A 458,659-nucleotide genomic window follows, 5' to 3' on the forward strand; every position below is an offset into this window, starting at 1 on the left:
GGCGCCTTTTGCGTTGTTACAGAACGATCAGGCCATTTCAGCCGTGGTTTCGAACTCGAAGGTCAGCTCGCCATCCTTCAGGTCGATATGCACCACGCCACCATGGTCGGAAAGCTCGCCAAACAGGATCTCTTCGGCCAGCGGCCGCTTGATCTTGTCCTGGATCAGACGCGCCATCGGGCGAGCGCCCATTGCCGCATCGTAGCCACCTTCGGCGATCCAGCTGCGTGCCGCTTCCGTGACATCCAGCTGCACGCGCTTGTCTTCCAACTGCGCCTGAAGCTCGGTAAGGAACTTGTCCACCACACTCTTGATGACCTCATGGCTGAGGCGACCAAACTGGATAATGGTGTCCAGGCGGTTGCGGAACTCCGGCGTGAAGCTCTTCTTGATCACTTCCATCGCATCGGACGAGTGATCCTGGTGGGTAAAGCCGATCGAAGCCCGCGCGGCCGTCTCGGCACCGGCGTTGGTGGTCATGATCAGGATGACATTGCGGAAGTCCGCCTTGCGCCCGTTGTTGTCGGTCAGGGTCCCGTGGTCCATCACCTGCAGCAGCAGGTTGAAGACTTCCGGATGGGCCTTCTCGATTTCATCGAGCAGCAGTACGCAATGGGGCTGCTTGGTAATCGCTTCGGTCAACAGGCCGCCCTGGTCGAAACCGACATAGCCCGGAGGCGCACCGATCAGGCGCGACACGGTGTGACGCTCCATGTATTCGGACATGTCGAAGCGCACCAGCTCGATCCCCATGGCCTTGGCCAATTGCCGTGCCGCCTCGGTCTTGCCGACACCGGTAGGACCGGCGAACAGGAACGAACCGACGGGCTTGTCCGGCGATTTGAGGCCCGCACGCGACAGCTTGATCGCGGTGGACAGCGCGTCGATTGCTGCGTCCTGGCCGAACACGGTGAGCTTGAGGTCGCGCTCCAGGTTACGCAGCAGCTCCTTGTCGGAACTGTTGACGTGTTTTGGTGGAATCCGCGCGATCTTCGCGACAATGTCCTCGACCTGAGGCACGTCGATGCGCTTAACACGCTTCTCGACCGGCTGCAGGCGTTGGTAGGCCCCGGCCTCGTCGATCACATCGATGGCCTTGTCCGGCATGTGCCGGTCATTGATGTAGCGCGACGCCAACTCGGCGGCCGCACGCAGCGCCTCATCGGTGTACTCGATGCCGTGGTGCGCTTCAAACCGCCCCTTGAGCCCGCGCAGGATGCCGATGGTATCTTCGACCGACGGCTCGGACACGTCGACTTTCTGGAAGCGACGCGCCAGGGCACGGTCTTTCTCGAAGATGCCGCGGAATTCCTGGAAGGTGGTCGAACCGATGCAGCGGATATCACCCGACGACAGCAATGGCTTGAGCAGGTTGGAAGCGTCCATCACCCCACCGGATGCCGCACCGGCACCAATGATGGTGTGGATCTCGTCGATGAACAGGATCGCCTGCGGGCGTTTTTTCAGCTCGCCGAGCAGGGCCTTGAAGCGCTTCTCGAAATCGCCACGGTACTTGGTCCCGGCGAGCAACGCGCCCAGGTCAAGGGAGTAGACGACACTGTTGGCCAGCAGGTCCGGCACCTGGTTGTCGACGATGCGCTTGGCCAGGCCTTCGGCAATCGCGGTCTTGCCCACGCCCGCCTCACCCACCAGCAACGGGTTGTTCTTGCGACGGCGCGCCAGGATCTGCGCTACACGCTCGACCTCAAGCTCACGCCCCACCAGCGGATCGATCCGCCCCTGGCGCGCCAGCTCGTTGAGGTTGCTGGCATAGGCATCCAGCGGGTTGCTTGAAGAAGAAGACTCACCGCCCTCGTCGTCCTGCATATCCTGCTCACCCTCGGAATGATCGCCGTGCCCAGGCACCTTGGAGATACCGTGGGCGATGTAGTTGACGACATCGATACGGGCAACGCTCTGCTGCTTGAGCAGGAACACTGCCTGGCTTTCCTGTTCGCTGAAGATCGCCACAAGCACATTGGCGCCTGTGACTTCACGCTTACCGGAGCTCTGTACGTGGAAAACAGCACGTTGCAATACCCGCTGGAAGCCCAGGGTTGGCTGGGTCTCACGGTCCTCGTCATGCACGGGGATCAGTGGCGTGGTGGAGTCGATAAACTCCTGCAGGTCATGCTTGAGCTTGTCGAGGTTGGCGCCGCACGCACGCAGAACCGTGGCGGCAGCTTCGTTATCCAAAAGTGCCAGCAGCAGGTGTTCGACGGTCATGAACTCATGACGCTTCGAACGAGCCTCCTTGAAGGCAAGATTGAGGGTGACTTCGAGCTCGCGGTTTAACATAGCTTCACCTCATACCCAAGTGGTCGGCGTTAACCGTCCTTCTCGATTTCACAGAGTAGCGGATGCTGGCTTTCCCTGGCGTACTGGTTGACCTGCATGGCCTTTGTCTCGGCGATGTCACGGGTAAACACTCCACATACTGCCCGTCCTTCTGTGTGAACGGCCAGCATTACCTTGGTCGCCAACTCGCGGTTCAGGTTAAAAAACACCTCGAGCACTTCGACCACGAAATCCATCGGTGTGTAGTCATCGTTGAACAAAACCACCTTGTACATCGGCGGCGCCTGTACAGCAGGCTTGGCCTCCTGAACAGCAATGCCTGCAGAACCGTCGTCATCGTGTTCGTGATCCGGTCGATCCTGATTGAATGTTAGTCGAATCTGGCTGATTGCATGCATGGAAAGAAAGGTTCGTCAGTGGTTCAAATACAGTGGTGGGGGCGACCTGTCAGAATTTCAACTCCTGACCACCCGGTCGCCTTGACTATCGGCAAATCGGTGTTACAACCAATAGAACCCACAGTGGGTAAAAAAGGTCCGCGCAGTCAACCTTATTTATTCGGGTTAGGACGGATAAACTGGATGATACTCCAGTGATGGAGTCTGGTGCAGAGGGATATGGGTATGTCTGGCGTCAAGATCAGTGGCAAGGTCAAGTGGTTCAACAATGCCAAAGGGTATGGTTTTGTTGTAGAGGACGGGAAGTCCGAAGATCTCTTTGCGCATTATTCAGCGATCAACATGGAAGGATACAAGACGCTGAAGGCGGGCCAACCTGTGGAGTTTGAAATCATTCAAGGACCGAAAGGGCTGCACGCCGTCGAAATTTGTGCAGCCTGCGCAGTTACACCCGAAAAAGCCCACGACGAAACACATGAAACGAAGCGCAAAACAGAACAGCCCACTCAACCAAAAAAGAAACAAACGGCCTGATCTGCTTTTGAGTAACAGCCTGTAAAAAAACCGGCCATCCTGAATGGCCGGTTTTTTATAACGCTGACTTACATATGCGAAATCAGCGCATCCCCAAAGCCCGACGACGACACCAGCTTCGCACCGTCCATCAGGCGCTCGAAGTCATAGGTCACGGTCTTGGCCGAGATAGCGCCGTTGGTGCCCTTGATGATCAGGTCGGCCGCTTCGGTCCAGCCCATATGACGCAGCATCATTTCCGCCGACAGGATCAATGAGCCCGGGTTGACCTGGTCCTTGCCCGCATACTTGGGCGCAGTGCCGTGGGTGGCCTCGAACATGGCCACGGTGTCGGACAGGTTGGCACCCGGCGCAATCCCGATACCACCCACCTCCGCCGCCAGGGCGTCGGACAGGTAGTCGCCGTTCAGGTTAAGGGTCGCGATCACGTCATACTCGGCCGGACGCAACAGGATCTGCTGGAGCATGGCATCGGCGATGGCATCCTTGACCACCACATTCTTGCCGGTCTTCGGGTTCTTGAACTGCATCCACGGGCCGCCATCCAGCAGGGTCGCACCGAACTCTTCAGCCGCCACTTCGTAGGCCCATTCCTTGAAGGCGCCTTCGGTGAACTTCATGATGTTGCCCTTGTGCACGATGGTCAACGAGTCGCGATCGTTATCCACTACATATTGCAGGGCCTTGCGCGCCAGGCGCTTGGTGCCTTCCAGCGATACCGGCTTGATCCCAATGCCGCAATCCTGGTCGAAACGAATCTTGGTGACGCCCATTTCCTCCTTGAGGAACTTGATGACCTTGGTCGCTTCCGGCGAGCCGGCCTTCCACTCGATCCCGGCGTAAATGTCTTCGGAGTTTTCGCGAAAGATGGTCATGTCCACGTCGCCTGGCTTCTTGACCGGGCTGGGCACACCTTCGAACCAGCGCACCGGGCGCAGGCAGACGTAGAGGTCGAGTTGCTGACGCAGGGCCACATTCAGCGAACGAATGCCGCCGCCTACCGGAGTGGTCAGCGGGCCCTTGATGGACACCACGTAATCCTTGACCGCATCCAGGGTTTCCTGGGGCAGCCAGGTGTCCTGGTCGTAGACCTGGGTCGCTTTCTCGCCGGCGTACACCTCCATCCAGGAGATCTTGCGCTTGCCGCCGTAGGCCTTTTCAACAGCTGCGTCGACCACCTTGATCATCACCGGGCTGATGTCGACGCCAATACCGTCACCTTCGATATACGGGATGATCGGTTGGTCAGGAACATTGAGAGAATGGTCCGCATTGACGGTGATTTTGTCGCCGACTGCCGGAACCTGAATCTTCTTGTATCCCATGCTGAACTCCATCTATGGATTGAACATCTGGCTGCGTTCGAGCCTACTCCAGATAAATGGCGACTGAAACCTCGCGCCATGCTCATTTGCATCGAAAACAGCATAAATTGTCGCCTACAAGCCTGAAAGCAAAGGGAAAAGCGCCAATCTTGAGCACTTCGTGCGACTTTAGGCGTAACCCGGCACCTGCGACCTTTAGACCAATGGACGACACACCTTTTGTATGAAGGCTCGGCGTAAGCATAGCGACCTATGTATAATGCCGCCGCTGACCAAAGAGTCACGATGGCAGACCGCTCTGGAACAGGGCCCTCCGCTACAAAGCAGGACTAATACAATAGTCCACCCGCTTGACGCTCGACTGATGCAACCCAACATCACCGCGAAGAAACCTCGACCTTTCGCTCATGGATGACTTTGAACGAACGCGCTCCACCCGGCGCATCTCGAGTTTCTGCGCACGCTTTCAGCAAAGAAGAGAGTTAATCCGAATATGCCCACCCGCTCGAAGATCATCTACACCTTCACCGACGAAGCTCCAGCCCTCGCCACCTATTCACTGCTGCCTATCGTAGAGGCCTTCACCGCTTCCGCTGATATTGCCGTGGAAACCCGCGACATCTCCCTCGCAGGGCGCATCCTCGCAAGCTTCCCCGAGCAACTGGGCACCAAGGCCGTACCGGACCACCTCGCCGAACTGGGCGACCTGGCCGTTACCCCTGAAGCCAACATCATCAAGTTGCCTAATATCAGCGCCTCGACCCCGCAGCTGCAAGCCGCGATCAAGGAACTGCAGGCCCAGGGCTACGCCCTGCCGGACTACCCGGAAACCGTAACCACCGACGCGGAAAAAGAAACCCGTGCACGTTACGACAAGGTCAAGGGCAGCGCCGTGAACCCGGTACTGCGCGAAGGCAACTCCGACCGCCGCGCGCCGCTGTCGGTCAAGAACTACGCTCGCAAGCACCCGCACAAGATGGGCGCCTGGGCTGCGGACTCCAAGTCCCACGTTGCCCACATGAGCAACGGCGACTTCTACGGCAGCGAAAAATCCGTACAGATCGAAGCGGCTGACGCTGTCAAAATCGAGCTGGTCGCCCAGGACGGCACCACCACCGTCCTGAAAGAAAAGACCACCGTCAAGGCCGGCGAAATCATCGACAGCGCGGTACTGAGCAAGAACGCCCTGCGCAGCTTCATCGCCGCTGAAATCGAAGACGCCAAGAAACAAGGCGTGCTGCTGTCGGTCCACCTGAAAGCCACCATGATGAAGGTCTCCGACCCGATCATGTTCGGCCAGATCGTTGCCGAGTTCTATAAAGACGCCCTGGCCAAGCACGCAGACGTGCTGGCACAGATCGGCTTCAACCTGAACAACGGCATCGGCGACCTGTACGCCCGCATCAAGGCCCTGCCGGCCGAGCAACAAGCCCAGATCGAAGCTGACATCCAGGCGGTCTACGCCGCTCGCCCTTCCCTGGCGATGGTCAACTCCGACAAAGGCATCACCAACCTGCACGTGCCGAGCGACGTCATCGTCGACGCCTCGATGCCGGCCATGATCCGTGACTCCGGCAAGATGTGGGGCACCGACGGCCAGCTGCACGACACCAAGGCCGTGATCCCGGATCGCTGCTACGCCACCATCTACCAGGCGGTGATCGAAGAGTGCAAGGCCAACGGCGCCTTCGACCCTACCACCATGGGCAGCGTGCCGAACGTTGGCCTGATGGCGAAAAAAGCCGAAGAGTACGGCTCCCACGACAAGACGTTCCAAGTCAAGGCTGACGGCGTCGTCCGCGTCACCGACAGCAAGGGCAACCTGCTGATGGAACAGAAAGTCGAGGCGGGCGACATCTTCCGCATGTGCCAAACCCAAGACGCGCCGATCCAGGACTGGGTCAAGCTGGCCGTCAACCGTGCCCGCGCCAGCAACACCCCGGCCATCTTCTGGCTGGACCCCAAGCGTGCACACGACGGCGTCGTGGTCGAGAAAGTCCAGGCCTACCTGAAAGACCACAACACCGAAGGCCTGGACATCCGCATCATGTCGCCGGTCGACGCGATGAAGTTCACCCTGGAACGTACCCGCAAGGGCCTGGACACCATCTCGGTGACCGGCAACGTCCTGCGTGACTACCTGACCGACCTGTTCCCGATCATGGAGCTGGGCACCAGCGCCAAGATGCTGTCCATCGTGCCGCTGATGAATGGCGGCGGCCTGTTCGAAACCGGCGCCGGCGGTTCGGCGCCGAAGCACGTGCAACAGCTGCTGGAAGAGAACTTCCTGCGCTGGGATTCCCTTGGCGAGTTCCTGGCCCTGGCCGCTTCCCTCGAGCATTTGGGTGTGACGTACAACAACCCTAAAGCCCTGGTGCTGTCCAAGACCCTGGACCAGGCCACCGGCCAGTTCCTCGACAACAACAAGTCGCCATCGCGCAAAGTCGGCAACATCGACAACCGCGGCAGCCACTTCTACCTGGCGCTGTACTGGGCCCAGGCCCTGGCCGCCCAGACCGAAGACACGGCACTGCAAGGCCAATTCAGCGAACTGGCCAAGACCCTGGCCGCGAACGAAGCAACCATCGTTGCCGAGCTCAATGCCGTACAGGGCAAGCCAGTGGACATCGGCGGCTACTACGCGCCGAACCCGGAGCTGACCAGCAAGGCCATGCGCCCAAGCAACACCCTCAACGCGGCAATTGCCAAGTTGAAGTAAGGTTGTAAGGATGCAAAGAAGCCCCGGCCCTGCGCCGGGGTTTCTGTTTCTACCGCTCAACAGAAGAAACCGGATTCAATGTGGGAGAGTGCTTGCCCCTCCCACACTGGCCGCAATTCTGCCCAAACACCGCGTCATATCTTGAATCGAGCCCCCCCCCATGACCTGGCAACCCCACATCACCGTCGCCACCATCGTCGAAGATAACGGCAAATTCCTGATGGTCGAAGAACTCAAGGGCGGCCGCGCCGTGCTCAACCAGCCTGCCGGCCACCTCGACCCAGATGAGACCCTGACCGAGGCCGCCGTGCGCGAAACCCTCGAGGAAACCGGCTGGGACGTGGAAGCCACCGGCATCGTCGGCATCTACCTGTACACCGCACCCAGCAACGGGGTTACCTATCAACGCGTCTGCTTTATTGCCAAGGCACTGAAACACCATACGGACTATCAACTGGACGAAGGCATCCTGCGCGCCCGCTGGCTGAGCCGTGACGAGCTGATGGCCGTGCGCGACGCCTGGCGCAGCGAGCTGATCATCCGCTGTATCGATGATTATCTGGCCGGTCAGCGTCACAGCCTGGAATTGATCCGCCCTTCTCTTTAGCCTTGCGGGCACAGGCCTGTTAGAATCGCGTCCTTTTTCAAGACACCCGTTGAAACCCTATGCGTGATCCAGCCCCTTCTGACACACAAAAGAAGCGCGTCATCGTCGGCATGTCCGGCGGCGTGGACTCTTCCGTTTCCGCCGTTCTGCTCATGGAGCAGGGTTATGAGGTGGAAGGCCTGTTCATGAAGAACTGGGAAGAAGACGATGGAACGGAATATTGCACCGCCATGGACGACCTGGCGGACGCCCAGGCCGTGTGCGACAAAATTGGCATCAAGCTGCACACCGCCAACTTCGCCGCCGAGTACTGGGACAACGTGTTCGAGCACTTCCTGGCCGAATACAAGGCCGGTCGCACGCCGAACCCGGACATCCTGTGCAACCGCGAAATCAAGTTCAAGGCGTTCCTCGACTACGCCATGATCCTTGGCGCCGATTTGATTGCCACTGGCCACTACGTGCGCCGCCGCGACATCGATGGCCGCACCGAACTGCTCAAGGGCCTGGACCCGAACAAGGACCAGAGCTACTTCCTGCACGCCGTCGGCGGTGAACAGATCGCCAAGACCCTGTTCCCGGTGGGCGAGCTGGAAAAGCCCGAAGTCCGCAGGATCGCCGAGCAACACGGCCTGGCGACCGCCAAGAAGAAAGATTCCACCGGGATCTGCTTTATCGGCGAGCGCCGCTTCAGCGACTTCCTCAAGCAGTACCTGCCGGCGCAGCCGGGCGAGATCAAGACCACCGACGGCGAAGTGATCGGCCGTCACCATGGCTTGATGTACCACACCATCGGCCAGCGCCAGGGCCTGGGCATCGGCGGCTTGAAGGATGCCGGCGAAGAGCCGTGGTACGTGCTGGTCAAGGACCTGGAGCACAACGTGCTGATCGTCGGCCAGGGCAATGAACACCCGCTGCTGTTCTCGGGCGCACTGCTGGCCTCGGAGATCTATTGGGTCAACCCGATCGACCTGAGCGCCCCGCGCCGCCTGACGGCCAAGGTACGCTATCGCCAGAGCGACCAGCCCTGCACCCTGGAAAAAACCGCGACGGGCTACCGCGCCACCTTTGATGACCCGCAACGTGCGGTCACCCCTGGCCAGTCCGTGGTGTTCTATGACGGCGAAATCTGCCTGGGCGGCGGCGTGATTGAAGTCGCCGAAGCCTGGAGCAACCCGGCATGAGCCCGACCCAGGAGCAATTGACGGCACTCGGCGGGGTATTTCTTTCCGCCGTGCTGGTGGACAAGATCGCCAAGACCGGCCAGGTCACCGAAGCCGGCCTGACCTGCATGCTCGGCAGCCTGCTGATCCGCGACCCCAAGGACACCCTGGAAGTCTACGGCGGCGACGACCTCGCACTGCGTGAAGGTTATCGCGCCCTGATCGGCGCCCTGGAGCGCGACCCCAGCACCTTGCAGCGCGAGCCGCTGCGCTACGCCCTGTCGATGCTCGGCCTCGAGCGCCAGCTGGCCAAGCGCGAAGACATGCTGGAAACCATCGGCAAACGCCTGCCACAGATCCAGTCCCAGGTAGAACACTTCGGCCCGGCCCACGAAAACGTGATCGCCGCCTGCGGTGCGCTGTACCAGGACACCTTGAGCACCTTGCGCCAACGCATCCAGGTGCACGGCGACATGCGCAACCTGCAGCAACCGAACAACGCCTCGAAAATCCGCGCACTGCTGCTGGCAGGTATTCGTTCGGCACGGTTGTGGCGGCAATTGGGCGGTCATCGTTGGCAGCTGGTGATCAGCCGACGCAAATTGCTCAAAGAGCTTTACCCGTTGATGCGCAACGAATAAGTCGCACCGACAGGCTACTTTCAAGCCGTTACGCGTAATACGCCGGTCAGTTGGCAACGGACCGGCGGATTTTTTCATGTATGATACGCGCCCCATTTCGTTGCCCGACTGTCCGAGAACACCCCATGCAGCTCTCTTCGCTCACTGCGGTTTCCCCTGTTGACGGCCGCTACGCCGGCAAAACCCAGGCCCTGCGCCCTATTTTCAGCGAATACGGCCTGATCCGTGCTCGTGTACTGGTTGAAGTCCGCTGGCTCCAGCGCCTGGCCGCTCACCCCGCCATCAGCGAAGTGCCGGCGTTCTCCGCCGAAGCCAACGCTGTGCTCGATGCCCTGGCGGACAACTTCTCCCTGGAGCACGCCGAGCGTGTGAAAGAGATCGAGCGCACCACCAACCACGACGTCAAGGCCATCGAATACCTGCTCAAGGAGCAGGCGGCCAAGTTGCCGGAACTGGCCCAGGTCAGCGAATTCATCCACTTTGCCTGCACCAGCGAGGACATCAACAACCTGTCCCACGCCCTGATGTTGCGCGAAGGCCGTGATGACGTGATGCTGCCACTGATGCGCCAGACCGCCGAAGCCATCCGCGAGCTGGCCATCCGTTTCGCCGACGTGCCGATGCTGTCGCGTACCCACGGCCAGCCGGCGTCGCCGACTACCCTGGGCAAAGAACTCGCCAACGTGGTGTACCGCCTGGAGCGCCAGATCGCTCAAGTCGCAGCAGTCCCACTGCTGGGCAAGATCAACGGCGCTGTCGGCAACTACAACGCCCACCTGTCGGCCTACCCGGAGATCGACTGGGAAGCCAACGCCCGCGCCTTCATCGAAGACGAACTGGGCCTGGGCTTCAACCCATACACCACGCAGATCGAACCCCACGACTACATCGCCGAACTGTTCGACGCCATTGCGCGCTTCAACACCATCCTGATCGACTTCGATCGCGATATCTGGGGCTACATCTCCCTGGGCTACTTCAAGCAGCGCACCATTGCCGGTGAAATCGGTTCGTCGACCATGCCGCACAAGGTCAACCCGATCGACTTCGAAAACTCCGAAGGCAACCTCGGCATCGCCAACGCCCTGTTCCAGCACCTGGCCAGCAAGTTGCCGATCTCCCGCTGGCAGCGCGACCTGACCGACTCCACCGTACTGCGCAACCTCGGCGTGGGCTTTGCCCACAGCGTGATCGCGTACGAAGCCAGCCTCAAAGGCATCAGCAAACTGGAGCTCAACGCGCAGAAAATCGCCGCTGACCTGGACGCGTGCTGGGAAGTACTGGCCGAGCCGATCCAGACCGTGATGCGCCGCTACAACATCGAAAACCCTTACGAGAAGCTGAAAGAGTTGACCCGTGGCAAGGGCATCAGCCCTGAAGCACTGCAAACTTTCATCGACGGCCTGGACATGCCAGCCGCGGCCAAGGCCGAGCTGAAACTGCTCACCCCGGCCAACTACATCGGCAACGCTGTAGAGCAAGCCAAGCGCATCTGATTCGCGCAAGCCCCCTTGAGACGCCCGGCCGCGCCGGGCGTTTTTATTTCAGTCTGAAAAGTGCTTTTTTTCAATAGGTTACACATGAATCCTGATATCCCTCTTCAACTTCTGGGCGGCATCACGGCACGGGAATTCCTGCGCGACTACTGGCAGAAAAAACCGCTGCTGATCCGCCAGGCGATCCCTGACTTCGAAAGCCCGATCGACGCCGACGAACTCGCCGGCCTGGCCCTGGAAGAAGAAGTCGAATCGCGCCTGGTGATCGAGCACGGCGAGCGCCCGTGGGAACTGCGCCGCGGCCCGTTCGCCGAAGACGCCTTCAGCACCCTGCCTGAACGTGAGTGGACCCTGCTGGTACAGGCGGTCGACCAGTTCGTGCCGGAAGTGGCCGAGTTGCTGGAGCAGTTCCGCTTCCTGCCAAGCTGGCGCATCGACGACGTGATGATCAGCTTTGCCGCACCCGGTGGCAGCGTAGGCCCGCACTTCGACAACTACGACGTATTCCTGCTGCAAGCCCAGGGCAAGCGCAACTGGAAGATCGGCCAGATGTGCAGCTCCGAAAGCCCACTGCTGCAACACGCCGACCTGCGCATCCTCGCCGAATTCGAAGAAAGCGCCGAATGGGTGCTGGAACCGGGCGACATGCTCTACCTGCCGCCACGCCTGGCGCATTTCGGCATCGCCGAAGATGACTGCATGACGTACTCGGTGGGCTTTCGCGCCCCAAGCGCCGCTGAAGTACTGACCCACTTCACCGACTTCCTCGCCCAGTACCTGACCGACGAAGAGCGCTACACCGACGCCGACGCGCAGCCGGTCAGCGACCCGCACCAGATCCAGAGCGACGCCCTCGACCGCCTCAAGAGCCTGCTGGCCGAGCACATGAGCGACGAACGCATGCTGCTGACCTGGTTCGGCCAATTCATGACCGAGCCGCGCTACCCGGAACTGGTGGCGGGCGAAGAACTGGGCGAAGACGACTTCATCAACAGCCTGCAGGACGGCGCGATCCTGGTGCGCAACCCAAGCGCGCGCATGGCCTGGTCGGAAGTCGACGATGACGTCCTGCTGTTCGCCAGCGGCCAGAGCCGTTACCTGCCGGGCAAACTGCGCGAACTGCTGAAACTGGTCTGCGCCGCCGATGCCCTGCACGCCGAAAACCTCGGCGAATGGCTGCTGGACGAAGACGCCCGTGACCTGCTGTGCGAGCTGGTCAAGCAAGGAAGCCTGGGGTTTGCCGATGAATAGGATTCACGTAGGTGTCGCGGACTGGCATAAGGATATCGCCGAGATTCGGCGCATTCGTGAAGCGGTATTTATCGCTGAACAATCGGTTCCACCTGAGCTTGAGTGGGATGCGGACGACGCAGACGCAGTGCATTTCCTTGCATTCGAAGGCGACTTTCCGATTGGCACCGCGCGCCTGCTGCCCAGCGGCGAGATCGGCCGGGTGTCGGTGCTCAAGGACTGGCGCGGGCTGAAGGTCGGCGACAAGCTGATGGAAGCGGTGATCGGCGTGGCCGAGCAACGTGGCCAGACCAAGCAGTTCCTGAGTGCGCAGGTGTATGCGGCGCCGTTCTATGAGCGACTGGGCTTCAAGATCGTCAGCGAGGAATTCCTGGAAGTCGGGATTCCCCATGTCGATATGGTGCGCGGGGGCTGATCCCTGCTGTAAGGGCTTGCCCGTGGTGAGCGGGCTTGCCCCGCGCTGGGCTGCGCAGCAGCCCCAAACCAAACGCCGCATTCTTTCCGTAAGAACGCGGCGTTTTTTATAGGGGCTGCTACGCAGCCCAGCGCGGGGCAAGCCCGCTCACCACAGGCAAGCCCGCTCACTACACCCCAGGCCGACAAACTGGCACTATCAAGCCTAACCGACTCGCAGAGATAACGGACATGTCCCTACGCACCCTGCTCACCGCCCTCCTCCTCACCGCCAGCTGCTCGGCAATGGCCGACACCGAAGTCGTCAACCTGAGCAACCGCACCAGCACCGACCTGCTCCCGGTTGCACAGAACTTCATCGGCAAGGACGGCACCGTCAGCGCCTACGGCAACCAGCTTATCGTTAACGCCGCCCCCGGCAAGATCCAGGACCTGCGCGCGCTGCTCGCCCAGCTGGACACACCGGCCAAGCGCCTGCTGATCACCGTCGATACCAATGAAAACAACCAGCAGAACAGCGGCGACAGCCAGACCCGTATCATCAGCTACGGTACCGCCAGCCGTGACGGCGGCATCCAGCAGATCCAGGCCAGCGAAGGCGTGCCCGCGCTGATCCAGGTCGGCCAAAGCGTGCCAATGACCACCACTCAGCCTGACGCCTACGGTCGCCCGCAGAACCAGACCCAGTACCGCAACGTCACCCAGGGCTTCTATGTCACCGCCAGCGTCACCGGCGAGACCGTGCACCTGGCGATCAGTACCAATCGTGACCGCATGAGCCAGGAACGTCCCGATGTAGTGAATGTGCAAAGTACCGACACAACCGTCAGCGGGCGCCTTGGCGAATGGATCCCCCTGGCCGGCATCAACCGCGAGACCCAGGCCGACAAATCCTCCACAACCCGCAGCTACTCTACCCAGGGCCGCGATGACCTGACATTGCGGGTCAAGGTCGACACCCTGAACTGAAGCACCAAAAACTGACTGATGAGTCGTATTAGACTAAAGATGTAGTGCCTGAAAAAAAGCACTACAAAACATTTGACGATCCAAAAAAGCATGGGCATGATGGCCTCGCTCCCGCTAATCAGGGGCCCTGGCAAGGGCCTTCGGATCGCCGCTCCAAGCTACCCACCCGAGCCGATTCGTGTCTGTACCGCCCACAAGGTGTGTTTGACGAGGTTGCGACTGGAACGAAGTTGTCCCGAGGGACGGAAGCTAACCAGGTAACCCGGCTACACACTGATGAATCGTACAAAGGCCCACGATGCCCGAAGACCGTTCGCAGTTCGCCCTTACCTGCTCAACTCCCCCTTGAGCCATCGTTCATCCCGTCGCCTGCCCCGCCGAACTTGACTTGAACACCTGAGCTTCTGGTCAGCGAGCAGCCATAACCACGCATTCACTACGTGGCTGGCAAATGGAATTTTCCACCTAGACCTATGCGACGAGGTTTTCCCCCATGGCACTGACACGCGAACAGCAAATTGCAGCCCTCGAGAAAGACTGGGCTGAAAACCCACGCTGGAAAGGCGTAACCCGCGCTTATTCCGCTGCTGACGTCGTCCGCCTGCGTGGCTCGGTTCAACCTGAGCACACCTTTGCAAAACTCGGCGCCGAGAAGCTGTGGAAGCTGGTCACCCAAGGTGCCAAGCCGTCCTTCCGCCCCGAGAAAGATTTCGTCAACTGCATGGGCGCCCTCACTGGCGGCCAGGCAGTCCAACAGGTGAAAGCCGGTATCCAGGCAATCTACCTGTCCGGCTGGCAAGTGGCAGCGGACAACAACTCCGCTGAGTCCATGTACCCCGACCAATCGCTGTACCCGGTGGACTCCGTGCCGACCGTGGTCAAGCGCATCAACAACTCGTTCCGTCGTGCCGACCAGATCCAGTGGAAAGCCGGTAAAGGCCCTGGTGATGAAGGCTACATCGACTACTTCGCGCCCATCGTGGCAGACGCCGAAGCCGGTTTCGGCGGCGTACTGAACGCCTACGAGCTGATGAAGAGCATGATCGAGGCTGGCGCGGCCGGCGTGCACTTCGAAGACCAACTGGCGTCGGTGAAGAAATGCGGCCACATGGGCGGCAAGGTACTGGTACCGACCCAGGAAGCCGTACAGAAGCTGACCGCTGCGCGCCTGGCGGCTGACGTTGCCGGCACGCCGACCATCATCCTGGCCCGTACCGATGCCAACGCTGCAGACCTGCTGACTTCGGACTGCGACCCGTACGACCAGCCGTTCGTGACGGGCGAACGTACCCAGGAAGGTTTCTACAAAGTGCGCGCCGGTCTCGACCAGGCCATCGCCCGCGGCCTGGCCTACGCGCCGTACGCCGACCTGATCTGGTGCGAAACCGCCAAGCCGGACCTGGACGAAGCCCGCCGCTTTGCCGAAGCGATCAAGAAGGAATACCCGGACCAGCTGCTGTCCTACAACTGCTCGCCTTCCTTCAACTGGAAAAAGAACCTGGACGACGCGACCATCGCCAAGTTCCAGCGCGAACTGTCCGCCATGGGCTACAAGCACCAGTTCATCACCCTGGCCGGCATTCACAACATGTGGCACAGCATGTTCAACCTGGCGCACGACTACGCCCGCAACGACATGACTGCCTACGTGAAGCTGCAGGAACAGGAATTCGCTGACGCCGCCAAGGGCTACACCTTTGTGGCCCACCAGCAGGAAGTCGGCACCGGCTACTTCGACGACATGACCACCGTGATCCAGGGCGGCACCTCGTCCGTGACCGCGCTGACCGGTTCGACCGAAGAAGAGCAGTTCCACTGATCGATGTGAGTACACGGCCACGGCGGACCCGTTAAAGAGCTAACCGCAGTGCCGCACGACAATCACGCCCCGACTGGTTCGGGGCGTTTTTTTTGCCGGTACACATCACGCTGACTCACCAAAGCCAAATGTTGGAGGAGGCAACCCCTCCCACATGAGGAACCCTCGCAACCTGAAGATTTTGTACAAAACCTTGATCCAGAGCGGTATTCGCAGCAGATAAATCAGTTAAAAGATCCGCTCCAACAACTCGCGCTAATCAGGCAAGTAACGGCAACTTACTCCGCTGTATGAGAAACAATCGCTTAAACCCCATGCAAACAATATTCATTATCATTTAGAGCCTAAAAACTTCGTTACAGGTTAAACAAAACACATTTGATCAAATGCCCGCTAATGCCCGCCCCGCAAGGGCTACAGCCCCAAGAAGGTGCACTATGTGCTTATTCCATCGAATAATTTCGCCCTAGGAATTTTACTTGCCCGGTGTTTAGCCATAAAATCACCGCGATTGATTGCAGTGCGACATATCGTCACTGCATCGTTACTTTTTCGAGCTCAGAGACCTTTGCTCTCTGTTAAGGATTTCCAGCATGACCGAAGCGACAGGACTCATGGCCCACAACTGGGGCTTTGCCATTTTCCTCCTCGGTGTTGTCGGCCTTTGCGCCTTCATGCTCGGTGTGTCCAGCCTCCTCGGGTCAAAAGCCTGGGGCCGCAGCAAGAATGAACCGTTCGAATCCGGCATGCTGCCTACAGGTGGCGCCCGCTTGCGGCTCTCAGCCAAATTCTATCTGGTCGCGATGCTCTTCGTGATCTTCGACATCGAAGCCCTCTTTCTCTTTGCCTGGTCTGTGTCCGTCCGCGAAAGCGGCTGGACCGGATTCGTCGAAGCCCTCGTTTTCATAGCAATTCTGTTGGCAGGCCTTGTCTACCTATTTCGAGTGGGCGCCCTTGACTGGGCTCCGGAAGCTCGTCGTAAGCGGCAAGCGAAGCTGAAACAATGAGGCTTTGGCGATGCAATACAATCTCACCAGGATCGACCCGGATGCTCCTAACGAGCAGTACCCCATCGGCGAACGGGAAACCGTTTCCGATCCGTTAGAAGACCAAGTCCACAAGAACATCTACATGGGCAAGCTCGAAGACGTGCTGAGTGGCGCGGTCAACTGGGGACGTAAGAACTCCCTGTGGCCGTACAACTTCGGCCTTTCGTGCTGCTACGTGGAAATGACCACCGCCTTCACGGCGCCCCACGACATCGCGCGCTTTGGCGCCGAAGTTATCCGGGCATCACCGCGCCAGGCGGATTTCATGGTTATCGCCGGTACCTGCTTTATCAAGATGGCGCCGATCATTCAGCGTCTCTACGAGCAAATGCTCGAGCCGAAGTGGGTTATCTCCATGGGTTCGTGCGCCAACTCCGGTGGCATGTACGACATCTACTCCGTGGTTCAGGGGGTGGACAAGTTCCTGCCCGTGGACGTCTACGTGCCTGGCTGCCCGCCCCGCCCCGAAGCATTCCTGCAAGGCTTGATGCTGTTGCAGGAATCGATTGGCAAGGAGCGTCGCCCGCTTTCCTGGGTCGTCGGCGATCAAGGCGTGTACCGCGCCGAGATGCCGTCGCAAAAGGAACAGCGCCGCGAACAGCGAATCGCAGTCACCAACCTGCGCAGCCCCGACGAAGTCTGATCCAGCCCCGCTTCTTTTATAGAACGAAAACCTGGCTTCATTCTTTACGTTGACCGAAAGCGATAAAAAACCATGACTACAGGCAGTGCTCTGTACATCCCGCCTTATAAGGCAGACGACCAGGATGTGGTCGTCGAACTCAATAACCGTTTTGGCCCTGACGCCTTCACCGCCCAGGCCACACGCACCGGTATGCCGGTGCTGTGGGTGGCGCGTGCCAGGCTCGTCGAAGTCCTGACCTTCCTGCGCAACCTGCCCAAGCCGTACGTCATGCTCTATGACCTGCATGGCGTGGACGAGCGCCTGCGCACCAAGCGCCAGGGCCTGCCGAGCGGCGCCGATTTCACCGTGTTCTATCACTTGCTGTCGATCGAACGTAACAGCGACGTGATGATCAAGGTCGCACTGTCCGAGAGCGACCTGAGCGTGCCGACCGTGACCGGTATCTGGCCGAACGCCAGCTGGTACGAGCGCGAAGTCTGGGACATGTTCGGTATCGACTTCCCGGGCCACCCGCACCTGACGCGCATCATGATGCCGCCAACGTGGGAAGGTCACCCGCTGCGCAAGGACTTCCCTGCCCGCGCCACCGAATTCGACCCGTTCAGCCTCAACCTCGCCAAGCAGCAGCTTGAAGAAGAGGCCGCGCGCTTCCGTCCGGAAGACTGGGGCATGAAGCGCTCCGGCACCAACGAGGACTACATGTTCCTCAACCTGGGCCCGAACCACCCTTCGGCCCACGGTGCCTTCCGCATCATCCTGCAACTGGACGGCGAAGAAATCGTCGACTGCGTACCGGACATCGGCTACCACCACCGTGGTGCCGAGAAGATGGCCGAGCGTCAGTCGTGGCACAGCTTCATCCCGTACACCGACCGTATCGACTACCTCGGCGGCGTGATGAACAACCTGCCGTACGTGCTCTCGGTCGAGAAGCTGGCCGGCATCAAGGTCCCGGACCGCGTCGACACCATCCGCATCATGATGGCCGAGTTCTTCCGGATCACCAGCCACCTGCTGTTCCTGGGTACCTATATCCAGGACGTCGGCGCCATGACCCCGGTGTTCTTCACCTTCACCGACCGTCAGCGCGCCTACAAGGTCATCGAAGCCATCACCGGTTTCCGCCTGCACCCGGCCTGGTACCGCATCGGCGGCGTCGCCCACGACCTGCCGAATGGCTGGGAACGCCTGGTCAAGGAATTCATCGACTGGATGCCCAAGCGCCTGGACGAATACCAGAAGGCTGCGTTGGATAACAGCATCCTCAAGGGCCGTACCATCGGCGTCGCCCAGTACAACACCAAAGAGGCCCTGGAATGGGGCGTCACCGGTGCCGGCCTGCGTTCGACCGGTTGCGATTTCGACCTGCGCAAGGCGCGTCCGTACTCGGGCTACGAAAACTTCGAGTTCGAAGTCCCCCTGGCCGCCAATGGCGATGCCTACGACCGTTGCATCGTGCGCGTCGAAGAAATGCGCCAGAGCCTGAAGATCATCGAGCAGTGCATGCGCAACATGCCGGCCGGCCCGTACAAGGCGGATCACCCGCTGACCACGCCGCCGCCGAAAGAGCGCACGCTGCAGCACATCGAAACCCTGATCACGCACTTCCTGCAGGTTTCGTGGGGCCCGGTAATGCCGGCCAACGAATCCTTCCAGATGATCGAAGCGACCAAGGGTATCAACAGTTATTACCTGACGAGCGATGGCGGCACCATGAGCTACCGCACCCGGATACGTACCCCAAGCTTCGCCCACTTGCAGCAGATCCCTTCGGTGATCAAAGGCGAGATGGTCGCGGACTTGATTGCGTACCTGGGTAGTATCGATTTCGTTATGGCCGACGTGGACCGCTAAGCATGAACAGCACGCTTATCCAGACAGACCGTTTCACCTTGAGTGAAACCGAGCGCTCGGCCATCGAGCACGAGCTGCATCACTACGAAGACCCGCGCGCGGCGTCGATCGAAGCCTTGAAGATCGTCCAGAAGGAACGTGGCTGGGTGCCGGACGGCGCCCTCTACGCCATCGGCGAGATCCTCGGCATTCCCGCCAGCGACGTTGAAGGCGTGGCGACGTTCTACAGCCAGATCTTCCGCCAGCCGGTCGGCCGCCACATCATTCGCGTGTGCGACAGCATGGTCTGCTACATCGGTGGCCACGAATCAGTGGTCAGCGAGATCCAGGCCAAGCTGGGCATCGGCCTCGGCCAGACCACCCCGGACGGCCGCTTCACGCTGCTGCCGGTGTGCTGCCTGGGCAACTGCGACAAGGCGCCGGCGTTGATGATCGACGACGACACATTCGGTGACGTGCAGCCTGCTGGCGTGACCCAATTGCTCGAGGGCTACCCATGACCCTGACTTCCTTCGGCCCGGCCAACCTGATCAAGCGTTCGGCCGAGACCCACCCGCTGACCTGGCGCCTGCGTGACGACGGCGAGCCGGTATGGCTTGACGAGTACCAGGCCAAGAACGGCTACGCCGCTGCGCGCAAGGCCTTCGCCGACATGGCCCAGGACGACATCGTCCAGACCGTGAAGGACGCCGGCCTCAAGGGTCGCGGCGGTGCAGGCTTCCCCACCGGTGTTAAGTGGGGCCTGATGCCCAAAGACGAATCCATCAACATCCGCTACCTGCTGTGCAACGCGGATGAAATGGAACCCAACACCTGGAAAGACCGCATGCTGATGGAGCAACTGCCCCATCTGCTGATCGAAGGCATGCTGATCAGCGCCCGCGCGCTGAAAACCTACCGTGGCTACATCTTCCTGCGCGGCGAATACACCACCGCCGCCAAGCACCTCAACCGTGCCGTGGCAGAAGCCAAGGCCGCAGGCCTGCTGGGCAAGAACATCCTCGGTTCGGGCTTTGACTTCGAACTGTTCGTGCACACCGGCGCCGGGCGTTACATCTGCGGCGAAGAAACCGCACTGATCAACTCCCTCGAAGGCCGCCGCGCCAACCCGCGCTCCAAGCCGCCCTTCCCTGCCGCCGTGGGCGTGTGGGGCAAGCCGACCTGCGTGAACAACGTCGAGACCCTGTGCAACGTGCCGGCGATCATCGCCGACGGCGTGGACTGGTACAAATCGTTGGCCCGCGAAGGCAGCGAAGACATGGGCACCAAGCTCATGGGCTTCTCCGGCAAGGTCAAGAACCCTGGCCTGTGGGAGCTGCCGTTCGGCGTGACCGCACGCGAGCTGTTCGAGGACTACGCCGGCGGCATGCGCGACGGCTACACCCTCAAGGCCTGGCAGCCAGGCGGCGCCGGCACCGGCTTCCTGCTCCCCGAGCACCTCGACGCACAGATGTATGCCGGCGGCATCGGCAAGGTGGGCACCCGGATGGGTACCGGCCTGGCGATGGCGGTGGACAACACCGTGAACATGGTCTCGCTGCTGCGCAACATGGAGCAGTTCTTTGCCCGTGAATCCTGCGGCTTCTGCACCCCATGCCGCGACGGCCTGCCGTGGAGCGTCAAGCTGCTGATGGCCCTGGAAAACGGCGAAGGCCGCGAGGGTGATATCGAAACCCTGCTGGGCCTGGTCGGTTTCCTCGGCCCAGGCAAGACCTTCTGTGCTCACGCACCGGGCGCCGTGGAGCCATTGGGCAGCGCAATCAAATACTTCCGCTCGGAGTTCGAAGCCGGCATCGCGCCCACCAGCGCCGCCGTCCCGCCTCTGGCAAGGCCGATCGTAGTCGGCGCGTAACGCTTAAACAGGCGAAGGGTCCGTGCCCTTCGCCTGCTCATGTGCTGACGCCGTGAAGGCTGTGTAGATGCACATGAATAACAAGATTCCATTAGCCACGCCCGCTGACAACGGGCCAACGAAGAACTTTGAACCATGGCCACTATCCACGTAGACGGCAAAGCGCTCGAAGTCGATGGGGCGGACAACCTGTTACAGGCGTGTCTGTCGCTCGGCCTCGACATCCCGTATTTCTGCTGGCACCCCGCGCTTGGTAGCGTCGGTGCCTGTCGCCAGTGTGCGGTCAAGCAGTACACCGACGAAAACGACACCCGTGGTCGTATCGTCATGTCCTGCATGACCCCAGCCACCGACAACACCTGGATCTCCATCGACGATGAAGAATCCAAGGCGTTCCGCGCCAGCGTTGTCGAATGGCTGATGACCAACCACCCCCACGACTGCCCGGTCTGTGAGGAAGGCGGTCACTGCCACCTGCAAGACATGACGGTGATGACCGGCCACAACGAGCGCCGCTATCGCTTCACCAAGCGTACCCACCAGAACCAGCAGCTGGGCCCGTTCATTTCCCACGAAATGAACCGCTGCATCGCCTGCTACCGCTGCGTACGCTTCTATAAGGACTACGCCGGCGGCACCGACCTCGGCGTATTCGGCGCCCACGACAACGTGTACTTCGGTCGCGTTGAAGACGGCGTGCTCGAAAGCGAGTTCTCCGGCAACCTCACCGAGGTCTGCCCGACCGGTGTATTCACCGACAAGACTCACTCCGAGCGCTACAACCGTAAGTGGGACATGCAGTTCTCGCCAAGCATCTGCCATGGCTGCTCGAGCGGTTGCAACATCTCCCCGGGCGAGCGCTACGGCGAACTGCGTCGCATCGAAAACCGCTTCAACGGTTCGGTCAACCAGTACTTCCTGTGCGACCGTGGCCGTTTCGGCTATGGCTACGTCAACCGCGAAGACCGCCCACGCCAGCCACTGCTGGCCGATGGCGCCAAGCTGAGCCTGGACGCGGCGCTGGACAAAGCCGCCGACCTGCTGCGCGGCCGCAACATCGTCGGTATCGGCTCGCCCCGCGCCAGCCTCGAAAGCAACTACGCGTTGCGCGAGCTGGTGGGTGCCGAGCACTTCTACTCCGGTATCGAAGCCGGTGAGCTGGAGCGCATCCGCCTGGTCCTGCAGGTGCTGAACGACAGCCCGCTGCCGGTGCCGAACATGCGCGACATCGAAGACCACGATGCCATCTTCGTGCTCGGTGAAGACCTGACCCAGACCGCCGCGCGTATCGCGCTGTCCCTGCGTCAATCGGTCAAAGGCAAGGCCGAAGACATGGCCGACGCCATGCGCGTACAGCCTTGGCTCGACGCTGCGGTGAAAAACATCGGCCAGCACGCGCTGAACCCGCTGTTTATCGCCAGCCTGACGGAAACCAAGCTCGACGACATCGCCGAAGAATGCGTCCACGCCGCACCGGACGACCTGGCCCGCATCGGTTTCGCCGTGGCCCACGCCCTCGACGCCAGCGCACCAGCGGTCGAAGGCCTGGACACTGAAGCCGTCGAACTGGCCCAGCGTATTGCCGACGCCCTGCTGGCAGCCAAGCGTCCATTGATCATTGCCGGTACCTCGTTGGGTTCCAAGGCCTTGATCGAAGCCGCCGCCAACATCGCCAAGGCCTTGAAGCTGCGCGACAAGAACGGTTCCATCAGCCTGGTGGTGCCGGAAGCCAATAGCCTCGGCCTGGCCATGCTCGGTGGCGAGTCCCTGGACGCGGCCCTGCAAACCGTGATCGACGGCACCGCCGATGCGATCGTGGTGCTGGAAAACGACCTGTACACCCGCACCGACGCCGCCAAGGTTGACGCTGCGCTGAATGCCGCCAAGGTCCTGATCGTCGCCGACCACCAGAAGACCGCCACCAGCGATCGCGCCGACCTGGTACTGCCGGCCGCCACCTTCGCCGAAGGCGACGGCACCCTGGTCAGCCAGGAAGGTCGTGCCCAGCGCTTCTTCCAGGTGTTCGATCCGAAGTACATGGACGCCAGCATCCTGGTTCACGAAGGCTGGCGCTGGCTGCATGCCCTGCGCGCGACCCTGCTGAACCAGCCGATCGACTGGACCCAGCTCGACCACGTCACCGCCGCAGCCGCCGCGAGCGCGCCGCAGCTGGCGCGTATCGTCGACGCCGCACCGTCCGCCGCGTTCCGCATCAAGGGCATGAAGCTCGCCCGTGAGCCGCTGCGTTATTCCGGTCGTACCGCCATGCGCGCCGACATCAGCGTGCACGAACCGCGTACCCCGCAAGACAACGACACCGCATTCGCCTTCTCCATGGAAGGTTACTCGGGTTCGGTCGAGCCACGTCAGCAGGTGCCGTTTGCCTGGTCGCCGGGCTGGAACTCGCCACAGGCCTGGAACAAGTTCCAGGACGAAGTCGGTGGTCACATCCGCGCCGGCGACCCGGGCACCCGCCTGATCGAAACCCAGGGCGACGCGCTGAACTGGTTCGCTGCGGTGCCGCGTCCGTTCAACCCGGCCCAGGGCACCTGGCAGGTTGTGCCGTTCTTCCACCTGTTCGGCAGCGAAGAGACCTCTTCCAAGGCCGCGCCGGTACAAGAGCGCATTCCCGAAGCCTACGTGTCCGTGGCCAAGTCCGAAGCCGACCGCCTGGGCGTCAACGACGGCGCCCTGCTCAGCGTGACCGTGGCCGGCCAGACCCTGCGTCTGCCGCTGCGTATCAACGAAGAGCTGGGTGCCGGCTTGGTTGCCCTGCCTAAAGGCCTCGCCGGCATCCCGCCGGCGATCTTCGGCAAAACCGTTGACGGTCTGCAGGAGGCAGCGCAATGACCTGGTTCACCCCTGAAGTGATCGACGTGATCATCTCGGTCGTCAAGGCCATCGTGATCCTGTTGGCCGTGGTCGTCGCGGGCGCCCTGCTCAGCTTCGTCGAACGTCGCCTGCTGGGCTGGTGGCAGGACCGTTACGGTCCGAACCGCGTTGGCCCGTTCGGTATGTTCCAGATCGCCGCCGACATGCTGAAGATGTTCTTCAAGGAAGACTGGACCCCGCCGTTTGCCGACAAGGTGATCTTCACCCTGGCACCGGTCGTGGCCATGAGCGCCTTGCTGATCGCCTTCGCGATCATCCCGATCACCCCGACCTGGGGCGTGGCGGACCTGAACATCGGCTTGCTGTTCTTCTTCGCCATGGCCGGCCTGTCGGTCTACGCGGTGCTGTTCGCCGGCTGGTCGAGCAACAACAAGTTCGCCCTGCTGGGCAGCCTGCGGGCCTCGGCCCAGACCGTGTCCTACGAAGTGTTCATGGGCCTCGCGCTGATGGGCATCGTGGTGCAGGTCGGCTCGTTCAACATGCGCGACATCGTCGAGTACCAGGCGCAGAACCTGTGGTTCATCATTCCGCAGTTCTTCGGCTTCTGTACCTTCTTCATCGCCGGCGTCGCCGTGACCCACCGTCACCCGTTCGACCAGCCGGAAGCGGAACAGGAACTGGCCGACGGTTACCACATTGAATACGCCGGCATGAAATGGGGCATGTTCTTCGTCGGTGAATACATCGGCATCATCTTGATCTCGGCCCTGCTGGTCACGCTGTTCTTCGGCGGCTGGCACGGTCCGTTCGGCATCCTGCCACAGCTGGCGTTCTTCTGGTTCTTCCTGAAGACCGCGTTCTTCATCATGCTGTTTATCCTGCTGCGCGCTTCCATTCCGCGTCCACGATACGACCAGGTGATGGATTTCAGCTGGCGCTTCTGCCTGCCGCTGACCCTGATCAATTTGCTGGTGACTGCTGCCGTTGTGTTGTTGAACACGCCAGCGGGCGCGGTTCAGTGAGGATTTGACCCATGTTCAAATATATTGGCGACATCGTTAAGGGTACCGGTACCCAGTTGCGAAGCCTGGTGATGGTGTTCGGTCATGGCTTCCGTAAACGCGACACCCTGCAATACCCGGAAGAAGCGGTGTACCTGCCGCCGCGCTATCGCGGCCGCATCGTGCTGACCCGCGACCCCGATGGCGAAGAGCGTTGCGTAGCCTGCAACCTGTGCGCCGTGGCGTGCCCGGTGGGTTGCATCTCCCTGCAGAAAGCTGAAACCGAAGACGGTCGCTGGTACCCGGACTTCTTCCGCATCAACTTCTCGCGCTGCATTTTCTGCGGCCTCTGCGAGGAAGCTTGCCCGACCACCGCGATCCAGCTCACACCGGATTTCGAGATGGCCGAGTTCAAACGTCAGGACCTGGTGTACGAGAAAGAAGATCTTTTGATCTCTGGTCCCGGTAAAAACCCTGATTACAACTTCTATCGTGTTGCAGGTATGGCCGTTGCCGGTAAGCCGAAAGGCGCCGCACAAAACGAAGCCGAGCCGATCAACGTGAAGAGCTTGCTGCCTTAAGGAAGAAAGATGGAATTCGCTTTCTATTTCGCATCGGGTATCGCGGTTGTGTCCACGCTTCGCGTGATCACCAACACCAACCCCGTGCACGCCCTGCTCTACCTGATCATTTCGCTGATCGCCGTGGCCATGACCTTCTTCAGCCTCGGCGCGCCGTTTGCCGGTGTGCTGGAAGTGATCGCCTACGCCGGCGCCATCATGGTGCTGTTCGTGTTTGTGGTGATGATGCTCAACCTCGGGCCGGCCTCGGTCGCCCAGGAACGCGTCTGGCTCAAGCCCGGCATCTGGCTCGGCCCGGTTGTCCTCGCAGCGCTGCTGCTGGGTGAACTGCTGTATGTGCTGTTCGCTCACCAGAGCGGCCAGGCCATCGGCCATACCACCGTGGACGCGAAAGCCGTGGGCATCAGCCTGTTCGGCCCGTACCTGCTGGTGGTCGAACTGGCTTCGATGCTGCTGCTCGCCGCAGCCATCACCGCCTTCCACTTGGGCCGCAACGAAGCCAAGGAGCAATGACGATGCCTGCTATCCCTTTGGAGCATGGTCTGGCGGTCGCCGGCATCCTGTTCTGCCTTGGCCTGGTCGGCCTGATGGTTCGCCGTAACATTCTGTTCGTGTTGATGAGCCTGGAAATCATGATGAACGCTGCGGCACTGGCGTTCATCGTTGCAGGTGCACGTTGGGGCCAGCCGGATGGACAAGTCATGTTCATCCTGGTGATCAGCCTGGCAGCCGCCGAGGCCAGTATCGGCCTGGCGATCCTGCTGCAACTGTATCGTCGCTTCCACACGCTTGATATCGACGCTGCCAGTGAGATGCGCGGATGAACATGATCTTTCTGACTTTCGTATTTCCCCTGATCGGTTTCCTGCTGCTGTCGTTCTCTCGCGGACGCTGGTCGGAAAACCTTTCGGCCCTGATCGGTGTGGGCTCCATTGGCCTGTCGGCCATCGTTGCCGCCTACGTCATCTGGCAATTCAACGTGGCGCCGCCGGAAGGTGGCCACTACACCCTGGTGCTGTGGCAGTGGATGTCGGTGGAGGGCTTCAAGCCCAACTTCGCCCTCTACGTCGACGGCCTGTCGATCACCATGCTTGGCGTGGTGGTGGGCGTGGGCTTCCTGATCCACCTGTTCGCGTCCTGGTACATGCGCGGTGAAGCGGGCTACTCGCGCTTCTTCTCGTACACCAACCTGTTTATCGCCAGCATGCTGTTCCTGGTGCTTGGCGATAACCTGTTGTTCCTGTACTTCGGTTGGGAAGGCGTAGGCCTGTGCTCGTACCTGTTGATCGGTTTCTACTACAGCAACCGCAACAACGGTAACGCGGCACTCAAGGCATTTATCGTCACCCGCATCGGCGACGTGTTCATGGCCATCGGCCTGTTCATCCTGTTCCAACAGGTGGGCACGCTGAACATCCAGGAACTGCTGGTGCTGGCACCGCAGAAATTCCAGGTCGGCGACTTCTGGATCACCCTGGCGACCTTGATGCTGCTGGGCGGCGCCGTGGGTAAATCCGCGCAACTGCCGCTGCAGACCTGGCTGGCAGATGCCATGGCCGGTCCTACCCCGGTGTCGGCACTGATCCACGCCGCAACCATGGTGACCGCCGGTGTCTACCTGATCGCCCGTACCCACGGCCTGTTCACCCTGGCGCCGGACATCCTGCACCTGGTGGGCATCGTCGGCGGCGTGACCCTGGTGCTGGCCGGCTTCGCCGCGCTGGTGCAGACCGACATCAAGCGGATCCTCGCCTACTCGACCATGAGCCAGATCGGCTACATGTTCCTGGCCCTGGGCGTCGGCGCCTGGGACGCCGCGATCTTCCACCTGATGACCCACGCCTTCTTCAAGGCCCTGCTGTTCCTGGCCTCCGGTGCGGTGATCGTGGCCTGCCACCACGAGCAGAACATCTTCAAGATGGGCGGCCTGTGGAAGAAACTGCCACTGGCCTACGCCAGCTTCATCGTCGGTGGTGCCGCCCTGGCCGCCCTGCCGCTGGTGACCGCCGGTTTCTACTCCAAGGACGAAATCCTCTGGGAAGCCTTTGCCAGCGGTAACCAGAACCTGCTGTACGCAGGCCTGGTGGGTGCGTTCATGACCTCGCTGTACACCTTCCGCCTGATCTTCATCACCTTCCACGGTGAAGCCAAGACCGAAGCCCACGCAGGCCATGGCATCTCCCACTGGTTGCCATTGTCGGTGCTGATCATCCTGTCGACCTTCATCGGCGCGCTGATCACCCCGCCACTGGCCGGTGTACTGCCGGAAAGCGCCGGCCATGCCGGCGGCGCCGCCAAGCACAGCCTGGAAATTGCCTCGGGCGCCATTGCCATCGCCGGCATCCTGCTGGCGGCCCTGCTGTTCCTCGGCAAGCGTCGCTTCGTGACCGCCGTGGCCAACAGTGGCATCGGCCGTTTCCTCTCAGCCTGGTGGTTCGCGGCCTGGGGCTTCGACTGGCTCTACGACAAACTGTTCGTCAAGCCCTACCTGGCCATCAGTCATGTACTGCGTAAAGACCCGCTCGACCAGACCATCGGTTTGATCCCGCGCGCGGCCAAAGGCGGTCACACCGCCCTGAGCCGTACCGAGACCGGCCAGTTGCGTTGGTATGCGGCTTCCATGGCGGCCGGTGCCGTGCTGGTGATCGGCGCCATCGTTGTGGTAGCGGTCTGATATGAACTTTGCGAACTTGCGAAAGGAAACGAGCCCGTCATGATTCTGCCCTGGCTAATCCTGATCCCCTTTATCGGCGGCCTGCTCTGCTGGATGGGTGAACGCTTCGGCGCCACCCTCCCACGCTGGATTGCGTTGCTGACCATGTCCCTGGAACTCGCACTCGGCCTCTGGCTGTGGGCCCATGGCGACTATTCATTCGCTCCGGCACCGGGTGTCGATCCGACGTTCGCGCTTGAATTCAAGCACGTGTGGATCCAGCGCTTCGGCATCAACGTGCACCTGGCCCTCGACGGCCTGTCGCTGTTGATGATCCTGCTGACCGGCCTGCTGGGTATCCTCTCGGTACTCTGCTCCTGGAAAGAGATCCAGCGTCACGTGGGCTTCTTCCACCTGAACCTGATGTGGATCCTGGGCGGCGTTGTCGGCGTGTTCCTCGCCCTCGACCTGTTCATGTTCTTCTTCTTCTGGGAAATGATGCTGGTGCCGATGTACTTCCTCATTGCGCTCTGGGGTCACAGTTCTTCGGACGGCAAGAAAACCCGGATCTACGCGGCGACCAAGTTCTTCATCTTCACCCAGGCTTCCGGCCTGATCATGTTGGTGGCGATCCTGGGCCTGGTACTGGTCAACTTCAACTCGACGGGCGTGATTACCTTCAACTACGCCGACCTGTTGAAAACCAAGATGTCCCTGACCACCGAGTACATCCTGATGCTGGGCTTCTTCATCGCCTTCGCGGTGAAGCTGCCGGTGGTGCCGTTCCACTCCTGGCTGCCTGACGCTCACGCCCAGGCGCCGACCGCCGGTTCCGTGGACCTGGCCGGTATCCTGCTGAAGACGGCGGCCTACGGCCTGCTGCGTTTCGCCCTGCCGCTGTTCCCGAATGCCTCGGCCGAGTTCGCGCCGATTGCCATGACCCTCGGTCTGATCGGGATCTTCTACGGTGCGTTCCTGGCGTTCGCGCAAACCGATATCAAGCGTCTGATTGCCTTCTCGTCCGTTTCCCACATGGGCTTCGTACTGATCGGCATCTACTCCGGCAGCCAGCTGGCGTTGCAAGGCGCCGTGATCCAGATGCTGGCCCACGGTGTCTCCGCCGCCGCACTGTTTATCCTGAGTGGCCAGTTGTACGAGCGCCTGCACACCCGTGACATGCGTGAGATGGGCGGCGTGTGGTCGCGCATTGCGTACCTGCCGGCGATCAGCCTGTTCTTCGCCGCCGCGTCCCTGGGCTTGCCGGGTACCGGCAACTTTATCGGCGAGTTCCTGATCCTGATGGGTGCCTTCGTGCAAACGCCGTGGATCAGTGCCATTGCTACGTCCGGCCTGGTATTCGGTTCGGTCTACTCGCTGATCATGATCCACCGCGCCTACTTCGGCCCGGCCAAGTCCGACACCGTCCTCAAGGGGATGGACGCTCGCGAACTGATCATGGTGCTCGGCCTTGCGGTATTGCTGATCTACATCGGCGTGTACCCGCAACCGTTCCTGGACACTTCTGCCGCGACGATGCATGGCGTGCAGCAGTGGTTCGGCACCGCCTTCTCTCAACTCGCTTCGGCCCGGTAAGAGCGCTATGGAATTCACGATCCAACACTTTATCGCGCTTGCGCCGCTGCTGATCACCAGCCTCACCATCGTGGTGGTGATGCTGGCGATCGCCTGGCGCCGCAATCACTCACAAACGTTCCTGCTGTCCTGCGCCGGTTTGAACCTGGCCTTGCTGTCGATTATCCCGGCACTCAAGGTCGCGCCACTGGCGGTGACTCCGCTGATGATGGTCGATGACTTCGCGCTGCTGTATATCGCGCTGATCCTCGTCGCCACCCTGGCCTGCGTCACCCTCGCCCACGCCTACCTCGGCGAAGGCGGCACCGGCTACCCGGGCAACCGCGAAGAGCTGTACCTGCTGATCCTGCTGGCTGCGGCCGGCGGTATCGTGCTGGTCAGCGCGCAGCACCTGGCCGGCTTGTTCATCGGCCTGGAACTGCTGTCGATCCCGACCTACGGCCTGGTGGCCTACGCCTTCTTCAACAAGCGCTCCCTGGAAGCCGGCATCAAGTACATGGTGCTGTCGGCCGCCGGTTCCGCGTTCCTGTTGTTCGGCATGGCCCTGCTCTACGCCGAAGCCGGCAGCCTGAGCTTCACCGGTATCGGTCACGCCCTGGCCGCCACCAACAGCCCTGCGCCGATTGCCCAACTGGGCCTGGCAATGATGCTGATCGGCCTGGCGTTCAAGCTGTCGCTGGTGCCGTTCCACCTGTGGACCCCGGACGTGTACGAAGGCGCCCCGGCGCCGGTGGCGGCGTTCCTGGCGACCGCGTCCAAGGTCGCTGTGTTTGCGGTGATGGTGCGTCTGTTCCAGATCTCGCCTGCCGCCAACACCGGCGTGCTGAGCAACGTACTGACCGTGATCGCCATCGCGTCGATCCTGTTCGGCAACCTGCTGGCCCTGACCCAGAACAACCTCAAGCGTCTGCTGGGTTACTCGTCCATCGCCCACTTCGGCTACCTGCTGATCGCCCTGGTGGCGAGCAAAGGCCTGGCCGTGGAAGCCATCGGCGTGTACCTGGTCACCTACGTGATCACCAGCCTCGGCGCGTTCGGCGTGATCACCCTGATGTCCTCGCCTTACAAGGGCCGTGACGCCGACGCCCTGTACGAATACCGCGGCCTGTTCTGGCGCCGTCCGTACCTGACCGCCGTACTCACCGTGATGATGCTGTCCCTGGCCGGTATCCCGCTGACCGCGGGCTTTATCGGCAAGTTCTACATCGTCGCGACCGGTGTCGAAGCCCACGAGTGGTGGCTGGTTGCGTCCCTGGTACTGGGCAGTGCCATCGGCGTGTTCTACTACCTGCGCGTGATGGTCACCCTGTACCTGATCGAGCCAAACCTGCGCCGTGTGGATGCCGAGTTGCACTGGGAACAGAAAGCCGGTGGCGTGATGCTGCTGGCCATCGCCCTGCTCGCCTTCTTCCTCGGCGTGTACCCACAACCGTTGCTGACCCTGGTGCAGCACGCGGTGCTGGGGGTTTGATCCCTTAGCGGTATGTGAACCAACAGAAACGGCGCCCCAGGGCGCCGTTTTTGCGTTCTGGGCTGACCTGCAACAGCCCCCAAAAAAACGCCCCGAATGTTCGGGGCGTTTTACATTGCAACCGCGTCAGAACGCGATACCGACCTTGACCCCGTACTCATCCCGCTTGAGACGAGTGTTATCGGCCACTTCGGAATCACCGTCGAGCTTGTATTCGGTGCGGGTGTAGTAAAGGCCCGCCATCACCGGCAGGTCGCCCTTCTGGTTCATCAGCAGGCTGACTTCCGCATACGGGTTAGTGCGGTCCTTGAGGTCTACGGTGTCGCTGCCCACGCCGTCCACCTTGAGCTTGGTACGACCATCAATGGTGCGACGCGCACCGGCTTCGAAACGCAGCGTCATGTCATCGAACTGATGGTTGTAGCCCAGGGCTGCCTTGGCGAACGGCGACTTGTTGGTGAGTTCCATGTCGTAGTCGTTCGAGTCCAGCTCATAGCGGGTCCAGCTGTAACCGCCGCCCACGATCACATCGACGAAGTTGCGCGCATCCAGCGCGGCACGCCAGCCGAGATCCAGGTCGGCCTGGCCTTCCTTGAGTTTGTTATCACTCTTTTTACCGTACTTGGCTTCCACACCTGCCTGGTAGATAAAGCCCGACTCGGCGGTGAGCTTGTTGCCGAAATTGTAGAAAAGGCCGGCTTCGGGCATGTGGTCCTTATCACTTTCACTACCGCCTTCGAGCTTGAAGTCGTTGTAGCTGCCCAGGATCCCAAAGGTAGAAATCGGGCCAGTGGACGGTGCGGCGAACACCACTGCTGGCGCGGCGACCAGCGCCAGCAGTGAGGAATTTTTGAGGAAGCTTCCGAATAGTTTGGACATCGTTTACATCTCCTTGTCTGGTGGGCAAATTATCCAGGAAACGCTTCGAACCCAGATTGGCACCAAAGGTTCGAAAAATTTGCCCCCACCTGGAGGTAAAACGGTTCAGCGATGGCTCTAGGTCAATACTCCTGGCGTACAGCCATTACCAAGCCATCAAGGGTTGAATCAAGCTGAGGGTGACCCGGCACACGAATCCCAAAGGTAGTGCCCAGCACGTCCAGCAGCTCGTCGGCGCTCTGGATCACACGCTTGTCACTCGGCCGATCCAGATAGTGAATCCCATACTGGGCGTTGTTTAACGTGTGGCGTTCGCCCGCTGCCAGGCGTGCGACTTTCAATTGACCCAGGAACGGCGATCCCGGATGGGTCGAGACGTACCAGTTACCGATTTCATAGTCGATGTCGGCCTGCACTTGCAGGTCGAAGACATACAAGCTACGCCACTCCCCCGCGACCTCGGCCCACAAGGTGTAGCTGCTCTCCTGTTCATTGAGAGTCAGGCGATACGGCTCATGGGTCGTGGCCTGCACGGCTTGCGTGTCCAACTGCAGCGGACTGCTGGGCACCATGCCACCAAAGCCGACGTCGGTGATGTAGCGCACGCCGTCCAGGGTCACCAGGCTCAGGCGATGGGTACGCGCCGTACGAGCCTCCGGTGGCCCGCCCATCACCACCCGGCCGGTAATGCCGCGGGCCTCGAAGCCCAGTTCCTGCAACAGCGCCAGGAACATCTGGTTCAACTCATAGCAATACCCACCCCGCCCATCGAACAGGACTTTCTGCTCGACGCTGGGCAAGTCGATCGGCACCGGCAGGCGCAGCAGGGTCGACAGGCTTTCAAAGGCGAAGGTGCACACATGACGCAGTTGCAAATCCCGCAGGGTCTGCAGGGTGGGCGGTGGCGGCGCATCGTAACCCAGGCGTTGCAGGTACAGGCGACTGTGGTTCAGGAGGGTCATGGCGCGATCCTTGGGCGCGGGAGCAATGCGTCACTATGCCGCGCAAGCATGCAGATTGTCATTTTGAATGAACCTTTTTAAACCGTTCCCTCTCCATCTATAACAAGACAGGGAGGCAACATGAGTACCGCAAAAATCTACACCATCCACTATCAACTGCACGGTCAACCGAAGTCCTTTGTGGTGCGTGCCGAAGTGATGAACAACGCCGAGGCCTGGCACTGGGCAGCCGTTGACGCTGACATTGCGCATGTCAGTCGTATCGGCCGCGTCGGCCATGAGCAAGTGAAAAAAACCACGCGCCCATGGGCCGAGAAGTACGGCATTACCGACGTCACCTGGATGCCGCCCAGATAAATAAAAAGCCCCGCTCATTGGCGGGGCTCAGTTCATTTCTTCAAGTCGCCCAACGGATCGTAGGGCGGCTTTTTTTTCGCGTCGTCCTTGGCCTTTTTATCCAGCGGGGCGATGGCCGGACCGATGGGATCAACCTGCGGATCAGCCACATCGGGCGAGTCCGGATCAAATCCCAGCTCATCCTTGCCGCTGGCGTGTTCGTTGGAGGGCGGTCCATCCGAGCGCTTGTTCATCATGGTCTCCTGTTATAGCGGGCGAGCTTTGTCGTGGAGGTTTTCCAGGTCGTCTTCGACGCGCTCCACATCATCCTGGGCGTCACGCTCTTTCGGATCATTGGGGCGCAAGGCATCGTTGTCGCGCTCCTCTTCGCCGGGTGTGCGATCAGGGTCCGGGGTACCGGGCGGTGGCTGCTTGTATTCGGGCATGGTGGTTGACCTCAAAGGGGCTACACCGGTTTAGAGAAACTGCCCCAGATCATGGTTCAACTTGATTGCCCCACCACTGACCGCCGACCATGAGAAGATGCCTTCCCCCTACCCGCCCTGGAGACCTGGACCGGATGTTCGAGCTCAAACCCTGCGACCCCGTCACCTACCGCCAACAGACGCGCCGCAGCACGCTGATCGTAGCCGTGCTGTTCGTGGCCCTGGCCATGCTGCTGTCGAGCCTGGCGGTGATGCTGTTCGGCGAACCCGGCGGTGACAACTTCCGCTTCAATGTCGGTGGCGTATTCGCCGGGGTGTTGATAACGGTCGCCCTGCTGCGCGGCCCGTTCCGCACCCAACCGTGGCTGGCACCGGCCGTGTATGGCTGGCAGCTCAAGCGCACCCTGATGCGCGTGACCAACGTGATGCACACCGTCACCGAGCGTGTACAGGCGAATGATCCGACGGCGATGAAGGTCCTGCGTTTCTATCACCTGGGGCTGACGCAGATGCACGCCCTGGACGCCAACTCCAGTGCCCAGGCGCAGTTAGTCGGTGAAATGGACACGCATAAGAACACGATGCAGGCACTGGGGATCGACACCGAACAAACCCGCTTTGATCCCGCCTGGCTGGAAGGATTGAAACGCACGTAAGTCAGTCTGCTGCCACACGGGTGCGCCAGCAGAACAACGCACTCACCGCAATCGCCGCACCCGCCACGCCAAACACCAGGGGTGCCGAGGCCACCGGCAACAGCAGGCCTGCCAGCAGTGGCCCGAGGCCCGCACCGATGTCACGCCATACCGCATTCGACGCCAGGGCCGACACCCGCAGCGAACCGGGGTTGCGCTCAGCGACCAGGGTGGTCACCAGGGGCAGTTGCAACGCGCGCAGCACCAACACCGCCGCCGCGCCGACAATCACCCAATAGCTGCCGAACGCCGTCAGAGCCAAGGCACTCAGGAACGAAAACAGCAACAACATCGAGGTCGCGCCAAAGCGCTGGGCGGCGTGGCCTCCCAGGGGGCTCAGGAGCATTTCCGAGACATAACGCAGGGCCATCAAGCCGCCGGCGATCAGCACCGCGTTACCGCCGAGCAGCTTCTGCGCCTGGATCGACAGGCCGAAAATAAACAGTCCGTCCAGCGCCACGCCTTCGATAAACGACCACAGCGCCACGCTGTCGGGCCACTTGAAGCGGCGCCCCGGGGTACTGTGCAAATCATGCCCGGCGCTGGGCAGGCCGCGCGCCATCCACAGCCCCACCAGACAACAGCCGGCGAGGATCACAAAGATCGGACGCGGCCCGACCCACAGCGTCAGCCAGCCACCGAACGGTAACGCCAACATCGGCCCCCAGGCGATCAGGGCCCGCGAACGCCCGGCCCGGCGCGCGGCGCCCTCCGGCTCGGAGGTGGCCAATACCTGGGTCGACAGGTTCAACGCAGCGAAACACAGGCCCCACACCAGCCGCAGCCCCAACAACGCGGCAAAGCCCGACAGCACCGAATTACCCAGGGCGCACAGCGTTGCGGCCCCGGCGGCGATCATGCAGGTCAGGCGATCACCGTTGCGCGCGTAGAAATTCAGCACATGGCGGTAACCGAAAATCCGCACCAGCCGGTTGGCCGCCAGCAATACACCGGCCTGGGCGAGCGTGATGCCAAAGGCCTGGGACTCCATGGGCAGCAGCAGATAGAGCAACACATCACTGGGCAGGCATAAGGCCAGGGTCAACGCAGCGCGGCGGGAATGGGTATCGGCAGTGCGGAGGGCCAGGCTGGACATAAATCTGAAACATCCCGAAATATTCAGGTCGCCACGGTAGCCCTCCCGCCGCAGGTTTTACAACGGCTTTTTCCCGTAGGGCAGTAAACGCAGGCCACTGGCCACGGCGCCCACCAGCGCAAACACGCAACCCAACCACAGCGCATACAGCGGGCCATTACCCTGGGACAGGTGGAAACACAGCGCCACCAACGACGCCCCCAGCGTCTGCCCCAGCAACCGCGAAATCGCCACGATGCCGCTGGCCCCACCACTGCGCGCCAACGGCGCACTGGTCATCAAGGCCTTGAGGTTGGGCGACTGGAAGAAGCCGAAACCGGCACCGCACAACGCCATGCGCCAGCCAATATCGAAGGCCGACGCGCCGTGGCCCAAGGTCGCCAACGCTGCCATCCCCACACTCAATATCAACAGCCCGATACCGCACAGCAGGCCCAGGGACACACGGTCAGCCAGGCGCCCGGCGACCAGGGCCATCACCGCCACGACCGCCGGCCACGGCGTCATCAGGAACCCGGTTTCCACCTGGCTATGCCCCAGCACCGCCTGCAACAGAAAGGGCAGCGACACAAAGGCCAGGCCCTGGGCGCTGAAGGCGCAGATCGCCGTCAGGGAAGACAAGGCAAACACCGGCCGCTTGAACAGATCCAACGCCAACATCGGCGCCGGGTGACCGGCCTGCCGGCGCAGCAGCAAGGCGCCACACAGCAGCGCCACCGCAATCAAGCCCAGGGTCAACGCCCCCTGCGCACCGTGCACCGCCGTGCCAAGCCCCAGCACCAGCAAGGCGAACAACCCGGCACACAGTGCAGCCGCGAGGCGGTCGAAGGCATGCCCGGTCATCGGCAGGGTCGGCAATGAACGCAGGCCCAATCCCAGGGCCAACAGCCCCAACGGCACATTGATCAGGTACAGCCAGTGCCAGGTCGCCACCGACAGAATCGCCGACGCCGCCGTGGGCCCCAGGGTAAACGCCAGCCCCACCACCAGCGAGTTATAGCCCAGGCCACGCCCGAGCATTTTTGACGGGTAGATATGCCGCAGCAACGCCGTGTTGACGCTCATGATCGCCGCTGCCCCCAGCCCCTGCACCACACGGGCGGCGGTCAGGGTCACCAGCGAGCCGGCCAGCCCGCAAAACAGCGACGAGACGATAAACAGCAGCAACCCGCCGAGATACACGCGGCGGTGACCGAGCACATCGCTGAGGGACGCAAACGGCAGCACCGTGGCGATAATCGCCAACTGGTAGGCATTTACCACCCAGATCACCGAGGCGGAATCGGTGCCAATCCCTTCGGCCAGGGTCGGCAAGGCCGTGTTGACGATGGCCGTGTCGAGGGTCGCCATGCCGATCCCCAGGGAGATCGCGATCACGGCCGGCAGGCGTTTATTGAGGGGCAGCCCATCGGCAACAGAAGACATGAACAATCCGCACAGTGGCAAAGGTGTCTAGATTACGGGCAGCCGGGGATTTTTTCAGTGGGGGATTGCGTGGCTGTCCGAATTTTCATGTTCAGCCACGCGCCACAGGTAAAGGCGATCAGCCTGCCAGTGCACTCAGGTCCAGGCGCCCACCGAGGGTCGGCGGACACCAGTAGTAACCACCGGTCAACGGCGTGCTGATGCGATACAGGCCATCGACAATCCCGTCCTCCAACCCGCTCATGCGACGCAGTTGGGCTTCGAACGCATCGAAGGAATGGCCGAATGCGAGGAACATCAACCCGGCCTGGCCATTTTCGGCCCAGGGCATGGAGCGGCGCACCACGAAGGCTTCCGGGGTGAAGCTTTCCTGGGCGGTACGTTTGGTGTGGGCGGATTCGGGAGCGTCTTCCAACTCTTCGTTGTCGCCATGGCGGCGGCCGATGATGTGGTCGCGCTCCTGGGCGGGCAACGCGGCGAAGCCATCGAGGTCGTGCTGCCATTGCTGGATCGCGGCGAAGCTGGCGCCGCTGTCGGTCAGGGCGGCCTCAACGGCAGCGTCATCGTGGGGGTTTTCGGTGCCGTCTTCGTAGTCGGTGAGGTCGAAGCCGGTCTTGTAGCGGAAGCCTTCGGTCGACTGCACCAGGCGAAACGCCGGGGCCAGGGCCTTCTCGAAAGCGCGACTGCGCAGCAGCAACTCACCGCGATCGACGCCATGCAGCCACACCCACAGTGCCTGCTGGGTGGACGGGTTGTGCGCGCCCGGCGCGCTCACGGCAGGAAAGCTGCGCAAGCCATCAACTGTTGCACCCAGCGCGTTGACCAGCGGCTCGCCAAATCCGACCACTGCCGCCGAATCGGTCAACTGCACCAGCGCGTCCAGCGCAGCGGGCACGGCTGCCAGGGTGTCCACGGCAAAAAACAGATGGCGTGCCTGCAAAGGCACCGGTGCGGCAAGAATGCCCGGCTGGTACTGACTCATGTGAACTCCTTCAAGAAAGGCGCGCAGTCTACTATCTCGAAGAGCAGGCGACACGCCCCGGTGTGCAGTGCAACGCGCACAAGCCTTGCCATGGAGCCCCGTGTTGGGTGACTCTCTAGTCATGTTTTGCAACTATTTCAGGGGTAGTGCCATGACCACCAGCAACCTGCTCGCCCAGCTGTTTCCCACCAGCGTCGCCGATATTCCCGAGCAATACCGCCTGGCGGCGCCCATCGAACAGCGTGACTACCTGGTGGACGGCCGGTTGCAGGTGTGGAACGGCCCCTTGGCCCAGGTGCAGAGCCCGGTGCAATTGGGCGACCGCCGCGTGGTGATCGGCAGCACGCCGTTGCTGGACGCCGACACCGCCCTCACCGCCCTCGATGCCGCCGTGCGCGCTTATGATCGTGGCCAGGGTGAATGGCCGACGATGCGCGTGGTGGAGCGTATCCAGCACGTCGAGGCGTTTTTGCGACGTATGCGCGAACAGCGCGACGCAGTGGTCACCCTGCTGATGTGGGAGATCGGCAAGAACCTCAAGGACTCGCAGAAAGAGTTCGACCGCACCTGCGACTACATCACCGACACCATCAATGCCCTCAAGGAACTCGACCGTCGCAGCAGCCGCTTCGAGCTGGAACAGGACACCCTCGGGCAGATCCGCCGCGTGCCCCTGGGCGTGGCGCTGTGCATGGGGCCCTACAACTACCCGCTCAACGAGACGTTTACCACGCTGATCCCGGCGCTGATCATGGGCAATACCGTGGTGTTCAAGCCGGCCAAACTCGGTGTGCTGCTGATCCGTCCGTTGCTGGAAGCTTTCCGCGACAGCTTCCCGGCCGGAGTGATCAACGTGATCTACGGCAGCGGCCGCGAAACCGTCAGTGCGTTGATGGCCAGCGGCAAGATCGACATCTTTGCCTTTATCGGCACCAACAAGGCCGCCAGTGACTTGAAAAAGCTGCACCCCAAGCCGCACCGCCTGCGTGCGGCCCTGGGCCTGGATGCGAAAAACCCCGGCATCGTGTTGCCCGAGGTGGACCTGGACAACGCCGTCAGCGAGGCCGTCACCGGTTCGCTGTCCTTCAACGGCCAGCGTTGCACCGCGCTGAAAATCCTGTTTGTGCATGAAGACGTGGTCGACAGCTTCATTGAGAAATTCAACCGCAAACTGGAAACCCTCAAGCCCGGCATGCCCTGGGAAGACGGGGTTTCACTGACGCCGCTGCCGGAAGTCGGCAAAGTCGATTACCTCAACGAGCTAGTGGCCGATGCGCAACAACACGGCGCCCAGGTGGTGAATGCCAATGGCGGCGTCAGCCGTGGTTCGTTCTTCTACCCGGCGGTGCTGTACCCGGTGACCCCGCAGATGCGCGTGTACCACGAGGAACAATTCGGCCCGGTGGTGCCCATCGTGCCCTACCGTGATCTGGAGACGGTGATCGAGTACGTACTCGACTCGGACTTCGGCCAGCAATTGAGTATTTTCGGCACCAACGCCGTGGCAGTCGGACGCCTGGTGGACACCTTCGCCAACCAGGTCGGCCGCATCAATATCAACGCCCAGTGCCAGCGCGGGCCGGACACCTTCCCGTTCAACGGGCGCAAGAACTCGGCCGAGGGCACGCTGTCGGTACATGACGCGCTGCGCGTATTTTCGATCCGCACCCTGGTGGCGACCAAGTTCCAGGAGAGCAACAAGGCGCTGGTCAGCGACATCCTGCGCAACCGTGACTCAAGCTTCCTGACCACCGACTATATCTTCTAAGCACAATGCCGATCTCAATGTGGAAGGGGACCTGCCCCCTCCCACATTTGGATTGTGTACATATCCAAAACCGAGGCCACTTTAATTACCGATGAACCTGCCACTCTTCGCCCGGCGCCTGCTGCGCCCATTGCTCGACCCCTACCGCCGCTATCGCCACGCCAAGCTGATCCACGCCGTGCGCGTGTCCATCGGCTTGCTGGCGACGATCCTGCTGACCACCGGCATCAACCTGCCCCATGGTGAATGGGCATCGGTGACCATGCTGGTGGTGATCGGCGGTTTGCAACACCACGGCAATATCGGCAAGAAGGCCGTTGAGCGCGCCTATGGCACGCTGATCGGTGCCAGCGTCGGTCTGCTGCTGGTGGTGCAGGAGGCGTATGTCGGCCAGCCGTTGCTCACCTACCTGCTGATGTCGGTGGTGTGCGGGTTCTTTTCCTATCACGCCATCGGCAAGGGCGGGTACACGGCGCTGTTGTCCGCGATCACGGTGTTTATCGTCGCGGGGCACGGTGACAACCCGTTGTCGGACGGGCTGTGGCGCACCGTGGATATCCTGATCGGCATTGCCTTGGCGTTGGCGTTTTCCTTCGCCCTGCCGCTGTATGCCGTGTATTCCTGGCGCTACAACCTGGCCAGCGCCCTGCGTGATTGCGCCCAGATCTACAGCCGGATCATCAATGGCCAGTCGGTCACCGACGACGAACACCTGAAACTGCTCAATCGCCTGAATGCGGCGATGCTGCAATTGCGCTCGCTGATGCCGTCGGTGTCCAAGGAAGTGCGCATCTCCATGACCGAGCTGGACGCGATCCAACGCCACCTGCGCATGTGCATCAGCACCCTGGAGATTCTCGGCAACACCCGCCCGGACCCGCGGGACGAACAGGCGATGGCGCGCATGCAAGTGATGTTGAAAGCCGAGCATCGGCAGATTCGCGTGCAGTTGGTGGGGATGGCGCGGGCATTGAAGTCGGGGGTTACGGAGCGGCTGGAGCGGCCCAGCCCGGTCAGCGGCGGCGAGCCCAGCCTGGACGCGCCGGTTTACAGCGCGCTGGATGGGTATCGATTGTTGACCGTGCAACTGGCGGCGAATGTGGATGCGATGCGCCAACGCCTGGCTAAAAGCGCCGGGCGCTGGAGGATCTAGAAAGGTGGCCCGTTGACCGGTTTACTCGCATCTAACACTTTCACACTTTCTCTTACATATTTTTCACGTTTTATTTACATCCCGAGACGTAGGGTGAAGCCTCATCCGTTACAAACGTTGCACATCAAGCCCGCCGCCCCAGCGGGCTTTTTTTTGCCTGGGATTCTCAGCGCGAGGCCTTGGCGGCCGGCGTTGTCGCCTGTTCACGAATGGCACGCTGGGTATCCAGCACCTTGGCCAGCGCGTGTTCGGCTTCCGGGCTTTGCTGCGGCACACGAATCGCCGCCGAGACCAGGGTGATCAGCTTGGCCATCACCTCGGCATCCGTCGCCGGGCGGCCCAGGCTCATGGAGTTCATCAGCAGGCGCAATTCGGTACCGGCCATGACCCCGGAAATCGCCTTGAGGGCAAATTGCAGGCGCACCCCCAGCTCATTGCGCGGCAAATCCGGCAAGGCCAGGGCAAAGGCTTCGAAGAAGCGCTGGAACACCGGCTGGTAATGCACTTTGAGGTATTCCTGGATAAACGGCGAGGTGTCGCTGTACACCCGTCCGAGGAAACGGATGAACGAACGCCCTTCCCCACTCGCCGGGTCGCTGCGTTCCAGGCCCATGGCCGGGGCGAAGAGCACGCCGAGCAAGGTGTCGCAGTCGAGGGGGCCGTCGGATTCAGCCTCACAGCGCGCCAGCAATTCCAGGCGCTGCTCGTTGAGCGGTTCCAGGCGTTGCATCAACAGGGTCTTCATCAGGGAGTCCTTGTCCCCGAAGTGGTAGTTCACCGCAGCCAGGTTCACCTGGGCGCGCTCGGTAATCTGCCGCAGCAGCACGGCGTCATAGCCGTATTTGATGAAGAGAGCCTCTGTCGCATCCAGCAATCGAGTCTTGGTAACGTTTGGAGCGCTGAGTTTCTTCGCGACCATAAGGGTTCCACGGCGGAAATATTGTTTTAAAAAATAATTTGATTTTTTATACCGGTGCGGCCGGTCGAAAGCAAGTAGTGACACACCGCCATACTATCCAAAGCCTTTGCCCACGGGGATTTTCAGACGGGTCAGGCGCCTTTCGGTAGACTCCCGTACCGGTGAGGGAAATCTTTTCAAAGCGTAAAACCGCTCTACATCCACGGCTGGCGGAGCACCGGGAACACGGTTAGTATTCAAACAATATTTTAAAAACAAGAAATAAAACCAGTCCGTGACGCGAACCAGATAGCTCCCGAACTTGTTACAAAGATTTACAAAGGGCGCATGACGGCAGCGTCGAGACTGCAGGCGTAGTCACGATGACAGATACCCCCGCGCACCCAGGCTTGATTTCCCTGCAAGGCATCGGCAAGCGCTATCAGCTCGCCGGGCAGGAACTGACCATTCTCAATGAGGTGTGCCTGTCCATCGAGCGCGGTGATAGCTGCGGCATCCTCGGCGCCTCGGGCTCCGGCAAAAGCACCCTGCTCAATATCCTCGGCCTGCTGGACCTGCCCAATTGCGGCCAGTACCACTTTGCCGGCCACGATATTTTCAGTGCATCCCCGGACGAACTGGCGGCGATCCGCAACCAGCAGATCGGCTTTGTGTTCCAGAGCTTCAACCTGCTGCCGCGCCTCAGCGCCCTGGACAACGTCGCCCTGCCCCTGAGCTATCGCGGTGTATCGCGGCATGAATCGGTGGCGCAGGCCCTGCGCATGCTCGAACAGGTCGGGCTGGCCGAGCGCGCCCATCATCGCCCCGCCGACCTCTCCGGCGGCCAGCGCCAACGTGTGGCGATTGCCCGTGCATTGGTGGGCAAGCCGTCGGTGATCCTGGCCGACGAACCCACCGGCAACCTCGACAGCACCACCGCCCAGGACATCATGGACCTGCTGCTGGCCTTGAACCGCGAGCAACAGGTCACGCTGATCATCGTCACCCACGACCCGCATATCGCCGAACGCCTGGAGCGCAAGATCCTGGTGCGCAACGGCGTAGTGCACGAGGCCGGGCGCCTATGAGCCTGCGGGTCGAACAGAGCTTCAGCCAACTGCTGCATGAAGCCTTCGTCAGCCTGCGCACCCTGGGCAAGCGCTCGGTGCTGGCCCTGCTGGGCATCGTCATCGGCAGTTCGTCGGTGGTGGCGCTGATCAATATCGGCCATAACGCGGCGGTGGATGCCGCGATGATTTTCAAGGACATGGGCACCGACACCCTGGTCGCCCAGTTCCCGCCCAAGGGCAGCAGCACGGTCCCCGCGCCCGCGAGGCTCGACCTGGATGCCGTGCGCCAGGCCGTGCCGGGCATTGCCCATATCGGCGCGCTGACCTTGTTCAGCGGGCCCATCGTGTTCCATGGCCGCACCACCAACGCCAACCTCGTCGGCAGCACACCGGACATCCAGGCGGCGATGCGCCTGGTGGTACGGCAGGGGCGCTTTCTGTCGAGCTTCGACGCCAACGAAACCTATGGCGTGATCGGTGACCAGCTGGCCCAGGCACTCGGAGCGCCGGGCGATCCGCTGCAACTGGGCGACCGCGTGCGCATCAACGACTACCTGTTCCTGGTGGTGGGCATTCTGCAGAACCAGCCCAGGGCGATGCTGATGCCGGTACAGGCCAACGAGTCGTTGTTCATTCCCGCCGAAGGTATGCGCCGCATCTATGCCATGCCGCAGATCGGCAATGTGGTTATCCGCGCCGCGCCCGGCCAGGACATGGAACGCATTGCCAGGGAAGCCGCCGGCGCCTTGCAGCCCCAACTCACCGACCACACTGTCGACATCCAGGTGCCCCAGCAAATGATCGACGGCATGACCCGGCAAAGCCGCACGTTCGCCTACCTGCTGCTGGCCCTCGGCGCCATTTCCCTGGTCGGCGGTGGCGTAGGCGTGATGAATGTGATGCTGATGAACGTATCGGAACGCCGTCGCGAGATCGGCATTCGCATGGCCCTGGGCGCTCGCCAGCGCGACATCCGCAACCTGTTCCTGCTCGAAGCCGTCACCCTCACCGCCGTCGGCGCGCTGTGCGGGGCGGTACTCGGGATGACCGCCGCCTGGCTCTACGCCTGGCTGTCGGGATGGCTATTCGACCTGGCCGTCGCCGCCCTGCCCCTGGGGGTGGGCAGTACGTTGCTGGTGGGCTTGTTCTTTGGCATCTACCCAGCGGTGTCGGCCTCGCGGTTGCAGCCGGTGGAGGCCTTGCGCGATGAGTAAATGGCTCGGGTTGCTCGTGTTGATCAGCCTGCACGGCATGGCCGCCGAGGTGGTCATCAAACCATCGGCCCCCAGCAGCACCCGCAGCGGTTACGACCGGGGCGTGTCCTTGAATGCCCAGGTCACCACCATGACCCTGGGTGACGCCGTGTACCTGGGCCTGCGCAACAACCCGGCGATCCGCAGCGCCTACCTGCAACGGGTGGCGCAGAAGTTCGACCTGCGCGTCGCCGAAGACGTGTTCAACCCCAAGCTCACCCTCAACAGCTATTACCGCAGCACCCGTGGCTCCCAGGACAGTGCGCGCAATGCCAACGTGGCACCGGCCACCAGCTTGCTCAGTGAATACGGCACCCGCCTGAGCATGGCCTGGACCCAGCAGTTGAACAACGCCGACCGCGCCGGCCGCTACCGCAGCGACGGCCTCGACCTGGCGATCATCCAGCCGTTGATGCGCGGCGCCGGCTGGGACGCCACCACCGCACCGTTGCGCCTGTCGCGCCTGTCGGAGCAGGCCAACCGCCTGAACCTCAAGGCGACCGTGGCACAGACCATCAGCCAGATCATCGCCACCTACCGCGAACTGCTGCGGGCCCAGGAGCAACTGAGCATCGTGCAGGACGCCCTCAAGCGCTCCGGCACCTTGCTGGAGGTGAACAAAGCCTTGATCAGCGCCGGGCGCATGGCCGAATTCGAGATCGTGCAGACCGAAGCCGACATCGCCACCCAGCAACTGGGCGTCGAAGAAGCGCAGAACCAGCTCGACACCAGTCGCCTGGCCTTGCTGCGCCTGCTGGCCCTGGACCTCTCCACACCGATTCGCGCCACCGAAGCCCTGGAGGCCAAGCCCCTGCAGATCGACAAACGCCAGGCCTTCAACCTGGCGCAGACCCAGCAGCCGGAATACCTCGCCGCCCTGCTCGGCAGCCAGCGGGCCGATCTCAACCTGGTGATCGCCAAGGACTCCGGGCGCTGGCAGGTGGACCTGGTGGCCGGCGCAAACCAGATACGCGACGCCTACAATAACGATGCCGGCAGCACCAACAACCGCACTTGGGACAGCTACGCCGGGGTGCAGGTGCAGATCCCCATCGGCGACATCAGCACGCGCCAGGCCGAAGTGCGCGCGCGGGTCAACGTGGAGGACCAGGAGATCCGCATCACCGACGCCCGCCAGGAACTGGAACGCAACGTCAACGACGTGGTGCGCGACCTCGGCACCCGCTGGCGCCAGTATGAAATCTCCCAGCGCGCGGTGGAATTGTCGCGGCGCAAGATCGAGATCGAACGCGAGAAGCTCAGCGCCGGGCGCTCCACCAACTTCCAGGTGCTGAGCTTCGAGACCGACCTGCGCAATGCCGAAAACGCGCAGCTCAACGCCCTGATCGCTTATTTAAACGCCCAGACCCAGCTCGACCTGACCCTGGGCATGACGCTGGAAAGTTGGGAAATCGCCCTCAATGACTACTAATCGAAAACGCCTGCTGGGCGTCGCATTGATCCTGCTGCTGGCCGGCGCGGGGCTGGCCCTGCACAGCCCCGCAGAAGGCCCGGCCGGCGCCACCGAACAATGGCTGGCCGTCAAGCCCGACCCGCTGGTGCACCAGATCGGCCTGGTGGGCAAGATCGAACCCGACACCACCCTCACCCTCACGGCGCCGTTCGACGGCAACGTGCAGGCCAATCTGGTGGAGCAAGGCCAGCGGGTCGAGGCTGGCCAGGTCCTGCTGCGCATGGACCCGGCCACCCTTGAAGTGCAGTTGCGCGACGCCCTCTCCGCCCAGCTCAAGGCCCGCCGCGCCGTGCAAGAGCTGCAGGACTGGGACAGCGGCCCCACCGTCAGCCGTGCGCGCCGTAGCCTGCGCACCGCCGAGATGACCGCCGGCAACACCCAACGCAAACTCACCGAAAGCGAAAACCTGTTCAAGCGCGGCATCATCCCGCGCAATGAGCTGGACGACCTCAAGCAACAGACCCAGCAACAGCAACTGGACCTCGCCTCCGCCCGCAGCGAACTGCAACAGGCCCTCGACCAGGGCAAGGGCGAATACCGCCAGATCGCCGACATGGAACTGACCAACGCTACGGTGAAATACGAGGCCTTGCGCACCCTGCTCGCAGGCAAGGAGGTGAAGGCGCCGTTCTCCGGCATCGTGGTGCCCGCCCCCGGCAACAATACGCCCCAAGGCGGCGGCAACACCAACGCGCCGATTCAGGCCGGCAGCAAGGTCAGCCAGGGCCAGGTGCTGTTCGGCCTGGCCAATATCGAGCGGCTGAAAATCGTCGCCAAGGTCTCTGAGCTGGACATCAACCAGCTGCACCAGGGCCAGGCGGTGGAAGTGCTGGGCGATGGTTTTGACGGGGAGCGGCTGAGCGGCTCGGTGAGCGTGGTCAGCGGCCTGGCGATTGCCAGCGACAGCCAGGGCAGCGCGCAGTTTCCGGTAACCCTGACGATCCCCAGGCTGACCCCGCAACAGTTGCAGCGGGTGCGCCTGGGGATGAGTGCGCGGTTGACCATCGTCACTTACAACAATGCGCAGGCGATAGTGATTCCGAGCGAGGCGATCCAGGCGGACAGGACGGTGGAGTATCGAGAAGCGATGGATAAGCCGGTGGAGCGGGTGAAGGTGACTACCGGGCAATCGACGCCGCAGGGGGTTGAGGTGTTCGGCCTAAAACCCGGCTTCGTAAAGACCTCAAAATAAATGAAGCCCCCCTGTGGGAGGAGCATAGGTTCCTACAAAACGTTGGCTCAACGCTGAACGCCCGGCAGATAGGGCTGTTGTGGCATGCCAGTCAGTTAAGCGTACATCGCCTCCTGTAGGAGCGAGCTTGCTCGCGAAAAACGTCAACGATAACGCGTGCTTCCTGAATGAACGCGGCGCCTGTGAGTTTTTCGCGAGCAAGCTCGCTCCTACAAAAAGCCTTAAATGACTGGCATTAGGGCAAGCCCCCTCCCCACATTTAGAAATGCGCCAACTTCAATGCCAAGGCCTTGGCCTGAAGCGCCACATCCGTCACCGCCGTGCTCTCCCACCACATCCCGCGCAACGGCGGGCCCATGGCGAACAATCGCATGCTGACCTGGCCCTGGGCATCCAGCACGGCGCCGCACGTGTCCGCCGCAATCCCCAACGCCAGCGGCCCCGGCCTGATCAGCCCGCGCTTGAGCAACTGCTGCGGCAACGGCCGGGCCACGCGGCGCCAGTCGTATTCGATGCCGCTGGAGTTGATCAGCGCCGCTCCCGATACCAGGCTGACCACCTGTTCGCCACGGTAACGCAAGCGAATGGTCACGCCCTCGCCCGAGGGCTCCAGCCCCTTGAACGACGCCGCGCGAATGCGCAACCGCCCTTGCTCATGCAGCCGGGCCACCAACTGGGCACTCAACGGCGGCGAGCGGTGGTGATGGCTTTCCCACCAGGGCCGCACATGCCGCACGAACTGGCGTTTCTCGCCCGCGCCGGCCTGGCTCCACAGCCGGCCGATATGGGCGCGCACCGTGTCCAGTGGCGCCTGCCAATCGATGCCCTGCGCCAATGCCAGGCGGCATTGACGCCGCACCTCGCGCAGCAGTTGTCGCGGGCTGCGCAAGGCGTGGTCGGCGGCGAGGAAATCGTCCCAGCCCGGCGGTTGCCGGCGCACATGGGGCAACAACCCGTGGCGTGAAAACACTTCGATGGGCCCACGGTGCCCGGCCTGTTCCAGGGACACCACGGCGTCGACCATGGTCAATCCGGAGCCGATGATCAACACCGGCGCCTGCGGGTCGATCCGGGCCATGGCCTGCACGTCCCAGGGGTCCACGGCGGCGGCGTTCAAGCCGCTGGACTGGGTCTGCGGTGTGCGCGCCGCCGGGAACATGCCGGTGGCCAACACCGCCTGGGCGCCGTGCAATTGCTGGCCGTTGTCGAGGGTCAGCAACACTGAATCGTCGCCGACCTGCAGGTCGACGACTTCGGCGCGGATATGCTCGACGGTAGACGCCGACAACGCCTTGGCCTCAGCCAGCCGTTGCTGCGCATACAGGCCAAAAATCCCGCGTGGCGGGAACAGTTCGCTGATGGGCACGTGCTGCTGGTCCGACTCGGGCCAACCGCCGGCACCGATGTAGGCGGTGAGCCATTGGGTCAGGTCGTCGGCGTTGTCCGGGTCGACGCTCATGCGCGCCGCGTTGCCGTTCAGGGTGTGGCCCAGTTCGACGGCGCTGTAGGCCTCGCCACGGCCGAGTTCGGCGCGCGGTTCGATCACCAGGATCCGGCGCTGCCCAGGCCGGCGCAGCAGTTGCACCGCCAGCATCGTGCCGCTCAGGCCGCCGCCGATGATCAGCACATCAGCGTTGCGGAGGGATTCAGTCATGCACATTCGCCTTTACTGTTTACCCAGATAAATATCGTGCAAATCGCCCCGCGCCAACAGCTCGGCGGCGCTGCCACTCAAGGCCACGCGCCCAGTATCCAGCACGTAGCCCTGGGACGCATAGTTGAGCGCGACGTTGATGTTCTGCTCGGCGATCAGGAAGCTCACCTGCTGCTCGCGGTTGAGCTGCGCGATGATCTCGAAGATCTCCTGCACGATCATAGGCGCCAAACCCATGGACGGCTCGTCGAGCAGTACCAAAGTAGGACGGGTCATCAACGCGCGGCCGATGGCGACCATCTGTTGCTCGCCGCCGGACGTCAGGCCGGCGCGGGTGTGGCGCTTGGTCTTGAGCCGGGGGAACCAGGCGTAGATGCGCTCCAGATCCTGCTCCATGGCCTTGCGGCTCAGGCGCCGGACAAAGCCGCCGCTGCGCAGGTTGTCTTCGACGCTGAGCTGGCCGAAGACATGGCGGCCTTCCAGCACATGCACCATGCCCTGGCGCACGCGCTGGCTGGGGTCGACGCCGGCCAGGTCGACGCCCGCGTATTCGATCACGCCCCGGCTGACTTCGGCGCGCTCGGCCCGCACCAGCCCGGAGATCGCCTTGAGGGTGGTGCTCTTGCCGGCGCCATTGGCCCCGAGCAGGGCGACGATGGCGCCCTTGGGCACGCTCAGCGACACCCCGGCCACGGCGAGGATCGCGCCGTCATAGATCACTTCAATATCGTTGACCGTCAACAACGACGGGCGCGTAGCTTCGCTGGCGAGCTGGCTCATGATCTATTCATCCCCGGTGCAGGTGCGTGGCGTCAGGCCTTTTTCCTTGGCGAACGCCGCGGATTTTTCATCGATCAGCGGGCGCAACAGGGCGCGGTCGGCGGCGATCCAGTCGCTGATCAGCGTCCAGTGGGCGCCGTCCCATTGCTGCACGCGCGCCGAGCCGCCGCCTTCGTGGTCGCGGCATGACAACTTGAGGTTCTGCATCAGGCCCAGGTAGCCCATGTCCTTCAAGCGCGCGTCATCGATATTCAGGTGTTCCAGGCCCCAGCGACCTTCTTCGCCATTGAGCGGGCGCTTGCCGAATCTGGCCTGGCCGGTGCGGATCGCTTCCACGGCCACGGCGGCGTTCACCAGGCCGGAGTTGTAGTAGACGCTGCCGAAATTCTTCAGGTCCTTGAGGTCGCTGTGGCCCTTGTTGAGGATGTACTGCTTGAGGCGTTTGTGGATCTCGAAATCCGCACCTGCCGGGTAAGGCGTGAGCGCCAGGTAGCCCTTGGCGGCGGCGCCTGCGGGCAATACGTCTTCGCTGGAACTGGCCCAGATGTCACCGATGATATGGTCCACCGGGAAGCCGAAGCGGGCGGCGGTTTTCACCGCCACCGGGGTGGACACGCCCCAGGTGCGCAGGAACACCCAATCCGGATTGGCCTGGCGTACCTGGCGCCATTGCGCGGACTGCTCATTGCCCGGGTCGGCCACCGGAATCTGGATGTTTTCAAAACCGTATTTTTCCGCCAGCAATTTCAGCGGGCCGAGGGTTTCGCGACCGTAGGCCGAGTCGTGGTAGACCGTGGCGATCTTCTTGCCCTTGAGTTTGTCGAAGCCGCCTTCGCGCTGGGCGATGTAGTTCACCAGGGTCGACGCCTCGCTGTAGAACGTCAGCATCACCGGGAAGTTGTACGGGAACACCGTGCCGTCGGTGGCTTCGGTGCGACCGTAGCCGAGGGTGATCAGCGGGATCTTGTCCACCTCTGCCCTTTCGCTGAGGGCATAGGCCGCCGGCGCGCCGTTGGGCTGGTACACCGCGACCGGCGCGCCATCCAGGCCGTTCTTGAAGCGCTCGTAGCACTCGATGCCTTTCTCCGCCGTCCACTCGGTCTCGCATTCCTGCCACACCAGCTTCACGCCATTGATGCCGCCTTCGACCTCGTTGATATAGCGCAGGTAGTCGATCATCCCGGCCCACACCTGCACGCCGCTGGAGGCGTAGGCGCCGACGCGGTAGGTGGCCAGGGGAAAGAACTGCTGGTCGGCCGAGGCTACCGCCTGGGGCACGGCACCGGCCAGGGCAGCCAGCGCGAAGGCGCCGCCGGCCAGGGAGCGTTTCAAGGATGCACGCATAGGGATTCTCTTATCGGTCAGAAACGTAGGGGCCACTGACGCAGCCGGTCACGGAGGTTGTACAACAGGCGAATCAAGCCCTCGGGTTCCTTGATCAGGAACGCGATGATCAACACGCCAAAAATGATTTTCTGCAGGTTCTGCAACTGCCCCGCGTCCACCGAGCCACCGAACAACGCCTGCCCGGCATGGCTGAGGAAGATCGGCAGCAAACTGATGAATGCCGCGCCGACGAAGTTGCCGGCAATGCTGCCCATGCCGCCGATAATGATGATGAACAGGATCTGGAATGAGCGGTTGATGTCGAAGCTGCTGGCGCTGGCCGTGCCCAGGTAGGCAAACGCCCACAACGCGCCGGCGATGCCGAGGTAGAACGAACTGACCGCAAACGCCAGGCGCTTGTAGCGCACCACCGGGATGCCGACCACGGCGGCGGCGGTGTCCATGTCGCGGATCGCCATCCAGTTGCGACCCACCTGGCTGCGCACCAGGTTGACGGCAGCCCAGGTCAACAACAGCACCGTGACCAGGGTCAGCCAATAGCGGCCCAGCGGCGTGTTGAGGTCATGGCCGAACAACGCCAGCTTCGGCGCCGAAATGGTCCCGGACGAGCCATAGTTGTAGAACCAGGGGAACTTGACGAACAGCCACTCGAGGAAAAACTGCGCGGCCAAGGTGGTGACCATCAGGTAGAAGCCTTTGATCCGCGAGCTGGGCAAGCCAAACAGCAATCCGACCACGGCGCTGATGATCCCGCCGCCGAGCAGCGCCACCGGCAGGCCCAACTCCGGCAGGCGCAGTAAAAACCCATAGGTGGCGAAGGCACCGACGGCCATGAACCCGGCGGCACCCACCGAGGTTTGCCCGGTATAGCCGGTGAGTAAATTCAGGCCCAGCCCGGCCAGGGACAGCACCAGGAACGGGATCAGGATCGCATTGAGCCAATAGTCATTGCCCCACAGCGGCACCACGATAAACGCCAGTGCCAGCAGGCCGAGCAGACTCCAGGGCACGCGCCGCTGGACCAGCAGCAAGGGGGCGGTGTGTTCAGCAACAGGGATCGACATGCTTTCAGACTCGCTCGATGGCGCGCTCGCCGAACAGGCCGGCGGGACGGATATACAGGAAGGACAACGCCAGGACATAGGCGAACCACGGTGTGATGCCGCCACCGATCAGCGGGCCGATATACACCTCGGCGAGGTTCTCCGCCGCGCCGACAATCAGCCCGCCGACAATTGCCCCGCCAATCGAGGTGAAGCCGCCGATGATCAACACCGGCAAGGCCTTGAGCACCACCAGCGACAGCGAAAACTGCACGCCCTGGCGCGCACCCCACAACAACCCCGCCACCAGCCCGACGATGCCGGCCACCGCCCAGACGATCTGCCAGATGCGGTTGAGGTTGATGCCGATGGACAGCGCCGCCGTGGTGTCATCCGCCACCGCGCGCAGCGACACGCCGATACGGGTCTTGTTGAACAGCAGCGCCAGCACCGTCACCAGCACCACGGCCACGGCCGCGGCGATCAGGTCGAACTGGCTGAGCATCAGCGGCCCGACGAACAGCGGTACATCGTCGATGCCCAGGTCCAGGGCGCGCACCTGCGAGCCCATCACGCCCTGGGCCAGGCCTTCGATAATGAACGACAGGCCCAGCGTCGCCATGAACAACGTGATCTGCGAGCGGTTCACCAGCGGCCGCAGCACCAGGCGCTCGATGAGCAAGGCGCCGACGATCATCACGATCACCGTCAACAGCAACGCCAGGGCAAACGGCACGCCCTGGTCGTGCAGGCTGACGAAGGTCAGCGCGGCAAACAGCAGCATCGAGCCCTGGGCAAAATTGAACACGCCGCTGGCCTTGTAGATCAGCACGAAGCCAATCGCGACCAGGGAGTACATGGTGCCGGCGAGCAGGCCGCCGAGCAGGGTTTCGAAGAAGAACGTCATCAGTGCGTCACTCCCAGGTAGGCCGCGATCACCTCGGGATTGGCCTGCACTTGCGCCGGAGTGCCGTCGCCCACCTTGCGCCCGTAGTCGAGCACCACCACATGGTCGGACAGCCCCATGACCACGCCCATGTCGTGTTCGATCAACACCACGGTGGTGCCGAGGTCGCGGTTCACGTCGGCGACAAAGCGCGCCATTTCCTGTTTTTCCTCGGCGTTCATGCCGGCCATGGGTTCGTCCAGCAGCAACAGGCTGGGCCCGGCGATCAATGCACGGCCCAGCTCCACACGCTTTTGCAGGCCATAGGACAGGTTGCCCACCAGCACATCGCGGTAGGCTTGCAGCTCCAGGAACTCGAGGATGCCCTGGGCGCGCAGGCGGAAGGCTTCGGCTTCACGGCGTGCGCGGGGCAAGCCGAGGGCCTGTTCGATAAAGCTGGTGCGCATATGCCGCGACAGGCCGGTGAGGATGTTGTCGAGCACGCTCATTTTCTTGAACAGGGCGTTGTTCTGGAAGGTACGGCCAATGCCTCGGCGCGCGGCGCCCAGCGGGTCGATACGCTGGAAATGCTGCGCCTCGAACACGATCTCGCCGGCATCGAAGCGATACACGCCGTTGAGCACGTTGAGCAATGAACTCTTGCCGGCGCCGTTGGGCCCGATCAACGCGCAGATTTCCCCGCGCGCCACCTCGAACGACAGCCCATTGATCGCCTTGACGCCCTTGAACGACAGCGAGATGTCCCGCACCTGGAGAATGGCTTGGCTCATGCACGTTCCCGTTTGAATTCGGCAAGCCACGTCGGCTCGGCATTGGATTTGAGGGGCTGCCAGATATAGGCCAGGCGCTGGAAGCCCAACAGTGTGCGCACGCGGTTTTTCAGCAGGCGGCGCAGGCCGCTGTGCGGGTGGGCAATGGCCCAGTCGCACAGGCGTCGACGCCAGGTGCCGTGGGGTGGCAGGCGGCTTTCGATCTCGTCGGCCAGGTGCAGCAAACGGGCGGGCGACAGCAGCAGGCCGGTGGGCGCGACTTCGCTGCGATCACGTCGCGCCGAGGCCAGGCTTTCCGGGAAGGCCAGGCCGTGGCCGCTGCTCAGCCACTGCTCCAGCACCACCACCAGGCCGCCTTGCCAGTGGGTGCCCTCCTCGCTCCACAATGCGGTTTCACCGGCTGGCTGCCACCAGCGCTGCAGGTGTTGCGCCGGGTCCACGGGGCCGAGCAGTTGGGCGAAATCCAACCGCTGGGTGAAGGTCCAATCGCGCTGGCGACCTTGAACGTAGGCGTGGCTGGGATGAATACGCCACAGTTGTTGCTCCAAGGCCTGCGGCTCGAGGTTATCGGCCAGCGTCAGCACCTGTGCGCCAACGGAATGGGCCGCCAACGCCAGCAACAGCAGGTTCGGCTCAAAGGCGCCGCTGAGCACCAAGCGTGACTGTTGATCGAAACCTTGCTGGCGCAAACCATCGGCCAGGCGTTCGACATCGCGCAAGGTGTCGATCCAGCGCCAGGCGTACCACTGGCCCTGGCGCTTGTGGCGCAGGGCGATGTGCAACGGTGTGAGTTGCGCCCAGTGGCGCAGGTGTTCCAGGAGGGCCGTTGGTTCGTGCACGCTCATAGGGGGTTGCTCCTATTGGGGGGTGTGCGTGCGGTGGTCCGCTGGCTTGATTATTTGGATCGACACAGGACAACTGTGGGAGGGGCGGTGCGACGATTCGACTTGCTCCCGATGGTGGTGGATCAGTTAGAACACCGTTGACTGAGCCACCGCTATCGGGGGCAAGCCCCCTCCCACATTGGTTTTTTGTATCCCAGATAAATTGCGGTAGCCCGCGCCAGGGTGGTTCGCGCCCAACCTTGCACCGTCGCCGAACAACTTCTCGCGCAATGTGCCCTGGGCGTATTCGGTCTTGTACACGCCGCGCTTCTGCAACTCCGGCACCAGCCATTCGACGGCGTCGACAAAGGTTTCATGGGTCAGCGCATAGGCGAGGTTGAAGCCGTCGACGTCGGTCTCTTCGACCCACTCCTGCAACAGGTCCGCCACGGTCTCCGGGCCGCCGACGAACAGCGGGCCAAAGCCGCCGATACCGACCCAATCGGCCAGTTCGCTGGGGGTCCAGACCTTGTTCGGATCCGCCGTGGAGAAAGCTTCCACCGCCGATTGAATCGCATTGGTGTGCACGTGCTTGAGCGGTTCATCCGGCTTGAACTGGCTGAAATCGATCCCGGTCCAGCCGGAGATCAGCGCCATCGCGCCTTCATAACTGACGTAGGATTTGTATTCGTCGAATTTGGCCTTGGCCTTGGCGTCGGTCTCGTCGACGATCACGGTCTGCAAGTTGAAAATCAGGATTTTCTTCGGGTCGCGCCCGGCTTCGGCCGCACGGCGGCGGATGTCGGCGACGGTCTTTTTCAGCAGCACCTTGGACGGCGCGGCAACGAACACGCATTCGGCCTGCTCGGCGGCGAACTGCTTGCCACGGCTGGAGGCACCGGCCTGGTACAGCACCGGGGTGCGCTGCGGCGAGGGTTCGCACAGGTGGATGCCGGGCACCTGGAAGTGTTTGCCGACGTGGCGGATCTCGTGGATCTTGCTCGGGTCGCTGAAGATCCGACGTTCGCGGTCGCGCAGTACCGCGCCCTCTTCCCAACTGCCTTCCCAGAGTTTGTAGCAGACCTCCAGGTATTCCTCGGCATAGTCGTAGCGGGCGTCGTGTTCGGTCTGGGCTTTCTGGCCAAGGTTCTTGGCGCCGCTTTCCAGGTAGGAGGTGACGATGTTCCAGCCGATGCGGCCCTTGGTCAGGTGGTCGAGGGTCGACAGCCTGCGTGCAAACGGATACGGGTGCTCGAACGACAGCGATGCGGTGAGGCCAAAACCCAGGTGCTCGGTGACCAGCGCCATGGGTGCGATCAGCGACAACGGATCGTTGACCGGCACCTGGGTCGCCTGGCGAATCGCCGCGTCGCCGTTGCCGTTGTACACGTCGTAGATGCCCAGCACGTCGGCGATAAACAGGCCGTCGAACTTGCCGCGCTCAAGGATCTTCGCCAGGTCGGTCCAGTATTCAAGGTCCTTGTACTGCCACGAGCGATCGCGCGGATGCGCCCACAGGCCCGGCGATTGGTGGCCGACACAGTTCATGTCGAAGGCGTTCAAGCGGATTTCACGGGACATCACAGCACTCCGTTGAGGTGGTAGTTGCCGACGACCTGGTATTTCCAGCGCAACGGATCATCCAGGGTCGGTGGCAGCGCGGTGCGTTGGCCGGTCAGTTCGAATTCGGTGTTGCTGGCAAAGAGCAAGGCTTCGGCGGCGGCGATCTGCGCTTCGGTGGCGGCGACCGGGCTTGGGTCGGTTTCGGCGCGTTCCAGCAAGGCGGCCGCTACATCCACGCGAATCTGCCAATCGCCGAAGCGGCTGATCACGTAGGGGTCGTCGCTTTTTTCGACGTGGCGACGGGTGCTGTCCAGCAGTTGGCGTGCGAGGGTCAGGGCGGTCATGGGTCAGGTCCTCAGTTCCAGGCGTGGCGCGCAGGCTTGACGCCGTTGAGCACGAAATTGCCGATCAGGTGGTATTTCCAGCGGGCCGGGTCGTGCAGGGTGTGGGTCCGCGCGTTGCGCCAGAAGCGGTCGAGGTTGTGCTTGGCGGTGACCGAGCGGGTACCGGCCAGTTCGAAGAGTTTGCTGCTGGCGAGCAAGGCGGTTTCGGCCGACAGCACCTTGGCCTGGGCAACCACCAGCGAGGCCTGGGCGACGGTGTCTTCATTCGGTTCGGCGAGGGCCCGGTCGACGGCCAGGCCGGCCTTGGCGAGGATCGCTTCGGTGCCGTGCACACGCCATTGCAGATCGCCGATGGCGGCGATGGTGAACGGGTCCTGCCAACCGTGATCCTGCTGGCTGTCGATCCACGGACGGGCCTGGCGCGCGAAGATTTTTGCCTGCTCCAGGGCGCCGACGGCAATACCGGTGTCGACCGCGGCCTGGATGATTTGCGAAATCGGCCCGTCGGCGGTGGGCTGGTCAAACGCCAGGTGGGCGGGAATCACCGCGCTCAAGGGCACGCTCACGCCGTCGAGGGTCACGCCGCCGCTGGCGGTGGTGCGCTGGCCGAAGCCGTCCCAGTTGTCGATGACGGTCAGGCCTGGCGCATCGCGCTCGACGAGGCCGATGAAGGCTTGGCCCTTTTCGTTATTACCCACGGTGGGCACGATATGGGCGAACAACGCGCCGGTGCAGTAGAACTTCTCGCCATTGATCTGCGCGGTGTCGCCGTGGAAGCGAATCTGCGTGTCGAAGGTGCCGGCGTTTTTGCTCTTGGCCTCGGAGAAGGCGTTACCAAAGCGATAACCCGCCAGGACTTTGCCAAAGTAGTGGCGCTTTTGTTCCTCGGTGGCGGTTTGCAGCAGGATGTCCACCACGCCCAGGTGGTTCTGCGGGATTTGCCCCAATGACGGGTCGGCGGCGGAGATCAACTTGATCACCTCGGCCACCGTCACATAGGACACCCCGGCGCCGCCATAGGCCTTGGGAACGGTGATGCCCCACAGGCCGCTGGCGGAAAACTCGTCCAGTTCGGCAACCGGCAGGCGACGCTCACGGTCGCGCGCGCTGGCGTCGACGGCAAAGCGTTCGGCCAGGCGCTTGGCGACCTCGATGGCCTCCGCGTCCGAGCGGATGATATGGGCAGGTTGTTGAGGGTGGGCAGACATGGGCCGACTCCAGGCTCCGAGGGGATACTGGAGTGTTTGCAGGAGTCGTGCCTGAATTTAATCATCAATAAAATCAGCGGTTTGCTGCGCAAACAGGCGCGCAACCGCAGTTTCAAACCAGCAAAGTGTGCATCCACTGTTGGCTGGCAAACAGTTAGATCACCACATTGCGCACAAAGCGCACGGCGACCTGGCCGTCATTGCGATAGGCATGGGGCTGGTGGCTGGCGAACATGAAGAATTCGCCGGCGCCGATGGTGTTTTCCTGATCGCCGACCACCAATGTCAGGCTGCCCTCGAAGACGAACAGTTGCTCGCTCCATCCCTCCAGGTCGGGGTCCGGGCAATAGCGATCACCCGGTTCAAGACGCCACTCCCATAACTCGACCTCGCGCCGCGCCGTGGCCTTGGCCAGCAACACCGCCTTGCTGCCATCGATTTCCCCCGCCCAGGCCAGTTCGTTGATGCGGCTGTGATCGCGCACATCCGGCGCCTGGATCAGGTCGCTGAACGCCACATCCAATGCTTCGGCCACGCGATCGAGGGTGGACAGGCTGACATTCTTTTCCCCGGCCTCGATGGCAACGAGCATGCGCCGGCTGACCCCGGACTTTTCCGAGAGCGCAGTCTGGCTCAGGTCGGCGGCGTGGCGCAGGCGACGAACGTTCTGGCTGACGTGCTGCAGGACCGAGGCCCGTTGGGGATTTTCTTTGTGCACTATATTGCTCAATGGGTGGGTGTGCGCAGTATACTGCCCAGCGTGCGGCGCATTGTGCGGTCCGTGCCTTTCCCTTGCAAGACCGAGCCGCCATGACCACGCCGAACTCCCCCTCGCGTTTCCACCGTTTCAGCAAAGCCGAGTGCATCCTGGTGTTTATCACCATGATCTGGGGCGGCACGTTTTTGCTGGTGCAGCATGCCATGACTGTCAGCGGGCCGATGTTTTTCGTCGGCCTGCGCTTTGCGGCGGCGGCGATTGTGGTCGGGTTCTTTTCCTTGCGTACCTTGCGCGACCTGACGTTGTTCGAATTGAAGGCGGGCGTGTTCATCGGCGTGGCGATCATGTTCGGCTACGGCCTGCAGACCATTGGCCTGCAGACGATCCTGAGCAGCCAGTCGGCGTTCATTACCGCGCTGTATGTGCCGTTCGTGCCACTGCTGCAATGGCTGGTGCTGGGCCGGCGCCCGGGGGTGATGCCAAGCATCGGCATCATGCTGGCGTTTGCCGGGTTGATGTTGTTGACCGGCCCCGCCGGGGCTTCGTTGAATTTCAGCCCAGGGGAAATCGCCACCCTGATCGGTGCCGTGGCGATAGCGGCGGAAATCATTTTGATCAGTGCGTTCGCCGGGCAAGTGGACGTACGCCGGGTGACGGTGGTGCAACTGGCGACGGCGTCGCTGCTGTCGTTTTTGATGGTGGTGCCGATGGGCGAGGCGCTGCCGGGGTTCTCCTGGCTGCTGCTGTTCAGCGCCGTGGGCCTGGGCCTGACCAGTGCGGTGATCCAGGTCGCCATGAATTGGGCGCAGCAAAGCGTTTCGCCGACACGGGCCACGTTGATCTACGCCGGTGAGCCGGTGTGGGCCGGGGTTGTCGGGCGGATCGCCGGCGAGCGGTTCCCGCCGATTGCCATGCTGGGGGCAGCGTTGATTGTGGTGGCGGTGATTGTGAGTGAGATCAAGACAAAAGGGCAAAAGGCCATCGAGTTGCAGGATGAGCGGGAACAGGAGCAACAGGGCTAGGGTCCGAAACAATGCCAAACGGGAGTTTTCGACCTACTTTGTAGGATCCTGCCACATGTTGCCGTTTGGTGATCGACAAAGCGGCACGTATGATGCATCCCAAACTCCCGCAGATTAGAAGCCTATGTCCCTGATAGTTCTACTGCTTCTGCCTTTTATCGGCAGCTGTCTGGCGGCCTTGCTGCCGCACAATGCACGTAACACCGAATCCCTGCTGGCTGGCCTTGTGGCCCTGGTCGGAACCGTTCAAGTCGCCCTGCTCTACCCCCAGATCGCCCACGGTGGCGTGATCCGCGAAGAGTTCATGTGGTTGCCCAGCCTTGGGCTGAACTTCGTGCTGCGCATGGATGGGTTCGCCTGGTTGTTCTCGATGCTGGTGCTCGGCATCGGCGCGCTGGTGTCGCTGTATGCGCGCTACTACATGTCGCCGGACGATCCGGTGCCGCGTTTCTTCGCGTTTTTCCTGGCCTTCATGGGCGCCATGCTCGGCCTGGTGATTTCCGGCAACCTGATCCAGATCGTGTTCTTCTGGGAACTGACCAGCCTGTTCTCGTTCCTGTTGATCGGCTACTGGCACCATCGCGCCGATGCGCGTCGTGGTGCGTACATGGCCTTGATGGTCACCGGCGCGGGCGGCTTGTGCCTGCTGGCGGGCGTGATGCTGCTGGGGCATATCGTCGGCAGCTATGACCTGGACCAGGTGCTGGCCGCCGGCGAGCAGATCCGCGCGCATTCGCTGTACCCGGTGATGCTCGCGCTGGTGCTGATCGGCGCCCTGAGCAAAAGCGCGCAGTTCCCGTTCCACTTCTGGCTGCCCCACGCCATGGCTGCACCGACCCCGGTGTCTGCCTATCTGCACTCGGCGACGATGGTGAAGGCCGGCGTGTTCCTGCTGGCCCGCCTGTGGCCGTCGCTGTCCGGCAGCGAAGAATGGTTCTGGATCGTCGGCGGTGCCGGCGCGCTCACGCTCCTCCTCGGCGCTTACTGCGCCATGTTCCAGAATGATCTCAAAGGCCTTTTAGCCTATTCCACCATCAGCCACCTCGGGCTGATCACCCTGCTGCTGGGCCTCAACAGCCCGCTGGCCGCCGTCGCCGCGGTGTTCCATATCCTCAACCACGCCACCTTCAAGGCCTCGCTGTTCATGGCGGCGGGCATCATCGACCACGAAAGCGGCACGCGGGACATCCGCAAGCTCAGTGGCCTGGTGCGCCTGATCCCGTTTACCGCGACCCTGGCGATGGTGGCCAGCGCATCCATGGCCGGCGTACCGTTGCTCAACGGTTTCCTGTCCAAAGAGATGTTCTTCGCTGAAACCGTGTTTATCTCATCGACCCAATGGGTGGAAATCGCCCTGCCCCTGATCGCGACCATCGCCGGTACGTTCAGCGTGGCCTACGCCCTGCGCTTTACCGTGGATGTGTTCTTCGGCCCGCCCGCCACCGACCTGCCCCACACGCCTCACGAACCCCCGCGCTGGATGCGTGCCCCGGTTGAGCTGCTGGTATTCACCTGCCTGCTGGTGGGCATCTTCCCGGCCCAGGTGGTCGGTTCGATCCTCGCAGCCGCAGCGCTGCCGGTGGTCGGCGGCGTGCTGCCGGAATACAGCCTGGCGATCTGGCATGGCTGGAATGCACCGATGATCATGAGCCTGGTGGCCATGTCCGGTGGCGTGGTGCTCTACCTGCTGCTACGCAAACAACTGAAACGCGGCCGCTTCAAATACCCGCCGATCATCAGCTACTTCAACGGCAAGCGCGGCTTCGAGCGCAGCCTGGTGGTGATGATGCGCGGCGTGCGCAGGATCGAGAAACGCATCAGCACCAAGCGCCTGCAGACCCAATTGTTCCTGTTGGTGATCGTCGCAGTGATCGGCGCCATGATCCCGATGCTCAACAGCGGCCTCAGCTGGGGCGACCGCCCGAAGATCCCGGGCTCCATCGTGTTCGTCACCCTGTGGCTGCTGGCGATTGCCTGTGCCCTGGGCGCCGCCTGGCAAGCCAAGTACCACCGGCTCGCGGCCCTGACCATGGTCAGCGTGTGCGGCCTGATGACCTGCGTCACCTTCGTGTGGTTCTCGGCGCCGGACCTGGCGCTGACCCAGTTGGTGGTGGAAGTGGTCACCACCGTACTGATCCTGCTCGGCCTGCGCTGGCTGCCACGGCGGATCGAAGAGGTCTCGCCGCTGCCCAGTTCGCTGCGCAAGGCGCGCATCCGTCGTCTGCGCGACTTCCTGCTCTCCACCGTGGTAGGCGGCGGTATGGCGTTGCTGTCCTATGCGATGCTGACGCGCCAGACGCCCAACGATATTTCTTCGTTCTACTTGAGCCGCGCCCTGCCCGAGGGCGGTGGCAGCAATGTGGTGAACGTGATGCTGGTGGACTTCCGGGGCTTCGATACCCTCGGCGAAATCACCGTGCTCGGCGCCGTGGCGCTGACGGTGTACGCCCTGCTGCGTCGTTTCCGCCCGTCCAAGGAAAGCATGGAGCTGCCGCCACAGCAGCGTCAACTGGCGCCGGACGTGGCCACCGACCTGGTCAACCCGCGCCAGGCCAGCGACACCGCCCTGGGCTTCATGATGGTGCCGGCGGTGCTGGTGCGCCTGCTGCTGCCGATTGCGCTGGTGGTGTCGTTCTACCTGTTCATGCGCGGCCACAACCAACCGGGCGGCGGGTTTGTCGCGGGTCTGGTGATGTCGGTGGCGTTTATCCTGCAATACATGGTTGCCGGTACCCAGTGGGTCGAGGCGCAGATGAGCCTGCGGCCGATGCGCTGGATGGGCTTCGGCCTGCTCTCGGCGACGCTGACCGGGATCGGCGCGTTGTTTGTCGGCTACCCGTTCCTCACCACTCATACCTGGCATCTCAGCCTGCCGCTGCTGGGCGATATTCATGTCGCCAGCGCGTTGTTCTTCGACGTCGGCGTATACGCCATGGTCGTCGGCTCGACACTGCTGATGCTCACCGCCCTCGGTCACCAGTCGGTGCGTGCGCATAAACCAAGCAACCAGGCCAAAGTAGTCGCCGCCACCGAAGGAGCCGCCTGATGGAAGAAGTCATCGCAATTGCCATTGGGGTCCTGGCGGCCTCCGGCGTCTGGTTGATCCTGCGGCCACGGACGTTCCAGGTGGTGATGGGCCTGTGCCTGTTGTCCTACGGGGTCAACCTGTTCATTTTCAGCATGGGCAGCCTGTTTATCGGCAAGGAGCCGATCATCAAGGACGGCGTGCCCCAGGACCTGCTCAACTACACCGATCCCCTGCCCCAGGCCCTGGTGCTCACGGCCATCGTGATCAGCTTCGCCATGACCGCGTTGTTCCTGGTGGTGCTGCTGGCGTCACGGGGCCTGACCGGCACTGACCATGTGGACGGCCGGGAGCCCAAGGAATGAATTGGGTCAACCAACTGATCGTCGCCCCGATCCTGCTGCCGTTGCTCACCGCCGCGCTGATGCTGATGCTCGGCGAAAAACGCCGCCCGCTGAAGGCCAGGATCAACCTGTTCTCCAGCGTCATTGGCCTGGGCATCGCGATCCTGCTGTTGTACTGGACGCAAAAAGGCGGCCCCGGCTCGATTGGCGTGTACCTGCCGGGCAACTGGCAGGTGCCGTTCGGCATCGTGCTGGTGGTGGACCAACTGTCGGCGCTGATGCTGGTGCTCACCGGGATCATCGGCGTGAGCGCGCTGCTGTTCGCCATGGCCCGTTGGGACCGTGCCGGCACCAGCTTCCATGCGCTGTTCCAGATCCAGATGATGGGCCTGTACGGCGCGTTCCTCACGGCGGACCTGTTCAACCTGTTCGTGTTCTTCGAGGTGCTGCTGGCGGCGTCCTACGGCTTGATGCTGCACGGCTCGGGCCGGGCGCGGGTGTCGTCGGGGCTGCATTACATCGCGATCAACCTGTTGGCGTCGTCGCTGTTCCTGATCGGCGCGGCGATGATCTACGGTGTGACCGGCACGCTGAATTTCGCCGACCTGGCGCTGAAAATCCCGCTGGTACCCGAGGCGGATCGCGGCCTGCTGCATGCCGGTGCGGCGATCCTCGCCACCGCGTTCCTGGCCAAGGCCGGCATGTGGCCGCTGAACTTCTGGCTGGCCCCCGCCTACTCCTCGGCCAGTGCGCCGGTGGCGGCGATGTTCGCGATCATGACCAAGGTCGGCGTGTACACCGTGCTGCGCCTGTGGACCCTGCTGTTCTCCGGCCAGGCCGGCGCCTCGGCGTTGTTTGGCGGCGACTGGCTGGTGTACGGCGGCATGGCCACGATCATCTGCGCGGCGCTGGCGATGGTGGCGGCGCAGCGGCTCGAACGCATGGCCAGCTTGAGCATCCTGGTCTCGGCCGGCATCCTGCTGTCGGCCGTTGGCTTCGCCCAGCCAAGCCTGACCGCCGGGGCGCTGTTCTATCTGGTCAGCTCCACCCTGGCGTTGAGTGCGCTGTTCCTGCTGGCCGAATTGATCGAGCGTTCGCGCTCGGCCAACGACCTGCCGCTGGATGAAGAGATTGACGCACTGCCCAAGGCCATGGAATCCCTGCATCCGCGTCCTGGCGTGAACCTGGATGACGAGCAGAAAGCCGTGGTCGGCCAGGTGATTCCCTGGACTATGGCCTTCCTCGGCTTGAGCTTTGTCGCCTGCGCCCTGCTGATCATCGGCATGCCGCCGCTGTCCGGGTTTATCGGCAAGCTCAGCTTGTTGAGTGCGCTGGTTAACCCCTTGGGCCTGGGCGTCAGTGTGGATGAACCCATTCGTCCCGCGGCCTGGGGTTTGGTGGCGCTGTTGATCCTCTCGGGCCTGGCCTCGCTGATCGCCTTCGCCCGCCTGGGTATCCAGCGCTTCTGGACCCCGGAAGAGCGCCCGTCGCCCTTGCTGCGCCGCTATGAGTGCGTGCCGATCTTCTTCCTGCTGGGCCTGAGCATCCTGCTGACCTTCAAGGCCGAGCCGCTGATGCGCTACACCCAGGCCACTGCCCAAAGCCTGAACAATCCGGAACACTACGTGATGGCGGTGATGGCCACGCGTCCGGTCCCCAGCCCCGAAGCCAAGACTGCCGCGCTGGAGGTGCAGCCATGAAGCGCCTGTTGCCTGCCCCGTGGTTGTCCCTGGCCTTGTGGTTGCTGTGGCTGGTGCTGAACCTGTCCGTCAGCCCCGGCAACCTGCTGCTTGGCGCGCTGCTGGGCGTTCTCGCGCCGCTGCTGATGGCACCGCTGCGCCCGCTGCCGATCCGCATCCGCCGCCCTGGCGTGATCATCCGCCTGTTTTTCCTGGTCGGCCGCGATGTGATCGTCTCCAACCTGCAAGTGGCCTGGGGCGTGCTGGTGTGCGGCTCACGCCCACCGCGTTCGCGCTTCGTCAAAATCCCCCTGGACCTGCGCGACGCCAACGGCCTCGCCGCCCTGTCGATGATCACCACCGTGGTCCCCGGCACCATCTGGTCGGAACTGGCGCTGGACCGCAGCATCCTGCTGCTGCACGTATTCGACCTGGAGGATGAAGTGTCGTTTATCGAGCACTTCAAGACCACCTACGAGCGGCCCCTGATGGAGATCTTCGAATGAGCGCCCTGCTCTCCAATGCGATCCTGTTCAGCCTGTTCCTGTTCTCCCTGGCCATGGTGCTGACCCTGATCCGCCTGTTCAAAGGCCCGTCGGCCCAGGACCGGGTCCTGGCGCTGGACTACCTGTACATCCTGGCGATGCTGATGATGCTGGTGCTGGGTATTCGCTATGCCAGCGACACCTACTTTGAAGCGGCGCTGCTGATTGCGCTGTTCGGCTTCGTGGGCTCATTTGCCCTGGCCAAATTCCTGCTGCGTGGGGAGGTGATTGAATGATGCCGTTATGGATGGAAATCGCCGTCGCGGTGCTGCTGGTATTGAGCAGCGTATTTGCGTTGATCGGCGCGATTGGCTTGCTGCGCATGAAAGACTTCTTCCAGCGCATGCACCCGCCGGCGCTGGCCTCGACATTGGGTGCCTGGTGTGTGGCGCTCGCGTCGATTATCTATTTTTCGGTGCTCAAGTCCGGGCCGGTGCTGCACGGGTGGCTGATTCCGATTTTGTTGGCGATCACCGTACCGGTGACCACGCTGCTGCTGGCCCGTACGGCGCTGTTTCGCAAGCGCATGGCCGGTGATGATGTACCGGCCGAGGTCAGCAGCCGCCGCTGAGCGCTGAGACGAACACAGTAAAAAATGTGGGATGGGAGCTTGCCCCCGATTGCGGTGGGTCAGTTAAAGATGAGCTGACTGATTGACTGCTATCGGGGGCTTGGCCTAATACCAGTCAGTTAAGCGTACATCGCCTCCTGTAGGAGCGAGCTTGCTCGCGAAAAACTCACAGGCGCCGCGTTCATTCAGGAAGCACGCGTTATCGTTGACGTTTTTCGCGAGCAAGCTCGCTCCTACAAAAAGCCTTAACTGACTGGTATTAGGGCAAGCCCACTCCCATATTTGGATTGCAGAAATTTCCGACAGAGTTTTAGGGTTGCCGCTCAGAAGATGCCTGCCTAATCTTCGGCGGTCGCTGCAAATTCAGCGACCGGGTTTCGCAGCCCGGTTAAACTCTAGACGCAAAGCGTCCACCTCAAGATAGCGGGCGCTTTTTTATGCCTGATGTTATGGCGGCTGTGCGCGGGATACCTTCGGGTATGCCGGGTGCCTAGAGTCCCGGTCTGCGAACCTGCGTACAGCTGCCACCCCGGTATCGTTTCGCAGCGATAGGTGACGGCTCCAATACTCTAGGAGCTTCTTCATGATTAAAGACAGTCCGAATCCGCCGTCAGACTCAACCGCGTTTAACAGTGCTGCTCATGGAGCAATTAACCACTATTTGAATCCGCCTGAGAAACCAGAGCCTTCTACTGAGGACCATAGTTTGTTTACCGTACGCGCAGGATTAGACGTCGAGACGCTGCTGGCCAATGCGTCGGAGGATCTTTCGTCGGCTCAAGCATTAGCGAGCCATTTGGCTTTCGAAATTGATGGCACTCCGCGCAGCGTTGCATTGGGGATTTGCCGGATGTTGGAGGGCGTTAAATTATTGGTGGATAGGGCCGCCACCCAAGGTAAAAACGCCACATAAAGCTACGTGCACAATGGGGGCGCCTATGCTGCTAAAACGTGTATTCGCCCCTTTCCGAAAAGGCACAAATCTATTCCAATCTATATTTTCGAAATGCAATATACTTTGTAAATCCAAATTTTATATAAGGCTTTCCATTACTAGCTTTGAACGCTACTCCGACCACTATGAAGTCCGCCCCCTGCAGTTCATCGATATCCTTAAGACGAAAATCCTCTAACAGTTGTTCTTCCAAATCACCATCATCGACCAATATACTTGGTTCTTTTTTATAGTTTCCACAGTTAAGCCATAGACCACCTTTAGCTTTATTTACATTATTGATTCTACCCCAGAATATCTTTGGCTCACCGAGCGGCGAATTGGGGATGTCGCCCTGCGAAACTAGATGTTCTGAGAGTGCCCCTTCAAGGACTACTCGACCGCCATCAGCGACCATTCTTATACTTTTATCAGACTCAGAAAACTCCACTTCACGGCCAAGCTTTGTTAATATCTGTCGAAGTGATTTATTCTCAGGATAATCCCCTAGATTAGAGTACTTCCTAGTGGTACCCCAACTTGATACTTTTTTAGATTTAGCTTGCGCTACAACGACGTCTATCCCCTGCTTACGCTGCTTATCCAAGTCAATGTTAATTACAGACAAAGGACCAGGAGAGGCATCCCCATCCTCATCAGGAATTAGTACTATTTTATTCTTGCATCCTTCAGCATGATGAGCTGCAAAACACGGAGCTCGAATATACTTCTCGGTTGAAAAGCCCTTAACAAACCAAGATTTTTCGAAGCAGCTATCACACTGAATATTGCCCCGATATTTCTCTGGGAATTCTTTATATAAGACTACCGTACAGTCCGTACCATCCGGTACATAACATACATTTTCCATCTAGCCATCCCCGCCAAATGCCCCATAGGGAAACTTATAAATAATGCTGCGCACCAGAAAATATCTGCAATATTTTCTCTGTCGAATAGAGACTATCAGTCAAAAAACAGGAAAGCAAAATGCCATCACTAAAGCTCTGTTTTTCGGTGCCTCGGCTGGATGGAGTTCTGACCGGAGAGAATATGTAGAAACCTACTAGAAAATTAGATCGCTCCCGTGCGGAGCTAAAAGGCGATCGCGACAAAAACTGTACAAAAAAACGCCCCGAACCAGTCGGGGCTTTTTTCATCCAGCGTTTGCCAATCAGGCCTGATCAGCCAACCGCCACGTCGTCCCACCTTTCCCGTCCTCCAACACCACACCCATCGCGGTCAGTTGGTCACGGATACGGTCGGACTCCGCCCAGTCCTTGTTGGTACGCGCAGCCAAACGCGCCTGGATCAACGCATCCACCTCAGCCGCATCCACACGGCCTTCGGCGCCGGCTTGCAGGAAGTCGTCGGCTTCCATCTGCAGCACGCCCAGGACGCTCGCCAGCTCTTTCAAGCGCGCCGCCAGACCTGCCGCTGCGTCGAGATCGCTCTCGCGCAGGCGGTTGATCTCGCGCACCATCTCGAACAGCACGGCGCAGGCTTCCGGTGTGCCGAAGTCGTCGTTCATGACTTCGGTGAAGCGTGCCACGAACGCTTCGCCGCCGGCCGGCGCCACGGATGGCAGGCCTTTCAACGCGTGGTAGAACCGCTCCAGGGCGCCCTTGGCGTCCTTGAGGTTGTCTTCCGAATAGTTGATGGCGCTGCGGTAGTGGCTCGACACCAGCAGGTAACGCACCACTTCCGGGTGGTACTTTTCCAGCACGTCGCGGATGGTGAAGAAGTTGTTCAAGGACTTGGACATCTTCTCGCCATTGATGCGGATCATGCCGCAGTGCATCCAGGCGTTGGCGTAGGTCTTGCCGGTGGCGGCTTCGCTCTGGGCGATTTCGTTTTCGTGGTGCGGGAACTCGAGGTCGCTGCCGCCGCCATGAATGTCGAAGGTCTCGCCCAGGCAGCAGGTGGACATCACCGAGCATTCGATGTGCCAGCCCGGACGCCCGGCGCCCCATGGCGATTCCCAGCTCGGCTCGCCGGGCTTGGTGCCTTTCCACAGCACGAAGTCGAGCGGATCCTGCTTGGCTTCGTCGACTTCGATGCGCGCGCCGATGCGCAGGTCTTCGATTTTCTTGCGCGACAGCTTGCCGTAGCCCATGAACTTGGCGACGCGGTAGTACACGTCGCCGTTGCCAGGAGCGTAGGCGTAACCCTTGTCGATCAGGGTCTGGATCATGGCGTGCATGCCAGGGATGTGGTCCGTGGCACGCGGTTCCATGTCCGGCTTGAGGATATTGAGGCGCGCCTCGTCCTCGTGCATGGCGGCGATCATGCGCTCGGTCAGCGCATCGAACGACTCGCCGTTCTCGTTGGCGCGGTTGATGATCTTGTCGTCGATGTCGGTGATGTTGCGCACATAGGTCAAGTCATAGCCGCTGAAACGCAACCAGCGGGTCACCAGGTCGAAGGCAACCATGCTGCGGCCGTGGCCGATGTGGCAGTAGTCGTACACGGTCATGCCGCACACGTACATGCGCACCTTGTTGCCATCCAGCGGCTTGAAGACTTCTTTGGTCTTGCTGAGTGTGTTGTAGATCGTTAGCACGACAGTTCCTTAAGACAGAATCACTGGCCCCACGAATCACGCAAGGTCACGGTACGGTTGAATACCGGCTGACCAGGTTTCGAGTCCTTGATATCCGCGCAGAAGTAGCCTTCGCGCTCGAACTGGAAACGGTCTTCCGGCTGTGCGTCGCCCAAAGAGGGTTCGGCACGACAACCGGTGAGCACTTGCAGGGAGTCAGGGTTGATGTTGTCGAGGAAGCTGGCGCTGTCTTCGGCCTTTTCAGGATTCGGCGAACGGAACAGGCGATCGTACAGGCGCACTTCGCACTCGATGCTGGCAGCGGCCGGCACCCAGTGGATCACGCCCTTGACCTTGCGGCCTTCCGGGTTCTTGCCCAGGGTTTCCGGGTCGTAGGAGCAACGCAGTTCGACGATGTTGCCCTCGGCGTCCTTGATCGCTTCGTCGGCGCGGATCACGTAGCTGCCGCGCAGGCGCACTTCGCCGTTCGGCTCCAGGCGCTTGTAGCCTTTTGGCGGCTCTTCCATGAAGTCATCGCGGTCGATGTAGATTTCACGGGCGAACGGCAGCTTGCGCACGCCGAGTGCTTCGTTCTGCGGATGACGCGGCAGTTCGAGATGGTCGACCTTGTCTTGCGGGTAGTTGGTAATCACGACTTTCAACGGACGCAGCACGCACATGGCCCGTGGCGCGTTCGCGTCGAGGTCCTGGCGGATGCTGAACTCGAGCATGCCGTAGTCGACCACACCGTCGGAGCGGTTAGTGCCGACCATCTCGCAGAAGTTGCGGATCGACGCCGGGGTGTAGCCGCGGCGGCGGAAGCCCGACAGGGTCGACATGCGTGGGTCGTCCCAGCCATTGACGTGCTTTTCATCCACCAGTTGCTTGAGCTTGCGCTTGCTGGTGATGGTGTAGTTGAGGTTCAGGCGGCTGAATTCGTACTGACGCGGGTGCGCCGGTACCGGCAGGCTGTCGAGGAACCATTCGTACAGCGGACGATGGCTCTCGAACTCCAGGGTGCAGATGGAGTGGGTGATGCCTTCGATGGCGTCCGACTGACCGTGGGTGAAGTCGTAGTTCGGGTAGATGCACCACTTGTCGCCGGTCTGGTGGTGATGGGCGTGGCGGATGCGGTACATGATCGGGTCGCGCAGGTTCATGTTCGGCGAGGCCATGTCGATCTTGGCGCGCAGCACGCGGGCGCCGTCCGGGAACTCACCGGCGCGCATGCGGGCGAACCAGTCGAGGTTCTCTTCTACCGAACGGTCGCGGAACGGGCTGTTCTTGCCCGGTTCGGTCAGGGTGCCACGGTATTCCTTGGCCTGCTCGGGGGTCAGGTCGTCGACGTAGGCCTTGCCGGCCTTGATCAGCTCGACGGCCCAGTCGAACAGCTGGTCGAAGTATTTGGAGGCATAGCGCACTTCACCGGACCATTCGAAGCCCAGCCACTTGATGTCGCTTTCGATGGCGTCGATGTATTCCTGGTCTTCCTTGGCCGGGTTGGTGTCGTCGAAACGCAGGTGCGTGACGCCACCGAACTCCTGGGCCAGGCCGAAGTTCACACAGATCGACTTGGCGTGACCGATGTGCAGGTAGCCGTTGGGCTCTGGCGGGAAGCGGGTGACGATCTGCGTGTGCTTGCCCGAATCCAGGTCCGCCTGGATGATCGGGCGCAGGAAATTGACCGGGACGGCAGGTCCGGCCTTGGAATTCGAGGTAGGGTCGACAGTGGGCTTGCTCATAGGATCCTTGAACAGACAGGTTCGTGGCCGGTTGGGGCCAGATAAAACAAAGGCGATATCATAGCTGATGCTGTCAAGACACTGACAGGTCACGACCAAAAACTGCTGCTTTAATTAACCGGGCGGTAAAAAACCACCTCGAAATTCCTGCCGGGCACGCTAAACTGCGCGCCTTGGCCGCCGTTTAGCCAGACAGGTAAGGCGCCCCAGGCGTCCAAACCCACGAATTCCCTGAAAAGAGTAGTGAACATGACTCAAGTCAAACTGACCACCAACCACGGTGACATCGTCATCGAGCTGAACGCCGAGAAAGCGCCGATCACCGTCGCCAACTTCATCGAGTACGTTAAGGCCGGCCACTACGAAAACACGGTTTTCCACCGTGTCATCGGTAACTTCATGGTCCAGGGCGGCGGTTTCGAGCCGGGCATGAAAGAAAAGAAAGACAAGCGCCCAAGCATCCAGAACGAAGCGGACAACGGCCTTTCCAACGACAAGTACACCGTCGCCATGGCCCGTACCATGGAGCCGCATTCGGCCTCCGCGCAGTTCTTCATCAACGTGGCCGACAACGCCTTCCTGAACCACAGCGGCAAGAACGTACAGGGCTGGGGCTACGCCGTGTTCGGTAAAGTCACCGAAGGCCAGGACGTTGTCGACAAGATCAAAGGCGTGTCGACCACCTCCAAGGCCGGTCACCAGGACGTACCGGTCGAAGACGTGATCGTCGAGAAAGCCGAGATCGTTGAGTGATATTGCTGATTTCAGACTTGCATCTGGAAGAGGAGCGCCCGGACATTACCCGGGCGTTTCTGGATCTGCTTCACAACCGCGCCCGTGGCGCCCAGGCGTTGTACATTCTGGGGGACTTCTTTGAAGCCTGGATTGGCGACGATGGGATGACGCCCTTCCAGCGTTCGATCTGCGAGGCTCTGCGCGAGCTGAGCGATAGCGGTACCCCGATTTTTATCATGCATGGCAACCGCGACTTCCTGATCGGCAAGGCGTTCTGCAAAGCGGCAGGCGCCACCTTGCTTAAGGACCCGAGTGTCGTGCAGCTCGCAGGCGAACCCGTGCTGTTGATGCACGGCGACAGCCTCTGCACCCGCGACCTTGGCTACATGAAGCTGCGGCGCATCCTGCGTAACCCGATGGTGCTGTTTATCCTGCGTCACCTGCCGTTGCGCACCCGCCACCGGCTGGCGCGCAAGCTGCGCAGTGAAAGCCGCGCGCAAACGCGCATGAAGGCCAACGACATTGTCGATGTCACGCCCGAGGAAGTGCCGCGGGTGATGCAGCAGTTCGGCGTGCGCACCCTGGTCCACGGCCACACGCACCGCCCGGCGATCCATAAGCTGCAGATTGGCGACCAGGCGGCCAAGCGCATTGTGCTGGGGGATTGGGACAAGCAGGGCTGGGCGTTGCAGGCAGATGAGCAAGGCTTTCAGTTGGCGGCGTTTGACTTCGTCAATCCGCAGCTGGCGTTGCCTGGCGCCTGATCCTCAAACACCACCGATCCAATGTGAACAGAGATCAAAGTGTGGAAGGGGGCTTGCCCTAATGCCAGTCAGTTAAGGCTTTTTGTAGGAGCGAGCTTGCTCGCGAAAAACGCCCAGGCAACGCGTTCATTCTCGATAAGCGCGGTGGCCCTGAGTTCTTCGCGAGCAAGCTCGCTCCTACAGTGAATCACTTTCGCTTAACTGAACGGCATTAGGGCAAGCCCCCTCCCACAATTGATTGCATTTCAGTCTTTGCCAATCAGTGACCCGAAGCAGCCGGCCCCGCTTTTGCGGTAAACGGTGGCTTCGCCAGCCACACCAGCAGCATCAACCCCATGAACATCCACCCCAGCAACGTGAAGTAATCCACGGTGGACATCATGTACGCCTGGCTGGTGAGGATCTGGTCCAGTTGCGCGTAGGCCTTGTGCCCTGCCCCACCGAGCGCCTGCAGCGCGTCGCGGGTGGCCGAGTCATAGGTGGTCATGTTCTCGCTCATGTACGCATGGTGCTGGTCCGCCCGGCGGATCCAGATCCAGGTGGTCAGCGAGGCCGCAAAGCTGCCGCCCAGGGTCCGCAGAAAGGTCGCAAGACCGGCGCCGTCGGCGATCTGGTGCGGTGGCAGGTCGGACATCAGGATACTCAAGGTCGGCATGAAGAACAGCGCCACGCCGATGCCCATGAACAACTGCACCAGGGCGATGTGGGTGAAGTCCACCTCATTGGTGAAACCCGCGCGCATAAAGCAGCTCAGGCCGATCGCCAGGAACGCCAGGCCTGCCAGCAGGCGCAGGTCGAACTTGTGCGCGTACTTGCCCACGAACGGTGACATCAGCACCGGCAGGATACCGATCGGCGCCACCGCCAGGCCGGCCCAGGTGGCGGTGTAGCCCATCTGGGTTTGCAGCCACTGCGGCAGGATCAGGTTGATGCCGAAGAAGCCCGCGTAGCCGAGGATCAACACAATCGTGCCGATGCGAAAGTTACGGTAGGCAAACAGCCGCAGGTTGACCACCGGGTGCTTGTCGGTCATTTCCCAGATGATGAACACCGCCAGGGCAATCACCGAAATCGCCGCGCCCACAATGATGAAGTTGGATTCGAACCAGTCCAGGTCGTTGCCCTTGTCGAGGATGATCTGCAGCGCGCCGACGCCCACGATCAGGCTCAACAGCCCGACATAATCCATCGGCTGGTAGCTGGTGGTCACCGGGCGCTTCTTCAATTGCGCACGCACCACCATCACCGCAAAGATGCCGATGGGGACGTTGATAAAGAAGATCCACGGCCAGCTGTAGCTGTCAGTGATCCAGCCACCGAGGATCGGCCCCGCAATCGGCGCCACCACCGTGACCATCGCCAGCAACGCCAGGGCCATGCCACGCCTCGCCGGCGGGTAGACCGCGATCAGCAGCGTCTGGGTCATCGGGTACAACGGCCCGGCCACCAGGCCTTGCAGCACCCGGAAGCCGATCAATTCGGGCATCGAAGTGGAAATACCACAGAGGAACGAGGCCAGCACAAACAGCATGGTCGCCCACAGGAACAGCTTCACTTCGCCAAACCGCCGGCTCAACCAACCGGTGAGCGGCAAGGCGATGGCGTTGCTCACCGCAAACGAGGTGATCACCCAGGTGCCCTGCTCCGAACTCACGCCGAGGTTGCCGGAAATGGTCGGCAAGGCCACGTTGGCGATGGTGGTGTCGAGCACCTGCATAAAGGTCGCCAGCGACAGGCCAATGGTGGCCATCAACAGGCTGGGCGGCGTGAAGGAGGCGTTATTGCTCATCAGCGTTGCACAGCCTTGGGCGCGGCGATGCTGTTGGCATGGATCAACTCGGTGATCATGGCGTCAGCCTCGGCCAATTGGCGGTCGTACACGTTGGTGGTGAAGGTCGCCTTCTGCGGCGCCTGTTGCGCCAGCACCGGGCCGCTCTGGTCATGCAGGTCGACATTGACGACGGTGCTCAGGCCGACCCGCAGCGGGTGCTTGGCCAGTTCTTCGGCATTGATGTGGATGCGTACCGGCACCCGTTGCACGATCTTGATCCAGTTACCGGTGGCGTTCTGCGCCGGCAGCAGGGCAAACGCACTGCCGGTGCCGGCGCCAAGGCTATCCACGGTGCCGCTGAATTTCACGTCGCTGCCGTAGATGTCCGACTCGATGTCCACCGGCTGGCCAATGCGCATGTCGCGCAGTTGGGTTTCCTTGAAGTTGGCGTCGATCCACAGCTGGTTCAGCGGGATCACCGCCATCAACGCCGTACCCGGCTGCACGCGCTGGCCCAGTTGCACGGTGCGCTTGGCCACGTAGCCGGTGACCGGCGCGATCAAGGTGCTGCGCGCATTGGCCAGGTAGGCCTGGCGCAGTTGCGCGGCGGCGGCCTGCACGTCCGGGTGGGACGAGATCACGGTGTCATCCACCAGCGCGTTGCTGGTCTTGAGTTGCTGCTCAAGGTTGGTCAGCGCGTTTTTCGCGGCCGTCAGGCTGTCACGGGCGTGGGACAGTTCTTCCTGGGAAATCGCGCCGCCCTGGGCCAGGGTCTTGCGACGGTTGAAGTTGTCCTGGGCAGTTTGCACATCGGCTTTCTGTGCGTTGACCTGGGCTTTCATGCCATCGACGTTGCTGTACAAGCCCCGCACCTGGCGCACGGTGCGGGCCAGGTTGGCCTGGGCACTTTGCAGGCCGACAGCGGCGTCGTTGGGGTCGAAGTTGATCAGCACCTGGCCTTCGTGGACCAGGTCGCCATCGTCGGCGCCGATGCTGACCACGGTGCCGGTGACCAGCGGGGTGATTTCCACCACGTTGCCGTTCACATAGGCGTCATCGGTGCTCTCGTTGAAGCGCCCATAGAATTCATACCAGCCCCATACGCCCACGACGCCGAGGATGACGATCAGCGCGAGGCCGATCAGCATGACCTTGCGTTTGCGTGGGTTGTTGTCTTTGGGTTGTTCTGTAGCGTTGGTGTTTTCGGCAGTGGCCATGACAAATACCTCAAATTATTCCGTGCGGGTGGCTGGGGTGGTCGACGCCACGTTGTCGGCGCTGTATCCGCCACCCAGGGCCTGCATCAATTGAATCGACAGATCGATTTGCCCGGCATTCAGGGTCGCCAGCTGACGCTGGGCTTGCAGCAATTGCTGCTCGATGCTGAGCACGTCCAGGTAGTTACCGACCCCTGAGCCGTAGCGCTGGACCACGGTGTCGTAGGACTGCTGGGCAATGTCCGTGGCGTGTTGCTGGGCCTGGATCTGCCGACCGGTTTCGCGCAGTTGCGAAAGGGTGTTGCCGATATCGCCCAAGGCCTGCACCAGGGTCTTGTTGTACTGGGCCACGGCCAGGTCGTAGTCGGCATCGCGCGCATCGAGGTCGGCGCGCAGGCGGCCGCCATCGAAGATCGGCAGCGAGATCGTCGGCGCAATGTTGAAGAAGCGGCTGGCCGAGCCGAACATCGCATCCCCCAGCAACGACTCGGCCCCGGCGCTCGCGCTGAGGTTGAGGTTGGGGTAGAAGCGCGTCTTGCTGGCGGCGATGTCCTTGCTCGCGGCCTCGACTCGCCAGCGCGCGGCGATCAGGTCCGGGCGGCGGCCCAGCAGCTCGGCGGGCAACACCGAAGGCACGGCGACAGCGGCGGGCTTGAGCACATTCGGACGGGCCAGTTCGCCGCCTCGGTCCGGGCCTTTGCCGAGCAATACGGCGAGTGCAATTTTGGCGCTCTGCAGTTGTTTGTCGGCATCGATCAATTGCGACTGGGAGCTGGCTTCCAGGCTTTCGGTCTGCTGGTACTGGTACTGGCTGTCGATGCCCGCAGCCAGGCGGCGCTTGCTCAGGTCGAGCATTTGCCGGGTGCGCTTGAGGTCATCGCCGGCCAGGTCGCGCACGATGTGCGCCTGGCCCAGGTCGCTGTAGGCCTTGGCCACATCGGCAGCGAGGGTCAGGCGCGCGGCCTGTTGGTCGACTTCGGCGGCACGGGCCTGGCCCAGCGCGGCTTCCCAGGCGGCGCGTTGGCCACCCCAGAGGTCGAAGTTGTAATTGAAGCTGGCGCCGATATTACGCACGGTCGAGTAGGCATCGCCCTCGCCGCGCGGGTCCTGGTCCTTGGCCAGGCGTGAACGGCTCACACCGGCGCTGGCATCCAGGGTCGGCATGCGTGCGGCATTCGCGGCATAGGCGGCGGCTTCGGCCTGATGGGCACGGGCGCTGGCGACTTGCATGTCGGGGCTGTTTTGCAGGGCTTCCTGGATCAGGCCGTCGAGCTGCGGGTCGCCGAGGTTTTTCCACCAGTCGGCGCTGGGCCAGGCGGCACTCGACAGGGTCACCCCGCGCAGGGATTTACCGGTCTGCAAGGTGTTGGCGTCGAGCCGCCAGCCCTGGGTGTCGAGGCCGCTGTAGTTGGCGCAACCGGCCATGCTCATGGCCACGAGCACCAGGCATAGGGCACGTGTGTTCATGCTTTACCTACCCGCTGCAGGGTGATGGGATCACCGGCAGCTATCAGAATTTTCTTGAGGATCCGTTCCAGGGTTTCCAGCTCGCCGGGTTCAAGCACGCCCGCCAACTGGTTCAACGCCTGGGCGCCTATGTGCGGCAGCATGTCTGCCAGGCGCTGACCGTCGGCAGTCAGCACCAACTGCACCTGGCGGCGGTCCTGCTCGGAGCGTTTGCGGTCCAGCAGGCCTTTCTGCTCGAGGCGGTCGAGCATGCGGGTCATCGAACCGCTGTCCAGGGACAGGTTGCGGCACAGCTCGGCCGGGGTGTCGACGCCGAACTGGGCCATGATGATCAGCACCTTGAACTGCGCGGCCGTGATGCCGTGGGGTTCCATGTGGGTGTCGATGATGCGGTCCTTGAGGAGCGCCGCACGGCCCAGCAACAGCCCGAGGTGGCAGTTGTGGAAGTTTTCAGGGGTGAAGTGGGGCATCGGAAGTCACCTTATTACTGCCTAGGCAGTGAATGTATGACGAGATGTTACTGCCTAGGCAGCGAAAGTCAAATGGAATAATTAGCTTGCTTGCTAATTTCACGACCGGCGGGCTGGAATGCAAACCAATGTGGGAGGAGGCTTGCCAGTCAGTTAAGGCTTTTTGTAGGAGCGAGCTTGCTCGCGAAAAACTCACAGGCGCCGCGTTCATTCAGGAAGCACGCGTTATCGTTGACGTTTTTCGCGAGCAAGCTCGCTCCTACAGGAGGCGATGTACGCTTAACTGACTGGCATTAGGGCAAGTCCCCTTCCACATTTTTTGACCGAACAGGGCTTAGAAATCGCGCTTGTAGAAGATGTCGAGGGAACTGGCCACGCCACTCGCCACTTCCAGGTATACCTTCTTGCTCAGCAGGTAGCGCAAGGCAATGGTGCTGGCCGGTTCGAACACCCCTACCCCGTAACGCAGGCTGAGTTTCTCGGTGATCTTGCCGCTGGCCACCACGGCCGTATTGTTGCCGCTGCCCTGGGTGTCGAGGTCGAAGTCGCGAATGCCCAGCTTGTTGGCAAGATCCGAGGTGACCCCGGCGCTGCCCATCAGGCCCAGGCCGAGAGCGGCCTGGGCGAGCATGTTGTTGTCTTCGCCGGTAGAGCTCAGCGGACGGCCCAGCACCAGGTAGGACAGCGCCTGTTCCTGGCTCATGGCAGGTTCCGAGAAGATCTGCGTGGTGGGCTGCTCGGCGCTGCCGCTGAGGCGGATACCGGCGACTACATCGTCGGTCTTGCGGATCGCTTCGATATCCAGGTACGGCTGGTCGAGCGGCCCGGCGAACAGCAGGCGTGCGCGGCGCACATCCAGGCGCTGGCCATAGGCGCGGTAGCGACCATCGTTGAGCCACAACTCGCCACGGGTATCCATGTTGTCGCCGATGTGCACATGGCCCTGCACCTTGGCGGTGAGGCCGAAGCCCGAGAAGTTGAGCTGGTCTTCGCCCACCGCCACGTCGATATCCATGGCCATGGCCATCGGTGGCTTGCCCTCTTCGGTCTGGCTGCCGACGATCACGGTGTCATCCGAGACCTTGACCGTCGAAGGCGGCAGCTCGCGCACGGTGATGTCCCCGCGGGGGATTCGCACCTTGCCGGCAATCGCCAGTTTGTCGTTCTTCAGGCTGATCTTCAGGTCCGGGGCCACTTCCAGCACCGCATAGGGCTCCACCGTGACCGGCAGTTGCGAGCCTTGCAGGCTGAGGTCCACCACCAGGGCCTGGCCCCAGTCGACCTGGCCCTTGAGGCTGCCCTGCCCGGCCTTGCCACTGCGCCATGCGCCGTTCAATTGCACGCTTTCACCGGCAATCAGCGCCTGCACGTTCAAGCCTTCAAGGCTGATGGGCAATTCCGGCCCGGAGACTTCACCGCCCACCAGGTTGACGTTGCCGTTGACCTGCGGCGCCAGCAGGCCACCGGCGATCCGACCGCTGCCGTTGAGCTTGCCGCTGAGTTTCTCGACCATCGGCACAAACGGCCGCGCCACGGCGAGATCCAGACCGGTGAGGCTGAAATTGCCGCTGATCGGCTTGTTTTTCGGCAATGGGTTGATCTGCGCCTGCAACAGCAACTCGCCGAGCTTGCCGCCTCGGAAGTTCAGCTGGGTGTCGATGCGCTTGGGGTTGAGGGTGGTTTCCAGCGTGAGGGTGTCGTAGGGGAAATCCAGCCACTGGTCCTTGTCCTTGACCCGCAGGGTGCCGCCGCTGGCATCCACCGCGACCACGCCTTTGGGGCCGCTGTCGGGCAAGTCGAGTTGGATATCGGCGTTAAGCCTGCCCTGCCAGGCAAAGTCCTTGGGCAAAAACGCCGCCAGGCTGTCGATGGGGAATTGCTTGAGGTGGTAGCGCAATTTGGGTTCGGGCATCAGGCGCTGGTCTTCACCGCACAGGCTGGCGGCGCCGGAGACCCAGCAGTGGGCCGCGAAGGTCAACTTGCCGTCGGCCATGCGCTCGATTTTTGCCGGCGCTTGCAGCTTCCAGTCCTGGCCACCCGCCTGCACATCGCCACTGGCCAGGCGACCGCGCCAGTTGCCTTGGTCGAGGTTGCCGTCCAAGGCCAGAGCCAGCTTGACCAAGGGGCCGGCCAGGTCGAGTTGGACCTTCTGGCTCCTGATATCGCCCTGGGCGCTGGCGGTGAGCGTGCCCACCTGGGTGTCACCGCTTTGAATGCCGCTGCCCTTGAGGTCGATTTTCCCGCGCTGGGCACTGTCCAGGGTCGCGCCCAGGCTCAGGCTTTGCAGGCGATTATCGGCGAACGCCAGTTGCTGGCCCTTGAGGTCGAGTTGGCCTTGGGGCGCCTTGAGGCTGCCGGCCACGTCGAGTCGGCCATTGACCTGCCCACGCAACTGCGGCCACAGCTGGGCCAGACGCGCCAGCTTGATGTCGATCTGCCCGGCCAGGCGTTGCTGCAGGCTGCCGCTGCCGTTGATGCGGTTGTCGCCCAGGCGGATATCCAGGTTGGCCAGGGTCCATTGCTCGCCCGCGCCTTCGGCCTGGGCCGCCAGCACGGCGGTTTGCCCACGCAGGCGGCCCTTGAGGTCGAGGTCGGCGTTGAGCTTGAGCTGCTCGTTTTTGAATTCACCTTTGCTGCGCAAGGGGCCAGCCAGCGTGCCCGGCAACTCCGCCACCCAGTACGCCGGGTTCAGCGCCGACAGGTCCAGCGCGGTATCCCAGACAATGCCATCGGCAAATTGCAGGTTCAGGTGCCCTTCGGCCTTGCCCTGGCCGGCGGTCAGTTTCAGCTCCGGCAGGAAGATTTGCGTGAGGTCGCCACTGAACGGCGTGACCAGATTGAATTTGCCCGCCGGGCCGTCGAGGTCGGCCTTGAGGTTGCCGAGGTAGTTGCCGTCTTTGTAGGAAACCTCACCGTTGAAGGTGCGCAACACCACCTGTGGCTCGTCGATCAGCGGGTAGAGGCGATGCCAGGGAAAGTCCAGCCAGTCGATCTTGGCCTCGGCGCTGAAGCCTTGTTGCCAGTCCAACTGCGCCGTGAGCTTGAGGCTTTGTTTGTCGCCGGCATTCAGGTCCAGGCCGGCGATCTGCGCGCCGTTGGCGTCGACCTTGCCTTGCAGCAGCAGGTCCACCGGGCCTTTTTCCGCCGGCAGTACGGCCTTGCCCAGCAGTTGATAGCCGCTGCCCAGGTCGCCCTTGGCGGTGAGGTCCAGTTGATTGAGTTGCAGGGTGTCGGGCAGATCGGCGCTGGGTTTGAAGCCATCGGCGGTGATATGCACCTGGGCCGGGAGGTTGTCCGCCAGGGGTTGCAGCTCGCCCTTGAGTTTGGCCGGCAGGTAGCCGCTGCTGTCGGCGTCGAGCCTGAGGGTCTTGAGCAGGTCGCCCTCGACCTTGAGCGCCACCGTCCACGGCGCGCCGCCGGGGGCGTAGGGCAGGCTCAGGTTGCCGCTGGCGGCCAGCGGCCAGTCGCCGCTGGGTTGCAACAGGCCGTTCAGGTCCAGCACCAGGCCGTCCCGTTGCAGGTGCACCGCGTCAATCTGCATGCCGGCGGCGGTCCAGTGCGCGGCCAGTTGCAGGCCCTTGAGTTGTTCGCTGCCGTTAAGCAGCAGGCTGCCGACACGAACGTCGCCCAACTGAATGGAAACGGGCAGCTTCAGGTCGGGCAATTGAATCGGCCCGCTGCTTTCTTCGGTGCTCGGCGCAACGTCCAGGCGGACTTGCTCCACATCCAGGCGATTGATGCACAGGGTCATGCGCAACAGGCACGCCGGCGACCAGTCAAACGTCGGCGCATCGAGTTCGACGCGATTGCCGTCCTGCGCCCACAGCAGATGATCGGCGCGCCACTGGCCGCCCAGACGGCCGTGGAAATTCTCCACGCTCAAACCCGGTACACGCCCCAGCGCCCAGCGACTGCCCGCCTGGGTGCCGAGGACTGCCCACAGGGCCAGCAACAGCACGGCAAGGATGGCCAACACGGCCAGCCCCGCTATTTTCACACCACGCATCACAGCTCAGGCCCCATGGAAAAGTGCAATCGAACGCCGCCCGGGTCTTCCAGGGCATGGGCCAGGTCCAGGCGGATCGGGCCGACCGGCGAGACCCAGCGGATGCCGACACCCACGCCAGTCTTCAAGCTGGGCAACTCCAGGGAGTTGAACGAGTTGCCCTGGTCGATAAAGGTCGCAATCCGCCATTTCTCGGCGATGGAATATTGATACTCGGCACTCAGGGCCACCATGTAGCGGCCGCCGATACGGTCGCCCCGGTCATTCTCCGGTGACAGGGTCTGGTACTCGTAGCCGCGCACGCTCTGGTCGCCACCAGCGAAGAACCGCAGCGACGGCGGCACCGACTTGTAGCCGTTGGTGGCACTGCCGCCGACCTGGGCCCGCGCCAGGAAGCGGTGGTTGTCCCACAGGGTGGTCAGGCCTTTGACCATGGCCGTGCCGTAAAGCAGGTTGGTGTCGGAGCCCAACCCTTCCTTGGCCACCTTGCTGTCGAATTGCAGGCGGTAGCCGTTGTGGGGGTCGATGCGGTTATCACTGCGCAGGTAGGAATAACTCACACCCGGCATCACCAGGTTACTGAGGCCCGAGTCATTGCCCAGGCGATATTCTTCGCGCTGGTATTTGAGCGAGATCACCCGGGTCCAGCCACTGGGCAACTTGCTGTGCCATTCGGGCCCGAGGGTGAGCAATTTACTCAAGGTGTCGGTGTTGGCGATTTCTTCATTCTGGTAACCGCCGGCGAAACGCAGTTTGTCGGTGAGCGGCGGGTCCAGCGGGATGTCGTACCACAGCCCGACGTTCTGCCGAGGCGCCGACAGTTCAGCTTCCCAGCCATAGCTGTGGCCCTGGGGATTGACCCAGTGGCGCGTCCAGTTGGCCTTGCCGCGCGGGCCGACGTCGGTGGAGAAACCCAGGCCCAGGCCCATGGTGCGTGGCTTGCGGGTCTCCAGGTTGACGGCCACCGGGATCACCTCGTTGGCCGAAGCCGCGGGTGCGGCGTCGACGCGCACGCCTTCGAAAAAGCCGCTGGCTTGCAGGTTCTGGTTGAGTTCGGCGATCAGTTCGGAATCGTAGGGGGCGCCACTTTTAAACGGCACCATGCGTTGCAGCAGCTCTTCGTCAAACGGCGTATCGCCGGCAAAGCTGACCTTGCCCAAGGTGTAGCGCGGGCCGCTGTCATAGATGAGTTCGATATCGGCGACACCGGCCTGGGGGTCTACCGAGAGTTTCTGGTGAGTGAAGCGCCCGCTGAAAAAGCCGTAGCGCGAGGCCTGGTTCTGGATCAGACGCTTGGCGTCTTCGTAGTGGCCGTGGTTGAGCACGGCGCCGGATTTCAGGTCGTCGCTGGCGGGCACGCGAAAGGCCTTGAGGTCCGCGGCCGGGCCGTCGACCCGAATGGTCACGTTGCGCAGATGCACCGGTTCGCCGGGGTCGATGGTGAGGATCAGGCGCGGGTTCTTGCCGCCCTTCACATCACTTTCGATCCGGGGCTGATAGAAACCTAAAGCCTGGGCGGCTTTGCGCGCCTGCTCTTCGGCCCCACGGCTGAACCGCAGCAAGGCCTCTTCGTCACGCTCGCCCACCCCGCCGATATAGCCTTCGATGTTGGCTTTCAACGCGTCGTTTTTTGGCTTGATCCGCACGTCCAATTCGCTTTGCGCGAATGCGCCGCAGCTTGTGAACAGCAGAACCAAGCCGCTGGTAAATCTTCCTGGAAACTTCATAGGCGCGGATGCTACACGAGCTGGGGAGAAACTTAGAACTCAGAGGATTCTGAAAAATTCTGCGCTAAGCCGTTGCAGCATGTAACACCTGCGGATTGGGGTGGAAAAATACGTGCTCCAGAATCGGTCCTACCGCCACTTCGCCGATCTCCTCATAGCCCTGGCGTTTGTAGAACTCCAGATAGCGCGAATTCCCCGTGTCCAACACCACACCGGACGAGTGCGGGTCTTCAGCGCACCAGTTGTGTACCGCCTCCAGCAGCTGTTCACCGTAGTGCTTGCCCTGGAATTGCGGATGAATGCCCAGCAGCGGCAACACATGCACCGACTCGTTGGGCAGGCAGGCCATCACCGCATAGTGGTAGTCCAGGTAGCGCCGGGTGCCGCGCACGCCGGTGCTCAGCCACATGCGCAATTGCCAGGCCCAGCTTTCGGTAATCCCCAGGCGCCGCTGCGGTGGCGCGATCAGCGCGATACCGATCAGGCGGTCGTTGACGAACAGGCCGATGGAGGGAAGTTTCTGGAAGAAATGCTGCTTGACCAGTTCGCGCACCGTGGCACGTACCCGTTGTTCATAGCCTGCGCGTTCCGCCTCGAAGATGTAGGCAAACGTCGGCTCATGCCGATAGGCCTGGTACAGCAGCGAGCGGGCTTCGCGGGAATAGCCGCTGTTGAGCAGGCGAACTTCGCCAATGGCAGTGTCAGTCATACAGTCAATCTCCCTGGGCGCCACTCAATAGATGGCGTTCTTATGGGTACGAACCTACGCAGCACCAGTCGTTCCCAGACATTAGCAGTGCATCTGTCCTACCGCCACGCTGGCCCCCGTCCGACTTGTCCGCTAGCATCGCCCTTTTGCCAGACTGGACCGCCGACCATGAAAATCGTCTCCTTCAATATCAACGGGCTGCGCGCCCGCCCTCATCAGCTGGCGGCACTGATTGAAAAACACCAACCCGACGTGATCGGCCTGCAGGAAACCAAGGTCCACGACGACCAGTTCCCCCTGGCCGAAGTGCAGGCCCTGGGCTATCACGTGTACTACCACGGCCAAAAAGGCCACTACGGTGTGGCGCTGCTCTCGCGCAAAGAAGCATTGAGCGTGCACAAGGGCTTTGCCAGCGATGAAGAAGACGCCCAGCGCCGCTTTATCTGGGGCACCTTCGCCGATGAAAACGGCCAGCCGGTGACCATCATGAACGGCTATTTCCCACAAGGTGAAAGCCGCGACCATCCGACGAAGTTCCCGGCCAAGCAGCGTTTCTACGCAGACTTGCAGCACCTGCTGGAAAGCCAGTTCAGCAACGACCAGGCCCTGGTGGTGATGGGCGATGTGAACATTTCCCCGGAGGACTGCGACATCGGCATCGGCGCCGACAACGCCAAGCGCTGGCTGAAAACCGGCAAGTGCAGCTTCCTGCCCGAAGAGCGCGAGTGGATGGCGCGCCTGAAAAACTGGGGCCTGGTGGACAGTTTCCGCCACCTCAACCCCGAGGTGGCCGACCGTTTCAGTTGGTTCGACTACCGCAGCCGTGGGTTCGAGGATGAGCCCAAGCGTGGGCTGCGCATTGACGTGATCATGGCCTCCAATGGCTTGTTGCCACGGGTCAAGGATGCCGGGGTGGATTACGACCTGCGGGGCTTGGAGAAACCGTCTGACCATGCGCCGATCTGGCTTGAACTGAGCTGATACCCCTGACTGTACTCGGGCCAAATGTGGGAGGGGGCTTGCCCCCGATCGCGGTGTATCAGTAACAGATAAGCTGACTGTCAGTCACATTATTGAAATCCAACTGACTTAATCTCGCCGCACTCCCTTTGGCTTGAGAAGGTGCCGGCATGATGCTGCGCGTTCTGTTCCTGTTGTGTAGTGCGTTGTCCCTCTGCGTCATGGCTGCGCCCCTGCCCGTTCCCGATCAAGGCCCGGCTTTGCGCATCCAGGGTTCCAACACCATTGGCGCGGCGCTGGGGCCGGCGTTGGTCAAGGGGTTGATGGAGCATCAGGGCCTGCAGGCGGTGCACAGCGAACCGGCCGAGGGCGCCAATGAACAGCGCGTGATCGGCAAGACGCGCCAGGGCAGGACGGTGACCGTCGAGGTGGCGGCCCATGGTTCCAGCACGGGGTTTGCCGCGCTGAAAAACGCCAGCGCCGACCTGGCCGCCTCGTCCCGGCCGATAAAAGACAGTGAACTGGTGGACCTCGAACCGCTCGGCGACCTGAAAAGCCCCGAGGCCGAACAGGTGATCGCCATCGACGGCCTGGCCATTATCCTCAACCCGCGCAACCCGCTGAATACGTTGAACACCGAGCAACTGGCGCAGATTTTCAACGGTGAAATCAATACCTGGGAAGCATTGGGCGGGATCGGCGGCACCATTCACCTGTACGCGCGGGATGATCAATCCGGCACCTATGACACCTTCAAGGACCTGGTGCTGCGCCTGCGCGGCAAGCCCCTGGCCGCGTCCGCCAAGCGCTTCGAGTCCAGCGAAGCGTTGTCCGATGCGGTGAGCCGGGATCCCCAGGGCATCGGTTTTATCGGCTTGCCTTACGTGCGCCAGGCCAAGGCGGTGGCGATTGTCGATGGCGACTCGCAACCGATGCTGCCGTTGAACAGCCTGATTGCCACCGAGGATTACCCGCTGTCACGCCGGCTGTTCTTCTACCTGCCGCCCTCCTCCGGCAACCCGTGGGCCAAGGCCCTGGTGGACTTTGCCCAGAGCAGCAAAGGCCAGGCGATTGTGGCGGCCAATGGGTTTATTGCGCAGCAGGTGCAGGCGATGACGGTGGAGCCACGCCCTTCGATGCCCGACGATTACCAGGCGATTGCCCGCGACGCCCAGCGTTTGAGCGTGAATTTTCGCTTCGAGGAAGGCAGCGCCAGCCTGGACAACAAGGCGCGCCAGGACGTGCAGCGCGTCGTGGCCTATATAAAGCGCCACAACCAACTCGACAAGCAGGTAACGCTGGTGGGATTCGGCGATGCCAAGAATGACCCGCAACGGGCCGCGCTGCTCTCGAAGCTGCGGGCGATGGCGGTGCGCCGGGAGTTGGTCAAGAACGGCGTGGTATTGCGCGATATTCGTGGGTTTGGCGCACAGATGCCGGTGGCGGCGAATACGGCGGATGAGGGGCGGATCAAGAATCGGCGGGTGGAGGTTTGGGTGTACTGAGACCTGGTGCAACATTCCGGCTCAAATGAGCGCGGCTCAATGCACATGCCAAGTAAGCCAGCGTATCAGCGTTATTTATTGCTGCGTCTATTCTTCGAGTCGGATCTTGTTGAAACCTGCGCATTCGCACATAGGCATTAAGGTCTGTCGAACTCATTCCATAGTAGGCTGCAGGTGTTGACACCTTGCCTGTCGCCTTGCCCTCGACAATCGCCCTGGCCTTGTTGTCAATCTCAGTCGCCGCCGTGGCTTGGGCCTGGCGCAGCAACTCTGGATTCAATTGTTTATTCTTGGACATGGATGCCCACATGTAGTCAGCTTCGGATTTTATGTAGTAATGGTCTGAAGTCTTGGCATAGGCATGGGAAACTTCATGGAGAATCAAACTTGCAGTTGTTTCAATGTCCCGATCGAGTACAGAGCGAATATTCAGGTATAAGTTGGTTTTTTCTTTATGTTCCAGTACGCATCCGTTATAGGAAATATCGGGTTTATCCGCGCCACCAACAGCTACTATCTTCTGAGGATTATTGGCGTAGAACTCAACTCCCCGCTCCATTTGCAGAAATTTCTGGCGCAACGTGTTGAGGGTGGACTCGGTGTTACATCCCAGGTAACCCGCGACGGTTCCATGATATGAGGAGGGCTCGCCCAGGGCTTGCAGAGCGTTGCGAAGGATTTCACTTGCTCGATGAAACGCTTGGCGCAGATTGTCAGCCATCAAGGGTTCGGATTTTTCTATGCTAGCAAGCCCGCGATAGGTTACATGACCGTGACGACCTTTCCTGCATTCCAGAAGATGGTCATGAAGCTGTCTGCCCACGGTTGTTTTTTGCTGGCGACTGCCTTGCAGTGCATCTGAGCCGGCCCCGACATCCGCAGTCCGCCCACTCACATCGCGTGCATCTGCAATCGATGGTCGGGCAACAGCATGGGATGTCGGGGATATACTCAGCATTGAGTCTTCCTTTAAAGAGTGGTCTCCTTCGAAAACTAATCCAATGCTGCCGCCAGCAACTGTAGGCTTTGTCTTTAGCGCAACAACCACCGCACTTTTATTGACCGACGCGCATCAACTCTTTAGGCACATACTTGCCGATCTCGAACTTGCCGATGGCCGCGCGGTGCACTTCGTCCGGGCCGTCGGCCAGGCGCAGGGTACGTTGCATGGCGTACATGTAGGCCAGCGGGAAGTCGTTGGAAACGCCGGCGCCGCCGTGGATCTGGATCGCGCGGTCGATCACCTTCAACGCCACGTTCGGCGCCACCACCTTGATCTGGGCGATTTCACTTTTCGCCACTTTATTGCCCACGGTGTCCATCATGTACGCCGCTTTCAAGGTCAGCAGGCGCGCCATGTCGATTTCCATGCGTGAGTCGGCGATCTTGTCGATATTGCCGCCCAGGCGCGCCAAAGGCTTGCCGAACGCGGTGCGGCTGACGGAGCGTTTGCACATCAGTTCCAGCGCGCGCTCGGCCATGCCGATGGAGCGCATGCAGTGGTGGATACGGCCCGGGCCAAGGCGGCCTTGGGCAATCTCGAAGCCTCGGCCTTCACCCAGTAGTACGTTTTCGTACGGCACGCGGACATTGTCGAAGAGCACTTCGGCGTGACCGTGGGGCGCGTCGTCGTAGCCGAACACCGGCAGCGGGCGTACGATTTTCACGCCGGGGGCGTCCACCGGCACCAGGATCATCGAGTGCTGCTGGTGGCGCGGTGCATCCGGGTTGCTCAGGCCCATGAAGATCAGGATCTTGCAGCGCGGGTCGCAGGCGCCGGAGGTCCACCATTTCTTGCCGTTGATCACCCACTCGTCGCCCTGGCGCTCGGCGCGGGCGGCCATGTTGGTGGCGTCCGAGGACGCCACATCGGGCTCGGTCATGGCGAAGGCCGAACGGATCTCGCCGCGCAGCAGCGGTTCGAGCCAGCGTTGTTTCTGCTCTTCGTTGGCGTAGCGCACCAGCACTTCCATGTTGCCGGTGTCGGGGGCGGAGCAGTTGAACGGCTCCGGACCCAGCAGCGAGCGGCCCATGATCTCGGCCAGGGGGGCGTATTCAAGGTTGGTCAGGCCGGCGCCCAGTTCGGACTCGGGCAGGAACAGGTTCCACAGGCCTTCGGCTTTCGCCCGGGCCTTCAGCTCTTCCATGATGGCGGTGGGCTGCCAGCGGTCGCCTTCGTTGACCTGGCGTTCGAACACCGGCTCGGCAGGGTAAACGTAAGCGTCCATGAACGCTGTAACACGTTCACGCAGTTCCTGAACCTTGGGCGAATAGGCGAAATCCATGAGCAGCTCCCTTCTTTGAGAGGTTGTTTAGGTCATGCAATCGATGCTAGAACAGCGTTGATAATTTACCTAGCCTATTCTCGGCGTGTATTAACATTCATCACCGATATATGATCGACGTATGAGCACGTAACAAATCGCCACCTAATAATAAGAGCGCAACCCAATGAATCTGAGCAAGGTCGACCTCAACCTCTTTATCGTCTTCGACGCGATCTACACCGAAGCCAACCTGACCCGCGCCGGGCAGATTGTCGGCATCACCCAGCCGGCGGTGTCCAACGCCCTGGCGCGCCTGCGCGAGACGTTCAACGACCCGCTGTTCGTGCGCACCGCCCAAGGCATGGTGCCCACGCCGATGGCGCAGAACATCATCGGCCCGGTGCGCAATGCGCTGTCGTTGCTGCGGGTGTCGGTGCAGGAAAGCCGCATCTTCAACCCACAGCAGGCGGCCAAGACCTACCGCATCAGCATGACCGACCTCACCGAAGCGGTGATTCTGCCGCTGCTGTTCCAACGCCTGCGCCGCCTGGCGCCCACCGTGGTGATCGAGAGTTTCCTGTCCAAACGCCGCGAGACCACCAAGGAACTGGCGGCCGGGCGCCTGGATTTTGCCGTGGATGCGCCGCTCAATACCGACCCGCAGGTACGCCACGTCAAGCTGATGGAAGACCGCTACGTGTGCGCCATGCGCAAGGGCCATCCCATGGCGGGCAAGGACAAGTTCACCCTGGATGACTACCTGTCGCTGACCCATATCCATATCTCCAGCCGCCGCAACGGTTTGGGCCATGTCGACCTGGCCCTGGGCAAGATGGGCATCCAGCGCAAGATCGCCCTGCGCTCCCAGCATTACCTGATGGCCTCGCAAGTGTTGCAGCAGACCGACATGGTCATGACCGTGCCCGAACGTTTCGCCCGCCGCCATGAGCTGCATTGGTTCAACCTGCCGGTCAATGACGTGCCACCGGTGGAAACCCACCTGTACTGGCATGAAAGTACCGACCAGGACCCGGCCAACCGCTGGATGCGCGAGCAGATGATCGAGTTGTGCCAGCAAGTCACCGCCCACGAGAAGAAGCTGGACAAACAACAGGCCTGAGGCTGAAGAACGCCCCCTGTGGCTGGGGGCTTGCCCCCGATGGGCTGCGCAGCGGCCCTTGACGTTTACGTCAACCTGCCATTAGCTTAGCGCCAAGACCTTCTTGAGCGCCCCCATGAGCACGACCTACAGCATCTCCGACCTCGCCCGCGAGCTCGACATCACCACCCGCGCCATTCGTTTCTATGAAGAACAAGGCCTGCTGGCCCCGGAACGCCGGGGCCAGGAGCGCATTTATTCGGCGCGGGACAAGGTCAGCCTCAAGCTGATCCTGCGGGGCAAACGCATCGGTTTTTCCCTGGCCGAGTGCCGTGAGCTGATCGAACTCTACGACCCCACCGGCGGCAACCAGATCCAACTCAACAGCATGCTGGCCAAGATCGCCGAGCGCCGTGAGCAGTTGGAACAGCAACTGCTGGATATCGAACAAATGAAGCTGGAGCTGGACACCGCCGAAGAGCGTTGCACCCAGGCCCTGGCCCAAACCATGGGCCAGGTTGGCCATTGATCAGAAGGTAGCTGCCATGTCCCTCCCCTCCCATGTGCGCCTGGTGGAAGTTGGCCCGCGCGACGGCTTGCAGAACGAAGCCCAGCCCATCAGCGTGGCCGACAAGGTCCAATTGGTGGATGCCCTCAGCGCGGCGGGCCTGAGCTATATCGAAGTCGGCAGTTTTGTCTCGCCCAAGTGGGTGCCGCAAATGGCCGGTTCCGCCGACGTGTTCGCGCAGATCCAGCGCAAGCCCGGCGTAACCTACGGTGCGCTGGCGCCAAACCTGCGTGGTTTCGAGGACGCGCTGGCGGCGGGCGTAAAGGAGGTGGCGGTGTTTGCCGCAGCCTCCGAGGCGTTTTCCCAGCGCAATATCAACTGTTCCATCAGCGAAAGCCTGGAGCGTTTTGCGCCGATCATGGCGGCGGCGAGGCAGCACGGCATCAGCGTGCGCGGCTATGTGTCCTGTGTGCTGGGTTGCCCTTACGAAGGTGAGATTGCACCGGAACAGGTGGCGGCGGTCGCGCGGGAGTTGTATGCCATGGGCTGCTACGAGGTCTCCCTGGGCGACACCATCGGCACCGGCACGGCGGGCACCACGCGGCGGCTGTTCGAGGTGGTCGGCGCGCAGGTGCCACGGGACAAACTGGCGGGCCACTTCCATGACACCTATGGCCAGGCCATCGCCAATATCTATGCCGGCCTGCTGGAAGGCATTACGGTATTCGACAGCTCTATTGCAGGCCTCGGCGGCTGCCCCTATGCCAAGGGCGCCAGCGGTAACGTCGCTACCGAAGATGTGCTGTACCTGCTCAATGGCCTCGGGATCGACACCGGCATCGACCTGGATGCATTGATTCGCGCGGGCCTGCACATCAGCCACGTCCTCGGCCGCCCCACCGGCTCGCGCGTAGCCAAGGCACGGACAGCCGGTTGAGTAGCGTAGCCGTGACAATGTGTTACCGCACGGCTACACATCGAGTAACACGGGAACATATTTTGTCGTATTTTCTGTAGGCCAAGCCCTACTAAAAAACTAACCAATTGATCTTAAAGAGATTTTAAAAGTTGGCACGCCTTCTGCTATCTCTATGACATAACAAGAATAAAAAGCGCCAAACCTAATAAAAATAAGACGAAACGACTCTGACATAACAAAAACAACACGGCAGAGACGCAGCTAACAGATTTTTTTGGAGAAGATGTGCTTCGCAGGGTACGGCATGCCGAAACCCGCAACCGGTTAGAGAAAAATAAAACTACCTCAGGTAGCTACCCACTGGTTGGATCGTTAACGAAGAAGCAGATCAGCGCTCAAAAAAATACGTTTGCTCTTGACCCCGGATGGGGGTCGCCAAAAACAGCGGTAAAGGGTAACGGTTGCCAAAAACAACAATAGACCGCCCCTCAATAATAAAAAAAGAGCACGCAACGACAAATTAAAGGGGACCTTCGGGTCCCCTTTGTGCTTTCTGGCCTTTAACCCTGCCCTGCCCCCAGCTCTTCGATCGAGATCTCGCGCATGCGGAATTTCTGGATCTTGCCCGTCACCGTCATCGGAAACTCCTCCACGAACTTGAAGTACCGGGGCGTCTTGAAGTGCGCGATGCGGCCCTTGCACCAGGCCTGCAGTTCCAGTTCGCTGGCCACATGACCGGGATGCAGCTTGACCCAGGCCACGATCTCCTCGCCGTAGCGCTCGTCCGGAATGCCGATGACCTGCACATCGGCCACCGCCGGGTGGGTGAAGAAAAACTCTTCCACCTCGCGCGGGTACACGTTTTCGCCACCGCGAATGATCATGTCCTTGTTGCGCCCGGCGATGCACACATAGCCGTGGGCATCCATGGTGGCCAGGTCGCCGGTGTGCATCCAGCCCGCAGCGTCGATGGCGTCGCGGGTGCCGTCGGGGTTGTTCCAGTAGCCGAGCATCACGCTGTAGCCACGGGTGCACAGTTCGCCGACCTGGCCACGGGGCAGCGTGTTACCGGCTTCATCGATGATCTTGCTTTCCAGTTGCGGCTGGGTGCGGCCGACGGTGGTCACGCGGCGCTCCAGATCGTCATCCGCGCCGGTTTGCAGGGATACGGGGCTGGTCTCGGTCATGCCGTAGGCAATCTGCACCTCGCCCATGTGTAATTCGCCGATGACCCGGCGCATCACCTCAATGGGGCACGTGGCGCCGGCCATGATGCCGGTGCGCAGGGTGGACAACTCGAACTCGCCCCGGCGCGGGTGATCGAGCAGGGCAATAAACATGGTGGGCACGCCGTACAGGCCGGTGGCACGTTCTTCGGCGACGGCGGTGAGGGTCAGCAGCGGATCGAAGCCGTCATTCGGGTAGATCATGGTGGTGCCATGGGTAATGCAGCCCAGGTTGCCCATCACCATGCCGAAGCAGTGGTACAGCGGCACCGGGATCACCAGGCGGTCCTGCGCGGTGAGGCCCAGGCTTTCGCCGACCATATAGCCGTTATTGAGGATGTTGTGATGACTGAGGGTGGCGCCCTTGGGGAACCCGGTGGTGCCGGAGGTGTACTGGATATTGACGGCTTGATCGAAGTGCAGGCTGGCCTGGCGGCTGTGCAACTGCTCGAGCGGCAGGCCCGCACCGAGGGCCGCCAGTTCCGACCAGGGCAGGAAGCCCGGGGGCGGGCTGGGGTCGAGGCTGATCATGCCACGCAGCTCAGGCTGCAATGCCTGCAGCATCGCGTGGTAGTCGGAGGTCTTGAACGCGCCGGCGCACACCAGCCATTCGCAGCCGGACTGCTTGAGCACGTAGTCCAGTTCACTGCTGCGGTACGCCGGGTTGATATTGACCAGGATCACGCCAATCTTGGCGCTGGCGATCTGGCTGATGCACCATTCGGCGCAATTGGGCGCCCAGATACCCAGGCGGTCGCCGGTCTGCATACCCAAGGCCAGGAACGCGCGGGCGTGCACCTCGACGGTCTCGGCCAGTTGCCGCCAGGTGTAGCGACGCTGCTGATGGCGCACCACAAGGGCTTCGCCATCGGGGTATTGCGCCACGGTGTGATCGAAGGCCTGGCCAATGGTCATGGCCAGCAGGCTCTTGTCCTGGGAGCCACGGCTGTAGCTCGGATGCGGTTGATCCATAACGACCCCTGTTGTCTTTTTTGTAGGTTGACGTAAACGTAAACTACGATTGACAGCGCCGTAACGCAAGCTTACGTTAACGTAAAGGTGAGCGCCCTTTCCCTGACGCGCCCTCCACACAACAACAACGCTTACATTAAGGTGCCTGTCCATGAGTTACCCGTCCCTGAACTTCGCCCTCGGTGAAACCATCGACATGCTGCGCGACCAGGTGCAGTCCTTCGTGGCCAAGGAAATCGCGCCCCGTGCGGCACAGATCGACATCGACAACCTGTTCCCCGCCGACCTGTGGCGCAAGTTCGGGGACATGGGCCTGCTGGGCATCACCGTACCGGAAGAATACGGCGGCGCCGGCCTGGGTTACCTGGCCCACGTGGTGAGCATGGAAGAAATCAGCCGTGGCTCGGCCTCGGTGGCGTTGTCCTACGGCGCCCACTCCAACCTGTGTGTGAACCAGATCAACCGCAACGGTACTCACGATCAGAAACTCAAGTACCTGCCCAAACTGATCAGCGGCGAGCACGTCGGCGCCCTGGCCATGAGCGAACCCAACGCCGGTTCCGACGTGGTCTCGATGAAACTGCGCGCCGACAAACACGGCGACCACTATGTGCTCAACGGCAGCAAGACCTGGATCACCAACGGCCCCGACGCCAGCACCTATGTGATCTACGCCAAGACCGACCTGGAAAAGGGCCCCCACGGCATCACCGCGTTTATCGTCGAGCGCGACTGGAAAGGCTTCAGCCGCAGCAACAAGTTCGACAAGCTCGGCATGCGCGGCTCCAACACCTGCGAGCTGTTTTTCGATGACCTCGAAGTGCCGGAAGAAAACATCCTCGGCGTGCTCAACGGCGGCGTGAAAGTGCTGATGAGCGGCCTCGATTACGAGCGCGTGGTGCTGTCCGGCGGCCCCACCGGGATCATGCAGGCGTGCATGGACCTGATCGTGCCGTACATCCACGATCGCAAGCAGTTCGGTCAAAGCATCGGCGAGTTCCAGCTGATCCAGGGCAAGGTCGCCGACATGTACACCCAGCTCAACGCCAGCCGCGCCTACCTCTACGCGGTGGCCCAGGCCTGCGAACGCGGCGAAACCACGCGCAAGGATGCGGCCGGGGTGATCCTGTACAGCGCCGAACGCGCCACGCAAATGGCCCTCGACGCGATCCAGATCCTCGGCGGCAATGGCTATATCAATGAATTCCCCGCCGGGCGCCTGCTGCGGGACGCAAAGCTGTATGAAATCGGCGCCGGCACCAGTGAGATCCGGCGGATGCTGATCGGTCGCGAACTCTTCAACGAAACCCGCTGAAGGAGCGTCCCATGGCCACCTTGCACACCCAGCTCAACCCACGCTCAGCGGAGTTCGCCAGCAACAGCACGGCGATGCGCCAACAGGTCGACGCCCTGCACACCCTGCTCGCCCATGTGCAGCAAGGCGGCGGCGCCAAGGCCCAGGAGCGTCACACCTCGCGCGGCAAACTGCTGCCGCGCGAGCGCATCAATCGCCTGCTGGACCCGGGCTCGCCGTTCCTCGAACTCAGCCAACTGGCCGCCCATCAGGTGTATGGCGAAGACGTGCCCGCCGCCGGCGTGATCGCCGGCATCGGCCGCGTGGAAGGCGTCGAATGCATGATCGTCGCCAACGACGCCACGGTCAAAGGCGGCTCCTACTACCCGCTCACGGTGAAAAAACACCTGCGCGCCCAGACCATCGCCGAACAGAACCGCCTGCCATGCATCTACCTGGTGGACTCCGGCGGCGCCAACCTGCCGCGCCAGGATGAAGTGTTTCCCGACCGCGAACACTTCGGGAGGATCTTCTTCAACCAGGCCAACATGAGTGCCCAGGGCATCCCGCAGATCGCCGTGGTGATGGGCTCGTGCACCGCCGGTGGCGCCTACGTGCCGGCCATGGCCGACGAAGCGATCATGGTGCGCAACCAAGCCACCATCTTCCTGGCCGGCCCGCCGTTGGTGAAGGCGGCTACCGGTGAAGTGGTCAGTGCCGAAGACCTCGGCGGTGCCGATGTGCACTGCAGGATCTCTGGCGTGGCCGACCACTATGCCGACAGTGATGAACACGCCCTGGCCCTGGCCCGCCGCAGCGTGGCCAACCTCAATTGGCGCAAGCAAGGCCAATTGCTGCAACGCGCGCCCGTGGCGCCGTTGTACAGCAGCGAAGAGCTCTACGGCGTGATCCCGGCCGATGCCAAGCAGCCGTTCGATGTGCGCGAAGTGATCGCACGGCTGGTGGATGGCTCGGTGTTCGATGAGTTCAAGGCACTGTTCGGCACCACCCTGGTGTGCGGCTTCGCGCATGTGCACGGCTACCCGATCGCGATCCTGGCGAACAACGGGATTCTGTTCGCCGAGGCCGCGCAAAAAGGCGCGCACTTTATCGAGCTGGCCTGCCAACGCGGGATTCCGTTGCTGTTCCTGCAGAACATCACCGGGTTTATGGTCGGCCAGAAATACGAAGCCGGAGGCATCGCCAAGCACGGCGCCAAGTTGGTGACTGCAGTGGCGTGCGCCAAGGTGCCGAAATTCACGGTGATCATCGGCGGCAGCTTCGGCGCCGGCAACTACGGCATGTGCGGCCGCGCCTATGACCCACGTTTTTTGTGGATGTGGCCCAACGCGCGGATTGGCGTGATGGGCGCCGAACAGGCTGCGGGCGTGCTGGTGCAGGTCAAGCGTGAGCAGGCTGAACGGGCAGGCGTCGGCTTCAGCACTGAAGAGGAAGCGGCGATCAAGCAGCCGATCCTCGACCAGTACGAAACCCAGGGTCACCCTTATTACTCCAGCGCACGCCTGTGGGACGACGGCGTCATCGACCCGATGCAGACCCGCGATGTGCTGGCCCTGGCCTTGTCCGCCGCGCTGAATGCCCCCATCGAGCCGAGCCGCTTCGGCGTGTTCCGCATGTAACCTGTAGGAGCGAGCTTGCTCGCGAAGGTCGTTAACGATAACGCGAGCATTCTGGATGAACGCGTTGCCTGGACGTTTTTCGCGAGCAAGCTCGCTCCTACAGGAGACCTCTCATCATCATGGAGCTCCTTGCATGAGCGATTTCAATACCCTCGAACTGATCACCGACAGCCGTGGCTTTGCCACGTTGTGGCTCAGCCGAGAAGCCAAGAACAACGCGTTCAACGCCGAGATGATCCGCGAACTGATCATCGCCCTCGACCATGTGCAAGGTGATGCGTCCCTGCGTTTCCTCGTCCTGCGTGGGCGCGGCAGGCACTTCAGCGCCGGTGCCGACCTGGCCTGGATGCAGCAGTCGGCCGAACTGGATTACCACACCAACCTGGACGACGCCCGCGAACTGGCGGAGCTGATGTACAACCTGGCCAAGCTGAAAATCCCCACCCTGGCAGTGGTGCAAGGCGCGGCCTACGGCGGCGCGCTGGGCTTGATCAGTTGCTGCGACATGGCCATCGGCGCCGATGATGCGCAGTTCTGCCTGTCGGAAGTGCGCATTGGCCTGGCCCCGGCCGTGATCAGCCCGTTCGTGGTGCAGGCCATCGGCGAGCGGGCGGCGCGGCGCTATGCCCTGACCGCCGAGCGTTTTGGCGGCCAGCGTGCACGGGAAATCGGCCTGCTGGCGGAAAGCTACCCGATTGGTGAACTGGACCAGCAGGTGGAACAGTGGGTCACTAACCTGCTGCAAAACAGCCCGGCGGCGATGCGCGCCAGCAAGGACCTGCTGCGCGAAGTCGGTAACGGCGCGCTCACCCCTGCCCTGCGCCGCTATTGCGAAAATGCCATTGCGCGCATCCGTGTCAGCGCCGAAGGCCAGGAGGGCTTGCGCGCGTTCCTGCAAAAACGCCCACCCAGCTGGCAACCCCAGGAGCCGCGTTCATGAGCACGCTCACCACCTTACTGGTGGCCAACCGCGGCGAGATTGCCTGCCGGGTGATGCGCACCGCCAAGGCCATGGGCCTGACCACCGTGGCGGTGCACAGCGCCGTCGACCGTGATGCGCGACACAGCCGCGAGGCGGATATTCGTGTCGACCTGGGGGGCAGCAAAGCCACCGAGAGCTACCTGCAAATCGACAAATTGATCGCCGCCGCCCAGGCCAGCGGTGCCCAGGCCATTCACCCAGGCTACGGCTTCCTGTCGGAAAACGCCGGGTTTGCCCGTGCGATCGAGGCGGCGGGGCTGATCTTCCTCGGGCCGCCCGCCTCGGCCATCGACGCAATGGGCAGTAAGTCCGCCGCCAAGGCACTGATGGAAACCGCCGGCGTGCCCCTGGTGCCGGGGTATCACGGCACAGAGCAGGACCTGGAAACCTTCCGCGCCGCCTGCGAGCGCATCGGCTATCCGGTACTGCTCAAGGCCACGGCCGGGGGCGGCGGCAAGGGCATGAAGGTGGTGGAGGATGTCAGCCAACTCGCCGAAGCCCTGGCCTCGGCCCAACGTGAGGCGCTGTCGTCCTTCGGCAATGGGCAGATGCTGGTGGAGAAATACCTGCTCAAGCCTCGCCACGTAGAGATCCAGGTGTTTGCCGATCAGCACGGGCATTGCCTGTACCTCAATGAGCGGGATTGCTCGATCCAGCGTCGACACCAAAAGGTCGTCGAGGAAGCCCCGGCACCAGGGCTGAGCGTTGCACAGCGCAAGGCCATGGGCGAAGCGGCGGTGCGTGCGGCCCAGGCCATCGGTTATGTCGGCGCGGGCACGGTGGAGTTCTTGCTGGATGCGCGCGGCGAGTTTTTCTTCATGGAGATGAACACGCGACTGCAGGTGGAACACCCGGTCACCGAAGCGATTACCGGCCTGGACCTGGTGGCCTGGCAGATTCGCGTCGTCCAGGGCGAGGCGCTGCCGATCACCCAGGAGCAGGTGCCATTGATCGGCCATGCGATTGAAGTGCGTTTGTACGCCGAAGACCCGGCCAACGACTTCCTGCCCGCCACCGGGCACCTGGCGCTGTATCGCGAGTCCGCGCCGGGCCCAGGGCGTCGCGTGGACAGTGGTGTCGAGCAAGGAGACGACGTGTCGCCGTTCTATGACCCGATGCTCGGCAAGCTGATTGCCTGGGGCGAAGACCGTGAACAGGCGCGCCTGCGCTTGCTGAGCATGCTCGACGAGTTTGCCGTGGGTGGGCTGAAGACCAACCTGGGCTTCCTGCGGCGCATTATTGGTCATACGGCATTTGCGGCGGCTGAGTTGGATACCGGGTTCATTCCGCGCTATCAGGATGAGCTGCTGCCGGTGGCCGGGACTTTGAGCGATGCGTTCTGGCAAGCCGCAGGTTCGGCCTTCATGCAGAGCTTGCCTGCGGGTGACGGGCCATGGGCGGACACCGGTGGATTCCGTGCAGGGCTGCCCGCCGAGGTCTCGCTGCACTTGAGTTGCAATGGCCAGGACCGCCTGGTAACACTGGCCGCCGGCGCCGCGACATTGCAGGGCGAACAGTTAGTGATCGAACACCAGGGCGTCCGTCGTTCACATCTGGCAGTGCGCAACGAGCACACGGTTTTCCTGCGTTGGGACGGCGAGATGCAGGGCGTGAGCCTGTTCGATCCGATTGCCGCTGTCGAGGCCAACCAGTCGCACCAGGGCGGCCTCACGGCACCGATGAACGGCAGCATCGTGCGGGTGCTGGTGGACGTCGGCCAAACGGTCGAGGCCGGCACCCAGTTGGTGGTGCTCGAAGCGATGAAGATGGAGCACAGCATCCGCGCGCCCCAGGCCGGGGTAGTCAAGGCGCTGTTCTGCCAGGAGGGCGAAATGGTTGCCGAAGGGTGTGCGTTGGTGGAGCTCGAAACGGCGGACTAGAACTTCACCGTGGCTTGCACGACGACGCCGAGGATGCGGCAATCGACGGTGAACAGCAGTTTCGGGTAGGTGGGGTTGAGCGGCACCAGGTAGAGCTGGCCGCTCTCTTCCAGCAACTGCCGGAAGGTCGCCTGGGTACTGCCGGCCCGTTGGGCGACTACCAATTTGCCGGGTTCGGCGGCGATGGCCGGATCTACCAGGATCATCATCCCCGCTGCGATGCTCGGGCCGCTGAGCGCGGTCATGGCGTCGCCCGTCACCGGCAGCCAGAAGGCGTCTCCCCGGGCGTGGTAATCCGTCGGTTCGAAGCGTGCGGCGCCATAGGCCGGGCGCTCTTCGCGCGTTTCGCCCAGGCCTTTCCACTCGCTGACCGGGTAGCGAAAATACGCCGTGTACTGTCTTGCCGGGTCTACGACCTCGTCGGCCTTCTCACGCAGCTCCTGCACCACTTCCAAGTCGCCCAGCCCCAACTCTGCCAGCACCCGGTTCATATCCGCCAGGCTCGGCACGCGGCGCTTGTTGAGCCAGTGGCCAACGCCCCCCTGGGACATGCCCAAGCGTTCAGCCAGCTCACCCTGGGTGACCTTGCGGTCTTTCATGTTGGCCTTGACCAACGCTATCCATTTATCCATGGCCGCGGACAATACGTCAGCCAGTTTCCAGGGCAATAAACAGTTTGTAGTAATCCATAAAACGACATAAATACGATACGTACTATCATCGAGCATAAGGTTTTCGACACCCACCCAGAGTACCGCCCCTTATGACGACGAGCCCGCATTTCCTGCCTGAAACACCCGAAAACGATGACGTGCAAAACCTGCGCAGCAGCGGTGCTGCCCAGCGTGCCTTGGACTTTTACTTGAAAGAAAATATGTCAGCACCCGTCCCGGATGACAGCTTTTTCGCCATCAAGCCCGGCATCAGCCAGGAGGAAGCCCTGGTGCACGCCTCGGACCTGTTGCGCAGTGCCGCCGCCACGGCCTACGAATCAGCGAGCAGCCATCAGGGCAACCAGCGCGACCTGGCGTTTTCAGTGGTGTATTTGATTGATATGGCGAAGGCGATGGTCGAGCGGTCGTTGCAGGTACCGGAGGTTCGGGCGAACGGATAACAGCCGCGAAAGAAAAATATTTCTATCCCATGGATAAAAACATTTGACTTGCAAATGATAATGATTATTATTGGGCTCAGCTGATCGCGAGATCAGTCGATAGACCAAGGGACCTTAGGTCGGACTCTTGGAATATCTCCTCATCAGGCTAATCACGGTTTTTGACCCGGCTCTTTGGCCGGGTCTTTTTTTTGCCAGTTTCCCTGGCATGGCTTCAGGCTAATGAAGACTGTGTGTTGCTTGATGGCGCGCATGGTAGCAAAAGACCATCGCCAAAAGAAAGCCAGTCCAGTGCTCCAGCGCACATCTCTGCGAAATAGCGCTTGAGAATCAATCTCATAGATTCTAAGCTGCGGCGGCGTCACGGACGACGCCCCCCTCCCCGCAACAATTTTGCATCCAGGCTTTACCACACTCCTGTGTAATATAGCCGCCACAACACTCATATTCAGGCAACCAGACTATGACCGTGGCCTTGACCTCCATCAAGATCAGCACCGACTTCGACAGTGGCAATATCCAGGTGCTCGACGCCAGCGACGCCTACCAGTTGCTGCTGGCCATCCAGCCCGATACCCGCAGCCACCATTACCAATGGTTCCACTTCAAAGCCGAAGGCATGCACGTGGGCCACACCCATAATTTTCGCCTGAGCAACGCCGGTGGTTCTTCGTATAAGCACGCCTGGAGCGGCTACAACGCTGTCGCGTCTTATGATCACGTCAACTGGTTCCGAGTCCCTACGCGCTTCGACGGCGAGATCCTGCACATCAGCCTCGAAACCCGTGAGAAGCATGCCTGGTTGGCCTACTTCGAGCCCTACAGCCGCGAACGCCACGACTGGCTGATCGACCAGGCCCTGAAGTACGCCGGCACCCAAGTGCTGGCCACCGGCAAAAGTGTCGAGGGCCGCGATATTCAACTGTTGCGACGTGGCAAAGGCGGCGAAGGCCGACGCAATGTCTGGATCATTGCCCAGCAGCACCCCGGCGAACACATGGCCGAATGGTTCATGGAGGGCATCATCGAACGCCTGCAACAGGATGGCGATGCCGAGATGAAAAAGCTCCTGGCCGTTGCCGACCTGTACCTGGTGCCGAACATGAACCCCGACGGCGCCTTCCACGGTCACCTGCGCACCAACGCCATGGGCCAGGACCTCAATCGCGCCTGGCAAAGCGCCAGCCAGGAGATCAGCCCGGAAGTGCTGTTCGTGCAACAGCAAATGCAGCAGTACGGTGTCGACCTGTTCCTCGATATTCACGGCGACGAAGAAATCCCCTACGTGTTCACCGCTGCCTGCGAAGGCAACCCCGGCTACACCCCGCGTATCGAAGCGCTGGAAAAACGCTTCCGCAGCCATTTGAGTTCGCTGACCCGTGACTTCCAAACCACCCACGGCTACACCCGCGACTTGCCGGGCGAAGCCAATATGACCCTGGCCTGCAATGCCGTCGGCGAGCAGTACGACTGCCTGTCCCTGACCCTGGAAATGCCGTTCAAGGACAACGACGACGCCCCCAATCCGAAAACCGGTTGGTCAGGCGAACGCTCCAAACAGCTGGCCAAGGACGTCTTGAGCACCGTGGCCGATATCGTCACGGTCCTGCGCTAACGCCCCTGGCCCCCGGCATCAGTCCTTGGTGCCGGTCATGCTCTGCAGCACACCATCGCGCCGAATCAACCCATGGAACAGCGCCGCCGCCAGGTGCAGCAGTACCGTCAGGAACAGCAGGTACGCCAGATACCCATGGGCCTTGCGCAATAGCGCAAACAGCGGTGCATCCGCCGCCACCAGCGCCGGCAACTGCACCGAACTGCTGAGCATCACCGGATCGCCCGCCGCCGAAATCATCGCCCAGCCCAGCAGCGGCAATACCAGCATCAACCCATACAAGACCAGATGGGACGCCTTGGCTGCCAGCACCTGCCACAGCGGCAAGTCAGACGGCAACGGCGGCTGGCGGGTAGAGAAGCGCACCGCCAGGCGCACGATCACCAGCACCAGGATCGCGATCCCCAGCGGCTTGTGCAGGTGGATCAACCACTCATGCCGCTCCGACACTGACGCCGCCAGGCCTGCGCCGATAAACAACATGGCGATGACCATCAGCGCCATCAACCAGTGCAGCAGGCGCGCCAGGGGCGCAAAAAACCGTGGTTGGGCATTCATGGCTTCGACTCCGCTGGGGCTCTGTGCAAGGGGCTGACTTCACCGGCACGGCGCAGGTACGAACTGGCATACGCCGCCGAGCGTGCAGCCAGCAGCGGGTCATTGGAGGCTTCGATGCCGCTGGGCAAAATCAACGGATCGAAATTAATGTCGCGACAATCGCCGTCGGCCTGGGGCTGGCTGCTTTGCAGCACCAGGGTGCCGGCATTCAGCACCTTGTGCTCACCGCTCCAGGGTTTGCTCGCATCATCCAGCGGGTCGCCGGGGTTGGCCAGGGTCATGTTCAATTGCCAACGCAACGGCCCTGAGGCCAGGCGTTGCACCAGGTCTTTCTCCAGAAAGTCGGCGCCCGCTGGTGCGGTCTCCCCCGCTGCATCCTGACTCTGGGGCACTACGCCCCAGCGCACGGCCTGGCGCTTGCCCTCGGCACTCACCAGGTAAAACGCGTTGATACCGTTATAGGTTTCGGTCGCATAACTGGCCGATGGCCTGGCCGTCTTGACCCACGCCAGGAATGGCGCCGCCTCAGGGTGAGCGGCAAAAAACGCCGGCATATTCGCCGGGTTCGGTTTGCCGGTGGCCGGGTCCGGCGCGCCGGCCTTGAGCAACTGGTAGAACGCCTCGGGCGTGCCCACCGGGAATACCGGCATGCTGTTCATGCCGGTGCGCCATTGCTGGCCGTTGTCCAGGCTGAACTGCACGGCAAAGCTGCGGATCGGCACACTGCTGTCCGGCGCATAGGGGTTGCCGCTGGGCAGGGCGAAGCGGCCGATCAACGGCGTCCTGGCCGCACTGAACACCTCGGCGCGGGAGTAGGCACGCGCCTCGGCACTGCTTTCGAAATACCCGGCCACGCACACGCCCTTGGCATGGTTACGCCGGAATCCCGGGTGCACGCCGTTGTTGGTTTCCAGGGCATTGACCAGGGTTTTCGGGCGCAGGCGTTGTGGGTCGAGGCTGCCGTTGACGTAGGCAAATGCCCCGGCCATAACCGCAACCACGGCACCAATACCCGCAAGCCGCGCGATCAGGCTCGCCGTGCTTAACGGAGGACGTGGCGGTGATGAGTGATCTACCATGAACAGACTCCAGGGCCTGAAGGCCTTTGGGGGTAACCATAAGGTCGGAGCATTAAGACGAACGCCGATCCGCTCTATTCCCAGGCCCTGGATTTATTTTCCACGGCCGGGAATAACCGTTCACGCCGGACGTCTCTCTAGTCCCAGCGTAGTGACCAGCCAGACGCCCATGCATGAACTCGACGAACCGTTACGTGAACTCATCCCCAGGCTGCGGCGTTTCGCTGTGTCCCTGACCCGTAACGCCAGCAGTGCCGACGACCTGGTGCAGGCGACCCTGGAGCGGGCGATCACCCGTTGGGCCGACAAACGCATCGAGGGCGATCTGCGCGCCTGGCTGTTCTCGATCCTCTACCGGCAGTTCCTCGATGCCCACCGCCGCACCCGGCGCTATGCACGCATGCTGGAATTCTTTACCGGCCGCGATGATGCGCAGCCGTCGGTGGAGCGCACCGTCATCGCCCAGGCGACCCTGCAAGCCTTCGACCAACTCAACGCCGAACAACGCGCGCTGCTGTTGTGGGTGTCGGTGGAGGGTTTGAGCTACAAGGAAGTCGCGCAAATACTCGAGGTGCCGATCGGCACCGTGATGTCGCGCCTGTCCCGGGCGCGCCAAGCGTTGCGTCAACTCAGCGATGGCGACATCGCCAGCCCTTCCCTGCGGATACTCAAATGATCAGCCTGCCCCCCAGCGAACGCGACCTGCATGCCTACGTCGATCACCAACTCCTGGACAGTGATCGCCGTGTGCTCGAAACCTACCTGGCCGCCCACCCCGAGGTCGCGGCCCAAGTGCAGGCGTGGCAGCAGGACGCGCAATTGCTGCGCGCGTCCTTGAGCGGCGCCCTGCAACAGCCGGCCAACCCGGCGCTGGACCCGGCGCTGATTCGCCAGCGCCTCAAGCACCAGACGCGCCGCCGCTTTGCCACCGCCGCAGTGCTGCTGATGGCCGTCAGCCTCGGTGGCCTCGGCGGCTGGCAGGCCCGTGAAGCCACGCAACCGCCGCTGCTGCCGATGGCCGATGCGATGCAAGCGTTCCGCCTGTTTGCCCAGGAGGGCATCATGCCCGCCGACTACAACGGCCAGGACCGCGGCACGATGCAGGCGTGGCTCGACCGCTACTTCAATCAAGCCCATCGCCTGCCGGACTTGAGCCAGGCGGGCTTCACGCCCGTCAGCGGGCGACTGCTCACTACCGATCAAGGCGCCGCCGCCATGGTGCTGTACCAGGACGCACAAGGTCGACGCCTCAGCTTCTACATCCGCCCACCTGGCCCGGACAACGGTTTCCTGCCCCGTGGCGAGCGCACGGCGGATGGGTTGCAAGCGCAATACTGGTCCGGCGGTGGCTACAACTATGCGGTGGTCAGCCCGGCCGGCCAGGCGACGCCACCCCTGCAGCCGTTCTAGATTGGTCAAATCGCCACCGGCGCCCTAAAGTAAGCGACCACCGCACTACAGAGTGACTCGCATTGGCCGTGCTCCCCCTTATCCGTCGTTTGCTCGGTAAAAAAACCGACACACTGGACGACACGCCCATCCAGACGTTCTTTCAGGACAAAGCCCGGCAACTGGGTTACACCCTCAGTGCTGGTCAAGCCCAGGCCATCACCGCGATGGCGCGCCAGACCCGGCACCTGCTCGCCAGCCAGCCGACCCGCAGCCTGTACCTGCACGGCCCGGTGGGGCGCGGCAAAAGCTGGCTGCTGGACGGTTTCTTCCAGGCGCTGCCTATCGCCGAGAAACAACGCGTGCATTTCCATGAGTTTTTCGCCCGACTGCACCGCGGTATGTTTACGCACCAGGCGACGGACGATGCCTTGGCCATGACCCTGGACGAACTACTCGACGGCTGTCGCGTGCTGTGTTTCGACGAGTTCCACGTGCACGACATCGGCGATGCCATGCTGATTACCCGGCTGTTCAAGGCCCTGTTCCAGCGTGGCGTGTGGGTGCTGGTTACCTCCAATTATCCACCCGAAGGGCTGTTGCCCAACCCGCTGTACCACGAGCGCTTCAAGCCGGTGATCGACTTGATTGCCGCGCGGATGGATGTGCTGGAAGTCAGTTCGCCCGATGACTTTCGCAGCCTGCCCCAGGCCCATGCCGCGCAGCGTTTTACCACAGGCTGTTACTTGTGGCCGGGCACGCAGGCCCAGCGTGCGGCGCTCGGCCTGCCGGTCAGCGGCGGCCCGCCGCAGACGCTGACGGTGGGCCACCGCACATTGATCTGCCGCCAGCATCATGCACGCACCATCGTATTCACCTTCAACGACCTGTGCGAACAGCTGACGGCGGTGATGGACTACCTGTTGCTGTGCGAGGCGTTCGATCACTGGGTCATCGACGGACTGCCCCGCCTGGCAGACTGCCCGATCGCCGTGCAGCAACGTTTTATCAACCTGGTGGACGTGCTTTACGACAAGGACAAGCACCTGATCCTGATCGGCGAACAACCGCTGGCACAGGCCATGAGCGGCCAGGCCATCGACCTGGCGCGCACCGCCAGCCGCCTGAACCAATTGCAACAGGCCAACCCGCAACGGGTGCGCGACCCGGTATCATGAGCGCCATTTACGCCCCCTTGCCGAGTGACCGCGCCGTTCATGAATACCCTCGCACAACTCAAGGCCGGCCACTTGGCCGGCATTACGCGCCTGGACCTGTCCTGCGGGCTCACCGAATTTCCTGAGGAAATCTTCGGGCTGGCCGACTCCCTGGAAATCCTCAACCTCAGCGGCAATGCCCTGAGCCGCCTGCCCGACGACCTGCACCGCCTGCCGCACCTGCGCGTGCTGTTCTGCTCGGACAACGCCTTTACCGAACTGCCGGAATGCCTGGGCCAATGCGCCAAACTGAGCATGATCGGCTTCAAGGCCAACCAGATCAGCCACGTGCCCGCCGCCGCGCTGCCGCCGTTGCTGCGCTGGCTGATCCTCACCGACAACCGCATCAGCCAGTTACCCAGCGAGTTGGGCGAGCGGCCGCTGCTGCAGAAACTGATGCTCGCCGGGAACCAACTGACGCAGTTGCCGCAGAGCCTGGCCAACTGCAGCAACCTGGAGCTGATCCGCATTGCCTCCAACCGCCTCACGCGCCTGCCCGAGTGGCTGTTGACGCTGCCGAGCCTGACGTGGCTGGCCTATGCGGGCAACCCGGTGGAAATGGCCGTGGATGTGGCGGTAGACGACGCGACAGCGGCTATTCCCTGGACGGAACTGGAACTCGCCGAGGTGCTGGGCGAAGGTGCCTCAGGGGTGATTCGCAAGGCCCTGTGGACCCCCACGGCCAAGCCCGTCGCCGTCAAGCTGTACAAAGGCACGATCACCAGCGACGGCTCGCCGCTGCACGAAATGCAGGCCTGCATCGCCGCCGGGTTGCACCCTAACCTGATCAAGGTGCAAGGCCGCGTGGTGGGTGCCCCCGAGGACCAGGCCGCATTGGTCATGGACCTCATCGACCCGAGCTACCGCAACCTCGCCGCCCTGCCGAGCCTGGCCTCGTGCACCCGCGATGTCTACGACCCCGCCACTCGCTTCAGCCTCGACGTAGCCTTGCGCATGGCCCGGGGCATCGCCTCCGTGGCGGCGCATCTGCACCGGCACGGCATCACCCATGGCGACCTGTACGGGCACAATATCCTGTGGAATGAAGCGGGCAATTGTTTGCTTGGGGACTTTGGCGCGGCGTCGTTCCATGCCAAGGCAGACACCTTGGAAACACGAGCCTTGCAACGCATTGAAGTGCGCGCGTTCGGGGTGTTGCTGGGGGAATTGCTGGAGCGGGTTGAAGCGGGGTTGTCTGACGAGGTGCTGTTGGATTTGCAGAAAAGCTGTTGCCAGCCCGACGTGTTGGCACGGCCGAGCTTCGAAGAAATCAACGCCCTGCTGCAATCCATCCAACACCACTAAACAAATGTGGGAGGGGGTTTGCCCTAATGCCAGTCAGTTAAGCGTACATCGCCTCCTGTAGGAGCGAGCAAGCTCGCTCCTACAAAAAGCCTTAAATGACTGGCATTAAGGCTTGCCCCTCCCACATTTTGAATGCGTTTCTTCAGTTGATAAATCAGCCCGCCAGGCCGACGAACATATCCTGCACGTCATCATGGTTGTCCAGGCCTTCGAGGAAGGCTTCGACTTCAGCCATCTGCTCATCGGTCAGACCACTTACCGGGTTCTTCGAGATGTAGCCCAACTTGGCCGACAGCACGGTGAAACCCTGTTCCGGCAGGGCCTTTTGCACGGCGTCCAGGTCGGTGGTCTCGGTGATGAACAGGGTGGTGCCTTCTTCTTCGCCGTCTTCAAAGTCCTGCGCACCGGCTTCGATCGCGGCCATTTCCGCATCGGCATCCGGGGTGTCCGGCGAGGCTTCGATCAGGCCGACATGGTTGAAATCCCAGGCCACGGAGCCGGAAGCACCCAGCTGCCCCTTGCGGAACGCCACGCGGATTTCCGCCACGGTGCGGTTGATATTGTCGGTCACACACTCGACGATCAGCGGTACCTGATGCGGGGCGAACCCTTCGTAGGTCACGCGGTGGTATTGCACGGTTTCACCGAGCAGACCGGCGCCCTTCTTGATCGCGCGTTCCAGGGTTTCCTTGGGCATCGAGGCCTTTTTGGCCTGTTCCACCACCAGACGCAGGTGGGCGTTGGTCGCGGTGTCGGCACCGTTGCGGGCGGCGATGGTGATTTCTTTCACCAGCTTGCCGAAGATCTTGCCCTTGGCATTGGATGCCGCTTCTTTATGTTTGACTTTCCACTGTGCGCCCATGACTCACTCTCTTCTATACATCGCGCCGAAACGTCTACTGGCCGGCGCTTTGGGGGCAGAGTTTATAGGGCAAAAACGCTCTGATCCACCAAAAAACCGGCCATACCCCTCAGGTTCGCAAGGGTTTGATCGCCCCAAGGCGGTCCGGCACGAAATCCCCGACCTGGGCCAGCACGGCCGGCCTGGCGTTCCAGTAGGGCATCAGCACCAGCGAGGAAAACAGCGCGGCACCGGCAAACACGATAAACACCGTCACCGTATCGAAGTAACCCGGCAGCAACCCGCCGAGGATCGCCCCCACCGAACCGCAACCGTTCACAAAGCCTGCGGCCGTCGCCCCCGCCTTGGCGGTGCCGAAGTCGATGGCGGCGGTGCTGCTGATCATCGAGTCCGGCCCGTAGAGGGTCAGGCCCATGACAAACAGCAACGCCATCACCAGCACCACGCTGCCGGTGTGTAGTGCGCCCATGAACAGCGCCAGGGCCATGGTCAGGGCCAGCAGGCTGAGCACGCAGGCCGGCATGCGGCGGGCGCCGAACAGTTTGTCGGACGCCAGCCCGATCAGCACTGGCCCCAGCAAACCGGCCAGTTCGAACGCCGTCGGCACGATGGCCGCGCCGACCTTGCCCACCGACGGCATCTGCTCATACACAATCACCGGCCCCCACAACAGGATTGCGTAGCGCGCCGGTTTCAGCAGGAAGTACGCCAGCCCCAGGGTCAAGACAGTGCGGTTACGCAAAATCGCCCGCAGCGGTTCCAGCACGCTGATGCGCTTCTCGGCGGCGGCCTCCTCGGCGCTCAACAGCTGCTCCGGTTCCACGGCCGGCAAGCCCACGTCCTGGGGCGTGTTGCGCTGGAAGAGAAAGAACAGCAGCGCCACACACGCCACCACCGCCGCACTGGAGATAAACGCCGCATGCCAGCTGCCGATCAGGGTGTAGGCCCACCACCCGGCAAAGGGCGACGCCACCAGGCCGCCGAAGGCGTAGCACGAACTCCATAGCCCCAACACTCGCCCGCGCTGCTGCGCCGGGAAGAAACTGCCGAGGTTCTTGCACAATCCCGACCAGCCGGTGGACTGCGCCAACCCCTGGATCAACATGCAGCTGATAAAGATCGGCAAGGTGGCGAACGTGCCCATCACCAGCGCCGCAGCGGCAGAAATCAGTAACCCGCCGAGCACCACGACACGCGGCCCGAAGCGGTCAGCCAGCATGCCCCAGGTAAACTGCCCGACGGCATAGGCCGCCAGGTAAATGCCATCCAGGTTGGCCATCATCATTTTGTCGAGGGGGAAACTCGGGTCGTCGACGATCCCCAGCTTGGCCACGGAAAATGCTTTGCGAGTGAAATAGAACGCGGCGTACGCCAGCCAGGTGATGGCGAAAATCTGCACGCGCCAACGCTTGATGCTACCCATAGGGATATTCATGGTGGTTCTGACCTCAGGTGAGTGTGCCGGCAGAATCGAGAAGCGAATGCCTGTTGTTTTTATGGTTGAGCACTGCAATGCCGAGCCTTGGATGGCGCGGCATTGGTCAGATGGGTCCGGTGTCCAAGAGCCCATGGCCCCGTAGGTTGTAGGACTCAACCTACGGGGGTTGAGGCGTATCAAAGCAATGGCTGACTAATAGGTAAAATCGATTTATCGTATTTCAAATATAAGTTCAGCTTTTAAGAGGATTCGCGATGTCGGTGTCCCACGCACAGCTCAAAGCGTTCCATGCCGTCGCCGTCCACGGCAGTTTCACCCAGGCCGCCGAACGGTTGTTCCTGACGCAACCGGCGATTTCCGACCAGGTGCGCAAACTCGAAGAGCGCTTCGGCGTGCTGTTGTTTCATCGCAACAAGCGCTCGGTGCGCCTGACCGACCTGGGCGAACGCCTGCTGAGCATCACCCAGCGCCTGTTTGTGATCGAAGCCGAAGCCGAGGAACTGTTGCAGGACTCCCGCGCATTGCTTACCGGCACCCTCACCCTCGCCGTGGATGCCCCGGTGCATGTGCTGCCGCAGATCGCGCGCTTTTGCCAGCTGTACCCGGGGATCAGCGTGAAGATCGAAACCGGCAACACCGATGAATCGCTGTCTCGCCTGTACAACTACCAGGCCGACCTGGCCTTGCTGGGCCGCGACGTCGACGATGAGCGCCTGCTGTCGCTGCCGTTGCCCGACGACCAATTGCTCGCCTTTGTCGCACGCAACCACCCCTGGGCCGGGCGCGCGTCCATCTGCCTGGCCGACCTGGACGACACGCCGCTGGTGTTGCGCGAAATCGGCTCGGTCACCCGCCAGACCCTGGAGCAGGAAATGAGCCAGGCAGGCTTGCGCATTCGCCCGGCGATCCAGGTGGAGGGCCGCGAGGCCGCCCGTGAAGCGGTGGTGGTGGGCATCGGCGTGGGCGTGGTCTCGGCGGCGGAGTTCGGCGCCGACTCGCGGGTATACGCCATGCCGATCCGCGATTGCAGCCAGCGCATGAAAGAAACCCTGGTGTGCCTCAAGGAACAGAGTTCACGCCGGGTGGTGGCGACGTTCCTGGAGATCGTACGCGACAGCCTTCAGCCCGGCGCCAACTCGAAAACCGCCTGAATCAGGCGCAACGAGCGGCGCCGCTCCATGCAACCGAGCAGGTGCCGGTTGACCAGCCCCTCGCCCTGAATCGGCACCGCCTGCACCCGTGGGTCGGGGCTGACTTCCATGGACGAGACCACGCCCACCCCCAGCTCAGCGGCGACGGCTTCGGTCACCGCCTCGCGGCTGTCCAGCTCCAGCAGCACCTTGGGCTGCACATTCGCGGCCATGCAGGCCTCATCGAAGGTACGCCGGGTGATGGAACTGGGCTCGCGCAGCACCATGATCACCTCGTTGAGTTGCTCAAGGCGAATACCCTCGGGTTGCTGCGCCCACGCATGACTGGCCGGCACCAATGCGCACATCCGCGACTCGCTCAACGGTTGCAGGTGCAGACCGTTGCGCGGTTCCACTTCGGTGAGTACCGCCACATCCGCATGCTCGGACAACAGCGCGGCAAGGGTTTCCTGGGCATTGCCCAGGCGCAGGTTGACGGTAATCCCGGGGTAGCGCGCGCGCAGGCTGGCAATCATCGGCATCACCAGGTGCGGGCCGTCCGCCGCGACTTCCAGGCGCCCGCTCAGCAGTTGGCGGTTGGCCTCCAGCATCGTCTGGGCTTCGTCCACCAGGCCAAAGATCGCCCGTGTGATCGCCGCCAGCCGCGCGCCCTCTTCGGTCAACTCCACCCGCCGTGCGGTGCGGCGCAGCAAAGGGATCTGGTAGTGCTCCTCCAGGGCCTTGATATGCCCGGTCACCGCCGGTTGGCTGATGAACAGCCGCGCGGCAGCACGGGTAAAACTGCCCTCACGGGCCACGGCGTCGAACGCGCGCAGTTGGAACAGGTTCATGGTTATCGGCCTCACTGATAGCTCGCATAACAACAAACAATTTGATTGATGACAAGCCAAACTGCAATTTAGGCGCCGTAGCTTCACCCCCCGATGCCTTGCGAGGACTTGAGATGACCACTGCCGCGCCGATCCTGCTGACCCCCGGCCCCCTGACCACATCGAACCGCACCCGCCGGGCCATGATGGTGGACTGGGGTTCATGGGATGACCGCTTCAACCAACTCACCGCCAGCGTCTGCGCGCAATTGCTGGCGATCCTCCACGGCGAAGGCAGCCACCATTGCGTGCCGTTGCAAGGCAGCGGCACCTTTGCGGTCGAGGCCGCCATCGGCACCCTGGTACCGCGTGACGGCAAGGTGCTGGTGCTGATCAACGGCGCCTACGGCAAGCGCCTGGCCAGGATCTGCGAAGTGCTCGGCCGTGATGTCAGCACCTTTGAGACCGCCGAAGACCAGCCCACCACCGCGGCCGATGTGGACCGCCTGCTGGCGGCAGACAGCGCCATCACCCACGTTGCGTTGATCCACTGCGAAACCAGCACCGGCATTCTCAACCCGCTGCCGCAGATCGCCGAGGTCGTCAAACACCACGGCAAGCGCCTGATCATCGACGCCATGAGCTCCTTCGGTGCGCTGCCGATCGATGCCCGCGAAGTGCCGTTCGACGCACTGATCGCCGCCTCCGGCAAGTGCCTGGAAGGCGTGCCGGGCATGGGCTTCGTCTTCGCGAACAAACAGGCGCTGGCCGCCGCCCAGGGCAACTGCCATTCCCTGGCGATGGACCTGTTCGACCAGCACAGCTACATGACCAAGACCGGCCAATGGCGCTTTACCCCGCCGACCCATGTGGTCGCCGCCCTGCACGAAGCGCTGCTGCAATACCAGGAAGAAGGCGGCCTGCCCGCGCGCCACCGACGCTATGCCGACAACTGCCAGGCATTGCTCGACGGCATGGCCGCACTGGGCCTGCGCAGCTTCCTGCCGGCGGCGATCCAGGCCCCGATCATCGTGACCTTTCACGCACCGCAGGACCCGCGCTACCAGTTCAAGGACTTCTACGAACGGGTCAAGGCCAAGGGTTTCATTCTGTACCCCGGCAAATTGACCCAGGTGGAGACGTTCCGCGTGGGCTGCATCGGCCATGTCGATGCGCAAGGGATGCGCGCAGCGGTCAAGGCGATCGCCGAGGTGCTGGAAGAAATGGAAGTGTCGGACATCTGATTGCCCCTTACCCACAGGATCTGAACCATGAACTATCAAAACCCCAACACCCTCCAGGCCGTCATCCTCGACTGGGCCGGCACCGTGGTCGACTTCGGCTCTTTCGCCCCCACGCAGATTTTCGTCGAGGCCTTCGCCGAATTCGATGTGCAGGTTTCCATCGAAGAAGCCCGTGGCCCGATGGGCATGGGCAAGTGGGACCATATCCGCACCCTGTGCGACCAGCCGCAAGTCGCCGAGCGCTACCGCCAGGCGTTCGGCCGCACGCCCACCGATGACGACGTGACCGCCATCTACCAGCGCTTCATGCCGTTGCAGATCGAGAAAATCGCCGAGCACTCGGCGCTGATCCCCGGTGCCCTCGAGACCATCGGCCAGCTGCGCGGGCAAGGCATCAAGATCGGCTCCTGCTCGGGCTATCCCAAGCAAGTCATGGATAAGGTGGTCGCCCTGGCCGCCACCAACGGCTACGTCGCCGACCACGTGGTCGCCACCGACGAAGTGCCCAACGGCCGCCCATGGCCAGCCCAGGCACTCGCCAACGTGATCGCCCTGGGCATCGACGATGTGGCGGCGTGCGTCAAGGTCGACGACACCGTGCCGGGCATCCTCGAAGGCCGTCGCGCCGGGATGTGGACCGTGGCCCTGACCTGCTCCGGCAACGCCCTGGGCCTGACCTACGCGCAGTTTCGCGCCCTCGACGCCGCGACGCTGGCCAGCGAACGCACGCGTATCGAAGCGATGTTCGCAGGCTCGCGCCCCCATTACCTGATCGACACCATTACCGACCTGCCGGCCGTCATCGCCGACATCAACCAGCGCCTGGCCCGTGGCGAAATGCCGCAAACCAACTGATAGAGGTCAAGACAACGACATCGCACCGGGCAAACCGCGCAAAACAGGCTTACAGTAAAAGGACTTCGTCGCCAAAGAACGAAGGTTCGCCCTGATGAGTGAGGAACCCAGCGATGCCGTGGAAAAATTCCGATACGCGCTACAGCACCATGTCGATTGCGCTGCACTGGTTGATGGTGGTGCTACTGGCGGTGGTCTACGCCTGCATTGAGTTACGCGGACAGTTCCCCAAAGGCAGCGGTGCACGGACGTTGATCGTCGAGATGCACTTCATGTTCGGCCTCACCGTGTTTGTGCTGGTGTGGCTGCGCCTGTTCGCGCGCAGCCTGGGGGTTGCCCCCAAGATCGTCCCCGCCCCGCCACAATGGCAAAGCCTGCTGGCCACGCTGATGCACTTCGCGCTGTACGCCTTGATGATCGGCATGCCGATTGCCGGTTGGCTGATCGTCAGTGCCGAGGGGCATTCGGTGATGTTCTATGGGATCGAGCTGCCGCCGCTGATCGCCGAAAACAAGGCGCTGGCCAAAGAGATTGAAGGCTGGCATGTGTGGTTCGGCAAGGTCGGTTACTGGCTGATCGGGCTGCATGCGGTGGCGGGGATCTTTCATCATTATGTGATGCGTGATAACACGGCGTTGCGGATGATGCCGGGCAGGCGTGGCGGGTCCTTCACCCAGTCGACTGACTGATCCTTTAGCAAATAGCCAAAGCCCGCAGGGTCTTCCATGCGGGCTGCGGAGGCGTCTCGGTCTATAACAAAGCAATTGACTCACGGCTGACGGCGCGTGCCTGTTCGTCCTTGTCCAGAATATCCTCCAGTGAATCAAGCGTTGTTGCGGTAACGCGCTGCAAGGTATGGCGAATAACCCTTTCGATATCCGTAAAACGAATGCGTGAAGACAAAAAGGCGTCCACCGCTACTTCATTGGAAGCATTTAATATAACGCTGGCCTCTGGATGCTCATTAATCACCGCCATTGCCAACTCAAGACAGGGAAACCGTTGCAGATCAGGCTCTTCAAACGTCAACCCGGATAATTGGGTCAAATCCAACGAGGGCACGCCAGACAGCACGCGATGGGGATAGCCCAATGCATGGGCAATGGGAGTGCGCATATCCGGGCGACCCAACTGAGCCAACACGGACTGATCTCGAAATACCACCATGGAGTGAACGATACTCTGGGGGTGTATCAAGGCTTCTATGCGGGATGGCGCAATGTCAAACAGCCAACGAGCCTCAATGATCTCCAGGCCTTTGTTAATCATCGTCGCCGAATCAACGGAAATCTTACGGCCCATCACCCAATTGGGATGCGCACAGGCTTCTTTTGGCGTGACGTCCTTCAGAGAGGCAACGGAGCGCGTCCTGAACGGGCCTCCCGACGCCGTGAGGATCAAACGATCCACCCCGACCAGGCCATCACGGCTGCCTTGCAGGCATTGGAAAATTGCATTGTGTTCGCTGTCGATTGGCAAGATAAGCGCGCCTGACTCACGGGACGTGTCCATGAACAATGCGCCTGACATAACCAGCGCTTCCTTGTTCGCCAGCAGTATTTTTTTACCGGCCCTGGCCGCACTCAATGTGGGCAGGAGCCCGGCCGCCCCGACAATCGCAGCGACCACCGTATCGCACTCTCCGGCGCTGGCGGCACATAAGGCGTCCAGGCCACATCCGACCTCTGTGGGCAATTGCGCCGCTTGAAGATGGGCCTGAAGCTCAATGGCGTGATGCGGCTCACTGACAATTGCCAGCGCGGGCTTATACCTCAAACACTGCTTAAACAACTTTTCGATATTGCGATGCGCACTTAACGCATACACGACAAATGCATCCGGATTACCTGCGACTACCGCTAAAGTACTGTCGCCAATGGCCCCGGTAGAACCGAGAATACAAAGGCGCTGCAACATAGCTCCACCCTCTAGTCTCTTTACACGCAAAACTCACCCTTTCGATTTTGGCACCTGCACCTTAACCGCCTATAAAATTTAGCTATATATTTTCATATAAAAAACAATAAACCCGTCACTCAACGCGCACAACACCATATATAACAACTCGCAATTACTTAAGAAAAACACAGCAAATCCATTCTAAAAAAATGCTTGAAAAGTAAAACCCCACCCACTAAGTTTCGCCCTACCCGTGTACCTGTCTGCTGTTCACTACATTATCTTTCCCGCCGTAACCCTGTAGCGAAGACACAATGGATGGAGCCTTCGTTATGAGCGAGTTACTGATTCTGGTCGATCGACACGACCGTAAAAAAGGCTGTGCCCCCAAATTGGAGGCCCATCGCACAGGCCAGTTGCATCGAGCGTTTTCGGTGTTCATCTTCGATGACGCAGGCCGTTTGTTGCTGCAACAACGGGCATTCGGCAAATACCACTCTCAAGGCTTGTGGACCAACACCTGCTGCGGTCACCCCCGCCCCGGCGAACGGACCAAGACGGCGGCAGAACGCCGCCTGCGGGAAGAGATGGGAATAACCTGCTCCCTGCGCAAAGTCTCCACCCTGCTTTATCGCGAGCCGATTTCAAACCAGCTCATTGAGCATGAGTTCGATCACATCTTCGTTGGCGTCAACCCTGGCGATCCAATTGCCAATCCCAACGAAGCTCATGCGTGGCAATGGACGACGCTTGCACAGATCCATGCACGCATCAACGCCGCTCCCGGCACCTTCACTGTCTGGTTCCGACGGATATTCGAGTCCATTGGACTGGCGGGCGTGCACGCCTGGAAAGAGCTGGCGCCCGCCAATCGTTAGGGCTAACTGGCGCCAACCGGAGTGTTCACCATGTTCGAACTACTCAATACCATCGACATACCCGAAGATTTACGGGCGCTGCACCCCAATGCGCTTGGGCCTCTGGCCGATGAGCTGCGGGCCTTCATACTGCATAGCGTTGCAAAGACCGGCGGCCATCTGTCCGCGAATCTGGGCACCGTCGAATTGAGCATCGCCTTGCATTATGTGTTCGACACCCCCACGGACCGGCTTGTATGGGATGTGGGGCATCAGGCCTACGCGCATAAAATCCTCACCGGTCGCCGTGAAGCCATGGCCGGCATCCGTCAGTCGGGTGGCATCTCGGGGTTCCCGAGGCGCAGCGAATCGCGCTATGACGCCTTTGGCACCGCACATTCCAGCACTTCGATTTCGGCGACCCTGGGCATGGCATTGGCCGCCCACCTCAAAGGCGAGCGTCACCACTGCATTGCGGTGATCGGCGACGGAGCCCTGTCGGGCGGCATGGCGTTCGAAGCCATGAACAATGCCGGGCTGTACAGGGACTTGCCGTTACTGGTGATCCTCAATGACAACGCCATGTCGATTTCACCTGCCGTCGGTGCCCTGTGTTCTCACCTGGGCCAACTCCGGTTCAACCGCTGCGCCATCAAGCTCGAAGGGCTCGCTGCTCCGGCACCGATGTTCGAGGCGCTGGGATTCCAGTATCACGGTCCCATCAACGGGCATGATCTGGACGAATTGCTGCCCGCCCTGTCAGCCATGCGTAACCTGCGCGGGCCGCAACTGCTGCACATCATCACGGAAAAGGGCCACGGCTATTCACCGGCCGCCACTGACCCGGTGCTCTATCACGGCCCCGGAAAGTTCGAACCGGCTCAAGGCATCCTTCCCGGCACGCCAGGCAGCCCCACCTATACACAGGTATTTGGCCAATGGCTGTGTGACGAGGCGCAAAACGATCCGCGCGTCGTCGCCATTACTCCCGCCATGCGCGAAGGTTCGGGGCTGGTTGAATTTGAACGACGTTTCCCGGATCGCTACTTCGATGTCGGCATCGCCGAGCAACACGCCCTGACCTTCGCCGCCGGGCTTGCCGCCGAAGGCATGAAGCCAGTAGTCGCGATCTACTCGACCTTCCTGCAACGCGCCTATGACCAGTTGATTCACGACATCGCCATTCAAAATCTGCCAGTGGTATTCGCCATCGACCGGGCAGGTATCGTCGGTGCCGACGGCGCCACCCACAACGGGGCCTTTGATATTGCTTATCTGCGCTGTGTGCCCAACCTGACGATCATGGCGCCTGCCGATGAAAATGAATGTCGGCAGATGTTGCATACCGCGTTGCTCCAGGACGGGCCAACCGCCGTGCGTTATCCACGCGGGAAAGGCAATTCAGTCACTGCGCTACCTACGCTGATGCCCCTACCGATTGGCAAAGGCGAAGTCCGGCGCACCACAAGCCAACCTGCGGGGTACCGCGTTGCCATCCTGGCTTTTGGCTCGATGGTTGCGCCAGCATCGATCGCCGCAGAGCAGTTAAACGCGACCGTCGCAAACATACGGTTCATCAAGCCACTCGATGAGCAACTCATTCAGGACCTGGCTCTCACGCATGACGCACTCGTCACCATCGAGGAGGGTTGCATAGCCGGCGGTGCAGGCTCGGCCTGCCTCGAAGCGCTCGCTGCCAAACATATCCAGACACCGTGCCTGCAACTCGGTTTAACCGATGAGTTCGTCCTGCATGGCGAAACTACCGAGCTGCTCTCAACTTGCAGTCTCGATGCAGCCGGCATCGAGACATTAATAAGGCACTTTGTGGAACGCCTCGGCACGGTCGCGCTGAACAATAGTCAGCTCTCCGCAGTGGCGCAGCCAGGAATGGTTACCTCTTCATCATTCGTATCGACCAGCAATTCGGCTCTGCGTCGCGGAGGATTACAATGAACCAGCCCACCATCAATCACAACCATCCACTGCCGCCCGTGACTGTCCGCCATGGAAGTGCCGCAGCGCCCTACCACATACTCCGAGGGTCTGAGACCAGTGGATACGAAGGTAAGGTCATCTACACCTACCAGGACGACCCTGAGGATTGGCGCAAGGCGATCGGAGATCGTCTGATGTTTCAGTTCGGCGTCTACGACGACCCTCGCTCGCGGCCGCCGATCTCACCCGATGAGTCAGGACTGCGCTATTTCGATCGGCAGATGGAGCTGGCAGGGTACGATCGCAGCGACTTTGGACCAGTCAATAGGATCCTTGATGTCGGCTGCGGATGGGGCTTTGGTCTCAAATACCTGGCCGACCGCTTTCCCTCCTGCTCAAGGCTGGACGGTATCAACGTCAGCCACAGGCAACTGGAGCACTGTTCCAAATATCATGCTGAGCACGGGCTGAGCGAACGGATCAATCTGTATCTCTGCAACGCTCAGGACGTCGATCTTTTGCCCAACTCCGACGAACTCTACGATCTGGTTACGATTCGGGGTGTCATATCGCACTTCCCGAATGATCTCTATGAGAGGTCCATGGCGAAACTCGCTTCCCGGCTCAGACCAGGCGCTACCGTGATCATCTCCGACAATCTCTACAACCTGCCGCTCGACCAATACCAGTCGGATACCGACGACGATGTCGATCGACTCGCCTGCAAGTATCGCAAGACACCGGAATATTTCCGGCAAGTCATCGAGCAGAGCGGCCTCGATGTGGTGGATATGCGCGTCCTGCCTGAGAACATTGACGTTGCTCGCTGGTTCATGGACGTCAAGAAAAACATCGAGACTCATTTCACGGTGGACACTATTCCGCCACCGCTTGAGGAGTTGCGCGTGATGGCGGTGAATGTCTCGGTAGCGCTGATTAAGAACCAGTTCTCGACTTACAGCGTCATCGCCCGCCGCGCCTTCTAACGAAAGCTATGCGCCGTAGGACGAAAGACTAAAGCCCCCAAAAAAGGTCCTGGCAGCGTCAATGGTCAACGACTTTTCACTAGCTCGCCGTGTCAATCACGAGACCGTCATTACAGGAGTTCAAATGTCTGACATCCCAGCACAAGAGCTGTCCGACGTCTTGGCGATGGAAAAGGAGGACCGCCTTTGTGAGTCTTCCCCGCCCGAGGTCATCTGCACCGGCAACGCCCATTCCCCCGCGTCGAACAAGCGCAGCGCCATTGGGGATATGCGCGTTCCACTACCTTATCCCGACGGCTGGTTTCGCGTCTGCTTCAGCCGTGATCTCAAACGAGGTGCAGTACTCACTGTTCCATTCATGGGCCAGGAATTAGTGCTTTATCGCACAATCTCAGGCCGCGCCAGTGCCATCGATCCCTATTGTCCCCACTTGGGGGCTCACCTCGGAGGGGGCAAAGTACAGGGCGAAGAGCTGGTTTGTCCGTTCCATGGCCTAGCCTTCGGACTGGATGGCAGTTGCTTACGCAACGGGGATGGCGCAAAGCCCTATGGTGTGTCGCTCACCACACGCCATATGAGAGAAATCAATGGTGCGGTGATGGTGTGGGCCGACCACCAGAACCGACCTCCAAACTGGGAAGTGCCGAAATGGAACTTAAGCGCGTTCACGGCCCCCCCCCAATACACCAGCCAGGATCTGAACGGCTACTGCCAGGACACTGGGGAAAACAGCGTCGACCTGGTCCATTTCGGCTGGTTGCATGGCCTCACAGAACCCGCGATGACCCACGAGGCGGGTGATTACTGGTTTGAAACCACCCTCACCGCCAGCTGGAAGGGGCAACCGATGCGCATGCGTATGCGGCAGATTGGCCTGGGGCATGTACAAGCCGTCAGCGAGATGACTCGGATTGGTTTTCGCCTCACCACCATGCTGTATTCCACCCCTACCGCGCCGATGAAGTGGACCATGAGCTGGATCGACATGATGGAACTCGATCTCTTCGAGCGCTGGCCCATGCCGATCAGAAAAGTGGCATATGGCGTGCTGGCACCGCTCGCGAAACGCTGGCTGGTGACCTTCACCCAGGCCGACAATCCCATCTGGAATGCACGCGCCTACCTTGATCACCCGCGGCTGATGAAGGGCGACAAAGGGATCGCAGCTTTTCGTCGATGGGCGACACGATTCTATCCGGCGCGGTCCACCAACGTGCCGGAAGATTCCAACCACCCGATCGCGTCGGCCGAACTCATACATCCGCCTTCGAAAGTCCACCACTCGGTGGCCACCAAACCCTAGGTCTTTCATAGGAGCACTCGATGAACACCACAACAACCCTACGCGTCGGCTCGCCTGCATCACTGTCATTCCACGTGCTCCAGGGTGACGCGGCCAATCCGGGATCGACTGCCTCGATCTCGTTCACCCTAGTACGACGCCCTTAATTCTATTCCAGGAGAATCCGCTATGCAGGTACACAAAAATGCGGTTGTTATCGACGTCATCCGCGGGGCCACTGCCGACGACTACCAGACCAAAATCGAAAGCGTATACGCCGATCCCCCAGAAGACTGGCGCAAGGTAATCGGTAATGAGTTCTGGTATCAGTACGGCGTATTCGACGACAAGATGGACACGAACAGTCTTGCGCTCGACGCATCCGGACGGCGGCACATGGAGTACCAGTTCGAACTGGCCGAACAGGCGGGTGCAGACGTCTCTTCGCAATCCATCCGAAGGGCCATCGACATCGGCTGCGGCTGGGGGCCGGTGCTGGGTTTCCTGGCCAAACGTTACCCGCACTGCGAGCGCATCGACGGTGTCAACGTCAGCCGCCCCCAGTTGGAGTATGCCAGCCAGGTGATCGCCCGTGAGGGCTTGGCGGCCAGAGTTCGGCTGTATCTGTGCAATGCCAAGGACATTGGCACGTTGCCTGACCCGGAGCTGCCCTACGACCTCGCCATTTTCCGAGGCAGTCTTTTCCACTTCACGCCGCAGGTTCTGCAGCAAACCCTGCAATCGTTGGCGCAGCGCACGCGTACCGGCGGCACGGTAATCATTTCCGAGAGCCTCTATAAAGTGGACCTGGCGACCTACCAGTCGTTTATCCCCGACAACATAGATCGCGCCGCCTCAGGCCATCGCAAGACGCCGGATAGCCTGCAAAAAGCCCTGGAAGACAACGGCTTTGAAATTATCGACAGGCGCATTGCTCCCTCCAATGAGGAGGTGATTCATTGGTACGGGCTCGTCAAGGACAACCTCGACGCGCACTACCCCGACAGCCATAACCCCAACTTCTCCGAGCTGCGAGATATCGCAATCAACTTTTCGGACGCGTTGCGAAAAGACAAGGCATCCTCATTCAGTTTCATCGCACGTAAGCGCTGAAAAGGAGCAAATCATGAGTCATTCTGTACAGGCCCTCGCGCCTCAGGTGAGCTTCTACATTCCGGAGATGTACTGCAGCGTCCTCCCCAGGATTCACCCGGACTATCCGATCATCGACGAACGCAATGCCGCCTGGGTCCGCGAGTTCCTTCCGTTCACCGACGAGGCAGCACTGCTTCGCTTCCTGCGGCTTCGTCTTCCGATGTGGGACAGCCTGATACTCCCTGTGGGATCGGCCGACCGTCTCGTTCAGACCTCATGCGTGACCAGTCTTATCCTGGCCATCGACGACATGCCCCTAGGCCGGCATGCAATGTTCCATGACGGCGAAGTTGCGTTGGTGGAAGGACATCCTTTCGCCCATGCCGCACAGGACATCTTTGGCAAACTCCGGCAGCAGATGCCCGCACCGGTGTATCGCCGTTATTGCCAGGAGTGGCAGGCCTGGTTCGAAAGCGTGGAAGAAGAAGCCAGGCTGGTCGCCACCGGAACGGTGCTACCGTTCGACGAATTTCTTGAACTGCGCCACCCGAACACAGGCCTCTTTCCCTCCTTCCCGGTGGCCGAGTTTCTCTACGACCTCGATCTGACTGAGTTACTGGCGCAGGACCAGGAACTGAGGTTGGCCATTAAGGCCACCAACGAACACGTCGGTCTGGTCAACGACATCCTTTCTCACCGTAAGGAGCATACCGCCGGCGTGACCCTCAATGCGATGGAAAGCCTGCGCATGGCGCATGGCCACAACGCGCAGGAAGCTGCTGACATCCTGTGCCAACGCATCCGCGATGCTGACCGCACCCGCGTTGAACTCTGCGAAGTATTGCGTCGCCGCTACGCCAATCGCCCGGATGCCGATCGTATCGGCATGTACTTGAATGGTTTGGGTCAGATCTGCGCGGGCAATTTACGCTGGCTGCTGGAAAACGACCGGTACGTGGACAGCCGGGGTAAGGGTTGGGACTGGACCCGCTCACGACACATCGTACTCGATCCCGAACCGGCATTTGTCCGCGTGGAGAGCTGACATGCCCCATACAGCGCGGCTATTTCCGGCGCGGTGCAGCTTCGGATAGTTGCCCAGGTCGAAGCGCTCGGGTTCCCGGCCGATGCGCCTCTGGCCCGTTTCGGCAGCTTAGCCCTCACCGTCGACCCTCGAACCACTGACTCCAGAGGTGCGCCATGAAAGTCATCCTCGCCCAACCCCGGGGCTTCTGCGCCGGTGTCGTTCGGGCAGTCGAAACGGTTGAACAAGCCCTGGAGCAGTTCGGCGCGCCGGTGTATGTGCGTCACGAGATCGTACACAACCAACATGTGGTGCAGACCCTGCGCAACAAAGGTGCGCGGTTTGTCGAAGCGTTGGATGAAGTACCCGAAAATGCAGTGACCATCTTCAGTGCCCATGGCGTGGCCTCTGACGTGGAGAGCGAGGCCCGTGAGCGGCAATTACGGGTCCTGGACGCCACCTGCCCGCTGGTGACCAAGGTGCACAATCACGGCCGTCAATACGCCGTCCGGGGCTACCAGTTGATTTTGATTGGAGAAGCCGAACACCCCGAAGTCATTGGCACAATGGGGCAGATACCCGCCCCCGTCGCTCTGGTGCGTAACGTGGCAGAAGCCCAGGCCCTGACGTTCCCGGAGCACACGCCAATGGCCTATATCACCCAAACCACCCTGAGCGTCGACGACACACGCGCTGTCGTCGAAGCACTCAAGCAGCGCTACCCGCAGATCGTCGGCCCCGATACCCGGGACATCTGTTATGCCGTACAGAATCGTCAGACCGCCGTACGTGCGCTGAGTCTATGTACCGATCTGGTTCTGGTGGTGGGCAGCGTCAAAAGCGCCAACGCCATGACCTTGTGTGATATTGCGGGCGCCCATGGAAAGCCCAGCTACTTGATTGCCAATGGCAACGCAATTCGCCGTGAGTGGTTTGACGAGAGAACAACCGTCGGGATTACCGCCGGTGCCTCGACGCCGGAAGCACTGGTTGACGATGTCATCGCCGCCCTGGCACGCATCGGGCCGCTGGAAATCGAAACCCTGCCAGGCCGTGAAGAACATGTGCAATTCCGCCTGCCTACCGGATTGATTGCGCGTCAGTAAGGCACGCACCCAGAGGAGCCGAATCGATGAACAGTGCACGCCCCCGACGCCGCACTACACAAGTCACTGTAGGCCCGGTGACACTCGGCAGCGATAACCCGATCGTCGTGCAAGCCATGACCAATACCGACACCGCAGACGCCCAAGCTACAGCGCGTCAGGTCGAGAACCTGGCGTTGGCCGGTGCCGAAATGGTGCGGATCACGGTCAACAGTCATGACGCCGCCGCTCAGGTAGCAAACATTCGAGAGCTGCTAGACCGCCGCAACGTCAGCGTACCGCTGGTGGGTGACTTCCACTTCAATGGTCATCGCCTGCTCGCAGCCTACCCTGAATGCGCCGAGGCGTTGGGCAAGTACCGAATCAACCCAGGCAATGTCGGCAAAGGCGCCAAGCGCGACGAGCAGTTTTGCCAGATGATCGAGATCGCCTGCCGCTACGACAAACCTGTAAGGATCGGGGTCAACTGGGGCAGTCTCGATCCCGACTTGCTGGCGCGCATGATGGACACCAATGCGGCGCTCGCCCAACCCCAGAACGCCGGCGCGGTGATGCGCGAGGCTTTGGTGGAATCGGCATTGGAAAGCGCCCGGCGCGCGATTGAAGTCGGCCTGCCGGCAAATCACATCGTGTTGTCGGCCAAGGTCAGTCAGGTGCAGGACTTGATCACGGTGTATCGCGACCTGGCCGGCCGCTGCGAGTTTCCGCTGCATCTGGGGCTGACCGAAGCAGGCATGGGCTCCAAGGGTATCGTCGCCTCTTCCACCGCATTGGCGGTACTGTTGCAGGAGGGTATCGGGGACACACTGCGCATATCCCTTACCCCAGAACCCAACGGTGAGCGCACACGGGAAGTGCTGGTTGCACAACACATCCTGCAGGCCATGGGCTTGCGGGCGTTCACTCCGACGGTAGTCGCATGCCCTGGCTGCGGGCGTACAACGAGCAGCTTCTTTCAGACGCTGGCGCAAGACATCGAGGGCTTTATTCTGACTCGAATGTCGGGCTGGAAAGCCCGGTTTCCCGGCGCGGAGCACCTGCATGTCGCCGTCATGGGGTGTGTTGTGAATGGGCCAGGCGAGAGCCGCCTCGCCGACATCGGCATCTCGCTTCCGGGCGCGGGAGAACACCCCAGCGCCCCGGTCTATATCGACGGCGAGCGGGTAGCGACGCTAAAGGGCAACAGCATTGCCGCGGAATTCACTCATCTCCTTGAGGTGTATGTCGCGACGCGATACGGTGAGAATCCCCAAGACAGATCCAAACTGCTGGAGCTGTTGAGGCCATCCGATTTGATCAAGCACGATTAAAAACCTCGGCGGCCCTGCAAGCCGCCGGTATGCACGAAGATCAGGCGAGTGCCGGGCACGAACCGCCCGGCCTCGATCTGCTGCTTCAACGCCAGCAGCGCCTTGCCGGTATAGAGCGGCTCCAGCGGTACACCGCAGGCCTGTTCGGTGGTGTCGATAAACTCGAGCAACAGCGAATCAACCTTTCCAAAGCCACCCCGGCTGGCGTCCAGCAATTCATAACCGCCCTGCACCAGGGCACTCACGTTCTGCGCCACGCCATGATCATCCGGTACCGCCATGGCGCCATACACCGGATGTGCGCCCGCCTCTGCCAGGACCAAACCCGCCAACGTCGTACCGGTACCTGTCGCCAACCACCATGCGTCGTAATCGGCCCAGCCCACGGTGTTCAGTTGCCGGCGTGCCTGCTCGACCAAGACCCCGCAACCCAATACCCCGGCCATCCCGCCGCCGCCTTCGGGCACGGGGTAAAGATCGGGATAGTGCGCGCGCCACGGCAGCCAGAAATCCTCCGCGTGGCGCGCGCGGTAGCCGGCATAGCCCAGCCAATGCAACTGCATGCCAAAAGCTGTCAGGTCGAGGACGGTGGGGGTGTCTTGAGGGTGACCACGCAACAGGCCGACAGTGGGGAAACCAAAACGCTTGCCCGCCGCTGCCAGCGCATGCAGATGGTTGGAGTACGCCCCGCCAAGGCTGATGACGCCGCTGGCACCGGCCTGTCGTGCCTGGGTCAGATGTTCGGTGAGCTTGAACCACTTGTTGCCGCTGATCAGCGGGTCGATGCGGTCCAGGCGCAGCACGGCCAGTTCGACGCCATTGAGCCAATCGAGCCGCATGGCTTCAAGGGGGGCGTGGGGAAGCCAGTCAAAGGGACCCATCGGGCGGCATCTGCATGGAAAAAGGGGCGGTAGTCTAACACCGCCCCTTGCGTCGTCTTACAGCTCGGCGGCGAGGCGCGAGCCTTGGTTGATCGCGCGCTTGGCATCCAGCTCGGCTGCCACATCGGCGCCGCCGATCAGGTGCACGTTCTGCCCGGCGGCGACCAGGCCGTCCTGCAACTCGCGCAGCGGGTCTTGCCCGGCGCAGATGACGATGTTGTCCACGGCCAGCAGCTGCGGCTCACCTTCGGCACCGATGCGGATATGCAGGCCCTCATCGTCGATCTTCAGGTACTCGACGCTGTTGAGCATCTGCACGCGCTTGTTCTTCAAGCCGGTACGGTGGATCCAGCCGGTGGTCTTGCCCAGGCCGTCGCCGACCTTCGAAGCCTTGCGTTGCAACAGGAACACTTCACGGGCCGGGGCATGGGGTTGCGGCTTGATCCCGGCCACGCCGCCACGGGCTTGCAAGTGGGTGTCGATGCCCCACTCCTTCCAGAACGCTTCGCGGTCGAGGCTGGTAGACACGCCTTCATGCACGAGGAATTCCGACACGTCAAAACCAATGCCGCCGGCGCCGATCACCGCGACGCGCTTGCCCACCGGCTTGCGCTCGAGGATCACGTCCAGGTAGCTCAGCACCTTGGGGTTTTCAACGCCCGGAATCGCCGGCGTACGCGGCGCAATGCCGGTGGCCAGGATGATCTCGTCGTAGCCGCCCGCCACCAGTTGTGCGGTGTCGACCCGGGTGTTGAGACACAGCTCGACGTGGGTGGTCTGCAACTTGCGATTGAAGTAGCGCAGGGTCTCGAAAAACTCTTCCTTGCCCGGTACGCGCTTGGCGATATTGAATTGGCCACCGATCTCGCTGGCCGAGTCGAACAGTGTCACCTGGTGGCCGCGCTCAGCCGCCACGGTGGCGGCGGCCAGGCCTGCGGGGCCGGCACCGACCACGGCGATTTTCTTGATCTGCTTGACCGGCAGGTAGTTGAGTTCGGTCTCGTAGCACGCGCGTGGGTTGACCAGGCAGGTGGTCAACTTGCCGCCAAAGGTGTGGTCCAGGCAGGCCTGGTTGCAGCCGATGCAGGTGTTGATTTCATCGGCGCGGCCGGCAGCGGCCTTGTTGACGAACTCCGGGTCGGCGAGGAACGGCCGCGCCATCGAGACCATGTCGGCATCGCCTTCGGCGAGGATCTGCTCGGCGATTTCCGGGGTGTTGATGCGGTTGGTGGTGATCAACGGGATCCGCACCGCACCGCGCAATTTGGCCGTGACTTTGCTGAACGCGCCACGGGGTACTTTGGTGGCGATGGTCGGGATACGCGCTTCGTGCCAACCGATGCCGGTGTTGATGATGGTCGCTCCGGCCTGCTCGATGGCCTTGGCCAACTGCACGATTTCTTCCCAGGTGCTGCCGCCTTCCACCAGGTCGAGCATCGACAGGCGGAAGATAATGATGAAGTTCGGGCCAACGGCTTCGCGCACCCGGCGCACGATTTCCACCGCCAGGCGCATGCGGTTTTCGTAGCTGCCGCCCCAACGGTCGGTGCGGTGGTTGGTGTGGGCGGCGAGGAACTGGTTGATGAAGTAACCTTCGGAGCCCATGATTTCCACGCCGTCGTACTCGGCGACCTGGGCCAGCAGCGAGCAGGTGACGAAATCCTGGATCTGCTTCTCGATGCCCTCCTCGTCCAGCTCCTTGGGCTTGAACGGGTTGATCGGCGCCTGGATCGCACTCGGCGCGACCTGTTTGGGGCTGTAGGCATAACGGCCGGCGTGGAGGATCTGCATGCAGATCTTGCCGCCCGCCTCATGCACGGCCTGCGTGACGATCCTGTGCTTCTGCGCTTCCTCTTCGGTGGTGAGCTTGGCCGCGCCGGAATACACCCCGCCTTCATCATTCGGGCCAATGCCGCCGGTGACCATCAGGCCCACACCGCCACGGGCGCGCTCGGCAAAGTACGCCGCCATGCGCTCGAAACCACCGGGCTTTTCTTCCAGGCCCGTGTGCATCGAGCCCATCAGGGTGCGGTTGCGCAAGGTGGTAAAACCCAGGTCCAACGGGGCCAGCAGGTGCGGGTAGGCAGCAGCGGTCATGGTACAGCTCCACAACGGATCATCACGGGACGTGAGGGGCTCGAATGGCACCTCATCGGTTTATGTCCCACAGACTAAGAGGCGGTGGACGACGGCTCAATGACTGAAACTGACAAGTTATTGATCCAAATGCACAGCGCCCCTTGGCAAGCCGTTGCAGGGGCCCTACCCTAGTCGCGAACCCTGCACCCGGTCTGTTGTCTGTTGCCCCATGCGTAAACTTCTCGCTTTTACCGTCTCCATGGCCCTGGTTGCCGCCGTCGCCGCGTATCTGGTCTGGACCCAGGAGCGCCCCGTGGCGCATTACCTGTCGGACCTGCGCATCACCCTCGCCGTCAACGAAGGCCTGCCCGCCGATCGCGGCAACCTCCTGGGCATCCAGCCGGAGCTGTTTCCCGCCGATTACCAGAGCCTGGAACGTCTGCACCTGAAGCTCGCGGCCTACCTGCAAAAGGCCCGGGACCAGGGATTGATCAACGAAAAAACCATTGTGGTGCTGCCCGAACATATCGGCACCTGGCTGATGTTGACCGGCGAAAAAAACGAGGTGTACCAGGCGCTGCACGTGAAGGATGCGATGAACTGGCTGTCGGTCAGCAACCCGCTGCTGTTTGCCCGTGCCTGGATCAGCGCAACCGGCGATAACCGCACCGATGACGCCTACCTGCGCATGAAAGCCTCCGGCATGGCGCGGGACTATCAGGTGCTGTTCGGCGGCCTGGCCAAGGAGTTTGGCGTCACGCTGGTGGCCGGCTCCATCACGCTGCCGAACCCGAGTGTCAGCCAGGGCCAATTGCAGGTCGGCCATGGCGCCTTGTACAACGCCAGCGTGGTGTTCGCGGCGGACGGCTTGCCCCTCGGCGATCCCCAGCGCCAGCTTTATCCGATCTACGATGAACGCGGTTTTATCGAACCCGGTGACGAAAACATCGTCAGCGTGGTCGACACCCCGGCCGGGCGCCTCGGCGTGTTGGTCGGCAGTGACAGCTGGTACCCGGACAACTATCGCAAGCTCAACGAGCAAGGTGCGCAATTGATTGCGGTGCCGGCCTTTGTGCTCGGTCGCGATACCTGGGATCGCCCATGGCGCGGCTTCAAGAGCGTGTCCACGCCGCCGGAAATCAGCCTCAAGCCTGAAGAGCTCAGCGAAGGTGAGGCCTGGCGACGCCTGACGCTGATCAGCCAGCAACCCGTCAGCCAGGCAACCGCGGGCATGAGCGTATTCCTGCGTGGGCAGTTCTGGGACCTGGGCACGGCCGGGCACAGTTTTCTCAGCAGCAACGGGCAGATCAGCGCCGACGGCGACGCCCGTGGCGCGCGCCTGCTGAATATCTGGCTGTAACCCCGTGAAGCCGGTGCGCCTGGGTGATTTGTCGGTGGGCTTCGTGCACACCCTGGCCGACGCGATCCACAGCCACGGCCTCGACCCGCAACCGCTGCTGCTGCAATACGGCCTCGACCCCGCGCGCCTCGCCGAAGCGGGTGCACGCTTGTCGATCCCCCGTTATATGCGCCTGGGCCATGCGGCCATCCAACTCACCGGCGACCCCGGCCTGGGCCTGCGCATGGGCCAGCTCAGCCGCCTGAGCCAGGCCGGGCTGGCCGGGGTCACCGCCGCCCAGGCGCCCAACGTACGTGAGGCGGCGCGCACCCTGACCCGCTTCGAAGCGCTGTACGGCTCCAATTATCGTGGGCAATCGAGTTTCCACGAGGACGCCGAAGGCGCCTGGCTGCGGTTCTATTCCATCAGCCCCTATAACGCCTACAACCGCTTCGTGGTGGACTCGATCATCGCCGGCTGGCTGCAGCAACTGTCGAGCCTGGCCCAGCAACCGGTGCAGGCGCAGCGGATTGAAATCGAATTTGCAGCGCCGGACTACAGCGAACAGTACGCGGTGCTGGGCGATGGCCCGATCCAGTTCGGCGCCGACGCCAATCAACTGCGCCTGAGCCAGCAAACCCTGGCCCTGCGCAACCCGCAGCATTGTCCGAGTACCTGGCAGCTGTTGCTGCAACTGTGTGAACGGGAACTGGAGCAGTTGACCCGCACCCGCAGCCTGCGCGAGCGCATTACCCGCTTGCTCGGGCCGATGCTCAATGGCGGCCGGGAACCCGACCTGGAAGAAGTGGCGGCGCGCTTGAAGCTGCCGACCTGGACACTGCGCCGCAAACTGGCCGAAGAAGGCACACAGTTTCGCGCGATTCTCAACGATACCCGCCGCGACCTGGCCATGACCTACATTCGCGATACGGAACTGGCATTCGGCGAAATCGCCTACTTGCTCGGTTTTGCCTCGGCCCAGGCGTTTCAACGGGCGTTCAGGCGGTGGAACAACCAGACCCCAGGGGAATTTCGCCGCAGTCAGCGGCATTCCGCCTGAAGTCGGTCTTACAGCTCGGTGGCGTCATCGGCCGGATCCAGAGGATCCAGTTCAAAGGCCTGGTACTCCAGCAGTTCTTCCTGATATTCGTCCATGGTGGGCTCCTTGTTTTGAATTAAAAGCGGCTGCAGATAAATGACCTGCACAGCCAGCCTAAAGTGCCGTGATGACGAAAAAATGTCGACGTCATGACGTTCCTGCACTCCAGGATTAAACGTAGCAGCGTAATGCGGATTTAGCACCGGGGTTTTGAGGCGCGATTGCAATCAGGGATGCACTGAAATGGGCGGGAATGCATTCCATTGTGGGAGGGGGCTTGCCCCCGATAGCTGGGTGTCAGTCAACACATCTGTCACTGACCCACCGCTATCGGGAGCAAGCCCCCTCCCACATTCGATCTGCATCAAGTTTCAGACTTGCGTCGACCACGGGTTTGGACACCCGCCTCCACCGCCATCCCGGCGGTACGCTCCAACGCCTCGGCAAACGCCTGGCGCTGCTGCGGTTCGATCTGCGACAGGAACAACTCGTCCACCGTACTTTCGTAGATCTTCCACATTTTTTTACGCAACGCCCGGCCGGCATCGGTGATAGATGCAAAGGCCGCGCGGCCATCGCCGTCGGAGCGTGAACGCAGCACCAGGCCGTCCTTTTCCAGGCGGTCTACCAGGCGCGTGAGGTTATAGCGCTCGATGGCCAGTACATCGGCCAATTCGTGCATGCGGCGGGTGCCTTCGGGGCCGCTTTCCAGGCCCCATAAAGCGTCGTACCAGGCGTAAGGCGGCAAGTCGGCGGCCGCCAGGCGGCGCTCGATTTCGCGGATGACCGTCCTGTGGGCCCTGACAAAACGGAACCATACATCGGGCTCTTTCGACGACATGCAACACCATCCGGCGGATTTCAAGAAGGTTGCAATAGTAGCTCATCCCGCGCTAGATTCGGCCATGTAGTTGCAATTGCAACAACTTTGACGACACTCCCACAAGGAGCCCGTCACTTGAAATCCGCCTACCCTGGAGCCTCACATGACCTCGAATAACGCAGTCGGACGCGACGTCGATCCACAGGAAACCCGCGAGTGGCTGGAGTCCATCGAATCGGTGCTGTCCACCGAAGGCCGCCCGCGCGCCCATTACCTGATCGATCAGTTGCTGGATTTCGACGTGGCGCGGCATGGTGACTTCTACGGGCGGGTGACCACGCCTTACGTCAACACCATCCCGGTGGAACGCCAGTTGCCCTACCCCGGCAACCTGGTCATCGAACGCCGTATCAATGCGTTTATCCGCTGGAACGCCATGGCCATGGTATTGCGTGCAGGCAAACACTCCGGTGTGGGTGGGCATATCGCCACTTATGCGTCAGCCGCTGTGCTGTACGACGTAGGTTTCGACCACTTCTTCCGTGGCCGCACCGACAACTTCGACGGCGACCTGGTGTACATCCAGGGCCACTCCTCGCCAGGCATCTACGGCCGTGCCTACCTCGAAGGCCGCATCAGCGAAGCACACCTGGATAACTTCCGCCGCGAAGCCGGTGGCGAGGGCATTTCGTCCTACCCCCACCCACGGCTGATGCCGGACTTCTGGCAATTCCCCACCGTGTCCATGGGCCTCGGGCCGATCACGGCGGCCTATCAGGCGCGCTTTATGCGCTACCTGGAGTTTCGTGACCTCAAGCAACACCAGGGCCGCAAGGTCTGGGCATTCCTCGGTGATGGCGAAATGGACCAACCGGAATCCCTGGCCGCCATTTCCCTGGCCGGGCGCGAGAAACTCGACAACCTGATCTTCGTGGTCAACTGCAACCTGCAACGCCTGGACGGCCCGGTACGCGGCAATGCCAAGGTGATCCAGGAGTTCGAAAGCCTGTACCGCGCCGCTGGCTGGAATGTGATCAAAGTGATCTGGGGCGGTGGCTGGGATGCACTGCTGGAAAAAGACACCAGCGGCCTGCTGCGCCAACGCATGATGGAGTGCGTGGACGGTGACTACCAGAACTACAAATCCCAGAACGGCGCCTACGTGCGCGAACATTTCTTCGGCAAATACCCGGAGTTGCTGGCACTGGTTGCAGACCTGTCCGACGACGATATCTGGAAACTCTCACGGGGCGGCCATGACCCGGACAAGGTCTACAACGCCTATGCCGCCGCCGTGCGCCACAGCGGCCAACCGACGGTGATCCTGGCAAAAACCGTCAAGGGCTTTGGCATGGGCGAAGCCGGCGAAGGCCAGAACATCAACCACCAATTGAAGAAGATGGGCGCCGACGCCGTCAAAGCCTTCCGCGACCGCTTCGGCCTGGAAGTGCCCGATGAGCAACTCGCTGAAATTCCGTACCTCAAGCCCACCGCCGACAGCGAAGAAGCCCGTTACTTCGCCGCGCGTCGCCAGGCCCTGGGCGGCTATGTACCCGCGCGCCACACAGCGGTCGAACCGTTGCAGATCCCCGAACTGAGCGCCTTCGCCACTCAGCTCAAGGACACTGGCGAGCGCGCGATATCAACCACCATGGCCTTCGTGCGCATCCTCGGCACCCTGCTGAAAGACCCGCACCTGGGCAAGCTGATCGTACCCATCGTGCCGGACGAATCACGCACCTTCGGCATGGAGAGCCTGTTCCGTCAGATCGGCATCCACTCCGCCGTCGGCCAGCTCTACACCCCACAGGACTCCGGGCAACTGAGCTATTACAAGGAGAGCAAGGACGGACAGATCATGCAGGAAGGCCTGAATGAATCCGGCGCCATTTCCTCGTGGATAGCGGCGAGTACGTCCTACAGCAACCACGGCCTGATGACCGTGCCGTTCTATATCTTCTATTCGATGTTCGGCTTCCAGCGCGTCGGCGACCTGGCTTGGGCGGCGGGCGATGCACGGGCACGTGGTTTCCTGCTGGGTGCCACGGCCGGGCGCACCACGCTGATGGGCGAAGGCCTGCAGCATGACGATGGCCATAGCCATATCCTGTCGTCGGTGATTCCGTGCTGCGTGTCCTATGACCCGACCTTTGCCTACGAACTGGCGGTGATTATTCGCGAAGGCATGCGGCGTATGTATGTCGAACAGGAGGATATTTACTACTACATCACCCTGCTCAACGAAAACTACCCGCACCCGGCGATGCCCGAAGGTGTGGAGGATGGCATTGTTAAAGGCATGTACCGCCTGAGCGGCAGCCAGCACGCCAAGGTGCAACTGATGGGCAGTGGTTCGATCCTGCGCGAAGTGATCGCCGCCGCCGACCTGCTCGCCAACGACTTTGCCGTGCAATGCAATGTATGGAGCGTGACCAGCCTGACCGAGTTACGCCGTGACGGGCACGCGATGGAGCGCTGGAACCTGCTGCACCCCGAGCGTGAGCCGCGCGAGAGCTACGTCGAGCGATGCCTGGCCGGGCAAACGGGACCGGTGGTGGTGGCGACGGACTACGTGAAGCTGTTCGCCGATCAGATTCGTCCGTTTGTGCCGGGTCGACGCTTTATCGCACTGGGCACTGATGGCTTCGGGCAATCAGACACCCGGGAAGCCTTGCGCGCGTTCTTTGAGGTGGATCGCCACTTCATCGCCCTGGCTGCCCTGAAGGCACTGGCGGATGACGGCGTGATCGGTCGCGACAAGGTCAGTGAAGCGATCAAGCGCTACGGGATCAACGTCGACAAGGCCGACCCCGTAGCGGTTTGATTTACTGCGCAGGCGTCGGCAGGGGCGGAATCGCTTCTGTCGGCGGCGGCAGGTCCGGCGTGGTGGCAGCGGGTGCGGGTTCGGCCTGCGGCGCAATCGGTGCAGCCTCAGGCGCGGGCACAACCGGCTCCGAGGCAGCCGGTGCGGCAGGCTCTTCCTTCGGCGCCTCGACTTTCTCTGCAGCCGGTGCGGCCTTCGGCTCCGGTACACCGAGGTCGGCCTTTGGCTGCTCGGGGATATGCTCAGCCTTCTTCACTTCCTGGGGCAGGAACACATCCACCAACGCAAAGTAACGGTCGTAGAACTTCGGCGCGGACACTGTCTCACTGGCCACCTTCACCATCGAGTCATCGGTGGAGCCGATCGGCATCGACACCGACCCCAGCACGCCCACACCCAGGCTCGCGGAGTTATTGACCTTCTTCAGTGCATAACGATCCTGCAGGGCATTGGCAAACATCGTCGAGTGGTTCTTACCTTTGCCATCATCGGCGCACACCACGTTGAAGCTGATCTGCAGGTGCGTTTCGCCGGTCTGCTGGAAGCTCTTGTTACCCACGACCAGTTTCGGATCGCTGCTGGTGATGATGTAGCCCTGGCTCAGCAAGGCACGCCGCGCGGCCTCGCACGCCGCTACATCGGTAACCGGGTAATCCCGGGAAAATGTACCGGAGTCGTCGAAGTTCTCATGTTCATAAATAGCGGTCTTGGGTGACGAGCAGCCCGCGGCGCCCGCCAGCACCAGCGCCAGCCCGAAGCTACGCAAGTGGAATGATGTCGACATTGAAAATCCTGAGGAAAACGGTCTGGGCGGTATTGTGCAACAGAACGAGGCCTTGGCGCGCGCATTCCTGTCGGTAAAACGTCACAGGGCTACGCACCGGGGCCTGCCGGGAAAAGCCCGGCGCACATATGATCAATAAATACGCGGAGCTTGGCCGATGTATGGCGACCGGGCCACAACATCCAGAAACTGCCCCGATGCTCCAGGTATTCATCCAGCACCCGTTGCAAGCGCCCCTCGTCCACGGCCTGGTTGACCATGTAGTCCGGCAGGCAGGCAATGCCCAAGCCCTCGAGCACCACATGGTTCAGAGACTCGATGGTGGTACTGACCAACGGCGTACGTAACAGCGGTTCCGCAGCCCCCGGGGCAAGGCGCAACGGCCAGGGCTCGAGCTTGCCCGTGGCGCAGAACTTGTGGCGCAGGCAGGCGTGGCCATTGAGGTCCTGTGGTTGCTGCGGCGTGCCGTGTTGGGCGAAGTAGCCCGGTGTGGCGACGAGTACCAACTGGTAGTGGCCCAGATGACGCGCCATCAAACGCGAATCTTCCGGCTTGCCGGTGCGAATCACCGCATCGAAACCTTCCTCGATCACGTCCACCATGCGGTCGGAAAAATCCACGTCCAGCTCGATCTCCGGGTAGGTACGCATAAAGTCACTGAGCACCGGCATCAACAAGCCGCGCACCTGCGGCACACTGATGCGCAATTTGCCCCGTGGCGTTGCAGCGGCGTCCGTCAGCTCCTGCTCGGCCGCTTCCACCTCAGCGAGAATCCGCCGCGAGCGCTCAAGGAACAGTGCACCTTCACTGGTCAAGGTGATACTGCGCGTGCTGCGGTGAAACAGCCGCACGCCCAGGCGCTCTTCCATCCGCGCAATGCTTTTGCCCACGGCCGACGACGACACCCCCAGCACGCGGCCGGCGGCGGTGAAGCTGAGCGTCTGCGCCACCTGCACAAATACCGACAGGCTGCCCAAGCTGTCCATGATCTGCCTCCAGCGATTGCGGACACCGGCGTCCGATAAGTTCGGAACCTTAGCCTGTTTTTCCGTCAGTCACAGCCCCCTACTCTGCCTGCTTGCCCTTTTACTTGGATAAACCCTCATGAGCAGCAGCCCTTCAATCAGCACATCAGCCCAGCGGGACTCATTGCCCCTGGGCGGTCTACTGGCCCTGGCCAGCGCCGGCTTTATCACCATCCTCACCGAAGCCATGCCCGCCGGGCTTCTGCCGCAGATGGGCGAAGGCCTGGGCGTGTCGCCCGCCTTGGTCGGCCAATTGGTTACCCTCTACGCCCTTGGCTCCCTGCTGGCAGCCATCCCGCTGACGCTGCTGACCCGCGGCTGGCGCAGGCGGCCCTTGCTGCTGCTGGCCATTGGCGGGTTTGCCTTGGTCAACAGCGTAACCGCGCTGTCCAGCCATTACGGGTTGACCCTGGTGGCGCGCTTTTTTGCCGGGGTCTTCGCCGGGTTGCTGTGGGCGTTGCTGGCGGGGTACGCGAGCCGAATGGTGGCGCCACACCTGCAAGGTCGCGCCATTGCCGTGGCGATGCTGGGTGCACCGCTGGCGCTGTCGCTGGGTGTACCCGCGGGTACCTTCCTCGGCACCGCCGTTGGCTGGCGCTTGAGCTTTGCGATCATGACCGGGCTGACCCTGGTACTGCTCGCCTGGGCACGCTGGCAACTGCCGGACTTTGCCGGCGAACGGGCAGATAAACGCCTGGGGCTGCGCCAAATGCTGAACCTGCCGGGCGTTCGTCCGGTGCTATGGGTGACGTTTACCTACGTGCTGGCCCATAACATTCTGTACACCTACATCGCCCCGTTGCTGGTGCCCGCCGGGGTTGAGGCAGACGTTGACCGAGTGCTGCTGGTGTTCGGCCTCTCGGCGGTGCTGAGCATCTGGCTGGCAGGTGTATTGATTGACCGGTGGCTGCGCGCCTTGCTGCTGATCAGCTGTGCGCTGTTTGGCCTGATCGCCCTGGCGCTGGCGTTGTGGATCAATGTGCCGGCAGTCATCTATATCGCCGTGGCGTTATGGGGCCTGGCGTTCGGCGGTTTGCCGGCATTGCTGCAAACCGCACTGGCCCAATCGGCGGGCGAGTCGGCGGATGCCGCACAATCGATGCTGGTGACCGTGTGGAACCTGGGGATAGCCGGCGGCGGCCTGGCGGGTGGTGTATTGCTTCAAGGTTGGGGCGTTGCGGCCTTTCCATGGGCGGTTGTGCTTCTGATGCTATTGGCGTGGGCCGGCGCATTGCAGACGGCCGCGCAGGCTTCAGCCACTTGCGCCACTCGCCGGAGCGACGCCGACCAGGGCTCAGTGCCCCATTGATGGTTATTGCCCGTGCCGACTAACCAAGTGATTACCTCGTCGAACACCTGCAGCACGGCAGGAACATCCGCCACACTGGCAAAGTCATCCGGTAGCGCCTGGAAAAATGTCCCGTGGCTCATGTGAGGGCGGGATCACATCCATTCATATAACTACCCCCCAACTCCGGAACCTCCTCACCTCAGTAGCCACCCAACTAGACCTCTGCTCAAAACACCCTCTTAGGCAACACGAGAAGTCTAGGCCATGAGAAGCATCGACACCCTACGCAATATTGCTCCACAAACTGCTGCTGCCGCATTGCGAGAGATGCGGCAGGAGGAAACAGACTCTCGACATGCCTCGGAGGCGAACGATCTGACGCCCCGCGCCCAAGCCGACAGAGACCTCGCCATCACTTACGCCACAGCACTGCGCAAATACGCAAACGAACTGCCCGTCGCGATCTCCAGCAGTGACTCTATCGACAATATTTCCACCGACTCGCTGTACGGCCAATGGCGCGCTCATCTGAATAAGCTATTGCAACTTCCGGCGCTAAAGGTGTGGGCGCTTGCCAATGGTATCGATCTGACAAAAGGTATCAGCATTGATCCATCGAAAAACGCCATAGGGCAGGTTAAGGCGGACGGAACAATCAAGAGCCTCTCGGCCTTTGAAGCGATGAAAACGGTTCCGGATGAGTGGCGTCTGCTGATGAATGCGGCCCAAGTACTGGCGAGCGACAGTGGAGCTATCAGCGCTGGGCACACGACGGTCGGAGTGCTTGAAATATCCCGGTTTTTTCGTGATCACGGGACATTAGCATCAACCAAAGCGGCGTTCGAACAGCGTGCCCTTGAACTGGACAACAATCAGGGCGCGCTCAATCTTGACCTTTCCGACCCACGAAGTGAGGATCAACTCAACACCCAGAAGCAAGCGTTGGAAACGTTCATCAAGCGCAAAGCTATCACTCTCGACGAAACTCAAAGCCCCGACTTATCCCCCCCTGCGATTAGCCCCCGTAGCGCCGGGGACGCCGCACTGGCCGTGCTCTTTCACCAGAAACTGTTAAGTTATCGCCATTATCCTGGCTTTCAACCACTTGAAAACATCCCGAAAGATTCATTACTCGGACAATGGCGAGCGCACTTCAGAAAGATCCTCGATAGCACGGACGTCAAAGAGTGGGCCTCCAAGGAGGGGATCGACCTCAAGCATTTTCGGGTCCACGTCACACCATCCGGCGGCCTAGGTGCGATCTCGTACCCAAAAAATGGCGATACGGAGCAGATTACCTACCATCAAAATCCTCCACAGTGGTGGTCTTTGTTAATAAGCGCAGCTAAAGCACTGGGAGCCCATTATTATCAGATGGATGATGACTGGGAAAGCACACCCCCCCTGCATGACGTAGCTAGGTTTTATCGTCACGACATCGAAAAACCGGGTGCCTTTGAAGCTTTGGATACTCACTTGAGTAGTACCAACGGCGCATTGACACTGAGCCCTACCGATCCACGTAGCGAGGAAACCCTGGCGACGGCCAAGACCACTCTTGGCAACGTAGCCAATCGACGAGAATTAATCAAAGCACTCGACTCCATTACCTCCCTTCTGAGCCCTGACGCTGGATCAACTCATTCTCTCGAATCGCAGTTGATCGGGCCGACGGCACAACGTATTCCTATCGATCCAGACAGCACGTATAGCCAATGGACGGCGAATGCTGGCGAGACCGCAAGTGTCGGAGATTTCATCAAAGCTCACGGGTGGCCCCTTCCAGTCGACAGAGAAGCCGTTGTCGCGTTGTCCGAGCGGTTAGCCTCCATCAAGATGGTTGACGGCACTGCGCAGGAAATCGGTGACAGCGAGTTGGCACAGCTTTACGCAAATGAGCTGGACGAATACGCAGCGAGTACCCCCCCTGCTGATCTTCGTAAACTCGTTATCAAAAACATTCCACGGCACTCGACGCTCGGGCAATGGAAGGCTCACCTTCACTCGCTGCTCAACAATGCCGAGCTTAAAAGCTGGGCAGGCCTCAACGGGGTGGACCTGTCGAAGCCATTCGAGATCACCGATGACGGCGGGCTGAAATGCTACGTCAACGGCAATTCTAAAGTGTTTAGCGGGCAAGACTTAGAGTCGTTGCCTCTGACCTGGCCGCTGATCCTCGCCGCCGCCGCCCAAGTACCGACTCCGGACGCCTTGCTGTCCGACAGCCCCGAAGACGCCACTCTCGAAGACATCGCGGCGTTTTACGATGAGCCATCTGTGTGGTCAAAAACCACCTTGGAGCAGCGGGTTGCAATACTTCGCAAGACCAATGCCTTCCCCGCTCAGCAAAACCTCTCTACGCGTGCAGCCTCCCCATCAAAGTCGCTAGCAACCATTGAAGTGGCACAGAGGCGCTTGGGGGCCATTCTGAATGAACACTCCCTGGCCACTCAGCTGAGTGCCATCGGCGATGCTCAGACTGAGCTGGCCAATGCACTGAAAACCACCAGGATCACACTTGCACCCGGTTCGTTCCTGGCATCAGAGGAGGATTTGGCTGAGAAATCCGTCACCCTGGAAGAATTCATCCGTATGAACGGTTGGCTTCAACCGAAAAATACTGAAGAACTGATCAATCTGATCGGTCATCTCAAGCGCCAACCGTTGACCTCTGCGCGGCATGGCAATTTAGGCGGTGCCCTGTCCTGGCCCATCCCTCTAGACGATAAGGCTCGCGCAAGTCTGGTAACCTCCCTGAGATTATCCAAGGATTACGACACCTCGAAAGGATTGCTGGGCAGCCTGGGCTCAACTGTCAGCCTCTCCGCCTATGAGGGCGGTCCCGAGATAACACTGGACAATGCCCGACAGTGGCTCGGTAAAGTGCTCAACACACCTCGCGCCAAGGCGCTGGGAGTAACACTTCAAAATGAATATCAAGGCATCGCCTCCGCGTCGACTGCCAATGACTTGGTCCTGGCGGCGCTCAGTGCCGAGCTTGAGCATCAGGCCAGCCCGCTTAACCCCGCCTCCCCGGCGAGAACAACCATTGCAGGTTTTGACCTGACCAAGAGTCAGTACTGGCACACGCCTCCTTCTGTCGTGGTCAAGGACTTGACCGATCACTTGGTCAAAAACGCTAGAGTCCCTCGGAACATGGCCTGCGCCGCGGCGCTCTTGTTATTGTCACACAAGGCCCCGGCTCTACTGGTCAAAGATATTCCCGAAACCGTGACCATGGGCTCACATACCTGGGTCACCTTTACAACAGCCGTCGCCCGTGTCGAGGCACAAGCGCCGGGTGCCTCGGCGAAAATGACGTTTGCCCAAATCATGGCCTACGCAGACCTGGCCCCAATTACCCAGTCGGCACAAGGTATCGAGCAGGCTGCCAGAAAATCGGCATTGAAAGATTGGGGAGTTGCCCAGGGACTTCTTAAGGTTAACGCTCGGGACGCGTATAGCGATGAGCAACTGAACACCGTTCTCGAAGCGTTTAACAACCAAATCACCGAATTGAAAGCCGCATCTACAGCCTTGCATGTCGACATGCCGAACCGAAAGGCAATGGCATTGGCCGAACTGAAAAGGGTCTTCGGTGAACAGATCCCTTTCGAAGAAAAATGCATCAATGTGGCCTCACCTCATCGGGACTATAAGGGGCCTTACTCGTTTCTGGATCTGTATATGGCGGACAAACTGGGGACGCCCGCCGGTATTCTCAAACCTACGGAAACTGTTGTAAACGGGACGCTTGGCACAGGGTCCAGCACGAGCAATCGATTGAAGCTTAACTACTGGGTATCTTCCAACAGCAAGGTCGACCTCCGCAGCCTGCTCGCCAGGCAAGGGGAACTTCCCGATATAACCAGTAAATTCGAGCAAGCCTTTTCTGCTTACAGGCCCAAGCTAAAACAACACTTGCCGACTGTCGTCAAACACCTGATTTCAAAAATGCCCCTGGAGGACCGCAAGCACTTGGAGTTAGGGAAGCTGGAGCTATTTAAAGTAATAGATGCCAAAAAAAAAGGGGCTCTTGGCATCTCATCCGCGCCGACCTATGCCTATACGCCAAACCCGGACCGTCTCATCATAAAAACCACGCTTGGGGGAGATCCCAAGACCTTTGAGTTTGACTTGAAAGAGGCCAGCGTTCGCCATCGGAGTGATCTTGATAATGTCAAGGCCGGGATTGTCAGCGAGTCCCAGATCGACACTGAGTACATGCAACCCCTTACTCCCTCGAATACACAGCAGCACCTGCTCCAGGAGCAAGCCGACACCGACACCACGCCCAAAAGTTACTTCAGCGACAGAACGACCCTTATTGCCGGTGCCGCGATCCAGGACGCTGCCATCGACAGACTGCAAGCCCAGGCAAAAGGTGTGACAACCTTCGAGACCGAATTCAACACCGATAAGTTCTTACATGAAGTAGTGATGAACCTCATTCCCCTCAGGTCAGCGATTGTCAATTTCCAACAAGGCAAGATTGGCGCAGGTCTCGTCGACTTGGGCTTAGATATCCTGGGCGTTGTGATGGCGTTTGCGACTGGAGGTGCTTCTGCCGGCCTAAAAGCCGCAGCTTCCGGCGCCTCGACAGCCGCTCGCGTGCTCCAGGGGGCAAGGGTCATCGGTCGACTGACACTCAGTGCCCTCAACCCGGCGAGCGGTATTGATGATCTGGGTCGACTGATTGTAAACGGTGGTCAAAGGCTGATCCATGCAGGAGGCCATTTGGCCTCGAAACTGGGGGGAACCATCGGCGACCTGGCAGGTACCAGACGATTGCTTGGGTCAATGAATAGTTTTGATCTGGTGGCAGCCAGCAAGCGCTTCGATGCTGCCGCCACCGGTACGTTCAAGATCATGGACGAGGTTTTCGAAGGGACTGCAGTTTTCTTCAAGGGCAAATGGTACCCCTATAGCCTGACGAACAACGCTCCCTATGGAAAACCGCTGGCTTTTTTTAATCCAAATAGCATCGCGATGGGCGGCGAGATTAAAAACGTCAGGGTGTTGGATGAAGGGCTTGTTTTATTTGAGGACATTCATGGCGGAGCCAAACGGCTCACTCTGGATGCTCATGGCGTCGTGAATCCAATGGATGGTTCCACCAGTATATTAGTGAACGGTGAGCACTTGGCGCCCAGAGAGTTCCTCGACCATTTAAAACGTACTAGGGTAAAGATTGAAGACTATGACGAAATTCGCCTGACTGTATGCAATTCTGCTAACGGCGGTGCCAATTCATTCGCTGCGCAGTTTGCAAAACTCACGAAAAAACCGGTGAAAGGCTATGAAGGAACAATGTACGTGCAGCCTAATGTGGAATCCATGCATCTGAATAACTTTCCCCACAGGGCTGCTCGCAGGGATTATCTGGATGACCGGTTTCTGGGCGTTAAACGACAAGTAGAAAACAAATATGTTGAGATAGGCCAGTTGGATAACGGCGTCATGAAGTACTACCCGGACCCAAGCTACAAACCCGTGAAATTTTCTGCCCAAGGGGTTGCTCAACCCTCTACCCCAAAAACTCCGCGACCAATGACACAGGCTGAAATTGAACAACACAACAAACGGGTCGCGGATGCCCAACGTGCCCAAGATGATGCCACCCACAACAATGCCGATTTGAGTGATTACGAAGATTTTACCTAGGCCCTGTATGAAACCATCTGCAACTCATGGGAACCCAGTGAGCATAGGGACTTATTACAGTCCGCTCCATCAACGGCGCGCTCTGCTGAGGCTTCCTCTGGAACCATAAAAAAGCCCCCGGTCTTTTCAGGCCGGGGGCTTCTTGTTCAAACCGTCATCAGTACTTCTTGATATCGGCCTTGGTTTCCAACTGCTTGCGGTACGCTGCGAAGTCCTGTTGGCCAACACGGGAAGCGAGGAAGCGGCGGTACTGCGCCTTTTCTTCGTCCGTTGGGGCAGCCGCCTCGTTGACGCCGTTCAAGCGCACGATCACCAGGCTGCCATCAGCCAGTGCCACGGTGGTGAAGGTCGGCTTGTCCTTGGCCGCAGGCTTGGGCATGCGGAACAGGGCTTGCAGCACGGCCGGGTCAATCGCTTCCTGGCTACGGGTAGCCGCTTCAGTGACTTTCCAGGCCTGGCCGTCGACCGGCTGGTTCAGCGGGGTCTTGCCATCACGCAGGCTGGCGATCAGCTCATCAGCGTGAGTCTTGGCAGCCGCGCTGGCGCGCTCCTTGGCCATCTGTGTGCGGATCGCTGCTGCAACGCTTTCCAGCGGCAATTGCGCCGGTTTGCGGTGCTCTTTGGCACGCAGCACGATGATGGTTTCCGGGTCCAGCTCGATGGCGCTGCTGTTGGCCCCCTCATCCAGCACTTCCGGGCTGAACGCAGCGGTGACCACGGCGCGGTTGGCCGCAACACCGTCACCGCCCTCACGGCCAAACGGCGCGGAGGTGTGCACGGTCAGTTTCAGGTCAGACGCCGGTTGAGCCAGATCGGAGGCTTCGAATGCCGCATCTTCCAATTGCTTGGTTGCTTCGACAAAACGCTGCTCGACCTGCTGGGTCTTGAGCTCGCGGGTCAGCTTGTCTTTCAGGCTGGCGAACGTCGGCACTTGCGGTGCCTCAACGCCCAACAGCTTGATCAAGTGCCAACCGAAGGTACTGCGCACCGGTGCAGATACCTGGTCCTTGTTCAAGGCGTACAAGGCGGTTTCGAAGTCCGGGTCGTAGACGCCAGGGCCGGCAAAGCCGAGGTCACCGCCATTGTTGGCCGAACCTGGATCCTGGGAGAACTCCTTGGCCAGGGCCTCGAACTTCTCACCCTTGGCCAGGCGCGCCTGGATTTCTTCGATCTTGGCCTTGGCTTGCGCGTCGGTGACCTTGTCGTTGACTTCAATCAGGATGTGCGCTGCACGACGCTGTTCAGCGAGGTTGGCGGTTTCTTTCTGATAGGCAGCCTGCAGTTCATCGTCCTTGACGCTGACCTGGTCGAAGAAGGAAGACTTCTTCAGTTCCAGATAGTCGATGACCACCTGGTCCGGGGTCATGAACTCCTTGGCGTGCTGGTCGTAGTAGGCCTTGACCTCGTCGTCGGTGAGTTTCACCGCCGCAGGGTTGGCCTTGATATTGACGGTGGCGAAATCGCGGGTCTGCTTTTCCAGACGGGCAAATGCCAGCACTTCGGCGTCGGTCACGAAACCGCTGCCGGCGATGCCTGCGCGAACCTGGCCGATCAACATTTCCTGGGTCAGCATCTGACGGAACTGCAGACGGCTGTAGCCCAACTGACGGATCACCTGGTCAAAGCGTTCGGCGTTGAACTTGCCGTCCACCTGGAATTCCGGCGTCTGCAGGATCACCTGGTCCAGCGCAGCCTCAGAGAAGCCAAACTTGGAGTCCGCGGCGCCTTGCAGCAGCAGCTTGCGATCGATCAGGCCCTTGAGGGCTGCTTCGCGCAGCAATTTTTCGTCCAGCAGTGAAGCATCGAAATCCTTGCCCAGCTGTTGCATCAGCTGGCGACGTTGCATATCGACGGCCTGGCTCAGTTCAGTCTGGGTGATTTCTTCACCGTTGACCTTGGCCACGTCCTGCTTGGTGTTGGTCGAAGCCTGGAAAATGGCCTCGATACCGGTGAACGCCATCAATGCGACGATGATCCCGATAATGGTCTTGGCAATCCAGCCTTGTGAATTGTCCCTGATATTTTGCAGCATGCGTCCCCCAGAAACGGTTGAACTTCAAAAATTGGCAACCGTGGAGCGTGGGTAGAGTCCGGATAGAAGAAAGGCGCATCCGAGGATGCGCCTTCTCGTAACTGGCGGAGCGGACGGGGGGTTGAATCTACACCCCGGCTTGGCGACCCGATGGATACTTGGGTCAGCTGTCGCTCCGCTGCCAGGCCAGACCTGCGTCCGACCCGGGTAGCAAAGGCTTGATCGAAGCTTAGTTAACCGCTTCTTTCAGGGCTTTACCGGCTTTGAAACCTGGTTTCTTGGCAGCAGCGATTTGCAGTGCTTTGCCAGTCTGCGGGTTACGGCCAGTGCGAGCTGGGCGGTCAGTCACAGAGAAAGTACCGAAGCCTACCAGTACCACGGAGTCGCCGGCCTTCAGAGCGCCAGTGACGGATTCGATTACTGCATCCAGCGCACGGCCGGCAGCAGCTTTCGGGATATCAGCGGATGCAGCGATAGCATCAATCAGTTCCGACTTGTTCACTCTAAGTCCCCTTATATATCTATTGAGTATGATTCTAAGTTTTTTGGTAAACAGCAAAAACCAGTGCTGAATGGCCTACAGACACTTAAGAGCCGCTTTATAACAAGGGCTCTAAAAAGCTGTCAAGGAAGCCCCCAGGCTTATTCACATTAATGCGTGCTAATTCTTTCCTTGGAATCAGACTCTCGCTTTTCGTCCTTTGCGACTATCTCCGGAGCCACATCCGGCAAGGGCTCCGGCGCGTATTGCAGCGCAATTTGCAGGACCTCGTCAATCCATTTAACCGGTTTAATCTGAAGATCCTGCTTGATATTGTCAGGAATTTCCTTCAAGTCGCGAACATTCTCTTCAGGAATGATCACGGTCTTGATGCCACCGCGGTGTGCCGCCAGCAATTTCTCTTTAAGGCCGCCAATGGCCAATACCTGGCCACGCAGGGTGATTTCCCCGGTCATCGCGACATCGGCGCGCACCGGTATGCCGGTCAATGCCGAAACCAGGGCCGTGCACATGCCTACGCCAGCGCTGGGGCCATCCTTCGGTGTAGCCCCTTCCGGCATGTGGATGTGGGTGTCGTGCTTCTCGTGGAAGTCCAGGGGGATCCCCAGGCTCCTGGCGCGGCTGCGCACCACGGTCTGCGCGGCGGTAATGGATTCGACCATCACGTCACCGAGGGAGCCGGTCTTGATCAACTGGCCCTTGCCGGGGATCACCGCAGCTTCGATGGTCAGCAATTCGCCGCCCACCTGAGTCCACGCCAGGCCAGTGACCTGCCCTACCTGATCCTGCTGTTCTGCCAGGCCGTAACGGAATTTACGCACACCCAGGAAGTGCTCAAGAGCGTCGGCCGTGACCTTCACCGAGAAGCGTTTTTCCAGCGCGTGCTCCTTGACCGCCTTGCGGCAAATCTTCGCGATCTGGCGCTCAAGTCCCCGTACACCGGCCTCGCGGGTGTAGTAGCGCACGATGTCGCGGATCGACTCGACGTCGAATTCGATCTCGCCCTTCTTCAGGCCATTGGCCGAAATCTGTTTGGGCGCGAGGTATTTGACGGCGATGTTGATCTTCTCGTCTTCGGTGTAACCCGGCAGACGAATCACCTCCATCCGGTCCAGCAATGCCGGCGGAATATTCATGGAGTTGGAGGTGCACAGGAACATTACGTCGGACAGGTCGTAGTCGACCTCCAGGTAATGGTCATTGAAATTGTGGTTCTGCTCAGGGTCGAGCACTTCCAGCAAGGCCGATGCCGGATCGCCACGCATGTCGCTGCCCATTTTGTCGATTTCATCGAGCAGGAACAGCGGGTTGCGCACACCCACCTTTGTCATTTTTTGAATCAATCTTCCTGGCATCGAACCGATGTAAGTCCGGCGATGACCACGAATTTCCGCCTCATCACGCACGCCACCGAGGGCCATGCGCACGAATTTACGGTTGGTGGCATTGGCGATGGACTCGGCCAGGGAGGTTTTACCTACCCCAGGCGGGCCAACCAGGCACAACACCGGGCCACGAATCTTCTTCACGCGTTTTTGCACGGCGAGGTATTCGAGGATGCGCTCTTTGACTTCTTCAAGGCCATAATGGTCGGCATCGAGAATGTCTTCAGCGCGCGCCAGATCCAGGCGTACCTTGGTCTGAGCCTTCCACGGCACCTGCACCAGCCAGTCGATGTACGAGCGCACCACGGTGGCTTCAGCCGACATCGACGACATCTGCTTGAGCTTGTTCAACTCGGCGGTGGCTTTGGTCAGGGCGTCTTTCGGCAGACCGGCAGCATCGATGCGCTTTTTCAGCTCTTCGATTTCGTTGTGGCCTTCCTCGCTGTCGCCGAGCTCCTTCTGAATGGCCTTCATCTGCTCATTCAGGTAGTACTCGCGCTGGCTGCGCTCCATTTGTTTTTTGACACGACCACGGATGCGCTTCTCGACCTGGAGCAGATCGATTTCGGCATCCAGCAACGCCAGCACGTGTTCGACACGGGCCGACAGGTCGATGATTTCGAGGATGTCCTGCTTCTGCTCGATCTTCAGCGCCATGTGCGCGGCCATGGTGTCGACCAGGCGGCTTGGCTCATCGATGCTATTGAGGGAAGACAACACTTCAGCCGGGACTTTCTTGCCCAACTGCACGTACTGCTCAAACTGCGAGAGCAGGCTGCGCACAAACACTTCGGACTCGCGCTCAGGGGCCTCGACTTCGTCGATCAGCACCACTTCAGCGCGCAGGTGGCCGTCCACCTCCATGAAACGCTCTACCGCACCGCGCTGCTCGCCTTCCACCAGCACCTTGACGGTGCCATCGGGCAGCTTGAGCAGCTGCAGGACAGTGGCAATGGTGCCGACGCGATACAAGGCATCTTCGCCCGGATCATCATCGGCAGGATTTTTCTGGGCCAACAGCAGGATCTGCTTGTCGCCCGTCATCGCGGCCTCGAGGGCTTCGATAGACTTCTCGCGCCCCACGAACAGCGGGATAACCATGTGCGGATAGACGACGACATCACGCAACGGCAGGAGAGGCAATTCGATGGTTGTCTTCATGATTTCGCCTCTATGACAGTTGAAAAATAAGCTTGAAACCAAGATGGGGGCTGCGTGTAAAAAAAACAAGCTCAATGCTGGCAGTTACACGCAGTAAAAATCCTTATGAAAAACAAAGGAGCCCCTAGAGGCCCCTTCGTTTGTACCAAAACTGCGAAACGCTTACGCGTCTGGCGCAGCCTTGGCAGTCGGCTCACTGTTTTCGTAGATATACAGTGGCTTGGACTTGCCTTCTATAACGCTTTCGTCGATCACCACTTTACTCACCTCGGACTGCGAGGGGATTTCGTACATGGTGTCGAGCAATACACCTTCGAGGATCGAACGCAGGCCACGTGCACCGGTCTTGCGCTCCAGTGCCCGCTTGGCCACCGATTTGAGCGCGTCGGTACGGAATTCGAGGTCCACACCTTCCATCTCGAACAGCTTGGCGTATTGCTTGGTCAGGGCGTTTTTCGGTTCGGTGAGGATCTGAATCAGAGCCGCCTCATCCAACTCGTCCAACGTGGCCAGGACCGGCAAACGGCCAACGAATTCCGGGATCAGACCGAACTTGACCAGATCGTCAGGCTCGACTTCACGCAGGGACTCGCCCACCTTCTTGCCTTCTTCCTTGCTGCGCACTTCTGCACTGAAACCGATGCCGCCACGGGTAGACCGTTGCTGAATAACCTTCTCCAGGCCGGAGAATGCACCGCCACAGATAAACAGGATGTTGCGCGTATCAACCTGAAGGAATTCCTGCTGCGGGTGCTTGCGGCCGCCTTGTGGCGGTACGGAAGCGACCGTGCCTTCGATCAGTTTCAACAGGGCCTGCTGCACGCCTTCACCGGAAACGTCCCGGGTGATCGACGGGTTGTCGGACTTGCGCGAGATCTTGTCGATTTCGTCGATGTAGACAATACCCATCTGGGCCTTCTCTACGTCGTAGTCGCACTTCTGCAGCAATTTCTGAATGATGTTCTCGACATCTTCGCCCACGTAGCCAGCCTCGGTGAGGGTGGTGGCGTCGGCGATGGTGAACGGAACGTTCAGCAGGCGAGCGAGGGTCTCTGCAAGCAGGGTCTTACCCGAGCCTGTAGGACCGATCAGCAAGATGTTGCTCTTGCCGAGTTCGACTTCGTCGCCTTTCTTGTCACGCTGGTTCAAGCGCTTGTAGTGGTTGTATACCGCTACGGCCAGAACCTTCTTTGCACGCTCTTGACCAATCACATACTGATCAAGGATGCCGCTGATTTCTTTAGGCGAAGGCAATTTATGCGCGCTGCTTTCGGCCTGGGCTTCCTGCACCTCCTCACGGATGATGTCATTGCACAGGTCGACGCACTCGTCGCAGATAAAGACCGAGGGGCCGGCAATCAATTTGCGCACTTCATGCTGGCTTTTGCCACAGAAGGAGCAATAGAGCAGCTTGCCGTTGTCCTCGCCGTTGCGGGTGTCAGTCATTCGTTCGATCCAAATCCGATAGGCTTGCAACACAAGATGAAGGCTTATGCGGGCTTTTTCAAGCCCGCAGGTGATCGGGAAACCCAACCAGCCCTATTTTGAGCGGCTTATATTAAGCGGGGCGCTTTTCGATCACTGCGTCGATCAACCCATATTCACGTGCAGCTTCGGCGCTCATGAAGTTGTCACGGTTGGTGTCGCGCTCGATTTCTTCCAGGGTGTGCCCGCTGTGCTTGGCCATCAGCGTGTTGAGACGTTCGCGGATGAAGAGGATTTCCTTGGCGTGAATTTCGATGTCCGACGCCTGGCCCTGGAAACCGCCCAGTGGCTGGTGAATCATCACGCGCGAGTTCGGCAGGCAGTAACGCTTGCCCTCGGCACCTGCGGTCAGCAGGAACGCGCCCATGCTGCAGGCCTGGCCAATGCAGGTAGTGGATACGTTCGGCTTGATGAACTGCATGGTGTCGTAGATAGACATGCCCGCAGTCACCGAACCGCCCGGTGAGTTGATGTAGAGATGGATGTCCTTGTCCGGGTTTTCCGCTTCAAGGAACAGCAGTTGCGCACAGATCAGGTTGGCCATGTAGTCCTCTACCGGGCCCACCAGAAAAATCACTCGCTCCTTGAGCAGGCGCGAGTAGATGTCGTAGGCGCGTTCGCCACGAGCGGACTGCTCGACAACCATCGGGACCAGGCCGCCTGCGGCCTGGATATCAGAGTTCTGCTGAATATAGGAATTACGGAACATGCTCTGCAGTTACTCCCAAATAGTCATGTCTTGAAAACGCATAAGCCAGCGCGAGGCTGGCTTATGGTTGAATTTCCAACGAGTTGGACAATCAGTCGGCTTGTGCTGCTTCCGCCGGCTTGACTGCTTCTTCGTAAGAGACCGCTTTATCGGTCACCTTAGCCTTCTGCAGAACAGTATCCACAACTTGTTCTTCCAGCACAACCGAACGTACTTCGTTCAGCTGCTGGTCGTTCTTGTAGTACCAAGCCACGACCTGCTCAGGCTCCTGGTAGGCCGAGGCCATTTCCTGGATCATTTCGCGGACGCGATCTTCGTCAGGCTTGAGGTCGAACTGCTTGACCACTTCAGCCACGATCAGGCCCAGCACCACACGGCGCTTGGCTTGCTCTTCGAACAGCTCGGCCGGCAGTTGGTCTGGCTTGATGTTGCCGCCGAACTGCTGGACAGCCTGTACGCGCAGGCGATCCACTTCGTTGGACAGCAGGGCCTTAGGCACTTCGATCGGGTTGGAGGCCAGCAGACCGTCCATGACCTGGTTCTTGACCTTGGACTTGATAGCCTGGCGCAGCTCGCGCTCCATGTTCTTGCGAACTTCGGTGCGGAAGCCTTCGATGCCGGTTTCCTTGATGCCGAACTGATTGAAGAATTCTTCGTTCAGTTCTGGCAGCTTAGGCTCGGAAACGCTGTTGACGGTCACGGTGAACTCGGCGGCTTTGCCAGCCAGGTCCAGGTTCTGGTAGTCAGCAGGGAATTCCAGGTTCAGGACACGCTCTTCGCCGGCTTTGGCGCCAACCAGGCCGTCCTCGAAGCCAGGAATCATGCGGTTGGAACCCAGCACCAGCTGAGTACCCTTGGCGGAGCCGCCAGCGAATGCTTCGCCGTCAACCTTGCCAACGAAATCGATGTTCAGCTGGTCTTCGTTCTGGGCAGCACGGTCGACCACTTCGAAACGGGTGTTCTGCTTGCGCAGGATTTCCAGCATGTTGTCCAGGTCCGAATCAGCCACTTCGGCGCTCAGGCGCTCGATAGCGATACCGTCGAAACCGGCCACTTCGAACTCGGGGAACACTTCGAATACGGCAACGTATTCCAGGTCCTTGCCCGCTTCCAGGGACTTGGGCTCGATCGAAGGCGAACCAGCCGGGTTCAGCTTTTGCTCAACCACTGCTTCGTAGAAAGAAGCCTGGATCACGTCACCGACGGCTTCATTGCGTGCATCAGCACCAAAACGGCGCTTGATTTCGCTCATTGGCACTTTGCCTGGACGGAAACCAGCGATCTTGGCCTTTTGGGCAGTCTGCTGCAGACGCTTGTTGACCGCAGTCTCGATGCGCTCAGCCGGCACGGTGATGCTCATGCGGCGCTCGAGAGCAGTAGTATTTTCAACAGAAACTTGCATGGATATTCCTCGTTGCACAGACGTTAGCCGGCCATTTCCGACCCCAATCAAGGGCATGCATTCTAGTGGGTCAAACTCAAGAAGTCACCCTACTGGAAATACGCCCGTAAACAGCCGGCAATTTATCGGTACGAAGGCACTGTCGCGCCCCGCCCCGGTGACAAATAAAGCCAATCACGCCAGGGCTCTGCGCCGCCCCTCTATATATAGAAGGGATCGTCGCCCATCTCCCTGACGGCCTACCTCGCAATGAAGGCAGATAACAATGCAGTATCATCGAGACACATAAATACGATGAAACGCATCGCCATCGCGACCCACAACCCGCAGCCACGAAAAACCGAACCGCCAAAACCAAAAAAGGCGCCAGACTGTTAAATCTGGCGCCTTTCGAATATGGGGTGGACGAAGGGGATCGAACCCTCGACAACGGGAGTCACAATCCCGTGCTCTACCAACTGAGCTACGCCCACCATATTGCGTTAACAAAGAAACCAAACTACTTCTTTGTCTAACCCCACCCTGCATGCAAACCGAGTAAGGCCTTATTTGGTGCGGATGAAGAGACTCGAACTCTTACGCCTCGCGGCGCTGGAACCTAAATCCAGTGTGTCTACCAATTCCACCACATCCGCGCTTGAAGCTCTTAAAGCAAAGGCGCCAGACGGTTAATCTGGCGCCTTTCAAAATATGGGGTGGACGAAGGGGATCGAACCCTCGACAACGGGAGTCACAATCCCGTGCTCTACCAACTGAGCTACGCCCACCATATAGCGCTACTTGTGCCAAAGCTGCCTAATGGCGCACCCGGCAGGACTCGAACCTGCGACCATCCGCTTAGAAGGCGGATGCTCTATCCAGCTGAGCTACGGGCGCCTTATTAATCTGTACTCTTGGAGGATTACAAACTAAGTGCTTCCAGCCTTGCAGAACAACGATTCTGCTCGACCTTCTTAACCAGTGCTAGGCTGTGCCCGACAAGTGCGACGAATAGTATAGAGGGCCTGGAAACCCGTCAAATCTTTTTTGAAAAAAATTCATTTTATTTAAGGGGTTAGGCCAATTTGCGGACCAAGCGCCTTTGCCCTCACGCCGTGGCGTGCGAGAATGCGCGCACTTCTCCTCCCCCTCTCGATGGTTAATCACGCGTAATGACTGCACAACTTATCGACGGCAAATCAATCGCCGCCAGCCTGCGCCAGCAGATCGCCAAACGAGTCGCCGAGCGCAGCCAGCAAGGCTTGCGCACGCCTGGCCTCGCGGTGATCCTGGTCGGCAGCGATCCTGCCTCTCAGGTTTATGTCTCGCACAAGCGTAAAGACTGTGAAGAGGTCGGCTTTCTTTCCAAGGCCTACGACCTGCCTGCCGACACCACCCAGCAGGCCCTGACCGACCTGATCGACAGCCTCAACGACGACCCGGCGATGGACGGCATCCTCCTGCAATTGCCATTGCCCGCGCACCTGGACGCGTCCAAGTTGCTCGAGCGCATCCGCCCTGACAAAGACGTCGACGGTTTCCATCCTTATAACGTCGGCCGCCTGGCCCAGCGTATCCCGCTGCTGCGCCCGTGCACGCCCAAAGGCATCATGACCCTGCTGGAAAGCACCGGTGTCGACCTGTACGGCCTCGATGCCGTCATCGTCGGCGCGTCCAACATCGTGGGCCGCCCCATGGCCATGGAGTTGCTGCTGGCCGGTTGCACCGTCACCGTGACCCATCGTTTCACCAAGGATCTGGCCGGCCACGTTGGCCGTGCCGACCTGGTTGTCGTGGCCGCCGGCAAGCCGGGCCTGGTCAAGGGTGAATGGATCAAGGAAGGCGCCATCGTCATCGACGTGGGCATCAACCGCCAGGAAGACGGCAAGCTGGTCGGCGACGTGGTGTATGAAACCGCCCTGCCCCGCGCCGGCTGGATCACCCCGGTGCCGGGTGGCGTTGGCCCGATGACCCGTGCCTGCCTGCTGGAAAATACCCTGTACGCCGCAGAAACCCTGCACGGTTAATAACCAGCCGTACTGAAAAAGCCCTGCCTTATCGCAGGGCTTTTTATTGCCCGGAAGAAAGCCTGTTTTTTCTTAGTTTTTAAGCACTTTCGTCCGGTTTTAGAAGAACATTCGACAGTCTGTCGTCCATACTCCTAAAATGTAACGCCATTTGTCACAAAACCCGTTTCCCAACGGTATTTCTTACTTTTTAGCGAGTTCATCCGCGTGAAAATTCGTCTTTCCATTGTCAGCCTGTTTTTTGCGTTCACCGGCACCTTTGCGCACGCTGCCGACTCCGCCCTGGCGCCGCGGGATCCCTCCAAACTGCAGATCGCTTCCGGCAGCGCCATGCTGGTGGACCTGCAGACCAACAAGGTCATCTACGCCAGCAATCCCGACGTGGTGGTGCCTATCGCTTCGGTGAGCAAGCTGATGACGGGCCTGATCGTGCTTGAAGCCAAGCAGAACATGGACGAGTACATCGACATCAACATCACCGACACGCCGGAGATGAAAGGCGTGTTCTCCCGCGTGAAGATCGGCAGCCAGATGCCGCGTAAGGAGATGTTGCTGATTGCCCTGATGTCCTCGGAAAACCGCGCCGCCGCGAGCCTGGCGCACCACTATCCGGGCGGCTACGCGGCCTTTATTGCCGCGATGAACGCCAAGGCCAAGGCCCTGGGCATGACCAGCACCCATTATGTCGAGCCCACCGGCCTGTCGATCCACAACGTGTCCACCGCCCGCGACTTGAGCAAGCTGCTGGCCTACGCGCAAAAATTTCCGATGCTGAGCCAGTTGAGCACCACCAAGGAAAAGACCGTAGCGTTCCGCAAGCCCAACTACACCCTGGGTTTCTCCAACACCGACCACCTGATCAACCGCGCCAACTGGGATATCAAGCTGACCAAGACCGGTTTCACCAACCAGGCCGGTCATTGCCTGGTGCTGGTCACCCGCATGGGTAATCGTCCGGTGTCGCTGGTGATCCTGGATGCTTTCGGCAAATTCACCCACTTTGCCGATGCCAGCCGTATCCGTAGCTGGGTCGAGACCGGCAAGGGCGGCTCGGTGCCGGACGTCGCGCTGCGCTACAAGGCTGACAAGAACCTGAAGAACCGCGCGAATGCCGCCGAAGTCCGCCGTTAAGGAACACCGAGAACGCATTTAGGAGGGGCTCGCCCCTCCCATTTTATTTGTGTTCCGCCAACACCTTGAGCGCCTGCGCTGCCGCCCGCTCCTGCCCGGCCTGGGCCGTTGCGTTCGCCGAATCCCGCCAGCGCTGCGCATCCACATTGGCCGGTAATTGGCTCGGGCGCTGGATGACGATTGCCCAGTGCCCGGCACTGCTCCACTTCGACTCAAAGTCGCTGAAGCTCATCAGCAGGCGTCGGTCCATGCCTGAACGCAACAGCACCGTGCTTTTCTGCTGGTTGAAACCCACCACCACCACGTAGTGCGCGTCAGACAACAGGCCGCCGCCAATCCGCGCCATCACCGGATAACCCGCCGCCACCTGCGCCAGTACCGCGGTCAGCTTGGCATCCAGCGGGTACACCATCAGCCCGTACTCACGGGCCAGCACCTGCATGTTGCGCTCCAGGTCCGCTTCACCGCCCGGCAAATGCAACGGTTTATCCAACAAGCCCGGTGTCATCACAATGCCTTGTTGCGACAGCATGCTGGCTAATGCTGTAGGACCACTCTGATAAGCCTCGCTGCGAAAGGTCGGCACACCATTGAGTTCGACACGTTCCGGCAGGCCCGGAAGTTTCGACGGCTGCCCGGAACAGGCCGCGAGCCCCAGGGCACAGGCCAGCAACAAGGATGTTTTAAGGTTCGACCGTAACCGCAATTTTTTACTCTCTTGATCAACTGCCGGTGAGGGCCCTGATCATAGGACGCTCTGCCACGCGGGTATAGCCCACAGGCTCAGTAAAGCGTCGCGGTTAGAGCAAACGAGTTGGACGAACACGACCATTGGTCAATAGCAGGCAACCGCCGGGTAGCTAGACTGTCCATTGAGAAGACTGTGTGTGCCCCCTGCGGGGCGAAAGGAGGCCAAAATGAGCCTTGCAACAACGATTTTCCTGTTGATCTGCGGATGGCTGGCGGTAGCCGGCGCCATGTTGTGGGGGGTGTTGCGCATTACTCGCCGGCACCATCACCCCCACGTCAAACCTGCGGCACCCGCCAAGCCCCACAGAGCGGCGGTGCACCACGCCTAGCCAGGCATGCAATTGAAATCCTGAGTCGCCGCGACTTCCTTACCGTGCCCGTCCATCAGGGATGCGCGCACGGTGGTGCCCAGGCTCGACTCCACCAGGGTGTAATGCTCACCCGCCTTGAAATCCTTGTACTCGACCCGACCCTGGCAGTCCTGCTGGTTGTCGTCGCCGGCTTCTTCCTCGAACAACGTCACGTCCAGGCGATGATCCCCGGGGGGCACTTCGAAAAAGCGCCCGTCGTCGACACGCTTGCCGTCCACACGTTCAGCCATCAGATCGTTCGGCGCGTCTTCTTTCAAGCCGATCCAGGCTTCGCTGGGGTCCGCCTTGGGAATCGGGCCGGCACAGGCTGACAACAACAAAACAGCCCCCAGGGCGGGGATCAACAATAAAGGTTTGAGTGACATGGCAGGGCTCCAAAGAACATCAGTAAAAAGACAAGTCGTCCGATGGGATGCAAGCTTGGGCAGCCACGCCTTGTAGAACAAATGAATCCATATGAAACGATCTTCAGCCCTTACCTAAATGTTCCTTCACCTGGCTGAAAGGCGCGTGTTAGGTGGGTCGGGCAAGACTGCCGGGGTTTGCAATCCTGCTCCCTCGGAGGTTCACGCATGCTCGGGCTGGTAAAGACCGCACTGCAAAAGCCGTACACGTTTATCGTGTTGGCCATATTCATCTGCATCATCGGGCCGATGGCGGCCCTGCGAACCCCCACCGACGTGTTTCCCGATATCGGCATCCCTGTGGTCGCCGTGGTCTGGCAGTACAACGGCCTGTCGCCGGACGCCATGGCCGGCCGGGTGATCTACACCTACGAACGCTCCCTGAGCACCACCGTCAACGACATCGAACATATCGAGTCACAATCCCTGCCCGGCATGGGCATCGTGAAGATTTTCTTCCAGCCCGGCGTCGATATCCGCACCGCCAACGCCCAAGTGACCGCCGTATCACAAACGGTGCTCAAGCAGATGCCACCGGGTATCACGCCACCGCTGATCCTCAACTACAGCGCCTCCACGGTGCCGATCCTGCAAATGGCGTTCTCCAGCCCGACGCTGTCGGAAGCCAAAATTCGCGACCTGGTGCAGAACAATATCCGCCTGCCCCTCAGCGCCCTGCCCGGCCTGGCCATGCCCACGCCGATGGGTGGCAAGCAGCGGCAGATCACCCTCGACCTCGACCCCCAGGCGTTGGCGGCCAAGGGCTTATCGGCCCAGGATGTGGGCAATGCCCTGGCGCTGCAGAACCAGATCATCCCGGTGGGCACCGCCAAACTCGGCCCCAATGAATACACGATCCTGCTCAACAACAGCCCCAAGGCCATCGATGAGCTCAACGACCTGCCGATCAAGACCGTCAACGGCGCGCTGATCACCATCGGCCAGGTTGCCCACGTGCGCGACGGTTCGCCGCCGCAGACCAACATCGTGCGCGTCGACGGCCATCGCGCGGTGCTGATGCCGGCGTTGAAAAACGGCAGCATTTCCACCTTGTCGATCATCGACGGTATCCGCCAGATGCTGCCGCGCATCAACCAAACCCTGCCGCCGTCACTGAAGACCTCGTTGCTGGGCGACGCCTCGGTGTTCGTCAAGCAATCGGTGGGCAGCGTGGCCCAGGAAGGCATCATCGCCGCGCTGCTGACCAGTGCGATGATCCTGCTGTTCCTCGGCAGCTGGCGCTCCACGATTATCATCGCGGCGTCAATTCCCCTGGCGGTACTGTCGGCCATTGCGCTGCTGGCGGTCAGCGGGCAAACCCTCAACGTCATGACTCTCGGCGGGCTGGCGCTGGCCGTAGGGATCCTGGTGGACGACGCCACGGTGACCATCGAAAACATCAACTGGCACCTGGAACAAGGCAAGGCGGTGAAGACCGCGATCCTCGACGGCGCCGTGCAAATTGTCGGCCCGGCGTTCGTCTCGCTGCTGTGCATCTGCATCGTGTTCGTGCCGATGTTCCTGCTGCAAGGCATCGCCGGTTATCTGTTCCGGCCGATGGCGCTGGCGGTGATCTTTGCCATGGCCAGCTCATTCATTCTTTCGCGCACCCTGGTGCCGACGCTGGCGATGTTCCTGCTCAAGCCGCACACGCCGGAGCCAGGCGCGGGGCACCATCCCGAAGATGCATTCATCAACCACCATGAGGGCGAGCAGCACCCGAAACCGCGCAATGCCGCGCTGCAAGCCGTGCTGAATTTCCAGCAAGGTTTCGAGCGCCACTTCTCGAATATCCGCGACACCTACCATGGCTTGCTGACGTTGGCCTTGGGTCATCGCAAGCGCTTTATCGTAGGCTTTCTGGCCTGTGTGCTCGCCTCATTCCTGCTGTTACCCAGCCTGGGCCAGGACTTTTTCCCGGCGACGGATGCCGGCGCGCTGGCCCTGCATGTGCGCCTGCCGCTGGGCACGCGTATCGAAGAAAGTGCCGCCGCCTTCGACCGCATCGAAGCGCGGATCCGTGAAGTGATCCCCGCCGAAGAACTGGACACCATCGTCGATAACATTGGCATTCCGCTCAGCGGCATCGACATGGCCTACAGCAGCAGCGGCACCATCGGCCCGCAGGATGGCGACATCCAGGTCAGCCTGAAAAAGGGCCATGCGCCCACCGCCGACTACGTGAAGAAACTGCGTGAAGCGCTGCCGCAAAGTTTCCCAGGCAGCCACTTCGCGTTCCTGCCGGCGGACATCAGCAGCCAGATCCTCAACTTCGGCGCACCGGCGCCTCTGGACGTGAAAATCTCCGGGCGCAGCGATGCAGAAAACCGCGCCTATGCCGTCGAGTTGGAACGTCGCCTGCAACACGTGCCCGGCATCGCCGACCTGCGCATCCAGCAGTCCACCGGCTACCCGTCGCTGCAGGTGAATGTCGACCGCATGCGCGCCAACGGCCTGGGCATCACCGAGCGGGACGTGACCAACAGCATGGTGGCGTCGCTGGCCGGCAGTTCACAGACCGCGCCGACCTTCTGGCTCAACCCGGCCAACGGCGTGTCCTATTCCATTGTCGCCGCCACCCCGCAATACCGACTCGACAGCCTGCCGTCACTGGAAGCGCTGCCGGTCACCGGCGCCAATGGGCAGTCACAGATCCTCGGTGGCGTAGCAACTATCTCCCGCGTGCAAAGCCCGGCGGTGGTGACCCACTACAACATCGAACCGACCCTGGACCTGTACGCCAACGTGCAGGGCCGCGACCTCGGCGGCGTAGCGCGCGACGTGCAAAAGGTGCTGGATGACACCGCGCATCTGCGCCCCAAAGGCGCGACGATCAGCCTGCACGGGCAGATCGATGCGCTGCATGAAGCCTTCAGCGGCTTGAGCCTTGGCCTGCTGGGTGCGGTGGTGCTGATCTACCTGCTGATCGTGGTCAACTTCCAGTCGTGGGCCGACCCGTTCGTCATCATCACCGCGTTGCCGGCGGCGCTCGCAGGCATCGTGTGGATGCTGTTCCTCAGCGGCACCTCCTTGTCGGTGCCGGCGCTCACCGGCGCCATCCTGTGCATGGGCGTCGCCACGGCCAACTCGATCCTGGTGGTGAGCTTCTGCCGTGAGCGCCTGGCCGAACATGGTGATGCGTTGAAAGCCGCCATGGAGGCCGGTTACACGCGCTTCCGCCCGGTGTGCATGACCGCCCTGGCGATGATCATCGGCATGTTGCCCCTGGCAATTTCCGAGGAGCAGAACGCCCCGCTCGGGCGCGCCGTCATCGGCGGTTTGATCTTCGCCACCCTCGCCACATTGTTGTTTGTTCCCGTGGTCTTCAGCCTGGTCCACGGTCGTCACCCTACTCGCGCAGTTGCAGGAGAAACCCCACATGTCGTCTGATCACAAACCCTCGCGCAAGCGTCTGATGCTCATGGGTGTCGGCGGCCTGACCCTGGCCGCCCTGTTGGTCGCCAACGGCCTGCATGCCCGCACGCTGCACGAACAATCGGTCACGGCCTGGACCGAGACCGCCGCCATCCCGCACGTGATGGTGTTCCAGCCCCGGCAGAATGTGGCCGGCGATACCTTGCGCCTGCCGGCGCACCTGGAAGCCTGGAGCAAGGCGCCGATCCACGCCCGGGTCAGCGGTTACCTGAAGGATTGGAAAGTCGATATCGGCAGCCGGGTCAAGGCCGGGCAAGTCCTCGCGGAAATCGACAGCCCCGACCTGGATCAACAGCTGGCGCAGACCCATGCACGCCTGGTGCAGGAACAGGCCAACGCACGCCTGGCCGAAACCACCGCCACGCGCTGGCAAAACCTGCTGGCCAGCCATTCGGTATCGCGCCAGGAGGCCGATGAAAAAACCTCCAATGCCGCTGCCGCCAAGGCCAACGCCGAGGCCGCCGCTGCCGACTACGCCCGGCTGTCGGCGCTGGAAAACTACAAGACCCTTCGCGCCCCGTTCGCCGGCACCATCACCGCGCGCAACACCGATATCGGCCAGCTGATCAAGGCCGACACCGACAGCGATCCGGAACTGTTCAACATTGCCGACACCCATCAATTGCGCCTCTACGTACCGGTGCCGCAGAACTACGCAGCGGTCATCCATCCGGGCCTTGAAGCCGAACTGACCGTGCCCGAGCACCCCGGCAAGCATTTCAAGGCGCGCCTGATCGGTGACTCCACCGCCATCGACCGCCGCTCCGGCACCCTGCTCGCCCAGTTCGTCGCCGACAACCCCGACGGCGAGCTGCTGCCCGGTGATTATGCCGAGGCCACCCTGCCGATTCCGGCCGATACCCATGGCGTGAGCATCCCGGCCAGCGCCCTGATCTTCCGCGCCCAGGGCACCCAGGTGGCGGTGTTGGACGGGCAGAACCATGTGCACCTGCAGCCCATCCATATCGGCCTCGACCTGGGCGAACGCCTGGTGATCGACCAGGGCTTGAAACCCGCCGACCGCATCGTCGACAACCCGCCCGATGCCCTGCGCGAAGGTGATCCCGTGCAGCTCGCCGATGCCTCCGGAGGTGCGCATGCGCATAAGGCTTAAACCGCTCGCCGCATTGACGCTGCTGCTCTTGCAGGGTTGCTCGATGGCGCCGACCTACAAGGTGCCGGCGATCGACCTGCCGACCCACTACCGCGAACAGACCAGCGATGGACCCTGGCACAGCGCGCAGCCGTCCGACCAACTCTCGCCCGAATGGTGGAAGCTCTACAACGATTCGCGCCTGAATGACCTGCAACAGCAGCTGCTCAAGGCCAACCCGGACCTGGCGGCGGCGCTGGCGCACTTTGATGCTTCCCAGGCGTATGCCAGCCAACTGCACGCAGGCCTGTTCCCGCAGATCACCGCCAGCGCGCAACCGCTGCGCCAGCGGCAATCGGATTCGCGACCGTTGCGGGGGGATACGCAACCGTCGGTGTACAACAGCAACATCGCGGGGTTTTCCTTGAGCTATGACATGGACCTGTGGGGCAAAATCCGCAACCAGGTCGCGGCCGGCGATGCCCAGGCGCAAGCGTCCGGGGATGACCTGGCGGTGGCGCGCCTGAGTTTGCAGCGTCAGTTGGCCACCTTGTACTTGCAGCTCAATGGGCTGGATGCACAGAGCCGGATTCTCACTCGCTCGCTGGATGATTTCAGCCAGGCATTGCAATTGACCCGCAGCCGCTACGAGGGCCAGATAGCCTCGGAACTGGACCTGACCCGTGCGCAAAATCAACTGGCGCAGGCCAGGGCGCAATTGGATGAAGTGCGTGGGCAACGCAACCTCACCGAGCACGCCATCGGCGAGTTGGTGGGTGTGGCAGCCAGCGACTTTACCTTGCCGCCCAGCCAGCAACTGATCGCCCTGCCGGGAATTCCGTCACAGTTACCAAGCCACCTGTTGCAACGTCGCCCGGATATTGCAGCGGCAGAGCGACGGGTGTTTGCGGCCAACGCAAATATCGGCGTGGCCAAGGCGGCGTGGTATCCGGACTTCAGCTTGACCGGGTTGATCGGCGGGCAGACACAGGGCGTCGGCAATCTGCTGTCGGCGGGCAATCGGTATTGGGCACTGGGCCCGTTGGTGAACCTGCCGATCTTCGACGGTGGCCGCTTGAGCGCCAATGAACGCCAGGCCAAGGCCGAGTTTGAAGAGGCGTCGGCGCAGTACCGCAGCCAGGTGCTGAAGGCCGTGCGTGAGGTGGAAGATAACTTGGCGCAACTACGGGATTTGCAACAGGAGGCGCAGGATGAACAAGCGGCGGCGGATGCGGCGCAACACACGCAATCGCTGGCGATGAACAGCTATCAAGCGGGTGCGGTGAGTTACCTGGATGTGGTGACCGCACAGACCGCGGCGTTGCAGGCGCAGCGGACATTGCAGGCGGTGCAGACGCGGCAGTTGCAGGCCAGTGTAGGACTCATGACCGCACTCGGCGGCGGCTGGCAACCTGGCGCCTGACATCACCCCAGGCACAGTGATAGCGGTGGAACAGCCAGTTTATCCGTAGCTGAGCCACCGCAATCGGGGGCAAGCCCCCTCCCACACGGGTCCTGCGTCAGACACATAATGTATAAGCGCCGCTGAGCCAATGTGGGAGGGGGCTTGCCCCCGATTGCGGTGATTCAGTCAATCATCACTGACTGATCCACCGCATATTTCAGCCCTCTGGCCGACTATTAAGAAAAACACTCACCACTGTGTAATCACTACCATTGGCATGCCGATACAGGGTACTGCTGTGATAGTCGGATACATCCCCCGACACCGAAACCGTAATCGAACGGCTCTCGACATCAACTTTTACCGCCCCGTCACGCGTAACTAGAAACGGATTGGCATCTTTCAATAAAGCCAATATTTCACTATCGGTTCCCAAGGTGCGGTAAACGTAATATCGGTAACTGAACGGCACAGTGGCCCCTCCGCGATCATCCTTGACGCCATAGATCGAAGCGTCATCACTGATCGGCACGCGGAGTACAACCTCCGTCAATTGCGGACGGCCCGGCGAAAGCAGCCAATCACCAGCGATATACACCAAGCAAAGCGCCAGCAAGATCGTTATGACCGTTGAATAAAGCGACTTTCTAGTAGTTCCTGAACCTGGCATACCTGATTCCTTTCTTGATCCAATATTGGTCGACTGGATCGTCACCGAAAGGCGCATCCCCCCACCAACGACCAAACTCGGGTTTATCCGTACCCGCCCTGGTTTGAGCAAGTCCCGCTGCACGTAAAAGCACTTCTTCGCTGAAACCCGCGGCAATCCCCACGGCGCCATAGTGAAAGTTTCCAAACGCTTCATATTCTTTGGAAATTTGCTTGTAGTCCCACGGGCCGCGATTGCGGACCTGAGTATAAAACCAAGAGTACATAAACGCTGAACCGGCTTTCAGTACATTCTTTTTATGAAAAGCGGTGGCCATATTTTCGTCAACCGATACACCAGGCGGGGGTATAGGGTTCGCCATTGCATGCTTCCTCTGCATTAGGTTTTTGCGCGGCAGAACCTAACACCGGATAGCCAAGATGATGAGCGAGGAGAAGAGCAAAAGAGGATTCGTACGAAGGAGTAAGACATGCCTTACACCACAGCCTCAAAGCAAGATACTTCCAAGTGCAATGAGGTTGCGGCAGCGTCAGTTCTGGCCTCATCGGGGGCAAGCCCCCTCCCGCACTGATCCTGCGTCAGACACATAATGTATAAGCGCCGCTGAGCCAATGTGGGAGGGGGCTTGCCCCCGATTGCGACCGTCCAGACACATCCTGCCAAAAGCCCGCCCATCAACCGCCTGCTCGCCAATCTAGCCTCTCTAAGCACATCTAGAGAGGGCCAGGGAATGGCAGATTTACCCGCTTCACACCGCCTGCGCATCGGTCGATTCAGCGAACCCAACCGTATCTACCTCATCACCACCAACACCCACGAACGCATACCGATATTCAACAATTTCCATCTCGGTCGCCTGGTGGTCTGGCAATTTCGGTTAGCCCAGTACCAAGGGCTGGCCAACTCCCTGGCATGGGTCATCATGCCGGACCATTTCCATTGGCTGCTTGAACTGAAAAAAGGCTCGCTGGCGGACTTGATGTGCCAGGTGAAGTCAAAAAGCACCAGGACCGTCAATGGCGTGAGTGGTCGCAAGGGCCGGCTCTGGCAAGAGAGCTTTCATGACCGGGCTCTGCGCAAGGAAGATGACTTGGTGAAAATGGCCCGGTATGTGGTGACTAATCCATTGCGAGCGGGTCTGGTCGAGCGGATTGGCGACTACCCACTGTGGGATGCCATCTGGGTTTAACGTCAAACACAGTTCAAATGTGGGAGGGGGCTTGCTCCCGATTGCGGTAGGTCAGTCAGCTTATCTGTAACTGACACACCGCTATCGGGAGCAAGCCCCCTCCCACATTTTTACCGCATTTCAGGCGGCAAGTTTGCCGCTGGCGATGGCGGCTGAAGCGGCCACCATGGCCCGCAACAACACCGCACACCCCGCCGCCAGGTCATCCGGTGCGGCGTTCTCGATTTCATTGTGGCTGATGCCACCCTCACACGGCACAAAGATCATCCCCGCCGGCCCCAACTCGGCGACGAAAATCGCGTCGTGCCCTGCCCCGCTGACGATGTCCATGTTCGACAAGCCCAGCCCATTGGCCGCATCGCGCACGGCGTCCACACAGCCTTTGTCGAAGTACAGCGGCGGGAAGTCAGCCGTGGGTTCCATTTCAAAACTCAGCCCATGCCTGGCACAGGTCTCGTCAATCACCTGGCGCACCTGGGCAATCATCGAATCCAACCGCGCCGGTTCCAAGTGCCGGAAGTCCAGGGTCATGCGCACTTCGCCCGGAATCACGTTGCGTGAACCGGGATACGCCTGCAGGCAACCGACGGTCCCGCACGCATGGGGCTGGTGCCCCAACGCCGCCGCATTGACCGCCGCCACCACCGCCGCCGCGCCTACCAGGGCGTCCTTGCGCAGGTGCATCGGCGTCGGCCCCGCATGGGCCTCGACACCGCGCAGTTTCAGGTCGAACCACTTCTGCCCGAGGGCGCCGAGCACCACGCCGATGGTCTTTTTCTCATCCTCCAGAATCGGCCCTTGTTCGATATGCGCCTCGAAATACGCACCGACCTTGTGCCCACTCTCAGGACGGGTTCCCGCGTAGCCAATCGCATTCAGCGCTTCACCCACGCTGACCCCGTCCGCATCAACCTTGGCCAGGGTATCCGCCAGGGTGAATTTCCTGGCAAACACCCCCGAGCCCATCATGCACGGCGGGAAGCGCGAGCCTTCCTCGTTGGTCCACACCACCACTTCCAAGGGCGCCTCGGTTTCGATCTTGAGGTCATTGAGCGTACGCAACACTTCCACTCCCGCCAGCACGCCAAAGCAGCCATCGAACTTGCCACCTGTGGGCTGGGTGTCGATATGGCTGCCGGTCATCACCGGCGGCAGGTCGGGATTACGCCCAGGGCGGCGCGCGAAGATATTGCCGATGCCGTCGACGGTCACGGTGCAACCGGCGTCTTCGCACCATTGCACAAACAGGTCGCGGGCCTTGCGGTCGAGGTCGGTGAGAGCCAGGCGGCACACGCCGCCCTTGGGGGTGGCGCCGAGTTTGGCCAGGTCCATCAGCGACTGCCACAAGCGGTCGCGATTGATGTGCTGGTGGGACGATTGCAGAACGTCAAGGGCAGCGTTCATGGGGATCTCCTCAGGCTTGTATTTCTTATGAATTGACAACCACCGGGCTGGCTTCACGCCTGGCATTCAGGCCGTAATACAACAACCCGCCCAACGCCGAACCGGTAAACCAGCCGTAGCTGTAGAACCAGCTGAACGCATCACTGCCCAGGGACAGCAAGGTCAGCACCACCGGCACACCGAAGGCGATAAAACCGCTCCAGTTCCACGCCGGGTACACGTCGTCGCGGTACAGGCCAGCCAGGTCCAGTTGCTGTTTGCGGGTGATGAAGTAGTCCACCACCATGATCCCGGCGATCGGGCCCAGCAGGCTTGAGTAGCCCAGCAACCAGTTGGAATACACGGTTTCCAGGCTCACATCCGAGACGATCAAGCCGAGTTTTTTCAGCAGTTCGTGGCCCATCAACGCCAAGCCCACCAACCCGGTGAGGATCACCGCCGTGGTGCGGTTGATCAGCTTGGGCGCGATGTTCTGGAAGTCGTTGGTGGGCGAGACGATGTTTGCAGCGGTGTTGGTGGACAACGTGGCGACGATGATCAGCGCCATGGCCACGGCCACCCACACTGGGCTCTGGATATGGCCGATCAGGGTCACCGGGTCGGATACGCTGACGCCCACCAGTTTCACCGAGGCGGCGGTCATGATCACGCCGAGGGCGGCGAACAGGAACATGGTCAGCGGCAGGCCGAAAATCTGCCCGAGGATCTGGTCCTTCTGGCTTTTGGCGTAGCGGCTGAAGTCGGGAATATTCAGCGACAAGGTGGCCCAGAAGCCCACCATCGCGGTAAGGCCGGCCATGAAGTAACCGGTCAGGCTCGCGCCTTCGGGCCGCTTGGGCGGGATTGCCATCAACTCGCTGATCGACACGTTGGGCATCGCCCATATCAGCAGGCCGATGCCCACCGCCACCAGCAACGGCGCCGACAGGGTTTCCAGGCGCTTGATCGACTCGGCGCCGCGCAGCACCACCCATAGATTCAGGCACCAGAAAATCATGAAACCGATCACTTCACCGGTGCCGCCGAGGGACTTCCATCCCTCGAAAATCGAGCCCAGGAACAGATGGATCGCCAGCCCGCCGAACATCGTCTGGATCCCGAACCAGCCGCACGCCACCAGCGCGCGGATCAGGCACGGCACGTTGGAACCGAGGATGCCGAAGGACGAACGCAGCAACACCGGAAACGGAATGCCGTACTTGGTGCCGGGGAAGGCATTGAGGGTCAGCGGGATCAGCACCACGATATTGGCCAGCAAGATCGCCATCAGTGCCTCACCCACCGACAGGCCGAAATACGCGGTGAGCACCCCGCCCAGGGTGTAGGTGGGCACGCAGATCGACATGCCGACCCACAGCGCGGTGATGTGCCACTTGTTCCAGGTGCGTTCGTGCACCTTGGTCGGTGCCATGTCGTGGTTGTAGCGAGGGCTGTCGAGGACGTCGGGACCGGCGTCGAGTTCGTACAGGCCGTTGCGCTCAATGACTTGCGATCTGTTCTGTTGCATGGCCGCTCCACGGTTTTTTCGAATTATTGTTGCTCACCCCGCGCTGAACGCAGGGTGGCCGGAGTACCTCGTAAACAACATGACATCACGGGCCCGGCCAGCCATCACTGCACTCAATAACCGTGCCGACAACTGCCCTTGAACCCGCACCGCTTATATAACTCGCTGATGTTAATCAGCTTTCCGATTGTGCCTACGGTACTTGCCGCGTGACTCAGGCTAAATAACGCGCAAGTTATCCGAACTGTCAGGACTCAATCTGGTGCACCACAATTATTTTTATTTACCGACCCCGTCAAGAGGCATGTCTCAAGCGTCTGATTTGCAATAAGAAATGTTGCTCATATTGGGAACCTGTCAAGTGCGTCAAAATGGTGAGAGGCCGCTGCATTTTGGTGATTTTGTATTTTTATCCTTATAAATCAATACATTAAATACGATATATGCTTATAAAAAATCTTCTTGCTCTATCGAAAAACTCGGGCTAGTTTCTATTCCTGTCACCGATGACAGGAATTAACCGAACATCGGCGCGTAGCAATACAACACTTAGAACTGGCACAAGCCGGTCAAGCCTGTGAGGAACTCGACATGTCGCTGTTGATCCGTGGCGCCACCGTTATTACCCATGATGAAAGTTACCGCGCCGATGTTTTATGCGCAGGCGGTCTGATTCGCGCCATTGGCACGGACCTGGATATTCCCGCCGGCACTGAACAACTCGATGGCAGCGGACAATATTTGATGCCCGGCGGCATCGATCCCCATACCCATATGCAACTGCCCTTCATGGGCACCGTGGCCAGTGAAGATTTCTTCAGCGGCACGGCGGCGGGTTTGGCGGGGGGCACTACGTCGATTATCGACTTCGTGATTCCCAACCCGCAGCAATCGCTGATGGAAGCGTTCCATCAATGGCGGCGCTGGGCGGAAAAGTCCGCGTCCGACTACGGCTTCCACGTGGCGATCACCTGGTGGAGCGAACAGGTGCGCGAGGAAATGGCCGAGCTGGTCAGCCACCACGGCATCAACAGCTTCAAGCATTTCATGGCCTACAAGAACGCGATCATGGCGGCCGACGACACCCTGGTAGCCAGCTTCGAACGCTGCCTGGAACTCGGCGCCGTGCCCACCGTGCATGCAGAAAACGGCGAGCTGGTGTACCACCTGCAACGCAAGCTGATGGCCCAGGGCATCACCGGGCCGGAAGCGCACCCGCTGTCGCGCCCGTCCCAGGTGGAAGGCGAAGCGGCCAGCCGCGCGATCCGTATCGCCGAGACCATCGGCACGCCGCTGTACCTGGTGCACGTGTCCACCCGGGAAGCGCTGGATGAAATCACCTACGCCCGGGGCAAGGGCCAGGCGGTCTACGGCGAAGTGCTCGCCGGCCACCTGCTGCTGGACGACAGCGTCTACCAGCACCCCGACTGGCAAACCGCCGCCGGCTATGTGATGAGCCCGCCGTTCCGCCCGCGCGGGCATCAGGAAGCGCTGTGGCATGGCCTGCAATCCGGCAACCTGCACACCACCGCCACCGACCACTGCTGCTTCTGCGCCGAGCAAAAAGCCGCCGGGCGTGACGATTTCAGCAAGATCCCCAACGGCACCGCCGGTATCGAAGACCGCATGGCGCTGCTGTGGCACGAAGGGGTCAACAGCGGACGCCTGTCGATGCAGGAGTTCGTCGCGCTGACCTCCACCAACACCGCGAAGATCTTCAACCTCTACCCGCGCAAAGGCGCGATCCGCGTGGGTGCGGATGCCGACCTGGTGCTGTGGGACCCCGAGGGTACGCGGACCATTTCCGCCAAGACTCACCATCAGAAGGTCGACTTCAACATCTTCGAAGGCAAGACCGTGCGCGGCGTGCCGAGCCACACCATCAGCCAGGGCAAGCTGGTCTGGGCCGATGGCGACCTGCGCGCCGAGCGCGGGGCCGGGCGCTATGTGGAACGGCCGGCGTATCCGTCGGTGTTCGAGCAGTTAAGCAAGCGGGCGGAGCATTCCAGGCCGGTTGCTGTGAAGCGCTGAGACCGCTATCGGGGGCAAGCCCCCTCCCACACTTGACCGCATTCATTCAAATACAACTCGGTCGAATGTGGGAGGGGGCTTGCCCCCGATGAGGCCAGTACAGGCAACAAAAATGCCCACTTAGAGGCAATCCAAAAAAACCGTGAGGCCCACACCGTGATCCAGACCCTGACCCACCTCCCCCATCCCCACGAAGACGGCGCCACCCTCGCCAGCCATTTCACCGACCTGGCGCCGCCCCTCAATGCGCGCCAGGCCCAACTGGAAGCCTCGCGCTGCCTGTACTGCTACGACGCCCCGTGCGTGAACGCATGCCCCAGCGAAATCGACATCCCGTCGTTCATCCGCAATATCCACACCGACAACGTCCAGGGCGCAGCGCAGAAAATCCTCTCGGCCAACATCCTCGGCGGCAGCTGCGCGCGGGTCTGCCCTACGGAGATCCTCTGCCAGCAAGCCTGCGTGCGTAACAACGCCGAAGAATGCGCGCCGGTGCTGATCGGTCTGTTGCAACGCTACGCCATCGATAACGCCCACTTCAGCGAACACCCGTTCCAGCGCGCCGCACCGACCGGCAAGCGCATCGCCGTGGTCGGCGCAGGTCCCGCAGGGCTGGCCTGCGCCCATCGCGCCGCTGTGCACGGGCACGACGTGGTGATCTTCGAAGCGCGGGAAAAGGCCGGTGGCCTGAATGAATACGGGATCGCCAAGTACAAGCTGGTGGATGACTTCGCCCAGAAGGAACTGGACTTCCTCCTGCAGATCGGCGGCATCGAAATCCGCCATGGCCAGCGCCTGGGCGACAACCTCACCCTGAGCGAACTGCACCAGCAATTCGATTCGGTATTCCTCGGCCTGGGCCTGGCGGCCAGCAAGCAACTCGGCTTACCCCATGAGGACGCACCCGGCCTGCTCGCCGCCACCGACTATATCCGCGAACTGCGCCAGGCCGATGACCTGACTCAACTGCCCCTGGCCGACCGCTGCATCGTGCTCGGCGCTGGCAATACCGCCATCGACATGGCCGTGCAAATGGCCCGGCTCGGTGCCCGTGATGTAAACCTCGTCTACCGCCGTGGTCTGGCCGATATGGGCGCCACCCAGCATGAGCAGGACATCGCCAAGGCCAATCAGGTGCGCCTGCTGACCTGGGCCCAACCCGAAGCAGTCCTGCTCGACGGCCAGGGCCACGTACGTGGCATGCGCTTCGCCCGCACCCGCCTGGAAAACGGCCGCCTGCAATCCACCGGAGAAACCTTCGAACTGGCCGCCGATGCCGTCTTCAAGGCCATCGGCCAGGGCTTCGACAACGACGCCTTGCACGACCCCCTGGCGCAACAGCTGCATCGCGCCGGCGAGCGTATCTTCGTCGACGAACAGCTGCGCACCAGCATCCCTGGGGTCTACGCCGGCGGTGACTGCGTCAGCCTCGGCCAGGACCTCACCGTGCAGGCGGTGCAACACGGCAAGCTGGCCGCCGAAGCCATGCACGCCCAACTCATGCTGAATGTGGAGGCTGCGTAATGGCCGATCTCTCGATTGTGTTCGCCGGTATCAAGGCCCCCAACCCATTCTGGCTGGCCTCCGCGCCGCCCACCGACAAGGCCTACAACGTGGTGCGTGCGTTTGAAGCGGGCTGGGGCGGCGTGGTGTGGAAGACCCTGGGTGAAGACCCGGCGGCGGTCAACGTGTCATCGCGCTACTCGGCGCACTACGGCGCCAACCGTGAAGTGCTGGGCATCAACAATATCGAATTGATCACCGACCGCTCCCTGGAGATCAACCTGCGGGAAATCACCCAGGTCAAAAAGGACTGGCCCGACCGCGCGCTGATCGTGTCGCTGATGGTGCCCTGCGTGGAGGAATCCTGGAAAAACATCCTGCCCCTGGTGGAAGCCACCGGCTGCGACGGTATCGAGCTGAACTTCGGCTGCCCCCACGGCATGCCCGAACGCGGCATGGGCGCGGCGGTGGGCCAGGTGCCGGAGTACGTGGAACAGGTGACGCGCTGGTGCAAGACCTATTGCTCGCTGCCGGTGATCGTCAAGCTCACGCCGAATATCACCGACATCCGCGTAGCCGCGCGGGCGGCGTATCGCGGCGGTGCGGACGCGGTGTCGCTGATCAACACCATCAACTCCATCACCAGCGTGGACCTGGAACGCATGGTCGCCCTGCCGATGGTCGGCACCCAGAGCACCCACGGCGGTTACTGCGGCTCGGCGGTCAAGCCGATTGCCCTGAACATGGTTGCCGAAATCGCCCGTGACCCGCAGACCCAGGGCCTGCCGATCTGCGGGATCGGCGGCATCGGCAACTGGCGCGACGCCGCGGAATTCGTCGCCCTCGGTTGCGGCGCGGTTCAGGTGTGCACGGCGGCGATGCTGCATGGTTTTCGCATCGTGGAAGAGATGAAGGATGGGCTGTCGCGGTGGATGGACAGCCAGGGCTACACCAGCCTGCAAGAATTTTCCGGGCGTGCAGTGGGCAACACCACGGACTGGAAGTACCTGGACATCAATTACCAGGTGATCGCCAGGATCGACCAAGCGGCGTGCATTGGCTGTGGGCGTTGCCATATTGCCTGTGAGGACACCTCGCACCAGGCCATCGCCAGTCTGAAACAGGCGGACGGCACGCATAAATACGAAGTGATCGATGATGAATGCGTGGGCTGCAACCTGTGCCAGATCACCTGCCCGGTGGCGGATTGCATCGAGATGGTGCCGATCGACACGGGCAAGCCGTTTTTGAATTGGACGCAGGATCCGAGGAATCCGTACCGGGAAGCGGTGTAGGCCTGCAGGCCGCTATCGGGGGCTTGCCCCCGATAGCGGCCCTCAGCCCCACCACAACAACTCAAGGCTCCAACCCAATCCCACGCAAAATCACACTGGTCACCGTCTGGATCGCCTTCTCGAACTGCATATCCGACAACGGCTGGTGATCATTCAGAATCTTCACCTGGTGATCAAAGTCAGCATAGTGCTGGGTCGACGCCCAGATCATGTACAGCAGGCTCGACGGCTCCACCGGCAGGATGCGCTTGTCTTCCACCCACTGGCGAATTTTCGCTTCCTTCATCTTGGCCCAGTCGTACAGGCTTTCATCCAACGCCTCACCGAGTGTCGGCGCGCCGTGGATGATCTCGTTGGCCCAGACCTTTGAACCATAGGGCCGCGTGCGCGAGCGCTGCATCTTGGCGCGGATATAGCTGCTGAGCACCACCCGGGGATCATCGAAGGTCTCGAAGCTGAGGGCGTCCTGCTTCCACACTTCCAGCAGGTCGAACAGCACCGCGCTGTACAGCTCGCTCTTGGTGGTGAAGTAGTAATGCAGGTTGGAGCGCGGCAGTTGTACTTCTTCGGCGATATCGGCCATGGCAGTGCTGCCGTAGCCCTTTTCGGCGAAGATTTTCTCCGCCGCCAGCAGGATTTTCTCGACGTTGACCCGACGAATTCCGCTCTTGTGATTGCCCATAAGGGCTCCCTGACAAAGACATGCCCCAAAGACTACCACCGCTCTAGATCGGGGCGACAGGCGCAGTCGAAACTTCGTACACTGCCCGCTCCTAACCATTGATGGGTATTGCACCATGTTGATCAAGAAAACCCTGACCACTGTCGCCCTGCTCGCCTCCCTGCTGGGTGCCTCCGCAGCATTTGCCCATGCTCATCTGAAAAGTGCCACGCCTGCGGCAGACAGCAGCGTCACCGCGCCCAAAGACCTGCGCCTGACCTTCAGCGAAGGCGTCGAAGCCACCTTCACCAAAGTCTCCTTGAGCAAGGACGGCACCGAAATCGCCATCAAAGGCCTGGAAACCCCGGACGCCGACAAGAAAACCCTGGTGGTGACACCGGCCGCCCCACTTGCGGCGGGCACCTACAAGGTGGTGTGGAATGCGGTGTCGGTGGACACCCACAAGAGCAACGGTGAATACAGCTTCAAGGTCGGCCAATAACCCATGGCGACGCTGCTGGTGCTGTGCCGGTTCGTGCATTTCATCGTCGTGCTGTTGATGTTCGGGGCCTGTGTATTCAGGCCCTGGCTCCTCGGCGCTGAACCGCAGCCGGTGCTGGACCGGCAATTGCTGCGCATCACCCGTGGGCTGGCATGGACGGCCCTCGCGTCGGGGCTGATCTGGCTGGGGTTGATTACCGCCAGCATGGCCGGTTCATGGCCGGCGGCACTGGAGCTGTCGACCGTGCAGTTGGTGTTGGGCAAGACCTTTTTTGGCCAGGTGTGGACCTGGCACCTGATCGTCAATGGCTTGCTTGTCATCGCCCTGATGACCCCGTGGAACGCCCCGCGCCTGCCATTGCTCACACTGTTGCTGATGACTCTCGCCCCGGTCGGGCATGGCGCCATGCTCGACGGGCTGAGCGGGCAGTTGTTGATCCTCAACCAAGTGGTGCACCTGGTATGCGTCGGCGCATGGCTGGGTGGGTTACTGCTGCTGGTATTGATCCTCAGGCAGCCACACCGTGTTGAACTGGCGCCTGTCCTGCGTCGTTTCAGCGGCATGGGTTATGGCCTGGTCAGCGGCCTGCTGGTGACCGGCCTGATCAATGTGCGCGTACTTACCGGACAGCTGTGGCCCACGCCGTTGTTCAGTGGTTTTGCCCTGATTCTGCTGATCAAGGTGATGCTGGTGCTGGGCATGTTGGCGCTGGCATTGTTGAACCGGTTGCGCCTGGATAGCGGCGAACAGCGGTTGGGCAGCTTGAAGGCCAGCGTGATGCTGGAATGGCTGCTCGGTGTTTGTGCAGTCGCGGCCGTTTCACTCCTTGGCACTTTGCCGCCGATGGTCCTGGCGGGCTGAATGTGGAAGGGGCAAGTCGAATCGTCGCACCGCCCCTCCCACATTGACCCTGTGCGCTCTGGATCAACCCTCACCTAGTCATCGTATAACTTCTGCTTGACACACCCTGAAAACCCCGCAAATATCCGCTCCAATGTTGTACGACGACGTATAACAAATAATAAAAACAACAAATGAAAGGGAGCGTCACTGTGAGTCCATTCGCCCGCAATTCGTCCGCGCGTCTCAGTGTTATCGGCCTGTTTACCCTGCCCCTCCTCGCCCACGCCGACGGTTTCGTCGACGACGCCAAGGCCACGCTCAACCTGCGCAACGCCTACTTCAACCGCAACTTCACCAACCCGAGCAATCCCCAGGGCAAGGCTGAAGAGTGGACGCAGAGTTTTATTCTCGACGCCAAGTCCGGCTTCACCCAGGGCACCGTGGGGTTCGGCATTGATGTGCTGGGGCTGTATTCCCAGAAGCTCGATGGCGGCAAAGGTACCGGCGGCACCCAGTTGCTGCCGATCCACGACGACGGCCGCCCCGCCGACAACTTCGGGCGCCTGGGCGTGGCGCTGAAAACCAGGCTGTCGAAGACCGAATTGAAGGTCGGCGAGTGGATGCCGGTGCTGCCGATCCTGCGCTCCGACGATGGCCGCTCGCTGCCCCAGACCTTTCGCGGCGGCCAGGTGACGTCCAGCGAAATCGCCGGCCTGACCCTCTACGGCGGCCAGTTTCGCGGCAACAGCCCGCGCAACGACGCGAGCATGGAAGACATGTTCATGAACGGCAAAGCGGCGTTCACCTCCGATCGTTTCAACTTCGGCGGCGGCGAATACACCTTCAACGACAAGCGCACCCAGGTCGGCGTGTGGTACGCCGAGCTGGCCGATATCTACCAGCAGCAGTACCTCAACCTGACCCACAGCCAGCCCGTGGGCGACTGGACCTTGGGGGCCAACCTCGGCTTCTTCAACGGCAAGGAAGACGGCAGCGCCCTGGCCGGCGACCTCGACAACAAGACCGTGTTTGCCCTGCTCTCGGCCAAATACAACGGCAACACCTTCTACGTGGGCCTGCAAAAACTCACCGGCGACAGCGTGTGGATGCGCGTCAACGGCACCAGTGGCGGCACCCTGGCCAACGACAGCTACAACGCCAGCTACGACAACGCCAAGGAAAAATCCTGGCAGGTGCGGCATGACTTCAACTTCGTGGTACTCGGCGTGCCGGGGCTGACCTTGATGAACCGTTATATCAGCGGCAGTAACGTACACACCGGGGCGATCACCGATGGCAAGGAATGGGGGCGCGAATCGGAACTGGCCTACACCGTGCAGAGCGGTGCGTTGAAGAACCTCAACGTTAAGTGGCGGAATTCCACCATGCGTCGGGATTTCAGCACCAACGAGTTCGACGAAAACCGGATCTTTATCAGCTATCCACTCTCCCTGCTGTAGAACCTAGTCTCCCAGCCCCGGAAAATCCCCTGTGGGAGGGGGCTTGCTGCCGATGGCGGTGGGTCAGTAACAGATGCATTCACTGGCACGCCCTCATCGAGGGCAAGCCCTCTCCCACATTTTGCTCCGCACTCTGTCCGCAAGAACGTTGACAACCTGGGGGATCCCTAACAATACTTCGGCATAGTCATACGACAACCTACAACAAAAATTTGGAATCCCCATGACCACGACCACCCCCGCTCCCTTCAACCGCCTGCTGCTCACCGGTGCCGCCGGTGGCCTCGGCAAAGTCCTGCGCGAACGCCTGCGTCCCTACACCCAGGTGCTGCGCCTGTCGGACATCGCCAGCATGGCCCCGCCGGTGGATGCCTCGGAAGAAGTCCAGGCCTGCGACCTCGCCGACAAACAAGCGGTGCACCACCTGGTGGAAGGCGTCGACGCCATCCTGCATTTCGGCGGTGTATCGGTGGAGCGTCCGTTTGAAGAAATCCTCGGCGCCAATATCAGCGGTACCTTCCATATCTACGAAGCCGCACGCCGCCATGGGGTAAAACGTGTGATCTTCGCCAGTTCCAACCATGTGATCGGCTTTTACAAGCAGACCGAAACCATCGACGCCCACTCCCCACGCCGCCCCGACAGCTACTACGGCCTGTCCAAGTCCTACGGCGAAGACATGGCGAGCTTCTACTTCGACCGCTACGGCATCGAGACCGTGAGCATCCGTATCGGCTCCTCGTTCCCCGAACCGCAGAACCGCCGGATGATGCACACCTGGCTGAGCTTCGACGACCTGACCCAACTGCTCGAACGCGCGCTGTATACGCCGAATGTCGGTCACACCGTGGTCTACGGCATGTCGGATAACCTCGACACCTGGTGGGACAACCGCTACGCCGCGCACCTGGGCTACGCCCCGAAAGACAGCTCCGAAGTCTTCCGTGCCCAGGTCGAAGCCCAGCCACCGGTGGCCGCCGATGACCCGGCCAAGGTCTATCAGGGTGGGGCGTTCTGCGCCGCCGGGCCGTTCGGTGACTGAGTTCACACCAACCCAAGGGAATGAGTGGCCATGACTGCTGAATTGATTGTCGACGCCCGCAATGCCGTGGGCGAATGCCCGGTGTGGGTGCCCGAAGAAAACGCCCTGTACTGGGTGGATATCCCCAACGGCGGCCTGCAAAAATGGAGCGCCGCCAGCGGCCACGTTGCTGCCTGGAAAGCCCCGCAGATGCTCGCCTGCATTGCCCGCACCAGCGCGGGCAACTGGGTCGCCGGGATGGAAACCGGCTTCTTCCAACTCACGCCGCACAACGACGCCAGCCTCGATACCACGCCGTTGGCCAGTGTCGAGCATCCACGCCCGGACATGCGCCTGAACGACGGCCGTTGCGACCGCCAGGGCCGTTTCTGGGCCGGCAGCATGGTGCTGAACATGGGCGCGAATGCGGCCGAAGGTATCCTCTATCGCTATGCATCGGGTTCAGCCCCCCACGCCCAGTTGGACGGTTTTATCACCCTCAACGGCCTGGCCTTCAGCCCCGATGGCCGCACGATGTATGCCTCGGATTCGCATCCGCTGGTGCAGCAGATCTGGGCCTTCGACTACGACATCGACACCGGCACGCCGTCCAACCGTCGCGTGTTCGTCGACATGCACAACTTCCTCGGCCGCCCCGACGGCGCCGCCGTGGACGCCGATGGCTGCTACTGGATCTGCGCCAACGACGCCGGCCTGATCCACCGCTTCACCCCCGATGGACGCCTGGACCGTTCCCTGAGCGTGCCGGTGAAAAAACCCACCATGTGCGCCTTCGGCGGCAGCCGCCTGGACACCCTGTTTGTCACCTCGATCCGGGACGACCAGAGTGCCCAGTCAGTGTCCGGCGGCGTGTTCGCCCTCAACCCCGGCGTCACCGGATTGCCGGAGCCCCACTTCATCCTCTAGCTGCATCGCTGTGCCTTGAATACAACAATAACAACACAGGAGTGACCTCCCATGGACTTCAAACGCACCTTGCTCGCCGCCGCAGTCTTTACCCTCAGCAGCGCCGCCCATGCGCTGGAAATCAAATTCGCCGACATCCACCCCGCCGGCTACCCCACCGTCGTCGCCGAAGAAAACATGGGCAAGGCCCTGACCAAGGAAAGCAACGGCGAACTGACCTTCAAGTACTTCCCCGGCGGCGTGCTGGGCTCCGAGAAGGAAGTGGTCGAACAGGCCCAGGTCGGCGCCGTGCAGATGACCCGCGTCAGCCTCGGCATCGTCGGGCCGGTGGTGCCGGACGTGAACGTGTTCAACCTGCCGTTCGTGTTCCGCGACCAGGCGCATATGCGCAAGGTCATCGATGGCGAGATCGGCGATGAAATCCTCGCCAAGATCACCGACTCCGAGTTCGGCCTGGTGGCCCTGGCCTGGATGGACGGCGGCACGCGCAACCTCTACACCAAGAAACCGGTGCGCAACATCGAAGACCTCAAGGGCATGAAGATCCGCGTGCAAGGCAACCCGCTGTTCATCGATGCGTTCAACGCGATGGGCGCCAACGGGATTGCCATGGACACCGGCGAGATCTTCAGCGCCCTGCAGACGGGGGTGATCGACGGCGCGGAGAACAACCCGCCGACCCTGCTGGAACACAATCACTTCCAGAACGCCAAGTACTACACCCTCACCGAGCACCTGATCCTGCCCGAGCCCATCGTGATGTCGAAAATCACCTGGAATAAGCTCACCCCGGCGCAACAGGTCATGGTCAAAAACGCCGCCAAGGCCGCCCAGGCCGATGAGCGCGCGCTGTGGGATGCCAAGTCCGCCAGCAGTGAGGAAAAACTCAAAAAGGCCGGCGTCGAGTTCATCACCGTCGACAAAAAGCCCTTCTATGACGCCACCGCAGCGGTTCGCGCCAAGTACGGCGCGCCTTACGCCGACATCATCGCGCGCATCGACGCCGTTCAATAACCTCCCCTGCCTCTCGCAAAAGGCCCGGCGCGGTCTGCACCGACGCGCCCGGTTACGGTGAACGCCATGAAGAATCTACTGCTGCGCATCAACGACCGCATCTACATGACCTGCATCTGGGTCGCCGGCCTTTCGGTTCTCGGCGTCGCGCTGATCATTCCCTGGGGCATCTTCGCCCGCTACGTCCTCGGCACCGGCTCCAGCTGGCCGGAGCCCACCGCCATCCTGCTGATGCTGGTGTTTACCTTTATCGGTGCCGCCGCCAGCTACCGCGCCGGCGCGCATATGTCGGTGGCCATGGTCACGGACCGCCTGCCGCCCGTCCAGCGCCGCATCGTCGGCATCCTGTCGCAACTGTTGATGGGCACCATCTGCCTGTTCATGGCGATCTGGGGCACCAAGCTGTGCCTGTCCACCTGGAACCAGTTCATGAGCGCCATCCCGACCCTGCGCGTGGGCATCACCTATATGCCGATCCCGATTGGCGGGCTGCTGACCCTGATCTTCGTGGTGGAAAAACTCCTGCTCGGTGACCAGAGCAACCGGCGCGTGGTGCGCTTCGACCTGGTGGAAGAAAGCGAAGGGGCTGCCTGATATGGACGCATTGATTCTGCTGGGCAGCTTTATCGCCTTGATCCTGATCGGCATGCCGGTGGCCTACGCCCTGGGCTTGTCGGCGCTGATTGGCGCATGGTGGATCGACATCCCGTTCCAGGCCCTGATGATTCAGGTGGCAGGCGGGGTGAACAAGTTTTCGCTGATGGCGATTCCGTTCTTCGTGCTGGCAGGGGCGATCATGGCCGAGGGCGGCATGTCGCGCCGGCTGGTGGCATTTGCCGGGGTGCTGGTGGGGTTTGTACGCGGCGGCCTGTCGCTGGTGAACATCATGGCCTCGACGTTCTTTGGCGCCATCTCCGGCTCGTCGGTGGCCGACACTGCCTCGGTGGGCTCGGTGCTGATCCCGGAAATGGAGCGCCGTGGCTACCCACGGGAATTTGCCACCGCCGTCACTGTCAGCGGTTCGGTGCAGGCGCTGCTGACCCCGCCCAGCCATAACTCGGTGCTCTACTCCCTGGCGGCGGGCGGCACGGTGTCCATCGCCTCGCTGTTCATGGCCGGCGTGGTGCCTGGGTTGTTGATGAGCGCGTGCCTGATGGTGCTGTGCCTGATCTTCGCGAAAAAACGCAACTACCCCAAGGGCGAAGTGATCCCGCTCAAGCAGGCGCTGAAAATCTGCGCCGACGCGCTCTGGGGCCTGATGGCCATGGTGATCATTCTCGGCGGCATCCTGTCGGGCATCTTCACCGCCACCGAGTCCGCCGCGATTGCCGTGCTGTGGGCGTTCTTCGTGACCATGTTCATCTACCGCGACTACAAGTGGAGCGAGCTGCCCAAGCTGATGCACCGCACGGTGCGCACCATTTCCATCGTGATGATCCTGATCGCCTTCGCGGCCAGCTTCGGCTACATCATGACCCTGATGCAGATCCCGGCGAAGATCACCACGCTGTTCCTGACCCTGTCGGACAACCGCTACGTGATCCTGATGTGCATCAACGCCATGCTGCTGTTGCTCGGCACGGTGATGGACATGGCGCCGCTGATCCTGATCCTCACGCCGATCCTGCTGCCGGTGATCCTCGGTATCGGCGTCGACCCGGTGCACTTCGGCATGATCATGCTGGTCAACCTCGGCATTGGCCTGATCACCCCGCCGGTGGGCGCGGTGCTGTTCGTGGGCGCGGCGGTGGGCAAGGTGAGTATCGAGAAGACCGTGAAGGCGCTGCTGCCGTTTTATGGCGTGCTGTTCCTGGTGCTAATGGCGGTGACGTACATTCCGGCGCTGTCGTTGTGGCTGCCGAGCGTGGTGCTGTGATGATTGAACTCGAAGATAACCTGACCCACCTCACCGTGAATCCGGCCGTGGGCGGCAGCCTCGTCAACTGGACGGTGCGCGCCACCGGCCAGCCGTTGTTGCGCCATAACGACCAGCAGGCGATCCATACCGGTTTGCCGGGCAAGCTGGGGTGCTATCCATTGGTGCCCTGGTCCAACCGCATTGCCCACGGCGGTTTCGACAACCCCGACGGCTGGCTCGCGCTCACGTCCAACAGTCTCACCGATCCGCTGCCGATCCATGGCTCGGCCTGGCAACAGGCGTGGCAGGTGGTCAGCCACACGGCGGATGAAGTGGTGCTGGAGGTACTGTGCGAGACGCCGTTTGCCTATCGCGCCGAGCAGCGGATTCGCTTGAGCGACGGAGCGTTGAGTATTGAACTGCGGGTGACCCATCTGGCCGAAACAGCCGCATGGCATGGCCTGGGCTTGCATCCGTACTTTCCGCGCCGGCCGGGTACCCGGTTGCAGGCCAGGGCCGCACAGGTGTGGATGAGTGACGCATCCAAGCTGCCGACGGGGTTGGCGCCGGTGCCGGGCGAGTGGGATTTCCAGGCATTGAAGCCCCTGCCCGAAGGCTTGGTGGACAACGGTTTTTGCCAGTGGGACGGCTATTGCCGGATCGAACAGCCGGACCTGGGCTATGCGCTGGAATGCCAGGCCAGCGGGGCCGATTACTTCCTGCTGTACTGCCCGCCGGGGCTGGGGTTCTTTTGCATCGAGCCGGTGAGCCATCCGGTGAATGCTCATCACCTGGCGGGACGGCCGGGCCTGAAACTGCTGGAACACAATCAGTCGGTCCAACTCAATTTCAACCTGAAATACACCCCCCTGTAGGAGCGAGCTTGCTCGCGAAGAACCTCAGGGCAACGCGGGGCATCAGGCGCCCCGCGTTATCGTTGACGATCTTCGCGAGCAAGCTCGCTCCTACGGGGATCAGCGCCATGCTCAAGGTGGGGAGTTTTTGAGGCGGCCGGCGGTATCGATACTCACCACCACCGACAACCCCGGCCGCAACCGCTCGCTCTCAGCCTGATCCGGGTCCACCGTAATCCTGACCGGCACGCGCTGGGCAATCTTCACAAAGTTGCCCGTCGCGTTGTCCGCCTGCAACAGGCTGAACTCCGAGCCCGTGGCTGGGGAAATATGCTGCACCGTGCCGTGAAACCTGCGGTGGTTCAGCGCATCCACGGTGAAGGTTACCGGCTGGCCGACCTGCACATTGTCCATCTGGGTTTCCTTCATGTTGGCGATCACCCACAGCTGCTTCGGCACCAGCGCCATCAACTGCGCGCCGGAGTTGACGTAGGCCCCCAGGCGCACGCCAATCTGCCCCAACTGCCCGTCACGCGGCGCGGTAATGCGGGTGTTGGACAGGTCGATCCGCGCCAGCTCCACCGCCGCCTCTGCACTGGCCACCGCCGCTTCCAGGGAGCCGCGATTGACGATCACCGTTTGCAAATCCTGCCGCGCGATTTCCAGGCTGGCCTGGGCCTGGGCCACGGCGGCGATAGTCTGGGCATTGGCGGCGCGGGTCACGTCCAGCTCGCGCCGGGACACCGAACCGTCGCTGATCAGCTCTTCGTTGCGGCGCAGGTCGGCGGTGCTTTTGCGCGCCTGGGCCTGGCTGTCCACCAGTGCGGCCTGACGCAGCTTGATGGTGGCTTCGGCACTGTTGCGTTGCTGCACCACATTGGCCAGCGCGGCCTTCTGCACCGCCAGTTGCGCCAGGGCCTGGTCGAGGCGCTGCTTGTAGATGCGGTCATCCAGGCGCACCAGCAGGTCGCCGGCCTTGACGTACTGGAAGTCCTGCACCGGCACCTCGAACACATAGCCGCTGAGCTGCGGGCCGATAATGGTCACCTGGCCGCGCACCAGGGCGTTCTCGGTGGTTTCCACCGCGCTGCTGAACGGCGGCAATTGCCAGGCATACAGCACGATCAGCACGCCGACGATGGCAATCGCGGCAAAGCCCAGGGACGAGAGAATGCGCACGCGCAATGAGCGCGGCTCGGTGACCGTGGCGCCGGGCGGCGTGGTGCCTTCCGGGGTGGCGGCGATGGCGTTGGTGGTCGTGGTGGTCGGTTCGGTCATGAAGTAGCGCCGCTGGGTTGAACGGGAGTGGCTGTTTTAGTGGTGCTCATCAGCCACAGACTGCGGATAAAGATCCAGATCATGGTCAGGATCGCGACAATCGCGATCAGCATGAACACATCGTTGTAGGCCATGACATTGGCCTCGCGGGTCGCCGCCGTGGCCAGGCTGCGGATGCCCATGAGGTTCCGCAGTTCCGGGTCGGCGACGATACCGCCATAGGCCGAGCCGCCGCCCTGCACCCGCGCGGCCACACGCGGGTCGAGCAGCGTCAGGTGCTCGACAATCATGCTGGAATGATACTTCTCGCGCACGATCTGGAACGTGCCGAGCAAGGCCGCGCCGATCAGGCCGCCGAGGTTCTGGCAAATCCCGAACATCACCGAAAAGCTCACCAGGTTACGCGGGTTGGCCAGCACGTTTTTGGTCCCCAGCACCATGGTCGGCCCCAGGAAGAAGGTGCCACCGAAGCCTAGCAGGTACTGGCTGATGTACAGGTTCTGCGGGCGCGTGAGGTTGCTGGAGAAACTGTCCATCACCGAGCCGGTGGCCATCAGCGCCAGGGAAATCACCAGCGGCATCAGCAGGTGCGCCGGGTTGATCGTCAGCGCACTGACCGCCAGCCCGCTGATCGCGCCGGCCAGCATCACCACGTACAGCGTATGCATCTGCTGGTAGCTCATGTTCAGCATCTGCATGAACCCCACCGCACCGGTGGACTGCTCGGACAGCACCATGCGAATCAGGATCACCGCCAACGCCAGGCGGATCATGGTGCCGCTGCCCAGCCAGCGGGTCATCAGCATCGGGTTGGCGCGGTTATGCTCGATGGCCAGGCCGGCCATGATCAGCACCAGGGAACAGGCCGAGGCCACGCCGATCCACGGCGCTTCCAGCCACCAGTCGATACGCCCCAGGGACAGCACCGCACACAGCAGCGCGACACCGCTGGCGAGAATGGCGAAGGTGACGAAGTCGAGTTTTTCAAAGGTCTTGAAGCGGTCGCCGGGGGGCAGTTTGAGCAGGAATACACAACCCAGGCAGATCAGTGCCAGGCCCAGTTCGAACAGGTAAAGCCCGCGCCATTCGGCGATCTGCAGCAGGTCCTCGGAGAACAGCCGCGCCAGGGGCAAGGCCAACTGCGCCGTGCCCAGCCCCAGCACCAGGGATTTCAACCGCCACTTGGCCGGGAACGCCTGGATCATGTAGTACAAGCCCAACGAACTCAGCGCCGCACCCACCATGCCATGGGCCGCCCGTACGGCGATGGCCGAGTTGAGGTCGTTGACGAACAAGTGGCCGAAGGTCACCAGCGCGTAGAGCACCAGGAACACCTCGGTAAACGCCCGCAGGCCGAATTGCTGGCGGAACTTCACCAGCAGCAGGTTCATGCACACGTTGGTCATCACATAGGCGGCGGGCAGCCAGGCCATTTCCGCGGTGGTCGCACCGAGGGCGCCTTGCAGGTATTGCAGGTTGGCGATGACCAACGCGTTGCCCAGGCCACCGGTGATTGCCACCAGCACGCCGACCATCGCAAACAGCCAGCGCTTGTGCGTCGGATGCAACGGCGTCGACGGCGAGCCCGGCAGGCTCGGGCGCTCGTGGGGTTCCCAGGGGCGGGGGGTGTATTTGTCCATTCGATGACCTAGATGAGCCGACGGGTGACGTCGGTAAAACCACTACTCAGAGTAGTAAACCTGAGCGGGGTTCATCTTGCCATCTTGGGCGCATCGTTCAGCGCCTATTCAGTCACTCCTGCAGCGCTTTCTTTAGTCGAGGGCAATGCCGCGATGATCTCGGCGCGGCAGGTTTCCAGTATTTCATCCGCGAGCGGCGAGTCATCCGGACACGCCCGCGACAGCATGACCGCACCGATTGCATGGGCCAGCAGGTCGATCATCTTCGCGCGTGCCTCTTGCCTGGTGACATCCACCGCCTGCGCGTACTTGTCCCCAAGGGCTGCAAGCGTATTTTCAACGCCACTGGCAAAGGTCGCCTTCAGATCACCGGGCTGGCGGGCGGCGTCACCGCACAGGGCTGCCAGGGTACACCCCGCTGCCCTGCCGTCGCGGTGATCCCTGGACACGTACAGGTCGACAAATCCCGGCACGTCGAGATCGCAGGTACTCGACAGGGATTTGGCCAGGCTGTTTTCGGCCGCTTCGGCCATCAGATCGGCCTTGGAGCCAAAGTGTTTGTAGAAGCCTCCCTGGGTAAAACCCGCGGTAGCCATAAGCTCTGCCACACCCACACCGTCATAGCCACGCTCACGAAACAGCTCTGACGCCGTCTCCACAATATGAGCTCGGTTGGCGAGTGATTGCGTCTTGGTGATCTTCATTTCGCGGCCCTTACGACTCCTGAACAATGACCTGATCATACTCTGATGTCGGTCATAATCAAAACCATTGACAGCTTTGATTATGATCGACATCATAAAACCACCCGCACCTATCCCTGCGGCTGTGTGGCGCCGATCGCCGTACCTGATCATCCTGAACACTCAAGAGCATCCATTTATGAGCACTCCCGAAACCGTACTGATCACTGGCGCCTCCACAGGCATTGGCGCGACCTACGCCGAGCGTTTTGCCCAACGTGGGCACAACCTGGTGCTGGTTGCCCGCGATAAAGGCCGGCTGGACGCACTGGCCTCGCAGCTGCGTGAGAAACACGCGGTGTCCATTGACGTGATCCAGGCCGACCTGACTCAAACCGGTGACCTGGCCCGCGTCGAAGCACGCCTGCGTGATGACGCCAGTATCGGCATCCTGGTGAACAACGCGGGCGCCGCCCTCTCCGGCAGCTTCATCGAACAATCCATCGACAGCGTTACCAACCTGGTCGCGCTCAACACCACCGCCCTGGTGCGACTCGCCAGCGCCATCGCTCCACGCCTGGTACACGCCGGTAACGGCGCGATCATCAACATTGGCTCGGTGGTGGGGCTGGCACCGGAATTCGGCATGAGCGTCTACGGTGCAACCAAGGCGTTCGTGCTGTTTCTATCCCAAGGGCTGAGCCTCGAACTCTCGCCCAAAGGCGTCTACGTGCAAGCCGTTCTTCCAGCCGCCACCCGCACGGAAATCTGGGATCGCGCGGGCATCGACATCAATACCCTGAGCGAAATCATGAGCGTGGACGAGTTGGTCGATGCTGCGCTGGTCGGTTTTGATCGTCGCGAGCCGGTGACCATTCCGCCATTGCAAGACGCCGCCCGCTGGGATGCCCTGCAAGCCGCCCGCCAGGGTTTGCTGTCAGAGATTCGCCAGTCGGTCGTCGCCGAGCGCTATCAAGCCAAGGCGTGATTGTCACGTATAGCCATGGGAACTGAACGATGAAAGCCTTCCTGATCGACCGTTACGGCAAGCATCAAGGACGCCTTGCCGAGGTACCGGACCCGGAACCGGGCATCCACGACGTACTGGTCAAGGTACATGCCAGCAGCGTCAACCAGCTGGATTCGAAGATCAGCAAGGGTGAATTCAAACTGATCCTGCCCTACACATTCCCGCTGATCATGGGCAACGACGTGGCTGGTGTCGTTGTTCGCGTAGGGTCAGGCGTGCGCACCTTCAAGCCCGGTGACGAGGTCTACGCGCGCCCGCCCGACGCGCGCATCGGTGGCTTTGCCGAGCTGATCGCGATTGAGGAAAGTGCCCTCGCACTGAAACCCAACAACACCAGCATGGAACAAGCCGCCGCCCTGCCCCTGGTGGCACTGACCGCCTGGCAGGTGCTGGTTGAAACAGCCCGCGTGAAGAAGGGGCAAAAAGTCTTTATCCAGGCGGGCTCCGGTGGTGTCGGCAGCATTGCCATCCAGCTGGCAAAACACCTGGGGGCTTTCGTTGCCACCACGACCAGCACCGCCAACGTGGAGTGGGTCAAGGCGTTGGGAGCAGACGTGGTCATCGACTACACGCAGCAAAACGTCGAAAACGTCTTGCGTGACTACGACGTCGTCTTGAACAGCCTCGGCCCCGCCGAACTGGAAAAATCCCTGCGCATTCTCAAGCCGGGTGGGCAGCTCATCTCCATCTCGGGACCACCGACCGCCGAGTTCGCACGCGAGCAAAAGCTGTCCTGGGGACTCGGTTGGATCATGCGCCTGTTAAGCAGCGGCATACGCAGAAAAGCCCGCAGGCAGGGCGTCGACTATGGGTTCGTGTTCATGCGTGCGAGCGGTGCGCAATTGCAGAAAATCACCGCGCTCGTCGAGTCCGGCGCTATCACACCGGTGATCGACCGAACCTTCCCTCTCGAGGCAACGGCTGAGGCCTTGAGCTACGTCGAACGGGGCAGAGCCAAGGGCAAGGTGGTGATCAAGGTCCTATGACTAAGCCCACCCAACGCTCAAGCTGATGGCGATGCAGACTTGTCCCCCGTGAGGGTGCGAAGCGCCCCCAATGAAGGACGAATGGGGTGTACCCGATATTGCGCAGTGGCTGGTTTTGGGGCTGCCGAGCAGCCCAGCGCGGGACAAGCCCGCTCACCACATCCACAGTGGATCCCATGGGCATCCACAAGCGCATTTCAAATCAGATCCAACCGAGCCAGCTCCAGTAAGTCGCCGCAAACACCAACATCAACCCATACCCGATCAACGTCACCAAAATCCCCACCTTGGCAAACTGCCGCGCCGTAAACGTCCCGGTCCCCAAACACACCATGTTCTGCGGCGCATTGATCGGCAGGATAAACCCGTAGCTCATCACAAACCCCAACAGCATGGTCATGCCCAAGCGGTTGAACTCCCCCGGCAAGGTCTGCAGCACCGCAATCAATATCGGCAACAACGCCGAGGTCAACGCCGTGGCGCTGGCAAAGCCCAGGTGGATCACAATCAGAAACGCCCCCAGGATCGCAAACACCCCCAACGGCCCGACCTGATCCAGGCCGGTGTGCGCCACCACCTGGGACCCCAGCCATTGCCCGGCCTGGGTGGTCAGCAATGCGGTACCGAGGCTGATGCCCACGCCAAACACGATCACCGTGCCCCACGGGATGCGCGATTGCACATCCTTCCAGGTCATCACCCCAATCCCCGGCAGCAGCAGGAACACCAGCCCGGCGTAGGTGGTCGAGGTGGTGTCGAACGGGTGCAGACGCCCTTCCGTGGCCCACGCCAACAGCAGCAGCACCGAGACCGTCAGCAAGCGTTTCTGCGGGCCGGTCATCGGGCCGATGTCCACCAGGGACTGGGCCACAGCCTCCTTGCCACCGGGGATGCTGTCGGTTTCCGGCGGCAGCAGCTTGATCACCAGGAACAGCAACACCGCCGACATGATCACCGCCCACGGTGCGCCGGCGATCAGCCAGTCGATCCACGACACGCGCTGGCCGAGCATCTTGTCCATAAAGCCCACGGTCAGCAGGTTTTGCGCGGCGGCGGTCTGGATGCCGACGTTCCAGATGCTGGTGCCCTGGGCCACCACGATCATCAGGCCGGCGGCGATGTTGGAGCGCTTGTCCACGCCAAACGCAGCAACCACGCCCATCATGATCGGCACCACACAGGCGCTGCGCGCCGTGGCGCTGGGGACGACGAGGCTGAGCAGGATGGTCACCGCAATCGCCCCCAGTAGAATGCCCCGCGTGCTGGTGCCGACGCGGGTCAGGGTCACCAGGGCGATACGCCGGTCCAGGCCGGTGTGGGTCATGGCCGCCGCAATGAACAACGCGCCCGCCACCAGGGCCAGTGCCGGGTTGGAAAAGCCGGTAAGCGCCATGCTGATGGCCGGGCTGGAGCCGATCAGGTGCGTGGGGTCTTGCAGCGACGGCGCGGTGCCGAGCAAAAACGCCATGAGCGAGGTGATCATGATCGCGCTGGCTTCATAGGACACCGCCTCGGTGATCCACACCACCACCGCAAACGCGAGGATCGCCAGCATGCGCTGCCCGGCCACCGGCAGGTCGGCGGGCAGCGGCAACAGCAGAACGCCGACCATCACCAGTACGCCGATCACCAGGCCCAGGGGCAACTTGAAAGAGGCTGCGGTTGTTGCGGGGGCGTTCATGGCGGGCTCCGTCGGGCTCTGAATCAGGCAGGCAGCATGGGGCAAAGCGCCGCAACAGGTGTTGACGGGTATCAACACCCTAGGTCAATAACTGGCTCAACACCGCCCGCAACTTGCCGGGCTTGAGCGGTTTGTTCAACAACGGCGCGTCCAGCCGGCGCAGCGCGCGGCGGCACTGGTCGGTACGGTCGGCGGTGATGATCACGGCGGGGATGTTCTGCGCGAAATGCTCGCGCAGGTGCTTGACCACCGCGCAGCCCACCACTCCATGGTCGAGGTGGTAGTCGGCCAGGATCAGCTCCGGCGCCCTGCCCTGCAACGCCAGCAACGCCCCGGCCTGGTCGGTGGCGGTAATTACCTCGCAGCCCCACTGCGCCAGCAGCGCACGCATGCTGTCGAGGATGCTCACCTCGTTGTCGATCACCAGCAGGCGTCTTCCCGGCAGCGGGTTGCCCGTGGTCGGTAGCACCGGCAGTTGGCTGATCGCCAGGGGCATCTCTTCGCTGATGGGCACCTCGATACTGAACATTGAGCCGCGCCCGGGCCACGAACGGACCGCCACCGGGTAGCCGAGGATCTCGGCGATGCGCTCGACAATCGCCAGGCCCAGCCCTACGCCTTTGCGGTCCGAGGCACGGCCGACGTCGAGCTGGTTGAATTCAAGGAAGATCGCGTCGAGGCGGTCGGCCGCGATGCCGCGCCCGGTGTCCCACACCTCCAGGCGCAGGCGATCGCCACGGCGGCGCGCGCCGAGCAGGATGCAGCCCTCGTCGGTGTAGCGGCAGGCGTTGCTGAGGAAGTTACGCAGGATCCGCGTCACCAGGCGCAGGTCGGTGCGAATCGCATAATGTCCGGTACGCGCGCGCAGGTTCAGCCCGGCCGCCAGCGCCACCGACTGGAACTCCGAGACCAGCGGCGCAAACAGCTCATCCAGGCGATACAGCGCCACGTCCGGCTTGACCGCCGCCTGGTCGAGCCGCGAAATATCCAGCAGGTCGGTGAGCAAATCCTCGGCGCCTTCCAGGGCCTGGTGCGTACGTTCCACCAGCACCTGTTCGACGCTGGGCAGGTTGCGCTCGCGCAGGGTGGAGACCAGCAGTCGCGCGGCGTTGAGTGGCTGCAACAGGTCATGGCTGGCGGCGGCGAGGTATTTGTCCTTGCTGCGGTTGGCGGCCTCGGCGGCATCGCGGGCATCGCGCAGTTCCTGTTCGACCTGCTCGCGCTGGGCGATCTGCTGTTGCAGGTTGCGGTTGGCTTCCAGCAGTTCATCGGTGCGCGCCGCCACGCGCTGCTCCAGCTCATCGTTGAGACGGATATAGCGGTTGCGCTCGGCCTCCAGCTCGTCGAGACGCGCGGTGAGTTCCGGGTAGTGGCTCTTGCGCGCCGAGTGATTGCCCAGGCCCAATAGACCGGCGAGGGCCTGTTGCTGGTCGTCAGAGCGCTTCGCCATACACCACCTCGACATCACGCTGGCTGGACTCGCGCGGGTTGGTGAGGATGCACGGGTCGTGCATCGCATGCTGGGACAGGAACGGAATGTCCGCCACACGCACGCCATGCAGGCCGAGGGTTTCATGGAAGCCGATGGCGTGTTTCAGGGCAATCAGGTGTTCCACCAGGCGCCCACAGATCTGTCGGTGGTTGAGGCCACGGCAATCGATGCCGAAGGTCTCGGCAATCACCTTGAAGCGCTCCGGCGCCGAGTTGTAGTTGAACGCCACCACGTGTTCCACCAGCACCGCGTTGCACAAGCCATGGGGCAGGTCGAGAAACCCGCCGAGGCTGTGGGACATGGCATGCACCGCGCCGAGGATCGCATTGGAGAACGCCAACCCCGCCTGCATGCTGCCGAGCATGATCTTCTCGCGCAGGGCAATGTCACCGGGGTTGGCGATCATCTGCACCAGGTTGCCGTTGATCAGGCGCATGGCTTCCAGCGCATGGGGGTCGGTCAGCGGGCCATGGCCGGTGGACACGAACGCCTCGATCGCATGCACCAGCGCGTCGATGCCGGTACAGGCGGACAGGAACGGGTCCATGCTCGCCGTGGTTTCCGGGTCGATCAGCGACACATCCGGCACCACCGCCTTGCTGACGATGGAGAACTTCATGCGTTCCTGCTGGTTGGAAATGATCACGAACTGCGAGACATCCGCCGAGGTGCCGGCGGTGGTGGGGATCAGGATCAGCGGCGGGCTCGGCACGCGGATGGTGTCCACGCCTTCGAACTCGAGGATGCAGCGCCCATGGGCGACCACAATGCCGATGGCCTTGCCGCAGTCCATGGGGCTGCCGCCGCCGATGGCCACGATCACGTCGCAATGGTTTTCCCGGTACACCTCGGCACCGAGCATCACTTCCTCGACGCGCGGGTTGGGCGACACGGCGCTGTACAGGCAGTAGTCGATGCCGATGGCCTGCAGGCTGGCTTCCACATCGGCGACCCATCCGGCGGCGATCACACCGGGGTCGCTGACCACCAGGACCTTGCGCGCACCAAAGGTCTTGGCGTAGTTGCCGACGTTGTGCCGACAGCCGGCACCGAAGATGATTTCAGGCGAGACGAATTTACGCAGGAGGCTCAGATTGGGGCTCATTGGAAAGCCTGTTGTTATTATTTTTGGGAGATGCGCTCCACACTAACCCATTCCCAGGCGTTTGCAATCAGACCAAAGGGTCATTCCCAATAGGGCACCGGCCAGCGCGAGGCTGGCCGGAGATGGATCAGCGGCTGGCGAAGTACATGGTCACTTCGAAGCCGATACGCAGGTCGGTGAAGGCGGGTTTGGTCCACATGGGGAGAGTCCTCTTGTTGTGCCGGAAGATTCCGGTGAAGGCATTAATGCATGGGGGGATGGGGGTGCGAATGCTACTTTCGAAGTAAATGCCGCACTGCATTAGTCGCGAATGTACAGGGAGCAAAATGTGGGAGGGGGCTTGCTCCCGATGGCGGTGGATCAGCCACATCACTGTTGACTGACCCACCGCTATCGGGAGCAAGCCCCCTCCCACACCTGATTGCATTTCAAGTTGGAATCAGAAGAAACCCAACGGATTGATGTCGTAGCTCACCAGCAAATTCTTGGTCTGCTGGTAGTGATCGAGCATCATCTTGTGGTTCTCACGCCCCACGCCCGACTTCTTGTAGCCGCCAAACGCCGCATGCGCCGGGTACAGGTGATAACAGTTGGTCCACACGCGACCGGCCTTGATCGCCCGGCCCATGCGGTAGGCGCGGTTGATGTCGCGGGTCCACAGCCCGGCGCCGAGGCCGAATTCGCTGTCGTTGGCAATCGCCAGGGCTTCGGCTTCGTCCTTGAAGGTGGTGATACCCACCACCGGGCCGAAGATTTCTTCCTGGAACACGCGCATCTTGTTGTGGCCCTTGAGCAAGGTCGGCTGGATGTAGTAACCGCTGGACAGGTCGCCCTCCAGGCGCTCGGCCGCGCCGCCGGTGAGCAGCTCGGCGCCCTCTTCCTGGGCGATCTTGAGGTAGGAGAGGATCTTGTCGTATTGCTGCTCGGACGCCTGGGCGCCGACCATGGTCTCGGTGTCCAGCGGGTTGCCGCGCTTGATCTTGACGATCTTCTTCATCACCACTTTCATGAAGTCGTCGTAGATCGACGCCTGCACCAGCGCCCGCGACGGGCAGGTGCACACTTCGCCCTGGTTGAAGAACGCCAGCACCAGGCCTTCGGCGGCTTTTTCGATGAACTGCGGCTCAGCCTGCATGATGTCTTCGAAGAAGATGTTCGGCGACTTGCCGCCCAGTTCCACGGTGGAGGGAATGAGGTTCTCGGCGGCCGCATGCATGATGTGCGCACCGATTGGGGTCGAGCCGGTAAAGGCGATCTTGGCGATGCGCTTGCTGGTGGCCAGCGCCTCCCCGGCTTCGCGGCCAAAGCCCTGGACGATATTCAGCACGCCCGGTGGCAGCAGGTCATTGATCAATTCGGCAAACACCATGATCGACAGCGGCGTCTGCTCGGCCGGCTTGAGCACGATGCAGTTACCGGCGGCCAGGGCCGGGGCGAGTTTCCAGGCGGCCATCAGCAGCGGGAAGTTCCACGGAATGATCTGCCCGACCACGCCCAAGGGCTCATGGAAGTGATAGGCCGCGGTGTGTTCGTTGATCTCGGCGGCGCCGCCTTCCTGGGCGCGGATGCAGCCGGCGAAGTAACGGAAGTGGTCGGCGGCCAGGGGCACGTCGGCGTTGAGGGTTTCGCGCACGGCCTTGCCGTTGTCCCAGCTTTCGGTCACGGCCAGCACTTCGAGGTGCTGCTCGATACGGTCGGCGATTTTCAGCAGCACCAGCGAGCGATCCTGGGGCGAAGTCTTGCCCCAGGCGTCGGCGGCGGCATGGGCAGCGTCAAGGGCCTTGTCGATATCGGCGGCGTTGGAGCGCGGGAATTCGGCGATCGCTTCACCGGTCACCGGCGAGGTGTTGGTGAAGTACTCACCGCTGAGCGGGGCGACGAACTCGCCGCCGATGTAATTGCCGTAGCGCGGCTTGAAGCTGACGATGGCGCCAGGGGTGCCAGGTTGTGCGTAGATCATGTTAAAGCCTCTGTCTGGGTCCGGGCCTGTCGGTCAACAGGCGATGACCCGATAGTAAAGAGCCCCCGCTGGCGGGCGAATGCGCCGTTGGCAGGGGGGCACTTGTCATTTGGTCGTAGTTTCAGTGCTTGGCGACCAGCTCTTTGGGCAGCTTGAAGGTCCAGAGCATGCCGCCCTGGTTGAAGTCCTTGATGCGCTTGGCCACTTCACCGCCCCACAACGGCACGGCGCCGCCCCAGCCGGAGAGCACCGAGACGTACTGTTCGCCGTCCATTTCCCAGGTCACAGGCGAGCCGAGCACGCCGGAGCCGGTCTGGAATTCCCAGACCTTCTCGCCGGTCTTAGCGTTGAACGCCTGCAGGAAGCCTTCCGGCGTGCCGGTGAACACCAGGTTGCCCTTGGTGGTCAGCACCCCGCCCCACAGCGGCGCAAAGTTCTTGTGGCGCCAGACTTCCTTGCCGGTCTTCGGGTCGATGGCGCGCAGCACGCCGATGTAGTCTTCGTTCAGCGGCTTGATGGTGAAGCCGGCGCCAAGGAACGCCGCGCCCTTCTTGTAGGCGATGCCTTCGTTCCAGATGTCCATGCCCCACTCGTTGGACGGCACATAGAACAGCCCGGTGTCGCGGTTATAGGCCATCGGCATCCAGTTCTTCGCACCGAGGAACGCCGGCGCGACAAACACCGAGGTGCCCTTGGTTTCGCTGCCCGGCGCGCCTGGGCGGCTGGCCTCGTTGTAGATCGGCCGACCGTCCTTATCCAGGCCGGTGGCCCAGGTGATCTTGTCGACAAACGGGAAGCCACGGATGAACTTGCCGTTGGTGCGGTCGAGTACATAGAAGAAGCCGTTGCGGTCGGCGGTGGCTGCCGCTTTGATTTCCTTGCCGCCTTCGGTGTAGTTGAAGGAGATCAGTTCGTTGACGCCGTCATAGTCCCAGCCGTCGTGGGGCGTGCTCTGGAAGTGCCACTTGATGGTGCCGTCGTCCGGGTTCAGCGCCAGGCGCGAGGACGAGTAGAGGTTGTCGCCGGGGCGCAGGTGCGAGTTCCACGGCGCCGGGTTGCCGGTGCCGAACAGCAGCAGGTTGGTTTCCGGGTCGTAGTAGCCGCCCAGCCACGGTGCGGCGCCGCCGGTTTTCCACAGGTCGCCCGGCCAGGTCTTGCCCGCCTCGCCACCGGAAATGCCGTTTTCCACGGCTTTGCCATCCTTGTAGACATAACCCATATGGCCTTCGACGGTCGGGCGGCTCCACAGCAGCTCGCCGTTTTTCGGGTCATAGGCCTGGATCTTGCCAACCACGCCGAATTCGCCACCGGCCACGCCGGTGATCAGCTTACCGTTGACCACCAGGGGCGCGGCGCTGATCGAGTAGCCTTCTTTGTGGTCGGCGACCTGCTTACTCCACACCACTTTGCCGGTGTCTTTGTTCAGCGCCACCAGCTTGGCGTCGAGGGTGCCGAAGAACACCAGGTCGCCGTACAGCGCCACGCCACGGTTGATCACGTCACAGCACGGGCGGATGTCATCGGGCAGACGCGCATCGTACTGCCAGAGCTTCTTGCCGGTGCGCGCATCCACCGCGAACACCCGCGAGTAGGAACCGGTGAGGTACATCACCCCGTCCTTGATCATCGGCTGCGCCTGTTGCCCACGCTGCTTCTCGCCGCCAAAGGAAAACGCCCAGACCGGGCGCAGGTCCTTGACGTTGTCGACGTTCAGGGTATCGAGGGGGCTGTAGCGCTGGCCCTGCACGCCGAGGCCGTTGGTGACGATCTGCCCGGGGTTTTTCGGGTCCTGGAGGATGTCCTCATCGCTGACCGAGGCCATGGCCTGGCCGGACAACAGGATGGCACCGAGCAACACACTCAAGGCGAAGGGTTGGCGACGTGCGGGTTGGGTCATGACGGCTACCTCTGCGGTTTTTTGTTATACCCGGGAAATTTTCCCGGTCTGGTGCAGATTCTTGGGCGCAGGGGCCGTTGTCACAATTGACCGCAGTATCGAGTTTGCTAGTTCCTTAGTAGCGGGTCAGCGCGGCGAATCCACGCGTTGCATCTGTTCGCGCTCGTACCGCGGGTACAGGTGGCTGACGCTGCGGATCAGTTCATAGCGGCTCAGGCTGATCGCGGCGAAGCGTGCGGGGATGGGGCTGCGGATCATCTCGGCCATGTCGCTGCCCTGGGCCGCGCCGTCGCGCAAAAGTTGATCGAGCCAGGTCAGGTAGTCGCGCATCTGCATAAAGGGTTGCGCGTCGCTGGCCACCGGGCCATGGCCGGGCACGATCAGGGTCCAGGGCAAGGCTTGCAGGGTGCCGAGGTCCGCCAGCCACACCGCCAGCCCCGGGCTGTTGGGGGTGGTGAGGGCGCGCTGGTAAAACACCAGGTCGCCGGCAAACAGCACGCCGGTGCTCTGGTCGAAGATCGCCAGGTCGGCGCCGGTGTGGCCGCTGAGTGCGAGCAGGCGCAAGTCGTGGCGGCCGACGCTCAGTACACCGGGCTCCAGCACCTGGGTGGGCAACACCACCTCGGTGCCGCGCATCCAGTCGCCGACCATGCGGTAGAGGTTCTCCGCCATGCCGTCGCCTTGCTCATGCAGCAGCCGCGTGGTCTCGGCCAGGGCGCCGATGGGCACGTCCTTGAAGGCCTGGTTGCCCAGCGCATGGTCGGGGTGATGATGGGTAATCAGCACCCGGATCACCGGCTTGGGGGTGACACGGGCGATGGCCTCGCGCATGGCTTCGCCGTAGCGCCGCGACGGTCCGGTGTCGATCACCACCACGCCGGCCTCGGTGACGATAAAGGCGGTGTTGACGATATTGCCGCCGTTGGCCTTGGCAAAATTGTCGGTGCTGCCTTCGAGCAGCCAGGTGTCGTCGGCGATCAGCCGGGGCTTGAGGGCGTAGTCGAGGTCCGCCAGGGCGGGCAGGCTCAGGCCCAGGCATAACAATAGAATCCAGCGCATGCCGCGCTCCTTCTGGTCAGGGGATGGCCGCGTCGAACTCATTGCCGCTGTTGTCGCGCAGCACCAGGCGGGTGGGCCCCGGCGCGTCGATGTCGAAGGCCAGGTTGGGGTTCTCGCTGACCGCCGGGAACAGCTCAAGATCAGCCAGCACCTGGCCGTCCTGGCCGCGCAGTTGCGCATGGTTGATAAAAAACTCGGGGATGCCGCTGACCATGCCGTTGTCCATCGGGTGCGCCACCTGCACACGCACGCGGCTGAACTCGCCACGCGGGTAACGGCCGCCGAGCACTTCGCCGATGTGCTCTTCCCAGCCCGGCTGGGTGCGTACCACGCTGGGCGCGGTGCAGCCGCCACCGGCCGCGTCGATCAAGGTCGAGCCCACGTGCCACAGGCCGTCATCGGTGAGCACCGCCGCCCGCAACGGCGTGGCCTGCTCGATACGAATCCGCAGCGACAGCCACGGCAGCACCCCGGCCTTGGGCTGGAAGTCGACGATTTTCGGCAACGGGTTGAGCTCAGCCCAGGCGAGGATCTTCACCACATGGCCATTGAAGGCGCGGGCGTCGATTTCCAGGGGCACCTGGCGCGCATCTTCGGCGAACGGCGGCGCGAGCAGCTTGACTCGGTCGTCGAACACGAACGGCGCCTGCGCCAGGAACTGCTTGTGATAGAAGGCCCACATCACCGACGGCACCGGATCGACCTCCACGGCGTGCGCCGCCAGCGGCAGCCAGCAAGCCAGGATGCAGCTCAGTCGCCAGTTCATCGTCTGCTCCTATTGATACATCTCGGGCACTTCGTACTGCAGGCCGTAACGGGCATAGATGGCTTGCACCGCGCCGTCGCGGATCAGGCCTTCCAGCGCCTCTTCCACCGCGTAGGCCAACTGGCGATTGCTCTCGTGCACCGCCATGCCGATCTCCCAGCGTTGCTTGCCCATGTTCGGGTAGGCGTTTTCGGCGAGGGCCAGTTGCGGGTCGTGGGCCTCGTGCACCTGCCAATCGACTTCGCCGCGCATCGCCATCACCGCATCGACCTCACCGGCTTTCATCGCCGCAAAGGCCTGGGGCACGTCGGGGTAGTGATGGGTCCTGGCGGCGAGCATGCCGTTGAACACCGAGGTGAGGTAGAACGACGGCACACTGTCGACTTCGACGCCAATCGGGTGCTGCTCGAACACCGCCACGCTGGCAACCGTGTCCAGGCGCCGACGGTCATAAGCCACCTGCCATTGTTCGTTCTGGTACGGCCCGAACATCACCACATGGCCGTTTTCCAGTTCGCCCTGGTCGTTGCGCTTTTGTGCGTAATCGCGGTCGTAGGGCGCGCGCATCATCAGGTCGGCCAGTTGCTGGTTGTGCAACGGGCTGCCGCGCCAGATGTAGTCGCGCAGGTCGTCGTCGAGCTTCTCGCCGGCCGGCGCCCAGATCAACTTGAGCCGTACCCCCAGGGCCGTGGCCAGGGCCTGGGCCAGTTCCACGTCGACCCCGCGCGCGGTGGCGCCGTCTTCGAAACTGTAGGGGGCAAAGTCCTTGTACACCGCCACGTTGATTTCGCCGGCGGCGATCATCTGGTCATAGCTGCGCACCTGCGCCTGTGCCGGCTGGCAACACAGCAGGGCCAGGCCAAGCACATAAGCGAACAGGCGCATGGCTTACTCCTCGACGTGCACGCTGTCCAGGTAGGTGCGCACGGCCCACAAGGCTTCCTGGCTCAGGTAGTCGGCCATTTTCGGCATGTACACGCGGCCGTCACGCACCGCGCCATGGCGCACGCGCTCGACGAACCACTCATCACCGGCTTCGCCCACATCGAGCATGCGCAGGTCGGGGGCGATGCCGCCGGACTTGGCTTCCAGGCCGTGGCAGGCGGCGCAGTTCTGGTTGTAGGCGGACGAGCCGATTTCCACGGCGCGGTCGTGTTCAGGCGAGGTGCGGTATGGGTTGACCGCCGCCCAGCCGTCTTCGTTGACCGGCACACCGGCGTCCTTGATCGAGGTCAGGCCCTTGGTTTCCACCGCTTGCGGGACCACGTTGCCATGGGCCCAGGCGGAGCCCCCGGCGATCACACCGACCAACAGCCCGGCGACGAGCAAGGCATTGTGTTTTGTTGTCATTATTTTTGCCCTCAGGATTGCACGCAAAACCTCATTGCAGAGGCTATGGCAACCATCTTAGAAACCCCGGGGCATGGGCCGTATGCTGCTTTGGTGGCCGCCCTCTCCTCCCTTGGTAGTAGGGCTTGTGGGGCACGCCTAAAACAGCGGCGCCTCGGGAAGTCTTCCCGGCCACAGCGGGAGTTTTTCCGTATCCGCCCGGCGCCCCGGCGTTCCACCCTGTGCAGGCCAAAACCTCCACTGGGAACTGCAACCATGACAATAAGATCGCTACCCGCCCGCTCACCTTTAAGCCTTGCCGTGCAAGCCTTTTTGCTGGTGGGCAGCCTGTCCCTCAGTGCGGCAACTTTTGCCGCCGCCGAACCCGCCAAGCCGACGCACAATGTCACCTGGGAAGACATCGCCAACGACCACCTGACCACCCAGGACGTGCTGCAATACGGCATGGGCACCAACGCCCAGCGCTGGAGCCCGCTGGCCCAGGTCAACGACAAGAACGTGTTCAAGCTCACCCCAGCCTGGTCCTATTCGTTCGGCGATGAGAAGCAACGCGGCCAGGAATCCCAGGCCATCGTCAGCGACGGCGTGGTCTACGTCACCGGCTCCTATTCCCGCGTGTTCGCCCTCGACGCCAAGACCGGCAAGCGCCTGTGGACCTACAACCACCGCCTGCCCGACAACATTCGCCCATGCTGCGACGTGGTCAACCGCGGTGCGGCGATCTTCGGCGACAAGATCTACTTCGGCACCCTCGACGCACGCCTGATCGCCCTCGACAAGCACACCGGCAAAGTGGTGTGGAACAAGAAGTTCGGCGACCACGCCGCCGGCTACACCATGACCGGCGCGCCAGTGCTGATCAAAGACAAGGTCAGCGGCAAGGTGCTGTTGATCCACGGCAGCTCCGGCGATGAGTTCGGCGTGGTCGGCCAGTTGTTTGCCCGCGACCCCGACACCGGTGAAGAAGTGTGGATGCGCCCGTTCGTGGAAGGCCATATGGGCCGCCTCAACGGCAAGGACAGCACCACCACCGGCGACGTCAAGGCGCCTTCGTGGCCGGATGACCCGACCACCGCAACCGGCAAGGTCGAGGCCTGGAGCCACGGCGGCGGCGCCCCTTGGCAGAGCGCGAGCTTCGATGCCGAGACCAACACGATCATCGTCGGCGCCGGTAACCCCGGCCCGTGGAACACTTGGGCGCGCACCGCCAAGGACGGCAACCCCCACGACTTCGACAGCCTCTACACCTCCGGCCAAGTCGGCGTCGATCCGAGCACCGGCGAAGTGAAGTGGTTCTACCAGCACACCCCGAACGACGCCTGGGACTTCTCCGGCAACAACGAGCTGGTGCTGTTCGACTACAAGGACAAGGACGGCAAGGTGGTCAAGGCCACCGGCCACGCTGACCGCAACGGCTTTTTCTATGTGGTGGACCGCAACAACGGCAAGCTGCAGAACGCCTTCCCGTTCGTGGACAACATCACCTGGGCCAGCCATATCGACCTGAAGACCGGGCGTCCGGTGGAGAACGAAGGCCAGCGTCCGGCCAAGCCCTTGCCGGGTGAAACCAAAGGCAAGCCGGTGGAAGTCTCGCCGCCGTTCCTGGGGGGCAAGAACTGGAACCCCATGGCCTACAGCCAGGACACCGGCCTGTTCTACATTCCGGGCAACCAGTGGAAAGAGGAATACTGGACCGAAGAGGTCAACTACAAGAAAGGCTCGGCGTACCTGGGCATGGGTTTTCGCATCAAGCGCATGTATGACGACCACGTCGGCACCCTGCGGGCAATGAACCCGACTACCGGCAAGGTGGTGTGGGAGCACAAGGAAGCCTTGCCGCTGTGGGCCGGCGTGCTGGCGACCAAGGGCAACCTGGTGTTTACCGGTACAGGCGACGGTTTCTTCAAGGCCTTCGACGCGAAAACCGGCAAGGAGCTGTGGAAGTTCCAGACCGGCAGCGGCATCGTCTCGCCGCCGATCACCTGGGAGCAGGATGGCGAGCAGTATGTCGGCGTCACCGTCGGCTACGGCGGCGCGGTGCCGTTGTGGGGCGGCGACATGGCCGAGCTGACCAAGCCGGTGGCACAAGGCGGGTCGTTCTGGGTGTTCAAGATCCCGAGCTGGGATCAGAAGACCGCGCAAAAATAACCTCCGCGAGAATGCCGGGCCGCTTTTTGCAGCAAGCGGCTTCTTCCCTTGTGGTGAGCGGGCTTGCCCAGCGCTGGGCTGCGAAGCGGCCCTGGCATTCCTCCAGCACCTCCGTGCGCTCAGGTTCTGCGACTGCTGCGCAGCCGAGCGCGGGGCAAGCCCGCTCACCACAGCAAGCCCACTCACCACAGCAAGCCCGCTCACCACAGCAAGGCCCTCACCACAGCAAGCCCGCTCACCACAGGATCCCCAGAGGTCGCACGATGAACTACCTGCCCTTGTTACTCCTGCTCTGCCTGCCCGTGGCCCACGCCGACGATGGCGACGATGCGCCGCTGATCATCAACGGCTGCACCATCGCCGAACACAGCCAATGCCCCGGCGCCAACCTCAAGGGCGCCGACCTGCGCAACCAGGACTTGAGCAAGATGAACCTGGCCGGCGCCGACCTGCGCGAGGCGGATCTGCGCCATGCCAACCTCGACCTGGCCAACCTGGAAAAAGCCCGACTGCAAGGCGCCAACCTGACCCGCGCCAGCCTGCAACAAAGCAACCTGCGCCTGGCCGACTTCAGCGGCGCCACGTTGATGGCGATCCAGGGTTGGGGCCTGTTCGCCCAGGGTGCGCAGTTCGAAAACGCCAACCTCAGCGCGGCCTACCTGCAATTTGCGCGGCTGTCGGGGGCGAAAATGCACAAGGCCAACCTGCGTGCGGCCGACCTGGAAATGACCTGGCTGAGCAAGGCCGACCTGCAAGGGGCCGACCTCAGCGATGCCAACCTGCAGGAAGCCAAGTTCGGCGAGAGCAACCTGGAACAGGCCACCCTCACCGGCAGCCGCCAGCACTACGCGAACTTCCAGGATGCCAATATGGAAGGCTGCATCGACTGCCCCACCACCTGGGATCGCTAGACCCCACCTCCCACAGTGGATGTGCGCGCACCCGGTTATCCAACCACCCGCACCACGCCCATGTCGATCCCCAGGTGCACCAGCTCGGCATGGGAACTCACCTGCAATTTGCTCTTGAGCAAGGTCAGGTGATTGGACACGGTCTTGCTGCTGATATTCAGCTGGTCGGCAATCGCTCGGGTCGGCGTGCCCTTGGCCAGCATCAGGAAGATTTCCAGCTCGCGCGGGGTCATGCCCTGCAAGCGTTGATCACCGGGCGTATAGGCCAGTTCGGTGGCCAGGGCCTGTTCGATGTAGGCGTGGCCGTCGAGGATGCGCCGCACCGCTTCGATCAACACCTCGGGTGCCGAGGTTTTGGTCAGGTAGCCCGAGGCGCCCGCCTCCAGGGCCTGGCGCACCAGGGGCAACTCGTCGTGCATGCTGAAAAACAGCACGCGCAGGTGCGGCAGGCGCTGGCGCAGGCGCCGGGTGGTTTCCAGGCCGCTGATGCCCGGCAGGCCGAAGTCCATGATCACCAGGTGCGGCAGCGCTTCCTGGACCCGGCTCAACGCCTCTTCGCCACTGGCCGCCTCGCGCACTTCAACGGCCGGCAGCAGCGCACGCAACAGGCTGGCATAGCCCTGGCGTACCACCGCGTGGTCATCCACCAACAGAATATTCATGAGGCCTCCAACGGCATGTTCAACGCCAACGCCCAGCCGGCGCCGGGGTGGCTGATGATCTTCAATTCGCCGCCCAGGCAACGGGCGCGTTCGGCCATTGAATACAGGCCCACGCCGGGCCGCTGGGGCGTGTCTGCACCGCGACCGTTATCACGCACCCACAGGCGCAGGCGCGAACCGCGATGTTGCAGGCGCACGTGCACCTGGCTGGCGTCGGCATGCCGCAGGATGTTGGTCAGGGCTTCCTGGAGCAGGCGGTACAGATGGGTCTTGCTGGCGCCGGGCAACAGCGGCAGGTCGGTGCTGACCTGCAGGTGGCAGGGAATGCCGTGGCTGGCCTGCCACTGGGTGACCAGCAGCGCAAACGCCTCGGCCATCGGCAGGTGTTGCAGGGCCACCGGATAAAGGTCGTGGACCAGTGCCCGGAAGCCTTGCTGCAAGTGCTCGCAGTGATCCTCGAGTTGCGCCACCGTGGGCGCCAGCAGGTGCGGCTGGTCGGTGGCCAGGCGCAACAGGCAGGCCTGGGCGCGAATGCCGGCCAGGTATTGGCCGAGGTCATCGTGCAGGGTCTGGGCCAGGTGGGTGCGCTCCTGCTCCTGCACCGCCAGCAGGGTTTGGGTGAGCCGGGTGTTATCGGTGCGTGCCTGCTCCAGGGCGTCGGTCATGCGGTTGAAGTGCAGCGCCAGTTGCCGTGCTTCCGGCGCGCCTTGGCTGCGCAGGCGCACATTGAGCTGGCCGGCGCACACCTGTTGCAGCGCGCGCAGCAATTCATCCAGCACGCCCATGCCCCGGCGCACCGCCCAGCGGATGGTCAACAGGCTCAGGGCCAGGGCCAGAGCGCACAGGCCCAGCAGTTGTTGCAGGGAGTCCCAGACCTCGTCGATTTCATCCCGTGGGTCGACAGCGATGGACACGCGCCGGCCGTCCGGCAAGTCCAGCACCTGGGCACTGCGCCGCGCCTCGGCAAACAACAGGCGCCCGAGCCAGGCGTCCAGCCCGTCCGCGTCCGGCGCTTGCACGGTGTCGCCGCTCGCCAGCCAGTGCACGCGAACATGGCGCAAACTCGCGGTGAGGTGGGGTTGCAGGCTGGCCGGGTCGCGCGCGGCGGTTTCGCTCAGGTAGTGCACCACCGCTTCGGCCGATTGCAGCTCGCGCCCCACATCGGCCAGGGCCTGGTGCAGCAACAGCGCGGTGCAGGCGCAGGTCACCAGGATGAAGAAGCCGCACACCCATAGGTTGATGCGCCACAAGGCCGACAAGACGCGCATGCTGGTGTCACTCCTGTGGATAGAGCCCGTGGTGCTCCATGCTAAAACCACACGGCGCGCCCGGGGCTACTACCTTGGTACTGCCCCAGCGCTACTTTCTGCATATTTGCAGCGACGTTCAGGGTTCCTATGCTGGCGCTACCTGTCATGGAGTGCCTTATGCGCCAGCTCGCCCCCTACGCCGTGATCTGCCTGCTGGCGATCGCCTGGGCCGCCACCGGCCAGGCCGCCGAAGCGCCCTTGCAGGTGCAGATCGGCTACCTGGGTTATCGGCCCGATCCGGGCCCGCTGCTGTCGAATGTGATTCCCGAGCCTGCCGATGCCGGGCAGCGCGGTGCTGAACTGGCGATCATCGACAGCAACAGCACCGGCGCCTTTCTCAACCAGCGCTACAGCCTGACCAGCGCCACGGTGGACACTCCGGACGCTCTGCTCGCCGCCGCCCAGGCCCAGCATGCCCAGGGCCTGCGCCTGTTCGTGATCAACGCACCCGCCGCCAGCCTGCGCCAACTCAGCGCGGCGTTGCCCGACAGCCTGCTGTTCAACGCCGGCAGCCCGGATGACCGCCTGCGCAGCAGCGACTGCCTGGGCAACGTGCTGCATACCCTGCCCAGCCGCGCGATGCTCGCCGATGCGCTGGCGCAGTTCCTGGTAGTGCGCAAATGGCAGAAGGCACTGCTGATCGTCGGCCCCACCGAGGATGACCAGGCCTACGCCGCCGCCCTGCGTCGCGCCGCCAAGCGCTTCGGCGTGCAGCTGGTGGCGGAAAAGGCCTGGCGCTTCGATAACGACCAGCGCCGCAGCGCCCAGGCGGATATGCCGCTGTTCACCCAGACCGCCGAATACGACGTGGTGCTGGTGGCCGACGAGCGCGGCGACTTCGGCGAGTACGTGCCCTACCAGACCTGGTACCCGCGCCCCGTCGCCGGCACCCAGGGCCTGACGCCCACCGGCTGGCACAAAACCGTCGAGACCTACGGCGCCGCCCAATTGCAGAAACGCTTCGAGGCCCTGGCCGGGCGTTGGATGAACGACCGCGACTTCGCCGCCTGGATGGCCGTGCGCAGCGTCGCCAGTGCAGTGAGCAAGTTGCGCCAGGTCGAGCCCATGGCGATCCGCCAAGTGGAAATCAGCGAGCAACTGCCCCTGGACGGGTTCAAGGGCCGCAAGCTCAGTTACCGCCCCTGGAACGGCCAACTGCGCCAGCCGATTCCCCTCGTGCAGCCCCGCGCGCTGGTCAGCACCTCGCCCCAGGACGGTTTCCTGCACCCCACCAACGAAATGGACAGCCTGGGCTATGACAAACCCGAGGTGACCTGCCGCTTCCCTTGATCGCCTACCCACAATAATAAGGAATCCGCCATGCGCCGCACCCTGCTCCCATGCGCCCTGCTGCTTGCCGCCGGGCACGCCGTGGCCAGTACCGCCTGGGTCTCCAACGAGAAAGACAACAGCCTGAGCCTGATCGACATGCAGACCCTGCAAGTCACCGACACCCTCAAGGTCGGCCAGCGCCCGCGAGGCTTGCTGCTGTCCCATGACAACAAGCTGCTGTACATCTGCGCCAGCGACTCGGACCGCGTCCAGGTGATGGACGTGGCCACGCGCAGGATCATCAAGGAACTGCCCTCCGGCAAAGACCCCGAGCAGTTCGCCCTGCACCCCAATAACCGCTGGCTGTACGTATCCAACGAAGACGATGCGCTGGTCACCGTGATCGACACCGAGACCTCCAAGGTGCTCGGCCAGATCAACGTCGGCGTCGAGCCCGAAGGCATGGCCGTGAGCCCGGATGGCAAGTGGGCGGTGAACACCAGCGAAACCACCAACATGCTGCACTGGATCGACACCAGCACCCAGACCCTGGCCGACAGCACCCTGGTGGACCAGCGCCCGCGCTTCGTCGAGTTCAACCACGATGGCTCGCAGCTGTGGGCCTCGGCGGAAATCGGCGGCACCGTGACCATCCTCGACGTGGCCAGCCGCACGATCCTCAAGACCCTGACCTTCAAGATCAAGGGCGTACACCCGGATAAGGTGCAGCCGGTCGGCATCAAGCTCAGCGCCGATGGCAAGTACGGCTTTGTCGCCCTCGGCCCGGCCAACCATGTGGCCGTGATCGACGCCAGGACCTTCGAGGTCCTCGACTACCTGCTGGTGGGCCGCCGCGTGTGGCAGATGGCATTTACCCCGGACGAGAAACAGTTGCTGGCCACCAATGGCGTGAGCGGCGATGTGTCGGTGATCGATGTGGACAGTCTCAAGGTGATCAAGTCGATAAAGGTCGGGCGTTATCCATGGGGCGTGGTGGTCACGCCATGAACGCCCTGGAGGTGCGCGACCTGAGCTTCGCCTACGGCGCACGGCAGGCCTTGTGCGAGGTGAGTTTCAGCCTCGCACCGGGGCGCTTTGCGGCGCTGCTGGGGCCCAATGGCGCCGGCAAATCCACCTTGATCGCCCTGCTCACTCGGCTCTATGACCTGCAAGCCGGCGACATTCGCGTGGGCGGTCATTCCCTACGCGATGCGCCGCGCGCGGCCCTTACACAACTGGGTGTGGTGTTCCAGCAAAGCACCCTGGACCTGGATTTGAGCGTGGAACAGAACCTGCGCTACCACGCCGCACTGCATGGTTTATCGCGGCGCCAGACCGACCTGCGCGTCGCCGCCGAACTGGCCCGCCAGGCCCTCACCGAACGGCGCCGGGAAAAAGTCCGCGAGCTCAACGGCGGGCATCGGCGCCGGGTGGAAATCGCCCGGGCGTTGCTGCATGAGCCGCGCCTGCTGCTGTTGGATGAAGCCAGCGTCGGCCTCGACCCGGCCAGCCGCCTGGCCCTGAACCAGCACGTGCGCAGCCTGTGCTGCGAACACGGCATCAGCGTGCTGTGGACCACTCACCTGCTCGACGAAGTCCAGGCCGACGATGCCTTGATGATCCTGCACCAGGGCCGCCTGGTGGCCAGTGGGCAAGTCGCTGCCTTGATCGAGCAACAAGGCGGCGACCTGGGCAGCGTGTTCGCGCGCTTGACTCGGCCCACCACGACGGGAGCGGCGGCATGAACGCTTACTGGCAATGCCTGCGCGGCATCGTGCTGCGCGAGTGGCTGCGCTTTGTGTTGCAGCGCACGCGGTTTCTCAGTGCGCTGGTGCGCCCATTGCTGTGGCTACTGGTGTTCGCCGCCGGGTTCCGCGCCGCGTTGGGCATCTCGGTAATCGAGCCCTACGACACCTACATCCCCTACGAGGTGTACATCATCCCGGGGCTGGCCTGCATGATCCTGCTGTTCAACGGCATGCAGGGCTCGCTGTCGATGGTCTACGACCGCGAGATGGGCAGCATGCGCGTGCTGCTGACCAGCCCGTTGCCGCGCACGTTTTTGCTGTGCAGCAAGCTGTTGGCCACCGCGCTGATTTCGCTGTTACAGGTGTATGGGTTCCTGGCGATCGCCTGGGTGTACGGCGTGCAACCGCCGGCCATGGGGCTGGTCGTCGCCCTGCCGGCGTTGCTGCTGGTGGCCTTGATGTTGAGTGCCCTGGGCTTGCTGCTGTCGAATGCGATTCGCCAGCTGGAGAACTTTGCCGGGGTGATGAACTTCGTGATCTTCCCGCTGTTTTTCCTGTCATCGGCGCTGTACCCGTTGTGGAAGATGCGCGACTCCAGCGAATGGCTGTACTGGCTGTGCGCGGTCAACCCGTTTACCCACGCCGTGGAGCTGGTGCGCTTTGCCCTGTACCAACGCTTCGCCGGCCTGGCCCTGGCGGTGTGCCTGGGCTTGACCGTGCTGTTCGCGGTGTTGGCGGTGCTGACCTTCAATCCCCAGCATGCGGCGTTGCGCAAAAAAGGCTGAGGGTGGCAAAACTACTACTTTGGTACTGGTTTTCCTGTCTATCGTCGCATTCCCAAGGGCTCGGGACTCACGTGTAATGCGCGCATAACGATAAGGATTGCCCTGCCATGCTGCACGCCCGACTGCCTCTGTTGGCACTGCTGTGCCTGTTCGTCGCTAACGTCCAGGCTGACGCCCCACTGTTTTCCGCCGATGGCTACCGCATCAGCCTGTACCGCAGCCCCACGCCCGACCACCTGCCAGGCGCCACGATTGTCGACACCGCGGCCCTGCAAACCCTGCTCGATCAAAGCCCGGCGCCAGTGCTGATCGATGTGTACCGCCGCCAATGGCTGCAAGGCCGCTTCATCGAAGACCAGCCCCACGCCAACCTGCCCGGTAGCCACTGGCTGGCCAATACCGGCGACGGCGACCTGACGCCGGAGTGGCAAAGCTATTTCGTACGCCACCTGTATGCCTACAGCGGCGGCGACCTCAAGCGACCGTTGGTCTTCTATTGCCGCTCCGATTGCTGGCTGAGTTGGAACGCGGTAAAACGTGCCGCCAACCTCGGCTATACCTCTGTGTACTGGTATCGCGACGGCCTGGATGCCTGGGAAGCGGCGAAGCTGCCGGTGACGGTCGCCCAACCCGAGCCATTTCAAACCTCACAATAAGAAAGGTGAACGGCCATGTACAAAATCCTGATTGCCGACGATCACCCACTGTTTCGCGAAGCGATCCATAACGTCATCAGCGACGGCTTCCCCGGCAGCGAAGTGATGGAAACCGCCGACCTCGGCAGCGCCCTGGCATTGACCCAGGAACACGACGACCTCGACCTGATCCTGCTCGACCTGAACATGCCCGGCATGCATGGCCTCAATGGCCTGATCAACCTGCGCAACGAGGCGCCGACCATTCCGGTGGTGATCGTCTCGGCCGAACAGGACAAGCAGATCGTGCTGCAAGCCATCACCTACGGCGCCGTGGGCTTTATCACCAAGTCCTCGCCGCGCCTGCAAATGACCGAGGCGATCCAGCAGATTCTCAACGGCAACGTATACCTGCCGCCGGACATCATCCGCACCCAGAAACCCGGCACCCACCGACGCCTCAACGAAAACCCCGGCTTCGCCCCCGAACTGCTGCAAGCCCTGACACGCAAGCAATTGCTGGTGCTGGAACGTATGACCAAGGGCGAGTCGAACAAGCAGATCGCCTACACCCTGGAGATTGCCGAGACCACGGTGAAGGCCCACGTGTCGGCGATCCTGCGCAAGTTGAATGTGCATAACCGAGTGCAGGCAATCCTCAGTGCCGGGGATATCGACTTCGGCTCGTACCTGCGCCGCTGACCCATCTGACACAACACAAATAAAATGTGGGAGGGGGCTTGCCCCCGATGGCGGTGCATCAGACAGTTATGATGTCGACTGACCCACTGCTATCGGGAGCAAGCCCCCTCCCACATTTTGATCTCCACTTGTGGGTATTTCGCCGTTCATTTGCCGAGCAGGTGGCTCATGGCGGTCTTGAGTTTCATCGGCCGCACCGGCTTGTGCATCAAGGTGTGCCCCAACTCACGGATCTGCAGCTTCAATTCGTTGCTGTAGTTGGCGGTGATCATCAGCGCCGGTATCGCGCGGCCGCGGCGTCCATTGATGCGGGCGACGGCGTCGACGCCGTTCTGGTCGTCGTCGAGGTGGTAGTCGGCGATCAGCAAGTCCGCTTCGGCATGGTAGTTGTCCACCTGCCGTGCCAGGTCTTGCTCGGACAACGCGGTGATCACCTGGCAGCCCCAGCCTTCGAGCAAGGTGCGCATGCCCGCGCAGATCGCCGCGTCGTTATCCAGCACCCACACCCGCGCGCCTTGCAGGCGTTCGAGCATCGGCTCGCTCATGGCCAGCATTGGCAGCGACTTGGGTGCGGTGGCGCTCAACGGCACCTCCACCGAGAACATCGAGCCCTTGCCCGGCCAGGACCTGACGCCGATGCGATGCCCCAGGATCCCGGCGATCTTTTCCACGATTGCCAGCCCCAGGCCCAGCCCACGGTCCTGGTCGGGCCGCTGCACATCGCCGCGCTTGAATTCCTGGAAAATCTCCTCCAACCGCTCCTCGGCGATGCCCATGCCGCTGTCCCACACCTGGATCGACAAACGCTGATGCTGGCGGCGACAGCCCAGCACCACCCGTCCCTTGTAGGTGTAGCGAAGCGCATTGCTCAGCAGGTTACGCAGGATCCGCGCCAGCAACTGGATATCGCTGCGCACCAGCGCCGAACAACCGACAAAATGCAATTCCAGGCCCTCGCTGCGGGCCAATTCGGTGTACTCGACGGCCAGGTTGTCGAGCAATTCACTCAGGGCAAACGGCGCGATGTCGGCCTTGATCACCCCGGCATCCAGCTTGGAAATATCCACCAGGGTGCCCAGCAGGTTTTCCACGTCTTCCAGGGAATTGCTCACGTTGCGCACCAGGGTTTCGCTGGGCCGCTCCAGCAGTGCACTGGTGAACAGGCGCGCCGCGTTCAAAGGTTGCAGCAGGTCATGGCTGACGGCGGCGAGGAATTTGGTTTTCGACAGGTTGGCCTGCTCGGCCTCGAGCTTGGCTTCGCGCAGGCGCGCCTCCATGCGCCGGCGCTCGTCGATCTCCTGCAACAACTGGTCGTTGAGGGCGGTGAGTTCCGAGGTGCGCTGGGCCACGCGCTGCTCCAGGTGCTGATAGGCCTGGTGCAGGGCTTCGGCGGTTCGGCGGCGTTCGGTGATGTCGCGGATCAGCACGAAGATCCCCACCACTTCGCCGCTGGCCAGCATATTCGGCACATAGGAACGCAGCATGTAGCGCTCCTGGTTATTGATATTGGTCTCGGCGAACTCGAAGGTCACGCTCTCCCCGGCCAGGGCGCGGGCGACGTAGGCGTCCAGGCGCTGGCAATGCTGCTCGCTGTGGACTTCGCGCAGGCTCTGGCCGAGCATCATGCCGCGCGGCCAGCAATACCATTCTTCATAGACTTTATTGGTGAACTCGTAGACCAGGTCGGCATTCAGGTAGCCGATCAGGGCCGGGACGTTATCGGTGATCAGGCGAATCCAGCGTTCGCTTTCCTGGGCCTTTTGCGCCGCGGCCTGTTCGCCGCGCAGGGTTTCGGCGCGCAGCCGGGCGTTGATCAGCAAGTGGTTGCTGGCCTTGAGTTCGGCCATCGCCTGGTTCAGCGCGTCGGTGCGTTCGCGCACTTGCTCGGCCAGCACCACCGAATGCTGAAAGGTGGTGTAGGGGTTATTGCCCTGGGCCATGCCGGACTCGATGCGCTCGATCAGCGCCGCGTTGATCCGCGCCAGCTTGTGGTTGTCCTGTTGCAGTTGGGCAACCTGGGCGAGCAGTTCAGCGCCGGCCTCGGGCAATGGCGACCCCGGTGAAGGTCTGGTTGATATGCATGCCATTGAACTGTTCTCCGTAGGTGTTGAAACCCATCACCCGCTGGTCGCGCAGGAAACCGCCGATCTGTTCCAGATTGCCTGAGTCTTCCAGCTCCAGGCGGCGTAGGAAGCAGTCGCAGCCGATGGTCAACAGCAGGTCGCCAAGGCGCGCTTGCAGGCCGTCGAACAGGGTTTGCAGGTTCGGCAGTATCGGTCCGGGCTTCATCACGGTAAGGACGATGCCGTTTTCCACCGCGCAGTAGAAACTCAGGCTGAGGTCGTCGTGCACTTGCTGGATCGCGCGCACGTAGTACTGGTCGTGGATGCGCACCGCCAACGGGTGCGCCGCGAAGACGCGGTGGTCGAGGTCGGCCACGGCCACGCCGATATGCCGCGCGTACTCTTCGGCGGCGGGTTCGGCGTTAAGCTCGAAGACCCGGCGTGACGGACTGTCGGCGCCGGTCACCACCAGCTTTTCACTGCGCGGCAGGATGTGGTGGGTGGTGAACACCTCGAAATCCAGCCAGGTATTGACCAGCACCACCACCGCCGCGCCGCTGTGGAAGGCGCCGTTGAAGTACACGTGGGTGTGGGTGAGGAAGTTGTCGTCGCCGGCCGAACCGCCGAAATGCGGAATGTCGCCGAGCGCCGCGCTGAGGGCGGCGAGCACCACTTCTTCGCGGCTGGACAGGCCATCGAGCAGGGTCAGGGCGAAGGTGTTGCCCTTGATCGGCGCCAGGGTATTGCTGCGGCAACCGCCGACCAGACGTTCGACCATCTGCTGGGCGTCGATCAGGCTGAAGTGTTCCACCTGGTCGATCAGTTCCGTGGCGATGGAAAAGTGCGCATGGTTGAAGCCCATCGCCGTAATGCAATTGCGGCCATAGCCCTGGGGCGTGATCTCGCCGGCGCTGGTGCAGCCCACCACGCGCACGTTGCCGAAACACTCCTGCAGGGCGCGGCCCAGGGCCTGCAGGTCGTAGGACGCCGAGCAGAAAAACAGCACGAAGCCCAGGTACGGATGCAACAGTTGCCGCGCCAACTCCTCGGCGGCCTGCCCGGCATCGGTGGCCTGGGACATGGCACTGACTACGCCTTCACTGTTGTGCATCGTTGCCTCCCCCTCTGAAGCATGAGTGTACGAAGGGCGGGGGACGGGACCTATGCTACTTGGGTACTGGGTGGGGGGATGCGATGGGATGAATCGCTCAAAAACAAGGGAGATTCAAATGTTGGACTGCATTTCAAATTCACAGCAAAGCGTTCACAAGCATTCCAGCTGCAACCACTACACACAGGCTGGCAAACCCCACCTGCAAGGTACGGGCGGGGATCACCGAGCACAGGCGCCGGCCGATCAGCATGCCGACGATGCTCGCCGCGATGAACACCCAGCCCACGGGTTCGATGCGCACGCCGGCATGGAACGCGCCAGCCACGCCGATCAGCGAAATCAGGCTGATCACCATCAGCGACGTGGCGACGATGCCGCGCATCTGCACATCGGTGAGTTGCTTGAACGCCGGCACGATCAGAAAGCCGCCGCCCACCCCGAGCAAACCCGAGACCGCCCCGGTCACCGCGCCCAGTGCGGCCAGGGTGGCGCTGCATTTGGCGGTCCAGGCCAGGCGCCCGGTCTGCTGGTTGAGCATGCAGTTCTTCTGGCCCCAGGACGCCGCGCCATGATCGCTCGGCCCGGCCTCGAGCTTTTCGCGCTGCAACATGCGCCAGGCCACCAGCACCATCAGCGCACTGAACAGGCCCATCAGCACCGGCTCCGGCAACTGGTGGGCGAGAAACACCCCGACCGGCGAAAACAGTGCGCCGAGCAACGCGATCAACAGCGCGGCGCGGTAACGCACCAGGCCGTGGCGCAAGCCGTCAATCGCCCCGACGGCCGCGGCCGCGCCCACGGCCAGCAACGACACCGGTGCCGCCTGGGTCATGGTCAAGCCCAGCCCCAGCACCAGCGCCGGCACCCCGAGGATGCCGCCGCCCGCGCCGGTCAGGCCCATGACCAGGCCCATCAACACGCCTAAAACGCTCGCCAGCAGCATTCAGTCCACCTTGCTCAGACGGGTCAGCCACTCGCGGCCCTTGAGCATGCCGTTCCAGTAGAACCACGGCAGCCAGGTCGCCTTGAGGAACCACATCGAACGGCGTGCCCGGGTCGGGTCGAGGGGAAAGGTCGGCAGCAGCTTGCCGCCGTAGCCGAACTCGGCCAGCACCACCTTGCCCTTCTCCACCGTCAGCGGGCACGAACCATAGCCGTCGTACTTGAGCGGCAGCGGCGCCTGTTTGCGCAGGGCCAGCAGGTTTTCGGCGACCACCACGATTTGCTTGCGCACGGCGGCGGCGGTCTTGGCATTGGTGGTGCCGCACACATCGCCCAGGCCGAAGATGTGCAGGTAGCGCAGGTGTTGCAGGCTGTGGGGGTTCACCTCGCACCAGCCGGCGGCGTCGGCCAACGGGCTGTGGCGGATGAAATCCGGCGCGACTTGCGGCGGCACCACGTGCAGCAGGTCAAAGGTTTTTTCCTCCAGGGTGACGTTGCCCTCGGCGCCCTTCACCTCGAACCAGGCCTTGCGCGCCGGGCCGTCGACCTTGACCAGGTTGGCGTTGAACGCCAGGCGCGCGTGGTATTTCTCCACGTACTTCATCAACGGCGGCACAAAGGTCGCCACGCCGAACAGCGCCGCGCCGGCCAGGTTGAATTCGACGTCGATGTGCTTGAGGTCGCCCTGCCTGAGCCAGTGATCGCAGGACAGGTACATGGCCTTTTGCGGCGCACCCGCGCATTTGATCGGCATGGCCGGCTGGGTAAAGATCGCCTTGCCGCGCTTCAACTGCTGCACCAACTGCCAGGTATACGCCGCGTGCTCATAGCTGTAGTTGGACGTGACCCCGTTGCGGCCCAACGTGTCTTCCAGGCCCTCGACTTTCTCCCAGGCCAGGCGCAGGCCGGGGCAGACGATCAGGTTGTTCCAGGTCACCCGCTGGCCGTTGTCGAGCACCAGGGTGTGCTCATCCGGCAGCACCTCGGTAACGGCAGCCTGCACCCAGGTGACGCCATTGGGCAGCACGTCGGCCAGGGGGCGTCGGGTCTTTTCCAGGTCATAGGCGCCGCCGCCGACCAGGGTCCAGGCCGGCTGGTAGCAGTGCTGGTCGCTGGGTTCGATCAGGGTGATGTTGAGATCGGGGTCGCGCTTGAGCAGGCTGGCCAGCAGGCCGATGCCTGCCGAACCGCCGCCGATGACGACGATATCGCCACTGATGGTTGGCCCCCAGTGTTGGTCGGTCATGGTCTATTGCCTTTTATCGTCAATGCACACAAGGGTCGCTGCCGTATGGCGTCACGCCCAGCTTTTTATCACCGCGCCGCAGTAAAGGCCGGACAGTGTCTTCATCACTTGGATCACTTCATGGCTGGCCAGCCCGTAGAAGATGTACTTGCCTTCGCGACGGGTGGCGACCAGCCCTTCGTCACGCAGGATGCCCAACTGCTGCGACAGCGTGGGCTGGCGTACACCGGTCATGGTTTCCAGCTCGCCGACGTTGCGTTCGCCCTGGGTCAGCTGGCACAGGATCAACAGGCGATCCTCATTGGCCAGGGCCTTGAGCAAGGCACAGGCCTTGGATGCCGACGCGCGCAACTGGGCGACTTCGCCTTCACTCAGAGTAGATTCCATTTGCCTCGGGTCCTTTGCGTCACTTAAGCTCAAAACATTATGTGTAAATGTAAAGTGATTGTAATCACTTTTTTCAACATCAGGGGCAGCCGTCATGTCAGCGTTGATTCATTCCTTTCTGGACGAGGCGTCGTCGACCTACACCTACGTCGTCTATGAAGCGGACGGCGGCCCCTGTGCCATCGTCGATTCGGTGCTCAACTACGACCCGGCCTCCGGGCGCACCGACACCGCCCAGGCCGACAAGGTCATCGCCTTTGTGCGTGAGCACGGCTTGCAGGTGCAATGGCTGCTGGAAACCCACGCCCATGCCGACCACCTGTCGGCTGCGCCGTACCTGCGTCGCACCCTGGGCGGCAAGATCGCCATCGGCCAGAGCATCAGCAAGGTGCAGGACGTGTTCAAGCACCTGTTCAACCTGGAGCCGGAGTTTCGCGTCGATGGCTCGCAGTTCGACCACCTGTTCGCGCCGGATGAAATCTTCCACATCGGCACCATCAAGGCCCAGGCCCTGCACGTGCCCGGGCATACCCCAGCGGACATGGCCTACCTGATCGACGACCGCTTGATCCTGGTGGGCGACACCCTGTTCATGCCCGACGTCGGCACCGCCCGCTGCGACTTCCCCGGCGGCGATGCGCGCCAGCTGTATGCGTCAATGCGCAAACTGCTGGCCTTTGCCCCCGACACCCAGCTGTATGTATGCCATGACTACCCGCCCGAAGGCCGCGAGGCCAAATGCCTGACCAGCGTGGCGGAACAACGCGCGGGCAATATTCATGTGCATGACGGGGTGGATGAAGCGACGTTCGTGGCCATGCGCACCCAACGCGATGCCGGGCTTGGCATGCCAACGCTGTTGTTGCCGGCGATCCAGGTGAATGTGCGGGCGGGGAATATGCCGCCGGCGGAAGAGAATGGGGTTACTTACTTGAAGATCCCCCTCAACCAACTCTGAGATGCGGAAATAATGTTGGAGGCCTGCCCCCTCCCACATTGGTAATCTGATGCATCAGCTACCGAGGCTGATGCCATTGGCCGGGAGCGGCAACGCTGTCTTATAGCGCACCTGCTTAAGCGCAAAGCTGGAACGAATATTCGCCACCCCCGGCACCTTGGTCAGAAAGTCCATCATGAAACGCTCCAGCGACTGGATCGTCGGCACCAACACCCGGATCAAATAGTCCGGGTCGCCAGCCATCAAGTAGCACTCCATCACCTCGGGCCGATCGGAAATCGCGCCTTCGAACTGCTGCAACGCCAGCTCGTTCTGCTTTTCCAGGCTCACATGGATAAACACGTTGACGTGCAGCCCCAGCAAATCGGCGTCGAGCAGGGTGACCTGCTCGCGAATCAAGCCCAGTTCTTCCATGGCCTTGACCCGGTTGAAACAGGGTGTGGGCGACAGGTTGACCGAGCGGGCCAGGTCGGCGTTGGTGATCCGCGCATTCTCCTGCAGGGCGTTGAGAATGCCGATATCGGTACGGTCCAGTTTGCGCATGAGACAAAATCACCTGTTTATTATGTTTATGCAGGTTTTTTATCCGCAAATGATCACGGGCGCAATGAAACACAGATAAATATTCTTCTACGCCACGCCTATGATTGTTGTAGGACAAGATTTCTTCTACCCGAAGACGGACTGTCAGCTAGCGCGCCCACTACAAGAAATTCACAAGATAGAGCGTAGAAAGCCATGACCCAGCAGTACGAACCCCTTCGCCTGCACGTGCCCGAACCCTCGGGCCGCCCAGGCTGCAAGACCGACTTTACCTACCTGCGCCTGACCGACGCAGGTCTGGTGCGCAAACCCGCCATCGATGTAGAACCCGCCGACACCGCCGACCTGGCCAAGGGCCTGATCCGCGTGCTCGACGACCAGGGCCAGGCCCTGGGCCCGTGGGCCGAAGGGGTTCCCGTTGAAGTCATGCGCAAAGGCATGCGCGCCATGCTCAAGACGCGGATCTTCGACAACCGCATGGTGGTCGCCCAGCGTCAGAAAAAAATGTCGTTCTACATGCAGAGCCTTGGCGAAGAAGCCATCGGCAGCGCCCAGGCCCTGGCCTTGAACATCGACGACATGTGCTTCCCCACATACCGCCAGCAAAGCATCCTGATGGCCCGCGACGTGCCGCTGGTGGACCTGATCTGCCAGTTGCTGTCCAACGAGCGCGACCCGCTCAAAGGCCGCCAGTTGCCGATCATGTATTCGGTCAAGGACGCAGGCTTCTTCACCATTTCCGGCAACCTCGCCACCCAATTCGTACAGGGTGTGGGCTGGGGCATGGCCTCGGCGATCAAGGGCGATACCAAGATCGCCTCGGCCTGGATCGGTGACGGCGCCACCGCCGAATCCGACTTCCACACCGCCCTCACCTTCGCCCACGTATACCGCGCCCCGGTGATTCTCAACGTGGTCAACAACCAGTGGGCCATCTCCACCTTCCAGGCCATCGCCGGCGGTGAAGCCACCACCTTCGCCGGACGCGGCGTCGGCTGCGGCATCGCCTCCCTGCGCGTGGACGGCAACGACTTTATCGCGGTGTACGCCGCCTCCGCCTGGGCCGCCGAGCGTGCGCGCCGCAACCTCGGCCCAACCCTGATCGAATGGGTCACCTACCGCGCCGGCCCGCACTCCACCTCGGACGATCCATCCAAATACCGCCCCGCCGACGACTGGAGCCACTTCCCGCTGGGCGACCCGATTGCCCGCCTCAAGCAGCACCTGATCAGGATTGGCCAGTGGTCCGAAGAGGAACACGCGGCGGTCAGTGCCGAACTGGAAGCCGAGGTGATCGCCGCGCAGAAACAGGCCGAACAGTACGGCACCCTGGCCGGTGGCCAGATCCCAAGCGCCGCGACCATGTTCGAAGACGTCTATAAAGAGATGCCGGAGCACTTGAAGCGCCAGCGTCAGGAGTTGGGGATCTGACATGAACGATCACAACAACAGCATCGAATTGGAAACCGCCATGACCACCACCACCATGACCATGATCCAGGCCCTGCGCTCGGCCATGGATGTGATGCTTGAGCGTGATGACAACGTGGTGGTGTTCGGCCAGGACGTCGGTTACTTCGGCGGTGTATTCCGCTGCACCGAAGGCTTGCAGACCAAATACGGCAGCTCGCGGGTGTTCGACGCACCGATCTCCGAAAGCGGCATTATCGGCGTGGCCGTGGGCATGGGTGCCTACGGCCTGCGCCCGGTGGCCGAGATCCAGTTCGCCGACTACGTCTACCCCGCCACCGACCAGATCATCTCCGAAGCGGCGCGCCTGCGTTATCGCTCGGCCGGCCAGTTCACCGCACCGCTGACCATGCGCATGCCCTGCGGCGGCGGCATCTACGGCGGCCAGACCCACAGCCAGAGCATCGAAGCGGTGTTCACCCAGGTCTGCGGCCTGCGTACGGTGATGCCGTCCAACCCCTATGACGCCAAGGGCCTGCTGATTGCCTCGATCGAAAACGATGACCCGGTGATCTTCCTTGAGCCCAAACGCCTGTACAACGGCCCGTTCGACGGCCACCACGAGCGCCCGGTAACACCGTGGTCGAAACACCCGCAAGCGCAAGTGCCGGACGGTTACTACAGCGTGCCGCTGGACGTGGCCGCCATCGTGCGTCCGGGCTCGGCCGTCACTGTGCTGACCTACGGCACCACGGTGTATGTGTCGCAGGTCGCCGCCGAAGAAACCGGCATCGACGCCGAAGTCATCGACCTGCGCAGCCTGTGGCCGCTGGACCTGGACACCATCGTCAAATCCGTGAAGAAGACCGGCCGTTGCGTGGTGGTGCACGAAGCCACCCGTACCTGCGGCTTTGGTGCCGAGTTGGTGGCGCTGGTGCAGGAGCATTGCTTCCACCACCTGGAAGCGCCGATCGAACGCGTCACCGGTTGGGACACCCCCTACCCGCACGCGCAGGAGTGGGCGTATTTCCCAGGCCCGTCTCGAGTGGGCGCGGCGTTGAAACGGGTCATGGAGGTCTGAATGGGCACGCACGTTATCAAGATGCCGGACATTGGCGAAGGCATCGCGGAAGTTGAACTGTCGGTCTGGCATGTGAAGGTCGGCGACATGGTCGTCGAAGACCAGGTGCTGGCGGATGTGATGACCGACAAAGCGATGGTGGACATTCCCTCGCCGGTCCACGGCAAGGTGATTGCCCTCGGCGGCGAGCCGGGTGAAGTCATGGCGGTGGGCAGTATTCTGATCAGCATTGAAGTGGAAGGTGCGGGTAACGCCAAAGACGTGCCGGTGGCGAAAGAAGCGCCCAAGGCTGCGCCCGTCGTCGAGGCCAAACCGGCACCGGTGGTTGAGAGCAAGCCCGCGCCCGTCGTGACCGCACAGGCCCCCGTGACTCGCGAAGCCGACGAACGCCCCCTGGCCTCCCCCGCTGTACGCAAGCACGCGCTGGATGCCGGTATCCAACTGCGCCTGGTCCAGGGCTCCGGCCCCGCCGGGCGGATCCTGCATGAAGACCTCGACGCCTACCTGCAACAAGGCGCGTCAAAAGCTTCGACGGCAGCCAACCCTTACGCCGAGCGCAACGACGAAGAACAGATCCCGGTGATCGGCATGCGCCGCAAGATCGCCCAGCGCATGCAGGACGCCACCCGGCGTGCCGCGCATTTCAGCTATGTGGAAGAGATCGACGTCACCGCCCTCGACGAGCTGCGCGTGCACCTCAACGACAAGCACGGCGCCACGCGCGGCAAGCTGACGTTGCTGCCATTTATCGTGCGCGCCATGGTCGTGGCGCTACGGGAGTTCCCGCAGATCAACGCGCGCTACGACGACGAAGCCCAGGTCATCACCCGCCTCGGCGCAGTGCATGTGGGCGTCGCCACCCAGAGCGACGTGGGCCTGATGGTGCCGGTGGTGCGTCACGCCGAAGCCCGCAGCCTGTGGGGCAATGCCGAGGAAATCGCGCGCTTGGCCACTGCTGCACGCAATGGCAAGGCCAGCCGCGATGAGCTGTCCGGTTCGAGCATTACCCTGACCAGCCTGGGCGCCCTGGGCGGCATCGTCAGTACCCCGGTGCTGAACCTGCCGGAGGTGGCCATCGTCGGCGTCAACCGTATCGTCGAGCGGCCGATGGTGATCAAGGGCCAGATCGTGATCCGCAAGATGATGAACCTCTCCAGCTCCTTCGATCACCGCGTGGTCGATGGCATGGACGCGGCGCAATTCATCCAGGCCATTCGCGGCCTGCTCGAACAACCCGCCAGCCTGTTCCTGGAGTAAGGGCATGACCCAGACATTGCATACCACGCTGCTGATTATCGGCGGCGGCCCTGGCGGTTATGTGGCCGCCATTCGTGCCGGCCAGCTGGGCATCCCGACGATCCTGGTGGAAGGCCAGGCGTTGGGCGGCACCTGCCTGAACATCGGCTGCATTCCGTCCAAGGCCTTGATTCACGTGGCCGAGCAGTTCCAGCAAACCGTGCACCACAGCCAGGGTTCCCGGTTGGGAATCGAGGTGGATGTGCCGACCCTGGACATCCGCAAAAGCGTGGAATGGAAAGACGGCATTGTCGACCGCCTGACCACCGGTGTCGCCGCACTGCTTAAAAAGCACAAAGTGCAGGTGATCCACGGCTGGGCCAAGGTGGTGGACGGCAAGACCGTCGACGTCGGCGACCAGCGCATCCAGTGCGAACACCTGCTGCTGGCCACCGGTTCGACAAGCGTCAACCTGCCGATGCTGCCGATTGGCGGGCCGATCATCTCCTCCACCGAAGCCCTGGCGCCGACCCGCGTGCCCAAGCGCCTGATTGTGGTGGGCGGCGGCTACATCGGCCTGGAGCTGGGGATTGCGTATCGCAAGCTCGGCGCCGAGGTCAGTGTGGTCGAGGCCCAGGACCGCATCCTGCCGGCCTACGACGCCGAGCTGACGCAACCGGTGCACGAATCCCTCAAGCAGTTGGGCGTGAAGCTGTACCTCAAGCACAGCGTCACGGGTTTTGCCGATGGCAACCTGCAAGTATGCGACCCGAATGGCGACATCCTGTCGCTGACAACCGATCAGGTGCTGGTTGCCGTTGGTCGCAAACCCAACACCCAGGGTTGGAACCTCGAAGCGCTGAACCTGGAGATGAACGGCGCGGCGATCAAGATCGACAGCCGCTGCCAGACCAGCATGCGCAACGTGTATGCCATCGGCGACCTGAGCGGCGAGCCGATGCTGGCGCACCGCGCCATGGCCCAGGGCGAAATGGTTGCCGAACTGATCAGCGGTCAACACCGCGAATTCAACCCGGCCGCGATCCCGGCGGTGTGCTTCACCGACCCGGAACTGGTGGTGGTCGGCAAGACGCCCGACGACGCCAAGGCCGCCGGCCTGGACTGCATCGTGTCGAGCTTCCCGTTTGCCGCCAACGGCCGCGCGATGACCCTGGAGTCGAAAACCGGCTTCGTACGGGTGGTGGCGCGACGGGACAATCACCTGATTGTCGGCTGGCAAGCAGTCGGCGCCGGCGTGTCCGAGCTGTCCACCGCGTTCGGCCTGAGCCTGGAAATGGGCGCGCGCCTGGAAGACGTGGCCGGCACTATCCACGCCCATCCGACGCTTGGCGAGGCGGTGCAGGAAGCTGCGCTGCGGGCCCTGGGCCACGCCTTGCACCTATAGCGCTTGTGGCGAGGGCGCTACAGGGGATGCGAACGGGCCCGGGAATGAAGTATTGTTGCGCCCATTCAGAAAAAAACCGACTTGACCAAAGATAGAGGGTGTCATGGGTAACGAAAGCATCAATTGGGACAAGCTGGGTTTTGACTACATCAAGACCGACAAGCGGTTTCTCCAGGTCTGGAAAAACGGCGAATGGCAAACCGGCACCCTGACCGACGACAACGTGCTGCACATCAGCGAGGGCTCTACCGCCCTGCACTACGGCCAACAGTGCTTCGAAGGCCTCAAGGCCTACCGCTGCAAGGACGGCTCGATCAACCTGTTCCGCCCGGACCAGAACGCCGCGCGCATGCAGCGCAGCTGCGCCCGCCTGCTGATGCCCCACGTCCCGACCGACGCGTTCATCGACGCGTGCAAGCAAGTGGTCAAGGCCAACGAGCGGTTCATCCCGCCGTACGGCAGCGGCGGCGCGCTGTACCTGCGCCCGTTCGTGATCGGCACCGGTGACAACATCGGCGTGCGCACCGCGCCGGAGTTCATCTTCTCGGTGTTCTGCATCCCGGTCGGCGCCTACTTCAAGGGCGGCCTGGTGCCGCACAACTTCCAGATCTCCACCTTCGACCGCGCCGCGCCACAGGGCACCGGTGCCGCCAAGGTTGGTGGCAACTACGCCGCCAGCCTGATGCCGGGCTCGGAAGCGAAGAAATCTGGTTTCGCCGATGCGATCTACCTGGACCCGATGACCCACTCGAAAATCGAAGAAGTCGGCTCGGCCAACTTCTTCGGGATCACCCACGACAACCAGTTCATCACACCGAAGTCACCTTCGGTGCTGCCAGGCATCACCCGCCTGTCGCTGATCGAACTGGCCCAGACCCGCCTGGGCCTGGAAGTGGTCGAAGGCGAGGTGTTCATCGACAAGCTGGATCAGTTCAAGGAAGCCGGTGCCTGCGGCACTGCCGCGGTAATCTCGCCGATCGGCGGTATCCAGTACAACGGCCAGTTGCATGTGTTCCACAGCGAGACCGAAGTCGGCCCGATCACCCAGAAGCTCTACAAAGAGCTGACCGGCGTGCAGACCGGCGACGTCGAAGCGCCAGCGGGTTGGATCGTAAAAGTCTAAGCCAGTAACACCGCAAAACCCTGTGGGAGGGGGCAAGCCCCCTCCCACATTTGCTCTCCGGTGTATTCAAGAATCCTTCGGGATATTCTCGGCAATCTTCTTGCCCATGCTGATCCTCGGCTCCACCCCATACCCCAGCGCCTCATAGAACCCCACCACCACCTCATTGCCAGCGGTGATCTGCAGGTTGATCTTCATGCAGCCCAGGGCCGTCAGGGCCTGTTCCGCATGCCGCACCAGCGAGGAACCGAGGCCATGACGCCGATAGCCAGGGTGCACGGCCACCGAGTACAACCAGCCGCGATGACCGTCGTAGCCGGCAAGCACCGTTCCGATGACAGTCTTTTTGTCCGTCGCCACAAAAAACAGCCCGTCATTGACCGCCAGTTTCTTATCGATCGCCAGGGTCGGCAGGTTATGCGCCGTGTCATACCCAAACGCCTCCTGCCATAACGCCACCACTTGCCCACGGTGCTGGCGGTCACGGTACGGCCCGATGGGATGGCGCGACAACAGCGCCTTTTCCATCACCAACGTGCGCTCATTGCCGTGGTAGACGTCACGTACCGTGTGAAAACCCAGCCTGGTGTAGAACGGCTCGGCGGTCAGCGAAGACGGCACACTCAGCGTCGTCACGCCCGCTTCCCGCGCGCGCAGTTCGATTTCAATCATCAGCAACCGGCCAATGCCCTGCCCTTGCAGCGCCGGATTGACGAACACCGAGCGCACCACATTGGCATCCAGGGCCGCCGTCGCGACGATCACCCGGTCCTGGACCGCCACCAGCACCACACGGCGCTTGAGCAGGTCGAGCACCGCGTCCGGGGTGAAGTTGCTGGCCACCCGGGCAATCACATCCGCCGGATAGTCCCGCGCATTGCTGCTGTGCAAGGCCGCCAGGATGACCTGGCTGATCCCTTCGGCATCCTCGGATTGGGCAAGACGTACGACGGTAGACATGATTCCTCCTGGCTGACGGCGCGAATACAGTCGCCACTGTACCAATGTGGGAGGGGGCTTGCTCCCGATGGCGGTGTGCCAGTTGATGGATTGAGTGACTGATATACCGCAATCGGGGGCAAGCCCCCTCTCACATTTTGACCGTGCTCCAGCTCCAACAGCCGATTCGGCTGCCACACCCACCTTTTCAGCTTTCCCGGCTGGGCCGCCCCGATGTTTCAGCCGGGATTCATTCCGCACAAGCCACAAAATAGCCCCACTGCTCAACCCCATGGATTCGTGCACCCATGCAAACCACCAATACCGTCCTGATGATTCGCCCGGCGCGCTTTGCCTTCAACCCGGATACCGCGATCAACAACCGTTTCCAACGCCCGCCCCTCGACCCGCTCAGTGCACAGCAGAAAGCGCTGGAAGAGTTCGACGGCTATGTCGACACCCTGCGCCGGCACGGCGTGGAAGTGCTGGTGGTGCAAGACACTCCGGCGCCCCACACACCCGACTCGATCTTCCCCAACAACTGGTGGAGCAGCCACGCCGACGGCAGCCTGGTGCTGTACCCGATGGAAGGCCAGAACCGACGACTGGAGCGCAACAAAGGCGTGCTGCAAGTGCTGGAGCAGCGCTTTGCGATCAAGGACACCATCGACCTCAGCCACCTCGAACAACAGAACATTTTCCTCGAAGGCACCGGCAGCATGGTCCTCGACCGCCAGCACCGCATCAGCTACGCCTGCCACTCCGGGCGCACCCACCACGACGCGTTGCGCCAGTTTGCCGAACGCCTCGACTACCGGCTCTGCGTGTTCCACGCCGTCGACCGCCACCACGCACCGATCTACCACAGCAACGTGATGATGAGCGTCGGCCGCGACCTCTCGGTGGTGTGCCTGCAAGCGCTGCCCGACGCCGACGAACGCCAGGTCCTGGAACGCTCGCTGCGTGACACAGGTAAAGACGTCCTCGGCCTCGACTTCGACCAGCTCGAAGCCTTCGCCGGCAACATGCTCGAAGTCCACGACCGCGACGGCCAGCCGCTGCTGGTGATGTCTGCCAGTGCCTGGGGCGCGCTGCAACCGGCGCAGCGCCGGCATGTGGAGCGCCACACCCGGCCGGTGGTGGTGAACATCGACAACATCGAACGCATCGGCGGCGGCAGTGCCCGCTGCATGCTGGCAGAAGTGCATCTGCCCGCCCGTCCCTCATTTCAATAAGGAGTCTTGCCATGACCCGCTATATCGACGTCAACGACCTCAGCTATCTGGTTTCGCAAAAGGGCCTGCACACCTGCATCACCGAGATGGCCGAGTACATCCGCGCCGACTACCTGCGCTGGCAGGACTTTGAAAAATGCGCACGCCTGGCCAACCACTCGCCGGATGGCGTGATCGAGTTGATGCCGGTGTCCGACGCCTCGCTGTACGCCTTCAAGTACGTCAACGGCCACCCGAAGAACACCTTGGCCGGCATGCTCACCGTGATGGCCTTTGGTGCCCTCGGTGACGTCGACACCGGCAAACCGGTGCTGCTGGCGGAAATGACCCTGACCACTGCCATTCGTACCGCCGCCACGTCGGCCCTGGTGGCCCGCTACCTGGCCCGCGCCAACAGCCGCAGCATGGCGTTGATCGGCAACGGCTCCCAGAGCGAATTCCAGGCCCTGGCCTTCCACGCCATGCTCGGCATCAACGAGATTCGCCTGTTCGACATCGACGCCAAGGCCACCGCCAAGCTGGCAGCCAACCTCAAGGCGTTCCCGGCAATCAAGGTGATCCTGGCCGGCAGCGTGGCCGAAGCGGTCAAGGGCGCAGACATCGTCACCACCGTCACCGCCGACAAGGCCTACGCAACCATCCTCACCGACGACATGATCGAGCCCGGCATGCACCTCAACGCCGTGGGCGGCGACTGCCCGGGCAAGACCGAACTGGACCGCCGCATCGTCGAGCGCGCCCGTGTGATCGTCGAGTACGAACCGCAAAGCCGCATCGAAGGTGAAATCCAGCACATGCCGGAAGACTCGCCGGTGACCGAGTTGTGGCAGGTCATCAACGGCCAGGTCGCCGGCCGCGAGCATGAGCGCCAGGTCACCCTGTTCGACTCGGTAGGCTTTGCCATCGAAGACTACTCGGCCCTGCGCTATGTGCTGGACGTGGCCAAGGCCCTGGATATCGGCAGCGAGCTGGAACTGGTGCCGGACCTGGCCGACCCGAAAGACCTGTTCGCACGCCTGGCCCAACAGCCTCGTGCACAGCACAAAAAGCGCGCCTGAGACCGCTCTGGCCTGCCCCTTTGCGCCAAGGGCAGGCCGGATTTCCAGGGCTGAAAAGCCGATTCAGCGGGTGCCACAGCCGATTCCGCTGCATTGCGTGTTTTAACAGCGCAATTTGCGCTTTGAGCACCGGGTAAACGACACAAAAAACGCACCATCATGAAGCATTCTGAGCCCGACCAAAGAGTCACCGAATGCATGCACGCTGCACCCTTTCTACTGCCCTGACATCAATTACAAAATATAGGGACCGACACATGACTCCACTGCGATCACTCTTCGCTGCATTGCTGTTGCCACTGTGCGCCGGCGCCGCCCACGCCCAGGATTGGAAAGAAATCCGCTTCGGCGTATTCCCCGAGTACCCCCCGTTTGAATCCGTGGCCGCCGACGGTAGCCTGCAAGGCTTCGATATCGAGTTGGGCAATGCCATCTGCGCCAAGCTCGAGGTCAAATGCACCTGGGTGCACAACGAATTCGACGGCATGATCCCGGCCCTGCGCGCGCGCAAGTTCGACGCGATCATGTCGTCCATGGCCGTGACCCCGGCGCGCGCGCGAGTCATCGACTTCACCGACCGCCTGTTCCTCAGCCCCACGTCGGTGATCACGCGCAAAAACGCCGACTTCGGCGACACCCCGGAATCGTTGAAAGGCAAACAGGTCGGCGTGCTGCAAGGTTCTTTGCAGGAAGCCTATGCCCGCGCGCACCTGGCCAAACTGGGCGCGCAGATCAAGGCGTACCAGTCCCAGGAGCAGAACTACGCCGACCTGCAGAACGGCCGTCTCGACGCTACCCTGACCGACAAGCTCGAAGCCCAGCTCAACTTCCTGTCCAAGCCTGAAGGCGCCGACTTCAAGACCGGCCCGGCCTTCAAGGACCCGACCCTGCCCCTGGACATCGCCATGGGCCTGCGCAAGAACGACCAGGACTTGCGTGCGCTGATCAACAAAGGCATCGCCGCCGTCCAGGCCGATGGCACCTACGCACAGATCCAGAAGAAATACTTCGGCGATCAAGACATCTACAACGAATAAGCCAACACAATCCCTTGTGGGAAGGGGCTTGCTCCCGATAGCGGTGGGTCAGTCAATACAGGTGTCGACTGGCACGCCCTCATCGGGAGCAAGCCCCCTCCCACAGGGGTATGTCTGCGCCCTTTAGAGAGCTCCCCATGAACGAACTCCTCAACCTGCAAGGCTACGGCCCGATGCTCGCCCAGGGTGCCTGGATGACGGTCAAGCTGGCGCTCCTGGCGCTGGCCCTGAGCCTCGCCCTGGGCCTGATCGCCGCCGGCGCCAAACTGTCCAGCGCCCAATGGCTGCGGGTGCCGGCCACGCTGTACACCACGCTGATCCGCAGCGTGCCGGACCTGGTGCTGATCCTGCTGATTTTCTACAGCCTGCAACTGTGGCTCAACGACCTGAGCGAAGTGTTCGGCTGGGACTACTTTGAAATCGACCCGTTTACCGCCGGGGTCATCACCCTGGGGTTTATCTACGGCGCGTATTTCACCGAGAACTTTCGCGGTGCGATCCTCAGTGTGCCGGTCGGCCAACTCGAAGCCGCCACCGCCTACGGCCTGAGCCGCTGGCAGCGTTTTCACCTGGTGCTGTTCCCGCAGCTGATGCGCTTTGCCCTGCCGGGCCTGGGCAATAACTGGCTGGTGCTGCTCAAGTCCACGGCGCTGGTGTCGATCATCGGCCTGTCGGACCTGGTCAAGGCTGCGCAGAACGCCGGCAAGACCACCAACGAGCCGTTGTACTTCCTGATCCTCGCAGGCCTGGTGTACCTGGTGATCACCACCCTCTCCAACCGCATCTTCAAGCGCCTCGAACGACGCTATAACCTCGGCATCAAGGGGATGGCACGATGATCGAACTGTTCCAGCAATACGGCCTGGCCTACCTGTTCAGCGATGGCACCGGGTTGTCCGGCGTTGCCATGACCTTGTGGCTGTTCATTATCTCGGTGGTGCTGGGGTTTTTCCTCTCGATCCCCCTGGCGCTGGCCCGCGTGTCGGAACACTTCTGGCTGCGCTGGCCGGTGGAGGTCTACACCTACCTGTTCCGCGGCACGCCGTTGTATATCCAACTGTTGATCTGCTACACCGGGCTGTACAGCCTGGAGGTGGTGCAGGACAACGCCCTGCTCAACCAGTTTTTCCGCAATGCCCTCAACTGCACCCTGCTGGCCTTTGTGCTCAATACCTGCGCCTACACCGTAGAAATCTTCGCCGGGGCGATCCGCAACATTCCCCACGGCGAACTCGAAGCGGCCCGCGCCTATGGCCTGCACGGCTGGCGCCTCAACCTGTTTGTGGTAGTGCCTGCCGCACTGCGCCGCGCGCTGCCGGCCTACAGCAATGAAATGATCCTGATGCTGCACGCCACGTCGCTGGCGTTTACCGCCACCGTCGCCGACATCCTCAAGGTGGCGCGCGATGCCAATGCCGAGACGTTCCTGACGTTCCAGGCCTTCGGCATCGCCGCCCTGCTCTACATGCTGCTGTCCTTTGCACTGGTGGGCCTGTTCCGACTGGCCGAACGTCGCTGGATGCGTTTTCTTGTTCCTACCCGAGGCTAACCCATGAATCAGTCCGCGCAGGCCCTGGCCACTTATCCTGTCGATGTACCCGTTACCCAGGCGGCAACTGCTGTCGTCAAGCTGCAGGTCGAAGGCATCCATAAACGCTACGGCGAACACGAAGTGCTCAAGGGCGTGTCCCTCAACGCCCGCAATGGCGACGTAATCAGCCTGATCGGCGCCAGCGGCTCGGGCAAAAGCACCATGCTGCGCTGCATCAACTTTCTCGAGCAGCCGGACGCCGGCGTCATCACCCTGGACGGCATCAGCATCGAAATGCGCCAGGGCCGCGCCGGCGCCCGTGCGCCGCACCAGGAACAATTGCAGAACCTGCGCACGCGCCTGGCCATGGTGTTCCAGCACTTCAACCTGTGGAGCCACATGACCGTGCTGGAAAACATCACCATGGCCCCGCGCCGGGTGCTGGGGGTAAGTGCCGCAGAAGCGGAAAAACGCGCGCGCATGTACCTCGACAAGGTCGGCCTGCCGGGCCGCGTGGCCGATCAGTACCCGGCGTTCCTGTCCGGCGGCCAGCAACAGCGCGTGGCCATCGCGCGGGCCCTGGCGATGGAGCCGGAAATCATTCTGTTCGATGAACCCACCTCCGCCCTCGACCCCGAACTTGTAGGAGAAGTCCTCAAAGTCATACAGACGTTGGCTGAGGAAGGTCGTACCATGCTGATGGTCACCCACGAAATGGGCTTTGCCCGCCAGGTGTCCAGCCAAGTGCTGTTCCTGCATCAGGGCCGAGTCGAGGAACAAGGCGGCGCCGAGATCCTCGACCACCCCAACAGCGAGCGCTTGCAGCAATTTCTTTCCAACCGTTTGAAGTGAAACCCATGGATACCAAGGCCAACGGACCCCATACCTCCCCTGCGCTGGATCGCATCGATGAGGCAATCATCGAAGTGCTGCGCCACCAGGGGCGTATCACCTATGAAAAGCTCTCGTCACTGGTGCACCTCACCCCCAGGCCCTGCCTGGAGCGGGTGCGCAAGCTGGAGCGACGCGGGGTGATTCGCGGGTACGGCGCGATCATCGATGTACAGATGGTCTCGCCCGGGCTGTCGCTGCTGGTGCTGGTGGCCTTGTCCAACCAGAGCGGGCGCTCGGCGCAAAAGGCCTTCGAAGCCTGTATGAAGGCCTGCCCTCAGGTGTTCGAATGCCAGTTGATAAGCGGGCCGTTCGACTACAGCCTGCGCATGCGCTGCCGGGATATGGAGCACTACCGGGTGGTATCGGAGATCTGGCTGAACAATGATGAGCTGCACATCGATAAGTTGGTGGCGCATCCGGAGTTGGCGGTGGTGAAAAATACCGCCATCGAACTGGCCTGAGCCCCACTCGCCAAGCCAATGAGGTCGAATGTGGGAGGGGCAAGTCGAATCGTCGCACCGCCCCTCCCACATTTTTAACCATGCCCGCTTAAGATTTTCTTACCTTGGCGCGCCCCCACCAGCTTCGCCTGCCCATCCTTCTGCTTCCCCGTACGCGCCTCGCTGATCAACCCCGGGATCAACCTGCCCTCCGGCAGATTCTTCCAGAACCGACTCGGCAAGTGCCCTTCCATCACCTTGGGGTTCAACCGCGCCGGGTTGAAGATATGGCTGTAGTACGTCAGCCACATCGCACTGTGGGGATCCTCGACGTTCTGCGCCAGCTGCTGCCAGGCCTCAGGGCATTGGCGTTGATGAATCAACTGTTCGCCATCGTAATAAACCCCATCCAACGGCGTGGCGATCATCCAGCGATGGCGCCCCATGCGCCCGACAAAATGCTGGCTGGCCGATTTGAGGATGTCATGGGCCGGTTCATGCCAGGCCACGTACTCCGGCAACTCGGGCCCTGCTTCTGCCGGCAAGGCGATAAAGCGCACAAACGCATGCAGGTGATGGGCCTCGCGACTCACCTGCTTGATGCGCCGCTGCAGCTCAGTGCCGAGTTTATCCCCCGCCAGCATCGCGGTGCGGTCGCCATGGCTGACGCGCCAGAGCACTTCGTACAACAGGCTCCAACGCTGGTCGCCGTGGTAACAGGCGGCTGACGCCAACAGCTCCAGCAGCGCCTTGGGAATTCGCGCCTGGAACGGACCCAAGCCTGCGGGGATCGGCTCATCGGTCGCAAACAGGTCCGCCGCCTGCACCTCGCCCCAGCTGACCTGGCTGGGGTCGACCTGATGGCTGAGCAGCCAGCGCGCCTGTTCGCGCCAGGTGCTGAAAAGGTTGTCGCATTCCAGGCTGATCATCCCCACAACCCCATCTGCTGCGGCTGCGGGCGGTCGCGCAGTTGTTCGCGCAGCAGCACGCTGGTGCTGTCCGCCTGTTGCGGGTGGTAGTCACTGGTGATGAAGAATGGCTTGGCCTTGGCCAGTACACAGCGCATGCGGGCCAGGTCTTCAAAGCGGATCTTGCGTTCGCGGCGCAGGTCCACCAGGCGCTGGGTGGTGCGCAGGCCGATGCCCGGGATGCGGGCGATCAAGGTCGGCTCGGCACGATTCAGGTCCAGGGGGAATACCTCGCGGTGCTCCAGGGCCCAGGCCAGCTTGGGGTCGATATCCAGGGCCAGGTGGCCGGGGCCTTCGAACAGTTCGTTGGCACTGAAGCCGTAGCTGCGCAGCAGGAAATCCGCCTGGTACAAGCGATGCTCGCGCATCAACGGCGGCGCGGCCAGGGGCACGCTTTTCGGGCTGTTGGGGATGGGGCTGAAGGCCGAGTAATACACGCGGCGCAGCTTGAAGTTGCCATACAGCGCCTCGGCACTGTGGAGGATGGTGCTGTCGTCGGTCTCGTCGGCGCCGACGATCATCTGGGTACTCTGCCCGGCCGGGGCGAAACGCGGTGCACGGGGTTCGTTCAGGACCGTCTGCTCGCCGGTGTAGATGGTCTGCATGGCCTGCTTGATCGAGACGATCTGCTTTTCCGGCGCGAGGGTTTGCAGGCTGGCATCGGTGGGCAGTTCGATATTCACGCTGAGGCGATCGGCGTAGCGCCCGGCCTCGGCAATCAGCGCCGGGTCGGCTTCGGGGATGGTCTTGAGGTGGATGTAACCGCGAAAGTCATGCTCTTCGCGCAGCAGTTTGGCCACCCGCACCAATTGCTCCATGGTGTAGTCGGCCGAACGAATGATGCCGGAGCTGAGGAACAGCCCGCTGACGCAGTTGCGCTTGTAGAAATCCAGGGTCAGGGTGACCACCTCCTCCGGGCTGAAGCGTGCACGGGGCACGTCGCTGGAGCGGCGGTTGACGCAGTATTGGCAGTCGTAGAGACAGAAGTTGGTGAGCAACACCTTGAGCAAGGATACGCAGCGACCGTCCGGCGTGTAGCTGTGGCAGATGCCCATGCCATCGGTGGAGCCCAGCCCAGCCTTGCCTTCCGAGCTGCGCTTGGGCGCGCCGCTGCTGGCGCAGGAGGCGTCGTACTTGGCGGCGTCGGCGAGGATGCTGAGTTTTTCGATCAACTGCATGGGGGCTTACCGATACTGGTTTTTTGTACAGTATCAGCCAGCCCCCCGTGTCACAAGTGCAGCCTGTCAGCTGGCGGTGGCCAGGAGCAGATCCTGTACCGAGCGCCCCTTGCCACGGCTACGGTCGTTTTCAAACAGCGACGCCGCAATTTCATCCGCGCGAATCGGCAATACCGACAGCAACGTATCGCTCAAGCCATGGCTGGCCTGGCTGAAGCCCTGGATGTAGATGCCGGCCTTGCAGCGCTCGTCGGTGACGATGCGGTAGTCGCGCGCCACTTCAAAATCACCCAGGTACTCCTCCAGCGGCGCCAGCAATGCGCGGTGGGTCTCGCGCTCGTAGCCAGTGGCAAGGATCACCGCGTCGTAATGGTTGACGCTGGTTTCGCCGCTGGCGTTGTTGCGCAGGGCCAGTTCGATGCCCAGGGGGCCGGGGGTGGCCTTCTCGACCACGGTCATGGTGCGGAAGGCCTGGCGGGCGATGCCGGAGACTTTCTGGCGGTAGAAAATCCCGTAGATGCGCTCGATCAGGTCGAGGTCGACCACCGAATAGTTGGTGTTCTGGTACTCGGCGACCAGGCGCTCGCGCTCGGCACCGACTTGCTGGAACACCAGGTCGGTGAAGGCCGGCGAGAACACTTCGTTGACGAACGGGCTGTCATCGGCGGGCTTGAGCGCCGAACCGCGCAGGATCATGTCGACCTGTACCGATGGGAAGCTGTCATTCAGGTCGATAAAGGCTTCGGCCGCACTCTGGCCACCGCCGATGATGGCGATGCGCATCGCCTTGCCGTCCACGCAAGGCTGGGCGGCCATGCGCTCCAGGTACTGGGAATGGTGGAACACCCGGCTGTCGCCCTTGAGGGCCTTGAAGGTTTCGGGAATGCGCGGTGTGCCGCCGGCGCTGACCACCACCGAACGGGTGGTGCGCACATGCTGCTCGCCCAGGGTATCTCGAGAGATCACGCGCAATGCCTCGACCTGTTGCTGGTGCAGGATCGGCTCGATGGCCAGTACTTCCTCGCCGTAGCGGGCCTGGGCCTGGAACTGCCCCGCGACCCAGCGCAGGTAATCGTTGAACTCCATGCGGCACGGGTAGAAAGTGCCCAGGTTGATGAAGTCCACCAGCCGGCCGTGGGTTTTCAGGTAATTGACGAAGGAGTACGGGCTGGTGGGGTTGCGCAGGGTCACCAGGTCCTTGAGGAACGAAATCTGCAATTCGCTCTGGGTCACCAGGGTATTGCCGTGCCAGCGATAGTCGGCCTGTTTGTCGAGAAACAGTACGTCCAGTTTGCCCTGGGCCTTTTCGCGCTCCTGCAGGGCGATGGCCAGCGCCAGGTTCGAAGGGCCAAAACCGATACCGATCAGGTCGTGAACCGCGGGCGAAGCAATTGCCTGTGTCATTCCAGTGTCCTCTGGATAAGCCCCTTGGCGGTGGGGCGGGAATACCTTCGAGACCTGCACAACAGGTCATGTGTTGATAGGAAACGAGGACAGTGAAAAAAAATTTAACCGATCGGTGATCAGTGCGTGTCCCACTCGCGCATCCGCACCCGGCAGTGCTTCATGGCGTTGACGATATGTTTTTCCACCAGGGCGCGGGAAATACCCAGGCGCTCGGCGATTTGCAGGTGGCTCAAGCCCTCGAGTTTGCGCAACAGGAAGCTGTCGCGGCAGGCCGCCGGCAGCTCGGCCAGGGCGCGCTCGAGCAAGGCCAGGCGTTGGCCGTAGTCATGAGAGGCATGGGGCGAACACGCGGCAAAGCGCTCCTCGCTGTCGAGTACCTCCAGGGGTTCGACCTGGCGCAGGGCATTGCGCCGGTGGCCGTCGATCACCAGGTTCAGCGCGGTGCGATACAAAAAGGCACGCGGCTGTTCGATGGGCGTCTCGCTGGAACGTTCCAGCACCCGGACATAAGCGTCATGCACCACATCCTCGGCCACCTGACGGTTGCCCAGCTTGGCGTTGAGGAAACACACCAGCTCGCGATAGTAGTTTTCCAACATGACTCCCGGCCGCCGGGTGGCGGCATTAGGTCCTGTAGGAGCGAGCTTGCTCGCGAAGTACGTCAACGATAACGCGGGAAACCAGAGTGAACGCGGCGTCCTTGACCTCTTCGCGAGCAAGCTCGCTCCTACACAAATACAGGCCATTCAGTAATGGCAGTTTGGGTAGGTGCAATTTATAGTAATTCTCATCTACTTTTAAACAAGACTTGCACCTACAGGCCGTTTTTTTTCTCCACAAGACCTGTAACCACTTATGTAACAGCCTAAATCCTCGGGCAATTCTCTCGTTTAACTGTCAGCTCTGCGCAACTGCGCTCCGAACTTTCCCGGCTGGAACCTAAGCATGAAACGCCTTCGACCTGCCCGACGCGCCTTGCTCGCTATCGCGTGCCTGATTCCCATCATCGCCGTCGCCGCCTGGCAGGTGTTGCCGCCGGGGCGTGACAACCTGACCACCGTCACCGTCACCCGCGGCACTATCGAAAACAGCGTCACGGCCCTGGGCACCCTGCAACCGCGCCGGTATGTCGACGTGGGCGCCCAGGCGTCCGGGCAGATTCGCAAGATCCACGTTGAAGCGGGCGACCAGGTGCAGGAGGGCCAATTGCTGGTGGAGATCGACCCCTCTACGCAAAAAGCCAAGCTCGACGCCAGCCGCTACGCCATCGAAAACCTCAAGGCCCAGTTGCAGGAGCAAAAGGCCCAGCACGCCCTCGCCCGCCAGAAATACCAGCGCCAGCAACGCCTGGCCGCCGGCAACGCCACCCGCGAGGAAGACGTGCAAACCGCCAAGGCCGAACTGAGCGCCACCCAGGCCCGGATGGACATGTTCCAGGCGCAGATTCTCCAGGCCCAGGCCAGCCTGCGCAGCGACGAAGCGGAACTGGGCTATACGCGCATCTACGCACCGATGACCGGCACCGTGGTCGCGGTGGACGCGCGCGTCGGCCAGACCCTCAATGCCCAGCAGCAGACGCCGCTGATCCTGCGGATCGCCAAGTTGTCGCCGATGACCGTGTGGGCGGAAGTCTCGGAAGCCGACATCGGCCACGTCAAACCGGGCATGACCGCCTACTTCACCACCCTCAGCGGCGGCAGCCGGCGCTGGACCAGTACCGTGCGGCAGATCCTGCCGATCCCGCCCAAGCCGCTGAATGAAACCCAGGGCAGCGGTAGCCCCAACAGCGCCAACAAAAGCGGCAGCGGGCGCGTGGTGCTGTACACCGTGCTGCTGGACGTGGACAACAGCGACAACGCGTTGATGGCCGAAATGACCGCCCAGGTATTCTTCGTCGCCAGCCAGGTCAAGGATGTCCTCACCGCACCGGTGGCCGCGCTGCTGGGCACCTCAAGTGCCGACAAGCAGATCGCCCGCGTGGTCGCCACCAACGGCCGCATCGAAGAACGTGAAGTGCACCTGGGCATCAGTGATCGCCTGCGGGTCGAAGTGCTCGACGGCCTGCACGAAGGCGATCACCTGCTGATCGGCCCGGCCGACGGCAACGGAGGTTGAGGTGACCACGCCCCTGATCGAACTCAAGAACATCCGCAAATCCTACGGCGGTGGCGACAGCCCGCAGGTCGACGTGTTGCGCGGCATCGACCTGTCGATCCATGCCGGGGAATTCGTCGCCATCGTCGGGGCTTCCGGTTCCGGCAAGTCCACGTTGATGAATATCCTCGGTTGCCTCGACCGCCCCAGCATGGGCGAGTACCTGTTCGCGGGGGAAAACGTCGCCCACCTGGACAGCGACGAACTGGCCTGGCTACGCCGCGAGGCCTTTGGCTTCGTGTTCCAGGGCTACCATTTGATCCCCTCGGGCTCGGCCCAGGAGAACGTCGAGATGCCGGCGATCTACGCCGGCATCAGCGCCGCCGAACGCCATGCCCGCGCCCACGCCCTGCTTGCGCGCCTGGGCCTGGCCGAGCGCACCGGCAACCGTCCGCACCAGCTGTCCGGCGGTCAGCAACAGCGTGTCTCGATCGCTCGGGCGCTGATGAACGGCGGCCACATCATTCTCGCCGATGAACCCACCGGCGCCCTCGACAGCCACAGCGGCGCCGAGGTAATGACCCTGCTGGACGAACTGGCCAGCCAGGGTCATGTGGTGATCCTGATCACCCACGACCGCGAAGTGGCGGCGCGGGCCAACCGCATCATCGAGATTCGCGATGGCCTGATCATCAGCGACTCGGCCGATGACGGCGCCGCGCCCCCACCCGCCACCCACGGCGCGTTGCAAGCCGTGGACCTGCGCCAGCGCCTGGCCGACGGCGCCGAACACAATGGCGCCTGGAAGGCCGAACTGCTGGACGCGGTCCAGGCCGCCTGGCGGGTGATGTGGATCAACCGTTTTCGCACCGCGCTGACCCTGCTGGGGATCATCATCGGCGTGGCCTCGGTGGTGGTGATGCTGGCCGTGGGCGAAGGCAGCAAACGCCAGGTCATGGCGCAGATGGGCGCGTTCGGCTCCAACATCCTCTACCTCAGCGGCTCATCGCCCAACCCGCGCACGCCGCTGGGTATCGTCACCCTCAACGACGTCGCGGCGCTGGCGGCGCTGCCCCAGATCAAGCGCATCATGCCGGTCAACGGCACCGAAGCCGGCGTTCGCTATGGCAACGTCGACTACATGGCCTATGTGGGCGGCAATGACACCAATTTCCCGGATATTTTCAATTGGCCGGTGGTCGAGGGCAGTTACTTCACGGTGGCCGACGAGCGTGCGGCCGCCACCGTGGCCGTGATCGGCCATCGCGTGCGGGAAAAGCTGTTCAAGGGTGAGGTCGACCCGATCGGCCAGTACATCCTGATCGAAAACGTACCGTTCCAGGTGATCGGCGTGCTGGCGGAGAAAGGCGCCAGCTCCGGCAACAAAGACAGTGATGACCGTATCGCCATCCCTTACTCCGCCGCCAGCGTGCGCCTGTTCGGCAGCTACAACCCCGAATACGTGGTGATTGCCGCAGCCGATGCGCGCAAGGTCCACGAGGCCGAAGTGGCCATCGACCAGTTGATGCAAAAGCTGCACAACGGCAAGCGCGACTACGAGCTGACCAACAACGCGGCGATGATCCAGGCCGAGGCGCGCACCCAGAACACCCTGTCGCTGATGCTCGGCTCGATTGCCGCGATTTCCCTGCTGGTGGGCGGCATTGGCGTGATGAACATCATGCTGATGACCGTGCGCGAACGCACCCGCGAGATCGGCATTCGCATGGCCACCGGCGCGCGCCAGCGCGACATCCTGCGCCAGTTCCTGACCGAGGCGGTGATGCTGTCGGTGGTCGGTGGCCTGTGTGGCATTGCCCTGGCCCTGCTGGTGGGTGGTGTGCTGGTGCTGGCCAAGGTGGCGGTGCAGTTTTCCCTGGTGGCGGTGCTTGGCGCATTCGGTTGCGCACTGGTCACCGGCGTCGTATTCGGCTTCATGCCGGCCCGTAAAGCTGCCCGGCTCGATCCGGTTAAGGCGTTGACCAGTGAATAAACGATCCATTCCCCCGTACCTGCCCGCACTTGGCCTGTGCCTGCTGCTCACGGCCTGCGCCGGTGACCCGCCCAGCGTGGACAGCGCTATTGCGCCGCCGGCCGCCTGGCAGTTCGCCGAACGCGACGCCGCCCGGGCCACCAACCAGCGCTGGTGGACGCAGTTCGGCAGCGCGCAGTTGAACCGCCTGGTCGACCAGGCCCGGCGTGACAGCTTCGACGTGGCCGCCGCCATGGCCCGCGTGCGCCAGGCCCAGGCCACGGCGGTGATTGCCGGGGCGCCACTGCTGCCCGAGGTGAAGTTCAACCTTGCCGCCAGCCACCAGAAGTTGTTGCACGGCACGGGCGGGCCGGACCTTGACGCCTCACAAAGCGATGACGCCGTGAACAATTTCGGCGCCAACCTCACCGCCAGCTACGAAGTGGATTTCTGGGGTGGCCGCGCCGCCGCCCGTGACAGCGCCCTGCACAGCCTGCGCGCCAGCGAGTTCGACCAGGCCACCGTGGAGCTGACCTTGCTCAGCAGCGTCGCCGACCGTTATGCGCAAACCCTCGCCGCCCGCCAACGCCAGCAGATCGCCGAGTTGAACCTGGCCAATGCGCGTAACGTCCTCGACCTGGTGCAGACCCGTTACGACGCAGGCTCCGCCACGGCCCTGGAACTGGCCCAGCAGAAAAGCCTGGTGGCCAGCCAGCAACGCCAGCTGCCATTGATTCAACAACTGGCCGAAGAATCCCAGATCACCCTGGCCGCCCTTCTCGGCCAGCCGGTCCAGGCCCTGGACCTGGGCGCCGAACCCTTCCAGGCGCTGACCTGGCCAACCATCGGCGCCGGCCTGCCCAGCCAGCTGCTCAGCCGCCGCCCGGACATTGCCAAGGCCGAGGCCGAACTGGCGGCAGCCCAGGCGGACGTCACCGTGGCCCGTGCCGCCATGCTGCCGGCCCTGACCCTCGGCGCCACGCTCGGCTCCGATGCCTACAAAGCCGTGGACGTCCTGCGCAGCCCCTACTACACGCTGACGGCCGGCCTGGTCGGGCCGATCTTCAACAACGGCCGTTTAAGCGCCGAACGCGACAAGGCCCGCGCCCGCCAGGATGAGCTGTTGCAAACCTACCGCGGCGCGATCATCAACGGCTTTGCCGACGTGGAAAAAGCCCTCAGCAGCATCACGCGCCTGGACCAGCAGCGCCACTGGCAAACCCAAGAACTGCAACAGGCCCAAACCGCCTTCCAGATCGCCGAAAGCCGCTACCAGGCGGGTGCGGAAGACTTGCTCACCGTACTGGAAACCCAGCGCACCCTGTACGCGGCCCAGGACTTGAATGTGCAGTTACGGCTGTCACGCCTGCAGGCCAGCATTGCGTTGTACAAAGCATTGGGTGGCGGCTGGAAGACTGATATCTGATAAACGAAACTCTTATTTCCTACGCAATCCGTTTTCTCAACCTACATTCTTCGACCCCAGGTCCTTGGTAAAACAGCCGCCATCCCACGGCTGACCCGGACCTCTCGATGACTGCTGCAAACTCACTGGCGTGCGCCTGTCTCTGGCTGCTGGCGAGCCTTGGCCATGCCGAGCCCCTGATCAAGCCCACCGCCATCGACTGGTTGCTGGACTGCCCGCTGCCCCACGTTGAGGGCCTGGACCCCGAGGTGCTCGCGCGCACCCAGTGCGGCATCGTGACCGTACCGCGCAATTACGCTGCGCCGCGTCAAGGCAGCATGCGTCTCTACCTGACCCGTGTTGGCGCCCGCGAGCCGCTGAACCGCGCCGGCCTGGTCTTTGCCCAGGCCGGCAACGCCTCGAGAAGCAACACCGGCGGCACCTTCGCCATTCAGTTGGCCAGCCGCTGGGGCGACTACTCCACTCAGGCTTACCGCAGGCTGCTCAATTACTATGACGTCATCGAACTCAGCCACCGCGACCTCAAGCACGACAAAAGCGTCGAACAAGCCGCTCGGGACATGGAGTTCGTACGTGCCCAGCTGGGCGATGCACAACTGCTTTACCTGGGCAATGCTGACGCCACGCGGCTGGGCAACCACTACGGGACGCTGTATCCGGAACGCGTCGCGCGCATGGTGCTGGTCAATGCTCCCTACGGAGAAAAGGCTGCGCCCCTGGTCGAGCAGCTGCGCCTCAAGGAGCCCGCTCAGACGACGGCCAGCGGCTGCGTCAACCGATGGGTCGGCGACTTCCTGGCCTATGGCAGGCAACCGCCCCCGTCCACACGCTGCCTGGATTCGGGCAATTGGGAGTAGCGCGTCGTTTACGACCTGTTGCCGCCGAAAACGACACCCTGCGTTGACGCTCCGCCGCAATCGTTATTAAGTGCTATTTATCCGCATTAATACGATAAATCGAACCCATGCTGACTCGCCCGCTACGCCGCAAACGCCAGAAGCTGTCCGACGTGATTGTCGAGTCGGTCAAGCGCTCCATCGTCACCGACGCCTTGAAGCCCGGCGACCGCCTGCCCACCGAGCGTGAGCTGATGGAGAGCTTCCAGTGCTCCAAGGGCTCGGCCCGTGAAGCGCTCAAGGCCCTGGAGGTCGAGGGGCTGGTGAGTACGCGCACCGGCCCCAGCGGCGGTGCCTACCTGAACCAGGCCGGCACCGAACCCGCCAGCCGCGCGCTGCGTAACTACCTGCACTTCCAGCACCTGGACGGCGAGCAGGTGTACCAGTTGCGCAAGGTCATCGAAGTGGAACTGGCGGTGTCGGTGCTCGGGCGCCTGAGTGAGGACGACTACCGGGCATTGCAGGACAACGTGGATTTTTGCAGCGCCCCCGAAGACAGCGAAGCCGGCCAGCGCGAGCAACGCCTGGCGGAACTGGAGTTCCACAACCTGCTGGCCAAGGCCTGCCCCAACCCGTTGCTGAGCTTTATGGCGCAATTTCTCAACGACCTGCTGCGCGACCTGGTGGTGCTGAAAAAAGCCTACAAGCCCAAGCGCAAGCAGTTCGACGCCGCCAACCTCGACTATCACAAACAGCTGCTGAACGCCTTTCGCGCCGGGGATGAAGGCGCGGTACGCAGCCTGATGCATGAACATATGTGCGACGCCGAACACCATATGACTGCGCTGGAAGGCCAGGTCAGCCCGCACTTTCTACTGGAGTTCGACCACAACCACTGAAAACACCCCGCCCACAGTTGACTGCATTCACTGCGTTATCCCAATAACAGGCCTGCCCACAGGCCCTGCTCCACCGTATCGCCCTTGCTACTCCTGCCAATAACTAAACCAGGGAGTCACCCCATGCAGCGTCGTACGTTATTGAAAGCCAGTCTTACCGCGGCCGCCGCCCTCAGTCTTCCACTGAGCGTGCGTTCGGCATTCGCCGCCGAGCCCTTTACCTTTTACGGCCTCAAGTCCATGTCCGGCGCCTTTGCCAGCTATGGCAAGTTTGCCGACATGGGTTCGCGCCTGGCGGTGGCACAACACACCGAGCTGCTGGGCCGGCCCTTGAACTACAAGGTCATCGACACCGAGGGCAATGCCGGCAAGGCCGTGCGCAAGGTGCAGGAAGCGATCCAGCAGGACGGCGCGCGGTTCTTCCAGGGCTGCACGCTGTCGTCGTCGGCACTCGCGGTGGCCAAGGAAGTCGACAAGGTCGGCGGCGTGTTCATGACCCCGGTGGGTGCCGATGAAGTCACCGGCAAAGACTGCAACCACGCCACGTTCCGCTGGTCGGTGCCCACCTACGGCGCGATCCGCGAAACCATGGTGCCGCTGATCAAGCTGCTGCCGGATGCCAAACGCTGGTACACCATCACGCCGCAATATGTGTTCGGCGAAGCGCTGCTCGAAGGCGCCAGAAACGTACTCAAGGAACATGGCCTGGAGCACGTCGGCAACAGCTACCACTCGCTGCAGGAGCAGGAATTCTCCGGCTACCTGACCAATGCCATTTCCACCAAGCCGGATGTGCTGGTGTTGCTCAACTTTGGCAGCCAATCGTCCAACACCCTGCGCCAGGCGGTGAACTTCGGCATCAAGGAGCGCATGAAAGTGCTGCTGGTGTGGTCCGCCGGCCTCGACCAGTTCCAGGAACTGGGCAGCGATATCCTCGACGGTGTGTACCTCGGCGCGCAGTACTGGCATCAGGTCGACACCCCGCTCAACCGCGAACTGGTCAAGCTGACCCAGGCCAAGTACGGCATCAACCCCACCTACCCGTTGGCCGCCGACTACATCAGCACCAAAGTCATGCTCGACACCATCATCGCCACCGGCAGCTTCGACGGGCCGACCGTGGCCAAGGCCATGCAGGGCCTGAGTTTCGAAGGCCCCACCGGCAAGGAGTCGATCCGCGCAGGCGACCACCAGGTGATCAAGGACTACTACCTGCTGATCGGCAAGGCCGCCGGCGACATGGCCGACAAGGATGACCTGGCCAAGGTGCTCAGCGCCGGCCAGTCATTCCCGACGGTGGAAGCCACGGGCTGCACGCTCGCCTGATCCGCTAAAACACCACCGTTGTACACGGCAGGGCCGCCCGGGCGGCCAGCTGTTCGAGGGTTTCTGCATGCTTAATCTTTACCTGTTCCAGATACTCAACGGCCTTGGATTGGGAATGATCTACTTCCTGATCGCGGTCGGGCTGACGATCATTTTCGGCCTGCTCAACTTCGTCAACTTCGCCCACGGCGCGTTCTTCCTGCTGGGCGCCTACATCTGCTACACCGCCGTGAGCCTCACCGGCAACTTCTGGCTGGCGCTGTTGATTGCGCCGCTGGTGGTGGCCGCGTTGGCCTGGGTGATCGAGCGGCTGTTGATCCAGCGGATCTATCACTTGCCGCACATGTTCCAGATCCTGGTCACCCTGGGCATCGCGCTGATCATCCAGGAAGCCAGCGTGATGATCTGGGGCCCGGTGGGCAAAAGCGTCGCCGTGCCGGAACTGCTGCGCGGCGTGCTGGTGGTGGGTGATTTCGTCTACCCCTACTACCGCCTGTTCCTCATCGTGTTTTCCGGGCTGGTGGGCCTGGGCCTGTGGCTGCTGCTGGAACGCACGCGCTTCGGTGCCCTGGTGCGCGCCGGCAGTGAAAGCACCGAGACCGTGTCGCTGCTCGGCACGAATATCTTCCGCCTGTTTTCCATGACCTTCGCCCTCGGCGTGGGCCTGGCCGGCATGGCCGGGGTGCTGTTCGCGCCGTTGCGCGGTGCGCAGCCGTTCGTTGGCCCGGAGATTCTCGGCATCGCCTTCGTGGTGGTGGTGATCGGCGGCATGGGTTCGTTCAGCGGTGCGCTGGTCGGCGGTTTGCTGGTGGGCGTGGTGCAAAGCCTGATGACCACGCTCTGGCCCCAAGGCGCGAGCCTGATGATCTACGGCGCCATGGCCGTGGTGATTCTGGTGCGTCCTTACGGCCTGTTTGGGAGAGCCTGACATGAGCGAGAAAAATCCCCTGCCGTTTGCCAAAACCCAATCGCGCGCCATGTTGTTGTGGGTCGTGGCGGTGCTGATCGGCCTGCCCGTGCTATTGCCCTCGGCGACCCTGGCCAGCGAGATCCTGATCTTTGCCATGGCCGCCCTGGCCTGCAACCTGTTGCTGGGCTACACCGGGCTGCTGTCGTTCGGCCAAGGCATCTTCTTTGGTGCCGGCGCCTACTGCGCGGCGCTGCTGATGATCCACCTGCAACTGGGGTTGTTCGCCGCGCTGCTGGGTGCCGCCATCGCCGGTGGCTTCCTGGCCTTGCTGGTGGGCGCCCTGGCGATCCGGCGCACCGGCATTTACTTCGTGATGCTCACATTGGCCTTCAGCCAGATGGCGTACTTTGTCGCCTACACCTTGAGCGACTGGACCGGTGGCGACAACGGCCTGCTCAGCGTGCCGCGCCCCGAGATACGCCTGGGTGACACCGTGCTGCTGTCCCTGGCCGACGCCCGTGCGTTCTATGGCTTTGTCGCGGTGCTGTTCCTGCTGATCTTTATCGGCGCACGCCGGGTGATCGCCTCGCCGTTCGGCAGCACGCTGATGGCGATCCGCGAAAACGAAACCCGCGCCTCGGCCATCGGCTACGACACGCGGCACTTCAAGATCCTGGTGTTCGTGCTGTCCGGCGCGGTCACCGGCATCGCCGGGGCGCTGTACGCCATGCTGCTGCACTTTGTGCCGCTGTCGAATATCGACCTGGCGATGTCCGAGAACATCCTGATCATGACCATTATCGGCGGCACCGGTTCGCTGTTCGGCTCCTTGCTGGGCGCCGGGTCCATCGTACTGCTGGGGGATTTTCTCTCCGACCTGTGGCCGCGTTGGCTGATGTTGCTGGGGGTGATCCTGATCCTGGTGGTGATCTTCATGCGCGGCGGTTTGTGGGGCGGCCTGGCCGCGTTGTTCGAGCGCGTGCGCGGCCGTCGCAAGGCCGCCGTCGTCACCAAGGAGGAAGGGCTATGAGCATCCTGTTGGAAACCCAGGACCTGGAACTGGCCTATGGCGCGTTCCGTGCAGTGAACGGCGTGAACCTCAAGGTCGAAGCCGGCACCATCCACACCATCATCGGCCCCAACGGCGCGGGCAAGACCAGCCTGTTCCACTGCCTGACCGGTGAACGCCAGGCCACGGCCGGGGCGATTCATTTCGACGGCAGGAACCTGATGCGCAAGCCGGCCCACGGCCGTGTCGGCCTGGGCATGGCGCGCTCGTTTCAGCTCACCAGCCTGTTCCAGAACCTCAGCGTGCGCGAAAATCTGCGCCTCGCTGCCCAGGGCCGCGACGGTGCACGCGCGCTGAATTTCTGGCGCCGTGTGGACAGCAAGCGCGAACACCTGGAGATGGCCGACCAGGTGCTCGAACGCCTGCAACTCAGCGCCCGCGCCGAGACCCTGGCCGGCGAGTTGTCCCACGGCCAGCAACGGGTGCTGGAGGTGGGCATGTCGATCTGCTCCAAGCCCAAACTGTTGATGCTCGACGAGCCCACCTCGGGCATGGGCATCGATGACATCCCGATCATGACCCAACTGATCAGCGACCTCGGCCGCGACCACACGGTGCTGCTGATCGAACACAACATGAGCATCGTCATGTCCATCAGCCAGCGCATCACGGTGATGAGCCACGGGCAGATCCTGGTGGAAGGCACGCCGGAGTTCGTGCGTGCCGATGAACGCGTGCGCAGTGCTTATCTTGGGGAGGCTGCCTGATGCTGATCGTCGAGAATATCCATTCCTACTACGACAAGAGCCACGTGCTCGAAGGCGTGTCGCTGAGGGTCAACCCCGGCGAACTGGTGACTCTGCTCGGGCGCAACGGTGCCGGCAAGACCACCACCCTGCGCAGCATCCTCGGTATCATCTGCCCGCGCCAGGGCCAGATCCACTTCAACGGCCAGGCGCTGGTGGGGCAGAAAATCTTTGAAATCGCGCGCCAGGGCCTGGCGCTGGTGCCGGAGAATCGCGGGATCTTCCGCCTGCTGACCGTCGAGGAAAACCTGCGCATCGCCGTGCGCAAGACCAGCCGCTGGCAGCTTGAAGACGTGTACGGCATGTTCCCGCGCCTCAAGGAGCGGCGCAGGAACGCCGGCCATGCGCTCTCCGGCGGCGAGCAACAGATGCTCGCCATCGCCCGCGCCCTGCTCAACGATCCGCAGTTGCTGATCCTCGACGAACCCACCGAAGGCCTGGCCCCGGTGATCGTCGACGAACTGGTGAAGATCCTGCGCAAGGTCAAGGACGACGGCCTGCCGGTGCTGCTGGTGGAACAGAACCTGATGGTCTGCGACAAGCTCGCCGACCGCCATTACGTCCTCGAACAGGGCCGCGTGGTCTACGAGGGCAGCGCCGCCGCCTTCCGCGCCGACCCGACCATCAAGAACCGCTACCTGGCGCTGAGCGCCTGACGGGAGAATGCAGATGAACAGTTTTGCGCAACCGCTCCAGGGCAACGCCCCGCTGATCAACCGCGACCGCCTGTGGCAATCGCTGATGGACCTGGCGCAACTGGGCGCCACGGTCAAGGGCGGCGTGTGCCGCCTGGCCCTCACCGACCTGGACCGCCAGGCCCGTGACCTGTTTGTACAGTGGTGCGAAGCCGCCGGGTGCAGCGTCAGTGTCGACGCCATCGGCAATATCTTCGCCCGCCGCCCTGGGCGTAATCCCGCCCTGCCGCCGGTGATGACCGGCAGCCATATCGACACCCAGCCCACCGGCGGCAAGTTCGACGGCTGCTACGGGGTGATGGCCGGCCTGGAAGTGATCCGCACCCTCAATGACTTGAAGATCGAGACCCAGGCGCCGCTCGAAGTGGTGGTATGGACCAATGAAGAAGGCTCGCGCTTCCCGCCGTGCATGATGGGCTCCGGGGTATTTGCCGGTAAGTTCGACCTGCAGGACACCCTCGACAAGCAGGACGAGCAAGGCCTGTCGGTGGGCGCTGAATTGCAGCGCATCGGCTATGCCGGTTCGCGTGCGGCGTTGGGCCACCCGGTCGGCGCGTATTTCGAAGCGCATATCGAGCAAGGCCCGGTGCTGGAAGACCAGGCCACCACCATTGGCGTGGTCATGGGCTGCCTGGGCCAGAAGTGGTTCGACCTGACCCTCACCGGCGTCGAAGCCCACGCCGGGCCGACGCCGATGCACCTGCGCAAGGACGCCCTGGTCGGCGCCGCCGAGGTGGTCAGCGCGGTCAACCGTATCGCCCACCAGCAACAACCTCACGCCTGCGGCACGGTCGGCTGCCTGAGCCTGCATCCGGGGTCGCGCAATGTGATTCCCGGCCAGGTGCACATGACCCTCGACCTGCGCCACCTGCATGCCGACAAGCTGCAGGCCATGGTCGATGAAGTACGTGGCGTGATCGAAGCCACCGCAGCCCGGCACGGGTTGACCTTCGAACTGACGCCCACCGCCGACTTCCCGCCCCTGGACTTCCACCCGGCCTGCGTCAACGCCGTGCGCGATGCGGCGGGTGCCTTGGGCCTGAGCCATATGGACATCGTCAGCGGCGCCGGGCATGACGCGATTTTCGTCGCCGAGCTGGGCCCAGCCGGGATGATCTTTGTGCCGTGCGAAGGCGGCATCAGCCATAACGAAATCGAAAACGCCGCGCCGGATGACCTGGCGGCCGGGTGCGCCGTGTTGTTGCGCGCCATGGTCAACGCGGCGCAGGGAGACAGGGCATGAGTGAGATGGGCCAACTGACAGCGGTGCAACTGCTGGAGCATTTCCGTAACAAGACCTTATCGCCGGTGGACGTCACCGAAGATGCGCTGCTGCGTATCGAGCGCTACAACCCGGTGGTCAACGCCTACTGCCATGTCGACCCCGAGGGTGCGCTGCACGCGGCGCGGGCGTCGGAAGCACGCTGGTTGAAGGGGGAGCCCTGCGGTGCCCTGGATGGCGTGCCCGCCTCGATCAAGGACCTCACGCTGACGCTCGGCATGCCCACCCGCAAGGGCTCGCGCACCTCGTCGGCCGAGGGGCCGTGGGACGTCGACGCGCCCTTCCCGGCTTTTATGCGCCAGGCCGGCGCGGTGCTGCTGGGCAAGACCACCACCCCGGAATTCGGCTGGAAAGGCGTCACCGATAACCCGCTGTACGGCATCACGCGCAATCCGTGGGACACCCGCACCACCGCGGGCGGTTCGTCTGGCGGCGCGGGGGCGGCAGCGGCGCTGAACCTGGGCGTGCTGCACCAAGGCAGCGATGCCGGCGGCTCGATCCGCATCCCCTGCGCGTTTACCGGCACCTTCGGCATCAAGCCAACGTTCGGCTATGTGCCGCAATGGCCGGCCAGTTCGATGACCATCCTCTCGCACCTGGGGCCGATGACCCGCACCGTGGAAGACAGCGTGCTGATGCTGCAGGCGGTGGCACAGCCGGATGCGCGGGATGGCCTGATCGGCGCGCCGAGGACCACGCCATGGCTCACGCCGCAGACGAATTTGAACGGCCTGCGCGTGGCCTACAGCCCCACGTTTGGCTACGTGGATGTCGACCCGCAGGTGGCCAGGGTGGTCGCCCGGGCGGTTGAGGGCCTGGTGCAGTTGGGTGCCCATGTCGAGCAGATCGACCCCGGTTTCAGCGATCCGCTGGAAGTGTTCAGCACCTTGTGGGCAGCGGGCGCGGCACGCCTGACCGGGTCCATGAGCGACGCGCAGAAACAACTGCTGGACCCTGGGCTGCTGCGCATTGCCCAGCGTGGCGAGCAGTTGAGCCTGGATGACTTCACAGCAGCCCTGGAAGCGCGGGCGGCACTGGTGGCCCGGATGGCGGCATTCCACGAGCATTACGACGTGCTGGTCTCGCCGATGATGCCGATCACCGCGTTCGAGGCCGGGCACAACGTACCGCCCGGTTCCGGCATGCAGGAATGGACCGAGTGGACGCCGTTCACCTACCCCTTCAACCTCACCCAGCAGCCGGCGGCGTCGGTGCCGTGCGGCTTGGCGGCGAATGGCTTGCCGGTGGGGTTGCATGTGGTGGGCGCGCGGTTTGCCGATGAGCAGGTGTTGCGAGTGTGCCGGGTGTATGCCAAGGAGTTTCCAACCCGGCACTTACAGACACCGATCACCCCAACACCGTAGATCCAAATGTGGGAGGGGCGGTGCGACGATTCGACTTGCCTCTCCCACATTTTCTGAGCGCACTCCAATCCCCTGCCTCTACAATGTCCCCCATTCATCCCCGGGGGCTTCATGGACATCGAACTGGCACGCACTTTCCTGGAAATCACCCGCTGCGGCAGCCTGGCCGCCGCCGCCGAGAAACTGCACGTCACCCAGACCGCCATCACCGCACGCGTTAAAAACCTGGAAAGCCAGCTGGGCAGTACGCTGTTCGTGCGCAACCGTGCCGGTGCTCGCCTGACCGCCGACGGCGAGGCGTTTGTGGTGTACGCCAACCAGTTGCTGCAAACCTGGGAAGCCGCGCGGCGCGACCTGCCGTTGCCCGATGGCTACCGCAATGTGCTGCATATCGGCGGTGAAGTCAGCCTGTGCAACCCGCTGATGCTCGGTTGGGCCCGGGCCCTGCGCGAACAGATCCCCGGGCATGCCCTGCGTACCGAAGTGCGTGAAGGTGAATACCTGCTGCGGCAACTGGAGCTCGGCGTACTCGATGCGGCGCTGGTGTTCCAGCCGCAGTACTGGCCGGGGTTGCAGGTGGAGCAGGTGCTGGAAGAAAAACTGATCCTGGTGCAGCTGGCGAGCAAACCGGCCCCGTACGTCTACATCGATTGGGGCCCGGGTTTCCGCCAGCAGCACGACGCTGCCCTGCCCGACAGGGCTCGCGCGGCGGTGAGTTTCAACCTCGGGCCGCTGGCATTGCAGTACATCCTCGAGAATGGCGGCGCCGGGTATTTCCGCACGCGGGTGGTCCAGAGCTACCTGGACAGCGGCGTGATGCAGCGCGTGCCCAAGGCCCCTGAGTTCAGCTTCCCGACGTTCCTGGTGTACTCGCGGGCACGGGATTCGGCGGTGTTGCAACAGGCCCTGGGGCTGCTGCGTGAAGTGGTCAAGGCCGAGAGTGACTGGTCACAGCGCTGGGACCCGTTGATCTGAATCCCTTCCCCGGCGCAGCGCGCAAAACTCGCAGATTCCCGTGTACCAACTAAGCTCAGTCTCCAACAAAAAAACCTGAGCAGCCCGCCATGGTCCACCCCACCGAGACGTTTCGCAGCCGCTACCGCGCCGAGGTCAGCCCCCATTACAACCCCTGGCTGCACGCCGGCTTTGTGCTCGGCTATGGCGTGTGCTGCATCTCCCTGGCCGGGGCCTCCACCCACCGAGTTACGCCGTTCGAGTGGCTGACCGTGCCGCTGACCCTGGTGTTCTTCAACCTCTGTATCTACCTGGTGCATCGCCACCTCGGCCACCACAAGCACGCCTTGGCCCGCCTGTTCTATGCGCGCCACACCGGTGATCACCACAGCTTCTTTACCCCCGGCCACATGACCTACGACAGCCCGCGAGACTGGCGCGTCATTCTCTTTCCGGCGTGGCTGATCGTGCTGCACAGCCTGGTCATCACCCTCCCCGCCTGGTGGTTGCTCCAGCACCTGAACACCAATGTCGCCGGGCTGTTCGCCGGGAGCATGATCCTCGGTTACCTGCTCTACGAAGTGTTCCACGCCTGCGAGCACTTGCCCGCCGACCACCCGCTGGCGCGCCTGCCGTGGATTCGCCAGATGCACCGACTGCACGCCCTGCATCACCGCCGCGAGCTGATGCAGGGGCGCAATTTCAATATCGTCCTCCCGCTGATGGATTACCTGTTCGGCACCCTGTACTGGGAACCGAACCCCAACGACAACCAGGAATCGTCATGAGTACCCGTCGAAAGAAAATGCGTCATCTGCTGTTTGTGCTGCTGCTGGCGGTGATCGCTTTCCTGCTGTTGATGCCGACCAAAGTGCAACCGGTGAACTGGGCTCCGCCCAAGGCGCCATCGATGAAGGAAGGCGCCTATGCCGACAACCAACGCCTCAAGGCTGTGCAGAAAATCGGCGCCCAGGGCATCGCCGGCCCCGAGGCCTTGCTGCTCGATGCCAACGGGCTTCTGATCAGCGGGCTGCATGACGGCCGCATCATCCGCACGTCGCCCGACAGCCCCACTCTGGAAGTGCTGGCCAATACCGGTGGTCGGCCGCTGGGCATGGCGCTGCACCCGGACGGGCGCTTGATCATTGCCGACGGGGTCAAGGGCTTGCTCGCGCTGGATCCCCAGCGCCAACTGACCGTCCTGAGCGCCAGCGCCAATGGCGTCCCCTTTGGCTTTACCAATGACGTGACCATCGATGCCGGCGGGCGCTATGCGTACTTCAGCGATGCTTCGAGCCGCTGGGGTTATGGCCAGGATGGCGAGGCGGTGATCGAGCATGGCGGCGATGGTCGCCTGCTGCGCTATGACTTTCGCAACGGCACCACCGAGGTGTTGCTGGACCAACTGCAATTCGCCAACGGCGTGGCCCTCGGCCCCGATGAAAATTACCTGCTGGTCAATGAAACCGGGGCGTATCGCATCAGCCGCTACTGGCTCAAGGGCGAACGTGCGGGCAACCACGACTTGTTTATCGACAACCTGCCCGGCCTCCCGGACAACCTCAGTTTCAACGGCCAGGACCGTTTCTGGGTGGCGCTGTACTCACCACGCAACCCGCTGCTGGACAGCTTTGCCGGCTACCCATTGCTGCGCAAGGTGATGGTCCGCGCGCTGATGGTGGTGCCCAAGCCCATTGAGCGCAAAGCCTTCGTGCTGGGGCTGGATACCGACGGCAAGGTCATCGCCAATTTGCAGGATGGCAGCGCCGGCAATTACTCACCCATCACCACGGCCCGGGAATATGGCGACTGGCTGTACCTGGGCTCATTGAAGAATACGAGCATGGCGCGCTTGCCGTTGAAGCTGGCGTTGGCGCAATAACGCAAAAAGGGCATACAGGCGCTTGGCCTGTATGCCCTGGGTACTACGGGTCAATCATGTTCAGCTCTTGGTGCTGCTCAGCAAGGTCTGTTTGCACAGGTGGCCGAAGCTGACGAACTCGACGTTGTCACCACCGACGCCGATACCGGGGTATTCCAGTACTTCCATGCGCCACACGCCATAGTTGAAATCGGTACGCCAGGTGTTCTTGTAACCTTGGGCGTAATCGACAAAGGTGGTCTGGAAATCACCGGAGCAGGTGCCCACATTGATCGTGCCAGACGCTTGCCCCGAACTGCCGGTCGCCGCCGAATACGCCTTGTAGACGATATCGCCGTTGGCCGGGTCGATCCGCTGGTCGAGATAGACGATCGGGTGCAGGCCCACCAGCGGTGCACCGGTGCTGTCCGACAGGCCCATGGTCCAGGTCAGGTCACGATAGGCTTGGGTGGTCATGTAGCCGTAGCCCACGTCGGAAGCCGAATACGGGATGCGCAACACGTTCGCCTCGCCCTTCACATCCGGGCTGTTCACCCGCGGGTTGGAACCGAACGACAAGTTGTACTTGCCGGTCGCGCTCCACGGCTCGTTCGGGTGCTGGTTCGGCCGCACACGCACCTTGACCACGCCACCGACACCCGGGCTCGTGATCGAGGTCGACACGACGTTGGCCCCCACGGTGACCCACTGGGCGCCATCGAAACGCTCGAGGATCCACTTGTTGCGCGTGCTGCCACTGGTCGCATCGGCCGTCAGCGCAATACCCACACTCTGGCCACGGACGGCGGTGAAATCGAAGTAATCGACATCATCCAGGCTGTCGGCGTTGCCGTTGATGTAGTTGAGGGTGTCCGGCAGTTGGAAGGCCGTGTCCGGGGTGTCATTGGGTTCGAACGCATCAAGGTTGGTATCGACCGCCACACCGAACTGGAAGCTCGAGCCCTGGACCGCCGCGTTGGCTTCCATGAACCAGTAGTAATCGCCGGCCGGCACCACGCCGCCAAGGCTTTCATCGCCGGTGCCGGGGTTATTGGAGGTGCCCAGGGGCAGCGGATTGCCCTGGCCATCGTCCTGGAACAGCGACAACGACATGTCGGTGCCTGCGGTCTGGTTGACCAGCAGAACATTGATCCGCGCCTTCTGCGGCAGGTTGAAGTGGTAGCACAGCAGGTCGCCGGTTTGCACGCCATCGATCGTGTAGAGCGAGTTGATGTCCAGCGTCTGCTCACAGCCCTGGACCAGCGCAGCCTGTACGGCAGGCGCCGACTGGGCCGTGGTTTTCTGCAGCTTGGTCACCCTGGCCGGCGCAGTGTTGTCTTCCACCACCGAGTCAGCCTTCGCCTTGGGGGCAAACAGGGGTTTCTTCTGCTGGGCACCCGCCAGCAATTGCTGCTTGAGGGCAGCCGTCGCCTTGTTGGCCTTGATCTTCGCAGCGTTTTTCAAGCCTTGCTTGACCGCAGGAGGCGCCGCTTGCGCAGCCAGGTGAGGGTATTGTTCAGCGAGGGCAAAGGCCGAGACAAAGCAGGTGGCCGCCATGGCCGCGCCGAGCATAAAGGCTTTTTTCGATTTCATTTTTTATCCATCCATAGTTAAAAACTGAAGGTCAGGTGACATCCGGTCACCTGGGATGGAATGTAGGACAAGACTGGATGGATGTACAGTATTTTTATGGAAAAATGCAGACTCTTTCAAATAGGGATGTCGGCCCATCTACGCCAAACAGTCCAAACGACTGTTGCGATAACCCAAATAAAGCCGACGTAATAGGGCCACAACACCCAACGTTTCAGTCCTAATGGAACAGACGCCAGCTCGGCCTCGGTCACAACGCCTGCTTTCACATAGCGAGCTGAGTCAGACAGGAAATCAAACATCAACAGCATGCGGTATTGCCTGTCGAGCCATCGGTTTCGTCTCCAAAATCGCTTATTGGCGCGAACCCTTTCGTTATGACTGAAATAACCTTCTACCTCGTCGAGTTTTGTATATTCGGCAAACAGCGCCAGCCCCAAAACGACAAACGCCCCCACAAAATGCACAATGGTGAAGGCAAGAAAAAACGACACGATTAAGCCCCCTCTGGCTCGAAGATCAAATCACCGTTGACCTCCAGGATCTTTCCACCCAATAACGCACCTTCATCACCTAGACCAGAGCCTACCGCCTGCCCACCCGCAGCGCCGCCAATAACTGCGCACGCAAGCGCACCTTGTCCCTTCATCGAAATACCCAAAAATAGGTGACAAGCACGAAGAGCGAAGGCTGCACCATACTTTCCCCCGACAGCAGCCCCAGCCACTCCCCCCACCAACCTCCCCGTCTCCACATACTTCGCCCTCCTGCACTGCGCCTCCCGTTCCGTCACACACGCCTCCTTGATCTCCAGCCCCGTCACGCCCACGTCCAGCGCGATCCCAATGAAAGTCCCGTTACCCAGCCACTTGGACATCTGCGCAATCTCGCGCATGCGCTGTGCATACCCCGCAATCTCGCCTTTATGCAGATAGCTTTTGGTCGAAATCCCCAGCACCTTCTTCAACGACTCATTGCCCTGCAACCCCGTGCCGAACCGTGCCGCGCCTTGCAGTTGCAGATCCAAGCGCCGGAACAACGCCTGGCGCTGTTTGATAAAGCCATCCCGGTCCAACGCACCGTCCTTCAAGCGCTGATGCAACCGCTCGATGTCCTCCAGGGTCTGCGCCACCTCGTCCAGATGCCGTGACCAGGCCGATGTCGAACTGCCGATCCCAATAGAACCGTAGGCCATGAAGCTCTGCAGCAAGTCATAGTTGCCGATCAACTCCGTGCCCGCCGAGGTATTCATTTCCAGGTTGCGACGAACTGTTTCCGCATGACGCATTAACCAGGCTTCTTCGCCGGAACAGCTCACGCTGTAGGCATCGGGAATAATCACCAGTTGCCCCGGCGCGACCAGGCCGGGGCGCAGGTGCCGGTTCAGCACATCAAAATGATCGGAGCGTTGTCGGCTCGGGGCGCCCCCCATCAGGCGGGATTTCAAACTGGTGTAGTCCGTTGCGCGGTCGTTGATATAGCTCTGCGCCATGCCCTACATCCGAGATGCAAAGAATATGGCGTCGAAATATAAGCAAGCACCTACGCCCCGAACACAAGCGCAGGTGGTCTGAATTGCATTTGGGAAGTTGCCTACTTAACGAAGAAACAGCACCTACAGAAACAACCCTAATATCCGGTCATCTCCAGGTACCCCACCCCACCCTCAAACCGCACCGGCCCTTCCCAGTACGGAATACTCAGGTTCATCCAGGCCTTGGGGTTGACGGCCTGGGTGCTGATATCCAGCTGCTTGCCGGGAATCTTCAGCGACCAGCGTGTAGGAATCTGGCGGCCGTCGATCGTCGTGGTGTCCAGCGGTGCCAGTTGGATATCGGCATTGTGCAGGGTCTGGGTGTGGCCTTCGCGGTCGATCCAGGTGCCGGTCAGGTAGGACGCGCCGTCGGTTTGCCGCACCCGAAACAGCATCAACTGCTCGCCACGGTCCAGGTGCAGGGAGAACCAGTCCCAGCCGGTCTGGCTGGCGGTCAGCGGTTGGCTGCTCCATTCGCGGTCGAGCCAGGCCGGGCCGCTGACCTGATACGTCTGGCCGTCGATGCTGACACTGCCTTCGGCGGTAAAAAAGGGCTGGCTGTAGTAGTACGACGCCTGGCCCTGATCGGATTTGCGGCTGTAGCCGTTGTCGCCTTGCAACACCAATGGCCGGCTGGAGGTGAGGCGCAGGTCGTAGGCAAATTGCGCACCGCTGGCCTTGAGTTGCATGTCCGCCAAGGCGCTCGCGGCACCGGGCTGGCTGGCGAAATTCCAGTCGTCGATCCAGGCGTTGAACGGCGCTGCCTGCGCCCCGGCCTGGCCGACGCCGCCGCGGGCGAAGCGTTCGGCAGCGTAGTGGCGAGTGGCGGAGGTGACGGCGGCGTGGCCGAGCCATACGGTCGAGTCGTGCCAGCCCGCTTGGGTCGGCCCGGCCTTGAGGGCGTTGCGAAACAGCGTCCATTGCACGCCGAACACATTGCCCTGGGCGTCCTTGAGGTTGGCGGTGACGTACCACCACTCGATCCGAAAGCCATCGTGGGGGCCATGGTCCTCGGGAAAGCTGAAGACCTTGCCGGGCAGCACCTGAGCAAAGTCGGCCGCGTCACTGCCCAGGCCGGCGAAGCTTTCCGGCGGCGCAGGTTGTTGGTCGCACGCGCCTAGCAGCAACAGAAGAAGCCCTGTAGGAGCGAGCTTGCTCGCGAAAAACGTCAACGATAACGCGGGCATTCCGGCTGCACGCGGCGCTCTCGGTTTTTTCGCGAGCAAGCTCGCTCCTACAGAGAGTACAGCCAGGAACAGGGGCTTAATCTTCATGGGCAAACGTCCTCAACAAATCCGCCGGACGGCTGCGGTACAGCTGCCACAGCGGCCAAGCCGACGCCAGCAACGTGGCCAACATCGCCAGCCCCAGCAATTGTGCGAGCTGCCACGGGAACACTTGCAACGGCAGGCGCCAGCCAAAGGCCTGCACGTTGATCACCGCATCCAGGCACCACGCCAGCAACAGCCCCAGGGGCAATGCCAGCAGCAGCGTGAGCCCCGCCAGCAGCCAGGTTTGTCCCAGGTTCAGCAGCATCAATTGCCTGCGCGTCACCCCCAATGCCCACAGCGGGGCGAGTTGGCCGAGGCGGCTCTGGCTCTGGGTCAGCAGGCTGATGAACAGCGCCACGCCGGCCACGCCCAGGGTCAGGCTGTTGAGCGCGGCGGTGGCGGCGAAGGTGCGCTCGAACACCTGGCTCGACCAGCCCTTGAGTTGCTGTTGATCGACGATACGGCTGTCTTCCAGGGCAAAGGCGCGCTGCACTTCACCCACCAGCGGCGCCACGTTTTCCGGCAACACCCGCAGGTTGAATCGCGCCGGCGTCAGTGTCGGCCAGTGGGCCAGCAGGTGGCGGGCGTTGACCAGCATATGGCCCTTGGGGTTGCCGTAATCGGCGTACACCCCCACTACGGTGGGCGACCACACCCCCTGGGGCGTGGGAATGCTCAGCGTATCACCCAGCGTAACCTCCAGCCGCCGCGCCAGCTGTTCGCTGAGCATCAGGGTATCGCCTTGCTGCAACTGGTCCCACGGCGCCCTCGCCGCTTCCAGCAACGGCCAGTGCTGGCGATAGGTCGGGTCGTCGACCACGCCAAACAGATCCGCCGGCCAGCCCTGCAATTGCACCGCGACCTGCCAGGTGGGCAACACGGTTTGCACCAACGGTTGCTGCGCCAGCCAGGCGCTGAGTTGCTCTGCCTGGGCCGGGGTTTGCGGGTTGAGGTACAGCTCGGCGGTAAGGCGTTGCTCCAGCCAGTTATTGAAGGTGTGGCGAAAGCCCGAGGTCATGGAGCCCGCGCCGATATTCGCGGCCAGGGCCAACAGCAGCGCCATCAATGCCAGGCTCAGGGCCGGCAATTGTTGGCGGCAGTCAGCCAGGAACCATTGGCCGAGGACCGAACGGCTGCGCCCCAATACGGCCTTCAACAGCCCATTGAGCACGACCGGCAACCCCAGGGCGGCGCCGAGCAGCAAGGCCGCCATCAACACAAAGCCCGCCGCCAGGCTGTCGCCCAGCCATAACGCCCACAACGCGATCAGCAAGGCCGTAGCCGCGACCCAGCCCTGGCGCCGCAACCAGCGCCCATGGGCCTCGTGCCAGGCCTGGGCGTTGGCCAGCGCCAGCAACGGCAGACGCGCCGCGCGCCACAGGCTGCTGGCGCCGGCAAGCAAGGCGCCGAGCAGGCTCAAGCCCAACCCTGCCGCCCACCACCAGGGACTCAAGCTCAATTGGCCCGGCACCTCGGCGCCATACAAGCCACGCAGGCTGGCGGCCACATCCGGCAGCAACAGGCTGGCCAGCAGATAACCACTGGCGACGCCGAGCACGCCCCCCAACAGCGACAACGCCCCCAGCTCCACCCCCAGGCCGAGGATCAACATCCGCGCACTCACCCCACAGGCGCGCAACGTGCGCAACAACCCGCGCCGCTGCTCCAGGGCCAGGCCGATGGCCGCGTGCACGATAAACAGCCCCACCACAAACGACAGGAAGCCCAACGCATCAAGGTTCAGGTGAAAGCTCTCGGTCAGCCGCGCGAGGTTATTCTCCTCGCCCTGCTTGAGCAGCAGCCCGGCGGGCGGTGTGGGATGGCGAGCGGCGAAGGCCTTGTCCACCAGCAGGCGTGAGAGCTGGCCGGGCATCTCCAGCAGCGCCTGGGCAAACCCGATATCGGTGAGCAACAGGCCGGGCGCCATATCCGCCTGGACCTGCAACGGCGGCAGGCGCTGCCCAGTCAGCGTGAGCGGTTGCTGGCCCTCGCGCAGCCCCAGGGCCTGCAAGGTGTGCGGTGCAATCCAGGTACGCCCCGGCGGTTCAAAGAAGGCCAGCATCTGCGCCTGGCTCAGGCGCTGCCCCGCCACCGCGCCGCTGCCGGGCAACGACAGTGGTTCGATGCCCATCAATTGCAGGCGCACGTCCTCATGCCCCTGGAGTTGCAGCCGCCCCTGTACCACCGGCGACACCGGCCACCCGGCACGACGCAGTTGGGCAAACAGCGTTTGCGGGAAACTGGCGGCGTCCGGCGCACTGAGGCTGGCCTGGGGTTCGCCGCCGATCAATTGGCTGGCGCGCGCGTAGCTGTCGCGGGCCTGGCTGTTAAGGGCCTGCACCCCGGTCAGCAGCGCGGTGGCCAGCCACAGGCCGGTGAGCACGCTGAAGAACTGCACCGGATGGCGTCGCCAATGGCTGAGCAAGGCACGCAAGGTCCAGTAGAACACCCTCACGTCGGCATGACCTGTCCGTGATGCAGCACCACTTGCCGGTCCAGGCGGGCGGCGATGCGTGGGCTGTGGGTGACCATCAACAGGCTGGTGGGACTGTCGCGCAGCAGGTCCAACAGCAGTTGCAGCACCTCATCGCTGGTGGCTTCGTCGAGGTTGCCGGTGGGCTCGTCGGCCAACAGTAAACCTGGGCGCGAGGCCAACGCCCGCCCCACCGCCACCCGTTGCTGCTGGCCGCCCGAGAGTTGTTCCGGGTAACGCTTGAGCAAGTCCCCCAGGCCCAGGCGTTCGACCAATTGCGCCTGCCACTGCGGGTCAAAACGCCCCGCCAGGCGGGCCTGGAACGCCAGGTTGTCGTCGACGCGCAAGCTGCCGATCAGGTTGAACTGCTGGAACACCAGGCCGACTTCGGTACGCCGCCAGTGGGCCAGTTGCGCCTCGCTCATGCGGTCAAGGCGCTGCTCACCTACCAGGATGCTGCCGCCGTCCACCCGATCAAGCCCGGCAACCAAGTGCAGCAGCGTGCTCTTGCCGCTGCCGGACTCACCCATCAACGCCAGGCTGCTGCGCGCTCCCAGGTGCAAGTCGACCCCCGCCAACACCGCCAACGGGCCTTGGGGGGTGGCGTAGCTTTTGAAGACACCTTGCACCTGCAACATGGGAGCACTCATCGGATGGCTGGCAATCGAGAATAACGGCTGAGGATCAAGGCCACGCAAATTTTTCACATGCTTTTCACCGGCCGCCCACCCACCGCACTTTAAATTGCCGGCCATGCGTCACTCGTCGGCAACTTTTTAGTTGTCACGCCTGGCAACTTCTAACCGCAGCATGTTCAGCGAAAAGACAGCCACCCTGTGACAGCCTCGCGCTTCACTTCGGGCACTTGCCGACAAGTTGCGCCTAATTAATACAACACAGCCGATAGTGACCATGGTGAATGTAGTGGTTGACCTTACCCTGATTAAACCACGCTCGCGCCGAGCCTTTTTCAAGCGCCTCAAACCGCTTTGGCTCGGACTTGCCGTGCTCGCCGTGCTGCTCACTTGCGCGCTGTTCTGGCCGACTTCCCCGCGGGACCTTGGCGTGGGCAACCGCCTGTTGACCTCCCAGGTGCTGCCGCTGTGGCGCGACGGCGACCTGATCGTACTGGTGCGTCATGAAGAGCGCTGCGACCGTTCGAGCAACCCGTGCCTGGGCCCGGTGGAAGGCGTGACGATCAACGGCAGCCAACACGCCGAAAACCTGGGAAAAGCCTTTAAATCCATGGGCATGGACGGCACCGACGTACTCTCAAGCCCCGCCATTCGCACGGCCCAGACCTCGCGTTTCATGTTCGGCAAAACCGACATGACCTCCAGCGAACAAGCCGTCTGCGGCAAGGCCATGGGCGAAGAACTGCTCAGCCACAAACAGGCTGGACGCAACCTCGTATTCGTCACCCACAGTGGTTGCATCGCCGACTTTGAAACCGCCCTGGGCTTCCCCCACGCCACGTTTTCCGAGTACGGCAGCGCGCTGTTCGTGCAGGTGCTGGCCAACGGCAAGTTCAAGGCCCTGGGCATCATGAAAAACCAGGACTGGCCTGCCGCGCTTAAACAAATCTAAGTCATTCCCTTCCCGCCGCTACGGCTTATGTTCAGCAAAAAGACAGCCCTGTTCTGGCATGTTTAGTTGCGTCCTTAATTAAGGTCGTTATGACTATTTCCTGTTATTTAGTGACCGCTGTGACGACTTTCGCCATTACTTCATTAGTTGAAAAAACCACCATCAGACGTCAAGGAGCGACGTTTTCATGACTCGCCTGAAACCCCTGCCGGTACTCTTGCTGGCCTTCGTCGCGTTTTATCTGTTGCCACTGGGCCTGCACGGTTTGTGGATACCGGATGAAACCCGCTACGCCCAGATCAGCCAGGAGATGCTCCTGAGCGGCAACTGGGTGGCACCGCATTTCATGGGCATCCGCTATTTCGAAAAACCGGCCGCCGGTTACTGGCTGATCGCCCTGGGCCAGGCCGTGTTTGGCCAGAACCTGTTCGGCGTGCGCATCGCCTCGGCCCTGACCACCGGCTTGAGCGTGCTGCTCGCTTACCTGATCGCCCGTCGCCTGTGGAACGACCCGCGAAAAAGCTTCGCCTGTGCCCTGCTCTACCTGAGCTTTGGCCTGGTGGCCGGGCAAGCGGGGTATTCCAACCTCGATCCGCAATTCACCTTGTGGGTCAACCTGAGCCTGGTGGCGCTGTGGTTTGCCCTCGACAGCAGCACCCTGCGCAACCGCCTAGGCGCTTGGGCCGTGTTGGGTTTTGCCTGTGCCATGGGGTTCATGACCAAGGGTTTCCTGGCGTGGGCGCTGCCGGTGCTGATTGCCGTTCCCTATATGCTCTGGCAGCGGCGCCTGGGCGAGTTGCTGCGGTATGGCCCGCTGGCCATCGGCGTGGCTGTGCTGGTGTGTTTGCCCTGGGTGCTGGCGATCCACACTCAGGAACCGGATTTCTGGCGCTTCTTTTTCTGGAATGAACACATCCGCCGCTTCAGCGCCGACAACGCGCAGCACGTGCGACCCTGGTGGTTCTTCCTGCCGATCATGGCGGTGGCTTGCCTGCCGTGGGCCGGGCTGCTGCCCAACACCCTGTACCAGGCCTGGAAAGAAAAGCGCCAACCGGCAATCGCCTTCCTGGCCCTGTGGTTGCTGCTGCCCCTGGGCTTGTTCAGCCTGAGCAACGGCAAGCTGCCGACCTACATCATGCCGTGCCTGCTGCCCCTGGCGTTGCTGATGGGGCATACCCTGAGCGAGCTGGTCAGCCAGGGCAAAACCCGCACCCTGCGCCTCAATGGCCTGTTCAACTTCATGATCGGCATGGCCGCCATGGTCGGGCTGATCTACCTGCAAATCGCCCGGCCGCTGTACAGCAACAGCCATGCCGAGATGTTCAGCCTGTCCCTGGCGTTTATCGTGCTGCTGGGCTGGATCCTCACCAACCTGCTGCAAAGCGTGCGGCCGCTGACGCTGTGGGCGATGCCGGCCCTGGGCATCGGCCTGCTGGTGGTGCTGTTGCCGTCGAGCATGCCGGCCTGCATCGCCGATAACGAAATGCCCGACCAATTTGTGCTGGAACACCTGGATGAGCTGCAGCACACCCACGCGCTGCTGAGCAACGAACTAGGGAGCGCCAGCGCCCTGGCCTGGCGCCTGCAACGACCCGACGTGGCGCTGTATGACACCGAAGGCGAGTTGCGCTACGGCTTGCAGTACGCCGGTGCGGTCACACGCAAAGTGGAGTTGGAACAGGTTCAGGGCTGGCTCAAAGAGGCGCGCCAGCACGGCTCGGTCGGCGTGCTGCTGCGGGTCAACAGCACCAGTGAAATGCGCGAGGCCGGGCAATTGCCGCCCGGAGGCAAACGCTACTACAAGGGCTACCTGGAACTTATCCTCTACCCACAGGCGCCATGATGCCGGGTTATTTCAAGACCGAACGCGGCGCTCTCCTGCTGTTGCTCGGCGTCTCGGCCCTGCTGCTGCTCACTGGCCTGGGCGCGCGTGACCTGTGGGGCCCGGAAACCCGCTGGGCGAATATCGTCTTGCAGATGCTGCAAAGCGGCGATTATTTCGACCCGTACCTCAAGGGCGTGCCCTATTACGACAAACCCCTGCCCTCCTACTGGCTGATCACCGGCGCAGCCCACCTGATGGGGGGCCTCGGCCCCTGGTCGTTGCGCCTGCCGTCGGTGATCGGCGCGTGGTTGAGTGTGTGGCTGGTGTACCTGATCGGCGAACGTTTATTCCGCAAGGGCACGGGGCTGATCGCCGGCTGGATGCTCGCCACCACGTTCTACTTCCTGTTCTGGGCCCGCGTGGCCACGGCGGATGTGCTCACCGTGTGCGGCGTACTGGCGGCCGTCGCCTGGTATTGGCGCGGCCCCGACGACACACGGCTGTGGCGCTACACGGTGTTTTTCCTGTTGCTGGCCCTGACGTCGTTGTTCAAAGGCCTGATCGGCTTCGTGCTGCCCGGTCTGGTGCTGTTGCCGCACTTGCTCGGCGAACAGCGCTACAAGCGCCACCTCAACCTGCGCCTGCTGCTGGCCGTGCTGATCGCCGCCGCGGTGTACGCCGTGCCCTTCGTGCTGTCGCACGTCTACGGCGCACCGACCTATGGCGCGAGCGGCCTGGCCTTGGTGTTCCGGGAAAACGTGGTGCGTTTCTTCGACCCCTTCGACCATATGGGGCCGATCTACACCTACCTGATCTACCTGCCCGCCTACACCCTGCCCTGGACGCCGTGCTGGCTGCTCGGCCTGTGGCTGGCCGTGCGGCACTGGCGCCACACCCCGCCGAACGTGCGTTGGCTGGTGTGGGGCCTGGGCCTGCTGTTTGTGTTCTTTACCGCCAGCGGCAGCCGGCGCAGCTACTACGTACTGCCGCTGGTGCCGTTTGCCCAGTTGCTGGCGGCGTGGTGGCTGAGTGAACGCGTGTGGAAAAAGCCCGCCAGTTGGCCGTGCTGGCAGAAGGCTCTGGGGATCGCTGCCGCACTCATGCTGTTGATCCTCGGCGTGGCCTATCCCTGGTCCAACGGCAACGGCGGCGTGACCCGCTTCGCCGAGGATGTACAAGCCGAGGCCGTGAAAAGCGCGCCCTGGAACCAATGGCAGATGGTGCTGGTGGAAGTCGACAACAAGGTTCCGATGTACCTGCAAAATGGCGGCAAGCCGTTCTACTACATCGCCGAAACCCAGGACTTTCCCCGCCAGGGTGACACCGCTGCCTTCATGGCCTGGCTGGAAAAAACCAGCGGCCAGGCCTTCGACCCGCACCGTACGATCATCGTCGCGCAGTTTTCCAAGGATGATCCGGCGCCGCTGGCATTCCTGGGTGCGGATCATCAGGTGATCAGCACCCAGCCGGCCAACGGCGAGCGGTTGTTTCAGAAGCGTGAGGATGGGAGTGTGGCGTTTATCCCGAGACCACGCCGACCGTAGGTGAGCGACGTGGGCAGCGGATACAACCGCCAGTAAAACCCGATTATTTTTGATTCAGGGCGGAATAACCTTCCTTGCTGAAGGTAACCAAGCGGTATACCTCGGATTTCTGATCCAGAGTTCCATCACCTGGCGACCTGCTCTGATGCCTGGATAGACTCGGATCGCTATCAATGTAGTTGACCGCATGCGCCAAGCGATAATTCGCATCGGCACGAGACTCAGGGTCTTGGTTGTCGGAGGTAAAGTCGCCTACCTGTTGCTTCAGATTGTTGGTCAGCCTATCTCGGCTCTCTCGCCCATTAGGGGTTGCATCGTCGCTTCCCGACAAAATTGTCCGGTTCAGGATAGGGTTATCGTATTGGATCTGCTGCGCGTTGCGCTGATCACCCTCGGGCCTACGCTCGTCACGGGTCGGCAGGCCTGGCATCTTCTCACCTGAGACAGCAGCTGCTGCGTAAGGGGAGGATTGAGAAACGGAGTTACCAATAGAAAGAGTCATATACACCTTTTTTATCAACATTAAATTGTGCCAACACGGTGCTCTTAACGCATACCGGGGCACGGCACCTTATTGGTGAACGCAAAGAAATGGTTCCGTAACAGGTGAGATTGACGTTCACTGCTTCGATGAGAACCTTCCAGTACGTCGTAGGCTGGATCGCCCAGACGAAGACAGTCCCCTCCTCTTCCAATCGGTAATCGACCTGCTGACAGCCAGTTCCTGCAATGACCGCATTGCCGCTTTCAAATCCGCCGGCGGCGATTAAGTTGAGGGATCGCAGTGTCGGGCACGTCCACCCGCTTCACCTGCGTCACTGTACGCACCGCAAGCTGGGCCAACGTCGGGTGGCTGAACACGCTGCGCGCGTCCACCTCAAGCCCGGCCTTGCGCATTCGCGCCACCAGGTTCACCGCCAGCAGAGAATGCCCGCCCAATTCGAAGAAGTGGTCGTGACGCCCTACCCGTTCCAGCCTCAAGACCTCCGCCCAAATACCGGCCATCGATGTTTCCACTTCGCCGACCGGCGCTTCGTAGCCACGGCTCAGCACCGACGCCAGCCCCGGTTCCGGCAGTGCCTGGCGGTCGAGTTTGCCGGCGGGGTTGAGGGGCAGTACCTCCAACTGCACGAAGGCTGCCGGCACCATGTATTCCGGCAACTGCTCCAGCACGTGAGCACGCAGGTCTTCGAGGCTCGGCGCCGGGCCGCGGAGGGTGAAGTACGCGAGCAGACGCTCATCGCGGATCAGCACCGCCACCTCACGCAAGGCCGGATGCGCGAGCAGGCGCGATTCAATTTCTCCCAGTTCCAGGCGCACGCCGCGCAATTTGACCTGGAAGTCGTTGCGCCCGAGGAACTCCAGGTTGCCGTCCGGCAGGTAGCGCACCAGATCCCCCGTGCGATACAGCCGGTCGCCGGTCACGAACGGGCTGTCGATAAAGCGCTCGGCCGTCATCTGCGGCAATCCCAGATAGCCCCGGGCCACGCCGACACCGCCGATATGCAGCTGGCCGCTGACGCCCATGGGCACCGGCGCATCGTGTTCGTCCAACACATACAGGCGGGTGTTGTTGATCGCCCGGCCAATCGGCAGTTGCAACGCGGGCACCGGTGCGCCCGGTTCCAGGGTCCAGGCGCTGCTGTCCACCGTGGCTTCAGTGGGGCCGTAGACGTTATGCAGGCGCACCTGGGGCAAGCGCGCCTGCACGCCACGGGCCAGGGCCTCGGTGAGTTCGCCGCCGCCGCACAGCACGTCGGTGAGGCTGGTGCACAGGGCGGACTCTGGCAGTTCGAGGAACTGCTGCAACATCGCCGGCACGAATTTGATCACGCTGATCTGTTGCTCGCGAATCACTTGAGCCAGGTAAGCCGGCTCGCGATGCCCATCAGGCCGCGCAAGAACCAGGCGCATGCCGCTGGCGAGCGGCCAGAACAGCTCCCAGACCGAGCCGTCGAAGCTGAACGGCGCCCGTTGCAACAGCGCACCGCCCTCGGCGTTGGGGCACAGCCGAGAGCCCCAGTGCATGAGGTTGCCCAGGCCACGATGCTCGATCATCACGCCTTTGGGCCTACCGGTGGAGCCGGAGGTGTACATCACGTAGGCCAGGTTGGCGACGGTCAGCCCCGGCACCGACGGGTTGCCATCCGGCGCGTGATGCCAGGCGCAGTGGTCGAAGTCGATCACCGGAATTGCCACCTCCCCCGGCAAGTCGCGGGTGGCCGCGTGAACCAGCAGCGCGACAGGTTGGCTGTCCTGAAGCATGTACGCGAGGCGTTCGCGGGGGTAGCCGGGGTCCAACGGCACATAGGCGCCGCCCGCCTTGAGGATGGCCAACAATCCCACCACCAGGTCCAGGCCGCGTTCGACGCACAGCGCCACGCGAGCGTCCGGCTGCACACCGCGTTCGCGCAGGTGGTAGGCCAGCCGGTTGGCGCGCTCGTTCAGTTCCTGGTAAGTCAGCTGCAACGCCCCGGCCTGCACGGCCACGCCATGGGGAACGCGCCGCGCCTGGGCCTCAAAGAGCGCCTGGACGGTGAGGCTTGCGGGGTAATCAATTGCGGTGGCGTTGAAAGCCTGCAGCAGGGTGTGCAGTTCGTTGGCGGGCAGCACCTGCACCTCACGCAACGGCATGTGCGGGGCGTTTTCCAACGCATCCGCCAGGTTGACCAGAGTGGTTTCCAGGTAGTCCAGCACGCGCTCGGCGCCTACCTTGCGCGGGGCCTTGGCCTTGAGCTGAAAGGCGCCGGGGCTGTCGTCCACGGTGAGCATCAAAGGATAGCTGAGGACGTCTTCGGCGCTGACCAGAGCAATGCCCGGCACCAGGTTGAAGTCACGCTCGGCGTCGGTGTGCCGGTAATTCAACAGGCTGTTGAACAGCGGCGCCACGCTGCAGCAGCGCTGGGCCAAAGCCAGCGACGCCTGCTCATGGGCGAGCAACGCGCTGAGACGGGCATGGGTGTCGCGCAGCGCGTCGGCCACGTTGCGTCCGGCCAGGTGCAGGCGCAGTGGCAGGGTGTTGATGAACATGCCCAAGGCGCGGTCGGCGCCCTCGCCGGCCTGCAAACGGCCGAGCAGGACGGTGCCGAACACCCCGTCATCGCGGCCCGCCACGCGACTGAGGACCTGGGCCCAGGCCAGGTGAAACAGGCTGGCGGCGCTGACGCCCGCGCCACGCGCCTGGGCACGCAGGCGCAGCGTGAGGGCGGCGTCCAGGGTGCGGACCGCTTCTTCGGTGTCCGCCCGGTTGGCCTGGCGCGCCTGCACGCCGAAGGCCAGGGTCGGCTCGTCGACATCCCCCAACTGCTCGCGAAAGAACGCCTCGTGGGCGGCCTGACGTGTCGTTGAACGAGACTGCGCCAGCGCATTGCGGTAAGGCACCGGCGCCGGTAATTGTCCCTGTTGGCCGAGCAGATGAGCGCGGATTTCCTGCATCAGAATCGTGGTTGACGTCGCGTCGTTCACCAGGTGATGAAAGCGCAGCCGGGCGACCCATCGCGTGGGTTCTTCGGCATACTCCAGCGCCATCAACGGTGCCTGGCGCAGATCCAGCGGCGCAGCGCCTTCGTTCCAGGGAAGCACGGGCAGGCGCGCCTCGCGCCACACCACCTGCATCGGCTGCTCCAACGCCTCCCAGGCCAGGCTGGTGCGCAGGATGTCGTGGCGGTCGATCACCTGTTGCAGGGCATGGGCAAAGGCGTCCAGTTGCGCGCGCCGCTCGAAGCTGAACAGCGCCTGTTGCTGGTACGGGTCGTGGTCGTCGGTGAGATGGTGGTAGAGCAAGCCTTCCTGCAACGGCGCCAGGGGGTAGATCTCCTGCACATTGGCCGCACCGCCGGGAATGTCGGCAACGATGCGATCAATGCCGGCCTGATCCAGCTCGGCCAGGGCCAGCAGGTCCGGGGTGATATGGCTGCACTGCGCCGGTATGCGATTGGCCGGCACGTCTATGTCGCTGCCGGTACTCACCGCGGCCAGGGCCGCCAGTGTCGGCTGGCCGAACAGCACCTGCACATCTGCGTGCAGGCCGGCCTGGCGCATGCGCTGCACCAGGTGCACCGCCAATAAGGAATGCCCGCCCAGTTCGAAGAAATGATCGTGGCGCCCCACTTGCTTCACCTGCAACAGCTCGGCCCAGATCTGCGCCAGCAGCGTTTCCGCCCCCTCTCGCGGCGCTTCGAACACGCGCGTCACGAACGCCGCCTGGGTCGGCGCCGGCAGGGCCTTGCGGTCGAGCTTGCCGTTGGCAGTCAGGGGCCACGCCTGCAGTGGCATGTACGCCGCTGGCAGCATGTAGTCGGGCAACGAGGCTTGCAGATGGGTGCGCAGGGTCTCGATGGCCACGGCCTGGCGTGGAATGAACCAGGCGAACAATTGCCCCTGGCGAGACAGCACCACGGCCTCCTGAACGTCCGGGTGGGTGGCCAGGGCGGCTTCGATTTCACCCAATTCGATGCGCATGCCACGGATTTTGACCTGGTCATCATTGCGGCCCAGGTACTCAAGCTGGCCCTCGGGCAACCAGCGCGCCAGGTCGCCGGTGCGGTACATGCGCCCCGGCGCGAAGGGGTTGTCGAGAAAGCGTTCGGCGCTCAGGTCCGGACGGTTCAGGTAACCCCGTGCCACGCCTTTGCCGCCAACGTACACCTCCCCCACCACGCCGATGGGCACCGGCCGTTGCTGCGCATCCAACAGGTACACCGTGGTATTTGCGACGGGCGCGCCGATGTGCAACGGCCGGCCCACGTCGACGCGGCCGGAGGTGGCGACTACCGTGGCTTCGGTGGGGCCGTAGTTGTTGATCACCGCAAAGGGTTGCGCACGGGTGAAGCTGCGCAGACGGTCACCGCCGATCAGCAAGGTATGCAGGGTGGGGTGAACCAGGTCCTGGCTGAAGGCGTATTCGGCCACGGGCGTCGGCAGGAAGCACACGTCCAACGGCTGCGCGCGCCACCAACCGAGCAGCGCATCAATGTCTTCCGCGCCGTCGTGAGCCGGTGGCAGGTGCAAGGTCGCGCCCACGCATAACGCCGGCCAGACCTCCCAGGCCATCGCGTCAAAGCCAAATCCGGCAACGCTGGCGGTATGGCTGCCCGCGTGCAGGTTAAAGGCCTGGCAGTGCCAATCCACCAGGTTGACGACGCTGTGGTGCTCGACCATCACACCTTTAGGCAAGCCGGTGGAGCCGGAGGTGTAAATCACGTAGGCGAGGTTCGACGGTTCGACCCTCACGCCAGGGTTGTTGCCAGGGCGAACAACCGGCCGATCCAGCGCAATCACCGGTATCGCCAACGCCGGCAGGCGTGGCAACAGCGCCTGCTGGGTCAACACCGCCACCGGCGCGCTGTCCTGCAGCAGGTAGTTCAAGCGTTCGTCGGGATGGGCCGGGTCGATCGGCACATAGCAGGCGCCGGACTTGAGAATCCCCAGCAGCCCTGCCAGGGTCTCCAACCCGCGCCGGGCCAGTACAGCCACGCGATCATCCGGGCGAACACCGTGCTCGATCAGTTGATGGGCCAGGGCATTGGCCTGCTGGTTGAGCTGGGCGTAAGTCAGCTGGCGATTCTGGTAAATCGCAGCGACCGCATCCGGCGTGCGTAGTGCCTGGGCTTCGATCCGCCCGTGCAGGGTGTGTGGCTGTGCGTTGGGCTGGACGGTCGCGTTCCACTGTTGCAACCGGGCCTGTTCGGCAGGCGTGACCAGGGAGAACGCGCCAATCTGCAACGCGCTATTCTCCAGCCCCTGCTCCAGCAATCCGCTCAGCCGCTGCGCCAATGCGCGCACGTCGTCGTGCTGGAAGTATGCCTCGTTGTACACGCAATGCAGGCACGCGGTGCCCTGGTGACGGTTACTGCGCAGGTGGATGGCCAACGGCAGCGGTTCGTGGAGGTTGGAGACTTTGATCGCACGGGCCTGGGTGGCGCCGTAGCGCAACTCATGGTCGTCCTGCTCGAAGGACACCGACACGTCAAAGAGTTGGCCGCGCTGCGAACGGTGCAAGCCCAGTTCACGGTTCATCTCGCTCAAGGGGAAACGCTGGTGGCGCATATCCTCCTTGAGCCGGTCGCGCACCCCGCGCACCAAGGCACCGAACGGCAACTGTTCATCGAACTGCAACTGCACGGCACTGACCTGGGCAAACAGCCCCACAGTCGCCCGAAACCGCGCGTTGGAGCGGTTGAGTATCGGCAGCCCCACCACCCAATCCTGGCGCTGGGCAGTGCGGGTGAAATACACATACAGCGCCGCCAGCAGCACATGAAACGCCGAGGCCTGGTAACGGTTGCCCACCTGTTCCATGCGGGTGAGCAAGGCCATGGGAAAGCCTTGCACCAGGGTGTTGCTGCCGGCCTTGGCGTTGTGCCGGGGCGTGAGCAGCGGCTCCGGTAATACCGGGTATCTGTCCAACCAATAGGCGCGGTCGCGGGCGAAGCGTGCCGAGGCGTGATAGCGCTGGTCGGCGTCGATGAATTCGACATAGGACGGTGCCGGCGGCTCCGGTGGCCGGCCTTGCTCCAGCGCGGTGTACAGGTGCGCCAGGGATTGCAGCATCTGGCCAAAGCCCCAGCCGTCGAGGATCACATGATGGGCCTGGGTGCCGAGGCGGTAGTGGTTGTCGTCGAGTTTGACCAGGAAGAAACGGAACAGCGGCGCGCCCTCCATCTGATAAGGCCGGGCCATCTGCGCGTGCATCAAGGCCTGGCTCGCGGCCTCGGGGTCGGGCAGCGCGCTGAAATCGTGCAGTGCCACTTTCGTCGACAACCCAGGGGTAAAGGTTTGTCGAGGCAAGCCGTTGGCGTCACTGTGCAACTGGGTGCGCAGCGCATCGTGCCTGGCCACCAGTTGCTCGACAGCACGCTGAATCAATTCACGGTCCACCGGGCCTTCGAAGTCGACGTAACCGCCGATGTTATACAGCGGCGAATCGCCCGCCCGCAGTTGGTCGAGCCAGATGTCCTGTTGGGCCGCGGTGAGGGGAAAGCTGGCCGGCAGGCTGGGAAAATGCTGCATAAGATCCTTCTCATGGGTATCAGGCACTGGCCGCGCGGGGAGCCCCTTTACGGCGAAATTGCCGGATTTGAGCATTGGAGGTCGCGAGCTGTCTGTCACCCTAAACCCGGACACCCAAACGGATAGATCCGGGTTGGCTGAAGGTTCACTGCTGAAACGATTAAAGCCCTGTAGGAAATTGGCTACATCTACTCGCTACCAGCTTTTCAGACGTCGCTTCATTAATAAATATTTATTTTAAATATCAATAACTTAATAACTAATAAATATTTTCCATCGCTTTTCGTAGGCGGAATCACCTCTCAGAAACGTCGAATTAATGACGTTGTTTTTATGGCAGTTTGTGTCCCTCGTTTCCGCTACATACGTAGGACAGATCCCCTGGCCAAATGAAATCTAGAGTGCCGACTCTCGTTCATGAGGAACGAATCGCCCCCCACAGGCCCAGGGAGTTCGTTGACGGTTTTCGACATCAAGGATGAGATGGCTATGAGTTTGAAACGCAGCATGGATAACACGCAGAGCCCGAATTTCTACGCCGAAATGGGCGAGCTGATTGCACACAGCGGCCATGAGGAATTCGCCGCCCACATGTTGCATCTGGTCTGCAAATGGGTGCCGATCCACCTGGTGGACCTCAGTGAATGGACCCTCGACGAGCCGCGCGACCGCGTACTCGATATCAAGCTTCTGGGCAGCGCTGGCCAAAAACAGGACCTGCCGCCGCCCCTGGCCCTGCGCCCGCCGGATGACCACCCGTTGCTGCGGGAAATGCTCGGCATGCAAGACCCGCTGCTGATCCAGATGAATGCCAAACCCGACAGCGCCCATCCTCGGGGTACCTCGCACCAGTGCAATCTGGTGTCACGCCAGGGCAACCGGCGCTGCGTGATTTCATGCTACCGACCGCCGACCCAGCGCGGTTTTTCCCTGGCCGAGTTATCGTTTCTCAAGTGCCTGTCGGACACCCTGTTGCCGCTGATCGAGCGCCACGCGCACGTCCTGCGCCATGCGCCACATGCCCAGGCGGAGCCGGCCCATACGCTGCTTGAGCAATCACGCTTGCAGCGCGAGTTCCACAAGCGCCTGTCCCTCGGCGAGATCAGCCTTTCGGCCCGCGAACAGGAAGTGTGCCTCGGCCTGTTGACCGGCGGCACTGTGCCGCAGATCGCGGAAAAACTCAGCGTGAAAAACAGCTCCATCGAAACCTACCTCAAGCGCGCCGCCGCCAAGCTGGGCGTGAGTGGCCGGCATGGCCTGGCTAAATGGATGGTGGGGGCCTAATGGACACACGCACCGTCGCCAGCATCGGTATGGCCTGCATGCTCGGGGGCTGCTCGCTGATCCCCGAGTACCAGCGGCCCGAGGCGCCAATGCCCGCGCAGTATCCCCAGAGTGGGGTCTACCGCCTCGCCCAGGCCGGCAACAGCGATCCGGCGTCGGACTGGCAGCAGCAGTTCCACGACCCGGCGCTGCAACAGCTGATTCGCGATGCCCTGGTCAATAACCGCGACCTGCGGGTGGCTGCGCTGAATGTCGAAGCGTTTCAGGCGCAGTACCGCATCCAGCGTGCCGACCTGTTCCCGGCGGTGTCCGCCACGGGGGCCGGCAAACGCCAGAAGCTGCCGGGGGATGTCACCGGCACGGGCAAGTCCGCGATCACCTCCAGTTACTCCGCCACCCTGGGGCTCAGCGCGTATGAGCTGGACCTGTTTGGCCGCGTGCGCAGCCTCAGTGAACAGGCGATGCTCACCTACCTCGGCACGGAAGAGGCCCGGCGCAGCACACAACTGAGCCTGGTGGCCAACGTCGCCAACGCCTACCTGACCTGGCGCGCCGACCAGGAACTGCTGGCCCTGGCCCAACAGACCCTGGCCGCCAACGACCACAGCCTGCACCTGACCCGCCGCAGCAAAACCGCCGGCAAAGCCTCGGCCCTGGACGTGGTGCAGGCGCGCACCAGCGTCGAAAGTACCCGCGCCAGCGTGGCCCGCTATGCACGCCAGGTGGCCCAGGACCTCAACAATCTCACCCTGCTGGTGGGCGGCCCGGTGGATCAAAGCCTGCCAGCGCGCCCGTTGGCTGACGACCTGGTGGCGCGGCTACCGGCCGGCTTGCCATCGGCCCTGCTGCAACGCCGCCCGGATATCCTCCAGGCCGAGTACCAACTGCGCGCCGCCAACGCCAACATCGGCGCGGCGCGCGCGGCGTTTTTCCCGTCAGTCAGCCTTACCGCCAATGCCGGCAGCACCAGCACCGAACTGTCGGACCTGTTCAAGGGCGGCACCGGCACCTGGACCTTCCAGCCGCAGATCAACCTGCCGATCTTCAACGCCGGCAGCCTGCGCGCCAGCCTGGACTACGCCAAACTGCAAAAAGACATCAGCGTCGCCCAGTATGAGAAGTCCATCCAGACGGCCTTCCAGGAAGTCGCCGACGGCCTGGCCGCACGCCAGACGTTTACCGACCAGCTCAACGCCCAACGCGACTTCGTCGCCGCCAACCAGGCGTATTACGACCTGGCCCAGCACCGCTACCGCAGCGGGGTGGACAGCAACCTCACCTTCCTCGATGCCCAGCGCTCGCTGTTCAGTGCGCAACAGGCGCTGATCGTGGACCGACTGGCGCAACTGGTGGCGGAGGTGAACCTGTATACGGCGCTGGGTGGGGCGTGGGCGCAAATGCCGGCGCTGGCATCGTGGTAAGCCGGTTTGCTCGTTCCGTGGCGAGCTCGCTCGCCACAGACCCGTGAGATGAGGCGCTTATTTCAGCGCAATCACCGCCTCCGCCTCGATTTCGATCAACCACTCCGGCAACGAAAGCCCACTGACAATAATCCAGGACGACGGCGGCGGGTTATGGGGGAAGCGCTCACGCAGCGCCTGGGCGATGAGTTCCTGCCGATCACGTGCGGACTCGACGATATACAGCCGCAGCATTACCACATGGGACAAGTCACCCTCGACCTCGGCCAGGATTTTTTCGATATTGTCCAACGCCGTATCGGTTTGCTCGGCAATGCCTGGACCGACCGTACGCTCCTGGGCATCCACACCTACCTGGCCGGAAAGCAGAATACGCCGGCCATCAGGCACTTCGATGGCTTGGCTGAAGCCGTATTGCAAGGAGTTGAATACGCTCTTGGGATTGATGACCTTGGGTTGCATGACGAGTCCTTGTTGTCGGTAGGAGTGCAAGGCTAACGTTAAAAGTCTTACGTCTCCAGGAGAGGACTTTGGGTGATGAAGATGAGCAGGTCCATCGGACCGCTCTTACGCAGCTTTCGGGTTGCGTCTGATCAACCTCGCCGCCACCCTTCGCGAGTCGCTGCACATTCAGAGAACGGGTGTGGAAGCCCGAACTCCCATCATGTGGAAGTGATTGGGGCCGCTGCGCAGCCCAACGCGGGACAAGCCCCCTCACCACAGGGGAGTTCCCCTGTTTGATCTTCAACAGGCCGTGATAAATACACTGACGCTACCAACCGCCCATCGCCAGGCTGAACGGCGAAAACTCCGCGAACTGCCAGCGCAAGGCCAACGCCGCCGGGCGGCGGACCACGTGGTCCACGGTCACCGTCCAGAGCCGCTGCGCGCCCTCGAAGCGGGCGACTTCAGGGCCGTCGAGGATCAGCGAGGTATGCCCGGCGATCTGCAGCACATCCCCTGTTTCAAAGTCGATAAACAACAGCCCCGCCACCGGGTTGGCCGCCAGGTTGCCCAGGGTGTTGAAGAACAGGTTGCCGGCAAAGTCCGGAATGGTCAGCACGTCGCCCTCCACGCGCACGAAGCCGGTATTGCCGCCGCGATGGGAGACGTCCACCGAGCGTTCGCCGTCGACCTCCACGTAGCTGGCGACGAAGAACGTGTCGGCGTTGCGGATCAGCGCTTGGGCGCAGGCGTCCAGGCCGTCCATACGCTCGACCTGAGTGCCGGGTTTACGTGCAACTCCGTCGACCGGCCGCAGCTGGATGTATTTGGGGCAATTGCCGTAGCTCTGCACCACTTCGACCGATAAGCCATCGTGATCGAGCACGCCGACACGGCCGTTCATACGGTTACGACGCCGGGTGTTCAGGTCGATGCCGAGCAGGCCTACTGCGGCGCCCTTGTGCAAGGCGGCCCGCGCCGGGTCGCTGGCAGACGGCAGGCTGTCAATCTGCAAAGTATAAGGGTCGGGAGAATGGGCAAACCCCGGCGCGCCTTCGACCATCGTCGCCCAAGGAATCCCCTGCTCATCCACCACACCGAGCATCAGGTACGGCAACAAGGGGTAGAAATCCCGATGCTGCTCCGGCAGGTGATCGCGTATCACCTTGGGGCCGACCACCGCCATGCGCTCGGCCACGCCGACCGCTGCCTGTAACTGCCGTTCGCCGGCATGCCAGGGGGATTGTTCGATGGGGTTCATGGTGATCACCTCAAGTTGAATGCCCTGATGCGGCGCCGATCAGTGGAATTAACAGGTTTTACAATCCAACATTTCACCGGGTGAAACAATCACTCGCCAAACAATTCGACGATCAGCGTAAACAGCGTGGTTTTCACTGCACTGTCCAACTCGGTCCAGGCCAACCCCGTGCGCGCCTGGAACGCCCCCAACGCCAGTGGCCGCGACACGCAATTGGCCGGCAACGCCCGCGCGGCCTGCTGCGGCAAGACGCCGACGCCCAATCCGGCGCAGACCAGCGCGAGCATGGTGGTGAACTCGCCCAGTTCGGACGCGATCTGCAAAGGAATGCCCACGGCCTGGATAAATTCGTCGTAGAACCCCGGCGCATAGCGCCGCGCGAGGATGTACACCGGCACGTCGAGCAGGTCGCCGGGCTGGATCGAATCCTGCGTGGCCAACGGATGATCCATCGGCAGGGCCACGCAGAACGGCTCGCGCAGCACCACGCGGGTTTGCACCCCGGGGTAGGCGGCGGGCAGGCGCATCAGGCCGAAATCCAGGCGATCATTCTTCAGCGCGGCGGCTTGATCGGGGCCGGGCATGTCCTTGAGTTCCAGCTCGATCCGCGGGTAGCGCTGATGCACCGTGCGGATCAACGCGGGTAACAGGTGCGGCAATACCGACGACACAAAGCCCAGGCGCACCCGGCCGATTTCCCCTCGGTTGGACGCCCGCGCCGCCTCCGCCGCCCGCGCGGCCTGGTGCAGGGTCGCCTGGGCTTCGGGCAGGAACACCCGACCGGCATCGGTCAAGGTCACCGAGTGGCGATTGCGGTCCAGCAGGCGTACGCCCAGGCCAGTTTCGAGCAGCTTGATCTGCATGCTCAGGGCCGGTTGCACAATCGACAACTGCGCCGCCGCCCGGCCGAAATGCAGCTCCTGGGCCAGTACCACAAAGGCGCGCAAGTGCTTGAGTTCCATCGAGCCTCCCCGGTTATCACCGATATTGATCAGCCGATCATAAATGAACATTGGACCTGCGCCCTACACCGGAGTGAAGTTAAGCCCATCAGCCAATGGTTTGATTATCACAAGCGCGTCCGGAGAAACCTGCCCATGCAAAGCGTTCTAGATACCTTTCGCCTCGATGGCCGGCTGGCGCTGGTCACCGGCTCCAGTGCCGGTATCGGCCTGGCCATCGCCCGAGGCCTGGCCCAGGCCGGTGCGCGGGTGGTGCTCAACGGGCGTAACCGCAGCACCTTGCGCGACGCGGCCGCGCTGCTGACCCTTGAAGGCCTGGAGGTGCACACCCAAGCGTTCGATGTGACCGACAGCGCGGCGATCCAGGCCGGCGTGGCCGCTATCGAGGAACGCCTCGGGCCCTTGGACATCCTGGTCAACAACGCCGGCATGCAGCGCCGTGGGCCGCTGGAAGACTACAGCGAGCAGCACTGGCGCGAGCTGATCAGCACCAACCTCGACAGCGCCTTCCTGGTCGGCCAGGCCGTGGCGCGGGCGATGATCCCGCGCAAGCGGGGGCGCATCATCAATATCTGTTCGGTGCAAAGTGAATTGGGCCGCCCGGGCATCGCGCCGTATGCAGCGAGCAAGGGCGCGCTGAAGATGTTGACCAAGGGCATGGCCATCGACTGGGGCCCGCACGGGCTGACGGTCAACGGTATCGGCCCCGGCTACTTCAAGACCGAGTTGAACGCCAACCTGGTGGCCAACCCCGAATTCAGCGACTGGCTGGTGCAGCGCACGCCGAGCCGCCGCTGGGGCGACGTCGCCGAGTTGGCCGGTGCGGCAGTGTTCCTGGCCAGCGATGCCGCGAGTTTCGTCAACGGTCATATCCTCTATGTCGACGGTGGCATCACCGCGTCGCTGTAACCCTGGAGAACCTTATGCACGCCATTGTCTGCCACGCCTCAAAAGACCTGCGGGTCAGCCCCCAGGACGAACCCCATAGCCTGGGCCCCGAGCAACTGCGCGTGCGCATCGCCCGCGGCGGCATCTGCGGCTCGGACTTGCACTACTACCAGCACGGCGGCTTCGGCACCGTGCGCCTGCGCGAGCCGATGGTGCTCGGCCACGAAGTGTCGGCAGTGATCGACGCCGTGGGCTCCGACGCCGACCGGTTCAAGGTCGGCCAGCGCATCGCCGTATCGCCGTCGCGTCCCTGCGGTGCTTGCCGTTATTGCCATCAAGGCCTGCCCAACCACTGCCTGGACATGCGCTTCTACGGCAGCGCGATGCCCTTCCCGCATATTCAGGGCGCGTTCCGCCAGAGCCTGGTGATCGAGACGCATCAGGCACATCTTTTGGCCGATCATGTCAGCCTCGCCGAAGGTGCACTGGCCGAGCCGTTGTCGGTGGGGTTGCATGCGATCCAACGGGCCGGCGCAGTATTCGGCAAACGTGTGCTGGTGACCGGTTGCGGCCCCATCGGCAACCTGCTGATCGCCGGGCTGCGCGCCGCCGGTGCGGCTGAAATCGTCGCGGTGGACCTGTCCGCCAGCGCCCTGGCCTGCGCGGAAAAAATGGGCGCCACGCGCACCCACAACATTGCCGACGGCATCGACGCGCTCAAGCGCTACACCGCCGAGAAGGGTTACTTCGAGGTGATGTTCGAAGTCTCCGGCAGCGCCCAGGCCCTGCGTAACGGCCTGGACTGCATCGCCCCACGCGGCGTGCTGGTCACGGTCGGCTTGGGCGGTGAGGTGTCGCTGCCGCTGAACCTGCTGGTCAGCCGCGAGATCGACCTGCGCGGCACCTTCCGCTTCCACAGCGAGTTTGCCCAGGCGGTGGACTTGCTCAATCGCCAGGTCATCGACGTGCGCCCGGTGATCTCCCACACGGTGCCGTTCGAGCAGGCGGTGCAGGCGTTTGAACTGGCAGCGGACAAGACCCAGGCGATGAAGGTGGTGCTGGATTTTGGCGTGGCGGACGTGGAGTAAGGCCTACCCGCTTTCGGTCAGATACCCCCCCTCGACCTCAAATGCGCGAATCCTAAGGTAATCTGCGGCGATCACCTTAGGATCGACATGAACCAGATACACCGTCCCCGGTTGACTGAACACGTCCTGCGTCGCACCAATTTGTTGTCCATTCTCGACGTAGAAAACTGCATCGAAGAAAGACTCAAGTTTGAGCAGCTCTTTCAAAAATAGATCCTTATCGAAACAGCCATTTGAACGGTTGATCAGGCAGACATTATAGGTATGTTGCAACAGTGGAGAGTCGGCCTCCCTTGCCAGCAATTGTGCAAAAAACTCCGGCTCGGCGATGGATAAAGCCACAGCTTCAATCTGCCCCAGACCGGTGGTTTGCCTGGATACACCGGGACGCAGAATACCGTCGGTTCGCGCAGCAACTTCTACCAGTTTCGGCCCCTCTGCGGTGAACATGACTTCTGCATGACTGGGGCCGTTGCGAATACCCAGACACCGTACCACTGCCCGAGTGTAATCCACCAGCAGCGGGTAAACCGATGAGTCAGGTCCAATCAACTCATCGATGTCATAGAGTACGCCACCCTCTTTTGTGCGCTGTTTTTGGTACCTCACGACCTCGGTAACGAGCTGTTGACCATTGAGTGAAACCATATTCACCACATATTCCGTCCCCGCCAGGTACTCCTGAATCAGCACCTGCGTATTAGGCAGGTTCAACTTATTCGTTGCTCCCAACAGCTTGCCCACCGCAGTCTCGCAGGCCTGCCTGTCCGCGCAGATAAACACACCGTCGGCGCCTGCGCTGTCGAGGGGTTTTACCACGAGAGGAAAGTGCCCATGGTCTTTGATCCAGCCGTCGGCCAACACCCAACTGCCTGCAACGAACTGTCGGGGTGCGGGCAACTGAGCCTGGGCAACACATTGAATCATGTCGTACTTGTTTCGGCGGGCATTGGTCTTGTCGAAGTCATTACGATAGGGCAGTTGCAGTCGTTCGTTTAACAGGTCAGCCAGAAGCACACCGGTTTCGGCACCGGCGATGATGAAGTCAGGCTTGAAGCATTCGACGCCCGCCAAGGTAGTCGTCATAGAGCCATTGACAATCATCTGCTCATAAATCGAATGATCGAAGCCCTTGTAGTAGTAACTGTCCAAGGCTCCCGTTGACGCCACATGCATGAGCACACAACCCTTTTCACTCAACCGCTTCGCCACAAATTTTCCCGAAGAAAAACCATCAACCACGACCACTCTAATCATGTTGCCTCCTTCCTGATTGCATACATCGCCCGCCCCAAAAGCAACAACACAATGACGCTGACCGCCACCACACTGGCCATGGAAAACTCCACTCTGGTATCCAGGTATTGGAGTAACAGTACAAAGACAGGAAGTGTCAGCAAAACCAGGGAGACATGAATAGGTGTGAGGTAGTAGATGGTTTTCTGAATCAGGTAAATCGGCAACAAATGCCCGATCACAACCAAGACCACCATCGGCAGAATCAATTCGCGGTCGAGCGAAAAACTCACCTCGGAAGCAGGAATTGTGATGACGCAGACACCAATCATCGCCACGCTCCTGACAGCCAGTATTTCATGGGTAGACCAATGGCGAGCGAACATCTCCTTGGAGAAAATCGTGTAAATGACGGTACCCAACGCGCAAACCATGACGCTGCCAATACCCAACAGCCGCTCCTCCACGGTAGTAGCGACCACACCGCTGTCACCGGCAAAGGAATTGAACAACATGATCCCTACCGATGTGAGCACCAGACATGAAACCAGCGTATCTGCGAAGGCAACCTTAGCACCGCGTTTATTCAGCAGCGAGATAATCAAGGTGAAGGCTGGGCCGCAGGCTACTGAGGCGACTCCGACCACTGCTGGCTCTAAATAACGCAACGCATAAAACAGGCCTCCCCAGTTGAGTAGAACTGCAATATTTACGATAAAGACAAACGGCCAACAGGATCTAAACTTTGAAACCAAAGAACCTGCATCGCGATACAGCGCGCACACGATAAAAAACACTGCCGACGTTGCAAAACAATAAAAAACAACGATCAGCGTATTGATCGATTGCGTAACATAAGCGACATACACATCGAATGCTGCACTGAGCAAGCAAAAAACCAAGCCAATTATTACGCCCAGTCTAAGCATATCTATCAACCGAAAAAATACCGACCTATGAAATCACGTTCACACCTTCGTCTCTAACCACTATTTTCATAATGGTTTTCACATCAATACCCGTTTGTTTTTTAACCTTTTCAGCGCCATTATTCTCCACCTTTTCAACGGCACAAATAACGTCCACTAATTCGCCACCAGCACCTTTCACTGCATTGACCAGCGCAATCACTGCGCCACCAGTACTCAACGTATCATCAATAACAGTTACGCGATCACCCGCATTAACGCCATTAAGATACATATCTCCTTGAAAATACTCTGACTGCACATTAACCACCTGCTCATTGATACCCCCCAGACTGTAGGAATACCATCTAGCCATTGCCATAGGAATACCTGTAAGCAAAGAAACCGTCGTAGCAAGTGCAGCACCTTTATCCTCTTCAGTTACAATTTTTGAAATATTAAAATCCATGAGCCTAACGATTTTTTGAGCCACCTCCATTAATACCTCCGGCCTTAATGCCGGAATTTGATCAGTAAACTCGTTTACGGTAGTCAATGCTGCACCAGAGTTCACAACTCTGGCATTCCTATAAACCTCTTCAAGTAACATCATTCACCTCACTGTATTCTGGATAAACACCATCCCAGCGACTTGCGTACTTCCATGAACTATCAAAAAACAAGGTGACTATATCTTTTTTGTGGAATGTTCGCGCAAACTCATCGCAGACCAGCAAGTTAGCACCGCAGGTCGGGCCAATTGGGATTTTTTCTTCGTCAATAAAAAGCTTCATTCGAGCCCATGCGTCTGAGCCTTTAATCACTCGGACCTCATCAACGAGTTCAGAGATTGTATTAGCTGACAAGATTCCGGCACCGAGTCCCATTAAATTATGAGGGCGATGTTCAAAAGCCAAGTGATGCCTTTCTGCAAACAATGGAGCAGAATTATTGACTTCAACCCCTACGGTTCTAATTTCGCTGTACTCTCGCTTCAATACCTCAGCAATACCAGAAAACGTTCCACCCGTGCCTATTGAGCAAACAAAAAAATCAGGCACTACGGCCTGCACCTTCAGGTCCCGTACTATTTCTTCACCACAGACCTCCCAACTTTGCCTGTTCAATAAATTGCTGGACTGGTCCAGAAAATAACTTTCTCTCGCCGAGTTCTCCGCTTGATAACGTTTCGCTCGGAGTACGGCTTCTGATAAAAAACCTTCTCTTGGCGTTTCAACTATTTCAGCCCCATAAGAGCGTATTTGAACTTTCCGCTCCTCAGTCATACCTTCCGGCATAAAGATTTTCACCTTATAGCCTTTTAGCCTTCCGATCCACGCAAGTGCTGCTCCACCATTCCCGGTAGAACAATCTATCAAGGTCATGCCCGGCCAAATGACGCCGGCCTCCTCCAATCGGCTAACAATATTTAGATAAGTCCTGTCCTTGTGACTTCCTGAGGGATTCAAAAACTCACACTTAGAAAAAACTTTGTTGCCATTTATCGAGAGTGTTTTCAACTCTACAAGTGGCGTACCACCGATATCTGCGAGCTCCATTCTGAAGTTCCCTTTCCTCGACATAGAATACTTGAACGCTAACAGATTACTTCCTAGACAAATAGCTAGCCGAACGGATAGGTAGTTTCAAACTCGAAGTAGCGACCTGAGTGTAGGATTTTTCTGCAAGCAATCCCTGCAAGAACTAACACATACAAAAAAACAATCAAGCACGCCCACCAGTGACTTACAGTCTCTGCTTATCAGCGATCGGACCGGTCGCGCGGTTTCTAGAATGGCGCGCAGTATCGCTTTAACATTGCCCGCAACAAGCTCGAGTGCAACCTCGAACCGTTGCGGCCGCACATCTGCGATGAAGATTCGATTGCTAAGGGTTGGAACACCTGAGGCTCAGACGCGCTCTTGCAAGCGCTCACGCAAAAACCGGTGGCTCCTGGAAAACAACCGCCGATAGGTCAGCAACACCGCCCCCACCGTACCCAACGCCGACGACGCGGCAATCAGGAACATGATCACGATCTGATAGCGCACTGCGTCCACCGGGCTTTCCCCCGCCAGCACCTGGCCGGTCATCATGCCGGGCAGGCTGACGATACCGACCACGGTCATCTGGTTCAGGGTCGGGATCATCCCCGCGCGTACCGCCTGGCGGATCGCTTCCTGGGCGGCCTCCCAGCGTGAGCCGCCGAGGGCCAGGATCATCTCGATGGTGTTGCGCCCCGAGGTCAGTTCCTGGGTCATACGTTCGATCCCCAGGGACACACCGGTCAGGGTATTACCGAGGATCATGCCGAGGATCGGGATCGCGTACTGCGGCTCGTACCACGGGTGGATGCGGATCACCGCAAACAAGCCCACTGCCGTCACCAGCCACGAACTGCCCCACACCGACAGGATGCTGTCGACCCTTTGCCCACGGTACGTCCTGCGCCCGCGCCCCGCCGCCGACAGCCCGGCGATCAGGGTCATTGCGCCCATCAACGGCAGCACCACATACCAGTAGGCGAACGCGAACACCCAGCCCAGCAGGTAACCGATGGCCAACAGTTGCACCACGGTGCGCACCGCCGCCCACAGCAACTGGCGGCCCAGGCCCAGGCGCAGCAGCAGGGAGAGCGCACCGTTGACCAGGATCAGCGAAGCGGCGATGCCCATGTCCAGGGCGGTGAGGTTTTGATAGTTCATGGCTGGGTCGCCTCGCTCAATACCCCGGCACTCATCTGCCAGTGGATGTCGCTCATGCGCCGCGCCTGGTCGAGGTCGTGGGACACCCAGACATAGGCGCGGGCGTTGTCGCCGGCAAACCAGGCACTGATCAACGCTTCCACATCGCGGGATGAGGTGGGGTCGAGGGCGGCGGTGGGTTCGTCCAGCAGCAGCACCTCGGGGTTGAGTTGCAGGGTGCGGATCAGCGAGACCACCTGGGCCTCGCCGCCCGAGAGGTCCAATGCGCTCTTGGTCAAAAAAGTCGCTGCCTTGCCGGCATGCCCCAGCAACGCGGTCACCGCTTGCGGGTCGAAGCGGCGCTGGCGCAGGGTCTTGAGGCTGAAGGGAAAACGCAGGTTGTCCTCTACCGTGCCTTCGAGCAGCGCGGGGCGTTGGGAGAGGTAGCTGATATGGCTGCGGTAATGGGGAATCTCGGCATTGGCAATCGGCTGGCCGTTCCACAGGACCTGCCCGCTGGTGGGTGCATCCAGCAGCGCCAATGCACGCAGCAATACGCTTTTGCCGGAACCGGAAGCGCCGGTGATCGACACGCGGTCGGCGCGGTTCAAGGTGAAATCCGTGGGCTGTAGCAACGGTACCTGCCGGCGTTCGTCCATGCGCGTGAGGGCGCGGGTTTCGATCAGTGCACTCATGGACGCGGTATTCCTCTTAAACCTGTTGGGCGCAATGGTGCGGCAGGCGCGGGAAGTTTTCATGAAAAAATTCAAACTATCGCCACCCACGTCGTTCAGAACTTCAGGTTCAACGTTAAGTAGGAGACGACATGCAATACCGACAACTGGGCCATTCGGGCCTGCTGGTATCCGAAATCATCCTCGGCACCGTGCCCTTTGGCGGTCGCGCCGAGTTTGAAAAATGCGGATCGGTAGACGTGCCCCAGGCCAGGCGCATGTTCGATATCGCGTTCGACGCCGGGGTGAATATGGTCGACACCGCCGACCTCTACTCCCACGGACTGGCCGAAGAAGTGGTCGGCAAAGCCTTGGGCGATAAGCGCAACGATATCCTGCTGGCCACCAAGGGCCGTAGCCCCGTGGACAACAACCCGAACAACTCAGGCTCGTCGCGCTACCACCTGATTCGTGCGTGCGAAGCGAGCTTGAAGCGCCTGGGCACCGACCATATCGACCTCTACCAATTGCACAATTGGGACGGCATGACCCCCATCGAGGAAACCCTCGAAGCCCTGCGGCTGTTGGTTGGCTCAGGCAAGATCCGCTACTTTGGCACCAGCAACTTCACCGCCTGGCAGATGATGAAAACCCTCGGCAAGGCCGAATTGCACGGCATGCTCAAGCCCGTCACCCAGCAGATCTACTACACCCCGGAATCCCGCGAGGCCGAGTACGAGTTACTGCCCCTGGCCCTGGACCAGCACGTGGGGACGCTGGTGTGGGGGCCGATGGGCGAAGGCCTGCTGACCGGTTCCACCCGGCGCGGGCAGCAGCCACCGGCCAATACCCGCCAGGGCAGCGGCTGGCCCGAACCCTACGTGCATGACCAGGAACGTGCGCTGGACATCATCGAGACCCTCGCCGCCGTGGGCGATGAACAGGGCGTGTCGGTGGCGCGCACCTGCCTGGCCTGGCTCAAGGACCGTCCGGGAATTACCTCGCTGATCGTCGGCGCCCGCACGGAAGCGCATCTGCGTGACAACCTGGCGGCCACGGAATTGAAACTCACCGATGAACAGTTCTCGCGTATTGAAGCGGTGACACGGCGCCAACCGTTGTATCCGTACTGGCATCGTTTTACTGCCGGGATTGATCGCTTCGACCCGGCAGAACAGCCGTTCCTGGCCGAGCACCAGAAGACCATGGATGCACGCAAGGACAAATAATCCAGAACAGCGTACCTGTGGCGAGGGAGCTTGTTCCCTCACCACAGGTTACTTTTGGCCCTTTCTACGTCTTCACTGACTGGCATGAGGGCAAATCCCCCTCGCACATGTAATCCCGTACAAACCCCAAAAAGAGTACGGCCTCGATCCCAAGTCCGATTTGCAATCAAACGCCGCAATGCCTATATTTTCCGCCTGGCGCTCTCTACGCCACCTTCCGCGGAAAGGGCTGCGCCCAGGACATTGAAGCTCTACCTCATTTCTACGACTCCCAACCTTAAAGCGGAAAAGGTTTGTGCAAGGAGATCGTATGTCGCAACGCCCTGTATCCTCCAACACCGATGGCCGTCTCAACCTTGAGCAGCAGCGCAAGCGCGCCAAGGAACTGTTGCGCCAGCTGAAAGCCCAGGACCCCGGCGCCACCCTGTCCCAAGCCCAATGGCAGATCGCCAGGCAACTGGGCTTCAGCAGTTGGCCCAAGCTCAAGGCCCATGTCGACGCCATTGACTTCGCCGCCCGCCATCCCGACTTTGCCGCCAGCGACGAAGCGCGCACCACCCACTGGCGCTGCGGCAATGACATTGCCCACAGCCTCCAGGTGGCCGGGTTCAAGGGCCGCTTCCAGATGCTCACCGACCCGCTGTGCATGGGCCCGGTGCGCGACGTCCCCGCCGCAGAATTCCGCGCCCTGCGCAGCGCGTTCATCAGCCAGGCCTTTGCCCTGCCCTTAGCGGACGTCACGCGCCGCGTCGACGATGAATACGATCAGCTGGAAACCTTGGCCAGTGCCGAGCACAGCGTGCTGTGGTGCGAGGCGGATGCCTATGACCAGTTGTTCCTGATCCGCGCCCTCGCCGGCCTGGAGCAGGTACCGCCCAGGCTGGAGCTGATCGAGGTGGATCGTATCCCCGGTGTCGAGCGCTTTATCGGTATCGGCCAGTTGGCTCCGGATGTATTGGCGTGGCTATGGCCACAGCGGCGCTTCATCGGTGACGATGCGGTGCAACTGGCCAAACAGGCCTGGTCGGCCTATTGCGACAGCTCACCGACCCAGTTGGCCGAGCTTGCCCATGGCAAACACCCGGCCCTGCCGTTGCTGGCTCCAGCGCTGTTGCGTCAGTTGCAGGAGTTGCCGGGCACCCAGGACGGCCTGTCGCTGACCGAACGCCTGGCCCTGACCTACCTCGCCGAAGCCGGGCCGCTGCCGTTTGGCCGTGTGTTCGCCGAGCTGATGGCCAGGCGCGACCCGTTGCCGTTCCTGGGGGACATGATGTTTCATGCGCTGTTGCGGCCGTTGATCGATGGCGAGCAGCCGTTGCTGACGGAAACCGAGACGCATCTGGACTGGCCCCGCCGCACGTTGTCGCTGACCACATTGGGCCATAGCGTGCTCAACGGACAGGCGTACTGGCTCGACCATGCCAGCCACGAACGCTGGGTGGGCGGTACATGCATCAGGCCCGGCCAACCGCACTGGATGATTGATGAGGCCCTGCGCCCCCAGTACAGAACACCGTGAAAAAACAGCCCGCCGTGCATCACGCACGGCGGGCTGTTTTAGTAGTCATCGGCGCCCAGGCTGAAGACGGTGGTGCATCAACGCCGAATCAGGCTAAGGTGCCGCCCACGCGCCCTTTCCCTGCGAGACCTCTGCATGCGACCCCTGATCTTCGCCAGCCTGTGCCTGCTGGCAGGCTGCCAACAAACGCCGCCGGCCAACGACCAGCTCGACGCCGTACTCTGGACCCAGACCTCCATCGAACACGAGTTGATCTATCGCCAGGTCTTCGCCCATGCCACCCGCCAGCTCGACGTGGCGCTGGCCGATCCCCGCTGGGACGCGCTGCCCTTCCCGCCCCGCAACCTCAGCGGCCTGCCGCCGGCGGTGGTGGTGGATATTGATGAAACCTTGCTGGACAACGTGCCGCTCAATGCCCGCGACGTCATCCATAACCAGGTGTATGGCTACGACCGCTGGAACACCTGGGTTGACCAGGCCAAGGCCCAGGCCCTTCCCGGTGCCGTGGCGTTCCTGCAAGCGGCGAAGCAAAAAGGCATCCAGGTTTACTACCTGACCAACCGCGAACACAGCCAGGTCGCGGCCACGGTGGCCAACCTGCGCCTGCGCGGTTTTCCGGTGGAGAGCAATCAACAGGTGCTCGCCGCCAGCACGCCTACCGGGCACTGCGAAAGCGCCGGCTACGGCAAGAACTGCCGCCGCCAATGGGTCGCCAGCCATGCTCGCGTGCTGTTGATGGCTGGTGATTCCCTGGGGGATTTCGTCCAGGCCGAACGCAACACCCTCGAGGCCCAGCGCAAGGCCGTCGAACCCTATGTGAACTGGCTCGGGCAGCGCTGGTTTTTGCTGCCCAACCCGACTTACGGCAACTGGTACAGCGCGCCCTATGGGGACGATGAAAAGCTGCCGTTCGCGCAGAAACGCCAGCTCAAGCAGCAGGCGTTGCAGTTGCAGGAGTAACGCCGACCTAGTGCAAGCGCCCGCCCAACGGGTACTCGACCGCCAGGCGGATCTGGTTGGCATCCAGTTCCGCCTGGGCCGCATTGCCCCGGTGCACGGCGTGGCGCAGGGTAAAGGCGAGGTTTTTCGCGACACCGGACTGCACCACGTAGCGTGCCTGCAGGTCGCGTTCCCAATGCTTGCCCCCATCACCATAGCCAAGCCATTGGTAGCCGCCGCGAGGATCCATGTGGCGGCCGTCGATGCCACTGCCGCGTACATACAACGCCGCCAGGCTCAGGCCGGGCATGCCATGGGCCGCCAGGTCCAGGTCATAACGGGCCTGCCACGAGGCCTCCCGTGGGGCGTTGAAGTCGGACAACGCCACGGCGTTGCTCAGGTAAATCGCCCCGCGCGTCACGTAGTCGAACGGCGTGTCGCCACTGACTTTCTGATAGCCCACGCCCACACTGTGGGCACCGAACCGATAGGTCGAGAGCAGGCTCCATGTGGTGTTATCGATGCGCCCGGACAACGCCTTGCCGGTGTCCTGGGTGCGATACAGGTTCAGGTCAACGGTCAGTGCCTGGCCGGGAAACAGCGGCCGGGTGTAGACCGCCCCCAGGTAATGCTGGCGCCAGGTGTCTTCATAGACAGCGCTGAACACGCTGGCGCTCAGCCCCTTGATTGCCGTATTGCGCACGCCCACCAGGTCAAAGCGATCGCCTTGCCTGCCATTGGAATAGTTGACGACAAACCCTCGGTCATGGCTGCTGGCGTTGCGGTCGGTGCTCTCATTGAAGTGCCCCGCGAACAGGGTGGTGGCCGGCAACTCGCGGCTGGTCAGCCACCATCCCGTCGCGGTTTCGGGCAGCAAGCGGCTGTCGGACGAGGCAAACACCGGGGTTTTCACCCGCTGCTCGCCGTAGCGCAATTCGGTGGAGGAAACGCGCAGTTTGGCAACTGCGCCACCGCGGCTGAACTGCTCCTTGGGGTGGCCGTCATTGTCCACCGCCAATAGCCGTGCCTTCCCGGCGCGCCCACCGCCACTGTCCAATTGCCAGGCGGAATAAACGTGGGCATCCAGGCCAAAACCCAGGGTGCCGGTGGTGAAACCCGAGGCGTAGTCAGCCATCAGGCCATAGGCCCATTCCTCCGCCAGGTCGCTGCGCTGGGATCGAGGTTTGTAGGCGTTGCGTGCGCCGTTGCTGAGGGCGCCATGCTGGTAGTCGCGGCGGTCGTAGACACTGCGGTTGAGCAGGTTCCACTGGCTGTCCTCGATAAAGCCGTTGGCGGTGTCTTGTTCGGCGGCGAAGGCGAGCAGGCTCTGCCCTCCCAGTGCCAATAGCAGGGTGCGGGTCGATAGCATCTTCACGGTTTGACTCCAGAACGTGTCAGGCAAAGGTGTTCCGCAGGGCGCAGAACACCGTTGGTTCCGTCAGAGGTATTTGAGCATCGCGATGTCGCGACGACGCTGCTTGAGGTCGGCGAACCAGCGCGTCGGGAAGAACAGCAACACCCCGAGTATCACGCTCCACAACCACACCATCGGCAGGTCGTCAAAACCGTAGTAGGTGCCCTGGTTGGCACCCCAGATCGCCAGCGCGACCAGGTACATGGCCTTGAGCACATACAGGTGCAGCAAGTAGAAAAACATCGGCGCCCCACCGTAGATCGCCAGGGTCGCGGTAGCCCAGCGGGCCTGCCACTTCTCGAACAGCGCCAACAGCAGCAGCGACAGGCCCAGGGTCGGCATCAGGAACATCAGCGACGGCGGGTATTTCTTCGCGCTCATGAAGCTCATGAAGGTGCGCAATGCGTCACCGGTCTGCACCCAGGGTTTCTCGCCATACACGTTGAGGTAGCGGATAAACACAAACGCAACCAGCAAGCCTGCACCCAGCTTGACCAGGCGCGAGATACGCTCGGCCGACGGCATCGCCTTGCCAAACCACGGGCCGATGCCCCAGCCCAGCAGGATCACACCGATCCACGGCAATATCGGGTACGTGGTGCGGGCGCGGGTGAATTCGGTAATGTCGATAAACACCCGCTGATGCAGGATCGACCAGGGCACGAAGAACGGCGACTCCGGCCCGACGGTCACGCCGTCGAGCAGGTTATGCCCGGCGACAATCGCCACCCCCAGCACGATCAGCCAGGCGCGCTTGAAGTGCAGCAAACCGGCAAGCACGATCATGCACAGGCCGATACACCAGATCACTTGCAGCCACAACGTCTTGGGTGGGAACTCGGCGTTCCAGGCAAAGCACACGAAGGTGATTTCCAGGAACACCAGGAACAGCCCGCGCTTGAGCAAAAACACCGAGGTTTCGCGGGCGCTGTGTTTCTGGCTGTAGAGCCAGGCCGACAAGCCCGTCAGGAAGATAAACGCCGGGGCGCAGATCTCGCTGAGCATACGGGTGAAATACAGGTCCGGGGTGACACTCAAGGCGTCGATCGGGTCGGTGACCTGCCGGTGCAGCAAGAAGGTTTCGCGCACATGGTCGATGAGCATCAACAGCATCACAAAACCACGCAGCGCATCGATAGCCAGCATGCGCGTGGCCGTCGTGACGTTCGTGCGGGCAAGCGTCGGCGCAACAGTGCCCGCCTGACCGGCCAATCCTGAAGAAAGGGTCATATCAATCACTCATGAAGGAGGCAATGAATCAGGCTGACTTTTTCAGCCTGGCGACTTCCGATGCCGGCAGTTGCGACGGCGCGCGAGGTAACGGCGCCTGGCCTTGCCGGCGGTGGAACGACAACGTCGAACTGAAGCGTTTGACGTCAAACCGCTCGGGCTTGCCCGCCGGATCAAGACGCTCGCCAGGGCTGTTGTCCTGGTACTCGACGGCCACCACGTAAGTGCCCTGCCAGGGCAGCGCGAAGCTGACGTTGCCGGCGGCATCGCTGCGCTGCTTGAAGACTTCACCGGAGGCGGTTTCCAGCAGAACCTCCTGGCCCGTCAGCGGCTTGCCCGCGTAGAACACCCGGAACTGCGCACCGCCCGCATCGGCAACGCCGGTGGGGACGATATCCAGGGTCAGCTCCGGGCTACGGGCCCGCATGTCACCGACCCAACGCGTGGCCGGGGTCCAGGCGGCTTTCACGGTCTTGGTGCCTTCATGCACATCGAACATCGGATAGTGCAGGTCTTGCGCCAGCAACGAATCCTCTTGCCCGGGCTGCTCCGCCAGCAGGAACGCCTGGCGCTGCAGGCTCAGCTGCAGCGGTGCCGACCGGTCGGCCATCGACCAGGCCCGCAGCTGCCTGAACCGGTCCATTCCCCCCGGCGTCACCTCCAGCACGTTCTTGTCATACTCCCCGTAGTACAAGGCCAAGGGCTGACCGGGAAGTTGTTCGTACCAAATCTGATGCGCCTCGCTGGCGGTTGCCAACATGAACGCGCCATAACCCAACAGTGCTTTTGCGTTGCTCATTCGCATTTTTTTCGCTCCGATTGGTGGTGTTCAACCCAAGGCTGTTGCGGCTGGAAAACACCGCACAACCCTGCGCTCCCTCACTCTGCGAGCATTACAGCGCAGGCCCTTTTGCGTTTTTCGCCGAATTGCACCCACGGATCGGCGCAGACCACTGTTTAAGGGCCCGAAAAAGTGTTTTATGCGGGTTGCGTCGAGATGAGGCGTTTAGCCGAGACTACGGGGGGGCGTGTCCAATTGAGGTGCAAAAGCAGTGAGCTTTGATCGTTCCGACGCTCTGCGTGGCAATGAAACCACGCTGGCCGAACGCAGGCTTGAATCCTTGGGTAACCCGACTGGACTGCGGGTTAGCCCAGAGGCCGCCATCGGTGGCAAGCCCCTCCCACAGGAAAGCGCGCGGATTTCAGTGCCGCAGCAACTTGCGCAACGGCACACCATCCTTGAGCACCGGTGACTTGATCACGATGTAGCTGAAGTACTTGGAGATGCCAATGTTCTTATCCAACAGGCTCTCGACTACTTCCTGGTAGTGCTGGATGCTGCGGGTCATGAAACGCACCAGGTAGTCATAGCCACCGCTGATCAGGTGACACTCAAGTACCTCGTCCACCAGGCGGATATTCGATTCGAACTTGGCGAAGTCTTCACGCTTGTGGTCGCTGAGGGTGATCTCGGTAAACACCGTCACCGAGTCGGTGATCTTGGCCAGGTTCAAGTGCGCCTTGTAGCTGGAAATATACCCGGCCGATTCCAGCCGCTTGACCCGTTGCAGGCAGGGGCTGGCGGACAGGCCCACGGCATCGGCGAGGCTGACATTGGTCATCCGCCCGTCTTTTTGCAGTTCAACCAGAATACTGATGTCGATCCGGTCCAGCTTGACTTGCCCTTCCATCACGTACCTCTTGACTGCCGTTTGTAAGACAATCTTCTAGCAAAATCAGCGCCGTAAAGACAGCTGATGCTGCGCCACCAGATCCGCCATGCTGTTGATGCAGTATTCCGCCGCACAAGGCGAAGGCTGCCGCGCCCGGTGGCGACCGATCAAACAGCGGTCCAGCGCCCCGTGTGTGCCGACCGACGGTCGCGTCACATGCAGCACCGGTTGCAGCTGCGCGCCTCGGTCCGTGAGCCATTGCGGGTCTTCGGCGAGGGAAATGAAATCTTCCGGTGCAATCCCCAATCGCTCGCACAACACCCCGCGGTCCTCGGCATCACGGTCGCCACGCACCAGCAAACGGTAGAACTTGCGCAGGTACAGCATCGCCCCCGGCGCATCCTCGAACAACGACCAATTGCCCGCCGAACGAGCAAAGCTCATGCCCTCCTCCCAACTGGCGTGCAGCCCCCAACTTTCGGCCAGTTGGCGATGGGCAAAACACAACACGCCACTGAAGCCCAGCTCGGCGAAACGCGGGTAGAGCCTGGCAACCTGCGTGTTGAATTCGGCCAGAACCTGATCCTTGGCCGGCTGCCCGCCACGGCTGTCGAGCAGCGGCTGCAACGCCGCCCACACCCCGGAATCGCGATCCACCAGCACTTCATCGCAATCGATCAGCAACGCTCGATAATCTGTCAGTCCCATGTGGGGTCAAGCCTCCAATGCCGCAGTTGGCCCGTAGCGGGCACAGCCTCAGTTCAAGACCCGTGCCAAGGCGCCGTCGAGGATTTCCAGCGCTTCGTCGACCTGGGCTTCGCTGGTCACCAGCGGCGCGAGGAAGCGCAGCACATTGCGATGTACCCCGCACTTGATCACCAGCAAACCACCGGCCCGGGCTGCATCGATCAGGCGTTGATTGAGGTCGGCATCCGGGGTGCGGGCCGGGTCATCCTTGATCAACTCCATCGCCAACATAAAGCCGGTGCCGCGCACATCGCCGATGCGCGAGTAGCGCGCCTGCAAACCGAGCAACCCCTGGCGCAGGCGCTCGCCCAGTACCTGGCTGCGCGCCAGCAATTGCTCCTGCTCGAACGCGTCGATCACCGCCAACGCCGCCGCACAGGCCAGCGCATTACCGCCGTAGGTGCCGCCCAGCCCGCCGGGCAATGGTGCATCCATGATGTGCGCCTTGCCGACTACGCCGGACAACGGCAAGCCGCCGGCCAGGCTCTTGGCCACGGTCACCAGGTCGGGCTGGATACCCGCGTGCTGGAAACCGAACCAGGTGCCGGTGCGACCGAAGCCGGTCTGGATCTCGTCAAGGATCAACACGATGCCATGCTTGTCGGCCAACGCCCGCAACGCCTGGAGAAACTCAGGGGGCGCAGTGAGGAAACCGCCGTCGCCCTGCACCGGTTCGATGATGATCGCAGCCACCCGTTCCGGCGCTACCTGGGTCGCCAGCAACTCATCCAAGGCCTTGAGCGCGATGTCGCTGGTCACCCCGCGATAAGCGTTCGGGTACGGGGTATGGAACACCTCCGGCGCAAACGGCCCGAAGTTCTGCTTGTAGGGTTGGCTCATGCCGGTGAGCGTGGTGCCCAGCAACGTGCGCCCGTGGAAACCGCCACGGAAGGCGATGACCGCCGAACGATTGGTATGGGCGCGGGCGATCTTCACCGCATTTTCCACCGCCTCGGCGCCGGAGGTGAAAAACGCCGCTCTATAGGCTGCCTGGCCGCCGATCATTTCACACAGGCGCTGGGCCAGGTCGAGGTAAGGCTGGTAGGCCACCACCTGGAAGCAGGCATGGGAAACCTTCTGCAACTGAGCCTGCACGGCGGCGACCACCTTGGGGTGGTTATGGCCGATGTTGAGCACGCCGATACCGCCGACGAAGTCCAGGTAACGCTTGCCATCCACGTCCCACAATTCGGCGCCCTGAGCGCGGTCGATCACCAGCGGGTGCGCGGTCACCAGGCCACGGGGCACGAACTGCTCGCGCTGACGGAGCAAATGAGGGGTTTCGTCGACTTTGCTATTCATGGCATTTCCCATCGTGAGTCCGGCAACCGGAAGGTGGTTGCGATGCAGTCCAGAGTACGGCCTGCGGGCAACCAACTACGCCGAACTTGCCCCGTGAGAAATTCGGATCAACTGTTTTCGCCCCGCGTTTCAACAGATCCTGCGCCGGGCTTTGGGCGATGATGATGCTTCCGTTTATCCAGCAGGAAATGCCCATGGCCTTGCTCTACAAAGCTGACCCGGTGCGCGGCCGACACTGGCAGGCACTGTTCGCCCAACACGCGCCGGAGATCGAGTGGCGCACCTGGCCCGACATCGGTAACCCCGCCGAGGTCGACTACCTGGCCGCCTGGCAGGCGCCGGAAGATCTGGCCCGCGTACTGCCCCACCTGAAGGTGTTGTTCGCCCTGTCGGCCGGTGTCGATCAGTTGGACCTTGATCGCCTGCCTGCGGGCCTGCCGGTGGTGCGCCTGCTGGACCCGGGCATCACCCGCGGCATGTGCGAGTACGCCAGTTGGGCGGTGCTGAGTCTGCACCGGGATATGTTGCGCTACCGCCAGCAGCAGGTGGCGCGCTGCTGGCAGGCGCACCTGTTGCAGCCGGCTGCGAACCGGCGCGTGGGGGTGATGGGGTTGGGTACCCAGGCCCAGCAGATCCTGGCGACCTTGGCCCCCCTGGGCTTTGCCCTGTCCGGCTGGGCGCGCAGTTCGCACCGGGTGCCGGGGGTGGAGTGTTATGCGGGGGAAGCGCAACTGCCGGCGTTTCTCAGCCAATGCGATATTTTGCTGTGCGTGCTGCCGTTGACGGAGCAGACCCAGGGGATCCTGGACCGGCGCTTGTTTGCGCAACTGCCAAGGGGGGCGGGGTTGGTGAATATGGGCCGTGGGGGTCACCTGGTTGAAGAGGATTTGCTCGAGGCGCTGGAGAGTGGGCAGTTGGGTGGTGCGGTGCTGGATGTGCTGCGGGAAGAGCCGGCGGCACCGGAGCATCCGTTCTGGGGGCATCCGCAGGTGTTGTTGACGCCGCATATTGCGGCGATGACCCAGCCGGAGAGCGCGTTTGCGGTGTTGCTGGAGAATATTCGGCGGTTTGAGCGGGGGGAGGAGATGGTGGGTGAGGTGGATCGGTTGCGGGGGTATTGAGTACCTATTCGGTTCTAAGGCAGTCGGTTCCAAGGCCGTGGGTTCCAAGGCCGCAAGAGCAGGCCAAGGTTTACCTGATGTATGCAGATCAAAATGTGGGAGGGGGCTTGCCCCCTCCCACATTTTTAACCCAGTACATCAGGCAGAACGCCGATCGGCTATAAGGCCGCCGCGCGTTGATCAATTCGCCTCAGTCAACCGCGTCGCAATTGCCAATCCCACATCCTGAGTCGATCCCCGGCCCCCCAGATCCGGCGTGACCACCCCTTCAGCAATCACTGCCTCAATCGCCCGCAATATCCCATCATGCGCCGCCCGATACCGCCCACCCCCATTGCCCAAGAAGTCCAGCATCAACGCCCCCGACCAGATCATCGCAATCGGATTGGCAATGTTCTGCCCATAGATATCCGGCGCCGATCCATGCACCGGCTCGAACAACGACGGAAACCGCCGCTCCGGATCCAGGTTCGCCGACGGCGCGATCCCGATGGTCCCCGCACATGCCGGCCCCAGGTCCGACAGGATGTCGCCGAACAGATTCGAGGCCACCACCACATCAAAGCGGTCCGGCTGCAACACAAACCGCGCACACAAAATATCGATGTGCTGCTTGTCCCACGTTACCTCGGGATAGTTCGCCGCCATCAACGCCGTGCGTTCATCCCAGTAAGGCATGCTGATGGAAATCCCATTGGACTTGGTCGCCGCCGTCAGCTTCTTACGCGGACGGGTCTGGGCCAGGTCGAAGGCGAACTTGAGGATGCGGTCAACCCCGCGTCGAGTGAACACCGACTCCTGCAGCACGAATTCATGCTCGGTGCCTTCGAACATCTTGCCGCCCACCGAGGAGTATTCGCCCTCGGTGTTTTCGCGGATCACCACAAAGTCGATGTCCCCCGGCGCGCGCCCGGCAAGTGGGCATGGCACGCCGGGGAACAGGCGCACCGGGCGGATGTTCACGTACTGGTCGAAGTCGCGGCGGAACTTGAGCAGCGAGCCCCACAGGGAAATATGGTCCGGGACTTTGTCCGGCCAGCCCACGGCGCCGAAGTAGATCGCGTCAAAGCCCTTGAGCTGCTCGAACCAGTCCTCGGGCATCATCTGCCCGTGTTCCAGGTAGTAATCGCAGTGGGCCCAGTCGAGCACTTCGATGCTCAGGTCCAGGTCCCAGATCCTGGCGGCCTGTTCCAGTACCCGCAGCCCTTCGGGCAGGACTTCCTTGCCGATGCCATCGCCGGCAATCGCGGCGATTCTGAATGCCTTGCTCATGGTGTATGCCTCGCAAAAATTCAGTTCAAGCCGCCGATATGGAAGGCTTTGACTTCAAGGTATTCGTCCAGGCCGTACTTGCTGCCCTCGCGCCCCAGGCCCGATTGCTTGATGCCGCCGAACGGCGCGACTTCCATCGAGATGATCCCGGTGTTGAGCCCGACCATGCCGAACTCCAGGGCCTCGCCAAAACGCCAGGAGCGCTGCAGGTCCTGGGTGAAATAGTAGGCGCCCAGGCCGTACGGGGTGGCGTTGGCCAGGGCGAGGGCCTGGGCTTCGTCGGTAAAGCGCATCAGCGGTGCCACCGGGCCGAAGGTTTCTTCATTGGCCAGCAACATCCCGGCGTGGGTATCGCCGAGTACCGTGGGCTGCACGAACTGGCTGTCGCCGCTGGGGACGGCGCCGCACAGCAGCCGGGCGCCCTGGCTCAGGGCGTCGTCGATATGCCGCGCGACTTTGCTCACCGCTGCGGGGTTGATCAGCGGGCCGATAGTCACGCCGTCGTCCAGGCCGTTGCCGACCTTGAGCTTGCCCACCTCTTCCACCAGCCGCGCCGCGAAACGCGCGTAGATACCGTCCTGCACCAGGATACGGTTGGCGCACACGCAGGTTTGCCCGGCGTTGCGAAACTTGCTGAGCATCACCCCGGCCACCGCCTGTTCGAGGTCGGCGTCGTCGAACACGATAAACGGCGCATTGCCGCCCAGTTCCAGGCTCAAGCGCTTGATGTGCTCGGCGCTCTGGCGCATCAACAGGCGGCCGACCGCGGTGGAGCCGGTAAAGGAAATTTTGCGCACCGCCGGGTTGCCGGTCAGCTCTTCGCCAATGCCGGCGGGTAAGCCGGTGATCACATTGAACACCCCGGCCGGAATGCCGACGCGCTCGGCCAGCACCGCCAGGGCCAGGGCCGACAGCGGCGTGAGGTCCGAGGGTTTGACGATGATCGGGCAACCGGCGGCCAGCGCCGGCGCGCATTTGCGCGTGATCATCGCGTTGGGGAAATTCCATGGGGTGATGGCGGCGCATACGCCCACCGGTTGCTTGAGGGTCAGCAAACGCCGATCACCGCTGGGCGCGGGCATGGTTTCGCCGTAGACCCGGCGCGCTTCCTCAGCGAACCATTTGACAAAACCGGCACCGTAGCGCACTTCGCCACGGGCTTCGTTCAGGGGTTTGCCCTGCTCGCAGGTCATGATCAGCGCCAGGTCATCGAGGTTGTCGATCATCGCCTGGTACCAGCGCTCCAGCAGCGCCGCACGTTCGGCAGCCGGGCGTGCGCGCCAGGCGGGCCAGGCACGCTCGGCGGCTTCGATGGCGCGGCGGGTGTCCACCGCGTCCATGGCCGGCACCTGGGCAATCAAGTGGCCGGTGGCCGGGTCGCGGATGTCCAGGGTGGCGCCGCTGTCGGCAGCGATCCACTGGCCATCTACGTAGGCGAGTTCAGCCAGCAGGCTGGGGTCTTGCAAGCGATTCTTGAGCATGGTCGAGTCCTGATCCGAGACACGCTCCAGTCTAGGGAGGTGCCGCAAACGAGGATGCCGAAAGCGCGGTTAAAGCAGCGTGCCGTGCTGAAATTCACCCCAGGACGGCAGGCTCTGCTAGGCCGTCAGCGAACCGAGCAAGCCTTGCAAAAAGCGCTCGCCGGCGTCCATCTGGCTGATCTCGATAAACTCGTCGGGCTTGTGCGCCTGCTCGATGGAACCCGGCCCGCACACCACTACTGGCACGTCCAGGCGCTGCTTGAACAGGCCGCCTTCGGTGCCGAACGAGACCTTGGATGTGCCGGTGCCCGGCGCGGCGAATTGCTTGAGAAAGCGCACCGCCTCGACGCTCGGATGGGTATCGAGGCCAGGATAGACGTTGATCGTTTCGATCTCGATGGCCGCCACGCTGGACAGCTTCTGCGCCTCACGCACGATCACCTCGGCGCGCTCGCGCATCTGCTCCAGGAACGCGTCCAGGTCGTCCGCCGGCAGGTTGCGCACTTCGAAGTCCAGGGTGCACAGGTTGGGCACGATATTCAGCGCCTTGCCGCCGACAATCTGGCCGACATGCACGGTGCTGTAGGGCACGTCATAGTCGTTGTCCTGGGCGCCGTGGCGCTGCAACTGCTGCTGGCTGTCACGCAGGGCGGCGATAAAGTCGCAGGCCACGTGGATGGCGTTGACCGAGCGCGGCGCGAGGGATGAATGCGCCTCCTGGCCTCGGCAGTACGTGCGGTAGGACCCTTTGCCCTTGTGGCCGAGTACAAACTGCATGTTGGTCGGCTCGCCGATCACACACAGAAACGGCCGCACCGGCGCCAGGTGCAGCACGTCGAGCAAGCGCCGCACGCCGACGCAGCCGATTTCTTCGTCATGGGACAGGGCCAGTTGCAGTGGGCGGTTCAACGTGTGGTCGGCGGCATCCAGCATGGCGTCGATGGCCAGGGCGATAAAGCCCTTCATGTCGCAGCTGCCGCGCCCATAAACGCGCCCGTCCTGCACGGTGGCGGCGAAGGCGGGAAAGGTCCAGGCCTGCCCCGCCGCCGGCACCACGTCGGTGTGCCCGGACAGCAGCACGCCGGGCTGTTCCCTGGGCCCGGTGCTGGCGAACAGGTTGGCTTTCTTGCCGCTGGGGTCCTTGACGATCAGCGAGTCGATGCCCTTGCTCAGCAGCAGGTCGCGCACATACTCGATCAAGGCCATGTTCGACGCCGATGACACGGTGTCGAAGGCCATCAGCTGTTTCAGAATCTCCAATACGCGGGGTTTCATGAGGCCTGGCTCCGTTGCTCGGCAGGTGGGGCGAACCGGGTGATGGAGAACGGCTCGATCGGGGTACTGGTGCTGCCGGTGGCGACCAGCTCGGCCATCACATCGCCGACGCCCGGGCCCAGCTGGAAACCGTGGCCGCAGAACCCGAAGGCATAGAACAGCCCGTCAACCGTACCGCTGGGGCCCATCACCGGCAGCGAGTCCGGCAGGTAGCCTTCGATGCCGCTCCACACGCGGATGATGTTCAGGTTGCCTACGCCCGGCAGCAGGCGGCGCATCTGGCTGACCTGGTTGAGGATGCTGCGCGGTTCCACGTAGGCGCGGCGGTTGAGCATGTCCGGCTTGCTGCGGTAGCCGCCGCCGATGACGATATTGCCCCGGGGAATCTGGCGGAAGTAGATCACCTCTTCGGGCACCTTGGTGTACACGCCGATCACCGTGGGCAAGGCATAAGGCACCGGCTCGGTGACGGCCATTTGCGGGCCGTGGGTGTCCAGCGGCACCGGTTCGCCGAACTGCGCCGAGAGCTTCTGGCCCCAGGCGCCGGCGGTGATCAACAGTTGCGCGGCGTGGAACTGGCGGCCATCGGTGGTGGTGACCTGGAAGTCGGCGCCGACTTTCTGCACCTCGGCCACTTCGGTGCGCTCTTCGATCTGCGCGCCCAGGCGCCGGGCGGCACGGGCAAACGCCGGCGCGGCCAGGCGCGGGTTGGCATGCCCGTCGTGGGGCGCGTAGGAGCCGCCCTTGACGTCCGGGCCGAGGAAGCCGAAGCGTTGATGCAGTTCGGCGCCACGATAAATCTTCAGGTCCAGTTGTTGCGCTTCCGGTGCGGCGGCGTAGGCCTCCAGCTCGGCAATTTCATCCTCGCGGTAACACACGCGCATATGCCCGCTGGGGATGAATTCCAGGTCGTCGTCGATCAGTTCCGGCAGGCGCTTCCACAGCGCCCAGGAGCGATTAGCCAAGGCCAACTGGCCGAGGAAACGCCCTTGCCGGCGCACATTGCCGAAGTTCACACCACTCGCGTACTGGCCGATCTGGTCGCGCTCCAGCAGGATCACCGACTGCCCGCGACGGCGCAGAAAAAACGCAGTCGCCGAGCCCATCAGCCCCCCGCCGACAATCACCACATCGGCTTTTTGCACACTCATGACGAGACCTCCTCGGTAATCAGCATCGACAACGGTTTGACCGGTGCCTGGCCGCGCTGGCGCCCGACCGCCTGCACCGGCACGCCGGCAGCGGCGGCAATCACTTCGGCTCCGGCCTGGGAGCAATAACGCCCCTGGCAACGACCCATGCCCACGCGGCTGAACGCCTTGGCGCGATTGACTTCGCAGGCGCCCTTCTCCTTCACCGTGCGGCGCAGCTCGCCGGCGCTGATCATCTCGCAGCGGCACACGATGGCGCTGTCCGGCAACGCCTTGGCCTGTTCGCTCGGCCACGGGAACGCCTGGGCCAGGCCCAGGCGGAATTGATCCATCACCGCCAGGGCCTGCTGTTGCTCATCCCGCAGGCCGGTGTCGACCGGTTGTTGCAGGTCTTCCAGCAGCGCCAGCGCCACCAGGCGCCCGGCATGCTCGGCGGCATCGGCGCCGCGAATTTTCGCGCCGTCACCGGCCGCGTACACGCCCTTGACCGAGGTGCGTCCGGCGCCATCCGTGGCCAGCCACCATTGGCTCGATGCCTCATCGAACGCCATGCGACAACCGGCCAGGTCACCCAGCTGGGTTTCCGGGCGCAGGTGGTAACCCAGCGCAACGGCATCGGCCTGCACCGTGACGGCCTGCCCGTTGCCGGTGGCGAAGCGCACACCGCTCACGCCATTGGCCGCGTCGCCCATCACTTGCAGCGGCTTGACCCCGAGGTGCACCGCCACCTTGGCGCAGTACAGTTGCGCCAACAGGGTGATCCCGGTGAACAGCACGCCAGGCCGCGCCAGCAGTTTGGGCAAGGCTTTCAGGCGCAGGCTCAGAGGCGAGGTGTCGAGCACCGCCGCCACGTCGGCGCCGGCCTTCACGTACTGGCTGGCGACCAGGTACAGCAACGGCCCGCTGCCCATGAACACCACGCGATGGCCGATGGACACGGCCTGGTTTTTCAAGGCGATCTGCGCCCCGCCCAGGCTGTAGGTGCCCGCCAGTTGCCAGCCCTCGATGGGCATCAGGCGGTCGGTGGCGCCGGTGCAGAGGATCAGTGCATCGTAATCCACCGTGGTGTGGCGGCCCTGGCTCACGCAGCACAGTTGCCCCGGCGTGAGGTTCCACACCAGGGTGTCGGGGCGGTAGTCGATGGCGTCGCGCAGGCGGTCGAAACTCTGGTGCAGGGCCTTGGCCTTGGCGGCCTCGCTGCCGTACAGGGTCGCGTAGTCGCGGGTGAAGCCTTCTGGCTGACGCCGATAGATCTGGCCACCGTCGCGGCGGTTTTCATCGATCAGGATCGGTTTGATCCCGGCCGTCAGCAGGGTTTCGGCGCAGCGCACCCCGGCCGGTCCGGCGCCCACAATAACTACCCGTGCAGTGGCCATGTCGCCTCCGGTTGTGTGGTAACGATATCCAGCCCGTCACGGACTTCATTGGAGCAGGCGCGCAGGCGTTCGCCGCTGCGGGTCCACACCCAGCAATCCTGGCACGCGCCCATCAGGCAGAAACCGGCACGGCGGCCGCTGTCGAATTCCGACTGGCGCAGCGCGTTGCCCTGGGTCAGCAGCGCAACCATCAGGGTGTCGCCCTGCAGGGCTTGGACGGCGGCGCCATCCACGGTCAGGCTGACCGTCGGCCGGCCCTGTTCGGCCAGCCTCACAAAACGCGCGTTCATGCATAGGCTCCCACAGTGAGGGTGTTGACGCCCTGCTGGGTATCCAGCAAGTGGGCGCTGTCGTGGTGGCAAAGGATTTCACCACCGTCGTCAAGGCGACGGCGCGGCGGCGCGGTGCGGTTGCACAGGCCGTCGACGCGCACCGGGCAGCGATTGAGGAAGGTGCACAGTTCCGACCCATTGGCCCGCTCGCCGAGCGCCGGCAGCGTGTCGCCTGCAGTACCGCAGGTTTCCAGCCAGCCCTGGCGCAACTCGGGCACCGAGTGAATCAACAGGTCGGTGTAAGGATGGAACGGCGGCTCGGCAAACGCCTGGCGACTGCCGGCCTGGACCTTGCGGCCGCTGTACATCACCACGATGTCATCGCACAGCGCGCGCACGGTGGAAATGTCATGGCTGATAAACAGGTACGACACCCCCAGTTGCTGGCGCAGGTCGCGCAGCAGTTCGAGAATCGCCGCACCCACCACGGTGTCGAGGGCCGAGGTCACTTCGTCGCAGAGGATCAGGTCGGGCTTGGCCGCCAGCGCGCGGGCCAGGTTGACCCGCTGCTTTTGCCCGCCGGACAACTCATTCGGGCGCCGTTCGGCGAGGTCCCGGGGCAGGCGCACCAGGTCGAGCAGTTCGCCGATGCGGGTTTGCAGCGCCGTGCCTTTGAGGCCGAAATACATTTTCAACGGCCGACCGATGATGGCCGCCACGCTGTGCATGGGGTTGAGCGCGGTGTCGGCGTTCTGGAACACCATCTGGATCCGCCGGAATTGTTCCGGGGTGCGCTCGGCGAGGCTGCCGCCCAAGGGTTGCCCGTCGAAGGCCAGGCCGCCGAGGGCCGGGGTCAGCAACCCCGCCACCACCCGGGCCAGGGTGGACTTACCCGAGCCCGACTCGCCGATCACGCCGATGGCCTGGCCACGGCGCACGGTGAGGTCGATGTCTTCCAATACCCGAATCGACGGCATGCCGTGCAGGTTCTTGTTGCCGTAGCCGGCGGTGAGGCCGGTGATGGTCAGCAGCGGTACCTCCCCGGCGACGCCGCAGGACGGACGAATGCTGCTGTCGGGCCGTGCGGCGGCCAGCAGGCTGCGGGTGTAGGCGTGAGCCGGGGCATTGAGCAGCGGCGCCGTGGCGCTCTGTTCGAGGATCTGCCCGCCGTTGAGCACCACGATCTGGTCGGCCATTTGCGCCACCACCGCGAGGTCGTGGGACACGTACACCGCCGTGGCACCGCGCTCGCGCACCACGCGTTTGAAGGCACGCAGCACGTCGATCTGGGTGGTCACGTCCAGGGCGGTGGTCGGCTCGTCGAGCACCACCAGCAGCGGGTCGCTGATCAGCGCCATCGCCGCCATCACCCGCTGCAGTTGCCCGCCGGAGACCTGGTGCGGGTAGCGTTGGCCGATGCGTTCCGGGCCGGGCAGCGCCAGGTCGCGGAACAGGCCGATAGCCTTGGCGTGCAGCTCGGCGCGCGTACCCAGGCCGTGGATCAGTGCGCCTTCGATCACCTGGTCGATGAGTCTTTTCGCCGGGTTGAACGCGGCGGCGGCGCTTTGCGCGATATAAGACACACGGTTGCCGCGCAGGCCCTGCAGTTGGTGTTCGCCCAGGGCGAGCATGTCGTGCTCGCCGACCTGCACCACGCCGCCGGACAAGCGACAGCCGCGCCGTGCATACCCCAGCAAGGCCAGGGCGATGGTGGTCTTGCCCGAGCCGGACTCGCCGATCAACGCCAGCACTTCACCTTGTTTCAGGGCAAAGCTCACGCCCTTGACGATTTCCACCTCGCCGCGCTCGCCACAGGCGACCACGCGCAGGTCTTCGACGCGAATCAATTCAGTCATTTCAATGGCCTCCCGTGCGTCGACTGCGTCGCGAGGACAGATAGTCGATCAGCAGATTTACGCCGATGGTCAGCGTGCCGATGGCCAGCGCCGGAAGGATGATGGCCAGCGCGCCCTGGTTGAGGCCGCCGATGTTTTCCCGCACCAGCGAGCCGAGGTCGGCATCCGGCGGTTGCACGCCCAGGCCAAGAAAACTCATGCCGCTGAGCAACAGCACGATGTAGCCGAAACGCAAGCCCAGGTCGGTCAATACCGGGTTGAGCATGTTCGGCAGGATCTCCACACACGCCACGTACAGCCGGCGCTCGCCACGGGTACGCGCGACCTGCACGTACTCCAAGGCTTCGATATTGACCGCCATGCTGCGGGCGACGCGGAAGGAGCCGGGGATATAACTGATCACGGCCGTACAGATCAGCAGCGTCACCGATGAGCCAAACGCCGAGACCATGATCAGCGCGAGCATTTTGCTCGGGATCGAAATAAAGGCATCCATGATGCGGCTGATGATCTCGTCCAGCCACTTGGGCGAGACCACCGACAACAGCGCACAGCCGGTGCCGAAGGTGCTGGCCAGTAACGCCGCCACCAGCGCCAGCCCGACAGTAAAGCGCGCGCCCACCAGTATCCGGCTGAGCATGTCGCGGCCCAGGTAATCGGTGCCGAATGGATGCGCGAGGCTGAAGCCTTCGAAGATGTTATCGGACACCACCTCCCCCACCGGATGGGGCGCCAGCCACGGGCCGAGCAGCGCCACCAGCAGCCAGGCGACACACACCACGCCGCCCAGCAGCCCCAGCCACGACGGGCCGCTGGACACCTTGGCGAGTGCCAGGGCGGAGGAGACAGGCTTGGATTTCGCAATGAGGTTGTTCATTGGTTTCTCAGCCTCGGATTGGACAGGATCGCGCACAGGTCGGCGAGCAGCACCAGGCCCAGGTAGGCCGCGCAGAACAACATGGTGCACGCCTGCACCAGCGCCATGTCGCGGTTGGTCACGGCATCGACCATCAAGCTGGCAATGCCGGGGTAGTTGAAAATGGTTTCGACAATCACCACCCCGCCCAACAGGTACGACAGGCTCAGGGCGATGGCGTTGGCAATCGGCCCGATCGCATTGGGCAAGGCATGGCGCAGTACGATGCGGATCGGGCTGACGCCCTTGAGGCGGGCCATTTCCACGTAGGGGCTGTCGAGCTGGTCGATCACGGCGGCGCGGGTCATGCGCGCCATTTGCGCTACGATCACGCAGCACAGCGTCATCACCGGCAAGGCATAGGTGCGCATGAATTGCAGCGGTGAACTGATGTCGCTGGCATAGGAGAGGGCCGACAACCAACCGAGGTTGACCGCGAAAATCAGCACCGCCAGGGTCGCCACCAGGAATTCCGGCACCGCGACCATCGCCAGGGTGACAAAGCTCAGGCAACTGTCGATGCGCCCGCCCCGGCCCATCGCCGAGCCGATGCCGAGCACCAGTGCCACCGGCACCGAGACCAGCGCCGTGGCGCCCGCCAGCATCAGGGTGTTGGGCACCCGGCCCGCCATCAACTCACCCACCGGCATGGCGTTGGAGACCGATACGCCCATGTCGCCGCTGAGCAGGCTCATCAACCAGTGCAGGTACCGCAACACACCGGGCTGGTCCAACCCCAGTTTCAGGCGCAGGGCCGCCACCTGTTCAGGGGTCGCGAACTGGCCCAGGGATTGTTGCGCCGCGTCCCCCGGCAGTACCGCCGTGATCGCGAACACGACCATGGACACGATCAACAAGGTCAAGGCCCCGGCGCCGAAGCGCCGGCCGATCAACCACAGTGTATTGCTATTCATCCCACCACCCTCCTCAAGCGTCCAACCACACCTGCTCGGCAAACATGTAGCCCATGAAACCGCCCAGTGGGTTGCTGTCGTAGCCTTTGATGCGCTGGTCGACGCCGTCGATATTGCTGATGAACACCGGCACGCCGATGCCGCAGTGGTCGTGCACCAGGACCTGCATGTCGCCATACATCTTGGCGCGCTTGGCGTCGTCGGTTTCGCCACGGGCCAGCATCAGCAACTGGTCGAACTGATCGTTCTGCCAGCCGGACTCGTTCCACGGCGCCTTGGACTGGAAGAACTGCGAGAACATCACGTCGGCATTCGGCCGGGGGTTGATGTTGCCGAAGCTCAGCGGGTGCTTCATCCAGTGGTTGGACCAGTAGCCGTCGCTCGGCAGGCGGTTCACGTCGAGCTTGAGCCCGGCCTGCTTGGCCGATTGCTGCAACAGCACGGCGATGTCCACCGAACCGGTGGCGGCAGGCGAGGCCATCACGGGCATGGTGATGCTTTCCATGCCGGCTTTCTTCAGCAGGAACCTGGCTTTTTCCGGGTCGTAGACCGTCTGCGGCAAGTCGGTGTTGAAGTAGCGCGAACCCGGCGCAATCGGGTGGTCGTTGCCCACCACCGCAAAGCCACGGAATACGGCGGACTTGACCTGCTCACGGTCCAGCAGCAGCTTCATCGCCTGGGTGAATTCCGGGCTTTTGCCGGGCAGTTGGTCCTGGCGAATGATCAGGTCAGTGTAGTTGCCCGACGGCGCGTCGACGACGCGATGCTTGGCGCTGGCCTTGATGCGCGTGGTGGAGCGCGGGTTGACCTCGTTGATCATGTGCACATCGCCCGACAGCAGTGCATTGACCCGCGATGGCTCGTCGGCAATCGCAATGAACTCGATCTCGTCGAGGTACGGCAGGCCCGGTTTCCAGTAGTTCTTGTTGCGCACCGCAATCGAACGCACACCTGGCTTGAACTCGCCCACGGTGAACGGCCCGGTGCCGATGCCTTTACTGAAATCGCTGGTGCCCTCGGGGACGATCAACAGGTGGGACACCGCGAGGATCGACGGCAATTCGGCGTTGGCCGCGCTGAGGCGGATCTGCACTTCGTTCGGCCCGCTGGCCTTGATCTCGGCGAACTGCTCCATCAGCGGCATGACCTTGGAACCGGTCAGCGGGTCTTTGTGGCGGTTGAGGGAGAACACCACGTCGGCGGCGGTCAGGGCCTTGCCGTTGTGGAAGGTCACGCCCTTGCGCAGGGTAATGGTCCAGACGGTGGCGTCGGTGTTGTCGATGCGCTCGGCCAGTTCCAGTTGCGGCACCAGGTGCTTATCGAAGCGGGTCAGGCCGTTGTAGAACATGTAGTGGCGCACATAGTCGGTGGACAGCGCGCCCTTGGCCGGGTCGAGGGTGTCGGCGGTGGAGCTGGACATGCCGGCCACGCGGATCCTGCCGCCGGGCATGCCTTTGCCGGCCACGGCGGCCTCGTCGGCGAACAGCTTGCCGGCGGCGCCGAACAGGCTGCCCGCACCGGCGGCGGCCACCCCGGCCACGCCCAGCATTTGCAGGGCGTTGCGGCGCGACATGCCACGGTTGAGACGTTCGAACACCCGCAGGCTGTCCTGGCCGGAGATGAGTTCGGGGGTGTTTTTGTTGTCAGTCATAGCAAGGCTACCTGTCGATAATCGGAAGAATCGAGTGCTCACGGATGTCCGGAGCGTCCTGGAAACGCAAACGACGGTGACGCAACAACGGCAACTCAGTGCAAATAGTCCTGGAAGCGGTAGTAAGCCCCCACGAACGGCAGGAACCACGGCTTGCCGAAATGCCCGGGAATCGCCGGCCATTCCAGTTCGCGCCAGGGGTTGGCGGCGGTATTGCCAGCCATGACCTCGGCCATCACCTGGCCCATGTGCACCGACATCTGCACGCCATGGCCGCTGTAGCCCATGGAGTGGAACACGCCGCCATGCTGGCCGGCGCGGGGCAGGCGGTCGGACGTCATGTCCACCAGGCCACCCCAGCAGTAGTCGATCTTCACGTGCGCCAACTGCGGGAACATGTTCAGCATCGCCGCTTGCAGTACCTTGCCGCTCTTGGCGTCGGAGACGCTGTCGGACATGGCAAACCGCGCACGCCCGCCAAACAGCAGGCGGTTGTCCGGGGTCAGGCGAAAGTAGTTGCCGATCATGCGGCTGGTCACATAGGCGCGATGTTGCGGCAGCAACTGGTCGATCAGCGTCTGGGGCAAGACTTCGGTGGCGATGACAAAACTGCCCACCGGCACAATCCTGCGGCGGTACCAACCCAGGTCGCCATGCTGGCAGGCACCGGTTGCCAGCAGGACTTGCCCGGCGTGCAGTGAACCCTTGGCGGTGTTGACCTGGTAGCCGCCGGCCTGGGCCTGCCAATCCTTGACCTGGGTATGCTCGTAAATCATCGCGCCGTGCCGCGCCGCCGCTTCGGCCAAGCCGACGCCGAAGCGGCCGACATGCATCTGCACGCCGTTGCGCTGCAGCAGGCCGCCATGAAACTGCGCCGAATTGACCTCAGCACGGGTCTGTTCGGCACTGAGCAGCTCGACCTCGGCATCCACCTCCTGACGGATCAGCTCGCAGGTGCGCGCCAGGCCTTCGTAGTGCATCGGCTTGGCCGCCAGCTTGAGCTTGCCGTTGCGCACCAGGTCGCAGGTGATCCCTTCCTGCTCGACCAGTGACACCACCGTCTGCACGGCACTTTCATAGGCCTGGTAATAGGCGCGCGCCTTGGCGGCACCGAGGCTGGCGTGCAGCCCGGCGTAATCCTGGGCGACTCCGGTGTTGCACTGCCCACCGTTGCGCCCCGAGGCCTCACCGATCACCCGCCCGGCGTCGAGCACCACCACGCTGGCGCCCTTGAGCGCCAACGCCCGCGCCGCCGCCAGGCCGGTGAACCCACCGCCGACCACAGCCACATCGACCTGCTTGGGCAAGCCGCCCAGCTGGGCACCGGTAAACGCCGGTGCGGTGTCGAGCCAATAGGATTCACTGCCCATGTCTTGCCCTCAGAGGTGTGCGGTTACAGACCGACCAGCGCCGGCAGCCCACCGATATCGGTGATCTGCTGGTAACCGTAGAACGCGTTGCCCGGCACTTCGTGGCCACGGGCAACGAAGGCTTTGTTTTTGATCTTCATGTCATGGGCCGGCATCAGGTCGTAACGGAAGCTGGAAGACACATGCAAGATGTCTTCCGGGCCGCAGCCGAGGTTGTCGAGCATGAATTCAAACGCGGCCAGGCGCGGCTTGTAGGCCTGGGCCTGCTCGGCGGTGAACACCTTGTGGAATGGCGCGCCGAGCTTGTCGACGTTGGACATGATCTGGCTGTCGCTGGCATTGGAGAAGATCACCAGGGGGATCTTGTCGGCAATTTTCGACAGCCCGGCCGGCACGTCCGCATGGGGCCCCCAGGTCGGCACGGCGTCGTAATACAGCTGGCCTTCCTCGCGATAGTCGATACCCCAGCGCTTGCAGGTACGGGCCAGGGCGGTCTTGAGGATTTCATCGTACGGGCGCCAGTCGCCCATGACCTGGTCGAGGCGGTAGGCCGAGAAATCCTTGACGAACTGGTCCATCTGCTCGGGCGTGATGCGATCGGCGAACAGCTCGCGGGTCATGGTGCCCATATGGAAGTTGGTCAGCGTACCGTAGCAGTCGAACGTAATGAATTTGGGACGAAGAAAGCTCATTGAGTGCGGTCCTGAAGTTCGTTGAGTGTGACAAGCGTTCGCTGCCCTGGCGGCGCGTTGGCCTCGTTGCAGCACAGGTTCATTACACCACTGTGAAATCAGCATATGCCGTCTAAAAAGACCTGCGCTCAATACAAACCACCGTTTTGGTGGCCGGGCTCAGCAGACTTTGCGGTGCGCGCCAGGCTTGGGCAGGGCCAGTGTTTGTGCGCTTTTAGGGGGCTTTTCGGGGTGCAGAGGCTTAAGCACGGGGGTGGGGGCGGCAGAAAGTGTGGCGGGTTGATGGGGTGTGGCCGAAAGCAGGCGAGGACTACCTGATGTATGCAGATCAAACTGTGGGGGGGGCTTGCCCTAATACCAGTCAGTTAAGGCTTTTTGTAGGAGCGAGCTTGCTCGCGAAAAACTCACAGGCGCCACGTTCATTCAGGAAGCACGCGTTATCGTTGACGTTTTTCGCGAGCAAGCTCGCTCCTACAGGAGGCGTACGCTGGCATTAGGGCAAGCCCCCGATGGCAGTGGGTCAGCTACAGATGCATCCACTGACACTGCCTCATCGGGGGCAAGTCGAACCGTCGCACCGCCCCTCCCACATTTTTAACCGTGTACACCCGCCCTACTCCAGTTGGCTCCAAGGCCAACCCCATGGCATTTGCTGCTGCCCCCCAACCCCAATTAAGTAGTAACTGTGGTCTCGCCCCGCACACCGCGAGGAATCTACCGAATATTCCCGGCCCTCTTGCCAGCCTCCAACCCAGGTGGGATACAAGCAACCTGACACCGCCAAAACAACGCTCTACGGAGGCTCGCCATGTCCGCCCTGCCACACCCCACTTATCTCTACCGTGCAATGACCGCAGCCGATCTGCCGGCCGCCCACGATTTGTCGGTGCAACTCAAATGGCCTCACCGCCTGGAAGACTGGGCAATGTTGCAACGGGTCAGCGACGGCTTCGTGGTCATGGATGGCGAGCGGCTGATCGGCAGCGCGTTCACCTGCCCCCAGGGCGACTACGCCACCATCGGCCTGGTGATCGTCAGCAATGACTACCAGGGCCAGGGCATCGGCCGGCGCTTGATGGAGAAGGCCATTGCCGCCTGCGATACGCGCACGCCGGTCCTCAACGCCACCCTCGCCGGCGCGCCGTTGTATGCCAGCCAGGGGTTTGTCGAGTTCGGCCGGGTGCAGCAGCATCAGGGCCAGGCGTTGGTGCCCGCCCTGCCGACGCTGGCCGACGGCGAAACCTGCCGGACGCTTAACGCCGATGATCACGCAAGCCTGCTCGCGCTGGCCAAGACCGCCAGCGGTATGGACCGCCGTGAAGTGCTGCGTGACCTGCAGGTGGAGCACGCCGTGGGTATCGAACGCGACGGCCGCCTACGGGGCTTCGCCCTGCTGCGGCCGTTTGGGCGTGGGCGGTGCATCGGCCCGGTGGTAGCGGAAAATATCGAGCAGGCCAAGTACCTGATCGCCACCTTGCTGGCCCAGGTGCCGGACACCTTTGTGCGCATCGACATTCCCGTCGCCTGCGGCCTCAGCGACTGGCTCGAACAGGCCGGCCTGAAGAACATCGACACCGTCGCGCAAATGGCCCTGGGTACGCCGCCCCAGGCCAGCCAAGGCGTATACCCATTTGCCCTGATCACCCAGGCGATCGGCTGACTTTTCTCCCGGAGCACTCCCCATGTCATCTCCCCGTATCCTGCTGTTGGCACGCGCCGACGGCAGCCGCGTTGCCACGCCTTTCAACAAGGCCGCCTTGAGCGCGCTGGACCCGTTCGGCGACAGCCGCCACCTTGCCTGGATGGGCGACGATGGCGTGTCCGCCGGCGTGGTGTCCTTCAGCGGCGAAGCGGTGGTCGAAGAGTTCCCCCATAGCGAAACGCTGGTGGTACATGCAGGCCATGTCGTGCTCAGTGCCGCGGAACAGACCTTGGAATTGGACGTCGGCGCCAGCGCCGTCATCGGCTTCGGCACACGCCTCACGGTACAGGCCAGTGCAGGCAGCGAATGGGCGTTCTGCGCGGTCGAGCAGGCCGATGCCCCGGTATGCCCCGGCCTGACCCTGCTCGACCCGCACACCCTGCTCAACCCCTCCGCCGCGCCGGAACCGCAGATACTGATCGGTCCTACCCCGCAATGCCGCGCATTGAACCTGTTCGACGATGCCGTGACCGAGCTGCGCGTCGGCATCTGGGACTCGACGCCCTACGCTCGCCACGGCCGCCCGCACAAACTGCACGAACTGATGCACCTGCTCGAAGGCCGCGTCACCTTGCTGGATAACGAAGGTGGCGAGGTCACGGTGCATACCGGCGACACCGTGTTCGTGGCCAAGGGCGCGCCCTGCGCCTGGACCAGTACGGTGTACGTGCGCAAGGTCTACGCGGTGAAGTGACTCAGGCCTTCAACGCCTCTTCCAGAAACGTCACCAACGCCTGTACGCGCGGGCTGCGCAATTTGCGCGACGGCACCAGCAGCAGCACCGGTGCGCTGTCAAAGCTCCAGTCCGCCAACACACGTACCAGGCTGCCGCTGGCCACGGCGTCACTCACGTCCCACTGCGAACGCAGCACCAGCCCCAAGCCTTGCTCAGCCCAACGCCGGGCAACGCTGCCATCGTTGCTCAACAACGCAGGTTCCACACGCAGGGTCTTGCGGCCCTGGCCTTTGCGCAGGTGCCACAGGGTCACGTCCTCATCATTTTCCCGAATGCAGATGCAGCGATGGGACGCCAGCTCATCCGGCGCAGACGGCACGCCGTGGGCGTGCAGGTAGGCCGGGCTGGCGCACAACCAGCGCTCGTTTGGTGTCAGTGGCCGCGCGGTCCACAGGCTGTCATTGAGATGGCCGATGTGAACCACCGCATCGCTGTCATGGCGATCGGGCCAGGGCGTCTCGCGCAAATCCAAGTGCAAACACAGCTGCGGGTGCAGTTTGGCAAACCGCGCCAACAGCGGTGCGATGCGCTGGCGGCCATAGCCAAACGGCGCCGCCACCCTCAAGGTGCCCACCAGGGTTTCATCCTTGTGCCGAAACGACTCCGGCAGCGCCTCAAGCTGCTCCAGCAACAGCGCGCTCTCCCGCGAAAACCGCTCGCCATCCGCCGTCAGGCTGAGGCGCCGCGCATCGCGATTGGCCAGGCTCAGACCGAGCAGCGTCTCCAACTTGCGCAGGCGCATGGACAACGCCGGCGGCGACACATTCAGGCTGCGGGCGGCGGCGCTCAGCGACTCCGAGCGGGCCAGGGTCACGGCAAGGCGCAGGTCTTCGATGGAAATCATTCAATTTTACTTAATGATTGATGAGTACCGATTGAACCACAGGTTAACGACAGCTGAGTAGAGTGCAGCCTGTCCCCCGCCACACGAGTTCCGCCATGCCCACGCCGATTGCTTCCCTCGACACGCCCGCCGCGCTGGTCGACATCCCACAGATGCAGCGCAATATCCAGCGCATGCAAGAGCGCATGAACAGCCTGGGCGTGCGTTTGCGCCCGCATATCAAGACCAGCAAGTGCCTGCCGGTGATCCACGCCCAGATCGCCGCCGGGGCCAGCGGTGTCACAGTGTCCACCCTCAAGGAAGCCGAGCATTGTTTCGCCGCCGGCATCCGCGATGTGTTCTACGCCGTGGCCATCGCCCCGGGCAAACTGCCCCAGGCCCTGGCCCTGTGGCGCAAAGGCTGCATCCTCAGCCTGCTCACCGACAGCGTCCCGGGCGCCGAGGCCATCGTCGCTTTCGCACAGCAGCATGACGCACGCTTCGACGTGTGGATCGAAATCGATTGCGATGGCCATCGCTCCGGCCTAGCCGCCCACGACCCGGTACTGATCGACGTCGCACGCATCCTCAGCGACGGCGGCCTGCACCTGCGTGGCGTGATGACTCACGCCGGTTCCAGTTACGAGCTCGACAGCCTTGAGCCCCTGCAAGCACTGGCCGAACAGGAACGCACACTGTGCGTGCACGCCGCAGACACCCTCCGCGCAGCCGGGCTGGCGTGCCCCGAGGTCAGCATCGGCTCCACCCCCACGGCCCTCTCGGCGCTGAACCTGGACGGCGTCACCGAAGTACGCGCAGGTGTGTATGTGTTCTTCGACCTGGTCATGCGCAACATCGGCGTGTGCCAGGCCGATGAGTTGGCGTTGAGCGTACTGACCACCGTGATCGGCCATCAGCCGGACAAAGGCTGGATTATCACCGACGCCGGTTGGATGGCCATGAGTCGTGACCGTGGCACCCAGCGCCAGCACCAGGACTTCGGTTACGGCCAAGTGTGCAGCGAAGCGGGCGACTGGATCGACGGCGCACGGGTCACCGCTGCCAACCAGGAACACGGTATCGTCACCCTCGGCGCTGCCCACAGTGACGCGCTTGTCACTCGCTTCCCCATCGGCAGTCGGCTGCGCATCCTGCCCAACCATGCCTGTGCCACCGGCGCGCAGTTCCCGGATTATCACGCCGTGGATGCCGATGGCAGCGTGCACACCTGGAGTCGCCTGCATGGCTGGTAATCGCATCCACTCGATTCATAGCACCCACGCGGCGCCGCCGGGCGGGCACTATTCCCAGGCGGTGGCGCATGGCGGCCTGTTGTATGTGTCGGGGCAACTGCCGGTACGCGCCAATGGCGAGCACAGCGCCGGGCAACCGTTCGCAGTGCAAGCCTCGATTGCCCTGGATAACCTGGTGGCGATCCTCGGTGAAGCGGGCCTGAGCCCCGGTGACCTGCTCAAAGTGACGGTGTACGTGGTCGGCATCGAACACTGGCCCGCCTTCGACCGGATTTACGCGCGCTACCTGGGTGAACATAAACCGGCCCGCGCCGTGGTACCCGTGCCGGTGTTGCACCATGGCTACCTGATCGAAATCGAAGCGGTGGCCCGTGCCGCACAGGAGCAGCCCGCATGAATCCGCAAAAAAGCGCTGTGCTGATCATCGGCGGCGGCATCATGGGCGCCTCGTCGGCGTTTTTCCTGCGCCGCCGCGGTTGCTCGGTCACGCTGCTGGAACGCGACCAGATCGGTCAGTACGCCAGCGGTGTGAACTTCGGCAATGTGCGCCGCCAGGGCCGCTACCTGGGGCAACTGGAACTGGCCAACCGTTCGTGGGCACTGTGGAAGCGCCTGCCGGAGCTGATCGACGACGACCTGGAATTTATCCCCAGCGGCCACATGCGCGTGTGCTATCGCGAAGATGAAATCGCCGAACTGGAGGCCTACGCCGCCGCGCCGGAAGCCGCGCAACTGGACCTGAAAATCTATCGCGGCGCCGAGTTGCACCAGCGTTTCGGTTTCCTCGGCCCCGAGGTGAAAGGCGGCTCCTACGCGCCTCACGACGGCCACGCCAACCCCCGCCTGGCCGCGCCAGCGTTTGCCCGCGCCGCACGGCGCCTCGGTGCACGCATCGAGGAAAAAACCGAAGTCGCCGACGTGGAAAAGGTCAACGGCCTGTTCCACGTCACCACCACCGACGGTCAATTGTTTGTTGCCGAGCAACTGTTGATTACCGCCGGTGCCTGGGCCGCGCGCCTGTCCGAGCGCTTCGGCGAGCCGGTGCCGCTGGAGCCCAACGGCCCGCAGATGTCGGTGACGGAACCGGTGCCCTATGCGCTGAAAACCGTGATCGGCGTGTTCACCAAGCTCAAGGAAGAGGTGATCTACTTCCGCCAGATCCCGCGCGGCAACATCATCATCGGTGGCGGCGCCCGCTGCACGCCGGACATGCTCAACCGCCGCGCATTTTTCAAGCCCGAGAGCCTGCTCAACCAGATGCGCCAGATGAAACGGCTATTACCGGGCGCCGAGAAACTGAACATCATCCGCGTGTGGAGCGGCATCGAAAGCTATACACCCGACTCCCTGCCGGTGATGGGCCCCAGCGGCAGCGTGGACGGGCTGTTTTATGCCTTCGGCTTCTGCGGCCACGGCTTCCAGCTCGGCCCGGGCGTGGGGGATGTGATGGCCGAACTGATCAGCACCGGCAGTACCAGCACCTTGATCAGCCCGTTCGATATCCGGCGCTTTACCCAACCTTCGACGGCGCCTGCAAACGCCCCCACCACAGGAAAATTGATATGAGCCACGCCAGCCTGCCAGATTCAGCAGATTATCCCTTGCAGCGCTGAATAACGGCATCTTTGCGCGGGAGGCTTTTGCTAGCGTATCCAGACACCGGGCCGTGCCGTTCGCAGCGCCTATTACCGCTCCAGGGAGCCAGTTGGATGACAACTCAATCTTCAAACAGCTACAGCGTTGATGCGCAAACGGCTCACCAGTTTTATATCAACGGTCGTTGGACGTCCCCGGCGATCCCGGCGACGCTGCCGGTGGTCAACCCGGCCACTGAAGCCGTGGTTGCCGAGGTGGCGCGCGGGTCTGCCGAGGATGTCGACCGGGCCGTCGCGGCGGCACGCGGGGCGTTCGCCGGTTGGTCTGCAACCCCGGCTGCTGCGAGAGCCCAGGTGCTGGGGAAAATCCACGCACTGATCCTTGAACGCAAAGAGCAGCTGGCACAGGCGCTGTCCCTGGAAATGGGCGCGGCCATCGGTTTTGCGCGGGCCATGCAAGTGCCGCTGGCGGCCGAACACGTGCGAGTCGCCCGTGACCTGCTGTCCAGCTATCGCTTCCAGACCGTGGAAGGCGGCACCGCAATCGAGCGCGAGCCCATCGGCGTGTGCGGCCTGATCACGCCGTGGAACTGGCCGCTGTATCAAATCACCGCGAAAGTCGCCCCAGCCATCGCTGCCGGCTGCACCGTGGTGTTGAAACCGAGCGAACTGTCGCCATTGAGCGCCCTGCTGTTTGCCCAACTGGTGCATGACGCCGGCCTGCCGCCTGGGGTGTTCAACCTGGTGAACGGCAACGGTGCCGAAGTCGGCGCGGCCATGGCGGCCCATGGGGATATCGACATGATCTCCATCACCGGCTCCAACCGCGCAGGCGCATTGGTTGCCCAGGCGGCCGCGCCAACGGTCAAGCGGGTCACCCAGGAGTTGGGGGGCAAGTCGCCGAACGTGCTGCTGCCCGACGCCGACTTCGCCAAGGCTGTGCCGCTGGGGGTGATGTCGGCGTTTCGCAACGTCGGCCAGTCGTGCAGCGCGCCGACCCGCATGATCGTGCCGAGAAACCGCCTGGCCGAAGTCGAAGCCCTGGCGGCGGCTACCGCGAATGCACTGATCGTCGGCGACCCGCAATCTGAACAGACGCAGTTGGGTCCGATCGCCAACGAAGCCCAGTTCCATCGCGTCCAGACCATGATCCAGGCCGGCCTCGACGAGGGCGCCAAACTGGTGTGCGGTGGGCCGGGACGGGCGGCGGGTTTTGACAAGGGCTTCTATACACGGCCGACGGTTTTCTCCGACGTGGACAACGTCATGCGCATTGCCCAGGAGGAAATATTCGGGCCGGTGCTGTGCATCATTGCCTATGACACGGTGGATGAAGCCGTCGCCATCGCCAACGACACGGTGTACGGGCTGGGCGCCCATGTTCAGGGGCAGGACCTTGAACTTGCGCGGGCGGTGGCGTCGCGTATACGCGCCGGCCAGGTGCACCTGAACCATCCGGCGTGGAATCCGATGGCGCCGTTTGGGGGCTACAAGCGTTCGGGAAATGGGCGAGAGTATGGGGTGCAGGGGTTCGAGGAGTATCTGGAAACCAAGGCGATTGTCGGGTTTGGCGAGTGAGTGATGGGCCTTTATCAAGATCAAAATAACTTATTGATTTTAAAGGGTTAAATTTTCACTCTAAAATCTTGAGTCTTGCATAAACAATTTCAGGCGACCGCATTCTTGTGGTGAGCGGGCTTGTCCCGCGCTGGGCTGCGAAGCAGCCCCAGTCAAGAAGAACGCGGTGTATCAGACACTCTGTAGAGGCTGGTTTTGGGGCTGCTTCGCAGCCCAGCGCGGGACAAGCCCGCTCACCACAGAGAGATGTGTCAGGGTTTGAAAGGTTGTGTGGATACCTATGCCCTCTCAGCGCATCACACCTTGACGTTCTGCCGGATATTCCAGCCAAACTTCACCGGCCCGCCGTCCTTGGCACCATCGGCCTTCTGCGGCTGATAGCTGACGTCGACGGTGGCGAAGTTCAAGGCGATGCTGTCGTACAACACATCATCGGCCGTTTCAGCGCGGGTGCTGTAGGACACCACCATGACCTCCTTCAAGGTGATCACCAGATATTCCACCGGGCTGGCTCCGCCGGCCTTGCGCACCACCAATTTGGCTTCAGGGTAATGCTTGCCGCTGGCGCAGGCCATCATCAGGTTGGGGCTGGATTTATCCAGGGGTTTGGTCAGGTTCAGGTTGGCAAAGTCGGCCTTGCCCGAGCCGCCTCCCGTGCCGGAATGCATCGAGCCCGTTTGCGATAAACCCCAGCCCCAGTTGGTAATGTCGATCTCGTCACGATGGGCCTGGTCCCGCGATTCACCCTTGATATCGCCCAGTTTCAAAAACATATCGACTGCCATGTTGGCTCCTTGTCCTGTGGTCCGCCGGAAGTGACGTGGGGCGCACTTTTCCTCAATCGGGAGCAGGCCTACAAGACGTCAAAGTCGCATCAGGAAGTGCCCGACTGCAAATGGCGAAGCTTCCGACACTCATCCCAGTCGTGGCGTCTTTACTCTCTCAACTCCCAAAAAAAGGAGTTCAGGAATGACCGTCGCCCTGTTCAAGGATGGATTCCCCTCGGCCCACCGCACTACACGTCAACGCATTGAAAGCAGCCTCGACCTGCGGCGGTTGTTTTTCGCCATAGACGCCGACCCGACGTTGATCGGCGCGGGGGTGGTGTATATCGATGGGGATTTCAACGTGGTGGTACTGCGTGAGTTCCAGGCGATTTGCAGTGTGCGGCCGATCAAGGTGGTGCTGCGGGAACCGCCGAGGTATGTGGGGCCGGTGGAGTTCAAGCGGATGTTGGAGCATGAGCCTCGGGAGTCGAGGTTGGCGGTGGAAGCTATAAATACGGCAATTGCATGCACCGGAGTAGTGTTGAGTTGGATGGTCATTGCGAGTGGGACTGCACTGATGCCTTTTACAGCTGGGGCTAGCTCGATAATTTCGTTTATCGGTAAAGCTGCTGCCGTTGCAAGTACAGTTCAATGCATCGGTGGCGCTTTACGTACAGCATCGGAGTTAGCCTTTCCAGAGGTTAATGACTACTTGGATAACGAGACGTGGTATGAGGCCGCAACAGCAGTGTTGGACGGTATTGCTTTGATGGGTGTTGCCAGCTCGGCATTCGTCACCGTGAAAGTCGTCACAACGACCACAAAAGTAACCGGAAAAACAGCTAGGCAAGTGCTTAGAGGGATGACACGGCAAGAACGGACAAAATTGAATAATGAGCTGCTTAAAATCCGAGATCCAAGACTAACGACCAAGTTGCTCAAGCTGGAAAAAGCCTCCGGCAATGTGGCCAAACGTATCAGCGCTATTCAAATGCAGCGTGCAACTGCCGCGCACAAAATGGATATAGCTGCGGCCTTGCTCGGCTTTACCAGCAGTACAGTCCCTGGAAACATAAGAACTCTGGCGTTGGGCATCTACGAGGAAGTTAACCAGTGAGCCAACAACGGAAGATAAAAGGCCAATATTACTCATCACTCTTTATTGAGGATCCTTGGCAACTCCTCAAGCGGTTCATGCCCGTGATTGGAGGTGATGCATTGGCAGGATGTTTCTCGATAGCGTTGACAACGATCTTGGCGATGCTTACGTATTTGCCGACTCACTCCGTAGAGTTTGTCGCCAAGATATGCTTTTTCAGTGCCGCGGGCTTGGGCGCAGTATTCGCCCTGGCCAAATACGAAGTGCTCTACGGCCGCATCCATTGGGTATGGATAAACGTCGCGATCTACCTCCTTTGCCTGCTGATATCCCTACCCGCCATTCTCTGGCGCCCCAATACCTATCTCTATGCACTGGCCCTGCTCTGCCCACTTGTCGGCCTGCTCATTCTCAACAGCAACCGCTACCGCGAACTGCGGCAAAAGTCGGTGGAGTTACGCCACAAACGCCTAGCCATTATCGCGACCCTGAAACAACAGGGCCGCTGGAAATGGTGGTGACCCTCAGGCCGCCTCGCTCCTTGCCGCCGTATGCCGATTCACCGGCACCGGCAAGCCCAGATGCCCACGCAACGTGCTGTGGCTGTACTCACGGCGAAACAACCCACGCTCGCGCAACAATGGCAGCACCTGGTCGGTAAACCGCGCAAAGTCATCCGGCGCGCCGACGTGGATATTGAACCCATCCACCGCACCTTCGACAAACCAGCGTTCGATCTCGTCGGCCACGGTCTTGGGCGAGCCGACAAAGCTGGAAAACGGCTTGGCAAAACGCAACGCCGCCTCGCGCAGTGTCAGGCGCTGGTCGCGGGCGACTTGCTTGATGTTTTCGGCATGCCCGCGATAGCCGTTGCTGCCCAGGTCGCCCAGGTCCGGGAAGGGTTCGTCCAGCGGGTACTGGCTGAAGTCGTGGTAGTTGAACGGCCGCCCCAACTGCACCAGGGCCTTGTTCAGATCCAGCTCGCCATTGCGTTCGCGGTCGATGGCCTGGGCCTGTTCGTCGGTGTCGGCAATGATCGGCGAAATGCCCGGCAGGATGGTCACGTGGTCGGGGTTGCGTCCGGCGGCGGCGGTGCGTTGTTTGATGTCGCGGTAGTAGGCCTGGGCGTCCTCGAAATTACCCACGCCGGCAAAAATGCCCTCGGCATAGTTGGCCGCCAGGCTGCGTCCGGATTCGGAAATACCCGCCTGGAAAATCACCGGCTGGCCTTGGGCTGAGCGTGCGATATTCAACGGCCCGGTCACCGAGAAGAACTCGCCATGGTGATCCAGGCGATGCTGGCGTTGTGGGTCGAGGAACACGCCGCTGGCCTTGTCGCGCACGAAGGCGTCGTCCTCGTAGGAATCCCACAGCCCCTGCACCACCTCCAGGTGCTCGGCCGCGCGGCGATAGCGCTCGGTGTGGTCGATATGCTGCTCACGGCCGAAGTTGCCGGCCGCGCCTTCGAGGCCGGTGGTGACCACGTTCCAGCCGGCGCGGCCGCCGCTGATCAGGTCCAGGGAGGCAAACTGGCGGGCGACGTTGAAGGGTTCGGTATAGGACGTGGTCAGGGTGGCCACCAGGCCGATCTTCGAGGTGGCGCCGGCCACGGCCGAGAGCAGGGTCAGCGGCTCCAGGCGGTTGAGAAAATGCGGTGCCGAATCCGGGGTGATGTAGGGGCTGTCGACGATGAACACCAGGTCGAACTTCGCTGCTTCCGCCTGTTGCGCCTGGGTGCGGTACCAATTGATGTCCACACTGGCATCGCCGGGGATTTGCGGGTGCAACCATTCGTTTTGCGCGGTGCCGACGCCGGTGAGGATGGCACCGAACCTGAGTTGCCGGGGTAAATGGGACATCACGATATTCCTCCGTGGATGGCAGCGACGCTGACCTGTGGAGGAGGACCATAAGGCCCATCGACAGGCTTGTGAAATGCTTTGTGGATCTATGCTAATCATTAAAAATAATGATCAAAATAATAGAATATATTCCACAAACGCATAATTAACCCAGCGCGCGCCTATCAGCAGGCTGACCCGATCGAGGCGCACCGCCCACCAAGCCGTTTGTTAAATCGAGGCGTTAGGCCTAATATCGCAAGTCATACCTTGCATAAAAATGCCAAGGCTTGCACATCCCCCAGCCCGCATATTCGAAGGAGTGGCATGCAGATGAAAGAATCCAAAGAAGTGTACGAACGCATCAGTGAACAGTTCGAGGATTTCACCGCCAGGGCCTCTCAGCGCAAGGTCGAGGTCGACACCTTCCGCAGCATGGTCGGTAATATCGAGGGCCTGCATATCCTGGACCTGGCGTGTGGGCATGGCTTCTTCAGTCGCCAGTTGAAGGACTGGGGGGCGGCCAAGGTACATGGCGTGGATATTTCCGAAAACATGATTTACCAGGCGCGGCAAGCCAACGACGGTATCGCCTACGAAGTGCGGGATGTGGCGAAGATGGGCCGTATCGGCGCCTACGACATGGTGACGGCGGCCTGGCTGTTCAACTATGCCAGCAGTGTCGACGAACTGAGCAAGATGTTTCAGTCGGCCGCCGACAACCTGAAGCCCGGCGGCCAATTGGTGGCCTACACCGCCAACCCGTCGTTCGAACTGCAAAAAGGCAATTTCACCCGCTACGGGATTGAGGTGTTCGATGAAACCCCGGTCGCCGGCGGGTTTCGCTGCAATGCGCAATTCATGTCATCGCCCCCCGCACCGTTTACCTACTACCGCTGGGAGCAAGGCGTGTACGAAGAAGCCGCACGGGTAGCCGGTTTCAACCAGCTCACCTGGGTCGCCCCGCTGATCAGCGAACACAGCCGCACCACCATGGGTACGGGGTACTGGCAGCTGTTCGAGCGCAACAGCCTGCAGATCGGTTTGACCTGCCGCAAATAATCACGCCGGGGCGGCGACCGGGCGCAATCGCACCCGGATGTCCGCCCCCACCAGGCACTGCTCGATGATCGACAAGGGTTGCGCCTGGCCCAGATCGGTCAAGCCATCCAGCGCCAGCAACGGCCGTGCATCACTGCCCAGGAACAGCGGGGCGATGTAGACCAGCCATTCATCCACCAGGCCCGCCGCCGCAAAGGCGCCACACAATACCGGGCCGGCCTCGACCTGGACCTCGTTGCACCCTTCCTCAGCCAGGACCGTCATGACCTCTCGCAGGTCAAGCCCTTCGCCGTCCACCCCGACCTGCCGGAAACGCACACCCGCAGGGGGTGGATGCGCCGGCTGGACGCCGGGCCCATGAAACACCAGGGTCGGTGCCGCACCATCCAGCACATGGGCCTGGGCATCGCCCTTGAGATGCTGGTCGAGCACCACCCGCAGCGGAACGGAAAACGCCGCGTGCGGGTCGGGCAGGCGCACCGTCAGGCGCGGGTTGTCCGCCAGCAGCGTGCCGCTGCCGGTGAGCACCGCGCAGGCCCGGGCGCGCCACACTTGCACATCGTCCCGGGCCTCGGGCGAAGTGATCCATTTGGATTGCCCGTTACCCAGGGCCGTGCGCCCGTCCAGGCTCATGGCCAGCTTGACCCTCAGCCACGGCCGCTTGCGCTCGGTACGCGAGAAAAACCCCTGGTTCAACTCGCGCGCCTCCGGACACGGCAAGTGTTCGACCAGCACACCCGCCGCCTCAAGCCGCTCAATGCCATGATGCTCATGCTGGGAGCGGTCGACACTGGCGATCACCACTCGCGCCACGCCGGCCCTGATCAACCCGTCGGCACAGGGCGGCGTGCGCCCATGACCGCCGCACGGCTCCAGGGTGACATAGGCGGTGGCGCCCCGCGCATCGACGCCCGCCTCGCGCAGGGCATTGACTTCGGCGTGTGCCTGCCCCGCCCACTCGTGCCAGCCCTGGCCAAGCAGCAGGTCGCCCTTGGCGATCACGCAACCGACCCGCGGGTTCGGCGCCGTGGTAAAGGCGCCGCGGTCGGCCAGTTTCAGGGCGAGCCGCATGAAGTGCATGTCGCGCGCCAGCGCCAGGCTCATGTGCGAACCAGCGCCAACAGGTACACCGCCTCGCCGTGCTGACGCTCGATTACCACCAGGTCCTGCCAGGTGAAACCAAACGCTTCCAGGGTGTCGCGCACACCCTGTTCGGTGAAGAAATAACCTTGACGCTGGTTATCCATCTCGCGCCAGCCCGGCTCCGGGTTGCTCGCGTCGACGCCGAAGACGTTGAGCCCGATCAGCGCGCCAGGGCGCGCGTACTGGCGGATATTGGCCAGGTAACGGCTCCACTCATCCGGATGCTGGTGATGGAAGCAGCCATTGTCGAGTACACCGTCAAACGCCTCCCCCGCCGGTGGCTGCCAATCCTGCAGGGCGCTGCACACCAGGCTGAGACGCTCGCCCCAGCGTTTGCGCAGCAGCGGCCAGCTGGAATTCTCGACGATGTCCAGGCCGGTCACCCGGTGTCCTGCCAGGATGAACTCCGAGGCATCCCGCGCACGGCCGACGCCCACGTCGAGGATGTGCTGGTCCGGCGTCGGCCCCAGTGCCTCGAGGAAGACCCGGGCGGCCTTGGCCATGCCGATGTCCCAGGACCACTCATCTTCACCATGGCTGTAGCGGTGGACAAATGAGGTGTCGAGCGCCCGGCGGTACGTCGATACGTCCATGAATTGCGCTTGCTTGCTCATATCAGGCAGTCCTTGGGTCAAGAGGCGCGACGGGTGGCAATCCCGTAGATCTGGCCATCGTAGGAACTGGCCAGGAAGTCATCGCTGGCCACGCTGTGGGTGATGCAGGAGATGCCACTGGCGGTGGGACGCTGCACTTGCTGCCAGGAACGGCTGGGCAAGTCGAACAGCGCGATGGTGCCGCTGTAGTTCGCGGTGGCAATCACTTCCCCGTCGGCCGAGGCACAAATGCACTTGATGGAATTGCGGTGTGGCGTGTCATAGACCTCGTCACCGGACTCCAGCCACAGGCGCAGTTTCAGGTCGCGACCAATGCTGGCGAAACCGCCGTCGACCCGGCAGCAACCGTTGGAGATACGCGTGTGGGCATTTTCGATATGCCGCGCGCAACTGAAGTCGCTGATGCTGTGCAGGGCGGCGGCGGCCGAGGCGCACACGCTGAACAAGTGATGCTCGTTGGCGGCCACGCCTTTGATCGCGTTGTCGTGCATCGGGATCGACGCCACCAGTTCCAGGCTGTTATCGCCGGCGATGACAAATACCAGGCCTTCGCCGGTGTAGGTTCCGATCAGTGCATGAAGCTGGCCATTGCGCTGGAACGTGGTGCCGCAATTGAGCGGCGAGCGATGCTGATACAACAGGCGCCCGCTGAGGGCATCGAACACCTGGCCCATCTGCCCACCGGTCAGCAACAGTGGGCCGAACGGCAGCAGGAAGTTGCACAGGCTGCCGACGCCGCTCACGGGCTGGTTATCGCGAAACAGCAGGCCCGCGTCACCGATGCTGTATTGCCCGCCCTCGGTGGTCACCACGGCGTTGATACTCACCGCCGGCTGAATGCCGTCCACGGTCCACTGATCGTGTTCATAATCCCAGGTGGCGTAGCGCGAGCCGAAGGTGGCGAACACCAAGGCATCGCTGCCGACGAACGCACAGCTGCGCGGCCAGACGATGCTCGGCAAATTGGTGCTGCGCAGGCGCTCCAGCTGGGTGCCATCGAAGCGCCATAGGATCGCCAGGCGGTCATAACTCAAGGTCACCAGCAGCTGTTTTTCATCATTCCAGACAATGCGCTTGATCCCGGCATCGTGGGCAGGAATGGAGCGGATCTCGCCCCCATGGATGATCGAGATGCGCCCTTCATCGTCACCGGCAAACACCACGCCGGCACGGGTAATGGCGACGGTATCGGTCTCGACGCCGCCGATGTCGACTTCATCGCATTGCTCGAAGGTGCTGGTGTCCCACTGGCGCACCGTGCCGTCGTCGCTGCTGGAAATCAGGCGCTTGCCATCCGGCGACCAGACCACGGAAATCACATCGGCCTGATGCCCCCGGCAGGTGCCCTTGAGGTTGCCGTCGAGGTCGAAGAGGCGCAGTTGATGATCGCGCGAGCAGGTCGCGATCGACGCACCGTCCGGCGAGAACACCGCCATTTCCACGTCGTCGTCATGCCCCGACAGCACGGCCTTGAGGCGCATGCTAGGAACTTCCCAGACGCGGGCGGTGTAGTCGCTGCTGGCGCTCACCAGGTACTTGCCATCGGCACTGAACGCGCACTGGTTGGCCAGGTGGTCATGGCTGACACGGTGGATCGAATGCCCGGTCTGGGCATTCCACAGAATGACTTGGTTGTCGTAGCCGGCGGTGGCGATGAACTCACCAGCATGGGCGGCGACGCCGCTGATAGGGCCTATGTGTCTCATCGAAAAGTCCTTTTCCTGGAGAATGAAATCAAAGCTTGATGGTGTGGCTCGACTTGCTGACTTTTGATCGCAGGTAGTTGTGGTTGTGCTTGGTCAGGAACACCCCGGTCGGCACTGAGCTGACCACGTCGATCCCGCCATCGCGCAACTGCTTGACCTTGTCCGGGTTGTTGGTCAGGAGCCGGCAGCGATGCACATCCAGGGCCCGCAGCATGGCGACCGCCGGGGCGAAACTGCGCGAGTCTTCCGGGTGGTTGAGCTTCACGTTGGCCTCGTAGGTGTCCATGCCGGCGTCTTGCAGCAGGTAGGTTTCGAACTTCGAATACAGGCCGATACCGCGACCTTCCTGGCGCAGGTAGATCAGGTAGCCGCCTTCGGCATCGAGCGCCTTCAGGGCTTCCTGCAACTGCGGGCCGCAATCGCAGCGCTGGGAACCGAATACATCACCGGTGATGCATTCGGAATGCACGCGCACCAGGGGCACATCGGCATCGGGCTCACCGGCTTTGACGGCAAAGTGTTCATTGTTCTTGTCAAAGCCCTTGAACCCGTAGAAGTGGGCGTTGACCTCACCGCCAAGAATGGAGATGGGAACTTGCGTATGAAGCGTTACTGGAGTGTCCATGGCATAGCCTCTATGGAAGTGTCGCGTTCTGGCCAGAGTGGTTTTCTACCAAACGGAATCCCATGACATAGATGGGTCTTGGATAACGTCCATGTCGGCGCTGATTGCGCGCAAGATCCCTGAAGCGGGTGAAACTGCCTCCACGGGCTACCCGGTGCCTACCAACATCCAGCACCAGGTCATCGTTGATCTCAGGCCCGCCCGGATAGGCCCGATAATCGTCGGCAACGTACTCTTCCACGTTGCCGGCCATGTCCAGCGCGCCAAACATCGAGGCGCCCTCGAGGAACACCCCGACGGGTGTCGACGTGAGCAACCCCAACTCGATGGTGTTGGCGTACTCGACATTGAAGGTTTCGCCCCAGGGAAACTGGGAGCGCTGCGGCCCTGCCGCGGCGTATTCCCACTGTGCTTCGCTGGGCAGCGCGAACGCCCGGCCGGTGCGTCGGCTCAGCCATTGAGCGTAGGCGTCGGCATCCACGTCACTGACGCTATAGACCGGGTGGTTGGCCTGGTGCTGGGGAAAGCGGCCAAAGGCCCAGCCGGTCGGCAGGAACGGATAACCGGTATCCAGCAGGAAGGCGCGATATTCGCTGTTGGTGACCGGGTAGCGACCGATGCGAAAGCTCGCCAGGTCGACCCGATGGTTGGGGGTTTCTTTCTCGATCCAACTGCGGTCCAGGCCCAGCCCGGCGTAGGCGGTCATGACCGCATCGACGCGTTGCGGCTCCAGGCCGATCTCGACCTGGGCGGCAGGAACGTCGCACATGGCGGGGCTGAACACGTCAATGCGCGGGTCGCCCTTGTAGCCCAGCACTTCACCGGCGGCGATACGCCGCACCAGGGGTTCGGCAACCGACTCGACCACCCGCAGCAGTTGCTCGATGGGCGCACTCATCAGCTGTCCGGTGGCGTCGGCGATCTGCCGGGTCAGTTCATATTCGACGTAAGCCTGCGGGTAGCCCATCAATACCCGATCAGACACGTTCTTTGGCAAAGGGCTCGGCAGCGTCGGCCAATGCCAACCGTATTGATTCGTCATAGGTACACCTTTATTCCGAGCGAACACATCCACGACCGAGCGCGAAACCGCTCGGCGTGTGGATCAGTCAGGTATCAGAGTCGGTCGAGCAGCAACCTTCGATTGGTCTCGATCATCTCGATTTCGGTGGAGTACACCTCAACCACCAGGCCATCGGGATCTTCGAAGTACACGGCCGTGCGGACGTTGTCCGGACCGTGGTGATAACCCGGCGCGGGGCCATTGCCCTTGACCAGGGTGATGTTGTCGTCGGCAGCCACCTTGTCGGCGATGCGTTTGACATCCTCCGGCAGCGCACGAATGCCGATGTGGTAGCCCGGCGGGTAGACAAAGTCGGGATTGTGTTCGATGAAGAAGTCGAACCCGTTCAACTCCATCACCACTTTGCGCGGCCCCAGGTTGTAGCAATAGTGGGCGCCGAAGATGTCGCGATAAAACGCCTGGGAGGCTTCCAGGTTACGGGTGAGGATGTTGATGTGGGTCAGTTGCGGACGCTGGGATTCCAGCGCGGCCGCCTCGATGGATACGCCTTCCAGGGACCGCCACATTTTGATCGCGGCGGCGAATTTGGAGAAACCGGCCAGCCAGTTTTTCACCGTGTCCGTGGATACGCCCGCGTCAGTGATCGCCAGGCCATGGGGGTAAATGAAACAGGCCGTGCGTTGCAGCAATGCCGCGTTCAGCGGATCGCCGGCAGGTTGCCCGGCGCTGCCTTCGGCAAGGCGCACGATGCTGACCGCCTTGTTGTGGTAGCCATCGGCCAATGCCGCGAGCCGGGCAGTGAGGGTATCGAGGCTGTCTGCCGCCGACACCAGCAGGATAAACCCGTCGGCCTGGGGTAACTGCGCGCCTTCAACGGCCGCGCACAGTTCAAAACCGGCGGCTTTCGCGCAGGTGTTCAACGGCTCGAGAAAACCGTTCAGACGTGCGGCCGTGTCGGAGCTGTACAAGGTAATAAAGCGCAGCATCAGGCAACCCTCCCCTCAGTGCGGCGACCGATCAACAGGCTGTAGCGCCCGATAGGCTCCTGGACCACCTCAAAGCCCTGGGCAACCATCTGTTCGGCGATCCAGCGGGTGGGATGCAGTTCGCCGTGCACCGTGTTGACCATCATGTGCAGGGAGAAATCCGCCGACAGCGCCGGGTGAATTTCATCGTCTTCCAGGGTCATGCTCAGCACCAGCAACGAACCGCCGTCGTTGACCAATTGGGCCGCCGAGCGGATCAGCGTGCTGGTTTCTTCGCGGGTGAAATAGTGCAGGCAATCATTGACCATGATCACGTCGGCGCTTTCACCTTCGTAGCGGGCCAGGTCCAGCAGGTTACGTTCCTTGAACGTCAGGCGCCCCGCCAACTGGTACTTCTCGACGGTGCTTTCGGCGGACTGGCGCGTGGCGGCCAGGTCCCAGATTTCGCCCTGGACCTGAGGGTGCCGCCGAGCGATTTCGGCGATATAGGTGCCGTGTCCACCGGCCAGGTCGATGACCTTGCTGGCGGTATCGAACACCGGCAATTCCTTGAGCACATCGACCATGGGTTGACTGAAGCGCACCATCGCATCGTTGAAGGCATCACGTGCGGCGATGTCGTGCTTGAAGCGGTTCTCCTGCTGGAAATCCATGGACTCGGCGCTGCTCAGGATTTCCCCGAGGCGTGGCCAGTTCTGCCACTGCAAGCGCTGGTGGGCAATGATCGGGCCGATGAACTCGGCGCTGCGGCTGACCAGGAAACGCTCGGCCAGGGGCTGGTTGGTATAGGTGTCGGCGGACTTTTTCAACAGGCCCAGGGCGACCAGGCCATTGAGAAAGATCTTCGCCTTGTTGGGCACCCAGCCCAATTGCTGGCTGATCGCCTTGGCGGTAGCCGGGCGGGCGGTGTGATCGAAAAGGTGCTGCGCCACGGCGAAGTGAAGGATGGCGGATTGTCGATACTGGTCGGAGAGTTTTACCAGGTCGACCACGCTGGACAGAGCGGTTACTTCATCGGCGTGCTCATAGATGGTCGTCGGCTTTTGCGCATTCATACAGATTCTCTTCCTTGAATGTTTTTGTCTTCACTGGCGTCGGCGAGCGATGAGTGCTTGGGACGCAGCGTGTTTTTTAACGGTCCGGAGTCGTGTGCAAATGAATGTTTACGAGCAGCTTCCAAAAAGCTAGCTACGATCCTAGTCGTAAGTCCTACAAAAGCAAGCCAAACCTTTTATAATTATTTGCTATTTATAACTACATATTGATTCCATTTATTTATTATTTTCCTGAGCAGCAAAAATGACTATGCTCATGCCCACTACCCCTTACGCAATGGATGGCGCCAAAGGTCGACGAACTCCAGTGATGCCCTCACTCCCCATGGTTACACGCGATTTATGACCTCCAGACCTGCCGACGATACCCAGTCATCCACCGCTGAACGCATCCTGTTTTTGCTCAAGACCCGTGGCCCGCTGAAAACCACCGAACTGGCGTCTCTGCTGGAACTCACGTTTGAGGCAACCCGGCAACAAATCCAGAAATTGCAGACATCGGAGCTGATCGTCGGCGTTTCGGCACCCACCTCCGGGGCCGGCCGCCCTTCGTTGAAGTGGGCCCTGACGGACACCGCGCAGAATAAATTCCCCGATTCCCACAGTGTGCTGACCCTGCACCTGATCGAATCCATCGAGGGCGTTTTTGGCAGTGACGGCATCGAGAAAATCATCACCAGCATGGAAGCGACCAACCGCCAGGAATACGTCCAGGCGTGTTCGCAAGCCTCATCCCTGGAAGAAAAAGTCGCCATCCTGGTGCGCATCCGCGAACTCGCCGGCTATATGGCGCATATGGAACCCGCAGGTGAAGGTTGGCTGCTGATCGAAAACCATTGCCCGATCTGCGCTGCCGCGCGCAAATGCCAGGGTTTCTGCCGCTCGGAGCTGCAGATATTTCGTGCAGCCATGGGTGACGACACCCTTGTCGAACGCTGCGAACACCTGATCTCCGGGGACCGGCGTTGCGTCTATAACATTCAACCGCGCACCTGACCGCCCTACACCAACCGCCCTAAAGGAATAAGGCCATGACGCCGACTATCGACTTGCTCGCCAACCACCGCAGCGAGCGCAGCTTCCAACCCACGCCCGTCAGCGACGAACACCTGGATGCCATCTTGCGGGCCGGCCACCTGGCGCCGACGTCCTTCAATGCCCAGCATATTTCCGTGGTGGTCGTGCGCGACGCAGGCACCCGCCAACGCATTGCGGCAATAGCCGGCGGCCAGCCCTGGATCGCGTCGGCACCGGTGTTTATCACCCTGGTGGTGGACTTTCACAAGACCGCCGTCGGTGCCGCGCTCAATGGCCAGCAACAGCAGATCCAGCGGCATTTGGAAGGGCTGATCGCCGCCAGCACCGACGGCGGCATCATCCTCAGCACGCTGATGATCGCCGCACGTTCATTGGGGTTGGGCGTGGTGCCGGTGGGCGGCATTCGTGCCAACGCCGAGGCGATGATCGAGCTGCTCGGGCTGCCCGAGCAGACCTTCGCCCTGTGCGGCCTGGCCCTGGGTCATGTGCACGAGCCGGCGGCACAGAAACCGCGCATGGGCATCGAAGCCTTCCGTCACGACGAGCGCTACAACCCGGCCGCGCTGGCACCGGCGATCAGTGCCTATGACCAGCACCTGATGCGCCATTGGCAGATCATCGGCCGTGCGGACGGCCAGTCCTGGTCAAGCACCGTGGGCCGCACGTATGCACGTAACTACCGGCCCGATCTCAAGGCTCAGTTGCTGGCCAATGGCTTGTCCGCTGATTGAGCCTGCTGCGCACCGCCACTGCCCCAGCCCAGCGCCTTGTATAACGCGATGGCGTTGAGGTAGGACGCCGTCTCGGCATCGGCCACGTCCTTCTTGATCAGGAAAAACGCGCGCTGGTTTTCCAGCACCGCCATGTAGGTGCCCGAACCGCTGCGGTAGCGTTTGCTGGCGATGTCGATCGCCTGCTCGGCATGGGTGGCGGACGCCAGCAACGCGCCCAGGCGGGTCTGGTCCTGCGCCAGACGCATCAGCGCATTTTCCACATCTTCCTGGGCCTTGAGCAGCGACTGTTGATAGCGCGCCAGGGCACCTTCGGCCTGGGCCTGGGAACCGCGCAGGCGTGCGCGCACGTTGCCCAGGCGAAACGCCGGCCAGTCCACCGACGGCGCCAGCTCATACGCGCGGGACGCGCTGCCCAGGTCGCCGCCGCGCAGGGCGAAGAAGCCAATGAAACCGCCCAGGTTCAGGCGTGGGTACAAGTCCGCCGTGGCGGCGCCGACCTCTTCGGTGCTGGCAGCCAGCAGGCGTTCGGCGCTGACCACATCCGGACGATTGCGGATCAACTGGTCGACATCGCCCAAGGGCAGTTGCCGGGCCAGGGGCGCGAGGAAATGCGCCTTGGCCAGGGCCTGCTGTTGACGCGGTGGCTGGCCGGTCAAGACGTCCAGGCGATAACCGGTTTCCTGGATCCGTGTCAGCAACGGTGGAATCGCCGCCTCACTGAGCAGCAGGTTGGCATGGGCGTTTTGCTGATCCTCGAATTGGCCACTGCCGGCGCGCACCTGGGCGCTGGTCAGCGTGAGCGTTTCGCGCCAGGCACTGACCTGGGCCTGGGCCACTTCCAGGCTGCGGCTCAAGCCTTGCTGCTCGTAGTAATAACGCGCCACGTCGGCAGCGATGCTCAACTGCATCAGCGCCAGGTCCGCCTGGGCTGCCTGGGAACGCGCCATGGCCGAGGCGGTCAGGCGTTGCAAACGCCCGAACACATCGATCTCCCACTGCACATCAAAGCCGGCGCGATAGGTCTGCGACAGCATCCGCTCCGGTGGCCCACCGTCGAACGGCAACTGCTGCTCCAGGCTGCGGCCATAGGCGGTACGGGCGGTGACGCCGGGATACTGGTCGAGCCGGCGGTCATCGAACACCGCACGGGAGGCCAACAGGTTGGCCTGGGCCTGGCGGATGTCATGGTTATGCGCCAGCGCCGTGTCGATCAGGCGATCGAGCTCGGCGTCGTCAAAAAACGACCACCACTGGGCCTGCACGGGCGCCTGTTGGGCGAACAAGGCCTTTTGCGCGGTGACCAGGCTGATCGGCGGGGTTACGGGCTTTTCGTAATGCGGCCCGACCATGCAGCCGTTGAGCAGCGTCAGCGCCAGCACGGTGGTGACAGTTTTGCCGGGCTTCATGGTTCACTCCTCAGGGTTTGCGCCAGGGACTGGGCCCGTGGGGTCGCGGCCGCCAGGGAATGCTTGCGGGCCAGCAGGGTGTAGACCGTCGGCAGCACGAACAGGGTGAAGCAGGTACCGATCAGCATGCCCGATACAATTACCACCCCCAGGCCATAGCGGCTGTTGGCCCCGGCACCCGAGGCGAACAGCAGCGGCACCAGGCCGACCACCATGGCCGCCGTCGTCATCAGGATCGGCCGCAAGCGAATCTGCGCGGCCTTGCGTATCGCCTCGGAACGGTCGAGGTGTTCCTGGGCCTGCAGGGCGTTGGCGAACTCGACCATCAGGATGCCGTGCTTGCTGATCAGCCCGATCAGGGTCACCAGACCGATCTGGGTGTAGATATTGATCGTGGCGTAGCCCAGCGCCAGGGGAATCAGCGCGCCGCTGATGGACAGCGGCACGGTGATCAGGATGATCAGCGGGTCCATCAGGCTTTCGTACTGCGCCGCCAGGACCAGGTAGATCACGATCACCGCCGCCAGGAACGCCAGCAGCAGCGCATTGCCTTCCTGGGTGTACTGCCGCGCATCGGATTGCCAGTCGTAGCTGAACCCTACGGGCAACTCGGCGGTGACGCCTTCCAGGAACGCCACGGCGTCGCCCAGGGTGACGCCGGCCGCCGGCACGCCCTGGAAGGTCGCGGCGTTCTGCTGGTTGAACTGGGTCAGCTTGTTGGGTTCGACGTGCTCGGACACCTGGATCACCGTCGACAGCGGAATCAGTGTGCCGTCTTCCGTGCGCACATACTGGCGGGTCAGGGCTTCGGGCGTCAGTCGCTCACTGCCCGGACTCTGGGCAATCACATCATAGGAGCGGCCCTCCAGGCCAAAGCGGTTGAGGTAGTTTTCCCCCACCAGCACCGCCAGCGATTCGCCGATGTCCTGCATGCGGATCCCCAGGCTGTTGGCCTTGGCCCGGTCCACCCGCACCTGTACCACCGGGTTGTTGTAGTCCAGGTCACTGTCGACCACGGCGAACAACCCACTGTCGCGGGCCTTCTGCTTGATCTGCTCCATGGTTTCGTACAGCACGCGGTAATCCTGGGAGCTGCGCAGCACCAGTTGCACCGGCAGGCCACCGGTGGAGCCCGGCAAGGCAGGCAACTGGAAGGCAAAGATGCTGGTGCCTTCCACATCGTTGGTGGCCGCCTGCAGGTCGACCTGGATCTGCGCGGCGGTGCGCTCGCGCTCGCCCCACAACGTCAGGTTGATGCCGCCAATGCTCGAGGCGATGCCGTCGCTGCCATTGATGATCCAGGTGCTGACGGTTTCCGGCAGGCGCCCATAGACTTCATTCAGCTTGGCGGAAAAGCGCTCGACGTATTCCAGGTTGGCATGTTGCGGCGCCTTGATGGCGGTGAGCAGCCCGGCCTGGTCCTCGGTGGGCGCCAGCTCCCGCTGCGGCAACTGGTACAGCCACGGCAGGCTGATCATCACCAGCAAGGCAAACAGCCCGCTGAGCCAGCGATGCCGCAGCGACAGGTCCAGTACCTTGGCATAACGCAGAGCCAGGCCGTCGAAGAAACGGTTGGCCAGGTGTGCCATGCGCCCTTCCGATTGCTTGGACTGCAGCAGGAACGAGCTCATGACCGGCGACAACGTCAGCGCCACCACGCCGGACACGATCACCGCGCCGGCCAGGGTCAGGGCGAACTCCCGAAACAACGCCCCCGTGAGGCCGCCCATCATGCCGATAGGCGCATACACCGCCGCCAGGGTAATGGTCATGGCGATCACCGGCCCCGCCACTTCCCGCGCACCGATCAGGGCGGCCGCCACCGGGGTCTTGCCCTCCTCGATATGCCGGTGCACGTTCTCCACCACCACAATCGCATCGTCCACCACCAGCCCCACGGCCAGCACCATCGCCAGCAGCGTCAACAGGTTGAGGCTGAAACCGAACGCCAGCATCAGCGCCGCGGCCCCCAGCATCGACAAGGGGATGGTCACCACCGGAATCAGTACCGTGCGCAACGACCCCAGGCACAGGTAGATGACGATCACCACGATCAGCAAGGCCTCGAGCAGGGTCTTCATCACCTCGTCGATGGAGGTCTGGATAAAGCGCGCGGTTTCAAACGCCAGCTCGGCCTTGACGTCTGGCGGCAGGGTCTTGCGCACGTCCGGCAGGAGTTTCTTGATACCGTCGACGATCACCAGCGGGTTGCCGCCGGGCGTCGGGAACAACCCCAGGTGCACGGCCGAAACGCCGTCCATGGTGGCGCTGGTTTCGCTGGACGCCGCGCCCAGCTCCACGGTGCCGACATCCTTCAGGCGCACCAGGCCGTTGCCATCGTTGCGCAGCACCAAATCGCGAAATTCATTGACGTTGGTCAGGTCGGTATTGACCCGCAGGTTGGCGACCACGAACAGGCCTTTGACCTTGCCCGGCGCCGCCTGGTAGTTGTTGCGGCGCACCGCGTCGGCCACATCGGCGGCGGTCAGGCCGCGCGCGGCCAGCCGTGCGGGGTCGATCCACAGGCGCATCGCCAGGGTTTGCCCGCCGAACACCTGGACCTTGGCCACGCCCTCGATGGTGCTCATCACCGGCTCCACCACCCGCGCCAGGTAATCGGTCAAGGCCGGGGTCGACAGGGTCGGGCTGGAGAACCCGATATAGGCCACCGCCGTCGACTCGCCGGACGAGCGTTCGATCACCGGGTCATAGGCCTGCTCCGGCAGCCGGAAACGCACCTGGTTGACCTTGGCCATGACTTCCGTGAGGGCCTGGGTCGAGTCACGGTTGAGCTCCATGCGCACCGTGACCACGCTGCGCCCCTGCACCGACGAGCTCGACAGGTAATCCACACCTTCCACCGATGACACCGCCTGGGCAATCGGTTGAGTGACGAAGCCTTGCATCAGGTCGGATGACGCGCCGGGGTATTCGGTGGTCACGGTGATGGTGGAGCTTTCCAGCATCGGGTACTGGCGGATCGGCAGCTGCAACAAGGACATGATCCCCAGCAGCAGGATCAGAATACTGACGACAAGCGCGAGCACCGGCCGCCGAACGAAAATATCGGTGAAAGTCATGAGCGTTCTCTGGGCGAAGAATCAGATGCCCGTCACAGGCGGTTTGGACGCAGGCAGGGCCAGGGTGTCATCGGTCGCCTGCACCGCCATGCCGTCACTGAGCTTGAGTTGCCCGGAGGTCACCACCTGGTCACCCTCGTGCAAGCCTTCCTGGATCTGGACCCAACCGTCCTGGCGCTGGCCGATTTTCACCGCCACCCGCTTGACCACCAGCGTGGCGCCCTTATCCGGGCGGGCGAGAAAAACGGTATCGCCATAGGCGGTATAGGCCACCGCCGTTTCCGGCACGGTGAGCACATCGGCCACCTCGGTATCGGCCACTTTGACGCTGGCGTACATGCCCGGCTTGAGGGGGGCGTCCGGGCTCTCCAGCGTGGCCTGCACCTGCACCGTGCGTGAGCGGCCGATCATCGGGTCGACGGCACTGATCCGCGCCTTGAACACCCGGTCAGGGTAGGCGTCGATCAGCACGCCCACGGTTTGCCCGACGACCAGGCGGCGGCTGAGCTGCTCATCCAGGGAGAAATTGACATAGAGCACCTGGGTATTGACCAGGCTGACGATGCGGTCGCCGACATTGAGGTACTGCCCTTCGTTGACCTGGCGAATCCCCAGCACCCCGGCGAAGGGTGCGCGGATAGTCTTCTGGGCAATCAGTGCCTGGACTTTTTTCAACTCGCCCAGGGCCATGTCATGGGCGGCCCGGGCGTTATCGAGCTGTTCCTGGGTCGCGGCGTTTTCCCTGACCAGCCCTGTCACCCGCTTGCGGATGATCTCGGCATTGCGCACCTGGGCCTGCAGCCGCAATTGCTCGGCCTGCTCCGGGGCATCGTTGAGTTTGACCAGCACCTCGCCGGCCTTGACCTGGCGGCCCGACTCGAAGTTGATCAAGGTGACCCGCCCACCTGCCTCGGCGGAAACCTGCACCTGGGAGGCCGCTTCCAGCTCACCGACGCCGGCGAAATACACATTGGCCGGGCGCAATTGCACCGCCCCCAGGGCCACCTTGGTCAAGGCGCTGGCGGGGGCGTCGGCGGATTGGGCCTGGGACGGCGCGCGCGACATCATCACCACCGCGATGACCGCCACCGGAATCAACACCAGGCTGGTTATCTTCTTGTTGTTCATGGACGTCCTTATCACGATGAGTACGTTACGCGCGGTTCACAGCCAGCTGTGGTTGAACAGGAAGAAAGCCAGTACCGCCCAGATCGACAGCACCAGGTGAGTCAGTTGCAACCCCTCCTGGCGAATCCAGTAGCCGAACCACAAGCCCCCCAGCAACATGGCGAAGACAAACGCCGAAAACGCACTCAGGGCGAGGTTGAGCCAGGGCCGTGCCGACAGCAGGCCGTCGCCGAGGATCAACTGATAACTGCCGGTCCAGGCCGCGAGCGCGGCGACCAATTGCAGGGCCAGCACCACCAGCAGCGCCAGTTGGTGCAAACGGGGTGAACGCACGGCCCGCACCAGCAAGGGAATATCGATGGCGGGGCTCTGGCGCAACGGCTCCATGGCCATGGTTGCGCCTACCGCGCCTACCGAGCTGCGAAACGCTTGCCAGTTGTTAAGCACCGCAATGCTCAGCCACAGGCTCAAGCCAACGGCCTGTACGCCCAGGAACACTGACATCGAGTGACCCAGTAACCCTGCCTCCACAGTCATTCAAACCTCCGTATTTGCCGAAAGGGAAATCCAGCCTCAGGTATATACACAAGACATTGCTTGGATAATACGTCGCAGGCGTTTAAATACAAGATTTATCTTTGTGCGGGAGGGGCTTCAGGAAGGTTGGAAACGCTGTCTGGCAGGCGCCCGCCGGGGCGTTCGGCGCAGTCACGCCGAAGCCCCGAAGCGGTTGCGAGGGGGCTGGAGGGGAGTTACTTGCGAGGGATTGTCACGCCGTCCTGGCGGCGATGGCTTCGATTTCCACCAGTGCACCGGGCAATGGCAACGCCACGACCTGCAACGCGGTACGTGCAGGCTTGTTCGGCTGCTCGGGGGTGCCGAAGAACTGCGTATACCCACGCTGCAACCCGGCGAAATCCAGCTTGCCGCCCGTTTCCTCGGCGCCGACCAGGAATACCCGTAACTGCACGATATCGCCCAGGTCCAGGTCTTGCTGGCGCAGGATCTGGCGCAGCTTGTTGAACACCGAAACCGTCTGCACTTCGGTGTTGCCAAACACCCCGGGAACCGTTGGATCAACCAGGTCCGGCAAGGTCCCGCTGACAAAGATCAGGCTGGCGGACGCCGGTACGGTGACGGTCTGCGAGATCGGGAAATCGCCGACGCTGGTGCGTTGAATGCTGTCGCTCATGGTGTGTCTCCTTAAGAGGCGGCGAGTGCCGCGACCTGTCGTTGTTGGGTCACGCGTTCAGCCAGTTGCGCGACCACATGCCGCGCCGAGTTGGCCGCCGATTCCTGCCAGATGCCCACCCCGCTTTGCACCAGGCCGTCGCCGGCGAAGTACACGCGGCCGTGGCCCTGTTCGAGCAAGGCGCTGGCATCGGCGGGGAAGTGTTCGCGTTGCAGCCACGGGCCTTCGCTGAAGGGGATCTGTTCCCAGGACACCGCCAGCGGGTGGCGCAGGTGTTTGGAATAGCCCGGATGCAGCAACTCCACGGCCTCCTTGGAGGTGGCGTACTGCTGGTCGAACGGTCGCGCACCAAACACATCGGCGCCCTCCCCGGTCACGTAGCCGGCCACCAGCAGGCCCTCGCGGGTGTTGAGGTCGTTGCTCGGGTACCAGAGCAGGCGCGCCGGGTGTTCGATCCACGACAGGCCGCCGTAGGTGCGGTAGTCGGTTTCCCAGAAGCGTGGGGACTGCCACGCCACTTTGGTCGCCTGGTCGCTGCGGGTGCTGAGCAAGGCGGCCTTGATCGGGTCGCTGAAGTCGGTGTCGAGCTTGGCCAGCAGCGGCAGCGGCAAGGTCGAGACCAGATAGTCGGCGCGCACCACCTGCTCGCGACCGCTGCGTTGGTCGTGGTAGGTCACGGCCACGCCGTCTTCCAACTGACGGATCTGGCGCACCTGGGCGCCCAGTTGCACGTGATCGCTGACGCGCCGGTAGAAGGCGTCGGTGATGCGGTCCATGCCGCCCACCGGTTGGAACATGGTCGCCGAAAACTCCGGGAATTCGGTGTGCAGCAAGGCGCCCCACAGCTCGGGGTGCAGCAGTTGGTCCAGTGCCAACGGGCTGCGGCTGGCGGGCAAGGCGCCGGGATGTGCCGGGGATTCCAGGTGCCCCGAACGGATCGTGCCCTCAAAGGCCAGCTCCTGGGACAGGTCGCCATACACTTGCAAAAACGCCAGCAAGCGCGTGCGTTCCTCGGCGCTCAGCACATCGTCGAGGGCATCACGCTGCACCGCTTTGGCCAGCAACCCGGACAAATGCCCGCGCGCATCGTTGATCGCCTGGCCGACGGTGAAGGCCGGCTGGTTCACATCCGGCCGCACCTGGGCGCCATGGCTGCTATTGACCAGCACTTCCAGCGGCACGCCCAGCTCACTGCAATAATCGAGGATCGTGCGGTGCTGGCTGGGAATCCGTGCCGGCCCGGCGTTGAAGTAATGCCCCGGCTCGAACGCGGCGGTCTGCGTGCGGCCATCCTGGTAGTCCACGCGGTCGCCATGACGGATTGTCCAGGTGCGACCGCCGACCCGCTCACGGGCTTCCAGCACCTGTACGCTGAACCCGGCGCGGGTCAGTTCCAGGGCGGTGACCAGCCCGGCAATCCCGGCACCCAGCACCAGCACGCGGGTGCCCTGCCCCAGGCCGTCCTTGAGTTTCAACGGTTGCGGTCGGCGGTGCGATGACGGCCCCAGGCCGAGTACCGCCAGCGCATCCTTGACGGCCTTTTCGCCGCCTACCGCCGCGATGCTCGACAACGCTTCACGTCGTGTCAGTCCCATGTCGATTGCTCCTTAATCCGGCAGGCCCGGTGGGTTGATCAGCGACTTGTCGACGCGCTCCACATCCAGGCCCCAGCGTTGCAGCACCTGCGCGTACTGGCCGCCGGCAATCGCGCCTTCCAGGGCGGTGTGGATCGGCTTGACCAGGCCGTTGTCCTTGCGGGTGGTCACGGCAATGTCCGCCTGCAATGGCCAACCACCGTTCACCGTGCCGACGCGCTTGATGCCGCCGGTGATCGCCGCCGAATAGGCGTACACCGAGTTGGGCCCGAACAGCGCATCGCTGCGCCCCGACTGCACCGCCAGTTGCGCGGCGGCCTGGTCGTCGAAGTACTGCAACAGCGCTGGCTTGAGACCGGCCTTTTCGTTGGCCTCGTTCCAGGCCAGCAGGACTTTTTCCTGGTTGGTGCCGGAGCCGACGATGATCTTCAGCCCGGCAATATCGGCTGCCTGCTTGATCTCGCTGATCTTGCTGGTGGTCTTGACGTAGAAGCCGAGCACATCCTGGCGATAGGTGGCGAAGTCAAAGCGCTTCTTGCGCGCCTCGGTCACGGTGACGTTGCTGATCACCGCGTCGTACTTGCCCGAGCTGACGCCCAGGGGCCAGTCTTCCCAGCTGGTCTGCACCACATTGAGTTGCAGGCCGAGGCTATCGGCCACCAGTTGCGCGGTGTCGGCTTCGCTGCCGATGGTGGTCTTGTCGTCGCTGGCCAGCAGCGCCAGCGGCGGCCCGGCCACGCCGGACACGGCCACGGTGAACTTGCCCGGCTGGGCAAACTTGAAGCCCGGCGGGATCTGCGCAATCGCCGCTTCGTTACGCGGCACATGGATGCGTGGGCGGTCGGGGCTGAGGTCGACCTGTTGCACGGCGAATGCGCTTTGCGCAGCACTGACGGCCAGCGCCAGCAGGGCCACGCGGGTGGTGTTGATGAACATGGGCAGTCACTCCTTGAACTAAAGCACCTTGCCGAGAAAGGCCACGGTGCGGGGATGTCGGGGTTGGCGGAAAATCTGTTCGGGCGGGCCCTCTTCGATCAACTCGCCGTCGCAGAGGAACACCACGTGGTCGGCCACTTCGCGGGCAAAACCGATTTCGTGGGTGACGATCACCAGGGTCACGCCCAGCTGGGTCAGGCCCTTGATCACGTCGAGTACTTCGCCCACCAGCTCCGGGTCGAGGGCCGAGGTAGGTTCATCGAACAGCAGCACCTTGGGGTCCAGCGCCAGTGCGCGGGCAATGGCGACGCGCTGTTGCTGGCCGCCGGAAAGCTGGCGTGGGTAGGCATCGACCTTGTCCGCCAGGCCGACCTTGGCCAACAGTGCGGTGGCCTTGGCCTGGGCTTCGGCCTTGCTCCAGCGCTTGTGCGCCAGCGGCGCCTCGGCGACGTTTTCCCAGGCGGTGAGGTGCGGGAACAGGTTGAAGTTCTGGAACACAAAACCGACGTCGATACGGCGCTTGAGAATCTCGCGTTCCTTGAGCTCGTAAAGCAGGTCGCCCTTGCGTCGATAGCCGACGTATTCACCGTCGATGGTGATGTGCCCGCTGTCGATCTTTTCCAGGTGGTTGATGGTGCGCAGCAAGGTGGACTTGCCCGAGCCGGACGGCCCGAGAATCACCGTGACCTTGCCTGGATCGATGGTCAGGTCGATGTCTTTCAACACCTGTTGATTGCCAAAGCGCTTGCCCACGCCCTGGATCTGGATACGGCCGGCGCGGGCTTCACTCATGGGTGTTCTCCTTCAGCCAGCGGCGCACGCGTTGCCACGGCGTAGGCGGCAGCACCCTGGCCGTACCCCGGGCGAAATGCCGCTCGACGTAGTACTGGGCGCTGGTGAGCACGGTGGTGATGATCAGGTACCAGACGGTGGCGACGATCAGCAGCGGGATCACCGCCTGGGTGCGGTTGTAGATGACCTGCACGGTGTAGAACAGCTCCGGCAGGGCCAACACGTAGACGATGGAGGTGCCCTTGACCAGGCCAATGATTTCATTGAACCCCGACGGCAGGATCGAGCGCAGCGCCTGGGGCAGGATGATCCGGAAGATGCGCCGCGAGGCCGGCAGGCCCAGGGCCGCCGCCGCTTCATGCTGGCCGGCATCCACACCGATCAGGCCGCCGCGAATGATCTCCGCCGCGTACGCCGCCTGCATCAGGCTCAGGCCCAGTACGGCCACGGTGAATTGGCTGAGCACGTCCACCGTCGACCACTCGGCGAACACCACCCCGGTAAACGGCACACCGAGGACAATGTGGTCGTACAGGTAGGCGAAGTTGTAGAGGATGATCAGCACCAGCAGCGCCGGCATCGAGCGGAAAAACCAGATGTAACCCCAGGCCAGCGCCGCCAGCAGCGGCGAGCCCGACAGCCGCGCCAACGCCAGCGCAGTGCCGAGGATGGCGCTGAACACCGTGCTCAGCAGCGTCAGCAACAGGGTCTGGCCGAGGCCACGCAGCACCGACGGCGAGAAGAACCACTGGCCGAACACGCCCCACTCCCAGCGCGGGTTGGTGGCCAGGGAATGCCCGATGGCGAGCAGCACCAGCGCGGCAAAGATCGACCCGGCCCAGCGCCAGGGGTGTCGCGCGGGCACCACCTGCAGGGCTTTGATCGGTGTGGACACACGGGCCTGGCGCACCGCGCCGGGCGTGTCAATCAGGTCATAGGATTTGGCAACGATGGGCATGGTGTATTCCTCGGCCTAGAAGGCATAGGTCAAGCGGGTGTAGTAGTACCCGCCGGTAAAACCGTAGGGCGAATAGGTGCCGTAGCTGCTGACCATGGTGCTGCTCGGTACACCTTGTTTTTTCGGGTAGACGTCGAACAGGTTCTTGGCGCCGATGGCCACGTTGAGGTCTTTGGTGAGGTTGTAGCCAAGGTCGAGGTCGGTGATCCACTTGGCGCTGTAGACCCGGTCGAGGCTGCGGTCGGCAGAGACGTTGACCTCTTTGTAGGAGCCGTAGCGGGTCAGGGCCAGGTTGAGGTTGAAGCGCTCGATGCTCCAGTCGCCACCGAGGATCAGCTTGGTGCTGGGCTGCACGCCGGTGATCAGGTTGCGTGCCTGGCGGTCCATCAGGTCATAGGCCGTGCCCAGGATCGTGGTGGATTCCTTGTAGTTGAGGATTCTGGTCTGGTTCCAGTTGAACGCGGCGGTCCATTTCAGCGCACCATAGGGACCCAGGTCCTGGCTGTAGTTGCTGACCAGGTCCAGGCCTTTGGTGCGGGTGTCGGCGCCGTTGATGAAGTACTGGCCGCCGGAGGTGGAGGTGATGCCATTGCCTTGCAGCACTTGGGTGATTTCCGGGCCGAGCAAGGTGCCCGTAAGGGTGATGCGGTCGCGCAGGTTGATCACGTAGGCGTCGGCGGTGAAGCTCAGGCGATCGGTGGGGGTCAGGGTGAAACCCAGGCTGAAGTTGTTGGAACGCTCGGGTTTCAGTTCCTGCGCACCCAAGGCCTGGGCGGCGGCCGAACCTACCGGCAGCACGCCGTAGTTGATCGATTGGTACACGCCGTCGACCACGCCATAGGTGGTGGATCGCGCACTGAACAGGCTGTTGGCCAGGGACGGTGCACGGAAGCCATTGCTCACGGTGGCGCGCACGGCGAACTGCGGGGTGAAGTCGTAGCGGGTGGTCAGCTTGCCGCTGCGGGTAGCGCCCACGCCCTGGTTGTAATGCTCGTAGCGAAACGCGGTGCCCACGTACCAGTCCGGCACCGGGTTGAAGCCCACGTCGACGTAACTGGCGAGGCTGTTGCGCGAGGCGCTGCTTTCTTCATCCGGGGAGATGCCGTTGGTGACCTGGGCCCCGGACGACGCACAGTTACCCGGTGCCACGCAGTAACCGCCGTTGGCGTAGGACTCATAGTCACCGGCCTGCACCTCGTAGGTATCGCGGCGATGTTCGAAACCGTAGCTCAGGTCCAGCGGCTTTTGCAGGCCGATGTCGAAGCCGCGCTTGAAATCGAGGTTGGTGGTCAGTTCGGTGGAAATCCAGGTGCCGGAGGTGAAGCTGTTCGGCGTGGCCTCGCCCAGGGAGGGGTTCTGGTTATGGGTGGTGCCCTGCTCCGCCTCGTTGCGCCCGTAGGTGCTGGACAAGTCCCAGTCCCACTCGCCGACGGTGCCTTTACCGCCGAATGCGGCCTGGAAGTCGTCCTCGTCGATATACCAGGTCGGCGTGTAGCCACCGGGGTAACCGTTAGGCCCGGTGGTAATGGTGTTGGTGATGGTCGGCAGGCGGAAGTTCTGGCCCTGCTCGGCCTTGCGCCGCGAATAGGTGGTGAAGGAATACAGGCTGAAGCTGTCGTCGATCGGCAATTCGGCGTTGTAGCCCAGGGTCAGCAGGTTGGTCTTCGGTGTGCCGTAGCCGCCATAGGTGGAGCGGCCGGCCTGCTCAAAGGCCTGGGCGTAGGTGTAGCCGTTGGCACTGGCCTTGTTGTCGTCGTTCTGACTGCGTGCGTCCAGGGCCAACTGCACGATGCCGCCGTTGCCGATCTCGAAGCCCTTGTTGAGGCTTTGCTGCACGGTCTGTTTCTTGCCGTCGTAACCCTGGCCGACATTGGTCACCGAGGTGCCGCTGATGTCGGCCTTGAGGATCACGTTAATGACCCCGGCGATGGCATCGGAGCCGTACTGGGCGGCGGCACCATCGCGCAGGACTTCGACGTGGTCGATGGCGCTGATCGGGATCAAATCCAGATCGGCCGGCGCGGCGCCGGTGTTGATGCCGTTGATGTTCAGGGTGGCCGCGGTGTGGCGGCGCTTACCGTTAACCAGCACCAGCACTTCGGCGGCACTCATGCCGCGCAGGTTCGGCGCACGGGCGATGCCGCTGGCGTCCCAACCGGTTTTTTCCGGCAGGGTCAGCGACGGGATCACCGCGCTCAACGCCTCCATCAAACCGGGCTTGCCGGTGCTCTGCAATTGCTTGGCGCTGACCACATCGATCGGCACCGGGCTGCTGGTGACGGTGCGTTGTTCGGCGCCACGGTTACCGGTGACCACCACGGTGGACAGGGTGCTGTCGTCCTGGGCCCGGGCGGTATTGGCCAGGATCGCCAGCGCCAGGATGGCGGTCGGTTGTAAGACTTGCTTCATAGCCACTCCAGACATTCCAAATCGCGAAGTCGGGCAGTCACGCGGGCGGGCGCGGTGCTCGATTTTTTCAGGGGCGTTGCGGCGATTGGGGACTAGGTGTGGGGCAGTCGAGGGGTTTGAGTCGGCAACATACGTTGAGCTCCCTTCCAACGATTCTGCCGCGGGGCTATCACCCGGTTATGGCGCGCAGAATCTGAATCACGCTGGGTACCATCCGAGGTCAGGGGTAGGCTGTTGCGATCAAACATAACGGAATGGGTTTTGAAAATATAATGCTGTTTTGGTATAAGCTAATATTCTCTAATTTTATTATTTTTTAGTTTTTTTATTCATATAAATAATGTCTTTTTGAGGTTGGTCTTTATCTCAGGCCCAGATCTATCTGATATCGGGATATCAAACTGTGGGAGGGGGCTCGCGTACATCGCCTCCTGTAGGAGCGAGCTTGCTCGCTCCTACAAAAAGCCTTAACTGACTGGCATTAGGGCTTGCCCCTCCCACACTTCAGTTAGCCGGCTTCAACAACTGCATCTGCTGGCGATAGTCATCCGTCACCTGCCGCGCCTGGCTGCTGCTGGTAATCACCCTCGGGGTAATCAGCACAATCAATTCCGTACGGTCCTTGGACTTGCTGGTATTGCCAAACAACCAGCGCAGCCCCGGAATTTTCCCAAGGTAAGGCACCGCACTGACACTCTCCGCGTTGTCCTGCTTGATCAACCCGCCCAGCAACACCGTCTGACCGCTCTGCACCGCGACCTGGGTGGATACCGAGCGCGTGGAGATACGTGGGTTGGCCTGGGTGTCGTTGCTGGACGCCTGCTGGTCCTGGGCATCGCTGACCTGCTGCTGGATGTCCATGTACACCAAACCACCCGGATTGATGCGTGGCACGACGTCGAGGATCACCCCGGTCTGCACGTATTCAACGCTGCTCAAGGTGGTGTCGGAGGTGCCGGTGTTGACCGTGGTCTGGCTGATCGGGATGTTGTCGCCCACCTGGATCTGCGCCGGTTGGTTGTTCATCACCACCAGCGACGGCGCCGACAGCACCTGGGTGCGGCCGTTGGTTTCGAGGGCGTGCAGGGCCACTTGCAGGTTGGAGCTGACGAAGGAGTAGAACAACGAATCCGTCGCGCCCAACCCTGCCCCGCCGCCGCCCAACGCGCCTTGGCTGCCGGCGGTGTTGGCCACGGTGGTGCTGGTGGAATTGCCCGCCAGGCGACCGAGGTACCACTGCACGCCCAGGTCCAGTTCGCCGGTGAGCTTGACCTCGAGGATGCGCGTTTCGATCTGCACCTGCAGCGGTGGATTGTCGAGGCGTTTGATCGCCGATTCGATCTCTTTCCACTGCACCGGGCGGGTGCGGACCAGCAGTTGGTTACTGCTTTTCTGCGCGGTGATACGGGTGCCGGCGTCGAGGCTTTTGGCCGGGGCGTCTTCAGTCGCGCCCTGCTCGGCGGTGTCCTGCTCGGCCTCGGGCTCCTGCTCCTCATCCTCTGCGGCGGGTGGGTTGCCATTGAGGTTGTTGCTCAGGCCACCGGGCGTGCTGCCGGAGGTGCTGTTGGTACCCGGCGAGGACAAGGTCGCGGTGCGCAAACCGGGGGCGACCTTGGCCGGGGTGTCGTCCTTGATCGCGCCCGTGCCGTAGATCTGGCGCAGGTACTTGGCGAGGTCGGTGGCCTTCATGTTGCGCACGTCGTAGACGTACATCTGCGGCTCGTTGCCGCCGCCTTCGTCGATGGTGTGGATCCAGTCGCCGACTTCACTGAGGTACTGCGGCTGCGACGAGATCGCCACCACCGAGTTGGTCCGCTCGATGGGCAAGAAGCGCACCATGCCGGCCAGGGGCATGCCGCTGTCGGGGCCGAACATTTTTTGCAGCTCGGGCATCAGCTCGGCCACCGACGCCCGTTGCAGGCCGAACACGCCCACCGACATGCCCTTGAGCCAGTCCACGTCGAAGGTGTCGATGGTGTCCTGGTAGTTGGCCAGTTCCTCGGGGGTGCCGGCCAGGCTCAGCACATTGCGCGCCGGGTCCACCAGCAGGAACGCATTCTCGCGGGCGAACGGCTTGAGCAGTTTCTGCATCTCGGTGGCCGAGATATAACGCAACGGAAACAGGCGTGCCGACAAACCGCTGGAGGGCTGCGACACGCGCATCTCCGGCACCAGCTTGCCCGCCACAGCCTGGTTGGCCGGCAGGATCACATAGCGGTTGCCCTGTTTGATCATGGCGTTGTCGGTCCACGACAACAGGGTCTCCAGAATCGACAAGGCCTGCTGTTTGTTCACCGGCTTGGACGTGGAAAAGCTGACATTGCCCTTCACGCCCTGGGCGATGCTGTAGTTCTCGTGCAGCAGGTCGCCCATCACGCTGTTGATCACCGCTTCGATCGGCTGGTCGGCGAAGTTGAACACGATGTCGCCGCTGCCCTCCTCCTTGGCGGCCGAGACTGCTGCCGGTTGGCGCACGAACTGCTGGTTGCCGCGTATCAACTGGCGCTGGGGCGGTGTCTTCGCCTGGGGTTGGCCGCTGTCGACCGGCGCCTGTTCGCTGGCCGGGTCCACGGGTGGGCGTTGCGAACCGGTGCCCTGCATCGCCTCATGCAGCAGGGCCTCGTCCGGGTCGAGATGCTCGGGGAAGGTGCCGCAGCCACCGAGGGAAACGGCGGTGGCCAGGCACAACACGGTGGTGCGCAAGGCGCCAGGGAAGGTATCGATCAAGGGGTGGACTCGTGAGGAAGGGTAATCGGGGGTGTGGTGGACGGCGGCGGCAAACGCAGGGCCCGCAGGCTCAGGGTTTGCGTGCGACCGTCGAGGACAAAATGAGCATCGCGAGGCGTCAGCAGTTCCAGGCGCCAGCCGTTGGGCAGGGTCTGGCCCTGCTGGACTTTGAGCGGCGGGCCATCGGCACGCTTGAGCAGCGCCACGCGCAGGTCGCCATCGAGGACAATCCCGGTCAGGACCAGGCTCGACAGGCTGGAAACACCGGCCTGGCCCACCGCACGGTCGGGGCTGCGGTCGGGGCTGAACAGCGGCGCCTGCCAGGTGCCGGCCAGGCTTTCGAGGGTCGCGCTCGGCGCCACCAGCACCTTGGCGGCGGTGTTGGCGCGCGCATCGGGCTCTGGCGCCGGCAACCACTGCGGCGCATCGCCGATGCTGCTGAGGATGCCGACCATCAGCAGGCCCAACAGCCCGGCGACGCCGAGCAACAGCCATTCCAGGGGACGCAATGCATGGATCATCGCTGCACCTGCCGGGCGGCGGCCGGTTGCAGGTAACCGCGCACCAACAGGTGCACCACCAGTTGCCCGGCGCCGCCACTGGCCGGCGCGTTCGGTGGGCGGCGAATGCTCATCTCATCGACAAACAGAAACGGCCGCTGGTACTCCAGCTCATGCAGGATCGCGGTCAAGGGCTCGATGGCGCAGTTGAGGGTCAGGCTGACCTTGACCTGGCGATAGGGCTCGGCGTCGTCCTGCTCCGGGGTGATGGGCATGCGCTGGGTCAGGCTGCAACCGCCACCGAGGCCGGCGCGGCTGTTGATCAGGTCGGCGATGCGCTGCATCAGGTCCGCCGCCACCGCGCTTGGGTCGTCGCCGGGCAACAGGCTGGTGCTGCTGGCCGGGTCCTGCCGCGCCTGTTCCAACTGTTGGCGCAGGCTGTCGCCCTGGCGCAACACGCCGGCGTAGCGTTGCTGCTGTTCACGCAGTTGCTCGGCCTGCTCGCCCATGGCGCGCAAGGGGCCGGCGAACCAGCTGTCGATCAACAGCCAGTAACCGGCGCCGAGCACCAGGGCCAGGGCGATCAGGGCCGCGCCACGGCGTTCACGGGGTGTCAGTGGTCGGCGCATCGGCGGCCTCCTGGTGCAGGTGGGCGCGCAAGGAAAATTGATCCTTGCCGGTTTGCGCATCGGGTTGGATCACCCCTTCGAACTGGGCGTTTTCCAGGCTGTGACAGCCCTTGATCCGGGTGATCAAGGCACTGGCCTTGGCGCTCTGCCCGGAGAAGGACACCTCGGCGCCGTCGTTGACTTCCAACTGGTCGAGCCAGGTGTCCGAGGGCAGGCACGCGGTCAGCTCGTTGAGCAGCGCCGCCAACGGCGGTTGGGCGGCCTTGCGGCGAATCAGGTACTGGGCGGCGCCACGGGTATTGAGCAATTGCTGGCGCAGGGCCTGGATCTCGGCGACCTGGGCTTTCTGCTCGCGCACGCTGTGTTGCATGGCATCGAGCACGCGCTGGCGGTCGTTGAGCCACAGCAGCATCGCCGCAATCAGCAAGGCCCCGCACAACCACGGCAGGCTGCGTTGCAGGCCCTTGCCCTGGGGGCGCTGACGGGGACGCAACGGCGCCGGCAGCAAGTCGATGCCCATGGGTTTGCCTGCGCTATCGGCGACATCCACGGCATGGGGCTGCAAGCCGAGGGCCGCGCAGTCATTGAGGATCTGGTCGAGGCGTTCACGCAGGATCGCCACCAGCGTGACGTGCAGGTGCGTGGGGGTGCGGCGTTCCTGGCGCGCGACAAAGTACAACTGGGCGGCGTCGAACGGCGTGAAGCGGTCCAGTTCATAGCCCACCACCGTCGACAGGTTGCGCGCCGCCGCCGGGGGCAATTGCAGGGTTTGCACCAACAACGTTTCAGGCGGCAGCACCAGCACCTGACGCGCTTCGCCAGGCAGCTTTTCCACCGCCGCGGTCAGCGGCCAGGCGTAGACATGCTCGGGGATCTCGGCAAACGACAACCATGCCGGCAGGCAGCCACGCAGCTCCTTGAGCCACAGGCGCCAGCCCAGTTGCAGCAGGCTGCCGCGCCAGCGCTGGGTGATGGGCTGCGCCAGCGCCTGAAGCCGTGCGGTTAACTGTTCGTTCATTCTTGCCAACGTAAGACTCGATAAGGTTGTGCGCTGCCTTGCGCGGGGCTCAATAACACGGTGGCCTGCACCTGGGCGTGGTAACCGCCGGGGCGTTGGGCGCGGCTGCTGACCACCAGCACGTCGCCGGGATCGGCCCCCACCGCGTTCTGATGCGGCAGGTTCAGTGCGCGGCGCATCAAGGCACTGGCGAATGCCGGATCGGGCCGGTCCAGGCCGCTCCACAGGCTGATCTCGGGCACCAGTTCGCTGTACAGCGCCTGGGTCATGCCCGGCAGTTGGCGAACCTCTTCCACCACCCGAAACGGCGCGAGGCCCTGGTTGCGCCGCACTTCCAGGGCCCTGGCGAGGTGGTTGGCCTGGGCCTGGGTCGCACCGCAGGCCAGGGCCAGGCGGGCAAAATCACCCACCTCGGCGCTGTTCAAATACAACTTGCCGCGCTCGCTGTGCAGGCTGACGCGCAGCTGCGCATCGTCGAACACCAGCGGAGTTTCACGCCCGTCGGCAATCCACTGCTTGCGCTGCAACGGGTCCGCTACGGCCTGCATCGCCAGCGCCACCCCGGCCTCGGCCGCCAGCACCGCCTGGGTGTGCTGGCGGTGCCAGGCGGCCTGGCGGGTTTCCAGTTGCACCCAGCCGGCCAAACCGCCGAGCAACAGGCTGAGCAAGGCCAGCACCCACAGCACCAGCAGCAGGGCCACACCGCGTTGATGCCGGATCATTCGGGTGCCCCGCCGGACAGGTTCAGGCGCAGGGCAACCACCTGGGTTACCCACGGCACCGGCCCGTTCACCCGTGCGTCAATCCGCACTGCGTAAGGCAGGCGTTTGGTCCACGGCCACTCACTGATCCAGCCGGTGGCCTGGCCCTTGGGCGACACCCCGCGATAGCTGAATTGCAGGCCCTCGACATCCTTCAACAACACCTGCGGCTCACTGCGCGAGGCCGGAACACTCACCTGTGCCTCAGACTCAAACCGCGCGAACGCCACCTGCAAATCGCGCCGCGATTCAGGGCCCACCAACTGCAAGGTGAAGCGCTGGATACCGCCGCCGAGTACACCCGGCAAGGTCGCGACAAACTGCATGCGCTGGGGCCCACCGGCAAAAAAGCCATCGGTCTGGCTGTCGTCCTCGGTCACGTCCAGCGGCAACGCCTCGCTGATGGCGGTGCGCAGAAACTGCTGCGCGGCGCGCATTTCATCCAGGCTGACCGTGTAGCGCTGGGCCTTGAGCACGGCGCGATTGGCCCCCAGCAACGCGCCGCCGACCAGGGTCAGCAACACCCCGAGCAGGCTCAGTACGATCATGATCTCAAGCAAGGTAAAGCCCTGCTGACGCGCCTTCACAAGCCGGCCCCGACGCCGGCAGCGCGCAGTTTCAAGGTGCTGAAACGGGCCTGGCGCGGGCCTTCGCTGACGGTGAGGTCCAGGCGAAACAGATGGGCCTGGCCGATCCGGCTGGGCTGCTGGGCGATGCGCAGTTGCCAGGCAATACCGTCCAACTCGCCCTGGCGTGTGCCGCTGGCCAAAGGGCCCATGCCTTCCTGATCCATCACACTCAAGGCGGCATGGGTCAGGCGGTCGCTGTGGGCCACCTGCAACAACGAGCGTGCGCTCTGGCCGAAGGCGACCAGCAGCACCGTGCTACAGATCGCCATCAGCGTCAGCGCGGCGAGCATTTCCAGCAGGGTGAAACCCGCCTGGCGCTTCATGGCAGGGCCTTGGATTCGACGCTGCCGGTCAGCCAACCGATGTCGATGCGCCAACGCCGACTGCCGTTGGCCAGCAACACGTGGCCGCCGGTGGAGCTGCCATCGGGGTAGAAATCCACCGCAGCGCCGGCTTGCTCGGCGGTGTGCAGGGTCACTTGCAGCCCGGCCGGCCAATATTTTTTCGGACGGCCCGGCGCCTGCACGCTGAGGTTGCGCAAATCGAACACCGTGCTTTCGGTAGTGCCACTGACAATCGCCCGCGCCCGCGTGCTGCGCAACGCCTCGACCACCTGCCCGACGGCCTGGCGCTCTTTGGCCGCGCGCAGGCCTTGTTGCAGGCCAAACCCCACCAGCCCGGCCGCGATGCTGATCAAGACGATCACCACCAGCATTTCCAGCAGGGTAAAGCCGCGTTGGGCGTTGGCCATGGTCGTGGGTTATTCCCAGTTGCCCAGGTCGGCGCTGTAGCCTTCGCCGCCGGGCTGGCCGTCCTGACCGTAGAAAATCAGGTCGAACGCACCGTGCTCACCGGGGAAGCGATAGCCGAAGGCATGGCCGAACGGGTCCTTGAGGTCCGACGGCTTGGCATACGGGCCGGCCCAACCGGCGCTGTTGCCCGGCTTGTCGACCAGTTGCTGCAGGCTCTTGGGCGGCGAACCGACGTCCAGGCCGTAGCTTTCGATTTTCATGCTCAGGCTAGCCAGCTGGGCCTTGCCCGCGCCGTATTTGCCCTTGTCCACATTGCCGCCGACCTGGCGCACCACGATGGTCGCGACGATGCCCAGCAGCACGATCACGGCGAGCATTTCCAGCAAGGTAAAACCGCCCTGGCGGCGGGCGGGCTTGAATCGGGTATGGCGCATCAGCGTGTTTCCTTAAGGGTTCATATATTGCTGGTCAGGCTCATCAGCGGCAGCATGATCGCCAGCATGATCACCGCCACCAGCACCGCCATGACCACGGTCAGGGACGGCACCAGCGCGGCGAGCAGGCGGTCGATACCGCGTTTGGCCTCGACGTCGAACACCGCGGCGACCTTGAGCAGCATGCTGTCGAGTTCGCCGGCCTGTTCGCCGACTTCAATCATTTGCAACGCCAGGTCGGGCAGCAGCGGCTCGCTGCCGAAGGCGCTGGCCAGGGTGCCGCCGCCCTTGACCGACTCGGCGGCCTGGGCGACCTGGGCTTGCAGGGCGCGGTTGGTGCAGACCTGGCGGGCAATCACCAGCGCTTGCAGCAGCGCCACACCGTTGCTCAGCAGCGTGCCGAGGGTGCGAGCCAGGCGGGCGGCTTCGACCCGTTGCAGCAACGGGCCGATGATGCGGATGCCCAGCACGCGGCGGTCATAACGTTCGCGGCGCTGGGGATCGCGCAGGCGTGCAGCCAGGGCCCATGCGCCGACAATCAACCCGGCCAGCACTACCAGGCCGTAGGCCCCAAGGAATTGGCCGAGGCCCAGGATCACCTCGGTGATCAGCGGAATCGGCACGCCCAGGTCCTTGAAGATCGGCACGAACTGCGGCACCACATAGGCCAGCAGCAACGCCAGCGAACCGAGCACGCCGACCACCAGAAACGCCGGGTAGATCAGCGCGTTGATCACTTCGCCCCGGAGTAACTGGCTGCGCTCCAGGTAGTCGCTGAGCTGGCGCAGGGTGTCTTCGAGGGCGCCGCCCGCCTCGCCGGCGCGGACCATGCTCAGGTACAGCGGCGAGAACTGGCCGCCCTCCGCCTCCAGCGCCTTGGATAACGGCTGGCCGGCCTTGACCTGTTCGCGGATACGCTCGATCAACGCACGGGTCTGGGGCTGGCCGGGCTGTTTGAGCAGGATGCCCAGGGAGCGTTCCAGCGGCTGGCCAGCCCCCAATAGCGTGGCCAATTGTTGAGTGAAACTGACCAGCGCCGCGCCGTTCAACTGACCCCGGCCAAAGGCCTTGCGCAGGCCCTGGGCGCCCGCCACCTCGATCTGCAACAGCAGCAAACCGCGCTTGTGCAGCGCGGCGACGGCGGCATCCTGGTCCTTGGCTTCGAGGGTGCCATTCTGCGCCTGGCCCTGGCTGTCGAGGGCGCGGTATTTGAACAGGCTCATGCGCCCTCTCCCCGGGTGACGCGCAGCACCTCCTCAAGTGAGGTGACACCGGCCACGGCCTGGCGCAGGCCTTCTTCATGCAAGGTGCGCAGGCCGCCACGGCGGGCGGCCTGTTCGAGGGTGGCGGCGTCGGCCTGGCGCATCAACAGGCTGCGCAGTTCATCGTTCATCACCAGCAGTTCGGTGATCGCACTGCGGCCGTGGTAACCACCGCCCGGCGCATCGACGCGGGGGCGATAAAGCAGGATCGGGCGCTGCTCGGTAAACCGGTCGAGGCCGTGTTCGGCGATCAACTCCGCCGGTGCTTCGAAAGCTTCACGGGTGGCCGGGTCCAGGCGCCGCACCAGGCGCTGGGCGAGGATGCCGTTGACGGTCGAGGCAATCAGGTAGCTTTCGACGCCCATGTCCAGCAAGCGCGTGATACTCGCCGCCGCGCTGTTTGTGTGCAGGGTCGAGAGCACCAGGTGGCCGGTGAGGGACGACTGGATGGCGATGCGGCAGGTTTCCAGGTCGCGGATTTCACCGATCATGATCACGTCCGGGTCCTGGCGCACGATGGAGCGCAGCGCGCCGGCGAAGTCCAGGCCGATGGCCGGTTTCACCTGGATCTGGTTGATGCCCTCAAGCTGGTATTCCACCGGGTCTTCGACGGTGATGATCTTGCGCTCGGCGGTATTGAGTCGCGACAGCGCGGTGTACAGGGTGGTGGTCTTGCCCGAGCCGGTGGGCCCGGTCACCAGCAGGATGCCGTGGGGCCGTTCGAGCACTTCGAGGAAGGTTTCCAGGCGCTGGCCATCGAAGCCCAGGCTCTGGAAATCGAATTGCACGGTCTGGCGGTCGAGCAACCGCATGACCACCGATTCGCCAAAACTGGTGGGCACCGTGGACACGCGCAAGTCCAGCTCCTTGCCCTGGATGCGCAGCATGATGCGCCCGTCCTGGGGCAGGCGCCGCTCGGCGATGTCCAGGCGCGCCATGATCTTCACCCGCGAAATCACCGCTGCCGAAGAGCTGGACGGCGGCGCCTCGGCTTCATGCAGCACGCCATCGATGCGGTAGCGCACCTTGAGCTGGTTTTCGAAGGGTTCGATATGAATGTCCGAGGCGCGATGTTCCACCGCGCGCTGCAGGATCAGGTTGACCAGGCGAATCACCGGCGCTTCGGAGGCCATGTCCTTGAGGTGTTCGATGTCTTCGAGGGCACCGCCCTGCTCGTCGAGGTTTTCGATCAGGGTGCCCATGGCCGAACGGCCCTGGCCGTAGTAGCGCTCGATCAGGGTTTCGACTTCGTTGCGCGGCCCCACCGCCAGCCACACCGGCACGCCACAGGCATAGGCCATGGCCTGGAACGGGTAAACCAGCGACGGGTTGGCCGCCAGCACCCGCAGGCCGCCCTGGCTCCAGCCCACGGGCACCACCTGATAGTGGCGCATGAAACGCTCGGTCAATACCGGCAATGGGTCCAACAGCGGCGGCGCCGCATCGGCCAGCAGCAGCGGTGCGCCGAGCAGGTCGGCCCAGGCCCGGGCCAGCTCCACTTCCGAGACCAGCCCCAGGCGCGTGAGCAGACCCAGTAATTCGGTGTCACCGCCCTCCTGGGACAAGCGTCGGGCGCGCTCCAGGTCAACGGTTTTCAAGCCGGCGTGCTGCATCAGCCACGCGCAGACCTGTTCGGTGTGCGGGATGTGCAGTTGGCAGGCATCGATGGGCGTTGAAGGGCTGGGCATGGGTAAAAATCTGAGGGGCTATGTTCTAAAGGGCGATGGGAAACCCTTGTGGGAGGGGGCTTGCCCCCGATAGCGGTGGACCAGCTGCCGCATGCGCCGGCTGATACACCGCTATCGGGGGCAAGCCCCCTCCCACAGGGGACCGCATTTCCCCGTTAGTTCGAGGTCTTCGGCGCGGCCTGGCTGCTGCTCAGCGGCCGCCCACCCTTGGTGGTTTCAGCCTTCTGTTTTTTGACGGCCTTGGCATCGTGGGCCTGGGTCAACACCGTGGAATCGGCGGCGCCGGATTTCGCATCGGCGTCCGTGGACTCCGCCGCCATCGCCGCGCCACTTAGCGCAACGCCCAATACAACACCGGCACCCAACAGGGAAATCTTCATCAACTTTCTCCAGATCAAAAACAGCAGATAGCCCAAGTGGCGCCTTGAACTCGATCAAGACCCTACACCAAAGCGTTGTGTATGACAGCTTGTGTAAACATGGCACTTTGAAACTACCGAGCTATGCCACTAGTTAGCCACGACTCGATAAATTTTCTTAAACCAATCGACTGGTAGGTTTAGCCTTAGTTCCGAAAGGTAAGAAAATATTTCTTATTTCACGCAAAAATTAGCTTTCGTTTGACTTATAACCGCAAGAATTGCCTTAATTATGCGGTTTTCGCGGTTCAAAATGCCATCCCGTGATATCGCTTAGACACTACCCACAACAATAACTAATACAATTACTACACTTATAAAACTGCGAAATTCGCCAAATAGTTGCAATTAGCCATCGGTTAAAAATTGCGATCACGGGCAACTATTGCCCGAAAAAAAGTGACGAGGTGCAGTGCAACACGCACTTCTCGGCGCGCCATGTTTACTGAACTGTTGTCGGAGAGACCCATGAATAAACGCAAAATGATCGGTGCACAGTCGGCATTCGCCCTGCTGGCACTGGCCGTGTCCCAGGTGCATGCAGCCACCAGCCCGGCCCTGGATGAAGGCCGGGTCAGCCGCGCGGAAAAAGCCGCGGACAAGACCCTGGCAAAGATGACCCTGGAAGAAAAACTCGCCTACATCGGCGGCACCGGTGGTTGGGACGTCAAGCCACTGACCCAGTACGGTATCCCGCAGATCCACGGCGCCGATGGCGGTGTGGGCGTGCGCTACACCAGCGAAGGCAATGCCCAGGGCGTGGTCTACCCGTCGGGGCCGAACCTGGCCGCCAGCTGGAACCCGCGTCGCGCCATCGACCTGGGCCGTGCCCTGGGCTATGACACCGCCAGCGGCGGCTATCAGTTCGTCACCGGCCCTGGTGTGAATCTGTACCGCATGCCGTACAGCGGCCGGGCGTTCGAGTACCTGTCCGGTGAAGACCCGTTCCTCGGCGCCAGCCTGGCGCCGGCCGTGATCAACGGCATTCAGTCCCGTGGCGTGTGGGCCAATGCCAAGCATTTCGCCGCCAATGACCAGGAAAGCAACCGCTTCCACCTCAATGAAATCATCAGCGAACGCGTGCTGCGCGAGATGACCCTGCCGCCGTTCGAGTCCGCCTCGAAGAACAGCAAGGTCGCGATGATGATGTGCGCCTTCCAAAAGGTGAACGGCGAGTTCGCGTGCCAGAACAAGCACCTGATGCGTGACATCCTCAAGACCGAATGGGGCTACCCGGGCTTCGTGCAGAGCGACTACAACGCAGTGGTCGACGGTTTGCCGGCGGCCCAGGCGGGTACCGACCTGGACATGATGGGCTACCAGATGAACAGCACCATCCTCAAGCCGTACCTGGACAGCGGCGAGCTGAGCAGCGCGACCATCGATGACAAGGTGCGCCGTATCCTCAAGCAGATCTACCTGTACAAGTTCGACAGCAAGGCGCCGCTGACCAGCCACAACATGAACAGCGCCACCAGCAACCGCGTGGCCCTGAACGCCGCCCGCGAAGGCATCGTGCTGCTGAAAAACCAGAACAGCCTGCTGCCGCTCGACGCCAAGAAGGTCAAGCGCATCGCCGTGGTCGGCACCCTGGCCAAGTACGCGCCGCCTACCGGTTTCGGCAGCGCCAACGTCATGGCCGCCAACTACATCAGTGAGCTGAGCGGCTTGCAGCAACTGGCACCAGGCGCCAAGGTCGAGTTTATCGACGGGCTGTCCCTGGACCCGGCCACCTCGGCCTGGACCCATGCCGACGGCAATGGCAACAGCGTCAAAGGCCTGAAAACCGAGTTCTTCAGCAACACCAACTGGTCCGGCGACCCGGCCGCCAGCCGCACCGACACCCATGTCGACCTGGACTGGTCCACCGACAGCCTGCCAGTGAACGGCGATACCGCCGCCACTTCGATCCGCTACAGCGGCCAGATCACCCCGACGGTCAGCGGCGAGCAGGTGTTCAAAGTGCGTGCCGACGGCGCCGTGCGCCTCTACGTCAACGGCAAGAAAGTCCTCGACAACGGCGACGGCAAACCGCTGCCGAACAACAGCATTCCGCCGACCATCCCGGTGTTTGCCAAGGTCAACCTGGAAGCCGGCAAACCGGTCGACATCAAGCTGGAATACTCACGCCGCAACGGTTACCTGTCGACCATGGGCGGCCTCGTCGGTGTGCAGATGAGCTGGGCGTCGCTGGTGGCACCGCAGGACCTGGCCAAGTACGACGCGGTACTGGTCGCGGCCGGTAACAGCAATGAGTACGAAGGCGAAGGCTTCGACCACAGCTTCGACCTGCCCGAATACCAGAACCTGCTGATCCAGAGCATCGCCAAGGTCAACCCGAATACCGTGGTCACCCTGCACGGCGGTACCGGCCTGAAGATGAGCGACTGGATCGACCAGGTACCGGCCGCGCTGCATGCGTTCTACCCTGGGCAGAACGGCGGCCAGGCCTTGGCGGAGATCCTGCTGGGCAAGGTCAACCCGTCGGCCAAGCTGCCGATCAGCATCGAGCGCAACATCGAAGACAACCCGATCTACGCGACCTTCCCCAAGTTCGACAACCAGGAAACCCTGGCCGAGATGAGCTACAAGGACGACCTGTTCCTGGGCTATCGCGGCTACGAGAAAAAGGGCATCAAGCCGCTCTACCCGTTCGGCTACGGCTTGTCGTACACCACCTTCGGCTACAGCAACATCAGCGTGACCCCTGGGGTAGCGGTGGCCGGTGCGCCGATCAAGGTGTCGTTCGACCTGGCCAACACCGGCAAGGTCGCGGGCGCCGAAGTGGCCGAGTTGTACGTGGGCCAGAACAACCCGAAAGTCGAACGCGCGATCAAGGAACTCAAGGGCTACAAGAAGGTGTTCCTCAAGCCGGGCGAGAGCAAGCGCGTGACCATCGAGCTCAACGATCGCTCGCTGGCCTACTACGACGTGGCAAGCAAGCAGTGGGTGGTGGATGCCGACAGCTTCAACCTGTCGGTGGGCGCGTCGTCCCAGGATATTCGCCTGAACGCCAAGCTGGTCAACCCGTTCCGCCAGGAACTGTCGACCACCACCAGCAACCCGCTGCCACGCTCGGCGCTCAACTCGACGCTGCGTGAATCGACGGTGAAGACCGGCGGTGTGCTGCATCAAAACGAAGGCGACAGCGGCACCAGCGACGGTGATGGCTATGACATGAGCGATGACACCGTTCAAGGCAGTGCTAGCGGGAATTGATCCCTGTGGGAGGGGGCAACCCCCTCCCACATGTTGACTGTGTTCGACTCAGGTTCTGATGGCTGCCTCGACCCGCGCGATGTAGCTGTCAAACCGCGCCACCAGGTCCACCTGCTCGGGAAACCGCAGCCACTGGATCTGCAGGCCATCCATCATGGCCAGGATTTCTTCCACCAGCCCGGCGATGTCCACATCGCTGCGCACCTCCCCCGCCGCGACCAGGTCGGCAAACTGCCCCTGCATGCGCTGGTGAATCGCCGCATAGCGCGCCTGGAACCAGGCCCAGGCCGGATGGGTGTCCAACAGGCTTTCGGCATTCAAGATGGTAAACGCGCGCACCACGCCCGGTGCCGTGGCATTCGAACGATTGATCGCACGCAGGCTGCCGAGCAAGCCATTGAGGGTTTTCTCCGCACGTACCTCATCGGCAATCCGTTGATTGACCTCATCGCGACGCTGCAACACCCCCATCAACAGCGAGATCTTGCTGGGAAAATGATGCAGCAGCCCGGCCACCGAAATACCCACGATCGCCGCCACCTGGGCCATCGAGGCGCCGCTGTAGCCTTCCAGGGAAAACACCTGCAAGGCCGCGTCCAGCAGCTCTTCGCGGCGTTTTTCACCTTTGGGGGCGCGGCGGGTCTTGGGGGCGGGTTCGGTCATGGGCAGGTCCTAGTGGGCGATAAAAAAGCTCAGGCGCTTTCCCGTTCGATCAAGCGGCAATCCAACAGGTTCAAACGCTGTACGGCATGCGGCAACACGCCGAGGCTCTCCAGCACGCGGGTTGCCGCCAGTACGCCGATCTCCAGGGCCGGCGGTTTGATCGTACTCAGGCTGGGCAACAGCATTTCGGCAAACGGGTAGTCACCGAACCCAAGCACCGCGCACTTTAACCCGGAACGCTGCCCCGCCAGCAAACCACCGGCGGCGAGGTTGTCATTGGCGAAGAAGATCGCGTCAGGCGGGGTGGCGTGGTTCATCAGGGCTTGCATCGCCTGCTTGCCGGCCTCGAAGGGCGCGCTGTCGGCGTCCGGGACGAAGACCCGGGGTTGTACACCCAGTTCGATCAGGGTTGCGGCAAACCCCTCGCCCCGCTCCAGCGCGCTGAAGTCGCCCGTGGCGCTGTTCTGCACGAAGGCCATGCGCCGATAGCCCTTGCCATGCAGGTAGCGCGCGGCCGTGACGCCGACGTCGTAGTGGGAAAAACCGATCTGCACCGGCGCGCGTTCGGGCACGTAGTCCCAGGTTTCCACCACCGGGATATCGGTGTCGGCGATCATTTTTTCGGTGCCCGCACTGTGGAAGCGGCTGGTCAGCACCAGCGCCGCCGGCGACCAGCCGAGGAACGCGCGCACTGCGCTTTCTTCCTGCTCGGCGCTGAAGTAACTGGACGCCAGCAACAGCTGATACCCATGGCGACTGAGGGTGTCGCTGAAGCCCTGGATCGTGTTGGCGAAGATCGGCCCCGAGATGTTCGGGATCACCATCGCCACGATCCGCCCCCGCGCCGATGCCAGCCCGCCGGCCACCAGGTTGGGCACATAACCCAGCTCGGCCACCACCTCGGCGATGCGCTCCCGACGCTCGGGCGAAACCTGCTCCGGCTGGTTGAAATAGCGCGACACGGTGATCGCCGACACCCCGGCCTGGCGGGCCACGGTGTTCAAGGTGACGCGCCCGGCGCCACGGCGTTTACGCGGTTTGTCTTCGCTCACGGGACCATCCTGCTAACAACCAAAAAGAATATAGGAATAATTTTTAAGTCTTTGACGCTCTAAACCCGAGCTACCAATAATGCCGATGTTAGCGCTAACAAAGCGCGCTGTCTGCTACTCGCTCAAGCGAATGCCCAAGGCAGTTTCCACAGGCGCTGACGGTCGTAAGAACCGCAGCGGTTCAGGGCATTTTTTCGAGCGAACACACCATGCACAGGCACACGCACTTATTCCTTCTCGCCGGTTTGACCGCCCTCCCCGTGCCCGGCGCCTTTGCCGCCGACGAGCAGGAACCCACGCTCAAAGCGGTGACGGTCACCGCCACCCGGCGTGAAGAATCCCTGCAAAAAGTCCCGGTGGCGGTCTCGGTGCTGGACGGCGAACAACTGGAGCGCGACAACCGCAACGGCGTGGCCAGCATCGCCCAGCAAGTGCCGTCGCTGAACTTCCGCACCGGCGCCTCGAACAAGGACACCTCGCTGTTCGTGCGCGGCGTGGGCACCATTTCCACCTCCCCTGGGGTGGAGCCGACAGTGGCCACGGTGATCGACGGCGTGGTCTATGCGCGCCCCGGCCAGGCCACCCTCGACCTGCTGGACCTGGAACGCATCGAAGTGCTGCGCGGCCCGCAAGGCACCTTGTTCGGCAAGAACGCCTCGGCCGGCGTGCTCAACATCACCAGCAAGGCGCCCAGCGCCGAGACCCACGGCTATATCGACCAGGCGTACTACAGCGGCAACGAAAGCCGCACCCGTTTCGGCATCGGCGGCAGCCTGGTGCCGGAGGTGCTCAAAGGCTCGATCAGCACGTTGTTCGGCAGCTACGACGGCAACGTCGATAACCAGCACAACGGCCAGGAGCTCAACGGCTACAACCACAAGGGCATCCGCGGCAAGCTGGAATTCACCCCCAACGATGACGTGAAACTGACCCTGATCGCCGACTACATGCAGTCCCACGACGACGCGCCGAATGGCGTGGTCAGCAAGTCCCTGAGCCCGGCCTTCAGCAATGCCTTGAGCCCGGTGCGCGCCTCCGGCGACAACCGCGACATCAACACCGATACGCGCAGCCATGTCGAGGACACCAATAAAGGCTTGTCCGCTCAGTTGGACTGGAACCTCGGCGACTACACCCTGACCTCGATCACCGCCTGGCGCGGCTGGGACAACACCCAATATCAGGACGGCGACCGCCTCGGCACGGTGACTGCCGCCTTCCCCGGCACCGCCGACAAGGGCGAGCTGGCTTTCGACCAATACTCCCAGGAACTGCGCCTGGCCTCGCCCAAGGGTGAGTTCCTGGAATACGTCGGCGGCCTGTTCTACATGCACGGCAAGGACGAGGAAACCTATCAGCGCACGCTCACGACCACCACGCGCACCGACCGTGGCATCGCCGACTACAGCACCACCAGCGACAGCTACGCGGTGTTCGGCGAGACCACGCTGAATTTCACCTCGCGCTTTCGTGGCATCGCCGGCCTGCGCTACACCCACGATGAGCTGAAATACGATCACCGTCGCGTCTCCACCTCGGCCACCACGGTCAGCGGGATCCAACCGGCCACCTCCAGCTCCGGCTCGGTGGACGAAGACGGCTGGTCCGGCCGCCTCGGGGTGCAGTACGACCTCAGCGACAGCGTCACCAGCTACCTCACCTACTCGCGCGGCTACAAGGGCCCGGCCTACAACGTGTTCTTCAATATGCAGCCGCGCGACACCGACGCGCTCAAGCCGGAAACCTCCAACACCTGGGAAGCCGGAATCAAGGCCACCGCCTGGAACAACCGCCTGACCACCAACCTGGCGGTATTCCACAGCGACTACGACAACTACCAGGCGAACTTTTTCGACACCGTCGCCGGCCAGGTCGTGACCCGCCTGATCAACGCCGGCAGCGTCAGCACCGAAGGCGTCGAGCTGGATTACGCCCTGCAGGCCACCCAGCAACTCAAGCTTTCCGGCGCCCTGGCCTACACCCGTGCGCGCATCGATGAGTTCGCCTGCCCGGCGGGTGCAGCGGCTACGTGCAACGTGAATGGCAAGCCACTGCCCTTCAGCCCGGACTGGAAAAGCTACGTGCGCGCCGACTACACGATCCCGCTGGATAACGGCCTGGACATCGAACTGGGCACCGACTACAGCTGGCAGAGCGAAGTGCAGTACGACATCAGTCAGAACGTCGACACCAAGCAAGGCGCCTACGGCATCTGGAACGCCAGCGTTGCCCTGGCCGACTACACCAACGGCTGGCGCGTGGCGTTGCTGGCCAAGAACCTCGCCGACAAGTCCTACTCACCGCTGCTGGCCAGCGGAGGCAACTACATTTACCGCGCCGTACCCCGTGACGATGAGCGTTACTTCGGCGTGCAACTGCGCAAGGATTTCTAGCATGAGCCGTCAACTGAAACTCGGCGCCTTTCTCATGGCCACCGGGCACCATGTCGCCGCCTGGCGCCACCCGGACGTGCCGGCGGATGCCGGGCTGGATTTCGCCCAGTACAAACACCTGGCACGGGTGGCCGAAGCGGCGAAGTTCGATGCGCTGTTCGTGGCCGACAGCATCGCCGCCGCCACCGGCGCGATCGCCAGCCATATGGCGCGCTCGGACCATTTCGAGCCGCTCACCCTGCTCTCGGCGCTGAGTGCGGTGACCGATAACATCGGCCTGATCGCCACGGCGACCACCAGCTACAACGAGCCCTACCATGTGGCACGCAAATTCGCCTCGCTGGATCACCTGTCCGGCGGGCGTGCGGGCTGGAACCTGGTGACCTCGGACAACGCCGCCGAAGCGCAGAATTTTGGCCGCGACGAACACCTCGGCCATGGCGAACGCTATAGCCGCGCCAGGGAGTTTCATCAGGTGGTGACCGGGCTGTGGGACAGCTGGGAAGACGATGCCTTTGTGCGCGACAAGGCCAGCGGCAACTATTACGACCCGACGAAACTGCATGTGCTGGACCACGTGGGCGAACACTTCCGGGTCAAGGGCCCGCTGAATGTGGCGCGCTCGCCCCAGGGCCAGCCGGTGATCGTGCAGGCCGGCTCGTCCGAAGCCGGCCGTGAACTGGCCGCGCAGACCGCCGAGGTGGTGTTTACCGCACAGACCTCGCTGGCCAATGCCCAGGCGTTTTATGCCGACCTCAAGGGCCGCTTGAGCCGGTACGGGCGCGGGTCGGATTCGCTGAAAATCATGCCCGGCGTGTTTGTGGTGGTCGGGGCGACCGAGGCCGAGGCCCAGGCCAAATTCGAGGCGTTCCAGGATCTCGTCGAACCTGAGGTGGGCGTCGCGTTGCTGGGGCGCATGCTGGGCAATTTCGACCTGTCCGGCTACCCGCTGAACGGGCCGTTGCCGGCGCTGCCGCTGACCGACAGCGGACAACGCAGTCGCCAGCAACTGCTGAGCGACTTGGCCAACCGTGAGCAACTGACCCTCGCGCAATTGGGTCGGCGAATTGCCGGGGGCCGCGGGCATTACAGCCTGATCGGCACGCCTGCGCAGATTGCCGATGAGCTGCAGAACTGGTTCGAAAACGGCGCGGCCGATGGCTTCAATATCCTGGTGCCGCACTTGCCGGGTGGGTTGGAAGACGTCGCGCAATGGGTGGTGCCGGAGCTGCAGCGGCGCGGCCTGTTTCGCACTGAATACAGCGGTTCCACCTTGCGCGAAAACCTCGGCCTGGCGCGCCCGGCCCATCGATTTACAGAGGGTAAAGCATGAAGTTTCCAGCACTGATCCTGGCCCTGCTGGCGGTGACGCAAACCGCACTGGCCGCCGACCCCGCCACCCTGCGTATCGGCTACCAAAAGGGTTCCATCGCCCTGGTACTCGCCAAGCAACATGACCTGCTGGAAAAGCGTTTCCCGAAGACGGAGGTGAAGTGGATCGAGTTCCCCGCCGGCCCGCAGATGCTTGAAGCGCTGAACGTGGGGGCACTGGATGTGGGTTCCACCGGCGACATCCCGCCGCTGTTCGCCCAAGCCGCCGGGGCCGACCTGGTCTACATCGGCGCCGAACCGCCCAAGCCCAGCGCCGAGACGATCCTGGTGCGCAATGACAGCCCGCTGCATTCGGTCGCAGACCTCAAGGGCAAGAAAGTGGCGTTCCAGAAGGGCTCCAGCTCCCACAACCTGATCCTGCGCGCGCTGAACAACGCCGGCCTGAGCTACAAGGACATCCAACCGGTGTACCTGCCCCCGGCCGATGCGCGAGCGGCGTTCGAACAAGGCAGCGTCGATGCCTGGGCGATCTGGGAGCCCTACTCGTCACTCGCCTTGAGCCAGAGCCCCAGCCATGTGCTGGCCAATGGTGAAGGCTTGGGGCTGTCGGGGCCGGTGTACAGCGCGCGGCGCGAGTATGCACGGGACAATGGGGCCTTTATCCATGACCTGCTCGACGAACTCACCGCCGCCGAAGCCCTTACCCGCAGCCAGCGCGAAGACAGTTTGAACGTACTGACCGAGTTCATGGGCCTGCCCGCCGACGTGGTTGCACGCTACATGGACAACCGCCCGCCTTCGCCGATTTTGCCGATTGACGAGGGGATCATTCAGGCGCAGCAGGCGACGGCGGATCTGTTTTTCCAGAATCGGTTGTTGCCCAAGGCCATTGAGGTCAAGAAGGCTGCGTGGAAATCTGAAGCCAACTGAGATCCTAATGTGGGAGGGGGCTTGCTCCCGATAGCGGTGTGTCAGTCAAGGATGCTCCAACTGAACCGCCGCAATCGGGGGCAAGCCCCCTCCCACATTTTTAATCCGCGTCTAAAAGTCGACTGTGGCAGACAGCAGATAGGTACGCGGGGTCGACAGGGTCAGCCCCGGCTCGCTGTCATCCGACGCGCCGGCCGAACTCCAGTAGCGCTTGTCGGCGACGTTCTCCACATTCGCCCGCAGGGTGATGTGCTTGTCATCGACCTTGAAGGCGTAGCGGGCGCCGACGTCGATGCGGTTCCAGGCGTCGATTTCCTTGACGTTGGACTGATCCAGGTATTGGGAGCTGGAGTGGATGCCACGGCTGGTCAGGGTCAGACCTTGGAGGGTCGGAACATCCCACTCGGCACCGAGGTTGACGTTGTACTTGGGGGTGGCCGGCGCGCGGTTGCCGTCCCAGGCGCCATTGGTGGTGTCCTTCAATTTGCTGTCGATGTACATCACACCGCCGAGCAGGCGCACGCCCTTGAGGGGTTCGCCGAACACGCTCAGCTCCGCACCGGTGTTCTGGCGTTTGCCATTGGGACCGAACAGCCGCGACGTGGCGTTGGTCTCGTAGGCCGGTTGCTTGATGCGGAACACCGCGGCGGTCACGGCGAAGGCGCCGGCGTCGTACTTGGCGCCCACTTCCACCTGGCGGCTGATAAACGGCGGGAAGATCTGGTCTTCGTTGCGCGACGTGGACGGGGCGATCTTGCCCTGGCTCAACCCTTCCATGTAGTTGGCGTACAGCGACAGCTTGTCGGTGGCTTTGAACAGCAGGCCGCCCGAAGGCGAGATCTTTTCTTCGTCGTAGTTGGTGTCGCCTTTGATGCCGTCGCTCCAGTCGTCCACGATCACGCGCTGCCAGCGCGCACCGAGGGTGAGCAACAGGCGGTCATCGAAGAAACCCAGGGTGTCGGACAAGGCCACGCCACTGAACTTGTTCTCGGTATAAACCTTCGCATCCTGGCGCGTGGCCACCGACGGCGTCGGGGTTTGCACGGGGTTGTAGAGATTGCTCGATGCGTTGGCATAACGCGCACCGCCGTTGGTGAAGTCCATATAGAAGTAGCTGGCGGCCAGGTTGACCTCATGGCTCACCGGCCCGGTGTGGAACCAGTTACGCACGCCGGCCGTGGCGGTACGGACGTTTTCATCGCGGGTGAAGTCCCGAGGCTGCACGGTGAAATCACCGGCCGCATTGGTCACCGAAACAGCATGGCGCAGGAACTCGTGGTTGCTTTTGCGCGCGCCCACACCGCCATAGAGCATCACCGAATCGCTGAGGTCATATTCGGCATTCAGCGTACCGAAGGTGTCCTTGGTGCGGGCCTTGCTCCAGGACTGCGCATAGTTGCGGCGCACATCGTTGGCGCTGGGCACCGGCGCGGCAGCCGCGACTTGCACACGCTCCTGCGGCGCATCGGTATCGCGCTCGGTGCGGCCGATATCGGTGGAAAGGCGCAGGCGCTCGCCACGAAAATCCAGGCCCAGCACGGCCATCTCACGGTCGACGCTCTGATGGTCCCATTCGGTATCGCCGGACTGCTTCACGCCGTTGAAGCGCAGGCCGAATTTGTTGTCTTCACCGAAACGCCGGCCCACGTCCACCGCACCGCCGGCCTGGCTGTCGGAGGCCCAGGTGCCGGTGAACGAGGTGATGTCCTTGTCGGTGGCGCGCTTGGGCACCACGTTGATCCCGCCGCCCACGCTGCCGCGCGGCGAGATGCCGTTGATCAACTGGGTGGGGCCTTTGAAGATGTCGACGCGGTCGGCCATCTCCATGTCGATGGTGTAGGTCGGCAGCACGCCGTAAAGGCCGTTGTACGACACATCACTGTTGAACAGGCTGAAGCCGCGAATGGTGAACTGCTCATACCGCCCGCCGGCCGGGTTGGTGGCGCGTACCGACGGGTCGCTGGCGATCAGGTCGCCGAGGGTGCGCGCCTGCTGGTTTTTCACCGCGTCCTGGGTGTAGGTGGTCATGCTGAACGGCGTTTCCATGAAGTCCCGGGTGCCCAGCAGGCCTTGCGAGCCACGCCGCGCCACCTGGCCACCGGCGTAGGTGTCGCCGTCGTACAGGCCGGTGGTACCGAGAATCGACGTGGGCGCCAGCTCCAGGCTGCCGCCCTCCGGCACCGGCACCAGCATGTAGGCCTGCTCCCCCATGGGCTGCAATTGCAGGCCGGAGCCTTGCAGCAAGCGGGCAAAGCCCTCTTCCACGCCATATTCGCCGGATAAACCGCTGCTGCTGCGCCCGCTGACCAGCGCCGGGTCCACCGACAGGTTGACCCCCGACAGCCCGGCAAAACGGGTCAACGCCGCACTCAGGCTGCCGGCCGGCACCTGGTAGCTGCGGCGCGCGGCGCTGTCTTCAGCGTAGCTGACGGGGACGAACAAGGGACTGGCGCTGAGGCTCAGCATCAGGCTCAGTTTGAGCAACGGGCGCAAGCGCAAGGGTTGGACTGCGGGCATTGGAAGAAGCTCTCGATTTTGTTCACTTGCCTGGAATGACAGGCGAGGTGAAAAAAGGGGACAGGCTTCGACCAACTTTTTTCAAAATGGCAGGGCAATGGCGGCGCCATGCCCTGCTTTGGCTACCATACCGCGATATGGGAATCCGCACGCGGTTCGGTGCCGCCGCACAGCACGCCGCTGACCGGGTCGCGCAGGATGATCTGCCCACGGCCGTAGTCGGTGAGGTCGCTGGCGATCTGCACCTGGTGACCACGCCGGGCCAGGGCATTGGCCAGGTCGCGGGAGGCGCCCTGCTCGATGCCGACCTTCATGTCGCCCAGCCATTGCCAGCGCGGCGCATCCAGTGCGGCCTGGGGGTTGAGGCCGAAGTCCACCAGGTTCATCACCATCTGCACATGGCCCTGGGGCTGCATATAGCCGCCCATCACGCCGAACGGGCCAAGGGCCTGGCCGTCCTTGGTGAGGAAACCGGGGATGATGGTGTGGAAGGTCTTCTTGCCTGCTGCCAGGCAGTTGGCATGGGCCGGGTCGAGGCTGAATTCCTGCCCACGGTTCTGCAACGCAATGCCGCTGTCGGGCAACACCACGCCGGAGCCGAAGCCGTGGTAGTTGCTCTGGATGAACGAGACCATATTGCCTTCGGCGTCCGCCGTGGCCAGGTACACCGTGCCGCTGGCGTGCGGGTCACCGGGCTTGGGCGCCTGTGCCTGCTCGCCGATCTGGCTGCGACGGCGCGCGCTGTAGTCGTCGCTGAGCAGGTCGGCCACTGCCACGCGCATGTGCAGCGGGTCGGTGATGTAGTGCAGGCCGTCGCTGTAGGCGAGCTTCATGGCCTCGAGCTGGCGGTGCCAGGTCTGTTGGCTGTCGCGGTGATCGAAGGTGAAGCCTTCGAGGATGTTCAGCGCCATCAGCGCCACCAGGCCCTGGCCGCTCGGCGGAATTTCCCAGACGTCGACACCGCGATAATTGATGTGGATCGGGTCCACCCACTGTGCGCGGTAGTCCTTGAGATCACTGGCGCGCAGGTATCCCCCGGTGGCCCGTGAGTGGGCGTCCAGGCGTGCGGCCAGAGCACCGCGATACAGGCTTTCGCAACGGCTGGCGGCCAGTTCTTCCAGGGTGCGCGCCTGGGCCGGGTTGCGGAAAATCTCGCCCGCTTGGGGTGCGCGCCCATCGATGAGGAACGTGTCGAACCAGGCTTGCAGCACTTCATCGCGGTGCGGGCTGAATTCGTTCAAGGAGATCTGCCATTGATGGGCAACCACCGGTGACAGCGGGAAACCCTCGCGGGCCAGGCGGATGGCCGGTTGCAGCAACTCGGCAAACGCCAGCTTGCCGAAGCGTTGCGACAGCTCCGCCCAGGCCGATGGGCAGCCGGGCACGGTCACCGGGGTCCAGCCGTACAGCGGCATCCGGTCGTGCCCGGCAGCCTTGACCGCCTCGACACTCAAGGCGCCCGGGGCGTGGCCGTTGCCGTTCAGGCCATGCAACTGGCCCTTGCACCACACCAGGGCAAACGCATCGCCGCCCAGGCCGCAGCCGGTGGGCTCCACCACCGTGAGCGCGGCCGCCGTGGCGATGGCCGCGTCGATGGCGTTGCCGCCCTTTTGCATGATCTCGATACCGGCCTGGGCAGCCAGGGGTTGGGACGCAGCGACCATGCCACGGCGGGCAAATACGCTCTGGCGCTGCGACGGATAGGGGTACTCGTGGGCAGAAAATTTCAACATGGCAAAGGCTCTTCAAAAAAAGTCATAACACACGGCTGAGAAACGCCCGGGTACGGGGATGACTGGGGTGGCTGAAGATCTGTTCCGGCGGCCCTTGTTCGATGAGTTCGCCCTGGTCGAGTACCACCACGCGGTCCGCCACTTCCCGGGCAAAGCCCATTTCATGGGTGACCACCACCATGGTCATGCCCTCCTCGGCCAGCTCTTTCATCACCTGCAGCACTTCGCCGACGGTTTCCGGGTCGAGGGCGCTGGTGGGTTCGTCGAACAGCATGGCCTGGGGTTTCATCGCCAGGGCGCGGGCGATGGCGACCCGTTGCTGCTGGCCGCCGGAGAGCATCGACGGGTAGTGGCTGGCCTTGTCCGCCAGGCCGACCCGCGCCAACAGGCCACGGGCCTGTTCCAGCGCTTCGGCACGTGGTGTGCCGAGGACCTGGATCGGCGCTTCGATGATGTTTTCCAGCGCCGTCATATGGGGGAACAGGTTGAAGCGCTGGAACACCATGCCGATGTCGCGGCGCTGGCGGGCGATGTTGCGCTCCGAATCGCGCACCAGGCTGCCGTCGCTGCGCTCGCGATAGCCCATGGCGCGGCCGTTGACGCGGATGCGCCCGCCCTGGATGTCTTCCAGCAGGTTGATGCAGCGGATAAACGTGGTCTTGCCGGAGCCGGAGGCGCCGATCAGCACCACCACTTCGCCGCGCCGTACTTGCAGCGAGATACCCTTGAGTATCTGCAACTCGCCGAACGACTTCTGAATATCCAGTGCCTCAATGATCAGCTCTTCACTTTGGTGCGCCATGGTTATCGTCCCCTCAGCAGTTTCAGGGTGCTGCGCCCGAACATGCGGCTGGCTGCCGGTGGTGGCGCGGAAGGCCGGTCGGACTGGCTGAAGCGGGCTTCGAGCCAGCGCTGGAAAAAGCCCCAGAGGGTGGTCAGCGTCAGGAAGTACAAGGCAACCACCAGGTACAGCTCGAACACCCGGAAGGTGGCCGAGGTGATCATCTGGGTGCTGAGCAGCAGTTCCTGCACACCAATCACACTGACCAGGGTGGTGTTCTTGAGCATCACGTTGAACTCATTACCCAGCGGCGGCACGATCACCCGGAACGCCTGGGGCAGCACGATGCGCCGCATCAACTTGGCGAAGCCCATGCCCAGGGAGCGCCCGGCTTCATATTGGCCCTTGTCCACCGCGCCGATGCCGGCACGGATGATCTCGGCCATATAGGCACCTTCGTTGAGGCCCAGGGCAATGATCGCCGCCTGGATATTGCCGGGGACGATCAGGCCGAACAGCTCGATATCTTCGAAGCGGAAAATCCCGCCCGCCGCCAGTGCCGTGTACAGAAACACGATCTGCACCAGCAGCGGCGTGCCGCGCATCAGCCACACGTAAAAACGCACCGGCAGATGCAACAGCGGGTTCTTTGACAAGCGCAACAACGCCGCCGCCAGCCCCAGCGCGCAGCCCAGCAGCATCGCCAGTACGCTGATCAGGCAGGTCAGCCACAGCCCCGTGAGGTAAACCCCGCTGGGCTGCAGCAGGTACTGCCAGAACACATCCCAATTGAAATTCATCGCAGGTACGCCTCAGTCGAGTGTGTCGCTGCTGACATGCCATTTGTTCAGCAACTGCACATAGCTGCCATCGCTGCGCATGTCGCTGATGATCTGCTGCACGGCGGCAGTGAGTTGCGGGTCGTCCTTGCGCATGCCCAGGCCGGTGAGGATGCGGCTGAACGCCGGCACGCCTTCCTGGAACAGGTCCGGGGCCATCGCCGCGTAGTAGCCGGCGGTTTCCACGGTGGTGCCGTAGGCGTCGACCTGGCTGATGCGCAGGGCCTGGAAGGCATCGGTGTCGGTGTTGTAGACCACCAGTTTCATCGGGGGCTTGCCGGCCTTGGCCAGGCTTTCATTGTGGGCATCGAGCAGGGTCTTGATGGTGGAGCCGTTGAGCACCGCGACCTTATGCCCGGACAGGTCATCCAGCGCCTTGATGCCCTTGGGGTTGCCCTTGGGCACCACCACCGACTGGCTGGAATACATGTAGTTGACGATGTCGATCACCTGGCGCCGCTCGGGTTTGTCGAACAGCTGGTCGACGATCATGTCGCACTGCTGGGCGAGCAACGCCGGCACCAGCCCAGAGAACGGAATCACCCGCCATTGCACTTGCTTGTCGCCCAGGCGCCTGGCGATTTCCAGGCCCAGGTCGACGGTGAGCCCGCGGGGTTTCTGGGCTTCGTCGAAGGACACCAGGGGCGGGGAATCCATCCCCGAGCAATAGACAAGTTTGTCGACTTTTTGCAGACGATCCGGCACTTGAGACGCAGCAAAGGCCCCTTGTGCACAGAGACCGAAGGAGACAGCCACCAGCAAGGCGCGGCATTTATGCATGACCAGACACTCCAGTTCGTTGAATAACGGGGCAGGACTAAAGTCAAAACACAGCGGGTGTTTCTTATTGTTCGGTTTGCAGGAACTGGATCAGCGCCGGCACGGTGCCTTCGATGTGCTCGCGCACCACGGCTTCGGCGCGGGCGGCATCGCCGGCGCGGATCGCATCGAGGATCACCGCGTGTTCCTGGCGGGCGCTGAGGGGTTTTTCACCGTGCTGCAGCCACAAGCGCATAGGCGCCTCGACCAGCGAGTACAGCGCTGAAATCTGCTTCATCAGGCGCGGGCGACCGCTGAGGCTGCACAGGTATTCATGGAACGCGCGATGGCGGCTGACCCAGGCGGCGCTCTCATCGCGGTAGTCGTCCATCGCGTCGAGCATGCGCTCCAGGGCCGCGAGTTGACGCTCACCGATACGGCCGACGGCAACGCGCACCGCCAGACCTTCAAGGGCGCTGCGCATCTCAAACACTTCGTGCAGCTCATCGATATCCAGACCGCTGACGACTGCGCCACGGTTGGGCCGCAGGGTCACCAGGCCCTGGGCGTCCAGGCGGCGAAAAGCTTCACGCACCGGCATGCGGCTCATGCCGATCTCGCTGGCGATGTCTTCGGCGATCAGGCGGTCGCCCTTGCGGTAGCGGCCGCCGCAAATGGCGTCGAGCAGGAAGTTGTAGGCCTCCTCCTCTGCGGTGAGGGGCTGGCGGTCAACGTAAGCGGGAGCGAATTGCATCGGCAGCACCTTTTGATTTTTTGTATCCAATTATCCACGAATGCAAAAAAGCAGGATGCGTGCCAACGGCTTAGGACAGGAGCCAAGTGATTGATTCAGATCGGATAGAAGGGAAAAAGCTGGGGCTGGCGTTGAAAAGTCGCGTGGGAACTTGCTACCCGATGGCGCAGAAGATGCCCCATTGGTGGGCGGAAGTAACAAGCAGGACGTGGGCGAGATGCTTTTGCTTGAGGCGAATCCAGCCCACCGTTGGCGTTATGGCTCGGCCGAATAGATGACGGTTTGCGCGCTGTTTTCGCCGACCGCCTGGCGGGTGAAATAGGTGTCGCCTTCGTCGGTGAGGATCTCGTAGTCGGCCTTGCGGGCCGGACTGGCGTGCTTGATGATTTTCAGCACACGCTGGAATTTCACGCTTAACGTGCCGTTGTGGCTGGGCCCGGTGAGCACATTGACGCTCTGAAACCAGCCGGCGTGCCGCTGGTTGCTCACCAACGCGTGGCTCATCGCCTCGAAACGTTCCAACCGCGTGAAGCCCCACAGGGTCTGTTCTTCCACCGTGGCGCCCGGCGTAGCGGCGCCGGTGAACACAAACAGATTGATCGCCGGGCTGTCTTCGCAAAAGAAGTCGTAAGGGACCAGGCCGTCGACCATTTTCCTGCCGGGCACGAAGCCCTTTTTATGCACCTGAAACATCGCCACCTCCACTCAATCAATGGCGACAAGTCTAATGAGGCACGACGTACAGGGCGGTCAAGCCAGTGTAATGTCGTGTAAAGATCGCGCGCTGTGCAGGGTGATCTCCACTGTCAGCCCGCCGCCCGGCTCGTTGCGCGCGAGGATGTGGCCGCCGTGCATCTGGACGGCCCTCGCAGCAATGGCCAGTCCCAGGCCAAACCCCACGCTGGCATCGCCCACACCACGTTCGAACGGCTGGAAAATGCTGTGCAGCCGGTCATTGTCGACGCCCGGCCCCTGGTCGGTGATCTGCACCGTGAGGCGGTTCGCATCGTGGTTGACCTGCGCCGACACGCACACGGTGGTGTCCGGCCGGGTGTAGCGCACGGCATTGCGGATCACGTTCTCGAAACAGCGATACAACAACTCACCGCTGACGCAGGCGATAAACGGCGGGCACGCCTGCAGGTGCACGCGACAGCCTTTGATGCCCGCTTCGAACTGCGCATCTTCAACGATCATCGCCAGCAATTCGACAATATCCACGGGCTCGCGCTCGATACTTTCCGGACGGCCTTGCAGGCGCGCCAGGGTCAGCAACGCTTCGATCAGGGTGTCCATGCGCTCGGATTCACGCTCGATGCGTTCGAGCATTTCCAGGCGAGCGGCGTCCTGGCGCAACAGGCCGATGGCCGCCTGCATACGCGTCAGCGGGGAACGCAGTTCATGGGAAATGTCGTGCAGCAGCTGTTGCTGGGCCTCCACCAGCCCCTTCAACTGGTTGGCCATGCGGTCGCAGTCTTCCGCCAGGTCGACGATCTCGTCGCGACGCTTGCCCATCGCCGGCTTGACCCGGGTTTCGAAGCGTCCGTGGGCCGCATCGCTCATGGCGCGTTTCAGGTAAGCCAGGGGCCAGGCCAGGTAATAGGCCATGTAGCCGCTGAACAGCGCACTCATCAACGTGCCGATGATCAGCGGGATCTGGTGCCAGGGCCGGCCGGGCGGGTTACCGGGCGCGTGGGTGGACCTGATCGACAGCGCCAGGCCTTCCTTGCTGACGACCGCTCGCTCATAGGCCGGCTGCGTCACCGGCCCACCTATCAGCAATTGCCCGGCACTGTTGTAGACGCCGATGGCCTCATCCGCCGGGCGCTCCCACACCGCCAGGAGCTGGCCGCCCGCCTCGACACCGAACGTTTGCAGCAGCTTGTCTTCGGCCGCCAGCATGGCTTCCACATGCGGGTCATTCGGCTGGAAACGGCCCAGTTCAAGCACGCCGACGCCCACCAGGAAGGTCAAGGTGGTCGCCAGCCAGAAGGCCAGGAACAGTTTCCAGAACAGCAGGCTGGGCCGGGTCATTCGGCAATCAACAAATAGCCGAGGCCACGTACGCTCTGGATCCAGGCCTTGGCGTCCGGGCGCGGCCCGAGTTTTTGCCGGATGCTGCTGATATGCACGTCGATGCGCCGGTCGTAGCGGGTCAGCGGGCAACCGAGGGCATTGAGTGACAGATCCTTTTTACTCACTACCTGGCCGGCACTGCGGGCCAGCTCTTCCAGCAGGCTGAACTCGGTGCTGGTCACGCCCAGCTCGAGGCCGTTCCACAGGGCCTGGCGCTTGCCGGGCCACAACACCAGCGCGCCGGTCGTGATCACTTCGGTGGTCGGCTGGCCCACCGGCTGCACCCTGCGCATGATGGCGCGCAGGCGCGCGACCAGTTCGCCGGGGGAGCTGGGCTTGGGCACGTAATCATCGGCGCCGAGTTCCAGGCCGGTGATGCGGTCGATGTTGTCGCCACGGGCGGTGAGCAGCACTACCGGTACCTGGCTGACGACGCGGATGCGCCGGAGCACCTCGATGCCCGAGCGCTGGGGCAGCATCACGTCCAGCACCACAATGCTGTAGCGCCCCGACAGCGCCTCCACCTCGCCCTCCTCCCCCGTGTGCACGGCCGTGGCCTCAAAGCCTTCGCGCGCGAGGTATTGGCTCAGCATGTCAGTCAGTTCCTGGTCGTCGTCGACCAACAGTACGCGGATCATCTCGGGCTCGTCGGTGGGGGTTGCGCATTATCGGCCCGGCATCGGCATCCCAGGCCAAACTTTACCTAACTTGACATTCGGTTAACCGCACCAAACGCCCCTCGCTCGTATGCTGGATGTTCACCAGTCCGGCCGCGCGGCGAGTTGTCCATGCGTGCCGGCGCTGCTTGTCGATGTGTTCTGGAAAAGATCTTGATGAATTTTTCGCGCCTGCTCTGCTCGGTTGCGCTGCTGCTCAATGCCTCACTGGCACTCGCCCAAGGCTTCAAAATCTCGGATATTCGAATCAACGGCCTGCAACGGGTCTCTGCGGGCAGCGTGTTCGGGGCATTACCCCTGAACGTCGGCGACGAAGCGGATGACCGGCGCCTGGTGGACTCGACCCGCGCGCTGTTCAAGACCGGTTACTTCCAGGACATCCAACTGAGCCGCGAAGGCGATGTGTTGATCATCAATGTAGTCGAGCGTCCTTCGGTTGCCAGTATTGAGTTCGAGGGCAACAAGGCGATTGCCACCGATGACCTGATGAAAGGCATGAAGCAATCGGGCCTTGCCGAGGGCGAGATTTTCCAGCGCGCCACCCTGGAAGGGATACGCAACGAGTTGCAGCGCCAGTACGTTGCCCAGGGCCGGTACTCGGCGTCGGTCGACGCGCAGGTGGTGGCTCAGCCGCGTAACCGCGTGGGCTTGAAAATCAAGATCGACGAAGGTGAAGTGGCGTCGATCCAGCACATCAACGTAGTGGGTAACACGGTGTTCCCCGACGATGCCCTGATCGACCAGTTCACCCTCAAGACCAGCAACTGGCTATCGTTTTTCAAGAACGACGACAAATACGCACGGGAGAAGCTGTCGGGCGACCTTGAACGCTTGCGTTCCTATTACCTGGACCGTGGCTATATCAACATGGATATCACCTCGACCCAGGTCTCGATGACGCCGGACAAAAAGCACGTCTACATCACCGTGAACATCCAGGAAGGCCAGAAATACACGGTGCGGGAGGTGAAGCTCAGTGGTGAGCTGAAAGTCCCGCAGGACCAGGTCCAGTCCTTGCTGCTGGTGCAGAAGGGCCAGGTGTTCTCACGCAAACTGATGACCACCACCTCGGAGCTTATTACTCGCCGCCTGGGCAATGAAGGCTACACGTTCGCCAACGTCAACGGCGTGCCGCAGGCCCACGATGAAGACCACACGGTTGACGTCACGTTCTCCGTCAATCCCGGTAAGCGGGCCTACGTCAACCGTATCAACTTCCGTGGCAATACCAAGACCGACGACAAGGTGCTGCGGCGGGAAATGCGCCAGATGGAAGGTGGCTGGGCGTCAACCTACCTGATCGATCAGTCCAAGGTGCGCCTGGAGCGCCTGGGGTTCTTCAAGGAGGTGAACGTCGAGACGCCTGCGGTGGCGGGCATCGACGACCAGCTGGATGTGAACTACGCCGTGGAAGAACAGGCGTCCGGTTCGATTACCGCCAGTGTCGGCTTTGCCCAGAGTTCGGGGCTGATCCTCGGCGGCTCGATCACCCAGAACAATTTCCTCGGCACCGGCAACTACGCCAGCCTGGGGCTGACCCGCTCGTCCTACCAGAGCAAGTACAACATCGGTTTCACCGATCCCTACTTCACCACCGACGGGGTGAGCCTGGGTTACAACGCGTTCTACAGCAAGACCGACTACAACAAGTACTACGATGACGGGGTGTCCTATTACGCCATCAATAGTTTTGGCCTGGGCGCCACACTCGGTTACCCGATCAATGAAACCTCGCGCTTGAACTTTGGCCTGACCGTACAACACGACAGCATCGAACCGGGCACCTACAGCGCCGACGAGATCTACGACTTTATCGAGCGCGAAGGCAAGGAATTCACCAACTTCAAGGCCAACCTTGGCTGGTCGGAATCGACCTTGAACAAAGGCGTGCTGGCGACTCGCGGGCATTCGCAAAACCTCAACCTGATGGTGACGGTGCCCGGCAGCGACCTGAGTTTCTACAAAATCGACTACACGGGGCAGACGTTCCTGCCTGTCAGCAACACCACATCACTGCGCTTTCACACCAAGCTCGGCTACGGCAGCGGCTACGGCTCCACGGACGGGCTGCCCTTCTATGAAACCTACACCGCCGGCGGCGAAGGTACGGTGCGCGGCTTTGAAAGCGGCACCCTCGGCCCGCGCAACACCCCGGCAACCGGTGCCTACGCCAGTGCCGGGCAGGCGTACTACTCGGACCGGGACACCGAGTCGCTGGGCGGCAATATCCTGATAACCGGCGGCGCGGAATACCTGTTCCCGGTGCCCTTCATCAAAGACAACAAATCCGTGCGCACCTCATTGTTCTGGGACGTGGGGACGGTGTATTCGGACAAGTGCTACCTCAGCACGACACAGGGCTGCGGCAGCGTGGACCTGGGCCAGATGGCCAGTTCGGTGGGAGTTGGGGTGACCTGGTACAGCCCGCTGGGGCCGCTGAGTGTGAACTTGGCGTATCCGATTCGCACGCCGGAGAACGCGGACAAGCAGGTGTTTCAGTTCTCCATGGGGCAGACGTTTTGATTGCGCGCCTATGTATCATTTTTTGTAAAGAAACGCCGTACCAGAGCACCTGTGCGGTGATGTAGACAATTGGCACTCAGCGCACGTTGAGCCTGATGAAAACACTGCCCCGAGCCCCTCTAGAGCATGCATCAACGTCAGGCCCTATCGTGCGAGCCGTTCCGAAACCTGAACGGTCAATCGCTGCGATCAGCTTGGTGCATCAGTCGCACGCCCGGGCAGCATGCCCGCGAGCACCCTGTCTTTGTCAATAAAGTGATGTTTCAGGGCCACGATCACGTGTCCACCTACAAGTACTCCGCATAGCCAGGCGGTGTAGGTGTGAATCGACTTCGCCAGGTCGTACAGGCTTTGATCAGGCTCCACGAGTGCCGGCAGCAAGAACAAACCGGCGACCAGGATGGGTTTATCTGCGACCGAACTCCAATACCAGCCGGACATCGGCAGCCCCACCAGCGCGATGCAGTACAGCAACAGATGGCCAGCGAAAGCGCCCCGCTTCATCAGTGGGCTCATTGTCGCGGGCATTGCGGGGGAAGGATGGGTAAGACGCCAGACAACGCGCAGGACGATAAGGAATAGAAGCACGCTGGCCATCGCCTTATGGAGAAAGGTGAGCTGGTGGAGAGGGTTGAATTCGTCACGCCAATGAACCGCCACGATCCCGACAAGCCAGGCGACCATCCAGATCAACGCCATTCCCCAGTGCAACCACTTTGCGGTAGCTGTGTAGCTTTCTACGTTCGACATCAGCACATACCTCCCGTTAAGAAGCCACGATTATGGTCAACAGTCTTTTTGGAAAAACCGCAAAAATCCGATGATTACCATCGAGTTTTTTGGTTTTCGGGGGCGAAGATGAAAGGGGGAATATGAGTGTGAGAAAAAGCGGTGGTATTTTTCAGGCATGAAAAAGCCCAACCTTTCCAGATTGGGCTAAGTCATTGAATTATATGGTCGGGACGGAGTGATTCGAACACTCGACCCCTAGCACCCCATGCTGGCAGACGTCCTGAAAAGCCTTTAACAGCAACACCTTAGGTAGACGCCCACTGCAATCGACGCCTAACGATGTCGGACGGAGAAGAACGAATCCCCGCAAATTTCCCTACACGCTTTCAGCGTTAAAGTGCCTGGGCCCGCCACCATACCCCGCCCCCCCCAAAAAAAAGGAGCGCGCTGAGCAGATGGTGCTGCACCAAGGCGAGCCGGACGAGACCTTCGAGTGGTTCAAGCTCGATACAGCCATGGGCAATGTGAGGAACAAAGGACCCGAACTTGTCCGCGCGATCAGCACGCAATAACCCTGACATTCGCCTGGCATGCCAGCAGAACGATCAACTCATGGTCGCCGGTTTATGGCAGGCAGCAATTGGAGCCACTAACTGCCGCTAGAGCCCGATCCTCGGCCAGCAACGCCCGCGCCTTTACTTCAAGACTCACCACTTCAGTATTGGGGTCGCTTTTTTGCCCCCTGCTCGGTACCCTAAAATGGCACTATCATGCTGCCACTACTCGCCATCAAGGAAATTCACAATCATGGATATGTCCACTCGACAGGAAACCTTTGTAAAAACAGCTCTTGAGGCAGCAAGCACGGTCGATGCTCGCTGGCTGGCAAACCAATCTCAGTTTAATGGGTTTGATCATGAATTATTGAGTGCCACGGCCAAAGCCGCCCTTATCGGTTCGGTAGCGATTCTTGCCCACACCCACGAGCTCGATGATCAGATCGTTGTTGAATCTTTGAGTATCCAGACGAAAGGCGATGCCAGGGCAGTAATTGACAAGGTTCACGACTTGGTCCCAGGCTTATAAACTCAAGATGCGTGTCTAGCTCTGTAGAGTTAGCGTTTGAGTTAAAACCATGGCGCTGCAGTCAGCAGCCTAGGATCAAAACCTTCTAACTATGCATTCACCATGCGCTACCTGATTTTGCCTAGTAAAATCAGGTAGCTTTAGGCAGCTCAGTTGCGTTCCCCCCTCATCGGCGAACGAACATAACGCACGCATAGCCAGGATTTTCATTTCGCACCAATCCTCACTCCGCCATAACTCCGTTCATATGCCAAGCCGGCTACTCTGGCGCGGTCATAAGCCTCTGTCAGCTCTCCCGCTCTTTTTTCAGCCGGTTGGAGCAGGTCGGTAGCGCCAACCTCGCCGGGCAGCTCCGGGATCGCCGCAGGCTGTGGGGGCGGTCAGCAGCACCAGCATCCTGCTCAGAGAGAATCAGCGGTTGCTGATGAAGACGGTGCAGGTGAGCGCTGGATAAGTCGGCGCCCCACTGATCGAAAACAACTCAAGCCTTTAAGGTGCCTTTACGTTGCCAGAAACGATGATCGTATTATTGCTTGCTGCCGGGAACGCACCAGCCGCCGAGTAAATCACGGCCTGGGAGCCCAAGGCATAACCACCGCACAGCGCCCCGGTCGATTGGTTGTTTGCCGAAATAGGCATTCGTGCGGGAACGGAGAACGGCAGAGACAGCGTAAGGAAGCCCGAGGCGGTACCCAGCGTAGTGAATGTCACCCTGGCATCGAAGGCATAGCGGTCTTTGTCTCGAGTCCAGTTCAATGCCGCGCCAGTAGATGCGCCGATGGCACCCACGCCCGCGCCGGCTACCCGAATACGTACTCGGCGTGAGCGGTCTGGGCGTTGTCCCGGCGATGCGTCTGGATTCCCAACAGGATCGCCAGTGCTGCGATGTTGGCGAACAGGTACTGATTCATTGCGCATCCACGCACTTGGCATGGCGCTCAAGCTGGCGAGTCCAAACCCCGGCGCAGCGCTTGTTGCCCGGTGTCGAACAGTCGAAGCCAGCGGCATAGCGGTACTTGAGCAAATCGTTGCAGGCCTGGGCGTAGTTTCCGACCAGCAGGTCACGGCGCGGGGATCCAGCGAGCCAAGTGCCAATGCCGTATTGCCTCACGAAATCCATGTACACATCGAACTCCACCTTGTGGAGCTTCACGCCCGTGAGCGATGCGGCGAATTGCTTCTCGGCCTGGCTGTTCAGGTTGCGGGCCAGGACTTCGGCGCGGGCCGGGGTGATGATGTCGCCCAATCGGACTGGCGAGCCGTCTTCGTAGCGGGTGGAGCCGTGGCCGATGGTGGGAACGTCGCCCTTTGTAGGAATGACGGCGACTGGCGTGAACCCTTCACTGGCCTGCCAGGTGGCAAACCCCACGCTGCTGATGCTCAGCAGAGCCAAAGCAACGCGCTGACGCATTTGGGGGCTCATAACCGGCATTGATCGCGCAGAGCCTTGATGCGCTCCTGGCCCTCTGCGTGCTCCCGGCGATCTTTGCGCACCTGGAAGTACAAATTGATCAGCAGGCCCAGCACCGCCACACCAGCGATACCGATCCAGTTCATCTGGGACAACCAGCCGACCATGCCAGCAGCACCGCCGACGATCATGCCCTTGTTGGCCACTGATGCCCCCACCACCTCAACGATGCTCTCGGGCGTCGGGTTGGCCATCTCTCTTCTCCTGCCTGGGGCTGCCATAGGGGCCTCCAGAAATGAAAAGGCCCTGCTTAATAGCAAGGCCAGGGTTGTTATAAAACGTCAAAATGTAGCGTATCCAAGGCATTCAAATAGAAAAGCCCCCTTAAAAAACGCTGCTAATATCAGTTTGCCTTCACTCTAAAAACAGGGATAAACATGAGCAAACTAATAGTCTTACTTATATCGCTATCTATGCTTCTTGGATGCAGTGGGAAAAATCTTCGCCCAATGGATCTATCCACCACAAAATGCACCTCTACAATTCCAAGCATTTGTCGGATGACGTCTATACAAAATGAAATGGCCGAGTACGCGAACGGGGCAAGTTTGAACAGCTCCACCTTAAACTTAGTAGCCCTAGGCGGCGCGGGAGTTGGCGCTATAGGGCTAGCAACAGATTCACATTCTGACCTATACAAATCAGCTGGAGCTATTATTTTAACCTCGCTAGGATTCAAGTCATGGGGGAACTTTGAAGAACAATCAAAAACTTACTCTTCCGCCTACTATAAACTTGGATGTGCAATCCCATATGTAGAGAGCATTAACAAAAAAGGTGATGACCTTCAGAAAATCTCAACGTCCGAAGCTGGAGCCTTATATGTAAAATCACTCAAAGTCGTACCCGAAGCTGAAAGTTTAACGAATGAGAACCTTCCACAAGCTATCGCTAAAGGTATTTCAAATTACAGAGCATTAGAAAATAAAGCGATGGCGGAAAACATCATCGCCACGATCAACAGAGACGCTTCAGCAGACGCTCTAAACCTTCAAAAAAATGCTCGCACCGAAGTGGAGAGGAATTCATTCAAAACTGAAGAAAGCATCAAGGTGATCTACAACACCGCTTTTCAAAGCACTAACTTCATGTCTGACGCAGGGGACGATTCGGGCTTATCCAAACTATATGCAGATGTAATATCAGATAAAGTAAAGTATCTTGAGTGCATGCAGTTAAGCTCCAAACCAGAGCCATAATACTCCACAAAGGTGGCTTCATATTAAACCACTGGAAAAACCCGATTCGTTTGTCGGGCTTTTCCATGGTGTCGTGCTGGAACAGCTGAACACCGTGCCATGAAAACAGGTCGGCATCCGGCATGAAAGGACTATCTATGCGGCATCGCTCATCCCGTGCAGCACGCCGTCAATCCAGCCAACACCGGACTTGATTACCTCTCTTGCAGAACGCTCTGACATTTTGCCCGACTCCCCTACGTGCTCGGGTCGCGCCTCGACAGCTCAGCGATCAGCCTCTATAAGAGCCCGAGCATTTTCTGAACTGGCGCACTTGCCGCCCCCCACAAAAAGACCAGAATAAAGACCTATATAGGAGTCTTATCCATGCAAAATATTCTGGCTGACGTGGTGGTGAGCGTTTCCGAACTCAAGAAGAACCCCTCTTCCGTCTTAAGCGGCGCCAACGGCATGCCTGTGGCTGTGCTGAACCACAACCGCGTTATTGGCTACATGGTTCCGGCAAATGTCTACGAAGCGATGGTAGAGCGCCTGGACGAGCAGGAACTGGCCCACCTGGTCAAGGCCCGGCTCGACGCTAACGAAACACCTGTTCGAGTATCCCTCGACGAGCTGATTGGCGAGGCGGAGGCAGATATCGCCAATGGCCATTGAGTACGAAGTCGAGTGGGATCCGAAAGCGCTGAAGGAGTTGCGTATGAGGCTGTGTCTTTTCCATCCAGTTTTTCAACTGAGCCAACACCGGCAGGCTGTGCTCGTGACGACCGGTTTTATGCTCGCCGTCGTTGTCGGCTTTTAGGTCGCGTTCTATGCCATACAGCTTGTTGATCAGGTTCAGCGCGATGTCGGCACGGCCCGTCTTGCCTTTGGGTTGGACTTTTTGCGCTTCGACGAATTTGCGTCGTGCATGCGCCCAGCAACCTAGACGTTCAACCCCCGCCTGCGCGCACAGCGCGTTGTAACCGGCATAATCATCGGTCATCACGTAGCCGCGATAACCATCAAGCAGACGCGTCGGCACCTCCTGAGCCCGGCTGGTGGAGCAGTCGAAAAGGATCACTGGTTTGTCGGGTGGGCCGCCGGTTTACACCACATCCAAGACTGACTGCTTGGCTCCCGATCAGGCTCTTTCAACACCTGTACCCGGGTTTCATCGCAGTGGATGATGTGGCTTTCCAGCAACCGGTCGCGCATTAAATTCAACAGTGGTTGCAAGTGTTCGCCGCACTGGATAACCCAGCGGGCCAAGGTCTGGCGCGGGATATCGATGCCATGGCGGCCCAGCACTTTTTCGAAACGGTGAAGCGGTAAACCGTCCACGTATTTGGTGGTCAGCAGCATCGCCAGCACACTTGGGCTGGCCATACTTTTTTCAATCAACTGAGCGGGCTTGTCCGCAGTAACTGGTGCCGTTTCACAGGCACGGCAACCGTAGACCTTACGAACGTGTTTGATCACGCGGATTTGCATCGGCACGATTTCAAGCTGCTCGCTGACCTCCTCGCCGATGGCGTGTTTGCGGCAACCACAGGCGCAGGTCAGTTCGTGTGCGGGCAGTTCATGGATGACTTCGACGCGAGGGAGATCAGCGGACAGCGGCTTGCGCTTGCCGCGCCGTTGGGTTGGGTTGGCGCAACAACCTCTTCTTCAGAGGCTTCATCAATGGGCTCGACGACGCTTTCTGCTTCATTGAACAGGGCCAACTGCGGCGTTGTCGGATCAGCGGTTTGCTCGGACTTGCGTCCGAACAGGCGCTGACGCAGCAGCGCATTTTCTTCTTCGAGGAAACCGACTCTGGACTGCACCTTCGCAAGCAGCTGCTTGAGCAATTCAGGATCGTCGGGGAGGTTTTCAGGCATGGAAATCATGCCCAACTTTGGCATGTTCGACGACCCCGCCTACGTCGACACCATCACCGAAGAATTCAAGATCGAGAAGGCTGAAGACAAAGACGCCGAAATTCTGCGCCAAAAACAGGAGCGCATTGAATGGCTCGCCTCGGCTGTCGAGACCATAGGCAAGGCGGTAACCACCTACGAGCTGAAAACACTGAACGTGAAATACATTCGTGAGGCAACACGCCGTAACGAGCCAGCTTTCATCGCGCGGATCACCCGGGCGTTCGAAGAGCGTAAAGCCACCCTGGAAAAATTGACTGAGGACGCAGCATGACTCAACTCTACGCACTGACCGGCAAGCTGGCTGAGCTTCAGGCCATGGCCGACACCGATGATGAGGGCCTGAAAGAGGCTCTTCAACATGCCATGGACGAAGTGCAAGGCGACTTCAACGATAAGGCTGACAAGATCGTCATGTTGCGCCGGAACATTGAAAGCGACGTGACGGCTATCGACAACGAAATCGAGCGCCTGGCTGAACTCAAGCGGATCAAGTCCAACAGCGTGTCGCAGATCGGCGACTACCTGCGCCGCAACATGGAAGCCGCAAACATCAAGTCGATCAAGCGTCCGCTCTTCACCATCACGCTGGCCGTGGGCAGCGAGCGGGTGATCGTGGACAACGAAGATGCAGTGCCGGACGAACTGACCACTGTGAAGTCGAGCATTGCTCCGGATAAAAAGGCCATTGCCGCCAAGCTCAAGGAGATACGCGAACATAACGAAGCGGTGCGCAAGCGCATGGCAGCCGGTGAAGACGCTGAACACGAACTTTTACCCGAACCTACCTGGGCTCATTTGGAGCGCGGCGACAGTTCGATCCGAATCAAGTGAGGTCGGCATGTACGTCAGCAATCACCTCAACCTGGTTGAGCAGCAGCGTCAGCACGCCGACTCAATATCGGAGCGCACGGCGCAGTTTCTGGCGGCTGGCGGAACGATCTACCTGGGTGAAAGCCCGGCGATTAACCCTCCACCGCCGCAGCGCTCCACCAAGATCGATCCCGAAACCATCCTCAAGCGCCGCAAGCCGCCCATCACCCGGGCCGAGCGTGAAGCGCTGCGCAAACTAGCGGAGGCATTATGAGCAAGCGCAAGCCGCATAACCTGCAAGCCCGCATTGCCCGGTCGTGCCGCTCGCTGCTGGCATCCAACCACGTCGCCGTGGTCAACATCGACCCCAGCGGCCGCCAAGGCATGATCAATTACAAGTCGCTGAAGAACATCGCGCCGGGGAAGATTGGCCAGGCCGTTTGCGGTATTCCCCACCGCTGGACGATCTACCTGAGCGCCCTCTGCATCGACGCCCGCGGCGACCGGTACAACAAGTCGGTGGAGGTAGCGCCCGATGGCGTTTACCTCTCCGACCATCTGGAGGACGTGATCGAGCATTGCTACAAGAAGCTACGCGATGAGGCCAATCAAAGCCAGATGGTGGCTTCGGGCTGGATTGCCATTCCTGAAGCGATCTCGCTGGACGAGGCACACGCCGCGCGCATCTTCGAAGCCGTCGGTGCTTGGCGCCAGGTGAAGGTCGATTCATGCGCCGCATAGCCCGCACCCAGCAACGCAAACGTCAAACCTGGCTCGCACTGCCGGCCAGCGGAATAGAAGAGGTAGGCCATGGCCATGGATCAGAAAGCGCGATCTGCAAAGAGCGCGGCGAAACGCAAGGAGCGCGGAACGGAGGATCTCCGGCTTCGTGTGTGCAAGGGCGAGAAAGATTGGCTCTTGCAGTTGATGGAGTGGACCGAGGACACGGAGCAAGGGTCAGTAATGGCCGGCTGCCTGCGCCATGTTCACTCGCTGGGTCGTGAAGGCGCGATCGAAGCACTGCGAAGCCGCCACAAAATCGACGTTAACGAAAACGTGGCGGCAGAACTCTACGCCATCGGCCAGCGCCAAGCATCACGGCTCGACGCCAAAGAATTTTAGTGTCGCTCAACTCGAAGAGAAACTAACGGTCCCTGATCTTTTCTCCTCTTTTTCGAACTATAAAGTCGATTGTCCTCTGCGCTTCGCTTGCAACCATATCGACGAAAAGGGTTTTGCTCGTCTTCCATCCAGGCAGAGAGCGCTCAAGTATTCTGACTGTCACGGAGTGATATTTCTTCATGAATCTAAGCTCAAAAATCACCGCTATTTGAGCGTCGATATATGGCGCACGATCTTCATCAGGGCCTCTAACTAGGCTCTGAACCATTCGATGGTAATTTTCAAACTCCCGGGCTTCAAATTCATCCTTCTTTATCGAGAAGTATCTGTAAACGCTAAACCCGGCAATGCTGGCAGCCAAAACAATACTTGCCCAGTCCGCGTTCGCAAAAAACGCTTTGATTAGCGCATCAAAATCCACTTCCATGCCTGTTCTCCTCCTAAAGAACTTATCAATACATCATTTAATCTCAAATCGCCACTATCCAGCATCGGAGGGCGGCGCCTGACTGGAGATAATCCATGAGAAAGCCAAAAGTCGATCCGGCATCGCGTAAGGTGCTGGCCTACTCCGTAGAGACCAACGATCCCGAAGAATCCAATATCCAGTTCGCCACGTCGAACGCAGCGGCTCGACGCCAGGGTGCGGACGAGATCGGCACAGACTTCGGCGCAGTGTCCTGCCGACGAGCTCATTGGGCTGACCAGTATGCGGGCCAGCGCTTTATCCCGGCGAAGGCTTACATCGACGCCGGCTGGTGGTTCGGCTGCAACCATTGCGGGGCCAGGTGCGACAGTGATGCCAGCTATTGGGATGAAGAGACCGAAACCGATATTGCACTGAACCTGGTGTTCGATGGTCGCGTGGTCTACTGCTCTGCGGACTGCAAGTCCGGACACGAAACCGAGGTCGCGGCACGCAATGCAAGATTCGAAGGGTTCAAGGTTCGGGTCGAGGCAGAGCGCCCGGGAGTCACTTTCACCGAGTTCACCGGTGGTTATCCATGGTGCGGCAACAAAGCGCTTTTCACTTTTCCCGGCGCCCAATACGGCGGAACAGTGACCGACTCGGAAGAAAGCATTGAGCTGAAATGGTATGTGGCCCAAGGCGATAAAGCAGCCTGGGACCGCTTCATTGCTGAGCATGAAGCAGTCTGATCCAGCGTCATAAATTGCAGTGGCCCAGAAAGCCTAAGCTAGCGATCTTCCGTCCAGACAGTCTCAAAAGGAGAAAATGTCTCCTGGGTTCTGCGCCATTGGCAGGAACATGTCTCGCAGGTGTAGAACGAAATATCCTTGCCGATCATGCTTCGCTCTCCCGTTTTATAAAAGCCGTTGGCATTAGACCCGTCGTCAATCTTGTGCATTACCTCTTCACAGCACTCTTTGATAAACATCGCGCTCCTCCTTGATACGGCTCCATGCCGGTCTCCCGTAATACCCCAACCCAAACCAAATTGCCACCACCGGTAACGGAGGACGGCGCCTGACTGGAGATAATCCATGAGCAACTACATGTACAAGACAACAGCGCCTGCCGTGGTTGCTGCGGTGAAGGCCTGGAACACCAAGCGAGCCGCCTTGAACGCGCAGCGCGCCAAGCTGGGCCAGGTTTTCGGCGGCGAGACTTCGCCAATGCGCTCCGGCAGCCGCAGCTACGTTGGCGGCGTGAAGCTCAGCTCAAGCCGTGATCTGGATGAGCACTGGTGCCGTCCGGACCAGTACGGTTACCGAGCGCTACGCTCCAGCGCCAAGCCTGCGAAAGGGACGCCGAAGGAAGCACGCGCAGCCCTGGTCGCCGAGCATGAGCGCCTTTCGGCCCTGTGGAAAGAGCATTGCCCTGCCAGCATCGACATGGACGAAGCTTGGGAGGCGATCGGCTTGAACCCAGGCGCCCTGTGGATGTGCGGTGGTGTGTTCTTCGAGCTTGATGGCGTCGTGTACCTGAATCTCGGCATCCGCCTTGAGGATGGAAACGAGAAAATCGAGGGCGCCGCCGAGATCCTCGGCAGCGAATTTGAAGCGGCACACCAGACAGTGCTTGGTCAGCGCAAAGCGGCCTGACCTGCCTTCACCTATTGCGCTGAACCTCGCAACGCCGCATCCCTTGATGCCGAGACTGATTTGTAAAGCGCCCAAATGTTGCAAAGAAGCCGCTTCAATCCTTCTTCGGAAATGTTGCCGGATCGAAGCTGCTTTGCGAAACCTTCGATCTGGCCGAAGTTAGATGCCTCAAGGTGCTCTGGAAAGTCCTTAGCCTTGAGCGGCCCAAGCTCACGTATCGCGCTCTCAGCCCTATCGCGCTCCGTTCCTGTGTGTGTAATGAAGGCCTCAACGGCGTTTTGCAGCAAGTAATGCTTCTCGTGAAGACCGTTCATAACTCTGCCTTTTTTTGAAATTTCTAGCCGATCACAAATACCCCATATCAACGAATCACGCCAGCCGCCAGCGCCCTATCGCCTTCTGTTCGTATTGGGAATAAAGCTACCCAAGAAAAATACAGCCGCCGGCCCTATGAGCCAAGCGGCGGTCGTTCCCGGACTGACAATAGGTACAGCGATAGCAATTGCAAACAGGCCTATTCCTGCCCACAGCCGCCTACGCGGCGTGAACCACTCACGGAACGCTTCAAGCTTTTTACCGGCCATTTCCACATCCTTGTTCGATAAGCATCGCAGCATATCACCCACTTTAACGAATCACGCCAGCCGGCGAGGCAGGCGCACGCTTGGAGACAACCCATGCAAGCAGTCATCTACGCTGGCCTGCGCAACGGCGAGCGCGATCAGCGAATCCACGATGCCTTGGTCTATAAGCACGTCGTTGAGGTCGCCAAGGAGTTCCAGCTGGCACCGAAGACGATCCGAGCGGCGGCAAAGCGCATTCAAAACGCTGTTGTGTTCGATCTCTGTCTGCTAGGGGGGGGGGGGGGCAGCCAATGCCTATTGGCAAAGTCGTCGCGGACTGTTTCCGGAAAGCGGCCCTCGGCGCTTACCGGAACTACCACGGCACCTTTCGCAATCTTGATCTGCCTTGCTGGGTGATCACCGATGGCACCAACCGCATTGAGGTGATGGAGCTTCGCAAGATCTATACCGGCGAAGTTTCGCTGTAGACACCACCATCTTCTGAGCCCTCATGAATCACGCCACGCCTGATCTCGAGTTAATTGATTGCGTCGCTGATACCGCATGATCCAGGAATATGCTTTTCAACCGTCCATTTATACGATGGACTTATCAGTTTGAATTTGTCCTTTTTCTGACATAGGCGAAGAAGGTATTTTCCATTTACCGAACCAACCAGCACTCCCCCTACTGCTTGTTTCTCAACTGCAGCGTAGGGGAAAGCACCTTTTTCATAAGCAGTCGCAAACGTCTTAGTGCTATTCACCAAGTAAGATGAAAAGCACGATGCGAAAACAAATAAAAGCAAACCCGCTGCGATATACTCGTAAGAACCTTTCTCATAAGAGTATCGAGCGACATTAGCAATAAAAACTCCAAGAACAAGGTATGAGGCGCCGTAGACCATCAGTTCACTTATATATACATCTAGCACATAACCTAGAAACCGAATGCCAATGCCAATACTTATTGCGATACCCAGCACAATAAGTCCGACGATACGTCGCCCGTGATTGTCTATTTCTAGAGAAGTTCTGTAACCAAAAAATAGTGGAACAGCCGTTAGCGCACAGAAGAAAACATCAACCACTCCGTTGGCAACAACATCCTGAACCGAATGAAACGGAAGCACCCAACTACAGTTTAAAGCTGAATATAGGAAATAGAATTTAAAATAGCCTGCTATATACGCTGCCATGCCAAGCACACCAACTGCCCCAACAATCTTTCCACCCCAATCAATAAAGCTTATTTCTTGCTTCTTCATTTTGCGCATGGTCTTCCCACCGTTGTATGTGCAGGTGTCCGGTATTCCTCGGAAATTATGACCTACATCTACTCAAACATCAGTAACCAGCGCTTACAGCTAACCACCACCCTCCACCGCCCGGGCATGGCCCGGCAAGGACTCCCCATGCTCACAGCAATTGATTTGTTTTCTGGCTTCGGCGGATGGACCCGTGGTGGTAAGGACGCCGGGCTCGACGTCCTATGGGCTGCCAACCACTGGCCAGCCGCTGTGGAGTGGCATACCAGGAACAACCCAGACACGCAGCACGTCTGCCAGGATTTGCACCAGGCTGATTGGTCGCAGGTGCCGAAGCATGACGTGATGCTGGCCTCTCCGTGCTGCCAGGGCCACGCAAAGGCTCGTGGCAAGGCCGCAGGCAACCCCCAGCATGACAACTCGCGCTCCACAGCCTGGGCCCCGTTGGCAAACGCCGAGGTGAACCGCCCGGACTTCGCCGTTATCGAGAATGTGCCGGAGTTCATGGATTGGATCCTGTACCCGGCATGGGCAGATGCGATGCAACGCCTGGGCTACTCTTTGGCGCCGCATATCGTGGACTGCGCCGACCTCGGTGTGCCTCAGCATCGGGTGCGCCTGTTCATGGTCTGCTCCCGCAGCAAGGCGCCGCTCCACCTGCAGCTCCAGCAGCACCAGCATGTGCCGGCCAGCGACATTATCGACTTCAACGCCGGCAAGTGGTCGCCGATCATCAAGCCAGGCCGTGCAGAATCAACGTTGATCCGCGTGAAGAACGGTCGGGAGCGGTTCGGGGAGCGGTTCGTGATGCCCTACTACGGTTCAGGGTCAGGGCTCACCGGCCGCAGCCTGGACCGCCCTATCGGCACTATCACCACGTTAGATCGGTGGGCTGTGGTCGACGGTGACCGCATGCGCATGATCACTGCCGATGAGGCAATGGCCGCTCAGTCCTTCCCGAAAGACACGCTGCGCCCAGTTAACCACCGGCTGACGATGCACATGACTGGAAATGCAGTACCGCCTCTGGCCGGACAGCGAATAATTGAAGCACTAAGGGCGGCAGCATAGGTTCTCTTCCATTTAGATTGGATTACTGGCTTTTGCCGAAGGCATAACCAAGTGCCAATGTAATGATGGGAATGAATATAGACCATACAGACTTTATTTCATCGATGTACTTGAAGTCCTTATTAGCAACTACCAAAGAAAAAAGAAGAAGACTTATTACGCCAGCGGTAAAAAAGCTCCAAGTTATAGTCATCCAGACGATGGAGTTTTTAGCATTCTCGCCGCTACCAATATTTTCAGTTATTTTTCCAGCAATATTTTGCTTGGGAGTAGGGGCTTTCCTACCAACTTCCCCTGAAACGACTCTGCTTTTAATTTCAGACATTTTTCTCAGGCCCTAATAGAAAGCAATAAGTGAAACGACGCGCCGTTCCTAGATCATTCTCCATAGAGTGCACATAAAAAGTCACCGCAATATCTCTACCATCAATAGAGGCGATAGGCAGCGGAGACAAAACCCCCTCACCCAATGTGTTATTGAAATTTATAAGTTTTATATTCAGTACACCATCAACATTCTCCGAAGCAAATCTTGCGGTAGTACCGTCCTTTATATTCTCGAACGAAAACCTTAATTTCAACCCGGTAATATGAAAATCTATAGGTGAATTAAGAGCATGCACCTCACCAGTGGCAACAACTTCATATCCACTTACATACGCTTTTACTTCAAACATTGAAACACCCTCATTCAGATAGCCACTACTTTATACGATTCACACAATGCGAGGTATCCCGTGCCCCCGACTAATTGCAAGAGAGTTTACCTCAGCGGGCCCATGACCAGCCTGCCCGGTCTCAACTTCCCGCCCTTCGCCGCAATGATAGACAGCCTGCGCGCCGGCGGTCACACCGTCACCAACCCAACCGAACTCAACCCGGACGGCGGCTCCTGGAACGACCGCATGCGCCGCGACATTGTCTCCCTGATGGAATGCGACACCGTGGCCACCCTGCCGGACTGGGAGCATTCAAAGGGTGCCCGCCTGGAAGTCCTGATCGCCGAACGCCTCGGCATGACGGTTGTGAATGCCCATGATCTGGTAACGAGGGAGGCTGTATGAGCAATCGAAGAGAAGGCGGACATTGCGCCACTCACAAGAGAAACCATCAGGATGGATGCCTGGATTGTTCCATTGCCCGTGAAGAAGCCCTGCAACAGCGCCTGACCGCAGCGGATGAGCGAATTTGTCAGTTGACCAAGCCGCAGGGCATGCAGGTGGCCTGCATGCCAGTTGAGCGCTGCTACGACGTCCGGGCGAAGATGATCATCGCCTTCAACGAGGCCAAGAAGGCCGGCGGTGATTTGGATGACGCGCTCGACGCCGCATACAAGTCAGCCCTGCGCTATTCGCCAAACCCACTGAGCGCCGAGGAGCCCGATAGGTCACCAGAGGCTTATGCCATCGAGCACGCCGAGTACATGGCCAAGTCAGCCGACCAGGTGCTGGCGAAGTTCCAGGCATACGGCCTGGCTCTGCTGGCCGTTGATGAGGGCGGTGACGACGGCGAAGGTGAGCTGCTGGAGAATATCGACTCCGCCCGCAGTGACCTGCAGGAGTCACTGGTTGATCTGCGCAGCATGGTTTACGAGTTCCGCAAGCGTGCCGCCAAATCCCGATAGGAGTACATCCGTACTCCACCCGCAAAACCTGTAACCCCTCCCCCTTCAAAGTCAGCCGCTATAGCAGCAAGGAAAAGTGTTGCCGATGAAAGCTCTTTCCATTCGCCAGCCCTGAGCCTGGCTGATCGTCAACGGTGGCAAGTCCATTGAAAACCGCACGTGGCACACAAAGTTTCGCGGCCGCTTCCTGATCCACGCCGCCAAGGGTATGACCAAGGCCGAATACATTGATGCCCTGGCGGTAGTGGTCCGTGCAGCCGATGCAGACACCCTCAAAAGCCTGCCAATGATGAAGGATCTGCAGCGCGGCGGCATCATCGGCTCGGCGGACCTGGTCGATAGCGTCGATCACAGTGAGTCGCCGTGGTACATGGGCGCCAAGGGGTTCGTGCTGTGCGATCCGCGCCCGCTGCCGTTTACTCCTTTCAAGGGCCGACTTGGCTTCTTCGAAGTGCCTGACGAACTGGTGACGCCATGATCGCCACCCTCTGGTTCGCCTACGTCTTCATCTACAAGGGGCCAAGGCCATGAAGCGGTTCTTCCGCCGCAAGGTCGAGGCATGGCTGATCCTGCTGGCAGCCAAGATCCTGATCGATCGCAACGTCCATCGCGCAGCGGTGGTATCCCGCCGCGACAACAACGACATGTGGAGCATGGCCGAAAAGCTCGAAGCCATCGCCCGGCGCATCAGCAAGAACTACTCCTAACCCCCAATCCCCCTACATGCCTGCCGGTGAGCGGCGGGCCACCTCATGCTGCTACGCAAGGAAAGGAGCACCCCATGAAAAGAGAGTTGATCAAGATCAGTGAGTTCCAGCGCCGGCGGTGGGGCGAGAATGGGACGCCTCAGTGCCCCCAAGCGATCCGCAACCACATTCGGAACGGCGCAGTGCCCGGCGAGCAGATCGGGAAACTCTGGTACGTTGATTGGACCGCATTCACCCGCTCGGACGGCAACGACCTGGTGGCGATGGTATTGAAAGGAGCTGCATGATGGTCCCTCGGCCGCGCAACAAGGCGAACAAAAACCTCCCGCAGAATCTGTACTTTGATGCGCGCCGGTCGACATATCGCTATCGCCGGCCGACCGATGGGAAGTGGTTCCAGTTCGGCGGCGATCGCATCAAGGCCATCGACGCTGCCAAACAACTAAACCTGGAGTTCATGCGTGGCGCCGACCTGGTCGGCGCCGTACTCTCCGCCTCGTCGGAGTCATTTTCCACTTTCCTTGACACCTACGAGCGCGACGTACTGCCCCCGCGCGAACTGGCAAAAGGGACCTTGGGCCTTTATGCCGTGCACTTCCGCCGCTTCCGGAAGCAGTTCGAAGGCAAAGCGGTTGACCAGATCACGATCCGCATGATCGCAGAGATGCTGGACGCCATCACCCCACGTTCGGCAAACCAGTCCCGGGCTCTGTTAATCGACATTTTCAACCACGCAGCAGCCAAAGGCTTGTGCCCGGACAACCCCGCAGCCAGCACCATCAATCGGATCGAGAAGAAACAGCGCAAACGGCACACCGTCGAGGGGCTGAAAGCGATCAGGGAGAAGTCGCCGGCGTGGCTACAGAATGCAATCGACCTGGCACTGATCACCGCCCAGCGCCGCACAGACATCTTGGACATGCGCTTTGATGGGGTCCGGGAAGGTTTCCTGTATGTCGTGCAGAAGAAGACGGCCAAGGCAACAGACGCGGCCTGGATTCGGTTCAGGGTCACGCCCGAGTTGCAGGCGGTAATCAGCCGGTGCCGCGCTGATGTAGTTTCGCCGTACCTGGTGCACCGCAAGCCGGATCGGCTGAAACAGAAGCAGGCACAGACAAAGGACCACTGGACGAAGATTGAGGAACGGTATTTGACGCGAGCGTTCAAGGAGGCAAGAGAGGCGGCGAACTGCTACGCGGGATGGAAGGAGGAAGAGATGCCGGGCTTTCATGAGGTACGAGCGCTGTCGCTGCACCTGTACAAGAAAGCCGGTAAGGATGGGCAGAAGATTGCAGGTCATGCGAGCGAGGGCATGACCAAGAACTACCAGCGAGACCACGAGGAAATCATCTGGTCCGAGGCGATTCCGGACCTGAATATCAGCGAAATCACCGGGTAGTTTTGCGCCAGTTTTGCGCGGGTTTTGCGCAGGCACAAAAAAGCCGATCTAACTGATCGGCTTAAGAGTCTGATTTTACTCAGGAATAATGGTCGGGACGGAGTGATTCGAACACTCGACCCCTAGCACCCCATGCTAGTGCGCTACCGGACTGCGCTACGCCCCGACTAGGCGTGTTACTGGGTTCGCTTCGCAACGAAGCGATCAGGAATATACCGCAAGCTTTTGAAATGTGGAAGTATTTTAAAAGCCTGAATCATTTCTTCAAAACCACCAGCACATCTTCCAGTTCGGAGATCATCTGGCGGATCAGTTGCTTGTACTGGGTGGTGTCGTCTTTGGCTTCATCACCGGACATACGCTGGCGCGCGCCGCTGATGGTGAACCCCTGGTCATACAGCAATGCACGGATCTGTCGGATCATCAGCACATCCTGGCGCTGATAATACCGACGGTTCCCAGTGCGTTTCACGGGGTTGAGTTGAGGAAACTCCTGCTCCCAATAGCGCAGCACGTGCGGTTTTACCGCACAGAGCTCGCTGACTTCACCAATGGTGAAGTAGCGTTTGCCTGGGATGACGGGTAGCTCGTCGTTATGACTTGGTTCCAGCATAAGCCTCAACTCGGGCCTTCAACTTCTGCCCTGGACGAAAGGTGACCACACGGCGAGCCGTGATCGGGATTTCTTCTCCCGTTTTTGGATTGCGGCCAGGCCGCTGGCGTTTGTCCCGCAGGTCAAAATTGCCGAAACCGGACAATTTGACCTGTTCGTTGTCTTCCAGAGCGTGTCTGATCTCTTCAAAAAACAGCTCGACCAATTCCTTGGCCTCACGCTTGTTCAGACCCAACTCTTCGTACAGACGTTCCGCCATCTCAGCTTTCGTCAAAGCCCCCATACGTCACTTCCTTAACGTGGCGTTCAACCTTTGTTCGAGCGAGGTGAGGATATTTTGTGTCGTGGCATTCACCTCATCGTCATTAAGAGTGCGCGATGGATGCTGCCAGGTCAAGCCAACTGCAAGGCTTTTTCTATGCGGATCAATGCCTTTACCCTGATAGACGTCAAATAGCCTGAGGTCTGTCAGCCATTCCCCTGCATTTTCACGGATTACATCCAGAACAGCAGTAGCGGCGACTTCACGATCGGCGATCAGGGCCAGGTCGCGACGCACTTCAGGGAAGCGCGACAACTCGCTGAATTTAGGCATTTTGCCCGAAGCCACTTCAGCCAGGACCAGTTCGAAGACGAAGACCGGGCGGTCGAGCCCAAGGGTTTTCGACAGCTCTGGGTGGATGGCGCCGACGAAGCCCACCAGGCGACCTTCGCGCTCAATACGCGCAGTCTGACCTGGGTGCAGCGCCGGGTGGTTGCCTGGCACAAATGTGAAGTCGTCCAGTGCACCGGCAAACCCCAGTACCGCTTCCACGTCCGCTTTAACGTCGAAGAAGTCCACGGCATCCCGGCCTTGCGCCCAGCCTTCCGGCAAGCGGCTTCCGCAAACAACCCCGGCCAGCATCGGCTCTTGCTTCAGGCCGTCGAGTTGACCGACAAACCGCAGGCCGCTTTCAAACATGCGCACGCGGTCTTGCTGACGGTTCAGGTTATGGGAAAGGGCTTTCACCAGGCCTGGCCACAGGGACGAACGCATGGCGGCCATGTCGTTGGAGATCGGGTTGGCCAGCAGCAGCGGCTCGACGCCCGGATTGAACAGCTCGAACTGCTTCGGATCGATGAAGCTGTAGGTCACCGCTTCCTGATAGCCACGGGCAACCAGCAGACGACGTAGCTCAGGCAAGTGCGCACGCGCTTCTGCCTTGGGTTGCGGTGCCAGGCGCGCTTGCGGGTAACGAACCGGCAGGCGGTTGTAACCGTACAGGCGAGCCAACTCTTCGATCAGATCGACTTCCAGGCTGATATCGAAGCGATGGCTTGGCACTTCAACATGCCACTGCCCTTCCCCACCCGCAGAAATGTTCAACCCGAGGGCCGACAACAATTGCTCGATTTCAGCCGGTGCGATGACCAGGCCAAGCATTTGCTCGACACTTTTGGCGCGCAGGGTAATTGGCGCAACGGACGGCAGGTACTGTTCGTTGACGGTTTCAATGATCGGACCGGCCTCGCCCCCAGTGATCTCCAGCAGTAGGCCAGTGGCGCGCTCCATGGCTTCACGGGCGAGCTTCCAGTCCACACCACGCTCATAGCGATGCGAAGCATCGGTATGCAGGCCGTAGGAGCGGGCCTTGCCAGCGATGGCAATCTGGTCGAAGAACGCGCTTTCAAGAAACACATCGCGCGTGGTCGCGGACACACCGCTGTGCTCGCCCCCCATCACACCGGCAATCGCCAGGGCGCGGGAATGGTCAGCGATCACCAGGGTGTCGGCGCGCAGGCTGACTTCCTGGCCATCAAGCAGAACCAGCTTCTCGCCTTCTTCGGCCATGCGCACGCGGATGCCGCCATTGATTTCAGCGAGATCGAAAGCGTGGAGCGGCTGGCCCAGTTCAAGCATCACGTAGTTGGTAATATCGACAGCCGCGTCGATGCTGCGCACGTCGGCGCGACGCAGGCGCTCAACCATCCACAGCGGGGTTGGCTTGGACAGGTCGACGTTGCGGATCACACGCCCCAGGTAACGCGGGCAAGCGCTTGGCGCCAGTACTTCGATCGGACGTACTTCATCGTGCGCCGCAGCCACTGCGGCCACCACTGGACGAGTCACGGGAGCGTTGTACAGCGCGCCCACTTCACGTGCCAGGCCAGCAAGGGACAGGCAATCGCCACGGTTCGGAGTCAGGTCGACCTCAATGCTGGCGTCTTCCAGCTCCAGGTAGACGCGAATGTCCTGGCCCACTGGCGCATCGCCCGGCAGTTCCATCAGGCCGTCGTTGCCCTCGCCTACTTGCAGCTCCGCCTGGGAGCACAGCATGCCGTTGGACTCGACGCCACGCAGCTTGGCTTTCTTGATCTTGAAGTCGCCCGGCAGTTCGGCACCGATCATGGCGAACGGGATCTTCAGGCCCGGGCGCACGTTAGGCGCTCCGCACACGACCTGGAACGTTTGTGCGCCATTGCTGACCTGGCACACACGCAATTTGTCAGCATCGGGGTGTTGCTCGGTGCTCAGCACCTCGCCCACCACCACACCACTGAAAACACCGGCGGCCGGCGTAACGCTATCGACCTCAAGACCGGCCATCGACAGACGCGCAACCAGCGCATCGCGATCTACCTGCGGGCTTACCCAGCCGCGCAGCCATTGTTCACTGAATTTCATCCTGCTCTCCTAAAGATTCGTTACGACTAGCGAAATTGCGCGAGGAACCGCAAGTCGTTGTCGAAGAACAGACGCAAGTCGTTCACGCCGTAACGCAGCATGGCCAGACGCTCAACGCCCATGCCGAAGGCAAAGCCCGAGAACTCTTCCGGATCGATCCCGGACATGCGCAGCACATTGGGGTGAACCATGCCGCAGCCCATCACTTCCAGCCAGCCAGTCTGCTTGCAGACGCGACAGCCTTTACCGCTGCACATCACGCATTCCATGTCGACTTCTGCGGATGGCTCGGTGAACGGGAAGAACGATGGACGGAAACGCACCGCCAGCTCTTTCTCGAAGAACACTCGCAGGAACTCTTCGATGGTGCCCTTGAGGTCGGCGAAGTTGATGTCGCGATCAACCAACAGGCCTTCGACCTGGTGGAACATCGGCGAGTGGGTGATATCTGAGTCGCTACGGTACACACGGCCTGGGCAGACAATGCGGATCGGCGGCTTGTTCGCTTCCATGGTGCGGACCTGTACCGGCGAGGTATGGGTGCGCAACAGCATGTTTGCGTTGAAATAGAAGGTGTCGTGCATCGACCGGGCCGGGTGATGGCCTGGGATGTTGAGCGCCTCGAAGTTGTGATAGTCGTCTTCGACCTCAGGGCCTTCGGCAATGCCGTAGCCGATGTGGGTGAAGAACTGCTCGATACGTTCCAGAGTCCGGGTGATCGGATGCAGACCGCCCGAGGCCTGGCCACGGCCAGGCAAGGTAACGTCAATGGACTCGGCGGCGAGTTTGGCCGCGAGATCGGCCTCCTCCATGGTCGCCTTGCGTGCATTGAGCACCTCTGTGACACGCTCCTTGGCAACGTTGATCAGCGCGCCGACTTGCGGGCGCTCTTCAGCCGGCAAATTTCCCAGGGTCTTCATCACCTGAGTCAATTCACCCTTTTTGCCAAGGTAGTGAACCCGGATTTGCTCCAGGGCATTGATATCTTCAGCGCTTTGCACAGCCTCAAGAGCTTGAGCGACGAGCGCGTCCAGGTTTTCCATGTACAGACTCCAGATACAAAATAGGGGAAGAGCTTGAAGGCTCTTCCCCTATTTATGACGTTTACCACCTTGGGCTACAGGCGCAGCCCAGGGTGACTGTCGGGGGTACTTAAGCCAAGGTGGCTTTAGCTTTCTCGACAATCGCAGCAAACACCGCTTTTTCGTTCACGGCCAGTTCAGCCAGAACCTTACGGTCGATTTCGATGGACGCTTTTTTCAGGCCAGCGATGAAACGGCTGTAGGACAGACCGTTAACACGTGCACCAGCGTTGATACGAGCGATCCACAGAGCGCGGAACTGACGTTTTTTCTGACGACGGTCGCGGTAGGCGTATTGGCCTGCCTTGATTACCGCTTGCTTGGCAACACGGAATACGCGTGAGCGCGCGCCGTAGTAGCCTTTAGCGAGTTTCAGAATTTTTTTGTGACGTTTACGGGCAATGACGCCACGCTTTACACGAGCCATGAGTTACTTCCTCTATTCTTGATCCAAAAATTAACGAAGGCGCAGCATGCGCTCGACTTTTGCCACGTCAGACGGATGCAGCAAGCTGCTACCGCGCAGTTGACGCTTACGCTTGGTCGACATTTTGGTCAGGATGTGGCTCTTGAAAGCGTGCTTGTGCTTGATACCGTTAGCAGTTTTCAGAAACCGCTTAGCAGCACCACTTTTAGTCTTCATCTTTGGCATGTTCGGATACTCCGCATTCAGTTGATAAACATAATCAGAAGGCCTGCCGTGCCCTGTTGATTACTTCTTCTTTTTCGGGGCGATGACCATGATCAGCTGGCGTCCTTCCATCTTAGGATGCTGTTCGACCGAACCGTACTCGAGCAGGTCAGCTTCAACCCGCTTGAGGAGTTCCATCCCCAGCTCCTGGTGGGCCATCTCACGGCCGCGGAATCGCAAGGATACCTTGGCCCTGTCCCCATCACTCAGGAAACGTACCAGGTTGCGCAGTTTTACCTGGTAATCCCCTTCCTCCGTCCCTGGACGAAACTTGATTTCTTTTACTTGAATCTGCTTCTGGTTCTTCTTCGCCGCGGCAACCTGCTTCTTCTTTTCGAAGATCGACTTGCCGTAGTCCATCACCCGGCAAACGGGTGGGATTGCATCGGCGGAGATTTCCACCAGGTCCAACTTGGACTCTTCTGCAATACGAAGCGCTTCATCAATCGAGACGATGCCAATCTGCTCGCCGTCAGCGCCAATTAACCGAACCTCGCGTGCCGAGATATTCTCGTTGATCGGGGCTTTCGGTGCAGCTCGTTTATCTTGTCTCATTTCACGCTTAATAATAATTACTCCGAATCTGGGCGACCACGCCGGGAAACCGCTTGCGCGAGGAACTCAGCGAACTGGGCGACGGGCATCGAGCCCAGGTCAGCACCTTCACGAGTACGCACAGCGACAGTCTGCATCTCGACTTCCCGATCTCCGATAACCAAAAGATAGGGAACCTTGAGCAAAGTATGCTCGCGGATTTTAAAGCCGATCTTTTCATTTCTCAAGTCGGACTTGGCACGAAATCCGCTTTCGTTGAGAGTTTTTTCAACTTCAGCAGCAAAATCCGCCTGTTTATCAGTGATATTCATGATCACCGCCTGAGTCGGAGCCAGCCACGCAGGGAACGCACCCTCGTAGTGCTCGATCAGGATACCGACGAACCGTTCGAACGAGCCGAGGATCGCCCGGTGCAGCATAACCGGGTGTTTACGACTGTTATCTTCGGAGACGTATTCGGCTCCCAAACGGATCGGCAGGTTAAAATCGAGCTGCAAGGTACCACATTGCCAGACACGGCCAAGGCAATCTTTCAACGAGAACTCGATCTTCGGGCCGTAGAAGGCGCCCTCACCCGGCTGCAGATCGTACGCAAGGCCCGCACTGTCTAGCGCTGCGGCCAAGGCCGCTTCGGCGCGATCCCACAGTTCGTCGGAACCGACGCGTTTTTCCGGACGAGTGGAAAGCTTCATCTCGACTTCGGTAAAGCCGAAATCACGATAAACGTCCATGGTCAGCTTGATGAACGCGGCCGATTCGGCCTGCATCTGCTCTTCGGTACAGAAGATGTGGGCGTCGTCCTGGGTGAAGCCGCGTACCCGCATGATGCCGTGCAACGCACCCGATGGCTCGTTACGGTGGCAGGCACCAAACTCGGCCAGGCGCATCGGCAACTCGCGGTAGCTCTTCAAGCCCTGGTTGAACACCTGCACGTGGCACGGGCAGTTCATCGGCTTGATGGCGTAGTCGCGGTTTTCCGACTGGGTGGTGAACATGTTGTCGGCGTAGTTGGCCCAGTGTCCGGATTTCTCCCACAGGCTGCGATCAACGACCTGCGGGGTCTTGATCTCCAGGTAACCGTTGTCGCGCTGAACCTTGCGCATGTACTGCTCGAGCACCTGATACAGGGTCCAACCGTTCGGGTGCCAGAACACCATGCCCGGCGCTTCCTCCTGGAGGTGGAACAGGTTCAGGCGCTTGCCGATCTTGCGGTGGTCGCGCTTTTCGGCCTCCTCGATGCGCTGGATATAGGCGGCCAGCTGCTTCTTGTCAGCCCAGGCAGTGCCGTAGATGCGTTGCAGTTGCTCGTTCTTCGCGTCGCCGCGCCAGTAGGCACCGGACAGCTTGGTCAGCTTGAACGACTTGAGGAAACGCGTGTTCGGCACGTGGGGACCACGGCACATGTCGACGTATTCTTCGTGGTAGTACAGGCCCATGGCCTGCTCGTCCGGCATGTCTTCCACCAGGCGCAGCTTGTAGTCTTCGCCACGCGCAGTGAACACGTCGATCACTTCGGCGCGCGGAGTGACTTTCTTGATGACGTCGTAATCTTTTTCGATCAGGGCGTGCATGCGCTGTTCGATAGCGGCCAGATCGTCCGGGGTGAAAGGACGCTCGTAGGCGATGTCGTAATAAAAGCCTTCGTCGATCACCGGGCCGATCACCATTTTCGCGGTGGGATACAGCTGCTTGACCGCATGGCCAATCAAGTGCGCGCAGGAGTGGCGAATGATCTCCAGCCCCTCTTGATCCTTGGGCGTGATGATTTGCAGGCTGGCATCGGAGGTGATCAGGTCGCTGGCGTCAACCAGCTTGCCATCGACCTTGCCGGCCACGGTGGCCTTGGCCAGGCCAGCACCAATGGATGCGGCGACCTCGGCTACGGAAACCGAATGATCGAATGAACGTTGACTGCCGTCGGGAAGAGTAATAGTTGGCATGGCGCCTCCTCTCCTAGTGGTGACCCCTACCAAAGGTCACGTGGGTTGGGATGAGCCAGTACAAGATCCAACACCAGGCCGTTCAATGATGAACGCCTGCCTTACAGCGGCAGGAGCCTTTCGGCCAACCGATAATCGAACCACAGTGACTGGAGTGAGCAGAAAAGAAACATGGCAAGGCGGCAAATGGCGCACCCGGAATTAGCCAAGCCGAAGATGCTAGCACAGATGAACGGTCATCGCGCCGGCAGTATCCGATGCAAATACAAATTCCAGCCTTTATAGCTGCAAAAGTGAACTTGAGCTGTACGCCACACCTCAAACCCACTGAGAATCGCCGTTCGTCCTCGAATCAAAGGAGCATCCCATGATGCGTTTTACCTCGACCCTCGCTTTCGCCGCTACCCTGAGCCTCCTTTCCCTCGGCGCGCAGGCTGCCGCTCCATCCAATTGGCCAGCCGGTGCCCGTGACAGTTTCGTCAGCGACTGCAGCGCGGCCGCCAGCCAGAACGTAGACGTCAAGACTGCCAAGGCCCACTGCGAATGTGGCGCCGACAAGATCAACGCCGAATTGAGCACTGCGGAAATCAAAGAGCTCATGACTAACCAGAACGCCAGCCCGGAGCTTAAAAACAAGGCAGTCGCGGCTATTTCGTCCTGCAAAGTCGTGAAGAAAAAGTAAGATCGGGCCTTGATCAGACGGCCGTTTTGCCAGGAAAACAGCCTGAAAACTGCCATTTCGCACAAATTACGCAGCTTTTACGGCTTTTTTTACCAGCTGATATTTCGCGCCGAAGCCCCGTAGATCGGGGCTTCCAGCCGACACAAGTAGCAAACGCAACGCTATTGATTAGCAAACAATGCCTTGGGGGGGCTCCCAAGCCGAACATTTCGACTATGATAGCCCAGTGTGCCCAGTTGGCCTGAGCAGCACAGCACTACTGAAAATATATGTTTCTTGGAGATACACCATGTCTAATCGCCAAACCGGCACCGTTAAATGGTTCAACGATGAAAAAGGCTTCGGCTTCATCACTCCTCAAGGTGGCGGTGACGACCTGTTCGTACACTTCAAAGCTATCGAAAGCGACGGTTTCAAAAGCCTGAAAGAAGGCCAAACCGTTTCCTTCGTGGCTGAGAAAGGCCAAAAGGGTATGCAAGCTGCACAGGTTCGCGGCGAGTAATTCTCCGCTGAGCTAAAAAAACCCCGTCCATGTGACGGGGTTTTTTATGGGCGTTGCAAAAGCCTGGAAACGATCAGCCACAATTAACGCGCGTGATCACCAGGTTGTCATCGGTGTTCAGGTTCAGGCGGTCGGAGCGGTATTCCAGCGTGATCATATCGTTGGGCTTGAGGATCCGTGCGTTCTGTGCGCCAGCGCGGGTACGGGCCTGCTCCAGCAACTGCGGCGAGGCTTTCTGGCCAATGCTGAATTCGGCGGCCTTCGACTCACAGCGGCTATGACCGGCATCGGTCACGGCGGCGTCTTTGGCTGGCTCAGAGGCACCCGGGGTGCTGCAACCCGCCAACGCGAGTGCTGCCAACAAAGTACCGAATGATGCGAGCTTCCAAGGCATGAAGCCTCCTATTGAAAAATGAACAGAGATCGTGCGACAGCGGTCTGGCTGATAGGTTTCAAAACGTAAACCGCCGCCAGGTAAGTCTGCCCGACTATCAGCAGGCATTCGCCCGATCAATCGTGACCAAATATGAGCGTAATCAGTAGATGTCGATGTAATCGAACGGCGGCTTCGGCCAGTTCTGCTTCAGCGCATTGAAAATCTGTGTAACCCAGACCTCGTCGCTGGCCGCGACATTGCCGACATAACCGGAACCCTTGGCCCAGGTCTCCAGGCGGAACAGCAAGCCATCGATGTCAGTGCCTCCCACCACCCCAGAAGATATGTAGGCAATTCCGGCCCTGGTTACACGCAACTGGGTATGCTCGTCATCACTGGCACTGGCGATCAGTTGACGCACGGCGGCCAGTGTCAGGTTCTCGGGGTTATTCAAATCGATCTGCACGCGGTACGCCCCGGCAATTAAACAGGAGGACAGTGTCGCACAGCACCTGCTTCATGCCTAAGTAGCAGTGCCAAACCCCACGCAAAATGATTAACTGCGCCGGTTAGAGCCGCGTTCCAGCGCATTGCCCAGCATTTCAACCCGTGAGACTTCCATGACCACCGTAACGCTCCAAGCCGACATCAAAGCCAAATGGCCCCAAGGACAAAGTTCCTACAGCCCCGGAAGCCCGGAGGAACTGGCAATCATCGGTATCGACCTGCTGGTCAAGGAACTCGGCACCCAGGCGGCACAGGCATTCATCGGCCAGGTATTCGAAAAATACCCGGCCGATCACATGGGGGCATCAGACCCCGAGCGTGAATAAGAACCGACTGGCGAACGTCGACCGGGTTACTTCAGGCGTGCCAGGCGCTCGGTGAGCAGATCGAAGAAGCCCTGGGCGTCGCCGCTCTCAACCCAGAACACATTTTTTGTCTGCTTCAGGCCGTCGTACCAATCAACGATGGTCTGGCCGAAGGTCGGGCCTTCGCGGCTGTCCACCACCATATTGGCCTGACGCCCCGTGAACAAAGACGGCTTGAGCAGGTAAGCGATAACAGTGGCGTCGTGTACCGGACCACCCGGGATGCCGTAGTGCTCCATATCGCCCTTCACGTATTCATTGAGAATATCGCCGACAACCTTGCTCGCGTTGTTGTTGATGTCGGCGATCTTCTTCAGGCGCGCCTCGCTGGTCAGCACCTTGTGGGTCACGTCCAGCGGCAGGTAGGTCAGCTTGACGCCACTCTTGAGCACAATCTCGGCTGCAATCGGATCGGCGAACAGGTTGAACTCGGCAACCGGGGTGATATTGCCGCCGTTGAAGTGCGCGCCACCCATCACCACCACTTCCTTGATGCCTTGGGTGATTTCCGGGTCCTGGGTCAAGGCCAGCGCCAGGTTGGTCTGAGGGCCGAGCATGGCAATGGTGATGCTGTGAGGCTTGGCCGCAAGCAGGGTCTTGATCAGGTAATCAACGGCGTTGCCTTCAGCCAGGCCCTTTTTAGGCTCATGGACGGTGACGCCGGAAATACCTTCTTTGCCATGGATGTTCTCGGCATAGATCGGTGTGCGCAACAGCGGCTTGGGTGCGCCGGCGTACACCGGGATTTCTTCGCGCCCGGCCCACTCGCGGGCCAGGCGCGCGTTACGCGAGGTCTTGTCCAGGCGCACGTTGCCGGCGACGGTGGTCAGCGCACGAATGTTCAATTCGTCCGGGGAAGCCATGGCAAAGAGCAAGGCCACCACATCGTCGGCGCCTGGGTCGGTGTCGATGATCAAGTCGATTTTTTCCGCCGCTTGGGCGCTGGCAGCAGTGAGTGCGGACAAAAGCAGGACACTCCGAAACAGATTTCTCAGGGTTGGCAGACCACGTTGCATAAAACACTCCTTGTCGTTGGGAAACTCTAGAAGGTGACGCCGGAGACCAGCGCGATATTGCAGTAAGGCTGGCACTCGCCGGTACGCACGACAGCGCGCGCGTTACGGCTCAGTTGCTTGAATTGTTCATGGCTGAGCAGACGTCGCTCGCCGAGGGCGGCCTGTTCAGCCAAAGCGTTCAGCTCCGTCAGCGCGGGCGGCTGCTTGAGCAGGATTTCTTCCGCCAGCACGTGGCTTTCCACCTGCATTTCACTGAGCACGATACGCAAGGTGCTGATGAAGTCGGGAATGCCCTGGGTCAGCGCCAGGTCGATCAACTCGACCCCGGGCGGCACTGGCAGGCCGGCGTCGCCGATCACCAGGATATCACCATGGCCCAGGGATGCGATCAAACGCGACAAGGCGATATTGAGCAGCGGGGTCTTTTTCATAAAAGCACAAAACCTTGAACGTCATGCAGCTTAGGAATGGAGGGTTGCGCACCGGCACGGGTGACTGACAAGGCTGCCGCGACCTGGCCGAAACGGATGGCCTCGGCTTCGCTTTTGCCACTGGCCAGTGCTGCGGCAAAACCACCAACAAAGGTATCGCCGGCAGCCGTGGTATCCACCGCCTTGACCTTTGGCGCCACCAGGTGCTCAAAGCCCTGGCCATCGGCAAACAACGCGCCCTGGGCGCCCAGGGTGATGATGACTTTGCCCGCCCCCGCCTTGATCAGGTGGGTCGCCGCGACTTTGGCACTGTCGAGGGAGTCGACTGTCACGCCGCTCAGTGCACTGGCTTCGCTTTCGTTGGGAATCAGGTAGTCGACCGAGGCGTACCAGTCGGCAGGCAACGGGCCGCTGGCCGGCGCCGGGTTGAGGATCACGGTCTTGCCCAGTTCACGACCGCGCTTGAGGGTATAGCCCACGGTATCCATTGGCACTTCCAGCTGGCAGATAATCACATCGGCAGCCTGCAGCACCGCATCGGACGCCTGCAGTGAGGCGGGTGTCAGCTCGCCGTTGCTGCCGGCAACGATCACAATCGCGTTCTGGCTGCTGTCGTCCACCACAATCAAGGCCACGCCACTGGAACCGTCCACGGTGCTCACCGCCTGGCAATCGATACCTTCCACCAGCAAGGCGCCACGCAGTTCAGTGCCATAGGCATCGCTACCGACACAGCCGATCATTGCCACATCGGCTCCCAGTCGCGCCGATGCCACGGCCTGGTTGGCGCCCTTGCCGCCAGGGACCGTGGAAAACGTCTGGCCGATCAGGGTCTCACCGGCACGGGGCAGCCGACTCGCGCGGGTGACCAGGTCCATGTTCAAGCTGCCTATTACCACTACTTTTGCTGGCATACATCAGTACTCATCAATTCGGTTCAGCGGTATTGGGCGAACACACCGGCGACTGGCGCCGTCGATTCACGCAACACGATGCTCGGCGTCACGATGCGTTGATCGATCGGCAGTTGGGGGGTTGCAATTCGTCGCAGTAAAAGCTCGGCCGCGGTCTCGCCCAGTTGCAGGATCGACTGCCCGACCGTGGTCAGCGCCGGGTACACGTAGCGGCCCATTTGAATGTCATCGAAACCGATCACCGACAGTTCACCGGGCACGCGGATATTGCGCTCCGCCGCCGCGCGCAACACGCCGAAGCCGATCATGTCGTTGCTGGCAAAAATCGCGCTGGGCGGGTTCTGCGCCAGCAATTGCACGGCAGCAGCATAACCGCCGGTGCTGGTGAAGTCGCTTTCCTGGATGCGATTGGCCACCACCGCCACACCGGCTTCATGGAGCGCACGCTGGTAACCCGCCAGGCGCATTTGCGCGACGCGGGTGTGGCCCGGGCCGCCGATGCAGGCGATGTCCCGATGCCCCAGCTCAAGCAAGTGCCGGGTCGCAAGGTAGGCGCCCTCCTCGTGGTCGATGCGTACCAGGTCGACATCGATACCATCCAGCGCCCGGTCGACAATCACCATGGGCGTGCGCACGGCGCTCAAGCCTGCGGCGAGGCCGCTGTCATCACCGCCTACCGAAGTCACGATCAAGCCATCGACGCGCTTCTCCAGCAACACCCGCAAATAGCTACGCTGTTTCTCTGCGTTGTCGTCGGAGTTGCAGAGAATCACGCAGTAGCCGTTACGTTCACAATAATCCTCGATACCCCGGGCCAGCTCGGCAAAATACGGGTTGAGGCTGTTGGGCACCAGCAATCCGATGGTGGCCGTGGTCTTGGCCTTGAGCGAACGCGCGACGGCACTGGGCACGTAGTCGAGCTGCTTGATCGCCGCTTCAACCTTGATCCGTACCGGCTCGCTCACAGGGCGCGTCTTGTTCACCACATGGGACACGGTGGTGTAGGAAATACCTGCAATCGCGGCCACATCCTTGATCGTTGCCATGGTTCAGCCTCGCCGACTGGCGCGACGGCTGCGATAAGTATCCAGGACCACGGCGATCACGATCACGGCACCGGTGATGATGCGCTTGGTGGGCTCCGTGGCACCGATCTGCGCCAGGCCGGCGGCCAATACCGAAATAATCAACACACCGAAGAAGGTACTGATCACCGAACCACGCCCGCCCATCAGGCTGGTGCCGCCGATCACCACTGCGGCGATCACTTGCAGCTCGAGGCCGGCACCGGCATTCGGGTCTGCTGCTTCCAGGCGCGAAATCTGGAACAGCGCCGCCACACCGGCCAGCAGGCCCATGAGGCTGAACACCAGAATCTTGTACGGTTTGGGATTGATCCCGGCCAGGCGTACGGCTTCTTCGTTGGTGCCGATACCGATCAGGTAACGACCGAATACGGTGCGGGTCAATACCAGCTGGGCGGCAATGATCACCAGCAAAGCGATGATAAACGATGGCGATATGCCGAAGGCGATCGGGTTGGACAGCCAGGCAAACGAATCGCCGATATAGGCTGTGCGCGAGCCGGTCATCTGGTACGCGACGCCACGGGCCATTTCCAACACGCCGAGGGACACGATAAACGATGGAATGCGCCAGGCCACCGTGATCGAGCCGGTGATAGTGCCGGCCAACGCGGCGCAGCCCATGCCGAGCAAGGCCGCCGGCAAGACACTCCAGCCCCACCCGAGAATCGCCACGCTGACCGTCGATGCCGCCAACGCCAGTACCGAGCCCACCGACAGGTCGATACCGCCGATGATCAGGATGAAGGTCATGCCCACCGCCAGCACCATCAGGTCAGGAATCTGGTTGGCCAGGGTGCTGAACGTGTCATAGGACAGGAAGTGATCACTGAGCACCGAAAACAGCGCGATCATCGCCAGCAATGCACCGGCCAGCCCCAGGTAGGTGCCCAGGCCGTAGAAGTTGCCGCCGGTTTTACCGGGGGAAGTTGTTAGTTTCATGGGGTATCCCTAAGCACTGCGTCGTTGAGCAGCGCATCACGTTTCTGATAGCCGGCAAAGGCGGCGGCGAGCAATTCGTCCTGGGTCCAGCTGTCGCGCTCGAAGGTTTCGATCAAGCGCCCGGCGGACAGCACGCCGATGCGGTCGCAGATCAGCATGAGTTCACGCAGGTCGCTGGACACCACCACCAGCGCCTTGCCCTGGCGAGTCAATTCACCCAGCAAGGCATAAATGTCGAACTTGGCACCGACATCGATGCCGCGGGTGGGCTCGTCGAACAGCATCACCGAGCAGTCGCGCTCCAGCCAGCGACCGATCACGACTTTCTGTTGGTTGCCACCGGAAAGTTCGGACACCAATTGCGCCGGGCTGGAACTGCGGATCCGCATGGCATCGATCTGGCGCTTGGCCAAGGCGGTTTCGTTACGGCTATTGACCAGGCCGCCAGCGGAAATTTCCGGCATGTTGCCCAATGCGATATTCGCACTGATCGACTGGGTCAGCAGCAGCCCTTCGCCCTTGCGGTCCTCGGTGATCAGGGCAATGCCATGACCCACGGCATCCACCGGCGAGCGAATATTCACCACCTGGGCCGGCGAACCCAAAGCCACAGTGCCGCTGTCGGCCAGGTCGGCCCCGAAGATAAGCCGCAGTAGCTCTGTACGACCGGCGCCGATCAGGCCGGAGATGCCATAGATCTCACCGGCACGCACTTCAAACGATACGTCGCGGACCTTGTCCGAGCGCGTCAGGCCTTTTACGGTCAGGGCCGGGCCACCGAGGCTGCGCGGCCCCAGGTCGATGTGCTCACCCAACTCCCGGCCCACCATCAAGGTGACCAGTTGTTCGCTGTTGTAATTGGCCATCGGCTCGACGCAGACCAGCTTGCCGTCGCGCAGTACCGCAATGCGCTGGGCGACACGGGCCAGTTCTTCGAGCCGGTGCGAAATATAAATGATCGCCACGCCCCGGGCCTGCAGGCGGGTGATTTGCTCAAACAGCATCTCGACTTCGCGGGCCGTGAGCATCGCGGTTGGCTCGTCAAGGATCAGTACATGGCAGTCGCCGATCAGGTTGCGAGCGATCTCGACCATCTGTTGATGGCCGATACCGAGGCTGCCGACCAGGGTGTCCGGATCGATGGCGTCGAGACCGACCTGGGCCATGGCCTCGATCGCGGCTTTGCGCAATTGCTTGCGGCTGATCCAGCCACAGTGGCTCGGCAGATTATCCAGGAACAGGTTTTCGGCCACGGTCAGCGTCGGCAGCAGATTGAGTTCCTGCATGACCATGCGCACGCCCAACGCTTCAGCCTGGGTACGGCTGGCCGGGCGGTAATCCTGCCCCTGGAATTGCATGTGCCCGGTGGTCGGGGTAACCAGCCCACCGACGATCTTCGACAAGGTACTCTTGCCCGCGCCGTTTTCACCGGTCAGCGCCAGTACTTCACCCCGGTTAAGCGTGAGGGTAATGTCGGCCAGAACCGGTTGGGCATAGGTCTTACCGATACCGCTGACCGAGAGGACAGCGTTCGGGGCGGAAGATGACATAGGAAAATCTCCAGGCGTCCGCCCAGGACGGGCAGACGCTGTTGGGTGCTGCCAGGATTACTTCTTGAGGACGAGTTCGACCGGAGTTTCGATCACGCCGTCCTTGGCATCGACTTTCTCACCCTTGACCAGCTTGAGGGCGTTCTGGATACCGAACACCGCTTGCTGCGCAGCCGCCTGGTCGGCGGTCGCCAGCACACGGCCGTCCTGCAGCATCGGCTTGATGGCTTCGATGTTGTCGTAACCCACCACCAGGACCTTACCGGCCTTGCCTGCTGCACGTACGGCGGAGACGGCGCCGAGTGCCATGTTGTCGTTACCGGCCAGCAGCGCCTTGAGGTCCGGGTGTTCGCTCAGCATGGCCGAGGCCACTTTCTGGCCCTGGTCAATTTCCCAGTTGCCGGATTGGGTGGAAACGATCTTCATACCGGCAGCATCCATCGCATCCTTGAAGCCTGCTGTGCGCTGCTGGGCGTTGGTGGTGGTCGGTACACCTTCGATGATGCCGACCTTGTCGCCGGCGGCCAGCTGCTTGGCCAGGTAGTCGCCCACCAGTTTGGCGCCTTTGCGGTTGTCGGGGCCGACGAAGGGGATATCGAGTTTTTTGCTTTTCAGTACGTCCGGGTCCAGGCGGTTATCGATGTTGACGATCTTGATCCCGACCTTAGAGGCATCCTCCAGCACTTTTACCAGTGCCTTGGAATCAGCAGGCGCGATAACGATGGCATTGACTTTGGACAGGATCATCTGCTTGACGATATCGATCTGCGCACTTGTATCGGTTTCGTTCTTGATGCCGTTGGTGATCATGTCGAAATCGGCGGCATGGTCTTTCTGATACGCCTTGGCACCGTCCTGCATGGTCACGAAAAATTCGTTGGCGAGGGATTTCATCACCAGGCCGACCTTGGGTTTGGCGGCAGCGTCAGCAGCGAATGCAGGGGAGAAAGGTAAGGCGGCGGATGCGGCAGCAAGCACAGCGACAGCAAGAAGACGTCCAGCGAATGGCAGCTTCATGGTTCACTCCGATCTTATGATTATTGTGAGCAACGCGTGCACCGAAGTGTACTTCGGCGGCCCTCCCACCCGGGTGGCTGGTACGAGCTGACAGGAGACTCTAATGAGGGTCCCATGAAACATCTCGCAAACGTTTGCGTTGATCAAACTATGAGAACCTTGTCGAGATTTGTCAACGGTAGAACATGGCCTTTCATGCAACACCTCCAGCCCGGCTCTCCGCCCTGCGAGAGTCGCTCTTAAACATCTGCCGGGTTCGGTCGTTCTCTGAAACGACAGGTTTTGGCACGACAGGCAGGATTCTTTCGTCATAACTTTCGGACAACCGAACGCCACACCCCAGGTTGTTCGGAAAGCCGGACATCCAGCAAGCAAAACCTCATCATCCAATCAGTAAAAATTTATATATATCAATAAGTTAATTTATATGCTCGAACATATTCGGCATGGTACAGATCCTGCTCCTACACAGCGCCTGGAGGCATTCAGCACTGCCCAGGTGTTCTAGATGAACCTGCTACAGCACTCATCAAAAACCAGAGAGAAAAATAATGAAATCTGCATTGAAGAATTTTGTTCCGGGGGCGTTGGCCCTTCTGCTGCTGTTCCCCGTTGCCGCCCAGGCAAAGGAGGTTGAATCCAAGACCAAACTGTCCAACGTGGTGATCCTCGCCACCGGCGGCACCATTGCCGGCGCGGGCGCCAGCGCCGCCAACAGTGCGACGTACCAGGCTGCCAAAGTCGGTATCGAGCAATTGATCGCCGGTGTTCCTGAGCTTAGCCAGATCGCCAATGTGCGTGGCGAGCAAGTGATGCAAATTGCGTCCGAAAGCATCAACAACGAGAACCTGCTGCAACTGGGTCGCCGCGTCGCCGAACTGGCCGACAGCAAGGACGTGGACGGCATCGTGATCACCCACGGTACCGACACCCTGGAAGAGACCGCCTACTTCCTGAACCTGGTGGAAAAAACCGACAAGCCTATCGTGGTGGTCGGCTCCATGCGCCCAGGCACCGCCATGTCGGCCGACGGCATGCTCAACCTGTACAACGCCGTAGCCGTAGCCGGCAGCAAGGATGCACGTGGCAAAGGCGTACTGGTGACCATGAACGACGAGATCCAATCGGGTCGCGACGTCAGCAAGATGATCAATATCAAGACCGAAGCCTTCAAGAGCCCATGGGGCCCGCTGGGCATGGTCGTTGAAGGCAAGTCCTACTGGTTCCGCCTGCCGGCCAAGCGTCACACCATGGACTCGGAATTCGATATCAAGAACATCAAGAGCCTGCCCGATGTTGAAATCGCCTACGGTTACGGCAACGTGAGCGACACCGCCTACAAGGCACTGGCCCAGGCTGGCGCCAAAGCCATCATCCACGCCGGCACCGGCAATGGTTCGGTGTCGTCCAAAGTAGTTCCTGCGCTGGTGGAATTGCGCAAGCAAGGTGTGCAGATCATCCGTTCTTCCCACGTAAATGCCGGGGGCATGGTGCTGCGTAATGCCGAACAGCCGGACGACAAGTACGACTGGGTCGCCGCCCTCGACCTGAACCCGCAGAAAGCGCGGATTCTGGCGATGGTCGCCCTGACCAAGACCCAGGACAGCAAAGAACTGCAACGGATGTTCTGGGAATATTGATTCCTGCTGGCATCTCATCTCTGTAGAGGCGGGTTTACCCGCCTCTACCTGCTGTGTAAATCCCGCAACCAACACCTCCCCGCCTTACACCAACTCGCCTAAACCGCCGTCAGACGAACTTATTGAATTTTAAGCAGTTGCGAAATTGCCTACAGTTAAATACTGTATGCACGTACAGCTTATTAAGGAACACTCCGTGGCAAAGTCCTCTTCCGCAGCCCTAACCCCACCTGATGCCTACGAACGCCTGGCTATTCGTGTGCAAAAGATCATCAACTCCACCAACGCCCAAAAAGCCAAGGCAGCCTTGATCTTCCGCTTGCCGGACGAGCCAGAAGACGAGTGGCAGCGCTTGTTGGAGGAAATCGCGGAGAACGACAACGTCACCCTCGCCTATCGGGATGACGGCGGCGTGCAGATTTTCTGGGTTGTGCCGAAGGAAGAATGATTCAATGAGTGCCCGTTTTATTGCTGTGTGCTGCCTGCTTTTTGCTGTCACTGCCCATGCCCAGGCGCCCCGAACCTTCAGCGAAGCCAAAAAGGTCGCCTGGAAGCTGTACGCGCCACAATCCACCGAGTTCTATTGCGGCTGCAAATACACCGGTAACCGCGTTGACCTGAAAGCCTGCGGCTACATCCCACGCAAAAACGCCAACCGTGCCGCGCGCATCGAGTGGGAGCACATTGTTCCGGCCTGGCAGATCGGACATCAGCGCCAGTGCTGGCAGGACGGTGGACGCAAGAACTGCACCCGCCATGACGACGTATTCAAGCGTGCCGAAGCGGATCTGCACAACCTGGTGCCGAGCATCGGCGAGGTCAATGGAGATCGAAGTAACTTCAGTTTTGGCTGGCTGCCGGTGCAAAGCGGGCAATACGGTTCGTGCCTGACCCAGGTGGATTTCAAGGCCAAGAAGGTCATGCCGCGCCCGTCCATTCGCGGGATGATCGCACGCACGTATTTCTACATGAGCAAGCAGTACGGCTTGCGCCTGTCGAAACAGGATCGCCAGTTGTACGAAGCCTGGAACAAGACCTATCCGGTACAAGCCTGGGAGCGCCAGCGGAACCAAACGGTGGCGTGCGTGATGGGGCGCGGCAATGAGTTTGTCGGCCCGGTTAACCTGAAAGCCTGCGGTTGAACAGGGGCGGCACTGCCGCTCGATCTGCTGTTACTGCGCGGCCTTGTGCTCGATGATCTCGGACACCGTGTCGGTTTTCTTGGCCCGCGCCATCTTCTCGTTGAGCAGCGTCTGCTTGGCCTCGGCCTCGGCCCTGGTTGCAAATGGCCCCAGCAGCACTTCGTCCTTGCCGTCGACCTTCACGATATAAAAACTGAACCCGTGTTCGAGCAACCAGGCGGTCAGGTCGGTGATTGCCTGCAGCTTATGGTCCGGTGGGCCTACTCGCAGGTCCCATTCCTGGGCAGCAATCGCGCCGGTTTGTGGCTGGCTTTCGGTGACGGCAGGCTTGGCCTTGGGGGCATCGACGCTTTTGCCTTCACCGCAACCGGCCAATACCAACACCGCAATTGCCATCGCTACTTTACGCACTGCCCTGCTCCTTCAACGGATAAAGAGGCGACTTTATCATTCACTGTCTATTCTGGCCGTCATAAACGTTGGCTTAAACAATGCGAATGATGTATCCCAGACCTGTATGATGCCGCCATGGGAATTAATGTCGCCTCTATGCGTCCTAAAAGAGGCAGTCACAGGGACGCGCTTAGCAGTAAGCTACACACATACGACACCTGCCCTGTCTGAAACATGTGTCCTTAAAAGTAATCAAGGAGAAGTCCATGCTTATACTCACCCGCAAAGTCGGTGAAAGCATAAACATCGGTGATGACATTACGATCACCATCCTGGGCGTCAGCGGCCAGCAAGTACGAATCGGCATCAACGCACCCAAGGATGTTGCCGTGCATCGCGAGGAGATTTACCAGCGCATCCAGGCCGGCCTGACCGCTCCGGACAAAAACCAGACGCCTTGAAGCGCCCTCAGTAGCCAGCCCTTTCGTTCACTGTAACGGCTGGCGAAAACCTCCTCGGACTGCTTTTGTCTGTGTTGCGCGAAGCGCTTTTTGCCGCATGTGCATCCATGCTCAAGATGAAACTATCTTCACACCTGGAACTTATTGTCCCCCCTGCAACCGAATCCTCTGACTGATATCCCACCATCCGTGTGCACTTAGGAGCACGTCGATGATGCCAGGCAGCGCCCAGCCATTTTTTTCCAGATCCTGGATGATCGCCCTGCTGACGGGGCTGGTCTTTGTCGGCTTGGAATATGGCCTGAAGCTTGAAATAGAGGGCGCCGAAGCGCCCCGTTCGCGGCTGGACCTGGTACTCCTGCTGTGTGGCTACCTGTTCATGTTCTGCCTCAAGCCCATCCAGATGGCCGTGCAGCGCAAGTTGTGCCAACGCATCGTGCGCAAAACCGTACGCTGACGCCCGCCCCTGACTCGCTATCAGATCGCTGGTATTTACAGCCTTGCAACAAGACCTATTCTTGGGTGTGTTTGCACAGTCAGTAGAAGGTGCCGGTACAGATGGACACGCTCACTAAAACCCAAATCGAATCTGAATTGGCAGCCCGCCTGCCCAGCTACACGGTCACCTGTACGCTGCACGCCGACGGTACCCTCTCGGCCGTGCTCAGCGGTCCGGAGACCGACCACTTCGCAATCACCGGAATCGTGCGCGCGCATTATCGCGGTGCCGAAGCGATTGCCCGGCTCGCCAACGAGATTCTCAGGGAGATGGTGCTGTCACGCCAAGGCATGCGCAGTGATCGAATGCAGGCGTCGCCTGACCCAGCCACCCGCGAAGCAGGCCGAGGCCGGTAGCCGGCTCGGTTTTGCTGCTTCAGCCCGTCGCGCGCGCCAAGTAGAGCAAGCCATCAGCGCTGCGTTGCACCTGCAGCTGTTCATACCCATCGATCGAAGGATGCTCCGTCGCCATGGGTTTGAGGTGCGTCGAAGTCACGACCATCACATCCGCTCCAGCCGCCTCCCCTGCACGGATGCCCACCGCCGCATCCTCAAACACCAGGCAATCCTGCGTCGATACCCCCAGGCGCTGCGCACCGAGCACATAACAGGCAGGGTTCGGCTTGCCGATAGCCACGTCTTCAGCCGTGACCAGCACCGCTGGCGGCGTAATACCCGCCGCTTGCAGTCGACGCAACGCCAGTTCCCTGGGTGCAGAGGTGACCAGCGCCCACTGATCGCCGGGCAAGCGGTTCAGAAACTCGACGGCCCCGGCAATCGCAACGACACCTTGCACATCATTGATTTCAGCCTCGGTAATCCACTGCGCTTCAACCTCCGGGTCGACGCCGGGCAACGCCTGGCGCGTGATGGTGTCGATCGCCCGGGCGCCATGGATGGTGGCCAGAAACGTCGCCACCTCCAGCCCATGGCGTTCAGCCCAGATACTCCATACTCGCTCGGCGGCGGCAATCGAATTGAGCAGAGTCCCATCCATATCGAACAGAAAGGCGCGGTAAGGGCGGGCAAATACGGCTGAACCTCGGATGGACACTGCGGGGTTTCCTCGTGAGCTGAAACGAATAATCGACGCAATGCAATCTACGGATCACCCGGCGGCTTGTAAACGCCAACGACGCCGGCAATAACACGGCGGGTCGAGCGCCATGCGGTCGACACCGCCAGCTCAATCGAGGGCGCCATTGAGGACTTCGTAGATGATGCCCGTCGCGATGGCCACCAGTATCAAGTCGGTGCCCGCCTGCTGCCACTCGTATCCCTCGTAATGGGGCAAGCGGCCCAACAAACGCCCGTCCAGCTTCTTGGCAATGCCCGGCGGCAGCGGCTTGCCGCGGGCCAGGTTCTTCTGGATACCAGGCGGCAAGGCGGGCGCCGGGCTCCAGTAGTCGCGATAACCGCCCAACACATTCAGCACGCTGCCACGGTCTACACTGGGGCCGCGACTGCCTGCTGCACCTTTGCCCTTGGGCTTGTCATGCCCCTGCCCGCCGTGACCATTGCCTTTATCGTTGCCTTGCCCCTTGCCATTGCCTGGATCAGCCAGGGCCATACCGCCAGCGGCAAACAACACAAGCGAAAGCGCAACAGACACGAATTTCGGGCACTTGATCATGGCGATTATCCAACACAGGAATGTAGCTGAACTGTAGTCGAGGTTATCGCACCCCGCGGGACGTCAACTCACCTGACCGCCCACTTCCAGCACATCCACCGGGGTATTCCACGCCGTCGACACCGCGATGCGCAGCCCATCGACCAGGCCCGCTCCAAGCTGGTTCGGCACGTGGATAAAACCACTGCGTACACCGGTGCCCGCGAGTTCGTGCTGCAGGCGGTAGAACACCTGGTTGCACACGAATGTACCCGCCGTCTGCGATACCGACACCGCAATCCCTGCTTCGCGCACCGCCCTGGCCATGGCCTTGATCGGCAGCGTCGAGAAGTACGCCGCCGGGCCGCCGACCACCACCGCCGTGTCGATGGGCTGCTCCCCCAGATTATCGGGGATGCGTGCATCGTTGATGTTGATCGCCACTCGCTCGAGGGATATTTCGCTGCGCCCGGAGGCCAACCCAGTGGCGATGACCATCGCCGGGCGCAGTTCACTGATCAGTTGGAGCAGGCACTCACCCGCCGTGGCAAACGCACAGGGCAATCGGCGCGCAACAATGCGCACATCATCGTCGAGTTGCACGCCATCCAACTGGCTCACCGCTTCCCAGGAAGGATTCACCAGGTCTTGATCAAAGGGCTCGAACCCCGTCAGCAATACAGTTCGCATCGTCGCCTCACATCAACACATAAAGCAGGACAATATTGACCACCAACATCATCAACGCGGTCGGCAGTTGCGCCTTGATCACCGCGTTCTTGTCCGGCAACTCCAGCAACGCCGCCGGTACGATATTGAAGTTGGCCGCCATCGGCGTCATCAGCGTACCGCAGTAGCCGGAGAACATACCGATGGCGGCCATCACCGCCGGGTTACCGCCGTAGATACCCACCAGCACCGGCACGCCGACGCCCCCGGTCATCACCGGGAACGCCGCGAAGCCATTGCCCATGATCACCGTAAACAGCGCCATGCCCAGCACGTACACCATGACCGCCACCAACTTGAAATCCAGGTTGATGTAGGTGGTGGTGACATGGGCGACAGCCGTGCCGACACCGGCTTCATTGAACAGCAGGCCAAGCATCGCCAGCATCTGCGGCAGCACCATGGCCCAGCCCAGGGCCTCGGTGAGTCGCCGGGATTCGCGCAAGGCTTGCACCGGGGTATCACGGGTCAGCCAGCACGCCAGGCCGAGGGCGATCAGGCAGCCGATGCCGAGGGACACGAAGGTGGTGTTTTTCGGGTCCAGCAACGGTACGCCGCCAATCTCGGTGTGCTTGAGCAAGACCGAACCGATCACGGTGGTCAGGGGGATCGCCAGCGCCGGGATAAACAGCTTGTGCCCGAGGCGGCCGGCACTGGCGCGCGAAGCCTTGTCATGCAACTCAGCATGGGTGCCACGGCCGACGCCGCCCAGGCCGGCGATCAGTGCCATCACCACCACTCCCGCACCGACCACCACCGAGGGCAGGCGCTCCCCTACCAGGAACGGGATGGCGAACAGCAGCCAGAACAATGCGCTGGACCAGCGCTTGGGATGGGTTCGATCCAACAGGATCATGCCGGCGGTGATCAGCAGCAGGACCCCGGCGAGCCAGTACAGGTATTGGATAGAGATGATCATTGCGCGGCCTCCACTGGGGTCACGGCGGTCGTCATCTCGCGGGTCAGTCTTCGGTCAAACCGATGAAGTCGGATCGCGTGAACGATGAAGGCGCAAATCGCCGTAGGAATACCCCACACCGCAATGTGCAGCGGCTCCACATCAATCCCCGAACCGAGCAGGAAGGTATGCATCAACGCAATCGCACCAAAGGCGACAAAGATGTCCTCACCAAAAAACAGGCCGACGTTATCGGTGGCAGCGCACATGGCCAACACCTTGTGACGCAGTTTGTCCGGCAGTTTGCCGTAGCGCTTTTCCGCCGCGCCTTCGGCCATCGGTGCCAGTAGCGGGCGCACCATCTGCGGGTGCCCGCCGAGGCTGGTCAAGCCCATGGCTGCGGTGGATTCGCGTACAAATAGATAGATGATCAGCAGGCGTCCGACCGTGGCGCGCTCAAACCGCGCAATCCAGTTCTGCGCATGCAGGCGCAAGCCGTGGCGCTCCAGCAAACCGATGACAGCGAGGGGCAACAACAGGATCAATTGCAGGGCGCGAGTCTGTAGGAAACCATCCCCCATAGTGGCGAGGATTTTCTCCAGCGGGAAGTGGGCAGCGAGCCCGGTGGCGATAGCTGCGGCGGTGACCACCAACAGCGGATTGAAACGCAAAACAAAGCCAACCACGATCACAAGTACGCCGATCAACGGCCATAAGTTCACAACAGTTTGCATGGCGGAGAGGTCCTTAAGTGCGCGCTGCGGCGCCATTACAGCAGGATGTGAACAAAGGGTTCACAGCAGGAAGTGGCGTGCAGTCGGCTCGGTTTTTTATTGTTGGCCCGTCAGGGCGAGCGTCAGTGGCGGCAACTGTGCTGCCTGGGAGCAGGAGGTGTCCAACAAGAAAAATTGTTGCTGCAAACCAATAAATTTTGTGGGTAATTGAGTAGCCCACGAGTAACAAGACGTGGACAGACCATGAAGGATTCGCTCATCTTAACGCCGCCCGTTTATCGTGCGCGGCGCATCGGGCAGTTGGTCGGCGTTCTTCATCAAACCGTTCACTGAAAGAGGGCAGCACCGGTGAGCTCAGCCACTCCAGATTCCGCCGCGCAAAACCGCCTCAGTCTACACACCAGTCTGATCGCCCTGGTGGTCGCCGTAACCTTCTTCATGGAGAACCTTGACGCCACGGTCATCGCCACCGCGCTACCGACCATGGCGACCGCCTTCGGGGTGACACCGGTCGACATGAACATCGGCATCACCGCCTATATCCTCGCCGTGGCGATCTTCATACCGCTGTCCAGCTGGGTCGCCGACCGCTTTGGTGCGCGCCGGGTATTCGCCGGCGCAATCATCCTGTTCACCCTCGCCTCACTGCTCTGCGGGCTCAGCCAAAGTATTGAGATGTTCGTGTTCGCCCGCGTTCTGCAGGGCATTGGCGGCGCATTGATGGTGCCCGTAGGACGCTTGGCGGTGTTACGTAATACGGATAAGAAAGACTTGGTGAAAATGATCGCGATCATTACCTGGCCCGGCCTGGTCGCGCCGATTCTGGGGCCGCTGGCCGGTGGGTTGATCGTGACGCATGCATCGTGGCCATGGATCTTCTACGTGAATCTGCCGCTGGGTGTGCTGGCATTGGCCGCCGCACTGTGGCTGGTACCGGAAGACCGTGAAGCCAGCGTGCGCCAGTTCGATGCCAAGGGTTTTGTACTGCTGGCAGGCGCCTGTGTGGCCCTGCTGGGTGGGCTGGAATGGCTGGGTAACCAGACCGGTGAACGCCTTATTCCAGGCGCCGTGCTGGTCGCGGCAGGCATCGCGCTGGCAGTGTGGGCCATTCACCATTGCCGCCATGCCAGCGACCCGTTATTGCCGCTCGAGACCCTGTCCATCAATACATTTCGCGTGAGCATCTATGGCGGCTCGCTGTTTCGCCTGGCCATCAGCGCCCTGCCGTTCCTGCTGCCGCTGCTGTTTCAAATCGCCTTTGGCTTGTCCCCGGTGGACGCAGGCTTGCTGGTGCTGGCGGTATTCGCCGGCAATCTGGCGATGAAGCCGTTCACCACGGCCATCATGCGCCGCTATGGGTTTCGCCGGGTCTTACTGATGAACGGGATAATCGGCGTGGTGTCGATAGCCGCTTGCGCGCTTTTCACGGTGCAGACCCCATTTGTGCTGATCGCGGCCGTGTTGTTTGTGGGAGGGTTGTCCCGCTCGATGCAGTTCACCTGCTACAACTCGATCGGCTTTGCGGATGTGCCCAAACCGCGCATGAGTGAGGCGTCGGCGCTGTTCAGCATGTCATTCCAGCTGGCGATGGGGATGGGCGTGACGGTGGCGGCGCTGCTGCTGCGGGCATCCATGACCCTGCAGGGGCATGAGATGCAGGCACAGGTCGGGGATTTTCGCGTGGCGTTCGTCGGCGTGGCGCTGCTGGGAGTATTCGCGCTGGCGGATGTTTATCGGTTACCTGTGGGAGCAGGGGAAAGTGTGCTGAGCCGATGACAGACACCGCGGCTCGCCACTCAACACACTTTCCGGTACTCAGGCGGTGGTACTGACCATCGACCCCGAGCTGCTGCTGCCCTCGGCAGTGACGGCTTGCAACAGAGCCGAAGTCACCGTCTGCAACGCCGCAGAAGTGGCGGCGATTTGCGCTTGAGCCGCCGCCACAGCCGCAGCCTTGGCCTCTGCGTTCTGGTTGCTGGCCTGCGCTTTCTGCAAGGCTTGTTGCTGCTCTTGAAGCTGCTTTTGCAACTGTTCGATCTGCTTCTTCAACTGTTTGACAGTATCGGACTCCTGCGAGCTCGATGACGCCTGGCCACCCCCAGCTACGCCTGCCGCACCCTTAGTATCAGCGCGGGTACTGACGGCAGCGCTGCTTGTGCTGCTTGCGCTTTCGGTGACAGCGGGACCACTCGGGCTGACAGTGTTTGGAGTGCTTGATAAGGAGGCTGTATTGCTAACAGTGATAAGCATGCCAGATACCCAAGGATTAGAGATTTGCGACTGCATCGGCCTATCGATGAATTACTTTAGAGCGGCACTGCATTTTCAACAGTAAAAAACGCAGGCAACAAAAAAGGGCCCACCTTTCGGTGAGCCCTTCCAGACCGCCCAGCAGAGCGGATTTTGTTTGGTAGGCGCGATTGGACTCGAACCAACGACCCCCACCATGTCAAGGTGGTGCTCTAACCAACTGAGCTACGTGCCTGCTGTGAGGCGGCATTCTACGGAATTCCGGAGGGGTGTCAACATCTTTTTTGCAGCTAACCCTATGAATATGCGAATTATTTATTTGCAGTCGGCGCACCGCACTTTTTGGGGTGGCTGGCAGGCAATTTTCAACTCAGGTAGGATCGGGGCACTCGTAAAAAATATAAAACAGAGGTTCCAGGATGGCGAACACCCCCTACCCCAAGTCGTATTACGCCGCTTCCGCAAATGCCGTGCCGCCGCGCCCAAGGCTGCAAGGCGACGTCGAAACCGATGTGTGCGTGATCGGTGCCGGCTATACCGGCCTGTCCAGCGCGCTGTTTCTGCTGGAGAACGGTTTTCGCGTCACGGTGCTGGAAGCCGCCAAGGTGGGTTTTGGCGCGTCAGGCCGCAATGGCGGGCAGATCGTCAACAGCTACAGCCGTGACATTGATGTGATCGAGCGCAGCGTCGGCCCCCAGCAGGCGCAGTTGCTGGGGCAGATGGCGTTCGAGGGCGGCAGGATCATTCGCGAGCGGGTCGCCAAGTACCAGATCCAGTGCGACCTCAAGGACGGCGGCGTGTTCGCGGCACTCAACAGCAAGCACATGGGCCATCTGGAGTCGCAGAAACGCTTATGGGAGCGCTACGGCCATACACAGCTGGAGTTGCTGGACCAGCGCCGCATTCGCGAGGTAGTGGCCTGTGACAACTATGTCGGCGGACTGCTGGACATGAGTGGCGGCCATATCCACCCACTCAACCTGGCACTCGGTGAAGCCGCAGCCGTGGAATCCCTGGGCGGGACGATCTACGAACAATCGGCGGCGGTGCGCATCGAGCGTGGCGCCAACCCGGTGGTCCACACCGCCGAAGGCAAGGTCAGGGCCAAGTTCATCATCGTCGCGGGCAATGCCTACCTGGGCAACCTGGTGCCGGAGCTGGCGGCCAAGTCGATGCCCTGTGGCACCCAGGTGATCACGACGGCGCCACTCGGGGATGACCTGGCCAGGACACTCCTGCCGCAGGATTACTGCGTAGAGGACTGCAACTACCTGCTCGACTACTATCGTCTCACCAGTGACAAACGCCTGATCTTCGGCGGTGGTGTGGTGTATGGCGCGCGCGACCCGGCGAACATCGAAGCAATCATCCGCCCGAAGATGCTCAAGGCCTTCCCGCAACTCAAGGATGTGAAGATCGACTACGCCTGGACCGGCAACTTCCTGCTGACCCTGTCGCGCTTGCCGCAGGTCGGTCGCCTGGGCGACAACATCTACTACTCACAGGGCTGCAGCGGCCATGGCGTGACGTACACCCACCTGGCGGGCAAGGTGCTGGCGGAAGCGCTGAGAGGCCAGGCAGAGCGCTTTGATGCGTTTGCCGACCTGCCGCACTACCCATTCCCGGGCGGGCAACTGTTGCGCACACCGTTTGCGGCACTGGGAGCTTGGTACTACGGGCTGCGGGATAAGCTGGGCTTCTGACAAATCAATGGGAGCCGGTTCGCCGGCTCCCGCAAAAAATTGCCAAATTGCAGACACAAAAAACCCCGGTCTTTCGACCAGGGTCTTTGCTATCGGATCAAAGTAGCCAGTGGCTTGCTTTGTGCTTCAAGGCGTTCAGTGGGCCTTGAGGCAGATATGGCGCAGCGGACGGGACTCGAACCCGCGACCCCCGGCGTGACAGGCCGGTATTCTAACCGACTGAACTACCGCTGCGTATCGCTTGACCGGCTGAGCAAACCGCCTCAACCGTCTTTGAACATCTGATCGATCAGCCTTGGCTGTTCAATCTCAAGCCCGATAAATCGAACCTGGAAAATATGGCGCAGCGGACGGGACTCGAACCCGCGACCCCCGGCGTGACAGGCCGGTATTCTAACCGACTGAACTACCGCTGCGCGTAACACATGAAGCGAATGGTGGGTGATGACGGGATCGAACCGCCGACCCTCTGCTTGTAAGGCAGATGCTCTCCCAGCTGAGCTAATCACCCTTTGCTTCGTTGAGGCCGCGAAATTTACGCAGGTAGCGGACCTAAGTCAATAGCCTGCTTGAAGTTTTTCTGAAAAAGACAGAATGGCTTCAAGACGGCTACCCGTCACTCGCTGTAAATCATCTTCTTGCTCATGCCACCGTCCACCACAAACTCTTGCCCGGTGACAAACCCGGCCTGGCGCGACAGCAGCCACGCCACCATCGCTGCCACGTCCTCTACCGTACCCACCCTGCCCGCCGGATGCTGGGCATGATCGGCATCGGTCAAAGGCTCGGCACGCCGCGCAGCTGGATCACGGGCATCAATCCAGCCAGGGCTGACCGCATTCACCCGCACTTCCGGCCCGAGGCTGATCGCCAAGGCGTGAGTAAGCGCCAACAGGCCACCCTTGCTCGCCGCATAAGCCTCGGTATCCGGCTCCGACTGACGAGCCCGGGTCGACGCCAGGTTGACGATGGCTCCGCCGTGGGCACGCAGGTAAGGCGCACAATGTTTGGCCAGCAACATCGGCCCACTGAGGTTAACGGCCAGCACACGGTTCCAGTAGGCCAGGTCGAGGCTTTCCAGGGTGATATTGTGCGGGTCGGCCACCGCAGCGTTACAGACCAACGCGTCCAGGCGCCCGAACTGCCCCAGGACTTCGGCGACCCCCTGGGCCACCTGCTTCTCGTCAGCAACGTCCATGGTGATAAACCAGGCGTTTTCGCCCAGCACCTTGGACACCTTGGAACCGCGCTCGCGGTCGAGGTCGGTCAAGACCACCTGCCAGCCTTCGCTGATCAGCCACGCCGCAATCCCGAGGCCAATACCCCGCGCCGCGCCCGTCACCAGGGCGACGCGCCCATTACTGGCCGCCGCGGCCTCCAGGGACCACTCGATCACAAGGCAGCCAGCCCGCGAGCCAGGTCAGCCTGCAGATCCGTGACATCTTCCAGGCCGACCGCGATGCGGATCAGGCTGTCCCGGATACCGGCCGCCTCACGCTCCTGCGGCGCCAGGCGTCCGTGGGAGGTGGTGCTCGGATGGGTAATGGTGGTCTTGCTATCGCCCAGGTTGGCCGTGATGGAGATCAGGCGCGTCGCATCGATAAAGCGCCAGGCGCCCTCTTTGCCGCCCTTCACTTCGAAACTCACCACGGCGCCGAAACCACGCTGCTGGCGCTGGGCCAACGCGTGCTGCGGGTGGCTCTTGAGGCCGGCGTAATGCACTTTTTCGATACCGTCCTGCTGCTCCAGCCACTCGGCCAGGGCCTGGGCGTTGGCGCAATGGGCTTTCATACGCAGGCTGAGGGTTTCCAGGCCCTTGAGGAAGATCCAGGCGTTGAACGGGCTCAAGGTCGGGCCGGCGGTGCGCAGGAAGCCCACCACTTCCTTCATCTGCTCGCTGCGGCCTGCAACCACGCCGCCCATGCAACGGCCCTGGCCATCGATAAACTTGGTGGCCGAATGCACCACGATGTCCGCGCCGAGCTTCAGCGGCTGCTGCAAGGCAGGCGTGCAGAAGCAGTTATCGACCACCAGCATTGCGCCCTTGGTGTGGGCCACTTCGGACAATGCCGCGATATCCACCAGCTCGGCCAGCGGATTGGACGGCGACTCGACGAACAGCAATTTGGTGTTGGACTTGATCGCCGCATCCCAGCCGGACAGATCCGCCAAGGGCACGTAGTCCACTTCAATACCGAAGCGCTTGAAATACTTCTCGAACAGGCTGATGGTCGAACCAAACACGCTGCGCGACACCAGCACATGGTCGCCGGCACTGCACAGGCTCATCACCACCGCCAGGATCGCCGCCATGCCGGTGGCCGTTGCCACCGCCTGCTCTGCGCCTTCCAGGGCCGCGATACGCTCTTCGAACGCGCGCACAGTCGGGTTGGTGTAGCGGGAATAAACGTTACCCGGCACTTCGCCAGCAAAGCGCGCAGCGGCGTCGGCCGCCGTGCGGAACACGTAGCTGGAGGTAAAGAACATCGGGTCACCGTGCTCACCTTCCGGGGTACGGTGCTGGCCGGCGCGCACAGCCAGGGTATCGAAAGCTACGCCATCGAGGTCGCTGTCCAAGCGACCGGCATCCCATTCCTGACTCATGCTGCGACTCCTTACTCAATTCTTTATTTAAGATACAAAACCGGCCCCTCAGGGCCGGTGTCTACTCAGTTGTTGTACAGATCGATGATCGCGCTGACCGCCTGGGTCTTGATCTTCGACGAGTCGTTACGCGCCTGCTCGATCTTGTTCAGGTAGGCCTCGTCGACGTCACCGGTCACGTACTTACCGTCGAACACGGCGCAGTCGAACTGCTCGATCTTGATCTTGCCACCGCCGACCGCTTCGATCAGGTCCGGCAGGTCCTGGTAGATCAGCCAATCGGCGCCGATCAGGTCGGCCACATCCTGGGTCGTGCGGTTGTGTGCGATCAGTTCGTGGGCGCTCGGCATGTCGATACCGTACACGTTCGGGTAACGCACGGCAGGCGCTGCGGAACAGAAGTACACGTTCTTCGCACCGGCTTCACGGGCCATCTGGATGATTTGCTTGCAGGTGGTGCCGCGCACGATGGAGTCGTCCACCAGCATCACGTTCTTGCCGCGGAACTCCAGCTCGATGGCGTTGAGCTTCTGGCGCACCGACTTCTTGCGCGCCGCCTGGCCCGGCATGATGAAGGTGCGACCGATGTAACGGTTCTTCACGAAGCCTTCGCGGAACTTGACGCCCAGGTGGTTGGCCAATTCCAGCGCAGCGGTACGGCTGGTGTCCGGGATCGGGATCACCACGTCGATGTCGTGCTCGGGACGCTCGCGCAGGATCTTGTCGGCCAGCTTCTCGCCCATGCGCAGGCGCGCCTTGTACACCGAAACGCCGTCGATGATCGAATCCGGACGCGCCAGGTAGACGTGTTCGAAGATGCACGGGGTAAGTTTCGGCGCGACAGCGCACTGACGGGTATGCAGCTTGCCGTCTTCGGTGATGTACACCGCTTCGCCCGGCGCGAGGTCGCGGATCAGGGTGAAGCCCAGCACGTCAAGGGACACGCTTTCGGACGCGATCATGTACTCGACGCCTTCGTCGGTGTGACGCTGGCCGAACACGATCGGGCGAATACCGTGGGGGTCACGGAAGCCGACGATGCCGTAGCCGGTGATCATCGCCACAACGGCATAACCGCCGACGCAACGGTTATGCACGTCGATCACGGCGGCGAACACATCTTCTTCGGTCGGCTGCAGCTTGCCACGCTGGGCCAGCTCGTGGGCAAACACGTTGAGCAGCACTTCCGAGTCGGAGCTGGTGTTGACGTGGCGCAGGTCAGATTCGTAAATCTCCTTGGCCAGTTGCTCAACGTTGGTCAGGTTACCGTTATGCGCCAGGGTAATGCCGTAAGGCGAGTTGACGTAGAACGGCTGAGCTTCGGCCGACGTCGAGCTACCGGCAGTCGGGTAACGCACATGGCCAATGCCCATGTGCCCGACGAGGCGCTGCATGTGACGCTGATGGAACACGTCACGTACCAGGCCATTGTCCTTGCGCAGGAATAACCGGCCGTCGTGGCTGGTCACAATACCGGCAGCGTCCTGGCCGCGGTGCTGGAGGACGGTTAGCGCGTCATACAGCGCCTGATTGACGTTCGACTTACCGACGATACCGACGATGCCACACATGCGACGCAACCCCTACTTAATGAATCTTGACTGAACACAACTTACTGCGGCGTTTTGGCCGGCAAGAGGTGTTCCTTGAACGGAAGATCAGCGGGTACGCTGATTCCGCTGGCCAGCCACTGACTGCTCCACCCCAAGATGAGGTTCTTGGACCAATCTGCAACCAATAGAAATTTTGGCACGAGTACCGACTCCTGCCACCACGAATCCTGCTGTACCGGCCCCAGGCTCAACAGCCCGACCGCCACGACCACCAGCAACGCGCCACGCGCGGCACCGAAGGCCATGCCGAGAAATCGATCGGTCCCGGAGAGGCCGGTGACGCGTATCAACTCGCCAATAAGATAATTGACCATTGCCCCCACCAGCAGCGTGGCGATGAACATGATGGCGCAGCCCGCGATGACGCGAGCCGAAGGTGTCTCGATGTATCCGGCCAGGTAGACCGACAATGAACCGCCGAACATCCAGGCTACGACTCCTGCGATGATCCAGGTCAGCAACGACAGTGCTTCTTTTACGAAGCCGCGGCTTAGACTGATCAAAGCGGAGATGGCGACGATTGCAACGATCGCCCAGTCAACCCAGGTAAATGGCACGTTTGAGCCTACGGACGGATAAGGCGGCGCATTTTAGCAGAGCGTCGGGCTGTCGGTAAGCTGTGATTGCGGCTGCTTTGCAAATCAATAGTTTGTGGCGGGCCGATCACATTTCAACCTCACCACAAAACCAATGTGGGAGGAGGCTTGCCCCCGATTGCGGCTTATCAATCACTGCATAGTGCTGACTGATCCACCGCTATCGGGGGCAAGCCCCCTCCCACATTTGATTGGACTTCAGGTTTAAACCGATACGGGCTCAGCCGCGCTCAGGCTGGAAGCGTGTGACGAAGCCTTTCAGGTTCTGCTGACGGTCCAGCAAATCCCGCAGCCGGTCGGCCTCGGCGCGCTCGATCAGCGGCCCGATAAACACGCGGTTCTTGCCGTCGGCGCTACGGATATAGGCGTTGTAGCCCTGGGCACGCAGCTTCTTCTGCAAGGCGTCGGCGCCTTCGCGATTGCCCAGGCTGGCCACCTGGATCGACCAACTGATCGGCAGACCATTCGGATCGATACGGCTCTGACCCACATCCGGCTTGCCCGGCGCGGCAGGCTGCGGCACCACCGGTTTGGGCGCAGGCGCAGGCGTCGCCGGCTTGGCGGCGACCGCCGGAGCAGGTGTCGGCTTGACCACCGGCACGCTTGGCTGCACCGGCATCGACGGCGCCTGCTGCGCAGCCACCTCATCGTCAGTCGGCACCGGCTCTTCTTCAGGCAACGCCTGCGGCTCAGGCACCACCACCGGCTCCACCTGCACTTGCGGCACTGCCGGTGCCTGGGGCGCAGCCGGAGCCTCGACAACCACCTGGCGCTGCTCGTCCTGGCGGGAAAACAGCATCGGCAGGAAGATCACCGCCAATGCCACCAGCACCAGGGCTCCAACCATTCGCTGCTTGTATGCGCTATCCAGTAATGCCATGTGCAGCTTCCTCCGTGGAGCGCCGGGCCAACCACTCAAGCGCCTCGGCAACACAATAAAATGATCCGAACAACAGAATTTCGTCCTCGGCCGTCGCTACCGCGCACTGTGCCTCCAGGGCAGCAGTCACGCTTGCATACGACGCCACCGGCGCACCAAGGTTCTGTAACACGATCTCAAGCTCATGGGCCGGACGACTGCGCGGCGTATCCAGCGGCGCGACCGCCCAAGCCTGGACGCTGTCCAGCAACGGTGCAACCACGCCCTCCAGGTCCTTATCGGCAAGCAAACCGAATACAGCCAGGCGACGCCCCACCGGCGGCGTGCGCGCCAGGCGTTTTGCCAGGTATTGCGCTGCATGGGGGTTATGCCCCACGTCCAGCAGCAGGTTCAGGCGCTTGCCGTGCCAGTCGAACACCCGGCGATCCAGGCGCCCTACCACGCGGGTCGCCAGCAACGTCGCAGCAATCTGCTCAGCCTGCCAAGGCAGGTCCAGCAACAGATAGGCTTGCAGCGCGAGTGCGGCGTTCTCCATCGGCAGGTTCAGCAAGGGCAGATCACGCAGCTCCACAGCCTGCCCACGGGCATCCCGCCCGCACCACTGCCAGTGCCGGTCATCGATTTCAAGATTGAATTCGCGGCCCCGCAGGAAGAATGGGCAGCCCAGTTCACGCACCTTGTCCAACAAGGGCAGCGGCGGATCCAGGTCACCGCACAGCGCAGGCTTGCCCGGGCGGAAAATCCCGGCCTTCTCATAGGCCACGGACTCGCGGGTATCCCCCAGGTAGTCGGCATGGTCCACGCCAATACTGGTGACCAGCGCCAGGTCGGCATCCACCACGTTGACGGTGTCCAGACGCCCGCCCAGGCCCACTTCCAATACGACCACATCCAGCTGCGCACGCTCGAACAGCCAGAACGCCGCCAGGGTGCCCATTTCGAAGTAAGTCAGGGAAATCTCACCGCGCCCGGCATCGAGTGCGGCGAAGGCTTCGCAGAGTTGCTCATCACTGGCTTCGACGCCATTGAGTTGCACCCGCTCGTTGTAACGCAGCAAGTGCGGCGAGCTGTACACGCCTACTTGCAGCCCCTGGGCCTGCAGCAGCGCGGCAACAAAGGCACAGGTAGAGCCCTTGCCGTTGGTGCCGGTCACCGTGATCACACGCGGCGCCGGCCGGCCCAACCCAAGGCGGGCCGCTACCTGTTGCGAGCGCTCCAGGCCCATGTCGATGGCGGACGGATGCAACTGCTCGAGGTAGGCGAGCCATTCGCCCAGGGTACGTTGGGTCATAGGTTCGCAGGCACCGGCGGCACAACGATCGGCTCGACTTTAGGCGCGACGTAAACAGGTGTCGGCAGGCCCATCATCTGCGCCAGCAGGCTACCCAGGCGTGGACGCAGCTCACCGCGCGGAATGATCAGGTCGATTGCGCCGTGCTCCAGCAGGAACTCGCTGCGCTGGAAGCCTTCCGGCAGTTTTTCGCGCACGGTCTGCTCGATCACGCGCGGGCCGGCAAAGCCGATCAGGGCTTTTGGCTCACCGACAATTACGTCGCCGAGCATCGCCAGGCTGGCGGAAACGCCGCCGTAGACCGGGTCGGTCAGCACAGAGATGAACGGAATGCCTTCTTCGCGCAGACGCGCCAGCACCGCAGAGGTCTTGGCCATTTGCATCAGGGAGATCAACGCTTCCTGCATCCGCGCACCACCGGAGGCGGCGAAGCAGATCATCGGGCAACGGTTTTCCAGGGCGTAGTTGGCCGCGCGCACGAAGCGCTCGCCGACGATGGCCCCCATGGAGCCGCCCATGAAGGAGAACTCGAACGCCGACACCACCACCGGCATGCCCAGCAGCTTGCCGCTGACGGAAATCAACGCGTCCTTCTCACCGGTCTGCTTTTGCGCAGCGGTCAGGCGGTCCTTGTACTTCTTGCCGTCGCGGAACTTGAGACGGTCGACCGGCTCCAGGTCGGCGCCCAGCTCGTTACGGCCGTCGGCGTCGAGGAAGATGTCGATGCGGGCGCGGGCGCCGATACGCATGTGGTGGTTGCACTTGGGGCAAACATCCAGGGTCTTTTCCAGCTCGGGGCGGTACAGCACCGCGTCGCAGGATGGGCACTTGTGCCACAGACCTTCAGGAACCGAGCTTTTCTTCACCTCGGAACGCATGATCGAAGGGATCAGTTTGTCTACTAACCAGTTGCTCATGCTTTCTTTCTCCAGTACCGGTAGCTTGAACACAGCCCCGCGTATGCCCTTGAGCTAAATTCATATGTGGCGATGACGCAGGCTGGACGGGGTCAGACGTTCGACCTGCCATTTCCAGCCTGCATCCTCAGCCTTCCAGACAGCCTGCCTGCGCAGGTTGCCACTTCATTTCCGGGCCTCCCTCAGGCGGCGCCGGGCTGTTTTACACAGTGGTAGCTATGGACGGCGGCAGACTGCCAGCCGTCACATCCCGACACAGCTGTTGCGCACCGCCTGCATGAATGCGCGAATCCTGTCGTGATCCTTGATGCCCTTGCCTTGCTCTACCCCACCGCTGACATCCACGGCATACGGCCGGACCTGTTGAATCGCCGAACCGACGTTCCCAGGGTTGAGCCCCCCGGCCAGGATGATCGGCTTGCTCAACCCTTCAGGGATCAGCGACCAATCGAACGCTTCGCCGGTACCACCGGGTACGCCTTCGACATACGTGTCCAACAGAATGCCACGCGCGCCGGAATAGGCAGCGCAGGCCCTCGCGATATCGTCACCCGCCTTGACCCGCAACGCCTTGATATACGGGCGTTGGTAGCTTTCACATTGATCCGGGGTTTCGTCGCCGTGAAATTGCAGCATATCCAACTGCACGGCATCCAGGGTTTCGTTGAGTTCGCAGCGGCTGGCGTTGACGAACAAGCCCACGGTGGTCACGAACGGCGGCAGCGCCGCAACGATCGCCCGCGCCTGCAACACATTCACCGCCCGTGGGCTCCTGGCATAAAATACCAGGCCAATGGCATCCGCCCCCGCCTCGACTGCCGCCAGCGCGTCTTCTATGCGGGTAATCCCGCAAATCTTGCTGCGAACGGCAGGCATGTCGTAGAAACCTCAGGGGTTGGACCGATAAAGTCCCGGATGGTAACAAAAGCTATTCCGGGCGTCAGCCGCCAAGTTCACTGAACCCTGTGAGGAAGTGTGGCCCGATGAAACGCTGGGGCAGCTCGAACTCGTCGCGGTACTCCACGTCCACCAGGTACAGGCCAAACGGATGCGCCGTGACGCCGCCCGTGCGGCGGATGCGGCTTTCCAGCACTTCCCTGGCCCATTCCACCGGGCGTTCGCCGGTACCGATGGTCATCAATACGCCCGCAATGTTGCGCACCATATGGTGCAGGAAAGCGCCGGCACGGATGTCCAGCACGATCATCTTGCCGTGGCGAGTCACCCGCAGGTGGTGGACTTCCTTGATCGGCGACTTGGCCTGGCACTGGCCGGCACGGAACGCACTGAAATCATGCACCCCCACCAGATGCTGCGCAGCCTCGGCCATGCGCTCGGCATCCAGCGGACGGTGGTTCCAGGTGATTTCTTCGTTGAGGTGCGCGGGACGGATCTGGTCGTTGTAGATCACATAGCGATAACGCCGGGCAATGGCCTTGAAGCGCGCATGAAAGTGCGCAGGCATGACCTTGGCCCAACTGACGCTGACGTCGTGGGGCAGATTGATATTGGCGCCCATCACCCAGGCCTTCATCGTGCGTTCGGCCTGGGTATCGAAGTGCACCACTTGGCCGCAGGCATGCACACCGGCATCGGTACGCCCGGCGCACATCAACGACACCGGGGAGTCAGCCACTTTCGACAGCGCCTTCTCCAGGGTTTCCTGCACCGTCAGCACGCCTGACGCCTGACGCTGCCAGCCGCGATAGCGCGAGCCTTTGTATTCCACGCCGAGGGCGATGCGGTAAAAGCCAGCGGCCGCCATTTCGGCGGCCGGGTTATCTATATTTGCCAAGAACTGAGAGCCTGATGAGTTGCGCAAAGGCAGCCATTATAAATGCGGCAGCTGCGTGGCGTGCGCTTTTGTTAGGGATTGACCTTCCCACACCGCACCGGCATCAACCTTCAGATTTTGCCGAGCATTTCCTTGGCCTCGCCGCGCTGAGCCTCATCACCTTCGGTGAGCACTTCGGAGAGGATGTCCCGCGCGCCGTCGGCATCACCCATGTCGATATAGGCCTGGGCGAGATCGAGCTTGGTGGCGACTTCATTCGTGCCAGACAGGAAGTCGAACTCCGGCTCATCCCCACCCAGCGCCGCGTCCTCGGCGGTAAAGGAGGGTTCGATGGGCGGATTCTCCAGGCTTTGGGACAGGCGATCCAGCTCGGCGTTGACATCGTCCAGCTCCGAAGCGAAGGCATCCGGCTTGGCGGCTTCGCCTGGCTCGTCCGCCAGGGACAGGTCGAAATCCTCCGGCAAATCGAAGTCATCCAGCGCCGATGGGGTCAGCGTCGGCGGCTCCACTGCCGACACATCCTTCATCTGGTCCTCAAGACCGGAAAGGAAGTCATCGTCGGACTGCTCGGACGCCGGGGTATTCGGCTGCAGATCCAGGTCGAAGTCCGACAGGTTTTCCTTGTCGGCCTTGGACGCCGATTGCTGCTCCAGGAGCGCTGCAAACGTCTGTTCGTCGTCCAGGTTGGCTGGCGAAGCCGCCTCCAGCTCATCCAGGCTCAGGTCGAAATCGGTGTCGAGTGCATCGGGCTCGGCGGCTGGGACAGCCGGTTTGTCTTCCAGCAGGTCCTTGACGTACTGAGCGTCGAGGGCCGCGGCGGCAACCGCGGCACTGACGCCCGCCGCCAATACCGCCATCGCAGGAAAGCGCGACTTGAGTTGCTCGACCTGGGCATGGTTCTCACCATTGGCCACCAGTTGACGCTCCTGGGTCACGAAACCGTCCTTGTCGCTTTGCAGGCCGTAGACTTCCATCAGCTTCAACCGCAGGTCGCTGCGCTTGGGCTCGTGCTTGATCGCTTGTTCCAGCACATCGGCGGCCTGGTTCAGGTGACCACGGTCGATATGGGACTGGGCTTGCGCCAGGGCATCGTTGGCGTTTTGCGGGGCCACGGCAGCGGCCAGCGGCGCGAGCACGGAGGCAACCGTCGGAACCGCCACCGCCGGCGCAACCACTGGAGCGGGTGCCGGAGCCGCTGCCAGCTTGACGTTCGGCGGCGGCACTTCGAGGCCTTCGAAACTGTCCGACGGCAGGTCCTGTTCGATGTTCGAGGTAAATTCCGGCTCTTCAGCCAGCGCCCGCGCCATGCGCAAGTGCTTTTCCTCTTCACGGCGGGCGTTGCGATGGCGCGCCCACAGCAGCAGGAGCAGCAACACCACCAGGCCAGCCGCGCCGCCGATCACACCGAGGACAACCGGGTTGGTCAGCAGTTCATTGAACTTGCCTTCGGTGGTGTCAGGTGCGGCGGCCGGTTTAGCCGCTTCAGGTGCCGGCGCAGCAGGGGTTGGCGTTGGCGCGGCGGTCTGTGCAGCGGGTGCTGCCGGCGTGGCGGCCGGGTCGCTTGCCAGCTGTGCAGGCATCGCTGCCGTCGCCGCTACGGCCGGGTCGCCTTTTTCTGCCTGCAAACGGGCCAGTTGATCGTTTTTCAGTTGAATCAACTTTTGCAGTTTATCCAACTGGCTTTGCAGATCTGCGGCACGGCTCTTGAGCTCTTCGTTATCGCGGCGAGTGGTGTCCAGTTGCTCCTGGGTCATCGCCAGCTTGTCGCTCAGGACCTGGCTGTCGCCGGCCTTGCCCTTGCCGCCTTTCTTGGCTGCTTCAGCCGAGACCAGGCTCAGGTTGTCCTGGGTATTGGTGGTCGACGGCGCATTGCCGGCCTGGGCACGCTTGGTGGCGTCCAGTTGCTGCTTGCCGGCCGCCTGATTGGTCGCCCCGCGCCGACCCTGGCGCCAGGCGGCATTTTGTACCCTCACTTCGGCGATTGCCTGAGGTTGCGGCAACGCCGTGCTTTGTACGGTGTCCGGCAGGCGCAGCACCTGGCCGGTTTTCAGGCGGTTGATATTGCCGTCGATAAAGGCGTCGGGGTTGAGTGCCTGAATGGCCAGCATGGTCTGCTGCACCGAGCCGCCATTGCGGTGCTTCTGCGCAATTTCCCACAGGGTGTCGCGGGAGGTGGTGGTGTGCTGGGCCGGCGTGCTCACAACGGGCGCAGTGCGGGCGGGCGCTCCCACGCGCGGTGCAGGTGCTGCGGAGGTCGAAGCCGACTGGTCGAACTTGGCAGGGTCGAGCAACACACTGTAGTCGCGCATCAAGCGGCCATTGGGCCATTGCACCTGCAGCAGGAAACGTACGTAGGAATCCGGCAGCGGCTTGCTGGAGGTGACGCGCACCACGCTGCGACCACTGGGATTGATGACCGGGGTAAACGTCAGGTCATCGAGAAACGCCTGGCGATCGACGCCCGCGTCCACGAATGCCTGGGATGAGGCCAGGCTCGGGGTGATCTCGGACGCCGTGAGGCCACCGACATCGAGCAATTCGATTTCCACCGACAACGGCTGGTTCAACGTCGACTTAAGGGTCATTTCCCCCAGCTGCAGCGCCTGCGCCATACCGGAGGACAGCGCCGAGGCGGCCGCTATTGCTAACACCAGTTTGCGAACTTGAACCATAGCCTCATCCTTTGTTTGAACACTCCCCGGCCTGCGAGAAGGTTGGTAACCGCTTGCCATAAGGCATGGCGAGCCGATAGGTCACCGACGCGCAATTGTTCCTGCTTGGGGCCAAGCATAGCGCCTGGTTAGAATCAATCTACAAATTGCCGCCAAGTATCTTTTACGCAAGGCGTTTTATCAACAACTGCGCCAGCTGCACGGCGTTAAGGGCGGCGCCCTTGCGTACGTTATCTGACGTCAGCCACAGATTTAGTTCAGCCGCGTCATCCACGCCCGCGCGCACCCGGCCTACGTAGACCACATCCTGGCCGACTGCGTCGCCCACGGCTGTAGGGTAATCACCCTCTTCTACCAGTTCGATACCCGGCGCGGCCTCCAATGCGCGGTTGACGGCGGCAAGATCGACCGCCGCGCCCAGTTGCAACGACACCGTCAGGCTATCGCCAAAAAACACCGGGGCTTGAACGCATGTTGCGGAAATCTTTAGCAAAGGTAATTCCAGGACTGCACGCAGTTCGTGAACCAGGCGCTTTTCCAAGGCGGTATGACCTTGGGCGTCTGGCGTGCCGACTTGTGCCAACAGGTTGAAGGCCATTTGCCGGTCAAAGAACTTAGGTTCCAGAGGGCGCACGTTCAGGAGCTCGGCGGTCTGACGTGCCAATTCGCTGACGGCTTCCCGGCCTTGGGCAGACACTGCCAGGCTGGCAGTGACGGCGACACGCTGGATGTCCAGCAAGCCGCGCAACGGCGCCAGCACCACCGCCAGGTTGGTGGCCGACGGGCTCGGGCTGCCGAGCTGGAACGGTTTTTCCAGGCCGTCGAGAACGTGGGCATTGGCTTCCGGCACCACCTGGGGCGCCTGCTCGGCGGGCAAGGCTCCCGACAAGTCGATCACCGAGCAACCCGCCGCCGTGGCACGGGGCGCGAAGCTCAGGGTGACTGCCGGGCCTGCGGCGAAGAAGGCCAGTTGCACCTTGCTGAAATCGAATTCGTCGACCTCCTTGACCCGTACGTTCTTGCCGCGAAACGGTACCGACGCGCCAGCAGAGTTACTGCCCGCCAGCAGGTACAGGGTGCCCACCGGGAATGCCAGCTCTTCGAGAATCTGCACCAGGGTTTCGCCGACCGTACCGGTGGCACCGATCACGGCAATTTCAAAGGTCTGGGTCATGGGGGCTGCCTCGGGCATTGCGGGGGGAGCGGCACTTTACCGGGTGGCCGGGAGTGAGGCAATTAGCCTGGGGCTAGTGGAGTGGCTGATGGCGCTATCGGGAGCAAGCCCCCTCCCACAGTGAACAGCATTTCAAGGTTGGAACTCGGTTGAATGTGGGAGGGGGCTTGCTCCCGATAGCGCCCGAAAGAACAATAAAAAACCCGCGCCTGTCACCAGAACGCGGGTTTCTATTATTGCTTCAAGCGATCAACGCTCCAGCAAAATCCGCAGCATGCGACGCAGCGGCTCGGCCGCGCCCCACAGCAGTTGGTCGCCGACGGTGAATGCGCCCAGGTACTGGGTGCCCATGTTCAGCTTGCGCAGACGGCCCACCGGTACATTCAGGGTGCCGGTGACCTTGGTCGGGCTCAGCTCCTGCATGCTGATGTCGCGGTTGTTCGGCACCAGCTTGACCCAGGGGTTATGCTGGCTGATCAGCCCTTCGATATCGGCGATCGGCACGTCTTTGTTCAGCTTGATGGTCAGCGCCTGGCTGTGGCAGCGCATGGCGCCGATGCGCACGCAGATGCCATCCACCGGGATCGGGCTCTTGAACCGGCCGAGGATCTTGTTGGTCTCGGCCTGGGCCTTCCACTCTTCGCGGCTCTGGCCGTTCGGCAGCTCTTTGTCGATCCACGGGATCAGGCTGCCGGCCAATGGCACACCGAAGTTCTCGGTCGGGTAGGCATCGCTGCGCATGGCTTCGGCCACACGGCGGTCGATGTCGAGGATCGCGCTGGCCGGGTCGGCCAGTTGATCGGCGACGGCGGCGTGGGTCGCGCCCATCTGCTTGATCAACTCACGCATGTTCTGCGCGCCGGCACCGGAAGCTGCCTGATAAGTCATGGCGCTCATCCACTCGACCAGGCCGGCTTCGAACAGGCCGCCCAGGCCCATCAGCATCAGGCTGACGGTGCAGTTGCCGCCCACATAATTCTTGGTGCCGGCATCCAACTGCTGGTCGATGACCTTGCGGTTGACCGGGTCGAGGATGATCACGGCGTCGTCCTGCATGCGCAGGCTCGAGGCGGCGTCGATCCAGTAACCCTGCCAGCCGGCTTCACGCAGCTTGGGGAAGACTTCGCTGGTGTAGTCGCCACCCTGGCAGGTGAGGATCACGTCGAGGGTTTTCAGCTCTTCAATGCTGTAGGCGTCCTTGAGCGGGGCAATATCCTTGCCCACGGACGGCCCTTGGCCACCTACGTTCGAAGTGGTGAAAAACACCGGCTCAATAAGATCGAAATCCTGCTCTTCCAGCATCCGCTGCATGAGCACGGAACCGACCATACCGCGCCAACCGATCAGACCTACACGTTTCATCGCAACTACACCTTGTTAAAAAGTGGGCCGCCTTGCAGCAACAACTGCAAGCGGGCCCGAGAGATTACAGATTCCGCAGCGCGGCGACTACTGCGTCGCCCATTTCCTGCGTACCCACCTTGGTGCAACCCTGCGACCAGATGTCGCCGGTGCGCAGGCCCTGGTCCAGCACCAGGCTCACGGCCTTCTCGATCGCGTCCGCAGCGTCGCTCAGGTTGAAGCTGTAGCGCAGCATCATCGAGACCGACAGGATGGTCGCCAGCGGGTTGGCAATACCCTGGCCCGCAATGTCCGGCGCCGAGCCGTGGCAAGGCTCGTACATGCCTTTGTTATTGGTGTCCAGGGACGCCGACGGCAGCATGCCGATGGAACCGGTGAGCATCGACGCCTGGTCGGACAGGATGTCGCCGAACAGGTTGTCGGTGACGATCACGTCGAACTGCTTCGGCGCACGGACCAGTTGCATGGCGGCGTTGTCGACGTACATGTGGCTCAGTTCGACGTCCGGGTAGTCCTTGGCCACTTCTTCGACGATTTCGCGCCACAGTTGGCTGGAGGCCAGGACGTTGGCCTTGTCCACCGAGCAGACCTTCTTGCCGCGTACACGGGCCATGTCGAAACCGACGCGGGCGATACGGCGGATTTCGCTCTCGCTGTACGGCAGGGTGTCGTAGGCCTGGCGCTCACCATTCTCCAACTCGCGCACGCCCCGTGGCGAGCCAAAGTAGATACCGCCGGTCAGTTCACGCACGATCAGGATGTCCAGGCCCGCCACCACTTCCGGCTTCAGGCTCGATGCGTCGGCCAGTTGCGGGTAGAGGATCGCCGGGCGCAGGTTGCCGAACAGGCCCAGTTGCGCGCGGATTTTCAGCAGGCCGCGCTCAGGGCGGATATCACGCTCGATCTTGTCCCACTTCGGGCCACCCACGGCGCCCAGCAGCACGGCATCGGCGGCGCGGGCGCGGTCCAGGGTTTCGTCGGCCAGGGGCACGCCGTGCTTGTCGATGGCAGCGCCGCCGATCACGTCGTGGCTCAATTCGAAGCCCAGGCTGTACTTGCTGTTGGCAAGCTCCAGGACCTTGACCGCTTCGGCCATGATTTCCGGACCAATACCGTCGCCAGGGAGAATCAGAATCTGCTTGCTCATGGGTTCCTCATTTCATCGAGCGACCTGCCCGTGGGCAGGCCGGGAAAATTAATCAGCGTTCGGCCCAGACCACCAGCACGTCGGTGCTGAAGGTGCCGTCGGCCTGAATCTCGTAGTAATCGCGCACTTCCTGGCCCATCGCCTGCTGCAGCTCCAGGATCGCGGCGCGCAACACTTGCGGTGTGCGCATGCGTTCGACCCACGAGGTGTATTCCAGGCGCAGGCGCTGGCGGCTGCTGTTGCGTACGTGCAAGCCGGCTTCGCTGAGCTGGCGCATCCATTCGGCGGCGGAGTAGTCACGCACGTGGCTGGTGTCGCGCAGCACTTCGACGGTTTGCAGGTAAGTGTCCAGCAACGGGCTGCCCGGTGACAAGACATCGATAAACGCCGCCACGCCGCCCGGCTTGAGCACGCGGCGCACTTCGCGCAGGGCCACGCCGAGGTCGCTCCAATGGTGCGCCGAATAACGGCTGAACACGAAGTCGAATTCGCCATCGGCAAACGGCAGGCGCTCGGCGGCGCCGTTTACGGTGCCGATATTGGTGAGACCGCGATCTTGCGCAGCGGCGGCCACCACATCGAGCATCTGCTGGGAGAGGTCGTAGGCCACGACTTCCTTGACCAATGGAGCCATATGGAAACTCACATGACCGGCACCGCAACCCAGGTCCAGCAGCCGCGCATCGCCCTGCCCGGCCAGTTCGGCCTGGAGCAGCGCGAATTCGGTGCCTTGGGCGTGCACGGCACTGCTCAGGTAGGCAGATGCCTGTTCGCCGAATTGTTTTTGCACGACTTGGGTGTGGGCGGTGCTGGTCATGGTGGCATCCTTCAAGGGTTGTGTTGCTGGTACCGGCCCTATCGGGGGCAAGCCCCCTCCCACATTTGAATGTATTCACAACTCAAAAGGTGGGAGGGGGCTTGCCCCCGATGAAGCCGGTCCTGCCTACATCAATTTATGCGTCACGAAACAACCAGGGCTGGCTCGCCCGGTGCCTGGCTTCGAACGCGGCAATCGCATCGCCGTCCTGCAAGGTCAGGCCGATATCGTCCAGGCCGTTGATCAGGCAGTGCTTGCGGAAGGCGTCCACCTCAAAGTGGTACACCTTGCCGTCCGGACGGGTCACGGTTTGCGCAGCCAGGTCGATGGTCAGCTGGTAGCCCTCATCGGCTTCCACTTGCTTGAACAGTTCGTCGACTTCTTCGTCGGTCAGGATGATCGGCAACAGGCCGTTCTTGAAGCTGTTGTTGAAGAAGATGTCGGCATAGCTCGGCGCGATGATGCTGCGAAAGCCATATTCTTCCAGGGCCCACGGCGCGTGCTCGCGGCTGGAGCCGCAACCGAAGTTTTCCCGGGCCAGCAACACGCTGGCGCCTTGGTAGCGCTCGGCGTTGAGCACGAAGTCCTTGTTCAACGGGCGCTTGGAGTTGTCCTGGTAGGCGTAGCCCACGTCCAGGTAGCGCCATTCGTCGAACAGGTTGGGGCCGAAACCGGTGCGCTTGATCGACTTCAAGAACTGCTTGGGGATGATCTGGTCGGTGTCGACGTTGGCACGGTCCAACGGCGCGACCAAACCGGTGTGTTGGGTAAAAGCTCTCATCGGGTTTTCCTCAGATCAATTCGCGAACGTCGATGAAACGACCGTTGACGGCAGCAGCGGCGGCCATGGCCGGGCTGACCAGGTGGGTACGGCCACCGGCGCCCTGACGCCCTTCGAAGTTACGGTTGGAGGTGGACGCGCAATGCTCGCCCGACTCCAGGCGGTCCGGGTTCATCGCCAGGCACATCGAGCAGCCCGGCTCACGCCACTCAAAACCGGCTTCGAGGAAGATCTTGTCCAGGCCTTCGGCCTCAGCCTGTGCTTTTACCAGACCCGAGCCTGGCACCACGATGGCCTGCTTGATGGTCGAGGCAACTTTGCGGCCCTTGGCGATCACCGCCGCCGCGCGCAGGTCTTCGATCCGCGAGTTGGTGCAGGAGCCGATAAACACGCGATCCAACTGGATGTCGGTGATCGCCTGGTTGGCCTTCAAGCCCATGTACTTCAAGGCGCGCTCGATGGAACCGCGCTTGACCAGGTCGGCTTCCTGCGCCGGGTCCGGCACGTTCTGGTCGACGGCCAGGACCATTTCCGGCGAAGTGCCCCAGCTGACTTGCGGCTTGATCTGGGCAGCGTCGAGTTCAACCACGGTGTCGAACACCGCATCGGCGTCGGACACCAGGTCCTTCCAGGCTTCAACCGCGGCGTCCCAATCGGCGCCTTGCGGTGCAAATGGGCGCCCCTTCACGTACTCAATGGTTTTCTCGTCCGCCGCCACCATGCCCACGCGGGCACCGGCTTCGATGGACATGTTGCAGATGGTCATGCGGCCCTCGATGGACAGGTCGCGAATGGCGCTGCCGGCGAACTCGATGGCATGGCCGTTACCGCCGGCGGTGCCGATCTTGCCGATCACGGCGAGCACGATGTCCTTGGCGGTCACGCCGAACGGCAAGGTGCCTTCGACACGCACCAGCATGTTCTTCATTTTCTTGGCGACCAGGCACTGGGTGGCGAACACATGTTCCACCTCCGAGGTGCCGATGCCGTGGGCCAGGGCGCCAAACGCACCGTGGGTGGAAGTGTGGGAGTCGCCGCAGACCACGGTCATGCCCGGCAAGGTGGCGCCCTGCTCCGGGCCGATCACGTGGACGATCCCTTGACGCACGTCATTCATCTTGAATTCGGTGATGCCATATTCGTCGCAGTAGTCGTCGAGGGTCTGCACCTGCAAGCGCGACACGGTGTCGACAATGGCGTCGATCCCACCCTTGCGCTCCGGGGTGGTCGGTACGTTGTGGTCCGGAGTGGCGATGATCGAGTCGACGCGCCAAGGCTTGCGCCCGGCCAGCCGCAGGCCTTCGAACGCTTGGGGCGAGGTCACTTCATGGATGATGTGACGGTCGATATAGATCAGCGACGAGCCATCGTCGCGCCGTTTCACTTCATGGGAATCCCAAAGCTTGTCGTAAAGCGTTTTGCCGGCCATCAGTCGGTCCTCATCAGCGGTGTTTCTATGCGCCGGGCTTTTCAATAACCCTTTGGCTTGTGAGGCTGATGGTATGGCGCTACATTAAATAACTCAAATTCATATTTTTTATGCTTTGGATTACCAACTGGAATACAACCATGGACCTGGCCAACCTCAATGCCTTTATTGCCATCGCCGAGACCGGCAGCTTCTCCGGCGCAGGTGAACGCCTGCACCTGACCCAGCCGGCCATCAGCAAGCGCATCGCCGGCCTGGAACAGCAATTGAAGGTGCGACTGTTCGATCGCCTGGGCCGTGAAGTCGGCTTGACGGAAGCCGGCCGGGCCTTGCTGCCGCGCGCTTATCAGATTCTCAACGTGCTGGACGACACCCGCCGCGCCCTCACCAACCTCACCGGAGAAGTCAGCGGCCGCCTCACTTTGGCCACCAGCCACCACATCGGCCTGCATCGTTTGCCACCGATCCTGCGCACCTTCACCCGCGAATACCCGAACGTGGCCCTGGATATTCAGTTTCTCGATTCGGAAGTGGCCTACGAAGAAATCCTCCACGGCCGCGCCGAAGTGGCGGTGATCACCCTGGCGCCCGACCCCCATCACCTGGTACGCGCCACACCGGTGTGGGATGACCCGCTGGATTTCGTGGTGGCGCCGGAGCACAGCCTTACCGGCAACCGCGAGGTCAGCCTGGCCGATATTGCCGGCCACCCGGCGGTTTTCCCTGGCGGTAATACCTTTACCCACCATATTGTCAGCCGTCTGTTCGAGGCCCAGGGCCTTACGCCGAACATCGCGATGAGTACCAACTACCTGGAAACCATCAAGATGATGGTCTCCATCGGCCTGGCCTGGAGCGTGTTGCCGCGCACCATGCTCGATGAGCAGGTGGCGAGTATCGCTTTGCCGGGCATACAACTCAGTCGCCAGCTAGGCTATATCGTGCACACCGAAAGGACACTGTCGAACGCTGCGCGGGCGTTCATGAGCCTGTTGGATGCACAGGTGGATCTGCCAGTGATACCGGTATGACGCCGTGCGGCCCCAGGTTGTGAATAAAACCGCGCTGTTTGCCCATCGAGCCAAGGCCCTTTGATAATGCGCAACCCTGTCGACCCTCTACCCCCCCTGCCCCGCATCTACGCCCTGGACCCCCAGCAGGCGGAACAAAGCTGGGACAGCGCCCCGCAACTGCTGGCAGCCCTGAATGCGGCCCGGCTGGGCGCGTGGTGCTGGGAAATCGACACCGGAAGAATAAGCTGGTCACGGGGCACCCAGGCGCTGTTCGGCTTCGACCCGCGCCAACCACTGCCCAAGGACCTGGATTACCTCGACCTGCTGGCGCCGTCGGATCGCTCCCGGGTGGTGCGCGCCTTTCATGCGGTGCTGGCCGGCGAGCCTTTCGAGCAGGCCATGCACCATCACATCCAATGGCCGGACGGCACCCATCACTGGCTGGAGATCAATGGCAGCCTGGCACCGGACAAGGCCGGCCGGCGCCGCATGATCGGCGTGATCCGCGAGACCACTCGCCAGCGCGAGCGGGAGCACGCCCTCAGCCATTCCGAAAAACGCTTCGCCACGCTGTTTCACCTGTGCCCGAACATGGTGTTGTTGACCCGCCAGTCCGACGGCCTGATCAGCGAAGCCAACCAGTATTTCGAGATGCTCTTCGGCTGGCCGGTGGCCGATGCCATTGGCCGCACCACCCTGGACCTGGGCCTGTGGCGCCACCCCGAACAACGCGCGCAGATGGTCCAGGCCACCCAGCGCAAGGGTGAACCCATCACCATGGAAGTGCAGTTCTGCGCCAGCAACGGCCAGATCCACGATGGCACCCTCTGTGCGCAAAAGGTCGAGCTGGAGGGCGAGGCCTACTTGATCAGCACCTTTCTCGACACTACCGAGCGCAAAAACGCCGAAAATGCCCTCAAGGACAGCCAGGAGCGCCTGGACCTGGCCTTGGACTCGGCGCAACTGGGCACCTGGGACTGGCATATCCCCACCGGCATGCTCTACGGCTCGGCCCGCGCCGCTCAACTGCACGGTCTGCCACCCGAGCCCTTCCATGAATCCTTCGAGGCGTTTTTCGAGGGCATGCCCAGGCAAGAGCGCGAGAACATGCGCAACGCTTATCGCACCCTGCGCGAAGGCCCGGCCGGCAATTACCAACTGACTTACCGCGTGCCACTGGACGACGGCAGCTCGCGCTACCTGGAAAGCCGCGCCCGCCTCTACCGCGACGAGCAAGGGGCGCCGCTGCGCATGGCCGGCACCCTGCTGGACATCACCGACCAGGTGGAGCGCGAACAACGCCTGACCGCCTCCGAAGAAAAGTTCGCCAGCCTGTTCCAGGCCAGCCCCGATCCCATCTGCGTGACCTGCCTGGACAGTGGCGCGTTCATCGAGATCAACCCCGCCTTCACCCAGACGTTTGGTTGGACGGCGGCCGAGGTGATCGACAAGAGTGCCGAGCAGATCGGCCTGTGGGACGAGTCAAGCAAACGCCTGCAGCGTATCGAACAGGTGATTCGCGACCAGGCGTTGAGCAATGTGGCCATCGTGGTGCACCACAAGAACGGCCAAACCCTGACCTGCATGATTTCCAGCCGGCTGATCAAGGTGGGCGACCAGCCGTGCATCGTCACCACCTTGCGCGACATCACCCAGCAACAACGCTCGGAGGCCGCGCTGAAGGCCAGCGAGGAAAAATTCGCCAAGGCCTTCCATTCCAGCCCCGACGCTATCTCCATCACCGAGCGCGACACCGGCCGTTATGTGGAGGTCAACGACGGCTTCTGCCGCCTCACCGGCTACCGCGCCGAAGAAGCCATTGGCTTGACGCTGTACCAGATCGGCATCTGGGCCGATGAAAACCAGCGTTCCGCCTTGTTGGCCGAATTGCAGATCAAGGGGCGCATCCCTCACCTGGAAATGCTCTGGCACAACAAACGCGGCGACGTGTTGGCGGTAGAAGTCTCGGTCGAGCCGATCACCCTCAATGAAACCCCGTGCCTGCTGCTGACCGCGCGGGACGTGAGCCTGCTGAAAAACGCCCAGGCGCAGATCCGTCACCTGGCCTATCACGACCCGCTGACCAACCTGCCCAACCGTGCGCTGCTGATGGATCGCCTGAGCCAACAGATCGCCTTGCTCAAGCGCCATAACCTGCGCGGTGCCCTGCTGTTTCTCGACCTCGACCATTTCAAGCACATCAACGATTCCCTCGGCCACCCGGTGGGCGACACCGTGCTGAAAATCGTCACCGCGCGCCTGGAGGCCAGCGTGCGCATGGAGGACACGGTGGCGCGCCTGGGCGGCGATGAGTTCGTGGTACTGCTCAGCGGCCTGGATGGCACGCGCACGCAAGTCAGCACCCAGGTGCAGGAACTGGCCGATACCCTGCGCGAATTGCTTTCGGAGCCGATGTTCCTCGATGGCCATCGCCTGCAGGTCACACCAAGCATCGGCGTGGCGTTGATTCCCGACCATGGCACCACCCCGGCGGACCTGCTCAAGCGCGCCGACATCGCCCTGTACCGGGCCAAGGATTCGGGGCGCAACACCACGCAGATGTTCCACAACAGCATGCAAAAGGCCGCCAGCGAGCGCCTGCGCATGGAAACCGACCTGCGCCTGGCCCTGTCACGCGGCGAGTTCAGCGTGCATTACCAGCCCCAGGTGGATGCGCGCGGCAACAAGATCGTCGGCGCCGAGGCCCTGGTGCGCTGGCAGCATCCGCAGTTGGGCGCGCAGTCACCGTCCGAATTCATCAAGGTCCTGGAAGACAGCGGCCTGATTCTCGAAGTGGGTACCTGGATCCTCGATGAGGCCTGCGCCGCCTTTGCACAGCTGATTGCCGAAGGCTTGGTGGACCCGCTGAATTTCAGTCTGTGCGTGAACATCAGCCCCCGGCAGTTTCGCCAGAACGACTTTGTCGAACGGGTGGAGCGCAGCCTCAAGCGGCATCAACTGCCCTGCAACCTGCTGAAACTGGAAATCACCGAAGGCATCGTGATTCAGAACCTGGACGACACCGTGGCGAAGATGCGCCGCCTGAAGAAGCTCGGTGTCAGTTTTGCCATGGATGACTTCGGTACCGGCTACTCATCGCTGACCTACCTCAAGCGCTTGCCGGTGGATGCGCTGAAGATCGACCAGTCCTTCGTACGCGACGCGACCCATGACCCCAACGACGCCGAAATCATCCGCGCCATCGTGGCCATGGCCCGCAGCCTGAACCTGACGGTGATTGCCGAAGGCGTGGAAACCCCGGAGCAATTGGCGTTCCTGCAAAAGCTGGGCTGCCATTTGTTCCAGGGGTATTTGCACAGTCGGCCACTGCCGATCGAGGGGTTCAGGCGATTGCTCGGCTAAGCCTCACACCAGCTTTAGCGCGCTCAACGCCCTGCGTTTCCAGGGCGACGTGTGCAACGCGTGCTTTTGCCCATACAGGTCCAGTGCGCCACCGACCACCGCCACGGAATGCCAACCGTCTTCCATCGTCCCGATCGCGCCCTGGGCCAACTCGTCTACCGTGCTGTTACGCATGTAGGCAAACAGGCCCAGACGTCGGAGTGCCTCGCCAGGAGCTTCACCGTCATTGAGGGTTTCCAGGGCGACCGGATAGCTTTGCCGGGCACGGAAGTCGTTATTTTCCATTTGCGCGCGCTTAGCGCTGACGGCGTAGAGGAAGTTGGCGTAATCGAGCAACACCCGATCGCTGCCGAGAAAATTCGAGACTGCGGTTGCCTGCCTCAGTTCCTCGTCCGTCAACCGCAGCCGGACGCCATCACGCATCGTCACCTCAAAGCCATCGCGTGTCCTGTGGATAGCCGTATAGATGCCGTCAGGGAATCGCGTGATGGCGGCCTTGATTGCCGACACCGTGACACAATTGCCCTCTGCCCCTTGATAAAAACCGCGCCAGATATCCGCATGCCTGATGCTTTCTGGTACAAGGGAAACCTCCACACCTGGGTGCGATGGAACCTGGCGATCATCAAACAGCACATACCCATAACCACCCTCGGTCCGCCCCTGCCGGCCATAGTTGGACACGATGCCGTTCACCACCAGCGCAGCGCCAAAGGCATGGGTTTGCCGTACCCAGGCAGCCTCCCTGCCAACCATATCGCTGGCCTCTACGGATCGCGACAAACCATACACGCCCATGCCCTCCAGGCATCGCTTGCTTGTCTCACCCTCAAGGGTCTTCGCCAGGGCGGCATCGAACGTCCCATAGCCGCCTGACAGCTGCTTGCGTTTCACAAAGGCCGCGAACATGAAGCTGGCGTGTTTCACCGCCTCGGGGTCCCGCCCTGTGAACCTGCAAGCCTGTGCCGCTCGTTCAAGTTCCGCCTGTGAAACATGCACGTTGTATTGGTCTTTCATGGTGACGGCATACCCGTCACCTGCAGGAACGACCTCATTGAATACATCAGTGGGGTGTCGACCGAATGTCATCATCATCATTTTGATAACGGCCGCATGGGTACTGCAGTCATAGTTTTCGCCAAATCGACGTTCGGCGGCATTGAATGCATTCACGGGATCATCAAGTTTCACCCCGGCCTTGGTGTTGGAAATACTTGAAACGTACTCATACGGCCGATTGGCCATGACCGGGCCACGACCCTCAATCAAAGTGTTCATGGGACTGCTCACTCAAGACTGGACTGGAAATGTGCAGCCAGAGGCCCTGGCTGCACGCCTTGCACACACGCATCACACCAGCGCGATGGCGACCCCACGTGTCGGCGCCGAGCCTTGGCGCCCATAAATCTCTTCGCGGCCATTGATCACGGCCACCGAATGACGGGCACGATTGCACATGCCCAACTGGCCTTTGGCGAGGTCACGCACGTTGACCCTCTTCATGTGCTTGCGCAGCCCCAAACGCAGGAAGCCCTCACCCGGCCCATCATCATCCTCCCCATCGTTCAATGTTCGCACTGCTGCGCGATAACTGCGGCTCGCCCAGCCGTCGTTGTTTTCCATCTGCGCACGCTTGGCACTGACAGCGAACAGAAATTGCGCGTCCTTGAGCATGCCTTTATCGGAGCCGATAAAGAGCGAACCTGCGGCGCCAACCTTCAACTCTTGATCCGTCAAGTTAAGTACAAAGTCGTCGCGCATCGTCACCCGATAACCGTTGTTGGTCTTGACCACCTCTTTATAAATATCCGTTGGACTTTGGCCGAACTTGTACATGGCCGCCTTAATAGCCGATACCGTGACACAGTTGCCATCCGGGCCTTGGCGAAACCCACTCCAGATATTGTCCGGCTTGGCACCATTTCGTTTATCGGACAAGTTCGCTATGGGGAAACTTTGTTGCGGTTTCGGTTGCGGTTGCGGCTCTGGCGGAGCCGGTGGGTCGACAGTTGGAGTGATTTGGGACAGCGGCTTATTATCGGGAACGACCTTATCCGTTTTATTCGAGAGAAGGTTAAACAACTGCGTGAAAAATGAAGTGAACAAGGCAATAAGGCTGGCAGCTGGATTTGAGTCCGCCCCTACTGCCGTGTTACTTCGTGGCACGCCTAGAGGAGTAGAGACAGCGGCTTTGACAGGCTCGACGGGTTTAAAGCGGTATGAAGGCATGAGTTCGTTGGCAGGCGCCGACAAATCGCTGTTCAACACCTGTCGAACATCCACTACGCGTGCAATGTTATCAATCGAGCAATACGACATGGTTTCTCTCCACTTTCTTAGTGTTTCTCCGGACGTTAAGCTCCCCGGAGAAACACTGTTTTTATTTATCGAAGAAGTTGAATTGCGATGCCTGGCGTCAGGTTTTCAGCCGACGACGATTGATAAAACTCCACCCTTTGAGATCGTTATCTTTTTCAGCAGGGCCCGGGCTGGTCACGTCAGGCTCAGGCTTTGGCTGATCTGGAGTGACCGTCGGCTTGGTATCAGTCGGGGGCACGATCTTCGTGTCGGGTTGCGGTACTACCCCGGGCTGGGGCATCGGTTCAGGCTTGTGCAGCACACCAGGATGGCTGCCCGGAACCTTGGCTTCGGGTTGCGGAGTCACCTCGGCCTTGGGTATCGACGCAGGCTTGGGCTGCACGCCGGGCTTGGTTTCCGGCACCCGGGCTTCGGGTTGTGGAGTCACCTCGGCCTTGGGTATCAACGCGGGCTTGGGCTGCACGCCGGGCGTGGTGTCCGGCACCCGGGCTTCGGGTTGTGGAGTCACCTCGGCCTTGGGCATCGGGACAGGATTGGGCGCCGCGTCGGGCACGGTCTTCAGCCTGCCTCTGTCGTGCTCGACGGGAGTGTCAGGGCAGTGACAACGACCAATATTGAGCTCCACCTTTACCTGCGCATTCGAGTCGTTACTCACGTTGACGCTGGGCACGGGTACCGCCGGTGAAACATGTGACGTGGGCTTGTGTGACGTCCCTGGAAGCAACCCGTCGTCAATTTTCACTTTCAGTTCGCTCGTCGTATCCGACGGGGTCTTCGCCAACGGGTCTGCATTTACCTTCACTTTCTGTGGGTCTGTCGAAGCCGACGTGGTCCTTGGCAACGTGCCTGCATCTGCCTTCATTTTCTGCGGGTCAGCCGAATCCGACGAGGCCTTCGGTAACGTGCCTGCATCTGCCTTCATCTTCTGTGGGTCAGCCGAATCCGACGAGGCCTTCGGTAACGTGGCTGCATCTGCCTTCATTTTCAGCGGGTCAGACGAATCCGGTGTGGCCTTGAGTGCCTTATCGGAGGGGATAGCGGGTTGAGGGGTTACATTTTTTCCTAAAATAACCTCACGCATGGACTTGAAGACTTGCTCAAGCATGTCGAACAACTTTGAAAGCGCCCCCGCGCTGATCATCATTTCACCCTGAGTCGTTCGGGCATTGTCAGGAAAAAGTGCAGATGAAGTCCATGCTGAATCCGTCTTGGAGGTACTCAATGGCACGCTGGACTTTGGGAGTGTTGAGGACGGCACTTCATCGCGTGCCGTATCAAGTTTCATAGAAGGTGAATTATTGATCGAGAGAGACATAAGCAAGTTCCTTCGTCAGCGCCATCTCGGCCATTAAATGCCTGGGACAGCAATGAAATTTAGGTGGACTGGAAGACAACAGCGTTGCGTCACAGTCACTACTTTCGTGGAGCCTGAGGCTATCGGGTTCCAGAAATCGCACCTCACATAAGGAAACCAACACGCACTTTCAGACTTTGCCTCATGGCAATTCCAAGAAAAGCCTGATTCAGCGCACATCGACGTCACACTCGCGTGACACACCTATTAATAAAGCGTCAGACATGCAATTAGGAGACATACTTAACAACACCATTAACTATTGTTCTGTGATAGTTAGCGGGCACAAAAAATCATCAGTCATAATTAAGCTGTCGCACGAATAACTACGGAAGTTTTCAGAACAACTCAGTCACAACTCAAAAATCCCGCAACGCAAAAGGCTCCTTATCTTTCGATAAAGAGCCTTGTTTGAACCATCGGCAGGTGATCAACAGTATCGTTATAGATCAGGCAGCGGCAGGCGCATCCATACCCAACAAACGACTGACTTGCCCCAGTTCGGTTTCGCGGCGTAGGGCGGTAAACAGCGCTACAGCTTCGGGGTAATTGCGCGTCAACATCGCCAGCCATTGCTTCAATCGACCGGGAGCCTGACGCTCGGTCAGTTGTGCTACCGACTGGGTCCAGAAGTCTTGAAGCATGGGCTGCATTTGCGCCCAGGTCATTTCCACGACGTCTTCGCCTGCACGCGCGGCGGCGATTTGCCGGGCCAGGTCCGGACGCGCCACCAGACCGCGACCGAGCATGATATCTTCAACACCACTGATCTCCCGGCAGCGCCGCCAGTCTTCGACGCTCCAGATATCGCCGTTGGCGAACACCGGCACCTTGACCACCTCCTGCACCCGCGGAATCCATTCCCAGTGGGCGGGCGGTTTGTAGCCATCGGTCTTGGTACGCGCATGCACCACGATATGCGCCGCACCGCCTTCGGCCAGGGCCGTGGCGCACACCAGCGCGCCATCCGGACTGTCGAAGCCCAGGCGCATCTTGGCGGTCACCGGGATATGGGCCGGCACGGCACGGCGCACGTGTTCAACGATCTGGTTGAGCAGCTCCGGCTCCTTGAGCAGCACTGCACCGCCGCGGGACTTATTGACGGTCTTGGCCGGGCAGCCGAAGTTCAGGTCGATCACCTCGGAACCCAGCTCGCAGGCCAGGGCGGCGTTTTCCGCCAGGCAAACCGGGTCGGAGCCGAGCAATTGCACGCGCAACGGCACACCAGCTGCGGTGTGGGCACCGTGCAGCAGTTCCGGGGCGAGCTTGTGGAAATACGCCGGGGTGAGCAGGCGGTCGTTGACGCGGATGAACTCGGTCACACACCAGTCGATACCGCCCACGCGGGTCAACACGTCCCGCAGGATGTTGTCGACCAACCCCTCCATGGGCGCCAAAGCAATTTGCATGGAAAACACTCAACAAAAATCGTGGCGCAGTTTACTGGGTTTCCCGCGGCAACCGTTAACCCCCTGTCAGGGCGGGACCATAACCGTCGAGAAATTCGGCCGGCATGCGCTTGGGCTTACCGCTGGACAATTCGATGCAGACAAAGGTGGTGTGCGCCCGCAGCAAGGTCGCACCGTCACGCGGGCGTACCAGCTGGAAACGACGGGTCATCTTCAGGCGCTGGTCCCAATCGACGATCCAGGTCGCCAGCTGCAGCTCATCGCCTTCGTAGCCCGCCGCCAGATAATCGATTTCATGGCGCACCACGGCCATGGCACGATCCAGGCGGCGGTACTCGGTGAGGTCCAGCCCCAGGCGCTGGGAATGGCGCCAGGCGCAGCGCTCCAGCCAGGACACGTATACCGCGTTATTGGCGTGCCCCAGGCCGTCAATGTCTTCAGGCGCGACCTGCAGATCGATGATAAACGGCGTTGCCAAATCCCAGCCCATGCCTTGCTCCAGTCGATTGATGTCGGCGGGAGCAGTGTATCAGGCGGTTTGCCGGTCCTGTAGACGACAGCCGGCCAATAGCGCCAGCACGCCTTCGATCACCCTGGGATCGGCCAGCACTTTCTGGTGCCCGCCTTGTTCCAGGCGCAGCAGGCGGCTGTCGAACCAGGCTTCGTGGATGGCTTGAGACGCTTTGACCGGAACAAACGTATCGTCTTCGGCGTGCACGATCAGGCCGGGGATATTCATCTGGTAGTGCGCCACATCCAGATGCTTGAGCGGCATGCCGAACGTCAACTCCACCTCCTGGATAAAGGCCGAGCGTGCCCGCGCCGGTAAACCGACCATATGGGTAAAGCCGCGCAGCACATCCAGGAAGCGTGACGGTGCGGCGATGCTCACCAACGCCTCGGTACGCAGCCCCAACTGCACTGCCAGCATCGCACTGGCGCCGCCCATGGAATGACCGATCACGGCGTGCAGCGGCGGCAGTTCGGCAGCCGCCTCCAGCATGGCTCGGGCGAACAGCAGCACGTGAGCTTCCCGTCCCGGTGAACGACCATGGGCCGGACCGTCCAGGGCGATCACGGAGTAACCGTTGTCTATCAACGCGGTGATCAAACTGGCGAATTGGGTTGGACGGCCTTCCCAGCCGTGCATCAACAACACCGCAGGGCCTTGGCCCCAGCGCAAGGCCGACAGGCCGAAACGCAAGGTGATGCGCTCCGATTGCGCCAGCAGCGGCAGCTCCCAGTCACGTGGCGGCAGGTCGCGCGGCGTCATGAAGGCACGCCGCATCTTGTTGGCCACCGTTTGCGGCGCCAGGTGCCCCAGCGTGCCGTTGAAGCGACGAATCCAGGTTAACGCGCCCATCCTTGCACCCTCTTCTAGCGCACAGCCGACTTGGCCGCGCGTAACACTCGGTCCGACAACTCGCCCGGCCCCAGGGCGCGCGCCAAGGCCAGCCCGCCGATCATCAACGCCATATCAGCCAAGGCTTTGTCAGTGTCTTCGGGACTCGCGGCAAGCTGCGCCGCCATCAGTTCCACATGCTCGCTCAGCGCCTCGCGGAAGGCGTCCGGCAGCCGCGCCATCTCGCCCACGGTGGCCGGGATCGGGCATGCCTGGACTGTTGAATCGCGATGCTTGCGTGACAGATAAAACGCCGCCACCAGGCCCCTGCGCTCTTCTCCCGTCAGCTGTGCGTCCATATCGTCGATAGATGCACGCCGCCGCGCCAACAACTGGGTGAACGCCTCCAGCATCAAGGCGTCCTTGCTTTCAAAGTGCGCGTAGAAACCACCGACGGTCAGCCCCGCCGCGCCCATGACTTCGCCCACGCTAGGCTCGGCCGGACCACGCTGGATCAATGCGGCGCTGGCGGCTTGCAGAATACGTTCGCGGGTTTGCGCTTTTTTATCGCTCATCATTGCCTCCGACTTTCATGGGTTGAATATTATTACCATAATAATATTTGGCAAGCGACAAGCATGACCACTGGTCAGCAAAGCAAAGGGAATGGGGGAGAGAATTGGCCAAACGCCAGACAAACAAAAGGGCCATTCAATAATTGAATGACCCTTAAAAATCCCGCAGAGCGGGTAATCGTGGCGTCCCCTAGGGGACTCGAACCCCTGTTACCGCCGTGAAAGGGCGGTGTCCTAGGCCACTAGACGAAGGGGACACAAACCTTCTGTACAGCTGATCAGCGCTGAGAGCTGATCGATTCAAGGACGGTGTGGCCAGACCTTGAACCTGTAAATTGGTGGAGCTAAACGGGATCGAACCGTTGACCTCTTGCATGCCATGCAAGCGCTCTCCCAGCTGAGCTATAGCCCCGGATTTTTCGCCTCGCGGCGCAGCAGACCTTTCGAACTGCTTGTTGAAACTGGCGTCCCCTAGGGGACTCGAACCCCTGTTACCGCCGTGAAAGGGCGGTGTCCTAGGCCACTAGACGAAGGGGACAAAACCTTCTGTACAGCTGACCAGCGCTGAGAGCTGATCGATTCAAGGACGGTGTGGCCAGACCTTGAACCTGTAAATTGGTGGAGCTAAACGGGATCGAACCGTTGACCTCTTGCATGCCATGCAAGCGCTCTCCCAGCTGAGCTATAGCCCCTCATCGGTGAGGACGGGGCGAATCTTAATGGCGGTTTGGAAAGGTGTCAAATTTATTTTCAACATTTTCCAAAATTTTTTGCCGGGATAACAATCACTTACCGACGAAACCCCGGAAAACCTGGGTTTCGTCGCTGCAACGGACTGCTTAAGCGATAGCGCCCAACAGTTTTTCCCACTCTTTGTTTTCTTTCTTCGATACACCACCAAGCAAATCAAGGGCTTGGCGCAGGCGGAAACGGGTCAGGTCCGGGCCGAGAATTTCCATCGCATCCAGCACCGACACCGAACTGGCCTGCCCGGTGATCGCGGCAAACATCAGCGGCATGGCATCGCGCAATTTCAACTCCAGGGATTCCACCACCGCCTGGATCGTCGCAGTGATCGCGTCCTTCTCCCACTGGCGCAGGCTTTCCAGCTTCCACAGGATCAGTTGCATCAACTGGCGAACCTGGTCACCAGAGAGTTTCTTCGATTCGAACAACTTGGCATCCGGGTTAACGCCACCGGCAAAGAAGAAGCTGGCCAACGGTGCGACCTGGCTGAACGTCTCCACCCTGCCCTGCACCAGCGGCGCGATCTTCATCATATATTCAGGGTTCAACGCCCATTGCTGCACGCGGCTGGCGAACTCTTCCACCGGCAGATCACGCAGCCACTGGCCATTGAGCCACGAGAGTTTCTCGATATCGAAGATCGGCCCGCCCAGGGACACGCGGGACAGGTCGAAGTTATCGACCATTTCCTGCAGGGAGAACTTCTCGCGCTCGTCCGGCATCGACCAGCCCATGCGCCCCAGGTAGTTGAGCATCGCTTCAGGCATGAAGCCCATGCGCTCGTAGAACGTCACCGAGGTCGGGTTCTTGCGCTTGGACAGCTTGCTCTTGTCCGGGTTACGCAGCAGCGGCATGTAGCACAGCTGCGGCTGTTCCCAACCGAAGTACTCGTAAAGCAGGATCAGCTTCGGCGCCGATGGCAGCCATTCTTCACCGCGCAATACGTGGGTGATGCCCATCAGGTGGTCATCGACCACGTTGGCCAGGAAGTACGTCGGCAGGCCGTCGGTTTTCATCAGCACCTGCATGTCCATGCGGTCCCACGGGATCTCGACGTCACCGCGCAGCATGTCCGGCACCACACACACGCCTTCGCTCGGCACCTTCATGCGGATAACGTGAGGTTCACCGGCGGCCAGGCGGGCAGCCACTTCCTCTTTCGACAGCAGCAATGCGCGGCCATCGTAGCGCGGGGTTTCGCCACGGGCCTGTTGCTCGGCGCGCATCTGGTCGAGTTCTTCAGCGGTGCAGAAGCATGGGAACGCATGGCCCATGTCGACCAGCTGCTGGGTGTACTGCTTGTAGATGTCGCTGCGCTCGCTCTGGCGATACGGACCGTGCGGGCCGCCGACGTCCGGGCCTTCGGCCCAGGTAATGCCCAACCAGCGCAGGGCATCGAAAATCTGCTGTTCCGACTCGCGGGTGGAGCGCAGTTGGTCGGTGTCTTCGATCCGCAGGATGAATTCACCGCCGTGCTGCTTGGCAAAGCAGTAGTTGAACAAGGCGATGTAGGCAGTGCCGACGTGGGGATCCCCAGTAGGCGATGGCGCGATGCGCGTGCGGACGGTGGTCATGGCAGGTCTCGAATGGGCGATATAACTGAAATTGAAACAAGGGACGAATGGTAACAGCCTGGGTGATTTCTGGAAAACCGAGGCGCAGCCATCGGGGGCAAGTCGAATCGTCGCACCGCCCCTCCCCCATTTGACGGTGTTCACAAGTCAAAGTGTGGGAGGGGGCTTGCCCCCGATGAGGCCAGTCCAGCCACCGCAGATCAGACAGCCAGCAACCGCTCGCGCAACTTGCCAATCTCATCGCGCGTCTGCGCCGCCGCCTCAAACTCCAGGTCCCGCGCCAACTGGTACATCTTCTCTTCCAACTGGCGAATCCGCTTGGTGATCTCACTCGGCGAGCGCAGTTCGTTTTCGTACTTGGCGCTTTCCTCGGCGGCCTTGGCCATGCCCTTGCGCTTCTTGCTGCGAGAGCCCGGCACGGTGGCGCCTTCCATGATGTCGGCAACGTCCTTGAACACGCCCTTGGGCGTAATGCCGTTTTCCAGGTTGAAGGCAATCTGCTTGTCGCGACGGCGTTGGGTCTCGCCAATCGCCCGCTCCATGGAACCGGTGATGCGGTCCGCGTAGAGAATCGCCCGGCCATTGAGGTTACGCGCCGCACGACCGATGGTCTGGATCAGCGAGCGCTCGGAACGCAGGAAGCCCTCCTTGTCCGCATCGAGGATTGCCACCAGCGACACTTCCGGCATGTCCAGGCCTTCGCGCAGCAGGTTGATGCCCACCAGCACGTCAAAGGTGCCCAGGCGCAGGTCGCGGATGATTTCCACGCGCTCCACGGTGTCGATGTCCGAGTGCAGGTAACGCACGCGCACGCCGTGGTCGGCGAGGTAGTCGGTCAAGTCTTCGGACATGCGCTTGGTCAGCGTGGTGACCAGCACCCGTTCCTCCAGCGCCACGCGCTTGGTGATTTCCGAGAGCAAGTCGTCGACCTGGGTCAGCGCCGGGCGGATTTCGATTTCCGGGTCGACCAGGCCGGTGGGACGCACCAGTTGCTCGATCACACGGCCAGCATGCTCGGCCTCGTAGTTGCCCGGCGTAGCGGAGACAAAGATGGTCTGCGGGCTGATGGCTTCCCACTCGTCGAAGCGCATCGGCCGGTTATCCAGAGCCGACGGCAGGCGGAAGCCGTACTCCACCAGGGTTTCCTTGCGCGAGCGGTCGCCCTTATACATGGCGCCCACCTGCGGCACGCTGACGTGGGACTCGTCGATCACCAGCAGCGCGTCGTCGGGCAGGTAATCGTAGAGGGTCGGCGGCGGCGCGCCGGACTCACGGCCCGAGAGGTAGCGCGAGTAGTTTTCGATGCCGTTGCAGTAACCCAGCTCGAGGATCATCTCCAGGTCAAAGCGCGTGCGTTGCTCCAAACGCTGGGCTTCCACCAGCTTGTTGTTGGCGCGCAGGTACTCCAGGCGCTCGGCCAGCTCGACCTTGATGCCCTCGATGGCGCCCATCAGGGTTTCGCGCGGGGTCACGTAGTGGCTTTTCGGATAGAAAGTGAAGCGCGGCAGCTTGCGGATCACCTCGCCGGTCAACGGGTCGAAGGCAGACAGGCTCTCGACCTCATCGTCAAACAGCTCGATGCGAATCGCCTCCAGGTCGGATTCGGCCGGGTAGATGTCGATCACATCGCCACGCACGCGGAAAGTGGCGCGGGCAAAATCCATGTCGTTGCGGGTGTACTGCAGGCTGGTCAGGCGGCGCAGCAGCTCGCGCTGGTCGAGCTTGTCGCCACGGTCCACGTGCAGCACCATCTTCAAATAGGTTTCCGGGCTGCCCAGGCCATAGATGCACGACACCGTGGTGACGATGATCGCGTCCTTGCGCTCCAGCAACGCCTTGGTCGCCGACAGCCGCATCTGCTCGATATGGTCGTTGATCGACGCATCCTTCTCGATAAAGGTATCGGAGGACGGTACATACGCTTCGGGCTGGTAGTAGTCGTAGTAGGAAACGAAGTATTCCACCGCGTTGTTCGGGAAGAACGCCTTGAACTCGCCGTACAACTGCGCGGCCAGGGTCTTGTTCGGGGCCAGCACTAGCGTGGGGCGGTTGATCTGCGCAATCACGTTGGCGATGCTGAAGGTCTTGCCCGAACCGGTCACCCCGAGCAGCGTCTGGTGCGCCAGGCCGGCCTCGATGCCTTCGACCATCTGGCGAATGGCCTCGGGCTGGTCGCCGGCAGGTTCAAAGCGGGTGACTAGTTGGAAATCCGACATAACGTACCTCTTGAAGTCACCCCAGACTGTAAACCCGTCGGGGACGAAAAAGACCACAACCCGCGAAGTTTCAGAGCGGGCCGTAGGAAAAAACCATGATAGCTGTAGAAGTGGTGGCGAATGTGACGGGTTTCAAGGCAACCGTCCCGCCTGCCGTCATTGATCCATGTTGCAATAAGACTAACGGTCGGCAAATAAACCGAAAAACTTGGCCGAAAAGCCGTTTCGGTTGTCGCCCTCAGCGGTGATGGCCTCTATACTAGCTCCCCGTTTGTGCACCGCTCTAGTGCATTCGGCTGGAGCGCGACACGTCCCTCCCTTCCCCCATAGAGCTGCCGCAAAAATGAGCCTGTTCTCCGCTGTCGAAATGGCACCACGCGATCCAATCCTGGGCCTCAACGAAGCATTCAACGCCGATACACGAACCACCAAGGTCAACCTTGGCGTGGGCGTTTACTGCAACGAGGAGGGGAAGATTCCACTCTTGCGTGCCGTTGCCGAAGCGGAAGCCATTCGCGTGGCGCAACACGCCGCCCGTGGCTACTTGCCGATCGACGGCATCGCCGCCTACGACAAGGCCGTGCAGACCCTGCTGTTCGGCGCTGAATCGCCACTGCTGAACGCTGGCCGCGTCACCACCGTACAAGCGGTAGGCGGCACCGGCGCCCTGAAGCTGGGTGCAGACTTCCTCAAGCAATTGCTGCCAGGCGCCGTCGTAGCGATCAGCGACCCGAGCTGGGAAAACCACCGCGCCCTGTTCGAAACCGCCGGTTTCCCGGTGCAAAACTACCGCTACTACGACGCCGCCACCCACGACGTGAACCGTGCCGGCCTGCTCGAAGACCTCAACGCCCTGCCGCCCCAGTCCATCGTGGTGCTGCACGCCTGCTGCCATAACCCGACCGGCGTCGACCTGAGCCCGGCCGACTGGCAGAACGTGCTGGACGTGGTCAAGGCCAGGAACCTGGTACCGTTCCTCGACATGGCCTACCAGGGCTTTGGCGACGGCATCCACGAAGACGCCGCTGCCGTGCGCCTGTTCGCCGAATCGGGCCTGACCTTCTTTGTCTCCAGCTCGTTCTCCAAGTCGTTCTCCCTGTACGGCGAGCGTGTGGGCGCGCTGTCCATCGTCGGCGACTCCAAGGAAGAAAGCGCGCGCATCCTGTCCCAGGTCAAGCGCGTGATCCGCACCAACTACTCCAACCCGCCAACCCACGGCGCAGCGATTGTTGCCGCGGTGCTCAACAACCCTGAACTGCGCGCCCAGTGGGAAGCCGAGCTGGCCGAGATGCGCCTGCGCATCCGTGGCATGCGTGAGCAGATGGTTGCCGAGCTGGCCAAGGCTGCTCCGGGCCACGACTTCAGCTTCGTCGGTCGCCAACGCGGGATGTTCTCCTACTCCGGCCTGACCGTTGAGCAAGTCACCCGCCTGCGCAGCGAGTTTGGTATCTACGCGCTGGATACCGGGCGTATCTGCGTGGCGGCGTTGAACCAGTCGAACATTGCTGCGGTAACAAAGGCGATTGTTCAGGTTCTATAAGCCTGACGGCGTCATACGAAGGGGGAAGCCGATGGCTTCCCCCTTTTTATTGGCGAACCCACTAGACTGAACCCTGATCGCCCCTTTGCTGTGAGAGCCCTATGAGAAACGACGACCTGGACCTGCGCGCCGACCGCGACGAACTGCACGACTACACCCCGCGCGCCCCCCAAGCCAAGCGCCAGAAAAGCCTGGTGTTGCAGGTGGCGCTCGGGGTGTTCCTGGGTGGATTGGCCTTGTGGCTGGTGCAGTTGGGCGCGACGGCAATCATGGCCAAGCTGGCCATGGGCACCTTCCAGTTCGGCGGCTAGGCCGACGCCACACCCTGCTCCTCCAGCAACTTCACAAAACTGTTCAAACTCTGCGACACCGTGCCACGGCGCCAGATCAGCCAGGTATGCAGGGTGCGAAAACTGTCCGTCAGCGGCCACACGCTCACCGTGGTAAACCCCGGCATGCTTTCCAGCATGCTGCGTGGCATCAGCGCCAGGCCGGCCCCGGCGCTGACGCAGGCGAGCATGCCGTGGTAGGACTCCATCTCGAAGATCCTCCCCGGCACCGCGCCGTCCTGTGCGAACCAGCGCTCGAAATGGTGCCGGTAGGAACAGTTGGAGCGGAAAGTGTAGATGCTCTCCCCGTTCACATCCTGCCCTCGCGTGATCGGCCCGTGGTGCAACGGCGCAATCACCACCATCTCCTCCTCGAACACCGCCACGCCTTCCAGGGTGGCATGCAATACCGGCCCATCGACGAACGCCGCCGCCAGCCGCCCCGACAATACGCCCTCGATCATCGTGCCTGAAGGCCCGGTGCTCAGGTCCAGCTCGACCTTGGTGTGCTTCTGGTTGTAGGCCGCGAGCAGCGCCGGGATGCGCACCGCCGCCGTGCTTTCCAGGGAGCCGAGAGCAAACGCGCCCTGGGGCTCCTCCCCCGCCACCGTCGCGCGGGCTTCCTGCACCAGGTCGAGAATACGCCGCGCATAACCGAGGAAATTCCACCCGGCGGGCGACAGACGCAGGCGACTCTTCTCGCGGATAAACAATTCCACGCCCAGATCCTGCTCCAGTTGCTTGATGCGCGTGGTCAGGTTCGACGGCACCCGATGAATCAACTGCGCGGCGGCGCTGATGCTGCCTTGCTCGGCAACGGCCTTGAAGATTTCCAGCTGCACCAGGTCCAAGTCATTCTCCAATCGTGAATGTATTGCTTAATATTATTCAGTTTCCAGAAAACATGCATCCCCGTAGGCTGACCCCATTCCACTCATTCAGCCGGACGGTGCCATGAACGCGATTTCCCACCAGACCCACGCCCTGTCGATCAACCCCGCCACCGGCGAAACAGTCGGCAGCTATCCCTACGAAAACGCCGCGCAACTGGACGCCGCCCTCGACCGTGCCACCGCAGCCTTCCGCACCTGGCGCCGCGAGCCGGTCAGCCAGCGCGCCGAATTGCTGCTGGCCCTGGCCGGCGCCCTGCGCGATCAAGCCGAAGAAATGGCGCAGATGATCACCCTGGAAATGGGCAAGCCCATCACCCAGGCCCGCGCCGAAATCGAAAAATGCGCCCAGCTCAGCGAGTGGTATGCCGCCCACGGCCCGGCCATGCTGGCCCCGGAACCCACCCTGGTGGACAACGGCAGCGCCCGGATCGAATACCGCCCCCTGGGCCCGATCCTCGCCGTGATGCCGTGGAACTTCCCGGTATGGCAAGTGCTGCGCGGCGCCGTGCCGACCCTGCTCGCCGGCAATACCTACGTGCTCAAACACGCGCCGAACGTGATGGGCAGCGCCTACCTGATGAAAGCGGCGTTGCAGAAAGCCGGTTTCGCCGAAGGCCTGTTCGAAGTGATCAACGTGACCCAGGACGGCGTCTCCACCGCCATCGCCGACCCGCGCATCGCCGCCGTCACCCTCACCGGCAGCGTACGCG

At 61.7% G+C, this 458,659-nt stretch carries 414 protein-coding genes, 13 tRNA genes and 6 pseudogenes (1 of these 433 only partly in view); 193 read left to right on the forward strand and 240 right to left on the reverse strand.

Features of this window, described 5'->3' with window-relative positions:
• Positions 1–27: 27 nt before the first annotated feature.
• Together clpA and clpS are read right to left on the reverse strand one after the other, a co-directional pair.
• Positions 28–2,298, reverse strand: a complete 2,271-nt coding sequence (gene clpA, locus J3D60_RS09410; protein ID WP_027606339.1) for an ATP-dependent Clp protease ATP-binding subunit ClpA — start codon at positions 2,296–2,298, stop codon at positions 28–30.
• Between the two features lie 29 nt (positions 2,299–2,327).
• Complete coding sequence (gene clpS, locus J3D60_RS09415; RefSeq protein ID WP_253491079.1) at positions 2,328–2,696, reverse strand: ATP-dependent Clp protease adapter ClpS; 369 nt, start codon at positions 2,694–2,696, stop codon at positions 2,328–2,330.
• A gap of 225 nt (positions 2,697–2,921) precedes the next feature.
• On the opposite strand from clpS, the gene cspD reads away from it, so the two are divergent.
• Entirely contained in the window at positions 2,922–3,230 is a 309-nt protein-coding gene (gene cspD, locus J3D60_RS31285; RefSeq protein WP_301294480.1) for a cold shock domain-containing protein CspD, read from the forward strand.
• 68 nt (positions 3,231–3,298) lie between these two features.
• On the opposite strand, the gene icd is transcribed toward cspD, so the two are convergent.
• A complete protein-coding gene (icd, locus tag J3D60_RS09425) occupies positions 3,299–4,555 on the reverse strand; it encodes an NADP-dependent isocitrate dehydrogenase (protein ID WP_027606337.1) in 1,257 nt (418 codons plus the stop codon).
• Positions 4,556–5,048: 493 nt separating this feature from the next.
• Here icd and J3D60_RS09430 point away from each other — a divergent pair, with 493 nt between their 5' ends.
• From J3D60_RS09430 to nuoN, 22 genes are all read left to right on the forward strand, one after another.
• Entirely contained in the window at positions 5,049–7,274 is a 2,226-nt protein-coding gene (locus J3D60_RS09430; protein WP_253491082.1) for an NADP-dependent isocitrate dehydrogenase, read from the forward strand.
• Positions 7,275–7,434: 160 nt separating this feature from the next.
• Positions 7,435–7,881 (forward strand): NUDIX hydrolase, encoded by a 447-nt coding sequence (locus tag J3D60_RS09435; RefSeq protein WP_253491085.1) that lies wholly within the window; start codon positions 7,435–7,437, stop codon positions 7,879–7,881.
• Between the two features lie 59 nt (positions 7,882–7,940).
• A complete protein-coding gene (gene mnmA / locus J3D60_RS09440) occupies positions 7,941–9,065 on the forward strand; it encodes a tRNA 2-thiouridine(34) synthase MnmA (protein ID WP_065940069.1) in 1,125 nt (374 codons plus the stop codon).
• On the forward strand, positions 9,062–9,685 hold the full coding sequence (gene hflD, locus J3D60_RS09445) for a high frequency lysogenization protein HflD (RefSeq protein ID WP_027606331.1): 624 nt from the start codon (positions 9,062–9,064) through the stop codon (positions 9,683–9,685). The genes mnmA and hflD overlap by 4 nt, the downstream gene beginning before the upstream one ends.
• A gap of 125 nt (positions 9,686–9,810) precedes the next feature.
• Positions 9,811–11,181 (forward strand): adenylosuccinate lyase, encoded by a 1,371-nt coding sequence (gene purB / locus J3D60_RS09450; protein ID WP_027606330.1) that lies wholly within the window; start codon positions 9,811–9,813, stop codon positions 11,179–11,181.
• An 84-nt stretch (positions 11,182–11,265) separates the two neighbouring features.
• Positions 11,266–12,432, forward strand: a complete 1,167-nt coding sequence (locus J3D60_RS09455) for a cupin domain-containing protein (RefSeq protein ID WP_027606329.1) — start codon at positions 11,266–11,268, stop codon at positions 12,430–12,432.
• Complete coding sequence (locus J3D60_RS09460) at positions 12,425–12,847, forward strand: GNAT family N-acetyltransferase (RefSeq protein ID WP_027606328.1); 423 nt, start codon at positions 12,425–12,427, stop codon at positions 12,845–12,847. The genes J3D60_RS09455 and J3D60_RS09460 overlap by 8 nt, the downstream gene beginning before the upstream one ends.
• A gap of 230 nt (positions 12,848–13,077) precedes the next feature.
• Positions 13,078–13,815 carry a secretin N-terminal domain-containing protein gene (locus J3D60_RS09465; protein ID WP_253491088.1) on the forward strand — a complete coding sequence of 246 codons (738 nt, stop codon included), beginning with the start codon at positions 13,078–13,080 and terminating at the stop codon, positions 13,813–13,815.
• 493 nt (positions 13,816–14,308) lie between these two features.
• The gene (gene aceA, locus J3D60_RS09470; protein ID WP_003219577.1) at positions 14,309–15,634 is read left to right on the forward strand and encodes an isocitrate lyase; all 1,326 of its coding nucleotides are present in this window, start codon (positions 14,309–14,311) and stop codon (positions 15,632–15,634) included.
• Positions 15,635–16,227: 593 nt separating this feature from the next.
• Positions 16,228–16,641, forward strand: a complete 414-nt coding sequence (locus J3D60_RS09475) for an NADH-quinone oxidoreductase subunit A (protein WP_003219575.1) — start codon at positions 16,228–16,230, stop codon at positions 16,639–16,641.
• A 10-nt stretch (positions 16,642–16,651) separates the two neighbouring features.
• Positions 16,652–17,326, forward strand: coding sequence for an NADH-quinone oxidoreductase subunit B family protein (locus J3D60_RS09480; RefSeq protein ID WP_003174719.1), 675 nt, complete (start codon positions 16,652–16,654; stop codon positions 17,324–17,326).
• Positions 17,327–17,398: 72 nt separating this feature from the next.
• Entirely contained in the window at positions 17,399–19,183 is a 1,785-nt protein-coding gene (gene nuoC / locus J3D60_RS09485) for an NADH-quinone oxidoreductase subunit C/D (RefSeq protein WP_092488806.1), read from the forward strand.
• A gap of 2 nt (positions 19,184–19,185) precedes the next feature.
• Positions 19,186–19,683, forward strand: coding sequence for an NADH-quinone oxidoreductase subunit NuoE (nuoE, locus tag J3D60_RS09490; RefSeq protein ID WP_010566874.1), 498 nt, complete (start codon positions 19,186–19,188; stop codon positions 19,681–19,683).
• Positions 19,680–21,035: an NADH-quinone oxidoreductase subunit NuoF gene (nuoF, locus tag J3D60_RS09495; protein ID WP_027606325.1), complete on the forward strand. Its 1,356-nt coding sequence runs from the start codon at positions 19,680–19,682 to the stop codon at positions 21,033–21,035. The genes nuoE and nuoF overlap by 4 nt, the downstream gene beginning before the upstream one ends.
• Before the next feature lie 135 nt (positions 21,036–21,170).
• Entirely contained in the window at positions 21,171–23,885 is a 2,715-nt protein-coding gene (nuoG, locus tag J3D60_RS09500; RefSeq protein ID WP_253491091.1) for an NADH-quinone oxidoreductase subunit NuoG, read from the forward strand.
• Entirely contained in the window at positions 23,882–24,889 is a 1,008-nt protein-coding gene (nuoH, locus tag J3D60_RS09505) for an NADH-quinone oxidoreductase subunit NuoH (protein WP_017137518.1), read from the forward strand. Before nuoG ends, nuoH begins: the two co-directional genes overlap by 4 nt.
• An 11-nt stretch (positions 24,890–24,900) precedes the next feature.
• Positions 24,901–25,449, forward strand: coding sequence for an NADH-quinone oxidoreductase subunit NuoI (gene nuoI / locus J3D60_RS09510; protein ID WP_003174725.1), 549 nt, complete (start codon positions 24,901–24,903; stop codon positions 25,447–25,449).
• A 9-nt stretch (positions 25,450–25,458) separates the two neighbouring features.
• Positions 25,459–25,962, forward strand: a complete 504-nt coding sequence (gene nuoJ / locus J3D60_RS09515) for an NADH-quinone oxidoreductase subunit J (protein ID WP_003174726.1) — start codon at positions 25,459–25,461, stop codon at positions 25,960–25,962.
• A gap of 2 nt (positions 25,963–25,964) precedes the next feature.
• Positions 25,965–26,273, forward strand: a complete 309-nt coding sequence (gene nuoK, locus J3D60_RS09520) for an NADH-quinone oxidoreductase subunit NuoK (RefSeq protein ID WP_003174727.1) — start codon at positions 25,965–25,967, stop codon at positions 26,271–26,273.
• Entirely contained in the window at positions 26,270–28,123 is a 1,854-nt protein-coding gene (gene nuoL / locus J3D60_RS09525; protein WP_065927062.1) for an NADH-quinone oxidoreductase subunit L, read from the forward strand. The genes nuoK and nuoL overlap by 4 nt, the downstream gene beginning before the upstream one ends.
• A 39-nt stretch (positions 28,124–28,162) precedes the next feature.
• Positions 28,163–29,695 carry an NADH-quinone oxidoreductase subunit M gene (gene nuoM / locus J3D60_RS09530; RefSeq protein WP_017527174.1) on the forward strand — a complete coding sequence of 511 codons (1,533 nt, stop codon included), beginning with the start codon at positions 28,163–28,165 and terminating at the stop codon, positions 29,693–29,695.
• A 7-nt stretch (positions 29,696–29,702) separates the two neighbouring features.
• Positions 29,703–31,166, forward strand: a complete 1,464-nt coding sequence (nuoN, locus tag J3D60_RS09535; protein ID WP_003174731.1) for an NADH-quinone oxidoreductase subunit NuoN — start codon at positions 29,703–29,705, stop codon at positions 31,164–31,166.
• Positions 31,167–31,292: 126 nt separating this feature from the next.
• Here nuoN and J3D60_RS09540 read toward each other — a convergent pair whose 3' ends face one another.
• Entirely contained in the window at positions 31,293–32,045 is a 753-nt protein-coding gene (locus tag J3D60_RS09540) for an outer membrane beta-barrel protein (RefSeq protein ID WP_065940072.1), read from the reverse strand.
• A 122-nt stretch (positions 32,046–32,167) separates the two neighbouring features.
• Positions 32,168–33,007, reverse strand: coding sequence for an arylamine N-acetyltransferase (locus J3D60_RS09545; RefSeq protein WP_253491094.1), 840 nt, complete (start codon positions 33,005–33,007; stop codon positions 32,168–32,170).
• Positions 33,008–33,127: 120 nt separating this feature from the next.
• Here J3D60_RS09545 and J3D60_RS09550 point away from each other — a divergent pair, with 120 nt between their 5' ends.
• The gene (locus tag J3D60_RS09550) at positions 33,128–33,364 is read left to right on the forward strand and encodes a DUF6555 family protein (RefSeq protein WP_027606320.1); all 237 of its coding nucleotides are present in this window, start codon (positions 33,128–33,130) and stop codon (positions 33,362–33,364) included.
• A gap of 32 nt (positions 33,365–33,396) precedes the next feature.
• Here J3D60_RS09550 and J3D60_RS09555 read toward each other — a convergent pair whose 3' ends face one another.
• Positions 33,397–33,597: a DUF6021 family protein gene (locus tag J3D60_RS09555; protein ID WP_065940074.1), complete on the reverse strand. Its 201-nt coding sequence runs from the start codon at positions 33,595–33,597 to the stop codon at positions 33,397–33,399.
• A gap of 12 nt (positions 33,598–33,609) precedes the next feature.
• Complete coding sequence (locus J3D60_RS09560) at positions 33,610–33,789, reverse strand: hypothetical protein (RefSeq protein WP_027606318.1); 180 nt, start codon at positions 33,787–33,789, stop codon at positions 33,610–33,612.
• A gap of 134 nt (positions 33,790–33,923) precedes the next feature.
• On the opposite strand from J3D60_RS09560, the gene J3D60_RS09565 reads away from it, so the two are divergent.
• Positions 33,924–34,445 (forward strand): DUF3087 domain-containing protein, encoded by a 522-nt coding sequence (locus J3D60_RS09565; RefSeq protein ID WP_253491097.1) that lies wholly within the window; start codon positions 33,924–33,926, stop codon positions 34,443–34,445.
• Between the two features lies 1 nt (position 34,446).
• Here the strand turns inward: J3D60_RS09565 and J3D60_RS09570 are convergent, their stop codons facing one another.
• The 3 genes from J3D60_RS09570 to J3D60_RS09580 form a co-directional block, all read right to left on the reverse strand.
• On the reverse strand, positions 34,447–35,580 hold the full coding sequence (locus J3D60_RS09570) for an MFS transporter (protein WP_065940077.1): 1,134 nt from the start codon (positions 35,578–35,580) through the stop codon (positions 34,447–34,449).
• A 57-nt stretch (positions 35,581–35,637) separates the two neighbouring features.
• Positions 35,638–37,005 carry an MFS transporter gene (locus J3D60_RS09575; protein WP_253491099.1) on the reverse strand — a complete coding sequence of 456 codons (1,368 nt, stop codon included), beginning with the start codon at positions 37,003–37,005 and terminating at the stop codon, positions 35,638–35,640.
• 118 nt (positions 37,006–37,123) lie between these two features.
• The gene (locus tag J3D60_RS09580; protein WP_065940079.1) at positions 37,124–37,987 is read right to left on the reverse strand and encodes a Dyp-type peroxidase; all 864 of its coding nucleotides are present in this window, start codon (positions 37,985–37,987) and stop codon (positions 37,124–37,126) included.
• Between the two features lie 151 nt (positions 37,988–38,138).
• Between J3D60_RS09580 and J3D60_RS09585 the strand changes: the two genes are divergently transcribed.
• The gene (locus tag J3D60_RS09585; RefSeq protein WP_253491101.1) at positions 38,139–39,755 is read left to right on the forward strand and encodes an NADP-dependent glyceraldehyde-3-phosphate dehydrogenase; all 1,617 of its coding nucleotides are present in this window, start codon (positions 38,139–38,141) and stop codon (positions 39,753–39,755) included.
• A gap of 91 nt (positions 39,756–39,846) precedes the next feature.
• On the forward strand, positions 39,847–40,908 hold the full coding sequence (locus tag J3D60_RS09590; RefSeq protein ID WP_253491105.1) for an FUSC family protein: 1,062 nt from the start codon (positions 39,847–39,849) through the stop codon (positions 40,906–40,908).
• A 166-nt stretch (positions 40,909–41,074) separates the two neighbouring features.
• On the opposite strand, the gene J3D60_RS09595 is transcribed toward J3D60_RS09590, so the two are convergent.
• Positions 41,075–41,827: a TetR/AcrR family transcriptional regulator gene (locus J3D60_RS09595; protein ID WP_253491108.1), complete on the reverse strand. Its 753-nt coding sequence runs from the start codon at positions 41,825–41,827 to the stop codon at positions 41,075–41,077.
• 362 nt (positions 41,828–42,189) lie between these two features.
• Here J3D60_RS09595 and J3D60_RS09600 point away from each other — a divergent pair, with 362 nt between their 5' ends.
• From J3D60_RS09600 to J3D60_RS09615, 4 genes are read left to right on the forward strand one after another with little or no spacing between them, the layout of a single operon-like run.
• Positions 42,190–42,894, forward strand: a complete 705-nt coding sequence (locus J3D60_RS09600) for an ABC transporter ATP-binding protein (protein WP_065940083.1) — start codon at positions 42,190–42,192, stop codon at positions 42,892–42,894.
• Positions 42,891–44,090: an ABC transporter permease gene (locus tag J3D60_RS09605; protein ID WP_115488477.1), complete on the forward strand. Its 1,200-nt coding sequence runs from the start codon at positions 42,891–42,893 to the stop codon at positions 44,088–44,090. Before J3D60_RS09600 ends, J3D60_RS09605 begins: the two co-directional genes overlap by 4 nt.
• A complete protein-coding gene (locus J3D60_RS09610) occupies positions 44,083–45,561 on the forward strand; it encodes a TolC family protein (protein ID WP_253491111.1) in 1,479 nt (492 codons plus the stop codon). Before J3D60_RS09605 ends, J3D60_RS09610 begins: the two co-directional genes overlap by 8 nt.
• The gene (locus J3D60_RS09615) at positions 45,551–46,795 is read left to right on the forward strand and encodes an efflux RND transporter periplasmic adaptor subunit (protein WP_253491113.1); all 1,245 of its coding nucleotides are present in this window, start codon (positions 45,551–45,553) and stop codon (positions 46,793–46,795) included. Before J3D60_RS09610 ends, J3D60_RS09615 begins: the two co-directional genes overlap by 11 nt.
• Positions 46,796–47,054: 259 nt before the next feature.
• On the opposite strand, the gene J3D60_RS09620 is transcribed toward J3D60_RS09615, so the two are convergent.
• The 11 genes from J3D60_RS09620 to J3D60_RS09670 form a co-directional block, all read right to left on the reverse strand.
• Positions 47,055–48,449, reverse strand: a complete 1,395-nt coding sequence (locus tag J3D60_RS09620; protein ID WP_253491115.1) for an FAD/NAD(P)-binding protein — start codon at positions 48,447–48,449, stop codon at positions 47,055–47,057.
• Between the two features lie 12 nt (positions 48,450–48,461).
• Positions 48,462–49,229 (reverse strand): ABC transporter ATP-binding protein, encoded by a 768-nt coding sequence (locus J3D60_RS09625; protein WP_027606304.1) that lies wholly within the window; start codon positions 49,227–49,229, stop codon positions 48,462–48,464.
• Between the two features lie 3 nt (positions 49,230–49,232).
• Entirely contained in the window at positions 49,233–50,573 is a 1,341-nt protein-coding gene (locus J3D60_RS09630) for an ABC transporter substrate-binding protein (protein WP_253491117.1), read from the reverse strand.
• A 17-nt stretch (positions 50,574–50,590) separates the two neighbouring features.
• On the reverse strand, positions 50,591–51,640 hold the full coding sequence (locus J3D60_RS09635) for a branched-chain amino acid ABC transporter permease (RefSeq protein WP_253491119.1): 1,050 nt from the start codon (positions 51,638–51,640) through the stop codon (positions 50,591–50,593).
• 4 nt (positions 51,641–51,644) lie between these two features.
• Positions 51,645–52,526, reverse strand: coding sequence for a branched-chain amino acid ABC transporter permease (locus J3D60_RS09640; protein WP_027606301.1), 882 nt, complete (start codon positions 52,524–52,526; stop codon positions 51,645–51,647).
• Positions 52,526–53,296: an ABC transporter ATP-binding protein gene (locus tag J3D60_RS09645; protein ID WP_253491121.1), complete on the reverse strand. Its 771-nt coding sequence runs from the start codon at positions 53,294–53,296 to the stop codon at positions 52,526–52,528. The genes J3D60_RS09640 and J3D60_RS09645 overlap by 1 nt, the downstream gene beginning before the upstream one ends.
• On the reverse strand, positions 53,293–54,141 hold the full coding sequence (locus tag J3D60_RS09650; protein WP_253491123.1) for an AMP-binding protein: 849 nt from the start codon (positions 54,139–54,141) through the stop codon (positions 53,293–53,295). The genes J3D60_RS09645 and J3D60_RS09650 overlap by 4 nt, the downstream gene beginning before the upstream one ends.
• Positions 54,142–54,267: 126 nt before the next feature.
• Entirely contained in the window at positions 54,268–55,701 is a 1,434-nt protein-coding gene (locus tag J3D60_RS09655; protein ID WP_253491126.1) for an LLM class flavin-dependent oxidoreductase, read from the reverse strand.
• Complete coding sequence (locus J3D60_RS09660) at positions 55,701–56,027, reverse strand: acyl-CoA dehydrogenase (protein WP_092488825.1); 327 nt, start codon at positions 56,025–56,027, stop codon at positions 55,701–55,703. The genes J3D60_RS09655 and J3D60_RS09660 overlap by 1 nt, the downstream gene beginning before the upstream one ends.
• A gap of 11 nt (positions 56,028–56,038) precedes the next feature.
• Complete coding sequence (locus J3D60_RS09665; RefSeq protein WP_065940093.1) at positions 56,039–57,235, reverse strand: SfnB family sulfur acquisition oxidoreductase; 1,197 nt, start codon at positions 57,233–57,235, stop codon at positions 56,039–56,041.
• Between the two features lie 154 nt (positions 57,236–57,389).
• Positions 57,390–57,953, reverse strand: coding sequence for a helix-turn-helix domain-containing protein (locus tag J3D60_RS09670; protein WP_092488826.1), 564 nt, complete (start codon positions 57,951–57,953; stop codon positions 57,390–57,392).
• A 92-nt stretch (positions 57,954–58,045) separates the two neighbouring features.
• Between J3D60_RS09670 and J3D60_RS09675 the strand changes: the two genes are divergently transcribed.
• The 8 genes from J3D60_RS09675 to J3D60_RS09710 all read left to right on the forward strand — a co-directional run bounded on the left by J3D60_RS09675 (position 58,046) and on the right by J3D60_RS09710 (position 66,052).
• On the forward strand, positions 58,046–58,975 hold the full coding sequence (locus J3D60_RS09675) for a DMT family transporter (RefSeq protein WP_253491129.1): 930 nt from the start codon (positions 58,046–58,048) through the stop codon (positions 58,973–58,975).
• Positions 58,976–59,099: 124 nt separating this feature from the next.
• Positions 59,100–62,021: a monovalent cation/H+ antiporter subunit A gene (locus tag J3D60_RS09680; RefSeq protein ID WP_253491131.1), complete on the forward strand. Its 2,922-nt coding sequence runs from the start codon at positions 59,100–59,102 to the stop codon at positions 62,019–62,021.
• Positions 62,021–62,365, forward strand: coding sequence for a Na+/H+ antiporter subunit C (locus J3D60_RS09685; RefSeq protein ID WP_003192163.1), 345 nt, complete (start codon positions 62,021–62,023; stop codon positions 62,363–62,365). The genes J3D60_RS09680 and J3D60_RS09685 overlap by 1 nt, the downstream gene beginning before the upstream one ends.
• Positions 62,362–64,044 (forward strand): monovalent cation/H+ antiporter subunit D, encoded by a 1,683-nt coding sequence (locus J3D60_RS09690; RefSeq protein WP_027606292.1) that lies wholly within the window; start codon positions 62,362–62,364, stop codon positions 64,042–64,044. Before J3D60_RS09685 ends, J3D60_RS09690 begins: the two co-directional genes overlap by 4 nt.
• On the forward strand, positions 64,041–64,529 hold the full coding sequence (locus tag J3D60_RS09695; protein WP_141606735.1) for a Na+/H+ antiporter subunit E: 489 nt from the start codon (positions 64,041–64,043) through the stop codon (positions 64,527–64,529). Before J3D60_RS09690 ends, J3D60_RS09695 begins: the two co-directional genes overlap by 4 nt.
• Positions 64,526–64,804: a K+/H+ antiporter subunit F gene (locus tag J3D60_RS09700; RefSeq protein ID WP_005789171.1), complete on the forward strand. Its 279-nt coding sequence runs from the start codon at positions 64,526–64,528 to the stop codon at positions 64,802–64,804. Before J3D60_RS09695 ends, J3D60_RS09700 begins: the two co-directional genes overlap by 4 nt.
• Positions 64,801–65,139: a Na+/H+ antiporter subunit G gene (locus J3D60_RS09705; RefSeq protein ID WP_253491133.1), complete on the forward strand. Its 339-nt coding sequence runs from the start codon at positions 64,801–64,803 to the stop codon at positions 65,137–65,139. Before J3D60_RS09700 ends, J3D60_RS09705 begins: the two co-directional genes overlap by 4 nt.
• A 583-nt stretch (positions 65,140–65,722) precedes the next feature.
• The gene (locus J3D60_RS09710) at positions 65,723–66,052 is read left to right on the forward strand and encodes a DUF6124 family protein (protein ID WP_253491135.1); all 330 of its coding nucleotides are present in this window, start codon (positions 65,723–65,725) and stop codon (positions 66,050–66,052) included.
• 70 nt (positions 66,053–66,122) lie between these two features.
• Here the strand turns inward: J3D60_RS09710 and J3D60_RS09715 are convergent, their stop codons facing one another.
• The 3 genes from J3D60_RS09715 to J3D60_RS09725 all read right to left on the reverse strand — a co-directional run bounded on the left by J3D60_RS09715 (position 66,123) and on the right by J3D60_RS09725 (position 70,357).
• Positions 66,123–66,944: a hypothetical protein gene (locus J3D60_RS09715; RefSeq protein WP_253491137.1), complete on the reverse strand. Its 822-nt coding sequence runs from the start codon at positions 66,942–66,944 to the stop codon at positions 66,123–66,125.
• 303 nt (positions 66,945–67,247) lie between these two features.
• Complete coding sequence (gene cysS, locus J3D60_RS09720; RefSeq protein ID WP_027606289.1) at positions 67,248–68,636, reverse strand: cysteine--tRNA ligase; 1,389 nt, start codon at positions 68,634–68,636, stop codon at positions 67,248–67,250.
• 20 nt (positions 68,637–68,656) lie between these two features.
• Positions 68,657–70,357 (reverse strand): glutamine--tRNA ligase/YqeY domain fusion protein, encoded by a 1,701-nt coding sequence (locus J3D60_RS09725; protein ID WP_027606288.1) that lies wholly within the window; start codon positions 70,355–70,357, stop codon positions 68,657–68,659.
• A gap of 249 nt (positions 70,358–70,606) precedes the next feature.
• Here J3D60_RS09725 and J3D60_RS09730 point away from each other — a divergent pair, with 249 nt between their 5' ends.
• Both J3D60_RS09730 and lpxH read left to right on the forward strand, forming a co-directional pair.
• Entirely contained in the window at positions 70,607–71,110 is a 504-nt protein-coding gene (locus J3D60_RS09730) for a peptidylprolyl isomerase (protein ID WP_065927032.1), read from the forward strand.
• Positions 71,107–71,856: a UDP-2,3-diacylglucosamine diphosphatase gene (gene lpxH, locus J3D60_RS09735; protein WP_253491139.1), complete on the forward strand. Its 750-nt coding sequence runs from the start codon at positions 71,107–71,109 to the stop codon at positions 71,854–71,856. The genes J3D60_RS09730 and lpxH overlap by 4 nt, the downstream gene beginning before the upstream one ends.
• A gap of 259 nt (positions 71,857–72,115) precedes the next feature.
• On the opposite strand, the gene J3D60_RS09740 is transcribed toward lpxH, so the two are convergent.
• The 7 genes from J3D60_RS09740 to J3D60_RS09770 form a co-directional block, all read right to left on the reverse strand.
• A complete protein-coding gene (locus tag J3D60_RS09740) occupies positions 72,116–73,645 on the reverse strand; it encodes a DHA2 family efflux MFS transporter permease subunit (RefSeq protein WP_092357648.1) in 1,530 nt (509 codons plus the stop codon).
• A complete protein-coding gene (locus J3D60_RS09745; protein WP_065927031.1) occupies positions 73,645–74,844 on the reverse strand; it encodes an efflux RND transporter periplasmic adaptor subunit in 1,200 nt (399 codons plus the stop codon). Before J3D60_RS09745 ends, J3D60_RS09740 begins: the two co-directional genes overlap by 1 nt.
• 15 nt (positions 74,845–74,859) lie before the next feature.
• On the reverse strand, positions 74,860–76,311 hold the full coding sequence (locus J3D60_RS09750; RefSeq protein WP_253491141.1) for an efflux transporter outer membrane subunit: 1,452 nt from the start codon (positions 76,309–76,311) through the stop codon (positions 74,860–74,862).
• Positions 76,308–76,781 carry a MarR family winged helix-turn-helix transcriptional regulator gene (locus tag J3D60_RS09755; protein WP_065940109.1) on the reverse strand — a complete coding sequence of 158 codons (474 nt, stop codon included), beginning with the start codon at positions 76,779–76,781 and terminating at the stop codon, positions 76,308–76,310. The genes J3D60_RS09750 and J3D60_RS09755 overlap by 4 nt, the downstream gene beginning before the upstream one ends.
• 334 nt (positions 76,782–77,115) lie before the next feature.
• Positions 77,116–80,787, reverse strand: coding sequence for a translocation/assembly module TamB domain-containing protein (locus tag J3D60_RS09760; protein WP_253491143.1), 3,672 nt, complete (start codon positions 80,785–80,787; stop codon positions 77,116–77,118).
• Positions 80,787–82,514, reverse strand: a complete 1,728-nt coding sequence (locus tag J3D60_RS09765) for an autotransporter assembly complex family protein (RefSeq protein ID WP_253491145.1) — start codon at positions 82,512–82,514, stop codon at positions 80,787–80,789. The genes J3D60_RS09760 and J3D60_RS09765 overlap by 1 nt, the downstream gene beginning before the upstream one ends.
• A 64-nt stretch (positions 82,515–82,578) precedes the next feature.
• Positions 82,579–83,223, reverse strand: coding sequence for an N-acetyltransferase (locus J3D60_RS09770; RefSeq protein WP_065940112.1), 645 nt, complete (start codon positions 83,221–83,223; stop codon positions 82,579–82,581).
• A gap of 168 nt (positions 83,224–83,391) precedes the next feature.
• Between J3D60_RS09770 and xthA the strand changes: the two genes are divergently transcribed.
• The gene (xthA, locus tag J3D60_RS09775; protein ID WP_027606278.1) at positions 83,392–84,204 is read left to right on the forward strand and encodes an exodeoxyribonuclease III; all 813 of its coding nucleotides are present in this window, start codon (positions 83,392–83,394) and stop codon (positions 84,202–84,204) included.
• Positions 84,205–84,353: 149 nt separating this feature from the next.
• Positions 84,354–85,688, forward strand: a complete 1,335-nt coding sequence (locus J3D60_RS09780) for a substrate-binding domain-containing protein (protein WP_253491147.1) — start codon at positions 84,354–84,356, stop codon at positions 85,686–85,688.
• On the opposite strand, the gene J3D60_RS09785 is transcribed toward J3D60_RS09780, so the two are convergent.
• A complete protein-coding gene (locus J3D60_RS09785) occupies positions 85,654–86,646 on the reverse strand; it encodes a hypothetical protein (protein ID WP_253491149.1) in 993 nt (330 codons plus the stop codon). The genes J3D60_RS09780 and J3D60_RS09785 overlap by 35 nt on opposite strands.
• A gap of 97 nt (positions 86,647–86,743) precedes the next feature.
• Complete coding sequence (locus tag J3D60_RS09790) at positions 86,744–87,973, reverse strand: acyl-CoA dehydrogenase (RefSeq protein ID WP_065940115.1); 1,230 nt, start codon at positions 87,971–87,973, stop codon at positions 86,744–86,746.
• 166 nt (positions 87,974–88,139) lie between these two features.
• Here J3D60_RS09790 and J3D60_RS09795 point away from each other — a divergent pair, with 166 nt between their 5' ends.
• The 3 genes from J3D60_RS09795 to J3D60_RS09805 all read left to right on the forward strand — a co-directional run bounded on the left by J3D60_RS09795 (position 88,140) and on the right by J3D60_RS09805 (position 90,499).
• Complete coding sequence (locus J3D60_RS09795) at positions 88,140–89,075, forward strand: LysR family transcriptional regulator (RefSeq protein WP_027606275.1); 936 nt, start codon at positions 88,140–88,142, stop codon at positions 89,073–89,075.
• Positions 89,076–89,190: 115 nt separating this feature from the next.
• On the forward strand, positions 89,191–89,583 hold the full coding sequence (locus J3D60_RS09800; protein WP_027606274.1) for a MerR family DNA-binding transcriptional regulator: 393 nt from the start codon (positions 89,191–89,193) through the stop codon (positions 89,581–89,583).
• 16 nt (positions 89,584–89,599) lie between these two features.
• On the forward strand, positions 89,600–90,499 hold the full coding sequence (locus J3D60_RS09805) for a hydroxymethylglutaryl-CoA lyase (protein WP_098479155.1): 900 nt from the start codon (positions 89,600–89,602) through the stop codon (positions 90,497–90,499).
• A 542-nt stretch (positions 90,500–91,041) separates the two neighbouring features.
• Here the strand turns inward: J3D60_RS09805 and J3D60_RS09810 are convergent.
• Positions 91,042–92,679: an AMP-binding protein gene (locus J3D60_RS09810; RefSeq protein ID WP_253491151.1), complete on the reverse strand. Its 1,638-nt coding sequence runs from the start codon at positions 92,677–92,679 to the stop codon at positions 91,042–91,044.
• Between the two features lie 151 nt (positions 92,680–92,830).
• Here J3D60_RS09810 and J3D60_RS09815 point away from each other — a divergent pair, with 151 nt between their 5' ends.
• From J3D60_RS09815 to J3D60_RS09830, 4 genes are all read left to right on the forward strand, one after another.
• Positions 92,831–93,994, forward strand: coding sequence for an isovaleryl-CoA dehydrogenase (locus J3D60_RS09815; RefSeq protein ID WP_253491153.1), 1,164 nt, complete (start codon positions 92,831–92,833; stop codon positions 93,992–93,994).
• Between the two features lie 11 nt (positions 93,995–94,005).
• Positions 94,006–95,613, forward strand: a complete 1,608-nt coding sequence (locus J3D60_RS09820; RefSeq protein ID WP_253491155.1) for a carboxyl transferase domain-containing protein — start codon at positions 94,006–94,008, stop codon at positions 95,611–95,613.
• 133 nt (positions 95,614–95,746) lie between these two features.
• On the forward strand, positions 95,747–96,553 hold the full coding sequence (locus J3D60_RS09825) for a gamma-carboxygeranoyl-CoA hydratase (RefSeq protein ID WP_253491157.1): 807 nt from the start codon (positions 95,747–95,749) through the stop codon (positions 96,551–96,553).
• Positions 96,550–98,475 (forward strand): acetyl/propionyl/methylcrotonyl-CoA carboxylase subunit alpha, encoded by a 1,926-nt coding sequence (locus J3D60_RS09830; RefSeq protein ID WP_253491160.1) that lies wholly within the window; start codon positions 96,550–96,552, stop codon positions 98,473–98,475. The genes J3D60_RS09825 and J3D60_RS09830 overlap by 4 nt, the downstream gene beginning before the upstream one ends.
• Here J3D60_RS09830 and J3D60_RS09835 read toward each other — a convergent pair.
• On the reverse strand, positions 98,472–99,107 hold the full coding sequence (locus J3D60_RS09835; RefSeq protein ID WP_253491163.1) for a LexA family transcriptional regulator: 636 nt from the start codon (positions 99,105–99,107) through the stop codon (positions 98,472–98,474). The genes J3D60_RS09830 and J3D60_RS09835 overlap by 4 nt on opposite strands.
• Before the next feature lie 131 nt (positions 99,108–99,238).
• Here J3D60_RS09835 and J3D60_RS09840 point away from each other — a divergent pair, with 131 nt between their 5' ends.
• Both J3D60_RS09840 and J3D60_RS09845 read left to right on the forward strand, forming a co-directional pair.
• Positions 99,239–99,589, forward strand: coding sequence for a DUF3077 domain-containing protein (locus J3D60_RS09840; protein ID WP_253491165.1), 351 nt, complete (start codon positions 99,239–99,241; stop codon positions 99,587–99,589).
• 463 nt (positions 99,590–100,052) lie between these two features.
• Positions 100,053–101,204: a M14-type cytosolic carboxypeptidase gene (locus tag J3D60_RS09845; protein WP_065940124.1), complete on the forward strand. Its 1,152-nt coding sequence runs from the start codon at positions 100,053–100,055 to the stop codon at positions 101,202–101,204.
• Between the two features lie 18 nt (positions 101,205–101,222).
• Here J3D60_RS09845 and J3D60_RS09850 read toward each other — a convergent pair whose 3' ends face one another.
• Together J3D60_RS09850 and J3D60_RS09855 are read right to left on the reverse strand one after the other, a co-directional pair.
• Entirely contained in the window at positions 101,223–101,762 is a 540-nt protein-coding gene (locus J3D60_RS09850) for a cytochrome b (RefSeq protein WP_065940125.1), read from the reverse strand.
• Positions 101,759–102,841 carry a catalase family peroxidase gene (locus tag J3D60_RS09855; RefSeq protein ID WP_253491167.1) on the reverse strand — a complete coding sequence of 361 codons (1,083 nt, stop codon included), beginning with the start codon at positions 102,839–102,841 and terminating at the stop codon, positions 101,759–101,761. The genes J3D60_RS09850 and J3D60_RS09855 overlap by 4 nt, the downstream gene beginning before the upstream one ends.
• 169 nt (positions 102,842–103,010) lie before the next feature.
• Between J3D60_RS09855 and J3D60_RS09860 the strand changes: the two genes are divergently transcribed.
• From J3D60_RS09860 to J3D60_RS09875, 4 genes are all read left to right on the forward strand, one after another.
• A complete protein-coding gene (locus J3D60_RS09860) occupies positions 103,011–103,517 on the forward strand; it encodes an RNA polymerase sigma factor (protein ID WP_253491169.1) in 507 nt (168 codons plus the stop codon).
• The gene (locus J3D60_RS09865) at positions 103,514–104,251 is read left to right on the forward strand and encodes an anti-sigma factor (RefSeq protein WP_027606261.1); all 738 of its coding nucleotides are present in this window, start codon (positions 103,514–103,516) and stop codon (positions 104,249–104,251) included. The genes J3D60_RS09860 and J3D60_RS09865 overlap by 4 nt, the downstream gene beginning before the upstream one ends.
• 62 nt (positions 104,252–104,313) lie before the next feature.
• Positions 104,314–105,408, forward strand: a complete 1,095-nt coding sequence (zapE, locus tag J3D60_RS09870; RefSeq protein ID WP_253491172.1) for a cell division protein ZapE — start codon at positions 104,314–104,316, stop codon at positions 105,406–105,408.
• A gap of 39 nt (positions 105,409–105,447) precedes the next feature.
• The gene (locus tag J3D60_RS09875) at positions 105,448–106,752 is read left to right on the forward strand and encodes a protein kinase (RefSeq protein WP_253491174.1); all 1,305 of its coding nucleotides are present in this window, start codon (positions 105,448–105,450) and stop codon (positions 106,750–106,752) included.
• A gap of 154 nt (positions 106,753–106,906) precedes the next feature.
• On the opposite strand, the gene J3D60_RS09880 is transcribed toward J3D60_RS09875, so the two are convergent.
• Together J3D60_RS09880 and J3D60_RS09885 are read right to left on the reverse strand one after the other, a co-directional pair.
• Entirely contained in the window at positions 106,907–107,614 is a 708-nt protein-coding gene (locus J3D60_RS09880; protein WP_027606258.1) for a YebC/PmpR family DNA-binding transcriptional regulator, read from the reverse strand.
• Between the two features lie 109 nt (positions 107,615–107,723).
• Positions 107,724–109,049, reverse strand: coding sequence for an MFS transporter (locus J3D60_RS09885; protein WP_253491176.1), 1,326 nt, complete (start codon positions 109,047–109,049; stop codon positions 107,724–107,726).
• A gap of 257 nt (positions 109,050–109,306) precedes the next feature.
• On the opposite strand from J3D60_RS09885, the gene J3D60_RS09890 reads away from it, so the two are divergent.
• Positions 109,307–110,203 carry a LysR substrate-binding domain-containing protein gene (locus tag J3D60_RS09890; protein WP_253491178.1) on the forward strand — a complete coding sequence of 299 codons (897 nt, stop codon included), beginning with the start codon at positions 109,307–109,309 and terminating at the stop codon, positions 110,201–110,203.
• Here the strand turns inward: J3D60_RS09890 and J3D60_RS09895 are convergent.
• Entirely contained in the window at positions 110,173–111,033 is an 861-nt protein-coding gene (locus J3D60_RS09895; RefSeq protein WP_065940131.1) for a LysR substrate-binding domain-containing protein, read from the reverse strand. The two genes, J3D60_RS09890 and J3D60_RS09895, sit on opposite strands and share 31 nt — an antisense overlap.
• Positions 111,034–111,146: 113 nt before the next feature.
• Here J3D60_RS09895 and J3D60_RS09900 point away from each other — a divergent pair, with 113 nt between their 5' ends.
• From J3D60_RS09900 to J3D60_RS09910, 3 genes are all read left to right on the forward strand, one after another.
• Positions 111,147–112,256, forward strand: coding sequence for a 2-aminoethylphosphonate--pyruvate transaminase (locus J3D60_RS09900; RefSeq protein ID WP_065940132.1), 1,110 nt, complete (start codon positions 111,147–111,149; stop codon positions 112,254–112,256).
• A gap of 27 nt (positions 112,257–112,283) precedes the next feature.
• On the forward strand, positions 112,284–113,111 hold the full coding sequence (gene phnX, locus J3D60_RS09905) for a phosphonoacetaldehyde hydrolase (protein WP_065940133.1): 828 nt from the start codon (positions 112,284–112,286) through the stop codon (positions 113,109–113,111).
• A 113-nt stretch (positions 113,112–113,224) separates the two neighbouring features.
• On the forward strand, positions 113,225–113,800 hold the full coding sequence (locus tag J3D60_RS09910; RefSeq protein WP_065940134.1) for a cytochrome b: 576 nt from the start codon (positions 113,225–113,227) through the stop codon (positions 113,798–113,800).
• A 61-nt stretch (positions 113,801–113,861) separates the two neighbouring features.
• Here J3D60_RS09910 and ispC read toward each other — a convergent pair whose 3' ends face one another.
• The gene (ispC, locus tag J3D60_RS09915) at positions 113,862–115,028 is read right to left on the reverse strand and encodes a 1-deoxy-D-xylulose-5-phosphate reductoisomerase (RefSeq protein WP_065940135.1); all 1,167 of its coding nucleotides are present in this window, start codon (positions 115,026–115,028) and stop codon (positions 113,862–113,864) included.
• Between the two features lie 314 nt (positions 115,029–115,342).
• Between ispC and idi the strand changes: the two genes are divergently transcribed.
• The 8 genes from idi (at position 115,343) to ispG (ending at position 124,608) form a co-directional block, all read left to right on the forward strand.
• Positions 115,343–115,888, forward strand: a complete 546-nt coding sequence (idi, locus tag J3D60_RS09920; RefSeq protein WP_253491180.1) for an isopentenyl-diphosphate Delta-isomerase — start codon at positions 115,343–115,345, stop codon at positions 115,886–115,888.
• Positions 115,889–115,918: 30 nt separating this feature from the next.
• Complete coding sequence (gene dxs, locus J3D60_RS09925; RefSeq protein WP_253491182.1) at positions 115,919–117,823, forward strand: 1-deoxy-D-xylulose-5-phosphate synthase; 1,905 nt, start codon at positions 115,919–115,921, stop codon at positions 117,821–117,823.
• Positions 117,820–118,791 (forward strand): cyclopropane-fatty-acyl-phospholipid synthase family protein, encoded by a 972-nt coding sequence (locus tag J3D60_RS09930; protein WP_253491185.1) that lies wholly within the window; start codon positions 117,820–117,822, stop codon positions 118,789–118,791. Before dxs ends, J3D60_RS09930 begins: the two co-directional genes overlap by 4 nt.
• A gap of 124 nt (positions 118,792–118,915) precedes the next feature.
• Positions 118,916–120,094 carry a Rieske 2Fe-2S domain-containing protein gene (locus J3D60_RS09935; RefSeq protein ID WP_253491187.1) on the forward strand — a complete coding sequence of 393 codons (1,179 nt, stop codon included), beginning with the start codon at positions 118,916–118,918 and terminating at the stop codon, positions 120,092–120,094.
• A 168-nt stretch (positions 120,095–120,262) separates the two neighbouring features.
• Positions 120,263–121,186 carry a cyclopropane-fatty-acyl-phospholipid synthase family protein gene (locus tag J3D60_RS09940; RefSeq protein WP_253491188.1) on the forward strand — a complete coding sequence of 308 codons (924 nt, stop codon included), beginning with the start codon at positions 120,263–120,265 and terminating at the stop codon, positions 121,184–121,186.
• A 13-nt stretch (positions 121,187–121,199) separates the two neighbouring features.
• Complete coding sequence (locus J3D60_RS09945) at positions 121,200–122,213, forward strand: terpene synthase family protein (protein ID WP_253491190.1); 1,014 nt, start codon at positions 121,200–121,202, stop codon at positions 122,211–122,213.
• A 155-nt stretch (positions 122,214–122,368) separates the two neighbouring features.
• Positions 122,369–123,298, forward strand: a complete 930-nt coding sequence (ispH, locus tag J3D60_RS09950) for a 4-hydroxy-3-methylbut-2-enyl diphosphate reductase (RefSeq protein WP_253491193.1) — start codon at positions 122,369–122,371, stop codon at positions 123,296–123,298.
• Between the two features lie 26 nt (positions 123,299–123,324).
• The gene (gene ispG, locus J3D60_RS09955; protein WP_253491195.1) at positions 123,325–124,608 is read left to right on the forward strand and encodes a flavodoxin-dependent (E)-4-hydroxy-3-methylbut-2-enyl-diphosphate synthase; all 1,284 of its coding nucleotides are present in this window, start codon (positions 123,325–123,327) and stop codon (positions 124,606–124,608) included.
• Here the strand turns inward: ispG and J3D60_RS09960 are convergent.
• Together J3D60_RS09960 and J3D60_RS09965 are read right to left on the reverse strand one after the other, a co-directional pair.
• Positions 124,605–125,489, reverse strand: coding sequence for a 1-aminocyclopropane-1-carboxylate deaminase/D-cysteine desulfhydrase (locus J3D60_RS09960; protein ID WP_253491198.1), 885 nt, complete (start codon positions 125,487–125,489; stop codon positions 124,605–124,607). The two genes, ispG and J3D60_RS09960, sit on opposite strands and share 4 nt — an antisense overlap.
• Before the next feature lie 57 nt (positions 125,490–125,546).
• On the reverse strand, positions 125,547–127,586 hold the full coding sequence (locus J3D60_RS09965; protein ID WP_253491201.1) for an NADPH-dependent 2,4-dienoyl-CoA reductase: 2,040 nt from the start codon (positions 127,584–127,586) through the stop codon (positions 125,547–125,549).
• 211 nt (positions 127,587–127,797) lie between these two features.
• Between J3D60_RS09965 and J3D60_RS09970 the strand changes: the two genes are divergently transcribed.
• Both J3D60_RS09970 and J3D60_RS09975 read left to right on the forward strand, forming a co-directional pair.
• A complete protein-coding gene (locus J3D60_RS09970; RefSeq protein ID WP_065940143.1) occupies positions 127,798–128,928 on the forward strand; it encodes a carbon-nitrogen hydrolase family protein in 1,131 nt (376 codons plus the stop codon).
• A gap of 4 nt (positions 128,929–128,932) precedes the next feature.
• Positions 128,933–129,967, forward strand: a complete 1,035-nt coding sequence (locus J3D60_RS09975; RefSeq protein ID WP_065940144.1) for an AraC family transcriptional regulator — start codon at positions 128,933–128,935, stop codon at positions 129,965–129,967.
• An 8-nt stretch (positions 129,968–129,975) separates the two neighbouring features.
• Here J3D60_RS09975 and J3D60_RS09980 read toward each other — a convergent pair whose 3' ends face one another.
• Together J3D60_RS09980 and J3D60_RS09985 are read right to left on the reverse strand one after the other, a co-directional pair.
• Positions 129,976–130,233 carry a hypothetical protein gene (locus J3D60_RS09980; RefSeq protein ID WP_139237758.1) on the reverse strand — a complete coding sequence of 86 codons (258 nt, stop codon included), beginning with the start codon at positions 130,231–130,233 and terminating at the stop codon, positions 129,976–129,978.
• A 137-nt stretch (positions 130,234–130,370) separates the two neighbouring features.
• Positions 130,371–130,847 carry a MarR family winged helix-turn-helix transcriptional regulator gene (locus tag J3D60_RS09985; RefSeq protein ID WP_027606249.1) on the reverse strand — a complete coding sequence of 159 codons (477 nt, stop codon included), beginning with the start codon at positions 130,845–130,847 and terminating at the stop codon, positions 130,371–130,373.
• Between the two features lie 145 nt (positions 130,848–130,992).
• On the opposite strand from J3D60_RS09985, the gene aceE reads away from it, so the two are divergent.
• Complete coding sequence (gene aceE, locus J3D60_RS09990) at positions 130,993–133,653, forward strand: pyruvate dehydrogenase (acetyl-transferring), homodimeric type (RefSeq protein WP_253491204.1); 2,661 nt, start codon at positions 130,993–130,995, stop codon at positions 133,651–133,653.
• Between the two features lies 1 nt (position 133,654).
• Here the strand turns inward: aceE and J3D60_RS09995 are convergent, their stop codons facing one another.
• Together J3D60_RS09995 and J3D60_RS10000 are read right to left on the reverse strand one after the other, a co-directional pair.
• Positions 133,655–134,437, reverse strand: coding sequence for a DUF2242 domain-containing protein (locus tag J3D60_RS09995; RefSeq protein ID WP_065940146.1), 783 nt, complete (start codon positions 134,435–134,437; stop codon positions 133,655–133,657).
• 89 nt (positions 134,438–134,526) lie between these two features.
• The gene (locus J3D60_RS10000; RefSeq protein ID WP_065940147.1) at positions 134,527–135,423 is read right to left on the reverse strand and encodes a LysR family transcriptional regulator; all 897 of its coding nucleotides are present in this window, start codon (positions 135,421–135,423) and stop codon (positions 134,527–134,529) included.
• A 118-nt stretch (positions 135,424–135,541) separates the two neighbouring features.
• On the opposite strand from J3D60_RS10000, the gene J3D60_RS10005 reads away from it, so the two are divergent.
• Both J3D60_RS10005 and J3D60_RS10010 read left to right on the forward strand, forming a co-directional pair.
• Positions 135,542–136,771 carry an MFS transporter gene (locus tag J3D60_RS10005; RefSeq protein ID WP_253491207.1) on the forward strand — a complete coding sequence of 410 codons (1,230 nt, stop codon included), beginning with the start codon at positions 135,542–135,544 and terminating at the stop codon, positions 136,769–136,771.
• Positions 136,772–137,017: 246 nt separating this feature from the next.
• Positions 137,018–142,417 carry a hypothetical protein gene (locus J3D60_RS10010; RefSeq protein WP_253491210.1) on the forward strand — a complete coding sequence of 1,800 codons (5,400 nt, stop codon included), beginning with the start codon at positions 137,018–137,020 and terminating at the stop codon, positions 142,415–142,417.
• A 157-nt stretch (positions 142,418–142,574) separates the two neighbouring features.
• Here the strand turns inward: J3D60_RS10010 and J3D60_RS10015 are convergent, their stop codons facing one another.
• From J3D60_RS10015 to J3D60_RS10060, 10 genes are all read right to left on the reverse strand, one after another.
• Complete coding sequence (locus J3D60_RS10015; protein ID WP_065940150.1) at positions 142,575–144,449, reverse strand: SurA N-terminal domain-containing protein; 1,875 nt, start codon at positions 144,447–144,449, stop codon at positions 142,575–142,577.
• Between the two features lie 229 nt (positions 144,450–144,678).
• On the reverse strand, positions 144,679–144,951 hold the full coding sequence (locus tag J3D60_RS10020; RefSeq protein ID WP_003174819.1) for an HU family DNA-binding protein: 273 nt from the start codon (positions 144,949–144,951) through the stop codon (positions 144,679–144,681).
• Between the two features lie 149 nt (positions 144,952–145,100).
• Positions 145,101–147,497, reverse strand: a complete 2,397-nt coding sequence (gene lon / locus J3D60_RS10025; protein ID WP_253491213.1) for an endopeptidase La — start codon at positions 147,495–147,497, stop codon at positions 145,101–145,103.
• A gap of 162 nt (positions 147,498–147,659) precedes the next feature.
• The gene (gene clpX, locus J3D60_RS10030; RefSeq protein WP_003238279.1) at positions 147,660–148,943 is read right to left on the reverse strand and encodes an ATP-dependent Clp protease ATP-binding subunit ClpX; all 1,284 of its coding nucleotides are present in this window, start codon (positions 148,941–148,943) and stop codon (positions 147,660–147,662) included.
• Positions 148,944–149,055: 112 nt separating this feature from the next.
• Positions 149,056–149,691, reverse strand: coding sequence for an ATP-dependent Clp endopeptidase proteolytic subunit ClpP (gene clpP, locus J3D60_RS10035; RefSeq protein ID WP_003174822.1), 636 nt, complete (start codon positions 149,689–149,691; stop codon positions 149,056–149,058).
• Between the two features lie 91 nt (positions 149,692–149,782).
• Complete coding sequence (gene tig, locus J3D60_RS10040) at positions 149,783–151,093, reverse strand: trigger factor (RefSeq protein WP_027606242.1); 1,311 nt, start codon at positions 151,091–151,093, stop codon at positions 149,783–149,785.
• 397 nt (positions 151,094–151,490) lie between these two features.
• A tRNA-His gene (locus J3D60_RS10045) sits at positions 151,491–151,566 on the reverse strand.
• Between the two features lie 77 nt (positions 151,567–151,643).
• Positions 151,644–151,728: transfer RNA gene (locus J3D60_RS10050), tRNA-Leu, on the reverse strand.
• 56 nt (positions 151,729–151,784) lie between these two features.
• A tRNA-His gene (locus J3D60_RS10055) sits at positions 151,785–151,860 on the reverse strand.
• A gap of 32 nt (positions 151,861–151,892) precedes the next feature.
• Positions 151,893–151,969, reverse strand: a tRNA-Arg gene (locus J3D60_RS10060).
• A gap of 275 nt (positions 151,970–152,244) precedes the next feature.
• Between J3D60_RS10060 and folD the strand changes: the two genes are divergently transcribed.
• Both folD and pbpG read left to right on the forward strand, forming a co-directional pair.
• Positions 152,245–153,099: a bifunctional methylenetetrahydrofolate dehydrogenase/methenyltetrahydrofolate cyclohydrolase FolD gene (gene folD, locus J3D60_RS10065; protein WP_253491215.1), complete on the forward strand. Its 855-nt coding sequence runs from the start codon at positions 152,245–152,247 to the stop codon at positions 153,097–153,099.
• 207 nt (positions 153,100–153,306) lie between these two features.
• Positions 153,307–154,230: a D-alanyl-D-alanine endopeptidase gene (gene pbpG / locus J3D60_RS10070; RefSeq protein ID WP_092354602.1), complete on the forward strand. Its 924-nt coding sequence runs from the start codon at positions 153,307–153,309 to the stop codon at positions 154,228–154,230.
• Between the two features lie 43 nt (positions 154,231–154,273).
• Here the strand turns inward: pbpG and J3D60_RS10075 are convergent, their stop codons facing one another.
• A complete protein-coding gene (locus tag J3D60_RS10075) occupies positions 154,274–154,936 on the reverse strand; it encodes a C39 family peptidase (RefSeq protein WP_253491218.1) in 663 nt (220 codons plus the stop codon).
• Positions 154,937–155,147: 211 nt separating this feature from the next.
• Between J3D60_RS10075 and J3D60_RS10080 the strand changes: the two genes are divergently transcribed.
• Entirely contained in the window at positions 155,148–155,309 is a 162-nt protein-coding gene (locus J3D60_RS10080) for a hypothetical protein (protein WP_162844269.1), read from the forward strand.
• On the opposite strand, the gene J3D60_RS10085 is transcribed toward J3D60_RS10080, so the two are convergent.
• On the reverse strand, positions 155,306–155,716 hold the full coding sequence (locus J3D60_RS10085; protein WP_253491220.1) for a hypothetical protein: 411 nt from the start codon (positions 155,714–155,716) through the stop codon (positions 155,306–155,308). The two genes, J3D60_RS10080 and J3D60_RS10085, sit on opposite strands and share 4 nt — an antisense overlap.
• 207 nt (positions 155,717–155,923) lie before the next feature.
• On the opposite strand from J3D60_RS10085, the gene J3D60_RS10090 reads away from it, so the two are divergent.
• From J3D60_RS10090 to J3D60_RS10100, 3 genes are read left to right on the forward strand one after another with little or no spacing between them, the layout of a single operon-like run.
• Positions 155,924–159,145, forward strand: a complete 3,222-nt coding sequence (locus J3D60_RS10090) for an efflux RND transporter permease subunit (RefSeq protein WP_253491222.1) — start codon at positions 155,924–155,926, stop codon at positions 159,143–159,145.
• Entirely contained in the window at positions 159,135–160,304 is a 1,170-nt protein-coding gene (locus J3D60_RS10095; protein WP_253491224.1) for an efflux RND transporter periplasmic adaptor subunit, read from the forward strand. Before J3D60_RS10090 ends, J3D60_RS10095 begins: the two co-directional genes overlap by 11 nt.
• Positions 160,288–161,706: an efflux transporter outer membrane subunit gene (locus tag J3D60_RS10100; RefSeq protein ID WP_253491226.1), complete on the forward strand. Its 1,419-nt coding sequence runs from the start codon at positions 160,288–160,290 to the stop codon at positions 161,704–161,706. Before J3D60_RS10095 ends, J3D60_RS10100 begins: the two co-directional genes overlap by 17 nt.
• A gap of 199 nt (positions 161,707–161,905) precedes the next feature.
• Here the strand turns inward: J3D60_RS10100 and J3D60_RS10105 are convergent, their stop codons facing one another.
• Both J3D60_RS10105 and J3D60_RS10110 read right to left on the reverse strand, forming a co-directional pair.
• Positions 161,906–162,358 carry a hypothetical protein gene (locus tag J3D60_RS10105; protein WP_253491228.1) on the reverse strand — a complete coding sequence of 151 codons (453 nt, stop codon included), beginning with the start codon at positions 162,356–162,358 and terminating at the stop codon, positions 161,906–161,908.
• Positions 162,336–162,674, reverse strand: a complete 339-nt coding sequence (locus tag J3D60_RS10110) for a polymorphic toxin type 44 domain-containing protein (RefSeq protein WP_081744441.1) — start codon at positions 162,672–162,674, stop codon at positions 162,336–162,338. The genes J3D60_RS10105 and J3D60_RS10110 overlap by 23 nt, the downstream gene beginning before the upstream one ends.
• A gap of 414 nt (positions 162,675–163,088) precedes the next feature.
• Here J3D60_RS10110 and J3D60_RS10115 point away from each other — a divergent pair, with 414 nt between their 5' ends.
• On the forward strand, positions 163,089–163,547 hold the full coding sequence (locus J3D60_RS10115; protein WP_253491230.1) for a transposase: 459 nt from the start codon (positions 163,089–163,091) through the stop codon (positions 163,545–163,547).
• Positions 163,548–163,667: 120 nt separating this feature from the next.
• Here the strand turns inward: J3D60_RS10115 and J3D60_RS10120 are convergent, their stop codons facing one another.
• Together J3D60_RS10120 and J3D60_RS10125 are read right to left on the reverse strand one after the other, a co-directional pair.
• Positions 163,668–164,951, reverse strand: a complete 1,284-nt coding sequence (locus J3D60_RS10120) for a Zn-dependent hydrolase (protein WP_253491232.1) — start codon at positions 164,949–164,951, stop codon at positions 163,668–163,670.
• 25 nt (positions 164,952–164,976) lie between these two features.
• Positions 164,977–166,458, reverse strand: coding sequence for an NCS1 family nucleobase:cation symporter-1 (locus J3D60_RS10125; RefSeq protein WP_253491233.1), 1,482 nt, complete (start codon positions 166,456–166,458; stop codon positions 164,977–164,979).
• 591 nt (positions 166,459–167,049) lie between these two features.
• Here J3D60_RS10125 and hydA point away from each other — a divergent pair.
• The 3 genes from hydA (at position 167,050) to preA (ending at position 171,287) form a co-directional block, all read left to right on the forward strand.
• On the forward strand, positions 167,050–168,489 hold the full coding sequence (gene hydA / locus J3D60_RS10130) for a dihydropyrimidinase (RefSeq protein WP_253491235.1): 1,440 nt from the start codon (positions 167,050–167,052) through the stop codon (positions 168,487–168,489).
• 156 nt (positions 168,490–168,645) lie between these two features.
• Positions 168,646–170,013, forward strand: coding sequence for an NAD(P)-dependent oxidoreductase (locus J3D60_RS10135; RefSeq protein WP_253491237.1), 1,368 nt, complete (start codon positions 168,646–168,648; stop codon positions 170,011–170,013).
• Positions 170,013–171,287 (forward strand): NAD-dependent dihydropyrimidine dehydrogenase subunit PreA, encoded by a 1,275-nt coding sequence (gene preA, locus J3D60_RS10140; protein ID WP_065927011.1) that lies wholly within the window; start codon positions 170,013–170,015, stop codon positions 171,285–171,287. The genes J3D60_RS10135 and preA overlap by 1 nt, the downstream gene beginning before the upstream one ends.
• A 61-nt stretch (positions 171,288–171,348) precedes the next feature.
• On the opposite strand, the gene J3D60_RS10145 is transcribed toward preA, so the two are convergent.
• Positions 171,349–171,969: a TetR/AcrR family transcriptional regulator gene (locus J3D60_RS10145; RefSeq protein ID WP_027606227.1), complete on the reverse strand. Its 621-nt coding sequence runs from the start codon at positions 171,967–171,969 to the stop codon at positions 171,349–171,351.
• 115 nt (positions 171,970–172,084) lie between these two features.
• On the opposite strand from J3D60_RS10145, the gene copC reads away from it, so the two are divergent.
• The 9 genes from copC to J3D60_RS10190 all read left to right on the forward strand — a co-directional run bounded on the left by copC (position 172,085) and on the right by J3D60_RS10190 (position 180,448).
• Positions 172,085–172,450: a copper homeostasis periplasmic binding protein CopC gene (copC, locus tag J3D60_RS10150; RefSeq protein WP_065940165.1), complete on the forward strand. Its 366-nt coding sequence runs from the start codon at positions 172,085–172,087 to the stop codon at positions 172,448–172,450.
• Between the two features lie 3 nt (positions 172,451–172,453).
• The gene (gene copD, locus J3D60_RS10155) at positions 172,454–173,311 is read left to right on the forward strand and encodes a copper homeostasis membrane protein CopD (RefSeq protein WP_253491239.1); all 858 of its coding nucleotides are present in this window, start codon (positions 172,454–172,456) and stop codon (positions 173,309–173,311) included.
• 191 nt (positions 173,312–173,502) lie between these two features.
• Entirely contained in the window at positions 173,503–174,753 is a 1,251-nt protein-coding gene (locus J3D60_RS10160) for an OprD family porin (protein WP_253491242.1), read from the forward strand.
• Between the two features lie 223 nt (positions 174,754–174,976).
• Complete coding sequence (locus tag J3D60_RS10165; RefSeq protein ID WP_253491244.1) at positions 174,977–175,795, forward strand: NAD(P)-dependent oxidoreductase; 819 nt, start codon at positions 174,977–174,979, stop codon at positions 175,793–175,795.
• Between the two features lie 30 nt (positions 175,796–175,825).
• A complete protein-coding gene (locus tag J3D60_RS10170) occupies positions 175,826–176,701 on the forward strand; it encodes an SMP-30/gluconolactonase/LRE family protein (protein WP_253491246.1) in 876 nt (291 codons plus the stop codon).
• A gap of 51 nt (positions 176,702–176,752) precedes the next feature.
• A complete protein-coding gene (locus J3D60_RS10175; RefSeq protein ID WP_065940169.1) occupies positions 176,753–177,715 on the forward strand; it encodes a TRAP transporter substrate-binding protein in 963 nt (320 codons plus the stop codon).
• A 66-nt stretch (positions 177,716–177,781) separates the two neighbouring features.
• Positions 177,782–178,309, forward strand: a complete 528-nt coding sequence (locus tag J3D60_RS10180; RefSeq protein WP_253491248.1) for a TRAP transporter small permease — start codon at positions 177,782–177,784, stop codon at positions 178,307–178,309.
• A 1-nt stretch (position 178,310) separates the two neighbouring features.
• A complete protein-coding gene (locus tag J3D60_RS10185; protein ID WP_092490249.1) occupies positions 178,311–179,591 on the forward strand; it encodes a TRAP transporter large permease in 1,281 nt (426 codons plus the stop codon).
• Positions 179,591–180,448, forward strand: a complete 858-nt coding sequence (locus tag J3D60_RS10190; RefSeq protein WP_253491251.1) for an aldose 1-epimerase — start codon at positions 179,591–179,593, stop codon at positions 180,446–180,448. Before J3D60_RS10185 ends, J3D60_RS10190 begins: the two co-directional genes overlap by 1 nt.
• On the opposite strand, the pseudogene J3D60_RS10195 reads toward J3D60_RS10190, so the two are convergent.
• The 4 genes and pseudogenes from J3D60_RS10195 to J3D60_RS10210 form a co-directional block, all read right to left on the reverse strand.
• Positions 180,432–180,557: pseudogene (locus J3D60_RS10195) on the reverse strand (outer membrane lipoprotein carrier protein LolA); the annotation flags it as partial. The gene J3D60_RS10190 and the pseudogene J3D60_RS10195 sit on opposite strands and share 17 nt — an antisense overlap.
• Positions 180,558–180,559: 2 nt before the next feature.
• The gene (locus J3D60_RS10200; protein WP_027606218.1) at positions 180,560–181,705 is read right to left on the reverse strand and encodes an HlyD family secretion protein; all 1,146 of its coding nucleotides are present in this window, start codon (positions 181,703–181,705) and stop codon (positions 180,560–180,562) included.
• Positions 181,702–183,345 carry an MFS transporter gene (locus J3D60_RS10205; RefSeq protein WP_253491255.1) on the reverse strand — a complete coding sequence of 548 codons (1,644 nt, stop codon included), beginning with the start codon at positions 183,343–183,345 and terminating at the stop codon, positions 181,702–181,704. The genes J3D60_RS10200 and J3D60_RS10205 overlap by 4 nt, the downstream gene beginning before the upstream one ends.
• 104 nt (positions 183,346–183,449) lie before the next feature.
• The gene (locus tag J3D60_RS10210; RefSeq protein WP_253491258.1) at positions 183,450–184,049 is read right to left on the reverse strand and encodes a TetR/AcrR family transcriptional regulator; all 600 of its coding nucleotides are present in this window, start codon (positions 184,047–184,049) and stop codon (positions 183,450–183,452) included.
• 178 nt (positions 184,050–184,227) lie between these two features.
• Here J3D60_RS10210 and J3D60_RS10215 point away from each other — a divergent pair, with 178 nt between their 5' ends.
• On the forward strand, positions 184,228–185,016 hold the full coding sequence (locus J3D60_RS10215; protein WP_065926998.1) for an SDR family oxidoreductase: 789 nt from the start codon (positions 184,228–184,230) through the stop codon (positions 185,014–185,016).
• 29 nt (positions 185,017–185,045) lie between these two features.
• Positions 185,046–186,044: an NADP-dependent oxidoreductase gene (locus J3D60_RS10220; protein WP_253491261.1), complete on the forward strand. Its 999-nt coding sequence runs from the start codon at positions 185,046–185,048 to the stop codon at positions 186,042–186,044.
• A 202-nt stretch (positions 186,045–186,246) separates the two neighbouring features.
• Here J3D60_RS10220 and J3D60_RS10225 read toward each other — a convergent pair whose 3' ends face one another.
• The 10 genes from J3D60_RS10225 to pedF all read right to left on the reverse strand — a co-directional run bounded on the left by J3D60_RS10225 (position 186,247) and on the right by pedF (position 197,354).
• On the reverse strand, positions 186,247–187,725 hold the full coding sequence (locus tag J3D60_RS10225; RefSeq protein ID WP_027606213.1) for a DASS family sodium-coupled anion symporter: 1,479 nt from the start codon (positions 187,723–187,725) through the stop codon (positions 186,247–186,249).
• A gap of 79 nt (positions 187,726–187,804) precedes the next feature.
• Positions 187,805–189,175 (reverse strand): hybrid sensor histidine kinase/response regulator, encoded by a 1,371-nt coding sequence (locus J3D60_RS10230; RefSeq protein WP_253491264.1) that lies wholly within the window; start codon positions 189,173–189,175, stop codon positions 187,805–187,807.
• Entirely contained in the window at positions 189,159–190,322 is a 1,164-nt protein-coding gene (ercA, locus tag J3D60_RS10235; RefSeq protein WP_065926995.1) for an alcohol dehydrogenase-like regulatory protein ErcA, read from the reverse strand. Before ercA ends, J3D60_RS10230 begins: the two co-directional genes overlap by 17 nt.
• Positions 190,323–190,449: 127 nt before the next feature.
• A complete protein-coding gene (gene pqqA, locus J3D60_RS10240) occupies positions 190,450–190,521 on the reverse strand; it encodes a pyrroloquinoline quinone precursor peptide PqqA (protein ID WP_010209364.1) in 72 nt (23 codons plus the stop codon).
• Positions 190,522–190,761: 240 nt separating this feature from the next.
• On the reverse strand, positions 190,762–192,282 hold the full coding sequence (locus J3D60_RS10245; RefSeq protein ID WP_253491267.1) for an aldehyde dehydrogenase family protein: 1,521 nt from the start codon (positions 192,280–192,282) through the stop codon (positions 190,762–190,764).
• Between the two features lie 121 nt (positions 192,283–192,403).
• Positions 192,404–194,179 (reverse strand): PQQ-dependent methanol/ethanol family dehydrogenase, encoded by a 1,776-nt coding sequence (locus J3D60_RS10250; protein ID WP_253491270.1) that lies wholly within the window; start codon positions 194,177–194,179, stop codon positions 192,404–192,406.
• 126 nt (positions 194,180–194,305) lie between these two features.
• A complete protein-coding gene (locus J3D60_RS10255; RefSeq protein WP_253491273.1) occupies positions 194,306–195,238 on the reverse strand; it encodes a quinoprotein relay system zinc metallohydrolase 1 in 933 nt (310 codons plus the stop codon).
• Between the two features lie 16 nt (positions 195,239–195,254).
• A complete protein-coding gene (locus J3D60_RS10260; protein WP_253491277.1) occupies positions 195,255–196,004 on the reverse strand; it encodes a quinoprotein dehydrogenase-associated SoxYZ-like carrier in 750 nt (249 codons plus the stop codon).
• A 9-nt stretch (positions 196,005–196,013) separates the two neighbouring features.
• Positions 196,014–196,889: an ABC transporter substrate-binding protein gene (locus J3D60_RS10265; RefSeq protein WP_253491280.1), complete on the reverse strand. Its 876-nt coding sequence runs from the start codon at positions 196,887–196,889 to the stop codon at positions 196,014–196,016.
• A gap of 3 nt (positions 196,890–196,892) precedes the next feature.
• Positions 196,893–197,354, reverse strand: coding sequence for a cytochrome c-550 PedF (gene pedF / locus J3D60_RS10270; RefSeq protein ID WP_027606205.1), 462 nt, complete (start codon positions 197,352–197,354; stop codon positions 196,893–196,895).
• A 255-nt stretch (positions 197,355–197,609) separates the two neighbouring features.
• Here pedF and exaA point away from each other — a divergent pair, with 255 nt between their 5' ends.
• Together exaA and J3D60_RS10280 are read left to right on the forward strand one after the other, a co-directional pair.
• A complete protein-coding gene (exaA, locus tag J3D60_RS10275; protein WP_092354650.1) occupies positions 197,610–199,502 on the forward strand; it encodes a quinoprotein ethanol dehydrogenase in 1,893 nt (630 codons plus the stop codon).
• A 263-nt stretch (positions 199,503–199,765) separates the two neighbouring features.
• Entirely contained in the window at positions 199,766–200,413 is a 648-nt protein-coding gene (locus tag J3D60_RS10280; RefSeq protein WP_253491283.1) for a pentapeptide repeat-containing protein, read from the forward strand.
• A 35-nt stretch (positions 200,414–200,448) separates the two neighbouring features.
• On the opposite strand, the gene J3D60_RS10285 is transcribed toward J3D60_RS10280, so the two are convergent.
• Together J3D60_RS10285 and J3D60_RS10290 are read right to left on the reverse strand one after the other, a co-directional pair.
• Positions 200,449–201,075, reverse strand: a complete 627-nt coding sequence (locus J3D60_RS10285) for a response regulator transcription factor (RefSeq protein WP_065940183.1) — start codon at positions 201,073–201,075, stop codon at positions 200,449–200,451.
• A complete protein-coding gene (locus J3D60_RS10290) occupies positions 201,072–202,334 on the reverse strand; it encodes a sensor histidine kinase (protein ID WP_253493983.1) in 1,263 nt (420 codons plus the stop codon). Before J3D60_RS10290 ends, J3D60_RS10285 begins: the two co-directional genes overlap by 4 nt.
• Positions 202,335–202,502: 168 nt before the next feature.
• Here J3D60_RS10290 and J3D60_RS10295 point away from each other — a divergent pair, with 168 nt between their 5' ends.
• The 6 genes from J3D60_RS10295 (at position 202,503) to J3D60_RS10320 (ending at position 207,527) form a co-directional block, all read left to right on the forward strand.
• On the forward strand, positions 202,503–203,675 hold the full coding sequence (locus J3D60_RS10295; protein WP_253491286.1) for an ABC transporter substrate-binding protein: 1,173 nt from the start codon (positions 202,503–202,505) through the stop codon (positions 203,673–203,675).
• A gap of 30 nt (positions 203,676–203,705) precedes the next feature.
• On the forward strand, positions 203,706–204,665 hold the full coding sequence (locus tag J3D60_RS10300; protein ID WP_253491289.1) for a YVTN family beta-propeller repeat protein: 960 nt from the start codon (positions 203,706–203,708) through the stop codon (positions 204,663–204,665).
• Positions 204,662–205,402 (forward strand): ABC transporter ATP-binding protein, encoded by a 741-nt coding sequence (locus J3D60_RS10305; protein ID WP_253491292.1) that lies wholly within the window; start codon positions 204,662–204,664, stop codon positions 205,400–205,402. The genes J3D60_RS10300 and J3D60_RS10305 overlap by 4 nt, the downstream gene beginning before the upstream one ends.
• On the forward strand, positions 205,399–206,190 hold the full coding sequence (locus J3D60_RS10310) for an ABC transporter permease (RefSeq protein ID WP_253491294.1): 792 nt from the start codon (positions 205,399–205,401) through the stop codon (positions 206,188–206,190). The genes J3D60_RS10305 and J3D60_RS10310 overlap by 4 nt, the downstream gene beginning before the upstream one ends.
• A gap of 107 nt (positions 206,191–206,297) precedes the next feature.
• Positions 206,298–206,846 (forward strand): PQQ-dependent catabolism-associated CXXCW motif protein, encoded by a 549-nt coding sequence (locus tag J3D60_RS10315; protein WP_253491296.1) that lies wholly within the window; start codon positions 206,298–206,300, stop codon positions 206,844–206,846.
• A gap of 15 nt (positions 206,847–206,861) precedes the next feature.
• A complete protein-coding gene (locus J3D60_RS10320; protein ID WP_253491297.1) occupies positions 206,862–207,527 on the forward strand; it encodes a response regulator transcription factor in 666 nt (221 codons plus the stop codon).
• Between the two features lie 146 nt (positions 207,528–207,673).
• Here the strand turns inward: J3D60_RS10320 and J3D60_RS10325 are convergent.
• The 5 genes and pseudogenes from J3D60_RS10325 to J3D60_RS10345 all read right to left on the reverse strand — a co-directional run.
• Positions 207,674–209,299, reverse strand: a pseudogene (locus tag J3D60_RS10325) (NahK/ErcS family hybrid sensor histidine kinase/response regulator); the annotation flags it as partial.
• 256 nt (positions 209,300–209,555) lie between these two features.
• Positions 209,556–210,701 (reverse strand): nitric oxide-sensing protein NosP, encoded by a 1,146-nt coding sequence (nosP, locus tag J3D60_RS10330; protein ID WP_115487060.1) that lies wholly within the window; start codon positions 210,699–210,701, stop codon positions 209,556–209,558.
• A 139-nt stretch (positions 210,702–210,840) separates the two neighbouring features.
• Positions 210,841–211,647 carry a sulfite exporter TauE/SafE family protein gene (locus J3D60_RS10335; protein WP_253491299.1) on the reverse strand — a complete coding sequence of 269 codons (807 nt, stop codon included), beginning with the start codon at positions 211,645–211,647 and terminating at the stop codon, positions 210,841–210,843.
• On the reverse strand, positions 211,648–212,892 hold the full coding sequence (locus tag J3D60_RS10340; RefSeq protein WP_253491301.1) for an FAD/NAD(P)-binding oxidoreductase: 1,245 nt from the start codon (positions 212,890–212,892) through the stop codon (positions 211,648–211,650).
• Positions 212,893–212,943: 51 nt separating this feature from the next.
• Complete coding sequence (locus tag J3D60_RS10345; RefSeq protein ID WP_017527038.1) at positions 212,944–213,279, reverse strand: helix-turn-helix transcriptional regulator; 336 nt, start codon at positions 213,277–213,279, stop codon at positions 212,944–212,946.
• A 94-nt stretch (positions 213,280–213,373) separates the two neighbouring features.
• Here J3D60_RS10345 and J3D60_RS10350 point away from each other — a divergent pair, with 94 nt between their 5' ends.
• Positions 213,374–214,237 carry an MBL fold metallo-hydrolase gene (locus J3D60_RS10350; RefSeq protein WP_253491303.1) on the forward strand — a complete coding sequence of 288 codons (864 nt, stop codon included), beginning with the start codon at positions 213,374–213,376 and terminating at the stop codon, positions 214,235–214,237.
• Positions 214,238–214,291: 54 nt separating this feature from the next.
• Here J3D60_RS10350 and bkdR read toward each other — a convergent pair whose 3' ends face one another.
• A complete protein-coding gene (gene bkdR / locus J3D60_RS10355; protein ID WP_003174877.1) occupies positions 214,292–214,780 on the reverse strand; it encodes a Bkd operon transcriptional regulator BkdR in 489 nt (162 codons plus the stop codon).
• Between the two features lie 195 nt (positions 214,781–214,975).
• Here bkdR and J3D60_RS10360 point away from each other — a divergent pair, with 195 nt between their 5' ends.
• From J3D60_RS10360 to J3D60_RS10380, 5 genes are all read left to right on the forward strand, one after another.
• On the forward strand, positions 214,976–216,211 hold the full coding sequence (locus tag J3D60_RS10360) for a 3-methyl-2-oxobutanoate dehydrogenase (2-methylpropanoyl-transferring) subunit alpha (protein ID WP_092490224.1): 1,236 nt from the start codon (positions 214,976–214,978) through the stop codon (positions 216,209–216,211).
• A gap of 1 nt (position 216,212) precedes the next feature.
• Positions 216,213–217,271, forward strand: coding sequence for an alpha-ketoacid dehydrogenase subunit beta (locus J3D60_RS10365; protein ID WP_253491305.1), 1,059 nt, complete (start codon positions 216,213–216,215; stop codon positions 217,269–217,271).
• Entirely contained in the window at positions 217,272–218,528 is a 1,257-nt protein-coding gene (locus J3D60_RS10370; protein WP_253491308.1) for a dihydrolipoamide acetyltransferase family protein, read from the forward strand. It abuts the gene before it with no gap.
• Positions 218,529–218,532: 4 nt separating this feature from the next.
• A complete protein-coding gene (gene lpdA / locus J3D60_RS10375) occupies positions 218,533–219,912 on the forward strand; it encodes a dihydrolipoyl dehydrogenase (protein ID WP_253491311.1) in 1,380 nt (459 codons plus the stop codon).
• Between the two features lie 103 nt (positions 219,913–220,015).
• A complete protein-coding gene (locus J3D60_RS10380) occupies positions 220,016–221,035 on the forward strand; it encodes a branched-chain amino acid aminotransferase (protein WP_065940198.1) in 1,020 nt (339 codons plus the stop codon).
• A 66-nt stretch (positions 221,036–221,101) separates the two neighbouring features.
• Here the strand turns inward: J3D60_RS10380 and J3D60_RS10385 are convergent, their stop codons facing one another.
• The gene (locus J3D60_RS10385; protein WP_253491314.1) at positions 221,102–221,995 is read right to left on the reverse strand and encodes a GNAT family acetyltransferase; all 894 of its coding nucleotides are present in this window, start codon (positions 221,993–221,995) and stop codon (positions 221,102–221,104) included.
• A 287-nt stretch (positions 221,996–222,282) separates the two neighbouring features.
• On the opposite strand from J3D60_RS10385, the gene ctlX reads away from it, so the two are divergent.
• From ctlX to J3D60_RS10420, 7 genes are all read left to right on the forward strand, one after another.
• Complete coding sequence (ctlX, locus tag J3D60_RS10390) at positions 222,283–223,209, forward strand: citrulline utilization hydrolase CtlX (protein ID WP_065940199.1); 927 nt, start codon at positions 222,283–222,285, stop codon at positions 223,207–223,209.
• 11 nt (positions 223,210–223,220) lie between these two features.
• Positions 223,221–224,267: an ornithine cyclodeaminase gene (locus J3D60_RS10395; protein WP_065940200.1), complete on the forward strand. Its 1,047-nt coding sequence runs from the start codon at positions 223,221–223,223 to the stop codon at positions 224,265–224,267.
• Between the two features lie 257 nt (positions 224,268–224,524).
• A complete protein-coding gene (locus tag J3D60_RS10400) occupies positions 224,525–225,304 on the forward strand; it encodes an ABC transporter substrate-binding protein (RefSeq protein WP_141155473.1) in 780 nt (259 codons plus the stop codon).
• 137 nt (positions 225,305–225,441) lie between these two features.
• Positions 225,442–226,143, forward strand: coding sequence for an ABC transporter permease (locus J3D60_RS10405; RefSeq protein ID WP_027606180.1), 702 nt, complete (start codon positions 225,442–225,444; stop codon positions 226,141–226,143).
• Positions 226,140–226,853 (forward strand): ABC transporter permease, encoded by a 714-nt coding sequence (locus J3D60_RS10410; protein ID WP_065923793.1) that lies wholly within the window; start codon positions 226,140–226,142, stop codon positions 226,851–226,853. Before J3D60_RS10405 ends, J3D60_RS10410 begins: the two co-directional genes overlap by 4 nt.
• Positions 226,854–226,856: 3 nt before the next feature.
• Positions 226,857–227,687, forward strand: coding sequence for an ABC transporter ATP-binding protein (locus J3D60_RS10415; RefSeq protein WP_253491317.1), 831 nt, complete (start codon positions 226,857–226,859; stop codon positions 227,685–227,687).
• A gap of 5 nt (positions 227,688–227,692) precedes the next feature.
• Positions 227,693–228,190, forward strand: coding sequence for an Lrp/AsnC family transcriptional regulator (locus tag J3D60_RS10420; RefSeq protein WP_053138651.1), 498 nt, complete (start codon positions 227,693–227,695; stop codon positions 228,188–228,190).
• A gap of 74 nt (positions 228,191–228,264) precedes the next feature.
• Here the strand turns inward: J3D60_RS10420 and J3D60_RS10425 are convergent, their stop codons facing one another.
• The 4 genes from J3D60_RS10425 to J3D60_RS10440 all read right to left on the reverse strand — a co-directional run bounded on the left by J3D60_RS10425 (position 228,265) and on the right by J3D60_RS10440 (position 232,321).
• Positions 228,265–229,098, reverse strand: a complete 834-nt coding sequence (locus J3D60_RS10425; protein WP_253491320.1) for a TIGR03915 family putative DNA repair protein — start codon at positions 229,096–229,098, stop codon at positions 228,265–228,267.
• Positions 229,095–230,315, reverse strand: a complete 1,221-nt coding sequence (locus J3D60_RS10430; protein WP_027606175.1) for a putative DNA modification/repair radical SAM protein — start codon at positions 230,313–230,315, stop codon at positions 229,095–229,097. The genes J3D60_RS10425 and J3D60_RS10430 overlap by 4 nt, the downstream gene beginning before the upstream one ends.
• Positions 230,316–230,381: 66 nt before the next feature.
• Positions 230,382–231,719: a lysine N(6)-hydroxylase/L-ornithine N(5)-oxygenase family protein gene (locus J3D60_RS10435; RefSeq protein ID WP_065940206.1), complete on the reverse strand. Its 1,338-nt coding sequence runs from the start codon at positions 231,717–231,719 to the stop codon at positions 230,382–230,384.
• 119 nt (positions 231,720–231,838) lie between these two features.
• A complete protein-coding gene (locus J3D60_RS10440) occupies positions 231,839–232,321 on the reverse strand; it encodes a sigma-70 family RNA polymerase sigma factor (protein WP_301294484.1) in 483 nt (160 codons plus the stop codon).
• Between the two features lie 346 nt (positions 232,322–232,667).
• Between J3D60_RS10440 and J3D60_RS10445 the strand changes: the two genes are divergently transcribed.
• The 15 genes from J3D60_RS10445 to J3D60_RS10515 all read left to right on the forward strand — a co-directional run bounded on the left by J3D60_RS10445 (position 232,668) and on the right by J3D60_RS10515 (position 249,177).
• Positions 232,668–233,837 carry an efflux RND transporter periplasmic adaptor subunit gene (locus tag J3D60_RS10445; protein WP_253491326.1) on the forward strand — a complete coding sequence of 390 codons (1,170 nt, stop codon included), beginning with the start codon at positions 232,668–232,670 and terminating at the stop codon, positions 233,835–233,837.
• Position 233,838: 1 nt separating this feature from the next.
• Positions 233,839–235,809 carry a MacB family efflux pump subunit gene (locus J3D60_RS10450; protein WP_253491329.1) on the forward strand — a complete coding sequence of 657 codons (1,971 nt, stop codon included), beginning with the start codon at positions 233,839–233,841 and terminating at the stop codon, positions 235,807–235,809.
• On the forward strand, positions 235,802–237,214 hold the full coding sequence (locus tag J3D60_RS10455; RefSeq protein WP_253491332.1) for an efflux transporter outer membrane subunit: 1,413 nt from the start codon (positions 235,802–235,804) through the stop codon (positions 237,212–237,214). Before J3D60_RS10450 ends, J3D60_RS10455 begins: the two co-directional genes overlap by 8 nt.
• Before the next feature lie 107 nt (positions 237,215–237,321).
• Positions 237,322–238,071 carry an alpha/beta fold hydrolase gene (locus J3D60_RS10460; RefSeq protein WP_253491335.1) on the forward strand — a complete coding sequence of 250 codons (750 nt, stop codon included), beginning with the start codon at positions 237,322–237,324 and terminating at the stop codon, positions 238,069–238,071.
• A gap of 107 nt (positions 238,072–238,178) precedes the next feature.
• The gene (locus J3D60_RS10465) at positions 238,179–238,949 is read left to right on the forward strand and encodes a FadR/GntR family transcriptional regulator (protein ID WP_027606168.1); all 771 of its coding nucleotides are present in this window, start codon (positions 238,179–238,181) and stop codon (positions 238,947–238,949) included.
• A 123-nt stretch (positions 238,950–239,072) separates the two neighbouring features.
• A complete protein-coding gene (locus J3D60_RS10470) occupies positions 239,073–240,275 on the forward strand; it encodes an ABC transporter substrate-binding protein (RefSeq protein WP_065940211.1) in 1,203 nt (400 codons plus the stop codon).
• 67 nt (positions 240,276–240,342) lie between these two features.
• Positions 240,343–241,203: a branched-chain amino acid ABC transporter permease gene (locus J3D60_RS10475; protein ID WP_065923782.1), complete on the forward strand. Its 861-nt coding sequence runs from the start codon at positions 240,343–240,345 to the stop codon at positions 241,201–241,203.
• A 1-nt stretch (position 241,204) separates the two neighbouring features.
• Positions 241,205–242,215, forward strand: a complete 1,011-nt coding sequence (locus J3D60_RS10480; protein WP_253491337.1) for a branched-chain amino acid ABC transporter permease — start codon at positions 241,205–241,207, stop codon at positions 242,213–242,215.
• The gene (locus J3D60_RS10485; RefSeq protein WP_027606164.1) at positions 242,212–242,961 is read left to right on the forward strand and encodes an ABC transporter ATP-binding protein; all 750 of its coding nucleotides are present in this window, start codon (positions 242,212–242,214) and stop codon (positions 242,959–242,961) included. Before J3D60_RS10480 ends, J3D60_RS10485 begins: the two co-directional genes overlap by 4 nt.
• Positions 242,961–243,656, forward strand: coding sequence for an ABC transporter ATP-binding protein (locus J3D60_RS10490; RefSeq protein ID WP_115487040.1), 696 nt, complete (start codon positions 242,961–242,963; stop codon positions 243,654–243,656). Before J3D60_RS10485 ends, J3D60_RS10490 begins: the two co-directional genes overlap by 1 nt.
• Before the next feature lie 13 nt (positions 243,657–243,669).
• Positions 243,670–244,938 (forward strand): Zn-dependent hydrolase, encoded by a 1,269-nt coding sequence (locus J3D60_RS10495; protein WP_253491339.1) that lies wholly within the window; start codon positions 243,670–243,672, stop codon positions 244,936–244,938.
• The gene (locus J3D60_RS10500; RefSeq protein ID WP_253491340.1) at positions 244,935–246,341 is read left to right on the forward strand and encodes an amidase; all 1,407 of its coding nucleotides are present in this window, start codon (positions 244,935–244,937) and stop codon (positions 246,339–246,341) included. Before J3D60_RS10495 ends, J3D60_RS10500 begins: the two co-directional genes overlap by 4 nt.
• A 111-nt stretch (positions 246,342–246,452) precedes the next feature.
• Positions 246,453–247,316, forward strand: a complete 864-nt coding sequence (locus tag J3D60_RS10505) for a LysR family transcriptional regulator (protein WP_065940217.1) — start codon at positions 246,453–246,455, stop codon at positions 247,314–247,316.
• Positions 247,317–247,405: 89 nt separating this feature from the next.
• Entirely contained in the window at positions 247,406–248,083 is a 678-nt protein-coding gene (locus J3D60_RS10510; protein ID WP_253491343.1) for a sterol desaturase family protein, read from the forward strand.
• Complete coding sequence (locus J3D60_RS10515) at positions 248,080–249,177, forward strand: SMP-30/gluconolactonase/LRE family protein (protein ID WP_065940219.1); 1,098 nt, start codon at positions 248,080–248,082, stop codon at positions 249,175–249,177. The genes J3D60_RS10510 and J3D60_RS10515 overlap by 4 nt, the downstream gene beginning before the upstream one ends.
• 60 nt (positions 249,178–249,237) lie before the next feature.
• Here J3D60_RS10515 and J3D60_RS10520 read toward each other — a convergent pair whose 3' ends face one another.
• From J3D60_RS10520 to J3D60_RS10535, 4 genes are all read right to left on the reverse strand, one after another.
• Entirely contained in the window at positions 249,238–250,749 is a 1,512-nt protein-coding gene (locus tag J3D60_RS10520; RefSeq protein ID WP_065940220.1) for a hypothetical protein, read from the reverse strand.
• 116 nt (positions 250,750–250,865) lie between these two features.
• Entirely contained in the window at positions 250,866–251,243 is a 378-nt protein-coding gene (locus J3D60_RS10525) for a hypothetical protein (protein WP_065940221.1), read from the reverse strand.
• Between the two features lie 2 nt (positions 251,244–251,245).
• Positions 251,246–252,241, reverse strand: a complete 996-nt coding sequence (locus J3D60_RS10530) for a hypothetical protein (protein WP_253491345.1) — start codon at positions 252,239–252,241, stop codon at positions 251,246–251,248.
• 137 nt (positions 252,242–252,378) lie between these two features.
• Positions 252,379–253,470: a lipocalin-like domain-containing protein gene (locus J3D60_RS10535; protein ID WP_253493985.1), complete on the reverse strand. Its 1,092-nt coding sequence runs from the start codon at positions 253,468–253,470 to the stop codon at positions 252,379–252,381.
• Between J3D60_RS10535 and J3D60_RS10540 the strand changes: the two are divergent.
• Positions 253,436–253,522 (forward strand): annotated as a pseudogene (locus tag J3D60_RS10540) (outer membrane lipoprotein carrier protein LolA); the annotation flags it as partial. The gene J3D60_RS10535 and the pseudogene J3D60_RS10540 sit on opposite strands and share 35 nt — an antisense overlap.
• Positions 253,523–253,546: 24 nt before the next feature.
• Here the strand turns inward: J3D60_RS10540 and J3D60_RS10545 are convergent.
• On the reverse strand, positions 253,547–256,009 hold the full coding sequence (locus tag J3D60_RS10545; protein ID WP_253491347.1) for an ABC transporter permease: 2,463 nt from the start codon (positions 256,007–256,009) through the stop codon (positions 253,547–253,549).
• Complete coding sequence (locus tag J3D60_RS10550) at positions 256,006–256,665, reverse strand: ABC transporter ATP-binding protein (RefSeq protein WP_253491349.1); 660 nt, start codon at positions 256,663–256,665, stop codon at positions 256,006–256,008. Before J3D60_RS10550 ends, J3D60_RS10545 begins: the two co-directional genes overlap by 4 nt.
• 274 nt (positions 256,666–256,939) lie before the next feature.
• Here J3D60_RS10550 and J3D60_RS10555 point away from each other — a divergent pair, with 274 nt between their 5' ends.
• The 3 genes from J3D60_RS10555 to J3D60_RS10565 all read left to right on the forward strand — a co-directional run bounded on the left by J3D60_RS10555 (position 256,940) and on the right by J3D60_RS10565 (position 260,983).
• Entirely contained in the window at positions 256,940–257,614 is a 675-nt protein-coding gene (locus tag J3D60_RS10555; RefSeq protein WP_253491351.1) for a histidine phosphatase family protein, read from the forward strand.
• A gap of 187 nt (positions 257,615–257,801) precedes the next feature.
• The gene (gene arnT, locus J3D60_RS10560) at positions 257,802–259,457 is read left to right on the forward strand and encodes a lipid IV(A) 4-amino-4-deoxy-L-arabinosyltransferase (RefSeq protein WP_253491353.1); all 1,656 of its coding nucleotides are present in this window, start codon (positions 257,802–257,804) and stop codon (positions 259,455–259,457) included.
• Entirely contained in the window at positions 259,457–260,983 is a 1,527-nt protein-coding gene (locus J3D60_RS10565) for a glycosyltransferase family 39 protein (protein WP_253491355.1), read from the forward strand. The genes arnT and J3D60_RS10565 overlap by 1 nt, the downstream gene beginning before the upstream one ends.
• A 43-nt stretch (positions 260,984–261,026) precedes the next feature.
• On the opposite strand, the gene J3D60_RS10570 is transcribed toward J3D60_RS10565, so the two are convergent.
• A complete protein-coding gene (locus J3D60_RS10570; RefSeq protein ID WP_141696564.1) occupies positions 261,027–261,485 on the reverse strand; it encodes a hypothetical protein in 459 nt (152 codons plus the stop codon).
• A gap of 245 nt (positions 261,486–261,730) precedes the next feature.
• A complete protein-coding gene (locus J3D60_RS10575) occupies positions 261,731–267,994 on the reverse strand; it encodes a non-ribosomal peptide synthetase (protein WP_253491356.1) in 6,264 nt (2,087 codons plus the stop codon).
• Between the two features lie 489 nt (positions 267,995–268,483).
• Here J3D60_RS10575 and J3D60_RS10580 point away from each other — a divergent pair, with 489 nt between their 5' ends.
• Both J3D60_RS10580 and adeC read left to right on the forward strand, forming a co-directional pair.
• On the forward strand, positions 268,484–269,278 hold the full coding sequence (locus J3D60_RS10580) for a helix-turn-helix transcriptional regulator (protein WP_253491357.1): 795 nt from the start codon (positions 268,484–268,486) through the stop codon (positions 269,276–269,278).
• Positions 269,278–270,699: an AdeC/AdeK/OprM family multidrug efflux complex outer membrane factor gene (gene adeC, locus J3D60_RS10585; RefSeq protein ID WP_253491358.1), complete on the forward strand. Its 1,422-nt coding sequence runs from the start codon at positions 269,278–269,280 to the stop codon at positions 270,697–270,699. The genes J3D60_RS10580 and adeC overlap by 1 nt, the downstream gene beginning before the upstream one ends.
• A 57-nt stretch (positions 270,700–270,756) precedes the next feature.
• Here the strand turns inward: adeC and J3D60_RS10590 are convergent, their stop codons facing one another.
• From J3D60_RS10590 to J3D60_RS10600, 3 genes are all read right to left on the reverse strand, one after another.
• Positions 270,757–271,161 (reverse strand): RidA family protein, encoded by a 405-nt coding sequence (locus tag J3D60_RS10590; protein WP_065940231.1) that lies wholly within the window; start codon positions 271,159–271,161, stop codon positions 270,757–270,759.
• A 310-nt stretch (positions 271,162–271,471) separates the two neighbouring features.
• Positions 271,472–272,404 carry a pyridoxamine 5'-phosphate oxidase family protein gene (locus tag J3D60_RS10595; protein WP_253491359.1) on the reverse strand — a complete coding sequence of 311 codons (933 nt, stop codon included), beginning with the start codon at positions 272,402–272,404 and terminating at the stop codon, positions 271,472–271,474.
• A gap of 89 nt (positions 272,405–272,493) precedes the next feature.
• Positions 272,494–273,366: a LysR family transcriptional regulator gene (locus J3D60_RS10600; protein ID WP_253493986.1), complete on the reverse strand. Its 873-nt coding sequence runs from the start codon at positions 273,364–273,366 to the stop codon at positions 272,494–272,496.
• A gap of 135 nt (positions 273,367–273,501) precedes the next feature.
• On the opposite strand from J3D60_RS10600, the gene J3D60_RS10605 reads away from it, so the two are divergent.
• Both J3D60_RS10605 and J3D60_RS10610 read left to right on the forward strand, forming a co-directional pair.
• Positions 273,502–274,275: a glucose 1-dehydrogenase gene (locus J3D60_RS10605; RefSeq protein ID WP_253491360.1), complete on the forward strand. Its 774-nt coding sequence runs from the start codon at positions 273,502–273,504 to the stop codon at positions 274,273–274,275.
• Between the two features lie 14 nt (positions 274,276–274,289).
• Entirely contained in the window at positions 274,290–275,342 is a 1,053-nt protein-coding gene (locus J3D60_RS10610) for an L-idonate 5-dehydrogenase (protein WP_253491361.1), read from the forward strand.
• Positions 275,343–275,345: 3 nt separating this feature from the next.
• Here the strand turns inward: J3D60_RS10610 and J3D60_RS10615 are convergent, their stop codons facing one another.
• From J3D60_RS10615 to J3D60_RS10630, 4 genes are all read right to left on the reverse strand, one after another.
• On the reverse strand, positions 275,346–276,599 hold the full coding sequence (locus J3D60_RS10615; protein ID WP_253491362.1) for an ATP-grasp domain-containing protein: 1,254 nt from the start codon (positions 276,597–276,599) through the stop codon (positions 275,346–275,348).
• Positions 276,596–277,468 carry an EamA family transporter gene (locus J3D60_RS10620; protein WP_253491364.1) on the reverse strand — a complete coding sequence of 291 codons (873 nt, stop codon included), beginning with the start codon at positions 277,466–277,468 and terminating at the stop codon, positions 276,596–276,598. Before J3D60_RS10620 ends, J3D60_RS10615 begins: the two co-directional genes overlap by 4 nt.
• A gap of 64 nt (positions 277,469–277,532) precedes the next feature.
• The gene (locus tag J3D60_RS10625; protein ID WP_253491366.1) at positions 277,533–278,099 is read right to left on the reverse strand and encodes a phosphoribosyltransferase family protein; all 567 of its coding nucleotides are present in this window, start codon (positions 278,097–278,099) and stop codon (positions 277,533–277,535) included.
• On the reverse strand, positions 278,086–279,045 hold the full coding sequence (locus J3D60_RS10630) for a cysteine synthase family protein (RefSeq protein WP_253491368.1): 960 nt from the start codon (positions 279,043–279,045) through the stop codon (positions 278,086–278,088). Before J3D60_RS10630 ends, J3D60_RS10625 begins: the two co-directional genes overlap by 14 nt.
• A 252-nt stretch (positions 279,046–279,297) precedes the next feature.
• Between J3D60_RS10630 and J3D60_RS31360 the strand changes: the two are divergent.
• Positions 279,298–279,393 (forward strand): annotated as a pseudogene (locus J3D60_RS31360) (hypothetical protein); the annotation flags it as partial.
• 3 nt (positions 279,394–279,396) lie between these two features.
• Here J3D60_RS31360 and fetB read toward each other — a convergent pair.
• The gene (gene fetB, locus J3D60_RS10635) at positions 279,397–280,191 is read right to left on the reverse strand and encodes an iron export ABC transporter permease subunit FetB (RefSeq protein WP_065940241.1); all 795 of its coding nucleotides are present in this window, start codon (positions 280,189–280,191) and stop codon (positions 279,397–279,399) included.
• A complete protein-coding gene (locus J3D60_RS10640; RefSeq protein ID WP_253491370.1) occupies positions 280,188–280,865 on the reverse strand; it encodes an ATP-binding cassette domain-containing protein in 678 nt (225 codons plus the stop codon). The genes fetB and J3D60_RS10640 overlap by 4 nt, the downstream gene beginning before the upstream one ends.
• A 131-nt stretch (positions 280,866–280,996) precedes the next feature.
• On the opposite strand from J3D60_RS10640, the gene J3D60_RS10645 reads away from it, so the two are divergent.
• The 3 genes from J3D60_RS10645 (at position 280,997) to J3D60_RS10655 (ending at position 284,552) form a co-directional block, all read left to right on the forward strand.
• The gene (locus tag J3D60_RS10645) at positions 280,997–282,073 is read left to right on the forward strand and encodes an aldo/keto reductase (RefSeq protein WP_253491371.1); all 1,077 of its coding nucleotides are present in this window, start codon (positions 280,997–280,999) and stop codon (positions 282,071–282,073) included.
• Positions 282,074–282,383: 310 nt separating this feature from the next.
• Positions 282,384–283,592 (forward strand): DUF1835 domain-containing protein, encoded by a 1,209-nt coding sequence (locus J3D60_RS10650; RefSeq protein WP_253491373.1) that lies wholly within the window; start codon positions 282,384–282,386, stop codon positions 283,590–283,592.
• Between the two features lie 135 nt (positions 283,593–283,727).
• Entirely contained in the window at positions 283,728–284,552 is an 825-nt protein-coding gene (locus J3D60_RS10655; RefSeq protein WP_253491375.1) for a 5'-nucleotidase, lipoprotein e(P4) family, read from the forward strand.
• Positions 284,553–284,559: 7 nt separating this feature from the next.
• Here the strand turns inward: J3D60_RS10655 and J3D60_RS10660 are convergent, their stop codons facing one another.
• The 6 genes from J3D60_RS10660 to gabT form a co-directional block, all read right to left on the reverse strand.
• The gene (locus tag J3D60_RS10660) at positions 284,560–285,906 is read right to left on the reverse strand and encodes an OprD family porin (protein ID WP_169899039.1); all 1,347 of its coding nucleotides are present in this window, start codon (positions 285,904–285,906) and stop codon (positions 284,560–284,562) included.
• A gap of 63 nt (positions 285,907–285,969) precedes the next feature.
• On the reverse strand, positions 285,970–287,175 hold the full coding sequence (locus J3D60_RS10665) for a DUF1624 domain-containing protein (protein ID WP_027607471.1): 1,206 nt from the start codon (positions 287,173–287,175) through the stop codon (positions 285,970–285,972).
• Positions 287,176–287,203: 28 nt separating this feature from the next.
• Positions 287,204–287,974: a DUF4198 domain-containing protein gene (locus J3D60_RS10670; RefSeq protein WP_253491377.1), complete on the reverse strand. Its 771-nt coding sequence runs from the start codon at positions 287,972–287,974 to the stop codon at positions 287,204–287,206.
• 403 nt (positions 287,975–288,377) lie between these two features.
• Positions 288,378–288,866: an Lrp/AsnC family transcriptional regulator gene (locus J3D60_RS10675; protein ID WP_010449292.1), complete on the reverse strand. Its 489-nt coding sequence runs from the start codon at positions 288,864–288,866 to the stop codon at positions 288,378–288,380.
• A gap of 45 nt (positions 288,867–288,911) precedes the next feature.
• A complete protein-coding gene (locus tag J3D60_RS10680) occupies positions 288,912–289,556 on the reverse strand; it encodes a 2-haloalkanoic acid dehalogenase (protein WP_092354767.1) in 645 nt (214 codons plus the stop codon).
• A gap of 48 nt (positions 289,557–289,604) precedes the next feature.
• Complete coding sequence (gene gabT / locus J3D60_RS10685) at positions 289,605–290,897, reverse strand: 4-aminobutyrate--2-oxoglutarate transaminase (RefSeq protein ID WP_253491379.1); 1,293 nt, start codon at positions 290,895–290,897, stop codon at positions 289,605–289,607.
• Positions 290,898–291,091: 194 nt separating this feature from the next.
• Between gabT and J3D60_RS10690 the strand changes: the two genes are divergently transcribed.
• Complete coding sequence (locus J3D60_RS10690) at positions 291,092–292,018, forward strand: glyoxylate/hydroxypyruvate reductase A (protein ID WP_253493987.1); 927 nt, start codon at positions 291,092–291,094, stop codon at positions 292,016–292,018.
• 180 nt (positions 292,019–292,198) lie between these two features.
• On the opposite strand, the gene J3D60_RS10695 is transcribed toward J3D60_RS10690, so the two are convergent.
• The 12 genes from J3D60_RS10695 to J3D60_RS10750 all read right to left on the reverse strand — a co-directional run bounded on the left by J3D60_RS10695 (position 292,199) and on the right by J3D60_RS10750 (position 306,244).
• Positions 292,199–293,290, reverse strand: coding sequence for a tartrate dehydrogenase (locus J3D60_RS10695; RefSeq protein ID WP_253491380.1), 1,092 nt, complete (start codon positions 293,288–293,290; stop codon positions 292,199–292,201).
• A gap of 20 nt (positions 293,291–293,310) precedes the next feature.
• Entirely contained in the window at positions 293,311–294,771 is a 1,461-nt protein-coding gene (locus J3D60_RS10700) for an NAD-dependent succinate-semialdehyde dehydrogenase (protein WP_141606819.1), read from the reverse strand.
• 117 nt (positions 294,772–294,888) lie between these two features.
• Positions 294,889–296,046, reverse strand: a complete 1,158-nt coding sequence (argE, locus tag J3D60_RS10705; protein ID WP_253491381.1) for an acetylornithine deacetylase — start codon at positions 296,044–296,046, stop codon at positions 294,889–294,891.
• Positions 296,043–297,197: an FAD-binding oxidoreductase gene (locus J3D60_RS10710; RefSeq protein ID WP_253491382.1), complete on the reverse strand. Its 1,155-nt coding sequence runs from the start codon at positions 297,195–297,197 to the stop codon at positions 296,043–296,045. Before J3D60_RS10710 ends, argE begins: the two co-directional genes overlap by 4 nt.
• Positions 297,194–298,573 (reverse strand): NAD(P)/FAD-dependent oxidoreductase, encoded by a 1,380-nt coding sequence (locus tag J3D60_RS10715; RefSeq protein ID WP_253491383.1) that lies wholly within the window; start codon positions 298,571–298,573, stop codon positions 297,194–297,196. The genes J3D60_RS10710 and J3D60_RS10715 overlap by 4 nt, the downstream gene beginning before the upstream one ends.
• Positions 298,555–298,863, reverse strand: a complete 309-nt coding sequence (locus tag J3D60_RS10720; RefSeq protein WP_065940275.1) for a (2Fe-2S)-binding protein — start codon at positions 298,861–298,863, stop codon at positions 298,555–298,557. Before J3D60_RS10720 ends, J3D60_RS10715 begins: the two co-directional genes overlap by 19 nt.
• Positions 298,860–300,701 (reverse strand): ABC transporter ATP-binding protein, encoded by a 1,842-nt coding sequence (locus tag J3D60_RS10725; protein WP_253491384.1) that lies wholly within the window; start codon positions 300,699–300,701, stop codon positions 298,860–298,862. The genes J3D60_RS10720 and J3D60_RS10725 overlap by 4 nt, the downstream gene beginning before the upstream one ends.
• Before the next feature lies 1 nt (position 300,702).
• On the reverse strand, positions 300,703–301,578 hold the full coding sequence (locus J3D60_RS10730; protein ID WP_065940277.1) for an ABC transporter permease: 876 nt from the start codon (positions 301,576–301,578) through the stop codon (positions 300,703–300,705).
• Positions 301,575–302,531, reverse strand: coding sequence for an ABC transporter permease (locus J3D60_RS10735; protein ID WP_253491385.1), 957 nt, complete (start codon positions 302,529–302,531; stop codon positions 301,575–301,577). Before J3D60_RS10735 ends, J3D60_RS10730 begins: the two co-directional genes overlap by 4 nt.
• 13 nt (positions 302,532–302,544) lie before the next feature.
• Positions 302,545–304,182, reverse strand: a complete 1,638-nt coding sequence (locus J3D60_RS10740; protein WP_253491386.1) for an ABC transporter substrate-binding protein — start codon at positions 304,180–304,182, stop codon at positions 302,545–302,547.
• Between the two features lie 95 nt (positions 304,183–304,277).
• Positions 304,278–305,552 carry an FAD-binding oxidoreductase gene (locus J3D60_RS10745; RefSeq protein ID WP_253491387.1) on the reverse strand — a complete coding sequence of 425 codons (1,275 nt, stop codon included), beginning with the start codon at positions 305,550–305,552 and terminating at the stop codon, positions 304,278–304,280.
• 23 nt (positions 305,553–305,575) lie between these two features.
• Positions 305,576–306,244, reverse strand: coding sequence for a haloacid dehalogenase type II (locus J3D60_RS10750; protein ID WP_065940281.1), 669 nt, complete (start codon positions 306,242–306,244; stop codon positions 305,576–305,578).
• Positions 306,245–307,052: 808 nt separating this feature from the next.
• Between J3D60_RS10750 and J3D60_RS10755 the strand changes: the two genes are divergently transcribed.
• Positions 307,053–307,904 (forward strand): GNAT family N-acetyltransferase, encoded by an 852-nt coding sequence (locus tag J3D60_RS10755; RefSeq protein ID WP_253491389.1) that lies wholly within the window; start codon positions 307,053–307,055, stop codon positions 307,902–307,904.
• Between the two features lie 22 nt (positions 307,905–307,926).
• Positions 307,927–308,640, forward strand: coding sequence for a cupin domain-containing protein (locus J3D60_RS10760; protein ID WP_253491390.1), 714 nt, complete (start codon positions 307,927–307,929; stop codon positions 308,638–308,640).
• A gap of 1 nt (position 308,641) precedes the next feature.
• On the opposite strand, the gene J3D60_RS10765 is transcribed toward J3D60_RS10760, so the two are convergent.
• A complete protein-coding gene (locus J3D60_RS10765) occupies positions 308,642–309,526 on the reverse strand; it encodes a LysR family transcriptional regulator (protein ID WP_253491392.1) in 885 nt (294 codons plus the stop codon).
• 95 nt (positions 309,527–309,621) lie between these two features.
• Here J3D60_RS10765 and J3D60_RS10770 point away from each other — a divergent pair, with 95 nt between their 5' ends.
• The 4 genes from J3D60_RS10770 to J3D60_RS10785 all read left to right on the forward strand — a co-directional run bounded on the left by J3D60_RS10770 (position 309,622) and on the right by J3D60_RS10785 (position 313,931).
• Complete coding sequence (locus J3D60_RS10770) at positions 309,622–310,758, forward strand: DSD1 family PLP-dependent enzyme (protein WP_253491394.1); 1,137 nt, start codon at positions 309,622–309,624, stop codon at positions 310,756–310,758.
• Positions 310,748–311,155: a RidA family protein gene (locus tag J3D60_RS10775; protein ID WP_253491396.1), complete on the forward strand. Its 408-nt coding sequence runs from the start codon at positions 310,748–310,750 to the stop codon at positions 311,153–311,155. Before J3D60_RS10770 ends, J3D60_RS10775 begins: the two co-directional genes overlap by 11 nt.
• On the forward strand, positions 311,152–312,324 hold the full coding sequence (locus J3D60_RS10780) for an FAD-binding oxidoreductase (RefSeq protein ID WP_253491397.1): 1,173 nt from the start codon (positions 311,152–311,154) through the stop codon (positions 312,322–312,324). The genes J3D60_RS10775 and J3D60_RS10780 overlap by 4 nt, the downstream gene beginning before the upstream one ends.
• 143 nt (positions 312,325–312,467) lie before the next feature.
• On the forward strand, positions 312,468–313,931 hold the full coding sequence (locus J3D60_RS10785) for an aldehyde dehydrogenase family protein (protein ID WP_253491398.1): 1,464 nt from the start codon (positions 312,468–312,470) through the stop codon (positions 313,929–313,931).
• 296 nt (positions 313,932–314,227) lie between these two features.
• On the opposite strand, the gene J3D60_RS10790 is transcribed toward J3D60_RS10785, so the two are convergent.
• Positions 314,228–314,716, reverse strand: coding sequence for a type VI secretion system tube protein Hcp (locus J3D60_RS10790; RefSeq protein WP_115486980.1), 489 nt, complete (start codon positions 314,714–314,716; stop codon positions 314,228–314,230).
• Positions 314,717–314,900: 184 nt separating this feature from the next.
• Between J3D60_RS10790 and J3D60_RS10795 the strand changes: the two genes are divergently transcribed.
• Both J3D60_RS10795 and J3D60_RS10800 read left to right on the forward strand, forming a co-directional pair.
• Positions 314,901–315,815 (forward strand): NAD synthetase, encoded by a 915-nt coding sequence (locus J3D60_RS10795; protein WP_253491399.1) that lies wholly within the window; start codon positions 314,901–314,903, stop codon positions 315,813–315,815.
• The gene (locus J3D60_RS10800; protein WP_253491400.1) at positions 315,812–316,318 is read left to right on the forward strand and encodes a hypothetical protein; all 507 of its coding nucleotides are present in this window, start codon (positions 315,812–315,814) and stop codon (positions 316,316–316,318) included. The genes J3D60_RS10795 and J3D60_RS10800 overlap by 4 nt, the downstream gene beginning before the upstream one ends.
• A gap of 3 nt (positions 316,319–316,321) precedes the next feature.
• Here J3D60_RS10800 and J3D60_RS10805 read toward each other — a convergent pair whose 3' ends face one another.
• The gene (locus tag J3D60_RS10805) at positions 316,322–317,656 is read right to left on the reverse strand and encodes an LLM class flavin-dependent oxidoreductase (protein WP_065940292.1); all 1,335 of its coding nucleotides are present in this window, start codon (positions 317,654–317,656) and stop codon (positions 316,322–316,324) included.
• A gap of 315 nt (positions 317,657–317,971) precedes the next feature.
• Between J3D60_RS10805 and J3D60_RS10810 the strand changes: the two genes are divergently transcribed.
• Positions 317,972–318,700, forward strand: a complete 729-nt coding sequence (locus tag J3D60_RS10810; protein ID WP_253491401.1) for a trans-aconitate 2-methyltransferase — start codon at positions 317,972–317,974, stop codon at positions 318,698–318,700.
• Here the strand turns inward: J3D60_RS10810 and ribD are convergent, their stop codons facing one another.
• The 7 genes from ribD to J3D60_RS10845 all read right to left on the reverse strand — a co-directional run bounded on the left by ribD (position 318,701) and on the right by J3D60_RS10845 (position 325,853).
• The gene (ribD, locus tag J3D60_RS10815) at positions 318,701–319,804 is read right to left on the reverse strand and encodes a bifunctional diaminohydroxyphosphoribosylaminopyrimidine deaminase/5-amino-6-(5-phosphoribosylamino)uracil reductase RibD (protein ID WP_253491402.1); all 1,104 of its coding nucleotides are present in this window, start codon (positions 319,802–319,804) and stop codon (positions 318,701–318,703) included.
• Positions 319,801–320,457 (reverse strand): cyclopropane-fatty-acyl-phospholipid synthase family protein, encoded by a 657-nt coding sequence (locus J3D60_RS10820; RefSeq protein ID WP_253491404.1) that lies wholly within the window; start codon positions 320,455–320,457, stop codon positions 319,801–319,803. The genes ribD and J3D60_RS10820 overlap by 4 nt, the downstream gene beginning before the upstream one ends.
• A gap of 17 nt (positions 320,458–320,474) precedes the next feature.
• Positions 320,475–322,163, reverse strand: coding sequence for a WD40 repeat domain-containing protein (locus J3D60_RS10825; protein WP_065940294.1), 1,689 nt, complete (start codon positions 322,161–322,163; stop codon positions 320,475–320,477).
• A gap of 28 nt (positions 322,164–322,191) precedes the next feature.
• Complete coding sequence (gene ribA / locus J3D60_RS10830; RefSeq protein ID WP_065940295.1) at positions 322,192–322,788, reverse strand: GTP cyclohydrolase II RibA; 597 nt, start codon at positions 322,786–322,788, stop codon at positions 322,192–322,194.
• Positions 322,789–322,798: 10 nt separating this feature from the next.
• Positions 322,799–323,830, reverse strand: coding sequence for an SUMF1/EgtB/PvdO family nonheme iron enzyme (locus tag J3D60_RS10835; RefSeq protein WP_027607437.1), 1,032 nt, complete (start codon positions 323,828–323,830; stop codon positions 322,799–322,801).
• 74 nt (positions 323,831–323,904) lie between these two features.
• Positions 323,905–324,798 (reverse strand): VOC family protein, encoded by an 894-nt coding sequence (locus J3D60_RS10840; RefSeq protein WP_027607436.1) that lies wholly within the window; start codon positions 324,796–324,798, stop codon positions 323,905–323,907.
• Entirely contained in the window at positions 324,798–325,853 is a 1,056-nt protein-coding gene (locus tag J3D60_RS10845) for a class I SAM-dependent methyltransferase (protein WP_115486974.1), read from the reverse strand. Before J3D60_RS10845 ends, J3D60_RS10840 begins: the two co-directional genes overlap by 1 nt.
• Positions 325,854–326,195: 342 nt before the next feature.
• On the opposite strand from J3D60_RS10845, the gene J3D60_RS10850 reads away from it, so the two are divergent.
• Complete coding sequence (locus tag J3D60_RS10850) at positions 326,196–326,849, forward strand: metalloregulator ArsR/SmtB family transcription factor (protein WP_065940298.1); 654 nt, start codon at positions 326,196–326,198, stop codon at positions 326,847–326,849.
• A 35-nt stretch (positions 326,850–326,884) separates the two neighbouring features.
• On the forward strand, positions 326,885–327,622 hold the full coding sequence (locus J3D60_RS10855) for a nitroreductase family protein (protein ID WP_027607433.1): 738 nt from the start codon (positions 326,885–326,887) through the stop codon (positions 327,620–327,622).
• Here the strand turns inward: J3D60_RS10855 and J3D60_RS10860 are convergent.
• The 22 genes from J3D60_RS10860 to J3D60_RS10965 all read right to left on the reverse strand — a co-directional run bounded on the left by J3D60_RS10860 (position 327,589) and on the right by J3D60_RS10965 (position 351,901).
• Positions 327,589–329,031: an efflux transporter outer membrane subunit gene (locus J3D60_RS10860; RefSeq protein WP_253491405.1), complete on the reverse strand. Its 1,443-nt coding sequence runs from the start codon at positions 329,029–329,031 to the stop codon at positions 327,589–327,591. The genes J3D60_RS10855 and J3D60_RS10860 overlap by 34 nt on opposite strands.
• Positions 329,028–332,111: a MexW/MexI family multidrug efflux RND transporter permease subunit gene (locus tag J3D60_RS10865; protein WP_065940300.1), complete on the reverse strand. Its 3,084-nt coding sequence runs from the start codon at positions 332,109–332,111 to the stop codon at positions 329,028–329,030. The genes J3D60_RS10860 and J3D60_RS10865 overlap by 4 nt, the downstream gene beginning before the upstream one ends.
• Positions 332,112–332,132: 21 nt before the next feature.
• Positions 332,133–333,239, reverse strand: a complete 1,107-nt coding sequence (locus J3D60_RS10870) for an efflux RND transporter periplasmic adaptor subunit (RefSeq protein ID WP_065940301.1) — start codon at positions 333,237–333,239, stop codon at positions 332,133–332,135.
• 36 nt (positions 333,240–333,275) lie between these two features.
• Positions 333,276–333,776 carry a DUF2165 family protein gene (locus J3D60_RS10875; RefSeq protein ID WP_065940302.1) on the reverse strand — a complete coding sequence of 167 codons (501 nt, stop codon included), beginning with the start codon at positions 333,774–333,776 and terminating at the stop codon, positions 333,276–333,278.
• Positions 333,777–334,008: 232 nt separating this feature from the next.
• Positions 334,009–334,431, reverse strand: a complete 423-nt coding sequence (locus J3D60_RS10880; protein ID WP_027607428.1) for a RidA family protein — start codon at positions 334,429–334,431, stop codon at positions 334,009–334,011.
• Between the two features lie 11 nt (positions 334,432–334,442).
• Positions 334,443–336,026, reverse strand: coding sequence for an FAD-dependent oxidoreductase (locus J3D60_RS10885; protein ID WP_253491406.1), 1,584 nt, complete (start codon positions 336,024–336,026; stop codon positions 334,443–334,445).
• A 12-nt stretch (positions 336,027–336,038) separates the two neighbouring features.
• Positions 336,039–336,962, reverse strand: a complete 924-nt coding sequence (locus J3D60_RS10890; protein WP_115486969.1) for an ABC transporter substrate-binding protein — start codon at positions 336,960–336,962, stop codon at positions 336,039–336,041.
• A gap of 18 nt (positions 336,963–336,980) precedes the next feature.
• The gene (locus tag J3D60_RS10895; RefSeq protein ID WP_253491407.1) at positions 336,981–337,754 is read right to left on the reverse strand and encodes an amino acid ABC transporter ATP-binding protein; all 774 of its coding nucleotides are present in this window, start codon (positions 337,752–337,754) and stop codon (positions 336,981–336,983) included.
• Positions 337,747–338,712: an amino acid ABC transporter permease gene (locus J3D60_RS10900; RefSeq protein WP_065940305.1), complete on the reverse strand. Its 966-nt coding sequence runs from the start codon at positions 338,710–338,712 to the stop codon at positions 337,747–337,749. Before J3D60_RS10900 ends, J3D60_RS10895 begins: the two co-directional genes overlap by 8 nt.
• Before the next feature lie 15 nt (positions 338,713–338,727).
• Complete coding sequence (locus J3D60_RS10905; protein ID WP_253491409.1) at positions 338,728–341,121, reverse strand: TonB-dependent siderophore receptor; 2,394 nt, start codon at positions 341,119–341,121, stop codon at positions 338,728–338,730.
• A gap of 504 nt (positions 341,122–341,625) precedes the next feature.
• Entirely contained in the window at positions 341,626–343,848 is a 2,223-nt protein-coding gene (gspD, locus tag J3D60_RS10910; protein ID WP_253491411.1) for a type II secretion system secretin GspD, read from the reverse strand.
• Positions 343,845–344,369 carry a general secretion pathway protein GspN gene (locus J3D60_RS10915; RefSeq protein WP_253491413.1) on the reverse strand — a complete coding sequence of 175 codons (525 nt, stop codon included), beginning with the start codon at positions 344,367–344,369 and terminating at the stop codon, positions 343,845–343,847. The genes gspD and J3D60_RS10915 overlap by 4 nt, the downstream gene beginning before the upstream one ends.
• On the reverse strand, positions 344,366–344,977 hold the full coding sequence (gene gspM, locus J3D60_RS10920; RefSeq protein WP_065940309.1) for a type II secretion system protein GspM: 612 nt from the start codon (positions 344,975–344,977) through the stop codon (positions 344,366–344,368). Before gspM ends, J3D60_RS10915 begins: the two co-directional genes overlap by 4 nt.
• Positions 344,952–345,995 carry a type II secretion system protein GspL gene (locus tag J3D60_RS10925; RefSeq protein ID WP_253491415.1) on the reverse strand — a complete coding sequence of 348 codons (1,044 nt, stop codon included), beginning with the start codon at positions 345,993–345,995 and terminating at the stop codon, positions 344,952–344,954. Before J3D60_RS10925 ends, gspM begins: the two co-directional genes overlap by 26 nt.
• Positions 345,992–346,717 (reverse strand): general secretion pathway protein GspK, encoded by a 726-nt coding sequence (locus J3D60_RS10930; protein ID WP_253491417.1) that lies wholly within the window; start codon positions 346,715–346,717, stop codon positions 345,992–345,994. Before J3D60_RS10930 ends, J3D60_RS10925 begins: the two co-directional genes overlap by 4 nt.
• Positions 346,714–347,343, reverse strand: coding sequence for a prepilin-type N-terminal cleavage/methylation domain-containing protein (locus tag J3D60_RS10935; protein WP_065940312.1), 630 nt, complete (start codon positions 347,341–347,343; stop codon positions 346,714–346,716). The genes J3D60_RS10930 and J3D60_RS10935 overlap by 4 nt, the downstream gene beginning before the upstream one ends.
• Positions 347,340–347,708 (reverse strand): type II secretion system protein, encoded by a 369-nt coding sequence (locus J3D60_RS10940; protein WP_092354855.1) that lies wholly within the window; start codon positions 347,706–347,708, stop codon positions 347,340–347,342. The genes J3D60_RS10935 and J3D60_RS10940 overlap by 4 nt, the downstream gene beginning before the upstream one ends.
• The gene (locus J3D60_RS10945; RefSeq protein WP_027607416.1) at positions 347,705–348,136 is read right to left on the reverse strand and encodes a type II secretion system protein; all 432 of its coding nucleotides are present in this window, start codon (positions 348,134–348,136) and stop codon (positions 347,705–347,707) included. Before J3D60_RS10945 ends, J3D60_RS10940 begins: the two co-directional genes overlap by 4 nt.
• Before the next feature lie 9 nt (positions 348,137–348,145).
• Complete coding sequence (gspG, locus tag J3D60_RS10950) at positions 348,146–348,571, reverse strand: type II secretion system major pseudopilin GspG (RefSeq protein ID WP_027607415.1); 426 nt, start codon at positions 348,569–348,571, stop codon at positions 348,146–348,148.
• Between the two features lie 20 nt (positions 348,572–348,591).
• Positions 348,592–349,794, reverse strand: coding sequence for a type II secretion system inner membrane protein GspF (gene gspF, locus J3D60_RS10955; protein ID WP_253491419.1), 1,203 nt, complete (start codon positions 349,792–349,794; stop codon positions 348,592–348,594).
• Positions 349,791–351,521: a type II secretion system ATPase GspE gene (gene gspE, locus J3D60_RS10960; RefSeq protein WP_253491421.1), complete on the reverse strand. Its 1,731-nt coding sequence runs from the start codon at positions 351,519–351,521 to the stop codon at positions 349,791–349,793. The genes gspF and gspE overlap by 4 nt, the downstream gene beginning before the upstream one ends.
• A 155-nt stretch (positions 351,522–351,676) precedes the next feature.
• A complete protein-coding gene (locus J3D60_RS10965) occupies positions 351,677–351,901 on the reverse strand; it encodes a hypothetical protein (protein ID WP_027607412.1) in 225 nt (74 codons plus the stop codon).
• Positions 351,902–352,408: 507 nt separating this feature from the next.
• On the opposite strand from J3D60_RS10965, the gene J3D60_RS10970 reads away from it, so the two are divergent.
• Positions 352,409–355,159, forward strand: a complete 2,751-nt coding sequence (locus J3D60_RS10970; protein ID WP_253491423.1) for a glycoside hydrolase family 3 protein — start codon at positions 352,409–352,411, stop codon at positions 355,157–355,159.
• 48 nt (positions 355,160–355,207) lie between these two features.
• Here the strand turns inward: J3D60_RS10970 and J3D60_RS10975 are convergent, their stop codons facing one another.
• Together J3D60_RS10975 and J3D60_RS10980 are read right to left on the reverse strand one after the other, a co-directional pair.
• Positions 355,208–355,822, reverse strand: coding sequence for a TetR/AcrR family transcriptional regulator (locus J3D60_RS10975; protein ID WP_065940319.1), 615 nt, complete (start codon positions 355,820–355,822; stop codon positions 355,208–355,210).
• Between the two features lie 29 nt (positions 355,823–355,851).
• The gene (locus tag J3D60_RS10980; RefSeq protein WP_065940320.1) at positions 355,852–356,874 is read right to left on the reverse strand and encodes a LacI family DNA-binding transcriptional regulator; all 1,023 of its coding nucleotides are present in this window, start codon (positions 356,872–356,874) and stop codon (positions 355,852–355,854) included.
• A 209-nt stretch (positions 356,875–357,083) separates the two neighbouring features.
• Between J3D60_RS10980 and J3D60_RS10985 the strand changes: the two genes are divergently transcribed.
• The 3 genes from J3D60_RS10985 to J3D60_RS10995 are packed head-to-tail and all read left to right on the forward strand — an operon-like array spanning position 357,084 to position 361,529.
• Positions 357,084–359,267: a TonB-dependent receptor gene (locus J3D60_RS10985; RefSeq protein ID WP_253491424.1), complete on the forward strand. Its 2,184-nt coding sequence runs from the start codon at positions 357,084–357,086 to the stop codon at positions 359,265–359,267.
• Entirely contained in the window at positions 359,260–360,600 is a 1,341-nt protein-coding gene (locus J3D60_RS10990; protein WP_253493988.1) for an LLM class flavin-dependent oxidoreductase, read from the forward strand. Before J3D60_RS10985 ends, J3D60_RS10990 begins: the two co-directional genes overlap by 8 nt.
• The gene (locus J3D60_RS10995) at positions 360,597–361,529 is read left to right on the forward strand and encodes a sulfonate ABC transporter substrate-binding protein (RefSeq protein WP_253491425.1); all 933 of its coding nucleotides are present in this window, start codon (positions 360,597–360,599) and stop codon (positions 361,527–361,529) included. Before J3D60_RS10990 ends, J3D60_RS10995 begins: the two co-directional genes overlap by 4 nt.
• A gap of 111 nt (positions 361,530–361,640) precedes the next feature.
• Here J3D60_RS10995 and J3D60_RS11000 read toward each other — a convergent pair whose 3' ends face one another.
• The 9 genes from J3D60_RS11000 to J3D60_RS11040 all read right to left on the reverse strand — a co-directional run bounded on the left by J3D60_RS11000 (position 361,641) and on the right by J3D60_RS11040 (position 371,626).
• The gene (locus J3D60_RS11000; protein ID WP_065940323.1) at positions 361,641–364,046 is read right to left on the reverse strand and encodes a TonB-dependent receptor; all 2,406 of its coding nucleotides are present in this window, start codon (positions 364,044–364,046) and stop codon (positions 361,641–361,643) included.
• Positions 364,047–364,168: 122 nt separating this feature from the next.
• Positions 364,169–365,779, reverse strand: coding sequence for a gamma-glutamyltransferase family protein (locus tag J3D60_RS11005; RefSeq protein WP_253491426.1), 1,611 nt, complete (start codon positions 365,777–365,779; stop codon positions 364,169–364,171).
• A 22-nt stretch (positions 365,780–365,801) separates the two neighbouring features.
• On the reverse strand, positions 365,802–366,581 hold the full coding sequence (locus tag J3D60_RS11010; RefSeq protein ID WP_053129053.1) for an amino acid ABC transporter ATP-binding protein: 780 nt from the start codon (positions 366,579–366,581) through the stop codon (positions 365,802–365,804).
• A 2-nt stretch (positions 366,582–366,583) separates the two neighbouring features.
• A complete protein-coding gene (locus J3D60_RS11015) occupies positions 366,584–367,360 on the reverse strand; it encodes an amino acid ABC transporter permease (RefSeq protein WP_027607402.1) in 777 nt (258 codons plus the stop codon).
• 12 nt (positions 367,361–367,372) lie between these two features.
• On the reverse strand, positions 367,373–368,179 hold the full coding sequence (locus J3D60_RS11020; protein ID WP_253491427.1) for an ABC transporter substrate-binding protein: 807 nt from the start codon (positions 368,177–368,179) through the stop codon (positions 367,373–367,375).
• Between the two features lie 64 nt (positions 368,180–368,243).
• Entirely contained in the window at positions 368,244–368,912 is a 669-nt protein-coding gene (locus J3D60_RS11025) for a GntR family transcriptional regulator (protein ID WP_065940326.1), read from the reverse strand.
• Between the two features lie 255 nt (positions 368,913–369,167).
• Positions 369,168–369,605 (reverse strand): hypothetical protein, encoded by a 438-nt coding sequence (locus J3D60_RS11030; RefSeq protein ID WP_027607399.1) that lies wholly within the window; start codon positions 369,603–369,605, stop codon positions 369,168–369,170.
• A gap of 57 nt (positions 369,606–369,662) precedes the next feature.
• Positions 369,663–370,946, reverse strand: coding sequence for an ATP-binding protein (locus J3D60_RS11035; protein ID WP_098479038.1), 1,284 nt, complete (start codon positions 370,944–370,946; stop codon positions 369,663–369,665).
• Positions 370,943–371,626, reverse strand: coding sequence for a response regulator transcription factor (locus J3D60_RS11040; protein ID WP_065940329.1), 684 nt, complete (start codon positions 371,624–371,626; stop codon positions 370,943–370,945). The genes J3D60_RS11035 and J3D60_RS11040 overlap by 4 nt, the downstream gene beginning before the upstream one ends.
• A 195-nt stretch (positions 371,627–371,821) precedes the next feature.
• Between J3D60_RS11040 and bamA the strand changes: the two genes are divergently transcribed.
• On the forward strand, positions 371,822–374,188 hold the full coding sequence (gene bamA, locus J3D60_RS11045) for an outer membrane protein assembly factor BamA (protein ID WP_253491428.1): 2,367 nt from the start codon (positions 371,822–371,824) through the stop codon (positions 374,186–374,188).
• A 189-nt stretch (positions 374,189–374,377) separates the two neighbouring features.
• Here the strand turns inward: bamA and J3D60_RS11050 are convergent, their stop codons facing one another.
• The gene (locus tag J3D60_RS11050; RefSeq protein ID WP_253491429.1) at positions 374,378–374,938 is read right to left on the reverse strand and encodes a cytochrome b; all 561 of its coding nucleotides are present in this window, start codon (positions 374,936–374,938) and stop codon (positions 374,378–374,380) included.
• Positions 374,939–375,727: 789 nt separating this feature from the next.
• Between J3D60_RS11050 and J3D60_RS11055 the strand changes: the two genes are divergently transcribed.
• Positions 375,728–376,006: a hypothetical protein gene (locus tag J3D60_RS11055; RefSeq protein ID WP_253491430.1), complete on the forward strand. Its 279-nt coding sequence runs from the start codon at positions 375,728–375,730 to the stop codon at positions 376,004–376,006.
• A gap of 206 nt (positions 376,007–376,212) precedes the next feature.
• On the opposite strand, the pseudogene J3D60_RS11060 reads toward J3D60_RS11055, so the two are convergent.
• The 4 genes and pseudogenes from J3D60_RS11060 to J3D60_RS11075 all read right to left on the reverse strand — a co-directional run.
• Positions 376,213–376,335: pseudogene (locus J3D60_RS11060) on the reverse strand (DUF2514 family protein); the annotation flags it as partial.
• A 160-nt stretch (positions 376,336–376,495) separates the two neighbouring features.
• Positions 376,496–376,795: a hypothetical protein gene (locus J3D60_RS11065; RefSeq protein ID WP_253491431.1), complete on the reverse strand. Its 300-nt coding sequence runs from the start codon at positions 376,793–376,795 to the stop codon at positions 376,496–376,498.
• Between the two features lie 118 nt (positions 376,796–376,913).
• On the reverse strand, positions 376,914–377,417 hold the full coding sequence (locus tag J3D60_RS11070) for a lysozyme (protein WP_253491432.1): 504 nt from the start codon (positions 377,415–377,417) through the stop codon (positions 376,914–376,916).
• A gap of 8 nt (positions 377,418–377,425) precedes the next feature.
• Positions 377,426–377,671, reverse strand: coding sequence for a holin (locus J3D60_RS11075; protein WP_253491433.1), 246 nt, complete (start codon positions 377,669–377,671; stop codon positions 377,426–377,428).
• Positions 377,672–377,854: 183 nt separating this feature from the next.
• On the opposite strand from J3D60_RS11075, the gene J3D60_RS11080 reads away from it, so the two are divergent.
• Both J3D60_RS11080 and J3D60_RS11085 read left to right on the forward strand, forming a co-directional pair.
• Positions 377,855–378,676 carry a hypothetical protein gene (locus J3D60_RS11080; protein WP_253491434.1) on the forward strand — a complete coding sequence of 274 codons (822 nt, stop codon included), beginning with the start codon at positions 377,855–377,857 and terminating at the stop codon, positions 378,674–378,676.
• Between the two features lie 366 nt (positions 378,677–379,042).
• On the forward strand, positions 379,043–379,330 hold the full coding sequence (locus J3D60_RS11085; protein ID WP_253491435.1) for an antitoxin: 288 nt from the start codon (positions 379,043–379,045) through the stop codon (positions 379,328–379,330).
• A 46-nt stretch (positions 379,331–379,376) separates the two neighbouring features.
• Here J3D60_RS11085 and J3D60_RS11090 read toward each other — a convergent pair.
• Positions 379,377–380,544: pseudogene (locus J3D60_RS11090) on the reverse strand (IS66 family transposase); the annotation flags it as partial.
• Here J3D60_RS11090 and J3D60_RS11095 point away from each other — a divergent pair.
• The 5 genes from J3D60_RS11095 to J3D60_RS11115 all read left to right on the forward strand — a co-directional run bounded on the left by J3D60_RS11095 (position 380,534) and on the right by J3D60_RS11115 (position 382,509).
• Entirely contained in the window at positions 380,534–380,848 is a 315-nt protein-coding gene (locus J3D60_RS11095) for a hypothetical protein (RefSeq protein ID WP_253491437.1), read from the forward strand. The pseudogene J3D60_RS11090 and the gene J3D60_RS11095 sit on opposite strands and share 11 nt — an antisense overlap.
• Complete coding sequence (locus J3D60_RS11100) at positions 380,845–381,408, forward strand: siphovirus Gp157 family protein (protein WP_253491439.1); 564 nt, start codon at positions 380,845–380,847, stop codon at positions 381,406–381,408. The genes J3D60_RS11095 and J3D60_RS11100 overlap by 4 nt, the downstream gene beginning before the upstream one ends.
• 7 nt (positions 381,409–381,415) lie before the next feature.
• The gene (locus J3D60_RS11105; RefSeq protein WP_253491441.1) at positions 381,416–381,661 is read left to right on the forward strand and encodes a hypothetical protein; all 246 of its coding nucleotides are present in this window, start codon (positions 381,416–381,418) and stop codon (positions 381,659–381,661) included.
• A complete protein-coding gene (locus tag J3D60_RS11110; RefSeq protein ID WP_253491442.1) occupies positions 381,658–382,128 on the forward strand; it encodes a hypothetical protein in 471 nt (156 codons plus the stop codon). The genes J3D60_RS11105 and J3D60_RS11110 overlap by 4 nt, the downstream gene beginning before the upstream one ends.
• 69 nt (positions 382,129–382,197) lie before the next feature.
• Positions 382,198–382,509, forward strand: a complete 312-nt coding sequence (locus J3D60_RS11115; protein WP_253491444.1) for a hypothetical protein — start codon at positions 382,198–382,200, stop codon at positions 382,507–382,509.
• Between the two features lie 22 nt (positions 382,510–382,531).
• Here the strand turns inward: J3D60_RS11115 and J3D60_RS11120 are convergent, their stop codons facing one another.
• On the reverse strand, positions 382,532–382,936 hold the full coding sequence (locus J3D60_RS11120) for a hypothetical protein (RefSeq protein ID WP_253491446.1): 405 nt from the start codon (positions 382,934–382,936) through the stop codon (positions 382,532–382,534).
• 95 nt (positions 382,937–383,031) lie between these two features.
• Here J3D60_RS11120 and J3D60_RS11125 point away from each other — a divergent pair, with 95 nt between their 5' ends.
• Positions 383,032–383,667, forward strand: a complete 636-nt coding sequence (locus J3D60_RS11125; protein WP_253491448.1) for a hypothetical protein — start codon at positions 383,032–383,034, stop codon at positions 383,665–383,667.
• Positions 383,668–384,012: 345 nt separating this feature from the next.
• Positions 384,013–384,573 carry a hypothetical protein gene (locus J3D60_RS11130; RefSeq protein WP_253491450.1) on the forward strand — a complete coding sequence of 187 codons (561 nt, stop codon included), beginning with the start codon at positions 384,013–384,015 and terminating at the stop codon, positions 384,571–384,573.
• 11 nt (positions 384,574–384,584) lie between these two features.
• Here the strand turns inward: J3D60_RS11130 and J3D60_RS11135 are convergent, their stop codons facing one another.
• Positions 384,585–384,887 carry a hypothetical protein gene (locus tag J3D60_RS11135; protein WP_253491452.1) on the reverse strand — a complete coding sequence of 101 codons (303 nt, stop codon included), beginning with the start codon at positions 384,885–384,887 and terminating at the stop codon, positions 384,585–384,587.
• Between the two features lie 560 nt (positions 384,888–385,447).
• Between J3D60_RS11135 and J3D60_RS11140 the strand changes: the two genes are divergently transcribed.
• The gene (locus tag J3D60_RS11140; RefSeq protein ID WP_253491454.1) at positions 385,448–385,624 is read left to right on the forward strand and encodes a hypothetical protein; all 177 of its coding nucleotides are present in this window, start codon (positions 385,448–385,450) and stop codon (positions 385,622–385,624) included.
• Between the two features lie 50 nt (positions 385,625–385,674).
• Here J3D60_RS11140 and J3D60_RS11145 read toward each other — a convergent pair whose 3' ends face one another.
• Positions 385,675–386,412: a hypothetical protein gene (locus J3D60_RS11145; protein ID WP_253491456.1), complete on the reverse strand. Its 738-nt coding sequence runs from the start codon at positions 386,410–386,412 to the stop codon at positions 385,675–385,677.
• Positions 386,413–386,550: 138 nt separating this feature from the next.
• Between J3D60_RS11145 and J3D60_RS11150 the strand changes: the two genes are divergently transcribed.
• The gene (locus J3D60_RS11150) at positions 386,551–387,474 is read left to right on the forward strand and encodes a DNA cytosine methyltransferase (RefSeq protein WP_253491458.1); all 924 of its coding nucleotides are present in this window, start codon (positions 386,551–386,553) and stop codon (positions 387,472–387,474) included.
• Positions 387,475–387,496: 22 nt separating this feature from the next.
• Here the strand turns inward: J3D60_RS11150 and J3D60_RS11155 are convergent, their stop codons facing one another.
• Together J3D60_RS11155 and J3D60_RS11160 are read right to left on the reverse strand one after the other, a co-directional pair.
• Complete coding sequence (locus tag J3D60_RS11155; RefSeq protein ID WP_253491460.1) at positions 387,497–387,799, reverse strand: hypothetical protein; 303 nt, start codon at positions 387,797–387,799, stop codon at positions 387,497–387,499.
• Positions 387,792–388,151: a DUF6864 domain-containing function gene (locus J3D60_RS11160; RefSeq protein WP_253491461.1), complete on the reverse strand. Its 360-nt coding sequence runs from the start codon at positions 388,149–388,151 to the stop codon at positions 387,792–387,794. Before J3D60_RS11160 ends, J3D60_RS11155 begins: the two co-directional genes overlap by 8 nt.
• Before the next feature lie 60 nt (positions 388,152–388,211).
• On the opposite strand from J3D60_RS11160, the gene J3D60_RS11165 reads away from it, so the two are divergent.
• From J3D60_RS11165 to J3D60_RS11190, 6 genes are all read left to right on the forward strand, one after another.
• Entirely contained in the window at positions 388,212–388,538 is a 327-nt protein-coding gene (locus J3D60_RS11165; RefSeq protein ID WP_253491462.1) for a DUF4406 domain-containing protein, read from the forward strand.
• Complete coding sequence (locus J3D60_RS11170) at positions 388,535–389,098, forward strand: hypothetical protein (protein WP_253491463.1); 564 nt, start codon at positions 388,535–388,537, stop codon at positions 389,096–389,098. Before J3D60_RS11165 ends, J3D60_RS11170 begins: the two co-directional genes overlap by 4 nt.
• 208 nt (positions 389,099–389,306) lie before the next feature.
• The gene (locus J3D60_RS11175) at positions 389,307–389,576 is read left to right on the forward strand and encodes a hypothetical protein (RefSeq protein WP_253491464.1); all 270 of its coding nucleotides are present in this window, start codon (positions 389,307–389,309) and stop codon (positions 389,574–389,576) included.
• Between the two features lie 49 nt (positions 389,577–389,625).
• Positions 389,626–389,805, forward strand: coding sequence for a hypothetical protein (locus tag J3D60_RS11180; RefSeq protein ID WP_253491465.1), 180 nt, complete (start codon positions 389,626–389,628; stop codon positions 389,803–389,805).
• A 74-nt stretch (positions 389,806–389,879) separates the two neighbouring features.
• Entirely contained in the window at positions 389,880–390,092 is a 213-nt protein-coding gene (locus J3D60_RS11185) for a hypothetical protein (protein WP_059404374.1), read from the forward strand.
• Positions 390,092–391,204 (forward strand): tyrosine-type recombinase/integrase, encoded by a 1,113-nt coding sequence (locus J3D60_RS11190; RefSeq protein WP_253493989.1) that lies wholly within the window; start codon positions 390,092–390,094, stop codon positions 391,202–391,204. Before J3D60_RS11185 ends, J3D60_RS11190 begins: the two co-directional genes overlap by 1 nt.
• A gap of 89 nt (positions 391,205–391,293) precedes the next feature.
• On the opposite strand, the gene J3D60_RS11195 is transcribed toward J3D60_RS11190, so the two are convergent.
• From J3D60_RS11195 to thrS, 9 genes are all read right to left on the reverse strand, one after another.
• A tRNA-Pro gene (locus J3D60_RS11195) sits at positions 391,294–391,370 on the reverse strand.
• Positions 391,371–391,460: 90 nt separating this feature from the next.
• Complete coding sequence (locus tag J3D60_RS11200; protein WP_003174972.1) at positions 391,461–391,817, reverse strand: MerR family transcriptional regulator; 357 nt, start codon at positions 391,815–391,817, stop codon at positions 391,461–391,463.
• Positions 391,798–392,100, reverse strand: coding sequence for an integration host factor subunit alpha (gene ihfA, locus J3D60_RS11205; RefSeq protein ID WP_002553164.1), 303 nt, complete (start codon positions 392,098–392,100; stop codon positions 391,798–391,800). Before ihfA ends, J3D60_RS11200 begins: the two co-directional genes overlap by 20 nt.
• A 3-nt stretch (positions 392,101–392,103) precedes the next feature.
• On the reverse strand, positions 392,104–394,482 hold the full coding sequence (pheT, locus tag J3D60_RS11210; protein ID WP_065940348.1) for a phenylalanine--tRNA ligase subunit beta: 2,379 nt from the start codon (positions 394,480–394,482) through the stop codon (positions 392,104–392,106).
• 26 nt (positions 394,483–394,508) lie between these two features.
• The gene (gene pheS, locus J3D60_RS11215) at positions 394,509–395,525 is read right to left on the reverse strand and encodes a phenylalanine--tRNA ligase subunit alpha (RefSeq protein WP_017737822.1); all 1,017 of its coding nucleotides are present in this window, start codon (positions 395,523–395,525) and stop codon (positions 394,509–394,511) included.
• Positions 395,526–395,634: 109 nt separating this feature from the next.
• Positions 395,635–395,991 (reverse strand): 50S ribosomal protein L20, encoded by a 357-nt coding sequence (gene rplT, locus J3D60_RS11220; RefSeq protein ID WP_003174975.1) that lies wholly within the window; start codon positions 395,989–395,991, stop codon positions 395,635–395,637.
• 30 nt (positions 395,992–396,021) lie between these two features.
• Positions 396,022–396,216, reverse strand: coding sequence for a 50S ribosomal protein L35 (gene rpmI, locus J3D60_RS11225; protein ID WP_002553160.1), 195 nt, complete (start codon positions 396,214–396,216; stop codon positions 396,022–396,024).
• A gap of 60 nt (positions 396,217–396,276) precedes the next feature.
• On the reverse strand, positions 396,277–396,828 hold the full coding sequence (gene infC, locus J3D60_RS11230; RefSeq protein ID WP_015884933.1) for a translation initiation factor IF-3: 552 nt from the start codon (positions 396,826–396,828) through the stop codon (positions 396,277–396,279).
• Positions 396,828–398,750 carry a threonine--tRNA ligase gene (thrS, locus tag J3D60_RS11235; RefSeq protein WP_048719014.1) on the reverse strand — a complete coding sequence of 641 codons (1,923 nt, stop codon included), beginning with the start codon at positions 398,748–398,750 and terminating at the stop codon, positions 396,828–396,830. Before thrS ends, infC begins: the two co-directional genes overlap by 1 nt.
• Before the next feature lie 367 nt (positions 398,751–399,117).
• Here thrS and J3D60_RS11240 point away from each other — a divergent pair, with 367 nt between their 5' ends.
• Both J3D60_RS11240 and J3D60_RS11245 read left to right on the forward strand, forming a co-directional pair.
• Positions 399,118–399,432, forward strand: a complete 315-nt coding sequence (locus J3D60_RS11240) for a hypothetical protein (protein WP_027604109.1) — start codon at positions 399,118–399,120, stop codon at positions 399,430–399,432.
• Between the two features lie 289 nt (positions 399,433–399,721).
• Entirely contained in the window at positions 399,722–399,934 is a 213-nt protein-coding gene (locus J3D60_RS11245; protein ID WP_003234260.1) for a cold-shock protein, read from the forward strand.
• A gap of 73 nt (positions 399,935–400,007) precedes the next feature.
• On the opposite strand, the gene J3D60_RS11250 is transcribed toward J3D60_RS11245, so the two are convergent.
• Both J3D60_RS11250 and J3D60_RS11255 read right to left on the reverse strand, forming a co-directional pair.
• Complete coding sequence (locus tag J3D60_RS11250) at positions 400,008–400,328, reverse strand: I78 family peptidase inhibitor (RefSeq protein WP_027604108.1); 321 nt, start codon at positions 400,326–400,328, stop codon at positions 400,008–400,010.
• A 142-nt stretch (positions 400,329–400,470) separates the two neighbouring features.
• Entirely contained in the window at positions 400,471–400,776 is a 306-nt protein-coding gene (locus tag J3D60_RS11255; RefSeq protein WP_027604107.1) for a hypothetical protein, read from the reverse strand.
• Between the two features lie 154 nt (positions 400,777–400,930).
• Here J3D60_RS11255 and J3D60_RS11260 point away from each other — a divergent pair, with 154 nt between their 5' ends.
• Positions 400,931–401,143, forward strand: a complete 213-nt coding sequence (locus tag J3D60_RS11260; protein WP_065940349.1) for a hypothetical protein — start codon at positions 400,931–400,933, stop codon at positions 401,141–401,143.
• A 26-nt stretch (positions 401,144–401,169) separates the two neighbouring features.
• On the opposite strand, the gene J3D60_RS11265 is transcribed toward J3D60_RS11260, so the two are convergent.
• From J3D60_RS11265 to J3D60_RS11295, 7 genes are read right to left on the reverse strand one after another with little or no spacing between them, the layout of a single operon-like run.
• Complete coding sequence (locus tag J3D60_RS11265) at positions 401,170–402,198, reverse strand: nucleoside hydrolase (protein ID WP_253491466.1); 1,029 nt, start codon at positions 402,196–402,198, stop codon at positions 401,170–401,172.
• Positions 402,199–402,224: 26 nt separating this feature from the next.
• Positions 402,225–402,629, reverse strand: a complete 405-nt coding sequence (rbsD, locus tag J3D60_RS11270) for a D-ribose pyranase (protein ID WP_065940351.1) — start codon at positions 402,627–402,629, stop codon at positions 402,225–402,227.
• Positions 402,626–403,543, reverse strand: a complete 918-nt coding sequence (gene rbsK, locus J3D60_RS11275) for a ribokinase (RefSeq protein ID WP_253491467.1) — start codon at positions 403,541–403,543, stop codon at positions 402,626–402,628. Before rbsK ends, rbsD begins: the two co-directional genes overlap by 4 nt.
• 23 nt (positions 403,544–403,566) lie before the next feature.
• On the reverse strand, positions 403,567–404,589 hold the full coding sequence (locus J3D60_RS11280; RefSeq protein WP_065940353.1) for a LacI family DNA-binding transcriptional regulator: 1,023 nt from the start codon (positions 404,587–404,589) through the stop codon (positions 403,567–403,569).
• Between the two features lie 3 nt (positions 404,590–404,592).
• Positions 404,593–405,570 (reverse strand): ABC transporter permease, encoded by a 978-nt coding sequence (locus tag J3D60_RS11285; protein ID WP_065940354.1) that lies wholly within the window; start codon positions 405,568–405,570, stop codon positions 404,593–404,595.
• Positions 405,567–407,120, reverse strand: coding sequence for a sugar ABC transporter ATP-binding protein (locus tag J3D60_RS11290; RefSeq protein ID WP_253491468.1), 1,554 nt, complete (start codon positions 407,118–407,120; stop codon positions 405,567–405,569). The genes J3D60_RS11285 and J3D60_RS11290 overlap by 4 nt, the downstream gene beginning before the upstream one ends.
• A 57-nt stretch (positions 407,121–407,177) precedes the next feature.
• On the reverse strand, positions 407,178–408,137 hold the full coding sequence (locus J3D60_RS11295; protein WP_065940356.1) for a sugar ABC transporter substrate-binding protein: 960 nt from the start codon (positions 408,135–408,137) through the stop codon (positions 407,178–407,180).
• A gap of 551 nt (positions 408,138–408,688) precedes the next feature.
• On the opposite strand from J3D60_RS11295, the gene J3D60_RS11300 reads away from it, so the two are divergent.
• From J3D60_RS11300 to J3D60_RS11310, 3 genes are all read left to right on the forward strand, one after another.
• On the forward strand, positions 408,689–409,777 hold the full coding sequence (locus J3D60_RS11300; protein ID WP_010209102.1) for an asparaginase: 1,089 nt from the start codon (positions 408,689–408,691) through the stop codon (positions 409,775–409,777).
• 196 nt (positions 409,778–409,973) lie between these two features.
• Positions 409,974–410,225, forward strand: a complete 252-nt coding sequence (locus tag J3D60_RS11305) for a DUF1654 domain-containing protein (protein ID WP_174557003.1) — start codon at positions 409,974–409,976, stop codon at positions 410,223–410,225.
• Between the two features lie 4 nt (positions 410,226–410,229).
• Positions 410,230–410,919, forward strand: a complete 690-nt coding sequence (locus tag J3D60_RS11310; protein ID WP_027604097.1) for an endonuclease — start codon at positions 410,230–410,232, stop codon at positions 410,917–410,919.
• Positions 410,920–410,949: 30 nt separating this feature from the next.
• Here J3D60_RS11310 and J3D60_RS11315 read toward each other — a convergent pair whose 3' ends face one another.
• The gene (locus tag J3D60_RS11315; RefSeq protein ID WP_065940358.1) at positions 410,950–411,315 is read right to left on the reverse strand and encodes a penicillin-binding protein activator LpoB; all 366 of its coding nucleotides are present in this window, start codon (positions 411,313–411,315) and stop codon (positions 410,950–410,952) included.
• A gap of 263 nt (positions 411,316–411,578) precedes the next feature.
• Here J3D60_RS11315 and csrA point away from each other — a divergent pair, with 263 nt between their 5' ends.
• The 3 genes from csrA (at position 411,579) to J3D60_RS11330 (ending at position 412,628) form a co-directional block, all read left to right on the forward strand.
• The gene (gene csrA / locus J3D60_RS11320) at positions 411,579–411,773 is read left to right on the forward strand and encodes a carbon storage regulator CsrA (protein WP_003192511.1); all 195 of its coding nucleotides are present in this window, start codon (positions 411,579–411,581) and stop codon (positions 411,771–411,773) included.
• 211 nt (positions 411,774–411,984) lie between these two features.
• A complete protein-coding gene (locus tag J3D60_RS11325; protein WP_115486934.1) occupies positions 411,985–412,230 on the forward strand; it encodes a hypothetical protein in 246 nt (81 codons plus the stop codon).
• Between the two features lie 101 nt (positions 412,231–412,331).
• Complete coding sequence (locus J3D60_RS11330) at positions 412,332–412,628, forward strand: hypothetical protein (RefSeq protein ID WP_253491470.1); 297 nt, start codon at positions 412,332–412,334, stop codon at positions 412,626–412,628.
• A 19-nt stretch (positions 412,629–412,647) separates the two neighbouring features.
• Here the strand turns inward: J3D60_RS11330 and J3D60_RS11335 are convergent, their stop codons facing one another.
• From J3D60_RS11335 to J3D60_RS11355, 5 genes are all read right to left on the reverse strand, one after another.
• Positions 412,648–413,325, reverse strand: a complete 678-nt coding sequence (locus J3D60_RS11335) for an HAD-IA family hydrolase (RefSeq protein WP_027604092.1) — start codon at positions 413,323–413,325, stop codon at positions 412,648–412,650.
• 132 nt (positions 413,326–413,457) lie between these two features.
• On the reverse strand, positions 413,458–413,904 hold the full coding sequence (locus J3D60_RS11340; RefSeq protein WP_253491472.1) for an anti-virulence regulator CigR family protein: 447 nt from the start codon (positions 413,902–413,904) through the stop codon (positions 413,458–413,460).
• Between the two features lie 63 nt (positions 413,905–413,967).
• Entirely contained in the window at positions 413,968–414,573 is a 606-nt protein-coding gene (pcp, locus tag J3D60_RS11345) for a pyroglutamyl-peptidase I (protein ID WP_065940363.1), read from the reverse strand.
• A 7-nt stretch (positions 414,574–414,580) separates the two neighbouring features.
• The gene (locus J3D60_RS11350; RefSeq protein ID WP_065927250.1) at positions 414,581–415,531 is read right to left on the reverse strand and encodes a DUF979 domain-containing protein; all 951 of its coding nucleotides are present in this window, start codon (positions 415,529–415,531) and stop codon (positions 414,581–414,583) included.
• Positions 415,528–416,244, reverse strand: coding sequence for a DUF969 domain-containing protein (locus J3D60_RS11355; protein ID WP_065940364.1), 717 nt, complete (start codon positions 416,242–416,244; stop codon positions 415,528–415,530). Before J3D60_RS11355 ends, J3D60_RS11350 begins: the two co-directional genes overlap by 4 nt.
• A 348-nt stretch (positions 416,245–416,592) precedes the next feature.
• Here J3D60_RS11355 and J3D60_RS11360 point away from each other — a divergent pair, with 348 nt between their 5' ends.
• Entirely contained in the window at positions 416,593–418,020 is a 1,428-nt protein-coding gene (locus J3D60_RS11360) for a DHA2 family efflux MFS transporter permease subunit (RefSeq protein WP_367399668.1), read from the forward strand.
• A gap of 39 nt (positions 418,021–418,059) precedes the next feature.
• Here J3D60_RS11360 and J3D60_RS11365 read toward each other — a convergent pair whose 3' ends face one another.
• The gene (locus J3D60_RS11365; RefSeq protein ID WP_253491474.1) at positions 418,060–418,494 is read right to left on the reverse strand and encodes a hypothetical protein; all 435 of its coding nucleotides are present in this window, start codon (positions 418,492–418,494) and stop codon (positions 418,060–418,062) included.
• Positions 418,495–418,652: 158 nt separating this feature from the next.
• Positions 418,653–418,729 (reverse strand) — tRNA-Val (locus J3D60_RS11370).
• 184 nt (positions 418,730–418,913) lie between these two features.
• On the opposite strand from J3D60_RS11370, the gene J3D60_RS11375 reads away from it, so the two are divergent.
• Positions 418,914–420,197: an FAD-binding oxidoreductase gene (locus J3D60_RS11375; RefSeq protein ID WP_253491476.1), complete on the forward strand. Its 1,284-nt coding sequence runs from the start codon at positions 418,914–418,916 to the stop codon at positions 420,195–420,197.
• Between the two features lie 157 nt (positions 420,198–420,354).
• Here J3D60_RS11375 and J3D60_RS11380 read toward each other — a convergent pair.
• The 19 genes from J3D60_RS11380 to leuC all read right to left on the reverse strand — a co-directional run bounded on the left by J3D60_RS11380 (position 420,355) and on the right by leuC (position 439,275).
• Positions 420,355–420,431, reverse strand: a tRNA-Asp gene (locus tag J3D60_RS11380).
• A gap of 105 nt (positions 420,432–420,536) precedes the next feature.
• A tRNA-Asp gene (locus tag J3D60_RS11385) sits at positions 420,537–420,613 on the reverse strand.
• A 19-nt stretch (positions 420,614–420,632) separates the two neighbouring features.
• Positions 420,633–420,708, reverse strand: a tRNA-Val gene (locus J3D60_RS11390).
• 105 nt (positions 420,709–420,813) lie between these two features.
• Positions 420,814–421,578 (reverse strand): SDR family oxidoreductase, encoded by a 765-nt coding sequence (locus J3D60_RS11395; RefSeq protein WP_027604081.1) that lies wholly within the window; start codon positions 421,576–421,578, stop codon positions 420,814–420,816.
• An 11-nt stretch (positions 421,579–421,589) separates the two neighbouring features.
• Entirely contained in the window at positions 421,590–422,801 is a 1,212-nt protein-coding gene (locus J3D60_RS11400) for an O-succinylhomoserine sulfhydrylase (protein WP_065940367.1), read from the reverse strand.
• Between the two features lie 65 nt (positions 422,802–422,866).
• Positions 422,867–424,372 carry an amidophosphoribosyltransferase gene (gene purF / locus J3D60_RS11405; protein ID WP_027604079.1) on the reverse strand — a complete coding sequence of 502 codons (1,506 nt, stop codon included), beginning with the start codon at positions 424,370–424,372 and terminating at the stop codon, positions 422,867–422,869.
• Positions 424,373–424,413: 41 nt separating this feature from the next.
• Entirely contained in the window at positions 424,414–424,971 is a 558-nt protein-coding gene (locus J3D60_RS11410) for a CvpA family protein (protein ID WP_003192538.1), read from the reverse strand.
• Positions 424,972–425,230: 259 nt separating this feature from the next.
• Positions 425,231–425,890, reverse strand: a complete 660-nt coding sequence (locus J3D60_RS11415; protein WP_065940368.1) for an SPOR domain-containing protein — start codon at positions 425,888–425,890, stop codon at positions 425,231–425,233.
• Positions 425,874–427,181, reverse strand: coding sequence for a bifunctional tetrahydrofolate synthase/dihydrofolate synthase (gene folC / locus J3D60_RS11420; RefSeq protein WP_253491478.1), 1,308 nt, complete (start codon positions 427,179–427,181; stop codon positions 425,874–425,876). The genes J3D60_RS11415 and folC overlap by 17 nt, the downstream gene beginning before the upstream one ends.
• On the reverse strand, positions 427,178–428,098 hold the full coding sequence (gene accD / locus J3D60_RS11425; RefSeq protein WP_027604076.1) for an acetyl-CoA carboxylase, carboxyltransferase subunit beta: 921 nt from the start codon (positions 428,096–428,098) through the stop codon (positions 427,178–427,180). Before accD ends, folC begins: the two co-directional genes overlap by 4 nt.
• Before the next feature lie 243 nt (positions 428,099–428,341).
• Positions 428,342–428,974 (reverse strand): phosphoribosylanthranilate isomerase, encoded by a 633-nt coding sequence (locus J3D60_RS11430; protein ID WP_065940370.1) that lies wholly within the window; start codon positions 428,972–428,974, stop codon positions 428,342–428,344.
• 64 nt (positions 428,975–429,038) lie between these two features.
• Entirely contained in the window at positions 429,039–429,863 is an 825-nt protein-coding gene (truA, locus tag J3D60_RS11435) for a tRNA pseudouridine(38-40) synthase TruA (RefSeq protein ID WP_027604074.1), read from the reverse strand.
• Positions 429,864–430,003: 140 nt separating this feature from the next.
• Positions 430,004–432,565, reverse strand: a complete 2,562-nt coding sequence (locus tag J3D60_RS11440; protein WP_253491480.1) for a FimV/HubP family polar landmark protein — start codon at positions 432,563–432,565, stop codon at positions 430,004–430,006.
• Positions 432,566–432,728: 163 nt separating this feature from the next.
• Entirely contained in the window at positions 432,729–433,739 is a 1,011-nt protein-coding gene (locus J3D60_RS11445; protein ID WP_065940372.1) for an aspartate-semialdehyde dehydrogenase, read from the reverse strand.
• A gap of 249 nt (positions 433,740–433,988) precedes the next feature.
• Positions 433,989–435,101 (reverse strand): aspartate-semialdehyde dehydrogenase, encoded by a 1,113-nt coding sequence (asd, locus tag J3D60_RS11450; protein ID WP_027604071.1) that lies wholly within the window; start codon positions 435,099–435,101, stop codon positions 433,989–433,991.
• Positions 435,102–435,165: 64 nt separating this feature from the next.
• The gene (gene leuB / locus J3D60_RS11455; RefSeq protein ID WP_017530190.1) at positions 435,166–436,248 is read right to left on the reverse strand and encodes a 3-isopropylmalate dehydrogenase; all 1,083 of its coding nucleotides are present in this window, start codon (positions 436,246–436,248) and stop codon (positions 435,166–435,168) included.
• Positions 436,249–436,300: 52 nt separating this feature from the next.
• Entirely contained in the window at positions 436,301–437,065 is a 765-nt protein-coding gene (locus tag J3D60_RS11460; RefSeq protein ID WP_253491482.1) for a class I SAM-dependent methyltransferase, read from the reverse strand.
• 136 nt (positions 437,066–437,201) lie between these two features.
• Positions 437,202–437,846: a 3-isopropylmalate dehydratase small subunit gene (gene leuD, locus J3D60_RS11465; protein ID WP_253491484.1), complete on the reverse strand. Its 645-nt coding sequence runs from the start codon at positions 437,844–437,846 to the stop codon at positions 437,202–437,204.
• Between the two features lie 10 nt (positions 437,847–437,856).
• Positions 437,857–439,275, reverse strand: coding sequence for a 3-isopropylmalate dehydratase large subunit (leuC, locus tag J3D60_RS11470; RefSeq protein WP_065940374.1), 1,419 nt, complete (start codon positions 439,273–439,275; stop codon positions 437,857–437,859).
• Between the two features lie 140 nt (positions 439,276–439,415).
• Between leuC and J3D60_RS11475 the strand changes: the two genes are divergently transcribed.
• Together J3D60_RS11475 and J3D60_RS11480 are read left to right on the forward strand one after the other, a co-directional pair.
• Positions 439,416–440,306 carry a LysR family transcriptional regulator gene (locus J3D60_RS11475; RefSeq protein WP_065940375.1) on the forward strand — a complete coding sequence of 297 codons (891 nt, stop codon included), beginning with the start codon at positions 439,416–439,418 and terminating at the stop codon, positions 440,304–440,306.
• A 66-nt stretch (positions 440,307–440,372) separates the two neighbouring features.
• Positions 440,373–443,651, forward strand: a complete 3,279-nt coding sequence (locus tag J3D60_RS11480; protein ID WP_065940376.1) for an EAL domain-containing protein — start codon at positions 440,373–440,375, stop codon at positions 443,649–443,651.
• A 3-nt stretch (positions 443,652–443,654) separates the two neighbouring features.
• On the opposite strand, the gene J3D60_RS11485 is transcribed toward J3D60_RS11480, so the two are convergent.
• The 13 genes from J3D60_RS11485 to uvrB all read right to left on the reverse strand — a co-directional run bounded on the left by J3D60_RS11485 (position 443,655) and on the right by uvrB (position 455,187).
• Positions 443,655–444,929 (reverse strand): hypothetical protein, encoded by a 1,275-nt coding sequence (locus J3D60_RS11485; RefSeq protein ID WP_253491486.1) that lies wholly within the window; start codon positions 444,927–444,929, stop codon positions 443,655–443,657.
• A 72-nt stretch (positions 444,930–445,001) separates the two neighbouring features.
• The gene (locus tag J3D60_RS11490) at positions 445,002–445,970 is read right to left on the reverse strand and encodes a hypothetical protein (RefSeq protein WP_253491488.1); all 969 of its coding nucleotides are present in this window, start codon (positions 445,968–445,970) and stop codon (positions 445,002–445,004) included.
• Between the two features lie 97 nt (positions 445,971–446,067).
• On the reverse strand, positions 446,068–447,285 hold the full coding sequence (locus tag J3D60_RS11495; protein ID WP_253491490.1) for a hypothetical protein: 1,218 nt from the start codon (positions 447,283–447,285) through the stop codon (positions 446,068–446,070).
• A gap of 488 nt (positions 447,286–447,773) precedes the next feature.
• Entirely contained in the window at positions 447,774–448,733 is a 960-nt protein-coding gene (locus tag J3D60_RS11500; protein WP_065940380.1) for a tRNA-dihydrouridine synthase, read from the reverse strand.
• Positions 448,734–448,788: 55 nt separating this feature from the next.
• The gene (locus J3D60_RS11505) at positions 448,789–449,223 is read right to left on the reverse strand and encodes a thioesterase family protein (protein WP_115486907.1); all 435 of its coding nucleotides are present in this window, start codon (positions 449,221–449,223) and stop codon (positions 448,789–448,791) included.
• A 39-nt stretch (positions 449,224–449,262) separates the two neighbouring features.
• On the reverse strand, positions 449,263–450,096 hold the full coding sequence (locus J3D60_RS11510; RefSeq protein ID WP_065940382.1) for an alpha/beta hydrolase: 834 nt from the start codon (positions 450,094–450,096) through the stop codon (positions 449,263–449,265).
• A gap of 14 nt (positions 450,097–450,110) precedes the next feature.
• Positions 450,111–450,650: a TetR/AcrR family transcriptional regulator gene (locus J3D60_RS11515; protein WP_065940383.1), complete on the reverse strand. Its 540-nt coding sequence runs from the start codon at positions 450,648–450,650 to the stop codon at positions 450,111–450,113.
• Positions 450,651–450,831: 181 nt separating this feature from the next.
• Positions 450,832–450,907, reverse strand: a tRNA-Glu gene (locus J3D60_RS11520).
• Between the two features lie 79 nt (positions 450,908–450,986).
• Positions 450,987–451,062, reverse strand: a tRNA-Ala gene (locus J3D60_RS11525).
• A 50-nt stretch (positions 451,063–451,112) separates the two neighbouring features.
• Positions 451,113–451,188: transfer RNA gene (locus J3D60_RS11530), tRNA-Glu, on the reverse strand.
• Positions 451,189–451,266: 78 nt separating this feature from the next.
• Positions 451,267–451,342, reverse strand: a tRNA-Ala gene (locus J3D60_RS11535).
• Positions 451,343–451,489: 147 nt separating this feature from the next.
• The gene (gene gltX, locus J3D60_RS11540; RefSeq protein ID WP_005789780.1) at positions 451,490–452,971 is read right to left on the reverse strand and encodes a glutamate--tRNA ligase; all 1,482 of its coding nucleotides are present in this window, start codon (positions 452,969–452,971) and stop codon (positions 451,490–451,492) included.
• A 200-nt stretch (positions 452,972–453,171) separates the two neighbouring features.
• On the reverse strand, positions 453,172–455,187 hold the full coding sequence (gene uvrB, locus J3D60_RS11545; RefSeq protein WP_027604059.1) for an excinuclease ABC subunit UvrB: 2,016 nt from the start codon (positions 455,185–455,187) through the stop codon (positions 453,172–453,174).
• 343 nt (positions 455,188–455,530) lie between these two features.
• On the opposite strand from uvrB, the gene J3D60_RS11550 reads away from it, so the two are divergent.
• Complete coding sequence (locus J3D60_RS11550) at positions 455,531–456,727, forward strand: amino acid aminotransferase (protein ID WP_027604058.1); 1,197 nt, start codon at positions 455,531–455,533, stop codon at positions 456,725–456,727.
• Between the two features lie 101 nt (positions 456,728–456,828).
• Positions 456,829–457,038 carry a hypothetical protein gene (locus J3D60_RS11555; protein WP_016970937.1) on the forward strand — a complete coding sequence of 70 codons (210 nt, stop codon included), beginning with the start codon at positions 456,829–456,831 and terminating at the stop codon, positions 457,036–457,038.
• On the opposite strand, the gene J3D60_RS11560 is transcribed toward J3D60_RS11555, so the two are convergent.
• A complete protein-coding gene (locus J3D60_RS11560; protein ID WP_065947088.1) occupies positions 457,035–457,907 on the reverse strand; it encodes a LysR family transcriptional regulator in 873 nt (290 codons plus the stop codon). The genes J3D60_RS11555 and J3D60_RS11560 overlap by 4 nt on opposite strands.
• A 103-nt stretch (positions 457,908–458,010) precedes the next feature.
• Here J3D60_RS11560 and J3D60_RS11565 point away from each other — a divergent pair, with 103 nt between their 5' ends.
• A protein-coding gene (locus tag J3D60_RS11565) for an aldehyde dehydrogenase family protein (RefSeq protein WP_253491491.1) crosses the window boundary here: on the forward strand, positions 458,011–458,659 show its beginning. Its footprint extends 743 nt past the window's final position; 649 of the gene's 1,392 nt are visible here — the first part of the coding sequence; its start codon is at positions 458,011–458,013; its stop codon lies beyond the right edge, outside the window.

Origin of the sequence: Pseudomonas sp. S3E17, assembly GCF_024168685.1 — a bacterium.
Lineage (GTDB): Bacteria > Pseudomonadota > Gammaproteobacteria > Pseudomonadales > Pseudomonadaceae > Aquipseudomonas > Aquipseudomonas marginalis.

Excerpts from the sequence above, each read along its gene's own strand:
- clpA (WP_027606339.1), bottom strand. The coding sequence starts at position 2,298 with ATGTTAAACCGCGAGCTCGAAGTCACCCTCAATCTTGCCTTCAAGGAG.
- clpS (WP_253491079.1), bottom strand. The coding sequence starts at position 2,696 with ATGCATGCAATCAGCCAGATTCGACTAACATTCAATCAGGATCGACCG.
- cspD (WP_301294480.1), top strand. The coding sequence starts at position 2,922 with ATGTCTGGCGTCAAGATCAGTGGCAAGGTCAAGTGGTTCAACAATGCC.
- icd (WP_027606337.1), bottom strand. The coding sequence starts at position 4,555 with ATGGGATACAAGAAGATTCAGGTTCCGGCAGTCGGCGACAAAATCACC.
- J3D60_RS09430 (WP_253491082.1), top strand. The coding sequence starts at position 5,049 with ATGCCCACCCGCTCGAAGATCATCTACACCTTCACCGACGAAGCTCCA.
- J3D60_RS09435 (WP_253491085.1), top strand. The coding sequence starts at position 7,435 with ATGACCTGGCAACCCCACATCACCGTCGCCACCATCGTCGAAGATAAC.
- mnmA (WP_065940069.1), top strand. The coding sequence starts at position 7,941 with ATGCGTGATCCAGCCCCTTCTGACACACAAAAGAAGCGCGTCATCGTC.
- hflD (WP_027606331.1), top strand. The coding sequence starts at position 9,062 with ATGAGCCCGACCCAGGAGCAATTGACGGCACTCGGCGGGGTATTTCTT.
- purB (WP_027606330.1), top strand. The coding sequence starts at position 9,811 with ATGCAGCTCTCTTCGCTCACTGCGGTTTCCCCTGTTGACGGCCGCTAC.
- J3D60_RS09455 (WP_027606329.1), top strand. The coding sequence starts at position 11,266 with ATGAATCCTGATATCCCTCTTCAACTTCTGGGCGGCATCACGGCACGG.
- J3D60_RS09460 (WP_027606328.1), top strand. The coding sequence starts at position 12,425 with ATGAATAGGATTCACGTAGGTGTCGCGGACTGGCATAAGGATATCGCC.
- J3D60_RS09465 (WP_253491088.1), top strand. The coding sequence starts at position 13,078 with ATGTCCCTACGCACCCTGCTCACCGCCCTCCTCCTCACCGCCAGCTGC.
- aceA (WP_003219577.1), top strand. The coding sequence starts at position 14,309 with ATGGCACTGACACGCGAACAGCAAATTGCAGCCCTCGAGAAAGACTGG.
- J3D60_RS09475 (WP_003219575.1), top strand. The coding sequence starts at position 16,228 with ATGACCGAAGCGACAGGACTCATGGCCCACAACTGGGGCTTTGCCATT.
- J3D60_RS09480 (WP_003174719.1), top strand. The coding sequence starts at position 16,652 with ATGCAATACAATCTCACCAGGATCGACCCGGATGCTCCTAACGAGCAG.
- nuoC (WP_092488806.1), top strand. The coding sequence starts at position 17,399 with ATGACTACAGGCAGTGCTCTGTACATCCCGCCTTATAAGGCAGACGAC.
- nuoE (WP_010566874.1), top strand. The coding sequence starts at position 19,186 with ATGAACAGCACGCTTATCCAGACAGACCGTTTCACCTTGAGTGAAACC.
- nuoF (WP_027606325.1), top strand. The coding sequence starts at position 19,680 with ATGACCCTGACTTCCTTCGGCCCGGCCAACCTGATCAAGCGTTCGGCC.
- nuoG (WP_253491091.1), top strand. The coding sequence starts at position 21,171 with ATGGCCACTATCCACGTAGACGGCAAAGCGCTCGAAGTCGATGGGGCG.
- nuoH (WP_017137518.1), top strand. The coding sequence starts at position 23,882 with ATGACCTGGTTCACCCCTGAAGTGATCGACGTGATCATCTCGGTCGTC.
- nuoI (WP_003174725.1), top strand. The coding sequence starts at position 24,901 with ATGTTCAAATATATTGGCGACATCGTTAAGGGTACCGGTACCCAGTTG.
- nuoJ (WP_003174726.1), top strand. The coding sequence starts at position 25,459 with ATGGAATTCGCTTTCTATTTCGCATCGGGTATCGCGGTTGTGTCCACG.
- nuoK (WP_003174727.1), top strand. The coding sequence starts at position 25,965 with ATGCCTGCTATCCCTTTGGAGCATGGTCTGGCGGTCGCCGGCATCCTG.
- nuoL (WP_065927062.1), top strand. The coding sequence starts at position 26,270 with ATGAACATGATCTTTCTGACTTTCGTATTTCCCCTGATCGGTTTCCTG.
- nuoM (WP_017527174.1), top strand. The coding sequence starts at position 28,163 with ATGATTCTGCCCTGGCTAATCCTGATCCCCTTTATCGGCGGCCTGCTC.
- nuoN (WP_003174731.1), top strand. The coding sequence starts at position 29,703 with ATGGAATTCACGATCCAACACTTTATCGCGCTTGCGCCGCTGCTGATC.
- J3D60_RS09540 (WP_065940072.1), bottom strand. The coding sequence starts at position 32,045 with ATGTCCAAACTATTCGGAAGCTTCCTCAAAAATTCCTCACTGCTGGCG.
- J3D60_RS09545 (WP_253491094.1), bottom strand. The coding sequence starts at position 33,007 with ATGACCCTCCTGAACCACAGTCGCCTGTACCTGCAACGCCTGGGTTAC.
- J3D60_RS09550 (WP_027606320.1), top strand. The coding sequence starts at position 33,128 with ATGAGTACCGCAAAAATCTACACCATCCACTATCAACTGCACGGTCAA.
- J3D60_RS09555 (WP_065940074.1), bottom strand. The coding sequence starts at position 33,597 with ATGAACAAGCGCTCGGATGGACCGCCCTCCAACGAACACGCCAGCGGC.
- J3D60_RS09560 (WP_027606318.1), bottom strand. The coding sequence starts at position 33,789 with ATGCCCGAATACAAGCAGCCACCGCCCGGTACCCCGGACCCTGATCGC.
- J3D60_RS09565 (WP_253491097.1), top strand. The coding sequence starts at position 33,924 with ATGTTCGAGCTCAAACCCTGCGACCCCGTCACCTACCGCCAACAGACG.
- J3D60_RS09570 (WP_065940077.1), bottom strand. The coding sequence starts at position 35,580 with ATGTCCAGCCTGGCCCTCCGCACTGCCGATACCCATTCCCGCCGCGCT.
- J3D60_RS09575 (WP_253491099.1), bottom strand. The coding sequence starts at position 37,005 with ATGTCTTCTGTTGCCGATGGGCTGCCCCTCAATAAACGCCTGCCGGCC.
- J3D60_RS09580 (WP_065940079.1), bottom strand. The coding sequence starts at position 37,987 with ATGAGTCAGTACCAGCCGGGCATTCTTGCCGCACCGGTGCCTTTGCAG.
- J3D60_RS09585 (WP_253491101.1), top strand. The coding sequence starts at position 38,139 with ATGACCACCAGCAACCTGCTCGCCCAGCTGTTTCCCACCAGCGTCGCC.
- J3D60_RS09590 (WP_253491105.1), top strand. The coding sequence starts at position 39,847 with ATGAACCTGCCACTCTTCGCCCGGCGCCTGCTGCGCCCATTGCTCGAC.
- J3D60_RS09595 (WP_253491108.1), bottom strand. The coding sequence starts at position 41,827 with ATGGTCGCGAAGAAACTCAGCGCTCCAAACGTTACCAAGACTCGATTG.
- J3D60_RS09600 (WP_065940083.1), top strand. The coding sequence starts at position 42,190 with ATGACAGATACCCCCGCGCACCCAGGCTTGATTTCCCTGCAAGGCATC.
- J3D60_RS09605 (WP_115488477.1), top strand. The coding sequence starts at position 42,891 with ATGAGCCTGCGGGTCGAACAGAGCTTCAGCCAACTGCTGCATGAAGCC.
- J3D60_RS09610 (WP_253491111.1), top strand. The coding sequence starts at position 44,083 with ATGAGTAAATGGCTCGGGTTGCTCGTGTTGATCAGCCTGCACGGCATG.
- J3D60_RS09615 (WP_253491113.1), top strand. The coding sequence starts at position 45,551 with ATGACTACTAATCGAAAACGCCTGCTGGGCGTCGCATTGATCCTGCTG.
- J3D60_RS09620 (WP_253491115.1), bottom strand. The coding sequence starts at position 48,449 with ATGACTGAATCCCTCCGCAACGCTGATGTGCTGATCATCGGCGGCGGC.
- J3D60_RS09625 (WP_027606304.1), bottom strand. The coding sequence starts at position 49,229 with ATGAGCCAGCTCGCCAGCGAAGCTACGCGCCCGTCGTTGTTGACGGTC.
- J3D60_RS09630 (WP_253491117.1), bottom strand. The coding sequence starts at position 50,573 with ATGCGTGCATCCTTGAAACGCTCCCTGGCCGGCGGCGCCTTCGCGCTG.
- J3D60_RS09635 (WP_253491119.1), bottom strand. The coding sequence starts at position 51,640 with ATGTCGATCCCTGTTGCTGAACACACCGCCCCCTTGCTGCTGGTCCAG.
- J3D60_RS09640 (WP_027606301.1), bottom strand. The coding sequence starts at position 52,526 with ATGACGTTCTTCTTCGAAACCCTGCTCGGCGGCCTGCTCGCCGGCACC.
- J3D60_RS09645 (WP_253491121.1), bottom strand. The coding sequence starts at position 53,296 with ATGAGCCAAGCCATTCTCCAGGTGCGGGACATCTCGCTGTCGTTCAAG.
- J3D60_RS09650 (WP_253491123.1), bottom strand. The coding sequence starts at position 54,141 with ATGAGCGTGCACGAACCAACGGCCCTCCTGGAACACCTGCGCCACTGG.
- J3D60_RS09655 (WP_253491126.1), bottom strand. The coding sequence starts at position 55,701 with ATGTCCCGTGAAATCCGCTTGAACGCCTTCGACATGAACTGTGTCGGC.
- J3D60_RS09660 (WP_092488825.1), bottom strand. The coding sequence starts at position 56,027 with ATGACCGCCCTGACCCTCGCACGCCAACTGCTGGACAGCACCCGTCGC.
- J3D60_RS09665 (WP_065940093.1), bottom strand. The coding sequence starts at position 57,235 with ATGTCTGCCCACCCTCAACAACCTGCCCATATCATCCGCTCGGACGCG.
- J3D60_RS09675 (WP_253491129.1), top strand. The coding sequence starts at position 58,046 with ATGACCACGCCGAACTCCCCCTCGCGTTTCCACCGTTTCAGCAAAGCC.
- J3D60_RS09680 (WP_253491131.1), top strand. The coding sequence starts at position 59,100 with ATGTCCCTGATAGTTCTACTGCTTCTGCCTTTTATCGGCAGCTGTCTG.
- J3D60_RS09685 (WP_003192163.1), top strand. The coding sequence starts at position 62,021 with ATGGAAGAAGTCATCGCAATTGCCATTGGGGTCCTGGCGGCCTCCGGC.
- J3D60_RS09690 (WP_027606292.1), top strand. The coding sequence starts at position 62,362 with ATGAATTGGGTCAACCAACTGATCGTCGCCCCGATCCTGCTGCCGTTG.
- J3D60_RS09695 (WP_141606735.1), top strand. The coding sequence starts at position 64,041 with ATGAAGCGCCTGTTGCCTGCCCCGTGGTTGTCCCTGGCCTTGTGGTTG.
- J3D60_RS09700 (WP_005789171.1), top strand. The coding sequence starts at position 64,526 with ATGAGCGCCCTGCTCTCCAATGCGATCCTGTTCAGCCTGTTCCTGTTC.
- J3D60_RS09705 (WP_253491133.1), top strand. The coding sequence starts at position 64,801 with ATGATGCCGTTATGGATGGAAATCGCCGTCGCGGTGCTGCTGGTATTG.
- J3D60_RS09710 (WP_253491135.1), top strand. The coding sequence starts at position 65,723 with ATGATTAAAGACAGTCCGAATCCGCCGTCAGACTCAACCGCGTTTAAC.
- J3D60_RS09715 (WP_253491137.1), bottom strand. The coding sequence starts at position 66,944 with ATGGAAAATGTATGTTATGTACCGGATGGTACGGACTGTACGGTAGTC.
- J3D60_RS09725 (WP_027606288.1), bottom strand. The coding sequence starts at position 70,357 with ATGAGCAAGCCCACTGTCGACCCTACCTCGAATTCCAAGGCCGGACCT.
- J3D60_RS09730 (WP_065927032.1), top strand. The coding sequence starts at position 70,607 with ATGACTCAAGTCAAACTGACCACCAACCACGGTGACATCGTCATCGAG.
- J3D60_RS09740 (WP_092357648.1), bottom strand. The coding sequence starts at position 73,645 with ATGAGCAATAACGCCTCCTTCACGCCGCCCAGCCTGTTGATGGCCACC.
- J3D60_RS09745 (WP_065927031.1), bottom strand. The coding sequence starts at position 74,844 with ATGGCCACTGCCGAAAACACCAACGCTACAGAACAACCCAAAGACAAC.
- J3D60_RS09750 (WP_253491141.1), bottom strand. The coding sequence starts at position 76,311 with ATGAACACACGTGCCCTATGCCTGGTGCTCGTGGCCATGAGCATGGCC.
- J3D60_RS09755 (WP_065940109.1), bottom strand. The coding sequence starts at position 76,781 with ATGCCCCACTTCACCCCTGAAAACTTCCACAACTGCCACCTCGGGCTG.
- J3D60_RS09760 (WP_253491143.1), bottom strand. The coding sequence starts at position 80,787 with ATGCGTGGTGTGAAAATAGCGGGGCTGGCCGTGTTGGCCATCCTTGCC.
- J3D60_RS09765 (WP_253491145.1), bottom strand. The coding sequence starts at position 82,514 with ATGAAGTTTCCAGGAAGATTTACCAGCGGCTTGGTTCTGCTGTTCACA.
- J3D60_RS09770 (WP_065940112.1), bottom strand. The coding sequence starts at position 83,223 with ATGACTGACACTGCCATTGGCGAAGTTCGCCTGCTCAACAGCGGCTAT.
- xthA (WP_027606278.1), top strand. The coding sequence starts at position 83,392 with ATGAAAATCGTCTCCTTCAATATCAACGGGCTGCGCGCCCGCCCTCAT.
- J3D60_RS09780 (WP_253491147.1), top strand. The coding sequence starts at position 84,354 with ATGATGCTGCGCGTTCTGTTCCTGTTGTGTAGTGCGTTGTCCCTCTGC.
- J3D60_RS09785 (WP_253491149.1), bottom strand. The coding sequence starts at position 86,646 with ATGCTGAGTATATCCCCGACATCCCATGCTGTTGCCCGACCATCGATT.
- J3D60_RS09790 (WP_065940115.1), bottom strand. The coding sequence starts at position 87,973 with ATGGATTTCGCCTATTCGCCCAAGGTTCAGGAACTGCGTGAACGTGTT.
- J3D60_RS09795 (WP_027606275.1), top strand. The coding sequence starts at position 88,140 with ATGAATCTGAGCAAGGTCGACCTCAACCTCTTTATCGTCTTCGACGCG.
- J3D60_RS09800 (WP_027606274.1), top strand. The coding sequence starts at position 89,191 with ATGAGCACGACCTACAGCATCTCCGACCTCGCCCGCGAGCTCGACATC.
- J3D60_RS09805 (WP_098479155.1), top strand. The coding sequence starts at position 89,600 with ATGTCCCTCCCCTCCCATGTGCGCCTGGTGGAAGTTGGCCCGCGCGAC.
- J3D60_RS09810 (WP_253491151.1), bottom strand. The coding sequence starts at position 92,679 with ATGGATCAACCGCATCCGAGCTACAGCCGTGGCTCCCAGGACAAGAGC.
- J3D60_RS09815 (WP_253491153.1), top strand. The coding sequence starts at position 92,831 with ATGAGTTACCCGTCCCTGAACTTCGCCCTCGGTGAAACCATCGACATG.
- J3D60_RS09820 (WP_253491155.1), top strand. The coding sequence starts at position 94,006 with ATGGCCACCTTGCACACCCAGCTCAACCCACGCTCAGCGGAGTTCGCC.
- J3D60_RS09825 (WP_253491157.1), top strand. The coding sequence starts at position 95,747 with ATGAGCGATTTCAATACCCTCGAACTGATCACCGACAGCCGTGGCTTT.
- J3D60_RS09830 (WP_253491160.1), top strand. The coding sequence starts at position 96,550 with ATGAGCACGCTCACCACCTTACTGGTGGCCAACCGCGGCGAGATTGCC.
- J3D60_RS09835 (WP_253491163.1), bottom strand. The coding sequence starts at position 99,107 with ATGGATAAATGGATAGCGTTGGTCAAGGCCAACATGAAAGACCGCAAG.
- J3D60_RS09840 (WP_253491165.1), top strand. The coding sequence starts at position 99,239 with ATGACGACGAGCCCGCATTTCCTGCCTGAAACACCCGAAAACGATGAC.
- J3D60_RS09845 (WP_065940124.1), top strand. The coding sequence starts at position 100,053 with ATGACCGTGGCCTTGACCTCCATCAAGATCAGCACCGACTTCGACAGT.
- J3D60_RS09850 (WP_065940125.1), bottom strand. The coding sequence starts at position 101,762 with ATGAATGCCCAACCACGGTTTTTTGCGCCCCTGGCGCGCCTGCTGCAC.
- J3D60_RS09855 (WP_253491167.1), bottom strand. The coding sequence starts at position 102,841 with ATGGTAGATCACTCATCACCGCCACGTCCTCCGTTAAGCACGGCGAGC.
- J3D60_RS09860 (WP_253491169.1), top strand. The coding sequence starts at position 103,011 with ATGCATGAACTCGACGAACCGTTACGTGAACTCATCCCCAGGCTGCGG.
- J3D60_RS09865 (WP_027606261.1), top strand. The coding sequence starts at position 103,514 with ATGATCAGCCTGCCCCCCAGCGAACGCGACCTGCATGCCTACGTCGAT.
- J3D60_RS09875 (WP_253491174.1), top strand. The coding sequence starts at position 105,448 with ATGAATACCCTCGCACAACTCAAGGCCGGCCACTTGGCCGGCATTACG.
- J3D60_RS09880 (WP_027606258.1), bottom strand. The coding sequence starts at position 107,614 with ATGGGCGCACAGTGGAAAGTCAAACATAAAGAAGCGGCATCCAATGCC.
- J3D60_RS09885 (WP_253491176.1), bottom strand. The coding sequence starts at position 109,049 with ATGAATATCCCTATGGGTAGCATCAAGCGTTGGCGCGTGCAGATTTTC.
- J3D60_RS09890 (WP_253491178.1), top strand. The coding sequence starts at position 109,307 with ATGTCGGTGTCCCACGCACAGCTCAAAGCGTTCCATGCCGTCGCCGTC.
- J3D60_RS09895 (WP_065940131.1), bottom strand. The coding sequence starts at position 111,033 with ATGAACCTGTTCCAACTGCGCGCGTTCGACGCCGTGGCCCGTGAGGGC.
- J3D60_RS09900 (WP_065940132.1), top strand. The coding sequence starts at position 111,147 with ATGACCACTGCCGCGCCGATCCTGCTGACCCCCGGCCCCCTGACCACA.
- phnX (WP_065940133.1), top strand. The coding sequence starts at position 112,284 with ATGAACTATCAAAACCCCAACACCCTCCAGGCCGTCATCCTCGACTGG.
- J3D60_RS09910 (WP_065940134.1), top strand. The coding sequence starts at position 113,225 with ATGCCGTGGAAAAATTCCGATACGCGCTACAGCACCATGTCGATTGCG.
- ispC (WP_065940135.1), bottom strand. The coding sequence starts at position 115,028 with ATGTTGCAGCGCCTTTGTATTCTCGGTTCTACCGGGGCCATTGGCGAC.
- idi (WP_253491180.1), top strand. The coding sequence starts at position 115,343 with ATGAGCGAGTTACTGATTCTGGTCGATCGACACGACCGTAAAAAAGGC.
- dxs (WP_253491182.1), top strand. The coding sequence starts at position 115,919 with ATGTTCGAACTACTCAATACCATCGACATACCCGAAGATTTACGGGCG.
- J3D60_RS09930 (WP_253491185.1), top strand. The coding sequence starts at position 117,820 with ATGAACCAGCCCACCATCAATCACAACCATCCACTGCCGCCCGTGACT.
- J3D60_RS09935 (WP_253491187.1), top strand. The coding sequence starts at position 118,916 with ATGTCTGACATCCCAGCACAAGAGCTGTCCGACGTCTTGGCGATGGAA.
- J3D60_RS09940 (WP_253491188.1), top strand. The coding sequence starts at position 120,263 with ATGCAGGTACACAAAAATGCGGTTGTTATCGACGTCATCCGCGGGGCC.
- J3D60_RS09945 (WP_253491190.1), top strand. The coding sequence starts at position 121,200 with ATGAGTCATTCTGTACAGGCCCTCGCGCCTCAGGTGAGCTTCTACATT.
- ispH (WP_253491193.1), top strand. The coding sequence starts at position 122,369 with ATGAAAGTCATCCTCGCCCAACCCCGGGGCTTCTGCGCCGGTGTCGTT.
- ispG (WP_253491195.1), top strand. The coding sequence starts at position 123,325 with ATGAACAGTGCACGCCCCCGACGCCGCACTACACAAGTCACTGTAGGC.
- J3D60_RS09960 (WP_253491198.1), bottom strand. The coding sequence starts at position 125,489 with ATGGGTCCCTTTGACTGGCTTCCCCACGCCCCCCTTGAAGCCATGCGG.
- J3D60_RS09965 (WP_253491201.1), bottom strand. The coding sequence starts at position 127,586 with ATGACCGCTGCTGCCTACCCGCACCTGCTGGCCCCGTTGGACCTGGGT.
- J3D60_RS09970 (WP_065940143.1), top strand. The coding sequence starts at position 127,798 with ATGCGTAAACTTCTCGCTTTTACCGTCTCCATGGCCCTGGTTGCCGCC.
- J3D60_RS09985 (WP_027606249.1), bottom strand. The coding sequence starts at position 130,847 with ATGTCGTCGAAAGAGCCCGATGTATGGTTCCGTTTTGTCAGGGCCCAC.
- aceE (WP_253491204.1), top strand. The coding sequence starts at position 130,993 with ATGACCTCGAATAACGCAGTCGGACGCGACGTCGATCCACAGGAAACC.
- J3D60_RS09995 (WP_065940146.1), bottom strand. The coding sequence starts at position 134,437 with ATGTCGACATCATTCCACTTGCGTAGCTTCGGGCTGGCGCTGGTGCTG.
- J3D60_RS10000 (WP_065940147.1), bottom strand. The coding sequence starts at position 135,423 with ATGGACAGCTTGGGCAGCCTGTCGGTATTTGTGCAGGTGGCGCAGACG.
- J3D60_RS10005 (WP_253491207.1), top strand. The coding sequence starts at position 135,542 with ATGAGCAGCAGCCCTTCAATCAGCACATCAGCCCAGCGGGACTCATTG.
- J3D60_RS10010 (WP_253491210.1), top strand. The coding sequence starts at position 137,018 with ATGAGAAGCATCGACACCCTACGCAATATTGCTCCACAAACTGCTGCT.
- J3D60_RS10015 (WP_065940150.1), bottom strand. The coding sequence starts at position 144,449 with ATGCTGCAAAATATCAGGGACAATTCACAAGGCTGGATTGCCAAGACC.
- lon (WP_253491213.1), bottom strand. The coding sequence starts at position 147,497 with ATGAAGACAACCATCGAATTGCCTCTCCTGCCGTTGCGTGATGTCGTC.
- clpX (WP_003238279.1), bottom strand. The coding sequence starts at position 148,943 with ATGACTGACACCCGCAACGGCGAGGACAACGGCAAGCTGCTCTATTGC.
- clpP (WP_003174822.1), bottom strand. The coding sequence starts at position 149,691 with ATGTTCCGTAATTCCTATATTCAGCAGAACTCTGATATCCAGGCCGCA.
- tig (WP_027606242.1), bottom strand. The coding sequence starts at position 151,093 with ATGCAAGTTTCTGTTGAAAATACTACTGCTCTCGAGCGCCGCATGAGC.
- folD (WP_253491215.1), top strand. The coding sequence starts at position 152,245 with ATGACTGCACAACTTATCGACGGCAAATCAATCGCCGCCAGCCTGCGC.
- J3D60_RS10080 (WP_162844269.1), top strand. The coding sequence starts at position 155,148 with ATGAGCCTTGCAACAACGATTTTCCTGTTGATCTGCGGATGGCTGGCG.
- J3D60_RS10085 (WP_253491220.1), bottom strand. The coding sequence starts at position 155,716 with ATGTCACTCAAACCTTTATTGTTGATCCCCGCCCTGGGGGCTGTTTTG.
- J3D60_RS10090 (WP_253491222.1), top strand. The coding sequence starts at position 155,924 with ATGCTCGGGCTGGTAAAGACCGCACTGCAAAAGCCGTACACGTTTATC.
- J3D60_RS10095 (WP_253491224.1), top strand. The coding sequence starts at position 159,135 with ATGTCGTCTGATCACAAACCCTCGCGCAAGCGTCTGATGCTCATGGGT.
- J3D60_RS10100 (WP_253491226.1), top strand. The coding sequence starts at position 160,288 with ATGCGCATAAGGCTTAAACCGCTCGCCGCATTGACGCTGCTGCTCTTG.
- J3D60_RS10105 (WP_253491228.1), bottom strand. The coding sequence starts at position 162,358 with ATGCCAGGTTCAGGAACTACTAGAAAGTCGCTTTATTCAACGGTCATA.
- J3D60_RS10110 (WP_081744441.1), bottom strand. The coding sequence starts at position 162,674 with ATGGCCACCGCTTTTCATAAAAAGAATGTACTGAAAGCCGGTTCAGCG.
- J3D60_RS10115 (WP_253491230.1), top strand. The coding sequence starts at position 163,089 with ATGGCAGATTTACCCGCTTCACACCGCCTGCGCATCGGTCGATTCAGC.
- J3D60_RS10120 (WP_253491232.1), bottom strand. The coding sequence starts at position 164,951 with ATGAACGCTGCCCTTGACGTTCTGCAATCGTCCCACCAGCACATCAAT.
- J3D60_RS10125 (WP_253491233.1), bottom strand. The coding sequence starts at position 166,458 with ATGCAACAGAACAGATCGCAAGTCATTGAGCGCAACGGCCTGTACGAA.
- hydA (WP_253491235.1), top strand. The coding sequence starts at position 167,050 with ATGTCGCTGTTGATCCGTGGCGCCACCGTTATTACCCATGATGAAAGT.
- preA (WP_065927011.1), top strand. The coding sequence starts at position 170,013 with ATGGCCGATCTCTCGATTGTGTTCGCCGGTATCAAGGCCCCCAACCCA.
- J3D60_RS10145 (WP_027606227.1), bottom strand. The coding sequence starts at position 171,969 with ATGGGCAATCACAAGAGCGGAATTCGTCGGGTCAACGTCGAGAAAATC.
- copC (WP_065940165.1), top strand. The coding sequence starts at position 172,085 with ATGTTGATCAAGAAAACCCTGACCACTGTCGCCCTGCTCGCCTCCCTG.
- copD (WP_253491239.1), top strand. The coding sequence starts at position 172,454 with ATGGCGACGCTGCTGGTGCTGTGCCGGTTCGTGCATTTCATCGTCGTG.
- J3D60_RS10165 (WP_253491244.1), top strand. The coding sequence starts at position 174,977 with ATGACCACGACCACCCCCGCTCCCTTCAACCGCCTGCTGCTCACCGGT.
- J3D60_RS10170 (WP_253491246.1), top strand. The coding sequence starts at position 175,826 with ATGACTGCTGAATTGATTGTCGACGCCCGCAATGCCGTGGGCGAATGC.
- J3D60_RS10175 (WP_065940169.1), top strand. The coding sequence starts at position 176,753 with ATGGACTTCAAACGCACCTTGCTCGCCGCCGCAGTCTTTACCCTCAGC.
- J3D60_RS10180 (WP_253491248.1), top strand. The coding sequence starts at position 177,782 with ATGAAGAATCTACTGCTGCGCATCAACGACCGCATCTACATGACCTGC.
- J3D60_RS10185 (WP_092490249.1), top strand. The coding sequence starts at position 178,311 with ATGGACGCATTGATTCTGCTGGGCAGCTTTATCGCCTTGATCCTGATC.
- J3D60_RS10190 (WP_253491251.1), top strand. The coding sequence starts at position 179,591 with ATGATTGAACTCGAAGATAACCTGACCCACCTCACCGTGAATCCGGCC.
- J3D60_RS10200 (WP_027606218.1), bottom strand. The coding sequence starts at position 181,705 with ATGACCGAACCGACCACCACGACCACCAACGCCATCGCCGCCACCCCG.
- J3D60_RS10205 (WP_253491255.1), bottom strand. The coding sequence starts at position 183,345 with ATGGACAAATACACCCCCCGCCCCTGGGAACCCCACGAGCGCCCGAGC.
- J3D60_RS10210 (WP_253491258.1), bottom strand. The coding sequence starts at position 184,049 with ATGAAGATCACCAAGACGCAATCACTCGCCAACCGAGCTCATATTGTG.
- J3D60_RS10215 (WP_065926998.1), top strand. The coding sequence starts at position 184,228 with ATGAGCACTCCCGAAACCGTACTGATCACTGGCGCCTCCACAGGCATT.
- J3D60_RS10220 (WP_253491261.1), top strand. The coding sequence starts at position 185,046 with ATGAAAGCCTTCCTGATCGACCGTTACGGCAAGCATCAAGGACGCCTT.
- J3D60_RS10225 (WP_027606213.1), bottom strand. The coding sequence starts at position 187,725 with ATGAACGCCCCCGCAACAACCGCAGCCTCTTTCAAGTTGCCCCTGGGC.
- J3D60_RS10230 (WP_253491264.1), bottom strand. The coding sequence starts at position 189,175 with ATGGCGAAGCGCTCTGACGACCAGCAACAGGCCCTCGCCGGTCTATTG.
- ercA (WP_065926995.1), bottom strand. The coding sequence starts at position 190,322 with ATGAGCCCCAATCTGAGCCTCCTGCGTAAATTCGTCTCGCCTGAAATC.
- J3D60_RS10245 (WP_253491267.1), bottom strand. The coding sequence starts at position 192,282 with ATGATCTACGCACAACCTGGCACCCCTGGCGCCATCGTCAGCTTCAAG.
- J3D60_RS10250 (WP_253491270.1), bottom strand. The coding sequence starts at position 194,179 with ATGACCCAACCCGCACGTCGCCAACCCTTCGCCTTGAGTGTGTTGCTC.
- J3D60_RS10255 (WP_253491273.1), bottom strand. The coding sequence starts at position 195,238 with ATGCGCTGGATTCTATTGTTATGCCTGGGCCTGAGCCTGCCCGCCCTG.
- J3D60_RS10260 (WP_253491277.1), bottom strand. The coding sequence starts at position 196,004 with ATGAACTGGCGACTGAGCTGCATCCTGGCTTGCTGGCTGCCGCTGGCG.
- J3D60_RS10265 (WP_253491280.1), bottom strand. The coding sequence starts at position 196,889 with ATGCGCCTGTTCGCTTATGTGCTTGGCCTGGCCCTGCTGTGTTGCCAG.
- pedF (WP_027606205.1), bottom strand. The coding sequence starts at position 197,354 with ATGACAACAAAACACAATGCCTTGCTCGTCGCCGGGCTGTTGGTCGGT.
- exaA (WP_092354650.1), top strand. The coding sequence starts at position 197,610 with ATGACAATAAGATCGCTACCCGCCCGCTCACCTTTAAGCCTTGCCGTG.
- J3D60_RS10280 (WP_253491283.1), top strand. The coding sequence starts at position 199,766 with ATGAACTACCTGCCCTTGTTACTCCTGCTCTGCCTGCCCGTGGCCCAC.
- J3D60_RS10285 (WP_065940183.1), bottom strand. The coding sequence starts at position 201,075 with ATGAATATTCTGTTGGTGGATGACCACGCGGTGGTACGCCAGGGCTAT.
- J3D60_RS10295 (WP_253491286.1), top strand. The coding sequence starts at position 202,503 with ATGCGCCAGCTCGCCCCCTACGCCGTGATCTGCCTGCTGGCGATCGCC.
- J3D60_RS10300 (WP_253491289.1), top strand. The coding sequence starts at position 203,706 with ATGCGCCGCACCCTGCTCCCATGCGCCCTGCTGCTTGCCGCCGGGCAC.
- J3D60_RS10305 (WP_253491292.1), top strand. The coding sequence starts at position 204,662 with ATGAACGCCCTGGAGGTGCGCGACCTGAGCTTCGCCTACGGCGCACGG.
- J3D60_RS10310 (WP_253491294.1), top strand. The coding sequence starts at position 205,399 with ATGAACGCTTACTGGCAATGCCTGCGCGGCATCGTGCTGCGCGAGTGG.
- J3D60_RS10315 (WP_253491296.1), top strand. The coding sequence starts at position 206,298 with ATGCTGCACGCCCGACTGCCTCTGTTGGCACTGCTGTGCCTGTTCGTC.
- J3D60_RS10320 (WP_253491297.1), top strand. The coding sequence starts at position 206,862 with ATGTACAAAATCCTGATTGCCGACGATCACCCACTGTTTCGCGAAGCG.
- nosP (WP_115487060.1), bottom strand. The coding sequence starts at position 210,701 with ATGCACAACAGTGAAGGCGTAGTCAGTGCCATGTCCCAGGCCACCGAT.
- J3D60_RS10335 (WP_253491299.1), bottom strand. The coding sequence starts at position 211,647 with ATGCTGCTGGCGAGCGTTTTAGGCGTGTTGATGGGCCTGGTCATGGGC.
- J3D60_RS10340 (WP_253491301.1), bottom strand. The coding sequence starts at position 212,892 with ATGACCGACCAACACTGGGGGCCAACCATCAGTGGCGATATCGTCGTC.
- J3D60_RS10345 (WP_017527038.1), bottom strand. The coding sequence starts at position 213,279 with ATGGAATCTACTCTGAGTGAAGGCGAAGTCGCCCAGTTGCGCGCGTCG.
- J3D60_RS10350 (WP_253491303.1), top strand. The coding sequence starts at position 213,374 with ATGTCAGCGTTGATTCATTCCTTTCTGGACGAGGCGTCGTCGACCTAC.
- bkdR (WP_003174877.1), bottom strand. The coding sequence starts at position 214,780 with ATGCGCAAACTGGACCGTACCGATATCGGCATTCTCAACGCCCTGCAG.
- J3D60_RS10360 (WP_092490224.1), top strand. The coding sequence starts at position 214,976 with ATGACCCAGCAGTACGAACCCCTTCGCCTGCACGTGCCCGAACCCTCG.
- J3D60_RS10365 (WP_253491305.1), top strand. The coding sequence starts at position 216,213 with ATGAACGATCACAACAACAGCATCGAATTGGAAACCGCCATGACCACC.
- J3D60_RS10370 (WP_253491308.1), top strand. The coding sequence starts at position 217,272 with ATGGGCACGCACGTTATCAAGATGCCGGACATTGGCGAAGGCATCGCG.
- lpdA (WP_253491311.1), top strand. The coding sequence starts at position 218,533 with ATGACCCAGACATTGCATACCACGCTGCTGATTATCGGCGGCGGCCCT.
- J3D60_RS10380 (WP_065940198.1), top strand. The coding sequence starts at position 220,016 with ATGGGTAACGAAAGCATCAATTGGGACAAGCTGGGTTTTGACTACATC.
- J3D60_RS10385 (WP_253491314.1), bottom strand. The coding sequence starts at position 221,995 with ATGTCTACCGTCGTACGTCTTGCCCAATCCGAGGATGCCGAAGGGATC.
- ctlX (WP_065940199.1), top strand. The coding sequence starts at position 222,283 with ATGCAAACCACCAATACCGTCCTGATGATTCGCCCGGCGCGCTTTGCC.
- J3D60_RS10395 (WP_065940200.1), top strand. The coding sequence starts at position 223,221 with ATGACCCGCTATATCGACGTCAACGACCTCAGCTATCTGGTTTCGCAA.
- J3D60_RS10400 (WP_141155473.1), top strand. The coding sequence starts at position 224,525 with ATGACTCCACTGCGATCACTCTTCGCTGCATTGCTGTTGCCACTGTGC.
- J3D60_RS10405 (WP_027606180.1), top strand. The coding sequence starts at position 225,442 with ATGAACGAACTCCTCAACCTGCAAGGCTACGGCCCGATGCTCGCCCAG.
- J3D60_RS10410 (WP_065923793.1), top strand. The coding sequence starts at position 226,140 with ATGATCGAACTGTTCCAGCAATACGGCCTGGCCTACCTGTTCAGCGAT.
- J3D60_RS10415 (WP_253491317.1), top strand. The coding sequence starts at position 226,857 with ATGAATCAGTCCGCGCAGGCCCTGGCCACTTATCCTGTCGATGTACCC.
- J3D60_RS10420 (WP_053138651.1), top strand. The coding sequence starts at position 227,693 with ATGGATACCAAGGCCAACGGACCCCATACCTCCCCTGCGCTGGATCGC.
- J3D60_RS10425 (WP_253491320.1), bottom strand. The coding sequence starts at position 229,098 with ATGATCAGCCTGGAATGCGACAACCTTTTCAGCACCTGGCGCGAACAG.
- J3D60_RS10430 (WP_027606175.1), bottom strand. The coding sequence starts at position 230,315 with ATGCAGTTGATCGAAAAACTCAGCATCCTCGCCGACGCCGCCAAGTAC.
- J3D60_RS10435 (WP_065940206.1), bottom strand. The coding sequence starts at position 231,719 with ATGACACAGGCAATTGCTTCGCCCGCGGTTCACGACCTGATCGGTATC.
- J3D60_RS10440 (WP_301294484.1), bottom strand. The coding sequence starts at position 232,321 with ATGTTGGAAAACTACTATCGCGAGCTGGTGTGTTTCCTCAACGCCAAG.
- J3D60_RS10445 (WP_253491326.1), top strand. The coding sequence starts at position 232,668 with ATGAAACGCCTTCGACCTGCCCGACGCGCCTTGCTCGCTATCGCGTGC.
- J3D60_RS10460 (WP_253491335.1), top strand. The coding sequence starts at position 237,322 with ATGACTGCTGCAAACTCACTGGCGTGCGCCTGTCTCTGGCTGCTGGCG.
- J3D60_RS10465 (WP_027606168.1), top strand. The coding sequence starts at position 238,179 with ATGCTGACTCGCCCGCTACGCCGCAAACGCCAGAAGCTGTCCGACGTG.
- J3D60_RS10470 (WP_065940211.1), top strand. The coding sequence starts at position 239,073 with ATGCAGCGTCGTACGTTATTGAAAGCCAGTCTTACCGCGGCCGCCGCC.
- J3D60_RS10475 (WP_065923782.1), top strand. The coding sequence starts at position 240,343 with ATGCTTAATCTTTACCTGTTCCAGATACTCAACGGCCTTGGATTGGGA.
- J3D60_RS10480 (WP_253491337.1), top strand. The coding sequence starts at position 241,205 with ATGAGCGAGAAAAATCCCCTGCCGTTTGCCAAAACCCAATCGCGCGCC.
- J3D60_RS10485 (WP_027606164.1), top strand. The coding sequence starts at position 242,212 with ATGAGCATCCTGTTGGAAACCCAGGACCTGGAACTGGCCTATGGCGCG.
- J3D60_RS10490 (WP_115487040.1), top strand. The coding sequence starts at position 242,961 with ATGCTGATCGTCGAGAATATCCATTCCTACTACGACAAGAGCCACGTG.
- J3D60_RS10495 (WP_253491339.1), top strand. The coding sequence starts at position 243,670 with ATGAACAGTTTTGCGCAACCGCTCCAGGGCAACGCCCCGCTGATCAAC.
- J3D60_RS10500 (WP_253491340.1), top strand. The coding sequence starts at position 244,935 with ATGAGTGAGATGGGCCAACTGACAGCGGTGCAACTGCTGGAGCATTTC.
- J3D60_RS10505 (WP_065940217.1), top strand. The coding sequence starts at position 246,453 with ATGGACATCGAACTGGCACGCACTTTCCTGGAAATCACCCGCTGCGGC.
- J3D60_RS10510 (WP_253491343.1), top strand. The coding sequence starts at position 247,406 with ATGGTCCACCCCACCGAGACGTTTCGCAGCCGCTACCGCGCCGAGGTC.
- J3D60_RS10515 (WP_065940219.1), top strand. The coding sequence starts at position 248,080 with ATGAGTACCCGTCGAAAGAAAATGCGTCATCTGCTGTTTGTGCTGCTG.
- J3D60_RS10520 (WP_065940220.1), bottom strand. The coding sequence starts at position 250,749 with ATGAAATCGAAAAAAGCCTTTATGCTCGGCGCGGCCATGGCGGCCACC.
- J3D60_RS10530 (WP_253491345.1), bottom strand. The coding sequence starts at position 252,241 with ATGGCGCAGAGCTATATCAACGACCGCGCAACGGACTACACCAGTTTG.
- J3D60_RS10535 (WP_253493985.1), bottom strand. The coding sequence starts at position 253,470 with ATGCCCGCGTTATCGTTGACGTTTTTCGCGAGCAAGCTCGCTCCTACA.
- J3D60_RS10550 (WP_253491349.1), bottom strand. The coding sequence starts at position 256,665 with ATGTTGCAGGTGCAAGGTGTCTTCAAAAGCTACGCCACCCCCCAAGGC.
- J3D60_RS10555 (WP_253491351.1), top strand. The coding sequence starts at position 256,940 with ATGGTGAATGTAGTGGTTGACCTTACCCTGATTAAACCACGCTCGCGC.
- arnT (WP_253491353.1), top strand. The coding sequence starts at position 257,802 with ATGACTCGCCTGAAACCCCTGCCGGTACTCTTGCTGGCCTTCGTCGCG.
- J3D60_RS10565 (WP_253491355.1), top strand. The coding sequence starts at position 259,457 with ATGCCGGGTTATTTCAAGACCGAACGCGGCGCTCTCCTGCTGTTGCTC.
- J3D60_RS10570 (WP_141696564.1), bottom strand. The coding sequence starts at position 261,485 with ATGACTCTTTCTATTGGTAACTCCGTTTCTCAATCCTCCCCTTACGCA.
- J3D60_RS10575 (WP_253491356.1), bottom strand. The coding sequence starts at position 267,994 with ATGCAGCATTTTCCCAGCCTGCCGGCCAGCTTTCCCCTCACCGCGGCC.
- J3D60_RS10580 (WP_253491357.1), top strand. The coding sequence starts at position 268,484 with ATGAGTTTGAAACGCAGCATGGATAACACGCAGAGCCCGAATTTCTAC.
- adeC (WP_253491358.1), top strand. The coding sequence starts at position 269,278 with ATGGACACACGCACCGTCGCCAGCATCGGTATGGCCTGCATGCTCGGG.
- J3D60_RS10590 (WP_065940231.1), bottom strand. The coding sequence starts at position 271,161 with ATGCAACCCAAGGTCATCAATCCCAAGAGCGTATTCAACTCCTTGCAA.
- J3D60_RS10595 (WP_253491359.1), bottom strand. The coding sequence starts at position 272,404 with ATGAACCCCATCGAACAATCCCCCTGGCATGCCGGCGAACGGCAGTTA.
- J3D60_RS10600 (WP_253493986.1), bottom strand. The coding sequence starts at position 273,366 with ATGGAACTCAAGCACTTGCGCGCCTTTGTGGTACTGGCCCAGGAGCTG.
- J3D60_RS10605 (WP_253491360.1), top strand. The coding sequence starts at position 273,502 with ATGCAAAGCGTTCTAGATACCTTTCGCCTCGATGGCCGGCTGGCGCTG.
- J3D60_RS10610 (WP_253491361.1), top strand. The coding sequence starts at position 274,290 with ATGCACGCCATTGTCTGCCACGCCTCAAAAGACCTGCGGGTCAGCCCC.
- J3D60_RS10615 (WP_253491362.1), bottom strand. The coding sequence starts at position 276,599 with ATGATTAGAGTGGTCGTGGTTGATGGTTTTTCTTCGGGAAAATTTGTG.
- J3D60_RS10625 (WP_253491366.1), bottom strand. The coding sequence starts at position 278,099 with ATGATGTTACTTGAAGAGGTTTATAGGAATGCCAGAGTTGTGAACTCT.
- J3D60_RS10630 (WP_253491368.1), bottom strand. The coding sequence starts at position 279,045 with ATGGAGCTCGCAGATATCGGTGGTACGCCACTTGTAGAGTTGAAAACA.
- fetB (WP_065940241.1), bottom strand. The coding sequence starts at position 280,191 with ATGAACTATCAAAACCTCACCGCCCTGGACATGGGCATCGCCGCTTCG.
- J3D60_RS10640 (WP_253491370.1), bottom strand. The coding sequence starts at position 280,865 with ATGAGTGCACTGATCGAAACCCGCGCCCTCACGCGCATGGACGAACGC.
- J3D60_RS10645 (WP_253491371.1), top strand. The coding sequence starts at position 280,997 with ATGCAATACCGACAACTGGGCCATTCGGGCCTGCTGGTATCCGAAATC.
- J3D60_RS10650 (WP_253491373.1), top strand. The coding sequence starts at position 282,384 with ATGTCGCAACGCCCTGTATCCTCCAACACCGATGGCCGTCTCAACCTT.
- J3D60_RS10655 (WP_253491375.1), top strand. The coding sequence starts at position 283,728 with ATGCGACCCCTGATCTTCGCCAGCCTGTGCCTGCTGGCAGGCTGCCAA.
- J3D60_RS10665 (WP_027607471.1), bottom strand. The coding sequence starts at position 287,175 with ATGACCCTTTCTTCAGGATTGGCCGGTCAGGCGGGCACTGTTGCGCCG.
- J3D60_RS10670 (WP_253491377.1), bottom strand. The coding sequence starts at position 287,974 with ATGAGCAACGCAAAAGCACTGTTGGGTTATGGCGCGTTCATGTTGGCA.
- J3D60_RS10675 (WP_010449292.1), bottom strand. The coding sequence starts at position 288,866 with ATGGAAGGGCAAGTCAAGCTGGACCGGATCGACATCAGTATTCTGGTT.
- J3D60_RS10680 (WP_092354767.1), bottom strand. The coding sequence starts at position 289,556 with ATGGGACTGACAGATTATCGAGCGTTGCTGATCGATTGCGATGAAGTG.
- gabT (WP_253491379.1), bottom strand. The coding sequence starts at position 290,897 with ATGAATAGCAAAGTCGACGAAACCCCTCATTTGCTCCGTCAGCGCGAG.
- J3D60_RS10690 (WP_253493987.1), top strand. The coding sequence starts at position 291,092 with ATGGCCTTGCTCTACAAAGCTGACCCGGTGCGCGGCCGACACTGGCAG.
- J3D60_RS10695 (WP_253491380.1), bottom strand. The coding sequence starts at position 293,290 with ATGAGCAAGGCATTCAGAATCGCCGCGATTGCCGGCGATGGCATCGGC.
- J3D60_RS10700 (WP_141606819.1), bottom strand. The coding sequence starts at position 294,771 with ATGCTCAAGAATCGCTTGCAAGACCCCAGCCTGCTGGCTGAACTCGCC.
- argE (WP_253491381.1), bottom strand. The coding sequence starts at position 296,046 with ATGAAACCCCGCGTATTGGAGATTCTGAAACAGCTGATGGCCTTCGAC.
- J3D60_RS10710 (WP_253491382.1), bottom strand. The coding sequence starts at position 297,197 with ATGAGTGTGCAAAAAGCCGATGTGGTGATTGTCGGCGGGGGGCTGATG.
- J3D60_RS10715 (WP_253491383.1), bottom strand. The coding sequence starts at position 298,573 with ATGGCCACTGCACGGGTAGTTATTGTGGGCGCCGGACCGGCCGGGGTG.
- J3D60_RS10720 (WP_065940275.1), bottom strand. The coding sequence starts at position 298,863 with ATGAACGCGCGTTTTGTGAGGCTGGCCGAACAGGGCCGGCCGACGGTC.
- J3D60_RS10725 (WP_253491384.1), bottom strand. The coding sequence starts at position 300,701 with ATGACTGAATTGATTCGCGTCGAAGACCTGCGCGTGGTCGCCTGTGGC.
- J3D60_RS10730 (WP_065940277.1), bottom strand. The coding sequence starts at position 301,578 with ATGAACAACCTCATTGCGAAATCCAAGCCTGTCTCCTCCGCCCTGGCA.
- J3D60_RS10735 (WP_253491385.1), bottom strand. The coding sequence starts at position 302,531 with ATGAATAGCAATACACTGTGGTTGATCGGCCGGCGCTTCGGCGCCGGG.
- J3D60_RS10740 (WP_253491386.1), bottom strand. The coding sequence starts at position 304,182 with ATGACTGACAACAAAAACACCCCCGAACTCATCTCCGGCCAGGACAGC.
- J3D60_RS10745 (WP_253491387.1), bottom strand. The coding sequence starts at position 305,552 with ATGGGCAGTGAATCCTATTGGCTCGACACCGCACCGGCGTTTACCGGT.
- J3D60_RS10750 (WP_065940281.1), bottom strand. The coding sequence starts at position 306,244 with ATGAGCTTTCTTCGTCCCAAATTCATTACGTTCGACTGCTACGGTACG.
- J3D60_RS10755 (WP_253491389.1), top strand. The coding sequence starts at position 307,053 with ATGTCCGCCCTGCCACACCCCACTTATCTCTACCGTGCAATGACCGCA.
- J3D60_RS10760 (WP_253491390.1), top strand. The coding sequence starts at position 307,927 with ATGTCATCTCCCCGTATCCTGCTGTTGGCACGCGCCGACGGCAGCCGC.
- J3D60_RS10765 (WP_253491392.1), bottom strand. The coding sequence starts at position 309,526 with ATGATTTCCATCGAAGACCTGCGCCTTGCCGTGACCCTGGCCCGCTCG.
- J3D60_RS10770 (WP_253491394.1), top strand. The coding sequence starts at position 309,622 with ATGCCCACGCCGATTGCTTCCCTCGACACGCCCGCCGCGCTGGTCGAC.
- J3D60_RS10775 (WP_253491396.1), top strand. The coding sequence starts at position 310,748 with ATGGCTGGTAATCGCATCCACTCGATTCATAGCACCCACGCGGCGCCG.
- J3D60_RS10780 (WP_253491397.1), top strand. The coding sequence starts at position 311,152 with ATGAATCCGCAAAAAAGCGCTGTGCTGATCATCGGCGGCGGCATCATG.
- J3D60_RS10785 (WP_253491398.1), top strand. The coding sequence starts at position 312,468 with ATGACAACTCAATCTTCAAACAGCTACAGCGTTGATGCGCAAACGGCT.
- J3D60_RS10790 (WP_115486980.1), bottom strand. The coding sequence starts at position 314,716 with ATGGCAGTCGATATGTTTTTGAAACTGGGCGATATCAAGGGTGAATCG.
- J3D60_RS10795 (WP_253491399.1), top strand. The coding sequence starts at position 314,901 with ATGACCGTCGCCCTGTTCAAGGATGGATTCCCCTCGGCCCACCGCACT.
- J3D60_RS10805 (WP_065940292.1), bottom strand. The coding sequence starts at position 317,656 with ATGTCCCATTTACCCCGGCAACTCAGGTTCGGTGCCATCCTCACCGGC.
- J3D60_RS10810 (WP_253491401.1), top strand. The coding sequence starts at position 317,972 with ATGAAAGAATCCAAAGAAGTGTACGAACGCATCAGTGAACAGTTCGAG.
- ribD (WP_253491402.1), bottom strand. The coding sequence starts at position 319,804 with ATGAGCCTGGCGCTGGCGCGCGACATGCACTTCATGCGGCTCGCCCTG.
- J3D60_RS10820 (WP_253491404.1), bottom strand. The coding sequence starts at position 320,457 with ATGAGCAAGCAAGCGCAATTCATGGACGTATCGACGTACCGCCGGGCG.
- J3D60_RS10825 (WP_065940294.1), bottom strand. The coding sequence starts at position 322,163 with ATGAGACACATAGGCCCTATCAGCGGCGTCGCCGCCCATGCTGGTGAG.
- ribA (WP_065940295.1), bottom strand. The coding sequence starts at position 322,788 with ATGGACACTCCAGTAACGCTTCATACGCAAGTTCCCATCTCCATTCTT.
- J3D60_RS10835 (WP_027607437.1), bottom strand. The coding sequence starts at position 323,830 with ATGACGAATCAATACGGTTGGCATTGGCCGACGCTGCCGAGCCCTTTG.
- J3D60_RS10840 (WP_027607436.1), bottom strand. The coding sequence starts at position 324,798 with ATGCTGCGCTTTATTACCTTGTACAGCTCCGACACGGCCGCACGTCTG.
- J3D60_RS10845 (WP_115486974.1), bottom strand. The coding sequence starts at position 325,853 with ATGAATGCGCAAAAGCCGACGACCATCTATGAGCACGCCGATGAAGTA.
- J3D60_RS10850 (WP_065940298.1), top strand. The coding sequence starts at position 326,196 with ATGACCTCCAGACCTGCCGACGATACCCAGTCATCCACCGCTGAACGC.
- J3D60_RS10855 (WP_027607433.1), top strand. The coding sequence starts at position 326,885 with ATGACGCCGACTATCGACTTGCTCGCCAACCACCGCAGCGAGCGCAGC.
- J3D60_RS10860 (WP_253491405.1), bottom strand. The coding sequence starts at position 329,031 with ATGAAGCCCGGCAAAACTGTCACCACCGTGCTGGCGCTGACGCTGCTC.
- J3D60_RS10865 (WP_065940300.1), bottom strand. The coding sequence starts at position 332,111 with ATGACTTTCACCGATATTTTCGTTCGGCGGCCGGTGCTCGCGCTTGTC.
- J3D60_RS10870 (WP_065940301.1), bottom strand. The coding sequence starts at position 333,239 with ATGAACAACAAGAAGATAACCAGCCTGGTGTTGATTCCGGTGGCGGTC.
- J3D60_RS10875 (WP_065940302.1), bottom strand. The coding sequence starts at position 333,776 with ATGACTGTGGAGGCAGGGTTACTGGGTCACTCGATGTCAGTGTTCCTG.
- J3D60_RS10880 (WP_027607428.1), bottom strand. The coding sequence starts at position 334,431 with ATGAGCGACAGCATTCAACGCACCAGCGTCGGCGATTTCCCGATCTCG.
- J3D60_RS10885 (WP_253491406.1), bottom strand. The coding sequence starts at position 336,026 with ATGGGACTGACACGACGTGAAGCGTTGTCGAGCATCGCGGCGGTAGGC.
- J3D60_RS10890 (WP_115486969.1), bottom strand. The coding sequence starts at position 336,962 with ATGTTCATCAACACCACCCGCGTGGCCCTGCTGGCGCTGGCCGTCAGT.
- J3D60_RS10895 (WP_253491407.1), bottom strand. The coding sequence starts at position 337,754 with ATGAGTGAAGCCCGCGCCGGCCGTATCCAGATCCAGGGCGTGGGCAAG.
- J3D60_RS10900 (WP_065940305.1), bottom strand. The coding sequence starts at position 338,712 with ATGCCCATCGTTGCCAAATCCTATGACCTGATTGACACGCCCGGCGCG.
- J3D60_RS10905 (WP_253491409.1), bottom strand. The coding sequence starts at position 341,121 with ATGAAGCAAGTCTTACAACCGACCGCCATCCTGGCGCTGGCGATCCTG.
- J3D60_RS10915 (WP_253491413.1), bottom strand. The coding sequence starts at position 344,369 with ATGATCCATGCATTGCGTCCCCTGGAATGGCTGTTGCTCGGCGTCGCC.
- gspM (WP_065940309.1), bottom strand. The coding sequence starts at position 344,977 with ATGCGCCGACCACTGACACCCCGTGAACGCCGTGGCGCGGCCCTGATC.
- J3D60_RS10925 (WP_253491415.1), bottom strand. The coding sequence starts at position 345,995 with ATGAACGAACAGTTAACCGCACGGCTTCAGGCGCTGGCGCAGCCCATC.
- J3D60_RS10930 (WP_253491417.1), bottom strand. The coding sequence starts at position 346,717 with ATGATCCGGCATCAACGCGGTGTGGCCCTGCTGCTGGTGCTGTGGGTG.
- J3D60_RS10940 (WP_092354855.1), bottom strand. The coding sequence starts at position 347,708 with ATGAAGCGCCAGGCGGGTTTCACCCTGCTGGAAATGCTCGCCGCGCTG.
- J3D60_RS10945 (WP_027607416.1), bottom strand. The coding sequence starts at position 348,136 with ATGGCCAACGCCCAACGCGGCTTTACCCTGCTGGAAATGCTGGTGGTG.
- gspG (WP_027607415.1), bottom strand. The coding sequence starts at position 348,571 with ATGCGCCATACCCGATTCAAGCCCGCCCGCCGCCAGGGCGGTTTTACC.
- gspF (WP_253491419.1), bottom strand. The coding sequence starts at position 349,794 with ATGAGCCTGTTCAAATACCGCGCCCTCGACAGCCAGGGCCAGGCGCAG.
- gspE (WP_253491421.1), bottom strand. The coding sequence starts at position 351,521 with ATGCCCAGCCCTTCAACGCCCATCGATGCCTGCCAACTGCACATCCCG.
- J3D60_RS10965 (WP_027607412.1), bottom strand. The coding sequence starts at position 351,901 with ATGAAGATTTCCCTGTTGGGTGCCGGTGTTGTATTGGGCGTTGCGCTA.
- J3D60_RS10970 (WP_253491423.1), top strand. The coding sequence starts at position 352,409 with ATGAATAAACGCAAAATGATCGGTGCACAGTCGGCATTCGCCCTGCTG.
- J3D60_RS10975 (WP_065940319.1), bottom strand. The coding sequence starts at position 355,822 with ATGACCGAACCCGCCCCCAAGACCCGCCGCGCCCCCAAAGGTGAAAAA.
- J3D60_RS10985 (WP_253491424.1), top strand. The coding sequence starts at position 357,084 with ATGCACAGGCACACGCACTTATTCCTTCTCGCCGGTTTGACCGCCCTC.
- J3D60_RS10995 (WP_253491425.1), top strand. The coding sequence starts at position 360,597 with ATGAAGTTTCCAGCACTGATCCTGGCCCTGCTGGCGGTGACGCAAACC.
- J3D60_RS11000 (WP_065940323.1), bottom strand. The coding sequence starts at position 364,046 with ATGCCCGCAGTCCAACCCTTGCGCTTGCGCCCGTTGCTCAAACTGAGC.
- J3D60_RS11005 (WP_253491426.1), bottom strand. The coding sequence starts at position 365,779 with ATGTTGAAATTTTCTGCCCACGAGTACCCCTATCCGTCGCAGCGCCAG.
- J3D60_RS11010 (WP_053129053.1), bottom strand. The coding sequence starts at position 366,581 with ATGGCGCACCAAAGTGAAGAGCTGATCATTGAGGCACTGGATATTCAG.
- J3D60_RS11015 (WP_027607402.1), bottom strand. The coding sequence starts at position 367,360 with ATGAATTTCAATTGGGATGTGTTCTGGCAGTACCTGCTGCAGCCCAGC.
- J3D60_RS11020 (WP_253491427.1), bottom strand. The coding sequence starts at position 368,179 with ATGCATAAATGCCGCGCCTTGCTGGTGGCTGTCTCCTTCGGTCTCTGT.
- J3D60_RS11025 (WP_065940326.1), bottom strand. The coding sequence starts at position 368,912 with ATGCAATTCGCTCCCGCTTACGTTGACCGCCAGCCCCTCACCGCAGAG.
- J3D60_RS11030 (WP_027607399.1), bottom strand. The coding sequence starts at position 369,605 with ATGTTTCAGGTGCATAAAAAGGGCTTCGTGCCCGGCAGGAAAATGGTC.
- J3D60_RS11035 (WP_098479038.1), bottom strand. The coding sequence starts at position 370,946 with ATGACCCGGCCCAGCCTGCTGTTCTGGAAACTGTTCCTGGCCTTCTGG.
- J3D60_RS11040 (WP_065940329.1), bottom strand. The coding sequence starts at position 371,626 with ATGATCCGCGTACTGTTGGTCGACGACGACCAGGAACTGACTGACATG.
- bamA (WP_253491428.1), top strand. The coding sequence starts at position 371,822 with ATGAATTTTTCGCGCCTGCTCTGCTCGGTTGCGCTGCTGCTCAATGCC.
- J3D60_RS11050 (WP_253491429.1), bottom strand. The coding sequence starts at position 374,938 with ATGTCGAACGTAGAAAGCTACACAGCTACCGCAAAGTGGTTGCACTGG.
- J3D60_RS11055 (WP_253491430.1), top strand. The coding sequence starts at position 375,728 with ATGGATATGTCCACTCGACAGGAAACCTTTGTAAAAACAGCTCTTGAG.
- J3D60_RS11070 (WP_253491432.1), bottom strand. The coding sequence starts at position 377,417 with ATGCGTCAGCGCGTTGCTTTGGCTCTGCTGAGCATCAGCAGCGTGGGG.
- J3D60_RS11075 (WP_253491433.1), bottom strand. The coding sequence starts at position 377,671 with ATGGCCAACCCGACGCCCGAGAGCATCGTTGAGGTGGTGGGGGCATCA.
- J3D60_RS11080 (WP_253491434.1), top strand. The coding sequence starts at position 377,855 with ATGAGCAAACTAATAGTCTTACTTATATCGCTATCTATGCTTCTTGGA.
- J3D60_RS11085 (WP_253491435.1), top strand. The coding sequence starts at position 379,043 with ATGCAAAATATTCTGGCTGACGTGGTGGTGAGCGTTTCCGAACTCAAG.
- J3D60_RS11095 (WP_253491437.1), top strand. The coding sequence starts at position 380,534 with ATGGAAATCATGCCCAACTTTGGCATGTTCGACGACCCCGCCTACGTC.
- J3D60_RS11100 (WP_253491439.1), top strand. The coding sequence starts at position 380,845 with ATGACTCAACTCTACGCACTGACCGGCAAGCTGGCTGAGCTTCAGGCC.
- J3D60_RS11105 (WP_253491441.1), top strand. The coding sequence starts at position 381,416 with ATGTACGTCAGCAATCACCTCAACCTGGTTGAGCAGCAGCGTCAGCAC.
- J3D60_RS11110 (WP_253491442.1), top strand. The coding sequence starts at position 381,658 with ATGAGCAAGCGCAAGCCGCATAACCTGCAAGCCCGCATTGCCCGGTCG.
- J3D60_RS11115 (WP_253491444.1), top strand. The coding sequence starts at position 382,198 with ATGGCCATGGATCAGAAAGCGCGATCTGCAAAGAGCGCGGCGAAACGC.
- J3D60_RS11120 (WP_253491446.1), bottom strand. The coding sequence starts at position 382,936 with ATGGAAGTGGATTTTGATGCGCTAATCAAAGCGTTTTTTGCGAACGCG.
- J3D60_RS11125 (WP_253491448.1), top strand. The coding sequence starts at position 383,032 with ATGAGAAAGCCAAAAGTCGATCCGGCATCGCGTAAGGTGCTGGCCTAC.
- J3D60_RS11130 (WP_253491450.1), top strand. The coding sequence starts at position 384,013 with ATGAGCAACTACATGTACAAGACAACAGCGCCTGCCGTGGTTGCTGCG.
- J3D60_RS11135 (WP_253491452.1), bottom strand. The coding sequence starts at position 384,887 with ATGAACGGTCTTCACGAGAAGCATTACTTGCTGCAAAACGCCGTTGAG.
- J3D60_RS11140 (WP_253491454.1), top strand. The coding sequence starts at position 385,448 with ATGCCTATTGGCAAAGTCGTCGCGGACTGTTTCCGGAAAGCGGCCCTC.
- J3D60_RS11145 (WP_253491456.1), bottom strand. The coding sequence starts at position 386,412 with ATGCGCAAAATGAAGAAGCAAGAAATAAGCTTTATTGATTGGGGTGGA.
- J3D60_RS11150 (WP_253491458.1), top strand. The coding sequence starts at position 386,551 with ATGCTCACAGCAATTGATTTGTTTTCTGGCTTCGGCGGATGGACCCGT.
- J3D60_RS11155 (WP_253491460.1), bottom strand. The coding sequence starts at position 387,799 with ATGTCTGAAATTAAAAGCAGAGTCGTTTCAGGGGAAGTTGGTAGGAAA.
- J3D60_RS11160 (WP_253491461.1), bottom strand. The coding sequence starts at position 388,151 with ATGTTTGAAGTAAAAGCGTATGTAAGTGGATATGAAGTTGTTGCCACT.
- J3D60_RS11170 (WP_253491463.1), top strand. The coding sequence starts at position 388,535 with ATGAGCAATCGAAGAGAAGGCGGACATTGCGCCACTCACAAGAGAAAC.
- J3D60_RS11175 (WP_253491464.1), top strand. The coding sequence starts at position 389,307 with ATGACCAAGGCCGAATACATTGATGCCCTGGCGGTAGTGGTCCGTGCA.
- J3D60_RS11180 (WP_253491465.1), top strand. The coding sequence starts at position 389,626 with ATGAAGCGGTTCTTCCGCCGCAAGGTCGAGGCATGGCTGATCCTGCTG.
- J3D60_RS11185 (WP_059404374.1), top strand. The coding sequence starts at position 389,880 with ATGAAAAGAGAGTTGATCAAGATCAGTGAGTTCCAGCGCCGGCGGTGG.
- J3D60_RS11190 (WP_253493989.1), top strand. The coding sequence starts at position 390,092 with ATGGTCCCTCGGCCGCGCAACAAGGCGAACAAAAACCTCCCGCAGAAT.
- J3D60_RS11200 (WP_003174972.1), bottom strand. The coding sequence starts at position 391,817 with ATGCTGGAACCAAGTCATAACGACGAGCTACCCGTCATCCCAGGCAAA.
- ihfA (WP_002553164.1), bottom strand. The coding sequence starts at position 392,100 with ATGGGGGCTTTGACGAAAGCTGAGATGGCGGAACGTCTGTACGAAGAG.
- pheT (WP_065940348.1), bottom strand. The coding sequence starts at position 394,482 with ATGAAATTCAGTGAACAATGGCTGCGCGGCTGGGTAAGCCCGCAGGTA.
- pheS (WP_017737822.1), bottom strand. The coding sequence starts at position 395,525 with ATGGAAAACCTGGACGCGCTCGTCGCTCAAGCTCTTGAGGCTGTGCAA.
- rplT (WP_003174975.1), bottom strand. The coding sequence starts at position 395,991 with ATGGCTCGTGTAAAGCGTGGCGTCATTGCCCGTAAACGTCACAAAAAA.
- rpmI (WP_002553160.1), bottom strand. The coding sequence starts at position 396,216 with ATGCCAAAGATGAAGACTAAAAGTGGTGCTGCTAAGCGGTTTCTGAAA.
- thrS (WP_048719014.1), bottom strand. The coding sequence starts at position 398,750 with ATGCCAACTATTACTCTTCCCGACGGCAGTCAACGTTCATTCGATCAT.
- J3D60_RS11240 (WP_027604109.1), top strand. The coding sequence starts at position 399,118 with ATGATGCGTTTTACCTCGACCCTCGCTTTCGCCGCTACCCTGAGCCTC.
- J3D60_RS11245 (WP_003234260.1), top strand. The coding sequence starts at position 399,722 with ATGTCTAATCGCCAAACCGGCACCGTTAAATGGTTCAACGATGAAAAA.
- J3D60_RS11250 (WP_027604108.1), bottom strand. The coding sequence starts at position 400,328 with ATGCCTTGGAAGCTCGCATCATTCGGTACTTTGTTGGCAGCACTCGCG.
- J3D60_RS11260 (WP_065940349.1), top strand. The coding sequence starts at position 400,931 with ATGACCACCGTAACGCTCCAAGCCGACATCAAAGCCAAATGGCCCCAA.
- J3D60_RS11265 (WP_253491466.1), bottom strand. The coding sequence starts at position 402,198 with ATGCAACGTGGTCTGCCAACCCTGAGAAATCTGTTTCGGAGTGTCCTG.
- rbsD (WP_065940351.1), bottom strand. The coding sequence starts at position 402,629 with ATGAAAAAGACCCCGCTGCTCAATATCGCCTTGTCGCGTTTGATCGCA.
- rbsK (WP_253491467.1), bottom strand. The coding sequence starts at position 403,543 with ATGCCAGCAAAAGTAGTGGTAATAGGCAGCTTGAACATGGACCTGGTC.
- J3D60_RS11280 (WP_065940353.1), bottom strand. The coding sequence starts at position 404,589 with ATGGCAACGATCAAGGATGTGGCCGCGATTGCAGGTATTTCCTACACC.
- J3D60_RS11285 (WP_065940354.1), bottom strand. The coding sequence starts at position 405,570 with ATGAAACTAACAACTTCCCCCGGTAAAACCGGCGGCAACTTCTACGGC.
- J3D60_RS11290 (WP_253491468.1), bottom strand. The coding sequence starts at position 407,120 with ATGTCATCTTCCGCCCCGAACGCTGTCCTCTCGGTCAGCGGTATCGGT.
- J3D60_RS11295 (WP_065940356.1), bottom strand. The coding sequence starts at position 408,137 with ATGAAGCTGCCATTCGCTGGACGTCTTCTTGCTGTCGCTGTGCTTGCT.
- J3D60_RS11300 (WP_010209102.1), top strand. The coding sequence starts at position 408,689 with ATGAAATCTGCATTGAAGAATTTTGTTCCGGGGGCGTTGGCCCTTCTG.
- J3D60_RS11310 (WP_027604097.1), top strand. The coding sequence starts at position 410,230 with ATGAGTGCCCGTTTTATTGCTGTGTGCTGCCTGCTTTTTGCTGTCACT.
- J3D60_RS11315 (WP_065940358.1), bottom strand. The coding sequence starts at position 411,315 with ATGGCAATTGCGGTGTTGGTATTGGCCGGTTGCGGTGAAGGCAAAAGC.
- csrA (WP_003192511.1), top strand. The coding sequence starts at position 411,579 with ATGCTTATACTCACCCGCAAAGTCGGTGAAAGCATAAACATCGGTGAT.
- J3D60_RS11325 (WP_115486934.1), top strand. The coding sequence starts at position 411,985 with ATGATGCCAGGCAGCGCCCAGCCATTTTTTTCCAGATCCTGGATGATC.
- J3D60_RS11330 (WP_253491470.1), top strand. The coding sequence starts at position 412,332 with ATGGACACGCTCACTAAAACCCAAATCGAATCTGAATTGGCAGCCCGC.
- J3D60_RS11340 (WP_253491472.1), bottom strand. The coding sequence starts at position 413,904 with ATGATCAAGTGCCCGAAATTCGTGTCTGTTGCGCTTTCGCTTGTGTTG.
- pcp (WP_065940363.1), bottom strand. The coding sequence starts at position 414,573 with ATGCGAACTGTATTGCTGACGGGGTTCGAGCCCTTTGATCAAGACCTG.
- J3D60_RS11350 (WP_065927250.1), bottom strand. The coding sequence starts at position 415,531 with ATGATCATCTCTATCCAATACCTGTACTGGCTCGCCGGGGTCCTGCTG.
- J3D60_RS11355 (WP_065940364.1), bottom strand. The coding sequence starts at position 416,244 with ATGCAAACTGTTGTGAACTTATGGCCGTTGATCGGCGTACTTGTGATC.
- J3D60_RS11365 (WP_253491474.1), bottom strand. The coding sequence starts at position 418,494 with ATGCTTATCACTGTTAGCAATACAGCCTCCTTATCAAGCACTCCAAAC.
- J3D60_RS11375 (WP_253491476.1), top strand. The coding sequence starts at position 418,914 with ATGGCGAACACCCCCTACCCCAAGTCGTATTACGCCGCTTCCGCAAAT.
- J3D60_RS11400 (WP_065940367.1), bottom strand. The coding sequence starts at position 422,801 with ATGAGTCAGGAATGGGATGCCGGTCGCTTGGACAGCGACCTCGATGGC.
- purF (WP_027604079.1), bottom strand. The coding sequence starts at position 424,372 with ATGTGTGGCATCGTCGGTATCGTCGGTAAGTCGAACGTCAATCAGGCG.
- J3D60_RS11415 (WP_065940368.1), bottom strand. The coding sequence starts at position 425,890 with ATGGCATTACTGGATAGCGCATACAAGCAGCGAATGGTTGGAGCCCTG.
- folC (WP_253491478.1), bottom strand. The coding sequence starts at position 427,181 with ATGACCCAACGTACCCTGGGCGAATGGCTCGCCTACCTCGAGCAGTTG.
- accD (WP_027604076.1), bottom strand. The coding sequence starts at position 428,098 with ATGAGCAACTGGTTAGTAGACAAACTGATCCCTTCGATCATGCGTTCC.
- J3D60_RS11430 (WP_065940370.1), bottom strand. The coding sequence starts at position 428,974 with ATGCCTGCCGTTCGCAGCAAGATTTGCGGGATTACCCGCATAGAAGAC.
- truA (WP_027604074.1), bottom strand. The coding sequence starts at position 429,863 with ATGGCGGCCGCTGGCTTTTACCGCATCGCCCTCGGCGTGGAATACAAA.
- J3D60_RS11440 (WP_253491480.1), bottom strand. The coding sequence starts at position 432,565 with ATGGTTCAAGTTCGCAAACTGGTGTTAGCAATAGCGGCCGCCTCGGCG.
- J3D60_RS11445 (WP_065940372.1), bottom strand. The coding sequence starts at position 433,739 with ATGACCCAGACCTTTGAAATTGCCGTGATCGGTGCCACCGGTACGGTC.
- asd (WP_027604071.1), bottom strand. The coding sequence starts at position 435,101 with ATGAAACGTGTAGGTCTGATCGGTTGGCGCGGTATGGTCGGTTCCGTG.
- leuB (WP_017530190.1), bottom strand. The coding sequence starts at position 436,248 with ATGAGCAAGCAGATTCTGATTCTCCCTGGCGACGGTATTGGTCCGGAA.
- J3D60_RS11460 (WP_253491482.1), bottom strand. The coding sequence starts at position 437,065 with ATGACCAGCACCGCCCACACCCAAGTCGTGCAAAAACAATTCGGCGAA.
- leuD (WP_253491484.1), bottom strand. The coding sequence starts at position 437,846 with ATGAGAGCTTTTACCCAACACACCGGTTTGGTCGCGCCGTTGGACCGT.
- leuC (WP_065940374.1), bottom strand. The coding sequence starts at position 439,275 with ATGGCCGGCAAAACGCTTTACGACAAGCTTTGGGATTCCCATGAAGTG.
- J3D60_RS11475 (WP_065940375.1), top strand. The coding sequence starts at position 439,416 with ATGGACCTGGCCAACCTCAATGCCTTTATTGCCATCGCCGAGACCGGC.
- J3D60_RS11480 (WP_065940376.1), top strand. The coding sequence starts at position 440,373 with ATGCGCAACCCTGTCGACCCTCTACCCCCCCTGCCCCGCATCTACGCC.
- J3D60_RS11485 (WP_253491486.1), bottom strand. The coding sequence starts at position 444,929 with ATGAACACTTTGATTGAGGGTCGTGGCCCGGTCATGGCCAATCGGCCG.
- J3D60_RS11490 (WP_253491488.1), bottom strand. The coding sequence starts at position 445,970 with ATGTCGTATTGCTCGATTGATAACATTGCACGCGTAGTGGATGTTCGA.
- J3D60_RS11495 (WP_253491490.1), bottom strand. The coding sequence starts at position 447,285 with ATGTCTCTCTCGATCAATAATTCACCTTCTATGAAACTTGATACGGCA.
- J3D60_RS11500 (WP_065940380.1), bottom strand. The coding sequence starts at position 448,733 with ATGCAAATTGCTTTGGCGCCCATGGAGGGGTTGGTCGACAACATCCTG.
- J3D60_RS11505 (WP_115486907.1), bottom strand. The coding sequence starts at position 449,223 with ATGGGCTGGGATTTGGCAACGCCGTTTATCATCGATCTGCAGGTCGCG.
- J3D60_RS11510 (WP_065940382.1), bottom strand. The coding sequence starts at position 450,096 with ATGGGCGCGTTAACCTGGATTCGTCGCTTCAACGGCACGCTGGGGCAC.
- J3D60_RS11515 (WP_065940383.1), bottom strand. The coding sequence starts at position 450,650 with ATGAGCGATAAAAAAGCGCAAACCCGCGAACGTATTCTGCAAGCCGCC.
- gltX (WP_005789780.1), bottom strand. The coding sequence starts at position 452,971 with ATGACCACCGTCCGCACGCGCATCGCGCCATCGCCTACTGGGGATCCC.
- uvrB (WP_027604059.1), bottom strand. The coding sequence starts at position 455,187 with ATGTCGGATTTCCAACTAGTCACCCGCTTTGAACCTGCCGGCGACCAG.
- J3D60_RS11550 (WP_027604058.1), top strand. The coding sequence starts at position 455,531 with ATGAGCCTGTTCTCCGCTGTCGAAATGGCACCACGCGATCCAATCCTG.
- J3D60_RS11555 (WP_016970937.1), top strand. The coding sequence starts at position 456,829 with ATGAGAAACGACGACCTGGACCTGCGCGCCGACCGCGACGAACTGCAC.